406 protein-coding genes, 4 tRNA genes, 13 pseudogenes and 1 riboswitch (1 of these 424 only partly in view) are annotated in these 461,373 nt (G+C 64.1%); of the genes and pseudogenes, 200 read left to right on the top strand and 223 right to left on the bottom strand.

Translation table 11 applies throughout. The annotated features are described in order from the left end of the window. On the bottom strand, positions 1-817 hold the 5' portion of the coding sequence (gene serS / locus E3T29_RS07940; protein ID WP_134344947.1) for a serine--tRNA ligase. It extends 464 nt beyond the left edge of the window; only the first 817 of its 1,281 coding nucleotides appear in the window; it begins with the start codon at positions 815-817; its stop codon lies off the left edge, out of view. Between the two features lie 62 nt (positions 818-879). Here serS and E3T29_RS07935 point away from each other — a divergent pair, with 62 nt between their 5' ends. Next, a complete protein-coding gene (locus tag E3T29_RS07935) occupies positions 880-1,875 on the top strand; it encodes a diacylglycerol kinase family protein (protein WP_092338684.1) in 996 nt (331 codons plus the stop codon). Here E3T29_RS07935 and E3T29_RS07930 read toward each other — a convergent pair. Beyond that, positions 1,864-2,325: a hypothetical protein gene (locus tag E3T29_RS07930; RefSeq protein ID WP_134344946.1), complete on the bottom strand. Its 462-nt coding sequence runs from the start codon at positions 2,323-2,325 to the stop codon at positions 1,864-1,866. The two genes, E3T29_RS07935 and E3T29_RS07930, sit on opposite strands and share 12 nt — an antisense overlap. 24 nt (positions 2,326-2,349) lie before the next feature. After that, complete coding sequence (gene pheA, locus E3T29_RS07925; protein ID WP_092338680.1) at positions 2,350-3,306, bottom strand: prephenate dehydratase; 957 nt, start codon at positions 3,304-3,306, stop codon at positions 2,350-2,352. Between the two features lie 35 nt (positions 3,307-3,341). On the opposite strand from pheA, the gene pgm reads away from it, so the two are divergent. After that, positions 3,342-4,958 (top strand): phosphoglucomutase (alpha-D-glucose-1,6-bisphosphate-dependent), encoded by a 1,617-nt coding sequence (gene pgm, locus E3T29_RS07920; RefSeq protein WP_134344945.1) that lies wholly within the window; start codon positions 3,342-3,344, stop codon positions 4,956-4,958. On the opposite strand, the gene E3T29_RS07915 is transcribed toward pgm, so the two are convergent. Both E3T29_RS07915 and E3T29_RS19610 read right to left on the bottom strand, forming a co-directional pair. Continuing rightward, positions 4,955-5,659 (bottom strand): amidase domain-containing protein, encoded by a 705-nt coding sequence (locus tag E3T29_RS07915; protein ID WP_166792354.1) that lies wholly within the window; start codon positions 5,657-5,659, stop codon positions 4,955-4,957. The genes pgm and E3T29_RS07915 overlap by 4 nt on opposite strands. Positions 5,660-5,686: 27 nt before the next feature. Continuing rightward, a complete protein-coding gene (locus E3T29_RS19610; protein ID WP_158252782.1) occupies positions 5,687-5,824 on the bottom strand; it encodes a hypothetical protein in 138 nt (45 codons plus the stop codon). 172 nt (positions 5,825-5,996) lie between these two features. Here E3T29_RS19610 and E3T29_RS07910 point away from each other — a divergent pair, with 172 nt between their 5' ends. Further along, on the top strand, positions 5,997-7,412 hold the full coding sequence (locus E3T29_RS07910) for a GH1 family beta-glucosidase (RefSeq protein ID WP_134344943.1): 1,416 nt from the start codon (positions 5,997-5,999) through the stop codon (positions 7,410-7,412). A 122-nt stretch (positions 7,413-7,534) separates the two neighbouring features. Here the strand turns inward: E3T29_RS07910 and E3T29_RS07905 are convergent, their stop codons facing one another. Together E3T29_RS07905 and E3T29_RS07900 are read right to left on the bottom strand one after the other, a co-directional pair. Continuing rightward, the gene (locus E3T29_RS07905) at positions 7,535-8,458 is read right to left on the bottom strand and encodes an LLM class F420-dependent oxidoreductase (protein WP_134344942.1); all 924 of its coding nucleotides are present in this window, start codon (positions 8,456-8,458) and stop codon (positions 7,535-7,537) included. Positions 8,459-8,576: 118 nt separating this feature from the next. Beyond that, positions 8,577-9,464, bottom strand: coding sequence for a site-specific DNA-methyltransferase (locus E3T29_RS07900; protein ID WP_134344941.1), 888 nt, complete (start codon positions 9,462-9,464; stop codon positions 8,577-8,579). A 49-nt stretch (positions 9,465-9,513) separates the two neighbouring features. On the opposite strand from E3T29_RS07900, the gene E3T29_RS07895 reads away from it, so the two are divergent. Next, positions 9,514-9,852 carry a GNAT family N-acetyltransferase gene (locus tag E3T29_RS07895; RefSeq protein ID WP_233197248.1) on the top strand — a complete coding sequence of 113 codons (339 nt, stop codon included), beginning with the start codon at positions 9,514-9,516 and terminating at the stop codon, positions 9,850-9,852. A 49-nt stretch (positions 9,853-9,901) separates the two neighbouring features. Here E3T29_RS07895 and E3T29_RS07890 read toward each other — a convergent pair whose 3' ends face one another. Together E3T29_RS07890 and E3T29_RS07885 are read right to left on the bottom strand one after the other, a co-directional pair. Further along, complete coding sequence (locus E3T29_RS07890; protein WP_134344940.1) at positions 9,902-10,954, bottom strand: biotin/lipoate A/B protein ligase family protein; 1,053 nt, start codon at positions 10,952-10,954, stop codon at positions 9,902-9,904. 4 nt (positions 10,955-10,958) lie between these two features. Beyond that, complete coding sequence (locus E3T29_RS07885; protein WP_104089846.1) at positions 10,959-11,807, bottom strand: alpha/beta fold hydrolase; 849 nt, start codon at positions 11,805-11,807, stop codon at positions 10,959-10,961. Positions 11,808-11,885: 78 nt separating this feature from the next. On the opposite strand from E3T29_RS07885, the gene E3T29_RS07880 reads away from it, so the two are divergent. The 4 genes from E3T29_RS07880 to E3T29_RS07865 all read left to right on the top strand — a co-directional run bounded on the left by E3T29_RS07880 (position 11,886) and on the right by E3T29_RS07865 (position 15,918). Then, a complete protein-coding gene (locus E3T29_RS07880; protein ID WP_134344939.1) occupies positions 11,886-12,407 on the top strand; it encodes a MarR family winged helix-turn-helix transcriptional regulator in 522 nt (173 codons plus the stop codon). Next, positions 12,404-13,879 carry an MFS transporter gene (locus E3T29_RS07875; RefSeq protein WP_134344938.1) on the top strand — a complete coding sequence of 492 codons (1,476 nt, stop codon included), beginning with the start codon at positions 12,404-12,406 and terminating at the stop codon, positions 13,877-13,879. The genes E3T29_RS07880 and E3T29_RS07875 overlap by 4 nt, the downstream gene beginning before the upstream one ends. A gap of 157 nt (positions 13,880-14,036) precedes the next feature. Further along, positions 14,037-14,942, top strand: coding sequence for a DMT family transporter (locus tag E3T29_RS07870; RefSeq protein ID WP_134344937.1), 906 nt, complete (start codon positions 14,037-14,039; stop codon positions 14,940-14,942). A 55-nt stretch (positions 14,943-14,997) separates the two neighbouring features. Continuing rightward, a complete protein-coding gene (locus E3T29_RS07865; RefSeq protein ID WP_134344936.1) occupies positions 14,998-15,918 on the top strand; it encodes a 2-hydroxyacid dehydrogenase in 921 nt (306 codons plus the stop codon). A 7-nt stretch (positions 15,919-15,925) separates the two neighbouring features. Here E3T29_RS07865 and E3T29_RS07860 read toward each other — a convergent pair whose 3' ends face one another. Together E3T29_RS07860 and E3T29_RS07855 are read right to left on the bottom strand one after the other, a co-directional pair. Further along, on the bottom strand, positions 15,926-17,359 hold the full coding sequence (locus E3T29_RS07860) for a sugar ABC transporter substrate-binding protein (RefSeq protein WP_241987699.1): 1,434 nt from the start codon (positions 17,357-17,359) through the stop codon (positions 15,926-15,928). Further along, positions 17,302-18,051: a dienelactone hydrolase family protein gene (locus tag E3T29_RS07855; protein WP_134344935.1), complete on the bottom strand. Its 750-nt coding sequence runs from the start codon at positions 18,049-18,051 to the stop codon at positions 17,302-17,304. Before E3T29_RS07855 ends, E3T29_RS07860 begins: the two co-directional genes overlap by 58 nt. 90 nt (positions 18,052-18,141) lie before the next feature. Here E3T29_RS07855 and E3T29_RS07850 point away from each other — a divergent pair, with 90 nt between their 5' ends. After that, the gene (locus E3T29_RS07850; protein WP_134344934.1) at positions 18,142-18,867 is read left to right on the top strand and encodes a FadR/GntR family transcriptional regulator; all 726 of its coding nucleotides are present in this window, start codon (positions 18,142-18,144) and stop codon (positions 18,865-18,867) included. Positions 18,868-18,874: 7 nt separating this feature from the next. After that, the gene (locus tag E3T29_RS07845) at positions 18,875-20,248 is read left to right on the top strand and encodes an alpha-hydroxy acid oxidase (RefSeq protein ID WP_134344933.1); all 1,374 of its coding nucleotides are present in this window, start codon (positions 18,875-18,877) and stop codon (positions 20,246-20,248) included. Between the two features lie 22 nt (positions 20,249-20,270). On the opposite strand, the gene E3T29_RS07840 is transcribed toward E3T29_RS07845, so the two are convergent. The 5 genes from E3T29_RS07840 to ddaH form a co-directional block, all read right to left on the bottom strand. Next, entirely contained in the window at positions 20,271-20,642 is a 372-nt protein-coding gene (locus tag E3T29_RS07840) for a type II toxin-antitoxin system death-on-curing family toxin (protein ID WP_134344932.1), read from the bottom strand. After that, positions 20,639-20,845, bottom strand: a complete 207-nt coding sequence (locus E3T29_RS07835; RefSeq protein WP_233197246.1) for a toxin-antitoxin system HicB family antitoxin — start codon at positions 20,843-20,845, stop codon at positions 20,639-20,641. Before E3T29_RS07835 ends, E3T29_RS07840 begins: the two co-directional genes overlap by 4 nt. A 38-nt stretch (positions 20,846-20,883) precedes the next feature. Beyond that, positions 20,884-21,846, bottom strand: coding sequence for an acetylxylan esterase (locus E3T29_RS07830; protein ID WP_134344931.1), 963 nt, complete (start codon positions 21,844-21,846; stop codon positions 20,884-20,886). Positions 21,847-22,036: 190 nt separating this feature from the next. Continuing rightward, positions 22,037-23,293: an ornithine--oxo-acid transaminase gene (gene rocD / locus E3T29_RS07825; protein WP_134344930.1), complete on the bottom strand. Its 1,257-nt coding sequence runs from the start codon at positions 23,291-23,293 to the stop codon at positions 22,037-22,039. A 26-nt stretch (positions 23,294-23,319) separates the two neighbouring features. Then, positions 23,320-24,174, bottom strand: a complete 855-nt coding sequence (ddaH, locus tag E3T29_RS07820) for a dimethylargininase (RefSeq protein WP_092338647.1) — start codon at positions 24,172-24,174, stop codon at positions 23,320-23,322. A 226-nt stretch (positions 24,175-24,400) separates the two neighbouring features. Between ddaH and E3T29_RS07815 the strand changes: the two genes are divergently transcribed. After that, a complete protein-coding gene (locus tag E3T29_RS07815) occupies positions 24,401-24,838 on the top strand; it encodes an Lrp/AsnC family transcriptional regulator (protein WP_134344929.1) in 438 nt (145 codons plus the stop codon). A 31-nt stretch (positions 24,839-24,869) separates the two neighbouring features. Here the strand turns inward: E3T29_RS07815 and E3T29_RS07810 are convergent, their stop codons facing one another. After that, a complete protein-coding gene (locus E3T29_RS07810) occupies positions 24,870-25,634 on the bottom strand; it encodes an ABC transporter permease (RefSeq protein WP_134344928.1) in 765 nt (254 codons plus the stop codon). A 171-nt stretch (positions 25,635-25,805) separates the two neighbouring features. On the opposite strand from E3T29_RS07810, the gene E3T29_RS07805 reads away from it, so the two are divergent. The 3 genes from E3T29_RS07805 to E3T29_RS07795 all read left to right on the top strand — a co-directional run bounded on the left by E3T29_RS07805 (position 25,806) and on the right by E3T29_RS07795 (position 27,611). Next, entirely contained in the window at positions 25,806-26,183 is a 378-nt protein-coding gene (locus tag E3T29_RS07805; protein ID WP_134344927.1) for a GntR family transcriptional regulator, read from the top strand. Between the two features lie 67 nt (positions 26,184-26,250). Continuing rightward, positions 26,251-27,252: a hypothetical protein gene (locus E3T29_RS07800; protein ID WP_134344926.1), complete on the top strand. Its 1,002-nt coding sequence runs from the start codon at positions 26,251-26,253 to the stop codon at positions 27,250-27,252. After that, the gene (locus E3T29_RS07795; protein ID WP_338061538.1) at positions 27,249-27,611 is read left to right on the top strand and encodes a GntR family transcriptional regulator; all 363 of its coding nucleotides are present in this window, start codon (positions 27,249-27,251) and stop codon (positions 27,609-27,611) included. Before E3T29_RS07800 ends, E3T29_RS07795 begins: the two co-directional genes overlap by 4 nt. Before the next feature lie 106 nt (positions 27,612-27,717). Here E3T29_RS07795 and E3T29_RS07790 read toward each other — a convergent pair whose 3' ends face one another. The 4 genes from E3T29_RS07790 to E3T29_RS07775 all read right to left on the bottom strand — a co-directional run bounded on the left by E3T29_RS07790 (position 27,718) and on the right by E3T29_RS07775 (position 36,631). Next, positions 27,718-28,707: an NAD(P)-dependent oxidoreductase gene (locus E3T29_RS07790; RefSeq protein WP_134344925.1), complete on the bottom strand. Its 990-nt coding sequence runs from the start codon at positions 28,705-28,707 to the stop codon at positions 27,718-27,720. 10 nt (positions 28,708-28,717) lie between these two features. Further along, the gene (locus E3T29_RS07785; protein WP_241987698.1) at positions 28,718-31,738 is read right to left on the bottom strand and encodes an alpha/beta fold hydrolase; all 3,021 of its coding nucleotides are present in this window, start codon (positions 31,736-31,738) and stop codon (positions 28,718-28,720) included. 82 nt (positions 31,739-31,820) lie between these two features. Then, on the bottom strand, positions 31,821-32,843 hold the full coding sequence (locus E3T29_RS07780; protein WP_134344924.1) for a 3-oxoacyl-ACP synthase III: 1,023 nt from the start codon (positions 32,841-32,843) through the stop codon (positions 31,821-31,823). Positions 32,844-33,049: 206 nt separating this feature from the next. After that, positions 33,050-36,631: a bifunctional proline dehydrogenase/L-glutamate gamma-semialdehyde dehydrogenase gene (locus E3T29_RS07775; RefSeq protein ID WP_134345020.1), complete on the bottom strand. Its 3,582-nt coding sequence runs from the start codon at positions 36,629-36,631 to the stop codon at positions 33,050-33,052. Between the two features lie 157 nt (positions 36,632-36,788). Between E3T29_RS07775 and E3T29_RS07770 the strand changes: the two genes are divergently transcribed. After that, positions 36,789-37,763, top strand: coding sequence for a LysR family transcriptional regulator (locus E3T29_RS07770; protein ID WP_134344923.1), 975 nt, complete (start codon positions 36,789-36,791; stop codon positions 37,761-37,763). A gap of 103 nt (positions 37,764-37,866) precedes the next feature. On the opposite strand, the gene E3T29_RS07765 is transcribed toward E3T29_RS07770, so the two are convergent. Then, positions 37,867-41,574, bottom strand: a complete 3,708-nt coding sequence (locus tag E3T29_RS07765) for a choice-of-anchor I family protein (protein WP_134344922.1) — start codon at positions 41,572-41,574, stop codon at positions 37,867-37,869. Positions 41,575-41,690: 116 nt separating this feature from the next. Between E3T29_RS07765 and E3T29_RS07760 the strand changes: the two genes are divergently transcribed. Both E3T29_RS07760 and E3T29_RS07755 read left to right on the top strand, forming a co-directional pair. Continuing rightward, the gene (locus E3T29_RS07760; RefSeq protein ID WP_134344921.1) at positions 41,691-43,259 is read left to right on the top strand and encodes an NAD(P)/FAD-dependent oxidoreductase; all 1,569 of its coding nucleotides are present in this window, start codon (positions 41,691-41,693) and stop codon (positions 43,257-43,259) included. Positions 43,260-43,330: 71 nt separating this feature from the next. Beyond that, positions 43,331-43,837, top strand: a complete 507-nt coding sequence (locus E3T29_RS07755; RefSeq protein ID WP_092338629.1) for an SRPBCC domain-containing protein — start codon at positions 43,331-43,333, stop codon at positions 43,835-43,837. A gap of 5 nt (positions 43,838-43,842) precedes the next feature. Here the strand turns inward: E3T29_RS07755 and E3T29_RS07750 are convergent, their stop codons facing one another. Beyond that, positions 43,843-44,400: a thioesterase family protein gene (locus tag E3T29_RS07750; protein WP_134345019.1), complete on the bottom strand. Its 558-nt coding sequence runs from the start codon at positions 44,398-44,400 to the stop codon at positions 43,843-43,845. A 132-nt stretch (positions 44,401-44,532) separates the two neighbouring features. On the opposite strand from E3T29_RS07750, the gene E3T29_RS07745 reads away from it, so the two are divergent. After that, on the top strand, positions 44,533-45,171 hold the full coding sequence (locus tag E3T29_RS07745) for a LysE family translocator (RefSeq protein ID WP_134344920.1): 639 nt from the start codon (positions 44,533-44,535) through the stop codon (positions 45,169-45,171). Here the strand turns inward: E3T29_RS07745 and E3T29_RS07740 are convergent. Both E3T29_RS07740 and E3T29_RS07735 read right to left on the bottom strand, forming a co-directional pair. Then, the gene (locus E3T29_RS07740; protein WP_241987697.1) at positions 45,168-46,265 is read right to left on the bottom strand and encodes an alpha/beta hydrolase; all 1,098 of its coding nucleotides are present in this window, start codon (positions 46,263-46,265) and stop codon (positions 45,168-45,170) included. The two genes, E3T29_RS07745 and E3T29_RS07740, sit on opposite strands and share 4 nt — an antisense overlap. An 84-nt stretch (positions 46,266-46,349) precedes the next feature. Further along, on the bottom strand, positions 46,350-46,874 hold the full coding sequence (locus E3T29_RS07735) for a YbhB/YbcL family Raf kinase inhibitor-like protein (protein WP_241987696.1): 525 nt from the start codon (positions 46,872-46,874) through the stop codon (positions 46,350-46,352). 96 nt (positions 46,875-46,970) lie between these two features. Between E3T29_RS07735 and E3T29_RS07730 the strand changes: the two genes are divergently transcribed. From E3T29_RS07730 to E3T29_RS07700, 7 genes are all read left to right on the top strand, one after another. Then, the gene (locus E3T29_RS07730) at positions 46,971-47,867 is read left to right on the top strand and encodes a rhodanese-related sulfurtransferase (protein WP_134344919.1); all 897 of its coding nucleotides are present in this window, start codon (positions 46,971-46,973) and stop codon (positions 47,865-47,867) included. Between the two features lie 96 nt (positions 47,868-47,963). After that, positions 47,964-49,166, top strand: coding sequence for a cysteine desulfurase-like protein (locus E3T29_RS07725; RefSeq protein ID WP_134344918.1), 1,203 nt, complete (start codon positions 47,964-47,966; stop codon positions 49,164-49,166). Between the two features lie 73 nt (positions 49,167-49,239). Next, positions 49,240-50,142 (top strand): ATP-binding cassette domain-containing protein, encoded by a 903-nt coding sequence (locus tag E3T29_RS07720; protein WP_134344917.1) that lies wholly within the window; start codon positions 49,240-49,242, stop codon positions 50,140-50,142. Next, complete coding sequence (locus tag E3T29_RS07715; protein ID WP_134344916.1) at positions 50,139-50,975, top strand: ABC transporter permease; 837 nt, start codon at positions 50,139-50,141, stop codon at positions 50,973-50,975. The genes E3T29_RS07720 and E3T29_RS07715 overlap by 4 nt, the downstream gene beginning before the upstream one ends. A gap of 176 nt (positions 50,976-51,151) precedes the next feature. After that, entirely contained in the window at positions 51,152-52,984 is a 1,833-nt protein-coding gene (locus E3T29_RS07710; protein ID WP_166792353.1) for an HNH endonuclease signature motif containing protein, read from the top strand. 30 nt (positions 52,985-53,014) lie between these two features. Then, positions 53,015-53,272 carry a DUF1304 family protein gene (locus E3T29_RS07705; RefSeq protein ID WP_134344914.1) on the top strand — a complete coding sequence of 86 codons (258 nt, stop codon included), beginning with the start codon at positions 53,015-53,017 and terminating at the stop codon, positions 53,270-53,272. Between the two features lie 231 nt (positions 53,273-53,503). After that, positions 53,504-57,448, top strand: a complete 3,945-nt coding sequence (locus E3T29_RS07700) for a LamG-like jellyroll fold domain-containing protein (protein WP_134344913.1) — start codon at positions 53,504-53,506, stop codon at positions 57,446-57,448. Between the two features lie 18 nt (positions 57,449-57,466). Here E3T29_RS07700 and E3T29_RS07695 read toward each other — a convergent pair whose 3' ends face one another. The 12 genes from E3T29_RS07695 to hemE all read right to left on the bottom strand — a co-directional run bounded on the left by E3T29_RS07695 (position 57,467) and on the right by hemE (position 68,048). After that, entirely contained in the window at positions 57,467-57,817 is a 351-nt protein-coding gene (locus E3T29_RS07695) for a hypothetical protein (protein WP_134344912.1), read from the bottom strand. Between the two features lie 136 nt (positions 57,818-57,953). Then, a complete protein-coding gene (gene hemL, locus E3T29_RS07690) occupies positions 57,954-59,327 on the bottom strand; it encodes a glutamate-1-semialdehyde 2,1-aminomutase (RefSeq protein WP_241987695.1) in 1,374 nt (457 codons plus the stop codon). After that, positions 59,324-60,307, bottom strand: a complete 984-nt coding sequence (gene hemB, locus E3T29_RS07685; protein ID WP_134344911.1) for a porphobilinogen synthase — start codon at positions 60,305-60,307, stop codon at positions 59,324-59,326. Before hemB ends, hemL begins: the two co-directional genes overlap by 4 nt. A 58-nt stretch (positions 60,308-60,365) precedes the next feature. Further along, entirely contained in the window at positions 60,366-61,142 is a 777-nt protein-coding gene (locus E3T29_RS07680) for a uroporphyrinogen-III synthase (protein WP_134344910.1), read from the bottom strand. A gap of 17 nt (positions 61,143-61,159) precedes the next feature. Beyond that, positions 61,160-62,113 (bottom strand): hydroxymethylbilane synthase, encoded by a 954-nt coding sequence (hemC, locus tag E3T29_RS07675; RefSeq protein ID WP_134344909.1) that lies wholly within the window; start codon positions 62,111-62,113, stop codon positions 61,160-61,162. Then, a complete protein-coding gene (locus E3T29_RS07670; RefSeq protein WP_134344908.1) occupies positions 62,110-63,234 on the bottom strand; it encodes a ferrochelatase in 1,125 nt (374 codons plus the stop codon). The genes hemC and E3T29_RS07670 overlap by 4 nt, the downstream gene beginning before the upstream one ends. Next, positions 63,234-63,986 (bottom strand): hydrogen peroxide-dependent heme synthase, encoded by a 753-nt coding sequence (gene hemQ, locus E3T29_RS20160; RefSeq protein WP_134344907.1) that lies wholly within the window; start codon positions 63,984-63,986, stop codon positions 63,234-63,236. Before hemQ ends, E3T29_RS07670 begins: the two co-directional genes overlap by 1 nt. An 83-nt stretch (positions 63,987-64,069) precedes the next feature. Then, the gene (locus tag E3T29_RS07660) at positions 64,070-64,351 is read right to left on the bottom strand and encodes a hypothetical protein (RefSeq protein ID WP_241987694.1); all 282 of its coding nucleotides are present in this window, start codon (positions 64,349-64,351) and stop codon (positions 64,070-64,072) included. Beyond that, positions 64,338-64,757 (bottom strand): phage holin family protein, encoded by a 420-nt coding sequence (locus E3T29_RS07655; RefSeq protein ID WP_092338604.1) that lies wholly within the window; start codon positions 64,755-64,757, stop codon positions 64,338-64,340. Before E3T29_RS07655 ends, E3T29_RS07660 begins: the two co-directional genes overlap by 14 nt. A gap of 69 nt (positions 64,758-64,826) precedes the next feature. Continuing rightward, positions 64,827-65,201: a hypothetical protein gene (locus tag E3T29_RS07650; RefSeq protein ID WP_174776405.1), complete on the bottom strand. Its 375-nt coding sequence runs from the start codon at positions 65,199-65,201 to the stop codon at positions 64,827-64,829. A gap of 122 nt (positions 65,202-65,323) precedes the next feature. Next, on the bottom strand, positions 65,324-66,916 hold the full coding sequence (locus E3T29_RS07645; RefSeq protein WP_134344906.1) for an NAD(P)/FAD-dependent oxidoreductase: 1,593 nt from the start codon (positions 66,914-66,916) through the stop codon (positions 65,324-65,326). Positions 66,917-66,926: 10 nt separating this feature from the next. Beyond that, positions 66,927-68,048, bottom strand: a complete 1,122-nt coding sequence (gene hemE, locus E3T29_RS07640) for a uroporphyrinogen decarboxylase (protein ID WP_134345014.1) — start codon at positions 68,046-68,048, stop codon at positions 66,927-66,929. Between the two features lie 72 nt (positions 68,049-68,120). Between hemE and E3T29_RS07635 the strand changes: the two genes are divergently transcribed. Further along, entirely contained in the window at positions 68,121-69,488 is a 1,368-nt protein-coding gene (locus tag E3T29_RS07635; RefSeq protein ID WP_134344905.1) for a glutamyl-tRNA reductase, read from the top strand. 45 nt (positions 69,489-69,533) lie between these two features. Here the strand turns inward: E3T29_RS07635 and E3T29_RS07630 are convergent, their stop codons facing one another. Next, a complete protein-coding gene (locus tag E3T29_RS07630; RefSeq protein WP_134344904.1) occupies positions 69,534-70,580 on the bottom strand; it encodes an alcohol dehydrogenase catalytic domain-containing protein in 1,047 nt (348 codons plus the stop codon). A 45-nt stretch (positions 70,581-70,625) separates the two neighbouring features. Then, on the bottom strand, positions 70,626-72,011 hold the full coding sequence (locus E3T29_RS07625; protein WP_134344903.1) for a glycine--tRNA ligase: 1,386 nt from the start codon (positions 72,009-72,011) through the stop codon (positions 70,626-70,628). 163 nt (positions 72,012-72,174) lie between these two features. Between E3T29_RS07625 and E3T29_RS07620 the strand changes: the two genes are divergently transcribed. From E3T29_RS07620 to E3T29_RS07610, 3 genes are read left to right on the top strand one after another with little or no spacing between them, the layout of a single operon-like run. Beyond that, complete coding sequence (locus E3T29_RS07620) at positions 72,175-74,448, top strand: carbon starvation CstA family protein (protein ID WP_134344902.1); 2,274 nt, start codon at positions 72,175-72,177, stop codon at positions 74,446-74,448. Beyond that, positions 74,445-74,675, top strand: coding sequence for a YbdD/YjiX family protein (locus E3T29_RS07615; protein ID WP_369831287.1), 231 nt, complete (start codon positions 74,445-74,447; stop codon positions 74,673-74,675). Before E3T29_RS07620 ends, E3T29_RS07615 begins: the two co-directional genes overlap by 4 nt. Positions 74,676-74,691: 16 nt before the next feature. After that, positions 74,692-75,891, top strand: coding sequence for a mannosyltransferase family protein (locus tag E3T29_RS07610; RefSeq protein WP_134344901.1), 1,200 nt, complete (start codon positions 74,692-74,694; stop codon positions 75,889-75,891). A 2-nt stretch (positions 75,892-75,893) separates the two neighbouring features. On the opposite strand, the gene xylB is transcribed toward E3T29_RS07610, so the two are convergent. From xylB to E3T29_RS07575, 7 genes are all read right to left on the bottom strand, one after another. Continuing rightward, positions 75,894-77,303: a xylulokinase gene (gene xylB / locus E3T29_RS07605; protein WP_241987693.1), complete on the bottom strand. Its 1,410-nt coding sequence runs from the start codon at positions 77,301-77,303 to the stop codon at positions 75,894-75,896. A 32-nt stretch (positions 77,304-77,335) separates the two neighbouring features. Next, positions 77,336-78,841 carry a mannitol dehydrogenase family protein gene (locus E3T29_RS07600; protein WP_134344900.1) on the bottom strand — a complete coding sequence of 502 codons (1,506 nt, stop codon included), beginning with the start codon at positions 78,839-78,841 and terminating at the stop codon, positions 77,336-77,338. A gap of 11 nt (positions 78,842-78,852) precedes the next feature. Further along, positions 78,853-79,569: an HAD-IA family hydrolase gene (locus E3T29_RS07595; RefSeq protein WP_166792352.1), complete on the bottom strand. Its 717-nt coding sequence runs from the start codon at positions 79,567-79,569 to the stop codon at positions 78,853-78,855. Continuing rightward, on the bottom strand, positions 79,566-80,366 hold the full coding sequence (locus E3T29_RS07590; RefSeq protein WP_134344899.1) for a DeoR/GlpR family DNA-binding transcription regulator: 801 nt from the start codon (positions 80,364-80,366) through the stop codon (positions 79,566-79,568). The genes E3T29_RS07595 and E3T29_RS07590 overlap by 4 nt, the downstream gene beginning before the upstream one ends. Before the next feature lie 41 nt (positions 80,367-80,407). Continuing rightward, a complete protein-coding gene (locus E3T29_RS07585) occupies positions 80,408-81,304 on the bottom strand; it encodes a carbohydrate ABC transporter permease (protein ID WP_134344898.1) in 897 nt (298 codons plus the stop codon). Further along, positions 81,301-82,278: a carbohydrate ABC transporter permease gene (locus E3T29_RS07580; protein WP_134344897.1), complete on the bottom strand. Its 978-nt coding sequence runs from the start codon at positions 82,276-82,278 to the stop codon at positions 81,301-81,303. Before E3T29_RS07580 ends, E3T29_RS07585 begins: the two co-directional genes overlap by 4 nt. A gap of 83 nt (positions 82,279-82,361) precedes the next feature. Beyond that, entirely contained in the window at positions 82,362-83,702 is a 1,341-nt protein-coding gene (locus E3T29_RS07575) for an ABC transporter substrate-binding protein (protein ID WP_198417731.1), read from the bottom strand. A gap of 256 nt (positions 83,703-83,958) precedes the next feature. Between E3T29_RS07575 and E3T29_RS07570 the strand changes: the two genes are divergently transcribed. Next, positions 83,959-84,723 (top strand): DeoR/GlpR family DNA-binding transcription regulator, encoded by a 765-nt coding sequence (locus E3T29_RS07570; protein ID WP_166792351.1) that lies wholly within the window; start codon positions 83,959-83,961, stop codon positions 84,721-84,723. An 8-nt stretch (positions 84,724-84,731) separates the two neighbouring features. Here the strand turns inward: E3T29_RS07570 and E3T29_RS07565 are convergent, their stop codons facing one another. From E3T29_RS07565 to E3T29_RS07525, 9 genes are all read right to left on the bottom strand, one after another. Further along, positions 84,732-85,499, bottom strand: a complete 768-nt coding sequence (locus E3T29_RS07565; protein WP_134344894.1) for a hypothetical protein — start codon at positions 85,497-85,499, stop codon at positions 84,732-84,734. Between the two features lie 28 nt (positions 85,500-85,527). Further along, on the bottom strand, positions 85,528-86,148 hold the full coding sequence (locus E3T29_RS07560) for a hypothetical protein (protein ID WP_134344893.1): 621 nt from the start codon (positions 86,146-86,148) through the stop codon (positions 85,528-85,530). Continuing rightward, entirely contained in the window at positions 86,145-86,489 is a 345-nt protein-coding gene (locus E3T29_RS07555) for a PadR family transcriptional regulator (protein ID WP_134344892.1), read from the bottom strand. The genes E3T29_RS07560 and E3T29_RS07555 overlap by 4 nt, the downstream gene beginning before the upstream one ends. A gap of 179 nt (positions 86,490-86,668) precedes the next feature. Next, a complete protein-coding gene (locus E3T29_RS07550) occupies positions 86,669-87,610 on the bottom strand; it encodes a serine hydrolase (protein ID WP_134344891.1) in 942 nt (313 codons plus the stop codon). A 95-nt stretch (positions 87,611-87,705) separates the two neighbouring features. Then, the gene (locus E3T29_RS07545; protein ID WP_134344890.1) at positions 87,706-89,670 is read right to left on the bottom strand and encodes a M13 family metallopeptidase; all 1,965 of its coding nucleotides are present in this window, start codon (positions 89,668-89,670) and stop codon (positions 87,706-87,708) included. A 522-nt stretch (positions 89,671-90,192) separates the two neighbouring features. Then, the gene (locus tag E3T29_RS07540) at positions 90,193-91,452 is read right to left on the bottom strand and encodes an AAA family ATPase (protein ID WP_134344889.1); all 1,260 of its coding nucleotides are present in this window, start codon (positions 91,450-91,452) and stop codon (positions 90,193-90,195) included. Between the two features lie 239 nt (positions 91,453-91,691). After that, positions 91,692-93,110: an NAD(P)(+) transhydrogenase (Re/Si-specific) subunit beta gene (locus E3T29_RS07535; protein ID WP_104089891.1), complete on the bottom strand. Its 1,419-nt coding sequence runs from the start codon at positions 93,108-93,110 to the stop codon at positions 91,692-91,694. Positions 93,111-93,112: 2 nt separating this feature from the next. After that, positions 93,113-93,433: an NAD(P) transhydrogenase subunit alpha gene (locus tag E3T29_RS07530; protein ID WP_092338562.1), complete on the bottom strand. Its 321-nt coding sequence runs from the start codon at positions 93,431-93,433 to the stop codon at positions 93,113-93,115. Positions 93,434-93,435: 2 nt separating this feature from the next. Further along, positions 93,436-94,551 (bottom strand): NAD(P) transhydrogenase subunit alpha, encoded by a 1,116-nt coding sequence (locus E3T29_RS07525; RefSeq protein WP_134344888.1) that lies wholly within the window; start codon positions 94,549-94,551, stop codon positions 93,436-93,438. A 418-nt stretch (positions 94,552-94,969) separates the two neighbouring features. On the opposite strand from E3T29_RS07525, the gene E3T29_RS07520 reads away from it, so the two are divergent. Beyond that, on the top strand, positions 94,970-96,292 hold the full coding sequence (locus tag E3T29_RS07520; protein WP_134344887.1) for an MATE family efflux transporter: 1,323 nt from the start codon (positions 94,970-94,972) through the stop codon (positions 96,290-96,292). A 79-nt stretch (positions 96,293-96,371) separates the two neighbouring features. Here E3T29_RS07520 and E3T29_RS07515 read toward each other — a convergent pair whose 3' ends face one another. The 15 genes from E3T29_RS07515 to E3T29_RS07445 form a co-directional block, all read right to left on the bottom strand. Beyond that, positions 96,372-97,823: an amino acid permease gene (locus tag E3T29_RS07515; protein ID WP_134344886.1), complete on the bottom strand. Its 1,452-nt coding sequence runs from the start codon at positions 97,821-97,823 to the stop codon at positions 96,372-96,374. Positions 97,824-97,960: 137 nt separating this feature from the next. After that, on the bottom strand, positions 97,961-99,442 hold the full coding sequence (locus tag E3T29_RS07510) for an aldehyde dehydrogenase family protein (protein ID WP_198417730.1): 1,482 nt from the start codon (positions 99,440-99,442) through the stop codon (positions 97,961-97,963). After that, on the bottom strand, positions 99,439-100,122 hold the full coding sequence (locus E3T29_RS07505) for an HD domain-containing protein (protein WP_092338554.1): 684 nt from the start codon (positions 100,120-100,122) through the stop codon (positions 99,439-99,441). Before E3T29_RS07505 ends, E3T29_RS07510 begins: the two co-directional genes overlap by 4 nt. Positions 100,123-100,126: 4 nt before the next feature. Further along, positions 100,127-101,425: an NAD(P)/FAD-dependent oxidoreductase gene (locus E3T29_RS07500; protein WP_134344885.1), complete on the bottom strand. Its 1,299-nt coding sequence runs from the start codon at positions 101,423-101,425 to the stop codon at positions 100,127-100,129. Between the two features lie 2 nt (positions 101,426-101,427). Further along, entirely contained in the window at positions 101,428-101,739 is a 312-nt protein-coding gene (locus E3T29_RS07495; protein WP_134344884.1) for a 2Fe-2S iron-sulfur cluster-binding protein, read from the bottom strand. A gap of 10 nt (positions 101,740-101,749) precedes the next feature. Next, positions 101,750-102,541 carry an SDR family NAD(P)-dependent oxidoreductase gene (locus E3T29_RS07490; RefSeq protein ID WP_134344883.1) on the bottom strand — a complete coding sequence of 264 codons (792 nt, stop codon included), beginning with the start codon at positions 102,539-102,541 and terminating at the stop codon, positions 101,750-101,752. Beyond that, positions 102,534-104,450 carry a PEP-utilizing enzyme gene (locus tag E3T29_RS07485; RefSeq protein ID WP_134344882.1) on the bottom strand — a complete coding sequence of 639 codons (1,917 nt, stop codon included), beginning with the start codon at positions 104,448-104,450 and terminating at the stop codon, positions 102,534-102,536. Before E3T29_RS07485 ends, E3T29_RS07490 begins: the two co-directional genes overlap by 8 nt. A gap of 67 nt (positions 104,451-104,517) precedes the next feature. Further along, complete coding sequence (locus E3T29_RS07480; protein WP_134344881.1) at positions 104,518-105,618, bottom strand: PEP/pyruvate-binding domain-containing protein; 1,101 nt, start codon at positions 105,616-105,618, stop codon at positions 104,518-104,520. Then, on the bottom strand, positions 105,615-106,940 hold the full coding sequence (locus tag E3T29_RS07475; RefSeq protein ID WP_241987692.1) for a cytochrome P450: 1,326 nt from the start codon (positions 106,938-106,940) through the stop codon (positions 105,615-105,617). The genes E3T29_RS07480 and E3T29_RS07475 overlap by 4 nt, the downstream gene beginning before the upstream one ends. 104 nt (positions 106,941-107,044) lie before the next feature. Further along, positions 107,045-107,851, bottom strand: a complete 807-nt coding sequence (locus E3T29_RS07470) for an IclR family transcriptional regulator (RefSeq protein WP_134344880.1) — start codon at positions 107,849-107,851, stop codon at positions 107,045-107,047. A 202-nt stretch (positions 107,852-108,053) separates the two neighbouring features. Then, entirely contained in the window at positions 108,054-108,452 is a 399-nt protein-coding gene (locus E3T29_RS07465) for an HNH endonuclease signature motif containing protein (RefSeq protein ID WP_166792350.1), read from the bottom strand. Between the two features lie 45 nt (positions 108,453-108,497). Then, positions 108,498-109,262, bottom strand: a complete 765-nt coding sequence (locus E3T29_RS07460; RefSeq protein ID WP_134344878.1) for a hypothetical protein — start codon at positions 109,260-109,262, stop codon at positions 108,498-108,500. An 860-nt stretch (positions 109,263-110,122) separates the two neighbouring features. Next, the gene (locus tag E3T29_RS07455) at positions 110,123-111,430 is read right to left on the bottom strand and encodes an ABC transporter ATP-binding protein (protein ID WP_134344877.1); all 1,308 of its coding nucleotides are present in this window, start codon (positions 111,428-111,430) and stop codon (positions 110,123-110,125) included. Next, a complete protein-coding gene (locus E3T29_RS07450) occupies positions 111,430-113,001 on the bottom strand; it encodes an iron ABC transporter permease (RefSeq protein WP_134344876.1) in 1,572 nt (523 codons plus the stop codon). Before E3T29_RS07450 ends, E3T29_RS07455 begins: the two co-directional genes overlap by 1 nt. 135 nt (positions 113,002-113,136) lie before the next feature. After that, entirely contained in the window at positions 113,137-114,174 is a 1,038-nt protein-coding gene (locus tag E3T29_RS07445; protein WP_134344875.1) for an extracellular solute-binding protein, read from the bottom strand. A 287-nt stretch (positions 114,175-114,461) separates the two neighbouring features. Here E3T29_RS07445 and E3T29_RS07440 point away from each other — a divergent pair, with 287 nt between their 5' ends. From E3T29_RS07440 to nucS, 7 genes are all read left to right on the top strand, one after another. Further along, positions 114,462-115,676 (top strand): MFS transporter, encoded by a 1,215-nt coding sequence (locus E3T29_RS07440; protein WP_134344874.1) that lies wholly within the window; start codon positions 114,462-114,464, stop codon positions 115,674-115,676. A gap of 145 nt (positions 115,677-115,821) precedes the next feature. Then, positions 115,822-117,129, top strand: a complete 1,308-nt coding sequence (locus tag E3T29_RS07435) for a GAF domain-containing protein (protein WP_134344873.1) — start codon at positions 115,822-115,824, stop codon at positions 117,127-117,129. 110 nt (positions 117,130-117,239) lie between these two features. Next, entirely contained in the window at positions 117,240-118,100 is an 861-nt protein-coding gene (locus E3T29_RS07430; protein ID WP_134344872.1) for a class II fructose-bisphosphate aldolase, read from the top strand. Between the two features lie 3 nt (positions 118,101-118,103). Further along, on the top strand, positions 118,104-118,895 hold the full coding sequence (locus tag E3T29_RS07425; RefSeq protein ID WP_134344871.1) for an HAD-IA family hydrolase: 792 nt from the start codon (positions 118,104-118,106) through the stop codon (positions 118,893-118,895). Continuing rightward, positions 118,892-119,524, top strand: coding sequence for a dihydroxyacetone kinase subunit DhaL (gene dhaL / locus E3T29_RS07420; protein WP_092448101.1), 633 nt, complete (start codon positions 118,892-118,894; stop codon positions 119,522-119,524). Before E3T29_RS07425 ends, dhaL begins: the two co-directional genes overlap by 4 nt. Before the next feature lie 43 nt (positions 119,525-119,567). Further along, positions 119,568-120,563, top strand: a complete 996-nt coding sequence (gene dhaK, locus E3T29_RS07415; RefSeq protein ID WP_134344870.1) for a dihydroxyacetone kinase subunit DhaK — start codon at positions 119,568-119,570, stop codon at positions 120,561-120,563. A gap of 76 nt (positions 120,564-120,639) precedes the next feature. Next, positions 120,640-121,335: an endonuclease NucS gene (gene nucS / locus E3T29_RS07410; RefSeq protein WP_134344869.1), complete on the top strand. Its 696-nt coding sequence runs from the start codon at positions 120,640-120,642 to the stop codon at positions 121,333-121,335. Here nucS and E3T29_RS07405 read toward each other — a convergent pair. Further along, positions 121,332-121,793: an aldo/keto reductase gene (locus E3T29_RS07405; protein ID WP_134344868.1), complete on the bottom strand. Its 462-nt coding sequence runs from the start codon at positions 121,791-121,793 to the stop codon at positions 121,332-121,334. The genes nucS and E3T29_RS07405 overlap by 4 nt on opposite strands. A 39-nt stretch (positions 121,794-121,832) precedes the next feature. On the opposite strand from E3T29_RS07405, the gene E3T29_RS07400 reads away from it, so the two are divergent. Further along, complete coding sequence (locus E3T29_RS07400; protein WP_134344867.1) at positions 121,833-122,501, top strand: HAD hydrolase-like protein; 669 nt, start codon at positions 121,833-121,835, stop codon at positions 122,499-122,501. Between the two features lie 11 nt (positions 122,502-122,512). Here the strand turns inward: E3T29_RS07400 and E3T29_RS07395 are convergent, their stop codons facing one another. From E3T29_RS07395 to hxlB, 3 genes are all read right to left on the bottom strand, one after another. After that, on the bottom strand, positions 122,513-123,943 hold the full coding sequence (locus tag E3T29_RS07395) for an FAD-binding oxidoreductase (RefSeq protein WP_134344866.1): 1,431 nt from the start codon (positions 123,941-123,943) through the stop codon (positions 122,513-122,515). A gap of 175 nt (positions 123,944-124,118) precedes the next feature. After that, the gene (gene hxlA / locus E3T29_RS07390; protein ID WP_092338521.1) at positions 124,119-124,742 is read right to left on the bottom strand and encodes a 3-hexulose-6-phosphate synthase; all 624 of its coding nucleotides are present in this window, start codon (positions 124,740-124,742) and stop codon (positions 124,119-124,121) included. A gap of 70 nt (positions 124,743-124,812) precedes the next feature. Further along, complete coding sequence (gene hxlB, locus E3T29_RS07385) at positions 124,813-125,400, bottom strand: 6-phospho-3-hexuloisomerase (RefSeq protein WP_134344865.1); 588 nt, start codon at positions 125,398-125,400, stop codon at positions 124,813-124,815. A 113-nt stretch (positions 125,401-125,513) separates the two neighbouring features. Between hxlB and E3T29_RS07380 the strand changes: the two genes are divergently transcribed. From E3T29_RS07380 to E3T29_RS07355, 6 genes are all read left to right on the top strand, one after another. Further along, entirely contained in the window at positions 125,514-126,341 is an 828-nt protein-coding gene (locus E3T29_RS07380) for a LuxR C-terminal-related transcriptional regulator (RefSeq protein WP_134344864.1), read from the top strand. 79 nt (positions 126,342-126,420) lie between these two features. Next, a riboswitch (TPP riboswitch) is annotated at positions 126,421-126,529 on the top strand. Further along, positions 126,523-128,193, top strand: a complete 1,671-nt coding sequence (gene thiC / locus E3T29_RS07375) for a phosphomethylpyrimidine synthase ThiC (RefSeq protein ID WP_134344863.1) — start codon at positions 126,523-126,525, stop codon at positions 128,191-128,193. Its footprint overlaps the riboswitch before it by 7 nt. A gap of 359 nt (positions 128,194-128,552) precedes the next feature. Continuing rightward, on the top strand, positions 128,553-128,741 hold the full coding sequence (locus tag E3T29_RS19605; RefSeq protein ID WP_166790011.1) for a hypothetical protein: 189 nt from the start codon (positions 128,553-128,555) through the stop codon (positions 128,739-128,741). Positions 128,742-128,898: 157 nt separating this feature from the next. Beyond that, positions 128,899-129,891, top strand: a complete 993-nt coding sequence (locus E3T29_RS07365) for a BTAD domain-containing putative transcriptional regulator (RefSeq protein WP_241987691.1) — start codon at positions 128,899-128,901, stop codon at positions 129,889-129,891. A gap of 153 nt (positions 129,892-130,044) precedes the next feature. After that, on the top strand, positions 130,045-130,788 hold the full coding sequence (locus E3T29_RS07360; protein WP_134344861.1) for a response regulator transcription factor: 744 nt from the start codon (positions 130,045-130,047) through the stop codon (positions 130,786-130,788). Continuing rightward, on the top strand, positions 130,781-132,136 hold the full coding sequence (locus E3T29_RS07355) for a sensor histidine kinase (RefSeq protein WP_134344860.1): 1,356 nt from the start codon (positions 130,781-130,783) through the stop codon (positions 132,134-132,136). Before E3T29_RS07360 ends, E3T29_RS07355 begins: the two co-directional genes overlap by 8 nt. Here the strand turns inward: E3T29_RS07355 and E3T29_RS07350 are convergent. From E3T29_RS07350 to E3T29_RS07335, 4 genes are all read right to left on the bottom strand, one after another. Then, the gene (locus tag E3T29_RS07350; RefSeq protein WP_134344859.1) at positions 132,093-132,911 is read right to left on the bottom strand and encodes a hypothetical protein; all 819 of its coding nucleotides are present in this window, start codon (positions 132,909-132,911) and stop codon (positions 132,093-132,095) included. The two genes, E3T29_RS07355 and E3T29_RS07350, sit on opposite strands and share 44 nt — an antisense overlap. Before the next feature lie 146 nt (positions 132,912-133,057). Continuing rightward, on the bottom strand, positions 133,058-134,746 hold the full coding sequence (locus tag E3T29_RS07345) for a multicopper oxidase family protein (protein ID WP_134344858.1): 1,689 nt from the start codon (positions 134,744-134,746) through the stop codon (positions 133,058-133,060). A gap of 106 nt (positions 134,747-134,852) precedes the next feature. After that, positions 134,853-137,537, bottom strand: coding sequence for an Ig-like domain-containing protein (locus E3T29_RS07340; RefSeq protein WP_134344857.1), 2,685 nt, complete (start codon positions 137,535-137,537; stop codon positions 134,853-134,855). Between the two features lie 223 nt (positions 137,538-137,760). Further along, the gene (locus tag E3T29_RS07335) at positions 137,761-143,616 is read right to left on the bottom strand and encodes a peroxidase family protein (protein ID WP_134344856.1); all 5,856 of its coding nucleotides are present in this window, start codon (positions 143,614-143,616) and stop codon (positions 137,761-137,763) included. A 165-nt stretch (positions 143,617-143,781) separates the two neighbouring features. Here E3T29_RS07335 and E3T29_RS07330 point away from each other — a divergent pair, with 165 nt between their 5' ends. The 7 genes from E3T29_RS07330 (at position 143,782) to E3T29_RS07300 (ending at position 154,367) form a co-directional block, all read left to right on the top strand. Further along, positions 143,782-144,519, top strand: coding sequence for a TetR/AcrR family transcriptional regulator (locus E3T29_RS07330; protein ID WP_134344855.1), 738 nt, complete (start codon positions 143,782-143,784; stop codon positions 144,517-144,519). Between the two features lie 71 nt (positions 144,520-144,590). Continuing rightward, entirely contained in the window at positions 144,591-145,775 is a 1,185-nt protein-coding gene (locus E3T29_RS07325) for an acyl-CoA dehydrogenase family protein (protein ID WP_134344854.1), read from the top strand. A 55-nt stretch (positions 145,776-145,830) separates the two neighbouring features. Beyond that, positions 145,831-147,474, top strand: coding sequence for an AMP-binding protein (locus E3T29_RS07320; RefSeq protein ID WP_134344853.1), 1,644 nt, complete (start codon positions 145,831-145,833; stop codon positions 147,472-147,474). Positions 147,475-147,745: 271 nt separating this feature from the next. Further along, a complete protein-coding gene (locus tag E3T29_RS07315; RefSeq protein ID WP_134344852.1) occupies positions 147,746-149,113 on the top strand; it encodes a hemolysin family protein in 1,368 nt (455 codons plus the stop codon). Beyond that, complete coding sequence (locus E3T29_RS07310; protein ID WP_134344851.1) at positions 149,106-150,161, top strand: hemolysin family protein; 1,056 nt, start codon at positions 149,106-149,108, stop codon at positions 150,159-150,161. The genes E3T29_RS07315 and E3T29_RS07310 overlap by 8 nt, the downstream gene beginning before the upstream one ends. Positions 150,162-150,234: 73 nt before the next feature. Beyond that, positions 150,235-152,724 carry an excinuclease ABC subunit UvrA gene (locus E3T29_RS07305; RefSeq protein WP_134344850.1) on the top strand — a complete coding sequence of 830 codons (2,490 nt, stop codon included), beginning with the start codon at positions 150,235-150,237 and terminating at the stop codon, positions 152,722-152,724. Between the two features lie 176 nt (positions 152,725-152,900). Then, on the top strand, positions 152,901-154,367 hold the full coding sequence (locus E3T29_RS07300) for an MDR family MFS transporter (protein ID WP_134344849.1): 1,467 nt from the start codon (positions 152,901-152,903) through the stop codon (positions 154,365-154,367). A 1-nt stretch (position 154,368) separates the two neighbouring features. Here E3T29_RS07300 and E3T29_RS07295 read toward each other — a convergent pair whose 3' ends face one another. Then, positions 154,369-155,004 (bottom strand): hypothetical protein, encoded by a 636-nt coding sequence (locus E3T29_RS07295; protein WP_134344848.1) that lies wholly within the window; start codon positions 155,002-155,004, stop codon positions 154,369-154,371. A gap of 190 nt (positions 155,005-155,194) precedes the next feature. Here E3T29_RS07295 and E3T29_RS07290 point away from each other — a divergent pair, with 190 nt between their 5' ends. Next, positions 155,195-156,583, top strand: coding sequence for an MFS transporter (locus E3T29_RS07290; RefSeq protein ID WP_134344847.1), 1,389 nt, complete (start codon positions 155,195-155,197; stop codon positions 156,581-156,583). A 71-nt stretch (positions 156,584-156,654) separates the two neighbouring features. Here E3T29_RS07290 and E3T29_RS07285 read toward each other — a convergent pair whose 3' ends face one another. After that, positions 156,655-157,566, bottom strand: coding sequence for a LysR family transcriptional regulator (locus tag E3T29_RS07285; protein ID WP_134344846.1), 912 nt, complete (start codon positions 157,564-157,566; stop codon positions 156,655-156,657). Between the two features lie 105 nt (positions 157,567-157,671). Between E3T29_RS07285 and mmsB the strand changes: the two genes are divergently transcribed. From mmsB to E3T29_RS07270, 3 genes are read left to right on the top strand one after another with little or no spacing between them, the layout of a single operon-like run. Next, on the top strand, positions 157,672-158,568 hold the full coding sequence (gene mmsB, locus E3T29_RS07280) for a 3-hydroxyisobutyrate dehydrogenase (RefSeq protein WP_134344845.1): 897 nt from the start codon (positions 157,672-157,674) through the stop codon (positions 158,566-158,568). A 30-nt stretch (positions 158,569-158,598) separates the two neighbouring features. Then, entirely contained in the window at positions 158,599-160,083 is a 1,485-nt protein-coding gene (locus E3T29_RS07275) for a CoA-acylating methylmalonate-semialdehyde dehydrogenase (protein WP_134344844.1), read from the top strand. Between the two features lie 56 nt (positions 160,084-160,139). Then, positions 160,140-160,919 carry an EI24 domain-containing protein gene (locus E3T29_RS07270; protein ID WP_198417729.1) on the top strand — a complete coding sequence of 260 codons (780 nt, stop codon included), beginning with the start codon at positions 160,140-160,142 and terminating at the stop codon, positions 160,917-160,919. On the opposite strand, the gene E3T29_RS07265 is transcribed toward E3T29_RS07270, so the two are convergent. The 4 genes and pseudogenes from E3T29_RS07265 to E3T29_RS20675 form a co-directional block, all read right to left on the bottom strand. Beyond that, positions 160,916-161,860 (bottom strand): cytochrome b/b6 domain-containing protein, encoded by a 945-nt coding sequence (locus tag E3T29_RS07265; RefSeq protein WP_134344843.1) that lies wholly within the window; start codon positions 161,858-161,860, stop codon positions 160,916-160,918. The two genes, E3T29_RS07270 and E3T29_RS07265, sit on opposite strands and share 4 nt — an antisense overlap. A 171-nt stretch (positions 161,861-162,031) precedes the next feature. Then, positions 162,032-162,139 (bottom strand): annotated as a pseudogene (locus E3T29_RS07260) (phosphoribosylanthranilate isomerase); the annotation flags it as partial. A 53-nt stretch (positions 162,140-162,192) separates the two neighbouring features. Beyond that, a complete protein-coding gene (locus E3T29_RS07255; RefSeq protein ID WP_092338474.1) occupies positions 162,193-162,981 on the bottom strand; it encodes an Lrp/AsnC family transcriptional regulator in 789 nt (262 codons plus the stop codon). Between the two features lie 45 nt (positions 162,982-163,026). Then, positions 163,027-163,167: pseudogene (locus tag E3T29_RS20675) on the bottom strand (AsnC family protein); the annotation flags it as partial. 218 nt (positions 163,168-163,385) lie between these two features. On the opposite strand from E3T29_RS20675, the gene E3T29_RS07250 reads away from it, so the two are divergent. Both E3T29_RS07250 and E3T29_RS07245 read left to right on the top strand, forming a co-directional pair. Further along, positions 163,386-164,624 (top strand): NAD(P)/FAD-dependent oxidoreductase, encoded by a 1,239-nt coding sequence (locus tag E3T29_RS07250; RefSeq protein ID WP_134344841.1) that lies wholly within the window; start codon positions 163,386-163,388, stop codon positions 164,622-164,624. Positions 164,625-164,635: 11 nt separating this feature from the next. Continuing rightward, positions 164,636-165,928 (top strand): NAD(P)/FAD-dependent oxidoreductase, encoded by a 1,293-nt coding sequence (locus E3T29_RS07245; RefSeq protein WP_134344840.1) that lies wholly within the window; start codon positions 164,636-164,638, stop codon positions 165,926-165,928. Between the two features lie 73 nt (positions 165,929-166,001). Here the strand turns inward: E3T29_RS07245 and E3T29_RS07240 are convergent, their stop codons facing one another. The 4 genes from E3T29_RS07240 to E3T29_RS07225 all read right to left on the bottom strand — a co-directional run bounded on the left by E3T29_RS07240 (position 166,002) and on the right by E3T29_RS07225 (position 170,054). Then, a complete protein-coding gene (locus E3T29_RS07240) occupies positions 166,002-167,189 on the bottom strand; it encodes an ABC transporter ATP-binding protein (protein WP_134344839.1) in 1,188 nt (395 codons plus the stop codon). Continuing rightward, entirely contained in the window at positions 167,186-167,890 is a 705-nt protein-coding gene (locus tag E3T29_RS07235) for an ABC transporter permease (RefSeq protein ID WP_241987689.1), read from the bottom strand. The genes E3T29_RS07240 and E3T29_RS07235 overlap by 4 nt, the downstream gene beginning before the upstream one ends. Positions 167,891-167,967: 77 nt before the next feature. After that, the gene (locus E3T29_RS07230; RefSeq protein ID WP_241987688.1) at positions 167,968-168,756 is read right to left on the bottom strand and encodes an ABC transporter permease; all 789 of its coding nucleotides are present in this window, start codon (positions 168,754-168,756) and stop codon (positions 167,968-167,970) included. 125 nt (positions 168,757-168,881) lie between these two features. Next, positions 168,882-170,054: an extracellular solute-binding protein gene (locus tag E3T29_RS07225; RefSeq protein WP_241987687.1), complete on the bottom strand. Its 1,173-nt coding sequence runs from the start codon at positions 170,052-170,054 to the stop codon at positions 168,882-168,884. Between the two features lie 303 nt (positions 170,055-170,357). On the opposite strand from E3T29_RS07225, the gene speB (E3T29_RS07220) reads away from it, so the two are divergent. The 4 genes from speB (E3T29_RS07220) (at position 170,358) to E3T29_RS07205 (ending at position 174,391) form a co-directional block, all read left to right on the top strand. After that, on the top strand, positions 170,358-171,308 hold the full coding sequence (gene speB / locus E3T29_RS07220; RefSeq protein WP_134344837.1) for an agmatinase: 951 nt from the start codon (positions 170,358-170,360) through the stop codon (positions 171,306-171,308). Positions 171,309-171,365: 57 nt separating this feature from the next. After that, positions 171,366-172,823, top strand: coding sequence for a cytosine permease (locus tag E3T29_RS07215; protein ID WP_198417728.1), 1,458 nt, complete (start codon positions 171,366-171,368; stop codon positions 172,821-172,823). A gap of 10 nt (positions 172,824-172,833) precedes the next feature. Then, positions 172,834-173,673, top strand: coding sequence for a nitrilase-related carbon-nitrogen hydrolase (locus E3T29_RS07210; RefSeq protein WP_134344835.1), 840 nt, complete (start codon positions 172,834-172,836; stop codon positions 173,671-173,673). A gap of 133 nt (positions 173,674-173,806) precedes the next feature. Beyond that, positions 173,807-174,391 carry a helix-turn-helix domain-containing protein gene (locus tag E3T29_RS07205; protein WP_134344834.1) on the top strand — a complete coding sequence of 195 codons (585 nt, stop codon included), beginning with the start codon at positions 173,807-173,809 and terminating at the stop codon, positions 174,389-174,391. Between the two features lie 126 nt (positions 174,392-174,517). On the opposite strand, the gene E3T29_RS07200 is transcribed toward E3T29_RS07205, so the two are convergent. After that, positions 174,518-176,068 carry an aldehyde dehydrogenase family protein gene (locus E3T29_RS07200; RefSeq protein WP_134344833.1) on the bottom strand — a complete coding sequence of 517 codons (1,551 nt, stop codon included), beginning with the start codon at positions 176,066-176,068 and terminating at the stop codon, positions 174,518-174,520. Continuing rightward, positions 176,065-177,444, bottom strand: a complete 1,380-nt coding sequence (locus tag E3T29_RS07195) for an aminotransferase class III-fold pyridoxal phosphate-dependent enzyme (RefSeq protein WP_134344832.1) — start codon at positions 177,442-177,444, stop codon at positions 176,065-176,067. The genes E3T29_RS07200 and E3T29_RS07195 overlap by 4 nt, the downstream gene beginning before the upstream one ends. Before the next feature lie 118 nt (positions 177,445-177,562). Between E3T29_RS07195 and E3T29_RS07190 the strand changes: the two genes are divergently transcribed. The 3 genes and pseudogenes from E3T29_RS07190 (at position 177,563) to E3T29_RS07180 (ending at position 181,245) form a co-directional block, all read left to right on the top strand. Further along, positions 177,563-179,095: a PucR family transcriptional regulator ligand-binding domain-containing protein gene (locus tag E3T29_RS07190; protein ID WP_166792349.1), complete on the top strand. Its 1,533-nt coding sequence runs from the start codon at positions 177,563-177,565 to the stop codon at positions 179,093-179,095. Then, positions 179,083-179,352: pseudogene (locus E3T29_RS07185) on the top strand (IS30 family transposase); the annotation flags it as partial. The gene E3T29_RS07190 and the pseudogene E3T29_RS07185, both read left to right, overlap by 13 nt. A 246-nt stretch (positions 179,353-179,598) precedes the next feature. Next, on the top strand, positions 179,599-181,245 hold the full coding sequence (locus E3T29_RS07180) for an AMP-binding protein (protein ID WP_134344829.1): 1,647 nt from the start codon (positions 179,599-179,601) through the stop codon (positions 181,243-181,245). A 701-nt stretch (positions 181,246-181,946) separates the two neighbouring features. Here E3T29_RS07180 and E3T29_RS07175 read toward each other — a convergent pair. The 10 genes from E3T29_RS07175 to E3T29_RS07130 all read right to left on the bottom strand — a co-directional run bounded on the left by E3T29_RS07175 (position 181,947) and on the right by E3T29_RS07130 (position 195,352). Continuing rightward, complete coding sequence (locus E3T29_RS07175) at positions 181,947-182,843, bottom strand: SIS domain-containing protein (protein ID WP_241987686.1); 897 nt, start codon at positions 182,841-182,843, stop codon at positions 181,947-181,949. 150 nt (positions 182,844-182,993) lie between these two features. Further along, the gene (locus E3T29_RS07170; RefSeq protein ID WP_134344827.1) at positions 182,994-183,842 is read right to left on the bottom strand and encodes a carbohydrate ABC transporter permease; all 849 of its coding nucleotides are present in this window, start codon (positions 183,840-183,842) and stop codon (positions 182,994-182,996) included. Next, positions 183,839-184,597 (bottom strand): carbohydrate ABC transporter permease, encoded by a 759-nt coding sequence (locus E3T29_RS07165; RefSeq protein ID WP_241987685.1) that lies wholly within the window; start codon positions 184,595-184,597, stop codon positions 183,839-183,841. The genes E3T29_RS07170 and E3T29_RS07165 overlap by 4 nt, the downstream gene beginning before the upstream one ends. A 206-nt stretch (positions 184,598-184,803) precedes the next feature. Continuing rightward, positions 184,804-186,108, bottom strand: a complete 1,305-nt coding sequence (locus E3T29_RS07160; protein WP_134344826.1) for an extracellular solute-binding protein — start codon at positions 186,106-186,108, stop codon at positions 184,804-184,806. Further along, positions 186,105-187,037 (bottom strand): BadF/BadG/BcrA/BcrD ATPase family protein, encoded by a 933-nt coding sequence (locus E3T29_RS07155; RefSeq protein ID WP_134344825.1) that lies wholly within the window; start codon positions 187,035-187,037, stop codon positions 186,105-186,107. The genes E3T29_RS07160 and E3T29_RS07155 overlap by 4 nt, the downstream gene beginning before the upstream one ends. Positions 187,038-187,251: 214 nt before the next feature. Continuing rightward, positions 187,252-188,493 carry an ROK family transcriptional regulator gene (locus tag E3T29_RS07150; protein ID WP_134344824.1) on the bottom strand — a complete coding sequence of 414 codons (1,242 nt, stop codon included), beginning with the start codon at positions 188,491-188,493 and terminating at the stop codon, positions 187,252-187,254. Positions 188,494-188,975: 482 nt separating this feature from the next. Then, positions 188,976-189,941 carry an agmatinase gene (speB, locus tag E3T29_RS07145; RefSeq protein ID WP_134344823.1) on the bottom strand — a complete coding sequence of 322 codons (966 nt, stop codon included), beginning with the start codon at positions 189,939-189,941 and terminating at the stop codon, positions 188,976-188,978. Positions 189,942-190,158: 217 nt separating this feature from the next. Next, positions 190,159-191,484, bottom strand: a complete 1,326-nt coding sequence (locus E3T29_RS07140; protein ID WP_134344822.1) for an MFS transporter — start codon at positions 191,482-191,484, stop codon at positions 190,159-190,161. Positions 191,485-192,351: 867 nt separating this feature from the next. After that, a complete protein-coding gene (locus tag E3T29_RS07135; protein ID WP_134344821.1) occupies positions 192,352-193,680 on the bottom strand; it encodes an MFS transporter in 1,329 nt (442 codons plus the stop codon). Between the two features lie 16 nt (positions 193,681-193,696). After that, positions 193,697-195,352, bottom strand: a complete 1,656-nt coding sequence (locus E3T29_RS07130; protein ID WP_134344820.1) for an amidohydrolase — start codon at positions 195,350-195,352, stop codon at positions 193,697-193,699. 121 nt (positions 195,353-195,473) lie between these two features. Here E3T29_RS07130 and E3T29_RS07125 point away from each other — a divergent pair, with 121 nt between their 5' ends. Both E3T29_RS07125 and E3T29_RS07120 read left to right on the top strand, forming a co-directional pair. After that, positions 195,474-196,640, top strand: coding sequence for a CdaR family transcriptional regulator (locus E3T29_RS07125; protein WP_134344819.1), 1,167 nt, complete (start codon positions 195,474-195,476; stop codon positions 196,638-196,640). A gap of 133 nt (positions 196,641-196,773) precedes the next feature. After that, positions 196,774-198,066, top strand: coding sequence for a M20 family metallo-hydrolase (locus tag E3T29_RS07120; protein WP_134344818.1), 1,293 nt, complete (start codon positions 196,774-196,776; stop codon positions 198,064-198,066). A 385-nt stretch (positions 198,067-198,451) separates the two neighbouring features. Here E3T29_RS07120 and E3T29_RS07115 read toward each other — a convergent pair whose 3' ends face one another. From E3T29_RS07115 to mftR, 3 genes are all read right to left on the bottom strand, one after another. After that, a complete protein-coding gene (locus tag E3T29_RS07115) occupies positions 198,452-198,694 on the bottom strand; it encodes a hypothetical protein (protein WP_134344817.1) in 243 nt (80 codons plus the stop codon). A gap of 556 nt (positions 198,695-199,250) precedes the next feature. Next, positions 199,251-200,921, bottom strand: coding sequence for a GMC family oxidoreductase N-terminal domain-containing protein (locus tag E3T29_RS07110; protein WP_134344816.1), 1,671 nt, complete (start codon positions 200,919-200,921; stop codon positions 199,251-199,253). After that, positions 200,875-201,522, bottom strand: coding sequence for a mycofactocin system transcriptional regulator (gene mftR / locus E3T29_RS07105; protein ID WP_198417727.1), 648 nt, complete (start codon positions 201,520-201,522; stop codon positions 200,875-200,877). Before mftR ends, E3T29_RS07110 begins: the two co-directional genes overlap by 47 nt. Before the next feature lie 126 nt (positions 201,523-201,648). Between mftR and mftA the strand changes: the two genes are divergently transcribed. The 11 genes from mftA (at position 201,649) to mftF (ending at position 211,736) form a co-directional block, all read left to right on the top strand. After that, positions 201,649-201,780, top strand: a complete 132-nt coding sequence (gene mftA, locus E3T29_RS07100; protein WP_134344814.1) for a mycofactocin precursor MftA — start codon at positions 201,649-201,651, stop codon at positions 201,778-201,780. Positions 201,781-201,789: 9 nt separating this feature from the next. Continuing rightward, the gene (gene mftB, locus E3T29_RS20535) at positions 201,790-202,065 is read left to right on the top strand and encodes a mycofactocin biosynthesis chaperone MftB (protein ID WP_092453130.1); all 276 of its coding nucleotides are present in this window, start codon (positions 201,790-201,792) and stop codon (positions 202,063-202,065) included. Beyond that, the gene (gene mftC / locus E3T29_RS07090) at positions 202,062-203,462 is read left to right on the top strand and encodes a mycofactocin radical SAM maturase (protein WP_134344813.1); all 1,401 of its coding nucleotides are present in this window, start codon (positions 202,062-202,064) and stop codon (positions 203,460-203,462) included. Before mftB ends, mftC begins: the two co-directional genes overlap by 4 nt. Before the next feature lie 252 nt (positions 203,463-203,714). Beyond that, positions 203,715-204,548 carry a mycofactocin-coupled SDR family oxidoreductase gene (locus E3T29_RS07085; protein ID WP_134344812.1) on the top strand — a complete coding sequence of 278 codons (834 nt, stop codon included), beginning with the start codon at positions 203,715-203,717 and terminating at the stop codon, positions 204,546-204,548. A 38-nt stretch (positions 204,549-204,586) separates the two neighbouring features. After that, the gene (locus E3T29_RS07080) at positions 204,587-205,420 is read left to right on the top strand and encodes a mycofactocin-coupled SDR family oxidoreductase (RefSeq protein WP_166792348.1); all 834 of its coding nucleotides are present in this window, start codon (positions 204,587-204,589) and stop codon (positions 205,418-205,420) included. Between the two features lie 58 nt (positions 205,421-205,478). Then, positions 205,479-206,318: a mycofactocin-coupled SDR family oxidoreductase gene (locus E3T29_RS07075; protein WP_134344810.1), complete on the top strand. Its 840-nt coding sequence runs from the start codon at positions 205,479-205,481 to the stop codon at positions 206,316-206,318. Between the two features lie 30 nt (positions 206,319-206,348). Next, on the top strand, positions 206,349-207,263 hold the full coding sequence (locus E3T29_RS07070) for a MoxR family ATPase (RefSeq protein ID WP_134344809.1): 915 nt from the start codon (positions 206,349-206,351) through the stop codon (positions 207,261-207,263). 231 nt (positions 207,264-207,494) lie between these two features. After that, the gene (locus E3T29_RS07065) at positions 207,495-208,247 is read left to right on the top strand and encodes a VWA domain-containing protein (protein WP_198417726.1); all 753 of its coding nucleotides are present in this window, start codon (positions 207,495-207,497) and stop codon (positions 208,245-208,247) included. Between the two features lie 27 nt (positions 208,248-208,274). Next, positions 208,275-209,483, top strand: a complete 1,209-nt coding sequence (gene mftD / locus E3T29_RS07060) for a pre-mycofactocin synthase MftD (RefSeq protein WP_134344807.1) — start codon at positions 208,275-208,277, stop codon at positions 209,481-209,483. 88 nt (positions 209,484-209,571) lie between these two features. After that, positions 209,572-210,330, top strand: a complete 759-nt coding sequence (mftE, locus tag E3T29_RS07055; protein ID WP_134344806.1) for a mycofactocin biosynthesis peptidyl-dipeptidase MftE — start codon at positions 209,572-209,574, stop codon at positions 210,328-210,330. After that, positions 210,327-211,736: a mycofactocin biosynthesis glycosyltransferase MftF gene (mftF, locus tag E3T29_RS07050; protein WP_134344805.1), complete on the top strand. Its 1,410-nt coding sequence runs from the start codon at positions 210,327-210,329 to the stop codon at positions 211,734-211,736. The genes mftE and mftF overlap by 4 nt, the downstream gene beginning before the upstream one ends. A 136-nt stretch (positions 211,737-211,872) precedes the next feature. On the opposite strand, the gene E3T29_RS07045 is transcribed toward mftF, so the two are convergent. The 4 genes from E3T29_RS07045 to E3T29_RS20670 all read right to left on the bottom strand — a co-directional run bounded on the left by E3T29_RS07045 (position 211,873) and on the right by E3T29_RS20670 (position 215,570). Continuing rightward, complete coding sequence (locus E3T29_RS07045) at positions 211,873-213,102, bottom strand: MFS transporter (RefSeq protein ID WP_198417725.1); 1,230 nt, start codon at positions 213,100-213,102, stop codon at positions 211,873-211,875. 790 nt (positions 213,103-213,892) lie between these two features. After that, a complete protein-coding gene (locus tag E3T29_RS07040) occupies positions 213,893-214,204 on the bottom strand; it encodes a hypothetical protein (protein ID WP_134344804.1) in 312 nt (103 codons plus the stop codon). Further along, on the bottom strand, positions 214,158-214,544 hold the full coding sequence (locus tag E3T29_RS07035) for a hypothetical protein (RefSeq protein ID WP_134344803.1): 387 nt from the start codon (positions 214,542-214,544) through the stop codon (positions 214,158-214,160). The genes E3T29_RS07040 and E3T29_RS07035 overlap by 47 nt, the downstream gene beginning before the upstream one ends. A gap of 813 nt (positions 214,545-215,357) precedes the next feature. Beyond that, on the bottom strand, positions 215,358-215,570 hold the full coding sequence (locus tag E3T29_RS20670; protein ID WP_370449131.1) for a GMC oxidoreductase: 213 nt from the start codon (positions 215,568-215,570) through the stop codon (positions 215,358-215,360). Positions 215,571-215,922: 352 nt separating this feature from the next. On the opposite strand from E3T29_RS20670, the gene E3T29_RS07025 reads away from it, so the two are divergent. The 5 genes and pseudogenes from E3T29_RS07025 to E3T29_RS07005 form a co-directional block, all read left to right on the top strand. Beyond that, positions 215,923-216,564: an ABC transporter permease gene (locus E3T29_RS07025; protein ID WP_134344802.1), complete on the top strand. Its 642-nt coding sequence runs from the start codon at positions 215,923-215,925 to the stop codon at positions 216,562-216,564. Further along, positions 216,557-217,867 (top strand): ATP-binding cassette domain-containing protein, encoded by a 1,311-nt coding sequence (locus E3T29_RS07020; RefSeq protein WP_134344801.1) that lies wholly within the window; start codon positions 216,557-216,559, stop codon positions 217,865-217,867. Before E3T29_RS07025 ends, E3T29_RS07020 begins: the two co-directional genes overlap by 8 nt. Beyond that, positions 217,864-218,700 (top strand): ABC transporter permease, encoded by an 837-nt coding sequence (locus E3T29_RS07015; RefSeq protein ID WP_134344800.1) that lies wholly within the window; start codon positions 217,864-217,866, stop codon positions 218,698-218,700. The genes E3T29_RS07020 and E3T29_RS07015 overlap by 4 nt, the downstream gene beginning before the upstream one ends. Then, on the top strand, positions 218,701-219,726 hold the full coding sequence (locus E3T29_RS07010) for a glycine betaine ABC transporter substrate-binding protein (protein WP_134344799.1): 1,026 nt from the start codon (positions 218,701-218,703) through the stop codon (positions 219,724-219,726). A gap of 363 nt (positions 219,727-220,089) precedes the next feature. Next, positions 220,090-220,335: pseudogene (locus E3T29_RS07005) on the top strand (helix-turn-helix domain-containing protein); the annotation flags it as partial. A 25-nt stretch (positions 220,336-220,360) separates the two neighbouring features. On the opposite strand, the gene E3T29_RS07000 reads toward E3T29_RS07005, so the two are convergent. Together E3T29_RS07000 and E3T29_RS06995 are read right to left on the bottom strand one after the other, a co-directional pair. Then, positions 220,361-221,227 (bottom strand): DNA/RNA non-specific endonuclease, encoded by an 867-nt coding sequence (locus tag E3T29_RS07000; protein WP_104089965.1) that lies wholly within the window; start codon positions 221,225-221,227, stop codon positions 220,361-220,363. An 834-nt stretch (positions 221,228-222,061) separates the two neighbouring features. Then, positions 222,062-223,264 (bottom strand): IS110 family transposase, encoded by a 1,203-nt coding sequence (locus E3T29_RS06995; protein ID WP_370449125.1) that lies wholly within the window; start codon positions 223,262-223,264, stop codon positions 222,062-222,064. 235 nt (positions 223,265-223,499) lie between these two features. Here E3T29_RS06995 and E3T29_RS06990 point away from each other — a divergent pair. Beyond that, positions 223,500-224,027: pseudogene (locus tag E3T29_RS06990) on the top strand (IS30 family transposase); the annotation flags it as partial. Between the two features lie 53 nt (positions 224,028-224,080). Here E3T29_RS06990 and E3T29_RS20665 read toward each other — a convergent pair. After that, positions 224,081-224,140: pseudogene (locus E3T29_RS20665) on the bottom strand (helix-turn-helix domain-containing protein); the annotation flags it as partial. 191 nt (positions 224,141-224,331) lie between these two features. Between E3T29_RS20665 and E3T29_RS06980 the strand changes: the two are divergent. Next, a pseudogene (locus E3T29_RS06980) lies at positions 224,332-225,135 on the top strand (DDE-type integrase/transposase/recombinase); the annotation flags it as partial. A 279-nt stretch (positions 225,136-225,414) separates the two neighbouring features. Here the strand turns inward: E3T29_RS06980 and E3T29_RS06975 are convergent. After that, positions 225,415-225,639 (bottom strand): hypothetical protein, encoded by a 225-nt coding sequence (locus E3T29_RS06975; RefSeq protein ID WP_134344796.1) that lies wholly within the window; start codon positions 225,637-225,639, stop codon positions 225,415-225,417. Between the two features lie 128 nt (positions 225,640-225,767). On the opposite strand from E3T29_RS06975, the pseudogene E3T29_RS20660 reads away from it, so the two are divergent. Next, positions 225,768-225,869 (top strand): annotated as a pseudogene (locus E3T29_RS20660) (integrase core domain-containing protein); the annotation flags it as partial. Between the two features lie 168 nt (positions 225,870-226,037). Further along, the gene (locus tag E3T29_RS20155; protein ID WP_241987683.1) at positions 226,038-226,412 is read left to right on the top strand and encodes a hypothetical protein; all 375 of its coding nucleotides are present in this window, start codon (positions 226,038-226,040) and stop codon (positions 226,410-226,412) included. Positions 226,413-226,652: 240 nt separating this feature from the next. Here E3T29_RS20155 and E3T29_RS06965 read toward each other — a convergent pair whose 3' ends face one another. From E3T29_RS06965 to E3T29_RS06950, 4 genes are all read right to left on the bottom strand, one after another. After that, the gene (locus tag E3T29_RS06965; RefSeq protein ID WP_134344795.1) at positions 226,653-226,814 is read right to left on the bottom strand and encodes a methionine/alanine import family NSS transporter small subunit; all 162 of its coding nucleotides are present in this window, start codon (positions 226,812-226,814) and stop codon (positions 226,653-226,655) included. Further along, positions 226,811-228,421, bottom strand: a complete 1,611-nt coding sequence (locus E3T29_RS06960) for a sodium-dependent transporter (RefSeq protein WP_134345001.1) — start codon at positions 228,419-228,421, stop codon at positions 226,811-226,813. The genes E3T29_RS06965 and E3T29_RS06960 overlap by 4 nt, the downstream gene beginning before the upstream one ends. Positions 228,422-228,848: 427 nt before the next feature. After that, a complete protein-coding gene (locus E3T29_RS06955; RefSeq protein ID WP_134344794.1) occupies positions 228,849-229,136 on the bottom strand; it encodes an HU family DNA-binding protein in 288 nt (95 codons plus the stop codon). Positions 229,137-229,783: 647 nt separating this feature from the next. Continuing rightward, on the bottom strand, positions 229,784-230,347 hold the full coding sequence (locus E3T29_RS06950) for a TetR/AcrR family transcriptional regulator (protein ID WP_134344793.1): 564 nt from the start codon (positions 230,345-230,347) through the stop codon (positions 229,784-229,786). A gap of 186 nt (positions 230,348-230,533) precedes the next feature. Here E3T29_RS06950 and E3T29_RS06945 point away from each other — a divergent pair, with 186 nt between their 5' ends. The 3 genes from E3T29_RS06945 to E3T29_RS06935 all read left to right on the top strand — a co-directional run bounded on the left by E3T29_RS06945 (position 230,534) and on the right by E3T29_RS06935 (position 232,831). Then, positions 230,534-231,166, top strand: coding sequence for an NAD(P)H-binding protein (locus E3T29_RS06945; RefSeq protein ID WP_198417723.1), 633 nt, complete (start codon positions 230,534-230,536; stop codon positions 231,164-231,166). A 40-nt stretch (positions 231,167-231,206) separates the two neighbouring features. Continuing rightward, positions 231,207-232,064, top strand: a complete 858-nt coding sequence (locus tag E3T29_RS06940) for an isocitrate lyase/phosphoenolpyruvate mutase family protein (RefSeq protein ID WP_134344791.1) — start codon at positions 231,207-231,209, stop codon at positions 232,062-232,064. A gap of 338 nt (positions 232,065-232,402) precedes the next feature. Beyond that, positions 232,403-232,831, top strand: a complete 429-nt coding sequence (locus E3T29_RS06935) for a DUF6234 family protein (RefSeq protein WP_134344790.1) — start codon at positions 232,403-232,405, stop codon at positions 232,829-232,831. A gap of 109 nt (positions 232,832-232,940) precedes the next feature. Here E3T29_RS06935 and E3T29_RS06930 read toward each other — a convergent pair whose 3' ends face one another. After that, positions 232,941-233,264, bottom strand: coding sequence for a hypothetical protein (locus tag E3T29_RS06930; RefSeq protein ID WP_166792346.1), 324 nt, complete (start codon positions 233,262-233,264; stop codon positions 232,941-232,943). A gap of 287 nt (positions 233,265-233,551) precedes the next feature. On the opposite strand from E3T29_RS06930, the gene E3T29_RS06925 reads away from it, so the two are divergent. Continuing rightward, a complete protein-coding gene (locus E3T29_RS06925; protein ID WP_198417722.1) occupies positions 233,552-234,133 on the top strand; it encodes a VOC family protein in 582 nt (193 codons plus the stop codon). Positions 234,134-234,361: 228 nt separating this feature from the next. Here E3T29_RS06925 and E3T29_RS19600 read toward each other — a convergent pair whose 3' ends face one another. Further along, positions 234,362-234,676: a transcriptional regulator gene (locus E3T29_RS19600; RefSeq protein ID WP_166789945.1), complete on the bottom strand. Its 315-nt coding sequence runs from the start codon at positions 234,674-234,676 to the stop codon at positions 234,362-234,364. Further along, positions 234,673-235,134, bottom strand: coding sequence for a hypothetical protein (locus tag E3T29_RS19595; RefSeq protein ID WP_166789944.1), 462 nt, complete (start codon positions 235,132-235,134; stop codon positions 234,673-234,675). The genes E3T29_RS19600 and E3T29_RS19595 overlap by 4 nt, the downstream gene beginning before the upstream one ends. Before the next feature lie 156 nt (positions 235,135-235,290). Between E3T29_RS19595 and E3T29_RS06915 the strand changes: the two genes are divergently transcribed. Further along, a complete protein-coding gene (locus E3T29_RS06915; RefSeq protein ID WP_134344787.1) occupies positions 235,291-235,698 on the top strand; it encodes a RidA family protein in 408 nt (135 codons plus the stop codon). Between the two features lie 103 nt (positions 235,699-235,801). On the opposite strand, the gene E3T29_RS06910 is transcribed toward E3T29_RS06915, so the two are convergent. Next, complete coding sequence (locus E3T29_RS06910) at positions 235,802-236,290, bottom strand: hypothetical protein (protein ID WP_241987682.1); 489 nt, start codon at positions 236,288-236,290, stop codon at positions 235,802-235,804. Between the two features lie 87 nt (positions 236,291-236,377). Here E3T29_RS06910 and E3T29_RS06905 point away from each other — a divergent pair, with 87 nt between their 5' ends. Further along, positions 236,378-236,926 carry an alpha/beta hydrolase gene (locus E3T29_RS06905; RefSeq protein ID WP_166792345.1) on the top strand — a complete coding sequence of 183 codons (549 nt, stop codon included), beginning with the start codon at positions 236,378-236,380 and terminating at the stop codon, positions 236,924-236,926. 48 nt (positions 236,927-236,974) lie between these two features. Here E3T29_RS06905 and E3T29_RS06900 read toward each other — a convergent pair. Next, positions 236,975-237,427, bottom strand: a pseudogene (locus tag E3T29_RS06900) (IS30 family transposase); the annotation flags it as partial. 235 nt (positions 237,428-237,662) lie between these two features. Here E3T29_RS06900 and E3T29_RS06895 point away from each other — a divergent pair. Beyond that, on the top strand, positions 237,663-238,868 hold the full coding sequence (locus E3T29_RS06895; RefSeq protein WP_370449130.1) for an IS110 family transposase: 1,206 nt from the start codon (positions 237,663-237,665) through the stop codon (positions 238,866-238,868). Here E3T29_RS06895 and E3T29_RS06890 read toward each other — a convergent pair. Continuing rightward, the gene (locus E3T29_RS06890) at positions 238,826-239,887 is read right to left on the bottom strand and encodes an IS30 family transposase (protein ID WP_134344784.1); all 1,062 of its coding nucleotides are present in this window, start codon (positions 239,885-239,887) and stop codon (positions 238,826-238,828) included. The genes E3T29_RS06895 and E3T29_RS06890 overlap by 43 nt on opposite strands. 165 nt (positions 239,888-240,052) lie before the next feature. On the opposite strand from E3T29_RS06890, the gene E3T29_RS06885 reads away from it, so the two are divergent. Continuing rightward, complete coding sequence (locus E3T29_RS06885; protein ID WP_134344783.1) at positions 240,053-240,382, top strand: integrase core domain-containing protein; 330 nt, start codon at positions 240,053-240,055, stop codon at positions 240,380-240,382. Positions 240,383-240,709: 327 nt separating this feature from the next. On the opposite strand, the gene E3T29_RS06880 is transcribed toward E3T29_RS06885, so the two are convergent. The 8 genes from E3T29_RS06880 to E3T29_RS06845 all read right to left on the bottom strand — a co-directional run bounded on the left by E3T29_RS06880 (position 240,710) and on the right by E3T29_RS06845 (position 248,547). Continuing rightward, positions 240,710-242,245 carry an amidohydrolase family protein gene (locus E3T29_RS06880; protein ID WP_198417721.1) on the bottom strand — a complete coding sequence of 512 codons (1,536 nt, stop codon included), beginning with the start codon at positions 242,243-242,245 and terminating at the stop codon, positions 240,710-240,712. Between the two features lie 62 nt (positions 242,246-242,307). Continuing rightward, positions 242,308-243,240: a carbon-nitrogen hydrolase family protein gene (locus E3T29_RS06875; protein ID WP_104199173.1), complete on the bottom strand. Its 933-nt coding sequence runs from the start codon at positions 243,238-243,240 to the stop codon at positions 242,308-242,310. 43 nt (positions 243,241-243,283) lie between these two features. Further along, positions 243,284-243,988, bottom strand: coding sequence for an ABC transporter ATP-binding protein (locus E3T29_RS06870; protein ID WP_134344782.1), 705 nt, complete (start codon positions 243,986-243,988; stop codon positions 243,284-243,286). After that, positions 243,975-244,742, bottom strand: a complete 768-nt coding sequence (locus tag E3T29_RS20655; protein WP_370446120.1) for an ABC transporter ATP-binding protein — start codon at positions 244,740-244,742, stop codon at positions 243,975-243,977. The genes E3T29_RS06870 and E3T29_RS20655 overlap by 14 nt, the downstream gene beginning before the upstream one ends. 17 nt (positions 244,743-244,759) lie before the next feature. After that, the gene (locus E3T29_RS06860) at positions 244,760-245,776 is read right to left on the bottom strand and encodes a branched-chain amino acid ABC transporter permease (RefSeq protein ID WP_134344781.1); all 1,017 of its coding nucleotides are present in this window, start codon (positions 245,774-245,776) and stop codon (positions 244,760-244,762) included. Further along, entirely contained in the window at positions 245,773-246,657 is an 885-nt protein-coding gene (locus E3T29_RS06855) for a branched-chain amino acid ABC transporter permease (RefSeq protein ID WP_166789814.1), read from the bottom strand. The genes E3T29_RS06860 and E3T29_RS06855 overlap by 4 nt, the downstream gene beginning before the upstream one ends. A gap of 156 nt (positions 246,658-246,813) precedes the next feature. After that, a complete protein-coding gene (locus E3T29_RS06850; RefSeq protein WP_134344780.1) occupies positions 246,814-248,034 on the bottom strand; it encodes an ABC transporter substrate-binding protein in 1,221 nt (406 codons plus the stop codon). After that, positions 248,035-248,547 (bottom strand): hypothetical protein, encoded by a 513-nt coding sequence (locus E3T29_RS06845; RefSeq protein ID WP_134344779.1) that lies wholly within the window; start codon positions 248,545-248,547, stop codon positions 248,035-248,037. Between the two features lie 114 nt (positions 248,548-248,661). On the opposite strand from E3T29_RS06845, the gene E3T29_RS06840 reads away from it, so the two are divergent. Together E3T29_RS06840 and E3T29_RS20455 are read left to right on the top strand one after the other, a co-directional pair. Then, complete coding sequence (locus E3T29_RS06840) at positions 248,662-249,222, top strand: TetR/AcrR family transcriptional regulator (protein WP_134344778.1); 561 nt, start codon at positions 248,662-248,664, stop codon at positions 249,220-249,222. A gap of 249 nt (positions 249,223-249,471) precedes the next feature. Next, a pseudogene (locus E3T29_RS20455) lies at positions 249,472-249,735 on the top strand (recombinase family protein); the annotation flags it as partial. Positions 249,736-249,775: 40 nt separating this feature from the next. Here E3T29_RS20455 and E3T29_RS20145 read toward each other — a convergent pair. The 10 genes and pseudogenes from E3T29_RS20145 to E3T29_RS06780 form a co-directional block, all read right to left on the bottom strand. After that, positions 249,776-249,988 (bottom strand): annotated as a pseudogene (locus E3T29_RS20145) (IS3 family transposase); the annotation flags it as partial. Positions 249,989-250,585: 597 nt separating this feature from the next. Continuing rightward, on the bottom strand, positions 250,586-252,061 hold the full coding sequence (locus tag E3T29_RS06820; RefSeq protein ID WP_134344776.1) for an NAD-dependent succinate-semialdehyde dehydrogenase: 1,476 nt from the start codon (positions 252,059-252,061) through the stop codon (positions 250,586-250,588). After that, positions 252,058-253,368, bottom strand: coding sequence for an iron-containing alcohol dehydrogenase (locus E3T29_RS06815; protein WP_134344775.1), 1,311 nt, complete (start codon positions 253,366-253,368; stop codon positions 252,058-252,060). Before E3T29_RS06815 ends, E3T29_RS06820 begins: the two co-directional genes overlap by 4 nt. A 143-nt stretch (positions 253,369-253,511) precedes the next feature. Beyond that, a complete protein-coding gene (locus tag E3T29_RS06810) occupies positions 253,512-255,491 on the bottom strand; it encodes a GAF domain-containing protein (RefSeq protein ID WP_166789813.1) in 1,980 nt (659 codons plus the stop codon). Between the two features lie 170 nt (positions 255,492-255,661). Beyond that, positions 255,662-256,978, bottom strand: a complete 1,317-nt coding sequence (locus tag E3T29_RS06805; protein ID WP_134344773.1) for an MFS transporter — start codon at positions 256,976-256,978, stop codon at positions 255,662-255,664. 30 nt (positions 256,979-257,008) lie between these two features. After that, positions 257,009-258,406 (bottom strand): M20/M25/M40 family metallo-hydrolase, encoded by a 1,398-nt coding sequence (locus tag E3T29_RS06800; protein ID WP_370449124.1) that lies wholly within the window; start codon positions 258,404-258,406, stop codon positions 257,009-257,011. Between the two features lie 490 nt (positions 258,407-258,896). Further along, positions 258,897-259,916: an Ldh family oxidoreductase gene (locus E3T29_RS06795; protein ID WP_134344772.1), complete on the bottom strand. Its 1,020-nt coding sequence runs from the start codon at positions 259,914-259,916 to the stop codon at positions 258,897-258,899. A 91-nt stretch (positions 259,917-260,007) separates the two neighbouring features. Further along, positions 260,008-261,225: a nitrate/nitrite transporter gene (locus E3T29_RS06790; protein WP_134344771.1), complete on the bottom strand. Its 1,218-nt coding sequence runs from the start codon at positions 261,223-261,225 to the stop codon at positions 260,008-260,010. Continuing rightward, positions 261,222-262,148, bottom strand: coding sequence for a dihydrodipicolinate synthase family protein (locus E3T29_RS06785; protein WP_134344770.1), 927 nt, complete (start codon positions 262,146-262,148; stop codon positions 261,222-261,224). Before E3T29_RS06785 ends, E3T29_RS06790 begins: the two co-directional genes overlap by 4 nt. A 124-nt stretch (positions 262,149-262,272) precedes the next feature. Continuing rightward, positions 262,273-263,475, bottom strand: coding sequence for an aromatic amino acid transaminase (locus tag E3T29_RS06780; protein WP_134344769.1), 1,203 nt, complete (start codon positions 263,473-263,475; stop codon positions 262,273-262,275). 212 nt (positions 263,476-263,687) lie between these two features. Between E3T29_RS06780 and E3T29_RS06775 the strand changes: the two genes are divergently transcribed. Then, complete coding sequence (locus tag E3T29_RS06775; protein ID WP_134344768.1) at positions 263,688-264,152, top strand: Lrp/AsnC family transcriptional regulator; 465 nt, start codon at positions 263,688-263,690, stop codon at positions 264,150-264,152. A gap of 319 nt (positions 264,153-264,471) precedes the next feature. Here the strand turns inward: E3T29_RS06775 and mobF are convergent, their stop codons facing one another. Next, positions 264,472-268,272 (bottom strand): MobF family relaxase, encoded by a 3,801-nt coding sequence (gene mobF / locus E3T29_RS06770; protein WP_134344767.1) that lies wholly within the window; start codon positions 268,270-268,272, stop codon positions 264,472-264,474. A 163-nt stretch (positions 268,273-268,435) separates the two neighbouring features. On the opposite strand from mobF, the gene E3T29_RS06765 reads away from it, so the two are divergent. After that, on the top strand, positions 268,436-268,771 hold the full coding sequence (locus E3T29_RS06765; protein WP_134344766.1) for a hypothetical protein: 336 nt from the start codon (positions 268,436-268,438) through the stop codon (positions 268,769-268,771). A 33-nt stretch (positions 268,772-268,804) separates the two neighbouring features. Here E3T29_RS06765 and E3T29_RS06760 read toward each other — a convergent pair whose 3' ends face one another. Then, positions 268,805-270,163, bottom strand: a complete 1,359-nt coding sequence (locus E3T29_RS06760; RefSeq protein ID WP_134344765.1) for a hypothetical protein — start codon at positions 270,161-270,163, stop codon at positions 268,805-268,807. Positions 270,164-270,343: 180 nt separating this feature from the next. Further along, positions 270,344-273,919, bottom strand: coding sequence for a helicase (locus E3T29_RS06755; protein WP_134344764.1), 3,576 nt, complete (start codon positions 273,917-273,919; stop codon positions 270,344-270,346). Between the two features lie 140 nt (positions 273,920-274,059). On the opposite strand from E3T29_RS06755, the gene E3T29_RS06750 reads away from it, so the two are divergent. Continuing rightward, complete coding sequence (locus E3T29_RS06750) at positions 274,060-274,455, top strand: hypothetical protein (protein ID WP_134344763.1); 396 nt, start codon at positions 274,060-274,062, stop codon at positions 274,453-274,455. Positions 274,456-276,087: 1,632 nt separating this feature from the next. Here the strand turns inward: E3T29_RS06750 and E3T29_RS06745 are convergent. After that, a tRNA-Leu gene (locus E3T29_RS06745) sits at positions 276,088-276,171 on the bottom strand. Between the two features lie 441 nt (positions 276,172-276,612). Here E3T29_RS06745 and E3T29_RS06740 point away from each other — a divergent pair. From E3T29_RS06740 to pknB, 7 genes are all read left to right on the top strand, one after another. Continuing rightward, positions 276,613-277,371, top strand: a complete 759-nt coding sequence (locus E3T29_RS06740; RefSeq protein ID WP_104089973.1) for a DUF3662 and FHA domain-containing protein — start codon at positions 276,613-276,615, stop codon at positions 277,369-277,371. Continuing rightward, positions 277,368-277,955: an FHA domain-containing protein gene (locus tag E3T29_RS06735; RefSeq protein ID WP_092338402.1), complete on the top strand. Its 588-nt coding sequence runs from the start codon at positions 277,368-277,370 to the stop codon at positions 277,953-277,955. Before E3T29_RS06740 ends, E3T29_RS06735 begins: the two co-directional genes overlap by 4 nt. A 3-nt stretch (positions 277,956-277,958) precedes the next feature. After that, complete coding sequence (locus E3T29_RS06730; RefSeq protein WP_092338400.1) at positions 277,959-279,194, top strand: PP2C family serine/threonine-protein phosphatase; 1,236 nt, start codon at positions 277,959-277,961, stop codon at positions 279,192-279,194. Continuing rightward, complete coding sequence (locus E3T29_RS06725; RefSeq protein ID WP_134344762.1) at positions 279,187-280,575, top strand: FtsW/RodA/SpoVE family cell cycle protein; 1,389 nt, start codon at positions 279,187-279,189, stop codon at positions 280,573-280,575. Before E3T29_RS06730 ends, E3T29_RS06725 begins: the two co-directional genes overlap by 8 nt. Beyond that, complete coding sequence (locus tag E3T29_RS06720; RefSeq protein ID WP_092338396.1) at positions 280,576-282,027, top strand: penicillin-binding protein 2; 1,452 nt, start codon at positions 280,576-280,578, stop codon at positions 282,025-282,027. Then, positions 282,024-283,730 carry a protein kinase gene (locus E3T29_RS06715; RefSeq protein WP_134344761.1) on the top strand — a complete coding sequence of 569 codons (1,707 nt, stop codon included), beginning with the start codon at positions 282,024-282,026 and terminating at the stop codon, positions 283,728-283,730. Before E3T29_RS06720 ends, E3T29_RS06715 begins: the two co-directional genes overlap by 4 nt. Positions 283,731-283,807: 77 nt before the next feature. Continuing rightward, positions 283,808-285,502: a Stk1 family PASTA domain-containing Ser/Thr kinase gene (pknB, locus tag E3T29_RS06710; protein WP_134344760.1), complete on the top strand. Its 1,695-nt coding sequence runs from the start codon at positions 283,808-283,810 to the stop codon at positions 285,500-285,502. A 51-nt stretch (positions 285,503-285,553) separates the two neighbouring features. Here the strand turns inward: pknB and E3T29_RS06705 are convergent, their stop codons facing one another. Next, positions 285,554-286,192 carry an aminodeoxychorismate/anthranilate synthase component II gene (locus E3T29_RS06705; RefSeq protein ID WP_092338390.1) on the bottom strand — a complete coding sequence of 213 codons (639 nt, stop codon included), beginning with the start codon at positions 286,190-286,192 and terminating at the stop codon, positions 285,554-285,556. Between the two features lie 167 nt (positions 286,193-286,359). Then, positions 286,360-287,178 (bottom strand): class E sortase, encoded by an 819-nt coding sequence (locus E3T29_RS06700; RefSeq protein WP_241987680.1) that lies wholly within the window; start codon positions 287,176-287,178, stop codon positions 286,360-286,362. Between the two features lie 80 nt (positions 287,179-287,258). Here E3T29_RS06700 and E3T29_RS06695 point away from each other — a divergent pair, with 80 nt between their 5' ends. After that, a complete protein-coding gene (locus tag E3T29_RS06695) occupies positions 287,259-287,504 on the top strand; it encodes a cell division protein CrgA (RefSeq protein WP_092338388.1) in 246 nt (81 codons plus the stop codon). A 152-nt stretch (positions 287,505-287,656) separates the two neighbouring features. Here E3T29_RS06695 and E3T29_RS06690 read toward each other — a convergent pair whose 3' ends face one another. Beyond that, complete coding sequence (locus tag E3T29_RS06690; protein ID WP_092338386.1) at positions 287,657-288,490, bottom strand: rhomboid family intramembrane serine protease; 834 nt, start codon at positions 288,488-288,490, stop codon at positions 287,657-287,659. A 20-nt stretch (positions 288,491-288,510) separates the two neighbouring features. After that, entirely contained in the window at positions 288,511-289,050 is a 540-nt protein-coding gene (locus tag E3T29_RS06685) for a peptidylprolyl isomerase (protein ID WP_134344759.1), read from the bottom strand. 152 nt (positions 289,051-289,202) lie between these two features. Here E3T29_RS06685 and E3T29_RS06680 point away from each other — a divergent pair, with 152 nt between their 5' ends. After that, the gene (locus E3T29_RS06680) at positions 289,203-289,730 is read left to right on the top strand and encodes a hypothetical protein (protein WP_092338382.1); all 528 of its coding nucleotides are present in this window, start codon (positions 289,203-289,205) and stop codon (positions 289,728-289,730) included. Positions 289,731-289,952: 222 nt separating this feature from the next. Here the strand turns inward: E3T29_RS06680 and E3T29_RS06675 are convergent. From E3T29_RS06675 to dnaA, 9 genes are all read right to left on the bottom strand, one after another. Further along, positions 289,953-290,025: transfer RNA gene (locus tag E3T29_RS06675), tRNA-Ala, on the bottom strand. Positions 290,026-290,093: 68 nt separating this feature from the next. Continuing rightward, a tRNA-Ile gene (locus E3T29_RS06670) sits at positions 290,094-290,167 on the bottom strand. A 135-nt stretch (positions 290,168-290,302) separates the two neighbouring features. Beyond that, positions 290,303-290,707, bottom strand: a complete 405-nt coding sequence (locus E3T29_RS06665) for a DUF3566 domain-containing protein (RefSeq protein WP_092338380.1) — start codon at positions 290,705-290,707, stop codon at positions 290,303-290,305. Further along, positions 290,700-293,264, bottom strand: a complete 2,565-nt coding sequence (gene gyrA / locus E3T29_RS06660) for a DNA gyrase subunit A (RefSeq protein ID WP_241987705.1) — start codon at positions 293,262-293,264, stop codon at positions 290,700-290,702. Before gyrA ends, E3T29_RS06665 begins: the two co-directional genes overlap by 8 nt. Positions 293,265-293,331: 67 nt before the next feature. Beyond that, positions 293,332-295,350 (bottom strand): DNA topoisomerase (ATP-hydrolyzing) subunit B, encoded by a 2,019-nt coding sequence (gene gyrB / locus E3T29_RS06655; RefSeq protein ID WP_134344757.1) that lies wholly within the window; start codon positions 295,348-295,350, stop codon positions 293,332-293,334. Positions 295,351-295,470: 120 nt separating this feature from the next. After that, positions 295,471-296,010 carry a DUF721 domain-containing protein gene (locus E3T29_RS06650; protein WP_134344756.1) on the bottom strand — a complete coding sequence of 180 codons (540 nt, stop codon included), beginning with the start codon at positions 296,008-296,010 and terminating at the stop codon, positions 295,471-295,473. Beyond that, positions 296,003-297,169, bottom strand: coding sequence for a DNA replication/repair protein RecF (gene recF / locus E3T29_RS06645; protein ID WP_104129821.1), 1,167 nt, complete (start codon positions 297,167-297,169; stop codon positions 296,003-296,005). The genes E3T29_RS06650 and recF overlap by 8 nt, the downstream gene beginning before the upstream one ends. A gap of 5 nt (positions 297,170-297,174) precedes the next feature. After that, positions 297,175-298,332 carry a DNA polymerase III subunit beta gene (gene dnaN, locus E3T29_RS06640; protein ID WP_134344755.1) on the bottom strand — a complete coding sequence of 386 codons (1,158 nt, stop codon included), beginning with the start codon at positions 298,330-298,332 and terminating at the stop codon, positions 297,175-297,177. 492 nt (positions 298,333-298,824) lie between these two features. Continuing rightward, the gene (gene dnaA / locus E3T29_RS06635; protein ID WP_092338368.1) at positions 298,825-300,243 is read right to left on the bottom strand and encodes a chromosomal replication initiator protein DnaA; all 1,419 of its coding nucleotides are present in this window, start codon (positions 300,241-300,243) and stop codon (positions 298,825-298,827) included. Positions 300,244-300,716: 473 nt separating this feature from the next. Here dnaA and rpmH point away from each other — a divergent pair, with 473 nt between their 5' ends. The 8 genes from rpmH (at position 300,717) to E3T29_RS06595 (ending at position 305,864) form a co-directional block, all read left to right on the top strand. Beyond that, the gene (gene rpmH / locus E3T29_RS06630) at positions 300,717-300,854 is read left to right on the top strand and encodes a 50S ribosomal protein L34 (RefSeq protein ID WP_010204566.1); all 138 of its coding nucleotides are present in this window, start codon (positions 300,717-300,719) and stop codon (positions 300,852-300,854) included. Between the two features lie 40 nt (positions 300,855-300,894). Further along, positions 300,895-301,272 carry a ribonuclease P protein component gene (gene rnpA / locus E3T29_RS06625; RefSeq protein ID WP_134344754.1) on the top strand — a complete coding sequence of 126 codons (378 nt, stop codon included), beginning with the start codon at positions 300,895-300,897 and terminating at the stop codon, positions 301,270-301,272. Then, positions 301,269-301,580: a membrane protein insertion efficiency factor YidD gene (gene yidD / locus E3T29_RS06620; RefSeq protein ID WP_134344753.1), complete on the top strand. Its 312-nt coding sequence runs from the start codon at positions 301,269-301,271 to the stop codon at positions 301,578-301,580. Before rnpA ends, yidD begins: the two co-directional genes overlap by 4 nt. Before the next feature lie 8 nt (positions 301,581-301,588). Beyond that, a complete protein-coding gene (yidC, locus tag E3T29_RS06615; RefSeq protein ID WP_134344752.1) occupies positions 301,589-302,572 on the top strand; it encodes a membrane protein insertase YidC in 984 nt (327 codons plus the stop codon). A 137-nt stretch (positions 302,573-302,709) separates the two neighbouring features. Beyond that, the gene (locus E3T29_RS06610) at positions 302,710-303,192 is read left to right on the top strand and encodes a R3H domain-containing nucleic acid-binding protein (RefSeq protein WP_134344995.1); all 483 of its coding nucleotides are present in this window, start codon (positions 302,710-302,712) and stop codon (positions 303,190-303,192) included. An 11-nt stretch (positions 303,193-303,203) separates the two neighbouring features. After that, positions 303,204-303,884, top strand: a complete 681-nt coding sequence (rsmG, locus tag E3T29_RS06605; RefSeq protein ID WP_166789812.1) for a 16S rRNA (guanine(527)-N(7))-methyltransferase RsmG — start codon at positions 303,204-303,206, stop codon at positions 303,882-303,884. A 76-nt stretch (positions 303,885-303,960) separates the two neighbouring features. Further along, positions 303,961-304,914 (top strand): ParA family protein, encoded by a 954-nt coding sequence (locus E3T29_RS06600; RefSeq protein WP_134344751.1) that lies wholly within the window; start codon positions 303,961-303,963, stop codon positions 304,912-304,914. After that, positions 304,914-305,864 carry a ParB/RepB/Spo0J family partition protein gene (locus E3T29_RS06595; RefSeq protein ID WP_134344750.1) on the top strand — a complete coding sequence of 317 codons (951 nt, stop codon included), beginning with the start codon at positions 304,914-304,916 and terminating at the stop codon, positions 305,862-305,864. Before E3T29_RS06600 ends, E3T29_RS06595 begins: the two co-directional genes overlap by 1 nt. Positions 305,865-306,607: 743 nt before the next feature. On the opposite strand, the gene E3T29_RS06590 is transcribed toward E3T29_RS06595, so the two are convergent. From E3T29_RS06590 to E3T29_RS06565, 6 genes are all read right to left on the bottom strand, one after another. Beyond that, entirely contained in the window at positions 306,608-307,564 is a 957-nt protein-coding gene (locus tag E3T29_RS06590; protein WP_134344749.1) for a D-alanine--D-alanine ligase, read from the bottom strand. Positions 307,565-307,606: 42 nt separating this feature from the next. After that, on the bottom strand, positions 307,607-308,938 hold the full coding sequence (locus E3T29_RS06585; RefSeq protein ID WP_241987679.1) for a PLP-dependent aminotransferase family protein: 1,332 nt from the start codon (positions 308,936-308,938) through the stop codon (positions 307,607-307,609). 146 nt (positions 308,939-309,084) lie between these two features. Then, positions 309,085-309,408 carry a thioredoxin gene (gene trxA / locus E3T29_RS06580; RefSeq protein WP_092338350.1) on the bottom strand — a complete coding sequence of 108 codons (324 nt, stop codon included), beginning with the start codon at positions 309,406-309,408 and terminating at the stop codon, positions 309,085-309,087. 53 nt (positions 309,409-309,461) lie between these two features. Then, entirely contained in the window at positions 309,462-310,424 is a 963-nt protein-coding gene (gene trxB, locus E3T29_RS06575) for a thioredoxin-disulfide reductase (protein WP_092338349.1), read from the bottom strand. Positions 310,425-310,603: 179 nt separating this feature from the next. After that, positions 310,604-312,232, bottom strand: a complete 1,629-nt coding sequence (gene murJ, locus E3T29_RS06570; RefSeq protein ID WP_104129824.1) for a murein biosynthesis integral membrane protein MurJ — start codon at positions 312,230-312,232, stop codon at positions 310,604-310,606. Next, the gene (locus E3T29_RS06565) at positions 312,225-314,543 is read right to left on the bottom strand and encodes a DUF6049 family protein (RefSeq protein ID WP_134344747.1); all 2,319 of its coding nucleotides are present in this window, start codon (positions 314,541-314,543) and stop codon (positions 312,225-312,227) included. Before E3T29_RS06565 ends, murJ begins: the two co-directional genes overlap by 8 nt. An 81-nt stretch (positions 314,544-314,624) precedes the next feature. Between E3T29_RS06565 and E3T29_RS06560 the strand changes: the two genes are divergently transcribed. From E3T29_RS06560 to E3T29_RS06485, 16 genes and pseudogenes are all read left to right on the top strand, one after another. Further along, entirely contained in the window at positions 314,625-316,055 is a 1,431-nt protein-coding gene (locus E3T29_RS06560) for a CCA tRNA nucleotidyltransferase (RefSeq protein WP_134344993.1), read from the top strand. Positions 316,056-316,119: 64 nt separating this feature from the next. After that, the gene (locus E3T29_RS06555) at positions 316,120-316,926 is read left to right on the top strand and encodes a carbohydrate ABC transporter permease (protein ID WP_370449122.1); all 807 of its coding nucleotides are present in this window, start codon (positions 316,120-316,122) and stop codon (positions 316,924-316,926) included. Further along, positions 316,913-317,743: a carbohydrate ABC transporter permease gene (locus E3T29_RS06550; protein ID WP_134344745.1), complete on the top strand. Its 831-nt coding sequence runs from the start codon at positions 316,913-316,915 to the stop codon at positions 317,741-317,743. Before E3T29_RS06555 ends, E3T29_RS06550 begins: the two co-directional genes overlap by 14 nt. A gap of 43 nt (positions 317,744-317,786) precedes the next feature. After that, on the top strand, positions 317,787-319,127 hold the full coding sequence (locus E3T29_RS06545; protein WP_134344744.1) for a sugar ABC transporter substrate-binding protein: 1,341 nt from the start codon (positions 317,787-317,789) through the stop codon (positions 319,125-319,127). Positions 319,128-319,291: 164 nt separating this feature from the next. Continuing rightward, positions 319,292-319,660, top strand: a pseudogene (rpsF, locus tag E3T29_RS19960) (30S ribosomal protein S6); the annotation flags it as partial. A 246-nt stretch (positions 319,661-319,906) separates the two neighbouring features. Continuing rightward, on the top strand, positions 319,907-320,425 hold the full coding sequence (locus E3T29_RS06535; protein ID WP_092338335.1) for a single-stranded DNA-binding protein: 519 nt from the start codon (positions 319,907-319,909) through the stop codon (positions 320,423-320,425). A 48-nt stretch (positions 320,426-320,473) separates the two neighbouring features. Further along, positions 320,474-320,737, top strand: coding sequence for a 30S ribosomal protein S18 (gene rpsR, locus E3T29_RS06530; RefSeq protein ID WP_035835236.1), 264 nt, complete (start codon positions 320,474-320,476; stop codon positions 320,735-320,737). A gap of 9 nt (positions 320,738-320,746) precedes the next feature. Then, positions 320,747-321,196, top strand: a complete 450-nt coding sequence (gene rplI / locus E3T29_RS06525; RefSeq protein WP_092110565.1) for a 50S ribosomal protein L9 — start codon at positions 320,747-320,749, stop codon at positions 321,194-321,196. A gap of 456 nt (positions 321,197-321,652) precedes the next feature. Beyond that, on the top strand, positions 321,653-323,080 hold the full coding sequence (dnaB, locus tag E3T29_RS06520) for a replicative DNA helicase (RefSeq protein WP_104089998.1): 1,428 nt from the start codon (positions 321,653-321,655) through the stop codon (positions 323,078-323,080). Positions 323,081-323,526: 446 nt separating this feature from the next. After that, positions 323,527-326,076: a class I SAM-dependent DNA methyltransferase gene (locus E3T29_RS06515; protein ID WP_241987678.1), complete on the top strand. Its 2,550-nt coding sequence runs from the start codon at positions 323,527-323,529 to the stop codon at positions 326,074-326,076. Further along, the gene (locus E3T29_RS06510; RefSeq protein WP_134344743.1) at positions 326,076-327,314 is read left to right on the top strand and encodes a restriction endonuclease subunit S; all 1,239 of its coding nucleotides are present in this window, start codon (positions 326,076-326,078) and stop codon (positions 327,312-327,314) included. Before E3T29_RS06515 ends, E3T29_RS06510 begins: the two co-directional genes overlap by 1 nt. Then, on the top strand, positions 327,311-328,054 hold the full coding sequence (locus E3T29_RS06505) for a TIGR02391 family protein (RefSeq protein ID WP_134344742.1): 744 nt from the start codon (positions 327,311-327,313) through the stop codon (positions 328,052-328,054). The genes E3T29_RS06510 and E3T29_RS06505 overlap by 4 nt, the downstream gene beginning before the upstream one ends. After that, positions 328,051-331,152 (top strand): type I restriction endonuclease subunit R, encoded by a 3,102-nt coding sequence (locus E3T29_RS06500; RefSeq protein ID WP_134344741.1) that lies wholly within the window; start codon positions 328,051-328,053, stop codon positions 331,150-331,152. The genes E3T29_RS06505 and E3T29_RS06500 overlap by 4 nt, the downstream gene beginning before the upstream one ends. Beyond that, the gene (locus E3T29_RS06495; RefSeq protein ID WP_134344740.1) at positions 331,139-331,864 is read left to right on the top strand and encodes a M48 family metallopeptidase; all 726 of its coding nucleotides are present in this window, start codon (positions 331,139-331,141) and stop codon (positions 331,862-331,864) included. The genes E3T29_RS06500 and E3T29_RS06495 overlap by 14 nt, the downstream gene beginning before the upstream one ends. A gap of 36 nt (positions 331,865-331,900) precedes the next feature. Beyond that, entirely contained in the window at positions 331,901-332,440 is a 540-nt protein-coding gene (locus E3T29_RS06490; protein ID WP_134344739.1) for a uracil-DNA glycosylase family protein, read from the top strand. 284 nt (positions 332,441-332,724) lie between these two features. Further along, positions 332,725-332,955: a hypothetical protein gene (locus E3T29_RS06485; protein ID WP_134344738.1), complete on the top strand. Its 231-nt coding sequence runs from the start codon at positions 332,725-332,727 to the stop codon at positions 332,953-332,955. Positions 332,956-334,209: 1,254 nt separating this feature from the next. On the opposite strand, the gene E3T29_RS06480 is transcribed toward E3T29_RS06485, so the two are convergent. Both E3T29_RS06480 and E3T29_RS06475 read right to left on the bottom strand, forming a co-directional pair. Next, positions 334,210-334,467, bottom strand: coding sequence for a hypothetical protein (locus E3T29_RS06480; RefSeq protein ID WP_134344737.1), 258 nt, complete (start codon positions 334,465-334,467; stop codon positions 334,210-334,212). Positions 334,468-334,691: 224 nt separating this feature from the next. Next, positions 334,692-335,771 (bottom strand): hypothetical protein, encoded by a 1,080-nt coding sequence (locus E3T29_RS06475; RefSeq protein ID WP_134344736.1) that lies wholly within the window; start codon positions 335,769-335,771, stop codon positions 334,692-334,694. Between the two features lie 440 nt (positions 335,772-336,211). Between E3T29_RS06475 and E3T29_RS06470 the strand changes: the two genes are divergently transcribed. The 5 genes from E3T29_RS06470 (at position 336,212) to E3T29_RS06450 (ending at position 342,825) form a co-directional block, all read left to right on the top strand. After that, positions 336,212-337,171 (top strand): TnsA-like heteromeric transposase endonuclease subunit, encoded by a 960-nt coding sequence (locus E3T29_RS06470; protein ID WP_166792342.1) that lies wholly within the window; start codon positions 336,212-336,214, stop codon positions 337,169-337,171. Between the two features lie 77 nt (positions 337,172-337,248). Continuing rightward, the gene (locus E3T29_RS06465) at positions 337,249-339,330 is read left to right on the top strand and encodes a Mu transposase C-terminal domain-containing protein (RefSeq protein ID WP_166792341.1); all 2,082 of its coding nucleotides are present in this window, start codon (positions 337,249-337,251) and stop codon (positions 339,328-339,330) included. A gap of 2 nt (positions 339,331-339,332) precedes the next feature. Further along, positions 339,333-340,448, top strand: a complete 1,116-nt coding sequence (locus tag E3T29_RS06460) for an ATP-binding protein (RefSeq protein WP_134344733.1) — start codon at positions 339,333-339,335, stop codon at positions 340,446-340,448. Beyond that, entirely contained in the window at positions 340,445-342,445 is a 2,001-nt protein-coding gene (locus E3T29_RS06455; RefSeq protein WP_134344732.1) for a TniQ family protein, read from the top strand. The genes E3T29_RS06460 and E3T29_RS06455 overlap by 4 nt, the downstream gene beginning before the upstream one ends. A gap of 182 nt (positions 342,446-342,627) precedes the next feature. After that, entirely contained in the window at positions 342,628-342,825 is a 198-nt protein-coding gene (locus E3T29_RS06450) for a hypothetical protein (RefSeq protein ID WP_134344731.1), read from the top strand. Positions 342,826-342,847: 22 nt separating this feature from the next. Here E3T29_RS06450 and E3T29_RS06445 read toward each other — a convergent pair whose 3' ends face one another. From E3T29_RS06445 to E3T29_RS06435, 3 genes are all read right to left on the bottom strand, one after another. After that, entirely contained in the window at positions 342,848-343,405 is a 558-nt protein-coding gene (locus tag E3T29_RS06445; RefSeq protein WP_134344730.1) for a hypothetical protein, read from the bottom strand. An 868-nt stretch (positions 343,406-344,273) separates the two neighbouring features. After that, complete coding sequence (locus E3T29_RS06440) at positions 344,274-345,032, bottom strand: hypothetical protein (RefSeq protein WP_134344729.1); 759 nt, start codon at positions 345,030-345,032, stop codon at positions 344,274-344,276. Continuing rightward, positions 345,029-345,466 (bottom strand): hypothetical protein, encoded by a 438-nt coding sequence (locus tag E3T29_RS06435; protein WP_134344728.1) that lies wholly within the window; start codon positions 345,464-345,466, stop codon positions 345,029-345,031. Before E3T29_RS06435 ends, E3T29_RS06440 begins: the two co-directional genes overlap by 4 nt. Positions 345,467-345,781: 315 nt before the next feature. Between E3T29_RS06435 and E3T29_RS19585 the strand changes: the two genes are divergently transcribed. Next, the gene (locus E3T29_RS19585; RefSeq protein ID WP_166792339.1) at positions 345,782-345,940 is read left to right on the top strand and encodes a hypothetical protein; all 159 of its coding nucleotides are present in this window, start codon (positions 345,782-345,784) and stop codon (positions 345,938-345,940) included. 115 nt (positions 345,941-346,055) lie between these two features. On the opposite strand, the gene E3T29_RS06430 is transcribed toward E3T29_RS19585, so the two are convergent. The 3 genes from E3T29_RS06430 to E3T29_RS06420 all read right to left on the bottom strand — a co-directional run bounded on the left by E3T29_RS06430 (position 346,056) and on the right by E3T29_RS06420 (position 349,052). Beyond that, the gene (locus E3T29_RS06430) at positions 346,056-346,667 is read right to left on the bottom strand and encodes a hypothetical protein (protein ID WP_134344727.1); all 612 of its coding nucleotides are present in this window, start codon (positions 346,665-346,667) and stop codon (positions 346,056-346,058) included. Positions 346,668-346,779: 112 nt separating this feature from the next. Next, positions 346,780-347,439 (bottom strand): helix-turn-helix domain-containing protein, encoded by a 660-nt coding sequence (locus tag E3T29_RS06425; protein ID WP_134344726.1) that lies wholly within the window; start codon positions 347,437-347,439, stop codon positions 346,780-346,782. Positions 347,440-347,846: 407 nt separating this feature from the next. Then, positions 347,847-349,052, bottom strand: a complete 1,206-nt coding sequence (locus E3T29_RS06420) for a Fic family protein (RefSeq protein WP_166792338.1) — start codon at positions 349,050-349,052, stop codon at positions 347,847-347,849. Positions 349,053-349,476: 424 nt separating this feature from the next. On the opposite strand from E3T29_RS06420, the gene E3T29_RS06415 reads away from it, so the two are divergent. Continuing rightward, positions 349,477-350,103: a hypothetical protein gene (locus tag E3T29_RS06415; RefSeq protein ID WP_134344725.1), complete on the top strand. Its 627-nt coding sequence runs from the start codon at positions 349,477-349,479 to the stop codon at positions 350,101-350,103. Continuing rightward, positions 350,100-350,369: a hypothetical protein gene (locus E3T29_RS06410; protein ID WP_134344724.1), complete on the top strand. Its 270-nt coding sequence runs from the start codon at positions 350,100-350,102 to the stop codon at positions 350,367-350,369. The genes E3T29_RS06415 and E3T29_RS06410 overlap by 4 nt, the downstream gene beginning before the upstream one ends. A gap of 70 nt (positions 350,370-350,439) precedes the next feature. Here E3T29_RS06410 and purB read toward each other — a convergent pair whose 3' ends face one another. Both purB and E3T29_RS06400 read right to left on the bottom strand, forming a co-directional pair. Beyond that, the gene (purB, locus tag E3T29_RS06405; RefSeq protein WP_134344723.1) at positions 350,440-351,822 is read right to left on the bottom strand and encodes an adenylosuccinate lyase; all 1,383 of its coding nucleotides are present in this window, start codon (positions 351,820-351,822) and stop codon (positions 350,440-350,442) included. Continuing rightward, positions 351,819-352,346 (bottom strand): low molecular weight protein-tyrosine-phosphatase, encoded by a 528-nt coding sequence (locus E3T29_RS06400; RefSeq protein WP_104090191.1) that lies wholly within the window; start codon positions 352,344-352,346, stop codon positions 351,819-351,821. Before E3T29_RS06400 ends, purB begins: the two co-directional genes overlap by 4 nt. 180 nt (positions 352,347-352,526) lie before the next feature. Between E3T29_RS06400 and E3T29_RS06395 the strand changes: the two genes are divergently transcribed. Both E3T29_RS06395 and E3T29_RS06390 read left to right on the top strand, forming a co-directional pair. Next, positions 352,527-352,763, top strand: coding sequence for a hypothetical protein (locus E3T29_RS06395; RefSeq protein WP_134344722.1), 237 nt, complete (start codon positions 352,527-352,529; stop codon positions 352,761-352,763). Then, the gene (locus tag E3T29_RS06390) at positions 352,751-354,217 is read left to right on the top strand and encodes a hypothetical protein (RefSeq protein WP_134344721.1); all 1,467 of its coding nucleotides are present in this window, start codon (positions 352,751-352,753) and stop codon (positions 354,215-354,217) included. Before E3T29_RS06395 ends, E3T29_RS06390 begins: the two co-directional genes overlap by 13 nt. An 18-nt stretch (positions 354,218-354,235) precedes the next feature. Here E3T29_RS06390 and E3T29_RS06385 read toward each other — a convergent pair whose 3' ends face one another. Next, entirely contained in the window at positions 354,236-354,628 is a 393-nt protein-coding gene (locus E3T29_RS06385; protein ID WP_092338319.1) for a phage holin family protein, read from the bottom strand. Positions 354,629-354,731: 103 nt separating this feature from the next. Here E3T29_RS06385 and E3T29_RS06380 point away from each other — a divergent pair, with 103 nt between their 5' ends. The 14 genes from E3T29_RS06380 (at position 354,732) to E3T29_RS06315 (ending at position 367,230) form a co-directional block, all read left to right on the top strand. Next, positions 354,732-355,838 carry a histidinol-phosphate transaminase gene (locus E3T29_RS06380; protein ID WP_134344720.1) on the top strand — a complete coding sequence of 369 codons (1,107 nt, stop codon included), beginning with the start codon at positions 354,732-354,734 and terminating at the stop codon, positions 355,836-355,838. 91 nt (positions 355,839-355,929) lie between these two features. After that, positions 355,930-357,021 carry a thiamine pyrophosphate-dependent enzyme gene (locus E3T29_RS06375; RefSeq protein ID WP_134344990.1) on the top strand — a complete coding sequence of 364 codons (1,092 nt, stop codon included), beginning with the start codon at positions 355,930-355,932 and terminating at the stop codon, positions 357,019-357,021. Beyond that, positions 357,021-358,025, top strand: a complete 1,005-nt coding sequence (locus tag E3T29_RS06370; protein ID WP_134344719.1) for an alpha-ketoacid dehydrogenase subunit beta — start codon at positions 357,021-357,023, stop codon at positions 358,023-358,025. The genes E3T29_RS06375 and E3T29_RS06370 overlap by 1 nt, the downstream gene beginning before the upstream one ends. 22 nt (positions 358,026-358,047) lie before the next feature. Beyond that, positions 358,048-359,403 (top strand): dihydrolipoamide acetyltransferase family protein, encoded by a 1,356-nt coding sequence (locus E3T29_RS06365; RefSeq protein ID WP_134344718.1) that lies wholly within the window; start codon positions 358,048-358,050, stop codon positions 359,401-359,403. A 57-nt stretch (positions 359,404-359,460) separates the two neighbouring features. Then, positions 359,461-360,504, top strand: a complete 1,044-nt coding sequence (locus tag E3T29_RS06360; RefSeq protein WP_134344717.1) for a metal ABC transporter substrate-binding protein — start codon at positions 359,461-359,463, stop codon at positions 360,502-360,504. A 7-nt stretch (positions 360,505-360,511) separates the two neighbouring features. Beyond that, entirely contained in the window at positions 360,512-361,309 is a 798-nt protein-coding gene (locus E3T29_RS06355) for a metal ABC transporter ATP-binding protein (RefSeq protein WP_241987677.1), read from the top strand. Beyond that, positions 361,310-362,194 carry a metal ABC transporter permease gene (locus tag E3T29_RS06350; RefSeq protein ID WP_241987676.1) on the top strand — a complete coding sequence of 295 codons (885 nt, stop codon included), beginning with the start codon at positions 361,310-361,312 and terminating at the stop codon, positions 362,192-362,194. Then, on the top strand, positions 362,194-363,045 hold the full coding sequence (locus E3T29_RS06345) for a metal ABC transporter permease (RefSeq protein WP_134344716.1): 852 nt from the start codon (positions 362,194-362,196) through the stop codon (positions 363,043-363,045). The genes E3T29_RS06350 and E3T29_RS06345 overlap by 1 nt, the downstream gene beginning before the upstream one ends. Beyond that, complete coding sequence (locus tag E3T29_RS06340) at positions 363,042-363,443, top strand: Fur family transcriptional regulator (protein ID WP_134344715.1); 402 nt, start codon at positions 363,042-363,044, stop codon at positions 363,441-363,443. Before E3T29_RS06345 ends, E3T29_RS06340 begins: the two co-directional genes overlap by 4 nt. A 243-nt stretch (positions 363,444-363,686) precedes the next feature. Then, positions 363,687-363,923, top strand: coding sequence for a 50S ribosomal protein L28 (rpmB, locus tag E3T29_RS06335; protein ID WP_035835252.1), 237 nt, complete (start codon positions 363,687-363,689; stop codon positions 363,921-363,923). Beyond that, the gene (gene rpmG / locus E3T29_RS06330; RefSeq protein WP_035880539.1) at positions 363,923-364,090 is read left to right on the top strand and encodes a 50S ribosomal protein L33; all 168 of its coding nucleotides are present in this window, start codon (positions 363,923-363,925) and stop codon (positions 364,088-364,090) included. The genes rpmB and rpmG overlap by 1 nt, the downstream gene beginning before the upstream one ends. Positions 364,091-364,092: 2 nt before the next feature. After that, positions 364,093-364,398, top strand: a complete 306-nt coding sequence (rpsN, locus tag E3T29_RS06325; RefSeq protein WP_092110538.1) for a 30S ribosomal protein S14 — start codon at positions 364,093-364,095, stop codon at positions 364,396-364,398. A gap of 300 nt (positions 364,399-364,698) precedes the next feature. Beyond that, positions 364,699-364,986: an HU family DNA-binding protein gene (locus E3T29_RS06320; RefSeq protein ID WP_035835256.1), complete on the top strand. Its 288-nt coding sequence runs from the start codon at positions 364,699-364,701 to the stop codon at positions 364,984-364,986. A gap of 252 nt (positions 364,987-365,238) precedes the next feature. Beyond that, the gene (locus E3T29_RS06315) at positions 365,239-367,230 is read left to right on the top strand and encodes a cytochrome c oxidase assembly protein (protein WP_134344714.1); all 1,992 of its coding nucleotides are present in this window, start codon (positions 365,239-365,241) and stop codon (positions 367,228-367,230) included. Positions 367,231-367,236: 6 nt separating this feature from the next. On the opposite strand, the gene E3T29_RS06310 is transcribed toward E3T29_RS06315, so the two are convergent. Beyond that, positions 367,237-368,319 carry a hypothetical protein gene (locus E3T29_RS06310; protein ID WP_134344713.1) on the bottom strand — a complete coding sequence of 361 codons (1,083 nt, stop codon included), beginning with the start codon at positions 368,317-368,319 and terminating at the stop codon, positions 367,237-367,239. 133 nt (positions 368,320-368,452) lie between these two features. Between E3T29_RS06310 and E3T29_RS06305 the strand changes: the two genes are divergently transcribed. Continuing rightward, on the top strand, positions 368,453-369,808 hold the full coding sequence (locus E3T29_RS06305) for an ATP-dependent RecD-like DNA helicase (protein ID WP_134344712.1): 1,356 nt from the start codon (positions 368,453-368,455) through the stop codon (positions 369,806-369,808). 43 nt (positions 369,809-369,851) lie between these two features. On the opposite strand, the gene E3T29_RS06300 is transcribed toward E3T29_RS06305, so the two are convergent. From E3T29_RS06300 to E3T29_RS06285, 4 genes are all read right to left on the bottom strand, one after another. Then, complete coding sequence (locus E3T29_RS06300; protein ID WP_134344711.1) at positions 369,852-370,439, bottom strand: hypothetical protein; 588 nt, start codon at positions 370,437-370,439, stop codon at positions 369,852-369,854. 48 nt (positions 370,440-370,487) lie between these two features. After that, positions 370,488-370,898, bottom strand: coding sequence for a DUF4383 domain-containing protein (locus E3T29_RS06295; RefSeq protein WP_092338294.1), 411 nt, complete (start codon positions 370,896-370,898; stop codon positions 370,488-370,490). Positions 370,899-371,102: 204 nt separating this feature from the next. Continuing rightward, positions 371,103-371,366: a GlsB/YeaQ/YmgE family stress response membrane protein gene (locus tag E3T29_RS06290; RefSeq protein ID WP_092338292.1), complete on the bottom strand. Its 264-nt coding sequence runs from the start codon at positions 371,364-371,366 to the stop codon at positions 371,103-371,105. 179 nt (positions 371,367-371,545) lie between these two features. Continuing rightward, positions 371,546-371,833, bottom strand: a complete 288-nt coding sequence (locus E3T29_RS06285; RefSeq protein WP_134344710.1) for a hypothetical protein — start codon at positions 371,831-371,833, stop codon at positions 371,546-371,548. Positions 371,834-372,062: 229 nt separating this feature from the next. On the opposite strand from E3T29_RS06285, the gene E3T29_RS06280 reads away from it, so the two are divergent. After that, the gene (locus tag E3T29_RS06280) at positions 372,063-372,539 is read left to right on the top strand and encodes a MarR family winged helix-turn-helix transcriptional regulator (RefSeq protein ID WP_134344709.1); all 477 of its coding nucleotides are present in this window, start codon (positions 372,063-372,065) and stop codon (positions 372,537-372,539) included. A 20-nt stretch (positions 372,540-372,559) separates the two neighbouring features. Here the strand turns inward: E3T29_RS06280 and E3T29_RS06275 are convergent, their stop codons facing one another. Then, a complete protein-coding gene (locus E3T29_RS06275) occupies positions 372,560-373,423 on the bottom strand; it encodes an NAD-dependent epimerase/dehydratase family protein (protein ID WP_134344708.1) in 864 nt (287 codons plus the stop codon). 87 nt (positions 373,424-373,510) lie between these two features. On the opposite strand from E3T29_RS06275, the pseudogene E3T29_RS20140 reads away from it, so the two are divergent. Next, positions 373,511-373,597, top strand: a pseudogene (locus tag E3T29_RS20140) (DinB family protein); the annotation flags it as partial. A 31-nt stretch (positions 373,598-373,628) separates the two neighbouring features. Next, positions 373,629-373,793 (top strand): hypothetical protein, encoded by a 165-nt coding sequence (locus E3T29_RS06265; protein ID WP_370449121.1) that lies wholly within the window; start codon positions 373,629-373,631, stop codon positions 373,791-373,793. Between the two features lie 163 nt (positions 373,794-373,956). Here the strand turns inward: E3T29_RS06265 and E3T29_RS06260 are convergent. Further along, positions 373,957-374,027, bottom strand: a tRNA-Gly gene (locus E3T29_RS06260). A 71-nt stretch (positions 374,028-374,098) separates the two neighbouring features. On the opposite strand from E3T29_RS06260, the gene dcd reads away from it, so the two are divergent. Beyond that, a complete protein-coding gene (gene dcd / locus E3T29_RS06255) occupies positions 374,099-374,680 on the top strand; it encodes a dCTP deaminase (RefSeq protein ID WP_104090018.1) in 582 nt (193 codons plus the stop codon). 86 nt (positions 374,681-374,766) lie between these two features. Next, entirely contained in the window at positions 374,767-375,288 is a 522-nt protein-coding gene (locus tag E3T29_RS06250) for a hypothetical protein (RefSeq protein ID WP_134344707.1), read from the top strand. Between the two features lie 35 nt (positions 375,289-375,323). On the opposite strand, the gene E3T29_RS06245 is transcribed toward E3T29_RS06250, so the two are convergent. After that, positions 375,324-376,124, bottom strand: coding sequence for an isocitrate lyase/phosphoenolpyruvate mutase family protein (locus E3T29_RS06245; protein ID WP_134344706.1), 801 nt, complete (start codon positions 376,122-376,124; stop codon positions 375,324-375,326). Positions 376,125-376,212: 88 nt separating this feature from the next. Next, complete coding sequence (locus E3T29_RS06240) at positions 376,213-377,523, bottom strand: MFS transporter (RefSeq protein WP_134344705.1); 1,311 nt, start codon at positions 377,521-377,523, stop codon at positions 376,213-376,215. A 218-nt stretch (positions 377,524-377,741) separates the two neighbouring features. Between E3T29_RS06240 and dnaK the strand changes: the two genes are divergently transcribed. The 5 genes from dnaK (at position 377,742) to E3T29_RS06215 (ending at position 382,920) form a co-directional block, all read left to right on the top strand. Beyond that, complete coding sequence (dnaK, locus tag E3T29_RS06235; RefSeq protein WP_092338276.1) at positions 377,742-379,616, top strand: molecular chaperone DnaK; 1,875 nt, start codon at positions 377,742-377,744, stop codon at positions 379,614-379,616. A 9-nt stretch (positions 379,617-379,625) separates the two neighbouring features. After that, a complete protein-coding gene (locus tag E3T29_RS06230; RefSeq protein WP_104090021.1) occupies positions 379,626-380,240 on the top strand; it encodes a nucleotide exchange factor GrpE in 615 nt (204 codons plus the stop codon). Beyond that, entirely contained in the window at positions 380,233-381,234 is a 1,002-nt protein-coding gene (locus E3T29_RS06225; RefSeq protein ID WP_092338272.1) for a DnaJ C-terminal domain-containing protein, read from the top strand. Before E3T29_RS06230 ends, E3T29_RS06225 begins: the two co-directional genes overlap by 8 nt. 2 nt (positions 381,235-381,236) lie before the next feature. Next, entirely contained in the window at positions 381,237-381,650 is a 414-nt protein-coding gene (locus E3T29_RS06220) for a heat shock protein transcriptional repressor HspR (protein WP_092338270.1), read from the top strand. A 145-nt stretch (positions 381,651-381,795) separates the two neighbouring features. Then, positions 381,796-382,920, top strand: coding sequence for a class I SAM-dependent methyltransferase (locus E3T29_RS06215; protein WP_241987675.1), 1,125 nt, complete (start codon positions 381,796-381,798; stop codon positions 382,918-382,920). Between the two features lie 13 nt (positions 382,921-382,933). Here E3T29_RS06215 and E3T29_RS06210 read toward each other — a convergent pair whose 3' ends face one another. The 4 genes from E3T29_RS06210 to E3T29_RS06195 form a co-directional block, all read right to left on the bottom strand. Next, positions 382,934-383,527 (bottom strand): histidine phosphatase family protein, encoded by a 594-nt coding sequence (locus E3T29_RS06210; protein ID WP_134344703.1) that lies wholly within the window; start codon positions 383,525-383,527, stop codon positions 382,934-382,936. Further along, positions 383,524-384,840, bottom strand: a complete 1,317-nt coding sequence (locus tag E3T29_RS06205; protein ID WP_134344702.1) for a glycosyltransferase 87 family protein — start codon at positions 384,838-384,840, stop codon at positions 383,524-383,526. The genes E3T29_RS06210 and E3T29_RS06205 overlap by 4 nt, the downstream gene beginning before the upstream one ends. A gap of 216 nt (positions 384,841-385,056) precedes the next feature. Continuing rightward, complete coding sequence (locus E3T29_RS19955) at positions 385,057-388,587, bottom strand: DEAD/DEAH box helicase (RefSeq protein ID WP_134344701.1); 3,531 nt, start codon at positions 388,585-388,587, stop codon at positions 385,057-385,059. Positions 388,588-388,771: 184 nt separating this feature from the next. Continuing rightward, positions 388,772-389,275, bottom strand: a complete 504-nt coding sequence (locus E3T29_RS06195; RefSeq protein WP_134344700.1) for an Lrp/AsnC family transcriptional regulator — start codon at positions 389,273-389,275, stop codon at positions 388,772-388,774. 176 nt (positions 389,276-389,451) lie between these two features. Here E3T29_RS06195 and E3T29_RS06190 point away from each other — a divergent pair, with 176 nt between their 5' ends. The 4 genes from E3T29_RS06190 to E3T29_RS06175 are packed head-to-tail and all read left to right on the top strand — an operon-like array spanning position 389,452 to position 392,627. Next, positions 389,452-390,522 carry a thiamine pyrophosphate-dependent enzyme gene (locus E3T29_RS06190; protein WP_134344699.1) on the top strand — a complete coding sequence of 357 codons (1,071 nt, stop codon included), beginning with the start codon at positions 389,452-389,454 and terminating at the stop codon, positions 390,520-390,522. Further along, the gene (locus E3T29_RS06185; protein WP_134344698.1) at positions 390,515-391,540 is read left to right on the top strand and encodes an alpha-ketoacid dehydrogenase subunit beta; all 1,026 of its coding nucleotides are present in this window, start codon (positions 390,515-390,517) and stop codon (positions 391,538-391,540) included. Before E3T29_RS06190 ends, E3T29_RS06185 begins: the two co-directional genes overlap by 8 nt. Then, positions 391,533-391,862 carry a biotin/lipoyl-containing protein gene (locus tag E3T29_RS06180; protein WP_092338258.1) on the top strand — a complete coding sequence of 110 codons (330 nt, stop codon included), beginning with the start codon at positions 391,533-391,535 and terminating at the stop codon, positions 391,860-391,862. The genes E3T29_RS06185 and E3T29_RS06180 overlap by 8 nt, the downstream gene beginning before the upstream one ends. Before the next feature lie 3 nt (positions 391,863-391,865). After that, complete coding sequence (locus E3T29_RS06175; protein WP_134344697.1) at positions 391,866-392,627, top strand: alpha/beta fold hydrolase; 762 nt, start codon at positions 391,866-391,868, stop codon at positions 392,625-392,627. A 78-nt stretch (positions 392,628-392,705) separates the two neighbouring features. On the opposite strand, the gene E3T29_RS06170 is transcribed toward E3T29_RS06175, so the two are convergent. The 4 genes from E3T29_RS06170 to hisC all read right to left on the bottom strand — a co-directional run bounded on the left by E3T29_RS06170 (position 392,706) and on the right by hisC (position 396,584). Further along, positions 392,706-393,497: an ABC transporter ATP-binding protein gene (locus tag E3T29_RS06170; RefSeq protein WP_134344696.1), complete on the bottom strand. Its 792-nt coding sequence runs from the start codon at positions 393,495-393,497 to the stop codon at positions 392,706-392,708. A gap of 7 nt (positions 393,498-393,504) precedes the next feature. Continuing rightward, a complete protein-coding gene (locus E3T29_RS06165; protein ID WP_104090026.1) occupies positions 393,505-394,419 on the bottom strand; it encodes an ABC transporter permease in 915 nt (304 codons plus the stop codon). Positions 394,420-394,450: 31 nt separating this feature from the next. Further along, positions 394,451-395,446 carry an ABC transporter substrate-binding protein gene (locus E3T29_RS06160; protein ID WP_134344695.1) on the bottom strand — a complete coding sequence of 332 codons (996 nt, stop codon included), beginning with the start codon at positions 395,444-395,446 and terminating at the stop codon, positions 394,451-394,453. Positions 395,447-395,516: 70 nt separating this feature from the next. Further along, positions 395,517-396,584, bottom strand: coding sequence for a histidinol-phosphate transaminase (gene hisC, locus E3T29_RS06155; protein ID WP_198417720.1), 1,068 nt, complete (start codon positions 396,582-396,584; stop codon positions 395,517-395,519). Between the two features lie 269 nt (positions 396,585-396,853). Here hisC and E3T29_RS06150 point away from each other — a divergent pair, with 269 nt between their 5' ends. The 3 genes from E3T29_RS06150 to E3T29_RS06140 all read left to right on the top strand — a co-directional run bounded on the left by E3T29_RS06150 (position 396,854) and on the right by E3T29_RS06140 (position 400,707). Further along, positions 396,854-399,034, top strand: a complete 2,181-nt coding sequence (locus E3T29_RS06150) for an ATP-dependent Clp protease ATP-binding subunit (RefSeq protein WP_134344693.1) — start codon at positions 396,854-396,856, stop codon at positions 399,032-399,034. Positions 399,035-399,154: 120 nt separating this feature from the next. Beyond that, positions 399,155-400,204 carry a zinc-dependent alcohol dehydrogenase family protein gene (locus tag E3T29_RS06145; RefSeq protein ID WP_134344692.1) on the top strand — a complete coding sequence of 350 codons (1,050 nt, stop codon included), beginning with the start codon at positions 399,155-399,157 and terminating at the stop codon, positions 400,202-400,204. A gap of 32 nt (positions 400,205-400,236) precedes the next feature. Then, the gene (locus tag E3T29_RS06140; RefSeq protein ID WP_134344691.1) at positions 400,237-400,707 is read left to right on the top strand and encodes a hypothetical protein; all 471 of its coding nucleotides are present in this window, start codon (positions 400,237-400,239) and stop codon (positions 400,705-400,707) included. Here the strand turns inward: E3T29_RS06140 and E3T29_RS06135 are convergent. Then, positions 400,704-401,294, bottom strand: a complete 591-nt coding sequence (locus tag E3T29_RS06135) for a nitroreductase family protein (protein WP_134344690.1) — start codon at positions 401,292-401,294, stop codon at positions 400,704-400,706. The two genes, E3T29_RS06140 and E3T29_RS06135, sit on opposite strands and share 4 nt — an antisense overlap. 124 nt (positions 401,295-401,418) lie before the next feature. Between E3T29_RS06135 and E3T29_RS06130 the strand changes: the two genes are divergently transcribed. Continuing rightward, on the top strand, positions 401,419-402,087 hold the full coding sequence (locus E3T29_RS06130) for a hypothetical protein (protein WP_134344689.1): 669 nt from the start codon (positions 401,419-401,421) through the stop codon (positions 402,085-402,087). Positions 402,088-402,096: 9 nt separating this feature from the next. Here the strand turns inward: E3T29_RS06130 and E3T29_RS06125 are convergent, their stop codons facing one another. From E3T29_RS06125 to E3T29_RS06090, 8 genes are all read right to left on the bottom strand, one after another. After that, positions 402,097-403,782 (bottom strand): long-chain-fatty-acid--CoA ligase, encoded by a 1,686-nt coding sequence (locus E3T29_RS06125; protein WP_134344688.1) that lies wholly within the window; start codon positions 403,780-403,782, stop codon positions 402,097-402,099. After that, the gene (locus tag E3T29_RS06120; RefSeq protein WP_174774964.1) at positions 403,779-404,843 is read right to left on the bottom strand and encodes a low specificity L-threonine aldolase; all 1,065 of its coding nucleotides are present in this window, start codon (positions 404,841-404,843) and stop codon (positions 403,779-403,781) included. Before E3T29_RS06120 ends, E3T29_RS06125 begins: the two co-directional genes overlap by 4 nt. Before the next feature lie 35 nt (positions 404,844-404,878). After that, positions 404,879-405,991 (bottom strand): ABC transporter permease, encoded by a 1,113-nt coding sequence (locus tag E3T29_RS06115; RefSeq protein ID WP_241987674.1) that lies wholly within the window; start codon positions 405,989-405,991, stop codon positions 404,879-404,881. Further along, positions 405,988-406,872 (bottom strand): ABC transporter ATP-binding protein, encoded by an 885-nt coding sequence (locus tag E3T29_RS06110; RefSeq protein ID WP_092338769.1) that lies wholly within the window; start codon positions 406,870-406,872, stop codon positions 405,988-405,990. Before E3T29_RS06110 ends, E3T29_RS06115 begins: the two co-directional genes overlap by 4 nt. A gap of 96 nt (positions 406,873-406,968) precedes the next feature. Further along, positions 406,969-407,667: a response regulator transcription factor gene (locus E3T29_RS06105; RefSeq protein WP_134344686.1), complete on the bottom strand. Its 699-nt coding sequence runs from the start codon at positions 407,665-407,667 to the stop codon at positions 406,969-406,971. Beyond that, the gene (locus E3T29_RS06100) at positions 407,664-408,983 is read right to left on the bottom strand and encodes a sensor histidine kinase (RefSeq protein ID WP_134344685.1); all 1,320 of its coding nucleotides are present in this window, start codon (positions 408,981-408,983) and stop codon (positions 407,664-407,666) included. Before E3T29_RS06100 ends, E3T29_RS06105 begins: the two co-directional genes overlap by 4 nt. A 2-nt stretch (positions 408,984-408,985) precedes the next feature. Further along, positions 408,986-409,657: an SDR family NAD(P)-dependent oxidoreductase gene (locus E3T29_RS06095; RefSeq protein ID WP_134344684.1), complete on the bottom strand. Its 672-nt coding sequence runs from the start codon at positions 409,655-409,657 to the stop codon at positions 408,986-408,988. After that, on the bottom strand, positions 409,657-411,057 hold the full coding sequence (locus E3T29_RS06090; RefSeq protein WP_134344683.1) for a DUF6421 family protein: 1,401 nt from the start codon (positions 411,055-411,057) through the stop codon (positions 409,657-409,659). Before E3T29_RS06090 ends, E3T29_RS06095 begins: the two co-directional genes overlap by 1 nt. A 281-nt stretch (positions 411,058-411,338) precedes the next feature. Between E3T29_RS06090 and E3T29_RS06085 the strand changes: the two genes are divergently transcribed. The 5 genes from E3T29_RS06085 (at position 411,339) to E3T29_RS06060 (ending at position 415,867) form a co-directional block, all read left to right on the top strand. Further along, positions 411,339-411,872 carry a DNA alkylation repair protein gene (locus E3T29_RS06085; RefSeq protein ID WP_134344682.1) on the top strand — a complete coding sequence of 178 codons (534 nt, stop codon included), beginning with the start codon at positions 411,339-411,341 and terminating at the stop codon, positions 411,870-411,872. A gap of 119 nt (positions 411,873-411,991) precedes the next feature. Continuing rightward, positions 411,992-412,480 carry a nucleotidyltransferase family protein gene (locus tag E3T29_RS06080; RefSeq protein WP_134344681.1) on the top strand — a complete coding sequence of 163 codons (489 nt, stop codon included), beginning with the start codon at positions 411,992-411,994 and terminating at the stop codon, positions 412,478-412,480. Beyond that, positions 412,477-412,797, top strand: a complete 321-nt coding sequence (locus tag E3T29_RS06075) for a DUF86 domain-containing protein (RefSeq protein ID WP_134344680.1) — start codon at positions 412,477-412,479, stop codon at positions 412,795-412,797. The genes E3T29_RS06080 and E3T29_RS06075 overlap by 4 nt, the downstream gene beginning before the upstream one ends. Positions 412,798-413,127: 330 nt before the next feature. Beyond that, positions 413,128-414,810, top strand: a complete 1,683-nt coding sequence (locus E3T29_RS06065; RefSeq protein ID WP_134344679.1) for a multicopper oxidase family protein — start codon at positions 413,128-413,130, stop codon at positions 414,808-414,810. Position 414,811: 1 nt separating this feature from the next. Continuing rightward, positions 414,812-415,867, top strand: coding sequence for a hypothetical protein (locus E3T29_RS06060; RefSeq protein WP_134344678.1), 1,056 nt, complete (start codon positions 414,812-414,814; stop codon positions 415,865-415,867). Positions 415,868-416,032: 165 nt separating this feature from the next. Here the strand turns inward: E3T29_RS06060 and E3T29_RS06055 are convergent, their stop codons facing one another. From E3T29_RS06055 to E3T29_RS06045, 3 genes are all read right to left on the bottom strand, one after another. Beyond that, positions 416,033-416,473 carry a ubiquinol-cytochrome c reductase iron-sulfur subunit gene (locus E3T29_RS06055; protein ID WP_134344677.1) on the bottom strand — a complete coding sequence of 147 codons (441 nt, stop codon included), beginning with the start codon at positions 416,471-416,473 and terminating at the stop codon, positions 416,033-416,035. A 291-nt stretch (positions 416,474-416,764) separates the two neighbouring features. Then, positions 416,765-417,655, bottom strand: a complete 891-nt coding sequence (locus tag E3T29_RS06050; protein WP_134344676.1) for an amidohydrolase family protein — start codon at positions 417,653-417,655, stop codon at positions 416,765-416,767. After that, positions 417,649-418,650 (bottom strand): LLM class F420-dependent oxidoreductase, encoded by a 1,002-nt coding sequence (locus E3T29_RS06045; protein ID WP_134344675.1) that lies wholly within the window; start codon positions 418,648-418,650, stop codon positions 417,649-417,651. Before E3T29_RS06045 ends, E3T29_RS06050 begins: the two co-directional genes overlap by 7 nt. 113 nt (positions 418,651-418,763) lie before the next feature. Between E3T29_RS06045 and E3T29_RS06040 the strand changes: the two genes are divergently transcribed. From E3T29_RS06040 to E3T29_RS06025, 4 genes are all read left to right on the top strand, one after another. Further along, positions 418,764-419,195, top strand: coding sequence for a DUF3592 domain-containing protein (locus tag E3T29_RS06040; RefSeq protein ID WP_233197275.1), 432 nt, complete (start codon positions 418,764-418,766; stop codon positions 419,193-419,195). Positions 419,196-419,363: 168 nt separating this feature from the next. Then, positions 419,364-420,257 carry a hypothetical protein gene (locus E3T29_RS06035; protein ID WP_134344674.1) on the top strand — a complete coding sequence of 298 codons (894 nt, stop codon included), beginning with the start codon at positions 419,364-419,366 and terminating at the stop codon, positions 420,255-420,257. Further along, on the top strand, positions 420,250-421,923 hold the full coding sequence (locus tag E3T29_RS06030) for a hypothetical protein (protein WP_134344673.1): 1,674 nt from the start codon (positions 420,250-420,252) through the stop codon (positions 421,921-421,923). Before E3T29_RS06035 ends, E3T29_RS06030 begins: the two co-directional genes overlap by 8 nt. A gap of 10 nt (positions 421,924-421,933) precedes the next feature. Continuing rightward, a complete protein-coding gene (locus E3T29_RS06025) occupies positions 421,934-422,449 on the top strand; it encodes a hypothetical protein (RefSeq protein ID WP_134344672.1) in 516 nt (171 codons plus the stop codon). A 55-nt stretch (positions 422,450-422,504) separates the two neighbouring features. On the opposite strand, the gene E3T29_RS06020 is transcribed toward E3T29_RS06025, so the two are convergent. The 4 genes from E3T29_RS06020 to E3T29_RS06005 form a co-directional block, all read right to left on the bottom strand. Then, on the bottom strand, positions 422,505-423,062 hold the full coding sequence (locus E3T29_RS06020) for a hypothetical protein (protein WP_134377838.1): 558 nt from the start codon (positions 423,060-423,062) through the stop codon (positions 422,505-422,507). Positions 423,063-423,119: 57 nt separating this feature from the next. Beyond that, the gene (locus E3T29_RS06015; protein ID WP_134344670.1) at positions 423,120-423,416 is read right to left on the bottom strand and encodes a WXG100 family type VII secretion target; all 297 of its coding nucleotides are present in this window, start codon (positions 423,414-423,416) and stop codon (positions 423,120-423,122) included. Positions 423,417-423,655: 239 nt separating this feature from the next. Beyond that, positions 423,656-428,137 (bottom strand): FtsK/SpoIIIE domain-containing protein, encoded by a 4,482-nt coding sequence (locus tag E3T29_RS06010; protein ID WP_134344669.1) that lies wholly within the window; start codon positions 428,135-428,137, stop codon positions 423,656-423,658. A 76-nt stretch (positions 428,138-428,213) separates the two neighbouring features. Then, the gene (locus E3T29_RS06005; RefSeq protein ID WP_134344668.1) at positions 428,214-429,356 is read right to left on the bottom strand and encodes a cation:proton antiporter; all 1,143 of its coding nucleotides are present in this window, start codon (positions 429,354-429,356) and stop codon (positions 428,214-428,216) included. 83 nt (positions 429,357-429,439) lie between these two features. Between E3T29_RS06005 and E3T29_RS06000 the strand changes: the two genes are divergently transcribed. Continuing rightward, entirely contained in the window at positions 429,440-430,276 is an 837-nt protein-coding gene (locus E3T29_RS06000) for an SDR family NAD(P)-dependent oxidoreductase (RefSeq protein ID WP_134344667.1), read from the top strand. Positions 430,277-430,441: 165 nt separating this feature from the next. Further along, positions 430,442-431,845, top strand: a complete 1,404-nt coding sequence (locus E3T29_RS05995; protein ID WP_255575135.1) for an APC family permease — start codon at positions 430,442-430,444, stop codon at positions 431,843-431,845. A gap of 75 nt (positions 431,846-431,920) precedes the next feature. Here the strand turns inward: E3T29_RS05995 and E3T29_RS05990 are convergent, their stop codons facing one another. Next, positions 431,921-432,736: an alpha/beta fold hydrolase gene (locus E3T29_RS05990; RefSeq protein ID WP_134344665.1), complete on the bottom strand. Its 816-nt coding sequence runs from the start codon at positions 432,734-432,736 to the stop codon at positions 431,921-431,923. Positions 432,737-432,817: 81 nt separating this feature from the next. On the opposite strand from E3T29_RS05990, the gene E3T29_RS05985 reads away from it, so the two are divergent. After that, on the top strand, positions 432,818-433,738 hold the full coding sequence (locus E3T29_RS05985; protein ID WP_134344664.1) for an AEC family transporter: 921 nt from the start codon (positions 432,818-432,820) through the stop codon (positions 433,736-433,738). A 7-nt stretch (positions 433,739-433,745) separates the two neighbouring features. On the opposite strand, the gene E3T29_RS05980 is transcribed toward E3T29_RS05985, so the two are convergent. From E3T29_RS05980 to E3T29_RS05965, 4 genes are all read right to left on the bottom strand, one after another. Then, positions 433,746-434,600: a fumarylacetoacetate hydrolase family protein gene (locus tag E3T29_RS05980; RefSeq protein WP_134344663.1), complete on the bottom strand. Its 855-nt coding sequence runs from the start codon at positions 434,598-434,600 to the stop codon at positions 433,746-433,748. Positions 434,601-434,679: 79 nt separating this feature from the next. Beyond that, on the bottom strand, positions 434,680-436,746 hold the full coding sequence (locus tag E3T29_RS05975; RefSeq protein ID WP_134344662.1) for a TRAP transporter fused permease subunit: 2,067 nt from the start codon (positions 436,744-436,746) through the stop codon (positions 434,680-434,682). Continuing rightward, positions 436,743-437,273, bottom strand: a complete 531-nt coding sequence (locus E3T29_RS05970; RefSeq protein ID WP_134344661.1) for a hypothetical protein — start codon at positions 437,271-437,273, stop codon at positions 436,743-436,745. Before E3T29_RS05970 ends, E3T29_RS05975 begins: the two co-directional genes overlap by 4 nt. A 6-nt stretch (positions 437,274-437,279) precedes the next feature. Continuing rightward, positions 437,280-438,272 (bottom strand): TAXI family TRAP transporter solute-binding subunit, encoded by a 993-nt coding sequence (locus tag E3T29_RS05965; RefSeq protein ID WP_134344660.1) that lies wholly within the window; start codon positions 438,270-438,272, stop codon positions 437,280-437,282. Between the two features lie 209 nt (positions 438,273-438,481). On the opposite strand from E3T29_RS05965, the gene E3T29_RS05960 reads away from it, so the two are divergent. Genes E3T29_RS05960 through E3T29_RS05945 form a run of 4 tightly spaced genes read left to right on the top strand, consistent with a single transcriptional unit; the run spans position 438,482 to position 441,861 of the window. Next, a complete protein-coding gene (locus E3T29_RS05960) occupies positions 438,482-439,357 on the top strand; it encodes an NAD(P)-dependent oxidoreductase (RefSeq protein ID WP_134344659.1) in 876 nt (291 codons plus the stop codon). Positions 439,358-439,385: 28 nt separating this feature from the next. After that, a complete protein-coding gene (locus tag E3T29_RS05955) occupies positions 439,386-440,171 on the top strand; it encodes an SDR family oxidoreductase (protein ID WP_134344658.1) in 786 nt (261 codons plus the stop codon). Between the two features lie 4 nt (positions 440,172-440,175). Next, positions 440,176-441,150 carry a dihydrodipicolinate synthase family protein gene (locus tag E3T29_RS05950; RefSeq protein WP_198417719.1) on the top strand — a complete coding sequence of 325 codons (975 nt, stop codon included), beginning with the start codon at positions 440,176-440,178 and terminating at the stop codon, positions 441,148-441,150. Positions 441,151-441,204: 54 nt separating this feature from the next. Further along, positions 441,205-441,861, top strand: coding sequence for a GntR family transcriptional regulator (locus E3T29_RS05945; RefSeq protein ID WP_134344657.1), 657 nt, complete (start codon positions 441,205-441,207; stop codon positions 441,859-441,861). Between the two features lie 21 nt (positions 441,862-441,882). On the opposite strand, the gene E3T29_RS05940 is transcribed toward E3T29_RS05945, so the two are convergent. Together E3T29_RS05940 and lhgO are read right to left on the bottom strand one after the other, a co-directional pair. After that, entirely contained in the window at positions 441,883-442,302 is a 420-nt protein-coding gene (locus E3T29_RS05940; protein ID WP_092338201.1) for a cupin domain-containing protein, read from the bottom strand. Then, a complete protein-coding gene (lhgO, locus tag E3T29_RS05935) occupies positions 442,299-443,486 on the bottom strand; it encodes an L-2-hydroxyglutarate oxidase (protein WP_134344656.1) in 1,188 nt (395 codons plus the stop codon). The genes E3T29_RS05940 and lhgO overlap by 4 nt, the downstream gene beginning before the upstream one ends. 52 nt (positions 443,487-443,538) lie before the next feature. Between lhgO and E3T29_RS05930 the strand changes: the two genes are divergently transcribed. Continuing rightward, the gene (locus tag E3T29_RS05930; RefSeq protein WP_134344655.1) at positions 443,539-444,273 is read left to right on the top strand and encodes a fumarylacetoacetate hydrolase family protein; all 735 of its coding nucleotides are present in this window, start codon (positions 443,539-443,541) and stop codon (positions 444,271-444,273) included. 15 nt (positions 444,274-444,288) lie between these two features. Here E3T29_RS05930 and E3T29_RS05925 read toward each other — a convergent pair whose 3' ends face one another. From E3T29_RS05925 to E3T29_RS05900, 6 genes are read right to left on the bottom strand one after another with little or no spacing between them, the layout of a single operon-like run. Continuing rightward, positions 444,289-444,975, bottom strand: a complete 687-nt coding sequence (locus E3T29_RS05925) for a GntR family transcriptional regulator (RefSeq protein WP_134344654.1) — start codon at positions 444,973-444,975, stop codon at positions 444,289-444,291. A gap of 41 nt (positions 444,976-445,016) precedes the next feature. After that, the gene (locus E3T29_RS05920) at positions 445,017-445,694 is read right to left on the bottom strand and encodes a GntR family transcriptional regulator (RefSeq protein ID WP_134344653.1); all 678 of its coding nucleotides are present in this window, start codon (positions 445,692-445,694) and stop codon (positions 445,017-445,019) included. A gap of 30 nt (positions 445,695-445,724) precedes the next feature. Then, a complete protein-coding gene (locus E3T29_RS05915; protein ID WP_104090059.1) occupies positions 445,725-446,885 on the bottom strand; it encodes an acyl-CoA dehydrogenase family protein in 1,161 nt (386 codons plus the stop codon). Then, positions 446,878-448,074: a CaiB/BaiF CoA-transferase family protein gene (locus E3T29_RS05910; RefSeq protein ID WP_134344652.1), complete on the bottom strand. Its 1,197-nt coding sequence runs from the start codon at positions 448,072-448,074 to the stop codon at positions 446,878-446,880. The genes E3T29_RS05915 and E3T29_RS05910 overlap by 8 nt, the downstream gene beginning before the upstream one ends. Then, positions 448,071-448,670, bottom strand: a complete 600-nt coding sequence (locus tag E3T29_RS05905) for a carboxymuconolactone decarboxylase family protein (RefSeq protein WP_241987672.1) — start codon at positions 448,668-448,670, stop codon at positions 448,071-448,073. Before E3T29_RS05905 ends, E3T29_RS05910 begins: the two co-directional genes overlap by 4 nt. Positions 448,671-448,677: 7 nt before the next feature. Beyond that, the gene (locus E3T29_RS05900; protein WP_134344650.1) at positions 448,678-449,427 is read right to left on the bottom strand and encodes an SDR family NAD(P)-dependent oxidoreductase; all 750 of its coding nucleotides are present in this window, start codon (positions 449,425-449,427) and stop codon (positions 448,678-448,680) included. A gap of 176 nt (positions 449,428-449,603) precedes the next feature. On the opposite strand from E3T29_RS05900, the gene E3T29_RS05895 reads away from it, so the two are divergent. After that, positions 449,604-452,420 (top strand): FAD-binding and (Fe-S)-binding domain-containing protein, encoded by a 2,817-nt coding sequence (locus tag E3T29_RS05895; protein WP_134344649.1) that lies wholly within the window; start codon positions 449,604-449,606, stop codon positions 452,418-452,420. Between the two features lie 18 nt (positions 452,421-452,438). On the opposite strand, the gene E3T29_RS05890 is transcribed toward E3T29_RS05895, so the two are convergent. Next, on the bottom strand, positions 452,439-454,133 hold the full coding sequence (locus tag E3T29_RS05890) for a dihydroxy-acid dehydratase (protein ID WP_134344648.1): 1,695 nt from the start codon (positions 454,131-454,133) through the stop codon (positions 452,439-452,441). 157 nt (positions 454,134-454,290) lie between these two features. On the opposite strand from E3T29_RS05890, the gene putP reads away from it, so the two are divergent. After that, positions 454,291-455,796, top strand: a complete 1,506-nt coding sequence (gene putP / locus E3T29_RS05885; RefSeq protein ID WP_092338179.1) for a sodium/proline symporter PutP — start codon at positions 454,291-454,293, stop codon at positions 455,794-455,796. A gap of 82 nt (positions 455,797-455,878) precedes the next feature. Here putP and E3T29_RS05880 read toward each other — a convergent pair whose 3' ends face one another. Together E3T29_RS05880 and E3T29_RS05875 are read right to left on the bottom strand one after the other, a co-directional pair. Next, positions 455,879-456,463 (bottom strand): antibiotic biosynthesis monooxygenase, encoded by a 585-nt coding sequence (locus tag E3T29_RS05880; protein WP_134344647.1) that lies wholly within the window; start codon positions 456,461-456,463, stop codon positions 455,879-455,881. Continuing rightward, positions 456,464-457,300: an exodeoxyribonuclease III gene (locus E3T29_RS05875; RefSeq protein WP_134344646.1), complete on the bottom strand. Its 837-nt coding sequence runs from the start codon at positions 457,298-457,300 to the stop codon at positions 456,464-456,466. A 108-nt stretch (positions 457,301-457,408) separates the two neighbouring features. Between E3T29_RS05875 and E3T29_RS05870 the strand changes: the two genes are divergently transcribed. Both E3T29_RS05870 and E3T29_RS05865 read left to right on the top strand, forming a co-directional pair. Next, positions 457,409-458,410, top strand: a complete 1,002-nt coding sequence (locus tag E3T29_RS05870) for a TIGR03557 family F420-dependent LLM class oxidoreductase (protein ID WP_092338173.1) — start codon at positions 457,409-457,411, stop codon at positions 458,408-458,410. Positions 458,411-458,458: 48 nt separating this feature from the next. Then, positions 458,459-459,247, top strand: coding sequence for a coenzyme F420-0:L-glutamate ligase (locus E3T29_RS05865; RefSeq protein ID WP_134344985.1), 789 nt, complete (start codon positions 458,459-458,461; stop codon positions 459,245-459,247). Here the strand turns inward: E3T29_RS05865 and E3T29_RS05860 are convergent. Beyond that, positions 459,244-459,594: a nuclear transport factor 2 family protein gene (locus E3T29_RS05860; RefSeq protein WP_134344645.1), complete on the bottom strand. Its 351-nt coding sequence runs from the start codon at positions 459,592-459,594 to the stop codon at positions 459,244-459,246. The two genes, E3T29_RS05865 and E3T29_RS05860, sit on opposite strands and share 4 nt — an antisense overlap. Before the next feature lie 135 nt (positions 459,595-459,729). Between E3T29_RS05860 and E3T29_RS05855 the strand changes: the two genes are divergently transcribed. Genes E3T29_RS05855 through cofC form a run of 3 tightly spaced genes read left to right on the top strand, consistent with a single transcriptional unit; the run spans position 459,730 to position 460,992 of the window. Beyond that, positions 459,730-459,966 (top strand): AbrB/MazE/SpoVT family DNA-binding domain-containing protein, encoded by a 237-nt coding sequence (locus tag E3T29_RS05855; RefSeq protein WP_092338169.1) that lies wholly within the window; start codon positions 459,730-459,732, stop codon positions 459,964-459,966. A gap of 2 nt (positions 459,967-459,968) precedes the next feature. Continuing rightward, positions 459,969-460,376 (top strand): PIN domain-containing protein, encoded by a 408-nt coding sequence (locus tag E3T29_RS05850; protein WP_233206207.1) that lies wholly within the window; start codon positions 459,969-459,971, stop codon positions 460,374-460,376. After that, entirely contained in the window at positions 460,357-460,992 is a 636-nt protein-coding gene (gene cofC, locus E3T29_RS05845; protein ID WP_241987671.1) for a 2-phospho-L-lactate guanylyltransferase, read from the top strand. The genes E3T29_RS05850 and cofC overlap by 20 nt, the downstream gene beginning before the upstream one ends. The last annotated feature ends 381 nt before the right edge of the window (positions 460,993-461,373 follow it).

The following is a 461,373-nucleotide window of genomic DNA, read 5'->3' as shown; positions in this document are numbered from 1 at the left end:
GAATGATGCCGCGGGTGTCTTTTCCGCCCGAGCCGGCCTCGCGGCGGTAGCAGGTGCTCCAGCCGGCGTAACGCAGGGGTTCCTCGGACAGGTCGAGGATCTCGTCTTTGTGGTACCCGGCGAGCGCGACCTCGCTCGTGCCGGTGAGGTAAAGGTCGTCAGTGGGAAGGTAGTAGACCTCATCGTTGTGCTCACCGAGAAAGCCGGTGCCGTCCATGATTTCGGGGCGTACGAGCGTGGGGGTGATGAGCGGCACGAAGCCGGCCGCAAGCGCCCGGTCGAGCGCCATATTCATGAGCGCGATTTCGAGGCGGGCGCCGATTCCCTTCAGGAAGTAGAACCGGGTGCCGGAGACCTTGGCGCCGCGGGCCATATCGATGGCGCCGAGCAGTTCGCCGAGCTCGAGGTGGTCGCGCGGCTCGAAGTCGAACACCGGGGCATCGCCGTGGGTGCGCAGGGTCTTGAAGTTGGCCTCATCGCCGGCCGGAACTCCGTCGATGATCGGGTTCGCGATGGTCTTGACGATCGCGGTGAAGCGAGCGTCGGCCTCGCCCGCGATGACTCCGGCGGCTTTCACCTCAGCGGCGAGGCTTTGCGCCTCGGTAACGAGCGCCTTCTTCTCGGCCCCGGGCGCTGCGGCGACGCGCTTGCCGAACAGGTTTTGCGCGGCGCGCAGGTCTTCGAACGCGGTGATCGTCGAACGCCGTTCGGCGTCGGCGGCGAGCGCGGCATCCACCGCTTCAACGGAGTCGCCACGAGCCTCCTGCGAACGCTTGAAGAGGTCAGGGTTTTCGCGTAACAGCACCGGATCAATCACCCGCCAAGTCTACAAGCGCTAGTTGGCGGGCAAACGCGGGGCGACCCAGTAGCCTAGGCCTCGTGAGCGCCTCCGAAAACTTCGACCAGCACGCCGCCGTTGTCTACAACCCGGTGAAGGTCGACCTCGCCAGGTTGCGCACGAGCGTGGCCGCCGCCGAGCAATCCGCCGGCTGGGGCGAGACGCACTGGTTTGAAACCAGCGTCGACGATGTCGGCCAGGCAGCCACGAAACGAGCACTTGACGCTCACGCCTCGATGGTGATCTCGGCCGGCGGCGACGGCACCGTGCGGGCCGTTGCCGAGGCGCTTCGTGAGTCCGGGGTGCGCATGGCCATCGTGCCGTCGGGAACCGGCAACCTGCTCGCTCGCAACCTGCTGTTGCCGCTCGGTAGTATCGATGCCGCCACCGAGATCGCGTTCAGTGGTGTCGACCGGCCGATCGATCTCGGCGTCGCCACCCTGACGACCGATACCGGCGAAGTGCAGGAACACGTCTTCCTGGTCATGGCCGGCCTCGGCCTCGATGCTCAGATGATCGCGCACACCCGCGACGATCTCAAGAAACAGGTGGGCTGGCTCGCCTACGTCGACGGGGTGGCGCGGGCACTGCCGAAAGCGCGGCCATTTCGCATCCGCTACAGCGTTGCTGGGCGGGTTGACCGGCCGGCACAGGTGAGCGCGATTCTTGTCGCCAATTGCGGGCTGCTGCCGGGCAACCTGCAGTTTCTGCCCGACGCGCGCCTCGACGACGGCATTCTGGACATCGCGGTGCTGCAGCCCAAGGGCGTGCTCGGCTGGCTGACCATCTGGCGCCGGGTGACCTGGGAAAACGGGGTGCTGCGGCGCTCGGCGGTGGGCCGACGCATGATTCAGGCCACCGAATCGTCGAATGAGCGGGTGATGACGACCCTGCGCGGGCCGGATATTCGCATCGTGCTCGAACACGCGCAGGATTTCGAGCTCGACGGCGATGAGTTCGGCCTCGTGCGCAAGGTGCGGCTGAACGCCGATGCCGGCGCGCTCATCGTGCGCGTGCCCGCTGAATCAGGTGTCTGAACGGCGTGACGGCCGGGACCGCCAGCGCAGTGCATGGTAGAAGAGCAGACCGACGACAGTGGCAAGGCCGGTTGAGGTCATTGCCGGTCCGAGCGACCAGGAAATCTGCTGCATCAGCATATCGAACGGCACCTCGCCGTCGGGAGAGTTAATGTAGCTTGAGCCACCTATCGAATCAAGAAATGTTCGCACCTGCACGCTCAGTCCGCCGATGGTGAGGGCTGGACCAACAACCCACAGGGCAACGACGAACGGATTGCGCGGCTCGAACTGGTCGAGCAGCGCGGCGGCGTCCGGCGCCGGCACCGATGCGGTTTCGGTCGGGGCAGCGGATGCCGCGGGCCCGCCGTTCGAGGTGGGCGCGAGACGGTCCGACGCGGCGGCAGCCGCCTGGGCGTCGGGCTCGTAGCCACGCTGGTAGCGGGCATCATTGTTCGGGTCGACGGTCATTCGGTGGGCTCCCCCGCGATGTGCCTATTCAACGGGTTCCCCCGCAATTAAACCGCGCAACCAGTCGCGGGCTTCGATGAAAATTCCGTCGTCGTAGCGCGAGGTGAACTCGATCGGGCGTTTGTCGGCCCGCGGATAGGATCCGAGAAAGATCACCTTGGGGCTGAACCGTCGAAGGCCCAACAGCGCATCGGCGACGCGCTCGTCGAGAATATGCCCCTCGGCGTCGACGACGAAACGGTAGCGGCCGAGGGAATCACCGATCGGCCGGGACTGAATCAGACTGAGGTTCACGCCGCGCGTGGCGAACTGCTCGAGCATCTCCAGCAGGGCACCGGAACGGTCACTCGGCAGCTCGATGATCAGGCTGGTCTTGTCGGCGCCCGTCGGCGCGGTGAGCTCGTTGCCGCGGCCGACCAGCACGAAGCGGGTGACCGCGTTCGGGTTGTCACCGATATTCGAAGCGAGAACGACGAGGTCGTGATGTTTATCGATGCCGGGTGGCGCGATCGCGGCATCCGCTTGCATGGTGTCGAGCAGGGAAGACGCGGCGGCGACGTTGCTCGAGGCGGGGATGTGGCCGTGACTCGGCAGGGTGCGTTCGAGCCAGTTGCGGCACTGGCCGTAGGCGACCGGATGCGCGTTGACGACGCGCACGTCGGCCAGCGTCGTGCCGGGGCGGGCCACCAGCACGAAATTCACCGGCACCAGGTATTCGCCGATGATGCGCAGGTTCGGCACGCTGGCCAGGGCATCCTGGGTGGCCGTGACACCGCCGTCGACCGAGTTCTCGATGGCGATCATGGCCGCGAGGCTGCGGCCGCTCCCGACGTCAGCGAAGGCCTCGCCCACATTGTTGACCGGGCGCCAGATCTGGCCGCGCGCTTCGGGTACCTGGGCCAGCGCCGCTTCGGTGAAGGTGCCGGCCGGGCCGAGATAGCTGTAGGTACGGGCTTTGGGCGGATTCGGCGCGTCGGGCATGGCTGACAGCCTACCGGGGGTGCCAGACTGTGCTCATGAGCGAACGCGCGGGCACCCGAGCCTTGGAATCTGACCTGATCGACGTTGATGGGCTGGTCAAGGCCTATTACGATTTGAAACCGGATGCCCGGGTGCCAGCCCAGCGGGTCGTCTTCGGCACCTCAGGGCATCGCGGGAGTTCCCTGAACACCGCGTTCAACGAGGACCACATCAGTGCCACAACGCAGGCGATCGTGGAATACCGCGCGGGCCAGGGCATCACCGGCCCCCTCTTCATCGGCACCGACCCGCACGCCCTGAGCGGTCCGGCCTACACGACCGCCCTCGAGGTTCTCGTCGCCAACGGCGTTCATGTACTCGTGGACGAGTTCGACGATTACGTGCCCACCCCCTCCCTGTCGCACGCGATTTTGGCCTACAACCGCGCCGAGCACGGCGACCTGGCCGACGGCATCGTCGTCACCCCGAGCCACAACCCGCCGATGGACGGCGGCTTCAAGTACAACCCGCCGCACGGCGGACCGGCCGACAGCGATGCGACCTCGTGGATCGCGAACCGGGCGAATGAGCTCATCGCCAATGGCCTCGACGGCGTGCTGATGAGCGAGCCGAGCGCAGTGGAGACCTACGACTTTCGTGGCAACTACGTGAACGACCTCGAGAACATCATCGACATGCAGGCCATCCGCACCAGCGGAATCCGCATCGGGGCCGACCCGCTCGGCGGCGCGAGTGTCGGCTATTGGGGCGCCATCCGTGACCGTTACGAGATCGACCTGGTCGTGGTCAACCCCACGGTCGACCCGACCTGGCGATTCATGACCCTGGACTGGGACGAGAAGATCCGGATGGATCCGTCGAGTGCGTCGGTGATGGCATCCGTTGTCGCCCACAAGGACGAGTACGACATTCTCACGGGTAATGACGCCGACGCCGACCGGCACGGTATCGTCACGCCAGACGGCGGCCTGATGAACCCGAACCACTTTCTCGCCGTGGCCATCGACTACCTGTACAGCCACCGTGAAGGCTGGAAGCCCGACGCCGCGGTCGGCAAGACCCTCGTCTCGTCAACCATGATCGACCGCGTCACCGGTTTTCTCGGCCGCGACCTGTGGGAGGTGCCAGTGGGCTTCAAATGGTTCGTGCCCGGGCTCATCGATGGCTCGGTGGCTTTCGGCGGCGAGGAGAGCGCCGGCGCGAGCTTCGTGCGCTTCGACGGCACGGTATGGACCACCGACAAGGACGGCATTCTGCTAGCCCTGCTCGCCTCCGAGATTCTCGCCGTCACCGGCAAGACTCCTTCGCAGCGCTACGCCGAGCTGGCCGAACACTTCGGCGCCCCCTCCTACGCGCGAGTGGATGCCGCGGCCACACCCGCGCAGAAGGCCGCACTGGCCAAGCTCGACGGTTCAATGATCACGGCCACCGAACTGGCCGGCGAGAAAATCACCGGCGCCTTCAGCGTGGCCCCCGGAAACGGAGCGGCCATCGGCGGAGTGAAGGTCACGACCGAGAACGCCTGGTTCGCGGCCCGGCCGAGCGGCACCGAAGACGTCTACAAGATCTACGCCGAGTCGTTTCTCGGCGACGAACACCTCGCCCAGGTTCAGCTGGAGGCCAAGGCGATCGTCGACGCCGCGATCGCCTAGGGAACACTCCAGTAGTAGGCCGTTCCGCCCGGGTGATCCACGGTGATTGCCGTGTCGACCGAGCGGTAGTCGGAATCGAGGGTATGCCCGGCGAACGAGATGGCAACAGTGTCGCCGACCTTCTCGACCCTGGTGACAATGCCGGTGTGGTCGCGATCGCCGGTGTTGTCCCAGTCGAACTGCACGATGTCGCCGACCTTGACCTGGTCGCGCTGCTGATCGGTCAGGGCGGTGGCCTTGCCGGCCTGCGCGATGTAGTTCATGAACGCGGTGGAACTGCGCCAGGCGGCCGCCGCATCGTAGGCGTTGCCGTTTTTCGGGCTCGACCAGACTCCGTCCATGGTCCAGCCGCGGGCGATCATGGCCTGGCTGGCGAAGTTGACGCAGTCGTTCTCGCCGAGAACGCCCCACTCGGCGGAGTTGTAGGTTTCGAGCTTCCAGTGCGCGAGGAGGTAGTCGATCTGCGCGGCGACGGGGGCGCTGAGGGCGGGCTCCACTTCGACCGGGGCCGCAGCGGGTGTGTCGGTGGGGGTGGCGCGAGCTGGTTCCTCCGTCGCAGCTGAGGCGTCGGCATCCGTCGTCTGCGCCGTTTGGGTGGGGGTGGCGGGACCATCAAGCGCCTGCACAACGAGCGCGGTTGCGCCGACCGCGAGAACGGCACCGATGGCCGTCGTCAGGCCAAGCCGCTGCCACCTAGTCAACTGCACTGTGTACTCATTTCTGATTGATTAAACGCTGAGCGCGGCGCTCAGATAGAGGCCAATCGCCGCGAGAGCGACGACCACTCCAACGATGAGGACCCCGATCAGAAACCGGCGCCGGGTGCGCCGCTGGTCGGCCTCGCTGGGTTCGTTGTTCTGGAGCATGATTCGAGCTTAGCCGCGACGAATCTGAGAGCTCCGAATGCCGCGTGCATAACTGCGGAGATCTCCGACACGATGGCCGGTACGCAGCCGATTGCGGGGACGGTTCGACCGGATGTCCGCGGTTACGCCCTCGTCACTGGTCGAATTCCTCGCCGCAGGGTAGCGTGACGTCATGTCGCAGACCCTGCCCACACCGTTCACCTGGCCGCGCGGATTTCTCTGGGGGTCGGCCACCGCCGCCGCGCAGATCGAGGGGGCCGGCCACGCTGGCGGCAAGGAGGACTCGATCTGGGATGCGTTCGCGCGGGTTCCCGGCGCCATTGCGGGCGGCGACGACCTGGAAACGGCGGTCGATCACTACCACCGGATGCCCGCCGACGTGCGTCTGATGGCTTCGCTCGGCCTCGACGCCTACCGGTTCTCGACCAGCTGGGCACGCGTGCGCCCGAATGATCGGGCCGTGAACCCCGAGGGGCTCGACTTCTACTCGCGGCTGGTTGATGAACTGCTCGGCGCCGGCATTCTGCCCTGGCTCACCCTGTATCACTGGGATCTGCCGCAGGCCCTCGAAGAGAAGGGCGGCTGGGCCAACCGCGACACCGCGTACCGGTTCGTCGACTACGCGAGCGATGTCTACTCCGCGCTGGGCGATCGGGTCACCCACTGGACCACCTTCAACGAACCCTTTTGCTCCTCCCTGCTCGGCTACGGATCGGGTGCACACGCGCCGGGCCGGCAAGATGGCCGGGCCGCGGTCGCCGCGGTGCATCACCAGCACCTCGCGCACGGCCTCGTGGTGAACGCGCTGCGCTCTGCGGGTGCTCAGAACCTCGGCATCACCCTTAATCTCACCAACGCCGTGCCGCGCGACGCCGCCGACCCGGTCGACCTCGAGGCTGCCCGGCGGCTCGATTCGCTCGCTAACCGTGTCTTTCTGGACCCGCTGCTGCGTGGTTCCTACCCGGAGGACACCCTGCACGACCTTGAGCCGTTTGGACTCGCCGAGGTCATCCACGCCGACGATCTTGAGATCATCGCGGCCCCCCTCGATTTTCTCGGGGTCAACCACTACCACGACGACCTCGTGAGCGGCCATGCGGATGCCTCGGCAAGCGATGGTCACGCCGGTGGCGCCGACCGGCCCGTCGGTTCGCCGTGGGTCGGATCGGAGTACATCACCTTCCCCAGTCGCGGACTGCCGCGCACCGCGATGGGCTGGGAGGTCAACCCCGACGGCCTGCGCCTGCTGTTGGTGCGCCTCGGCGAGGAGTACGACCGCCTGCCGCCGCTTTACGTGACCGAGAACGGTGCCGCCTACGACGATACCGTGAGCGCCGACGGCGCCGTGCACGACGCGGACCGCGCCGAGTACATCGTGGCGCACATCAACAAGGTGGGTGAGGCGATCGCGGCCGGCGCCGACGTGCGCGGGTACTTCGTCTGGTCGCTGCTCGACAACTTCGAGTGGTCGTACGGCTACGAGAAACGGTTCGGCATCGTGCGGGTCGACTACAAGACCCTCGAACGCACGGTGAAGGACAGCGGACGCATGTACGCGGCGCACCTGCGGGCGGCGCACGCGGGCTGACCGCCCGGCTGTCTCGCGGCACGTGTTTGAGAGGTTGGCACTGGTTTGAACACGTGCGTGCTTCCCCAACGCGTGCCACGAGCGGATGCGCGACCAGCGGCATCCGCTTCGCTGGCGGCGGGCTAGCGCAGCTGGGGAACGACCTCCGCGGCCAGAAACTCCAGGTGGTCGAGGTCGGACAGGTCCATGATCTGCAGGTAGACGCACTCGACGCCGGAGTCGGCGAGGGTGCCCAGCCGGTCGACGATCTCGGAGGCCGTGCCGGCCAGGCCGTGCTCGCGCAGCTCGGCCGGCTCGCGACCGACCGCGGCAGCCCGACGGGCGAATTCGGCCTCGTCTCGGCCACCGACGGCGATCAGCGCGGCCGAATAGGTGAGCTCGGCCGGGTCGCGGTCGATGGCCTCACAGGCAGCCCGCACACCGTCGAACTTGCCGGCGATGTCGGCGAAGTCAGGAAACGGCAGGTTGAACTCGGTCGCGAAACGAGCAGCGAGTTTCGGGGTGCGCTTGGCGCCGCCACCTCCCACGATCACCGGCACTCGCACCTGTGTCGGCTTCGGCAGTGCCGGTGAATCGACGAGGGTGTAGTGCTCCGCGGCGAAGTTATACCGGTCCCCGACCGGGGTGTTCCACAGCCCGGTGATCACTTCGAGCTGTTCCTCGAGCATGCCGAATCGCTTGGCCGGAAACGGGATGCCGTAGGCGAGGTGCTCCTGCTCGAACCAGCCGGTACCGAGTCCGAGCTCGACGCGGCCGCCCGACATCTGGTCGACCTGCGCCACCTGGATCGCCAGAATGCCCGGAGGCCGGTAGGTCACCGACGAGACGAGAGTACCCAGACGGATGCGTTTCGTCTCGCGCGCCAACCCGGCCAGGGTGGTCCAGGCATCCGTCGGGCCGGGCAGGCCGTCACCGTCGCCCATGACCTGGTAGTGGTCACTGCGGAAGAAGGCGTCGAAGCCGAGCCGCTCGGTGGCCTGCGCGACGGCGAGGACGTCGTCATAGGTGGCACCCTGCTGGGGTTCGGTGAAAATGCGAAATCTCATGGGTTCTCCTCGGATCAAGCGGATGCGGGCGGGTCGTGTGACGTGTTTAGGAAGTTGGCACTGGTTTGAACCCGTGCCAGCTTCTCAAACGAGTGCCACGAGGTGGATTGAGTCAGCGTCAAGCGTCACGGGCGAGAAATTCGACGTCGGGCACCGGCTCGAAGCGGGCGCGCATCACGGCCAGGGCCTCGGGGTTCTGGTCGATCAGCACGAAGCGGCGGCCGAGCGCGGCCGCGACCGCGCCGGTGGTGCCGCTGCCCGCGAAAAAGTCGAGCACCCAGTCGCCCTCACGGCTCGACGCCTGAATGATGCGGCGCAGGATTCCGATCGGTTTCTGGGTGGGGTAGCCGGTTTTCTCCTTGCCGGTGGGCGAGACGATGGTGTGCCACCAGACATCCGTCGGCAGTTTGCCCTTGGCGACCTTTTCGGGCGTGACCAGGCCGGGAGCCATATATGGCTCGCGATCGACGGTGGTCGAGTCGAAGTAGTACCGGGCCGGGTTCTTCACATAGACCAGAATCGTGTCGTGTTTGGTGGGCCACTTGTTCTTGGACTTGGCACCGTAGTCGTAGGCCCAGATGAGTTCGTTGAGAAAGCATTCCCGGCCGAACAGGGCGTCGAGCAGCACCTTGGCGTAGTGCGCCTCGCGGTAGTCGAGGTGCAGGTAGAGCGTGCCGTCGTCAGCGAGCAGCCGCCAGGCCTCGATCAGGCGCGGCTCGAGAAAGGCCCAGTAGTCTTCGAACTGGTCGTCGTAGCCGAGCAGATCACCCTTGATGCGTTCGTAACGTTGCCCCTTGAATCCGGTGATCGTTCCGGCCGCGTGTGAGCCGTCCACGGCGACCGACCGCACCGAGGTGGTGCTCTGCCGCTTCTGCGACCGGCCGGTGTTGAATGGCGGGTCGAGGTAGATCAGGGTGAAGGCACCATCGGGTAGGCCGGGCAGCACCTCGAGGTTGTCGGCGTGGATGACACGGCTCGGGCTGGTCGGGGTCCACGCAGAAGGCATTTGTCCATTCTTTCAGCCTGCGCGCCGGCAATCGGCTTAGTCTGTCGGGATGACTGCTGAATCGATGACCATCCACTCGCAGAATCTGGCGGAAGCCGGCACACTCGAGGTGCGCCACGACCCCGAACAGAGCCGCTACACGGTGTTGCTCGATGGCGAACCGGTCGGCGTGGCCGACTACATCACCACGACGGCCGCGGTGCATTTCACCCACACCGAGGTCAATCCGGCCAAGCGTACCCACGGTTTGGCGAGCATTCTGGTCGAGCAGGCGCTCGACGACGTGCGGGTGCGCACCGACCTGGCCGTCGTGCCGGACTGCTCCTATGTGGCACACTGGATTGACACGCACGCCGAGTACCAGGACCTGCTGACCCGCGGGCGTTGATACGTAAGCGGATGCCGGCGGCCCGGCCGGCGGCATCCGCTCGCCGTCGTTAGGGAACCCGGGTCAGCCACTCCTCGGTGCTGAACTTGTTCGCGACGAGCTCGGTGGCCTTGGCGTATTCCTCGGCGGTGACGTCACCCTCGGTGGCGCCGTAGAGGCCGACGAAGGTCTCCTTCATGCGGTCGATGATCGCGGCACGGCTCAGGCCGGTCTGGCGGCGCAGGGGATCGACGCGCTTGGCCGCGCTCGTGATGCCCTTGTCGCTGAGTTTCTCCCGGCCGATGCGCAGCACCTGCACCATTTTTTCGCCGTCCATGTCGTAGCTCATCGTGACGTGGTGCAGCACGGCGCCGCTGCCGAGGCGTTTCTGGGCGGCCCCACCGATCTTGCCGGTCGGGCTCGTGATGTCGTTGAGCGGCTGGTAGTACGCGTCGATGCCGAGCGATTTGAGCGCGGTGATGACCCACTCGTCGAGATACGCGTAGGAGTCGGCGAAACTCATGCCCTGCACGAGATCGGTCGGCGCGTAGATGGAATAGGTGATGACCGAGCCGGCCTCCATGAACATGGCACCGCCGCCGCTGATGCGTCGTACAACGGTGAAGCCAAACTTGGCGGCATTCTCCGGGTCGACCTCGTTCTTGAGCGACTGAAAGCTGCCGATGACGACGGCCGGTTCGTTCCACTCCCAGATGCGCAGCGTGGGCTGTCGGCGCCCCTCACCGACCTCGGTCGCGAGCACCTCGTCGAGGGCCATCTGCAGCACGGGGGCGACGGGCTTCTGCGAGTGGATGATCTGCCAGTCGTAGTCCCGCCACGTGCTCGCCTGGGACAGCGAACGGCGAATCGCCACGGCGACGGCCTCCGGCGAGAATCCGAGCAGAATGGCGCCGCTCGGCAGCGCGCCACGCACGGCGGCGGCGATCGTGGCCGCCGAGCTGCCGGCGGGCAGGCCGGTCACCGCTGCATTGATGTCTTCGAGGGCATCGTCGGGTTCGAGAAAAAAGTCACCGGCCAGACGAAAGTTGGCGATGACATCGTCGACGACATCGAGATCTACGACGACCAGTTTGCCGCCCGGAACCTTATATTCACCATGCATGGTTTCAGCCTACGGTGATAAATCGTTCGTCGAGCCAGGCCACGAGGTCGCCGATCACCTCGGAGCGGTTGGTCTCGTTGAAGACTTCGTGCCGCGCGCCCGGATACACGATCAGGCGCACGTCGCGCAGCCCGGACCGCTTGACGTAGGCGTTGACCAGTCTGAGCGCGCTGCGTTCGCCGCCGACGGTGTCGTCACCGCCGACCAGCACGAGCATCGGCAGGTCAGTCGGCAGGTCGCGAGCCGGCCGACCGAACAGGCGGGCGGCCTCTCGAATGCCGAACAGCTTGGCCAGCGGCGTCGCAGTGGTCAGCGGGTCGGCGACGAACGCCTGGGCTACCGCCGGATCGCGGCTGAGCCACTCGACCCCGGTGGTGCCGAGCGTTTTGTGTTTGCGGTTCAGATCGCCACCGTCAAGGTATCCGGGCCAGCGATAGGCGGTGCCTGAGAGAACGATGGCGTCGTACTCGGCGGCGTGCTCGTTCACGATCATCTGTACCATGAACGATCCCCAGCTGTGCCCGAGCAGCACGAGCGGCAGAGTCGGGTTTTCCGAGCGGATGATTCCGCTCAGCTGATGCACGCCTGCCACCGCCGCGCGCAGCCCGCCCGCGCCGAGTCGCCCGAGCAGTGTGTGGTCGCCGCCGTGCTGGGCGAGTCCGGTCTGGCCGTGACCGAGGTGGTCGTCGGCGTACACCGTATAGCCGGCCCGGTTGAGGTCGGCGGCGAGCGTGGCATAGCGCTGGGCGTGTTCACCGACGCCGTGCGCGAGCTGGATGACGGCGCGCGGGGCGTCGACCGACCAGACGTAATAGGTAATGAGCCGGCCATGGGCATCCGTATATGTGGGCACGAGGCCAGTCTGCCCTGTTGCGGTGGGCTTCCGGTTGCCAATGTACTTAGCAAGGCTAATTTGCTATGCTAAGGATCTATGGAATCGCGAACACACCCCAAAACTGCCGCCCTCGGCGTCATCAAGGCGCAGCCGCCGGTCGGCGCACCGCAAGTGGCGGCAGCACACCCCACAGCCGCACCCAACACGGCCGAACTCAGCCACGAATTTCGACTCGCCAACGGCCGCCTGGCCCGCCGCCTGCGCCAAGAGAAGGCCGAGAACGAGCTCGGAAGTGGCCAGTTCTCCGCGCTCGGCGTGCTTCACGTGCACGGACCGTTGACGCTCACCGAACTCAGCGAGTTCGAACGCGTCACCCCGCCGTCGATGACCCGCACGGTGAAATGCCTCGTTGATGCCGGTCTCGTGGCCCGCACCGATTCCACACTCGATGGCCGCAAGGTCGTGCTGAGCACAACGGACGCCGCGAGCGAAATGATGACCGAAACGCGCAAGCGTCGAGATGCCTGGCTGGTGCAACGCGTCGCCCAGCTCAGTCCCGCACAGCGCAGCACCCTCGCCGACGCGACCTTGATCATGAAGGAGCTCGCCGACAGTTGAGCGCCATGTTTCGCTCGCTGAGCGTCGTCAATTACCGCATCTGGTTCGCCGGGGCTTTGGTGTCGAACATCGGCACCTGGATGCAGCGCACCGCGCAGGACTGGATCGTGCTGACCCAGCTCACCAACTACGACGCCACGGCGGTCGGCATCACCATGGCGCTGCAGCTTGGCCCGCAGCTCGTGCTGATGCCCTGGTCCGGCCTCATCGCCGACCGGTTCAACCGGCGCAAGCTGCTCATTCTCACCCAGACCCTGATGGGCCTATTGGCGCTCGGCCTCGGCATTCTGACCGTGCTCGAGGTCGCCCAGCTCTGGCACGTCTATCTGTTCGCGCTCGGCCTCGGCGTTGTCGCGGCGATCGACGCGCCGGCCCGCCAGACGTTCGTCTCCGAACTCGTCGCCGAAGACCAGCTGTCGAACGCGGTGGCACTCAACTCGGCGTCGTTCCACGGTGCACGCCTGATCGGCCCGGCCGCGGCCGGCCTGCTCACGGTCGCCGTCGGCGCCGGCTGGGTCTTCATGATCAACGCGGTCACCTTTGCTGCGACGGTCTTCGCCATGACCCTGCTGCGCACCCACCAACTGCGCCGCCAACCAAAGGCGTCACGGGAGCGCGGACAGCTGCTGGCCGGCTTCCGTTACGTGCGTGGCCGTTCCGACATCGTCGTCGTCATGATCGCGGTCTTTCTGATCGGAACCTTCGGCCTTAACTTCGCCATCTTCACGTCCACCATGGCCACCATCGAATTCGGTAAGGGGGCCGCAGAGTTCGGCCTGCTCAGCTCGATCATGGCCATCGGCGCCGTCATCGGCGCGCTGCTCGCTGCCCGCCGCAGCCGCGCCCGCCTGCGACTCATCGTGCTCGGCGCCGGCCTGTTCGGCCTGGCCTGCGCGCTGTCAGCAATCATGCCGACATATGCAACTTTCGCCATATCTCTCACCCTGGTCGGCTTGTCGTCGCTCACGCTCATGACCACGGCGAACGCCTACGTGCAGACCACGACCCGGCCCGAGATGCGCGGCCGCGTGATGGCGCTGTACATGGCTATCTTCGTCGGCGGCACTCCCCTCGGCGCGCCGCTCGTTGGCTGGGTAGCGGATGCCTTCGGCCCCCGCTGGGCGCTCGGCCTCGCCGCGGTCTCCGGCCTGCTGGCTGCGGCCGTCGTGCTGTTCTGGATGGTGCGGTATCGTCGGCTGCGGGTGCACGTGCATCCGTTCTCGTCACCCCGGGTGCGCGTGCTTCACGCTGGCGACGGGCGCGATGTGCCGCTCGCGACGCCGAGTCGCCGGGGCGGGACCGCCGTGCTCGAGCGCGAGGAGCCCGAGCCGGATCGCGATGGGGACACCGCGCTGGACCCGGATCGCGATGGGGACACCGCGCTGGACCCGGATCGCGAAACTGCCGCCGAACGCAACCGCGAGACCGCCACCCGCGAGATCGCGATCGTCGAGGCCACCGCCCCGCGCTGAGTTCGGGTGCTCAGTGGACAACTTCGAGGGGTGCGGCGCGATCGACACCCCTCGAAGTTGTCCACTGAGGGCCAGCGTGGGACGAGCTAGGGTCGAAGGGCAGACCCTCTTCGAACACCAGGCAGGCCATGACCACTCTCACCACCCGAACGCGCGCATGAAGGCCACCATTGCCCTCATCGTCGCCACCCTGCTCTGGGCCGGCAACTACATCGTCGGCGGAATCGCCGTGCAGACCCTCTCCCCCGTTGAGCTAACCTGGCTGCGCTGGCTGCTCGCCTGCATTCCGCTGCTGATCCTCGCCCAAGTGGTCGAGCGCCCGAACTGGGCCCGGGTGCTGCGCCACTGGCCCCGGCTGCTGCTGCTCGCAGCCCTCGGCGTTGGCGGCTACAACCTGCTGCTCTACACCGCCCTGCAGTACACGACGCCGCAATCCGCGTCGCTCATCAACGCCGCGAATCCGGCCGTGATGGTGGCGCTCGCGGCGGTTCTGCTGCGCGAACGCATCGGCTGGCGAGGTATTACCGGGCTGGCGCTGGGGCTGGTGGGAGTGGTGCTGATCATCACCAACGGTGCGATCGCATCCGTTTTCACGCGCACACCCAACGCGGGCGACCTGCTCATGGTTGGCGCGATCGTGGTGTGGAGCCTCTATACGATCGTCGGTCGCGGGCTGCCAGTGCCGCCGATCACGGCCACGGCCCTGCAAGGCACCTTCGTCGCGGTGCTGCTCGCGCCGGTCGCCCTGCTCGGTGGGGTGCGCTGGCCAGCGGATGCCGCCATCGGCTGGGCCGTGATCTTCATCGCGATTTTTCCCTCGATCGGCTCCTACGTGCTGTGGAACGCTGCGCTCAAGAGCATTCCGCCGGGTCGGGCCGGCCTGTTTCTCAACCTGATCACGGTGTTCACGGTGGTCATCGCCGTCGTGCTCGGCGCCCAGCTGACCACGCCGCAGCTCGTCGGCGGCGTGATCGTGTTCGCGGGTGTGGCGCTGAGCACGCTGCGGCCGTCCCGTCCGCTGGCGCCCCAGCCCGTGCTCGACACCGCGAGGCGAGGGCTTTAACCGGGACGGGGCCTGGGCCCCGTCCCGAGAGAGCGGGGCAAAGTAGGCTCGGGAGATGAACTCACTGCTGGTCAGCCTGCCCGACTCCGTACTGCGCGAGGCGGTCGGGGAACTGCCCGACGGCGTTGAGGTAGTGGAGTGGGCGCTCGACGGTCCGTCGCCACGACCCCGGTTCGACCTCGTTGTCACGCCGTACATGGGTAAGACCGACCGGCTCGCGCATCTCGCCGGCGTCGATGCCGGTTTGGTGCAGAGCCAGTCCATCGGCTACGACGGCGTCGACCGGGTACTGCCTGCCGGGCACGTGTTCGCGAACGCCGCGAGCGTGCATGAAACCTCCACCGCCGAACTCACCCTCGCCCTCATCCTGGCCTCGCAGCGCGGCATTCCCGATTTCGTGCGCGCCGCGGACGCCGGCGAGTGGGCACCCGCGCAGCACGCCAGCCTCGCCGACCGCACCGTGCTGCTGCTCGGCTACGGCGGTGTCGGCCACGCTATCGAGAGTCGGCTGCTCGCCTTCGAAACCACGGTGATCCGCGTCGCCCGCACGGCTCGCAGTGACGAGCGCGGCAATATCTACGGCTTCGAGTCCCTGCCCGAACTCCTGCCCCAGGCCGATATTGTGGTCGTCGGTGTTCCGCTCACGGCCGAGACGACGAACCTGGTTGACGATGCATTCCTGGCCCAAATGCGTGACGGAAGCCTGCTCGTGAACATCGCTCGTGGTGCGGTCGCCGACACGGAAGCGCTGCTCGCGCATGCGAGCAGCGGCCGCCTCAGGCTCGCCCTCGACGTGACCAGCCCCGAACCGCTGCCGGAGGGGCATCCGCTCTTCGCACTGCCGAACGTGCTCATCACCCCGCACGTCGGCGGCGCGTCGAGCGCCATGCTGCCGCGCATGGCTCGCCTGGTGCGCGCGCAAATCGAGCGAATGCTGCGCGGCGAGAGCCCGCTCAACGTCGTGTTGACGAGTTAGCCGCCACTCAGCCGGCGACGGCCGCGTTAGCCGCTTCCTGCGCGGTGCGCAACGCCTCATCGACGGGAATGCGGCCGAGGAACATCTCGGCGAAGGTCGACTCGAACGCGTCGGAGGCCTCGGCCCACTTCGCGCCCTGCGGCGCCTGCACACTGCCGTTGGCGAGCACGTCGATGAACGCGTTCACGTCGATGCCCTGCTCCTGCCACGACGCGACATAGCTGGCCTGCGCACCGATGACGGCCGGCGACGCCGAGCCGTCGGCGCCGATCGCCGCACTGCCCTCGGTACTGCCGAGCCACTCCAGCAGTTTTTGGGTTTGTTCCGGATGCTTCGAGTCGGCATTGCCGGCGGCCACGACGCCGTTGGTGACGCTGATCGCCCCGGACGGTCCAGACGGAATCGCGGCCACACCCCAGTCGAAGCCGGCCCCCTCGTTCACGTTGCTGAGGTTGTAGACGCCGCTCTGGAACAGGGCCATCTTGCCCTGCAGAAACTGGTCGAGTGCGAAGTCGCCGTTGAGGTTGGTGTCGGCGGCCGACGGAGCCACGTGGTACTTGTTCATCAGGTCGATCACGTACTGAAAGGCCGCGGCGCCTTCGGCGGTGTCGAACACGAACTCGTCGCCGTCTTGCAACGCTGACCCGTTCGAGCCGAGATAGTTGAGGTAGATGGCGTTGAGGTCGTTGGCCGCGTTGTAGCCGTACTGCACGATCTGCGCGGGGTCGAAGGCCGCGCTGTCGGCGGTGTTGCCGTTGGCGTCGACGGTGAGTTTCTGCAACACCGGCAGCAGGGTGTCCTCGCCGGCGGCGGGATCCCAATGCAGTTCACCGACGGTGGCCGGGTCGATGCCGGCCGCCGACAGGAGTTCTTCGTTGTAATACAGCCCGATGCCGGGGTCGGCGAGCTGGGGCACTCCCCAGAGCGCGCCGTTCAGGGTGTACTGACCGATGACGCTGGGCTGCCAGTTGGTCTGCGCGGCCTCGCCCAGGGCATCCGTTACATTCACGAGGTTGCCGTTGACGGCATAGTCGGCGAAGTTGCCGGCGTTCACCCAAAACACGTCGTCGGCGGTCTCGCCGGCCACGTCAACGCGCAGTTTGGTGAAGTAGTCGGCCCACGGCACGACGTTCACCGCCACGTCGATGCCCGGGTTGGCTTCTTCGAACGCCGCGAACGACGTTTCGTAGGACTGCGCGACCTGCTCGTCCCAGACGCGCAGGGTGAGCGTGGTGTCGGAGCCGGTTTGCGGTGTCAGCGCGAGCGCGGTGGCCACGCCGCCGATGGTGACAACGGATGCGACGGTGACGATGGCGATAATGGTCGAGCGTTTGGCGATGGGGTCCCCTTGGGTCTGTTGGAGGCTACCAGCCGCCAGCCAGGTCAGGGCTTCTGTGACGCCCCAAGATGTTCGCCGAAGAACGCCTCGATACGCGTCCACGCGTCGGCGGCGGCCACCGGGTCGGGACCGGCACCGAGAATGCGCTTCAGCATCGGGCGCAGCATCCGCGGCCCGGTCTCGGCATCGTTGAGAAAGGCGTGGCCGGCACCCGGGTATTCCTTGACGTCGTGCTCGATGCCCAGCCCCGCCAGGGATGAATCGAGGGCGGCTGCCGCGCCGACCAGAGAGCGGTCCGCGCCGCCGAAGCTGCCGACGATCGGGCAGGCGCCGAGCAGGTGATCGTCGAGATCCTTCGGGAGCCGACCATAGTTGACCGAGGAGACGTCGAAGCCGCGCGTCGCCGTGGCGAGGGCGAACCCGCCACCCATGCAGAAACCGAGAACACCGATGCGTCCGGTGCAGTCGCCGCGTTCACTCAAAAACACGCGCGCCGACTCGATGTCGACGAAAGCCCGGCCGGCACCGGCCGACAGGGCACGAAAGGTGCCGACGAGGCACTTGCGGGTTCCTCCCTCGGTGAAGAGGTCGGGCATCAGTGCCAGGTAGCCGGCCTCGGCCATTCTGACGGCCTGGCGGCGCATCACGTCGGTAAGGCCGAACGCCTCGTGCACGAGCACGACGCCGGGCCAGGGGCCGTCGCCGGCCGGGATCGCGAGCACGGCCTTCAGGCCGGCGCTGCCACCCGGCCCGTCGGGCAGTTTCAAGTCGATGAGCTGGGGTGCAGCGGTCATGGTCTCTCCCGGGTTGGCTGAAACTGTATCCGCAATCCGCGAGAAAATCGTGTAATCTGTGGTCAGACCACACGAGATCAAAAGGACAGCATGACCGAAATCACCCCGCGCGCCTGGCAGATCGTGCTCGACGCCGTGGAACTCGACCTGCTCGAGGGTCGCCTGAGCCCGGGCGATCACCTCCCGCCAGAGCGCACCCTGGCAGCAGATCTCGGGGTCGGCCGATCCAGCGTGCGCGAAGCGCTGCGGGTGCTCGAGGTTCTCGGGCTCATTCGCACCGCCGTCGGCTCGGGGCCCTCAGCCGGCGCGATCATCGTCGCCCGTCCCGGCGGCGGCATGTCGGCGCTCATGCGCCTGCAGGTCGCAGCCCAGGGCTTTGAGGTGGCCGACGTCGTCAAGACCCGCCTCATCCTGGAGGGATCAATCGTCTCCGAACTGGCCGAGGCCCAGGTCGACCTCACCGAATCAGCGCAAATCCTCACCGCGATGGAAAACGAGACCCTCACCGAAGCCGAATTCCTCGCCCTCGACACCCAGTTCCATCTCTCGCTCGCCGAAGCGAACGGCAACCAGGTCATCACGGCGACCATGGCCGGCCTCCGCAGCGCGATCGAGGGGTACGCGCGGGCGGGCGCGGCGGGCCTCGCGAGCTGGCCGGCAACATCCGCTCGTCTCAGGCTCGAGCATCGCGGCATTCTCAATGCCGTTCTGGCCGGTCAAGCGGATGCCGCCCGCCTCGCGGTGCACGCCCACATCTCGGGGTACTACGCCGAGACCCATCTCACTTCCACCACTGCCAGCCCCACGACACGATAGGACGACCATGGTTCAACGACGTATCCCCAGGATCAAAGACCTGGCACCGCTGATGAAGTTCAAGGCTCCGGAGCTCAACGCGAAGAAGCGCCGCCTCGACGCGGCCCTCACGATCGCCGACCTGCGTGCGATCGCCAAAAGGCGCACGCCGAAGGCCGCCTTCGACTACACCGAGGGTGCCGCGGAGGCCGAGATCTCACTCGGCCGGGCCCGCCAGGGTTTCGAAGACATTGAGTTTCATCCGGCCATTCTGCGCGACGTGTCGACCGTGTCCACCAGCTGGGACGTGCTCGGTGCCCCCGTTTCGCAGCCGTTCGGCATCGCGCCCACCGGCTTCACCCGCATGATGCAGACCGAGGGTGAAATCGCCGGGGCGCGCGCCGCCGGGCGGGCCGGCATTCCGTTCGCTCTGTCAACCATGGGCACGACGTCGATCGAAGACGTCAAGGCCGCCAACCCCACCGGCCGAAACTGGTTTCAGCTGTACATGTGGAAGGACCGCGACCGGTCGATGGCCCTGGTCGAGCGAGCCAAAAAGGCCGGGTTCGACACCCTGCTCGTCACGGTCGATGTGCCGGTGGCCGGCGCCCGACTGCGCGACAAGCGCAACGGCTTCTCGATTCCACCAGCGCTCACCCTCGGCACGGTCATCAACGCCATCCCGCGACCGGAATGGTGGATCAACTTTCTCACCACCGAACCGCTCTCCTTTGCGAGCCTCGACCGGTCCAGCGGCACCATCGGCGAACTGATCGACTCCATGTTCGATGCGACCGTGACCTTCGACGATCTGGCTTGGATCAAGGCCCAGTGGCCCGGAAAAATCGTGGTCAAGGGAGTGCAGAACGTGGACGATGCCAAGCGCCTCGTCGACCTCGGCGTTGACGGCATCACCCTCTCGAACCACGGCGGTCGCCAGCTCGACCGTGCACCGATTCCGTTCCACCTGCTGCCGCAGGTCGCCCGCGAGGTCGGTGCCCACACCGAGGTGCACCTCGACACGGGCATCATGAGCGGTGCCGACATCGTCGCCTCCGTCGCGCTCGGCGCCCGCTACACGATGATCGGCCGCGCCTACCTTTACGGCCTCATGGCCGGCGGTGAAGCGGGCGTCGACCGCACCATTGCGATCCTCTCGGAGCAGATCACGCGCACCATGCGCCTGCTCGGCGTGAACGCACTCGAGGAGTTGAACCCGGGCCACGTGACCCAGCTGTCCCGGCTGCAGCCGGTGGCGTCGCCCCTGGTCGCCGCCGCCGCGGCTGCTCCGGTGCGCAAGGCTCCCGTGCGGAAGCCGGCCGTGCGCAAGGAGTCGGTGAGTGCATCCGCTGTCGTCACGACCACGCCGGTGAAGCCTGCGCCACGGAAGACGGTCTCGTAAGTCGCAGACAGTCGGCGGCGAGCTACGAACGCGTGACGCGATGCGCCGCGATCCGCTTTTCAGATTCGTCGAGGTCGACGACCCCTTCGGCGACGCCAATCACGAAATCGAAACCCTCATCGGTGGGGAAATCGTGGGCATACCCGTTGATCCAGAGAAAGAGCACCATGAGGGTCCAGCCGGTGCGCTTGTTTCCATCGACCAGCGGATGATTGCGCACGAGAGATTCGAGAAGGGCCGCGGCCTTTCGATCAAAGGTCGCGTAGGCATCCGTTCCGAACATGGACGCCGACGGCCGGGCGAGTGCAGACGCGAGCAGGCCAGCGTCCCGCACGTAGAAGCCGTAGCGCTCGGTCACCTGCAGCGCATCGGCGACCTCCAGGTACTGGATCACGCGTCTTCGAGGCGCTGCAGCAACTCGGCGTCGTGGGTGAGCACGAATTGCAGGCCGGATTCGATTTCGTTGCGCCGCGAATAACGGTCGACAATCAGGGTTGCGCCCTGAAGGAGCAGCGCGTGCTTCGACACGTGTTGCGCCGTCGCGAGTGCCTCAAGTTGACGGTCGAGTTCCTCCGGGATGCGCACGTTGATAGCCATACCAAAATGGTACTGCCGCTCCATGCCGGCAACAAGGCCTAGCCGAGGTGTTCGCGGAACGCACGCAGGGCGAGAGCATCGTCTTCCCAGGCGCCGCCCTCGTGGCCGTTGTACGGCCAGACGGTGATCTGCTTTGGGCCGGCATAGTTGTTGTAGGCCGCGAACACCGTCGACGGCGGGCAGATCGGGTCCATCAGGGCCGCCGTCATGGTCACCGGCGCCGTCGCACGCTTGGCGAAGTTGACGCCATCGAAGTAGGCGAGCACGTCGTGCACCCGCGCCACCTTGAGCCGGTTGGTGGCGAGGTACTGGCCGAGCTCCCGATACGGCAGCGCGTCGGTGATGACGGATGCCCGCGGAAAGTCACACAGAAACGGTACGCGCGCGACGACCGCGGCGAGGTCGGGCACGAGCCCAGCCACGGCGAGCGCGATACCGCCGCCCTGGCTGGTGCCGACCAGGCCCACCCGGGTTTCATCGACGAGCGCCAGGCTGCGGGCCGCCGCGACGGCGCGCACGGCGTCGGTGAAAACGCGGCGGTAATAGTAGGTCTCACGCGAGTCGATGCCGCGCGTCATGAAACCGGGTACCTGCGGGCCGCTCCCGGCGTCGTCGACCGTGTCGCCCGTGCTACCGCCCCAGCCCTGCCCGCGCAGGTCCATCTCGAAATGCGCGAACCCGGCGGATGCCCACAGTAGGTTCTCGAAGCTCTGCCCGCGTCCCCGGCCGTAACCGTGAAACTGCACGACGGTCGGCAGCGGGCGACGCGCGCCGGCGGGCACTCGCAGCCAGGCCTTGATCGGCTGCCCACCGAACCCGGGGAAAGTCACGTCGAAGACTTCGAGCGTTTCCAGACCGGCGTCGACCTTCGTGTCGGTGACATCAAGCGGATGCCGATCGGCCTCGGCGAGCGTCTCAGCCCAGAAGGCATCGAAGTCGGCCGGGTCGGCCTGGCCACTGCGATAGGCGCGGAGTTCGGCTTCGGGCAGGTCGGTGTACATGCCCTTCAGCCTAGAGCCGCCACAGCGTGGAGCCGGGCCGTCACGCGGGGGCATCCGCTTTCGGCAGAACGCACGCGCTGCTATTGGCGGCCGGCGCGCGATGGCGCCCCAAACACGGATGCGCGCTACGGTAACCGTAGTAGCGCGCACCCAGATCGGGCGCGGTCATGCGTTCTGCCCGGGAGCGCGCCTACTTCGCAGCCGCGAGGTCGGCCAGCACGAGGCGCAGTTGCTCGACGGCCCAGTCCACGTCCTCGGCGGAGACGACGATCGGCGGTGCCAAGCGGATGGTCGACCCGTGCGTGTCCTTGGCGAGCACGCCACGGGCGAGGAGGGCCTCGCAGACGACGCGGCCCGGAGCGAGCGACGGATCGATGTCGATGCCGGCCCAGAGGCCGACGCCGCGCACTTCGATCACGCCGTGCCCGATGAGCTCGGCGAGGCCCGCGTGCAGGCGCGCGCCGAGTTCGGTCGCGCGCTGCTGGTATTCGCCGGTGGCCAGCATCTTCACGACGGCCAGGCCGACGGCTGCGGCGAGCGGGTTGCCGCCGAAGGTGGAGCCGTGCTCGCCCGGGCGCAACACACCGAGAATGTCGGTGTTGCCGACGACGGCCGAGACGGGAACGATGCCGCCGCCGAGGGCCTTGCCGAGCAGGTAGAGGTCGGGCACGACGCCCACGAGGTTGCAGGCGAAGGTCGAGCCGGTGCGGCCGAGGCCCGACTGAATCTCGTCGGCGATGAACAATACGTTGTGGCGCGTGGTGATCTCGCGTACGGCGGGCAGGTAGGCCGCCGGCGGCACGACGATGCCGGCCTCACCCTGGATCGGTTCGAGCAGCACGGCCACCGTGTTCTCGTCGATCGCGGCCTCGAGCGCGGCGGCATCGCCGTAGGGCACAGTGCGAAAACCGGGCGTGAACGGGCCGAAACCGGCGCGGGCCGACTCGTCGTCGGAGAAGCTGATGATGGTGGTGGTGCGGCCGTGAAAGTTGCCGGCTGCCACGATGATGTTGGCCTGGTCGGGCGCGACGCCCTTGACCCGGTAGCCCCAGGCGCGGGCAACCTTGATGCCGGATTCGACGGCTTCGGCGCCGGTGTTCATGGGCAGAACCATGTCTTTGCCGGCCAGTTCGGCGAGCGCGGTCACGAACGGGCCGAGCTGGTCGTTGTAAAACGCACGACTGGTGAGGGTGATACGACCGAGCTGGGCACGAGCAGCGTCGAGCAGCACCGGGTTGGAGTGGCCGAAGTTCACGGCGGAGTAGGCGGCGAGGCAGTCCAGGTAGCGGTGACCCGCGACATCCGTTACCCAGGCGCCGTCACCGGACGCGACGACGACCTCGAGCGGGTGGTAGTTGTGTGCGGCGTGCGCGCTTTCCTCGGCAATGAGTGCGGTAGCTGCAGGCGAAACGGATGCTGCGGGTGTGTCTGTCAGATTCGTCGTCATGTCGTGCTCCTTCAGGTTGGGCGCGGTCATCGGCGCAGCTCGAGCGTGCAGCACTTGACGCCGCCGCCGCCGAGCAGCAACTCGGAGAGGTCGACGCCGATCGGGTTGTAGCCGCGGGCGCGCAGCTGGCGTTCGAAGTCTTTGGCGCGGGCGGCGATGACGACGTTGTAGCCGTCGGAGTAGGAGTTAAGGCCGAGAATGGAGGCGTCTTCTTCGGTGACGATGATGGCGTCGGGGTAGCGCTCCTGCAGAATGGCGAGGCTCGGCGCGTCGAAGGCGCTCGGCAGGTAGGCGATGTTCGTGTCATCGAGCACGGCCACGGCGGTGTCGAGGTGGTAGAAACTCGGGTTGATCAGGCGCAGGGTGATCACCGGGCGGCCGGCGATATTCGAAAGTTCAGCGTGGCTGTTCGAGTCGCTGCGAAAGCCGGTGCCGGCCAGAATGACGTCGCCGACCAGCAGAAAATCGCCCTCGCCCTCGTTGGTCTCCACGGGTACACGCACGTCGAAGCCGTTGGCGCCGAACCAGTCCATGTAGGCGGGGCCTTCGGGCTGGCGCTGCACGTGGGTGAATTTGGCTCCGTAGGCCTGGTTATCGATGACGAAACCGCCGTTGGCCGCGTAGACCATGTCGGGCAGGCCGTCAATCGGGTCGATCAGGTGCACATCGAAGCCGAGGCCGATGTAGGCGTCATAGAGGGTCTGCCACTGCTTCACGGCGAGCGAGGTGTCGGTGGGCAGCGCCGGGTCCATCCACGGGTTGATGCGGTAGACCACGGTGAAGAACTGCGGCTTGCACATAAGAATGGTGCGCTTGGTGGCGATGCGCACGGGAACGGCGGGCTCTTCGGCCAGAACGGGGGTGGCTGAGTTGATCGACATGAGGCTCCTTCGGGGATCCGCGGGCCTTCGGGCCGACGGGACTCGGGGTGGATGGCGGACCAGGTCGCTCACGAGAGCCCGGCTCGACCACACTTGATCGTTCCGGGACGCCACTCTCAGTCTCACACAGCATGATTCAACGTTTCACGCTGATCTGCGCAAGAAATCTTCGAGAATTGCCACTGTGACGCACAGTTTGCGCAGTGCCGTCACTTAGACTCGCCCCATGGATAACCTCGACCACAGCATTCTCGATCTGCTGCGCCAGAACGCGCGCGCCGGCTATGGTGACATCGGCTCGGTGGTGGGACTGTCGGCATCCGCTGTGAAACGCCGCGTCGACCGCCTGGTGGCCGACAAGGTGATTCGCAGCTTTACGATTCAGGTCGACCCGGCGGTCGACGGTATGAGCACGGAAGCCTATGTTGAGCTGTTCTGCCGGGGCACCGTCGCGCCCGACGAATTACTGCGCATACTCGCCGGCGTGCCGGAGGTCGTCGACGCGGGAACCGTCACCGGCAGCGCCGACGCCATGGTGCACATTCGAGCCCGGGACATTCCGGGGCTCGAGGCGGCGCTGGAAAAGGTGCGCCTGGCACCCAACGTCGATCACACTCGGAGTGCGATCGTGCTGTCGCGCCTCATCCATCGCTCAATCGAGTAGCAACACCTCACCCGCTTTCGCGAGCCAGGTTCTAAGGGACCGGCTTTTGACGCACCGGCGAGATCAGGTGCAGCAGGGTGACCGCGGCAATTGACCCAGCGCAGAGGATGCCGGCCAGCACGACGATCTGAAACCTCCCGGCCTCCAGTGGCGAGGCTCCACCGAAAATCGCGCCGACGAACGCTCCCGGCAACGTGACCAGCCCCGTGGTCTTGGTCTGGTCGGTGGACGGAATGATGGCGAAGTAGACGGCCTGCCTGGCCAGATCGCGCGTGGATTGCCGCGGCGTGGCCCCGAGCGCAAGCCAGCCCTCTACTTCGTCCCAGTGATCGCCGACCGCCTCGGAGAAGCGGCGACCACCGAGCGTCGCGATCGACATGGCATTGCCGATGATGATGCCGCCGATCGCGAGCACGTAGCGTGGTGAGAATTCGATCGCTCCGGTCGTGAACACGATGGCGAGAGTGACGCTCACACCGAGAGCCATCGCCGCAGCCACGCGAAACAGGTGCGCGCGACTGAAGCCGATACGGCGGGTGACAGTACCGACGGCCGCCGCGAACATGAGGAGCAATCCGACGCCGACCCAGAGCGGTTCATTGATGATGCCGCTGAGAATGAGACTGATCGCGGCCAGTTGCAGGGTCCCACGCAACAGGGCGAGCGCCGGCGCGAACGGATGCTGGGTGCGATAGACCCGCAGCACCGTCGCGACCACCGCGAGCAGCAACAGAACGCCGACCAAGGTCGGCACCAGCCCGGCGAGCTCGGCGGGGAGATCGGCCGGAAAGGTCATGCCCCGAGCCTACGCGGCCCCGCGAAAGCGGGGAAACGGTTGCTTCGGTGATGTTGAAGCAACCGTTCACCCGCTCTCGGAAAACATCCCTCGGGAACGTACCGTGGGTATGGTGTTGCGGCATTCGTTGTAGCGAGGCAAAATTGCTCATAACGTTGAACGGAGGGTCCCGTGCCCGCTTCCTTTATTGCCATTGATTCACACTCGAGCACGCCGCCGTTTGAACAGTTGCGCAGCCAGGTCATTGCGGCCGTGCGCTCCGGTGAGCTGGAGCACGATACTCGCCTGCCGACCGTGCGGGCCCTCGCCGCTGAGCTCGGTCTGGCCACGAACACGGTCGCCCGGGCCTATCGCGAACTCGAGCGTGACAGCGTGATTGAAACGCGCGGTCGGTTCGGTTCATTCATCGCACCCAACGGTGATGCGGCCGAGCGGCACGCCCAGGCAGCGGCCGACGCATTCGCTGCCCGCATCGAGCAACTCGGCGTGAGCCCGGCCGAGGCCCTCACCCTCGTCACCGATGCCCTGAATCGCCGTTCCGACTCCTGAGCCGGGCCTTGCGGCCGGAGTTTTGTATTGCTACTCTGGTACAAAACGCACACAACGGGAGGGTTTTGTGGATCCAGTCTTAGCAGTCTTAGCAGTCTTTGCGGCGCTGATGCTGGCGGGACTCGGCATCCGCCTGATCTATATCGCGCGTGCCGAACCACGCAAGCGGATGCTGCACGCCTACTCCCAGCAGGTCGGGCTCGCGTTGGTTCCAGAGATCGTCCCCGAGCTGTCGACCCGGATCTATCGCCGCGAACGCGCGGGGGTCGTCGGGTCGATGGTGGGGCTCGTGCCGGGCGTGGCGCTGCTGGTTCTGACGGACGGCAGTCAGAACCCGTGGAATGGGCTCGTGGTCTTGGTCGCAATGACGGTCGGGTCGACGGTCGCCCTCATCGGCAACGATTCCCGCTCGGCGTTCGCGCCGGTAGCCGAGGTGCCGCGGCTGGCGCGCAGCACTTCCCCCGGGCTGGCCGACTACGTTACTCCGCTGGACCGCGCGTTCTCTCTGGGCCTGCTGGGCCTCGCTACTCTCGGCTATGCTACCGTGCTCGGGGTCATCGCGATCAACCCGGAGCGGGTGTTCGATGACGTCTCGGTGCGCACGATTCTCTGGCCGGCGGGGCTGTTGCTGGCCCTGGCGGCTGCCGCGAGCCTGGTCACCTGGGCGGCGGCAAACGCCCTGCTCGGCCGCGGCCAACCGGCCGGAACCTACATTCAACTGGCCTGGAGCGATGCCTTTCGCAGCACCACACTGCGCAGCCTGGTCGGGATTCCGGGGATCATCGCCGCCGTCAGCTCCTGCGTGTTGTTCCTCTCGTTGAGCGAGGCGATCAACCGGCCGGCGCGCGGCTCGATCGGCGAGATTCTGGTCGGCTCGTTCACGATCATGGGCCCGGTGCTTTTCGTCGCGCTGCTGAGCTGGAGCCTGACGAGCATGCGCAATCGCAACACGACCCATTACCTGCGGCGGCTCTGGCCCGAAACGGCCGTCGAACTGGACCGGCACCGCGCGCGCGGTGCCGTCGACGATCAGCCCGATGCGGACAATCGAACGAAGACCTCGGCATGATGCTGCTGGTCGATCCGCGTTCGGCCACGCCGCCGTACGAACAGTTACGAGTGCAGGTGCTCGCCGCGGTGCAGTCGGGCGATCTCGCACCGGGCGACAAGCTGCCGACCGTGCGCAAGCTCGCCGAAGACCTGGGGCTGGCCGCCAACACTGTGGCCCGCGCCTACCGCGAGCTCGAGCGTGACGAGGTCATCGAAACGCGCGGCCGCAACGGATCCTTCATCGCCGCGAGCGGCAATGCCGCCCAGCAACAGGTGCAGGTGGCCGCCGCCGCGTTCGCCGGCAAAGCGCGCCAACTGGGCGTTGCCCCCGAGGAGGCGCTCGCGTTTGCGCGCGCGGCCCTCGGCATCCGCTCGTAGCGGCCTCGTACACGGACGGGGCCCAGGCCCGAGCCCGGGGCCCAGTGTATAAACTGGGCCCGTGGACGGGGCCTGGGCCCCGTCCGGAGTAGATCCGGGCGGGAGGTTACCGGGCGGCGCGGTAGTGGGCGGCCAGGCGCTCGAAGCCCTCGTCGAGGGAGACCGCGGGGGTCCAATTCAGGTCGGCGCGGGTGCGCCGCTGGTCGAACCAGTGCGCGGTCGAGAGCTGCTCGGCCAGAAACCGGGTCATCGGCGGTTCGTCGATTCCGGGGCGCCGCTGCCAGATCGCCTCGATGATCGAACCGGCAGCGCGGGCAGCGGATGCCGGCACCCGCCACGCCGGCGCAGCCACGCCGGCCGCCCCGCAGATTCCGGCGAGGAGTTCAGCGACCGGGCGCGGTTCACCGTTGGTGATCACGTAGGACTGGCCGTGAACGGCGACAGCGGCCTCGAGCGCTGCATGAATGGCCGAGGCCGCATTGTCGACATACGTCGTGTCGATGAGCGCCGCGCCGTGTCCGAGCAACGGCAGCCGTCCGCGGCGAGCGCGGTCGACGATCCGGTCGATCAGCTGGGTGTCGCCGGGGCCCCAGACCAGGTGCGGCCGCACGGCGACCACACTGAATCCGGGGGCGTCGGCCGCGAGCGCGAGCAGTTCAGCCCGAGCCTTGGTGCGGGCGTAATCGCCGCGGGCCTGCTCCGGCGACGCCGGCAGGGCGTCAGAGCCCATGATCGACGAACCGGCGTGGGCGACCGACGGCGACGAGACGTAGACGAAACGGGAGACGCCGGCATCCGTCGAAGCCTGCAGAACGGTACGGGTGCCGCCAACGTTGACCGCCTCAAACTCGGCCGGGTCATCGGCGAGCGACACCTTCGCGGCGAGGTGCACGACCGCATCCATACCGCTGACCGCGTAGGCGAGCCCGGCATACGGAGTGTCGGCGACCGTCGTGATCGAGCCGTGCACGTCTTCGACGCCGGTCAGGCCCGATGGTCGCCGCTGAAAGGTGCGTACCTCGTGCCCGGCCGCACTGATGTGCTCGGCGACGGCCCGACCGAGAAAGCCGCTGGCTCCCGTCACCAGCACTCTCATGGCGCGCCACTCATGGCTTAGACCAGCGACCGCCAGAGAGGATGCCGGTGGCCCAGCGCGACAGCTGGCTGCGGTCGATCTTGGAGTTGTGCCGAATATCAGTCGGCAGGCCGGGAACAACGAGCACGGCGGCGACCGGCGAGCCCACGGCCGCGCGCACTGCGGCAGCGAGGGGCTCTGCAGCTCGGTGCACCCGGCGGGCCGGCGGTACCGTTTCGATCACGGCGACCTGCTGCTGTGTGCCGAGCGGACCGACACCGACGAAGGCCGCCCGAAAAACGTCGGGCAGGGTTTCGATGCGCTGCTCCGGCCCGACCGGGGTCATGACGCCGTCGGCCGTCACCATGACGTGCGGCATGCGGCCCTCCACCCAGAGGCGGCCTGCACCGTCGAGGTGGCCGACGTCACCGGTGCGATGCCAGCGTTCGCCCGCCACAGCACCGCGCCGCGACGCGCGCTCGGTGAGCCAGAGCCGGTCGTAGTGGTCCTTGACGTGCGGCGCCGACACAACGATCTCGCCGGTCACGTCGGGCTCTTCCGTGAGTTCACCAACGGATGCCCCACTCGCGTCGAGCGCGCTGATCCGGATGCGCGTGGTCGCGGTCGACCCACCGACGCAGACTCCCCCGGCCGGGTTCACAGCCGATCGTTGCTCGCCTGCCGCCGGAACGGCCACACTCGTCGAGCTGGTCGAGCCCGTCTCGAGAAGTCCGGCGGACTCGTCCGCCGCGGCACCCACTCTGGGTGAGTCGGCGACACTCGCCGTGGCAGCGCGAATGCCGTCGAGCGTGATGTCGGCCATGAGCAGGCCCTCGGTCATGCCGTACGGCGTGTGCGCGGTCGCTCCCGGCATGAGCGCGGCGGCCTGGGCCAGCAGACTCTCGGAGATGGGGGCGCCGGCCGAGAGAAAACGCTGCACCCCGGCGAGGGCGGCGTGATCGGCGGGGGTGAGCGCGTCGGCGGTGGCGACGACGTTCACGAGGGCCGCGGGCGAGAGAAAGACGACGGTCGCGTCGATCGCGGCAACGGCGGCGGCAACGGCAGTGGCGGTGAGGGTTTTGGGTGCCGTGACATCCATATCGGGGGTGACCGAGCGGGCCCCGAGGGCCGGGCCGAGCAGGGCGAACGGGGCAAATCCGGCGACGAGGCCGGTACCGACGCCAACGCCGTACTGCAGAAAGAGGGCACGACTCACGGCGGAGAGCTGCCCGTGGGTGTAGACGACGCCCTTGGCCGGTCCGGTCGATCCGGAGGTGAACAGCACGGCGGCCGCATCATTTGGCGCGGGTTCGGTCGGGAGCAAGTCGCCGGCTTCGAGTCGGGCCTGGCCCAGCTGAATCAGCTCGGCCAGGGTGTGCTCGATGCTCAGCAGCCGTGCCATCGGGGCCGGAAAGCGGGCGACCGAGATCTTGCGCCCTGGCCAGCCGAGTGCGCGCGCGGCCATGAGGCCGGGAGCAGCCCCGATCACGAAGTCCGGGCGGGCGCCGCGCACGGCGCGGGTGAGGCCGGGAAGGCCGAGGCCGGCATCCGCTACGACGACGATCGCGCCGATGCGCACGCAGGCGTAGAGCACCGCGGTGAGGTCGGCGCTCGGCGGCACGAGGAGGGAGACACGGTCGCCGGGTGTGACGCCGATGTGCACGAGGCCGGCCGCGATCTGGCGCACGCGCCGCGAGAGCAGCCGCCAACTGACGGTGCGCGGGGCCGGCTGCATGTCGACGAGGGCAGTTTCGTCGGAGTCCTCGAGGACGTCGAGGTAGTGCCAGAGCGGATGCGTCCCCGCGGCTTCCCACGCGGCCGCCGGCCCGCCAACGGCGGTCTCGACGGGCTCGACCAACGGAGATGGTGCGGCCGCCGAAGCAAGCTCAGGCGCGAATCCCGACGTAGCGGCGGGCAGCTCGCCGGGCGCCCCCATGCGCTGATCGAGCTTGTTGAGATCGCCATTCCGGGAACGCGACGTACCGGCGCGAACCGAGTCGAGGAGCCTGTCAGCGACGGCATCCCCGAGCCAGAGCAGCGCGGCCGCGGCATAGTCCGCGTCCTCGGCGAGCAGATGCCCGGCACCCTCGAACCGGTGAACGCGAGCGTGCGGCATCCGTTCGACCAGGTCGTCGAGGTAGCGGTCGCTGAAGATCGGGTCCCGGGGGCCCCAGAGCAGCAGCGCGGGCACCGCGAGTGAGCGCACGGCCTCGGCGATGCGGTCGAGTTCCGGCCGGCTCTCGTGCTCGAGAGCGACCGGAATATCGGCGACGAACCCGCCGATGCCGCCGCGGCGATCGCCGGTTAGGTACGGCGCGCGGTAGCCGCGCTTCACCTCGGGCGACAACGGCGGATGCGCGAGGGCCAACGTCGTGGCCAGGAACGCGGGCGTCGTGACGGTCGCAGGTCCCAGGATTCCGCGCCCGAGCGCGAGCCGCAGGGGCGCCGGAATCTTGTCGCCGGCGGGCTGGTGTACCGCAGTGTTCAGCAGCATCACGCCGGCCAGCAGTTCGGGATGGTCGACGGCCCAGCCGAGCGAGACGACTCCGCCCCAGTCGTGACCGAGCGTGATCACCGGGCCGGCCAGTTCGAGGGCGTCGGTGAGGTCGCCGAGGTCCTGCACCCGACGGGCGAGTGGGCGAAACCCTCCAGTGCCTGCGTGCTGGCGGCCGGTTGCGCCAGCGGGAGCAGCACTGCCAGTGCGCGCGGAGAATCCCATGTCGAGCTGGTCGACGGCGATCACGCGCCAGGCTGGCGCGCCCGACTGTGCTGCATCCGTTGCTGCAGCCAGCAGGCCTCGCCAGAGGTACGACCAGGTCGGGTTGCCGTGCACGCACAAGATAGTTCCGACCGGAATCACGCCGAGCGCGTCGAGCTGCGGCCCATTGTCGAGCAGGTGCCAGCCGTGAGACGCGGCAGACCCGCTCTCGGCGACCTCGACCAGGCGCGACCACTCGGGTTTCAGCCCGGCCAGCCCGGACGGCGGCAGGGTCGCCTCGGCCGGCCGCGTGCGCGGAAGACGGGAAGCTGCGGTTGCGCGAATCTCGGTCACACTCCTTTTGAGCCCGATAAACAGTTCATGGGGCCGAAGTTGGCATCTCGCAGGAGGCGAGGTTGGTGTCGGGCGGCGACTCTCACCAGACGAGTTCCATCATGGCGGTGTTGAGGCCCGAGCCGACGCCCATGAGCAACACCCGGTTGCCCGGTTTGAGCTTCGACGCCTCCTGGGAGAGCGTGATCGGAATCGACGCCGGGCCGACGTTGCCAAGCGTTGGATAGGTCAGCGGCACCTTCGCCTTGTCCATGCCGGTGGCCTTGACGATCGCGTTGGTGTGCACGTCCGAGACCTGATGCACGATGTAGCGGTCCATGTTCGACCAGCTCCAGTCGCGCTTGGCCTCGGTCCAGGCCGAGACGACCAGTTCCATGCCGCCCTTGAGCAGCGCCTTGGCGTCGGTGAACATGCCGTCGACGCTGCCGACGCACAGTCCGTTGAACTGGGTGGCCGCGCGGGTGACCCCGCCGAGGATGCGGTGCCCGGCGGGGTGGGCATCCGCTGGGCCGAGCACGGCAGCGGCAGCGCCGGAACCGAGGGTGAGGCTCGCGAACTCACTCATGAAGTCTTTGCGCTTGATGCCGGGGCGCCCGAGACGATCGATCGTGTTGGTCTGGATCTCGTCGGCGTCCTCGCCGTCGATGATCACGGCGTACTTGATCTGACCACTGTCGATGAGCTGGGCGGCGAGCGTCATACCGTTGACGAAGCCGAGGCAGGCGTTGGCGATGTCGAAGTTGATCGCCGACGACGGCAAGCCGAGTCCGTGGTGGATGCGCACGGCGACGGAGGGTTCGAGGTGCTTGCGCGTGACCGAGGTATTGATGAGCAGGCCCACGTCGCTCGGCTTGATGCCGGCCTCGCGCAGGGCGATCTTGCCGGCCTTGACCGCGGCGTCGTCGAAGGTCTCGTTCGGCCCCCAGTTGCGGCGCTCATACACTCCGGCAACCCGCTGGAGCAGCCCGGTGGGCAGTTTGAGGCGCGTCAACACCGGCTTCAGACGTCGGTCGATCTCCTCCGACGTCGTGATGAGCGGCGCCATAAGACTCGCGACCGACAACAGAGCGACGTTTCGGTGCGTCGTCGTCGCGTTTCCGTTCAAGCGTGAACCCCTGTCGAATTGTGGACAGCGGTAATCATACGGCCCGTTAGAGTCTGCCCCACGAATCTGTATGTAAACCGCACGTAGCCTGTGTGCCCTCTCGGGCCCATGCGTGCAGAACCGCGGAGATTGCGCCGCTGATCCCCCCAATCACACGATTGAAGGCGATCCGGCCGGAATCTCCGCGGTTACGAACCGTAACCGGCCTAGATCACGCCGTCGGAGAGCGTGCTCGGGTTGCCGAAGCGGTGCGCGGTGATCGAGATTGCCTGTTCCCGCAGGAACGGCAGCACCTCGATGCGCCCGGCCTGAGTAACCGCGTTCGAGTACACCGCGATGTCCGGGCTGCCGTTGACCGCTTCGGCCAAAGCGGATGCTTCCACTCGCGCGCCCAGCACCGGGTCACTGCCGATGAGACGCACGCGGCTGGCCGCGATCCCGCCCGAGCGAGCGCGAGCGAGCCACTCCTCGTCGGTTTCGACCAGCACCGGGATCTCACGCTGGGCGAGGATATTGCGTACGCCCGGCGGCACCGGAACGCTGCTCGACACGTCGTAGCGCGACGTGGACAGGGTCGCGGCGGCGATCACGCGCAGCAGCTGGGCGAGCGTTCCGCTCTCGGTCAGGCGCACGGTGACCGGCAGCGCGCGGTAGCGGAACAGGTTGCGCTCCACCTTGAGGTCGGTCGCGTCGCGCACGACGTTGAATTCCTCGCGCCAGGCGAGAGCGTCGCTCACGGCCGAACGGCGCAGCACGTCGAAGTCGGCGTAGTCGAGAAACGGCTGGCTGGCCTCGATGATGTCGGTGACGCGCTGTTCGAGGCCGCGCAGGTGCAACGTCGAGCTGTTCCGGCCCGGCTCGTTGACCCAGCTGCCGAGGCCGAGCAGGTAGTTCGGTCCGCCGGCCTTGGTTCCGGCGCCCACGGCTGAGCGCTTCCAGCCGCCGAACGGCTGGCGCTGCACGATAGCACCGGTGATGCCGCGGTTGACGTAGAGGTTGCCGGCTTCGATCGTGTCGACCCAGAGGGCCAGTTCGTCGGCGTCGAGCGAGTGCAGCCCTGTCGTCAGGCCGAAGTCGACCGCGTTCTGAAAGCGGATGGCTTCTTCCAGGTTGCGCGCGTGCATCACGCCGAGCACCGGGCCGAAGAACTCGGTGAGGTGAAAGTATGATCCGGGCGCGACGCCGGTGCGAATGCCCGGCGACCAGAGCTTGCCGGTGTCATCGAGCTGCTTCGGTTCGACCAGCCACTTCTCTTCGGCGCCGAGCGTGGTCAGGGCGTGCAGTAGTTTGCCGTCGGCCGGCGACATGATCGGGCCCATCTGGGTGACCGGATCGCTTGCCTGCCCGACCTTGATCGAGGTCGCGGCGTCGACCAGCTGGCCGAGAAAGCGTTCGGACTTCGCGACCGATCCGACCAGAATCACCAGGCTCGCGGCCGAGCACTTCTGGCCGGCGTGGCCGAAGGCGCTCTTGACGACGTCGGCGGCGGCCAGGTCGAAGTCGGCCGAGGGCGTGACGATGATGGCGTTCTTGCCGCTGGTTTCGGCGAGCAGGGGCAGGTCGTGGCGGAATCCGCGGAACAGCTCGGCGGTCTCGTAGCCGCCGGTGAGAATGACCCGGTTCACCGCGGGGTGCGCGATGAGCTTGGCACCGAGGTCACGGTCGGGCAGGTTGACCAGAGCGAGGAGTTCGCGCGGGATACCGGCCTCCCAGAGGGCCTCGACCACGACGGCGCCGGTGCGCTGGGCGACCGTGGCGGGCTTGACGACGACGCCGGCACCGGAGGCCAGGGCGGCGAGCATGCCGCCGGCCGGGATGGCGGTGGGGAAGTTCCACGGCGGGGTGACCACGATGAGCTTCGAGGGAACGAAGATGGCGCCCTGCACTCGGTCCAGATCCTTGGCACGTTCGGCGTAGTAGTGGGCGAAGTCCACCGCTTCGCTCACCTCGGCGTCACCCTCGGTGATGGTCTTGCCGCACTCGCTGGCCATGACCTCGATCAGGCGATCTCGGTTGGCAGCGAGCGCCAGGCCCGCGCGGTGCAGTACCGCGGCGCGTTCGGCGCCGGTCTTCTGCCCCCAGGCTGCTCCCGCCTCGAGCACACCGTCGATGATCAGATTGAGCGCTGCCTCGTCGGGAACGGCGGCGGCCTCGATGGTTTCGGTTCCGAGAACGGATGCATCGGCGCGGGCCAAAATCCGTCGGCCCCAGGCGCGGTTGGCGGGCAGCGAGGGGTCGGTGTCGGGCTCGTTGTGGAAGGTCGAGTGCGAAGGCACGGAGCCGCGGGTGATGCCGAGCAGCACGCCGGTCAGTTGCGGGTCGTCGTCGCTGGCGGTCTCGGTTTGCTGGCTGCGGGCATCCGTTGTGGCGGCGGCCAGGCGACCCCGGTCGTAGCTGCTGGAGCGGTCCTGCACGCGGTTAGGGGTGGGAACCCGGTCGTCGAGGGCGTCGAGCGAGGCCTGGAACCGAGCCTTCTCTCGGTCGAATAGCTCGGGATTGCTGGTCAGCTCGAACACGGCCGACATGAAGTTCTCCTGGCTCGCATTTTCTTCGAGCCGGCGAATGAGGTAGCTGATCGCCACGTCGAACTGCGAGGGGTCAACGACGGGTGTGTAGAGCAGCAGCTGTCCGACGTCCTTGCGTACGGCCTGGGCCTGGCCGGTGGCCATGCCGAGCAGCATCTCGAACTCGACCTTGTCGTCGACGCCGCGGGCAACACTGAGCAGGTGCGCCCAGGCCACGTCAAACAGGTTATGGCCGGCGATGCCGAGCTTGACGGCATCCGTGTTCTGCGGGGTGAGCGCCCAGTTGAGCACCCGCTTGTAGTTGGTGTCGCTCTGCTGCTTGGTGGAGAAGGTCGCCAGCGGCCAGTCGTGTACGGCGGAGTCGACATGCTCCATGGCGAGGTTGGCGCCCTTGACCAGGCGCACCTTGATCGGGGCTCCGCCGGCCGCGCGGCGATTCTGCGCCCAGTGGGTGAGGCCCTGGATGGCACTCAGCGCGTCGGGCAGGTAGGCCTGCAGCACGATGCCGGCTTCGAGCTGGGCCAGCTGCGGCTGGTCGAGCAGCCCCTCGAACACGGCGATGGTGAGGTCGAGGTCGCGGTACTCCTCCATGTCCAGGTTGATGAACTTCGGGGTGGCGGATGCCGCGGCGAATTCAAACAGCGGCGTCAGGCGTTCGATCACGCGGGCGACGGTCTCATCGAAGGCCCACATCGAGAGCTGGCTGGCGATCGAGGACACCTTGATCGAGACGTAGTCCACATCGGGGCGTTCGAGGATGCGCTTGGTGCCTTCGAGGCGTTCGAGGGCCTCTTTCTCGCCGAGTACAGACTCACCGAGCAGGTTGATGTTGAGGCGATTTCCGCCCTCTTTCAGGTGCACGAGCGCGGGGCCGAGCTTGTCGGGCGTGGCGTCGACGACGAGGTGGCCGACCATCTGGCGCAGCACGGTGCGGGCGGCGGGAATGACGACCCAGGGCAGCACCGGTCCGAGAATGCCACCGAGGCCGATGGCCGCGCGCATGGGCACCGGCAGAAAACCGGGCGCCTTCTTGGCGACCTTCTGCAGGCTGTAACCGGCGACCATCTTGTCTTCGGGGCGCATGACGCCGTCAACGAAGCCGACCGTGAAGTCCAGGCCGTTCGGGTCCTTGAGCACGCCGGCGAGCCGTTCGGCCGCGGCATCCGCTGGGATGGTGGCGCTTTCGTCGAGCCATTTCTTGACGAGAGCGACGACCTCCGAACTGAAATCCTCGTTGGCGGGGCGGGTGGAGGCGTTGGTCATGGTCACGAGACTAGTCTTTCGTTCGCGGTTGGGTTGCTCTGGTTATTCAAGTCTGAGGCCAGCCTATATTTAGCAAAAGCAAATGTTTATGCATGATATTCGTTACAATTTCTAATGATTTGGTTTTGGGTCGTTCGATGGGTGTAGGGGGCAGCGGATGCTGGATGTGCGGCGACTCCGACTGCTGCGCGAACTGAAGATTCGCGGCACCCTCGCCGGGGTCGCCGCTGCCCTTGCCTACAGCCCATCCGCGGTGTCGCAGCAGCTCGCGCTGCTCGAACAAGAGGCCGGCGTTGTATTATTGAAAAAAGTGGGGCGGCGGGTGCAGCTCACCCCGCAGGCCGAGATTCTGGTGGAGCACACCACCCACCTGCTGGAGCGGCTCGAACTTGCAGAGGCCGACCTGCGCGCCAGCACCACGACGGTGTCGGGCACCGTGCGGGTGGCCGTGTTCCAGTCGGCCGCCCTCGCCGTCATTCCGCGGGCGCTCACCTTTCTCGCCGAGGACTTTCCGGCGCTACGGGTCGAAGTGACCGAGCGCGAGCCAGAGCGCGGCCTGTTCGAGGTGGCCGCGCGCGACTTCGACCTCGTGCTGGCCGAGCAGTATCCCGGCCACACTCGCGCGCATTGGCCCGACCTCGACCGGATCAACCTCGCAACGGATGCGCTGCGGCTCGCCGTGCCGCCCGCGGATAGTTCCCGGGACGGCGCAGGGCGGGTCAGCGCGGCAACCCTCGAGGAAACCGCCGGCCTGCCCTGGGTGATGGAGCCGGTGGGTACAGCGTCGCGGCAGTGGGCCACGCAGCTCTGCCGCTCGGCCGGTTTCGAACCGGACGTGCGGTTTGAGACCGCCGACCTGATCGCGCACATCCGCTTGATTGAATCGGGCAATGCGGTGGGCATTCTGCCCGATCTGGTCTGGGCCGGGCGCATGCCGGCCGTTCAGCTGCACGACCTGCCGGGCACCCCGCACCGCACCCTGTTCTCGGCTGCGCGCCGGTCGAGCGCGCAGCGGCCGGGCGTGGTCGTCGTGCGCGCAGCCCTCGACCGGGCGGTGAGCAAGGTGGCCAAACCCACGGAATCCGACCCGTTGGAGCCGCCGCGCCCGTTCGAGCCCCTCGCGCCGGTGTAACCGCGCCACCCCTCCTCGGATTGCACCCGGCGATCAGCCGCGTCGCATGACCGCCCAGTCAAACGGATGCCCGGCGCGCGCGCCGCGGCATCCGCTCAAGAGGCTAGGCCTGCGGGCCCTGGCGCTTGCGACGGGCCAAGATGAGGCCGGCGCCGAGCAACAGAAGCAGCGCGGCGAGGCCGGCCGGGGCGAGCGACGCGCCGAGTGCCGGGATAGCACCCAGGCCGCTCGTGCTCGCCGCTGCAACAACGGTGACCGCGAGGCTGATCGGCTCCAGGGCGACCGAGCTGATCACGAGCGTGTGCGCGCCGACCGGCGTGCCGGCCGGAATCACTGCGGAGAACATTGCGACTCCGGCAGCATTGGCCGCGAAGGTGCCGAGGTTCACCGGCACGGAGTAGAGCGTGCCGGTGACCTTCTGGCCGGGGTTCAGCCCGGAGACCGTGACGGTGACGCGCTCGCCCGGGGTGAAGACGGCGTCACCCACGTCGATGCTGGCCCAGTCGGTGCCGGCCAGTACCGCGCGGCCGAGCGATGCCGGGTCGACCAGCGGGTGCTTCTCGAAGTAGGCGACCGTCGCGGCGAGGTCGGCCTGGCCGGTGTCCGCGACGCTGGTTCCGGCGGCGAAGGTGGTGAATTTGTCGCCGCCCGAGGCCAGGAACGAGTTCACCGCCACGCGGAACACGTCGGTCGGGGCGATGGCCACACCATTCAGCGACATACCGACGATGTGCTCGCCCAGCGCCGCGTCGGGCTCATAGAGGTAGCTGAACCCCTCGGAGACACCGAGGTGCAGCTTGGCCCGGCTGGACTGCCACTGCTGTTCGAGCACCGTGCGCAGCTGGGTACCGGTGAGGTCCATGGTGACGAGGGTGTTGGCAAAGGGCTGCACCGTGGCGACCTCTTTGTAGGTCACCTTGCCGTTCTCGCCGTAGCTCAGGTCGGTGCGCACCCCGCCGGGGTTCATGAAGGCGATCTCGGCCGGTTCACCACCGAAGGCAGAGTTCGAGGTGGCCCAAAGCTGAATGTCGGCGACGAGGTTGCCGAGGCTCGATTCCGACCCGCGGTCCTCTGCCACGCCGTTGTAAGCACGTTTGATGTCGGCGCTGATGGCACCGACTTCAACCGAGCCGACGATGTCGGCCCGGGCCGCGGAATCCGTCACGATCTGCGCCACGGTGGCGTTGGCCGGGTAGAGGCCGGTCGTGCCGTTGTGCAGGTCCACCAGCGCGCTGGTCATCGAGACGACGCTTTTGGTCACTGGGTCGACCGAGAATTTCAGCTGGTCGAGGTTCATGCCGTACTGGCCGCTCTGCATCACCGGGCGTTTCAGCCCGTCGGTCCAGCCCGTGACCGGGTAGGAGCAGTTGTAGGTGGCGTGGGTGTGACCCGAGAGGATCGCATCGATATTGGCCGATGCGTCGCGGATCAGATCGCCGTAGAGGGTGTCGGCGTCACCGATCGCGGCGCAGTCGGTGCCGACGCCTCCCTCGTGGGTGAGCAGCACGATGACATCGGCCTCGCCGTTGGTCGTGTTGCCATCCTGCAACTGCGCTGCCACGCGATTGGCGGCCTCGAGCTGGTCGCCGAACTCAATGTCGGCGATGCCGGCCGGGGAGACCAGTGAGGCGGTAGCCGCGGTGACGGTGCCGATGAAGCCGACGCGCACGCCATCGACCTCCTTGACCCAGTATTCATCGAGTGCCGGGGTGGTCGTGCCCTTCAGGTAGACGTTGGCGCCGAGCGCATAGCGCGGGTCACCGAACGACGAACGGACCCGATTGCTCAGGTCGTCCCAGCCCGCATCGAACTCGTGGTTTCCCACAACGGATGCGTCCAGCCCGGCCGCGAGGAGCGCCGTGATCGTCGGTTCGTCCTGCTGCGAGAAAGAGGTGAAGGTGGAGGCACCGATGTTGTCGCCCGCCGAGACGAACAGGGTGTTCGGGTTTTTCGCCTTCAGCTGGGCAACGGCTCCGGCAAGGACGGCCGCGCCGGCCTCCTGGTTTCTGGCGTTGGCTTCGAGGCGACCGTGAAAGTCGTTGATGCCGAGCACTTGAATTTCGGTGGGGATGACGTTGATCGAGAAGATGGTGGTGGTTCCGGAGACCTCGTTGCCGACGGCGAGCATCGGCTCACCGGTGGGCGATTCTTTGGCGGAGATGAACGTGACGCCCTCCGGGCCGAGGTCGCCGGCTGCCGACAGGTCGACGGTGGCGTCGACGCCGAAGTTGCGGTTGTTGAGGTAGGTCACGAACTTCGCGTCGGTCGGGTCGGTGATGTCGTACGCCATGATGCCGCCGACTCGTTCGAGGCCGATGAAGGCGTAGGTGCGGCCGTCGATGTTGCCGATGGCGAGGTTCTCGGGTTCGGGGCCCTTGTCGTCACTGCGACCCTCGAAGTTGGACTTGCTGTGGTTCGAGTTGAAATAGGCCGGGTTGGCCGCGGCGGTGATGCGCTCGAAGTCCTCACCGGAGTCGAAGGTTTGGGCGCCGTTGGTGTCCCAGATCGAGAAGGAGCGGGAGCCGAAGGAGTAGAGCTCCTCGTAGCAGGTGCCGGCGGTGTTGTAACCGTTTTCCTTGGTCACGTTCAGGCGACCCATTCCTGCGTCGTTGTTCTTGCCGAAGAGGTCGCTAGTAGCGCAGATCGTGAGGTCCTCCGCACGCGCGCCCTCGACGTAGCTGCCCCACTCGCGGGCGTCGCCCTCGTTGGCGGTGACCAGGTAGGTCGCGTCAGTGCCGGTGGAGGAATCCTTCGCCGTGTAGGCGTTCATGCCGTCGGGCATGTACATGCCGTGCAGACCGGGGTAGGTCTGAATGTTGACGGCCGAATCCTTGTCGGAGGCGTCGATGCCGTTGCCGGGCAGGCCGTGGTCCTGGAAGCCGAGCGAGCGCACTTCGGTGACCTCAGGCGTGACGAGGTCAACCACAGCGACCGCGTTGGCTTCCTGCAGCGCCACATAGGCGGTGAGGCTGTTCGGGTCGATCGCGACATACTCGGGCTCGAGGTTGCGCGAGACCGGAAAGCCCGCTTCGGGAGTCGGTCCGAAGATGCGTACGTCGGGGTCGAGGGTCTTCGTGCCGCCATTGGCTTCGGATTCGTAGGCGTGAAAATCAGTGGTCGCGACGGCCGACGCAGCGGGCAGGGTGAGGGTCGACGGGAGCGTGATGACGCTGACCGACCCCTCGGGATCGACGGTGAACAGGTCGTTCGGCTCGCCCTCATTGGCGGAGACGGCATACTTGCCGTCGGCCGAGATGCTCACCATGTCCGGCAGGGCACCGACCGTAACCGCGCCCAGAATGGTGGCTGTCGTCGCGTTGGCGTCGAAGAAGACGAGCCAGCCGGCATCCGTTTTGGTGGGCGATTCGATCGCCATTGCGCCGAGGCCGTCGGCGCGCACGGCCACCGAGTTGGCGGTGGAACCGGTGGGGATGAGCGAGCTGCCGTCGTCGATTGTGGTTCCCGCTGCGCTGAGCGAGAACTCCTTGACCGGGGTAGTCGGGTCGGCGATGTCGAGCACGTCCACGGCGCCCTGGGCCGCGTTGACCACGAAGAGTCGCTTGCTGGCGGCGTGGTAGGTCACGATCTCGGCGGCCGAGGCGTCAAAGGTGCCGGTCTCGTACGTTCCCAGCGGTGCCAGGTTGAAGTACGGGTCGGTCCCCGACGCGGTCACCGGTGCGACGACGATGGCAGCGGATGCCGTCGGTGCTGCCGACGATACGAGCGGCGCCACCGCGAGAGCGGCGCAGGCCGCTGCAGCCAAGATGGCAACGGGTAGTCGGCGGCGTGCGGGGCGTCGAAAGGCGCTCATGCGGTAGATCCTCCTGTTGCAGACAATGGATGCCATTCTGTGTACTGGTCACAGGTGACTCGCAGGTGAATGCAAGGTGACTGATAGGTTCGGCGCGCACTGGCTAGGCTCTGCTCATGAGCGAAACCAGACACGACGTCGTGATTATCGGTGGCGGCCACAACGGCCTTGTCGCCGCCGCCTACCTGGCCCAGGCCGGCCGCAGCGTGCTCGTGCTCGAGCGGGAGAAGCAGGTGGGCGGCGCCGCCATTTCAGCGGATGCCTTCCCCGGCATTGACGCGCGCCTCTCGCGCTACTCCTATCTGGTGAGCCTGCTGCCGACCAGAATCATCCGCGAGCTGGGGCTCGATATCGAGCTGGCTCGACGTCGGTACTCGTCGTACACGCCGGGGCCGACTGGCGCCGGATTACTCGTTGACCAGGGCGACCCCGAAGCGACCAGGGCGTCGTTCGAACGCATCGGTGCCGCGGCCGATTTCGATGCCTGGAGCTCCTTCTACGACGACACCGCCCGACTGGCGCGCGCCGTGTTTCCCACGGTGTGCGAACCGCTGCTCACCCGCTCGGAGGCTAAGCGACTGGTCGGCGACGATGCCCTCTGGACCGCCCTGGTCGAGCAGCCGCTCGGCGACACGATCACCAACCGGTTTGCGAACGATCTCGTGCGCGGCGTCGTGGCTACCGATGGGCTGATCGGCACCTTCACGGGCCTCGATGACTCCAGTCTCGACGCGAACCGCTGCTTTTTGTATCACGTGATCGGCAATGAAACCGGGGACTGGGACGTGCCGATCGGCGGCATGGGCGCTGTGACCGGGGCACTCGAACGGGCGGCGCGCGAGGCCGGTGCGCGGCTCGAAGTCGGCGCCGAGGTCACGTCGGCCACCCCCGACGGAGCCGTGGAATACCGCCAGAACGGGCGCCTGAAGACGACGAACGGCGCCGCGCTGCTGGCCAACGTGGCGCCATGGGTGCTGCGGGGTTTGCTGGGTGGTGGAGGCGGGGCATCCGCTGACCTGGTCAAGCCGGAAGGCGCCCAGGTGAAGGTCAACCTGCTGCTGACACGCTTGCCGCACTTGGTGGACGCGAGCGTGTCGCCGGAGGCGGCATTCGGCGGTACATTTCACATCAACGAGAGCTACAAGCAGCTGCAGACCGCGTATGACCAGGCCCTGTCCGGTGAGATTCCCGAACTGGTGCCGTGCGAGGTCTACTGCCATTCGCTGATCGACCCGAGCATTCTGTCGCCCGAACTTGCCCAGGCCGGTGCCCACACCCTTACCGTGTTCGCCCTGCACACCCCGAATCGGGCGCTCACCGAAGCCAACAACGACCAGATGCGCGCGCAGCTGCAGGCCGCCGTGCTCTGCTCGCTCAATTCGGTGCTCGCCGAGCCGATCGAAGCCCTGTTGATGACGGATGTTGCGGGTCACCCTTGCCTCGAAACCAAGACCACGCTCGACCTCGAGCATGCCCTGAATCTGCCCGGCGGCAACATCTTTCACGGCGCGCTGTCGTGGCCATTTCTGGAGGATGACGAGCCGCAGGCCACGCCCGCCGAGCGTTGGGGAGTCGCCACCGAGCATCCGCGCATTCTCATTTGCGGTGCCGGAGCCAGGCGCGGCGGCGGGGTCAGCGGGCTCGGCGGACACAACGCCGCGATGGCCCTGCTCGAAGGGGCTTAGCGTGTAGCCGACCCTCTCAATGTGGCCTAACCTGAGGTTACAAGCGCATGTCACTCATAGTGGAGGTCCCCATGTCAGCCAAGCCCACCGGACGCCTCGTACACCGCGAGGACGGCCTGTATCTCATGCTCAATCGGCTGTTCAACGCGCCCATCGAGCAGGTGTGGGCGAGCCTGACCCGTCCTGCCGAACTCGAGAAGTGGATCGGCACCTACTCCGGTTCTCCGGCGACCGGCGCGGTCAAGTTCAAGATGACGGCCGAGCCGGATGCCAAGTGGGAGTACGTGAGTATTCGCGAGTGCCAGGCGCCGCACCGTTTCAACGGCGACTTCGGCGAGGGTGAAGATTCCTGGCGCGCACTGTTCCACCTGGTTGAGGGCGACGGCATGACCAACCTGACCTTCGGGCAGCGTCTGCGCTCGGCGAGCGAGGCCGCCACGGTCGGCCCCGGTTGGGACTACTACCTCGACCGCCTGGTCGCCTCCCGCGCCGGCCTTCCCCTGCCCGAGTGGAATCACTATTACCCCGCGCACGCCCAGTTTTATAAGGACCTCATCGTTCCGGTGCGCACCGCCTAACTAGGCTAGTTCCAGATGCTCGGGGCCGGGGCTCGAGTGGGTGCGGCCGCTGCCGCGCCAGCCCACTCGAGCAGCCACTCCGGAACGCTCACGTTGTCGGGGGCGACGCCGATCGCGCCCAGCAGTTCGTCGATCGTGACGATTCCGCCGGTGCGCTTGAGAAAGCGACCACGAATGTAGCCGTGGGCGTAGATCTCGAGCACGCCGTCGGCATCCGGTCGTACGAAACGTTGCTCGACGTAAACCGCCTTCTCGTCGAAGCCGAGGATGCGCGACTCCACCGTGAACTTCTGGCCGACCGTGAGCGACTTGCGAAAGCTGATGGTCTCGGAGACCACGACCGGGTACCAGCCTCGCTGCTTGAAGATGGCCCAGACGCCCGTGCGGTGCAGCATGTCGAAGCGGGCCACGTCCATGATGGACAGGTAGACGCCGTTGTTCATGTGCCGCAAAATATCCTGGTCGGTCGGCAGGGTCACAAAGTTGGTGCGCGCGACATCGAAGTGACCGAGCTTTGGGCCGAACTTCGACAGCAGGGCGTGGAGGAGGGTTCTGAAGAACATATGCACGAAATGATGCTAACGATGTGGGCGCAACCGCGAGCAATCCGTTGTGGGTGGGCACCAGCATCCGTCGCCGCAACGGGGGTTGGCTGCACGATGTGCCACAGTCGCCGCTGGGTTTAGCATTCAAACATGGTTTCCCTGCCCACCCTGCTCACGTTCGCGCTCGCCTCGATCGCGCTCATCGTCATTCCCGGCCCGACCGTGCTGTTCGTGATCGGGCGATCGCTGGCACTCGGCCGGCTTGGCGGCTTTCTCAGCGTGCTCGGCAATGCCCTGGGCCTGATTCCGGTGATCGTCGCGGTCTCTCTCGGACTCGGTGCCATCGTGACCCAGTCGGTGCTGCTGTTCACGATCGTCAAGTTCGCCGGCGCGGCCTACATCATCTATCTCGGGGTGCAGGCGATTCGCAACCGGGGCAAGGCCGCGCAGATGAGCGAGGCCAGGGTGGCCCGCAAGACCAAGTGGCGGCTGGTTCTCGAAGGATTCGTGGTGGGCCTGAGCAACCCTAAGTCACTCGTCTTCTTCATCGCGGTGCTGCCGCAGTTTGTGAACTACCGGGCCGGCGATGTTCCGCTGCAGCTCGCGGTGCTCGGCCTGGTCTTCGTGCTGCTCGCCCTGCTCGGCGACAGCACCTGGGCTCTCGCGGCCGGCACGGCACGGGTCTGGTTTGCCCGGTCACCGAAGCGCATCGAGAACCTGTCCTCGGCCGGCGGCGTCATGATGATCGGCCTCGGCGGAGTGCTCGCCGCAACCGGCGCGCGGTCCTAAACCGTCATCGCCCGCGGCGCGACGGCACGCACGAAGGCGCCGAGGCGACGGTAGACCTCTTGCGATTCCGGATGCGTGTCGTCCTGTTGCCAGGTGTGCTTGGCGTTGACGCTGCGCCGGCCGTAAATGAGCGTGTCGACCCGAATCTTGCGGGCTCGTAGCGCCTCGATGAAGTTGAGGTTGGCCCGGTAGAAATAGTCGCGCTCCGACGTCGTGACGAAGACCGGCGGAAAACCGCGGTCGAGCCACTCGATCGGCGACATGAAACGCGCGGCCGTACGCAGGTGCAGTCCGCGGCCGCGCTCGGGCAGCAGCATCCGAACAAAGTTGAGGCTCAGCACAAACCCACGGTCGAATAGCACCGAGAAATCGGCGATGCTGCAGTGCTGCACGAGACCGCGCAGGTTGCGGCGGGCGACCGGCGGCGCAATGTCATAGTGTTCCGCGAGCTCGGGTTCAAAGGCCGCAGCGGTGAGCAGCGCCGCGATGTGGCCGCCGGCCGAGTCGCCGCCGAGCACGATTCGGGTCGGGTCTCCCCCGTAGGCGGCGATATTGCGGGCGACCCAGTCGAGCACGGCGTTGCCGTCCTTCATCATGTGGCCCAGCTGAAACCGGGTGGCCATGCGGTAGTTCGCGTTGACGACGACCATTCCTTCGGCAGCCTGGCTCGCGCAGTACTTGGTGAGCGGGTCTTTGTCGCCGGAGGTCCAGCCGCCGCCGTGAAAATACACGTACACGGGTAAGGGGTCTGCGCCCGCTTCGCGTTTGGGAACGAGAACGTCGAGCCGGTGAATCTTCTGGCCATCGCCGATGTAGTCGAGGTCGAGGTCGTATTCGACCGAATCGATCGGGTGCAGGTTGAACTTGTGCACCGGGGTCGCCCGGCGCAGCATCAGCGCGCGCCACGCCCAGACCGGCAACCGACGGATGCCCGTCTCCCGGTGCAGAGACCGGTCGACGGTCACGCCGTCGGCATGCAAACGGATGCCGTGCAGCCAGGCGGGCGTCGGCACGGCCGGGCGCGCTGACGACGTTGGGGGGCTGGTGGGGGGAATGGAACGGGCGGTGTCGAACGTGGTGCTGGTGATACTCACTGATTGAGGTTAAGTCGTTTCCCCCGAATCCCCGCTGGGAGTTACCCCATTTGGGGACAACTCCCGGTTTTACACGGCGCCCCCTCAGACAGCGGCTGCCCCGCCCGCGACCCCGGTCGCCTCCAGTACCGCACGCGCGAGCGTGTGAAAGTGCAGGTTGAAGCCGAGAACGGCCGGCGTGGACTGCGAGTCGAGTTCGAGCGTCGGCACGTCAACGGCGTGCACGATGAACTGGTAGCGGTGAGTGCCGGTTCCCGGCGGCGGGCCAGCGCCGATGAACGAGGTGAGACGCACCTCGTTCGGCAGCACGAGTGCGCCGGCCGGCAGGGTATCGATTCCCGCAGCCAGCTCGGTCACGGATACCGGCAGGTTGGCCACCGCCCAGTGCCAGAATCCGGAGCCGGTCGGGGCGTCGGGGTCGTACACGGTGAGCGCGAAACTCTGGGTCTCGGCGGGAAAACCCGACCAGGAGAGCTGCGGGGACACATCCGCTCCGCCCGCGTCGGTTCCATACTGTGCTGCGACGAGCGGTGCCCCGTCGGTCATGTCGGTGCTGCTGAGTGAAAACTGGGGAACGGCGCCGAACCGGGCGAGCGGGTCCTGGGTCACGATTTGCCTCCTCGATACGGCTGACCAGTGGCAGTACAGACAGTGCGGCCAGCCTACGCGCGCTCTCCGGAAATGCGCACAAAGTAAAATGGGCCCATGGCCATTCCGAAGATTCTGCTCTTTTACATCTTCACGCCGCTGGCCGACCCCGATGCGGTGCGACTGTGGCAGCGCGACCTGTGTGCAGGGCTCGGTCTGCGCGGGCGCATCCTCATCTCGAAAGACGGCCTGAACGGCACGGTCGGTGGCGACCTGCCCGCGATCAAGAAGTACATTCGCAAGACCCGCGACTACCCGGCGTTCAGGCACATCGACTTTAAGTTCAGCGAGGGCACCGGCCTCGACTCGCGCGGCCACAGCCTCGATTTTCCAAGGCTCGTGGTCAAGGTGCGCGAGGAGATCGTGAGCTTCGGCGCCCCCGGCGAGCTGCGCGTCGACAGCGCCGGAGTGGTCGGCGGTGGCACCAAGCTGCAGCCGGCCGAGCTCAATGCGCTCGTCGCCGAACGCGGAGACGAGGTCGTCTTCTTCGACGGGCGCAACCGGTTCGAGGCCGAGATCGGGCACTTTCGAGACGCGGTCGTGCCCGATGTGGCCAACACGCGCGAGTTCGTGGCCGAACTCGACAGCGGCAAATACGACCATCTCAAGGGCAAGCCGGTCGTGACCTACTGCACCGGCGGCATCCGTTGTGAGGTGCTGAGCGGTCTCATGAAGTCGCGTGGTTTCGGCGAGGTATACCAACTCGACGGCGGCATTGTGCGTTACGGCGAGGCTTTCGGCAATGAGGGTCTGTGGTCGGGTTCGCTCTACGTCTTCGACCAGCGGATGTCCATCGACTTCGCTCCCGGCGCTGCCGTGCTCGGGACCTGCCAGGTCTGCGCCGCGCCCACGACGAACATGCTCAACTGCCGGGATGCCTCCTGCCGCGAACAGCTCGTGGCCTGCCCGGACTGCGTCACACGCGAAGCGCCCGCCTGCGCCGCGCACGCGTAGCTCGACCACTCGTCTCGACTACCCGTTCGTCGCGGCTCGACCGGTGGTGGTCTCGGCGGCGCTGGTCGACGAGCAGACGCTGTGCTTGGATGGCGTGTGACCTATGACGCGCTGGCAGTCCGCTCCCACTTTCCCTCCCTCTCCTCCGGGTTCGCCCACTTCGACGGTCCGGGCGGCACGCAGACGCCTCGCCAGGTCGCCGCCGCGATCGCCCTCACCCTGACCCGACCGCTGTCCAACCGCGGAAGCGGCAGCCTGCCGGAGCAGAACGCCGACAACGCCGTCACCGTCTTCCGCACGGCGATGGCCGACCTGCTCGGCGCCGACCCGCACGGCGTGGTCTACGGCCGCAGCGCCACCCAAATCACCTACGACTTCTCCCGCCACCTCGGCCGCAGCTGGAATGTCGGCGACGAGATCGTGGTCTCCAAGCTCGACCACGACGCTAACATCCGTCCCTGGATCCAGGCCGCCGAGCACGCCGGCGCCACCGTCAAGTGGGTCGACTTCGACCCGGCAACCGGCGAGCTCAGCGCCGAGGCGGTCACCGCGCAACTGACCGAACACACCCGTCTGGTCGCCGTCACGGCTGCTTCCAACCTCATCGGAACCCGACCGCCGATCGCCGCGATCGCCGCCGCCGTGCACTCGGTCGGCGCCCTGCTCTGGGTAGACGGGGTGCACTACACGCCGCACGCCTCGGTGGACGTGGCCGCGCTCGGCGCCGACTTCTTCGTCTGCTCCCCGTACAAGTTCCTCGGACCGCACTGCGGCGTGCTGGCCGCCGACCCGGCCCTGCTCGAGCGCATCCACCCGGACAAGCTGGCCACCTCCACCGAAATGGTTCCGGAACGCTTCGAATTCGGCACCCTGCCATACGAGTTGATGGCGGGCGTTACTGCGGCCGTCGATTTTCTGGCCGCGCTGGCACCGATCGGCGGAAGCCGGCGGGAGCGCCTGGTGCAGGCATCCATCGCCCTGGAACATCATGAGGCGGGCCTGCTCGCCGAACTCGAGGCCGGGCTGGCCGCTCTGCCCGGCGTGACCGTGCATTCGCGTGCCCGCGAGCGCACGCCAACCGTGCTGGTCACCTTCGCCGGGCACCCGGCCGCCGATGCCGCGGCGTTCCTGGCTGCCCGGCGGGTGCTCGCCCCGGCCGGATCGTTTTACGCACTCGAGGCCTCGAAGCACCTCGGGCTCGGTGCTGAGGGCGGCCTGCGCATCGGACTGGCGCCGTACAACACGGCGGGTGAGGTACAACGACTGCTCACCGGCCTGGAGGACTTCCTGCTGGCCTGAACTGAAAAGCCCGGTAGACGGCACTATACGGCCCCTGGGTAATAGGGTGGGAAGCACTACAGAGGGGAGTCGGATGCCTACCGGCGCTGTTATCGAATTCAGCAACATCAGCAAACGCTTTGGCGGGGTCACCGCGGTCAACGACCTGTCCTTCACGGTAGAGCCTGGGCGGGTTACCGGCTTTCTCGGGCCGAACGGTGCCGGCAAGACCACGTCCCTGCGCATTCTGCTCGGACTGGTCGCGGCGAGCAGCGGAACGGCCACGTTTGGCGGCGTTCGCTACCGCGACCTGCCCAATCCCCTTGCCACGGTGGGCGCAGCCCTCGAAGCCGCCAGCTTCCACCCTGGCCGCTCTGCTCGCGACCACCTCGGCGTGTACGCGATCGCCGCCGGGCTGCCGCGCACCCGGGTCATGGAGGTGCTCACCCAGGTGGGCCTCGCCGCCCATGCCGACCAGCGCGTCGGCGGCTACTCCCTCGGTATGCGCCAGCGCCTCGGCCTGGCCTACGCCCTGCTCGGCAACCCGGGCGCGCTCGTGCTCGACGAGCCGATCAACGGACTCGACCCGGAGGGCATCCGCTGGATTCGCGGTTTTCTGCGCGACATGGCCGCGGAAGGACGCACCATTCTGGTCAGCTCACACCTGCTCTCCGAAGTGCAGCAGAGCGTCGACGACGTCGTCATCATCGCCCGCGGCGAGCTCGTGCACCTCGGCCCGCTCTCCAGCCTCGATACGGATGCCGCGCCCCAGACGATCGTGGATTCTCCCGACCGCGAGAACCTCACAGCCGCGCTCACTGCGGCGGGCATCACCTTCTCGATCGGCCGCACCGGCCTGCTCGCCGCCACATCCGACCCCGCACTGCTCGGCCACCTCGCTTTCACCGCCGGGGTCGAACTCAGCGTGCTGCACCGGCAGAAAACCGGCCTGGAAGACTCCTTTCTCGCCCTCGTCGGCGGGAGCCACTCGCTATGACCACGTTCCTGCGGTCAGTCTCGGCCGAATTCGCCAAGATTTTTACGACTCGCCTGTGGTGGCTTCTCGCCATCGTTCTGTTCTGTTACATCGGCCTCATCGCCGGTGGGCTCGGCGCGCTGCTCGCCGGCGTCGAGACCGGTGTGATCAGTCCCGACACGGTGAATACCGGCGGTGCCGGCGCCTTCGGTTTCGGCAGCCTCCCACCGATCATCTACAGCTTCGCTTCCTCGGTCGGCTACGTCTTCCCCGTGCTGCTGGGCGTGCTCGCGACGACGGGTGAATTTCGCCACCAGACCCTGACACCCACGTTTCTCGCGACGCCGCGTCGCGGTGTGGTGCTCGCAGCGAAGACGGTCACGCTGGTTCTGGTCGGCGCTGGATTCGGAGTTGTCGGGCTGGCAGCATCCGTTGGTCTCGGCGGCGGGGCGCTGAGCGCGTTCGGTGTGGATGCGCTGCTGCTGGACTCGGAAACGTGGCTGCAGGTCGGTCGCACAATTCTTGCGATGGGCCTGTGGGCTGCAATCGGCGTGGGCTTCGGCGTTCTGGTGCCGAGCCAGGTTGCGTCGATCGTGGTCGTGCTCGCCTTCACCCAGTTCGTCGAGCCACTGTTGCGGCTGGCCGCCTCTTTTCTCGAGGTCACCGCGCAGATCGGCAACTATCTGCCCGGCTCGGCCTCCGATGCCCTCGTCGGTGCGAGCGTCTTCACCCTCGCGAACCCGGCAGGCGCCCCGCCGCTGGACTGGTGGCAGGGTGGTCTCGTGCTGCTCGGTTACGCCGTGGTCGCGACAATGATCGGCTATGCCGTGAGCTGGAAGAAAGACGTCAGCTAGAGCGCTGCGCCGGAAGACCGCTGCATTTTTCGTCGATCGAGCTGGTCGAGACCCCCATCGACCAACGCGAGCCGCCTCGAAAACGCGAGTGTCCGTGCGAATTCAAGTTCGCACGAAAATCCCAATAGATGTGAGAATGGCTCGACTTGCAGGGTTGGGCTTGGTACACTTGTTCTATGAGCCAGTGCGGCGATACCTCCCAGCCGGGCCTCGTCGATCCGTTCGTCGCGGCCCACGGTTACCTGCCTTCCACAGCCGAGGAGCGCGCTGAGTTTGATGTGTTCTGGGCGCAGTGTCAGGCCGATTGGCGGGTTGAGATCGCCGAGGGCCTCGGGCAGTTCGCTCCCTACGACGCCCTCAACGACGTCGATACCGCGCCCGCCAGCCGCGACCCCTTCCTAGTTGATGCTGTCGGCCCGGAGCTTGTCGGCCCGGAGCTTGTCGGCCCGGAGTCTGTCGGCCCGGAGTCTGTCGGCCGCGCGTCCTACCGCCGGGAGATGCCTGACGGTCCGCCGCTGCCGGCCGGCCTGGACTTGACCGAGGTGTTTGCGGCGGTGCCGCCCACGCACCGGTTCGATGGGGACCTGCGCGAGGAGATCCTCTACGCTGACTACCTCGCGGCCAATTTCCTCCCGGACGACTTCATCCCGGCCGACCAGCCCGACCCGGCCGACGGCGGTTCGGCGGAGTCGCTGAGTCCGTTTCAGCGGCATCAGGCGCAGTTCGTTGACCGGGTGCTCTTCTTCGAGAAGATCATCGCCTGGGCCCAGGCGAGCAAGGCTGAGGTTCTCACCGAGGCGTGGGACTACACGACCAACACCGCCGAGACCGGCCGCCCCCTGTCCGGGCCGGGCCATGAGCACGATTGGGATGCCGCCTTCGCCGCGCAGCAGGGGCTGGTGGCGGAGATGGCGTGCGCGCTGCGCATCCCGAACGGCACCGCGTCCGGCCTGCTCCAGGAGAGCCGGCAACTGGTGGTCGAGCGGCCCGATACGCTCACCGCGCTCCGCACCGGCGATATCTCCCTCCGCCACGCCCGCCGCCTGCTCGACCAGCTCGGTTCCGTGCCGCGGCCCGCCCGCGACGCGCTGGAGGCGGTATTGCTGCCGCACGCCAAACGCCTCACTCCCACGCAGTTCGAGGGCAAGGCCCGCAAAGTGCGGGAACGGTTCCACCCCGACAGCATCACCGTGCGCCGCGCCAAGTGCTTGTCCGATCGTAAGGTGCTGTTCTTCCCCGATAAAGACGGCATGGCCACCCTCTGGCTCCGCGCGGCCGGTGACGACCTGCAGGCGGTCTATACCCGCGTCACTGACGCTGCCCTCAGCCTGCAGGGCCCGGGCGAAGAGCGCACCCTCAGCCAGCTCCGCGCCGATGTCGCCGTTGACCTGCTCCAGCAGGGCGTCACCGGCAGCGGCCTCGGCGCCGGACTCACCGCCAACGTCAACATCACCGTGCCGGTGCTCACCCTGATGGGCAAAAGCGAAGAACCGGCCGACCTTGAAGGGTACGGGCCGATCGACCCGGAGACCGCCCGCCGCCTGGCCGGCACGGCGACAAGTTTCCTGCGCATCCTCACCCACCCGCACACCGGAATCGTGATCGACGTCAGCCAAGACCCCTTCCGCGTGCCGGCCAGCTTGAAGAAGTACCTGCGACTGCGCGATGGAACCTGCCGGTTCCCCGGCTGCAACCGCTCCGCCGGGCACAGCGACCTCGACCACACCATCGACAAACAATTCGGCGGCCCCACCACCGCCACCAACCTGCACTTTCTCTCCCCGGCGCACCACAACCTGAAGCACTTCAGCGACTGGAAAGCCATCGCCGACCCCGACGGCACCCTGCACTGGACCAGCCCCGCCGGCAAACACTACGCCACCGACCCCGCCACACGCATCAGCCCCCACCTACAACACACCGCGCCAGCACCACCCCCGCCAACCATTCCAGCACCACCCCCGCCCAACCCATGGAACACTTGCGCCCCTGACGCGCAACCGTTCTAGCCGCCGTCCCGTGCCCCTCCCGATTCGAAAATGACCGGTTCGACCGGTTCGACCGCTACGACGCTGTCCTGCCACTGCCCCCGCCCCGCCCCGCCCCGCCCCGCCATCAAACCGATGGCGTACAACCAGGGCTTCTACAACCTGTTCCTGGGCATCGGCGCTGTCGTGGGCCTCGGCTTGCACTTCGGCGGCCTCCCCGAAGCGGGCCTCGCGCTCGCGTTGTTCACGACCGCATCGATGGTGCTCGCTATGCTCGCGCGGCATAGATTCAGGGCACGCTTCCGCTGATCGGCTTCGTGCTGTTCTTGTTCGCCTAGCTGGTCGGTTACGCCGTGGTCCCGACCGTGATCGGCCGTTCCGTGAGCTGGAAGAAAGACGTCACCTAGCGAGACCCCCTAATTCAGGGACCATTCCACCCCCTGTTTGGGGGAGTTACTGCCCTGAGAATCCCTCACTAAGCTCCGATCTGTGCGGTGGCTGTCCGATGGCTGCGAATACGGTCAAAGTGAGGCACCTCTGGTGAGTGAGCTATTTTCTGCCCAAAATCGGTTCCTGGCCGTGGTTGCAACTGCCGCACTCGTTTCCGGGGTCCTCGCGGGGCCACTGACAGCGAGCGCCGACAGCCTTCCTGCGGATGCGACATCCCCCGTGACGGTATCGGCGGACTCGCTCCCCACTGCGCAAATCAACGGGGTCGTCTGGACCCAACTCATTGTGGGCGACACCGTCTATGTCGGGGGCGAGTTCAGCCGCTCACGACCAGCCGGTTCCGCCGCCGGCGTGAACGAGGTCATACGCAACAACCTGCTGGCCTACAACCTCACCACCGGCGTTCTGGTCGCATCCTTCAACCCCAACGTCAACGGCGCCGTCCGCGCCCTGACCGTATCTACCGACGGGTCGCGGCTGTTCGCCGCAGGCGCTTTCACGAGCGTGAGTGGCTCCAGCCGGTCTCGCATAGCCGCGTTCGACACGACGAGCGGCACGCTCATTCCCGACTGGGCACCGGTTATCAACGCGGGCGTCAAAGCGCTCACCTTTGCGGGCAACAGCGTCTACGCGGGCGGCTCGTTCACGTCGGCAGGCGGCCAGCCCCGCGCGAGGATGGCGGCGTTCAATGGCGCCACCGGCGCCCTGCAATCCTGGTCGGGCACGCCGGCCGGTGGCAACATCAATGCCCTCGTCGCCTCTCCCGACGGAAGCAAGGTCGTCATCGGCGGCTCATTCACGACCTATAACGGCAGCTCCAACCCCGGATACGGGATGGCCGCAACCGATTCCATAACCGGCGCTTCCCTGCCGTGGAAGATCAACAATCTGATTCGTAACGGTGGCAGCCAGGCCGCCATCCTGAGTCTGACCGGATCGGCCGACGGCGTGTTCGGCACCGGCTACGTCTTCGGCAGCGGCGGCAATCTCGAGGGAACATTCCGTGCCAGCTGGGACGATGGCAGTCTGATCTGGGTCGAAGACTGCCACGGCGACACCTACTCTGCTGTGCCGGCCGGCGACAAGGTGTACACGACCGAGCACGCGCATTACTGCGGCAACATTGGCGGCTTCGAGCAATCCGAGCCGTGGACCTACCACCGCACCCTGGCCTTCAGCATGGATGTCGGCGGCGCCATCACGGCCGACAAGCACGGCTACTACAACTTCGAGGGCACCCCTCGGCCTAACCTGCTGGCGTTTTATCCCGACATCAACACCGGCACCTTCACCGGACAAGGCCAGGGCCCGTGGCAGGTGACAGCCAATGCCCAGTACCTGCTCTACGGCGGCGAATTCACGACCGTGAACAACAAACGCCAACAGGGCCTGGCCCGATTCGCCGTGCCCACCATCGCCCCGAACAAGGAAGGACCGCGTGTCGCCAACGCCTCCTTCGCCCCCTCGGCATTCGTGCCATCGGTCGCCTCGTTCGTGAGCGGAACAGCACGTCTGAGCTGGAAGTCAGCCTACGATCGCGACAACGAGAAACTCACCTATGAAGTACTGCGGGATGGTGTCGCCGTCACCAGCGTTCAGGGACTCTCCTCCGACTGGAATCGACCAACACTCTCGTACTCCGACACCGGGCTCACGCCGGGGCAGAGTTACTCCTATCGAATTCGGGTCACTGACCCGTTCGGTAATACGCAAACCGGCGGCACGGCCAGCGTCACCATCGCCTCCGGCAGCCTCAGCGACTATTCTGCGGGCATCCTTGCGGACTCGCCCCAATCGTATTGGCCGCTGAATGAGGCATCCGGTGCCACGGCCTTCGACTGGACCGGCGGCGCCGACCTGACCCGAAACGCCGGAGTCAGCCCCGGTGTTCCCGGCGCAATCGTGGACTCGGCCACCACGGCGAGCCGCTTCGACGGCACAGAGTCGGGATTCGCCGCGACCGACAATGCGCAGAGCCCCTCGAATTCGTTCAGCGTCGAAACCTGGGTGAAAACCGACAGTACTCAAGGCGGCAAGATCATCGGGTTCGGCAACAGCGCCACCGGCCAGAGCACCGGTTATGACCGGCACGTGTACATGGATACCGGCGGTCGCGTCTGGTTCGGGGTCTACCCCGGAGGAGCGCAAACGATCACGTCACCCGCGTCCTACAACGATGGCCAGTGGCACCACATCGTGGCCAGTCTCGGTGGCTCCGGCATGTCGCTGTCCATTGACGGCAAGAAGGTCGCGCAGCGCGCCAACGTCACCTCCGGGCAGGACTACCAGGGCTTCTGGCGCATCGGAGGGGACAGTCTCAATGGCTGGCCCAGCCAGCCCACCAGCGCGTTCCTCGCCGCCGACATTGCCCAGGTCGCCGTGTACTCCGCTCCGCTCACGCAAAAGCAAATCGTGGCGCACTTCGTGGCCTCCGGCCGAACCAGCCCCGTCGCATCCGCTCCCGCCGACGTCTACGGCGCGGCCGTCTACAGCGCTGAACCTGATTTGTATTGGCGCCTGGGCGAGTCGAGCGGAACGAAAGCGATCGACTCATCGGCTTGGGACCAGCCCGGAACCTACTCGAACTCGGTCAGCCTCGGCGCTGACGGACTGGTCAACGGCACGAGCAACACGGCCGCATCGTTCAACGGCGGGATCGTGAGCAGTGACACCCGGATTGACGCTCCAGCCAGCTATGCGCTGGAATCCTGGTTCAGCACGACGACACAGCAGGGTGGAAAAATCATCGGCTTCGGCAGTGCTTCCACCGGATTATCGAACAACTATGACCGGCACGTCTACCTGCAAGACGACGGTCGCCTGGTCTTTGGCACCTGGACCGGGCAAACCAACACCATCGTGACCGATGCCAGCTACAACGATGGAGCGCCGCACTACGTGCTCGCCCAACAGTCCTCTGCCGGGATGGCGCTCTACGTTGATGGCGCTCTCGTCGGCACTAATCCGCAAACGGGTGCCCAGGGGTACCCCGGATATTGGCGCATCGGCGGCGACAACACGTGGAACTCGTCGAGCCCGTGGTTCGTCGGCACCATCGACGATGTCGCCGTCTATCCGGGTCCGCTCAGCGCCGCCGTGATCGCGCAGCACTATTCGCTCGGCACCGCCACGCCCGTTGCGCAGAACACTGCACCGACCGCCGCATTCACCGTCGCCGCCGAGCAGCTTACTGTCTCAACGGATGCCACCTCTTCGGCAGATTCTGACGGGACCGTCAGGGATTTCGCCTGGTCCTGGGGTGACGACGCCACCAGCGCCGGCGAGACCGCGCAGCATACCTATGCCGCCGCCGGAACCTACTCGATCGCACTGACCGTCACCGACAATGACGGCGCCACCGACACGACCACGCGTTCGGTCACGGTCTCAGCGCCGCCACCGGTGCCGACCGGCATCGCAGCGGATGCCTTCACCCGCGACGTCAGTCGAGGACTCGGCTTGGCCGATATCGGCGGCGCGTGGACCACGACCGGCACAGCCAGCAACTACTCGGTGACCGCTGGTGCCGCAATCCTGCGGGCGACCGCCGGAGGAAGGTCGAACGGCTACCTCGACGGCGTCTCATCGGTGAGTACCGATGTTACGGTCACCACGTCACTGCAGCAGCCAACCACGGGAGCCGGCACCTACGTTTCCCTGATCGGGAGGCGCGTCGCCTCTGACGACTATCGGACGAGGGTGAAAGTACTCGCGAATGGCACTGTGCAGCTGCAGCTCATGCGCGGCTCCACCACCTTGCAGGCGAGCACTGTCGCCGGGCTGAGCTACGCCACCAACGATCAGTTGCAGGTGCGGCTGCAGGTTTTCGGTACGGCGCCGACAACGATTCGCGCCAAAGTGTGGCGGGTGGGAACCGAGGAGCCCGCAGCCTGGAAGCTCAGCCGGACCGATGCCACAGCCGCCCTGCAGCAGGCCGGATCAATCGGGCTGGCCGTGTACAGCAGCGGATCGGCCACCACACCGATGACGGTCTCCTTCGATTCTCTCTCCGCGATCGCGGTGACGGAGCCGTAGCGCGTGTGGGCTGCCGACCTAGGTCGGCAGCTTGAGCGAGTCGACGAAATCGGCCGCGTGCTGGCTGGTGAGGATGACGCGAGCGAATTCTTCGTTGACCAGGTCGATCACCACGGCCGGGCGGTGACGCTTGATCGAGACAAAGTCCTTGCCGCCGTGAAACTTCCAGGTTCCGGCGGCCACGACGAGCGGAACGATCGAGCCAAGAGCGCGAATCCCGCGCAGCCAGATCCACGGATCCTCGGTGATGATCACCGAGCGGATGTTCTCTCGCTGCACCACGATCGACTCACGTCGCAGCGCAAGGGTTCTTTCCGCGCGCGTCAGGTGGATCTCGAGCCGGTCGGAATGCACGCTCAGGGAAGCCATTGTTCCAGTCTGCCCGGTTTCGATCGAAAATCTGTTGTCTGACGCGAACAAAAGCCGTGACGTGCCAACGCAGGATCCCTCCAACGCGAGCGGATGAGCGTGGCCAGCCACGCTCATCCGTCTGGTTAATTGCAGATCAACCCTGGGGCGTAGCGGCGGCCGCCGCCTTGGCCGCAGCGGGAAGTGCCTCGAAAATGCGACCGATGGCGCTCTGGTCGTGGGCGTCCGAGACGAACCAGGCCTCGAACACGCTCGGCGGCAACGAAACACCGCCGTCGAGCATGGCGTGGAAGAACGGTGCGTACCGAAACGCCTCCTGGCGCTGCACGTCGGCGTAGGTGCGCGGGGCTGAGCCCTGCGCCTCCTCGCCGAACACGAAGCTGAACAGATTGCCGGCCCGCTGCACCCGGTGCGCGACGCCCTCGGCCGCGAGGGACGCTGACACAGCCTCCGAGAGGATGATGGCGGTCGCGTTGAGCCGGTCGTACACGCTCACGTCGAGCAGGTTCAACGTCGCGATGCCGGCCGCGACGGCGACCGGGTTGCCGGAGAGCGTTCCGGCCTGGTAGACCGGGCCGGTGGGTGCCAGAAAGTCCATCACGTCGGCCCGGCCGCCGAGGGCTGCAACGGGAAGGCCGCCACCGATGATCTTGCCGAAGGCGAGCAGGTCGGGCGTGTAGAACTCTTCCCCGGCCGACTCGAGGCTGCTGGTCTCCAGGCCCCAGAAGCCGGAACGACTCACCCGAAAGCCGGTGAGCACCTCGTCAAGAATGAGCAGGGCGCCATTGGAGTGCGCGATCCCGGACAGCGCGGCGTTGAACCCGGCATCCGGGGCGACGACACCCATGTTGGCGGCGGCGGCTTCGGTGATGATGGCGGCGATTCGACCGGGATGTGCCTCGAACGCAGCCCGCACGGCGTCGAGGTCGTTGTACGGCAGCACGAGAGTCTGTGCCGCCGTGGCGGCGGTGACGCCGGCCGAGCCGGGCAGAGCCAGCGTGGCGAGGCCGGAGCCGGCCTGGGCGAGCAGGCCGTCGGAGTGGCCGTGATAGTGACCGGCGAACTTGATCAGCAGGTCACGACCGGTAAACCCACGGGCCAGGCGAATGGCGGTCATGGTGGCTTCAGTGCCGGTGGAGACCAGACGCAGCTTTTCGACCGCGCCGACCCGCTCAGCGACGAGCTCGGCCAGTTCGGTCTCGGCCGGCGTTGAAGCGCCGAACGAAAGCCCGAGGGCGGCGGCATCCTGAACGGCCTTGATGACCTCGGGGTGCGCGTGGCCGAGAATCGCCGGTCCCCACGAATTGACCAGGTCGACGTACTCGCGGCCGTCGGAGTCGGTGACGTAGGCGCCGGCCGCCTTCACGAGAAAGAGCGGGGTGCCGCCGACCGAGCCGAAGGCGCGTACCGGCGAGTTGACCCCGCCGGGAATCACTCGGCGGGCGCGGTCGAACAGTTCGTCATTGCGGGAAGCCGCGTGTTCCACGGGTGTCGACATCGTGTTGGTCATGCTCGCTCCTCCTTGAGCCAGGTGGCCAGTTCAACGGCCCAATAGGTAAGTACGGCGTCGGCTCCGGCCCGGCGGATGCTGAGGACCGACTCTTCGACGGCGCGGCGGCGGTCGATCCAGCCCTGAGCGGCAGCGGCCTCTATCATGGCGTACTCGCCGGAAACTTGATATGCCCAAACCGGAATATTGCTCATGGCGGCAACTTTGGCGAGCACGTCGAGGTAGCTGCCGGCCGGCTTGACCATGACGATGTCGGCGCCTTCGTCGATGTCGAGCTGGGCCTCACGCACACCCTCGCGCCGGTTGGCCGGGTCAAGCTGGTAGGTGCGGCGGTCGCCGACCAGGGTGGAGGCGACTGCTTCGCGGAACGGGCCGTAGAACGCGGAGGCGTACTTGGCCGAATAGGCGAGCACGGCGGTGTCTTCGAATCCATTGGCGTCCAGGGTCTCACGCACGGCGGCCACCTGGCCGTCCATCATGCCGGAAAGACCGAGCAGCGCAGACCCGACGGTGGCCTGGGCCAGCGCCATGTCGCGGTAGCGCTCGAGGGTGGCATCGTTGTCGACGTGGCCGTCGGTCGCGAGTACCCCGCAGTGACCGTGATCGGTGAATTCGTCGAGACACAGGTCGGTCTGCACGACGAGCGCGTCACCGATCTCGTCGACCAGTGCGCGGGTGGCGAGGTTGAGGATTCCCTTAGGGTCGGTCGCGCCGGTACCAATCGCATCCCGCACTTCGGGCACGCCGAACAGCATGACACCGCCCACGCCGGCCTCGGCTGCCTGCACCACAGCGCGTCGGGCGCTATCGATGCTGTGCTGCACGACGCCGGGCATCGAGCTGATCGGGCGCTGCTCATCGCCTTCGCGCACGAACATTGGGAGAACGAGCTCCGCCGGGTGGACACGAATTTCACTGGCCAGGCGACGAAGCGCGGGGCTGGTGCGCAGGCGTCGGGGGCGAATAACGGGGTTGGTCACCCCTGTACCTTACGCCGCCAGGCTGTACGTTTCGTTATCCGGTCGTTACCTGGCTCGATCAGAGCGCCGGTGCGGTTCCCGCCAGCGCGGTGTCGACGAGGGCCTCAATGAGGGACTCGGCGCTGCGCTCGGCAGCGACGACGTCCACGCGCAGTCCGAGCGCCCGGGAGTCCTTCGCCGTCTGCGGACCGATGCAGGCTACGAGTGTGCGTTCAGGAATGTCGCCAAACTGCTCGCGCACCTGGCGTGCGACGCTGCCGCTCGTCACGAGAACGGCGTGCACGAGGCCCGCTTTCACATCGGCGACGACCTGGTCGCTGACCGGAACACCGATGGTGCGGTAGGCGACGACTGATTGCACGTCGTGGCCGACCCGGCGCAGCCCCTCGGAGAGCAGCGGCTTGGCGATCTCGCTGCGTAGGGTCAGCACGCGTAACGGGATGACCCCGGCCGTAGCGGTCTCCCATTCCTCGAGCAGACCGCGGGCCGAGTTGTCCTCGGAGGGGACGATGTCCACGTGGTATCCGGCCGCGATGAGCGCCGCCGCTGTAGTCTCTCCGACCGCGGCGACGCGTGTTCCCGGTGCGATGATCGCACGGTGCGACGACAGAACGTCGACGGTCGTGGCGCTCGTGATGGTCATCCAGTCAAAGTCGCCGGCGGCGAGGCGGGTGAGCGCCGCGTCGAGGGCTGGGGCGTCGTCGGTCGCGGCAAAGTTGATCATGGGAGCCACGATCGGATGCGCACCCTTGGCCCGCAGATTTGCTGCCACCTGGTCTCCCCAGGGTCCGCCGCGCGGAACGAGAACTCGCCAGCCCGCGAGAGGCTTGGTCATTCGATTGGTCACGTGGGTCACTCAGTCACTTTCAGGGGAGAGAACTCGGCCGCGCCACCGGCCAGAAGATCTATGGATACTCGTTCGGCCACGTCGAGCGCGGCTTCGGTGAGATGGAGGGCGGAGTGCGAATCGGGGGTCGCCGCGTGCGAGCTGGTGACCTTGCGGGAACCGTCAGGGCTGTACACGGTGGCGGTGAGGAAGAGGAGCCCATCGTCGACGACCGCGGTCGCGCCGATCGGTGCTGCGCAGCCGGCTTCGAGGCGAGCCAGCACCGTGCGCTCGGCGGCGGTCGTCGCCTGAGTGGAGGCGTGGTTCATGGCGGCGAGCGCAACGCCGAGCAGGCGTTCCGGTCTGCCGGCGCGCACCTCGATGGCGAGCGCACCCTGGCCCGGAGCCGTCGGCCAGGCCGACAGGTCGAGAAATTCGGGCGCGAGCGAATCGAGCCGACCGAGACGTCCGAGGCCGGCGGCGGCGAGCACGACGGCGTCGAGGTCGCCCTCGGCGACGCGGCCGAGGCGCGTGTCGATGTTGCCGCGAATGTCCACGATCGTGAGGTCGGGGCGACGCTCCAGCAGTTGGGCTACCCGGCGCGGCGAGCCCGTTCCCACACGGGCGCCCTCGGGAAGGGTGTCCAGGGTGAAGCCGGCGCGCGCGCAGAGCACGTCGCGGGCATCCGCTCTCTTGGGGGTTGCGCCGATAACGAGGCCCGGGTGGGGCTCGGTCGGCAGGTCCTTGAACGAGTGCACGATGACATCGCACTCGTCGTTCAACAGGGCTTCGCGCAGGGCGCTCGCGAACACGCCGGTGCCGCCGAGGCTCGAGAGCGGTTCGGTCGAGGTGTCGCCGTGCGTGGTGACGCGCACGATTTCGACCTCGACACCGGCCGAAGCCGCGATGCGGTTGACGATGGTCTGGGTCTGCGCGAGCGCCAGGGCGCTCGCGCGGGTGCCCACGCGGATCACGGTCATGGCGCCATTCCGGCGACGGCCGGCTTGAAGCCGAGGCGCACGTTCTCACAGCAACCGGGGCGACAAACGTCGTACCAGGGTCCGAGAGTGGTCTCGGCCGGGCGGTCTTCCACCGGGGTGTCGTTCAGGCGTTCCTCGATCAGGTCGACGAGGCCGCTGACGAAGTCGGGCGACACACCGGGGGTCGGCACACGCACGGCCTTGATGCCGAACTTCTCGCTCGTCTCCATCGCCTCGTTATCGAGGTCCCACATAACCTCCATGTGGTCGCTCACGAAACCGAGCGGCACGATGATGACGGCACGGATGCCGCGGGCCGGCAGCAGGGCGATCGCGTCGTTGATGTCGGGTTCGAGCCACGGCATGCTGGGCGGGCCGCTGCGGGACTGGTAGACAAGCTGCCACTGCGTCTTGAGCGGCACCGAGGAATCGTCCGGTTCCACGAGGGAGTCCATGACGACCTGTGCAACGGCGCGGTGCTGGGCCTCGTAGGCACCGCCCTCGCTGAAGCCGCGCTCGGGCGGGCCACTCTTGTTCGCATCGGTCATCGGGATGGAGTGGGTCGAGAACAGGATCTCGACCTCAGTGTCGACGTTTATGCCGGGGACAGCTGCCACGACGTCAGCCAGTCCCTGGGTCACGCCGGTGATGAACGGGGTCACGAAACCAGGGTGGTCGAAGAACTGGCGGATCTTGTCGATGTGCACGACGTTCGTCAGACCGGTGTCGCTGAGGGCCTTGGCGAAGTCTTCGCGGTACTGGCGGCATCCACTGTAGGAGCTGTAGGCACTCGTGGCGATCGCGAGGAGGCGATCCCGACCCTTGTCGTGGGCTTCGCTGATCGTGTCCTTCAGGTAGGGCGCCCAGTTGCGATTGCCCCAGATGACCGGCAGGTCGATGCCGCGCCGGTCGAGCTCCACCTGCAGTGCCGCCTTGAGCACGCGGTTCTGGTCGTTGATCGGGCTGATGCCGCCGAAGTGGCGATAGTGCGTGGCGACCTCTTCGAGGCGTTCCTCGGGGATGCCGCGGCCTCCGGTCACGTTGCGGAGGAATGGGATCACGTCGTCTTGGCCTTCGGGTCCGCCGAAACCGGCCAGCAGCACTGCGTCGTAAGCGGTCATTACTGAAGCACCTCGACCAGCTCGGCGGTGGAAATGCGGCGTCCGGTATAGAACGGGATCTCCTCGCGCACGTGGCGACGCGCCTCGGTGTCGCGCAGGCCGCGCATCAGGTCGACGAGCTCGGTGAGCTCGTCGCTCTCGATCGGCAGCAGCCACTCGTAGTCGCCGAGGGCGAAGGCGGAGACGGTGTTGGCGATGGCTCCGCGGTAGGCGGCACCCTTGCGGCCGTGGTCGGCAAGCATGCGACTGCGGTCTTCCTCGGGAAGCAGGTACCACTCGAAGCTGCGCACGAAGGGGTAGATGGTGAGCCAGGCCTTCGGCTCGATGCCGCGCAGAAAGCCGGGCACGTGGCTCTTGTTGAATTCGGCGTCGCGGTGCACGCCCATGGCATTCCAGGTGGGCAGCAGGCTCTTGAGCAGGCGGCTGCGGCGCAGTTCGCGGTTGGCCCATTGCAGGGTTTCAGCCTCGGGCGCGTGGGTCCAGATCATGACGTCAGCGTCGGCCTTGAGGCCGGAGACATCGTAGAAGCCGCGCACGGTGACGCCCTCGGCTTCGATCAAGGCCACCACGTCGTCGAGCTCGTTCACGGCGTGCGGAACATCGCGGCCGTCGAGATCATCGGGGTTGTGCGGGTCTCTTCGCAGAACGGTAAAGAGGGTGAATCCTTGCGGCGAAGCCGCGGGTACCTCGGAATCGGTGGGGGTGGTGGGCTGAACGCTGGGTACTGCCTCTCCGGCAGCCGGGTGAGTCATGGTTCTAGTTTGCTCTGTATTGCGCCCGGCACCAAAATGAGCCCACCGGTTCCTGTGAACCGACCGAGCGGGCCTGGTGGGAACTAGCGGTTCTTGGCCACCGCTGAGGCTCCGAACCAGACGATAACGCCCACGACTGTCGCCGCTCCGAGGGCAATGCCCACGAGAGCGGCCGGACTGTCTTCGCCGAGCTGGCGCAGGGCGTGGGAGAGCTGACGCCGTTTGATGCGCAGCTGTTTGGGCAAGTTGAACTTGTACTCGATCGCGTCGAGCGTCGAGGCGAGTTCGGCCCGCGCGTGCCGCGCTTCGGCACGAAGATCGCCGATGCCGTGCTTCTCGGTTTGCGTGCCGCTATTTGGTGTCATATTCGCCAACTCCCTTGAATGCATCTGCGTCCAGGCGGATGCTCGCGTGCACGCCCTCGGGGTCTGGTTTCGTGGCTGCCTTCACCCGATTGACACCGATGAGCACGAGGATGACGGCGAGCAGCACGAGCGCCACCGCCACGATGAGGGTGGCCAGCCAGAGCGGCAACACCAGAGCCAGCGCGATCACCGCGAGGGCGACGAACACTCCGAGTGCAAAAAAGAGGATGGCTCCGGCCACGATGAAGAGGGCAGCACCAACCCCGAAGTTCTTGGCCTTCGTGGCGAACTCGGCCTTGAAGGCATCCAGTTCGGCTTTGACGAGGGCACTGATCTGGCCGGGCAGCTCCCCGATCAGGGCGAGCAACGGGCGTTTGCTCTTCGGGTTGAATCCACTGCTAGTCACGGATTGCCTTCCCTAGGTTCGGGTGTCGGTGTTTCGGGTGTCTGAGAATTCTACGAGTTGCCGTCGGGCTTACTGCGCGTCGGAATCGTCTTCGACGGGCTTGGCTTTAGGGGTCGCTTTCGGCTTCGGCTTTGCGGCGGCCGTTCGATTCGTGGTCGTGCTCGCCTTGGCGGCTGGGGTGGTCACTGCGGGGGTGGAAGCCTGCTTTTTCTTGGCGACCGCCTGGTTGACCGCTTTCTTGCCGGCCTTATACAGGGTGGAGGGAACGTCTCCAACCAGCTCGAGGGCGGCATCGCGCACCTCGGTCACCCGGCGCTGCACAGGTTTGGCGTTCCAGAGATCATTGGCAGCGGCGGCGATCTGGTCGTAGCGTTTGCGGCCGGCGCGTGCACCGAGCACGTAGCCGACGAGTCCGCCCGTGATGAACAGAAGCTTTCCGCGCATTGAGTCTCCACTTTCGTAAGGTCTCCCCAGAGTAACCCGGTTCGCCGTTTCGGTCTCGGGTGCGCCCGGGTATGTCACACCGCGCTCGTATCAATACAGGAAGTGCACAGTTTCGGCGTCCGCTAGAGGTCGGGGGCGGTGATGGTCAGGCCGAGGGCGGCGTGCCGAATGCGGTCGCCGGCCTCGAGGGCGTGCGGGATGACCGAGGCGAGGCCGGTTCCGGCCAGCCAAGCACCGGTGATCTCCAGTGCGGGCGTCGCGGCCACGGCCTCGTGCACCAGCTGGGCGCGTTCGGGCGCACCGAGAGTGGCCGGTGACAGCGCGTCACGCCACTCGGTGCGGGCGAAGGCGCGCACGCAGCCGGCCGGAAGCGGCACACCGAGCAGGGTGGCAGCATCGTGCAGGGCGAGCGCCTGCAGTTCAACGTCGCTGAGGTCATCGGTCGGGTTGGGGTGACCCGCCCGGCCATAGGACAGCCGCACGACATGCCGGCCGGGGCCGGCCGCGTCGGCGACCCAGGCCCACTTTGCGGTGACGTGCGTGAGCGCCTTCGCGGTGACATCGGGGGCGTCGATCGAGACGAGCACGCCGGTGCCGCGCGGGTGAGCGTCGAGGGCGGGCGCATCGAGCACGAGCGAGGTGAGGGTCACCGCGGTCGGGGCCGGCCAGTCGAGTTCGGCGAGCGCATCGAACCGGGCGCCGAGCGGATTGACCAGTCGCAGCGCCTGGGCTCCCTGAGTCGCGATGATGACGTAGCGGGCGGTGATGGTCTGGGTCGTGGTGCCGACGTCGGCGGGGTCAGCTGAGTCGATCGGGTCAGCCGGGTCGGCGGGCGCGGCATCCGCGGGGCGCGTGACGGTGACGGACCAGGTCGGCGCATCGTCGGTACCGGAGCGAGCCAGGGTCTCGGCCGTCGTGCCGGTGAGGATGCTCACGTTGTGGCGCTCGAGGGCGGTCACGATGGCTGCGGGCAGGCTGGCCATGCCGCCGAGCAGCCCGCCGACGTTGGAGCCGGCGGGGGCGCCGGACCGCAGGGCTGAGACGGCGCCGGAGAGCGAGCCGGCGGTGGTGAGGGCGCGGTTGAGTCCGGGGGCGACGACGTCGATTTCGAGGTCGACGGCGCTCGTCGTGTAGACGCCGGAGGCAACCGGTTCGACCAGGCGGTCGAGTACTCGCGCGCCCATGCGCTTTTTCACGAGGTCGCCGAGGCTGTGCTCCCGGCCGATGGTGAGCACGGGCATGAGCCGGTCGAGGTAGGCGCGGAGCGACCCCTTCCAGCCGATCACGCGGCGCACGTCGTCGGCGAGTGGGGAACCGGGAATTCCGAGAACGCCGGCCTTGGGGAGCGGAACGCTCACCGAGGCATCCGCTGACGGGCGTTGCAGGGCGGTTCCGGCGGCGACCTTCTTCGCGCGGGCGCGGGACGACGAGCCGGAGTTGAGCGCGGGCAGGTGCAGCCAGGCGCCGGCCACGTTGGGGGCGACGATTTGGTCGGTGAGGCCGAGGTCCTCGACGAAAGCGGCGACGGTTCCGCCGCGCACGGCGAAGCTCTCGGCTCCGCTGTCAAGACTGAGCCCGTCGAGAACGTGGCCGGCGACCGGGCCGCCGACGGCATCCGTTGCCTCGATGATGGTGACGGCCAGACCGACCTGGGCGCATTCACGGGCGGCCACCAGACCGGCCACTCCCCCGCCGATCACGAGAACGTCGATCATTCTGTTGCTCCTACTCGGCCGCGCTCACGTCGTGCACGAGGCTGACCAGGCGGGTCAGCACGTCGGGGTCGGTGTCGGGCGGAACGCCGTGGCCGAGGTTGAGTACGTGGGAGGGTGCGCTGCGGCCGCGTTCGAGTACGTCGCGCACGTGCGCTTCGAGCACCGGCCAGGGAGCTGCGAGCAGGGCCGGGTCGACGTTGCCCTGCACCGGAACCGCGCCGCCGAGCCGGCGGTTGGCCTCGTCGAGCGGTACGCGGTGGTCAACGCCAACGACGTCGGCTCCGATGTTGTGCATCTCTTTCAGTAGTTCGCCGGTGCCGACGCCGAAGTGCACGATCGGCACGTTGCGATCAACCGAGACGTCGTCGGCGCCGGGCACCGTGTAGGTGAGATCGCGCACGTGGGCGATCGCCGCAGCCGAGGCTGGAGCGACGGATGCCGCATAGTCGGCCAGCGAGAGCGCTCCGGCCCACGAGTCGAACAGTTGGGCCGCGCTCGCGCCGGCGACCACCTGGGCGCGCAGGAACCGGCCGGTGACATCGGCGGTCCAGGCCATGAGCTTCGCCCAGGCCTCGGGCTCGGAGTGCATCAGGGTTCGGGCGTGGATGTGGTCTTTGGAGGGACCGCCCTCGACCAGGTAGGCGGCGAGGGTGAACGGGGCACCGGCGAAGCCGATCAGCGGGGTCGACCCGAGCTGCGAGACCGCCAGGGCCACGGCGCCCCGAATCGGCGCGAGGGCCTCCTCCAGAATGGCGGGGTCGAGGGAGGTGAGTTCGTCGACATCCGCTCTGGTGCGCACGGCCTTGCCGAGAACGGGACCCTTGCCGGCCACGATCGACACGTCGACCCCGACGAGCTTCAGGGGAACGACGATGTCACTGAAGAAGATTCCCGCGTCGACGTTGTGGCGGCGCACCGGCTGCAGCGAGATCTCACTCGCCAGTTCGGGGTCGAGGCACACGTCGAGCATGCGCGTTCCGACCCGCAATTCGCGGTATTCGGGCAGCGATCGCCCGGCCTGGCGCATGAACCACACCGGGGTCACGGCGGGCCGGGTGCCCTGGTAGGCCTGGATCAGGCGGGAGTCGGCGGTGAGGCCGGAGGAGAGTGGATGCTGCGCGTCGAGGATCATCACGCCCATTCTCTCAAATATCCCTGACGGCGCGCGACGGAAGCGTACAGCAAGAAGTCGTAGAATCGGCTAGTGCTCATTCTTCTTTCCGCCAGCCACAAAAACTCCACCTTCGATGTGCTGGAGAAATTGTCTGTGGGCGGGGGCTCTTCGGCCACCCGCATGGTTCGGCAGCATGGGCCACTCAGCGGTGCCGTCGTCGTCGCGACCTGCAACCGCTTCGAGGCCTACCTCGACCTGGATGAGCCCTACGGCGTGTCGCCGCTGCCCGCCGTCTACGCCGCGATTGAGGCCGTGAGCGCCTCGAGCGGCCTCGATATCGACGTTCTGCGCGACAATCTCACCCTCGTGCACGGCAATGGCGTGGCCGAGCACCTGTTCGCGGTGACCAGCGGGCTCGAATCCGTCGTCGTCGGCGAGGTCGAAATCGCCGGCCAAGTGCGCCGCGCGCTCGAGCAGGCTCGCGCCGACGGCACCACGAGCCCCGAGCTCGAGCGTCTGTTTCAGCGGGCCTCGCAGACCTCGCGCGGCGTGAAGAACCGCACCGGGATCGGATCGGCCGGCCGCTCGATCGTGCGCCTCGCCCTCGAGCTGGCCGAAAGCCGGGTCAGCGACTGGTCCAGCGCTCGCGTGCTTTTGGTCGGCACCGGACGCTATGCCGGCGCCTCGCTGGCCGCCCTGCGTGACCGCGGAGCCGAGAACGTGCGGGTGTACTCGCCCTCGGGCCGGGCCGTCGGATTCGCAACCTCGCACGACATTGACGCCGTACCCGCCGAGGATTTCGCCGCCGAGGTGGCCCGTGCCGACGTCGTCGTCACCTGCACTCTGCGCGACGACCACGTGATCGATGCCGCCCTGATCACCCGTGGTCGTGCCGAGATCGGCACGGACCCGTTCGCCATTGCTGGCGCCACCGCCGACGCTCCCGCCCGGCTGTGCCCGGCCGACTCAGGACCCGAAGCACCGCCGCAGCTCATCATCGATCTCGGCCTGCCCCGCAACGTCGCCCCCGATGTCGCCCTGGTTCCCGGCGTCGAGCTTCTCGACCTCGAGACCATCAGCATCCACGCCCCGCTCGAAGAGCTCAACGCCACGACCGAGGCCCGCGAAATCGTCGGCAAGGCGGCCCGCAAGTTCTCCGATGTTGCCGAAGAGCAGAGCCTCACCCCGGCCGTCGTCGCCCTGCGCAGCTACGTGTTCGAGCTGCGCGACGCCGAGATCGCCCGGGCTCGCAGCCGCGGCGACTCGAGTGAGGCCACCGAGTCGGCCCTGCGTCACCTGGCCGGCGTGCTGCTGCACACCCCCATGGTGCGCGCCCGGGACCTGGCCCGCGCCGGCGAGCAAGACGCCTACCTGACCGGCCTCGACGCCCTGTTCGGCATCGACGTCACACTGCCCGTCGCCGGTACAGCGGATGCCGCCGGCTCCATAGCTTCCTAGCTGACCTCCCCGGTTCAAGGGGCCGAAGGTGGCAGCGCGCGACGGTCAGGGGCGGGCAACCTCGACTAGCGTGACGCCGGCCGGCGCGCCTGGCGTGGACATGGCAGCGAGGGCCGCCGGTGCTTCGGCCAGGGAAATGCGGCGGCTGATCAGGTCCGCGGGGCGCAGTCGGCCGCTCAGTACGAGGTCGAGCAGCGCCGGGTAGTCGTGGGCCGGCATTCCGTGGCTGCCGAGCACGGTCAGTTCCCGCGCGATCACCGTGCCCAGCGGCATCCGCGGGTCGTCGGCCAGCAGGCCGATCTGCACGTGCCGCCCGCGAGTAGCCAGCGAGCGGATGCTGATAGCCACGGTATTCTCCCGGCCAAGCGCCTCGAGACTCACCTGCGCACCGTCCACGGTAAGCGCCCGAATGCGTGCGACCACCTCGGCATCGAAGAGCCCGGTCGAGTTGACCACGTGCGCCGCGCCGGCCCGAGTCGCCGCGTCGAGCGCATCGGCACTGATGTCGACGGCGATCACCGTGGCTCCCAGCGCCTGCCCAATCATGATCGCGCTCAGGCCCACTCCGCCACAGCCGACGACCACGAGAGTTTCGCCCGCCTGGAGGCGGGCCTGGTGCACGAGCCCGCGATACGAGGTGGCGAACCGGCAGCCGAGCAGCGCTGCGGCGCCGGCGTCGAGGTCGTCCGGAATCGCGATGAGGTTCACGTCGGCGTGGTGCAGCGCGACCCGCTCGGCGTAGGAGCCCCAGTGAGTGAAACCGGGCTGGGTCTGGTTGCGGCAGACCTGGCCGTTTCCGGCGTCGCACTCCGGGCACTCGCCGCAAGCGCAGACGAAGGGCACGGTCACCCGCTGGCCCGCTCGGAACCGGCGCACGAGCGGCCCGACCTCATCGATCACGCCGACCAGTTCGTGCCCGGGAACGTGCGGCAGGGCGATGTCGGCGTCATGGCCGAGCCAGCCGTGCCAGTCGCTGCGGCAAAGGCCCGTGGCCTCCACCCGCACGATCACGCCGGCCGCGCTCAAACGCGGCTCCGGCACTTCGCGCAACATCGGAAGAACACCGAACTCTTCGAAATAGACCGCTTTCATGGTCTCAGTCTGCACGACGGATGCCGGTGCATCCGCTGTGTGAGACTACGCGCCGCGGAGTCGCACGGCCAGGTAGGCCTCGAGCTCGGCGAGCGGCACGCGCTCCTGCGCCATGGTGTCGCGGTCGCGCACAGTCACCGCCTGGTCGTCAAGCGAATCGAAGTCGACCGTGATGCAGTACGGCGTGCCGATCTCGTCCTGACGACGGTAGCGACGACCGATGGCTCCGGCGTCGTCGAAATCCACGTTCCAGAGCTGGCGCAGGTTCGAGGCAAGCTCGCGGGCCATCGGCGACAGCTTCTCGTTGCGCGACAGCGGCAGAATGGCGGCCTTCACCGGCGACAGGCGTGGGTCGAGCTTGAGTACGGTGCGCTTGTCGACGCCGCCCTTATTGTTCGGAACCTCTTCTTCGACGTAGGCGTCAACCAGGAAGGCCATCAGCGAACGGGTCAGGCCGGCGGCGGGCTCGATCACCCAGGGCATCCAGCGCTCGTTCTTGGTCTGGTCGAAGTACGAGAGGTCTTTACCGGATGCCTTGGCGTGCGTTGACAGGTCGAAGTCACCACGGTTCGCCACGCCCTCGAGCTCACCGAATTCGGTGCCGGTGAAGCCGAAACGGTACTCGATATCGACGGTGCGCTTGGAGTAGTGCGAGAGCTTCTCTGCCGGGTGCTCGAACAGGCGCAGGTTCTCGGGATTGATGCCGAGGTCGGTGTACCACTTCATGCGGGTGTCGATCCAGTACTGGTGCCAGGTCTCATCCGTGCCGGGCTCGACGAAGAATTCCATCTCCATCTGCTCGAACTCGCGGGTGCGAAAGATGAAGTTTCCGGGGGTGATCTCGTTGCGAAAGCTCTTGCCGATCTGGCCGATGCCGAACGGAGGCTTCGAGCGCGACGCCTGCAACACGTTGGCGAAGTTCACGAAGATGCCCTGCGCCGTTTCGGGGCGCAGGTAGTGCATGCCGGCCTCGTCATCGACCGGGCCGAGGTAGGTCTTGAGCAGTCCGGAGAATGCGCGCGGCTCGGTCCAGATGTGACGGTTGCCGCAGTTGGGGCAGGCGATGTCATCGAGTCCGTTTTCGGGCGGGCGGCCCTTCTTCTCCTCATACTGCTCTTCGAGGTGGTCGGCGCGAAAACGCTTGTGGCAGCTGGTGCACTCGATCAGCGGGTCGCTGAAAACCTCGACGTGACCGGATGCTTCCCAGACCTGGCGAGGCAAAATCACGCTCGAGTCGAGACCGACGACGTCGTCGCGGCTGGTGACCATCGAACGCCACCACTGCTTCTTGATGTTCTCCTTGAGCTCGACGCCGAGGGGCCCGTAGTCCCAGGCCGAGCGGGAACCGCCGTAAATCTCACCGGCCTGAAAAACAAAACCGCGGTGGCGGGCGAGGGCGATGACGGAATCAAGATGAGTGGGCGTCGCCACGGTGGCTCCAATGGTCGAAGGCGCAGAATGCGGGCGAGTGCCCGGTTACCCATTTTACGCGCTCGATCCGACCCGAGTTCCCGCTCTGGTTCGGAGCCTTTCTCGCGCGGATGTAACGTTAGTAGGCAGATTCACAGAATTTGCCTTGGCTCAAGGAGGAGAAATGGGCGCTTCGTCCAGCACGACCGAAGAATCGACCGCTCTGAAACGAATTCCGCACGACCTCGCGGTCGCCCTGGATCCCGAGGAGCTTGACGCCCACGATCGTCAGTGGACGCCTCTCAAAATCATCATCTGGTCGGCTATTTCACTGCTCGGTGGCCTCAGCTGGGTCATGCTCGCCGTCGTGCGCGGTGAGACTGTCAACGCCATCTGGTTCGTGTTCGCCGCGATCTGCACCTATCTCATTGGCTACCGCTTCTACTCGAAGTTCATCGAGAAGCACATCATTCGCCCCGATGACCGCCGGGCCACCCCGGCCGAGTACAAGGCCGATGGCAAGGACTTCGCCGCCACCGATCGCCGCGTCCTGTTCGGTCACCACTTCGCTGCCATCGCCGGCGCCGGCCCCCTCGTCGGCCCCGTACTGGCCGCACAAATGGGCTACTTGCCCGGAACCATCTGGATCATCGTCGGCGTCGTACTCGCCGGCGCGGTGCAGGACTACCTGATTCTGCACTTCTCTATGCGCCGCGGCGGTCGCTCTCTCGGCCAGATGGCCCGCGACGAACTCGGCGTGATCGGCGGCACCGCTGCCCTCATCGCGACCCTCGTGATCATGGTCATCATCGTCGCCATCCTCGCTCTCGTCGTCACCAATGCTCTCGCCGAAAGCCCGTGGGGCGTGTTCTCGGTGGGCATGACCATCCCGATCGCCCTGTTCATGGGCTGCTATCTGCGCTTCTTCCGCCCGGGCAAGATAACCGAGATCTCCATCATCGGCTTCGTACTGCTGATCGCCGCCATCGTCGGCGGCGGCATGGTGGCCGGCACCGATTTCGGCCAGACCTACCTGCTCCTCGATAAGGTCACCATCGCCTGGGGCATCATCATCTACGGCTTCATCGCCGCTATTCTGCCGGTCTGGCTGCTGCTGGCCCCGCGCGACTACCTCTCGACGTTCATGAAGATCGGCACGATCGGCATGCTCGCCGTCGCGATCGTCATTATCCGCCCCGAGATCAGCGTGCCGGCCGTGAGTGACTTCGCCACGAGCGGCACCGGCCCCGTGGTTGCCGGAACCCTCTTTCCGTTCCTGTTTGTGACGATCGCCTGCGGCGCCCTCTCTGGGTTCCACGCGCTGATCGCCTCTGGCACGACGCCCAAACTCATTCAGAAGGAACGCCAGACCCGGTTCATCGGCTACGGCGGCATGCTCATGGAATCGCTCGTGGCAATCATGGCCCTGGTCGCCGCGCTGTCGATCGACCGCGGAATCTACTTCGCCATGAACGCCTCGCCCGCTCTCACCGGCGGCACCGTGCAGGGCGCGGTCGCTTTCGTGAACAGCCTCGGTCTGACCGGCGTCAACCTCACACCGAGCATGCTGACCGACATGGCCACCAACGTCGGCGAAGAGTCGATCGTCTCCCGTACCGGCGGCGCCCCGACGCTCGCCGTCGGCCTATCCCACATCATGCAGCAGCTCGTCGGCGGCGCGTCGATGATGAGCTTCTGGTACCACTTCGCCATCATGTTCGAAGCCCTGTTCATTCTCACCGCAGTGGATGCCGGCACCCGCGTCGCCCGTTTCATGCTGCAGGACAGCCTCGGCAACTTCTTCCCGAAGTTCAAGAACACGTCCTGGCGCCCCGGAGCCTGGACCGCCACGGCCATCATGGTCGCCGCCTGGGGAGCCGTGCTTCTCATGGGAGTGACGGATCCGCTCGGCGGCATCAACACGCTGTTCCCGCTGTTCGGCATCGCCAACCAGCTGCTCGCGGCGATCGCCCTGGCCGTGTGCATGGCCATCGTCGCCAAGCGGGGCCTGTTCAAGTACCTCTGGGTCGTTGCACTGCCGCTCGGTTTCGCCGCTGTCGTCACGATTTCAGCGTCGTTTCTGAAGATCTTCTCGACTACCCCAGCCATCGGCTACTTCGCGCAGAACCGCGCGTTCTCCGATGCCCTCGCCGCTGGCGAGACGAGCTTCGGCACCGCCCCGAACGTTCTCGCCATGGAGGCTGTCGTGCGCAACACGATGGTGCAGGGCGTTCTCTCGATCGTCTTCGTCGTGCTCGCGATCATCGTGATCCTCACTGCGATTCAGGCCACCTGGAACGCCTACCGCAAGAACTCCAGTGCCACGAGTGAAGACGATGCCGTGCAGTCGCAAATCTTCGCGCCGGCCGGGTTCATCATGACCCCGCCCGAAAAGGTACTACAGGCCGAGTGGGATGCCCTTCCGGTGGAGAAAAAAATCAAGGTCAAGGGTCACTGATGACCGTTCTGGCGGGCGTCCGCAAGGGCGCCCGCGGCGTGGTCTGGTTCCTTAAGGGGATTCTCGGCGAGGACGCCTACGAGAAGTATGTGGCGCACCACGCGAGTGAATGCGAAACGGATGCCGCGGGCGCAGGCCGCGCGCCGCATCCGCTCATGACCGAGCGCGAATTCTGGCGCGACCAGACGGACCGGCAGGACAAGAACCCGCAGGGACGCTGCTGCTGACAGCTAGTCTGGACCGATGACGATCGGGGGTAGGGCAGAGCGGCTGCGCGCGCTCCGCACCCGACTCGGTCAGCTGCCGCCGTGGGGACTCGTGCTGCTGATCTGGGGTCTGTCGCGGCTCGTCACGACCGCACTGCTCGGTACCGTTTTTGCCGTCGCCTCGCGGGCTGGCTGGACCTTCGCGAGCTACCGGCGCGACCCTAACTTCTTCACCTTCTCGGGGTCGTGGGACAGCTCGTTCTACCGACAAATTGCGCTGCACGGGTATCCGACCGAGCTGCCGACGGATGCCGCCGGACATGTCGAGCCAAACGTCTGGGCGTTTCTGCCGGTGTTTCCCTGGCTGTCTCGCGGTCTGGCGCAGCTGACCGGCCTCGACTTCTACGTGGCCGGCGTGCTCGTGGCGACCCTGTTCGGCGCCCTGGCCGCGCTCGCGCTTCACCGCCTGCTGGAACCGCGAGTCGGGAGCCATTCGGCGCTGTGGGCGGTGGCCCTGTTCTGTTTCGGGCCGCTGTCGTTCATTCTGCAGGTGGCCTACGCCGAGAGCTTGTTTCTGTTCCTGGTGTTCGCGAGCCTCTGGGCGATGATGGAGCGGCGCTACCTGCTGATGATTCCGCTCGCCGCGGTGGCCGCGTTCACCCGACCGGGCGTGCTCGCGCTGTCGCTGGCCCTCGCTCTCATGCTGCTGCTGCGCTGGCGGGAACGCGAGCGCTTCCCCTGGCGCGAGCGCTGGGCGATCGTGGCCGCCGGGCTGAGCATTGCCGCGGCCGGGCTGGCCTGGCCGCTCGTGGCCGGCGCCGTCACGGGCGTGCACGATGCCTATCTCGCCACGGAGTTGTCGTGGTGGACCGGCTTTGTGGGCCGGACGTCGTTCGTGCCGCTCACGCCGTGGATCCTGATGGCCGGCCGTTACCTCGGCGTAGCAGGCATCGTGCTGGTTCTGCTGCTCGTGGCCGGGTTCGGGTGGTGGTTGTCGCGGCGGGCGCTGCATCCGCTTCGGCCGGACGTCATCGCGTATTCGGCGAGCTACGCGCTCTACCTCGTGGCCGTGTTCCTGCCGCAGCAGAGCCTGTTTCGTCTGCTGCTGCCGCTGGCACCGCTGCTCGGCGACCCAATGATCGCCCGGTCGAAGCCGCTGCGTCGCGGCCTGCTCGTGGGCTCGATCGCCCTGCAGCCCGTCGCGATCTGGCTGCTCTGGTTCATCGGGTACCCCTAGTGTCAAACCCCGTAGATCAAGCCGCGCTGCTCGGCGTAGCGGGCGCGCACGTCGACGGCCCAGTCCCGGGCGGCTGAGGGCGTAAGTTCGGTCGCGATCTCGCGCTTCCACTCGGGAAACTCGCCGTCAAGGGCCCAGGCGGCCTGCCGGGCGGCGCCGAGAGCCACGTATTCGCCGGGGGCTGGCAGCAGGACCGGCACACCGAAGACATCCGCTGCGATCTTCTGCACAGCAGGCGATTGTGAGCCGCCGCCGATCAGAATGACCTGGCGCACGGGCACGCCCTGGCTGCGCAGCGAGTCGAGTGCGTCGGCGAGGCTGCAGACCAGTCCCAAAACGGATGCCTGGGCCAGGTTTTCGGGGCGCATATTGCCCCGTTGCATGCCGGTCAGCGAGCCGGTGGCATCCGGCAGGTTCGGGGTGCGTTCGCCGTCGAGGTAGGGCAGCATGAGCAGACCGTCGGCGTCGATCGGGGCGCTCAGAGCGAGCGCGCCGAAGCGTTCGATGTTCACGTCGAGCATGCCGGCCGTGGCCACGAGCGTGCGGGCACCATTGATGGTGGCGAGCAGGGGAAGCTGACCGCCGGCGGCGTCGGCGAACCCGGCGACCGAGCCGGAGGCATCCGCTATCTGGGCAGCGGTGCTGGCGAACACGGTGCCGCTCGTGCCGATAGACACGATCACGTCGCCTTCTTCGGCCCCGAGGCCGAGTGCGGCTGAGGCGTTGTCGCCGGCGCCGGCCGAGACGATGACGCCGCCGCTGGTGACCCCGGCCCGCTCCGACGGGCCGAGCACCCGCGGCACCCTGGCCGTGCGGCCGAGGGCGGACTCGAGCAGATCCAGGCGGTACTCGTTGCTGTGCACCGAGAAGTATCCGGTGCCGGAGGCGTCGCTGCGATCGGTCGTGGCCTCGACGGGCCGGCCGAGAATGTTCCAGGTGAGCCAGTCGTGCGGCAGCAGCACCTGTTCGACGCGGGCGGCGAGCTCGGGCCGGTTCGCGTGCATCCAGGCCAGCTTCGTGATGGTGAACGACGCGACCGGCACGACGCCGACCTCGTCGGCCCACATCGAGGCACCGTACTGCTCGGTGAGCGCTCTGGCCTGCGGGGCACTGCGAACATCGTTCCAGAGCAGGGCGTCGTGCACGGGCGTGCCGGTGTCATCGAGGGCGACCATGCCGTGCTGCTGCGCGCTCACACCAAGAGCGAGCACGTTGCCGGCGCCAGCGGCCGCGTCGGCGCCTCCGGCTTGCTCGAAGGCCTCCCACCAACGCGCAGGGTTGATGCTCGTGCCGTCGGGGTGGGGTGCGCTCTGCAGCTGCAAAAGCTCACCGGAGTCGGCGTCGACGCTCACGACCTTGCAACTCTGGGTCGAGGAATCGACTCCGACCACCACGCGACGTTTCAGTGCCAACGCATCTCCTTTGAAACCTAGTTGTGATCAGCCTAATCGAGGGACTTCAGGAGATGTTCGAGGGTGCCCCGGGCTCCGACCGTGTGCAGCAGGCCAAGCGCATGGTCGTAAGCCGCCACGAAGGCGTCGTCGTCGATCAGGTCGCCGAACAGGTCCCGGTCGCGCAGGAAGGAGTGCGGGTCGCTCGCGTAGCCGGTGGCGTTCTGCATGACGGTGTCTTTGACGCGGTCGACGACGTCGATCGGTTCACCGTGCTCGTCAATGCCCTCGGCGTAGCGGGCCCAGCTCGCCACGATCGCGGCGGAGAGGGCGAGCTCGCCGCCCCGGGCGGACTGCTCGCGGATCACCGGCAGCAGCCACTTGGGAATGCGGTCGCTCGACTCGGCGGCCAGGCGGGCAACGGTGTCGCGCACCCCCGGGTTGCTGAACCGTTCGATGAGCTGCGTCTTGTAGTCCTCGAGGTCGATGCCGGGTACCGGCTTGAGCGTCAATGATCCCTCGCGGTCCATGTAGGCGCGCAGGAACCCGGCGATGAGCGGGTCGGCCGCGGCGTCGTGCACGAGGTGGTAGCCCATCAAATGCGCAAAGTAGGCGAGCCCCTGGTGGCTCGCATTGAGCAGGCGCAGCTTCATGAGCTCGTACGGTTCGACGTCGCTCACGAGCTGGGCGGCCGACTTCTCGTACGGCGGGCGGCCGTCGGTGAACGCGTCTTCGAGCACCCACTGCAGGAACGGCTCGCAGACTACGGGCCAGTGGTCGGCGAGACCGAAGGCCTTCGCGATCTGGGCGCGGTCGTCGTCGGTTGTGACCGGGGTGATGCGGTCGACCATAGAGTTCGGAAAGCTCACGGAGGCGTCAATCCAGGCGCCGAGGTCTGCGTCCTTGGCCGTGGCGAAGGCCACGAAGGAGCGGCGGGCGACGCGGCCGTTGTCCTGTAGGTTGTCGCAGGACATGACGGTGAACGGCGGGGTCGAGCGTTCGCGTCGACGACGCAGGGCCTCGACGACGAGGCCGAAGACCGTCGTGGGGGCGGCATCCGCTTGCAGGTCGGCGGCGACCTGCGGGTTGCTGAGGTCGAACCGGCCGCTGACCGGGTGGATGTTATAGCCGCCCTCGGTGACGGTGAGGGAGACGATTTTCACCTCGGGGCTCGCGAGGCGTTCGATCACGGCCTCCACGTCGTCGGGGGCGAACAAGTAGTCGATGATCGACCCGATCACGCGGGCGTCGAGCGTGCCGTCCGGGTGTTTCACGACGAGCGTGTACAGGCCGTCCTGCTCGAGCAGGGCGTCGCGCATGCGGGCGTCGGAGGGCATGACGCCGACACCGCAGATGGCATAGTCGCGGGCGAGGCCCTGCTCGAGCAGGTCGTCGATCATGAGGGCCTGGTGCGCGCGGTGAAAACCGCCAACGCCGAAGTGCACGATGCCGGCCGTGAGACCGGTGCGGTCGTAGCTGGGAACCTGCACGGTCGCGGGCAGCGACGACAGTGTCGCGTTGCGGAGCTCGACCAGGGCGGGAGTCGTGGTGTCGGTCATGGGTTCCTCATTCATTCGGTGTGCGATTCAATCGGAGCAGCGCGGGCGGGGTCGGCGCGCAACTGCACCGCGCCTCCCAGATACAGCAGGGTGCCGTCAAAGCGGATGCCGCCCAGGTCTGCTAAAACGAGGGTCGCCCCGGTGTCCAGTCCGCGCACGCCGATGCCGACGGTGAGCCCGATCTGGGCGGCCTGCGCCGACTCCACGCCGGCGTCGGCGTCTTCAAACACGACGGCGCGGCGCGGGTCGATGCCGAGCCGCTGCGCCCCCAGGCGATACGGGTCGGGGGCGGGTTTGCCGCGCGACACATCGTCGAAGGTGACGAGGCCCACCGGGCAGGGCAGCCCAGCAGCCCGCAGCCGGGCGCGGGCCACGACGGCCACGGCGCTCGTCACGATGGTGAACCGGGCGCTAGGCAGCGCCAGCAGCAGGTCGCGGGCGCCGGGCAGGGCGCGCACGAGCGGGGCCGTTTCGACCTCTTTCAGCATGAGCGCGTGGTCCGCGCGGTGCACGTCGACGGCCGGCACGAGTTCGGCGATTGTCTCCCTGGCCGGTCGGCCGTGGATGATGTCGCGGTTAAAGTCGAAGCCGGGAGCATACTCGACGGCCCATTCGTTCCAGGCTACGGCGGCGGCTTCGTCGGAGTTGACGAGCACCCCATCGCAGTCGAACAGCAGGCCGTCGATCGGGTAGCTGCCGATCTCCGACGCCAGGCTGGCCGCCGTCACTGTGTGATCTCCGATTCGAGCGCGCTCGCACGCAACACGAGCACGCCGGCCTCGGCGGCCAGGGCGAGGATCGCGTCATTCACTTCCCCGTCGACGACGAGGTGGTCGACCTCGTCGAGCTGAGCGAACTTCACCAGGCCGTGCGCTTGGAACTGGTCATGGTCGGCGACGAGCACGACGGTGGTGGCGGCATCCATCGCGGCGCGCTTGATGCGAGCGGCTTTCGGGTTGGCAGCGAGCAGCTGGCCGCTCGGGGTGAGGCCGCTCACGCTGATGAACGCGAGGTCGATGCGAATGTGCTCGAGCGATTCTCGGGCCCACTGGCCGGATTGCGAGTCATCGACCGGATCGACGGCACCGCCGAGGTTGTAGACCGAGAGTTCGGAGTTGCGGCTTGCCACGAGGGCCACCGGAATCGAGGTCGTCACCACCTGCAGCGCGGCGGAGTTCGGCAGGCACACCGACAGCGCCTCGGCAATCGGCCCGGCATCGAGAAAGAGGATGCCGCGCTCCGGCAGCAGGGTCGCCGCCAGGGTGGCGACCGGGTGGGCGACCGGTTCCGGCACCGTCAGCCGGTCGAGGTCATTGACCGGGTCGGCGACGCTGATCGCACCGCCGTGGGCTCGACGCAGCCGTCCGTCGTCTTCGAGGGTGCGCAGGTCGCGGCGAATAGTCTCCTCCGCAACGGCGAGCGACTCGGCGAGCTCGTTCACCTCGACCCGGCCGGCACCGGCGAGCGCGAGCAGAATGCTCGCGCGACGGTCATCGGCGCTGCGACTGGTTGGATCCGGTTTCATGTGGGCTCCCCTGGTGTTCTCGACGACAGGTGTTCTTACAACTACTTGATCGCGCCCATGGCGAGGCCCGTGACGAGGCGCTTCTGCGCCAGCCAGCCGGCCAGGACCACGGGAAGAACCGCGAGAGTCGATGCTGCCGAGAGTACCGCGAGAAACTGCCCGCGCCCGTCGACGAAGCTGCCGAGGAACGGGGGAGTGGTGCGTGCCATGGTGGAGGTGAGCAGGCTGGCCAGGAAGTACTCGTTCCAGGCGAAGATGAAGCAGATCAGCGCGGCCGCAGCGATGCCGGGGGCGACGATGGGCATGACCACGCGCACGAGCTCGGTGAAGAAGTTGGCACCGTCGATCTGGGCCGCTTCGACGATCTCGAGCGGCACCTCGCTGAAGAACGAGCGCATCATCCACACCGCGAGCGGCAGGTTCATGCCCACGTAGAGAACGCTCAGGGCCGTGATGTTGTCGAGCATTCCGAGTCCCTGCAGCAGCAGATAGATGGGAATGATCGCGGCCGCGATCGGCATGAACCGGGTGGAAATGAAGAAGAACAGCGCATCGGTCGACTTGATGATCGGGCGAATGGAGAGGCCGTACGCCGCCGGAATTGCCAGCAGCAGCACGATGACGGTGCTCATGACGCTCGCGGTGAGCGAGTTGAGCAGGTAGACGCCGAACCCGCGGTCGAGCACCTCGGTGAAGCGGTCGAGGGAGAGTGCGGTGAAGATGGTCGGAGTTCGGGTCGCCGCCGCGGACTCGGTCTTGAAGGCGGTGAAGACCATCCAGGCCACCGGAAAGAAGAATCCGAGCGTGACGATCCACGTGAAAATGGTGAGCGCCGTGCTGGTAGCGCGGTGGCGCATCCGCTTGGCACGGCGGTGCGACTGGGCCGGGGCGCTTGCGCGGGGTACGGTGCCGGGCTTGGTGGCGGTGGCGGTACTCATGATTTGGCTCCTTCACTGGAGAAGATCTTGAAGAGCAGGCGAAGGGCGACGCTCGCCACGATGATGGTGAGCAGAACGGTGATCACGCCATAGGCGGCCGCTTCGCCGATTTCGAGGCCCACGAAGGCGCGTTCGTAAAGCAGGTAGGAGAGGGTCTTGGTGCCGCCCGTGCCGCGAGTCATGATGGCGATCGGGTCGAAGACCTGCAGCAGCATGATGCCGCCGAGCAGCACGGCCAGCTCGATGTACTGGCGCAGGTGCGGGAGGGTCATGTGCAGAAAGCTGCGAACTGGGCCGGCTCCATCAACGGATGCCGCCTCCAGCGTCTCCTTGCTCTGGCTCTGCAGCCCGGCGAGCAGGATGAGCATCATGAACGGCGTGTACTGCCAGGTGAGCACCATGATCACGGTGAGGGCGGGAAAGTCGGTGTTCCACTGCACGGGGTCGACGCCGAGCACCGAGAGGCCCCAGTTGACCATGCCGACGTTGGCGTCGAGCATGGACCATTTGAAGATGAGGGCTGCGGCGGCAGGCATCATGAGGAACGGCGTGATGACGAGGGTGCGGGCCAGGCCCTGGCCGAAGAACTTGCGGTTGAGCAGCAGGGCGATGCCGAGGCCGAAGAGAACGGAGAGCACGATCGACGAACCGGTGATGACCACGGTCGCCGACAGTGACTGCATGAACGCGCCGCCGGTGAAAACGGTCACGTAGTTGTCGAAGCCGGCGAAGCCGCGCGAGCCGGGACGCATCAGGTTCCAGTTTTGGAACGAGTAGTAGATGGTGACGAGGAAGGGAATCTGCGTCACGAGAATGGCGACGACGATGGCCGGCCAGACCAGGGTGCGGGCCAGGCGGAGGGCCTTCTTCTGGCCGGCGCTCAGCTCCGGTTTCGGGGGGCGGCGAAGCGTGCGTGACGCGGCGGGGGCCGGGTCGTGCGCGGGTTCAGCCACGATCAAATCTGGCGCGGTCATCTCTGAGTTCCTTCTCGTTCTCGGCGTTGAACTGACGAGGTTTGGGCGGCGCCTGGTCGACGCCGCCCGCGTTTGTGTGCTGGTTACTTCTGGGCGTCTCCGGCTTGCTGGGCCAGCTCCTGGCCCTTGTTGAGAACGTTCTCAACGGTGTCGCGGCCGGCGAAGACGTCGGCGATGTCCTGCGAGACCTGGTTGCCGAGGTCCTGGAACTCCGGCACGGTGACGTACTGGATGCCGACCCACGGCTGCGGGTTCACTCCGGGCTGCGTCGGGTTGACCCCGAGCATGATGTCCTTGGTGATCGGTGCGAACGCCGAGGCTGCGGCGAGGTAGTCGGCGTTCTCGTAGGTCGAGGTGCGGGATCCGGGGGGAACGCGCTCCCAGCCGAGAGTGCTGCCGACGAGGTTGATGTACTCGGTGCTGGTCGCCCAGCTCACGAACTCCCACGCGGCGTCCTGGTTGTTGCTGGTCTTCGGAATGGCGAGGTTCCAGGCCCAGAGCCAGCCGGATTCCTCGGTTTCCTTGACCGGGGCGTGCACGTAGCCGATCTTGCCGGCGACGGCGGAACCATCGGCCTCGATGGGGCCGGCAGCGCTCGTGGCGTCGTACCACATGGCCGCGTTGCCCTGCGAGAACAGGTTGAGGCACTCGGTGAAGCCGGTCGAGACGGGGTCGGCTTCGCCGGCATCCTTCACGAGGTCGGTGTAGAACTGTACGGCTTCGGTGAACTCGGGCGAGTTGACCTCGGCGTTCCAGTCCTCATCGAACCAGCTGCCGCCGAAGGTCTGCACGACAGTGGTCAGCGGGGCGAACAGCTCGCCCCAGCCGGGCTTGCCGCGCAGGCAGATTCCGGCCACGCCGTCGGACTTGAGGGTGCGGGCGAAGCCGGCAACCTCGTCCCAGGTGGGGTTGGTCGGCATTTCAAGGCCGGCCGCGGCGAACATGTCCTTGTTGTACATCAGGAAGGACGACTCGCCGTAGAACGGAACGGCAAAGAGGCTGTCGTCGACGGTGAGGGCTTCGCGCACGGGCGGCAGCAGGTCGTTGACGTTGTAGGCGGTGTCGGCTTCGGCGAGCGGGCCGAGGTCGACGAGCCAGTCGTTCTGGCCCCAGATCGGCACTTCGTAGCTGCCGACGGTGACGATGTCGTACTGGCCGCCCTGGGTGGCGACGTCCTTGGTGACGGCGTCACGCAGGTCGTTTTCTTCCATGGCGACGAAGTTCACCGTGATGTCGGGGTGGGAATCTTCGAAGGCGCCCTTGAGCTCCTCCATGTCCTTCATCTGCGGGTTGTTCACCGTAGCCAGGGTCAGTGTCACCGGGCCGTCGGCCTGCTGTGCGCCACCTCCGGCTCCGCTGCATCCGGCCAAAAGCACACCCACCGAAGAGAAGGCGATTGCGCTGAGGGCAAGCCTTTTCTTCATGGAATAAGACTTCGTCATCTCAAACCTCTTCATCGTCGACACGTCCTTGTGGACTGGTATGTAGTTACTGTGACCCGATTGAGTGGAAAAAGCAACTCAAATTGTGGTTTTGTGATGTTTTTGTGACGACAAAATGCCCGAGTCTGCATTATTTTTGCTGCGAAACCACAAAAACGGATGCCATCGGCCGGCTTCCGCCCGCCGGATTGCTAGTCTGAGGCGACGGCTGCGCGCCGTCGACTGCGAGGAGGCAGGCATGTACCCAGCGGAACGACAGGCCGCGATCGTCGCGCTCGCGCAGGGTGGCACCGGCGAGATCTCCGTGGCCGCTGCGAGCGTCGCGCTCGAGGTCACCGCCGAGACCATTCGCCGCGACCTCGTGGTGCTCGAACGCCAGGGCGTCATCCGGCGCCAGCACGGCGGTGCCCGCCTGGTGCAGAGCACGCCGTTCGAGATTGCCCTCGCGCAGCGGCGGTTGGAGAACGCGCCACAGAAACATCGCATCGCCCAGCGTGTGCTGCAGGAATTGCCGGAGGATGGCGTTGTGCTGCTGGATTCCGGCGCACTCACGCTGGTGATCGCATCCGTTTTTCCGGAGGACCGGCGATTGATCGTCGTGACCAACAATCTGCCCGCTGTGCGGCTGCTTTCGCGTAAACCGCTGCTCACGGTGCTCGCGCTGCCCGGTCGGGTGCGCAGTGTGTCGCAGGGAGCGGTCGACGAGTGGACTCGGGCACGCATCAGCCAGCTCAACGTGGACGTCGCGTTCGTCGGCGGCAACGGCCTGACCGCCGAGGCCGGGCTCACGACGACCATTCCCGACGAGGCCGAGGTGAAGCGTGCCATGATGCTGTCGGGTCGGCGGCGAGTGCTCGCCATGACCTCGAGCAAGATCGGTCAGAACTCGTTCTGCCACGTCGCCGACGCCAATGAGTTCGACCTCATCATCACCGACGACGGAATCGACCCACGCCAGGCCCGCAAGCTGAGCGCCGCCGGGCCGGAGCTCGCGATCGTCTGAGCTGCGACCTAGCGCGCAACCGGCTCGCCGAACAGCGCGAACAGCCAGATCACGATCGATGCCATCACCATCGACCAGGTGACCAGGCCCAGAAATAGGCGGGTTGCGAGCGAGGGGCCTGATGCCGGCGTGACGCCCGGGTCGATGATGGGATCCTCCCGCAGGGAATGGCGTGCCTGGCTCCAGATCGCCGGAACGAGCACGAGCAGCGCCGAAATGATCACGACGGCCAGCGCGGGAACCGTGAAGAGAGTAACAGCGGAGTCGATCGCGAGGTTCAGCCCGATGGGGAGGGCCAAGCCCAGCAGGACGGCGACCACGAACATCCAGGCCCGCGGGCGCACCCGCGCGAGCGACCGCAGGAACGTGGGCATCAGTACGGCGCCGACGATCACGAGGACGAACATGGTGATGGTGGGCAGATCGACGCGCACCGCCTCCCCCTGCACGAGCGGCAGCGCCGACACCGTGAACCCGATGAGCCCCAGCACACCGAGACCGGCCCGCAGGCCCACCCCGTTCACCGCGCGTTGCGGCATGGTCGCCAGGCCGAGCTCGGCCGCGTAGTTCCTGGGGCTGCCGAAGCACTCTTCGGCGCTCGTTCCGGAGTCGGCCAGAAACTCCCACGCACTGGCCAGCGCATCGCCGATGTCGATGCCCGGCACCGCGAGCAGTCGCAATTCGATCGTGAACTCGTCGAACCAGGTTGCGTCGTCCAGCTTCGCCGAGCGGATGCCCGCGCTGCCGTTTTCGAGATCACGCGGGTTGGTCGTCATGATTCGGCCCCTCTTGTTGGATCGGACATCAATTACTCGGGTAGAGGGCGAAGGTGAGCACGAAGCTGATGGCACCGTAGACGACCATGATCCAGTTGGCACCCACGTACAGAACGCGAGATACCCGGGTCGGGCGCGGCTCGGGGTCACCGCCAGGCTCAATGATGGGGTCGTCCTGGAAGGTGTGTCGCACCTGGTTGAAGATTGGGGGTGCCAGCAGAAGCACTGCAGCTCCGATGGCGATCGGCACCGGCGGGAGCGTGAACAAGATCAACTGTCCCTGATACACGATGAGCGCGAACGGACCCCAGCACACGAATGGCAGCCCACACGCGACCAGCCATAACCGAAAGCGACGAGCGCGCACTATCCAGGGGATGACTCGGGGTATCAATGCAATTGTCACCACCATCCCGGCCAGGCTTATGAGCATCCACAACCGCACGACCAGAGTCTCGTCACCGGCCGCAAGGGGAAAGGACGCTTGCGCCAGCACGACCAGCCCGATGGCACCTATGCCGCTGGTCACGAGGGTCACTCTGGCCGCAGCCCCGGCCGGAGGCAGTGTCGGGAGGTCGAGCGCGGCGGCATAGTGCTGGGCGCTGCCGGAATCGCTGCTGTCGTGATCGATCGGGTTGCTGGTCATCATGATTCGGCCGGCCCTTTCTGCAGGTGATCGTGCACGGTGGTGGAGAAGAGCTGCCAGTGGGCAGACTGGTCCGCAAGTTCCTGCTGCCCGTCATCGGTGAGCGAGAAGTACTTGCGCCCGGGTCCCCCGGTGCCCGGTCGCCATTCGGCGGCGATCCAGCCGGCCGCCTCAAAGCGGGTGAGCAGCGGATAGAGCGTGCCACCCTTGATGGCGCCGAACCCCGCCGCTTCGAGCGCGGTCGCGATCGCATACCCGTAGGTCGGGCCGGGCGCGAGCGTGCGAAGCACGCACAGGCTGAGGGCCGCGCGCATCCAATCGGCCGGCCAGGGTTTCGGTTGCATGACTACATAGTCTCACTAGTTAGTCAGACTGTCTACTTGAGCAGTGACCAGCGCGGGACTTCGCAGAGCTGCGAACCGGGCACGTCGAGCCGACCCGTAGCTTTTAATGACCGAGGTGTGAGTTTCAGGCGCTTGAAACGTTTAAATCGGATCGAAACTCACACCTCAGCACGCGCAACTCAGTGCACGTACTCCAGGAGGTCCGCCCCGACGGCGCGCATACCAGCGAGCACCGCGAGCCGGGTCATCAGCTGGGCGTCGTCGAACACCATCGACACCGCGTAGGTCACGCCGGCACGCGGACCCCGCAGGACTCCCACCTCGCAGCGCACCCCAGCAGCCGTCCCGGTCTTGTTGACCATGAGCAGGCCGTGATCGCTCTCCCGGTGGGCCAGCGGATCAAGTCCGAATGCACTGGCCACGAGCGACAGGTCGGTGTTGAGCGATAGCCAGCCGATCACCCGCGCGCTCGTCTCGGCGTCGACGATCTCGCCGCGGGCGAGCGCGGTGAGCAGCCAGGTGAGTTCCTTGGCGCTGCCCACGGACAGCTGTGGGGCGTCGTCCGGGCCGCGCTTGTCGCGCACCAGGTCGAGCAGCGCCGTGCGACTGAGTCCGAGTTGCTCCGTGCGAGCGCGCACCGAGTGCAGCCCCACGGCGCGAATGAGCACGTTGGTGGCGAGGTTGTCGCTCGTCGCACCGACCAGGGCAGCGAGGTCGGCAACGCCGAGGCGTGAAATCTGCAGGTGCTGCCAGACGCCGGAATCGCCCACGGCATCCGCACTCAACCGTTCGAGCATTGTGGCAAGACCGAATTCGGCGTCGTTCAGGCGCGCGGCCACCTCGATCAGCAGCAGCACCTTCCCCACGCTCGCCGTCGGCATCGACACGTGGTCGTCGACCGAGAACAGCACGCGTCCGGTCGCGAGATCGGTCGCCCGCGCCGAAACCTGCACGCCGTTGAGGGCGAGTTCCCCGAGAAACGCGAAGCCGCGGGTGAAATCCTCAGGCTTGTCCGCCGTGCGGTGCTTGCCGCCGGGGAGTGCGGCGTGGCGAGAACGGGCCGGGACAGCATCCGCTCGGCTGAAGGTAGCGCTGTCGCCATCGCGCCTGGAATAGACCACTGGGTCGATCCTCTCTTCGGCAAACGCCCCGCGCTGGCCTCATCCCCGGCTCAGAAGAACCTGCTCCAGACTAACCCCCGACGGGGGCCACCGGGCTACCAGATGGTGACGCGCTTCTCGGGAGCGAGGTAAAGGTCATCCGCTTCGCCCACCTGGAACGCCTCGTAGAACGCGGGAATGTTGCTGACGATCTGGTTGCAGCGAAACTCGTTCGGCGAGTGCGGGTCGATCGCCAGCAAGCGGATGGCCTCAGCGTCGCGTAATTTCATCTGCCACGCCTGGGCCCAGGAGAGGAAGAAGCGTTCAGCGCCGGTGAGGCCATCGATAACCGGCGATTCTTCACCGTTCAGCGAGAGAAGGTAGGCCTTCCAGGCGATAGAGAGCCCGCCGAGGTCGCCGATGTTCTCGCCGATCGTGAGCGCACCGTTGACGGTGTTCCCGGGGATAGCTTTCGGTTCGAGGCCGTCGAACTGGGCAATGAGCGCGGTCGTGCGCCGCTCGAAGGCTGCCTTGTCGTCGGCGGTCCACCAGTCGGTGAGGCGGCCGTCGCCGTCGTACTTGGAGCCCTGGTCGTCGAAGCCGTGGCCGATCTCGTGGCCGATGACCGCGCCGATCGCACCGTAGTTGGCGGCTGGGTCGCGCGCGTCGTCGAAGAAGGGAAACTGCAAAATGGCGGCCGGAAAAACGATCTCGTTGAATCCGGGGTTGTAATAGGCGTTGATGGTCTGCGGGGTCATGAACCATTCGTCGCGGTCGAGCGGCTTGCCGATCTTGCCGAGCTCACGCTGAAACTCGAACTCGCCAGCGGCCTTGACGTTGCTGATCAGGTCGTCTGCGGTGATCTGGAGGCTGGAATAGTCGCGCCATTTCACGGGATAACCGATCTTCGGCGTGAACTTGCTGAGCTTCTCGAGCGCCCTGGTGCGGGTCTCTTCGGTCATCCACTCGAGGGTGCTGATGCTGTTCTCGTAGGCCGCGACGAGGTTGGCCACGAGCACGTCCATGCTCTCCTTGGCGCTGGGCTTGAAGTGACGTTCCACGTAGATGCGGCCGACGGCCTCGCCGAGGGCGCCCTCCACGAGCGAGACGCCGCGCTTCCAGCGGTCGCGCAGCTGCGGGGTGCCGCTCAGGGTGCGGCCGTAGAAGTCGAAATTCGCCTCCACGAATTCACCAGACAGATACGCAGCACTCGAGCGGATGACCTGCCAGCGCAGCCAGTCCTGCCACGACTGAAGGCGGTCTTCGGTGAGGGTGGTGGCGAGGCCTGCGATGTAGCTGGGCTCCCGCACGACAACCTCTTCGAGAGCGCCGGCCGGGGCGTCGAGGCCCTCCAGCCAGAGGTCAACGTCCGCGCCGGCAGCGAGCGCGGAGACCTGGCCCCAGGTGCGCAGGTTGTAGGTCTTCTCGCTGTCGCGGGTTTCGACCTTGTCCCAGTGATGCGAGGCGAGTTCGGTTTCCAGGGCGAAAACGCGCGCTGCGCGGTCGGCGGCGTCTGCGAAGCCGGCAAGGGTGAACATCCGCTCGAGGAACTCGAGGTACTTGGCCCGAATGTCGGCGAACTTCTCTTCGCGGTAGTACGACTCGTCGGGCAGGCCGATGCCGCCCTGAGCGATGAAGACGAGGTAACGTTCGGGGTTGCCCGGGTCGTTGTCGACGTAGAGGTGGAAGGCGCCGGCGACGCCGCCCCGCTCGAGGCGGCCGAGGGTCGCGAGCAGTTCGGAAATGGTGGTGACGGCGTCGACCGCCTTCAGGTCACTCTCCAGCGGGGTGGCGCCGAGCGCTTCGATGCGTTCTTCGTCGAGGAAGCTCGTGTAGAGGTCGCCGAACTTGCGCTCGAGGGTGCCGGCGGGGGCAGTCTGTGCCTCGACGATGATCTCGCGCACGGCCTTCTCGGCGTCTTCGGCAAGCATCATGAACGAGCCCCAGCGGGCCTTGTCGGAGGGGATCTCGCTGCGCGCGATCCATTTGCCGTTGACGTGCCGAAAGAGGTCGTCTTGCGGGCGCACCTCCGGGTCAAGTTCGTGTCTGTTGATTCCGGATTCAGTCGCCAGTGAGGTCATGGGTTCAGCCTATCTGGGGCGGGTGACAGGTGGCCCAACGGGCGAGATGCGAGCGGCCGCTGTCCTGGTTTGGAGCAAGACCTCAGCAATAGGTGGATGACGTCGTTCGAGAATCTGACCGTCTTCAGTCCTTGACGCACAACGACGACTCTCCCGGCTCCCGGGGCGCTGCATCTACTGCGATTCCAACGCTGTGCTGAGAGCACAGTCGGCCCAATTGTTCGCTGTCAGCGGGTACCTTAGGCTGCGCGACGTTGATCCAGTAGTGACAAAACAACGGGTAATTCAAACAGAGACAAGGATCGACGTCTCCTTCTGACGACGGTTGCACGAGACGTAGAAACCACGCTCGACAAATTAGCTGAAACCAAGTCAAATTAGACTCGGCCAAATGCTGCCCGACTTGAGTTGTCATCCAGGATCTATACGTCGTCGGTCACGACCGGGATCATGACGGCGAGCGGATGCTGTACACAGTCAAACCGCGGTTCTGCGGCATCAGCATTGGAAAGTTCCGCTTCTTCAATCCGGCCTACCGCGCAGGGCCGCTGCTTTTTTACGGGGTCGGCGTGGTTTTTTCCGTCGTTGTGGGGCGGGAACGTCCAACGTCGGAACAGCCCGCAACATGAATTGGTCAAAGTCGGGGACAGTGAACGCGGCGTAGCCATGTTCCGGTGTATACAGGAGGCCCATTTCTATCAACTCCGCCCGAGTCGGACCGACCTGTGTCGATTCTCGTCCCATGATTCGCGCAACATCTGACGCCTTTTGTGCGCCCGGCCCCAGTTCAGCCATCGCCCTCATGTATGCAGTCTGAAGGGGCGTTGACCGATCGAGTCGGACTCGGAAGAAGGATCCGTCAAGCTTGGAATCGTAGGCTTCCTCTGCAATCGCAACATCGTCACGGGTGATCCGATGCGCGTTCGCCACCGTCCAGACCTGATACCCGAGCTCCTGGATGAAGTAGGGATACCCCCGAGTAATTTCCATTGCAAGGTCGACGGCATCCTCGTTAAAAATTGCGCCCTCATTGGCTGCGGGCTCGGTGAGCGCCTTTCGCGCGTCGTCGCCTTCGAGCGATCCAATCTTCGGAAATTTGAAGAGCCGTTCAGCATACGACTTGGCATCGCCCGCTAGTTCTGTGATTTGAGGAAGACCGGCCCCGACGAAAGTGACGGGCAGCTTCTTCTGCACCGTCTTGTGTACGGCCTGAATCAGGGCTTCGAGTTGAGTGCTTCCCAGGAATTGCACTTCGTCAATTAGGATTACCAATCCCTTTTCTTGCTCCTTCGCGGCTTCACCAATCGCAACAAGTACGTCGGTCAGATCCATGCCAAGATCGCCATGGTCGGCAAAGCCTTCTGCTGGTGGAACATCCCACGAGAGTGACCATGCGCCTTGGCCATCCACTGACACCGCGAATGCGCTAAGCACCTCGGCAGCGCGCTTGCCTCGAGCAGTCCATCGAGCTCTCGATGCCAGCCGGAGTAGTGCTGACTTTAGCTGCGAGAACATTGCCTGACGAAAATGAGTGTTGTTGTGTTTGCTCGCCTCGAGCTCGATCACTTCCCATTTTGAAGCGATGGCTATTTCGACGAATCGATTGAGCAATACCGTCTTGCCAACCCCCCGGAGCCCCGTGATAATCATCGATTGCTCGGACCTGCCGCGGGAAAGTCGCTTGAGCAGCGTCTCGAAGGCCTCCGTGTGAGCGTCTCGCCCGATGAGGATCTCAGGTGCGGCGCCGGCATTCGGTGTGTACGGGTTGTCAATGTTTTCCACGTGGACAGTTGAGGCACTTTAGTTTGGTTTATCTATTTTTTCTAAAGTTACCTAATCTCCCAAATCGAACATGTCTGAGCCGGCCACGCACCCTCTGGTCCCTAGACCGATCACGCGACAGGGACCGGCCACCCGGCGAGGCTTACCGCAACCGGGTAGCGCGCACCCGATACGGGTGGGCGCTACGGTAACGGGCGTAGCGACCACCGGTATCGGGCGCGGTCGTGCAACAAGAACGCTTACAGCGCCTTGAGCTCCTCGGTCACCTGGGCAACGGACTTCTTGGCGTCGCCGAAGAGCATGGTGGTGTTGGTCGCGAAGAACAGAGGGTTTTCGATGCCGGCGAAGCCCGAGCTCATCGAGCGTTTGAGCACGATCACCGACCGGGACTCGGTCACGTTCAGCACGGGCATGCCGAAGATGGGCGAGTTGGGGTCGTTGCGGGCCGCGGGGTTGGTGACATCGTTGGCGCCGATGACGATGGTGACGTCCGTGCGTGAGAACTCGCCGTTGATGTCGTCCATTTCCTTCATGGCGTCGTAGGAGACGTCGGCCTCGGCGAGGAGCACGTTCATGTGCCCCGGCATACGTCCGGCCACCGGGTGGATGGCGTACTTGACCTCGATGCCGCGGGCTTCGAGCACCTTGGCCATGTCCTTCACGGCGTGCTGGGCCTGGGCCACAGCCAGGCCGTAGCCGGGCACGACGATGACCTGGTTGGCGTAGGCGAGCTTGATCGCGGCATCCGCTGCTGAAGTGGACTTCGCGTGCTGGTCACCGGTGCTGGTGGCCGCAACGCCCGTGGAACCGCCGCCGAAGCCGCCGGCCACGATGGAAAGGATCGACCGGTTCATGGCCTTGGCCATGAGGTTGGTGAGGATCGTGCCCGACGCCCCGACGATCATACCGGCGACGATCATCGCGATGTTGTTCAGCGCGAGCCCGGCCGCTGCCGCCGAGAGACCGGTGAGCGCGTTGAGCAGGGAGATGACGACCGGCATGTCGGCGCCGCCGATCGGGAGCACGGTCATGACCCCGAGGATGCCGGCCAGGATCAGGATTACGCCGAACCAGATCGGATCTGCGCCGGTACTGGCCGAGCCGATCCCGACGATGACGGCCGCGAGCACGGAGCCGAGGAACAGGATCGCGTTGAGCGGCTGCTGCAGGCGGCCGACCGAGAGCGGATGCCCGGGCAAAATCTGCTGCAGTTTCATGAACGCCACGATCGAGCCCCAGAACGACAAGGAACCGATGATGGCCGCGAACAGGGAGGCGATGACGAGCGGAAGCACCGGGCCGGACGCGACGCGCAGGCCGGTGAAGCCGTCGCTTTCGATGAACTCGCCCCAAGCGATGAGGGCGACCGTTCCGCCGCCGACGCCGTTGAACAGGGCGACGAGCTGCGGCACCGCCGTCATCTTCACCTTGCGGGCGGGCGGGATGCCGACGATCACTCCCACCACGAGGGCGGCGATGATCACCAGCCAGCTGCTGGTTTCGCGGATGTGGATCAGGGTCGCGATGAATGCGACGCCCATGCCGGCCGCGGCGATCTTGTTGCCGCGCACGGCAGACCGGGGCGCGGTCAGCCCCGACAGCCCGAGAATGAACATGGCGAAGGCGACGATATAGAGGGCGTAGACGAGGATATCCATGGTCAGTTCTTCCCGTCGGTCGCGCCGCTGGTGGGGCGGGTTTTGAACATGGCGAGCATTCGGTCGGTCACGACGAAGCCGCCGATGACGTTGACGGTTCCGAACACGATCGCCACGAAGGAGATGATCTGCAGCGGAATGCTGGGGTTGTGCGCGGTGCCGAGAACGACCAGGGCGCCGAGCACGACGATGCCGTGGATGGCATTGGTGCCCGACATGAGCGGGGTGTGCAGGGTGTTGGGCACCTTGGAGATCACGGCGAAGCCGATGAAGCCCGAGAGTACGAGAATGGCGATATTCGCCAAAAAGCCGGTGTAGTCCATGGTCAGATCCTGTTCGAGACTGAAACGCGCGTGACGCAGGAGAGCGCCACCACGTCGTCGGAATAGTCGGGGTCGAGTCGGCCGTCACGCACGAGCAACTCGAGCAGCGCGGTGAGGTTCTTCGAGTACAGCTCGCTCGCATGCTCGGGCATTGTCGAGGGCAGGTTGAGCGGGGACGCAATCGTGACACCATTGATGACCACGGTCTCGCCGGGAACTGTGAGCTCGCAGTTGCCGCCGGTCTCGCCGGCCATGTCGATGACGACACTGCCCGGTTTCATACCGTGCACGGCCGCGGCGGTCACGAGCCGCGGCGCCGGACGCCCCGGAACAAGCGCGGTGGTGATCACGACATCGAAGGTGGAAATCGCAGTCTCGAGGGCGGTCTGCTGCTGGGCGCGCTCCTCGGCGGTAAGTTCGCGGGCATAGCCGCCGTCACCGGCCGCATCAATGCCAACGTCGAGCCACTGGGCTCCGACCGAACGCACCTGGTCGGCGACCTCCGGACGCACGTCATAGCCGGTGGCACGGCCGCCGAGTCTTTTGGCGGTCGCGAGCGCCTGCAGCCCCGCAACGCCGACACCGAGCACGAGCACGCTGGCCGGCTTGACCGTGCCCGCCGCGGTGGTGAGCATCGGGAAGAACCTGGTCGAGAGGGATGCCGCCAGGATGACGGACTTGTAGCCGGCGACGTTCGCCTGCGACGACAAGGCGTCCATGACCTGAGCCCGGGAGATGCGCGGGATCGCCTCGACCGCGTAACCGACGATGCCCGCGTTCTGCAGGGCGGCGATCTTGTTCTCGGTGTTTCGCGGTGCGAGGAACCCGATCAGCGTCGAGCCCGCCTTCAGCCGAGCGATCTCGGTGTCGGTGGGCGGAGCGACCTTGAGCACGATGTCCGCGCTCCAGGCGTCACCGATGGTGGCGCCGGCTGCGAGGTAGAGGTTGTCACCCATGAGGGCCTCCGCCCCCGCGCCGGACTCGACGACAACGTCAAGTCCCTTCGCAATGAGGGAGGCCACGGCGCGCGGCACGAGGGCGACGCGCCGCTCATCCGCCCCGCTCTCGCGGACGACGCCGATGCTCGGTGCCTCCTGGTGTGTTTGGTTATCAGGCACGGTGGAGCCTTTCGAAGCGGATGTTCGCACACTCGTCTGTGAGGCGGCAATCACCCTTGCGGATGGAAAGGGCACCTTGGGCCGGGATTGGTGTTCCCGGCGCAGCAAAGCGTGCCCGAAGCGTCCACGGTCGGCAGAAGCTTCTGCCAAGAACCTATCCGGATGGGGCCAGCGATAGGCCGAATTCGCGTTCATCATTAGTGAAAGATTCGGCATTCTTAACAATTCCGCACGATGCTTGGCCTGACTGGAGCCGCCTTCGCACGGTGAGCCGTCGGCATCCGTTGTGCATTATTGGCATTCTTGGAAGCGGCCAGCGGATGACCGCGCCCGATACGGTAACGGGGATAGCGAGCACCGATATCGGGCGCGGCCGCGGGGGCGCGCGGGGCCGCCGTAGAGTCGAACCATCAACATTCTGCGGGCCCAGCCCATTGACCGGGACATTCTGCGCCTCGCCGTGCCCGCGCTCGGCGCCCTCGTGGCCGAACCGCTGTTTCTGCTGGCCGATTCGGCCATGGTCGGGCACCTCGGCACCACCCCGCTGGCCGGACTCGGCCTGGCCAGCGCGGTGCTGCAGACCATCATCGGCCTCATGGTCTTTCTGGCCTACAGCACCACCCCGGCGGTGGCCCGATGGCTCGGTGCCGGCGACACGCGCCGGGCCGTCTCGGTCGGCATCGACGGGCTCTGGCTCGCCCTCGGCCTCGGCGTCGTGCTCGCGGCCTTCGGCCTGCTCGCCACCCCGGCGCTGGTCGGCGCGTTCGGCGCCGAAACGACCGTGACAGCGGATGCCGCCACCTACCTCGGCATCTCCATGTTCGGCTTGCCCGCCATGCTGCTGGTGTTCGCGGCCACCGGACTGCTGCGCGGCCTGCAAGACACCCGCACCCCGCTCTACGTGGCCGGGATCGGTTTCGGCGCGAATATCGCGCTCAATTACGTGTTCATCTACCTGTTCGGCTGGGGCATCGCCGGCTCTGCCGTGGGCACCGTCGTGGCGCAATGGGGCATGGTCGCCGTATACCTCGTCGTGGTCGCCAGGCATGCCCGGCGCCACAGCGCGCCGCTACGTCCGCACCGAAAAGGCATGTTGATCGGCGTCCGAAGCGGCGGCTGGCTGTTCCTGCGCACCCTGAGCCTGCGCGCCGCCATGCTGCTCGCCGTGTTCGTTGCCGCCCAGCTCGGCTCCCCCGAACTCGCCGCCTTTCAGATCGCAATGACCCTGTTCGCGACGCTCGCCTTCGCCCTCGACGCCCTCGCGATCGCCGCCCAGGCCCTCGTCGGGCGCGGCCTCGGCGCCGGGGATGTGGCTCAGGTTCGCGCGGTGCTCCGCCGCTGCCTGGAGTGGGGCGTACTCGCCGGCCTCGTGCTCGCTGTCGTCGTCATCGGCACGAGCGGCGTGCTCGGGCATGCATTCACCAATGCCTCAGCCGTGACCTCCCTGCTGCCACTGACCCTGATCGTGCTGGGGGCGTCTGCTCCCCTCGGCGCGGTCGTATTCGTGCTCGACGGCGTGCTGATCGGAGCCGGTGATGCCCGCTATCTGGCACTGACCGGGCTGGTCAACCTCGCCGTGTTCGTGCCACTCGCCGGCGCGGTACTCGCCTGGGCGCCGGCGGGCGAGGCCGGGCTCGCGCTGCTCATGGCGGCGTTCGCGCTCGGCTACCTCGGTGCCCGCGCCGTGACACTGTCACTGCGAGCCCGCAGTATGGCCTGGATGGTCGTCGGCGCGCGCTGATCAGCTGAGCAGATGCGGTGCCGCATCCGTATCCGTTGCCGGTGCCGGTGCCGGTGCCGGTGCCGGTGCCGGTGCGTGGCTAGTGCGGATCGACCGGATGCTCAATGTAGCGCGGGCTCTTCGGGTTCATGACCGAGTTGCGGCGACCATAAGAGAAGTAGATGACCAGACCGATGACAAGCCAGATGCCGAAGCGCAGCCAGGTCTCCCAGTGCAGCTGCGTGATGAGGAAGGCAGAGGAGAGCACCCCGAACACGGGTACCCAGGGCATGAAAGGCAGCCTGAAGGTGCGCGGAACATCGGGTCGGGTGCGTCGCAGCACGATCACGGCGACGCAGACCACAACGAAGGCGGCAAGAATCCCGATGTTGGTGAGGTCGGCAATCAAACGGATCGGGAAGACCCCGGCCAGTACGGCCGCGGCCAGGCCGGCGATCCAAGTCACGCGGGCGGGGGTTCCCCTTTTATCGGTGCCGGAGAACCATTTCGGCAGCAAGCCATCGCGGCTCATCGAGAACCAGACCCGACTGACGCCGAGCAGGAAGGTCAGCATGACGGTGAGGATCGAGATGACAGCGAAGGCCGAGAGCACGGTCGCGACGACTGGAAGCCCAACGGACTGGAACGCGACGGCAAAGGCGGCGGTCGGGTCAATATCCTGCCAATTCTGCATGCCAGTGAGCACGAGAGTGGCGAGCACGTAGAGCACCATGGCGATGGCGAGCGAGAGCAAAATTGCCTTCGGCATGTGCTTCTTGCCATCTTTGGCCTCTTCGGCGGCGGTACTCATGGCGTCATAGCCGAAGACGGCGAAGAAGACAGTGGCTGCGCCGGTGAAGACCGCGCCGAACCCGTTCGGCAAGAATGGAACGTAATTCTGGGTGTTGATGTAGAAGAACCCCAGCGCGATGATGGCGAGGATCAACAGCACCTTGAGCCCTACGGCGACGAGCTCAAAGCGGCCGAAGGTCTGCGTTCCACGGCTGAGGATAAAGGTCACGAGCACGCACACCACGATGGCGGGCAGGTTGATCAGGCCGCCGTCCAGGGTATCGGGGGTGCCCTGCATCCAGGTCGGAACGTCGATGCCGATGCCACTCATGAACTCGGTGAAGTACCCCGAGATGCCGATCGCGACGACGGCGACGATCGCGATGTACTCGAGCAGCAGATCCCAGCCGATGAACCAGCCGACGATCTCACCGAGGGCGACATAGCCGTAGGTGTACGCAGAGCCGGCGCGAGGAATCATTCCGGCGAACTCCGCGTAGCTGAGGGCGGCGGCGGCGCTCGCGAGTCCGGCGATCAAGAACGAGATAAGCACGGCCGGACCTGCGCCTTCGCCGTCCGGGCCGCCGTTCGCAACGAGTCCAGCGAGGGTGAAAATGCCGATTCCAATGATGCCGCCGACGCCGATCGCGGTGAGCTGCCAGAGTCCGAGGCTCTTGAAGAGACCGTTCTTGGCGGCCTCATTGCCGATGTCGGTAATGGGTTTGCGCCTCATGACCGAATAGGGATTGCGCTCGTTCATCAGGCCTCCATTGGCTTGGCTACAACTGCATTTGGCGCGCGACCGAAACTTTATTTATTTCTAAGGGTGGCACATGCGCGAGCCGGCGCCGTGCGACTCGCTGAATGTGGGACTGTTCAGGTTTCCCGGTGTAGAGGTCAGCGGATGCGGCGGTGCACCGATTGCGGCACGAGATAGGCCTTCAGACCCTCCGGCCCGAACTCGGCGCCGAGGCCAGAATCGTGGCGCCCGGCGAACGGCGCCGCATGATTTGAGGCGAAGAAGCCGAGCCCCACCGAACCGGTGTCGAGGCGCGAGGCGAGCGCGAACGCCCGGTCGGGGTCCGCGGAGAAAATCGTGCCGCCCAGCCCGAACGACGTGTTGTTGGCGAGCGCCACCCCCTCGTCGATCGAGGAGTAGCGCAGGATCGACAGCACCGGGCCGAAGATCTCCTCCCTGGCGATGCGCATGTCGGGCTTCACGTCGGCGAACACCGTGGGCTTCACGAAGAATCCCTGATCAAAGCCGGATGGTACGTCGCCGCCGGTCGTGGCGCGGGCGCCTTCGGCCACGCCGCTGCGCAGGTATTCGCGCACGGTCTGCTCCTGGGCGCGCGTAGCGGCCGGTCCGAAAACAGTGTCGGGCTGCATCGGATCGCCCTGTTTGGCGGCCGCGATGGTGGCGGTGACCATGTCGACGAGCTCGTCATAGCGCTCGGCCGGCGCGAGAATGCGGGTCGAGATGTAGCAGGTCTGCCCGGTGTTGCGCATGCAGGTGCGGATCAAAACTTTCGACAGCGCGTCGAGGTCGACGTCGGGCAGCACGAGCGCGGACGACTTTCCGCCCAGTTCGAGCGTGACCGGTCGCAGCAGTGTGCCGCAGGCCCCGGCAATCGTGCGCCCGACCGGGGTCGACCCGGTGAAGGCCACCTTGTCGATGCCGGGGTGCTTCACCAGCGCGTCGCCGAACGAGCCGGGCCCGGTGACGAGGTTGATCACCCCGGGCGGAATGCCCGCGGCCACAGCTGCATCGACAATGAGCCGCACCGAGAGCGGGGTCGGCGAGGCCGGCTTGATCACGACGGTGCAGCCGGCCATCAGGGCCGGGGCGAGCTTGGCGACAACGAGGTTGATCGGAAAGTTCCACGGCGCGATCAGCGCACAGACGCCGATCGGGTCCTGCCGCACCACGGTCTCGCCCGACCCGTCGGGAAACGGCCGAACGTCCGGCGTTTCGAGCAGGCCGGCGAGCGAGGCGAAGTAGCGAAAGATCGAGGCGGCGTTGCCGGCGGCCCGGCTGGATTCCGCGACCGGCGACCCGTTCTCCCAGGTGTTGGTGTGCGAGATCGCCTCGGCGCGCTTCTCGACCTCGTCGGCCAGCCGCAGCAGAAAGCCGGCGCGGTCTGTGGGAGTCAGGGCACGCCATCCGCTGAAGGCATGACGCGCAGCCGCGACCGCCCGGTCAAGATCGGCGACGGATGCCTGCGGCACCGACCCCCAGACCTCTTCCGTTGCCGGGTTGGTCACCAGGGTTCGACCGGTGCCGGTGGCCGGCGTCCAGTCGCCGTCAATGAACAGGTCGTCGGTGTGCCGGTAGGGCAGGGTGGCGGTCACTGGCTGAGCGTCAACCAGGCTGGTCACGCGCCGCTCCCGTCGAGGGCGGGCGCGTCGACGCCGCTGGCAAGGACATCCGTTTGCAGCAGGGCTTCGGCACGTTCGAGTTCGGCGAGCGCCATCTCATGAGCGGCCGCGGTGATCAGCTCGGGGATGATATCGGTGCGCAGGCGCCGGCAGTAAGCGGATGGCTCCTGGCCGAACCAACCCGAGGCGAGCGCGATTCCGGTGGTGGTGAAGCGCCAAAGTCGATCGGCGTCGCGCACCAGGGAATCCTCGATCGAATAGCTCTCCGGGCGGGTGTCGTGCCCGTCGATGATGTCGGTGACGCGGGCCACGAAGTCCAGGTCGTAGCCGAGGGCCGGCAGCACCTCGCGGGCGATCTCGCAGCCCTTGATCTCGTGCTCGTAGCGGATGTCCGCCTGCCGCCAGTTGGCACCAAACCCCTCCGAGATGATCTTGGTCTCGTCCACCCGGGCCCAGCCGGTGTCATGCAGCAGGATGGCCACGCGCACTACGAGGGCATCCGCTTCGGGGTAGGCCAGGCAGAGACGTTCGGCGAACGCGAACGAGATGGGGATGTGGATGTCGTTCGAGCGTGAGCGCATTTCCGGCCGCACCGCCCTCCAGAGGGCGTTGAGGTCGATGGAGGTCACGCCGGCCGCGATGGGCGAGGTGTCGACGAGTTCTTCGGTCTGCAGTGTCATGGGGTCACTTTCCGATCAAAACGGGCACGGCAGGAAGGAACAGTTTCTTGAGCGGCAGCGACAGGTCGGCCGCGCGGTCTATGGGCAGGTGCTGCCCGGAGTGCAGCATGGCGCGCACGGCGATGAAGTCGAGCGGCTGGTTCACGCAGTCGGCGGCGATGAGCTGCCCGGCGCGGTAGTACAGCACCGAGAACTTCTCGGTCTCGGGGTCGCCGCGCAGCACGATCTGGTCGTGGCCGCCGCTGAGCCCGGCGATCTGCAATTTGAGGTCGGCCTGGTCGCTCCAAAACCACGGCACGGTGGAGTATTCGGCGGGCAGGCCGAGCAGGGTCGCAGCGGCGACCTTGGCCTGTTCGACCGCGTTCTGCACGCTCTCGAGGCGCAGCCGCGGGATGCCGCCGGGGGTCAGCGAGGGGTTCGGAAGGTTCGCGCAGTCCCCCGCGGCGACGGTGAGGCCGTCGGAGCAGAGCGCGCTCGCGTCGACGACGACGCCGTTGTCGATGACGAGCCCGAGCTGCTCGGCCAGTTCGGTGCGCGGGATGACCCCGACGCCGATGAGCACGACGTCGGCTTTGATCACGTCTCCGCTGGCCAGTTCGACCCCGGTGGCCCGGTCGTGCGACCCGACAAAGCGACTGACCTGGGCGTTCAACACCACCCGGGTGCCGCGGCGCCGGTGCGCCGCAAGGTAGAACGCGCTCGTGGCCTCGGAGACGGCCCGACCGACGAGTCGGGGCGCAGCCTCCAGCACGGTCACGGTCTTGCCTGCGGCGCGGGCTCCGGCCGCTACCTCGAGGCCGATGAACCCGCCGCCGACCACGACCACGTCGGAGGCGCTGGCCAGTCTCTGTTCGAGGAGGGCGGCATCCGTTGCGGTGCGCAGGTAGCTGACGCCTTCGAGTTCGCTGCCCTCGAACGGAATCTGGCGCGGAACGGCGCCCGTGGTGAGCGCGAGCCGGGCGAATTCGAAACGGCGACCGGATTCGGCCGTGGCTACCCCGCCCGTCGCATCACGCTCGATCGACACGATGCGTTCCCGCGTGACAAGTTCAATGTTGTGCTCGGAGTAGAACTCGTGGGTGCGAAAGGTGAGCGAATCGGCCGTGGCCTCGCCCTTGAGGAACGCTTTCGACAGCGGCGGCCGCTGGTACGGCGCGTGCGGTTCTTCGCCGACGAGCACGATGGGCTCGGTGTCGCCGAGCTCGCGCAGGCTCGAGGCGAGCTGCACGCCGGCCTGGCAGGCGCCAATAATAAGAGTGCCTCGCGCTTGTGATGCGTGAGCGGATGTTCCGGTGCCGGTCATCGCTACACCTGCGTTTCGGGGGTGGTCACGCGAATATCGACGTCGCTCAGCTTGAGCTGGCAGGAGAGCCGGGAGTTAGCCTCGCGGTCGACGGCGGTGCCGTCGAGCATGTCGTCTTCGAGCTCTTCCATTGGAGGGAAGACGCTGTCGGCGCAGACGAAGACGTGGCAGGTGGCGCAGGAGAGGCTGCCGCCGCACTCGGCGACGATGCCGGGAACACCGTTGCGCACGGCGGTCTCCATGACGGAGTCGCCGGCGAATCCCGCGACGGCCGTTTCACTGCCGGCGGCGGATATGTAGGTTACGGAAGGCATTCTTATCTCCTTACAGAAACTGTCGGCCACCGTCGACCACGAGGGTCTGGCCGGTGATGTAGCGGGAGCCGGGGCCGGCCAAAAACAGGGCGGCCCCAACGATGTCGGCGAGCTCACTGGCCCGTTTGATCGAACCGCGGTCGACGCCGTACTCGGCGGCTCCCTCGATCAGGCCGTAGCTGGCCTCGGTGAGGGTGAAGCCGGGAGCGATCGCGTTCACGGTGATATTGCGGTCGCCGAGCTCCTTGGCGAGCACCCGGGTGAGGGCAATCACGCCGCCCTTCGACGCCACGTAGTGCGCCCACTGGGCGGATCCGCTGAGCACGGTCGCGCTCGACAGGTTGATCACCGCGGCTCCGTCGGCCAGGTAGGGGGAACAGGCGCGGGTGACCAGCCACGGGCCCTTGAGGTTCACGGCCATCACGCGATCCCACTCGTCCACGTCGATCTCCTCGAAGGGCGACCGGGTGATGGTGGCGTAGATCGCCGCGTTGTTGATGATGACGTCGATCTTGCCGTCGCTCGCGAAGGCTGAGGCATCCGCTGCGAGCTGGGTGACGGAGCCCAGCTGCGTCACGTTGGCCTGAAGGGCGAGGGCGGTGCCGCCGGCCGCTTCAAGGAGCGCCACGGTCTGCTGCGCGCCCTCCAAGTTGGTGTCAGCGACGACCACCCGGTCGCCCTGGGCTACGAAGCCCAGGGCAAAGGCACGGCCCAGCCCGCCGGCGGCGCCGGTGATCAGCACCGTTCTCGCGCCCGCACTAGGAACGCGAGTGGCGGGCTGGTCCGTGCGCGGATCAGGCATGGCTGCCTTCGAGTACGGGTCCATCGAGCGCCTGTTCCAGTTGGACAACGGCGTCGGCAGCGAGGCTGAGGTCATGACTGTGCCCCTCAACGGCGTGATCCTCAACGATCGTGACGGTGCCGTTGTTGCCGTCGACACGCAGCCACTGCCCGGTCACGATCTGCGACGAGGCTGTGCCGGTTCCGGTGACGGCCGGCATGCCGTATTCCCGGCAGACGATGGCCGCGTGGCTCATCATGCCGCCGATGTCGGTGACCGTGGCACGAATCTTGCCGAAGATCGGACCCCACGACGGTGCTGTCACGGGGGCGACGAGAATGTCGCCCTCCTGCACCTCGGAGAGCTGGTCCGAGCTGCGGATGACGCGGGCCGGCCCTTCGGCCACACCACTCGAGGCCGCCATACCGCGGAACTCTCCCTCTGGCGCGTCGGAATCGCCGAGCCAGTTCTTGATCTGGTCGCTCGTGATGCCCCAGAGCATGAGGGTGAACGGTTCCGTAATGACGGCCGGCGGGGTGTTGAGGGCTGGCTGCGGGCGCTGCTGCTGCAGGGCATCCACTATGACGCGGCGACGCTCGACCTCCTCGGGCCAGTACGACGGGCCGATCGCGGGTGCGCCGACCGCCCAGCCGGTGACGTAGTCGAACAGGGCCTCGCGCACCTCGTCGCGGCGGAGGAAGAACATCCCGTCGGCCGTTGGCCAGAAGCCCTGCTCCTGCAGCATCGCTGAGAGCTGGCGGGCCTTGCGCCAGAACACGCCCATGGTCCAGTGCTCGATGTAGAAGTTGTGGTTCTCGACGTAGGGGTAGACCTGGCGGGCCAGGCCGAGCTTGCCCTCGAACGCGGCGAGCTGTTCGGCGGTGAGCAGCTCCGAGTACTCCTCGGTGATGCGGTCGCGTTCGGCGACCAGCTCGGCGACCGGGCGGTCGATGGTCTGGCCAGCCTCCAACCGCCCGATGTAGTCGCTGATGTAGCCGAGCGGAAGTTCGAGGTGGTCCATCCAGTACTTGTCGTGGGCGTAGAAACCGTTGCCGACGGTGAAGTTGAACCACGGGTCCTTGGCCTCGTCGAAGGCGGCGATCCAGGCGGCACCGCCGGTGGCGGCCTCGATGCCAGCGAGGGTCTGTTCCGGGTTCGCGGTGTTGCCGAACAGGCCGGTCAGGCCCAGTTCGATGGCCAGCTTGGCGAGCTTCTTGAGCTCGTCATCGGGTCGGAACAGTTCCATATCGACGCCCTGCACCATCTTGGCGACGGCCTGGTCGGGAATGCCTGGGAAGACCTCCTTGCAGAAACTGAAGAAGTCGAGGTAGGCCACGTAGCCGAGATTGAGAAACTCGAAGTGGTACTGCCAGGCGCGGTAGGTGAGCGCGATCAGCGCGTCGTACTCGGCGAGCAGGTCGTTGTTCGGGCCGGTGCCCTTGCCGCTCGTGACGTCATCGATGTCGACCTTGTCGGGAAGGGCGTCGAAGTTCAGTGCGCCGAGCTCGTCGATGGTGCCGCGAATCTTGCCCTGCCACTGCTCGAGCAGGGTCTCCCAGTTCTGAAAGTAGTGGCCGGCCCGCGCCATGAACTCGGGCACGCGGGGGGCGATCTCCGCCTCGGGCACGCCCACCGGCGACATGAAGACGTAGCCGTTGTGAATGCGAAACTCAATGCCGTTCGCCGGCGGAATGAGCAGGTGCCGGGTGTTGTACTGGCCGAGGCACGACACGGCGAACTCGAAACCGATGGTCTCGAACGGCTTGGTCACGGTGGGCCAGTGCTGGCTGTCGCAGAACCAGAACTTGGCCTCTTCGACCTCGCGGCGGTTCTCTTGGAACACCAGGTTGTAGGCGTACAGGTCTTTCCAGCCCTCGGCGCCCTGGGCCGGGGCCTGGTCATAGGGGCTGGGAAATGACTTCTCTGTCATAAGAAAACCGTTCTCGAAGGTGGTGCGCGGGTGAAATGACTTTCCAAGCGGATGGCGCAGGTCGGGTTTATATCGTTGGTTTGCCGGCCTGCACCAGAAGTGATCGGGTGATGCTCTCGATGCCGTAGCCGGCCGCGGGGGCGACGGCACCGGCATCCGTTCGAGTATCTGAACTGCGCGAAGAATGCACGGTCTCGGGGCGGGACTGCAGCAGCAATAGGTTTTGGCCATCGGGCAGGTCGCGGTCGAGGGCCCACTCGATGTCCTGCGGGCATTTGAAGTGCTTCTCGGCCTTCTTGGCGATGGTCGCGATGGCGGTGATCTCGGTCTCGCTGATCGAGAGCACCCCGCGGCGAGCGGCCGAGACCTCGAGTTCGACCAGTGCCCCGTTGGCCGCATCGGGCACGAGCTCGGCGTGCTTATCGCCGATCACGCGCTTGACGACCATGAGCATGATCTTGTCGACGGTGACGTTGTCGGGGGTGACGAGGCCGGAGACGACCAATTCGCCGAGGCCGTAGGAGGCCTCCATGACGATCTTGGAGCGGTCGCCGGTGGTCGGATCCATGGTGATGGCGACGCCAGCAGCGCGCGCGTTGACCATCTTCTGCACGGCGACGGCCATGGAGAGGCCCTCGCCCGGGATGTTGTTCTTGAGCCGGTAGGTGATCGCCCGTGAGGTGAACAGTGAGGCCCAGCAGCGGCGGATGTGCTCGGTGACATCGTCGATACCGTTCAGCCAGAGGTAGGTGTCCTGCTGGCCGGCGAAGCTCGCGTCGGGCAGGTCTTCGGCGGTGGCCGAGGAGCGCACGGCCACCGGAACGGGCTCAGTGAACCGGGCCTGGAGGGCGTGATACGCGGCCACGAAGTCGGCGCGCACGTCGGCGGGCACCGGGCGGCTTTCGATTTCGAAGCGCAGCTGCGCCGACACCCGGTCCACCTCGGCCACGTCGTCGGCGTCGAGGGTGGCGAGCAGCGAGTGGATGTCGTCCTGGATGCCGGCGGCGGCGATGAACGCGTCGTAGGAGGCCGTGGTGATGGCGAAGCCGGGCGGCACCGGCATGCCGGCCTGGGTGAGGGCGACCAGCGAGGCGCACTTGCCGCCGAGCAGGTCGTGGCGGGGAGCATCCGTGCCGTCGAAAAACTGAATGTACGGTGTGGTGGTCATTTAGTTTCTCCCCAGGTGACGGGCACCGAGGTGGGCGCCCTGAACGACAGGTTGTCTCCGAACACGATCTTTTCGGCGTCGATCAGGCGCAGCCCCGGGGCCGCTTTGAGGGTCTCTTCGACGACGATTTTGTCTTGCATCTTGGCGAGCATGTTGCCGAGGCAGTAGTGGATGCCAAAGCCGAACGACAGGTGGTTGCGGGCATTGACCCGGTTGATGTCGAAGGTTTCTGGCTGCTCGAAGGTGCCGGGGTCGCGGTTGGCCGAGCCCATCAGCAAGAGGATGTTCGACCCGGCCGGAATCTTTACGCCGCCGATCTTGGTGTCTTCGAGTGCCTTGCGCCGCCAGCCGACGATGCTCGGGGAGAAGCGCAGCGTCTCGTCGATCGCGGCCGGGATGCGGCTCGGGTCGTCGATCAGCTTCTGCCACTCGGCGGGGTGGGCGAGCAGTTCGCGGATGGTATTCGAGATCAGTGTTGTCGTTGTCTCGTGGCCGGCAAAGAGCAGGCTGTAACAGACCGAGGCGATCTCGTGGTCGGAGATCTCGGAGCCGGTGGACTGCGCCTGCACGAGGTCGAAAACGAGGTTGTCGCCGTTTTCGTTGTTCTCGAGTTGGTCGTGGGCGTTCTTCACGAGGCGCAGGCACTCGGTCCAGTAGTCCACGAGGTTGTGCGCGTGCGGAATTTGCTCGTCGTCCGTCAGGTCGCCCCAGGTCATGGCGGCGCGGGAGTCGGACCACTTCTTGTAGGTCGCGACCATCTCGGGGCCGACGCCGAGCAGTCCGAGGATGGTGATGGTGGGGATGTCCACCGCGACGTCTTTGAGGAAGTCGCCGCGGGCATCCGGGTGAGACAGCATTTGTGTGAGCAGGCGTGCCGTGTTCTCACGAATGGTGGGTTCGAGCTTCTTGTAGCGGCGCGGCGTGAATTCCTTCTGCACGATGGCGCGCATGCGGGTGTGCTCCGGGGGGATGCGGGCACTCAGGCCGGAGTAGGCGGTGAAGCCGCCATCGTTCATGATCGTGGTGGCCGCTGCGCCGCGGGGCCGCACCGGGGCCTGGGCATTCTCGCTGCTGAAGACCTGCCAGTTGTCGAAGGTGGCCTTGACGTCGTCGTAGCGGGACACGATGAAGTAGCCGAGCTCCTCATCGAACATGACCGGTTCGTTCTCGCGCAGGGCGGCGTAGGAGGGGAACGGGTCAGTCATCGCGAAGGGGGCGTAGCCGTGGTTCTTCGTTGGGACACCGTGTTCTGAGGCACCGTGCGCGACCGGGCATTGGCCGGGCGCGGCGGCCGGATGGGCGAGGGCGAATTGCGCGGTCACGATGGCTCCTTGGTTTGCTTTTCTCAACTTTGAGGTCGACGAGGTCTATCTAAGACGCGGCGGTAGCTTCGATCACCGGAGTGTCCCACTGGATGGAAGTGGCTTCACGACTGAGTGGGTTTCGCCACGCTGGCCGGCAGGCGCAGGGTGGCCGGTGGCAGGTGCGCGATTCCGGCTTGGATGCGCTGCGCCGTGCCCTGTAGAACCGGCAGGTAGCGCTCCAGCTGGTGCGCCCGCGAGGTGGGCAGCACAATGCCGAGCGCCCCGAAAATCTTGCCCGGCGCCTGAAACACCGGCACCGCGAGCGAGCACGAGCCCTGTCGTACTTCTTCGGAGGCGAGGGCGAAACCGAGTTCGCGAATCTTGCCGAGCTCCCGGCGCAGCTCGGCCGGATCGGTCTTGGTGAGCGGCGTGCGGCGCACGAGTTCGCCGTCGAGCACGGCGTTCTGCACCCATTCCTCTTCGAAGGCCAGAATGGCCCGGCCCACCGCGGTGGCGTGCAGCGGCAGACGACCGCCGACCCGGCTGGCCTGCGGCACGCGCCGGCTGCCATAGACCCGGTCGATGTAGAGCACCTCGGTGCCGTCGCGAATGGCGAGGTGCACGGTCTCCTGGGTCAAGCCGAACAGGTCCTGCAGGTAAGGCCGGGCCACATCCCGCAGTTTGCGGCCGGCGTGCTGGCCGAGTTCCCAGAGACGCAGGCCGATTTGGTAGCGGCCCTGGGCATCCCGCTGCACGGCGCCCCAGGTCTCAAGCTCGCCGAGCAGGCGGTGTGCGGTGCTCTGCGGCAGCCCGCTCTCGCGGCTGATCTCCGATAACGACCGAGCGGATGCGCTGTGTTCGAACGCCGCCAGAATGCTCAGCACCCGGCTGGTCACCGACTGCCCGGGGGCGTTCGTGTGGCCGGCCATGGTGCCTCGTTTCAAGTTTTTTGCGCGCTTTCATCGCGCTGGCAGGCTCACTCTAGTCAGCGGCGCTGTGTGGGCGCGAGGGTCGAAGGTCCCCCGTTCGGGGCTTCGGCCAGGCTGCTGGGTCACTGTGGCGGATTGCGGCACGCGCGCCCGTGCCCGTGCCCTCAGCGCTGCGTCGGGTGCGCTGCCCGTGCGACGGGCGCTACTTTTCCCAGGTGGGTTTCTCCGCGGGGGTGGCGGCGCGATTCTGGCCGGCGGGGCGCCAGATTTGGGTGGGGTCGAAGGCGAGGGGTCCGCGGATCCACGGGCGGCCGCCGCGCATCTGAATGTCCCAGCCGGATGTTTCGATACTGCTGTGGGCGGCGTTGCAGAGCAGCACGGCGTTGTCGATATCGGTGAGGCCGCCCTGGCTCCACGGTGTGACGTGGTGGGCTTGGGTGAAGTGGGGCGGCACGGTGCAGCCAGGGATGACACAACCACCGTCCCGAGCCGCCAGGGCTCGGCGTTGTGTGGCGGTGAAGAATCGATTGCTGCGGCCGAGGTGCAGGATGGTGCCGGTGTGGCCGAACAGCACGGGCTGGTAGCCGCCGGCGCAGATCAACTCATCGACCTGGCCGGGGCTGAGGGGGCCGTCGATGCCGTCGATTCAGCCGGCACCGCGGCCGTCGAGGAGGTCGGTGATGTTGATGTGCACGAGCACGGTCGGGGCGGCTCCGCCCATCGTCGGGGTGCCCGGGTGTCGGGCGGCGGCTTCAAACACGGCGCGGAGGATGCCGGCCTGCTTCTCACTACGGGAGCGGATGTCGTCGGGCTGCTGCGGACATGGACTGAGCGCAGCGGGACTGAGCGGGTCGGGCGGGTCGGAGCCCCGTTCGACTCCTGCCTTGCCCGGCACGCAGACTTCCCCTGCTCGGCCCGACGTGTTCACCGCGGTGCTGGTTCCCTTCGGTGGTGTGCCGCAGTTGTCGTGCCCATCGTGTTCGGTTTCACGGAACTCGACCCGGGCACACGGTGTCACATCGGGCACCAGGGTGGCGTCGACGACTCGGGCGGTGTCGGGGGAGGGAGTGTCGGCGGCACCGGGGACCGGGTTCGCCGCTGCGGCGGAGAGGTACGCGTCACTCAGTTGACCGGCACAGACGTTGCCGATGATGGCCCGGTCCAGGGTGGTGAACCAGCCGTTGAGGCTGCAGCCGCCGTTGGCCAGGGTGCCGAAGGTGAGCCAGCTGCGCCGCTCGGTCGGGGTCTCGCCGGGTGCCGAACCGTCGGGGGCGAGGCGTGCTTTCCACTGGATGCCCTGCTGCCGCAACAACTCCGGCGAGAACGCGATCCCCGCCCCCGGCAGCCCCTCAGTCTCCGGGGTGACACAAAAGCGAGTAAAACTCAGAAGCGCATCGTGGACAGATTTCACGATCACATCCCCGTCTTCCCTTGCAGCGGCGCAGTAGCTAGTGAGTGCGCCGCTGATTACTCGTCAAGAATCCTCGTAGTCTCGTAGCCTCGTAGCCTCGTGATGCCCTTACGTAATTTCGAAGAAATAATTGATTTCCAGTCCTAAAAGCGCGAGATCAGCAAACGACGGCGCGATACGTGCTCGGGTTACGCCAGCGGATAGGCGAGCGCGTTCTGGCGCACACCGGGGTTCCGTCGGCGGGAACGGATGCTACGCCCACGTCGCTCAAATTTGGCGTGCGCATCCAGCCCGCCGGCCATGGAGCCTCGTTTCGAGTTTTTCGCGCCCCTTCGGGTGCGAGCAGGCTCACTCTAGTGAGCGGAGGCAGGGCGGCGGGAGGGTCGAAATGCATCGACCACGCCTAATGTGTCGATACCCATTTGCCTCGTCTGTAGTTTAAGGAGTCTGAGTCAAAGGACGAAGTTTCTCGGTACGGGTGCCGCTGCATTCCTTGCACGGTCATTGCCAGGTTGCACGCCCACAGGAGCCGTGGACCAAACCGCTGCCAGTGAGCTGGTCGGCGAAGCCGGTGCGGCGGGAGTCTGCCAGATTGACGGTGGCTCTACTTGGCGCGGTCAATTCATCGCACCCTTCTCTACTACCGGACCCATGACCTCCTTTTCCTCGACCGCACTGCTGACGATGCCGAGTGGGGCGGAGACATGACGGTGTCTTGCGCCGGAAATACTGCGACCCAGGTACTTCAGGTCGCCATATCGGCGCTCCGATTTGATTCAATCGTGTCGACCCTTTATTTCCCGGCCGCCTGACCCTGGGTCTACCAGCCGCCTCCGCAGGCCGGTTCTTTGCTCAGTGAGCTACGCGAGCGGGTAGGCAAGGGCGTTCTGGCGCACGCCGAGGGTGACCCGTTCGCCGACGCGCGGCAGGTCGGGGGCCGCCACGCGGGCTCGCACGTCGAGGCCGCCCGGGAGGGTGAAACTCACCAGGGCGTCGTGGCCGGCGTACGCGATGGCGGTGGTGACGGCATCCGTTTGTTGCACAGTGGTCGGGCTGGCGAGGGTCAACCATTCGGGGCGAAGCAGCACGCGTACGCTCGGTCCGTCGGCGGGAGCGGATGCTGCGCCCACGTCGCTCGGTGCGCCCATCCAGTCCGCCGGGAGCGAGCCGAGCGCGCAGTCGACGCGGCCACCCCGCCAGATTCCGTCGAGCTCGACGGTGTCGCCGACGAACCCGGCGACCCAGGGGTCGACCGGGCGTTCGTAGACATCCGCTGGGGTGCCGAACTGCAAAATCTCGCCGCCGCGCATGACGGCCACGAAGTCGGCGAGCGAGAGCGCCTCTTCCTGATCGTGGGTCACCAGCAGGCTCGTGTTGTGCTGGGCATGCAGCAGGGCCGCGACCTCGGTGCGCAGGGCCGAACGCAACAGCGGGTCGAGGGCGGCGAACGGTTCGTCGAGCAGCATGAGGTCGGGGCGGGGGGCCAGCGCTCGGGCCAGCGACACGCGTTGGGCCTGACCGCCGGAGAGCTGCGAGGGGGCACGGTCTACCAGGTCGGCCAGACCGACCAGGCTGGCGAGCTCAACGATGCGAGCGGCGCGGCTGTATTGGCGGCTGCGGTCGGGAGTGATCGGCGCCGGCGCGAGGTGGGTGTGCCCCGGTGTACCGGAGGCGGGGCCGCGCCCCGGCGCAGCAGGGACGGAACCCGGCCCGCCGATGAGCGGGCGGACGGGCGACGACGCCGGCCTTGCCCGGTTCGCACGCCCGCGCCGGGTGAAACCGGCGAACAGCCCGGCGACTCCCCCGGGAGCCTCGCCGGGTTCGCAATACAAGTCGTCGCTCTGCTTGGTGCGGGGCAGTCCGAAGCCGATGTTCTCGCCCACCGTGAGGTGCGGAAACAGCGAGGCGTCCTGCGGAACCCAACCCATTCCGCGTTTCTCCGGCGCGCGCTGCACGCCGGGGCCGGTGACGAGGCGTCCGCCAACCGTGATGGTGCCGGCGGTGACCGGCAACAAACCGGCGACCGCGCGCAGGAGGGTGGTCTTGCCGCATCCGCTCGGGCCGAGAACGGCGACGAGACTGCCACGCGGTATGCGCAAACTGACGTCGTCGAGCACCCGCGTGTCACCGTAGGCGACGCGCAGCCCGTCGATCGCAACCCAGCCCATCAGTTCTCCCTTGCCGTACCGCGAATGCCGGAAAGCAGCACCGCGGGCACCATCGCCACGAGCACGAGCGCCGCCGCGTAGGGCGCTGCAGCGCCGAACTCGAACAGGGCCGTGCGACTCCACAACTCGGTGGCGAGCGTAGACACACCCGTCGGCCGCAGCAGCAGCGTCGCTGGCAATTCTTTCATGGCCGAGATAGCCACGAGCAGTGCACCGATCGCGATGCCGGGCAGCGCGAGGCGCGCAGTCACCCGCCACCAGGTCTGAAAGGGCGAGAGGCCGAGCATGCGCGACACGTCGCCGAGGCTCGCGGGCACCGCCGCGATCCCACTGCGCATGCTGCCGATGGCGCGCGGCATGAACAGAACGACGTAGGCGAAGACCAGCACGACGGAGGTTTGGTAGAACATTGGAACCGCGGCGAGCGCGAAGAATACGAGGGACAGGCCAACGACAATGCCGGGCAGGGCGTGGCCGAGAAAGCCGACGGCCTCGATCATGGCCACCAGGCGCCCCTGGTAACGGGCAGCGAGCGCGGCGATCGGCAGCGCGACGAACACGGCCACCACGGCGGCGGCGAGGGCGAGCCCCAGGGTCGCTCCGATGGCTTCGACCAGTCGTGGAACGTCGATGGCGCGCAGGGTTTCGGCTTCGAGCAGGCGGCTGAGCAAGCCGACCACCGGAACCACCACCCCGGCGATCGGTGCGGCGAGCAGCACCGCAGCGAAGAGCGGGCCCGTCTTGCCGGGGGCTCTGGCCGGCATGGTGCTGCGCCCGGGAATGCTGCCGACCTGACGGCGGCTGCGGCGTTCGCCGGCCACGACCACGAGCGCGAGCACGACAAGCACGAGGGCGAGCAGCGCGGCCTGGTTGCGGTCGAAACTCGCGCCGTAGGCGGCGTTGATTCCCCAGGTGAGCGTCTGAAACCGCAGCATCGAGACGAGTCCGAAGTCGCTCAGCGAGTAGAGGCAAACGAGCAGCGCCCCGGCGATCGCGGCCGGGCGAATCTGCGGCCAGGTCGCGGCCGCGAAGGCGCGCAGCGGGCCGCGACCGAGCGTGCGGGCCACTGATTCCAGATCAGCGGATGCCCCGCGCAGCGCCGCCGCGACCGGCAGCGTCACGTAGGGGGTACAGACCATGGTCATGACGAACCAGCTGGCCCAGAATCCGTTGAGGTGCGGAAACCAGACCAGCCAGCCGTAGGCAGCCAGGTAGCTCGGCACCGCGAGCGGCAGCGCCGAGGCCAGCAGCAGCGTGCGCTGAAACGGCAAGCGGATGCGCGTGAGAATCCAGGCGCAGATCGTGCCGAGCACGAGGCACGACAGGGTGACGGCCGCGGCGAGCAGCACCGTGTTGACCGTGAGCTGTAGCACCCTGGGGCGCACCAGGGTTTCGAGGAGGTCAGTGAGCCCCGCCTCGGTCGTGCGCACGACCAGGTAGACCAGCGGGATGGCAGCAGTCGCGGCGCACAGTGCGGCGAGCGCCAGCAGCCAGGGCGGCGCGCCGAAGCGGTACCGGGCGGGCGGGCGGGGCACGGCGGTTTCGGGCGGTGGGATAAGCAGCTCGGTCATGCGAGCGGCCCTGCGGGACGCGCGCTGAGCGGGCTGGGGGCATCCGCTGCTGTGATGAGCAGTTGAGAGAAGGCGCTGGAGGGTAGGGCGCGGCTGCCGACCTGAGCCCGCACCCGCGCCTTCACTACTTCAATGCTAGATCAGGCCGTGCTTGCCGAGCAGTGCCTGGGTGTCTTCGAGGGTGTCGAGGTCGGCCAGATCGAGGTTGGGGTTGACCAGCGAGTCGAGCGCCGGCAGTCCGGCCGGGGCGTCGATGCCGGTGATCAGGGGGTACTCGTAGGTCTCGTCGACGAAGTACTGCTGCGCTTTTGCGCCAACGAGGTAGTCGATGAACTCGAGGGCGTCGGCATCGTCTGCTGCGCCGGCAAGCAGGCCGGCGCCGGTGACGTTGACGATGGATCCGGCGTCGCCGGCTTCGGGGTACGACAGCTGGGCGCGCATGTTGGCCTCGCCGGTTTCGGCGGCCTGGGCGAACCAGTAGTAGTGGTTAATGAGTCCGGCCTCGATGACCCCGTCGTTGACGGCAGCGAGGATAGCGCGGTTGTTGTCGAAGATGACCGGGTTGTTGGCGGCAACGGCCTTGACCCACTCATCGGCGGCCTCTTCACCGTTCAGCACCCGGTAGGCGGTGACGAAGGCCTGGAAGCTCGCGTTGGTCGGCGCGATACCGAACTTTCCCGACCAGGCCGGGTCGGTGAACGCGTCAACGGATGTTGGCACGTCGGTTGCGGCGAGCGCTTCACTGTCGTAGGTGATCACGCGGGCACGGCCGGTGACGCCGACCCAGGTGTCGTCGGTCGAGGTGAAGCCGGTCGGAACGGCATCGGTCGTTGTTGCGGGCAGCGTCGCGAAGAGGTCGGCATTGGCGAGGGCGCCGAGCGCTCCGGCGTCCTGGGCGAGAAAGACCTGGGCGGGGGTGGCGTCGCCCTCTTCGAGCAGGAGTGCGCCGAGCTCGGCGGTGTTGCCGTAACGCACCTCGACGCTGATGCCGCTCTGCTCCTCGAACTGGTCGATGAGCGGCTGGATGAGCGCTTCGTCCCGACCGGAGTAGAGCGTGAAGGCGCCGTCGCTCGTGGCCCCTTCTGCCGTTGGCTCGGCGGCTTGGGTGCACCCGGCGAGGGCAAGAACGGTGGCGCCGGCAACGAGGGCGGCGAGGGAGAGCGGGATGCGCATGTGACTCCAAGGACGGGGTTTTTATTGGCTAAGGTAAGGCTACGCTAACCTGCTGAGCGACGCCAATCGGCGGTGTCTTCGGGCGTCAGGCGCCGGTGTCAGGCAGGTCCCGAGCGAGAACCACCGCAATTGCAGTCGATCTGCCGCATCACGCGGGCCCACCCCACGCCGCGAGGCCACCCTGAGCATTCAGTGCCATCTCCGCCCTCTGTGGGAACTTCTCGTTGTAGCGTTAAGGTTCCACCCACCCGCTGTCGAGGCCTCCCGCCCGCCACTTGAGGAGCCCGATGACCAACTCCCCCGTGATTACCACCGCCACACGCTCGGGCCTGATCGGCTGGCGCAACGCCGTGTTCGCAGCGTTCTTCATCTCCGGACTGGGCCTGGCCAGCTGGATGTCGCGGGTACCCGCCGTGCGCGACGGACTCGGGCTCGATACCGCCCAGGTCGGCCTGCTCATCTTCGGACTCTCCGCCGGCTCGGTCATCGGCCTGCTGATAGCCGCGGGCCAGCTCGCCCGCCTCGGTGCACGCCGCGCCATGCTGGTCAGCGTCTCGATGTCGGCCACCGGGCTCTTGCTCATGGGCGCGGGCGTCAGCCTCGTGCCCTCGGCCCCGTTCGTGTTCGCAGCCCTCGCCGTCTTCGGCGTGGGCATGGGATCCCTCGACGTCATGATGAACGTCGAGGGCGCGGCCGCCGAGCGGGCCATCGGCCGCACACTCATGCCCCTCATGCACGCCTGCTTCAGTCTCGGCACGGTGGTCGGCGCGCTCGGCGGCGCCGCAGCATCCGCTCTACACATCTCAGTGTTCTGGCACCTGTTGGTCATGGCCGTGCTGATTTTGGGCACGATCGTCGTGGCCGTGCGTTTTCTTCCGTCGGTCGTCGATAACACCGAAGAGGATGCCCCCACGCAAACCTGGCGCGAACGCCTGCATGACAGTTTCGCCGTCTGGCGCGACCGCAAGCTGCTTCTGATCGGCCTCATCGTGCTCGGCATGACCTTTGCCGAGGGCTCGGCCAACGACTGGCTCGCTCTCGCCTCGGTCGACGGTCACGGCCTCAGCAACACCGACGGCGCGATCGTCTTCGGCGTCTTCGTAGCCGCCATGACCGTGGGCCGCGTCATCGGCGGACCGCTGCTCGACCGGTTCGGCCGGGTTCAGGTGCTGCGCGCCTGCGCCGTCGTGGGCATTGCGGGGCTCGTGTTGTTCATCCTCGCACCGACCACCCCGCTCGTTATTGTCGGAACGCTGCTCTGGGGTATCGGCGCCTCGCTCGGCTTTCCGGTAGGCATGTCGGCGGCTGCCGACGACAGCAAGAACGCGGCCGCTCGAGTGAGCGCCGTGGCCATCATCGGCTATTTCGCCTTTTTGGTCGGGCCGCCCGTACTGGGGCTGCTTGGTGAGACCTGGGGCATTCTCAACGCCCTCTACCTGGTTTTGGTGCTCATGGTGTTGGCCGGGCTGGCGGCCCCGGCGGCACGGCCCCACGCCGCATGAGTCACGGCACAGAAGGCTACGTCGGCTGGTGTGGTTCCTCGCCACATCGAAGCACCCGCCGCTAGCGCCAAGGGGGGACAGACCCGTAGGGTGAAGTGCTGTCTACGGAACCAGGCAGGCTTGCACACTCAGAGACGAGAATACGATGGGCCCGACCCCGACTCACCTGCCGACCCCTCGTAATGCCCCTCGATCGCAGACCGATGAGCCCGGCGATGAAGTAGCCCTGTTCCTGGCTACGGGGCCGGCCGGTGATACGGGGCTCGGACCTCTGCTGGAACGGATCCTGCTGCGCGCCGCCCAGTTGCTGGGATGCGCCATGGGATCGATCTGCACTATCGATGAGACCGCTCAGGTCTACCGCAAAGAGGTCGACCTCGGCGACGAATGCCGGGCTGGCCAAGTCTTCTCACTGGATGAAGGCGTCACCGGAGCAGTCGTGCGAGCCGGTGGATCCGTTGTGTTCAGTGAGTACTCCAAAGTGCCGGGCGGTCATCTCGGCCGGGACGACGCCCGCTACCAGCGCCCGGTCATCGGCGTGCCGATCAGGCTTCCTTCCGGGGTCATCGGCGCCTGCGTGGTCTTTGCCAATAGCTCCGAGCGCCTCTTCACCAGCCAGGACGCCCGGATACTCGAACGTTTCGCCGCTCAGGCGGCCGCCGCCATCGCCGACTTCCGTCTGCACACCGTGGCCATCGAGGTCAACATCAATCTGGCCGAGTTTCACACGTCCGAGCGCGCAGCGCTGGCCCACGGATTCGGGCTGCCGGGCGGCGACGATCCGTGCAGACCGACGCACGTATCGATCGGGCGCCTGACCGAGACACACCCCCATCGGGTGCTCGTCATGCACGAACGACCGGTGATCCGCGCCGGCTTGGTGCACCTGCTCACGCAGGAGGGGACGGGCATCCAGGTGATCGCCGAGTGCGGCGACGCCGCCGGCGCCCTCGCTGCGGCACGGTATCTGCAGCCCGACGTCGTGGTCACTGACATCGATCTGGTCGACCTGCCAGGCGTCGACCTGCCAGGCGCCGACCTGATCGAGGCGCTGGCTCGCACCAGTCCGGGCACGGCCGTCGTACTCCTGGTCGGAGACCCACACGACGAACGAATCCGGCGCGCGGCCCACTCTGGCGCCCGCGGGTTCCTGAACCGATCCGCCGAGGGGCATTCGCTCGTGCGAGCGGTCGACTCGGCCGTTGCCGGCGATGCTGTTCTGTCGCGCTCCCTACTGGAAATGTGGCGCGAACCGGCCGATCCCGCCCTCCTCACGTCCCGCGAGCGGGAGGTGCGCCGGCTGGTGGAGGGCGGACTCCGGGACAAGCAGATCGGTACGGAGCTTGGCATCTCGGTAAAAACCGTCGAAAAACACGTCGGCACGATCCTCAGGAAGACGGGAGCAGCCAACCGCACAATGCTGGCCGGGCTGGCCCATCCGCATCATTCCTGAACGGATGCCGACGACGACCAGGGATTTCCCCCAAAGCGAATGGGGGGACTCCCCGATAGCGCGCGATGCGCGTGCCGGTTTAACGTGAGACGAAGCCAAAGGAGGCCGTCGTGCCAGTTGTTTCCCTGAAGGAAATCGTCGACCGGGCGTTCGATGCCCGCTACGGCGTGCCTGCTGTCAACGTGTTCAACGACCTCACCATGCAGGGGGTGCTGGCTGCCGCAGTCGAAGTTCGCTCGCCGATCATCGTGCAGACGTCGGTCAAGACCGTGCGCTCGATCGGCGCGAAGGTGCTGTTCGCTATGTGGCAATCCATGACCGCCGACATCGACGTGCCCGTCGCCCTGCACCTCGACCACTGCCCCGACCGTGACGTGATCAGCGAGTGCCTGGCCATCGGCTGGAACTCGGTGCTCTTCGACGCGTCCCAGCTGCCCGTGGCCGAGAACCAGCGCCAAACCATTGAGGTGGTCAAGGAGGCCCGAGGCTACGGAGCCCATGTCGAGGGTGAGATTGAATCCATCACCGGCGTCGAAGACGGTGTCGGCTCCGATCAGACCGCGGCGCGGCAGACCCTTGACATATCCCTCGCGTTCATTGAAGCGACCGGCGTCGATGTCTTCGCTCCGTCCATCGGCAACGCCCACGGCGTCTACAAATCGAAACCCGTTTTGGACTTCGACCGGGTCAGCGATCTGGTGGCGGCGCATCCAATACCCATCGCCCTACACGGCGGCACCGGAATGACGGACGCCCAATTCCACGACCTGATCCAGCGTGGCTGTTCCAAGGTGAACATCTCTACCGCCCTCAAGGTGACCTATCTGCAATCCACCCTGGCCAACCTGCGGTTCGCCGAAGAGGCCGACAAATGGGACCCGCCGACGCTTTTTCGCGCTGTGAGTGGCGATGTCGTCGACCTCACAACGGGCCTGGCCCGCACGTTCGGCTCGGCCGGCCAGGCCTGGTAAGCGATGCCGGCACTGATCTTCGACTGCGACGGCGTACTCGCCGACACCGAACGCCACGGACACCTGCCCGCCTTCAACGCCAGCTTCGCGGAGTTCGGACTGCCCGTGCACTGGAGCGAGGAGGATTACGCCGAGAAGTTGCTGATCGGCGGTGGCAAGGAACGCCTTACGAGCCTGCTCACGCCGGACTTCGTTCAGGCGGCCAATCTTCCCGCCGATCCGGCCCGGCAACAAGAAACCGTCGCCACCTGGCATCGGCGCAAGACCCAGATTTACACCGACCTGATCGCTGTCGGAGCGCTGCCCGCCCGCCCAGGGATCGCCCGGATCGTCGCCGAGGCGGCTGCTGCCGGCTGGATGCTCGCGGTCGCCTCAACCTCGGCCGAACCCTCCGTGCGGGCAGTGCTGACCCACGCGGTGGGCGAGTCCCTGGCCGCGCAGTTCCAGGTATTCGCAGGAGACATCGTGGTCGCCAAGAAACCTGCGCCGGACATCTACGCCTATGCCTTGGAGCACCTCGGTGTGAGCACCGACGAGGCGATCGTCATCGAGGACAGTAACAACGGCCTGCGCGCCGCCCGCGCTGCCGGGTTGCGCACCCTCGTCACAGTGAGCAGTTACACCGTCGATGAGAACTTTGACGGTGCTGCCCTCGTCGTCACCTCGCTCGGCGACCCGGATGGCGAACTCGCAACCGTGCTGGGCTCTCCTGCCGGCGTGGTGCCGAACGGTTTCGTGACGCTGGGCGACCTTTCGATGCTGCTGCGCGCCCCCAACCAGGAGGAAGAATCATGACCAGTTCCCTGAACGCGACTGAATTCGTGGTGCGCTCCATCGCCGAGGAGGCCCTCGTCAACGAGAAATACTTCGGCGAACTTGACTCAGTTGTCGGTGACGGGGACTTCGGCTACTCCCTGGCCCGCGGTTTCGAGGTTGTGCTCTCCGGCTGGGACGGCGTTGACCGCACGGACCCCGGGGTGTTCCTGAGCAAGATCGCGATCGTCATCACCAGCACCATCGGGGGAACGTCGGGGCCGCTCTGGGGAACGGCATTCCTGCGCGCCGGCACCGCGCTCAAGGGCCGAAACGAGATCAGCCCGGCGGACACCATCACCGCGCTGCGCGCGGCCATCGAAGGGATCAAGTACCGCGGTAAGTCCGATGTCGGTGACAAAACCCTGCTCGATGCTTTCGTGCCCGCCGTCGACACGCTCGAGGCCGCATTTGCGGCCGGCGACGACGCCAAGACTGCTCTGGGCAAGATGGCGGTCTCCGCTCGGGAGGCCGCACAAGCCACGAGCCTGCTCCAGGCCCGGCGCGGGCGCGCGAGCTACACCGGCGAGCGCAGCGTGGGATCGCCCGACGCCGGCGCGATCGCCATTGCGGTGCTGGTCGAGCGCCTCGCCCGAACCTGGGCCAACTAGCCCACCGATAACCATCCGATCCCGACAACGACGTGGAGACATCATGAAGAAGTTCATCAACGACCCCCAGCAGTTCGTTCCCGAGATGCTCGAGGGCATCGCGCTCGCGAACCCCGACACCCTGCGCTACGTTCCCGAATATCACCTCATCCATCGAGCGGATGCCCCCAACCACGACAAGGTCACCATCATTCAGGGCTCCGGCTCCGGCCATGAGCCAGCCCACGTGATGACGGTCGGTAAGGGGATGCTGGACGGCGCGTGCCCTGGAGACGTCTTTGCCGCCCCGCCGATCGACTTCATTATCGAGTCCACCAAGCTCCTCGCCTCCGACAAGGGGGTGCTGCTCCTGGTCAACAACTACACCGGAGACCGGATGGCGTTCGAGATGGCCGAGGAGGTATCCAGCGCCGACGGCATCCAGGTGCGCACGCTGTTCATCGACGATGACGTGTCGGTGCAGGACTCCACCTACACCGTCGGCCGCCGCGGAGTGGCCGGCAACTTCTTCGTGATGAAGGCCGTTGGAGCCGCGGCGGAGTCCGGTGCCGACCTCGACGAGCTGGTGCGCATCGGCGAAAAGGTCAACTCCGTCACCCGCACCATGGGTGTCGCGCTGACGGCCTGCACTCCTCCCGCCCGGGGGGAACCCCTGTTTGCCCTCGGCGACGACGAGATCGAGATCGGCGTCGGCATCCACGGCGAACCGGGGCGACGCCGGGCCAAATGGATGCCCGCCGACGAGATCGTGGACGAACTGCTCAGCGCGATCGTTCCCGACCTGCCATTCGTCAGCGGGGACCGGGTCGCCGTGATGGTGAACGGCCTCGGCGGCACGCCGATCAGTGAGCTGTACATTCTCTACGGGATCATCCACAAGCGGCTCACCGCGCTGGGCATGACCGTGGGACGTAACTATGTCGGCGAGTACTGCACCTCGCTCGACATGGCCGGTGCCTCGATCACGCTGGTGCGACTCGACGACGAGATAGCGGCACTACTCGCCGCCCCGGCCGAGATCGCAATGCGAGTTTTCTGAGCCGCCCGACCCGTGAGCGCGGTCGCCGAGGCCCGTGCCGATGAGAGGCCGAAGGCGACCAGGATAAACTCGTTCAGTGCGCCTTGTAATTGCGAAATGCTCCGTTGACTATGCCGGGCGTCTCAGCGCGCACCTGCCGCTGGCCACCCGCCTGCTGATGATCAAGTCCGATGGCAGCGTGCTCGTGCACTCCGACGGTGGCTCCTACAAACCGCTGAACTGGATGAGCCCACCCTGCTCGATCGCCATCTCCGAGCCCGACGGCGATCAAGCGGATGCCGGCATCACCGCCCTCTGGACGGTCACCCACGCCAAGACCGCCGACCAACTCGTGGTCAGCGTCTACGACGTGCAGCACGACTCGGCCCACGAACTCGGCATCGACCCCGGCCTGATCAAGGACGGCGCGGAGTCGCACCTGCAGAAGCTGTTGGCCGAGCACATTCATCTGCTCGGCGAGGGTTTCACCTTCGTGCGCCGCGAGTACATGACCGCCATCGGGCCGGTCGATATCCTCGCGCAGGATGCCGCCGGCCGATCTGTCGCGGTAGAACTCAAGCGAAATGGTGATATCGACGGGGTGGAACAGCTCACGCGCTACCTCGAACTCATGAATCGCGACCCGCATTTGGCGCCGGTCAGTGGGGTTTTTGCCGCGCAGACGATCAAACCGCAGGCCCGCAAGTTGGCGGAGGATCGCGGCATCCGCTGTCTGCTGCTCGACTATGACGCCATGCGCGGCCTCGACGATACGGCCTCGAAACTCTTTTAGGGCAGCGGGCGCCCGCGGGCCGCAAGGTACAGCGCGAACCACTCGTCGCGGGTCATTGCCGCTGCCTGCGCGGTTGCATCCCCGCAGGCCCGAATGCGCGCCGGATCGCTCGATCCGAGGACGGGGTCGATGTGCGCGGGGTGCCGCATCAGCCAGCCGAGAACGATGGCCTCGCGGGTCGTGTTCTTCACCTCGGCCAGCGTCTGCACCAAAGCGGATGCCGCCTCCTCGGCCGCCGTGCCCGTCGCCCCGGAATACCGGCCCTGGGCGAGTGCGCCCCAGGCCTGCAGCCGCACGCCATTGCTCGCGCAGTACTCGAGCGTGCCGTGCGGGAAGGTGTTGTCGGCGCCGTCCGGGTGGTTGACCAGCACCGTGCTGTCGACCCAGTCACGCTTGAGCAGATCGACAGCGCAGCCTCGACCGCGCTTAACCGTGGAAAGGCTGAGCAGAATGGGCAAATGGGGTACATTGCCTCCAGAACACCTAGGCTATGCCGAATGAACGCAACATTGACGCGCACCTGGAGCGCCATCCTCTTCGACCTCGACGGAACCATCACTGACTCCGCCCCGGCGATCACCAGCTCGCTGGCTCGCACTTTCACGCTGCTCGGGCGTCCGGTTCCGTCCGCTGCCGAACTGCTCGCCTACGTCGGCCCGCCCATGTTCGACGCCTTCCAGGAATATGCGGGAATGACCGCAGACGAAGCCGTGGAGGCCATCGCGGTCTATCGGGCTGAGTATCACGGCGCTGCTGCCCTCGACACGGCTGTCTTTCCCGGCATCGCCGGTCTACTCGAGCGCATTCACGCGACGGGTATCCCGCTCGCCCTCGCCACCAGCAAGCCCGAGCTGAGTGCCATCGCCATTCTCACGCACTTCGACCTGGCGAAGTATTTCACGGCCACGGTCGGTGCCTCCGCCGATGACACCCGCAGCAGGAAAGCCGACATCGTCGCCGAGGCTCTCGCCCGGCTGGCCGCGACCGGCGTCGACACCAGCGGCGCCGTCATGGTCGGCGACCGCAGCTACGACGCCATCGGTGCCCAGGCCAACGGCATTCCGGCCATTCTGGTGGAGTGGGGCTACGGCTCTCCGGCTGAGGCCGAGGCTGCTACGGCGGTCGTGCACTCGACCGACCAGCTCGGCCGGTTGCTGCTCGGCTGACGCCCTAGCGGCTAGGAGTCAAAGCCGAGGCCCAGCGCGTCGAGGGTTTTCAGCAAGGCATTGCGCTTGCCGCGGTTGTGGTCGGCCCGGTTGAGCGCCCAGCGCGTGGCCTGAATCCCAGCGGATGCGATCGGCTCCGGCGGAAACGGCAGCGGACGACCGCGCACCATGGCCAGTTCAGTGCGCTCGGTGGCGCGGCCAGCCAGCTGGTCGAGCATGACCTGAGCGGCGAAGTGCGTGGCGCCGACCCCGAGGCCGGTGAATCCGGCCGCGTAGCTGATGCGCCCGCCGCGCGCCTGGCCGAAGAACGCGCAGAACTGCGTGGAGGTGTCGATGGCACCGGCCCACTTATGGCTGAAACGCACCCCGGCCAGCTGCGGAAACGTCGTGAAGAAGTGGCTCGCGAGCTTGGCGAAGGTCTCGGGGCGGTTCTCATACCCGCTGCGTACTTTACGCCCATAGTGATAGACGGCGTCGTAGCCCCCGAACAGAATGCGGTTGTCGGCGCTCAGCCGGTAGTAGTGAAACTGGTTAGCCAGGTCACTGAACCCCTGCCGGTGCTGCCAGCCGATCGCGGCGAGTTGGTCGGCATTGAGTGGTTCGGTCATGAGCACGTAGTCGTAGACCGGCACGGTTGCGAGTTTGTTGCGCTTGAGTAGCGACGGAAAGACGTTTGTGGCCAGAGCCGTCTTCTGGGCAGTCACGGAGCCGCCCGCAGTCACAACCCGGGTGCCCTGCGCCGCGGTCAGTCCGGTCGTGTCGAGGTTTTGCACGAGCGAGTTCTCGAAGATTTCGACCCCGCTGGAGGTGGCCACGCGAGCCAGCTCGGCGGCGAGCTTGCCCGGATGCACGAGGGCATTGCTGCGCTTGTGCCAGACCCCGGCCAGGTAGGTCGGAGACGCGACCTCGGCCTGCACGGCCGCCTGGTCGAGAAACACGGTGTTCTCGTCGGCCGTCTCCTCGCGCAGCCACTCCACCTGGTGCTCCTCGATGGCGAGGTCGATGGCGCCGGTGCGCTCGAAATCACAGTCCAGGCCGAGTGCGGCCACGGCTTGCTCGATTTCGTCGAGGTTCTCATTACCGAGCTCGGTCAGCCGGTCGATCTCCTGCGGCCAGCGCGTGCGCCCGTTCTCTTCGCCGTGGGTGAGGCTCGCCTCGCAGAAACCGCCGTTGCGACCGGATGCCGCCCAGCCGACCGTGCGCGCCTCCAGCAGCACCACGCGCGCCGCCGGATTCTGTTGTTTGGCCAGCACCGCGCTCCACAAGCCGAGGTAGCCGCCGCCGACGATCGCCAGGTCGCAGTTGAGGTTGCCGGAGAGCCGAGGGTAGTTCGCACGCGGCGCGAGGTCGTCGAGCCAGAAGGAGCCCTGCCGGGTGCCGACGAGTGAGGCTGCGACAACGGATGCCGCGGGCCGGGCTCGGTCGAAAATTGTGCTGGTCATGCGGGGTGCGCGTCCTCTCGCGGCGACGATGCCGCCACCTGGTCTGGGCGCCACCAGCCTAGCGGCGCCCACCGAGATTCCGGCGCGTGGCGCGGGCATCCGCTTGATGCGACCGGGACGTTAACGCGAAAGTGCCGCCCCGCGCGAAGCGGGACGGCACCGAGAAGACGCGACTCTAGATGATCGCGGCGCGCAGGGCGGCAGCGGCGGCGGCCGGGTCATCGGCGCCGTAGATGGCGCCGCCTGCGACGGCAACGGATGCGCCGGCGCGCTGCACCGAGGCGATGGTCGCCAGGCTCACGCCACCGGCCAGCGAGAACGGAACCTTGGCGGTTTCGCCCTGGTTGAGCAGCTTCGCGAGCGAGAATCCGGGCTCGGCCTGCTCGTCGAGTCCGGCGTGCATTTCGACGAACTGGGCACCGAGCGCGGTGACCTCGCGGGCGCGGGTGACCTTGTCGGCAACGCCGATCAGGTCGACGACGATGCCCTTACCGTGCTTGGTCGCGGCGGCGACGGCTCCGATGATGGTGCTGTCTCCGGCCGTGCCGAGCACCGTCACGAGGTCGGCGCCGGCGGCGAAGGCGATGTCGGCTTCGAGCTCGCCGGCATCCATCGTCTTGAGGTCGGCGAAGACGATCTTGTCGGGGTGCGCGGCTTTGATCGCGGTGACGGCGCGCAGGCCCTCGGCCTTGATCAGCGGGGTGCCGAGCTCGATGATGTCGACGTGCGGGGCGACCTGCGCGGCGAGCGCGAGCGCGGCGTCGGTGGTCAGTACGTCCATTGCTACCTGAAGCTTCATGGGGTTCTACTTTCTGTTGGGGTAAGCGGTCTGTGGTTTTCAGGACGGGGCCTGGGCCCTATCCGGTTTGTTACTCGAGGTTGGCGTGACGCGGCCAGAGCTCGGCGGCCGTCGCACCGCTTCGCTGCCAGAGCGTGTGGAATAGGGCGTCGCCCACCAGCAGCACGGACTGTTCGAACAGCCCGCCCGAGTACTGCGCCGACACCTGCCCGGCGTGGTCCTGCTTGGCGGCCGCGGGGATGACCACGGTCACCGCGGCGAGGTGCCCGAGGGGCGACTCCGGCGCCGTGGTCAGCGCGAGAACGTTCGCACCCACACCGTGAGCCGTCTCGGCGGCGCGCACGATGGCGCCCGTCGTTCCGGATCCGCTGGCCACCAGCAGCAGGTCGCCCTGCGCAATCGCCGGGCTGGTGACCTCGCCGACCACGTGCACGTCAAGGCCCAGGTGCATGAGCCGCATCGCGGTCATCTTCAATGCCAGCCCGGAACGGCCGGCTCCCAGCACGAACACCCGCGGTGCCACAGCGAGCAGACTCGCCGCGTCATCCAGCACCACAGAAGCGGATGCCGCCCGCAGCGCGTCCACGACGCGGCCATTCTCGGCGAAAATGAGACCGAGGGCATCCGCTGTGGTGGGGGTGGTTGTAGTTTCGGTCATGGGTCAATACTTCACTCTTTCGAGTGGGCGTGCGGCCCGCCAAACGAATGGTTTTACTACCCAAACGAATGGCTCCGGGCAGGCTCCACGGACGGTTCGGATAGGCTATCCGTATGACCTTCCTCGCCGATTCACCCGTGCAGACCGCGCGCAGCATGGCCGCCGAACGCTCCAAGCTCATCGCCGACCTCACGGACGCGCACGCGACCACGCTGGAATCCCTGCTCGCCGTGCTGCGCTCGAGCAGCACGAGTGACACCGCTGCCCGCCAGAAGGCCACCGAACTCGCCGCCGCGGCGATGGTCGCCCTGCGCGCGGTGAGCGACCTCGACCGGAGCCTCACCGAAGAACCTGTTGCCCGCGCCTTCGAACGTCTCAAAAATGACCTGCGTCCGCTGGTGCGCTTCGGCGACCTCGACGTGCAGTTCATCGAGCCGCCGGTCAACGGCCGCGCGCTGCCCGGCGAAGTCGCCCACGAGGCCAGGGCCATCGTGCGCGGCGCCGTGCTCGCCCTGGTCGAGCAGACCGGGGTCGCGCGGGTGCGCGTTCAGTGGGACTGCGACGGCAGCAACCTGCTGATTCGCATTCGCGACGACGGACCGGGCGACCTCGACGCCGAGGTTCCGAGCGTTCGCCAGCTGGCCGCCCGCGTCGTGGCGCTCAGCGGAACGCTGGGTGTCGAGGCGACCGCCGGCTGGGGGTCGGAGATGGCGGTGTCGCTGCCGCTCGACGCGCCCACGGCATCCGTTTCGGCGGCGGCAGCCTGGGGCCTCAGCCCGCGCGAGCGCGGCGTGCTCGAGCTTGTGGCGTCGGGCGCGCGCAACAAGGCGATTGCCGAGGCGCTGACCATCAGCGAGAACACCGTGAAGTTTCACGTGGCCAACCTGCTGCGCAAGGTCGGCGCCTCGACCCGCGCCGAACTCGCCTCCCTCGCCCGCTGAACGGATGCCCGGCGCGCCGCCAGCACGCCGGCCGCCGCGAGCATGGACAGGACTCACGCTAGGGTGAAGGAGTCAGAAGACACACAACCCACGGGAGCGCGCACCAGCGAGCTGAGAGGACGGCCAGGGCCGTCGACCGTTGAACCTGTCCGGGTAATGCCGGCGTAGGAAGTTCGAGAACATGCGCACACTTGACGAAATCTCCATGTCTGAAACCGTCACCACCGGCCCGATCCAGGGCAGCAGCAAACGCTACGAACCGGTGCCGGCCTGGCCAGGGCTCGAAATTCCGGTTCGCCGGGTGAACCTCAGCAACGGCGAACACTTCGACCTGTACGACACGTCCGGCCCATACACCGATGACACGGCCACGATCGACCTCGAGAAGGGGCTGCCGAAGACCCGGGCCGGGTGGGAGCATCCGCTGCCCATCGACGGCGCTGCGACCCAGCTGGTCTGGGCCCGGGCCGGCATCGTCACCCCGGAGATGGCCTACATCGCCGCCCGCGAGGGCGTCTCTGTCGAGCTCGTGCGCGACGAGGTAGCCCGCGGCCGCGCGGTCATTCCGGCCAACCGCATGCACCCCGAGAGCGAGCCGATGATCATCGGCAAGGCCTTCACCGTGAAGATCAACGCGAACATCGGCAACTCCGCCGTGACCTCGTCGATCGCCGAAGAGGTCGAAAAAATGGTCTGGGCCGCCCGCTGGGGCGCCGACACCCTGATGGACCTCTCCACCGGCAAGGACATCCACCTCACCCGCGAGTGGATCATGCGCAACTCGCCCATTCCGGTGGGCACCGTTCCGCTCTACCAGGCCGTCGAAAAAGTCAACGGCGACCCGGCCCTGCTCACCTGGGAGATCTACCGCGACACCGTGATCGAGCAGTGCGAGCAGGGCGTGGACTACATGACCGTGCACGCCGGAGTGCTGCTGCGCTACGTGCCGCTCACCGCCAATCGGGTGACCGGAATCGTCTCCCGCGGCGGCTCGATCATGGCCGCCTGGTGCCTCGCCCACCATCAGGAGAGCTTTCTCTACACCCATTTCGTGGAGCTGTGCGAGATTCTGCGCCGCTACGACGTGACCTTCTCGCTCGGCGACGGGCTGCGTCCCGGCTCCATCGCCGACGCCAACGACGAGGCCCAGTTCGCCGAGCTGCGCACCCTCGGCGAGCTCACCAAGGTCGCCAAATCCTACGGCGTGCAGGTGATGATCGAAGGCCCCGGCCACGTGCCGATGCATAAGATCGTCGAAAATGTGCGCCTCGAGGAGGAACTTTGCGAGGAAGCCCCGTTCTACACGCTCGGCCCGCTCGCCACCGACATCGCCCCGGCCTACGACCACATCACGAGCGCGATCGGCGCGGCCATCATCGCCCAGGCCGGCACCGCCATGCTCTGTTACGTCACCCCCAAGGAACACCTCGGCCTGCCGGGCCGCGACGACGTGAAGACCGGAGTGATCACCTACAAGATCGCCGCCCACTCCGCCGACCTGGCCAAGCAGCATCCGCGCGCGCAGGAACGCGACGACGCCCTCAGCCGGGCCCGCTTCGAGTTTCGTTGGACCGACCAGTTCGCGCTCTCGCTCGACCCCGACACCGCGCAAAGCTTTCACGACGAGACGCTGCCCGCCGGCCCGGCCAAGGCCGCCCATTTCTGCAGCATGTGCGGTCCCAAATTCTGTTCCATGCGCATTTCAGCAGATGTTCGGGTGTACGCCGCAGAGAACGGCCTCACCAGCCTCGAGGCGATCGAGGCCGGGATGGCGGAGAAATCGGCTGAGTTCACCAGGATGGGTAGCTCGGTCTACCTGCCGTTGCGCGTACTCGGAGCCGACGAGCACTGATCGCGGAAGCTGATGGCGCGGCCAGCGGCACGCGCCGGCGCTGGCCGAATTGTGCGTGCGGGCCAGCGCGATCGGCCGGCACGCACAGTTTGACGGTGGACACCAATCCGTGAGTCCCGGGCCCGGCCTAGAATATGGGCCCAGTTTCCGGGACCGGGCCCGGTCAGGTCTGGCGCGCACCCGGGTACACTCCGTCTCATGGTTCTCGCCATTCTCGCCCCCGCCCCGCCGCCGCACCACTAACCCCCACTGCAACGTCCAACCCGTTCCCGGCCCGGGCCCGGAAACCATCAGTAGCTAAGCGGTGACCCAATCACCCCAGCAGGGTTTTCCCATGGTGCCGGCACCAAGATTCCGCCATGACTCCCACAAACGCGACGCTGCGTTTGGTTCGCCTCGACGACGGCGCGAAGCCCAGCACCGCGTTTGGCGACACGACCGCCGTCCCCGGCGGGCTCGCCCGCATCAGCGGGAGGCGGCGGCCGGAACATCCGTTCTGGCAACCCTGGTCTTTGAGATCCCGAATCAGGCCATCGCCCTGGTTCTGAACGGCCCGCAGGGCGCGCGGTTATCGCTCGGAACGGGGCACCACACCGCACCCTGAGAATATCCCCCGAGATTGGGGGTAAATGTCTACTCCACACGCGGCTACCCCGCCCATCGGCATGCGGGCACCATGGTTACATTCCAACAGTGGAGGTCAGCATGACAACTGGATTCGTCACCCGAGAACAGCCCACCGCGACACCAATGGCCCACTTGAGCGTGCACGTCTTTGGAAACCTCAGCGTTCGACGGGGGTCTGTCGTGCTGCACGCCCATGAGCTGGGCGGGCCCAAGCCCCGCCAGATCCTTGAAATTCTGCTCGTGCACCTCGGCTTGCCGGTCTCCAAAGACCGCCTCATCGAACTGCTCTGGGGCGCCAGCGCTCCGCTCGAAGCCCTGCCCACCCTCGAAAGCTATGTGAGCCTTCTCCGTCGCCACCTGCAGCCCGGCGCGGGAAAATTCGGCCCGCTGCAAACAACGACCGGCGGCTACGTGTTGGACCGTGAGCTCGTCGACGTCGACCTCGACCAGTTCGACATACTCCTGCAGCGTGCGCAGAAGACCATTCCCGGCCTCGCGTATCCCCTGTTGCTGCGCGCTCTGGACCTCGCCGCCGCACCGCTGCTCGGCGACGAACTTCTGCCGGCCTGGGCAATGGAAGCCCGCGATCTGCACGCCGCCCGCCTCACCAGCGCCCGCATTCTCGCTTCGGAAACAGCTGCAGCCCTGCACCGCATCGATGACGCCCTCGATTTCGCGAACCTCGCACTGGCCGACGAGCCGTTGAACGAACGAGCCTGGACGGCCCTCATTCTCGGATTGGAGACGAGCGGGCGTCACGCCGAAGGCCTGCAGGCCTACAACCGCTGTCGTCGCGCGATGCAGGACGAGTTGGGCTGCGCTCCCGGCCCGATTCTGCGCGCGGCCCAGCTCCGGTTGCTGCACGCGACCGCAGACGGGGACGGCGACCTGGCCGACGTGCTGTCCGCCCTGCTCATGCTGCACGACCAGCTTCGCCTGTCGCCGACGAACGAGCCTGGGCACACTGCCACCACTACTTCTTCTTCGCGACCAGAGCCGGTCGCGGATTCCCTCCGGGAGGCTACTGATGTTGTCACGTCATTTCTGCGACGCGCCGTCGCTCGCGCTTGAGCTGACTCTGTCGGCCTTTATACCATATGGGGGGCCAAAGAGACAGGACTCGACAAAAACTCATGTTGTCCTGATACTTATTGCGCCAACCGGAATAGCACGGTGTGCTCCGTCAGCATCGAGGCTCAGGAACGGGCAGAGAGGTTCCCGCAGATGAGCGCGCAGACGTCCCCGATGGAACCCGGCATGCAGGGGACCACGGCGACCGCGTCACTTCCCGGTTCGGCCACGGTCGGCACAACCCCGATGGGGCAAATTCGTATTCTCATCGTCGACGACCACACCACCTTCGCCGAGCTTCTCACTGGTTCGCTCAATCGCGAACCCGATTTGTGCAGCGTCGGCTCGGCCAACAGCGTGGCCACCGGCATCGCCGCCTGCCTGGAATTGGTCCCCGACGTCGTCGTCATGGACTATCACCTTCCCGACGGCAGCGGTCTCGTCGCGGCCACAGCCATCCTCGCCCGCGCTCCTCATACCCGAATTGTCATCCTCACCGGCGACCCGGCCCTCGAGGCTCTCGAGCAGGCCGCCGCGATCGGGGTCTGCGCGTTCCTACCCAAAGACGGCTCCCTCGCGACGGTGCTCGACACCCTGCGGCACGCGCGCATCGGCGGTTTCCTCGTGCATCCGTCCCTCGTTAGCCTGCTGAGTGCCCGGCGGCGGCAGCGCAGCGAAGAGATCCCCTTTCCCGAGCTGACCAAGCGTGAGCTCGCCGTGCTTCGACTGATGGGCGAGGGCTCCGACGTGCGGGCCAACGCGAGGGTTCTCGGAATTTCCGAGAACACCTGCCGCGGCTACGTCAAGGCGATCCTGGGCAAGCTTGGGGCACACTCGCAACTCGAAGCAGTGGTTATCGCGACCCGACTTGGTCTGGTGCCGGCGCAGCATGTCTAAGTGGACGCCTGCGCAGCCTCGTGCCAGTAGCATCGACCGCACCCGGTCGGCTGAGCGCTCTGAGGTGCGCAGCGCGGTCGGCCGTTTTCTGGCCGTGGGCATAGTGGCCATGGTCTTCGTGGCTATACCGGCTGCCCTCTGGGTACGTGAACTCTCTGTACGCAATGCCATGGACAATGCTATTCAGCACGCCCAACGCCTCGCCGACTACTCCGTCGGGCCGCTCCTCTCCGATGCGATTATTGCGGGTGACCCCGGCGCGACCCGGCGGCTGGATGACCGATTGGCCCCCCGCATCTCCGACGGATCGATCGTGCGCGTCAAGGTATGGGATCCCTCAGGCCGCATCGTGTATTCTGACGTCCCGAAGTTGATCGGCCAGGAATTCACTCTTCCATCGTGGGCGCCCGAGCTGCTCGCCAGCGGAAAGGGGCGGGCCACCCTGGGGATACAGACCGATCCCGGCGACGAGAACGAGAAAGAGGCCGGTGAGCTGGTCGAGGTCTATGTGCGCGCTTCATCGGCGAGGGGTGACCCTCTCATCTTCGAGGCCTACTTCAACGACGACGCGGTCCGCGACGAACAGAGCGCTCTCGTCGTCGGCCTCATCCCCGCCTTCCTGCTGTCCCTCGGTGCCCTGCAACTGGCCCAGTTGTTTCCGGCGGTGCAACTGGCCCGACGCATCCAAAACCATCAATCAACCAAGCGCCAGCTCCTGCAGCACGCCATCGAGGCATCCGACCTCGAGCGCCAGCGCATCGCGCGCGACCTGCACGACGATGTCATTCAGGACCTTGCAGGGCTGTCCTACGCCCTCGAGGCCGAGGAACGACATTCCGCCCTCGAGAACCGGGCGTTGTTCGGCCAGGCCAAAGCCATCCTGCAGAAAAACGTGCAAACCCTGCGCGCCATGACCACCGAGCTGTACCCGCCCGACCTCGAAGAACTCGGCCTGCCCGCCGCCTTGACCCGGCTGACCGCACCGCTGATCGAGCGGGGCATCGTCGTCAAACTCCATATTCCGGACGACTGCGACCTCGACCGCGACCGTGCCGCCATGTTCTACCGGGTGGCCCGCGAGGTGCTCGCCAACACCATGAAGCATGCCAGGGCCGGCGTCCTCGAACTCACCCTGATGCAGGATGACGACCGCACCATCCTGCTGATTCACGACAACGGCTGCGGGTTTAACCTGTCCGCGGACGCCCCCGACAATCATCTCGGGCTGCGCATCATGCGCGACACCATCCAGGTCGCCGGGGGCTCGCTCGAGGTGCGCTCCTGGATGGGCGGCGGCACCTCGGTCATGGCGACCCTTGATCGGATTGCTCCTGCTCGAATACGGTAACCAGGGTTCGACGCCGCCGCTGAAACCCGCTCCATAATACGATTGCCATGGTCGCAGACAGCAGCACTGAAAGGCCGATCCAGTACCCGATCCACGGGCTGGGTGTGACGGGCACCGGGGCCATCACGTCGGTAACGTGGTCCACCATAGTTTGGGCGATGGCAGCGGGAGCTGGAAACGGCTCGGTTGCCATGTCCACACCAACCCCGGTCAGCGACTCGGGCCGCACGGCTACCTGGGACGCGGCAGTACCGGCCCCGCGGGCGATTTCAATCCGCACAGACTCAATCAAGCGATCACTGAGCAGCGGTCCGACATAGTCGACCGCGAGCAGGCCGTCGCCGAGAGCCGTGCCGTAGCTGCCGATCGCGTCCGCAACTATGCCTTCCGTCGCGATCAAATCGGCCGCTTGGGCCGGTTCATCCGCCTCGACCTCAAACCGAAGATCGTGTACCAGCACGTCGACCACGAAATAGGTTGGATCCTCAGTAGCCGATTCTGTCGAAACGGATTCTTCCGGTCTGATCACGGCTGGCCCGACCAAGGCACGCGCTTGGGCAGCCTCCGTACCAGCGGGCAGCAGCATTGTCGGCGCGGGCACGGCCTGATCGAGGAGCCCCACCGGGAGCACCTCAGAAGCGATATCTGACAACGTCAGGCTGGCATCCGTCGCCCGCTGCTCGAGCTCGGCGCGCAGAACGGGGATGTCGGTATTTTCGTCAGCCCGCACCGCGAGCGCCACTCTTCGACGCACCATGAGGCCGTCAAAGGTCACGACCGGCCTGTCGTTGCCTAGGTCGGCACCGGGTTCAGGTGCAACGGTGGACTTAGGTAACGAATCCGGGGCCGCTACCCCGGCGGTGCAGCCGCTCAGAATGAGCACAAGCAACACCGCCGGAGCCAGTCGGTTCCCGGAGAACATCAGCTGCCCGCCGGCAGTTCCGGCCGGTAGACCGGCGGGAGTGAGCCCATCGGCGTGCTGTCAACCACGGGAACGTCCGAGGTGATCGGATCGTTCACCCGGTAATCGCCCACGGCAAACTGAATCATCATGTCATGGTCCTCGTGCGAGAGATTGTGACAGTGAATCATGTAACGGCCGCCGGCCTCCTTCCCGGTATCGAATTGCATCAGCACCGTGACGGATTCATTCTCACCGACATAGAAGACGTCCTTCGGCCCCTTCTCCCAGGCAAACGGTTTGCCTCCGTTGATATTGCGACCGATGATCTTGCCGTCCACCAGGTGGACGTGCACCGGGTGGAACCAGCCGCCCGAGGAGTTGGTGATGGTCCACTGCTCCACGTCGTAGGGCTGAGGATTACCGAACAGCTTGGTGAAGTTTGATGCCTCCACATCGGCCCAGGTCGTATCGTTGATTTTCCACAGGCCGTTACCGCGCGCCACCACCATTTTCCGCTTCACCTTGGCCATGTCGGGGGTGAGGCTCATAGTGGCCAGGCCGCCCAAAGCGGAATGGATCGCGCCGCCGTCGTCGAGGGAGGTGGGGATGGCAGAGATGGAACCGACGTTCGAACCGGAGTCGGCTACGACCTCGAATTTCATGATCTTGCCGGTGTTGACGAAGTCCACGTTGTTCTTGTTGCTGAGGTTGCGCAGCTCGACTGCTTGCCCCGGCTTGTACCGGCGAAAGTCGATCAGAATCTCGTAGCGTTCGGCCGTGCCCTGACGCCACGATCTCACCGCTTGAACGGTAGGCGTCATACCGCCGTCGGTGCCGACGATGTACATCGGCTCACCGGTCGAGAGGGTCGGCCGGTAAGAGCGTCCGACTGAGGCGATCAGCACTCGAAACCGGTAAATGCGGGGCTTGACCTTCATCGTGGGCCACGGCACACCGTTGACCATGATGATGTCACCCCACACTCCCTTGTGACCGTTGTCGTTGTAGCCGAGGGAGCCGTCGGCTTTGAACATGGCATCCGAGATCATGATCGGCACATCGAATTCACCCTGGGGCAGCTGCGCCCGTTCGAACGGGTCGTGCAGGGCATAGATGCCAGCCAACCCGGAGTACACGTTCTGCGCGGTCATGTGCATGTTGTGGTCGTGATACCACAGCGTGCGCGCCGACTGCCAGTTGGGGTAGTGATAGTTCTTGACTTTGCCGACGGCGGTGAAGTCGTTAGCGTAGCCGTCGTACTGCGGCAGCGACGCCGAGCCGTGCAGGTGGGTGACGGTGTTGAACGCACTCGGGTGTAGCAGACCGTTGGTTGACAGGGCGTTGCGAATGCGCACCTCGCTCCGGGTGCCCTGGGACAGCCGGATGGTCGGGCCGGGGAAGATCCCGTTATAGCCAGCGACCGTCGTGGCTAACCCGGGAACAAACTGGGCCTGACCGAGCTTCTGGGTGAGTGCGTAACGGGCAAAGGGACGCGACGGGTCTCCGTCATCGAATCCTGTCTCATACGGCAATAATACCGGGGGACGACGGAACACGCCGGCGTAGGGCACCGGCATGTTCGCAGGTGCCAGCAGGCTTTTCGTTATGAGCGGGGTAGTGGAAACCGGGTCGTCTCCTCCACTCATTCCGATGGCGCCGAGAGCACTGAATGCGCCCAGCTGTAATACTTCCCTACGTGATGTCATGACGTCTCCTGCTGATTTTCTGGACCACACTGCCTGGTTGGGGTGTCTTGGTGACCGGCTGACGACCCATACGAAGGTCGCCAGCCGGGTCATTCGGTTGATTGTTTTAGTTCACCGCTCCCGTCGTGTACGACCACGAGCGGGTGGCCACCGGGTTGCCGGCGAGGTCTCGCACGGCACCCGTACCACCGGTGATGGTCACCGTGTACGTCGTGTTCGCCAGGAGTGTGGCGTTCGGGTTGATCGTCAGTACGCGGGTAGTCGCGTTGAACGACAGGGTCGAAGCGATCGTCGTGCCGGGACGGGTGACAGTCACCGACGTTGCCGTGAATCCAGTGATGGCTTCACTGAAGGTCGCGGTCGGGCTCACCAGCCGTCCAACTGCCGTCGCTCCCGCCGCAGGAGTCAGCGCGGTGATCGTCGGAGCCGGGCCGGTAATGAACGACCAGGTGCTCGTCGCCATCGTGTTGCCGGCCGCGTCACGGATGCCCGAGAGGGTGGCCGTGTAGGTGCGGTCAGCGAGCAGCGTCACGCTCGGGTTCAGCGTCGCGACTCGTGTCGTGGCGTTGTACGAGACCACGGCAGCAATCACCGTGGCACCACGCCGCAACACAAACGTCGTACCGCTCACCCCGGTGACCGGTTCACTGAACGTTGCTGTCAGATTGCCGGTCTGGCTGACCGATCGAGCATCGGCTGCCGGTGTGCGTGCGGTCACCGTGGGGAGCACGAACTCCGTGCGCGGCGTGACCACCACCGAACGAGCAGATGCCGTCCCGGTACCGACCGAATTGATCGCCGCGACATCGAAGGTATACCCAGTGCCATTGATCAGCGACCCGATCACCGCGCTGGTGACATCGGCCACCGTCGTCGTTCCAGTTGCCGTTGCATCCGCTCCGATGAAGGTGCGCACCAGGTAGCCCGTGATCGCGGCGGCATTGGCCACCGGCACTGGGGCCGTCCAATTCACGGTCGCCGAAGCATTTCCCGCAACCGAGGTTCCGATCACTGGCGCTCCAGCCACAACCTGCACCACGGGTGCGGTCGGGGCTGTCGTGAACGACCAGCCGTCGGGAGCTATCAGGTTACCCGCAACATCCGCAATTCCCGACAGCGCCACCGTATAGGACGTGTCGGCCGACAACGTCGCGCTCGGGTTCAGGGTCGCAACCCGAGTGCTGGCGTCGTATGACACTACGGCGGGAACGGTCGTGGCACCGTTGGCGAGCACGAATGTGGTGTCGCCGACTCCCGTGACCGCTTCGCTGAACGTTGCCGTCAGGTCGTCGGTCGCACTGACCGCGCTGGCGCCCGCCAGCGGTGTCCTCGCCGTCACCGTGGGGGCAACGACATCAGGTTCCGGATTGACCACAGTGATCGTGAATACCGCGTGCCCTGTGGCCGAAACGTTTCCGGCGGGATCGAAGGCATTGAACGTGAGCGTTGTGGAGGTGGCGACGGGTATCGCTCCGCTGTAGAGCGTGGCGGAGTCGGAGATGACACCGCCGGCGAGAACCACGTCGGAACCGTCGACGGTGTAGTAGATATCCGCTCCGGTCTCGTTGGCGTTCAGCGTGACCGATTGTGCGGTATTGAACGTGCCGCCGGCCGGCGTTGCCGCGACGGTAGGCGCCGTGTTGTCGGTTGCCGGGATGGCATGAACGGCCGGGAAAGTTTCTCCAACGCTGCTGACCGCGACCACATACACGTCGTAGGTTTCCCCAGCGACCAGAGAAGTGAGAGTGGCGCCGGTTGCACTCTGACCGGTGATGCGCTTTCCGATTTCAATTTGCTCGTTGTTCGTGACGGTTTGCCCCACGGCAACGACCCGGTACCCGGTAATAGCTGCTGTTCCGGGGATCGCCTGCGCGGGGGTCCACGTGACCGCGATCCCGTTGCCTACCTTGGTGGCTGCGACGTTCGTCGGTCCGGGAGGGCCCGACAGGAGCGGGCCGTTGGGGCAGCCGCCCATGCCGGGGCCGCCCAGTTCACCAAACTCGGCGATGGTCAGGCCCTGGCGGTTGGCGTCGAGGTCTTCGGCCTGCCATCCCATGGCTCGCTCGCCGCCCGCATCGGCTGCGAGCTGCGCCGCATCAAGTTGGTCGAAAACATACGTGGCAGTGAAGGTGTTCGGTCCATCCAGGTCAAATTCCAGGCTGGAGTCGTAGCCGCCCTTGGGTGCGCGGGCCATCGGACCCGGCACTGCGCGCACATCACGGCGCTGCACGGTCGTTGGCACCAACGCCGGCTCGATGATGCGCTGTTCAACTTGTGCCCGATTTACCGTCGCGCCGATATGGCCGGTAACCGTGACGGTGGTGCCGCTCTGCACAGCACGGCCGGTCACGAACAGGTCTTGGACCAGGGTGTCCCCGGAAGCGGTGGCACCAAATTTGACGGATACGGTGTCCGCCGGGAGGATATCGGGGGTTACCTGGAGGCCGGTCCCGGCACCCCAGCACACGCCGCCGGGATGGTTGATCTCAAAGGCTACGTCGCCGGCCTGGACAACAGCTTCGGCTGAGCCAATCACACCGACACCGGCGCGGCTGACCTCTACGGTCGCCGTCTCACCCAGATGGTCTTGGTAGCCCTCGAGAACGACGAAGTCCCGGTTGGGAAAGACCACGATGTTGTCGGGAAAGGTCGGAACGGCCGCCTGGGCCGCTGGGATGGCGAGCACGAGGCTGGAGCACAGCACGGCGACAGCGAGCCCCGCCAGCGCCGTCTGGCGCCGACCCGGCAACCACAATCCGACTCGTTCCGACCGGTCAGATGATTTTTTCATGGTGCCCCTTCCATTCCATAAGGTGAAGAACTCTTCACGCCTGTAGGAACGATGTCAGCCGGAGCTTGTAAAAATACTGGGGTTGGCGCCAGGGTGGCGCGCAGGAGATTGTCTGCGATTCTCAAGGCTCCAGTGACGGAAGATCGCCGGCGTACACGAACCGGCCGACAACTCGGGAAGAGTTGCCGGCCGGTCGGTCGAGGGATGGTTCAGGTTCCCTGGCCTAGAGCACGGTGCCGGTCGTGAAGGTCCACGTACTCGTCACTAGGGGGTTGCCCGCGAGATCTCGAACACTCGTGTTTCCACCGGTGATGGTCACCCGGTATTGCACGTTCGAGGTCAGGGTCACCGAGGGGTTGATCGTCAGCACGTTGGTGGTGGCGTTGAACGCCGCCGCCGATGCGACAACCGCTCCGGTGGAAACCCGGGTGATCACAACCGTGCTCGCGCTGACTCCGGTGATGTCTTCACTGAAGGTCGCGGTCACGTTGGCGTTCCGGCGCACCCCGGTGGCTCCCGCGGCGGGAGTCCTCGCGGTGATCGTCGGAGCCGGACCGGTGGTGAACGACCAGGTGCTCGTCGCCATCGTGTTGCCGGCCGCATCACGGATGCCCGAAAGGGTGGCCGTGTAGATGCGGTCGGTGAGCAGCGTCACGCTCGGGTTCAGCGTCGCGACTCGCGTCGTGGCGTTATACGAGACCACGGCGGCAATCACCGTGGTGCCGCGCCGCAGCACGAACGTCGTGCCATTGACCCCGTTGACCGGCTCACTGAACGTTGCCGTCAGGTTTCCGGTCTGGCTGACCGAGCGGGCGCCGGAGGCCGGTGTGCGTGCGGTCACCGTGGGGAGCACGAACTCCGTGCGCGGGGTGACCGCGACCGAACGGGCCGAGGCCGCTCCGGTGCCGACAGAGTTGATCGCGGCGACATCGAAGGTGTACCCGGTGCGGTTCGTCAGCGACCCGATCACGGCGCTGGTGACGTTAGCCACCGTCGTCGTGCCGGTTGCCGTCGCACCCGCACCGATAAAGGTGCGAATCCGGTAGCCCGTAATCGGTGCCTGATTGGCCACCGCGGCCGGGGCTGCCCAGTTGACGGTCACCGACGCGTTCCCAGCGACCGGGGTTCCGATTACCGGAGCACCAGCCACCACCTGCACAACGGGGGCGGTCGGTGTAACGACCTCCGAACGAGCCGAGGCTGCTCCGGTGCCGACCAAGTTGATCGCGGCGACATCGAAGGAGTACCCGGTTCCGTTGGTCAGAGCGGTAATCGTGACGGTAGAGACGTCAGCGACCAGCGAGGTTCGGAACACCGTGGCGCTCGTTCCTTCGTAGGTGCGAACCCGGTAGCCCGTGATCGTCGCCTGGTTGGCCACCGGTGCCGGGGCCGTCCAGTTGACGGTCACCTGAGCGTTACCGGCGACCGGGGTACCGATCGTCGGAGCCCCAGCAACCACCTGCACCACCGGTGCCGACGGAGTCACCGCGTTGGACGATGCCGAGAATGCGCTCGTTCCTTCCGCGTTGGTCGCCGATACCTGGAAGGTGTAGCTGGAGCCGTTGTTCAGCCCGGTGACAACCAGGTTGAACGCGGTTCCGGGTGCGGTGCGCAGTGCGCCCACCTGGGCTCCGGCCGAGTCGAGCACCTTCACCGAGAAGCTGGTGGGGATACCGGTCAGCGAGGCTACCCAGTCAACGGTTGCCTGACCGTTACCGGCAACGGCAGCGACGACGGTCGGGGTTCCCGGAGCCACGGTGTCGCTGAACTGCAGGCGTTCGATGTTGCGCAGGGTGTCGGTGCCGTCGGTGCCGCGGTTGTCGATCACCGTAGTGGTCGATCCCGCCGAACCGAGCGTGCCGTCGCCGCCGGTCGTCGTCACCTCGTAGTCGCTGGTCAGACCAGAGAACTGCGCGGTGTCGACACCACCCGTTCCGTAGAGGATCTCGCGAACCGCCACGATGTTACCCGGGTTGACGGTGCCGGCGAAGACAGCTTCCTGCAGAGTCGGTCCGGTGAGTCCACCGGCGCCGTCAGAGAGGTACTGGCTGGTCATCGCGCTCTGGTTCGTGCCGTTGATGCTGGCACTGCCAATCTCCGTCGCCGCATCGTTCGGGTTGGTCCGAACGCTCAGGCGAAGGCTGAGGTAGGCGTCACCGTCGATGATGTCGTCAGCTCCTCGTCCCTCGATCAGGTCGCCGCCGCCGCCACCCAGGAGAACGTTGCCGCTGCCCCAGACGTTCGGGCCGGTCAGGATCGGGCAATCGCCCTGGGCCGACAGCGCCACAACGGATGCCAGCGTGGTCGTGAATTCCGGAATCAGCGCGTCGAAGCCCGCAATGCGGTCCACTCCGGCCTGGTCTAGAACGTCACAGCCGATGAAGCCGCCGCCACCCACAGCACTGGGAACAAGGTCGTCACCACGCAGGATGTCATTCAGCTTCCAGCCGGAAAGTGCCTCGACTTCATTGAACTTGTCGCGCACACCGACCTGCAGAATGTCGAGGGGCGCGATCGGCAGGGCCAGATCGGCGTCCTGCGCCTGCGGGTCACCCTGGCCGGTCGACCAGTCGTAGCCGGAACCGCCAGCGTTCTTTTCGATTCCCGGACCTGCAACGCCAATGTCGTCGCCACCCTCCATGTCGTAGTCGTCATCGCCGCCCTGGCCAATCATGAAGTCGTTCCCGGGCTTTTGTGAGTCGTCCAGGAAGAACAGGTTGCTGCTGTCTCCAATCATGAGGTCGGGCTGGTTGCCACCCTCTTCCCAGTCGTCGCCACCGTCACCGAAGGCTGCGTCGAGACTTTCACCGAGCATGATGAAGTCGTCGCCGGCACCACCGAAGGTTTCGTTGGCGTTGGCTCCACCGTTCGTGAAGTCCTTGCCCTCGCCACCCATGATGATGTCAAGTCCGGGACCGGCATCGATCGCGTCGTTGCCGGGGCCGCCCTTGGGAACATCGTCTCCGGCGAAGTCGGTGATGATGTCGTCGCCTTCACCACCGAGAGCCACGTCGGCACCGCCACCGCCGTCAATGACGTCGTCACCGAGGCCACCCCAGAAGGTGTCGTTGTCGTTGCCGCCGTAGGCCCGGTCGCTTCCGCTCGTTCCGTTGTAGACCGCCTGGCCGTTGATACCAGCGGGGTCGACCGCGTTGCGGGCACGGTACTTGATCGTGCCGTCGGGCATGCGAATCAGCAGCGCCGTCTCATCACACTCGGACTGCGGGTCATTGGCGACGGTGTTGCCCGAAGCCGAGAACCCTGCGACGGTTCCAGCCAGGTTCTTCAACTCGAACTTGCAGTCGGCCGTTGCGAAGGGGTCGGCCTTCAGGGTGTGCGCGTTCGTGTTGCGCATCATCAGCTCAGCAAAGGAGTTACCCTCCAGCTGGGTGCGGAGGTTCATGCCGGGCGTGCGGGCCAGGTAGTACAGCCGGTCACCGTTTTGCAGATCGGTCATCTGTTTCTCGAACACGTAGTTGAACGTCGTGCCGAGCAGACCCCCGAAGGGTGTCGTCATCTCCGCGAGTCCGCCGACCCAGAGGTCGACCTCGTCGAGACCCGTGATCGAGTGCGTGCCCGAGTTGGCCCACGCTCCCGTGCTGTTCATGAAGTCCATGGCTCCGTCCGGAGAAAATTCTCCCGCGAGGGCGTCAGGGCTCACGATCAGTCGCGCGGCGTCGCGCTTGCCGTCGAGCGTGGTCGCGCTCGTGATGGTGTCGAACTGACCATAGGCGGCCACGAAGTTGATCAGCGATTCCGGGTGCTTGAGGTTCTCCCCGAAGTCGATCCAGTTCGTGTACGGCCTGAGCGCCCCGTCGTTGGTCTTGTTGAACAGGTCACGACGGAACACGTTCAACCGCGGCACGCCTTCTGATCGTGCACGGGTCATGTTGATCGAGGCCAGGTCGAGCGGCAGGCCCAGCAGGTTATTGCGCAGGGTGTCAGTGACGAACTCGTCGAGTTCGTTGCCGACCTGGTCGCTCATACCCATGATGACGCTGCCCGCGGCTTCCTCCGAGGTCAGCTGCCCATCGGGGCCACCGTCGGTGTACGCGGGCGGGTTGAGGAACCCATCGAGCAGGGAGATATCGTTCTGACTTCCCGCCACATCGTCACTCGTGCCGAACACGCCGTCAGCACCCGGCTTGCCCGCATTGGTTCGCGAGATCGTCTCGGTCAGCATGGAGTGACCGAAGCGATACACCGCGTGGGCGAATTCCGCTGTGACGGCCGGGTTGATCTCGGTCTGAGTGAACGCAAACGGTTCGAACGGGTTGATACCGGGCTGCACCTTGCGCGCGAACTCTTCGAACACGAGGTGCTGGTACTCCATCTCTGTGACGAACCGGGCAGCCTGGAACAGGCGGTCGCCGTTCCAGCCGCCAGCCCCACTGGCCAGCTTCCACTCGGCCAGAGCGGCAACACCCCTGGCTGAGGTGTCGTTGGTGAGGGTGTTCTCGATGTTGTTGATAAGGCGGTCGTGCTCCGAGTGGAACACCTGGTGAACGGCGGTCAGGCCGATGTTCTCGTTGACGCGACCGTCTCCCGCGATGAAGTGTGCATTGAGCATCTCATCGTCGTAGGTTCCGGCTGGCTGGCCGGCGAAATCAGCGGATGCCGTGGTGTTGGCATCCGGGGTCAGTCCGGCCTTCGGCTCCGCGTTGTGCGCGATGTCGGTCAAGAACGGGGTTTTGAAGTAGAGCACGTCGCCCGGTACTGATACGGGGTTGGCGGTATCACCCTCGACCAGGCCGGTCGCAGTGACGTACTGCGGCATTCCGCGCAGCGGTCCGGGGATGAACTTGCCGTAGGCATCCGCTGCGAGCATCGGAACGTTGAGCACATCCTTGTCGGCCAGCAGCAGCCCAAGCACGTTCGCGGCCTGGTCCTTGGTGGTGGCCCAGGTCGCCATGCCGCCGGCGGTCGGTCCGGCCGGTCCGCCGAGCAGCTTGCCGGTGGCAACTGGGCGCCCGCCCTCGGTCACGTACTCGCGCAGGAAGACCTGGTGCGAGGCGTGCGAGCTGTAGGTCTGGCTCTGGTCGACCCAGGGCGAGTCCGTGTTGAGGGCATCCTGCACGTCGTCGGGCGTGCCGAGCACGCCATCGACACCGGGCTGGTTCTGCCCGCGGGTCAGCACCATGAAGCGCAGGCTCGGGTCGAGGTCGTCGCCGTTGCCGAAGACGTGGTCCGGGCCGGCGACCAGCGGGTCATCGGCCTGCAGCGGTACGAATACCGTGCCGCCGCCCTTGACCGTCTGGTCAATGCCGTGGTCGAAGAATTGTCCGAAGAGGGTGAACATCGAGTTGTACGGCGGGGAGAGGCCGACGTCAGTCGTCACATTCGGCATGAACAGCGTCTCGTGGGAGGGGATACAGCCGGCCGGGATGCCGAACGGCACGGTGGGGCTCGGGTCGGTCGTGCAGGCTACAACGCCCTCGTTGCCCTGGGTGCGCACCGGGTTACCGGCGGCGGCGATAGCGGCCGGGTTGGTCGAGGTCTGATCGACGATCAGGTTGCTCACCGTGCGCGGCTCCGAGTCGAAGACCAGGCCCTGCTTCTGGGCGTAGGAGGTTGGGTTTGGCGGTCCGAAGCCGGCGGGAGTGACATCCGCTGGGGAGAAGACCGGCGTCGCGAGGCGCGGGAAGACCTGGTCGGCGGCGCCGAACTGGTCCTGGCCGGGCTGCAGGTTGTTGCAGGAGCCGTCGACCGTGCGCAGTCCGAGCGAAAGGAGCGGGCTGGCTATCTGGTTGGTGCCGGTGCCGACGAGCGCGCCGCAGGGGCCGGTAGCGGAGGTGGTGTTGGCCACGTGGGCTTCAGCGATCTTGATCTGCTTGAGGATGTAGGCGAGGTCGGAGGGAGTGACGGCGAACCCCTGGCCGACCGTCGCTGCCTGGGCCGGGAGCGCGGCCGTTAGGCCGAGTCCGGCGTAGAGCACGGCGGCCATGCCGGCGGCGAGCATGCGCATGGGCTTACCGAAGACCCTTCGTGGTTTTCCATGGTCCTTGGGCGGTGGGCTACCTCGCATTCCGCTGGCATTGCTGTCGCTGCGAATGATTCCTTGACCTTCGAACCTGCTCATGACGCACCTATCTCTTCAGGGTGAGCGAATGCTGTAAGAGTGCGATGTAGGCCTTATGGAAACCTTGTGCATTCGCCCGTCCCCCCGCCCGCCTTCCACTGGGACACTTTGGGCCGGCACTCCCCGGCGTCCGCTCACCTCATTCCGTGCTACTTTCGCCAGACCATGTCTGATCCGTCTGCACCCACCGCGTCCACAGATCTCGCGCGCGATTCCGCCCCCCGCCAAACGGATGCCCGCAGCCGCGTGGCCGTCGCCGACATCGCTGTCAGCCTGTTTCAGGCACAGGGCTACGAAGCCACCAGTACCGCGCAGATCGCCGCAGCCGCTGGCGTCTCCCGCAGCACATTCTTTCGTCAGTTCCGCTCGAAAGACGATGTGATCTTCGCCGACCACGACGAGTTGCTCGAGCAGATCGACAAGTTTTTCGACGCCTCGCACCCCGACCCCTGGCTGGCTGTGTGCGATGCCGCCGCGCTCGTATTCGAGCGGTTTCGCGAGCGCCTCGAGATCGTGCGGGTGCGCGACCTGGTCGTGCGCCAGACATCCGTTCTGCGCGACCGCGAAACGGTGATGGTGTCCCGCTACGAGAAAACGTTCTCGGCCTATCTGCGCCGCTGTCTGCCGGGCGTCGACCCGGTGGTGGCGATTCAATTTGCGGCGGCCGTCACGGCCACGCACAACTTCGAGTTGCGGCGCATGATTCGCGCCAGCGACGCCAGCGCGGTGCTCGATTCGGCCGGTCTGGCGGCGCAGCTGCACGCCGTGCGCAATCGCTTTGCACCCGTCGGCGAATCGGCCAGGGGCGCGAGCGAGCTGCTCGTCGCGGTCTTTTCCGCCTCTGCCCTGCCGGCAGACGTCGCCCGCGTGATCGAGAACCGACTTCGATCCACAGCAATTTGACACCAAGTGTCACTTGACGTGAGACTCAGTGTCAGATAGAACTGAAGTCACACCTGCTACTGCGAAAGGCAATGATGCCCGATTACGATGTCTCCGCCCCGCTCGACACCGACTACTACGGTGTTTTCGCCGATGTGCCCGAAGCTGATCGAGCGTTCTGGAGCCGGGCTCGCACCTTCGCGGTGGAGACCCTCGACGAGCTGAGCGAGGCCTGGGACAAGGCGGAGTACCCGTTGCACCTGGCTCGCCGCCTGGGCGAACTCGATCTGCTCACCGACGGAGTCGAGGGGCCGGGCCTCACCCCCATGTCCCCGCTCGCGGCCGGCCTGGTGAACATGGAGGTCTCCCGCGGCGACGGCTCGATGGGCACGGTCGTGGCCGTGCAGGGCGGGCTCGCCCTGCGCAGTATCGCCATGTTCGGCAGCGACGAGCAAAAGGCCACCTGGCTGGTGCCGCTGGCCCGCGCCGAGAAGCTGGGTGCCTTTGCGCTGACCGAACCCGACCACGGCTCGGACTCGGTGGGCCTCGAGACCACCGCACACCGCGACGGCGACGAATGGGTCATCAACGGCGAGAAGAAATGGATCGGCAACGGCTCGGTCGGCGACGTCACCGTGGTCTGGGCCCGCGACGACGACGGCAATGTACGCGGCTTCCTGGTCGACCAGGCTTTGCCCGGCTACCACGGCGAGACGATGCTCGGCAAAGGCTCGCTGCGCGCGGTACACCAGGCGCGCATCACCCTGACCGATGTGCGGATTCCCCTCGACGCTGTTCTGCCCGGCACCCACACCTTCAAAGACACGGCAGTCGTTCTGTTCGCGACCCGGCTCGGGGTCGCCTGGTCGGCGCTCGGTCACGCCACAGCCGTGTTTGAGGCTGCCCTCAACTATGCGCAGCAGCGCGTGCAGTTCGGTAAGCCGATTGCCGGTTTTCAGATCGTTCAGGAGCGGCTCACCCTCATGCTCTCCGAGCTCACCTCGATGCAGCTGCACTGTATTCGGCTGGCCGAACTGGACGCCGCCGGCACCCTGCGGCCCATCCAGGCCAGCCTCGCCAAGTTCCACAACACCCGCGCGGCGCGTTCGCTCGCCTCCCTCGCCCGCGACATGCTCGGCGGCAACGGCATCCTGCTGGAGAACCACGTCATTCGGCACCTTGCCGACATCGAGTCCATCCACACCTACGAGGGCACCGAGAGCATCCAGTCGTTGCTCATCGGTCGCGACCTGACCGGGGTCAGCGCCTTCCACTAGGTTCGACCTGCACGAGCTTTCGCTTGCATCATCTTTTCGGACAAAGGAGTCCCGCATGATCGACCTGACCCTGAGCACCACAAACTCACCCAACGACTCACCGCTCACACCCATGCGGTTCCTGCAGCGCAGCGCTGAAGTATTCCCAAACAAGGATGCGATTATCTACGGATCTCGTCGCTACAGTTACCAGGAATTTTCGCAGGCTGCGGAGGAGCTGGCCCACGCCATCCGCTCGCGCATCACGCCTGGCGACCGGGTCATATTCCTCGCGCCGAATATACCCGAGATGCTCATCGCGCACTACGCCGTGCCCTTGGCCGGCGGCGTGCTCGTCGCGCTGAACTCACGGCTGGCCGGGCCGGAGGTGCACTACGTCCTCGAGCATTCAGAGGCCACCCTGCTGTTCATTGACGCCGAGCTGGTCGCCGGTGTCGGTGACGCTTTCGCGGCATCCGCTGCCCTGAAGGGCGTGATCGAAATCGCCGACGGCGAGTTCGGCATCACCGAGAGCGGACTCGATGTGGGCCAGCAGACGCTGGAGTCCTTTCTGGCCGATGCCGACAACGACTCCGCCGAGCCGCTGGCCTGGGAGGTTTCCGACGAGCGATCGGTGATCTCGATCAACTACACCTCGGGCACGACGGGCAAGCCGAAGGGCGTCATGTACTCGCACCGCGGTGCCTACCTCAACTCCTTCGGCGAGGTGTTCCACAACAAGTTCACGAGCGACTCCGTCTACCTATGGACGCTGCCCATGTTCCACTGCAACGGCTGGTGCACACCCTGGGCGGTCACCGCGGCCGGTGCCACCCACGTCTGCCTGCGCACGGTGCGGGCCCAATCGGTCTGGTCGGCCATCGACACCCTCGGCGTGACCAACCTGTGCGGCGCCCCCACGGTGTGCGGCGTGATCGCCAACGCTCCCATGAAGCACGTACTCGAGACGCCGCTCTCGATCACCACAGCCGGTGCCCCGCCGTCGCCGAGCGTGATCGAACAGCTCGACGCCCTCGGCATCACGGTCGTGCACGTCTACGGTCTCACCGAGGTCTACGGTCCGTACACGATCTGCGAATACCAGCGCGAGTGGGATGACCTGCCCGCTGACGAGCGTGCCCGCAAGATCTCCCGCCAGGGAGTGGGCATGGTGCAGGCCGAATCGGCTCGCATCGTCGACTCGGCCATGACCGACGTTCCGGCCGACGCCGCGACCATCGGCGAAGTCGTGCTGCGCGGCAACAACATCATGCTCGGCTACTTCAAAGACCCGCAGGCCACAGCGGATGCCTTTCGCGGTGGCTGGTTCCACACCGGCGACCTCGGCGTCATGCACCCGGACGGCTACATCGAGATCAAGGACCGCGCCAAGGACATCATCATCTCCGGCGGCGAGAACATCTCGACGATCGAGGTCGAAAACGCCATGCTCACCCATCCGACCGTGCTCGACGTCGCCGTGGTCGGCATGCCGCATCCGAAGTGGGGCGAGCGGCCCAGGGCCTACGTCGTGCTCCGCCCGGACGCCCTCGTGACCGAGGTCGACCTGCTCACGCATACTCGCTACCTGATCGCGGCATTCAAGGTGCCCGACTACGTCACCTTCGTCGACGCTCTGCCGCGCACGGCCACCGGCAAGATCATGAAGGTCGTGCTGCGCGAACTGCCAGAAGAGGTCGTCGAACCCGTCGTGTCATAGGGCCAGTGTGCACAACCGCGGAGATTCGCCCCGATACAGGCCACCCCAGTCGGAATGCGCCGCTAACTCGAATTTCTCCGCGTTTACGCACGCACACCCGGACAGCCAGGGGCCGCAGCCCGGACGCGGTGCCCGTGCGCGACCGAAACGCGGCGAGCAGGCAGTTTGCCAGCATCCGTCTATAGCCTTATAAGCACAATGGAAGACCCTCCCTCGCATAAACCCTCGCCCGCCACCACCGACATGCCTCTTTCACTGAGAGGACCTCAACATGTATGAGTGGATCATGGTGGGCGCAGGACTCCTCCTCACCGTCGGAACGGGAATTTTCGTAGCCTCCGAGTTTGCCCTCGTCACGCTCGACCGCAATGAGCTCGAAGTTCGGCGTGATCGTGGCGAGAAACGCCTCGGTCCGACCATCAAAGCGCTCAAGATCACCTCGACGCACCTATCGAGCGCCCAGCTGGGCATCACCCTCACCACGCTACTGACCGGGTTCACCTTCGAGCCGGCCATCCGCTCACTGCTCAGCGGGCCGCTGACGAGCGTCGGCGTGCCTACCGGCATCGTGCCGCTGGTGGGAACCATCGTGGCGATCTCGCTCGCGACGCTGTTCTCCATGGTGATCGGCGAACTCGTTCCCAAGAACTTCGCCCTCGCCGTACCGCTCGCGACGGCAAAGATCGTGGTGCCGGCCCAGGCCGCATTCACAGCCGTGTTCAAACCCGTCATTCTGCTCTTCAACAACACGGCCAACGCGATCATTCGTCGGTTCGGCATTGAGCCAAAAGAAGAACTCTCCGGTGCCCGCAGCGCTGAAGAGCTGAGCTTTCTGGTGCGCCGCTCCGCCCTTGAAGGCGTGCTGGACGACGACCACGCCGCCATGCTGCACCGTACCCTGCGCTTCTCCGAGCACTCCGCCGCCGATGTCATGACCCCGCGGGTGCGCATGGCTTCGGTCCGCGTCACCGACTCCGCCGAGAGCATTGTGCGCCTCGCGACGACCAGCGGCTACTCGAGGTTTCCGGTGATCGACAAGAACTCCGACGACATCGTCGGGGTGTTGCACGTGAAACAGGCCTTCGCTGTCGCGTTGAGTGAGCGTGCCACAGTCACCGCCTCCGACCTGAAGGTGGACGCCCTGCGCGTTCCCGAAACCATGGGCGTCGACTCCCTGCTTGCCGCTCTGCGCCAGCAGGGATTCCAGATCGCCGTCGTCGCCGACGAGTACGGCGGAACCGCCGGCATCGTCACCCTCGAGGACCTGGTCGAAGAACTAGTCGGTGAACTCGAAGACGAACACGACCGGGCCAAGGCCGGCGTCGTCCGCTCCGGCCGCTCGGTCGTCTTCGACGCCGCCTGGCGCCCCGACGAACTGTTCGATCGCACCGGCGTCACCGTCCCCGATGACGGGGGCTACGACACGGTCGGCGGATTCCTCGCCGACCAGCTCGACCGCATTCCCGAACTCGGCGACGAGGTCGCCATCGACGGCGGCGTGCTGCGCATCGACCGCGTCGACGGGGTGCGCGTGCACCGCGTCCGCTATACGCCCGCTAATCCCGAGACCGATCCCAGCCTGGCCACCACACACGACCGAATCGTGACTGAAATCAAGAAAGACCTGATCCATGAGTAGCGCCGATTTAACCGCGTACCTCCCCGGCCTGATCTGGCTTGTCGTGCTGCTGGTCGTGAACGCGTTCTTCGTCGGTGCCGAGTTCGCTGTGATCTCGGCTCGGCGCTCCCAGATCGAGCCGCTGGCCGAACGGGGCATCAAAGCGGCCAAGACCACCCTGTGGGCGATGGAACACGCGACCCTGATGCTCGCCACCAGCCAGCTCGGCATCACGGTGTGTTCGCTGCTTATCTTGAACGTCTCCGAGCCAGCCATCCACGGACTGCTCGAATTCCCGCTCGCGGGTACCGGCCTCTCTGAAGGCATGATCAGCACGATCGCGTTCACCTTCGCGCTCGTCCTGGTGACCTTTTTGCACGTGGTCTTCGGCGAAATGATTCCGAAGAACATCTCGTTCTCCGTTCCCGAAAGGGCCGCCCTGATTTTGGCGCCGCCGCTCGTGTTCGTCGCCCGCGTCTTCAACCCAATCATCTTCAGCCTCAACTGGCTGGCCAACGGGGTGTTGCGCCTGTGCAAGGTCGAGCCCAAGAACGAGGCGACGAGCGCGTTCACCCTCGACGAGGTCGCGAGCATCGTGGAGCAGTCCACCCGCGAGGGCATGCTGCAGGATGCCTCGGGCACACTCAGTGCAGCGTTTGAGTTCACGTCGAAGAAGGTGACCGACGTGCAGGTGACCATCGAATCCATGGTCTGCCTGCCATCGACCGCCTCCCCGGCCGACATCCAGCAGGCGGTCGGCCGCCACGGCTTCTCCCGCTACATTCTGACCGACGACGACGGGCAGCCAAGCGGTTACCTGCACCTGAAAGACGTCCTGGACCTCACCGGCGGCGACAGCTTCACCGAGCCGGTGCCGGGAAAACGGTTGCGCCGCCTCGCATCCGTTTCGTGTGACAGCGAACTCGAAGACGCGCTCGCCTCGATGCGCCGCCTGGGCGCCCACGTCGCTACCGCGTTCGATGCGAACGGCACCGTGACCGGAGTGCTCTTTCTCGAGGACATCATCGAGGAGCTCGTCGGTCAGGTCGAGGACGCCACCTCGATCTGACCCGCCGGAAACCGGGCACCGCACACGCAAGCAACGTACTGTTGTTTGGGTGCTTAGCGACGATTCTAATCAGATGACCTCAGACCAGCCAGACAACCCCGCCGCACCCGGTGATGGGTTCGTGCGGGTGCGCGGTGCCCGCGAAAACAACCTGCGCAATGTCGACGTCGACGTGCCCCGGGACGCCATCGTCGCCTTCACCGGGGTGTCTGGTTCTGGCAAGTCCTCGCTGGCTTTCGGCACCATCTTCGCTGAGGCCCAACGACGATTCTTCGAATCGGTCGCGCCCTACGCCCGCCGCCTCATTCAGCAGGGACACACCCCGCACGTCGACGAGATCACCGGGCTGCCGCCGGCCGTTGCCCTGCAGCAGCGCCGCGGAACACCGAGTTCCCGCTCGAGTGTGGGTACGGTCACCACCCTCTCGAACTCGCTGCGCATGATGTATTCCCGTGCCGGCATATACCCAGCGGATGCCGCCGGTCGCCTCGAATCGGACTCCTTCAGCCCGAACACCGCGATGGGCGCCTGCCCGCGCTGCCACGGCCTCGGCATGGCGCACACCGTGAGCGAGGCGTCGATGGTGCAGGACGCCACCCTCAGCATTCGGGACGGCGCTATCGCCGCCTGGCCCGGCGCTTGGCAGGGCAAGAACCTGCGCGACATCGTCGCCGTGCTCGGCTACGACATTGACCGTCCCTGGCAGGAACTGTCCCGCGCCGACCGCGACTGGATTCTGTTCACCGAAGAACAACCGGTGGTGGAGGTCGTGCCGCAGCGTGACCGCATCGCCAAGCCGTATCAGGGCCGATTCTGGAGCGCGAAGAGTTTCGTGCTGCACACCCTGGCCGACAGCAAAAGCGCGAACGTAAGGCAGCGGGTGCTGCGGTATGTCGATACCGGCCCCTGCCCGGACTGCGCCGGCAGCGGCCTCAAGCCCGAAGCCCTCGCCGTGACCGTGGCCGGGCAGTCGATTGCCGCGCTCAACGCGCTGCCGATGACGGCTCTCGCCGAGGTGCTGCGGCCGATCGTTGCTGACGCCGCGTCGACAGAGGTAGCCGTCACCCTGGCCGGCGACCTGCTGCGCCGCATCGACGTGCTGCTTGAACTCGGCCTCGGCTATCTGGCCCTCGGCCGCTCCACCCCCACACTGTCTCCGGGCGAAATGCAGCGGCTGCGCATCGCCACCCAGCTGCGCTCTGGCTTGTTCGGGGTCATCTACGTGCTGGACGAGCCCTCGGCCGGCCTGCACCCGGCAGATGCCGAGCCGCTGTTGCTCGTGCTCGAGCAGCTCAAACTTTCGGGCAACTCGGTCTTCGTGGTCGAACACAATATGGATGTCGTACGGAGCGCCGACTGGGTCGTCGACGTCGGCCCCCGAGCCGGCGAGGGCGGTGGTGAGGTGCTCTACAGCGGGCCGACAGGCGGACTGGCCGAAGTCGAGATGTCAGTCACCCGCGAATACCTGTTTGCTGCGGAACGCGAGCCGGTGGCGCGCGGCGCGCTGCGGCATCCGCTTGGCTGGTTGGGACTGACCGACGTGACCCGGCACAACCTCAAGGGTATCGACGCGCAGATTCCGCTCGGGGTGTTGACGGCGGTCACCGGCGTCAGCGGGTCTGGCAAGTCGACCCTGGTCAGCCAGGTGCTCGCCGAAGCCGTCGGTCGTCACCTGCACCCAGACCCCGACGATGTGCCGGTGCTGGACCTCGACGACCCCGACGCTGAGATCGAGCTGGCCGAGCGCTCCGACCTGCCCACGGTCACCGGGCTCGACGCCGTGGACCGGCTGGTGCAGGTGGACCAGAAGCCGATCGGGCGCACGCCGCGCTCCAACCTCGCCACCTACACCGGCCTGTTCGACGCTGTGCGGGCTACCTTCGCCGCCACCGACGAGGCCCGTTCTCGCGGCTTCACCACCTCCCGGTTCTCGTTTAACGTGGCTGGCGGCCGCTGTGAAACCTGCCTCGGCGAGGGTTTCGTGGCGGTCGGATTGCTCTTTCTGCCGGGCAGTTACGCGCCCTGCCCCGACTGCGGCGGGTCGCGCTATAACCCCGAGACCCTCGAGGTCAGCTACCGCGGCAAGAACGTGGCCGAAGTTCTCGGCCTCACAGTGGATGCCGCACTCCTCTTTCTCGAAGACGTCACCGTCGCCGCACGCAGCCTCGACACCCTGCGTGAGGTGGGCCTTGGCTATCTGCGCCTCGGGCAGCCGGCCACCGAGCTCTCCGGCGGGGAGGCGCAGCGCATCAAGCTCGCCACGGAGTTGCAGCGGGCCCGCCGCGGCCACACCCTGTACCTGCTCGATGAGCCGACGACCGGCCTGCACCCGGCCGACGTCGAGCTGCTCATGCAGCAGCTCGGGCGCCTCGTCGATGCCGGAAACACGGTCGTTGTGGTCGAACACGAGATGGACGTGGTCGCCGCCGCCGACTGGGTGATCGACCTCGGCCCTTCCGGCGGAGACCAGGGCGGCCAGATCATCGCCGCCGGCACCCCGGCGACAGTGGCCGCCCACCCCACGAGCCGCACCGCCCCCTATCTGAGGCTCCGCCTCCCCTGACTCCCGTGACGCGAAAGCGAACTTCGGCAACACCGGAATAATTCACACCCTGCAAAACGCTGCACCTAGAGGCGCACACAGCGAGCTGGCCCGGGGGACCTACGGGGCGGGCGGCCGCTCATTTTCGCGTGCCGTTTGTGGCACATCCCCTTTTCGCACGACCGTCAGGACCAGTAATGACCGCACCAGCCGCCACCGACACGATCACCGAGGCCGCACAACACCCCGACGCCAGGCGCAACCAGCTCGTGATTCGGCTGCTGCTGGCCTCGGCATTCGTCGTCATTTTGAACGAGACCATCATGGGCGTGGCACTGCCGCACCTCATGAAGGACCTCAGTATCACGGCCACCGCCGCCCAGTGGCTGACGACGGCGTTCATGCTCACCATGGCCGTGGTCATTCCGATCACCGGTTTTCTCATCCAGCGCTTCCACACCCGGCCGGTCTTCATCGCCGCGATGACACTGTTCAGCACCGGCACCCTGATCGCCGCGCTCGCGCCCGGCTTCGAGGTGCTGCTGGTCGGCCGCATCGTGCAGGCCAGTGGAACGGCCATCATGATGCCGCTGCTCATGACCACCGTGATGACGCTCGTCGCACCGGCCTCTCGTGGCAAGACCATGGGTAACATCTCCATCGTCATCTCGGTCGCCCCGGCCATCGGCCCGACCATCTCCGGCGTCATCCTTAGCGTGCTCGACTGGCGATGGATGTTCATTCTCGTGCTGCCGATCGCCATCGGCGCCCTCATTCTCGGTGCCTCGCGCATCCAGAACGTGACGACGCCGCGCAAGGTGCCGCTCGACGTGCTCTCCGTCATCCTCTCGGCCTTCGGCTTCGGCGGGTTCGTCTACGGTCTCAGCAATCTGGGTGGGGCATCCGCTGCCGGCTGGATTCCGCTCGGCATCGGCCTGGTCGCCCTGGCCGTGTTCGTGCTGCGCCAGCTTCAGCTGCAGCGCACCGATCGGGCCCTGCTCGACCTGCGCGTGTTCAGCTCGCGTACCTTCACCCTCTCGATCTCCATGCTCAGCATCAGCATGCTCGCCCTGTTCGGCACCATCATTCTGCTGCCGCTGTACATGCAGAACGTGCTCGGCCTGACGGCCCTCGAAACCGGCCTGCTTCTGCTCCCGGGAGGCCTGACCATGGGGCTCCTCGCGCCGTTCGTCGGCCGCATCTACGACCGGCGGGGCCCGACCATTCTGCTGGTTCCCGGCTCGATTATCGTCAGCGCCGCGTTCTGGGCGATGACCATGATGGGGCAGACCACCCCGCCGTGGATGCTGCTGATCGCCCACGTCGGCATGAGCGCCGGCCTCTCGCTGCTCTTCACGCCGCTGTTCACGTCGGGCCTCGGCTCTCTCAAGCCGAGCCTGTACTCGCACGGCAGCGCGGTCGTCGGTACCATCCAGCAACTCGCCGGCGCCGTCGGAACGGCACTGTTCATCGCCGTGATGACCGCGCAGTCGGCCGCCCTCATGGCTCAGGGCGTCTCCGAGATCTCGGCGACGGCCTCCGGAATTCGCGGTGCGTTCCTGTGCGGCGCGATCATCTCGCTGTTCGCCATTCCAGCCGCATTCCTTGTGCGGCGCCCGCCGCTCGGCGACGCGGTCGAGAGCGCTCCGGTCAGCGCTCACTGATTCAGCGGATGCGCTGGGCCAGCACCGCGGGATGATCCGCCGGCAGTCCGTGCCGCCGGCCGCCCTGCAGCAGCGCCACGTTCTTCTTCTCCCAGTCGAGCAGCGCCTGCCGGAGCGGGTCGATCGCGGCGCTCTCGTCGCAGCTGCCCGCCATGCGGCCGCAGGAACACTTCTGCGCCGCCGCGTCGTGGTGCAGCGCTTCGATGCGCCAGATGCCGGCCATGGCCCAGTCGATCTGCCGCCGGGCCAGTTCGGTGTTGCGTTCAGCACGCTTGACCAGGTCATTCTGCAACAGGCTCCGCACCCCCTCGATCCCGGCCGTGAACTGGCCGGCAACGATGGCGCTGAGCTCGGCGACCTGGTCGCGAAGGGCGGTCAGGTCCTTGTCCCGGCCGAAGAGTAAAGCATCCGTTTCGGCGATGTAGTCGGCGTGGGCGGTCTCAGCCAAAGCCCAGCGAGAAGCCCACAGCTTCACGTGCTCAAGGTCCCGGCGCTCGGATTTCTCGGCCCCGATGTGGTGCACGCAGAGCGAGCAGACCACCTGGTCGCTCAGCGACGTGAAGTGAAACGGCTGCGGCGCGAGGCAGCACAGGCACGCTACTTCAACATCGACGTGCAGCGGATGCGCGTGCGTCACTGTTGCCCCACCTCACTGTTGTTCCTTCGAGAATAACCGTGCCGCGTTCGTTCGCCGCGCCACCGTGTGCATTTCTGCACGTCGCCCCTGTGCGAATCGTCTTTGACAGCCACCAACGCGAAGCGCAAGCTAAGACCAGCCAGACGACGTGCACGCACGTTGTGTCAATGACGACACCAGGGGAAATCCTATGAGCACGACCAGATCCGATACCCGAAACGACGTGCAGACGTCCGGACTGAAAAAGGTCGTCGCGGCCTCCATGGCCGGCACGGTCGTCGAATGGTACGAATTCTTTCTCTACGCCTCCGCCGCCACCCTGGTCTTCGGCACCCTGTTCTTTCCGAACGCCGGCACCGAACTCGAGGGCATCATCGCGGCCTTCGCCACCTACGCCGTCGGCTTCCTGGCCCGCCCCATCGGCGGCATCGTCTTCGGACACTTTGGCGACAAGTTCGGCCGCAAACGCCTGCTCCAGTTCAGCCTCGTTCTCGTCGGCGTCGCCACCTTCCTGATGGGCTGCCTGCCGACCTTCCAGCAGATCGGCTACCTCGCACCGGTTCTCCTCATCCTCCTGCGCTTCATTCAGGGCTTCGCCGTCGGCGGCGAATGGGGTGGAGCGGTTCTTCTCGTCGCCGAGCACAGCCCCGCGAAGTCGCGCGGATTCTGGGCCAGCTGGCCCCAGGCCGCCGTGCCCGGTGGAAACCTGCTCGCCACCGCCGTGCTCTTCGTACTCTCGACCACCCTCTCCGATGAGGCCTTCCTCAGCTGGGGCTGGCGCGTCGCCTTCTGGCTCTCCGCCGTCATCGTGCTCGTCGGCTACTACATCCGCACCAAGGTCAGCGACGCACCGATCTTCCTCAAGGCGCAGCAAGAAGTCATTGCCGGTGACAAACGCTACGGCATTGTCGAGGTCTTCCGCCGCTACCCGCGCGGCGTCTTCACGGCGATGGGCCTTCGCTTTGCCGAGAATATCCTGTACTACCTCGTCGTCGTCTTCTCGATCACCTACCTGAAGATCATCGTGCAGATGGACACCGCGCGGGTGCTGCTGCTTCTACTCCTCGCCCACGCCCTGCACTTTATTGTCATTCCCTTGGTCGGACACCTCTCCGACCGGGTCGGCCGGCGCCCGGTGTACTTCCTGGGCGCCCTGCTCGCGGGCACCTGGGGATTCTTCGCCTTCCCCATGATGGACACCGCGAACGACTTCATCATCATTGTCGCGATCATGATGGGCCTGCTCTTCCACGCCCTCATGTACGCCGGCCAGCCCGCGATCATGGCCGAAATGTTCCCCACCCGGATGCGCTACTCCGGCGTCTCCCTCGGCTACCAGGTCACCTCGGTCATCGCGGGCTCGATCGCCCCGATCATCGCCGTGAGCCTGCTCTCCACCTTCGAGTCCTCGGTGCCGGTAGCCATCTACCTCGCAGCCGCGTGCCTGATCACGGCCCTCGTGGTGCTCACCCTCAAGGAAACGCGCGGGCTCTCCCTGCACGACATTGACGCAGCGGATGCCGCCGACTCAGCCGATCGCGCCGCCCAGGCCGACCTCGCCGAGGTCGGTCGGCGGTAGCGCGTCGCGGGCGGTCCGATCCCACGGATCGGGCCGCCCTTTTTCGCGCCGGCGGGGCATCCGCTTGTAAGTCACTCGCTGAAGGCGGTCGGTCGATTCGCGATCTCCAGCGTGATTGCCTCGATGGCGGCGCGCACCACGGGCGAACGCAGCGATTCGGCCCGCACGACGGCCCAGATGGGCAGTTGACGCTGAAAGTCTGCGCGCAACACGGGCACGAATTCCGGCCGGTCGTGCACGAGAAAGTTCGGCAGGAGTCCGATTCCGGCGCCGGCCTGCACCGCCTCCAACTGGGCGAACAGGCTGGTGGCCTGAAAGGTCGTGGCCGGTTCCGGCAGCTCTGAGGAGCGATAGCCCAGGTCGGTCACGAGCAGGGCGCTCTCGACGTACGACACGAAACTGTGCAACGCAACGTCGTCGAGCGTGCGGGGCGCGCCGCGGCCAAGCAGATACTCGCGGCTGGCGTACAGCCGTAGAAAGTAGTTGGTGAGAAACATCGCCTGCGCGTTGTTGACATCGTTGCGGCCGGCCACGATCTCCAGGTCGACGCCCGACCGGTTCTGGCTCACCTTGCGGGTGGCGCTGAACATCTCGATATTGATGCGCGGGTGGCTCTGCTGCAGTTTCACGAGGGCTGGCGTGACGATCTCCGCCCCGAATCCGTCGATGGTGCTGATGCGCAGCAGCCCGGAGAGCGGGTCGGTCTGGCTGATAGCCGTGGCGAGCGCGCCCAGCCGGTCTTCGATCGCCTCGGCAGCACTGACCGCGTGCCGGCCCAGCTCGGTGAGCTCCCAGCCATGCGGGCTGCGCTCGAGCGTGCGGCCGCCCAGCTCCGCATCGAGTGCGAGGATGCGCCGCGAGATGGTCGTGTGGGTGGTGCCGAGCGCCTCGGCGACCGCGTTGAAGCGCCCCAGCCTGGCCACGGTGAGCAGCACGAGCAGATCGTTCGGGCTCGGAAGCTGGTGTGAACTCACGGATCGCATCCTTTCGAGCGTGTGCATCTGCGCACATACCCCCTGTGAAATATTGCCTTGATTGCACTCTATCCGGCTGCGAGGGTGGAGGGACACAAAGCAAAGGAGCTTCGAATGTCAGTAGTCGCATGGATCGGGTTGGGCAACATGGGCGGGCCCATGTCCGCCAATATGGTGGCCGCCGGCCATGAGGTGCGCGGGTTCGATTTGAATCCGGATGCCGTCGCCACGGCCGTCACAGCGGGCGTCACAGCCGCCGCGAGCATCAGCGAAGCCGTCGCGGGCGCCGACGTCGTCTTCACTATGCTGCCCAAGGGTGAACACGCCCGTGCTGTGTACTTCGGCGACGACGGCGTGCTGGCCACGGCCGATCCGGCCACCCTGCTGGTGGACTCGTCGACGATCGACATCGAGACCGCCCAGGCCCTGCACGATGCCGCAGCGGCGGCCGGCTTTCGCTTCGTCGACGCCCCGGTCTCTGGCGGCATGAGCGGCGCCACCGCCGGAACCCTCACCTTCATGATCGGAGGCGTTGCGGATGCCGTCGCTGACGCCAGCAGGTTCATCGAGCCGATGGCGGCGAACATCATTCCGACTGGCGGCGCCACGACCGGCCAGGCCGCGAAAATCTGCAACAATCTCATGCTGTTCATCAACCTCGCCGCAACGGCGGAGGGCGCTGTTCTGGCCGAGCGGCTGGGACTGGACAAGCAGGTGTTCTGGGATATCGCATCCGTTTCGTCGGGTGACAGCTGGGCGCTGCGCACCTGGTATCCGATCAAGGATGTCGTCGCGACGGCCGCGTCCAACCGGGATTTCGCCCCGACCTTCACCGCAACGCTCGCGAGCAAGGACATCGGGCTGGCGATCGCCGCCGCCCGCGCCACCGACACGCCGCTCGAGATCGGCGAACACGTCGCCGAACTCTTTCAGCGCCTGATCGATGAGGGCGAGGGCGGCAAGGACTGCTCCATGATCGTCAAACTCGTCGACGGCTCCCTGCACGCCTGAACCATGTCATCCACCAGAGAGAGCTCTTCCATGCAAACAATTCCCCACTACATCAACGGGCAGCGCGTCGAGTCGTCCGAACGATTTGGCCCCGTATTCAATCCGGCGACCGGCGTGCAGGAGAAACAGGTCGTGCTGGCTTCTCGCGCGGTCGTGATCGACGCCATCGAATCGGCCCAGGCGGCCCTGCCCGAGTGGCGCACGAGCACGCTAGCCAAGCGCACGGCCATCTTCTTCAAGGTGCGCGAGCTGCTCGCCGAGCGCACGAGCGAGCTCGCCGCAATTCTGACCAGTGAGCACGGCAAGGTACTCTCCGACGCGGCCGGCGAGATCACCCGCGGGCTCGAGAACATCGAATTCGCCACCGGCCTCGCGCACATGCTCAAGGGCGACTTCTCCCAGCAGGTCTCCCACGGAATCGACGTGCACTCGGTGCGCCAGGCCGTCGGCGTCGTCGCCTGCGTCACCCCGTTCAACTTTCCGGCCATGGTGCCGCTGTGGATGATCGGCAGCGCCCTCGCCTGCGGCAACACGGTGGTCCTCAAGCCCAGTGAAAAAGACCCGTCATCGGCTATTTTCATCGCCGAGATCTTCACGGAGGCCGGCTTGCCGGCCGGCGTGCTCAACGTCGTGCAGGGCGACAAGGAGGCCGTTGACGAACTGCTCGACAACCCGGCGGTCAAGGCCATCAGCTTCGTCGGCTCCACCCCGATCGCCAAGTCCATCTACAACCGGGCTGCCGGCAACGGCAAGCGGGTACAGGCACTCGGCGGCGCCAAGAACCATATGGTCGTGCTGCCGGACGCCGACCTGGAGATGGCAGCGGATGCCGCAATCAACGCCGCGTACGGATCCGCCGGGGAGCGTTGCATGGCCGTGAGCGTGCTCGTGGCCGTCGGCGGCATCGCCGACGGCCTCGTCGCTGCGATCAAGTCGCGCATGACGACACTCCGGGTCGGCCCGGGAACCGATCCGACCTCGCAGATGGGCCCGCTGATCACCGGAGAACACCGCGATCGCGTCGCGTCCTACCTGGCCGGTGCCGAGGCGGCCGGCGCCACCATGGTCGTCGACGGCCGGGCGCAGAAGTTCGACAGTGACGGGTTCTTTCTCGGTGTCAGCCTGATCGACCACGTCACGCCCGGGATGAAGGTCTACGACGATGAGATCTTCGGCCCGGTGCTGTCGATCGTGCGCGTTGACACCTTCGACGAGGCCGTGAAACTCGTCAACGAGCACGAGTTCGGCAACGGTGTGGCCCTGTTCACGCGGGACGGCGGGGCTGCTCGGCAGTTCGAGTTCGAGATCGAAGCCGGCATGGTCGGCATCAACGTGCCCATTCCGGTACCGGTCGGATCGTTTTCGTTCGGCGGCTGGAAGAACTCGCTGTTCGGTGACGCGCATATGTATGGACCGGACAGCATCCGTTTCTATACCCGCGGCAAGGTCGTCACGACCCGCTGGCCCGACCCGGCCACCTCGGAGATCGACCTCGGTTTTCCGCAGATGGCCTAAGTGAGGCGGGTCCCCGGTTTCGCGGGGACCCGACACCGGCGGGTTAGGGTGTGGGGGTGCCGCCTTCAACCCGTCCCACCGCCACCCGCGAGTTCTTCGTCGGGGCCGGTTTTCTCGGCCGCGGCCTCAGAATGTGGGGAACCTCACCGCGCCTCATGCTGCTCGGCGCCCTGCCGGCCTTCATCGTCGGCATCGTCTACCTCGCCGGCATCGTGCTGCTCCTCGTCAATCTCCAGGCCATCGCCGTGGCGATCAGTCCGTTCGCGAGCGGCTGGGGGGAGCCCTGGCGCACCGGCATGCGGGTCGTGGCCGGTGCTGCCGTCGCGGCTGCCGGTATTCTCCTCTTGGCATATACCTTCGTGGCGGTAACGCTCACTGTCGGCGACCCCTTCTATGAGCGAATCTGGCGCGAGGTCGAGACCAGCCTCGGCGACGCGCCCGTCGAACCCGCACGCGGCCTGCTGCGCAGCATTCTGCGCGCGGTGGCCGACGCCCTGCGCCTGGTTGGCCTGGCCGTCGGGGTCGCTCTGCTGCTTCTGGTCTGCGGCCTGATACCCGGCCTCGGCCAGCTGCTCGCCCTCGTCCTCGGCGCGCTGTTCGGCGGCTGGATTCTCACTCTCGAACTCACCGGCTTCGCTTTCGACGCCCGCGGCTTCACGCTCACCCAACGCAAGCGGATGCTGCGCGCGCGCCGCCCGCGCAGCCTAGGTTTCGGCGTGCTCACCTACCTGTTGTTCCTGATTCCGGGCGCGGCCGTCATCGTCATGCCGGCGGCTGTGGCTGGCGCAGCCATGCTCAGCCGAGACGTACTCGCGTCGAGAGTGGAACCGGTTTAGCGCTTGCGGTGAATGATGCGTCCGCTGCGGGCCGCGATCGCACGCACGACGGCGGGACGCGCGCCGACCCAGATTGCGGCCGTGACCAGCAGTGCGCCGACGAAGATCCAGACGCCGAGCCAGCCCGTGTCGTTGCGCGCCGCATACATGTGGTTGAGGTTGGCGCGAGCGCCGGTGGTGAGCACGAGGGTCACGTGCACGACGATGAATGCCACGAAGAAGATCAACACCGCGAAGTGCAGCTTGCGAGCTACGGGCAGGGAAAAGACGTGGTCGAGCCTGCGAAACTGCGCAGACAGGCCCGGTGACATGCGCAGGCCGGTCACCAGTGCGATCGGTGCCGCGATGAAGACCACGACGAAGTAGCTGAGCAGTTGCAGGGCGTTGTAGTGCACCCAGCCGGAGTCGGTCGGCCAGTCGAGCGAGGCATACTGCAGCCCGGCCGAGATCGCGTTGGGAAAAATGTCCCAGTTCGTGGGCACGACGCGCAGCCATTGACCGGTCACGAACAACAAAACGTAGAAGAGGATGCCGTTGATCACCCACAGGGTGTCGAAAACGATGTGCTGCCAGAGGTCGAGGGTGATCCGAATCGGGGGATTTTTGGTGCGGAGCAGCCCGGTGTTCGTGCGCGTCCAGAAAATGGACGGGCGTTTGGTCGTGCGCACCTGCCATCCGGTGCGAATGACGAACAGAATGAAGAAGGCGTTGAGCCCGTGTTGCCAAGCCAGCCAGGCCGGAACTCCTACCGGCGTGGCTGCCGCGTGGGTGGAGACGCCGGGGTAGCTGCGCAGGAAGGACTCGACCGCCGGCAGGGCGCGCACCCCGTTCGCCGCCAGCACGATCAGGGCCACGACGATGAGACCAGCGGGCACGATCCAGGCCAGTCGGAGCCGCCGTTTCGGCCGAGTTTCTCCCGGCCGGGAGCCACCCGTCGTCATCGTTATCCGTTCCCGCGATGGCACAGTGCCGCAGCGTCTTCGTAAGAATACTGGCCCGGCCCCAACCCGGGTGGCGGCAGCTGACGCGGCAGGTCACATAGCCGGCCCTGTCTTATCGCGGGTCAGGATGCTTTGCGCATTCACTCTGTCTTCATCTGTCTCGGTAGGCGATCAAGCGGCTCGAACCGCATCGACGAAGGCTCGCATGAGGACAGGATCTTTGACCCCACGGCTCGACTCGACGCCGCTGGACACATCCAACCTCGACCAGCTCCCCGCCCCCTCGTGACCTCATGCCGGAGTGACGTCCGAGACCCCTTTGCTACCAGCCCCTAGGCCGTGCCCGTGACAGCGTCGTCAGAACTGCGCTCGAGAGTGTCGATACGTTGTCGAGCGTGGCGGTAGGCAGCCACGCTGTAGTCCTCTTTAAGAATCTGCAGATGGAGCCATGTTGAGAGGGAAGTCACCCAGGGCTCACGACGAAGCACCTCCACGAAATCGTTCGCCTCTCGCACCGTGCTGAACACCGCCGTGGCGATGATTCCGAAATCGCCGGTCGTTGAGGCCATGAACTCCACGCCGAGTCGGCGCAGGGCGTCCAGACCCGTGCGGGAACCGCCGGAGTGCCGGATTCCCAGTCCGAGAGCCAGCGTGTGCGCGCGCCCGAACTCGCGCCGCGGAACAGCGACGACACGGATGATCTCCCCCTCGATGAGCCGTGTCATCCGGTGGCGCACGGAGCTTTCGGGAAGACCGAGGGCCTCAGCGAGCACCCTCACCGGAGCGCGGCCGTCGCGTTCAAGCGTCTCGACCAACTGAATGTCCGTCTCATCAAGAGCGTATTCGTCTTCCGTCTGCAGGGTGGGCGCATAAACGTTGTGGGTGATGGCTTGATAATGGTGCACCTGGATGGACAGCACCTCCGGGTGTTCGCGGATTCCGGCCAGCAGCTCGACGAGTTCCGTGTCGACGCGACAGCGCACCTGAATGCACAGCCCGGCGTCTCCGGTCGTCGTGGAGACGTACGTTGTCAAGGATGAGGCGATCATCTCTTCATAGAGCGATGACGCGTCTCCGCGGAGCGCAACGTGCAGATGACCCTCGAGCCGAAAACCGAACATGCGTGGATTGGCGCTGGCTGTGAATCGCAGTTGACCGCGATCAACCACCGATTTCGCGATTTCAGAAACACGATTTCTGGTGAGACCGAGTTCTTCCGCAATGGATGAGTACGATGCACGACCGTCTCGTCGTAGGCAGTCGACGACACGATCCTCTTCAACGGAAGGTCCGTCACTGTTCGACACTGTCACCTCATCTCCCTGTCGGGTCTCTCGAATACTGCCACACCGACGCACAATTTCGCGATCAGATCGGGGATTCTTGGGAATATGCACACACTTCAACCGGTTTCAGATACTCTTTTTCATTATTGACGCCGTAAAGGTGCAAACAGTATCAACGATGAAGTTGAACGTCACTCAGCGCAGAAGCTGGGCCTCGTGCCACAAACTGATGGGGAATCGTGAAGGTTATAGTAATCGGCGCTGGGCTCGCGGGCCTCACCGCCGCATGGAAACTGCGCCGGCAAGGTCATGATCCAGTGGTTCTTGAGGCACGCAACAGGGTCGGTGGGCGCACCTGGTCCCAGACGCTCAGCAACGGTCAGCTCACCGAGCGCGGCGGCGAGTACGTCTTTCCGACTGAGTTCGCCATTCGACGTCTAGCGGCGGAGGTCGAGGTGCCCATCCTCACGCACAACGTGCGCTACGCCCGACGAACGGTCGACGGCGCACACTTGACCGTCGCTGAGCTCAATGCCGTGGGGGAACGACTGAACGCCACGCTCACGGCGATGCTCGCATCCGGTATGGACCGAATCTCAGTCGACACCGTGTTCCAGGCGACCTTGGGAGTGGATTTTCAGCGCCACCCGGCATATCGGCGAATTGCAACGTCGCTGGCCGGAGACCCCCAGTGCATCAGTGCAGAAGCTGCGCTGATGCACGAGTCTTCCGCCTCCGGAGGCTACGTCGAGGACGGGGGACGATTCCTGAGGGGCAACCAGTCACTCGCCGTTGAAGTGGCCCGATTACTGGGCGCGGCCATCAGGCTGGAGTCCCCCATCGCCGCCATCGATCAGTCTGCCTCCGGCGTGCAGGTGACCCTTCGCGATGGCACCACGGTCGATGCCCACGCGGCTGTACTCGCCGTACCGCTCCCGATTCTGCGCGAGATCACTCTCGGGTTCACACTTCCTGTTGCACAGCAATCTGCTCTTGACCATCGTTCGATGGGCACGGCGGCGAAGCTGGGCGTCCCCCTGTCGGCTGTCGATGGCGACGTGGCACTTCAGAACGCTGACCAGACCTGGTGGTCGTGGCGTTCAATGTCGGTCGACGGGGAGAATCGCGTTCCGGCCCTCTCCTGCTTCGCGGGAGGATCCGTCGCTCTGGCTGCACTCGATACGGCAAACGGGCCCGAACGTTGGATTACCCAGCTCAAGAGGATGCGTCCGGAACTGGTCATCGACGGAGACGTCATGCTCACTGACTGGACCAACGACGAGTGGACCAGGGGGTCCTACTCCGCACCGGCCCTCGATTGGAGGCCGGAGGACGCGTCTGCCTTCGACTCCGCTGCGGGGTTGGTCGCAATTGCCGGTGAGCATACCGGGCTCCAGCAGTCCCTGAACGGTGCTGTCGTGTCGGGCTACCGGGCAGCCCACGCCATCGTGGACCTGGCCCGACAACGGGACCTGTGAGGGGCGGCAGCGTGGAAACAACAGACGTTATCGTCATCGGCGCCGGATTCGCCGGGCTGGTGGCCGCTCGAGAGCTTGGCCGCTCGGGTCACGCAGTGATCGTGCTCGAAGCGCGAGACCGGGTGGGGGGTCGCACCTGGACCGACCATGTCCTCGGACACGACCTCGAACTCGGTGGAACATGGGTGCACTGGATACAACCCCACGTGTGGGCAGAAATAGCCCGATACGGCCGGCGCATCGTTCGCAGCCCGGTCGCTGAGGAAGCGTACTGGCTCGGTGCCGGGGACGCGCCCAGAAAGGGCACGCTCAACGATTTTCTGTCACTCATCGACGACGGTCAACGACGAATAGTTGAGGATGCCCTCACCGCGATTCCGCGCGCGATCGATCCAACGGTCGGCTCGATCACTGAGCTCGACGGCCAGTCACTGCAGCAGCGAATAGACGACTTGAACCTAGACGATGAGGCCCGCTCGGCAAACGAATCCGTGTGGGTCGGGCACGTGAACGCACCGCTGAAGTCGGTTGGGCTCTCCAGTGCCCTGCGCTGGGCGAGTGCGACCGGCGGCCACTGGCCGCTGATGCACGAAGCCTCGGCGACCTATCGCGTGGCGGGAGGCATGTCCGCGTTCAGCGCGGCCATTGCGGCCGACGTGAGCGGCGACATCCGCCTGAATTCGACGGTCACCGCCATCGACCACCAGAAGAATGGTGCCACCGTCACTCTTTCCGATGGCGGTGAAATTCGGGCACGGCGCGTGGTCATGACCCTGCCCGTCAACGCAGTCGACACCATTGCGGTGACACCGGCACTCCCCGGTGTTTGGCGGCAAGCCAACCGTGAGCGGGTGGCCTCGCAGGGAATCAAGGTCTGGATCAAGGTGCGTGGTCGCTTGCCGCGGTTTTTCGCCTACGCGTCTCAACATCACCCCATCTCGGTTCTCAAGAGCGAATTCATCGAGGAGGATCATTCGATTCTGGTCGGCTTCGGCCCGGATCACGCGGCCATCGATGTGACCAGTATCGAACAGGTTCAGGCCGCCCTGAGCGTGTGGCGCGACGACCTTGAAGTACTCGGTGTTGCTGCCCATGATTGGATGAAGGATCCCCTGTCGCAGAATACGTGGATGACCCACCGCCCGGGACAGCTCACTCGCGACCTCCCGCAATTGCAGCTGGCGGATGGTGTGCTTCACTTCGCGGGTTGCGACACTGCCGATCTCTGGGGCGGGTTCATCGACGGCGCCATCGAGAGCGGCTTGCGCGAGGCCCGACTGGTATCGGCCGCTTTGGCAGGCTGAAGCGGCCGGGCGCCCAATCGGGGCCCGGCCGCTTCCACCTCGTTCACCCGCGCGTCGCGCGCTCGGTGAAGGGCTAGGTGAGCGACACTCCCTCGTCGCCGGTGTCCTCGAGGAGCACACCCGCATCGATATTCCACCGCATCAGGGCACGAGTGCCCGGCTCACGCACCGCGGCGGAGTGTGCTTCGCGAACGGTTCCGACGCTGCCGTCGGGCAATTCCACCTCACAGCGCCAGGCCGAACCGAGATAATTGGCGTCCAGAACGGTGACCGGCAGCGTATTCATGTCTGACGAGCCCGGCTCGGTTCCCTCTTCGTAGAGGGTGATGTTCTCCGGGCGAATGAGAATTGCCAGAGAACTCGACTTCTTCTGGCCGGGAACGCGGATTGCATGTCCGGAAATATCCAGTGTCGATATTCCATCGACCGTGCCGACCATCGAGCCGGACAACACCGTGGATTCACCGAGAAACCGGCCCACAAACAGTGTTTCCGGTTTTTGGTAGAGTTCGGCCGGGCTGCCGACCTGCTCGATCCGACCGTTGTTGAACACCGCGATCCGGTCAGAAAGCGACAACGCCTCCTCCTGGTCGTGTGTCACATACACGAAGGTTGATCCAACCTCTCGGTGGATTCGTTTTATCTCCTTCTGAAGCCATTCGCGCAATTTCTTATCGAGTGCGCCGAGCGGCTCGTCCATGAGCAAAACACGGGGCTTGTAGACGAGCGCGCGAGCGAGCGCCACGCGCTGCTGCTGACCGCCCGACAGGTCGGCGGGGTAACGATCACCGAACTCTCCCATGCGCACCATATCGAGCGCGCCCGCGATCATCGTTTTTTGTTCGGCCTTTCCGATCTTGCGTCGCTCCAACGGATAGGCGATGTTCTCGGCAACGGTCTTGTGCGGGAACAATGCGTAGTTTTGAAACACCATTCCGATGTCTCGTTTATGTGCCGGCAGCTTGGCGACGGGTTTGCCATAGATATGGAGCAGCCCCTCCGTGGCGGTAACAAACCCGGCGATCATGTTGAGTGTCGTCGTCTTGCCCGATCCGGACGGGCCGAGAAAGGTCATGAATTCGCCCGGTTCGATCACGAGGTTGATCGCATCGACGACGGCCTTCTTGCCATAGCGCTTCGTTACATCGCGCAGGCTGATCCCCGCATCGTTGATCACACTGATGACTTCGGTGTTGAGGTGCAATTGCCGGAGTTCTCGTTCGTTGTGATCCAGTGTGGACGCAGTTGTTTCCGGTTTCATGCCGAAACTCGCTTTCTCTTGCGGGTAGCAAATTGTGCGGTGAGCATGACCAGCACAGATGTGAACATCGCTATCACGGCGACAGCTGCGACCGTGGGATCACTCGCCTGTGTGACGCTGTTGTAGATCTTCACCGGCAGTGTCTGCAACTGCGGACTCTGAATAAAGAGCGACAGAATGATTTCGTCAAAAGACGTGACGAAAGCGAACAGTGCTCCCGCGGTCACTCCGGGCATTATCAGCGGGAGCGTGATGCTAAAGAAGGTGCGCAGCCGTCCGGCGCCCAGAGTCGCCGAGGCCTGCTCCAATCGCGGGTCCACGCCTTGCAACGAGGCGGTCACGTTGATGATCACGAGCGGCAGTGCCACGACCGTGTGCGCCAGCACGAATCCGGGCAATGTACCGAGCAGATTGAATCGCAGGAAGAGCGAGTAGAGCCCGATAGCGATAACAATGCCCGGGACGATCAAGGGTGTCAGGAAGTAGCTCTCCAGCAGGGCCTTTCCGCGGAATCTGACTTTGGACAGTCCGATCGCCGCCATGATCCCCACTGAGGTCGCGACCACCATCGTGACCAGCGCCACCTGCAGCGATGAGCCCAAGGCGCGCAACCAGGCCGGGTCGGTGAAGAAGTTCTCGTACCACTGCAGGGAAAATCCCTGCGGCGGAAAGTTGAACGACGCCGCGGAGTTGAACGACATGGGAATGATGACCAGAGTTGGCAGCAGCAACCACAGAATGATGAGAGCGGCCAGTGCGCCCAGTGCACGTTTCAGCGTCATTTCACCCTCCCCGCAAACAGGCTCGTACCCTTGGCCAAACGGCCGACGACTACAAGCACCACGATTGTCGCGGTCAGCATGAAGATCCCGAGCGCCGTGCCCTGGCCCCACATGAGGAACCCGCTGATCTGCTGGTACATCAGGGCAGACATCATGATTTCCTTTGACGAGCCCAGCAGCGCGGGAATGATGTAGAAGCCGAGTCCCAGGATGAAGACCGTCACGGAACCTGCAAATATCCCTGGTCGAGACAGCGGCAGATAAACCGTGAAGAATGCCGTCACCGGTCGCGCCCCTAGATTGGCCGCAGCGGGCAGTAACCGCTTGTCAATCTTGGCCAGCGCCGAGTAGATCGGCAAGACCATGAACGGGAGCAGCACCTGGGACATCCCGAGCGCCACGCCAAAGGTGCTGCGGATCAAGGGCAGCGGGCCGATGCCGAACAACGACTGGAGAAGACCGTTGATCGGGCCGGTGTCCTGCAGCAGCACCAACCAGGCGAGGGTGCGCACCAGAATACTCGTCCATAGCGGCAGCATGATGAACAACTGCAACATGTTGCGAGTGCGATCACTCACGATCGTCATCAAATATGCGTACGGGTACGCGATAAGCAAGCAGACGATCGTCACGAGGAAGGATGTTCCGAATGTACGCAGGGCAACCACCATGTTGGTGGGCGTGGTGAACAGCCAGACGTAGTTCTGGATTCCCAACACCGGATCGCTGATGCTTCGGATAAAGACATCAACGAGCGGCGCGAGAAAGAAGAACGAGACGATCACGAAGGCGGGGATCAGAAGGAGAAACGGGCGCCAGTTCTTTGGCTCTCGAGCCAGTCTCGCCGGGTCACCGCCATCACCAGAGCGCTTGCCCCGATTGTGAGTGGACGTTGCATGAACCATGCGGGTTAGCTACCGGTGACCCAGCCGGCCCATGCCGCCGACAGAGCATCGTAGTTCTCCACCCAGAAATCGATGTTCGGAGCGTGACCGGACTTGAGGTGTTCCGTGGTGAGCCACGTGTTCAACAACGCGTCAACCTTGGGCATCGCGTCGACGTTGACCGGCCCGTACGAGGTCAGCTCCGTCATGCGTGACTGCTGGTCTGCGCCGAGGTAGAAATTGACCGCGGCGAACGCCGCCTGCGGGTCCTTCACGCCCTTGGGAATCGCAGTCGAATCGACCATGATCATCCACTCGTCCCACATGGGTGCGATCGGGGCACCAGCCGCAGCCGCACCGTATCCGCGACCTGACCAAACCAGCCCCATGACGGCTTCGCCGGATTCGAGCTGCTGCTGTGCTTGAGCACCGGAGGTCCAGCCGATCACGTCGTCGCCCAAGGCACGGTACTTGTCGAAGGCGGTCTCGATGTCGGAAACTTTCACATCATTGATGTCTTTTCCGTCAGCGGCCAGGGCGAACTCCACCGTCTGAGGATCGACGTATGGAGACTGGCTGACCGTGCGCTTGCCCGGAAACTTCTCGGTGTCGAAGAAGTCAGCGGCGCTCGTTGGTGGATTGTCACCGAACGCATCAGTGTTGTACGCCACAACGAGACCGTAAAGAATATTGGGCACCATGCACTTGTCCGTGATCGTTCCCTCGGGAACCTTGGAAATATCCACCTGCGAGTAGTCGTACTCCTCGTACAGCGTTCCGCAGCCGCGCGCCGTGTCGAATTGCGTCGCGTTGGTGACATCCCAGGTCACGTTGCCGCTGTCGACCATTGCCTTGAGCTTGCCGGCGTCGAATGCGTCCTGCAGGAAGGTCGCGCCCGAGATCTTCGCAAACGGATCCCACGCAGCGTCTCGTTGACCATCCTGAAAAATTCCACCGGAAGCCGCATAGGTCAACGTCACACCGTCAAAGACTCCTTCGGGAACAACGCCCGCCACCGGCGTGCCGAGGTCTCGCTCGACCACTGGTGCAGCCGCACCGCCCCCCGCGCAGCCGGCGATGAGCAGAGTCACTACTCCACCCAACGCGAGAGCGCCCAGCTGGCGCTTAAATTTCGGATTTCGCATGGTCATCCTTCTTTCTTCACTCCGTTGTGAACCCCCAGAGACCAACACAGCCACTGGCTGCACCGCACGCTCCTGGAATCGATAGCCCCCAAGGTAGCAATTCAAATCCGCAAGCGCGACTAATTCTCCATAATTGAGCAATTTATTTGCGAATATTTGAATGGTTCCCGGTATTGAACACTCAAATTGGCAATTCGTTACGCATTTGTGACGAAATATGCGCGAGTTCGATGCACTGCACGCCCGAATTGCGGTGCAGGCCGAGTGGGCCACCGCTCGCCCTATAGTTGGACAAAAGGCAAGTTTTGTTGCATATTAGTAAAACTAAATACCGATTCACACGAAAGCAGGATGCTGATGTCCAACGATGAGCAGCCAATCGGCCCCCTGGACGCCAGCCTGACTCCGCGCTACGCCGGAATCGCCACCTTCGCCCGCCTGCCGCGGCTCGAGGATGTTCGTCAGGCCGATATCGCCGTTGTGGGCGTGCCCTTCGACAGCGGGGTGAGCTACCGCCCCGGCGCCCGCTTCGGCCCGGCTCACGTGCGCGAGGCCTCCCGACTGCTCCGTCCGTACAACCCCGTGCAGGACGTGGAACCGTTCTCCACTCAGCAGGTTGTTGACGCCGGAGACATCGCCGCGAACCCGTTCAACCTGACCGAGGCTGTGGCCCAAATTCAGCAAGCAGCCTCCGAGCTGTCGGCCGACGGCAAACGTCTGGTCGTCATCGGCGGTGACCACACCATCGCGCTTCCCCTGCTTCGGGTTGTTGCCGAGCGCCACGGCCCCGTCGCCGTGCTGCACTTCGATGCCCATCTCGACACCTGGGACACATATTTCGGGGCGCCGGTCACGCACGGTACGCCGTTTCGGCGTGCCTCGGAGGAAGGCCTGATCGATATGCAGGCCAGCATGCACGTGGGCATCCGCGGCCCGCTCTATTCCCGCGACGATCTCCGCGACGATGAACGTCTCGGCTTCGCGATCATCGCCAGTCATGAGTTCGAAACCGAGGGACTGGCCCGCGCAATCGAGCGGATGCTCGCCAGGCTCGGTGACCGCCCCGTGTATCTCTCCGTCGACATCGACGTGCTCGATCCCGCCCACGCTCCCGGCACCGGCACCCCCGAAGCCGGCGGAATGACCAGCCGGGAACTGCTGGCCATGATTCGTGCCCTGCGAGCCGTGAACCTGGTCGGGGCCGATGTGGTTGAAGTTGCCCCGGCCTACGACCACGCGCAGATCACGGCCGTGGCTGCCTCGCACGTGGCCTACGAGATCATCTCAGCCATGACTCCTTCCGCGTAGCACTCGCCCTACCTCCCGCAGCCTCAGCACACCAAAAGGACAATGATGTCGACCAACATGACGAACCCCGCATCGCCTCCCAGCACTGACTCCGAGCGGCGGGGTACTGTCATCGAGCAGCGCTCGATCGACTACGTGCCGAGGTCCGAGCGGCACGGAAAAGTATGGCATCAGGGGCCGTTCTGGTTCACCGGCAACTTCGTGCTGCCGACCATGGTGATCGGCTTCATCGGACCGGTCATCGGGCTCAGCGTCTGGTGGACCGTTCTTGCTGTCATCACCGGCGCCTGCTTCGGAACCTTCTTCATGGCCTTTCATGCCAATCAGGGGCCACGCACCGGCCTGCCGCAGATGATCCAGTCCCGCGCCCAGTTCGGCAGCCGCGGTGCCATCGTGCCGTTCGCGGCGAGCGTCTTCGTCTACATCGGCTTCATGGTTTTCGACACGATCCTGGCCACCCAGGGCCTCCTGCTGGCCTTTCCGGGCGACAAGCTGTTCTGGTATCCGTTCCTGATTGCGCTCTCGATCCTGATCGCCGTCGTGGGCCACGATCTGCTCCACTTCATCCAGCGCTGGCTCACCGGCCTGCTCGTCGTCGTCTTCGTCATCATCACGGTGCTGGCCATCGTTCACTTCGACTCCACGACGGTCACCGAAACCGCGAGCACCGCGGGCTGGGATGGAGCGTCCTTTCTGGTGATGTTCTCGCTGGCCGCCGGTTACAACATCAGCTACGCGATTTATGTCTCCGACTACAGCCGCTACCTCCCGCAGAACGCTTCGGCCCCCAAACTCATCGGTTGGACCTACCTCGGCGCGGCGCTGTCGGCATCCTGGCTCATGTCGCTCGGTGCCCTCCTCGGCAGCCATATTCCCGACGCCGACGCGATCGGCGCCATCAAGACCGTCGGCGACATGCTCTTCCCCGGGTTCGGCACCTTTGCCGTGCTGGTCTCAACGGTGGCCTTGATTTCGATCATGGGCGTCAATGCCTATGGGGCGATGCTGACCGGAACAACCGCCGTCGACGGGTTTCGTAAAGTCTCAGCGACCGTGCGTCTTCGCGTGATCGGGCTCACCGTTGTCGGTCTGGTCACCCTCGCGATCGCCCTGCTCATCCCCGACGACTACCTGAGCAGCTTCAACGACTTCGTGCTTCTCATGCTGTACTTCCTCGTGCCGTGGACCGCCGTCAACCTGGTCGACTTCTACCTCGTGCGACGCGGCAAGTACGCAATCGCCGAGATCTTCAACCCGAGAGGCATCTACGGTCGCTGGGCCTGGCGGGGAATGGTCGCCTACCTTATCGGTTTCGTTGCCATGATCCCGTTCTTCTACACGTCGTTCTACGTCGGACCGGTCTCAGCGGTGCTGGGCGGGGCTGACATCTCCTTCGTCGTTGGCCTGGTCGTCTCCGGCGGGCTCTATCTGTTATTCTCAGGAAACCTCGACCACGCGGCCGAGGCCGAAGCTCGCGTCCGCAGCGAACTCGAGCTGGAAGGAGCCGCCGATTAGCGACACCACAGTGGCTGGTTCCCCGGTGCGCGTGGGCTGCTGCCAAATCTCCGTGACCGTGGGCGAGACTCTCGGCAACCGCGCCAGGGTGCGGGCTGCCATCGAGGCGGCGGCGAATGCTGGAGCGCGCATCATCGTGCTGCCGGAGCTGGCGAACTCGGGCTACATGTTCGCCAATCTGGCGGAGCTGCGAGCCGTGGCGGAATCCGCGACCGGGCCATCCGTTCGGGAATGGGAGCTGCTGGCCCAGGAGCGCGATCTGGTGATCGTGGCCGGTTTCGCCGAGGCCGGCGACGACGGTCTGATCTACAACTCCGCGGTGCTGGTCGACCAGACCGGGCTTCGTGCCGTGTACCGCAAGGTTCACCTGTGGGACCATGAAAAAGGCAACCTGTTCACCGCCGGATCTGCCGCACCGCCGGTCGTTGATACCGCGTGGGGTCGCATCGGTGTGGCCATCTGCTACGACCTCGAATTTCCGGAGTGGGTGCGCTCAGCAGCCCTCGATGGTGCCGAGCTGCTCTGCTGCCCCGTCAACTGGCCGCTGTATCCGCGCCCGGCTGGTGAGCGTCCGAGCGAAATCGTCAAGGTGCAGGCCAATGCTGCAGTCAACCGCATGTTCATCGCCGTCGCCGACCGCACCGGGCTAGAACGCGGGCAGCACTGGCTCGGTGGCAGCGTCATCGTCGACGCCGATGGGTTTCCCCTCACGCGCATCACACTCGGCGATGAAACGATGCTGCTGGCAGATATCAACCTCGCCAAAGCTCGCGCCAAGGGAATCAGCGCGCGCAACGACGTGCATGCCGATCGGCGCCCGTCGCTCTACACCCGGGTTACCGATAGCTGAGCCCCGCCCATCGCCTCGCTGACGCGCTGGCGAATGGCTGCCCGGCGGGCATGTCTCGCTGCTGCACACAAGACGGTGTTGCCAACCCTGACAGAATGGTGACCTGTTCCGCCCACGTTCCACTGGAGTGATCATGCGCCCGATGCCTGTCGATCCCACGAACCAGCGGGCGGCGATCGGCAGCAGATTGCGCGCCGCTCGGCGTTCTCAGCAGCTCACCATTGATCAGTTGGCCACGGTCACCGACCTCACCAAAGGCTTCATCAGTCGCATCGAACGCGACATGACCTCGCCGAGCGTCTCGACGCTGGTTGCCCTCTGTGAGGTGCTCCATGTCGATATCGGCGACCTGTTCGCATCGTCTGATGTTGAACTTGTGACCGCCGCGGGCGCGCCGCGCATCAACCTCGGAGGTGAGGGTGCCAACGAGAGGCTGCTCACCCCCCGGCGCGAGAGTCGTCTGCAGGTCGTTCGTTCCACCGTGAGCCGGGGGGGGTCCGGTGGGGGAAAGCTCTACACGATCAACTCGCCCGTCGACGTCGTGCACGTGTTGGCCGGTTCCATAACGGTGCAATTCAGCGACCGCACGTTGACCCTCGCTGCGGGTGATTCGCTCACTTTCGACGGCCGCGAGCCCCATAATTGGCAGGCCGACCTCGAGGTCGAGACCGAGCTCCTGTGGATCCTGGCGCCGGCCGCCTGGGAGGGCACGGTCTAGCATCTGTGGCCTCCATCGGCTCGGGGCGGGGTTGCATCGCATTAAGCGAATGCGATGCCAAGCGCTTCTTCACGATCTCATCAGCGGTGAGCAGGTAGTCGAAGTCGATGAGGTCGGATTTGTAGGTCATGAGCGGTCCTTGGGGGCGAGGGAGGAAGAAACCGGAAGGAGAAGAACACCATCAATGCGGCAGGGAATCTTCCACGGGTTTTCTGTGGCAAGGAACACTGGGAGGGTTTGCAGGTCCGGGTTTTGTAGCGCGACGGGGCGCACGAACCGGGCTAGGGCTCCCGCGCCCACGCTGGTGGCCTCGGGCCGACTCGTGGCAGGCCAGGGGCCGCCGTGTTGCTGGGACCACGTGTTGGCCACCCCGGTGGGCCAGGCGTTGAGCGCGACCCGTCCGACGTTCGGGAGCATTCGTGCTACCACAGTGGCTGTTTCCGAGTCATCGGGGCCGCCAGTGAAGACGGATGCCGCAAGGGAGCCCTGCAGGCCGGCCAGAACATCCATTACCTCGCCGGCATAGTCATATTCACAAACAAGAGCTACAGGGCCGAAGCATTCCTCGAGCAGCCGCGACCCTGGCATGAGATCGGCCAGAGCCACGCGGAAGACGTGTGCAGCAGCGGCATAACCGTCGCCGTCGTCGGACGGCGCCGCGACCATCACCCCGGCGACAGCCGAAAGCTCAGCAATCCCGCTTGTGAATCCGGCTTCGATGCCCGCCGTCAGCAGCGGCGCGGGCGCAACCTCCCCCACCAGGCGGGCTACGGCGTCGAACATGCCGGAGCCGGCCGGAACGAAAATAAGGCCTGGTTTCGTGCAGAACTGGCCTGCCCCAAGTGTGAATGAGGCAACGAACCCAGCAGCGATGTTTTCGGCCGCGGCCGGTGATGCGGCGGCCGCGGACGTAACGAACGCAGGGTTTATGGTGCCCATCTCGGCAAACACAGGCACCCCCCGCGCCGCCGCACGGTCCCGCAGGGCCATTCCGCCGCGCTGGCTTCCGGTGAACGAAATTGTCTTTACAGCGAGGGAATCGACGAGTTGCAGTCCAGCGTTGAAGCCAGTAACGCAGTCATACGTTCCTTCAGGGGCGCCCGCTGCGCGGAGTGCGTCCCGGGCAATCGAGGCAACCTTGACACTCAAGCGTGGGTGCGCGGGATGGGCCTTCACAATGACGGGACAGCCAGCCGCGAGCGCGGATGCAACGTCGTGACCGAACACCCCGAAACCAAAGGGAAAGTTGCTCGCACCGAACACGGCGACCGGTCCGACCGGAACATTCCAGCGCGCCAGGGTGACCGTGTCGCTAACCACGTCCATACTCGCGGCGAGGTAGCGACCCTCGACCGCGACACTGGCATAGAAGAGCAGGCTCCGCCCCGCTCCCGCGATCTCGCCCCGAAGGCGCGACAGACCGAGCCCGGTCTCCTCGTCACCGAGAACGGCGAGTTCTTCCTGGTGTGCACTCAGCGCATCGGCCACGGCAGCCAGCCAGCGGGCACGGACTGCCGGGGCGGTCGCTGCGAGCAAGGGGGCCGCATTCACGGCGCGCAGCAGCACGCGGTCGACCATGCTCGGCGACGTGTGTTTAACGCTCCCGCGCTGCAGTCCGGTGTGCGGGTCGAAGCTGGCGTCAACGCCGGCAACAGCATGCGGCGCAGTCGTGCTCACGCGGCGACATCTTCCCGGGTTGCGGTCTCGCGCGCGGCGGCATCCACCTGTACGACAACGTCCCGAAGAACCGTGAGGCCGTCACGTAGCAACGCTTCCTCAATCACGAGCGGGGGCAGCAGGCGAATCACGTTCGAATAGGTTCCGCAGACCAGCACCAGCAGCCCTTGCGCGTGACACCGGGCAGCGATCTCTTTGGCAAGCTCGGCACGGGGCGCCAAGGTGTCCCGGTCGGCGAATTCCACGGCCAGCATCGCTCCCCGGCCGCGAACATCAACAACAATGCCCGCAGCGGAGAGCAGCGGGTCCAGCATTTCGCGGGCGACGGCCTCGATGCGGCAGGCATTGGCAACGAGTGCACCGTCTTCAAACGCCTCGAAGACCCCAAGCGCCGCCGCGCAGGCGAGCGGGTTTCCCGCGTAGGTGCCGCCGAGACCGCCGGCGTGCACCGCGTTCATTAGTTCGACACGGCCGGTGACCGCGCTCAACGGCAGGCCGCCAGCTAGGGCCTTAGCGGTCACGGTGAGGTCTCCCGCGACCTGTTCGTGGTTGCTCGCGAAGAGCAGGCCCGTGCGTCCCATGCCAGCCTGAATTTCATCGAGCACGAACACGATGCCGTGCCGGGTCGCAATTTCGCGTAGCCCGGGAAGGAAGCCAGGCGACGCAACGATGAAGCCGCCCTCACCTTGGATCGGCTCGATCACCATGGCGGCAAACGTCTGCGGCCCTTCGGCGTCCAGAATGCGCTCCACGGCGGCGAGCGCTTCCGCAGTGGCGTTCTCTGCCCCGGTCGGCCAGCGCAGCGGCGCTGCGAACGGGGCTCGAATCACCTCGGTCGGGAATGGCCCGAAGTTGAGCTTGTAGGGATTCTCCTTGGCTGTCATCGCCATCGTCAGCAGCGACCGACCGTGATAGGCGTCGTCGAAAACGAGAACCTTCTGTCGACCGGTGGCCGACCGGGCAATTTTGATGGCATTCTCAATGGCCTCCGCTCCCGTGGAGAACAGCGCCGTGCGCTTCTCGAACTCACCGGGAGTGTGCTCGTTCAACCACCGGCAGACAGCGGTGAACGAGTCGTATTCGGTCACCATGAAGCAGGTGTGGGTGAATCTGGTCAGCTGATCCCCGACATGCGCCTGCACGTTCGGGTTGCTGGCGCCCACGCTCGTCACCGCGATCCCCGAGGCGAAGTCGATGATGCGGTTGCCGTCCACGTCCTGGAGGATTGCACCGTCAGCGCGGTCGATGAATACCGGCAGGGTAATACCGAATCCGCTCGTGACGTGCTTCAGCCGCTCGGCATGCAGTTCAACAGAGCGCGGGCCAGGAATTGCCGTGGCGAGAAGACGGGACTGGGGAACGGGTACTGATGTCATGGGCTCAAATTAGCAACGCGCAGACTCTGAAACATCAGATGGATTGCCCAATTATTGTCATTTCTTGGTTAGAATATCCAACAATTGTCGCCTACTCCGTAAGAACGGATCTTGCCTCGTGATCAGCCTGACTCAGCTCTGTGAGAAGTTGGGCAATGCCCTCCGCACGGTCGACGGAGATCCGGTCGCCAGGATCAACCTCACCGGCGTGCATATCTCCGAGCTCACAGACCCGACACCGTATTTGGAAGGCGGGGAACTCCTGCTGACCACAGGCATTCCTCTGGCCGGTGAGCCCGACAGCCTTCGCGACTACGTGACTCGGCTCGCGTCTCGTGGCGTACTTGCCCTGGGGCTAGGCCTCGGTGCTGGTACTGACGATGTGCCCGCCCAACTTGAAAGTGCGTGTGCGGGAGCCGGAGTAACACTCCTCATCGTGCCTGCGAGCATCCCGTTTATGCACATTTCCCGCACCTACTGGGACCTGGTGGGCAAAACAGAACAGGCCGACCTCGCGGCCAGCCTCACTCTTCAGACTTCACTGACGCAGGCTGCGACACGGCCCGAGGCCGTCGCCGCGGTGGTGAAGGTTCTGAGCAATGCCCTGGGCGGCTGGGCCGTGTATCTTCCCGCCGATGGTTCAGCGGAAACGTACTGGCCACCGGAGGAGAACCGCGTCCTGCCTCAGCTCCGGGAAGAAACGGCCCGCCTCGGCCTCGCCGGAACGCACTCGGCGGCCACCTTCCCGCTGGACGGGATGGACGTCGTTGAGTACTCCATTATTGCTGACCGGCGCACGGCGGGTTTCCTGGCTGTCTGTGCGGGTCGGCCCCTGCGAAAGGCGGATCGGCAGTTGATGCTCACGGGATGCATGCTCCTCGCCGTGGCTGCCCAGCGAGAGTGGCAGCTCACTCGGGCGAACTCGGTTCTCGGCACCACGGCAACGACGCTGGCGTTGAACGGTTTTGTCGATGCTGCGCGTCTTGTAGCTGGAGATCTGATCGGTTCCCCGCTGGCTGAACGGGTCCGGCTCCTGGCCATCCGGGGAGACAACCTTGAGGCGCTCACCACCTCAGAACTCGCCGATCAGGTCTCAGCCATGCTGTCTGGTGAGCCGGCGATGCGATTAGGCGACAGCATCCGCCGATGCCGCCTTCGCTCAATGGAAGACGGCGTCTGTTTCCTCATTCTGGAGACCCGGACAGACCCTGACCCTGCCGAAGAATCCGGGAACCCGGTTGAGGCAGCAGTGTCGCGCCGACGCGCCCAACCTGTTCCGTTCGCGGCGGCGCTCAGCCGGCCCATGCCGCTCAGCCAGTTACCGGGCAGCACCGACGACCTGCGTCGGTCTTGCCTGCTCGCAAGGGTGGGACAGATCTCCACGGGCCCGGGCCTACGTGATCCTCGTGCCGTCGAGTGGGTGGCCCGGCTCACGGCATACTCCCGGGCCGATCTCGTGGCAACCGTGAAAAGTTACATTCGGAATCAGGGCCAGTGGGAGGTCGCTGCCCGGGAGTTGAAGCTCCATCGCAATTCCCTGCGGCACCGAATCGGCATTGCAGCGAAACTACTGGACGCCGATCTCGACGACCCTGACGTGTCGGCGAATCTCTGGCTAGAGCTCCGCAGAGTCGGGGCCGGAAATCGCTGACGTGGGACCAAGGATCGGAGATGGTCGAGTACCTTCAGTTCAAGGAGGAAACGACGATCTCGGTCTACTTCTGCGATCCACATTCGCCGTGGCAACGAGGCTCGAATGAGAACACAAACGGGCTCATTCGCCAGTACTTCCCCAAGGGCACCAACCTGAATCTCCACAGCCCCGAACGACTGGCTGAAGTCGCGACCAAGATCAACGCTCGACAAGGAAACAGCCCACATTTGATCGAGTGTTGCGAGGTTGGCTAGAAAACACCCAGCTTGTCATGGCCACCGACACTCGCCCACGCCTCGGGCGGTAGTGAAGCCGACGAGGATGCGTTCGCGAATCAAGTCACGTTCAGTAAACGCGGAGCCCTGACCAGTCAGGGAATTGGCGATGATGACGCCGCATAAGTGACATGGAGAGTCGGGCGGACGGTCGACTGGTGAAAATTGGCTCGTCGAGCACTGTGGGTGATACCGTGCACGAGTAGCGATCAAAGGAGATCAGCCATGTCGTCGTACACACAAGTGTCCTCAGACCTGCCCCTGCTGGAATGCACCATCGGTGATCATTTTGAGGGAATCGTTGAACGATTCGCCCACCGTGACGCCCTGATCGAGGTAGCAACCGGACGACACTGGTCCTATTCAGAACTCAATTCAGCAATCGACGACTTTGCGCTCGGCCTTATGGGCTTGGGCGTCGAACGCGGAGACCGAGTCGGTATCTGGTCGCCCAACTGCGCCGAATGGACGATCGTTCAATACGCCACGGCCAAGATCGGTGCGATTTTAGTGAACGTGAATCCCGCGTTTCGCATCTCTGAGTTGGAATACGTTATCAGGCAGTGCGGAATGCGGATGCTCATCTCCGCCCCATCCGACAAAAACAGTGACTATACAGCCATGGCCCGAGACGCCTTCATCAGCTGTTCAGATCTGCACGAACTCGTCTTTATCGGCACCGATACCGACCCGACCCGATCGGGCGAATTCGACTACACCGCCCTCATCACAGCCGGCCATACCGTGTCACTCCTGGACCTGCGCCACCGTATGAACGAACTGACAGCGAACGACCCGATAAACCTGCAGTACACCTCGGGTACGACCGGATTTCCTAAGGGTGCCACCCTCACCCACCGCAACATTCTCAACAACGGCTTCTTCATCGGCGAACTCCTCAACTACACCGAACACGACCGGGTCGTCCTCCCCGTGCCCTTCTACCATTGCTTTGGCATGGTCATCGGCAACCTCAACATCTACTCACACGGTGCCGCCGCTATTCTTCCCGGGCGCAGCTTCACCGCAACAGCTGCCTTACAAGCCGTGCACGATCACGGCGGCACCTCACTCTACGGAGTACCCACGATGTTTATGGCCGAACTAGCCCTCCCGGAATTCACCACCTTCAACCTCTCCACACTGCGCACCGGAGTGATGGCTGGGTCAACCTGTCCGGAAGCAGTGATGAACCGAGTGATCGACGAAATGAACATGATCGACGTGGCTATTTGCTACGGCATGACCGAAACCGCACCCGTGTCGACAATGACCAGAAGCGAAGACACCATCACCCAACGCACCTCAACGGTCGGTCGTACGATGCCACACCTGGAAAACAAGATCATCAACATCACCACCGGCGAAACGGTCGAGCGCGGCAAGATCGGCGAATTATGCACCCGCGGCTACAGCGTCATCTCCGGCTACTGGAACGAACCAGACAAAACTCGAGATGCAATCGACCAGGAGGATTGGATACACACCGGTGACCTCGCCAGCATGGACACGCACGGCTACATCACCGTAGAAGGACGCATCAAGGACATGGTCATCCGCGGAGGCGAAAACATCTACCCACGCGAAATCGAAGAATTCCTCCTGCACCATCCATCAATTCACGACGTGCAAGTCATCGGAGTACCCGACGAAAAATACGGAGAAGAACTCATGGCCTGCATCATCCTCAAACCGGGCGTCGACCCGATAACCGCCCAAGACCTAGCCGCCTTCTGCCACGGACGCCTAGCCCACTTCAAAATCCCCCGGTACACCGACGTTCGAGACAATTTTCCCCTCACAGTATCCGGCAAGATACGCAAAATCGACATGCGCAACGAAGCAATAGCCCGACTGTCAACCACTTCATGACCTGACCCCAAGCTGCACCCGATAGTTAGGCGGCGTCCCCGAGGTACTGCCAGCGATTCTCCGGGCTCAACACCCCCAGATCCACCAGCTCCCGCGCGGAACGGTGATCACCACGCTGATCACTCGAACGCGGGTACCGCGGCCACACCCACTCACCCGGAGCATTCGCATCACGAATCAACGGCCGGCTCGACACGCCCACTCGGTTCGGTCGAAGCCGCGGGGCAGCTACCCCGACAACGCGAGCGGCCAGGTCACACAGGTCCCGTTACGCCCGCACCCATCCCGCCACATGTTTCACAATCAATCGGTGATGACGCAGACCGCTAAAGATCGTGACGGTATGACGCGGACTAACCCCAAGCAGCCGTGTTGCCGTGTCGATAGTCAGGACAGGGTGCTGGGCCGGCAGGCATTTTTGCATTAGCGCGCAGCCGCCAACCCGAAAACGCCAATCAGGCACACTCGCATCGTTAAAAACCGAAGGCCGGCCGAGTATTTCTACTCAACCGGCCTGTTCGCTTGGATTTCATGAAAACGAAACTTCAATTTCCTGAAACACCTACAGTGGGTGTTTCAGCCTATTCGGGAGACCTTGCTCCGACTGGGAACTTTCTGGCTTGCCCTCGAGCCATTCCAAGTTAAGGGTGAAATCGTTCCAGGGCACCTTTAACCCTTGAGTTTCGCTGTTCCCGCACGCGTCAGCTGAGCATCGCGATCGGAATCTTGGTGTCGGGCTGTTCATAAATGAATTGCTCGATGGGGAACGGTTTGTGCAGGATTGCTTCCGCCAGCACGAGTTGGGCGAACACGATTTCAACAATGGGCCGCACGAACCCGGCTAGGCAGCTGTCCAAACGAACTACCGTGAGGTTCGGGTGCCCTTCGTTCGGTACGTCATGAGCTGTCGTCATCACCACGACGTGAACGCCCGCATCAAGAAGTGATCCCGGGATGGTGAGTTCGCGTTCGTCTCCGAAGATGATCACTACGGTTCCCGCTGCAACAGACTCCATGGGTCCGTGAAGGTACTCGTAGGTTTCAAAAGCACCCGTCGGGATTCGCAGGCCTTCGCGAATCATCAGCGCTGTCTCCAGAGCCGAGGCAAACGATGTACCCCGGCCGACGACATCGATGTCGGTTGCTGCAGCTACGAGGCTGGAAACAGCTCGGGCCACCGGCGCGAAATCTGCCAGGGCATTCTCGACGATCTCAGGGATGCGGGGCACATTGGAATCGGCCGGGAGCACGCCGACCTTTTCTAGGAGTAGCGCATAGGCCATAAGCGTCGCTGTGTAGCCAGCGGTATACACAGGGGAGTCCTCGAAGCCGCCGAGGCCGAGCGGCACGTCAATGACCTCGGCAATTTGTGCTTGCGGAAAGTTGCTGATTCCGACCCGTGTCCCCTGTGTCAGACGGCGTGCCGCCTCGATCGTTTCGGGGCTCCGCCCGGATTCCGAAACGATGATGTAGTGATCCGCCGGCTGAAAGCCGACCGCTGACAGAAGTACGTCGGATGCTGTCAAGCTCACTGCCCGGTAACCGGCCTGGGCGAGAAGCGACACCAATGCCCGTCCTGAATGACCGGATGCGCCCATTGCGACGACCGCTATGGTCTCGTCGACAGGCCAATCGTGAAGCGCGCCGTGCGCCAGATCGAGGGTGAGCGTGTCATACGCAAGCTGGAGGGTGAGGGGTTGCTTCATCATCGCGTCAACGAATGGTGCTTTGCCTGACATGGGTTTTTCCTATCCTTTTACTGCGCCGGATGCCATGCCGCTGACGACATAGCGCTGGAAGATCACTGCCACGATCAGTGGCGGAAGTGCCGCGAGAATGCCACCGGCCGCGACGAGCCCGAAATCCGTGGTGTATCGACCGGCGAATTCGCTGAGGGCCACGGGAAGTGTCTTGGCCACGTCCGACGACGTGAAAATGAGCGCGTACATGAATTCGTCCCACGCCAGCAGGAATGCGAACATGATCGCCGCGAACAGTCCCGGCTTGGCGGCGGGCAGAATAACCCAGAACAAAGCACCCAGTCGAGTCGTACCGTCGATGCGCGCTGCCTCTTCAAGCTCCTCGGGAATGGTCATGAAGTAATTGCTCAGCACCCACAGCACAAAGGGGATGACGATGGCACAATCCACCAGGATCAGGCCCGTCTTCGTGTTCAAGAGTCCCACGGAATTAAGAATGAGATACAGCGGAATGAGCAGGGCGATTTGCGGGAGCATGTATGACGCCAGAAACGTCGTAAGGATGGCGCGCCTGAAACGGAACTTCAAACGGGCAAATGCATAGGCGCCCAGAATTCCCACGATCATTGAGATCGTGACGGTTCCCACGGCCACGATTATGGAGTTCATCATGGCAGCACGAAACGTTGCCCCGACTCCCTCAGAGCCGCCGGTGAAGATCTGCGTGTAACGGCTGAGGTCCAATTCGTCCGGAATCCACTGCAACGGAGTCGTGATGAGGATCCGCTGTGGCGTGATGCTCGCCATGACCATCCAGAGGAACGGGGCAAGAATAACCACTGAGGTAACAACGGCCGCCACGTGCACCAGAAAAGAATTGCGCCGGGCCCGCTTCACAGGAGACTCATTTCTGACCGGCGGAGCAGTCGCAGATAGATGGCGCTCAGGGCGAGGATGACGATAACGATCACGTAGGACAAGGCTGACCCGACGCCGAAGTTTTGATCGGAGAATGCCGTTGTATAGGCGTAGTAGGCGATGGTTTGGGTTCCGTTGACCGGACCACCCCTGGTCATGACATAGATGATGTCAAAGACTTTGAATGCTTCAACCGTGCGCAGCACAAGCACAATCGAAATCGAGGGGATCAGCATGGGCAGCACGATCGACCGAAAGATGCGCGGCCAGCTTGCACGATCGAGCTTGGCGGCCTCATACAGTTCGTTCGGGATTGCCGTGAGTCCGGCGAGCAGGAAGAAGGCAACGAGCGGAGTCGATTTCCAGACATCCGCCAGAATGACCATATTGAGCGCGGTTGTCGGATCGCCTAACCAGGCCTGGTACTGGTCGATAATTCCGAGTTGGCTGAGCAACGCGTTGAGCGGGCCGTACTGGGCGTTAAAAACACCCTTCCACATGGCCGCACTGACGATCGTGGGGATGGCCCAGGGGATGACCACGATGGCCCGGAACAGCCAGCGGGCACGAAGTTTCGCGTTGAGCAGCCCAGCCAGAATGAGACCGAGGCACAATTCCAATGATGTCGATATCAAGGTGAAATAGAGAGTGCGCCCCATAGACGCCCAAAACGTGCTGTTGGAGAGCACCGCCAGATAATTGTTGAACCCCACGAAGGGGGTGTCAGTCGCCAACGCCGAAGTGACCTCGAAAAAGGAAATCAACAGGGTTCGAAGGATCGGGTACACGATCACCCCGAACACTGCAACGCCCGCCGGAATAAGTAACCAGAAAGCCAGTCGAGCCTGGTTCTCTCGCTTCGACCGTGCCGGACGAACCCGTCGCAGAGACGCGGCCGGAGGGCTTTGGGGTGTTTTGGCGTTGGCGACTGACATTTTCACTAGCCGATGGTCGCGTTAGCGGCCTCGACTGCGTCGTCCATGGCTTGCTGCGGTGTCTTCTGGCCGAGCAGAGCATTCTGGATCTCGACCTGCAGAATCTGGGACACCGAGTTGTAGTTGGCAACCGTCGGGCGCAGGATCATGCTGTCGTATGCGACGCCGGCCGCTGCGAATACCTCGGGGTTTGACGCGGCGAGGTCTGTCTTGGTGTAGCTCGACTTCCAGTTGGTCATCGAACTCGTCACGTACTTCTCCTGCACGCTTTGGCTGGTCATGTACTCGATGAATTTCCACGCTGCGGCCTGATTGGTGGACTGGGCTCCGATCGAGAGCGCCATCGAACCATTGACGCCAGGGTGCTCTCCCGACGGACCGGCGGGGGTCGGAAGAACGCCGACCTTGCCGACCACCGTTGAGATCGACGCGTCGTTCGAGTCACGGAAAGTCGACTCCCAGTTCAGTGCCATCGCGGTCTTGCCCGCGGCGATGGACTTGCTGACGTCATCTTCCAGGAAAGTGATGGAGGCGGGATCGGTCAGCCCGTCATCGATGGTCTTCTTCATCCAGGTGAGCGCTTCCACACCGGCTGCGTCGTTCACAATGAGATTGCCATCAGCATCGGTGAAGGCTCCCCCGAAGGCGCCGAGAAGCTGCGCATAGTCGCAGATGAGGGCTTCAGCCTGTGACCAGCTCCAGGAGAGGGGGTACTCGACGAGTCCGGCAGCTTTGATCTTGGCGGCCACAGCGAGGGCACCGTCCCAGGTCGTGAGGTCGGCCTCGGCCGCCCCAACCGCGGCAACCATCTCCGAGTTGAAGTAGAAGAGCTTGGTCGAGGGGCCCCACGGGGCGCCGTAGTACTTCCCCTGATATTCAGCGGATGTCAGTGCCCCGCCGAGCATCTCGTCGGCCCACGCAGCTGGGAACCTGTCAGTGACGTCCGTGATGAGCCCCTTGGAGGCGAAATCGGCCGGCCAGATCACGTCAAGGTGAACGACGTCATAGGTTCCGGCGGGAGCCGAGGTGACGATTTTGTCGTGCAGCGCCTCGTAGGCGACGAACGTCGGTTCCACCGTGATCTCAGAGTTTTTCGACTCAAAGTCAGTGATCATGGCGTTGACGTTGTCCTCGGAGTAACCCGCCTGCTTCATGAAGAGGGCGTTGATGGTGCCGGTTCCATCCCCTTCCTTCGATTCGCTCGACGTGCTCGCTCCGGTGAGGCTGCAGCCGCTGAGGAGGAGCGCGCCCATGGAGATGAGACCGATCCCAACGGTGAGACGGTGAGTTCGTGCGTTCTTGATGGTCATGTGTTCCTCCGTGATTCGTCGAGCTGATGGGTGGTTGTGAGCTGTGAGGGGTGCATCCGTTGTGCGATCGCAATGGCGCCGACGACCGGAGCGACCCGAAGCAGGCGCAGGCTCAAGGTGCGATCAAGTTCCGCGATATGACGTTCCAAGGCGTCAAACAGGCGTGGCTGGTTCGAGATCACCCCGCCGGCACAGACGACGTCGGTGCCCAGCGCGCCTCGTGCTCGCACCAGGCCGACCGCCGTGGCGAGTTCCCGCGCCGCTTCATCGATCACCGTCGCTGCAAGCCGGCTGCCCGCATCGGCGGCAGCGAACAGCAATGGTGCGAGCGCTCCCCATGTCGTGAGCCGCGAATCGGCGGAAAACTCATATGACATTGCAACTTCATCGTCAACGCCGAAGTGTTCCATCAATGTCTGACTCAGCAGACCTGGGGCGCAGCCTTCATCGCGTGCCCAGAGCACGGCGCGCACGGCATCGCGAGCCAAGGCGGGCGCGCTTCCAGGGTCGCCCAACAGATGGCCATAGCCCCCCGCCGAGACCACCGCTCCGGCGGCATCGTGGGCGACGATCCGAGACCCGGTGCCGGCGATGACTGCGATGGCCGTGTCATATCCAGCTGCCGGACCGACCAGTTCAACGTCATTGACGGCGCGGACCAGCCCCGGCCGTTCGGCAGCCAATCGTGCTTCAAACTCGGCGCACTGCCATGCGCTGTCCAGCCCATGAGCACCCAGGGCCAAGGGCGCGGTCTCCGACCGAGGCACACTGGCAAACAGTCCGAGAAGGCGAGTGGCGTTGCCCGCGTCATCGAGCAGGCCTCCCCAGCGCCATGAGCTCGTGAGCACCGTGGCATCCAACACGATTCGCCCATTGGCCTCGACGCGGGTGTGCGTTTTGGTTCCACCGATGTCGATGCCAACGTACATTCTTACCCCACCCCCGCGTGAAGTGAGCCGATGTGCTGGCCCGTCGACAACTTTCATATCATAGTGATAAGAAGTTGTTTAGAACCTACCCACAACCGCCCTCGCCTGTCAAGCGAATCCTCCCGATAGCCCCGGATTGAAACCAGCGGAATTATGAGCCCATGCGCAATCGCGCCCCGTCTGGCTCCGGAATGGCAGCAGTGATCGCGAACGGCTAACCCGCCAGGTAGGCAAACCCGTTGACTTCAGCAGCTGCCAGCTCGGCCGCACCGAGAATGACGGAATCTTCCCGTCTGGTCGCCGCCTCCAGCCGCGGAACGCGGATGATTCGCCCGGTGAGTCGTTCCTGGATGCCGGGGATCACACGGTTCGTCACGCCGACCAGTCCGCCGCCGACGACCACCAGTTCCGGGTCAAGAATGATGACGATCGCGGCAATCGCTATTGCCACCATGTCGAGGATCTCCTCGGCGATCTCCCGAGCGGCAACGTTGCCGTCATCGGCAATCCCGAAGATGTCGTCGGCCGTCATCAGGCCCGTGGGAGGTATCGGTATGCCCTTGTCACGTGCTCTTCGGGTGAGCGCGCGTGGGCCGATTCGATCCTCGAGATCGCCCAACTCGGGGTGGGCCTTCGAATGCGTCAGGGACGCTCGATCCATCAGCAGGTATCCGATTTCACCGGCTTCGCCGAGGGCACCCCGGTGCAGCTCACCGTTTGTGATGATTCCGGCGCCAAGGCCATTTTCAAGAAAGAGAGCGACAAGACTTTGCAATCCTCGGCCGGCTCCCCGGTGGAGTTCACCGAATGCCAACGCGTTGGCATCATTCTCGACGACCACCGGTACTGCTGATCGTTCACGCAACAAGCGCCCCAGCGGCACGTCAGACCAGCCGAGCTCCGTTGTGTGCCCGACCGTACCGTGAGGTCCGGAGACAACTCCCGGTACGGCCACACCAACGGCAAGGCATGGGGAACCCATGCTTTTGGAGGTGGCGATCAGATGATCGAAGAGGTCGAGGGTCGACTTGAGATGCGCTTCGCGATCAGCCGGGATCGCCGTTGCGTCATCGGTTGCGTCGCCACCGAGCAGGAACTGCCGTGGCCTGAAGAGCGCTTCGCGACGATAGACGACTTTCCCGTCAAAATCCATGAGGAGCCCCGCGGCGCGGTCCGGATGCAGCTGTATGGCTGCGACCAGCTTCGATCCCCCGGCGTAACTCAACAGAATGGATGGCCGACCACCCGTGGAAGGCTCGTGTCCTGCCGCGCGAACGCTGCCCTCCTCGATCAGCACTGCCGTGAGCCTATTGATCGTCGCGGAACTCAGACCTGTCCGGACTGAGAGTTGCTGCCGGGAAAGTGCGCCTGATTTCCGTAACTCCTCAATGATTGCGGTTTGATTCACTCGTGCAACCGCGCTCGTCACAGCTGTGTTTTTCTTGCGATTGGACACGGAACTCCACTGCTCACTGGTGGGCACTCAGATGTGCTAGATCTTTTCTATCACACTGGACCCTGAACGCCCGTCGGAGACGAATTCCCGTCGTTTTTTTCCAAGGGGAACGGGCTCGTGCTACACCGACGATTCCGTTCCGCGCCGTGGAAACCGCCGACGTGCACGTCCGCGCCGGCGACGGTCCGAACCCACTGGGCGGCCATATCCTCGTCGCCGGCAGCTAGTGAGCCACCTGGACGCCCCAGAAGTTCATCGCCGCCGCCAATGAATACAGCTACCCGCCCATCCCGAAAAGTGTTGACCGCTCACCACGCACGCTGCTTCGCTGCTGCATGAACACCGAGCCGGTTCAACGGTTCATTCTTTTGATCGGCCCGAGCCGGCCGACTGGCCAGATTCGTGCCAGTTCTTCTCGCCTGCCATTACTCGTGAGCGATCTGATTCCCGGGCGGTCAGACGGTTCTGTTTCCTCGTCGCGGCTATTTCGATCGGGATGGACGCGTCTTCTGTTGCTCGGCCATGATGCTGATGAACTCGTAGGCGAGATTTGCCGCTGCCACCGAGGTGATCGCTGCGTGATCATAGGCTGGTGCCACTTCAACGATGTCTGCCGCGACGATCTTATTGTGCCGAAGACCACGCACGACGGCCAAGAGTTCACGGCTGGTCATCCCACCTGCTTCCGGTGTTCCTGTCCCCGGCGCGTGTGCCGGGTCGAGGACGTCGATATCCACGGAGACGTAAAGTGGGGTGTCGCCTACCCGTTCGAGGACACGTTCGAGGATGCCATCCACTCCGATACGGTCGAAATCACGGCAACTGACGATCGTGAAACCCAATTCCTTGTCATCGATGAGGTCTTTTTCATCGTAGAGCGAGCCACGCACGCCAACATGAACCGAGCGGTCCTTGCGAATGAGGCCCTCTTCGGACGCACGACGAAACGGAGAGCCATGTGTGTACGGCATTTCGAAGTAGGTGTCCCACGTGTCAAGGTGCGCGTCGAAATGGACCAAGGCGAGCGGACCGTGCTCGCGGTGGGCAGCGCGGAGAGCGGGCAAGGCGATCGTGTGGTCACCGCCGAGTGAAACCACGGGGGCTCCGTTTGACATGAGTTCAGCCAGCCCCGCCTCGATTTGTGACAGTGCCTTGGGTATGTCGAACGGGTTGCAGTCAATGTCTCCGGCGTCCACCACCTGTGAATCAGAGAAGGGTCTGTTTTCCAGGGCAGGATTGTAGGGACGCAGCAGTCGCGATGCTTCCCGGATCGCGGACGGTCCGAATCTCGCTCCGGGCCGAAATGTGACCCCGGCATCGAAGGGGATCCCCACGACTGCGATGTCGAAGTTCTCGACATCCTCGCGTCGCGGGAGGCGGGCGAAGGTGGTCAGCCCGGCGTAGCGCGGGGATTCCTGGCCATTTACCTGACCGATGATTTTGTTCATACTAGAAGACTCGATTCGTGTGCGGGGCACTGTTCACCCCGGTTGTCGTGACGATGACAGTGTTCAGATCACCGACTGAAGCGTTCATTGGATCGTGAGGGTGCGAACTCGGGGTCCGAGGCGTGCTCCGATTTTCGTGCCGCCCTGTCTTACCGTGGTCGCGGCCAGTGGCGACTCGGTCTCGGGCGGTGAGCGGCTCCTGGCCGTGCGGTGCGTGCTATCGCAGCTCTGCCACAGGGGTGCCTGTAACAATGCTGTCCGCTACGGGGAGGGCGACAGTCAGTTTTCTCGTCGCCAACACACAGCCTGCAGCGACACCAGAGAACACCGCGAGGTAGCAGAAGATCAGCCAGGGTGAACCACCAGCGATGCCCAGGAGAGTGGGAAGAACAATCGGTGTCAGCGCTCCAGCGGTTAGCGCCGCACCCTGGTAGGCGAATGATGTGCCGGTGTAGCGCACGTTGACCGGGAAGATAGACGACAGAATGCTCGCCATCGGGCCATAGTTGCATGCCGTGAACAGGGCGGTCATTGACAGCATGACCGTGATGACGAGCATTGAGCCGGTGTGCGACAGCAGGTACAGCGGAACGGCGATCAATGTGATTCCGACCAATCCGACGATGACGACGTATTGGGGTTTCCACTTGTCGCCCAGAAGGCCGGCCAGTGGCATGAACGCCATTTCGAACAGGCCCGCAACGATCAGAGCATTCAGGACAAGCGCCACTGGAACGCCAGCCTGCTCCGTGGCGTAGGCGAGGAAGAACGATGACGTCACGTAGTACCCGCCCGTGGCCACAAGCATGGCACCGATGCCAATGAGGAGTCTCTTGGGCATTTTAGTGAGCACCACGCGAGCCGGCGCCTTTGTGATCTCGCCTTTCGCGACTGCGCGCACGAACTCAGGGGACTCGCCGACCTGAAGACGAATGACCAGTCCGATGATGAGCAGGACCGCAGAAGCAACGAAAGGAATTCTCCATGAACCCGCGACCAGGCCATCTCCGATCATCTCTGAAAGGGCGAACATGGCGGCTGAGAGCGTCGCTCCGACGGCTGATCCAAGCTGTACGAACGAACCGAAGAACGTCCGACGGCTTGCGGGGGCATGCTCGACAGCCAAAAGGGCAGCGCCGCCCCATTCTCCGCCCATGGCAACTCCCTGCAGCAGTCGCAAAGTGATCAGGAGGAGCGGAGCGAGTGGGCCAACTGTCTCGTAGCTCGGCAATAGGCCTATTCCGACGGTGCCGAGCCCCATGAGCATGAGTGTGGCGACCAGCACTGGCTTACGGCCGCTCCGGTCACCGAGGTGGCCAAAGATGAATGCACCGATTGGGCGCCCGAGATAACCAAACGATGTCGTTCCGAAAGCAACGATCGTGCCGATAACCGGATCCATATCCGGTGGGAAGAAGAATTGTCTGAAAACCAACGCTGCTGCGGTGGCATAGATGAAGAAGTCGTACCACTCGATGCTCGTGCCGGCGAGTGCGGCGAAAGCAGCTTTGCGAGGCCGTGCATGTGAGGCTTTCGTATTCATGGACCTTGTCCTTACTCGGTTCTTATATCGAAGGCTTGCTTCGTGGAGTTATCCTCTAACGAATCAACATTGATTCATTCGAAGATAATGCGAAACAACAGCGTTCCGCCTGCCCAAATTCGACACCAATCCATTTATTCTCAACAGAGCAAAATAATCGACATGCGCTCAGAAAGACTGCATTTAGCTGCAAATCTGAAATATGTTACTTGAGGAATTGTCGCCGACTGGGGCTTCCAATCTCATTTCCCTGCGTCTTTGCTAGTTCAATTCCAATAGAGTTGCAACATTTTCTTTCATGATAAGCGCACGAATTCCGGGCTTTATCGGAAACTCCTGAAAGTCCGTAATCCATTAATCCGCGCACAGCAGCGATACATTCAACCCCCGCGCACCGAAAGCTTCATCGTGCCCAGCTGCAGGCCCGTTCGCGTGTGAAAGCCTGATACAGGCTGATCGAGGGGCCCGCGTTCTCACTGTCGGCGATGTCGAGCCCAAGGAACCTCCCATCGGTCATCCGGGATCACGCGGATTGTGATGATGGCCGCCTGCGCCGCCGACGAAAATTCCCAATCCGTCGGTCGAGCGGAGCTGAGACCGCAAGAGGACTGCCTTCACCCACCTCCAAGACATAGTGGTGCTCGCCCTGACAACCAGATGCAGCGCCCAGTGCCGGTCCGGCAACAAGACACAGCCTTGACGTACCCGAGGCCGTGGGTGCCGACCAGCCAGCGAAGAGATGGAACGGCCTGGCGGCTGCAGACCCAGCTTCAGCGATCAAATCCGATGAGACCATGACGGCCGCCACACACGCGGTGACGGCCGCCATCAACAAACGGAAGCCAGAGGGGTGCCGCCCAGTAGCAGCTACTCGATTATGTCCATGTCCTTTATCTTCAAGCGCCCACCGAAGTAGCCGCCCACCGAGGTGATCAGGGCGACGACGGCGAGGATGGCCGCCGCGGGCCACGAGGCTTCGTCCGAGAAGCTGAGCATGGCGAGTGCCAGGAACGGCAGAAACCCGCTGAGAGCGCCGGCAATGTTGTAGCCGAGGGCCACGCCGCTGTATCGCAGCCGGGGTGGAAAGAGCTCGGTTAGCAGGGTGCCCGACACCGCATACGCGGTGGAGAGTAGCGCGATACCGAGCGTGATCGCGAAGATCACGGCTAGGGGGTGGCCGGTGTCGATGAGCCAGAAGATCGGTAAGGCTGCGACGGCTGTGGCGATGCCGCCCCACATCGTGACTCGTCCGGCGCCGAAGCGCTCTGCCACGCGCCCCATCATCAAAATGACGCCGATCTGTACGACTGCCGCGATCAGGGTGGCGTTCACGAGCAGAGCCCGATCCAGTTCCAGAACGCTCACGCCATAAGTGATGGCGAACGTGGTCATCACATAGAACCCACCGACGCCCAGAAAAGCGGCGGCAATGGCCACAAGCAGTCGGCCCCAGGCAAACTTGAAGACGTCGACGGCAGGAATCTTGGCGCGCTCTTCCATTTTGACTAGTTCCTGGAAGATCGGCGATTCTTCCACCTTCAGCCGAATGATGACGGCAATCAGGAGCAATGGAAAGGCGGCGAGGAACGGCAGGCGCCAGCCCCAGCTGTCGAAGGATTCCGCTGGGAGCAGCAGTACCAGAGCAAAAGCACCGGCCGACATGAGGGTACCCACCGGGGAGCCGACCTGCACGAGCGCCGCGAACCGACCGCGCTTCTTCAGTGGTGCGTGCTCCACGGCCAGCGTCATCGCACCGCCCCATTCGCCGCCCACGGCCAGCCCCTGAACCAGGCGCAGCACCGCGAGCATCACGGGAGCAGCCAGGCCGATCGTGCCGAAGTCGGGCAGCACGCCGATCAGTCCGGTGGCGAACCCGATCATGATGATGGTGATCAACAGTGCGGGCTTGCGGCCCACCCGGTCACCGATATAGCCGAACAATATGGCGCCGATCGGGCGGGCTGCGAAGCCGACACCGAAGGTAGCCAGGGCGGCGAGGGTCGCTGCCGTCGGGTCGAGGGTGGTGAAGTAGAGCCGGTTGAACACCAACGCGGCGGCGGTTCCGAATAGATAATAGTCATACCATTCAAGCGCGGTACCGACGAAGGCAGCGCGTGCGATGCGGCCGGCGTCCTTGCCGCTGAGCTTGGGTCGCGCCCCAACCTCGGCGGCCGACGTATCTGCTGTGGTAGTCATTTCAGGCTGTTCCTTACTATTCGTGATCAAAATTGCAGGTGAGAGTGGATACGAGGGCATCGCCGTGGATGCAAGCGCCATCCACGAAGGTGGCCAAAACTTCGATGCGCCCAATTGCTTCGGGAGCCACCTCGGCCGGATGCTCGGAGAGCATGACAAAGTCGGCGAGCTTTCCAGTAGCCAGCGTCCCGCGGCGTTCTTCGTCGCCGGCGATCCAGGCAGCGTCGACCGTGTATGCACGCAGGGCCTGATCTGCGGTCACCGTCTCTGCCGATCCCACGGTAGCGCCGCTTGAGGTGCGCCGTTGCACCATGGATTGCATGCCGAGCAGCGGTGCGCCGAGGGCGATGGGGCGATCGGAGCTTCCGGGCACGCGCACCCCGTGCTGCAAGAAGGTGCGGTGTCGGTAGACCCAGTCTGCGCGGTGGGCACCGACAGCAGCAGCCATTGTGTCACCCACCTCGTAGAGAAAGCGGGGTTGCGGTATCGGGGTTATACCGAGGTCAGCGAACCGTGAAACCTGGTCGGGTCGTACGATGCCGGCGTGTTCGATGCGGTGCCGCACCGTGGGGCGCGGGTGCTGGCGCTGGGCTTCGGCAAAAGCATCGAGCGCTACGTCGATGGCCTGATCCCCGATCGCGTGTGCCGCTACGGTCCAGCCGGCGCGATGCGCGTCGATGATGCGCGTCGTCAGCTCCGCGGTAGAGAGCTGAAAGCTGCCCCGTCCGTGACCGTGGTCGCAGAACGGTTCTGTCACCGCAGCGGTGCGCCCGATCAGAGAGCCGTCGATGAAAATTTTCATCGCACCGAGCCGAATCCAGTCGTCGCCAAACCCCGTCGTGAGACCCAGGTCGAGGCCCACGGTGGCGCGGTCGTCAGCGTGTACCGCGAGCGAATGCACCGCGTCACTGGACACCATTAGTTGTACACGGGTGCCCAGCGTGCCGCTCTGCCGGGCTGCTGTATAGGCGGCGAGTTCAATTGGGCTGCGCCCAATCCAGCCAGCACCGATGCCCGCCTCGGTCACGTGGGTCAGGCCCTCGGCGGCATAGGCAGCGCTGGCCCGGCCGATCGCCGCTGAAAGGTCATCGGTAGAATAGGGCAGCAGTAGCGCACTCGCCAGGGTCTGCGCTTGCTCCTGCAGCAGCCCGGTGGGCCCCTCGGCGTCGCTGACGACCATACCGCCGTCGGGCACGACCGCAGTCCCGTCGAGAATGCCCGCAAGCTCAAGCACCGCCGTGTTCACCACGCACATGTGGCCCGAGCGGTGTTTCAGCCAGACTGGCCGGCGGCCGGCGGCCTCGTCGAGGCCATTACGGTGCGGGTGAACGCCGAGTACCGTGTCATCGTAGCCAGACGCGATGACCCAATCGTCGGCCGACAACGACGCCGCCCGGACCGCTACGGCCTGATATACCTCGTCGACGGTGGTGCAGCCGCTGAGGTCCAGCTCCGAAAAGGTCTGCCCGAACCAAGCCATGTGATTGTGAGAATCGCCAAATCCGGGCACAATGACCCTGCCGCCGCAGTCGATCGTGGTCGTCGCGGTCAGCCGCGCGACCTCATCGTCGAAACCTACTATTCGACCGGATAGTATTCCGAGAATCTGTGCGCTCGGCCGCTCGTTCTCCAGCGTAAAAATGCGCGCGTTCGTCAGTTTGACGTCAAGCATGGTGTTCCCCCCTGGTGGTGCTGAGCCCGGTCGCGGGCAAAATGGCATTTCCTAATGGTGCGCGCACGCCAGAAAACGCACAATGGACGACCGCACCCATCTGGGAACATAGTCTGGGCAAATGCACAATTCACCCAACACTCTCGCCACTCGCGAACCGGTGCACCCGGTCATGAGCGAAGTCGTCCGTACGTGTCTCGATGACATCGACGAAATTGCCACGACTTACCTCACGCAGGTGCGTACGGTAGCCGGCTACAGCCAATCCATGCTCGCTGCCGACGACCTGCGTAACACCGCCGTTGCGTCGATGGAGCTGCTGCTGCGCCTCATCGGACAGTTGCCGCTGACCGAACGCCTGCTCGTGCTGTCTGAAGAATTGGGGCACCGTCGCGCTCGACAGGGACTGCCCTTGGAGGCGCTCCTGCAAGCGGTGCGGCTGGACTTTCGCATTCTCTGGTCGGCGATGCTGATTCGGGTGTCGCTCGATGATCTGCCGGAGTTCACCCGCGGTGCCATCGCCGTTTGGGAGGCCGTGGAATTCCACACCATTCGGGTGCATGCCGGCTACCTCAATGAGCTGGCCAGCCTGGCGCAGGAGCGCGAGCAGCAGAAAACATTGCTGCTGAGCCGGCTGCTGCTCTCCGATGGCAAAGACACGCCGCTGCTCAACCAGGCCGCGCGGGCGCTCGGCGTCGATGTCGGCGGCATCTTTCTCGTCGCCGTAGCTGGCGCCGAGGGGCACCACGCACTGCGAACGGCGGCTGCGCGGAATCAGTCGCAGAAGTATCTGCACGAACACGAGGGAGCTCTACTCCTTCTAATCGAGTACGCTTCGCGCGCGGCGGCCACGATTCCGTCCTGGCTGCACACGGTCCCGTGCGGGGTGGCACCGGCCGTCGAGGGGTTGGCTGAGGTGCCGCGAATGGCGCGCATAGCCGACGATCTGGTCATGGCCAGTGCGGGGAAACTCGGGATGACCACGGTGCAGAGCGGCTGGGGCCGGGTCTCGGCCAACAAGCTCGGCGAGTTCGGCGCCGTGCTGGCCGACTCGGTCTTGGGTCAGCTGGCCAACATCTCCGCGCATGAGCGCGAACGCCTGCTCGCCACGATCACGGTGCTGTTCGAGTCGGGTTCGGTGTCTGCCACAGTGGCAGAGCTGTACTGTCATCGCAACACCGTCCTTAACCGCCTGAGCCGGTTCAAGTCGCTCACCGGGCTCGACCCGGGTCGGCCGGGTGATGCGGCCATCATCCAGGCGGCTTTGCACTGCAACGCCGTGCGATAATTCCGTTCCGGATGTGCGCGTGCACAGTTGACACTGCGGTCCGGCAGTGAATCTCCATTGTTTTGTGGTGCACGCACTGTGAGCCTTGAAGTACGCAGCGCAGTGCTGCACCCGCAACCTTCGGAGGTACCTCATGATCGACCCGAGTATCAACACAGATCTGGCTGGCGAAGACTTTCTCGCCGACTTTGCCGCAATGTCGGCTTTCGGCGCGACCGATCGCGGGGGAGTGCACCGCCTGGCGGCGTCTCCAGCGGATGCAGACGTGCGCACCTGGCTTCGTAGCTGGCTGCAGCAGCGTGATTTTACGGTCAGGGTCGACCAGGTGGGAAACATGTTCGGCCTGGTTGAGTTCACCCCGGGCGCTCCCTATGTACTCGTCGGGTCGCACCTCGACAGCCAGCCCACGGCTGGTCGTTTCGACGGCGCCTACGGTGTGCTGGCGGCAGGCCATGCCGCCGTGCGGGTCCGCAACAACGTCACAAGCACCGGGCAGACCCCGCCTTTCAACCTGGCCGTGGTGAACTGGTTCAACGAAGAGGGCGCTCGCTTTCAGCCCAGCATGATGGGCAGTGCTGTCTTCACGAACAAGCTCGGCGCCGACGCCGTGTTGCAGATTCGCGATCCCGACGGTGTCAGCGTCGCCGACGCGCTATCCGCGATCGGGTTTCGCGGAACGGATGCTGCGCCGCACGCCGTCTCTTATGCCGAGATCCACATCGAACAGGGCCGGCACCTGGAGCGGAATGGGGTGACCATCGGGTTGGTCGATGCCACGTGGGCGGCCCACAAGTACTCCGCCGTGGTCACTGGAGAGCAATCCCATACCGGTTCCACGGTGATGTCCGACCGCAAAGACGCCCTGGTCGGCGCATCCCGCCTCGTCATCGCGCTGCGCGACCTAGCCGATTCCTTCCCCGATCCTGCACTGCACACCTCGGTCGGCCAACTCTTCGCCGAGCCCAACTCGCCCGTCGTCGTAGCGTCGGAGGTGCGGATGGTGCTCGACCTGCGGTCTGCCAGCGCCGAGGTGCTCGAGCAGGCGGATGCCATGTTGCACGAGCAGGTCATTGAGATCGAACGCCGCGACAGCGTCACAATCACGCTCACTAAGTCACACTTCTGGAACGTGCAGCCTTACCAGGCTGAGGGCGTGACTCTGGCCCGTGCGGTCGCCGACGATCTCGGCTTGTCGTCACAGACCATGATGACCCTCGCCGGTCATGATTCCACCAATATGAAAGATGTCGTGCCGACCGTGATGCTGTTCGTGCCGAGCGTTGACGGCATCTCGCACAACGAGGGAGAACTAACCCTCGATGCGGACGTCCGTGCCGGCGTCGACATGCTCACGGAGGTGGTCGCCCGTCTCTGCGCTGGTCGCCTCTCCCCCGCCCCACAGCCCGCAGCGACCGCTGACGTCTAGTCGACTATGCCCCCGCCGATCGGAGGCACTTACCTGCCACGGGTATTTCGGACGGCGGAATGGGACTGTCTGAACCGTGCCGGATTCTCTGCCGCTTTCTTCCTGCGGATTGCTGCCCTCCATGTCCCGCTTATGGTCGCCCCGTGGCCGATTATGTCAACAAGTAGAGAGGCTATGGCAGAATCTGCCGAATGGAGCTCCCGTCATGTCCTGTCTCATCTAAGTCAAGTCAGTCTCATTTTTTGACATCTATGCTGCTTGACGCCAGGGACAGCCTGGACCGAGCCGCTCCTGCTGCATCTGGACCTCGCAGCGTAAACACGTCAGGGTTTCGGACCCGGAACTGAGTGAATCGGCAAGTTGACGTCAACGCCGTAAACAAAATCTAAGTCGGGGAAACTGACGCAAACGAGGCGACCGCCGACTCGAAATGATCAAACATGACGTGCCGTCGCGGCGCCTCTATATTCATGACTTCAAAAGCAGAACCACGTTTTTCGATGTAACCGAGCACCTTCTTGGGTGACCTTTCGTGGCAGCGGCGGTCGCCGACACGCCATTCATGATCGGACAGACTGCGGACCTCGAGATCTCCCGTTGCGCACGGTTCATGATCCTGATTCGACATTGAATCTCCTTCGTGATGAGCAGCCCGGACCGGCGGTACCTCAACCAACTCCGATGCCGCTTGCATCTCCCACCCAACATAGTCCCCTCCTATGGCGGCATGCCGTTGCCAGCACATGCAGCGCCAACCAATCGCCGTCATCGGGGACAGCGCTGCGCAAAGTCCGAACCGACTTCACGCAGACGGTGTGTCGGCGGCCATGACAGGCTGGGCGTTTTCCAGCCAACGTCGCAACACCTGAGTTTTAGGAGTAGCGATGACAGACGGTTCCCGAAGCCGCAAGAAGGTGACCGGCGCTGCCGATGGCCGAGACGCGCGTTGAATATGCTCGGCTAATGAGGCAAGGAATCAGTAACGCCTAGGCGTGCCGAATGTTGAAGATCAACCGGCGTACGGGGATGCGTTGGCGTCACGGCCGGACTGTGAAGAACGCCCAGGGGCGTTGATTGTGGGCGCTAGATCCTGTGCAGGGCTTGTGAACGATCTTCCCTTCTATCGGCGTTGGAATCGTCCTCCGGGCGATAATCATCGGGGTACAGGCAGTAAGAAGTACGCCTTACATTCCGCGGCGAATAAAGTCGGCCACGCGCTCCCCGACGAGAACGGCGGTCGCGGCCGGTCCGCGCACGGGCGTGGTCGGCAGGATCGAGGTGTCGGCGACGCGCAACCCCTCGACACCGTGCACGCGCCCGTATTGATCGACGACGGCCCCAGGATCATCTGCTGGCCCAAACCGTGCACTGCCGCAGAGGTGAATGGCGGTGCCCAAGTGGGAGCGGAGCCAATCATCGAGCAGTTCATCGCTCTTGAGCACGGTGTCGGTCAGTTCGGTCAATCGCTTAAACAGGTGCCTGTAGGCATCTGTTCGCAGCAAACGTACCGCCACCCGCACAACTTCGCGCATGCGTTTGAGGTCGTGTTCGGTCGAGAGGTAGTTGTAGTCGATGCGCGGTTGCACGTCTGGGTCGTCCGACTCGAGGCTGATACGTCCGCGCGAAGTCTCTGACTGCACGGCGACGAGCAGCGCGAGGTCCCCCCGATAGGCGATCTGGTTCGCGAAGCGCCGCATCGACACCCCGCGCATCGCCCGAAGTGATCGAAGCGGACGCCTCGCTGCGGCGCGTACCCCGACCATGATGCCGCGCGCGCTGCCGGTCAACAGATACCCCATCGGTTTAAGCATCGGGAGAATCTCCAGATCCCCGGGCGCAGTAGAACCGGTCGCCGTGAAGTTCAGGCACGCCGCCATCGACTGCGACGTGCGGTAGTCAACGATCTGTCGGCGCAGCTGCCACAGCACGGCGATATCCGGGTGATCACTGAAATTCGTCCCGACCCCGGGCAAGTCGCGCACGACTGGAATGTTGAATTGTTCCAGTTGCTCCCGGGGGCCCACCCCTGAGACCAGCAGCAGGTGAGGTGATTTGATCGCGCCTGCCGAGAGCACAATCTCTCGGCCTCGCAGCTGAACGATCCCGCCGCCCCGCGTGACCTCGACACCGATAGCTCTTGTTCCCTCGAACAGTACACGGCGCACGTAGCTGTCACCCGACACCGTGAGGTTTCTGCGGTGCCGCACCGGATTCAGGTAGGCGATCCCGGTGTTCTGACGCACGCCGTCGAGCGTGTTCATCGGGAGCGGTCCATGTCCCGGAATACCCTGATCGTTCTTGTCAGGTTCGTCGGCGAAGCCCAGCTCCACGGCCGCCGCGCGAAAAGCGACGGTCACTGGATGGTCCTGCGGAGGCCGACCGACGACCATCGGCCCCGCACCACCGTGAACGGCGGACTCGCCATACTGCAGGTCGGTTTCGATCCGGCGATAGAACGGCAATACCTTTTCCCAGGCCCATTCGGGTGACCCGATAGACCAGGAATCAAAGTCGGCTTTTCTGGCGCGAATGAAGTACGAGCCGTTGATCGTCGATGATCCACCGAGGATCCGGCCGCGCGCGATTGAGTAGGGCAGTTTCGGTGTGAGATTACCTGTGAACGACCAATTCTGCGGATGTCCCGGCATTGCTCCCTGCACGGTTCCAGCATCGAGTAACTCGGGCGGGAATTCGGCGGCGGACCGCGGCACCGGTCCTGCCTCAAGGAGCAGCACCCGTCTCTCGGGATCTTCACTCAGTCGGGCTGCGAGTGGGGCTCCGGCTGCGCCGGCACCGACCACGATCACGTCATAGTTCACGTTCGTCAAGTCCGACACCGGTACTCGTGGGTTCATGCTGTCCTCCGGGTCCAACTGTTGGTAATTCACCCGACGTGAAACCCTCCTTAAGCAGGAGCAAGGCCGACTCGAGCAGCTCAATGAGGTTGGAGCCGTCAGTTCTGAGCCACTGCTCGTACGCGGCGAGCGATGCACCGAGGAATACCCAGCCGATCACTGTCGGTTCGATCGCGTCGACGGCAACTCCCAAGCGGCCAGCCGCGAAATCCGACACCACCAGGCGCCACTCGGCATATCGCAGCGTGGAGTGCGCCACGAGCGCAGGAACGTTCAGCAGCAGGTTCATCCGCTCGCGATGAAAGGGGACTTCTTCTGACGGAAATCGATTGAATTCGACGACCGCCCGGGCGAGCGCATCGACGAGAGACACGGTCGTGTCCGTAGCAGCGAGGAACGCGCGCATACGCGCGAGTTCAGCGTCAAAGTCACCCCAGGGCAGATCGTTCTTGGAGGGAAAGTAGCGAAACAGGGTTCGACGCCCAATTCCGGCGGCGGTGGCAATGTCGTCGACGGTCGTCTGGTCGAAACCGTGCTCGAGAAAAAGCCGAAGTGCTACGTGGCTCAGGGCGGCGCGGGTCGTCAGCGGCTGTCGGCCCATCCGCGGTGCCACAGAGCATTCATTCATTTGTTTTCATCCCTGTACTTTCGGCACTGAGTGCCACTAGTCTGGTGCATGCACGAGATTTTCGCCACTGATGTCGATTTCTATCGCAAGGAGAACCGCATGGTTTCCGCAAAAAAGACCAGCCCCACCGAATCCGCAACCGCCGGCGCTGAACATTCTGCGGGGTCGGATCTCGAATCCGATACCCTGGTCGAGGAGATCTCGATCGACGGCATGTGCGGCGTCTACTAAATCGCTGACATGCCAGGCCTGGATCTTGACCGGGGATGGGATCTCCATCCCCAGGTATCTGTTCGCCCGGAGCCGTTCGGTGCGCTGCTCTACCATTTCGGTACCCGCCAGCTCTCATTCCTAAAAGATACGACGCTTCTCGCCGTCGTGAGGACTCTCGCCGACGTACCTTCTGCCCGTGCAGCGTGCACGGCCGCGGGCATCGCTGAGAGTGATCTGCCTCGCTATCAGCGTGCTCTCGGCACCCTTGCGAAATCCTCCATGGTCGTTGAAAGGACCTCATGACGCTCCTCGATGCACCCCGAACGTCCCCGTTCGTTCTCGCCCCGAAAGATACTCCCCGAAAGACCGAGCGTCTCGTCGATCTCTTCGAATACGGCCTTGACGCCCCCATCTGTCTCACCTGGGAACTGACCTACGCCTGCAACTTGTCCTGTGTTCACTGCCTCTCGAGTTCCGGGCGCCGCGATCCTCGCGAGCTGACGACGGCAGAAGCGAAGGCCGTCATCGACGAGTTCGAGCGGATGCAGGTCTTCTACGTCAACATCGGCGGCGGCGAGCCGACCGTGCGTCCCGATTTCTGGGAACTCGTCGACTACGCATCCGAGCACCACGTCGGAGTCAAATTCTCCACCAACGGCGTGAAAATCTCCCCGGACATTGCCCAGCGCCTCGTCAGAAGCGACTACGTCGACGTGCAGATCTCGCTCGACGGCGCAACAGCGGAAGTCAACGATCATGTGCGCGGCCCCGGCTCCTACGCCACGGCTATGAAAGCCATGCGGAACATGTATGAAGCCGGCTTCAAGGGATTCAAGATCTCGGTCGTCTGTACGAGCCAGAACATCAGCCAGCTCGACGACTTCAAGGCCATCGCCGACAAGTTTGACGCCCAATTGCGGCTCACCCGCCTGCGCCCCTCCGGTCGCGGAGCGGACGTCTGGGACGAACTGCACCCGACCCAAACGCAGCAGCGCGAACTCTACGACTGGCTCGTCGCACACGGAGATGGTGTGCTCACCGGAGACTCGTTCTTCCATCTCTCTGCTTTTGGAGACGCACTGCCCGGCCTTAACCTGTGCGGCGCAGGTCGTGTTGTCTGCCTCATAGACCCCGTCGGGGACGTCTACGCGTGCCCCTTCGCCATTCACGAAGAGTTCCTCGCCGGCAATGTGCGCTCAGAGGGCGGCTTCCAGGAGGTCTGGCAGCACTCGGAACTCTTTCTCAAACTGCGCGAACCGCAGTCGGGTGGAGCGTGCACCTCATGCGCGTTTTTCGACACTTGTAAGGGCGGCTGCATGGCCGCCAAATTCTTCACTGGATTACCGCTGGATGGTCCCGACCCGGAATGCGTCCAGGGCTACGGCGAAGAGTTGCTAAAGAACCGCAAGGGCAAAGCGGTAGAGCTTCCAAAATCGTCAATCGTCGACCACTCCCACCGCACTACCCGAGCCGGACGCGAAGGAATGGGCCCGGTACAGCTCACACTGAACCGTCGCGCCGGGATGGTTCCAGTGAACGCCAGCGACTGCGAAGTCAGTCCTCTCGTCGGGTTCACGCCCGAACAACCACCGGCAGGAGCTTGTGACGACAGCCCACTGGCCGGGATGAACCTGCTCGCAACTTCGCAATCCAGCTGCGCCGGGGAGAGCTGCGGAGAAGGAACGTGCGGCTGTAGTTAGAGTTCGCAACCCAGAGAGACGTGACAAGCGCCCGGTGCGCTTGCGGCAGAGAGTCGGTGGTCTTCAGCCAAAAAATGCGTTATCAAGGATCGGAACGCGCGACTGCTTCGGCGAACGGGGACTCTGAGCCGTGAGGTGCAGCACGACGCAGTCGCGGAGTACGCCTTCCGATCGGATGCCGCGCCGCCGCAACTACCGCGCCGGTTTCAGTCGACTGTATAGAACCTGAACATCAAAAATGAGGAGGAAACCATGGGAAGAGTAGAAGGCAAAGTCGCATTCATCACGGGTGCAGCCAGAGGCCAGGGGCGTAGTCACGCTATCCGACTGGCACAAGAAGGCGCAGATATCATCGCGATCGATGTCTGTGAGGACATTCCCGGAGCGCCGTACGCCGGGGCCACGGAAGAAGATCTGGCCGAGACCGTTCGTCAGGTCGAGGCACTCGATCGTCGCATCATCGCTACTAAGGCGGACGTGCGCGATTTTGACGCCCTGAAATCCGCAGTGGATGAGGGTGTAGCGCAGCTCGGACGCCTCGACATCGTGTCGGCCAACGCCGGCATCGTAACCGACATGGTACCCACCGAGGAGCTATCGGAGGAGATCTGGACAGACATGATCAACGTGAACCTGTCCGGTGTCTGGCGCACCACAAAAGCAGCGATCCCGCACATCAAGGCCGGCGGGCGCGGTGGATCCATCATCCTGACCAGTTCCAACGCCGCTCTGATGGTCTACCAGAACCTCGCCCACTACACCGCAGCTAAGCACGGTGTCGTGGGACTCATGCGAACGCTGGCCCTCGAACTTGCACCACACATGATCCGTGTCAATAGCATCCATCCGACGCAGGTTAACACCGACATGATCCAGAACGAGGCAATCTACAAGCTATTCCGCCCCGATCTGAAGAACCCCACCCGCGAAGACTTCAAGACTGCATCGGTTGCTATGCAGGCGCTGCCGATTCCGTGGCTGGAAGCAATTGATATTTCCAATGCGTTACTGTTCCTGGCCTCCGACGAGGCTAGATACATCACCGGCGTTACCCTGCCTGTCGACGCGGGCGGCAGCATCAAGTAAGAATATTCGTTTCACAACTCGACGAGGAGAAGAAGATCATGGGAAGAGTAGAAGGCAAGGTAGCGTTCATCACCGGTGCCGCTAGAAGTCAGGGGCGCAGTCATGCGCTGCGACTGGCCCAGGAGGGCGCGGACATCATTGCGGTCGACATCGTCGGTCCTGTTGAGTCGGTGCATGCATACCCAATGGCCACCGCAGAGGATCTGGCCGAGACCGTGCGTCAGGTGGAAGCATTGGATCGCCGCATCATCGCTACACAGGCCGATGTACGTGACTCAGCAGCGCTAAAAGCGGTGATGGACGATGGAGTCGCTCAGCTCGGACGGCTCGATATCGTGTCGGCCAACGCGGGAATCTTTCAGATGTCCCCGGCGCTCGAGCTTGACGACGCCGCATGGCAGGAAACCATCGACATTAATCTGACCGGCGTCTGGAACACCTGCAAGGCGGCCCTACCGCACCTCATCGAAGGCGGACGAGGCGGGTCGATCATTCTTACCAGTTCGACTGCGGGGCTTAAAGGACTCGCTAACACCGTCCACTACACAGCAGCCAAGCACGGGGTCGTCGGCATCATGCGGACGCTTGCCAACGAGTTCGCCCAATACTCAATTCGAGTGAACTCGGTGCATCCAACAACGGTCAACACAATCATGATCCAGAACGAAGACGTTTGGGGGTTGTTCGATCCGGCCAATGCGAACCCCACTCAGGATTCGGCAGTTGAGGCTTTCAAGAGTATCAACGCCCTGCCCGTGCCTTGGGTGGAGCCGGTCGATATCAGCAACGCGGTATTGTTCCTGGCCTCCGACGAGGCGAGATTCATCACCGGCGTTACCCTCCCCGTGGACGCGGGCAACCTCGTCAAGTAACCAATTAACGCGGGTCGACGCGAAGCGCACCGCCACATACGGAAGAAAAGAGACAGACATGGGAAACCTCGACGGCAAAGTCGCCTTCATCACCGGCGCAGCGAGAGGGCAGGGCAGAAGCCACGCCATTCGCCTGGCGCAGGAGGGCGCCGACATCATCGCGATCGACCTCTGCGAGGGCGTCGACAGCGTCACCACATTCTATGAGCCAGCAACCGCCGAGGACCTGGCGGAGACCGCACGGCAGGTCGAAGCTCTCGACCGGCGTATCGTGGCGAAACAGGCGGATGTGCGCGATATCGACGCGCTGACCAAGGCCGTGGATGAGGGCGTCGCAGAACTGGGACGGCTCGACATCGTCGTCGCCAACGCCGGAATCTTCACCTTCGGATCGGACACCCAGAAGATCGAAGAGCAGTCCTGGAAAGACCTTATGGACATTAACCTGACCGGGGTCTGGCACACCTACAAAGCCGCTGCCGACCATCTGATCGCATCCGGTGCCGGCGGCTCGGTCATTATTATCTCCTCACTGGCCGGATTCAAGGGACTCGCCAACGTCGCCGCCTATACGACTACCAAGCACGGCATCGTCGGCCTGATGAAGGTACTCGCCAATGAACTCGGTCCTCACGGAATTCGGGTTAACACGATCCACCCGAACTCGATCGACACGACGATGGTGAAGAACAGCAACACCTACAAGCTGTTCCGCCCAGACCTTGACGATCCTCAGGCCGAGGATGCCGAACCCGCCTTCGCCGGGCTGAACCCTATGGGCAAGGCTTGGATCGAGCCAATCCACGTGTCGAACGCGGTCGCCTGGCTCGCCTCCGACCAGTCCTACTACGTCAGCGGAGGCCAGATCCCGGTCGACGGTGGAGCATCCATCAAGTAAACCAGCCCTGTTCCAGATGAAGGAGAACACGTGGCACCCACCAGTACCATCGTCGACACCCAGAAACGGGTAGCCGCGCACCTCGTCGGCCGGGAGCGTGAGCTCGAACTGACGCTCGCGGCCGTCGCAGCCAGCCGCGACATCGTACTTGAGGGGCCGCCGGGGACTAGCAAAACCACCATACTGAAAGCCATCACCGAAGAATGGGGTATCCCCTTGCTCTTCGTCGAGGGAAATGCCGACCTCACCCCAGCCAAACTCGTTGGTCACCACAATCCCGCGCGGGTGCTGCGGGAGGACTATAGCTCCGACAACTTCGTGGCTGGGCCCCTCATCGAAGCGATGCAACGCGGCGGGTTCCTCTATATAGAGGAGTTCAACCGGGCACCGGAAGACACCCTCAACACACTGCTCGCCGCGATGGCTGATCGTGCCATCGCGGTGCCCCGGGTCGGCACCATCATCGCGGCGCCGACCTTCCGAGTAGTTGCGTCGATGAACCCCTATGACAACGTCGGCACGACGCGGTTGTCGACGAGCGTGCACGACCGGTTGAACCGACTCGCGATCGGCTATCAGGATGAGCCAGCCGAACGCGGAATCGTCACGCTTCGCACCCAGGCCGACGGTGATCTCGCCAATCGCCTCGTTATCGACGCGGTATCCGTCACCCGGGCAACGAGGCGTCACCCGGATGTACGCCAGGGAAGCAGCGTGCGCGGCGCAATTGACTGTGTCCTCGTCGCGCTGCAACTCGCACTGCTTCGACACCTCAGGTCACCGCACGACGACGGCTACAAAGAACTCGTCTACGATGCCATGACCGTCTCCCTGTCCGGCCGCATCCACCTCGACGAGGCCGCGGAAAGCACGCCCGAGCGCGTGTTGCGACAGATCTGGGAAGACCATTTCATTCTGGAACCGGCCATTGCCGAGCCGGGTTGAAGGGAGATCGAAGCGGATACACCCCTTTCGAGGCCGGACCGCCAGAAACGGGCCAGAACCGCGTTGGGTCGCAAGCCGAAACAGCTCACGGAGGATCCGGTGGTCTTTGAGCCCGGCGGCGCGGGGAGCGCAGGCATGGTGTTGCGCGCGCAGACAATTGGGCGCGGTCCCGCGCCCAAATCGTCTCCGGGCACCACTGAAGCGGGAAACACCGACGAAATAGGTGAAATAGTGCTCGGTGGCACCGATGTGGTCGGCATCGATCCCAGCGTGCGCGCCCGAGCCCGGCAGATAGCTGCGAGGCTGGCTATCCCCCGACCAAGAACAGACTCGCTGGCGCACCGCGGGTCGGGCAAGCTCACGAGTTTGCCCTACCGGGCCGGGTCGGACGAAATCGATCTCGATCGCACAATCGAGATGCTCGCCGAACACCCAATTCCGGAAGACGAAGACATCATCGTGCGGGAGCGCATTCGCACCCGCCGGTCGGTGGTGCTGCTCGTTGATGTGTCCGGATCAATGAAAGGCGAGCGAGTGCAGACCGCCGCCGCGACGGTCGGTGCCCTCGCGGGTGAACTCCAGCACGACTCCCTGGCCGTCATCGCGTTCTGGTCGGACGCAGCCATCCTGCTCGGTCTCGGCCGGGAGGTGAAGCCGATGGATCTGCTCGATTCCATCTTGCAGATGCCCGCCCGCGGACTCACGAACATCGCCTTCCCACTCGAACTCGCGGCGCGTCAGCTGGCGCAGGTACCAACACGGGAGGCGCGCGTGATCCTATTGTCGGACTGTGTGCATAATGCGGGTCCGGATCCACGGGAAAGCGCGGCCCGGCTGGGGCGACTCGACGTGCTCATCGACGTGAGCGGTGAGAAAGACATCGAACTCGGCCGGCAGCTCGCGACTGCCGGGCATGGAACCGCCCATCTCGTGCGCACCCACCGCGATGTCGCTCCGGCTATCAGTCGACTCTTTAGAACCTAAAACGACAACTAGAAAGCAGGAACTCCCATGGCAAAAAACGCATGGTTCGAAACCGTTGCCGAGGCACAGCGACGAGCCAAGAGAGCACTTCCCTCCTCCGTCTACGGTGCCCTCGTTGCGGGGTCTGAGCGCGGGCTGACCATCGACGACAACATGGCAGCGTTTGGCGAGCTCGGCTTCTCACCGCATGTCGCCGGGCACCATGCGGTGCGCGACCTCACGACAACCGTGATGGGCATCCCCATTTCTTTGCCAGTCATCATTTCCCCCACAGGTGTGCAGGCCGTGCACCCCGACGGTGAAGTGGCCGTTGCCCGGGCATCCGCTAACCGCGGCACCATCATGGGCCTGAGTTCGTTCGCCAGCAAACCCGTTGAAGACGTAATTGCTGCCAACCCAAACACGTTCTTCCAAATGTACTGGTCGGGATCGCGGGAATCGATGGTGCAGCGAATGAACCGGGCCCGGGCCGCCGGCGCCAAGGGACTCATCGCCACCCTTGATTGGTCCTTCTCCAACGGTCGCGACTGGGGCAGCCCGCAGATTCCGGAAAAGATGAGCCTGAAGGCAATGATCAACTTCGCGCCCAACGTGCTCCCCCACCCACAATGGCTCCTGCGCTTCGCGAAGTCCGGGCATATCCCCGACCTCACCGCTCCCAATCTCACTCCTCCCGGAGGCACTGCACCAACATTCTTCGGCGCCTACTACGAGTGGATGCAGACGCCACCACCCTCCTGGGAAGACGTCGCCTGGATGCGCGAAACCTGGGGAGGACCCTTCATGCTCAAGGGCGTCACCCGCATCGACGACGCCCACCGAGCCGTCGACACGGGTGTAACCGCCATCTCCGTGTCCAACCACGGCGGCAACAACCTCGACGGAACACCGGCGACAATTCGTATGCTCGCGTCGGTCGTCGAAGCCGTTGGCGGCGACGTGGAAATTCTGCTGGACGGCGGAATCCGTCGGGGCAGCGACGTCGCCAAGGCCCTCGCGCTCGGCGCACGCGCGGTCATGATCGGCCGCGCCTACCTGTGGGGCCTCGCCGCGAACGGCCAGGCCGGAGTCGAAAACGTACTCGACATTCTGCGTGGCGGACTCGACTCGGCCGTTCTCGGCCTTGGCCATGATTCAATCCACGAGCTCTCACCCGCAGACTTTTACATCCCGCCAACGTTCTCGCGCACCCTTGGAGCGACACTGAGCAACGTCGACGCTACGACCCGGCAATAATCACGTCACTAGCAACCACGTCACCGCCATGGCGGCGGCGCCCGGTACTTTTTGGGGCCAGACTTGAAGTCGAACGAGGGGGGCACAAGTGGATGGTGAATTGGCGTATAGCACCTGGCCATCGCTGCCGCCGGCCCCAGTCGTGCTCGTACCCCTTGGCTCGACGGAGCAGCACGGACCACACCTGCCGTTCTCCACCGACACCATAATCGCCTCGGCGGTGGCAGAGCGAGTCGCCACGGACCTGACCATCAGGGGGCATTCCGTCGTCGTCGCCCCCGCCCTGCAGTACGGGGCGAGCGGTGAGCACCAGAATTTTCCGGGAACCGTGTCGATCGGCACCGAAGCGCTCACGACGGTCATTATCGAACTGGTGCGCTCCCTGTCGACCTGGGCTGGCCGCATTGTGCTCGTCAACGGCCATGGCGGAAACCTTGCTGCGCTCACCGCATCCGTTTCTCTGCTCCGGGGCGAAGGTCACACTGTCGCTTGGGCTCCCTGCGCGGTTGCCCGGGGAGATGCCCACGCCGGAATCACCGAGACATCGATTCTGCTGCATCTCGACGCCAAGTTGGTCGACCTAGCATCGGTTGTGCCGGGCACGACGACGCCGATGTCTGCCCTTTTTAGCCGGCTCGCGTCGGAGGGCGTGCGAGCGGTGTCGCCGACCGGGATTTTGGGGGACCCGACCGGAGCCACCGCCGCGACCGGCGCTGCCCTCATGGCTGAGATGTGCGACGGTGTGCAGCGCCGGATCCTCGGCGAGTCCATCGACCCCCGCGGATGCCTCCGCGACCCCGCCCGGTGCACAGTACCGGCACCCGTCGCCACGGAAGATCGAACATGAAGCCGCCCGTCGCCTTGCTCCCACCCGGTTTCACGGTCGAACTCAACCGCACGGTCACAGTGCGTGACCAAGGCCGATCCTTGGTCGGAGGCTCCCCGACCCGCGCAATCTATCTCTCCCGGGCCGCCGCCAGCATGTTCGCCGGGCACCGCCTGGCCGTCGACCGTGCCGGCTCGGGCGCCCTCGTGGACAAGCTGCTCGAAATTGGCATGGCCGATCCGGTACTCGACACGCTCCCGGCAGCGGATGAGAGCGACGTCACCTACGTGATTCCAACCTACGGTCGGCCGCAATCCCTCGACCGCCTCCTAGCGAGCATTGGGCCACACAAATCGGTCATCGTCGTCGACGATGCTTCGCCCGATCCAAGCGAGGTGAAAAAGATCGCCGCCGTCGCCGGAGCCCGTTTCATCGCTCTGCCCGAGAATTTGGGTCCTGCCGGCGCACGTAATGCGGGGCTGCGATTGGTGCAGACGACCTATGTGGTGTTCGTCGACAACGACATGGTCGTCACCGACGGCGCTGTAGCAACATTGCTCCGGCACTTCGCTGATCCGAGGGTTGCCCTCGTCGCCCCGCGAGTGATCGGACTCCAGCTATCGACCCGGGTCAATTGGATCTCTCGTTACGAGGACGCACGGTCATCGCTCGACCTCGGACCGACTCCCGCCACGGTGCGGCCGCGCGCGCGGGTGTCATGGGTGTCGACGGCTTTCGTCGTAGCCCGCGTCGAAGCCCTCAGCGCCGGGTTCAGCGACGGTATGCGAGTCGGCGAAGACGTCGACCTCGTTTGGAGACTCGCCGAACAGGGCTGGAGGGTGCGCTACGAACCGGCCGCGACGAGCGCCCACGAACACCGAGTCACGTTTCCCGACTGGGCCAAGCGCAAAGCGTTCTATGGCACGGGCGGCCACGCACTGGCACTCCGACATCCAGGCAACATCGCCCCGGCGATCCTCGCGCCCTGGAGCGTCGGCGTCATCGTGGCGTTGCTCGCCCAGCGGGCATGGTCGATTCCTCTCGCCCTCGGAATTTCGGCCGTTGCCGCAGTGCGCATCTCGCGCAAGCTATCCCGCCACGAGCATCCGCTGCGTATCGGTATCGAGCTGACAGCCACCGGCGTCGCCGCATCGGTTTCGCAGACGATGGCCCTGCTCACGCGGCACTGGTGGCCAATCGCGGTGCTCGGCAGCATCATCTCCCGACGGGTACGCCGGGCAACGATCGCCGCCGCCATACTCGACGTCGTCCTCGACTACCGACGCACAAAACCGCAACTCGACATCGTGCGCTTCGGGATCGCACGCCGAGCCGACGACCTCGCCTACGGGACAGGTCTCTGGCTCGGCGCGCTCCGCGGGCACTCAACGGCGGCGCTCCGCCCCGACATCCGCGGACGTCGCTAGTTATTCGATCAAGCCGGAGCGCCGGAACTCGTCGACGAACGCCGTGGTCCTTTTTGACCCCGATCCTGCCTATACCGACCGCCTCGCACTGCTGCTTGAATAACTCGCTCGCAGAGCAGAGCTGCTGCCCTCCGCATCATTTGCGCCCATTCGCCAGCAGATGCGACGCTGGGTCGCGTCTCAGTAACCACATGGCAAGGCACCCAAATAGTGGACCCACGGCGAGCATAGAGAATCCGATCCCCCAACCCAAATGACTGACCACAAAGCCCATGGATTGGATCGTGACAAGGGTTACTGCGAAGCCCATACTGATTTGGATGGTTAGCATTGTGCCCACTGACTCTGCGGGTGACAGTTCTACGCCGCATGCTGAGAACTGAGCAGAATCCGCAATGATCGATATGCCCCAAACCACGGCCACGACGAGTATGAGCAAAGGTGGCCCCCCGAAGAGCCATCCAACCGAAAGCGCGCATGAACCACTGATCGCCATTGAACAAATCGTGACAGCCGTGCGACCATATCGGTCAGCTAAACGCCCACCGACCAGTGCCCCCAGGGCGCCCGCGGCAATGACAAGGAAGGTGGCTGCGGGTGCAAGCCCCGGTTGATCAACTCCCCGCGCGTCCAAGGACGCCCGAAAGAACATCCCGATCCATGCCCACATTGCATATAACTCCCACATATGGCCCAGATATCCTAGATTTGCCAAGCGAACTGGCCGTTTGAGCCAGGCAGCTTTCGCAACGTGGGGGTCGAACCGTTGGGCCCGCGTAAACGCAGGACCCAACTTCACAAATCTGACCAAGCACGCTGCCGCCAGAGCAGCAATCGATGCGACTGCATAAACAAGTTTCCAGTCCCAAGTTTCACCTATGGTGAAGAGATGGGGCAGAGCAGATCCAATTGTCAATGCTCCAACTAGTAAGCCGACAAGTTTCCCCAAGTCATTGGTAGCCCGACTGGCCACCATACGCATACCCACGGGGTAAATTCCTGCCAAAGATATTCCAGTAACGAACCTGAGAACCAGCGCTTCGTTTCCTGCTGGAGACACCACAAGCAGGGCTGCCGTTGTGGCCGCCGCCGCCACCGCCGACGCTGCAAAGAAATTCTTGGGGTCAAATCTGTCTGCCAAATTCAGAAAAGCACTGAACAGAGTGCCAATAACGAAACCAACTTGTAGCACACTGGTCATCGCAGCCATTCGAGCACTAGAAATGGGTTCGAGGATCGCAATGCTCGGCAACGCCGCAGTCGAGGCGAACCAGACGGACAAGGTCAGGACCTGACAAAGCAGAATCAGGCGAATTGACATGGTCCGCTCTCGCATATCCGGCAGTGTTCCTTGTTTGAGTGCCATTCGAATCCTTTACTCATTCGGCGGGAGACGTGTCTTTTTATCCCGAATTCGGGATAACCGCGACAAGACGTCTGTTCGCAAATTCCGTTTCCAGCTGTGCCTAGCCAAGCGGGCCGCCATCGTCGGCATGATGAGGTCTAGCCCGGTTCGGTCGTGAAAGTGCAAGAGCTGGGACCAATCTGCGGCACCTGATCTGGCGTTACAGCCGGTCGACCGCAGATGCCCATACCCAAGTGCGATGCACTCCCCGGCTCTGCCATTCAATGTAGACAGCACGGCGAGTCCATGCAAGAGCGTGGCCGTCGACGTGCGTGCTGATCTTCGGGTATCGCCCCCAGGCAAGCACAGAAATTGGCTCGGTAGCCACCGTGATGGGTTCCCAGCGCCGCCGCGCTCTTCCCACGTCAGGCCGATCGGCGCTGGTGAATCCGTATCGAGGTACGCAGACTCGACGGGCTGATATTTGTCTGCGGAAATCTGGTCGAACTGCTGCGGGAGGCCAGGACCTTGACTGGTTGTGCCCATACATACATTAGAACATAGATTCGAGAACATCGGTAGGGCGGCCACCTTCGCTCCCAGGATCTTCCACACGGCGCGGCCACGCCTGAAGACCGGAGCGCACCAGGAAGCGCCAGGACCGGGTACGGCCCGCCGCCTACTTGGCCGGCTTTGCGGCGACGGAGTCCGTTTGCGGGGCGGGGCGTGCTTCCGCCCGGTCGGCGCGGCTGCGCTGTTCGCGCGTTTCCTGGCGCAGCTCGGCAAGCTCGTCTCGGAGCGGGGTGAGTTGTTACTCGTGCGTGGTACGGAGGTCGCTCAGTCGTTGTTCGCCGCGGGTTCGCTCCCGTTCAGCATCCGTCCGGGCGGCGTCGCGTTCGACGGCTGCGGTGGCCAGGTGCTCGCGCAGCGTACTGGCCTCCTGCCGGATGGTGTCGTGGGCGGTGCGGGATTGGTCGAGCTGGTCCCGAATTTTGGCGAGGTCGGCCCCGGCACGCTGCGCTCGAGCTGCTTCGTCGTCGCCGCGGGCGACCGCGCCTCGAGCACGTTCCTCAGCTTCAGCTCGGGCGGCAGAGGCAGTCTCGGCGCGCGGTGGCGTCGTCACGCTCGTGCTCGGCCTCCCCCACTCGCGTGTGTAGGACCACAAGCTGCTCGCGCAACTGGGACAGCTCCGCCTGCACCTGTGTACTTTGGACCTCGGCTGCGGAGCAGGCAGCGGTCAGCTCGGCCATCGCCCGGTCGAGAGCCTGCTCCCGCTCCCCCCGCTCGGCCTCGGCCTGGCGTTGAGCTTCCCCGGCGCGGCTCGCTCGCGCCGAGGCGGCGGCGACGCGTTCAGCGGCCTCCGTCGTGACGGATTCGATCTGGGCCTCGGCAGCATCCGGGCCAGCGACAGTGCGCAACTCCTCGACGAGCGCGGTCAACTGCTGGCCGAGGTGCTCAACCATGCCGGCGACCTGCCCGTGGAGTTCCCCCACACGCTGACGCGCGGCGTCAACGGGACGCGTCTCGTCCGGGACGCTCCGGGTGGGCTCAGCGGTGAGTCGGCGCCGCGCGCGCCAGGCAGCCGCGCGATTGTGCCCCTCATCGTCGCAGTACTCGGGCGGCCGACCGGTGCTGTCATTTTCCGTTCACGATTGCACGGATGTCCGTTCACGCCTGCACAATTGGTTCGGAGACCGATTGACGAGGTCTTTTCTGCTCAGTTGTCCTCTGGAGCGGCCATGGCATTCAACTTGACCGGACCGCGCGACCACAGCACGCTGCATCGACGGCAGCCCTGCCGACGACCACTCGTGCCGACAACGGCGCAATAACCGCCGACACCCTCTTCGCGCGATCGCACAGAGCCTCCGGCATCGTCAACGTGCCGGGCTCAGAAAAACGTATCGATTTCGCGTCCACTCCGCCCCCCTTTTTATTGTGCAGAGGAGTAGTGAGCAAAAAGTCTTTTAGTGCAGGGGAGTACGGAAAAACCAGTGCTCAACATTCGCCTGCACAACCCCGAAAACACGCGGGTCGCTGTGCAAACGTGAACGGAAAATGATATCGGGATGCAGAAACGCTCCCGGCCGGAAAAGAGGACGACCAGGAGCGTTGATTGTGGGCGCGGTCCTGAGCAGGGCACGTGACGGGTCCACCGTTCTACCGTGGCGGAGTCGTTTTCCGAGCGATAATCATTTGGGTAAAGGCAGTAGGAGACACGCCCCCGAACCCACGATGGATGAAGTCGGCGACGATTTCCTCGGTGAGAACGGCGGTCACGATCGGTCCGCGCACGAGCGTGGTTGGCAGTTCGAGGTGTCGGGGACGCGCAACCCATCGATACCGTGCACGTGCCCGTATTGGTTGATGACGGCGCCCGGACCGTCCGCCGGCCCGAACCGCGCGTTGTCGCACAGATGAATCGCGGTGCTGCGGGAGTTCAGGAGTGCGGTTTTCTTTCTGCCAGGCCAGCCTGTCCGAGCAGGTATCGGGATTAGCGGGGTGATAGAGCCTGCGTGTCCTTTTCCGTGGCAGACCGCGCGGGCTGGCCGGGACAGCTGCAGGTCGGCTCAGGTCAAGGCCGTGGCTTCGGAGACGCGCAGCCCGGTGCTGATCAGCGTCATGCAAGTGTCCTCGTCCTCATTCGCGGGGGCGCAGGCGCACGTGATTAGACCGTAGCGTCTCGCTGCGTCCACAAGGCAGTAGCCGTGCAAGACTGGAGAATCATCTCTGCCTACGGCTTTCAGCCTGCGTCCCCATCCAGCTCCGCATCGGCGCCTCCAGTTGCCCCCGTGCCGGTGGCGGTGAATCCATGTGTGATCGAAGCGAAGGGGTTTTGATGTGTGGGATTTTGTAAGGAATCAGTATGAGCAGATCCTGTTCAGCAGTTGGCAGCACTTTAGCCTCGTCGTGCAATGCCTGATCCTGGCGACTGTCATCGCCGTCGTGCTGGCCGCCGTCGTCTACCGCAGTTCCGCGCTCACCGGGATCGCCAACTCCGTGTCGGCCATAGGCCTGACCATCCCATCGTTCGCGCTCATCGGGCTGCTCATCGCGCCACTCGGCTTCGGCGTCGTTCCTGCCGTCATCGTCGTAGCGTTCTTCGCTACCCTCCCCATTCTGCGCAACGCGGTCGTGGGCCTATCGGGTATCGCACCGTCGATCGTGGAATCCGCCCGCGGCATTGGCATGAGCCGGTTCCGCACGCTCCTGCAGGTAGAACTGCCCATGGCGTGGCCAATCATCCTCACAGGCATTCGGGTATCCGCTCAAATGGTCATGGGAATCGCCGCGATCGCCGCATATTCCCTCGGCCCAGGCCTGGGCGGATTCATCTTCTCCGGCCTGTCTCGCCTCGGCGGCGCCAACTCCCTCGAGTCGGTGATGACGGGCGTCATCGGCGTTGTCGTGCTCGCCCTTATTCTTGACCTCCTTCTCGTCGGCCTCGGCCGCCTGACCACACCCCGAGGTATCCGTGTCTGAACTCATTGCATCCAACAGCGCAGAATCCACCAGCACCGAAGATTCCCCGACAGGCATCACCGGTGCGAACATCCTGCTGGACCACGTCACTAAGCGTTTCCCCGGCCAGGCGCGCCCCGCGGTCGATGGTCTGACCATGGAGATCCCGGCCGGCAAGATCGTCATGCTCGTCGGCCCCTCGGGCTGCGGCAAGACCACCACCCTGAAAATGATCAACCGACTCATCGAACCGACCGAGGGCCGCATCGTCGTCGACGGTGACGACGTCACCAACATGAACGGCGATACCCTGCGCCGAGGCATCGGCTATGTCATTCAGGCCGGGGGGCTCTTTCCCCATATGACGGTGGCCACCAACATCGGCCTGGTGCCGAAAATGCTCGGCTGGGACAAGGCCCGCATCGCGGCGCGGGTCGACGAACTCCTCGAGCTCGTCTCCCTCGACCCGGTGCTCTACCGAAACCGGTACCCCAAGGAACTCTCCGGCGGCCAGCAGCAACGCGTCGGCGTGGCGCGCGCCCTCGCGGCCGACCCGCCCGTGCTACTCATGGACGAGCCTTTCGGCGCCGTCGACCCGATCACCCGCCTGCGCCTGCAGGACGAACTGCTCAACATCCAGGAAGAACTGCAGAAGACCATCGTCTGCGTCACCCACGACTTCGACGAAGCCGTCAAGCTCGGCGACTGGATCGCCATCTTCAACGAGGGCGCCCAGCTCGAACAGTACGACACCCCGGAACGCATCCTCGGCGACCCGGCCAACGAATTCGTCGAAAACTTTATCGGGTCAGGCGCCGGCCTCAAACAGCTCACCCTCACCCGGGTGGCAGAGGTCGGGTTCGGCGAGGCCGTCGTGGGAAGCCCCGGCGAACGGGCAGCGGATGTCCTAGCCCGCCTCATCGACGCCGGCCACGGCCACGCGGTCATCGTCGATGAGCGTCACCGTCCCATCCAGTGGCTCTCCCGCCGCAAGCTCGGCCGCCTCGAGCTCATTAGCAACGTTCCCGATCCGAAACTTCCGGTCGTCGGCTACCGTGCCACGCTCAATGACGCACTCGACACAATGCTCGTCTCCAGCGCCGGAGCCGCGCTCGTCACCGGCCGCCGCGACATGTTCAAGGGCGTCATCGACGTGCAGACCGTCATGGACGCCATTACCCGGTCACAGACCGCTGCCGTGCTCGAGTCGGACCAAGCGCCCGTCGGACTAAACACCGGCGTGTTCCAAGCGCAGGCGCCTGCCACCGACGCCGACCTGAACGAGACCGATAGCAACGGCGCCGACGCGCGGGCCGGTCAATGAGCACCCGCCGCCGAACTACAGAAGCCGGCATTTCCGGCGGCGACTCCGCCGTCGAAACACCCGGCGACCCGGCCGCGCCGGCAGTACCGGTCAGTCGTGCCCGCGCGGTATGGCGGTCGTGGCGGGGACTGGTCTACCAGCTGGCCGGTATTCTGCTCGCGTTCCTCGCGCTCGTCATCTGGCTACTGACGGCCAACCTGTCGCCGATCGAACTGACCACACTCGCCCCGGACGCGCTCTGGGTTTACACCGTGCAGCATATCCAGCTCACCCTCCTCGCCGCGGTGGTCGTGTTGGTCATCGCGATTCCCTTGGGAATCGCCCTGACCCGGCGGCCCCTGCGGTTTCTGACCGCTCCGGTGCTGGCGATCGCCAATGTTGGGCAAGCCGCCCCTGCGATCGGCGTCGTCGTGCTCCTCGCGTTCTGGGTTGGTTTCGGCTTCTGGGCGGCGACGCTGAGCCTCGTGCTTTACGCGATGCTCCCGGTGCTGCGCAACACCATGGTTGGCCTGCAGCAGGTCGACGCCCGCCTCATCGAAGCCGGACGTGGCATGGGCATGAGCTCCACGGCCGTGCTCTTTCGCGTGGAGCTCCCTCTTGCCGTGCCGGTGATGCTGTCGGGTGTGCGTACCGCCCTCGTTCTGCTGGTCGGCACCGCCGCCCTGGCCACGTTCGTCAACGGCGGCGGACTCGGCATCCTCATCACCACCGGCGTCAATCTCAGTCTCACCCCCGTGCTCGTCACTGGAGCCCTATTGGTGGCTCTGCTGGCCCTCCTCATCGACTGGATCGGCCGCGTAGCAGAACACGTCGCCCGCCCGAAGGGACTCTAGATGCACCGCCCCTCTTTTCACACCCGCCGCGGACACGTCGGCCACTGGGCTCAAGCAACGAGCGTCCTCGCTCTGTCCGCTGTCGCCCTGACCGGCTGCGGACTGCAACCGGCGACCTCATATGTACCCGCGGTTGGACCCGGGTCGATCACCCCGCTCGACGGTGCCGACGGCGTCAACCTCACCGTCACGTCCAAGAACTTCACTGAGCAGCTACTGCTCGGCAAGATCGCGGTGCTCGCCGGGACCGCCGCTGGATTCGACGTCACTGACCTCAGTAACGTGCCCGGCAGCCAGCCGGCCCGCGAGCTGCTTCTCTCTGGCCAGGCCGACGTGCTCTGGGATTACACCGGAACCGCATGGTTGACCTACCTCGGTCAGGCCGAGGCAATCACTGACCAGAACGAAATGTGGCAGGCCGTGTACGACCTCGACCTCACCAACGGTGTCACCTGGGGCGCGCCGGCACCGATGAACAACACCTACGCCCTCGCTGTGCGCAGTGAGGCAGTCGCCGACCTCGGCGGCATCACGGCCATGTCCGAACTTGCCGCGTTGCCGGTCGAGGATCGCACCTTCTGCGTCGAGTCCGAATTCAACTCCCGGCCAGACGGGTTAAACCCCATGCTCGCCCACTACGGACTGGAACGTGGCACCGCCAACGGCGTGCCCGACAGCAACATCGGCATCTACGACACCGGTGCCATCTACAGCGCAACCGACAACGGCGCCTGCAACTTTGGCGAAGTCTTCACAACTGACGGTCGCCTCGACGCGCTCGACCTCACAGTCCTGACCGATGACCTCGCATTTTTCCCGGCATACAACGTGGCACCGATCTTCTTCACCGACACAATCAAGGCCCACCCCGGCCTGGAAAAGATCTTCGCCGAGATATCACCGAAACTCACCGACGAGGTTCTGCGCGGCATGAACCGTCAAGTTGACGTCGACGGTGCCGAACCCGCCGATGTGGCCTATGAGTGGATGATCGAGGAGGGTTTCATCACCGACCCAGCCAGCTAACCAGACACGGGCGACGGATGCCGCGAACAGCACGATCGTCCGGGCCAGCATCGCAGAGGCAGGCCAGGCGTGCAGGTGCTCGAACAGCTCCTCATCGAGCCCAGTACGGCCAGCTTCGACGCCCCGGAGTGCCGACCCGACACGGTGGTAAGTAGGCCGACAGCGATGATGATACGACGAACAGGCTCGTGGCGTGGGTCACGCCGTCCAACCAAACAGAAACGACCCGCATGCGTGCTCCGATGGGGCAGCACACGCGATACACGAATACCGCGACGACATACTCACCCCGCTGCGGGCCGACCTGGACCAGTCACGCACAAGTGAACGCGAGCAGCGCACCCGTTCCGACCGCGCCGAAGCACCCTTGTGAACGTCATGGGAGCTTTCGCTGAGTTCGAGCGGTCGCTGATTCGTGAGCGTCAGCGCGAGGGTATTGCTTTGGCTAAGAAGTGTGGCCTATACCGCGGTCGCACCCCGTCACTGGACACGGCCCGTGCAGCCGAGCTGCGCGAGAAGGCTGCCGCTGGCGTGCCGAAATCTGTTCTTGCTCGACAGTTTGGGATCAGCCGCGAAACCGTCTATGTCTACCTCGGCGCCGGGGACTGAGCTGGCTATAGACGATTCGGTGTGGTTAGAGGTGGATTCCTGCGGTGTCGACCAGTTCGACCCAGCGCGTTCGACGGTCGATGTCTTCTCGGATAGCTGGGGCCGGGGCGTAGACGTCTGCGTCAGATAGGGCGGCCAGGTTGAGGCCGGTGAGGTCGGTGATGTCCACGATGGGTACTTGGTAGGTGCGGTACGGTCCCAGCGGCGGGGGATTACCGTACATGAGGGCTGGAGCGCGGTCCGTGTCGAGGTCGATGTCTTCTAACTGTGGACTTTGGTCGAGGACGAATCCGGCAGCGTGAAGAGCGGTGGAGCCTCTTGTGGTCGTGGTCCATGCCGCGATCTTCCAGAACGCTTGTGGAATCTTCACGCCGCGGTATATCGGGTCCTGGGTTGAGAGCACGGGGGCGGTGAAGACGCTGATGCGATTACCGTTTGTGCGTGCGTAGGTGAGGACGTGGTCCTCGAGGCCAAGCCGGAGTTCTTTCGATTGGTTAAAGGCTCCGGCTTGCGGGGCGGCGTTGGTGTAGGCGAAGGTATCGTAATTCGCACGCCTGGCTGTCGTTGTGTCGCCCCAGACCGGGTCCTGTCGCCGGACGAGGTGTCCGCGGTCGAGATCGTTTCTGGCGTAGACGCCCTCCCCGGCCTGTTCGTAGACCGGGACACGCGAGTCGAGGTGCCAGTCGTCGCCCCGGTCAACAGTAATGAGCTGATCCCCGTCGATGTTGACGCCGATCGCGATCGCGAGGCGCCGCGCGGGGTCGAGGAGCACGGTGAAATGTGTGTAAAGCAGTTCACGAATCAGGGTGCCCGCAGGAGGGACGGGGAGCGGCAGAGGAATTTCAAGGAAATCGGCGTTGTATCCAGCAGGATAAAGTAAGGGGGCGTTCATGGTGATAGTCAAGCAGCCAGAGCCGACAGCTGGGGCCTTCGGATCTATCTGGCGGCGTTGAGGGGAAGATCCCGTTCGCTGGTGTCTTTTGTTGGCCACAGATTCGAGTGGCCGAACTGGGGATATTACTGTTCCTTGGGGGCTGCATAGCCTTGATAGAGGGCCGGGGCGGCTCAAGGCGCTGTATGAATAAAGTGATCGTGACACTACGACGCCAATTTGCGCGATGGCCGGGTTTCGTTCTCGTCGGCGTGAATCAGCGCGGTCAGCTACACGCCGTCTTCGTGGATCCAGTGGATTGCGCAGGGCGGATCATTCACGGTGTGTGGCTGGGCGACAGCGTCGACGACGGGTGTGATGGAACAACGCAGCAGAGTGAAATGGGTGAGGTGGAGGCGCTGACGAGGAGCGGATCGGCGGTAAGACTCGCAGCCGCGGGCGCCAACGTCAGCTCTACGACGTGCGAAGCTGGTGTACCTGAAGCTGTTGAGTTCAAAGATGAATTTTACGGGCGCATAGTCTGGGCCGCCGCCTGTCTGATGCTGAAGGAACAGTGGAGCCCGCGACAGATCAGCTACCAATTGAGCGTCGACTTCCCCGGCCAACCAGCCATGAACGTCGTCCACGAGAGCATCTACCAAGCCCTGTATTCGCCGCAGAATCACGGTCTCACGCGGGAGATGACCCGTCACCTGCCTACGGGCCGACGCGGACGGTTACCCCGGCGCAGCACCGCCGCGAGGCGTTCACGCTTCTCGGGTCCGCTCCTGAGCGAACGCCCCGCCGAGGTCGACGACCGCATCATCCCTGGTCATTGGGAATCTCTTGTCTTTGTCAAGCGGCGAGGGGCCGGTGGATGGCTGGTTCTTGGTAGGGGGTGTGGTCGCGCAGCATGGCCCAGATGACGTTGATGCGGCGTCGGGACAGAGCGAGGAGGGCTTGTTTGTGTGACTTTCCTTCCGCCCGTTTCCGGTCGTAATAGATTCTCGAGGCGGGGCTGTTTTTCAGGCTCGACAAGGCGGCGAGGTAGCAGGTGCGCAGGAGTCGCCGGTTGAATCGGCGGGGCCGGTGGTGGTTGCCGCTGATGCGACCGGAGTCTCTGGGGGCTGGTGCGACGCCTGCGACGCTGGCAAGTCGATCGGCGTTCTCAAAATTACGGAGGTCTCCACCGATGTTGGCGAGGAAGGTTGCGGCGAGTATGGGGCCGAAGCCGGGCATGCTCTGCAGGATCTCGGCGTTCTCGTGCTCGTTGAATCGGGCGGTGATGGTTTTGTCGAGGTCGACGAGGTCTGCGTCGATTGCGGTGATTACGGCGGCCAGGCGCGACACGAGGGTGGCGGCGACAATCTCGGTGCGCAACGTCGTTTCTTGCTCACGCGCGGCGTCGATTGCTTTCTGGGCGACGGTGGCGCTGTTGCGGCAGCCGCGGGCTTTCAACCATGCCGCCAGACGCGTTACTCCCATCCGGCGAAGCGCTCCGGGCGTCTGGTAGGTCGATAAGAGGGTGAGAGCGGCTTTGCTTGTGGAGTAGTCGAACGCGCGCTCCAGCGCGGGGAAGTACTCCAGCATTGTCGCGCGGAGCCGATTGATTGCGCGCACCCTGTCGTGGATGATGTTCAGGCGTCGAGCGGTCAGGAGTTTCAGGTCAACGCTGATCTGATCACCATCGCGAACGGGTTGGAGGTCGGTGCGCATCCGTGCCTGATCGGCGATGATTCGGGCATCTTTCGCGTCTGTCTTGCCCTCACCGCGGTAGGTCGCAGCCGCGTGGTGAATGATTCTGCCCGGGATATAGAGCAGCTGCTGGCCGTGATCGACCAGCAAGGAAATCAGGAGAGCTGCGCCGCCTGAGTTCAGATCCGTCGCCCATACGACCTCGTGCCCATCGGCGATCTCGGTGACCGTGGCGATGATTTCGAGCAGCACGGTCTCGTCGTTATCTATCCGTTGGGAGAGAAGCATCTCCCCGGCCTGGTCGATCACGACGCAGTGATGCGCCCGCTTTCCTGAATCGATTCCCGCCCATACTGCTGGCATCTGAATGTTCCTTCCGTCTCGTTGATAGCAGTTTCCCTGTCGATAACCACGCCGGCACGTCCTTACCCAGCGATCAATGTCGCAATTCTCAATCAGCGGTCCAGTCATCTGCGGGCAGCGGGCGGCCATTCCCAGTGAGCCGTTTATGCGGCAAGGCGATCTCAGCCATACCCGCCATCCGAGGGTGATCGACACACTACGACAGTCCCGAAATCACCCACCACAACAACGTAAGGAAGGTGACCTCATTATCGGAACGGATGGGTCGGCGATCGGCACTCTCGTGGAACGCACGACCAAAGTCACAATACTCATCCACCTGCCGGCGATGGAAGGTTACGGGGTGCAGCCGCGGGTCAAGAATGGCCCGGCGATGGCTGGGCATGGGGCCGAGGCCACGAGGAAGGCTCTGGTGATCCAGATGGGTGCTCTGCCGTCGGCGATGCGTAAATCATTGACCTGGGATCGAGGCAAGGAGCTGGCCCAGCACGTGGAATTCACGCATGCGACCGGGATTGCCGTCTATTTCGCTGACGCCCACAGCCCGTGGCAACGACCATTGAATGAAAACACGAACGGACTGCTGCGCCAGTATTTCCCCAAAGGCACCGACCTCGCACGATGGGGCGCTAATGAACTCGACGCCGTTGCTCTGACGCTCAACAACCGACCACGCAAAATCCTTGGCTGGAGAACCCCCGCCGAGATGTGGGCAGAGCACCTACTATTGACCGAACAGGCCGGTGTTGCGACGACCAGTTGAACCCGCCGGGCATACTTCGTCCGTGCCTGCGGGCCAGTCTTAGACCCGCCTCGAGCCAACTCTCGACTGATCGTGGCAGCAGACCGGCCCACCAGAGCAGCGATCGCCCGCACGCAGGAGGCCTACTGGGAATAGCACCAGGTCAGCCCGGGCGCCAAGCCCGGGCCGCTACCACCTCGTCAGAACAGCGCTACCAGGTGCCTGGACTGTCCTGTCTCAGCGCATCGTGGACACACGATCTCATGACATCGTGGACACGATGTCTCACAGCATCGGAGACACTTGCGGCGGTCATAGTCAGGGAATGACGAATTCTCTTTCACCCCAGACTCGTGCCGCGATCATGAATTACGACCCGACCCAGCCTCACGCGCTGTCGATTATCGCGTTCTGCCGCTCTCTGAAGATCTCTCGGAGCGTGTTCTACAAGATCCGCGGACGAGCTGTCCACGAGGCTACTGCTGCGCTGCACCCACGCTCCCGCGCCCCGAACGTCCCAGCCCGGCGTTATGGGCAGGTCGTCGTGAATGAGGTGGTGAAGATCCGCAAACAGCTCAAGACTGATGGCTGGGATTATGGTCCCCGCTCGATCTACTACGAAGCGGCCATGGACAGCGGGTTCCCCGGAGGAAAGGTCCCCTCGGTGGCGACGATCGCACGTCTTCTGGCCAGCGTCGGGCAGGTGGACGCGTCACCGAGGAAGCGACCGAAGTCGTCCTACATCCCGTTCGTGCGCGCGACGGCGATGTCGCTGTGGCAACTGGACGCGTTCGAGTACCGGCTGGCGAACGGGCAAACCGTCACGGTATATCAACTGCTCGACGACGCAAGCCGATACGACGTGGGCTCCGCCGCGTATTCGCGTCACGAGAACAGTGCTGATGCCAAGGACGTCCTCGAACGGGCAATCGCCGCATGCGGGGCACCCCAGGAAGTGCTGTCGGATAACTCGCTGGCGTTCAACCAGCTGCGCGCAGGCAGAATCGGCTCCGTGGAGATCTATCTGGCATCGAAAGGCACCATGCCGATCAGCGGGCTGCCGGGTAAGCCCACCACACAGGGCAAGAACGAGCGCTCCCATCAGACGTTGATCCGTTTCCTAGACGCTGAGTATTTGCAGGTTTGGGGGCCGCTGAATATTGCCTTCGGGAGCCACCCGTATTGCCCTGCGGTGCCAGGCTGTCGCTCGGTCGGGGGCCAGCGACGCCCGACCGCGCGACAGGATTATGCCTTGACATGGCCGGCGTGCTCTCGCATGTCGTGGCCGCCGGTCTCGACCCAGATAGTGTTGTGCACGGTGCGGTCCACGATCCCCTCGGCGTGAACCCCGGAACCGAGGCGCAGGTGCCTGGCTCTCCTTCCGCGTCACCCCACCTTGGCGAGCCCCTTATGAACTCTTCCCATTCAGGCTGCACGAACACACGCTCGTGCCCGTCACGATCTGGAAAAGCAACGCATTCACCTGAGCATCGCTGCGGCCAGCATGACCGTCACGGCCGATGCCGGCTTGATAAACGCCGCCAAACACCGCAAGCACACTCTCGCGCGACATACCCTGCGCGAGTGCGATCGGGCGCCCCGAAATGCACTCGGCGCGGAGTTCGAGCACCACTTTCGTTTTGATCCTTCGTAAAACTGCAGATGGCACCCAACGGAAGTATTCAGTGGCCCCTTGACGCGCTGCTGGCCGCATTGTGCAGTGGCCCCGAATGACAATAAGGCCGGCCCCCAACAGCGCAAATACTCAACGCCGACCGGCCGGCCACTCTCGAGCATCTCCGTGTCCGGATCCAGCGTTTCCGGGAGCACTACAACAACCGCCGACCGCATCAAGCCCTTGAACAAGCTACGCCGCGGGCGGCGTGGGACTTGCTCGAGCACACGTCAGCGACCGAGCCGATCCCGCTGTCGGTGCTGGAAGCGAAAGCCTCGGAGTACCGGCGGGCTCGCTCGCGACGACAGTCGGACCTTCACCGGGCGCCGTTGACGATCTCCAAGACAGGGCAGGTTATGCCCGATGACAACGCACGGCCGCAAACAGCGGATCAGTCACTCGTGGAGGTCACCAAAGCCAACCGGCAGGTCTACTTTCAGGGTTACCAGGTCTCCCTGCCGACGACGTACGCTGACCGCTCGTTCTACCGGACGATCACCGACGACGCGTTCTTGCTGACCGATCCCGTCACCGCTGAGATCGTGTTCTCATTCCCGCTGCCAATGTTCGCGCTAAACGTCCGAGGCCGATACGTTGCCTCCTACTCCATACAGGGCGTTGGCGTGACCCACCCGACGAAGCCCTGGGAACGCAAGAACGCGGAGCATCAAACACAGTTCGCCCAGCGCCAGACTGATCTCCCCGCCGTGCTCGGTGAGCCAGAGCGGTAGCTGTGCACGAAGCCGTGAGACCCAGCGTCCACGAAGTTCTGAGATCCACTGTCCACGATGTCACGCGATTACACACCAGGTGCCTGGACAAGCACTACTCGCCAGTTGGATAGAAAACACCAACGTGCAAAGGTGGCCAGCTCCGGGCAGCAGGGCGTGCTAAAGACCTATCCGCGAACAGCTGATCTGGCGAACCGACTCAGCCGCGGGCGAATCAACGTCACTTTGCGGATCACGGGTTTATCGTAGTGGCGACACGGATGCGCCGTCGTGCAAAACGGCGTCGGCTTCCTCGTCGTCGATGGCTTCCGGATGCCGCTTGAGATTGAGCAGGGCTATCCCCAGCCCTCCCCATACGGCTAACAGGGCGATGATCATCATGACGACCGCGGAGGTGCTCACGGGTTCTTCCTTTCCCCGGCTAGAGATCCTGATGCGGCGGTTTCGGGTAGGCCAATTTCGCCACCCTTGGCCTTGTCCGTGGCCGATTCATTCGCATCGAGTTCAGCGTCGAGGATCGGTTCATGGACATTTTTCTCATAAGCGGCGGATCGATGGCTCCACGGAATCTTCGAGAGCAGGTAGGCGATCAGTACCAAGGTAATCACCATGCCCCAGCCGAAGACGCCGACAAACCAGTCCGGCAAACCGCCGTAGCCCTCGCTGATCCTGGTGGTGAGGGTGTCGATCAGGATGTAACCCAGGACCACCGGAGTGACACCGCCGATGAAAATCTGCCAACTGCGGCCCAGCTTGACCGAGGACGTTGCATTGACGTGTTCGCGCAGCCGGGGAAGTGCGCTGAACCCAGCAGACATCGCCACCACGGCTACCAGTGCGACGGCAACAATTCCGAAGCTATTGACAAAGGCATCGGTCACATCGAGCAGGTTCAGGCCCGTCGTCGTTGGAAACAGCAGGATCGATATCAGGGCAATAGGGATGCCGACGACCAGCGCTGCCTTCACCCGCCGCAAGCCTAACTTGTCCTGAACGGCGGCAATGATGACTTCGACGATACTGATCAGCGACGTTAGACCGGCGAACACAAGCGAACCGAAAAACAGCACTCCCAACAGAACGCCCGCCGGCGCCTGCGCAATAATGGTCGGGAACGCAATGAATGCCAGACCGATACCGCTGACAGCGACTTCGTCCACACCAACCCCGCTCGATGCCGCCATGAATCCCAAGGCCGCAAAGACCCCGATGCCGGCCAGCAGCTCGAAACCGGAATTGGCGAAGCCGACGACGAACCCGGAACCGGTCAGATCAGTTTTCCGCCGCAGATAAGAGGAATACGTGATCATGATCCCAAAGGCCACCGACAGCGAGAAGAAGATCTGCCCATAGGCAGCCACCCAGATAGAACTGTCACCGAGCCGGGTCCAGTCCGGCGTGAAGAACGCATCCAATCCGGCCCAGGCACCCTCAAGAAACAGCGCTTGGACGACCAGAATGAGGAACATGATCAACAGCAACGGCATAAACACGATGGACGAGCGGGCAATCCCTTTTTGCACGCCCAAAGCCAGAATGGCGATAACCACGCCCCACACAAGAATCAACGGAATGAGCACGGAGGGCACGAAGTCGAAACCCAGGTTCACCTGATCGCTCACCTGAAGGAACTCGCCGGTAAAGAAACCCGCGGCGTCCTCGCCCCAAGCGGTGGTGAAGGAAAATATGAAATACATGCCAGCCCAGGCAATGATCACCGCGTAGTACACGGCAATGACGAAACAAATTCCTACTTGCCACCAGCCAATGGCTTCGGCTTTGGGATGCAGTCTCCGCATTGCCAGCGGAGGTGACCCACGGAATCGGTGCCCGATGGCATAATCGAGAAAAAGTAGCGGTATTCCGGCAGTGAGCAGGGCGACCAGATACGGGATAAGGAACGCCCCGCCGCCGTTTTCGTAGGCAACGTAAGGGAAGCGCCAGATATTGCCCAGTCCCACGGCGGACCCGATGGCAGCGAGAATGAACACTCTCCGCCCGGACCACATTTCACGTTGTGGACGCACGCTCACGTTCGAAGGCGCTTGGTGTGTCTTTCCCGATGCACTCACAATTATGATCCTCGCTGCAGACTCTCCTGGTGGGTAACCTTCTTCACGGTATCCCCGCCCCAGAAATCATGTCAAGACGCCCGACTAAATTGATTCGTAGAATCATTCGGAAGAGAGCCTCATAGAGATTGACATCTTTCGCTGACTTCAGGCATTACGAGGAAACTTTCGTTAGCGCCGCTTTTCAAAACGATACTTATGGTGAGTCGACGTATCCGTTCTGCCTAGGAGTCCAATGGGCGCGTCCGCTCACACATACTCCGCGCGTTGGGGGCGCGTCACGGTCAAACCCAACACCGCTCAGTGACACACTGTAGAGCGTCGATCGCATCGACGCTCTACGTGCAGTGCGGTGGGCGGAAGCTTATTTGGCGGCTGCTTTGAGCTTGCTTCCGGCAGTGAGCTTGACGCGGTGACCCGCGGCAATGGCGATCTCCTCACCCGTCTGCGGATTACGACCGGTGCGCGCCGCAGTTGCAGTGCGCTCAACCCCGAACCATCCCGGGATGGTGACCTTGCTATCGTTCTTCACGGCCTCAGCGAGGGTTGCAAAGAATGTGTTCAGAATGCCATCTACTGCGACTTGGCTCTGTCCTGAATCGGCTGAAACCTTCGCGACGAGCTCAGTCTTGTTCAGCGAATTATCAGTCATTGAGTGTCCTCCTCGGACCTTTGCCTGTAAAACCAGGTATTCACATAAAGCGGGCGACGCTTCCAGAAAAAGCGTCCGGTCACCGGTGGTGACCGAATCGAATCTAACAGAGTGTGGGTTTCACGTTGTTATGGCAAAGTTTCTTCCGAACAAAATAGCGGCGTTTGTTGAGAGGTCTCACTAATACCGGCGCATTCCACGAAAAGAATGGCCAATCCGCTTTCTATCGCTGATACAACGCCGCCGTGAATCCGAAAGCCACGGCCGTAGGTAGACATACGGCGCCTCCGCCCATGTCCGCACAACCGATGCTAAAACCGAGGCCTGCGAGTCGCTGGGTTGCGTCCCCTCGTGTGGTGTAATTCCCGGGGTTGAAGTCGTTGGATTAACAACGTGGTGAACCACCGTGCGACGGTCAGTGAGTACCGATCAAAGAACTCACAGAAAGACACATCACACGACCCTTCTATGGTTGAAGTCAAGCAGAAAAATCGTGTCAGCAGAAAGGAAGCGGCAGGAAATCAGGGACGGTTCATTGAACTCTTGGGTGAAACGCCTACGTGCTGCGGTCATGCTGTTCTCTACTTTCAGTGAACCCTCATTTTAAGAGGGCCCACTGTCCGAGATATCCGCGGCAGCTCAAGACGCTATGTGACGTTGCATCGTGGGAGCCCGTCTAGGTAGGCCTGAATTACGCTTCTCGCGTTGATGGGCGCTGCCCCGGCCAGGCGGTACATCATCAGGGCATCGAGGAGTCCCACGAGATCTGCCGCGTAGTGTGACGGGTTCTCGACCCCGAGGACTTGCAGGACGGACTCTGCCCCCTGTGCCAAGAGTGTGCGGACCGGTGAGTCCAGGGTGAGGAGGGCGTGCAACTCCTCGTCGCCGCGGACTTCGAACAGCAGCGCGAAGCGGGACGACTGCTCGTCGGCCCGTCTAGCTAGATGGTCGAGCAACGTGGTCAACAATGCTGCTGCTTCGGATGCGGTCAGCGATGCGGGTAGGGAGAAGCTGTCGAGGTCCGTCCGTGTCTGTGTTCCGAGGTGCTTCACGACCAGCATGACGAGGTCGCGATGAGTACGGGCGTAGTAAGACGTCGAGCCTGGCGGCAGCGAGGCCTCTCGGTCGACCGCGCGATGGGTCAACGCCCGTACTCCGCCGCGGGTGATCAGTCTGACGCCTGCTTCAGCAATCAGTTGACGTCGTTGCATGTTGTCCTCACCTCGAGCTGCCTCTACGATCGTAGTAGGTTTTACTTTTGTAGAGGAAGGTGAGAAACGGGTGTGATTATGGGCGTTGCGGTCATAGGTGCGGGGAAGCTCGGCAGAGCGGTCCAGTTCGCGCTCTCCCTCCGAGGAGTGCCAGCGCAGCTCCACTCGCGCTCGACAGGCTTCGACGTGCTGCTCCCGGATGCCGGCGCGCATCTCGGGAATATTGATGTGGTGGTTGAAGCCACGGACATTTTCACGCAGGATCCGGAGACCGCCCGCGACTTCTTCGTCCGTTCGACGCGGGCCGTCAATGCAGCAGCTCGGGCAGCAGGGGCATCGAAGCACATCCTGGTGTCGATCGTGAACTGTGCGAAGCCCGAGTTGCACGGTAACGGCTACTACGCGGGCAAAGCAGAGCAGGAGCGTGTTGCCCGCGCCGAGAACGTAAACCTCACGATCGTGCGTTCGACGCTCTGGTACGAGTTCGCACGCCAGAACATCGAACGTTTGAGGTTCGGACCGTTTGCCGTCGTCCCGGCGATGACCACCCAGCCCATCGCACTATCCGCGGTTGCCGATGTGGTCGCCGACTGCGTTGTCGGTGAACGCTGCGGGCCCGGCTACGACGTGGCGGGACCTGAAGTCACGACTCTGTGGCGGATGACCAAGGCACTCCCTAACAAGAAGGTCTTGGCATTGCCGGTTCGTGCGCCGGGCGCTGCCGGTCGTGCTTTCCGTGATGGAGCCTTGTTGCCGATGCCAGACGTCGAAGTGATCGGCCCTCGATTCGTGGACTGGCTCTCGCAGGAGGGCTCGTGACACGAAACCATTTCGCCGTCCGGAAGGAACAGCTGCTGACATGAACATGCTTCGCACGGCCTTGTCCGATGGCACGACGTTGCTGATGCCCAACGTCTGGGACGTTCGTTCTGCCCAGGTTGCGTTAGAGAGCGGATTCTCGGTGGTTGGAACCTCCAGCGCTGCGATAGCGGCAGTACTGGGCGGGGGTGATGCTGAACAGACATCCGTTGATGACATGGTGGGTTGGAATCGGAGGATCGTCCGCGCGGTTTCACCTTCCAGCGTCAACGTGGATCTGGAGTCAGGTTACGGTCTATCTGCCGCCGAGATTGCTGACGTTGTCCGCGATATTGGCTGTGCTGGAATCAATATCGAGGACTCGAATCACGACGGCGATGGCAGTCAGCTCGATCGTGAATCCCAGGCGATTAAGCTTGCGGAAATCGGTGCTCATTTTGAGAAGATTCCCGGGCGCCCCGTGCTCACCGCCCGAGTGGACTCCATGCTCGACCTCATCCATGAGGGCACGTACGGCGATAGCCCGCTGGCTGACGGGCGCGTCGACGACTGCGCCGAACGCGCACTCGCATACCTCCACGCAGGAGCCGACGTTGTCTTCCCCATCGGCCTGAACAGCAGGCGTCAGTTCCAGAGATTCTTCGCGCGCGTACCTGCCCGAAGCACATCACTACTCATCCCTTTTCTCGACAACCGTATCGACTTCGTGCGAGGTCTCGGCGTCACGAGAATCTCATTCGGAGGAACCTCCCGCGACGCGAGCGATGACTCCTTCCGCCACAGGCTACGACGCCTCGGCGGGAACGCTGGTCCACTGCGCCTGGCTATCCGCGCAGGAAGCGGATGGCTTGGCAGACGACTCATTCCGCTAAACCACCGCCTCGAGAACGAAGGGTGATTTAAGATCGAGCTGGTCGCCGGAGACCACCAAGCGTTCTCTTGCGGGCGCGACGCCCGGTACTCGTAGACATCGGTCGGTCAACTTGAAGGTCGCCCGTTAAGCGTTCCTCTTGCAGGTACTGAGCGCCAGTTGAGCACCGGCACCCGAGATCTGACGCGCTCGGTTATAGAGATCAGTAGAGTGCACCGGCCGCATTTGCCACGATAGAAGTGTTGGCGGGCGATCACCTGCGGAATTATTCGTCGCCAGAAGTGACGAGTTAGGAAATCGCAGACGAGTCCAGAGTGGTCGAGCTGCCTGATCAGCTGCCGGGCGACCGTGACTAGGCTGGCGTCATGAGCAAATGGCGGGGAATCGGCGACGTTGCTACCGTCAATGACCACGCAACCGCCCCTGCCAAGAGGGGCGGCTTCGACTTGCTTACTCTCGGGTCCGCGTTTGTGACTTTCGTGCTGACCTTCGAGCTCGTACGCCGCGCGTTTTCAGCAAGCTTGAGCCCGCAGCCGCCGACCTCGGACATCGTGGGCTACTGGGTGACCGCCGGAATCATGGTCGCCCTTCAAGTCGGGCTTCTCGTGAGGGCAATCGTGCGGCGTCGGGTCGGCCTCGTGTTCATCGCGAGCGTCGCGTTGATCATGGCTCTTGGAGTGGCGCTGTTGATGTCAGTGCCAAGGATCGACTGGCGCCCTGAACCCCCGGCTTCAACGATTAACCCGAATTATCACCCCTGCTACAGCGGAAGCGGTGACTGCATCGGGGGCTGAGTTCAAGGGCCCTTTACTGCGTGCAGGTCGTGAGTCCGGGGGTTCGTCGTACGGGGCGGCTCTTGCCTTTTGACACAGCGAGTTCGACATCCGCTCACTGAAATCCGTATTATCCGCCGGTGAACATCGCAATGCCCGTCTCGGCACCCGCGTCGGCGCAAGCGAGGGACAGCTTGTCGAGGCCGTCGTTCCACTCCGCGGACCCAATTCCACTCGATGTCATGGCGCCGAGGCTGATTACGGGTGCAGCGTCCCTGAGAGCGACGGTTGCCTCGCTAACGTCGCCACTTCCGCTGGTCGGCACCCGATCCAGTACGCGCGTGGCCAGCCGGTACCAGCCCTGTTGTTCCTGAGTGGCCATCCGACCATCCCGAAGACCAGCATCGGCGTTCGCGGTAATTGTCAGAACATCGCCGAAAGCGGTGCATGTCACCGCGTCCGTTGTGGATGTGGTGGCTGGCAGAGTCGGGCTTACAGCAGGTGCGGAATCTGCGGTGCACCCGGACAGCGCCAGCGCACCGGCCAGAGCGAACGAAGCAACTAAGACGTTCCAGTATCTCATTGGGGCCTCCCCAGGGCTCACAGTTGAACTTCACCCTATCGGACCACAAGCGTGAGCCGCTCGGGGACACCGGCGCCTTCGCTCACGCCCGCCCGAACGTCCCGTAAAGGTTCCCAAGTGACACGACGGCGGCTCGCGGCCGACGGGTGGATCGGCGGATGAAAGTCCAATTTGGCTCAGGACATAGTCTGGAAGGTGTGATCTCTCTGGAACCCACCTTCGTCCCGTCGACATCCGCCTTGACCGATGAGTTCCAGGAAACGTCCCCTCACGACAATGCCATCGCCGACGTCGTCAGCACACCAGGCCTGGGACTCGTTCCGGAACTTCTCATCACCTCTGTCGACGAGAGCTTGGATTTTTGGTGCCGTCTGTGCGGATTCGAGGTGTTGTACGACCGCCCAGAGGACGGCTTCGCCTATATCGCGAGCGGTACCGCACACATCATGCTTGAGACAATGGGCATAGGACGCAATTGGATACCGGCAGCGTTAGAGCTGCCCTTGGGCCGCGGGATCAACTTTCAAATCACCGTCCCATCGATTGAGCCTATTGTGGCCGCTCTCCGTGTCGCCAGCTGGGACCTATTTATGGAACCGGAGACGAAATGGTATCGGACCGGCGCCATCGAGGCTGGTGTCGGTCAGTTTCTCGTTCAGGATCCTGATGGATATTTGATTAGATTCCAGGCGTCCCTGGGTAGAAGGCCTGTTGAACCAACATCGGTGTTGTCGCAGTAGTAGCGATATTGCGATAGTTAGTGGCCCCGGGCGAGAATGCCATGCGCGATGGATCCGGCGTTTGGTCGTCCCGTAGAGGGTTCCTCGAAAGGGATCCTCGTGGTCGCGATTGATGCGGCGGAGATGGCCAGAGCGAAGCCACGGAGCATCAAAGCCGCGATAGGCAGGAAGAACATCCACAACGGTTGCGTGTTCGAGACCTCGAGGAACGCGGAGAGAATTCCGGGTCTACGTCGGCGAGGCCATCTGGTTCAGCGCAGCCATGTGCTGAACGAAGGCATTTCTGCCGATATCGGTCAGTGAGATCCACGCTGGGGGCCGACCCGGGCCCTGGGGTTCACCTGTCTGTACTTTCACGTAGCCGGCCTCGGTGAGCCGCTTCAGGTGTTTGCTCAAGGCGGATTCACTGAGGTCGGCGACGTCCCGCAGGACCCGGGACTCCAACGCCGTCGTCGCAGCGAGCGCGGAACATATTCGCAGACGTGCAAGTTCGTGAATGAGCGGATTCAGCGTCTGAACCGACAGCTCAGGATGGGAGCTCACGAGTTCGGGTCTCGCAACTGGGCCCGCAAGGAGTTGTCGTAGGCCCTGCCAGCGACGACGGTGACCACTAGGGCTACAGCAGCCAGTATCCAGGGCGCCTGCCCGATGCCGAACTCGTGTCCGAACAGATAGGACAACACGCAGGAGGCGATAAGGGTGGCCAGGACGATGGCCAGCAATGCCCGCCCACGCTTGCCTCCATCGGGGGCATGCGGTCCACGCAAATCGACCCCCGACAAGTTGCGGTACAGCAATCCCAGCCCCAAAGTGCCCACAAGCACGAGCGGCAGCACGACCAGGCCCTTGCCGATCGATCCGCCGACAGCCAGAACAAGCAGTCCCATCAAGAGTCCCAGCGCCGGGTGATACCACCACGGCGTCGAGATGCGCTCCGCCAGCTTCAGCCGCGCCTCAGCCGCAGCAGCCAGTCCTGCAGATACACCATTGTTTCTTTCCATACAAGCAATTTACTAGATATGTGCCCATGAGGCAACTAACCCGTAGCAACGATGCAGGCAGACCATCCAAGGGCTCTTACTTTCCCGTAGGGGGTTCCGCTTGCGGGCGTCCGTGAGTAAGCCGGCCGCGAGTTGGCTTTCCCATACAGTGAAGGCATGCCCCAAAACGTTGTCCTGATCCGTTCAGCTGAGCTTTCCGATGTGGCACAGTATGCCTACGCGGCAACAGCTCCCGCTGAGGCTCGCCTCATCTTTCTGGCCGGCGCCTGCCCGCTCAATCTCGATGGCAGCACCGCAGGAGTCGGAGACTACTCGGCGCAGGCCACCAAGGCGATGGAAAACCTCGTTATCGCCCTGCACGCAGCAGGCGCCCGACTCGATGATGTCCTGAGCACACGAGTTCTCGTCGCATCCTCCAATCAGAGCGACCTCGTCAAGGCTTGGGCAGTCATTCGCGAGGCCTTTGGCACGCATGACGTACCGAGCACGCTCTTAGGAGTCACCGTCCTCGGCTATACCGATCAGCTCGTAGAGATTGAAGCCGTCGCTGCAGTGCTCGACTGACGAGGCCGCCCCGTAAGGGGTTCCCCTGTGACACAGAACCGCACCGGCCGACTGGCTTCGAATCTCGCGACCAGATCAGTGTCAACAGCCGTCCGGCTTGCGGTCACGGTGCGACGACGACCTGGACGTCGTCTTCGTACAAGATCAGGCCGGGATCTTTGCATCGACGTTCGACCCACCCAACGCCGTAGCGATCCAAGAGGTTCAAGTATCCAGTCGCTCGCGTCAGAAGATGATCAGCACCCGCTTTGAACCAGCAGACGGTGCGGGGATGGACGGAACGGTCGAAGAGCGTGCTGTCGATCGCCCCTGGGTTGGCGTAGGCCACGTTGAACCAGTCATTGTTTTCGCGCCACCAGACGAAGTCCTCGTCGCTGAGCATGTTGGAGTGAGCAAGCCCGTTTGCAAGCGCAAAGATCTCTGGCGTCATACCGCGTGAGTTCGTGATCGTTGCCTCGAAGCGCACATACATAGCTGAGAGCATGCCAGCATGCGTTGCTGAAAACGCGCGCGGCGCGACCCGCCCGCTGAGGGTTGGCGGATTCAGCTGGACAGGAATTTTAAGTTGGACAAGATGTGCACGCTCCTGCATTTCGTCGCGGTGTCGGCAGACCCCCAATCGGGCCCGGCGAGCGTTCCTTGGGAGATGGCGACGCCCGTGACACCCATACGCTGGGGGATGAGTCATCGACCGGACGTCATTCTCGTCCACGGGTTATGGCATCAGCCTGCGCATTTCGATCGTCTGACAGCCGTTCTTCGTGCGCACGGGATCGGCGTGCACGTTCCGCGCCTGCATCGGGGCTCGCTCACGAACGACACAGCGGCGGTGCAGAGTGTCGTGGACGCGCTTCCGGTCCCGCCGGTTGTCTTGGGGCATTCGTATGGGGGTTCCGTTATCACCGGCCTCGATCGGGTGCGTCACCTCGTCTACGTCGCGGCATTCGTGCCGGCCGTAGGTGAAAACGGTGCGCTCCTCGGCGGCACGGGCGCTCTCGTCAACGACGCGGTGCGGCGCAACACGGACGGAACGACCAGCATCCCGGCTGAGCACGCTCGCGGGCTTCTGTACGCCGACTGCACGGAATCTCTCAGTGCATGGGCGTCGGGACTGCTCGTGCCACAGCAGCCGGGTCACGGCCGCGGCGTGCCACAACGCGTCGCTTGGACAAACGTCGAAAGCACCTATGTCAAATGTGTGTCGGCGGACATGAGAAGCTGCCCATAAGCGGCCACGGAACCTTGGATTCCATCTGTCGTTGCAACACCGCGCTGATTAAGTACTGATTAGTAGATCACGGAATCGCTCTGCCGGGGTGTCCCAGCCGAGCGTTTTGCGGGGTCGGCCGTTCAGTTCCTGCGCGACCCGTTCCAGATCCTCGGGGCTATAGACCGATAGGTCGCTTCCCTTCGGGAAATACTGGCGCAGGAGCCCGTTGGTGTTCTCGTTCGAGCCCCGCTGCCAGGGGCTGGCCGGGTCGCAGAAGTACACCGGCATGTCTGTCGCTGTGGTGAATGACTTGTGGGTCGACATCTCTGATCCCTGGTCCCAGGTCAGCGACCCGCGGAGGTGTGCCGGCAGGGTGCCGATCGTGGCCACCAGACCGTCACGGACAGCGTCCGCTGTGTGGGCTCCGGGCAGGTGGACGAGCATGACGTAACGGGTGGTGCGCTCGACCAGGGTCGCGATCGCGGTCTTGTTGAGTCTGCCGGTGATGAGGTCACCTTCCTTACGTTGTTGTGGTGGGTGATTTCGGGACTGTCGTAGTGTGTCGATCACCCTCGGGTGGCGGGTATGGCTGAGATCGCCTTGCCGCATAAACGGCTCACTGGGAATGGCCGCCCGCTGCCCGCAGATGACTCGACCGCTGATTGAGAATTGCGACATTGATCGCTGGGTAAGGACGTGCCGGCGCGGTTATCGACAGGGAAACTGCTATCAACGAGACGGAAGGAACATTCAGATGCCAGCAGTATGGGCGGGAATCGATCCAGGAAAGCGGGCGCATCACTGCGTCGTGATCGACCAGTCCGGGGAGATGCTTCTCGCCCAACGGATAGATAACGACGAGACCGTGCTGCTCGAAATCATCGCCACGGTCACCGAGATCGCCGATGGGCACGAGGTCGTATGGGCGACGGATCTGAACTCAGGCGGCGCAGCTCTCCTGATTTCCTTGCTGGTCGATCACGGCCAGCAGCTGCTCTATATCCCGGGCAGAATCATTCACCACGCGGCTGCGACCTACCGCGGTGAGGGCAAGACAGACGCGAAAGATGCCCGAATCATCGCCGATCAGGCACGGATGCGCACCGACCTCCAACCCGTTCGCGATGGTGATCAGATCAGCGTCGACCTGAAACTCCTGACCACTCGACGCCTGAACATCATCCACGACAGGGTGCGCGCAATCAATCGGCTCCGCGCGACAATGCTGGAGTACTTCCCCGCGCTGGAGCGCGCGTTCGACTACTCCACAAGCAAAGCCGCTCTCACCCTCTTATCGACCTACCAGACGCCCGGAGCGCTTCGCCGGATGGGAGTAACGCGTCTGGCGGCATGGTTGAAAGCCCGCGGCTGCCGCAACAGCGCCACCGTCGCCCAGAAAGCAATCGACGCCGCGCGTGAGCAAGAAACGACGTTGCGCACCGAGATTGTCGCCGCCACCCTCGGGTCGCGCCTGGCCGCCGTAATCACCGCAATCGACGCGGAGCTGGTGGAACTCGACAAAACCATCACCGCCCGATTCAACGAGCACGAGAACGCCGAGATCCTGCAGAGCATGCCCGGCTTCGGCCCCATACTCGCCGCAACCTTCCTCGCAAACATCGGTGGAGACCTCCGTAATTTTGAGAACGCCGATCGACTTGCCAGCGTCGCAGGCGTCGCACCAGCCCCCAGAGACTCTGGTCGCATCAGCGGCAACCACCACCGGCCCCGCCGATTCAACCGGCGGCTGTTACGAACTTGCTATCTCGCAGCACTATCAAGCTTGAAGAACAGCCCCGCCTCCAGGGCTTACTACGACCGAAAGCGCCGTGAAGGGAAAAACCACAAACAGGCGCTGCTCGCTCTCGCCCGGCGACGCATCAACGTCCTCTGGGCAATGCTCCGCGACCACACCCTCTACCAGGAACCAGCAGAGATCCCGATGCTCAAAACCGCTTGACAAAGACATTGAGATTCCCAATGCCCGGGGACGGCACGGTCCTCGATTTCGGGTGGCCGGTCGGCGATCATTACCATCGGGTCGCGGAATCGAGGCCGCCGTGCAGATTCGGTCTTCTGCGGTTTGCGGCGTGTTCGTCCGGACCGCAGCGCCTCCTGCACTGCACGGCGCAGGCCGCCCCTAGCTTGCATGTAGAGCGCCTGATAGATCGTCTCTGGTACCACGCGCATGTCCTTGTCGGTCGGGTAGTGCTTGACCAGAGCCTGACAGATTTGTTCCGGAGACCAGCGGATCTGCAGCTTCTCCTGGACGAACTGCCGCAGGCCCTCCTCTGTCACGAGCTTCGCTTCCCGAGGCCGTGGTCGGCGTGCGGCGGCAGCACGCTGGGCCGCATACGGAAGGTAGGTGAGATTGTTCTGCCTGTTGCGGATGATTTCTCGGCTGATCGTCGACGGCGCCCGGCGGAGTGTCGCCGCGATCGACCGGATCGACATGCCCGTCGCGGACAGGTCACGGATCGCTTCCCGATCAACCAACGACAGGTATCTCGAGTTGATGGGTTTCAGCTTCGCGGGAGTCAGCCTGATATGGGAATCACTCAGTACGGTCACGGTCTTGTTGTAGTCGATGATGCGCCCATCGGGCAGGACCCGGCGGTTGTCGGCGTGCCGGATGCCCTGGTCCCAGTCGACCGCTGTGCGAATGTTCAACCCGACCTGCCGGGCTGCCTCTTTTCGTGGGACGGCGTCGGCGCGCAGACGGAAGTACTCGGTCCGTCGTGCACGTTGGGCGACCTTCACGTCGATGCCCGCGAGGGTTACCCAATGCCGACACGTCATGGGCTTGAAGCCGAGTTCCTCGGCGGCGAGGCGGATGCTTCCGAGCCGTTCGAACGCGGCGAAGAAGGATGCTTTCTCGTCGTCGGTGAACGTTCGGGCTGGTGCTCGTGTTGTCTGTTCGGAAACCATGGTTGCAACTCCTGAATAGTGCTGAGTGTTGCAAGGACCGATAGAACCCAAGCAGTTTTCCTGGCCGTCAGTGGGCAGTTCCGTGGCCGCCTATGGGCAGCTTCTCATGTCCGCCGACAGTTGCTCTAACGCTCAACAACCGACCACGCAAAATCCTTGGCTGGAGTACCCCCACCGAGATGTGGGCAGAGCACCTACTATTGACCGAACAGGCCGGTGTTGCTTCGACCAGTTGAATCCGCCCAGTACACGTCCATCAAGTTCACCGAGACCGTAGCGCTCGAGGGACTGGTCGCATCGATCGGCACGGTTGGTGACGCGTATGACAATGCGGCCGCCGAGACCGTAATGGGCCTCTACAAGAACGAGGCCGTCGCGAAGAACTCACCTTTCATCACCGGTCCGCTGAAGACCCTCGCCGACGTCGAGAAGCTGACCTTCGACTGGCTCGACTGGTACAACAACGGCGGCTACACAGCGCCTTGGGGAACATGCCGCCGGCTGAATATGAGCTCAACTATTACGCTGGAACAAACGGTCCGATAAAAATCGAAGCCGCCAATAAAACGGCGGCATGAAACCCCGGGACGGTTCACCTATGCCCACCAACGATCACAGAGCGGGCGGGATACGCGCGTGGAATCGAAGGCTGGCTTGGACCGCATCACCTCAGTCATTTGAGATCACACCAGAACCTGGAGGGAAGCGTGGCCAGCGAGCTAAATGACGACGCGAGGCCGACGCCATCACTAACCCGCCGAAGGGATTCATGTCCCTGAAAGCTCCTGATTGTCGAGACATGTGGGCGATCAGAAGGTTCCCTGCCACCAGGCTTCGCCATGAGTCCGGAGTACAGCGCGCCGCCACCGATGTTCAGTGGTCGTGAACGGTTTCGAATATCGCACCATTGGCGCTCTGCTCGGCGACGATGTCACGCACATCGGAAAGCATGTCCCGAGCATTGAAGACAGCACCCGCCTTGATCGTCAAAGTGACACCGCCGACGGCACTCCTACCGCCATCGGCTTCTTCTGCGCTGTGACCGTGCCCGTACAGCACCTTCAAGTTCTTCAGAGGGTTTTCTTGGACGATGAGGAGGTCCGCTCGCTTACCCACTTCTATACTTCCCGTGACGGTGTCGATGCCTGCAATTTTGGCACCACCAAGCGTTGCAATCCCGATGACCTCAAGTGCGGAGACACCTGCTTCACGTAGAAGCTCCAACTCTTCGATGAGGCCAAATCCATACACCTTGTAGATGAAGCCAGAGTCACTGCCTGCGCCAAGGAGTCCGCCCCTGTCATAGAAGTCTCGAATGAAACTCATCCACAATGAGTAGGAGCGACGCCATGAGACTTCCTCCTCGGTTCCCCAATTCTCAAAGAATGAACCATGCTCTCCTGAGTTAGGGGAGAAGAATGCTTTCAGCTCACGGGCCGTATAACGCGGGTGCCACTCCGAGGTCCTAACTCGGGCGGCGTCTCTGGCACCAATGTAGACATTGAATGTAGGGACCAATGCGGTACCGAGGGAAACGAATTCGTCGATCGTATCGTTCCACCGTGCACTACCGGGCGGCGCCGCCGCCTCCCACAAACGCCCAGCTGCGGCGAACCGGTCGGCCTCGTTCACGTAGTTGTAATCGCTCGGGTAGTCCTGCACTCGTCGATCGGTAAACATAGCCTCGGGAATTCCGTACCAATGTTCTACACTCTTGAGTCCCCATCGCGCGGTATCGAGTGCATTCGCGCCGGACACATACTGCTGGGCGTGGTGGCATGCTGTCTGAAGGTTATGGGCCTGGGCTTCCTCAAGCGTTGCTTTCATTACGTTGGGGGCCAGGCCGAAGAGCTTGATACCTTTCGCGCCATGAGCAGCAACGGTTCTGACCCAGGCGCGCGCTTCGTCTGGATCAGAGATCCAATGATCTGCGCCCCACCCAAAATACACATATGGAACGATGTCTGGCGCAGCAATCTCGTATCGGTTGCTGAGCCGGGCCTGTTCCAGTGTGAAGTCAAGGCCGTTGTAGATCGAGCCAAGTTCCCGCACTGTGGTGACCCCATGACCCAGCCATAGCTTGTGCACATATTCGGCACTTGGCACCTGCGCGGGGCCGCCAATATGCGCGTGCGCATCTACGAGGCCAGGCAGGATATAGCAGCCGTCAAGATCCAAGACGGCATCTTCCGGACCGGGCACCAGTCTGACGGGTGACTGGTTCTGCCAGGGTGACGTGCCATATTGCACGATCCGTGTGATCGTGTCCATCTCTATGACAATGTCGGCCGGCCCAAAGGGTGGTCCTCCAGTGCCGTCGATGACTATCACTCCACGGAGGATTAGTCTTTTGTGCGGTTTTCCGGTGGCTACATAGGCCAGCTGGATTTCATCAAGAAACGCGTTCACAGCGGAAGATTCCCTCTTTGGATGTCGCGGTGGGCTGGATGGTGGGGCTCGAAAACAACGGGCTAAGCGGGATGAGGACCGTTGATCCGCATCGAGTCCGACTGTCCGTAGAGGTCCGTTCGCACCAATTCTTCATAGAGATCCGGCCGACGGTCCTGCACCAAGTTGAGCCCGAAGAAGCCGTTCGTCCTGCTCCGAACGACCTCGGCCTCAAGGTCTGCCGTGTGAACAACAACCCCCTCCTCATCGTCGAGCGCAGCAACAACGTTGCCGAACGGGTCCACGATCTGCGAACGACCCCAGTAGTCCAGTCCCGTACTGTAAGCCCCCTTCTCGCAGTGGTTGGACGTAACCAACCACATCTGGTTGAAAAATGCATTCGCTCGGGCAGCAAGGTCATGGGAATACCCGTGATAGTCCGTTTCTCGGTCGTGTCCTTTCATCGGCCATGCCGTGGACTTCAGTGCGAGATTGGCACCCTTCAGGGCAAAAGTTCGCATCACCTCCGGGAACGCTAGGTCATAGCAAATCAAGCTTCCGGTCCGGGCGAACGGAAGATCAAAGACCGGTAGCTCCTGTCCAGGATTGAAGTACGGGAACTCGAACTGGTTGTGGGTTTTGCGGTACACATTCACGACACCTTCAGGTCCGATGACGGCTGCCGCATTTAGAATCACGTCACCCCGAACAGCCCTCTCAGCCAAGCCGAGCTGGATGTACATGCCATGCTCTGCCGCCTTAGCAGCGATGACATCCGTCGCTGGTCCTGGAACGGTTTCGGCGTTTCGGTAGTAGTACTGCTTTTGGGCTACGCTGCTGGTGCTCCCTAAAGCAAATGCCAAGTCGGCGTAGCCTTGGAGCCCCACCTCAGGCAACACGAGAATGTCCGCCCCCTTGGCCGCAGCCTCATCGATCATTTCAACAAACTTCCCCAGGTTGCGACCTTTGTCTTGCTCTATGCGGACGTTTGCGGTCGCGAGAGTAGTAGTAGGCATTTCACTCCTTTTTGTGCGTTATTGGCTGCGCAGAACAACTGCATTAGACCTGCTTCTTGTGAAGGCCAAAAGTTTCTTCCATGAAGAAATCAATGTCCGTCGAGTTCGACGGGTCTATAACTCGGGCGATTTCACCAACTCGCAGCAGTGCCATCCGGTCGGCCACTTGGGCGGCGCGGGTAACGCTCTGCTCCACCAGCACAACACCCATTCCTTGCGTGCACAGGCGCGAGACGTGGCCGTAGATCTCATCGATTACCGATGGGGCCAAGCCAAGCGCAGGCTCATCGAGTAACAGGTAATCCGGTTGACGCAACAGCGCCCTAGCAAGGGCAACCATCTGTTGCTGGCCACCACTCAGAAGTGATGCCGCTTCACCCGTGCGGCCCTTCAGCGCCGGAAACAAATCCAGAATGTCGTCGAGCTGCTTGCGTTGGGCCCGCGTTGTCCCCAGAACGATATTTTCTTTTACCGTCAGATCCGCGAGCAATCCTCGTCCCTCGTGAACGACAGCGATTCCGTTTGCACGCACGCGTCGATGAGTGGGCAGCCTACTAATATCACGCCCATCGATGCTGATCAACCCCGTAGTGGTCACCAGGCCAGCAATGGCGCGGAGCGTCGTTGTCTTACCTGCCCCATTGGTCCCGAGTAATGCGAGTGTTTCCCCGCGCGCAACGCTGAGGTTTACGCCAAAGAGAACCTGAGTTGTGCCGTACCACGCCTTTACAGATTCAAGCGTGAGCATTAGCTGCCCTTCCGAAATAGGCGATCTGAACCCGCGCGTCCGAAAAGACCTCTTGCGGCGTCCCGGTCATGACGTGACTACCCGAATCCATGGCGATCACGCTCCCGCAAAGTCGCGTGACAAAATCAATATCGTGCTCAACTACCGCCATTGTCAGCCCGGTTTGTTCGTGCACTCGGACCAATGCTCCCGCCAGCTCAATCCGCCCACGTTGGTCGAGACCGGCAGCCGGTTCGTCCAAGAGCACAACTGGTGGTGCACTGATAAGCACTCGCGCAACTTCAACCAGCCGTCTGCTAGCGAACGGAAGAGAGTCCACGGACCGGTGAGAGTCCGAGCTCAGCCCGAGGAGCTCAAGCACGTCGGCGGCCTTACTTCGAGCTACCGTTCGCCATTTCCAATGTGCAGGGAGGCCAAGTATCTGCGAGCAATCTGACGGTTGATGCAACCGTTCAGCGCCGAGGAGGACGTTATCTAGAACGCTTTCCCGCTCCAGTAGACGCACTGTCTGGAAGCCCCGGATTACCCCCGCCCGCGCTCGTCGGTGCGCAGCGAGTGTAGTCACGTCCTTCTCCTCGAGGTACACAACGCCGCTGTGCACGTCCGTAAAGCCGCTGAGCGCGTTGAGCAGAGTAGTCTTCCCAGCCCCATTTGGACCAATCAATCCAGTAATGGCGCCGGCCCGAAGCCCAACACTCACCTCACTAAGTGCCGTGAAGGAGCCGTAACGCACAGTGAGCTGATCCGTCCGCATCGCATAACCAGTCGCGTTCATGCTCGGTCCTCCTGTGCTCGCATGCGGGTAATCAGGGACTTGATATGGGCGAAGACTCCAGAAAAACCATCGGGAAGCAGCAATGCCGTTGTGGCCAACAGCAATCCGCCCGCAAGGGCATACAAGTTCGGCTGTCCGATCAGATTGAAGCCTTCTGGCAGCAGCACGATGAAGGCAGTGCCCATCCAGGCACCCGCCACGCTCCGTGATCCACCGATGACCACTGCCGCAAGAAGGAATACGGAAGCGAAGAGATCGAAATCTGGCGGGGCGATAAAGCCCGTCGTGGCGGAGTAGAGCCAGCCGCCGATGCCGCCGAACACGGCGCTCAGCACGAAGGCGATGATTTTTGTCTTAGGTATGAACACCCCGACAGAAACGGCTGCCATCTCGCTGTCGCGAATTGCCATCATCCGTCGTCCAAGGTGGGTTTGCCCAAGGTTGAGTGCAAAAAGCGTCAGTGGCACCGCAAAGGCGAGTGCCACCAAGTAAGCATCCAGGGGATAGCTCGTGTCGAAACCAAAGATGATCAAGGGCTCTACAGGCGCCCCTTGACTGCCGCCAGTCCATTCCGTGGAATTTATGAGCAGCCAGTTGAAGAGCTCGCCAAATGCAAGAGTGACAATCGCGAGCCGAAGCGGGGACAATCTAAGCGTCGGCAGACCGACAATGAGAGCCACAAGAGAAGCAGCCGCGATCACCGCCAGCAATTGTATTCCCGGTCCTAGGCCGCTTTGGGCTACTAGATAGCCGGCGTAGGCGCCTACACCCATGAACGCGCCTTGTGCCAAAGACATCAGTCCGGCCCGCCCGTAGAGAATCTGGAGCCCCATAGCCGCAATACCAAAGGCGAGGATTTTAGCGGCGACGAACATCCAGTAGTCCCCGAAAAAAACGAGAGGAACAGCCGCAATGAGACCGACAATTACTACTGTCGACAGGTGAGGCCACCGGGCAGGTGGCGGGCTCATCATGGATGGGGTCGCGGGCAGTTGTCGAATTTGAGTGGTCATGCTCGAACCTCGTGGCGGGCCGCAGTGAATCGCTTGGGCATTACTGCCAACGCAATAATGATGAGAAGGAAGACCGCCGGCGTTCCGGCGCTCGATCCCCAGATGAAGATCGCGAGCGCCTCGTAGACCCCGATCCCGATGGCGATCACGAGTGGGGCAAAGAACCGATCCATCCCGCCGATCATCCCGGCAACAAATGCCTTGATGAGTACCGGAGTCATGTAGAACGCATCGACGGAAAGCCGGCTGGCAACAAGGACGGCTACCAACGCCGCGAGCAAACCAGCAAACGTCCAAGTACCGAGCCGCAGGAGACGTACGTTTACCCCTGCTGAGGCGGCGATGTCCGCGTTCTCCGCGCTCGCACGTAGTTCCATACCAAGGGTTGTGCGGCTGAAAAGTACGTAGACGCCCCCTATGACAAAAACCCCCAAAACCATGATCGCCACGTCGTTGGCATTGACAACAACGCCGCCGAGTACCGTCCGTTTATCTCCCCCTAAAGAAGGGAAGGCGTGAGCATTTGCGTCAATGAGTAGCTGCATTACGGCCGTGAGAAAGAGAAAGATACCCAGGGTGACCACTAGGTCAAGACCTGGTCGTCCAGCAGGAATCTTGGTGATAACGATTATTCCGATCGCACTGTTGACAACCACGGCCAGAATTGCCCCTATCCCAATCGCGACAGGAAGCGGCAGTCCGAGTGATGACCAGAAGAACCACGCTGAGAATGCGGCAACCATTCCCACTTGGCCAAAGGCGAAGTTCACGGTCTTACTGACCTGAAATACGACCATAAAGCCAAGAAGCAGGAGGGCGTACAGCAAGCCCGAGGTTAGACCTCCCAATATGAGCTGCCCGAACGGATTGCTTGATTCCACCGTGATCCACCGTTCCTTTCGATTGGTACTCTTCATTCGCGGCCGAGCAGGATTGGTCAGGAACCATCCTTACCCGGCCACGAGCGATTCAAGGGTGAGTCGCGCTGAAGTTGACGGCTGGCCGAGAGGAAGCCCCGAGGGCCACCGTGCCGGCGACTACTTGACGTCCTGAAGAACCCTGAGCGTGGTTCCTTCAATGACGGCCACGCCGACAGACTTGACGCCGTCGCGGCGGTCAGCCCCCCAGGTGATAGGGGGATAAATGCCAGTCTCGAAACCATTGAAGCTCTCCAAGGATTCGATGACGCAGGGACGGGAAAGTCCCTTCGCCTTCTTCAAAGCCTCGGTCGTGATCATTGCTTGCACCCAACCCTGCTGGTTGAACTTGGTCGGGGCCTTGCCCGTCAGGTCTGTATACGTTGCAATGAAGTCAGCCGCTGTCGGGTCTTCGGTCGACAAGTTCGCGGTCTCCAGTGCAACGAGCATCCCTTGCGACACATCGCCATACTCTTCGATGTATGACTCGTCGCTCATTCCGCCCCACGCTACCGTCGTTGGGGTGTATCCGACTCTGTCCATCGCCTTTAGTAGGCCACCTGTGTCGGCGTTGGTCAGGACCAGATAGACGTACTCCGCACCGGCCTGGGTCAGCTGCGTCACAATCGGCGTGAAATCGGTCGTCCCGGGTGTCTCAGGGATGTAGAGCAAGTCGATTTCCTTGTCGCCAATCGCCTTCTTGATACCCGCCTCAGAGTTCTCACCGACGTTGCCAGCGACTGCAACAAGGGCGACCCTACTCGGGGAATCGTTCTGCAAAATGTAGTTTGTTACCGATTCAAATTCGGTGATGTAGTCGACGGCAGCCATAAAGATATGAGGGTTCTTCATATTTCCCAGTTCGTCACTGGGGGCATACGGTGCGATCGCCGGAACCTTGTTGCGCTCGAGATAGGGGACTGCCCCAAGGAAGTTAGGTGTTCCTTCGCCCCCGGATACAACAAAGATCTCCTCCTGTTCAACCAGTTGACGCATGCGGCTCTGTGCTGTCGAGGGGTCGTATTCGTCATCGAGAACCGTCAGTTCGATCTGTCGTCCCTGCACTCCACCGTCAGCGTTAACCATGTCGTAGTACGCCTGCTGGCCGTCCCGAGTGGCCATACCTGTCGCCGCACCGGATCCACTTAGCGGCATGGTCGTTCCGACCTTGATCACCGAGTCAGTCACGCCAGGCCCGACCTCCGTAGGTACGCAAACTCCACTGACGGCCAGATTCGAGCCAGAACCGGAAGCGGTTGCAGCGCATCCGGTCAACAACAACCCGACTGCGGCAATACCCGCAAGCGCGCGTGCGCCCGTGAAGAGAGGTGAATGTGCCATTTATTTGCCCTTCTGATGTGATTGCTGGGTTTGGTATAGATCTAGGAAAGCAGCGGCAATGTCGAGCGCGATATCCGCCGCATTCACTGTTGGGACCGAAACGGGCTTGCCCTCGGATAAGGCGCAAAGTTGGAATTCGCCAGCGGCCGGGGAAAAGTCAGGGACAGCAGGACCCAGGATCGCGGCGGCCATTGGCCGCACGATCTTGTCAGCGCTCCGGCTCCAATGAAGTCCCACTCGGAAATGATCAGCCTTTTCAAGATCGGCGAGCATTCCTACGTGGCAGTCCCAGAAATCAATTGCGTCAATAGAAAGCGCAACCCAGTCCCAAGACGCGCCGGCGTCAATCAGTCGTTTCGCATTTGGCGAATCTGAGGTTAAAAGGTTCTGCCCTTCGTGCACAAGGATGCGCGTATCGAGACCAGTGCACCTGGGCCCGCATCTCAGACGCTGCGCCAGCTTTTCCACAGAAGATTGCACCTTGCCAGCCCCCCAGTTCTGGTAACGGACCATGCGGTCCGTTCGAATACTTCAGACTGTAGCCCAGGGTTTGCCGGGAGCGCTAGCTTTGTGACGGAACTTAATTAAGATAATTTGGAGGGGATCCGGCTGGCGAAAAAGAAACGAATGTTCGACGACACTCGAGCAGGGATACTCAAGCTCAGTGCATCGTGGATTGCGAAGGAGAGCTACCACGGAACTAGCCTTTCTGAACTCCTTCGAATGACCGGCATCGGAAAGGGAGGTTTCTACTATCATTTCGCCAGCAAAGAGCAGCTGCTCCTTGAAGTGATGCTGGCCCCGATCGAGCGGGTTCTCGATACGGGGCAGAAGATTGTGGCCCATGACGGGCCTGCAGCCGATCGACTCATAGCTCTGGGAAACGACCTAGGATCGTCAGTCGACGACGACCTTGACTCATGGATGGCCTTTCTGCGCGAGTACAGCGCACTCAGCGACGAATCAAAGTTCCGCGTGCTGGAGCGCCGGCGAGAGTATCTGGAGCTTTGGTACGCAATCATTCGTGATGGTCAGGCCAATGGCGAGTTTCGTGAAATGGACCTAGCTTTCGTCGAGTCACTTCTCGGCGTGTACGTGTACACCTTTGTTTGGGCAGCGGGAGGCAAGTCATCGCAGGAATTGATTGGTTCGGTCATGGAAATGCTGCTCCATGGTGTCAGGAGGTAATCCGTCATCATCGTGGTCCACTTGGATGACATTAGGGAAGAGCTTGAAACCTTGTGACCCCCGGGTGAGTTCCGCACGGCGTGATCATGGCCTTGTGTCTGATACTAGGATTCTTCAGAAAACTACTGATTTTCAAGACAAACGGGCGCCCGACCTTCATTGGCATCATTGCCAATCAGAGCGGCAACTTCGAATGTCTCGACAAGTCATCCCATCCTTCAGACGTCTCGGATTCGCCCCGTGGGCCAAATGAGACAGGCGGTCTCACGGACGTTCTCGGACGGCCGAATCTCGGTGTGCAAAATGCATCGGCGCACTGTGGTCATGGCACTCCTCGGCTACACGCGCATGAGCACTGCCCACCAGGACGCGCAACTTCAGACTGACGCCCTCCTGGCTGCCGGCGTCCACCCCGAACACCTCTTTCCAGACGTCGTCTCGGGTAGCAAAGAAGCTCGGATTCGGTCAGGCATGCAACAGCTACTGGCCTTCGCCCGTTCCGGCGACACTGACCTGCTGCGTGTATTTTGGACAGCGGAATTGGTGGATTTTTCTACGCTGCCAGTGCTGGCTGTTGATAACCATAGTGGACTTCGTTGGGCCGGCGACATCCGAGTGCGGAGTGCCGGCGGCGGCTGTTGTAGAACCCTTCGATATATCGGATGACGTCGTTGCGAGCTTGTGATTTTGTAGCGTATGCGGTGCGATGAACACGCTCGTTCTTGAGCATCGAGAAGAAACTTTCGGCCATGCTGTTGTAGCCACATTAACCGGCTAATCGAGGTCAATTCTCTGGCGAACGATCTTTTGATGGTTAGGAGTTGGTCCCGGTCCTGCGTTCTCGTTCGAGGTGGCGGAGGCGTTCCTCGTGGTGGCGGACACGGTCAGAGATGGCCTCGATGCCGAGGCGGAGGTGCATCACGAACCGTCCCGGATTCTCTGCCGCTTTCTTCCTGCGGATTGCTGCCCTCCATGTCCCGCCTATGGTCGGCCGGTGGCCGATAACGTTCGATTATGTCAAGTAGTAGTGTGCCTATTGCAGAATTTGCAGAATAGGACTCCACTGATAACTGTTCCGCCTGGAGCCGATGACAGCGTGCAAGACTGCGACGCCGGTCCAGTATCGTCCTGGTGGATCAACCACTGGGACCATCACGCGGCTGTGATCTTCGACAAAAACACCGGCCGTTTCCGCGACTGCGACCCCGATGAAGGGCACCTTCATCGCCGCAAAGCAAAACCTCAACGATCGTTTCGGCGACGAGGCCACCCGACAAGGCTGAGCCTTAGGGAAATGCGGTGCCGGGCATTTTTTCACGACGTCCTGCGGTCTCAGGGCCTGCACCGACGCAGGAACTGTACCTCACCAATCGACGGCAATGTACTTGGTTTCGGTGAAGTCCAACAGTCCTTGATGGGACCCTTCACGACCCAGGCCGCTGTGCTTGACGCCGCCGAATGGAGCCGCCGGATCAGAGACCAGACCCCGATTCAGGGCCACCATGCCGCTTTCCAGAAGCTCCGCGACGCGCAGACCTCGGCGGAGATTCTCGGTGAAAACGTAAGCTGCCAGCCCGTACTCGCTGTCGTTCGCGGCCGCAATGACTTCATCCTCTTCATCGAACAGGATGATGGACGCCACCGGACCGAATATCTCTTCATTGACCATGCGGGCATGAGACGGTACGTGAGTCAGCACCGTGGGCGGGTAATAAAATCCCGCGCCGGTGGGCAGCTTGCCGCCGGTCAACAGGAACGCCCCCTTATTCACAGCATCCTGGACGAGTGCGTGGACCTTGTTAACACTTGCTTCGTCCACCAGCGGGCCCACCTCTGTGCTCGGGTCCGTTCCGGAACCCACGACGAGGGCACCCATTCTTTGGGCGAGGCGAGCGGCCAACTCGGCCTGGACGCCGCGTTGGACGTAGATTCTGTTGGCCGCTGTGCAGGCTTGACCGCCGTTTCGCATTTTGGCGATCATGATGCCGTCGATGGCCTTATCCATGTCTGCATCGTCAAACACAAGGAATGGCGCGTTGCCACCCAACTCCATGGAGCATTTGAGCACGTTGTCCGCCGCAAGTCGCAACAGGTGCCGACCGACAATGGTTGAGCCGGTGAAGGAAAGCTTACGCACCCGGGGATCTGCAAGCATCGGCGCTATGACGCCATCGGTCCTCGTCGTGGTAATCACGTTGATCACCCCTGCCGGAACACCGGCGTCCATCATCAGCTGGGCTATCGCCAGGGAAGTCAGGGGCGTTAGGCCTGCTGGCTTCAGCACGGCCGTGCATCCTGCGGCCAGCGCCGGAGCAAGCTTGCGGGTCGCCATGGCCGCCGGGAAGTTCCAGGGCGTGATGAGGATGCAGACACCGATCGGCTGGTGTTCGACAAGGATGCGGTTGGTACCGGAGGGCGCAGTAGACACCTCGCCAATGATCCGTACGGCCTCCTCGGCGTACCAGCGGAAGAATTCCGCTGCGTATGCCACTTCGCCGCGGGCATCAGAGAGTGCCTTGCCGTTTTCCAGAGAGATGAGGCGAGCAATCTGTTCACTGCGCTCGATCATGAGTTCAAAACAGCGGTTCAGGATGTCGGCCCGCTTTCGCGGAGCTGTGGCGGCCCACGCGGGCAGCGCTGCGGCAGCGGCGTCAACGGCGACCAGGCCGTCTTCGACCTCGGCGTCGGCAATACCCATAATCACGGAGGCATCGGAAGGGTTGGTGACATTGAAGGTTCTGTCGCCGGCGGCATCCTGCCAGGCTCCGTCGATGAGGAGCTGACGGGGCACTATCAACCCATCAATGTCGAACGGTTTTTGGGTAGCGGCGAAAGTCATTGGAGGATCCTTTTCTTGGTGCGGGGAACGGTCGCGGCGGCGGGGCGAGGCTGCGGGCAGTGAATGGTGCGGTCACCGACGAAGGCTGCCTGCACAATAGACGTGATGGCGTTCAGATCCATCGGCAGCGGGTTGTTTTCGATTAGGCGCTTGGAGTTCAGGGACAATCTGGCTACCTGGCCCAGCTGGGATTCCATGAGTCCCAGGTCTTCAAGAGTGGCCGGAATGTCAATGGCAGCGAGGACTTCGTCAATCGCGTCAATGCCTGCCACGGCTGCTTCCCTCGTGCTCAGGCCTTCGATGCTGCAGCCCAGCGCTTGGGAAATCTCTGCCAGCTGGGGCATGATGGCGGAAAAGTTGTGCCGAACCACATACGGCAGAAGCAGTCCGACGCCGACTCCGTGAGGGGTGTGGGTCAAGTTGCCCACCGGGTACTGAATGGCGTGAGCGGCGGCGGTGCCCGCATTGCTGAGTGTGATGCCGCCATAAAGAGCCGCCAACATCATGTCCGCCCGGGCATCGATGTTCTCGGGGTCATTGTATGCCGTCACTAGGCTCCGCCCCACCAACCGGATGCCGTTCAAGGCAAGCGAATCGGCCAACACATTCTTCCCGACAAAGACACGCTCCGTGGCCAAGGTGCTGGTGGGCTTCCGGGTGACGGCTGTGAAGGATTCAACCAGATGCACAAAGGCATCGGCCCCCGTGGCCGCGGTAAGCGATGGCGGGCACGTGTACGTCAATTCTGGGTCACAGACGGAGGCATACGGGATGATGTAGGGGCTGGAGATTCCCATTTTCATGCCCAACGCGGGGTCTGACACCACGGCAACTGCCGTGGCTTCCGAACCGGTTCCGGCCGTAGTGGGCAGGGCGATGACGGGCGTGACCGGCCCGGGAACCGCGAACTCACCGTAGTAGTCCTTGGGCTCACCCCCGTGGGTCAGGAGCACGGAAACCACTTTGGCCATGTCCATGCAGCTTCCTCCACCAAAGCCAATAATTACATCGATCGTCTGCCCCTGCAATTCCTTGATACAGGCCATGATGCCCGGAACGGGAAGCTCGGCCTGCGTATCCCCATAGACCCGTACGGTCAGTTTCCTGGCTTCCAGGCTGTCGACCAGTTCTTGGAGATTCTCCGAGGCAGCCAGACGCGGGTCGGTGCAGATGAGGACGTTCTGGCCCAGGTCCGCTGCGATGGCGGCCACCGCATAGCGTTGTTGGGCGCCGACCACAATGGTCCGCGGCAGTCGCAAGACTCCAAAAGTTGTGGGTTGAATACCCGTTTCGTGTTCGCATGACATGGTGGACGGCTCCTCAAGTTCGATTCAACGGCAAGTTCACGACCGTCGCATGCACCATGTTTTCAGCGAGGGAAGCGTTTCACCATGGAGCGATATCACATATTGGGGAAGATTGTATGTAAGTACCACACATGTGCTGAGTCTTAGTTGAGGCTGTTGATGCTCATGTCAGGGTTTCGGACGCCAAGTCCTGCGGACTTTAGCCGCCAAAGCCGCAGAGCAACATGGATGTCTAGTGATCGACTACCCCGCCGCCAGCCGGCGCCGATGACGGCATCGATCCGTTCCAAGCGTTGGCGTAGTGTATTGACGTGGACATGGAGGGTGTCGGCTGCGGTGGACGTGGAGGAGTCATTCTCCAGAAATGTCCACGCGGTCAGGGCCAGCTGAGTTCCCCTGCCTTCGTCGTAGGCCAGCAGGGGGCCCAATTGTGCTTCCAGCAGCTGGGTAGCAAATGGGCTGTCCATGGCGCCAAGTAGCATCCCGGTTGTGCCGAGGGCAGCCCCGTCGGCGGCTTCGCCGTCACGCATCAATGCCTGGAGCGCGCGCACTACTGCCGAAGCTTCTGCATGGGCGGCAGAGAGTTTCGAAAAACCCGCAACGGGACCCGAGGATCCGACGCTGGCCACGATCCGCCTCCGCTTCAATGCATCAACGATCGCCTGCCCAGTGGTGTCCCCTGTGGAAGCTTTGTTGCGATCTGCCGCCGGTTCAATGACGCACAGGTGGGATTCATGTAGTGCGGCAATGCCCGCCCTACCCTGCATGTGACTCTTGAGGGAAGTCAAGGCCCGCTGCCGTTGGTCATCCTTCACGGCCACCAACCGAACCACAAGCTGGCCGTCGTCGGCCAAGCCAAACCGCCCAGCACGCCGTTTCAACGCTTCGATGTCCACGGCGCGCGTGTTCATCAGGTCATCAATCAATTCCAATTGCAGCCGGTACTGCGCATCTTGGAACGTGCGCTCGAAGAGCAGCGCCGCACTGAGCACCAGTGAACTGCGCTCCAGTACGACAAGTCCGGACGGACCCATCTCACCGGCCACAATCATGGACGCCAGGTGCTGGTCCCCAGCAATTGTGGCCATAACGTTGTACAGGTTTCCCTGCAGCGTGAAGGAGACGGGTTGCTTGGACATCGCAGACGACTCGGCAGCACTCAAGGCAGCTGAGCTGCCAAAGTCGCCCTTCGGTGCCAGTCCTGCCAGTGGTTCTCCGGTGGACGTGAGCACGAATACTTCGCGCCCCAGTGCTTCGGTCAGCACCCGCAAAAGGTTGGGCAAGCTGTCGGTCGAGGCAAGCGTTTCTACCATGCTCTTGTCCAGGGCCGAGGACTCTTCCAGCATCTGAACATGGGCCAGATTCTCCCTCTGAGCCCTGTCAAGCCGGTCCAGGGCGTCGGCCATTTCGCTAAAGTGCCGGGCATTTTCAAGCGCGACGGCGGCATGGGTGCCGATGGATCCCATAAACGCAATGTCATCCGGGCTGAAGACGTGGGCGTGGCGGTCCGCGACCATGAGCGCACCAATAACCCGGCCATCGGCCCGCAGCGGCACCCCCATGATCGCCCTGACCCCCTCGGCCTCGACAGCGGCATCGCTTAATTCCAGATGTGACTTGGAAGTATCAGCCAGGTAGTCCGCACTTTGGGCCGGAGAGTTTCCGGTTGCGACAGCTCCCAGCACCCCTTCACCCAGGGGAATGCGAATGTTACGGAACAGAGCCGTGGCGGCACCGTCGGTGACCCGTATGAACGACTCCTTTGTCTCGTAATCGTTCAGGCTCAGGTAGGCGATGTCACTTCCAATCAGAGCCCGGGTTCGGCGGACAATGGCGGTCAACATGACCTCGACTTCCCTGATGCCGGTCAGGTCTGTGGCGGTATCGTAGAGGACTCGAAGGAGGCCTTCCCTGCGACTAACCTCCACTAGACGCGCGTTGAGCTGGCGCACGGCCGCCACGGTCGTTTCTTTGATGTGCCCGTCGGCCATGATGGCCGCAAGGCACTTCTCGAACGCCGCGGCGGTCATGCCGTCAGCCAAGGATGCCAGCAGCTCACTCAGCGGGTCGCTGTCTGGAGCAGTGTCGGAAGGATCTTGATGGTGGGCAATCATGCGTTCCATGCTTGGCATACCTGACTCTTGCATGGTTTAGGTCAAGATAGCTCTGAAACGCCACGGACCCAATCCCTAGGCGTGTAGCCAAGTCCGCCGGTATCTCTAGCTTGATACCGGCCCCTTCTCGAGGCTTTCACCGTGGAGGGTAGTTGGAGCCAGGGCGCTCAAACGAGCCATTAATCATTAAGGTCTCTAGCTCTGGTTTCAGGCAGGCTTCGGATGACAAATGCAGTGATCAGCAGGAGCACCACGGCGTAGAGATTGAACAACCAGGCCTGCTGGACTACGTCCGTAAACAGGCTCTGCAGGTAGCCTGCTGTGCCGCCGAACAGGGCAACCGCGCAGGCGTATGGCACACCAACACCTGTAGTTCGGATGTCGGCTGGGAATAGTTCTGCATAGACCGCGGGGACAATGGATGCCATCGCGGCGACAAAGACGAGCATGACCGACATCGAAATGGCTAGCTGCCAGGCCGAATCTTGCAGCAGCCATATCATGGGGAAATGCAAGACGGCTGCGGAGAGTGCGCCGATGAGAAGGACTGGTTTGCGCCCAATTCGATCACTGAGCATGCCCCAGAGAGGCAGGGCCAGAATGAATGCCACATTCGAAATACTCCCGGCTAGGAGCGCCTGCCCGCTGTTAATCTTGAGACTGTTTGAAGCGAATGCGGGCGCAAATACAGCCCAAAGCTGGTAAATAACCGTGAGGCCAACAGTCAGGCCGATCACCTGAAGAGCCTGCTTGCGGTGTTCGATGATTCCCTTAATGATTGAAGGCTTCTTCAGCGAACCTGTCTTTTCACGGTTCCCTTCGAAGGCTTCAGTTTCGGGCATACGGGCACGCATGAACAGTGCGAAAAGTCCCAGCGCGGCTCCAATGAGGAAGGGGATTCTCCAGCCAAAAGACCCCATCTGCTCTGCGCTCAGAACAGAGCTGAGTACCACGCCAAGTAGTGAACCCCCAATTACGCCGAGCGTGCCTGACACATACATGAACGAAGACCAAAGGCCACGCTTTTCACGCGGAGCAACCTCGGAAAGGTAGGTTTGGGCCGAAGGCAACTCACCACCATGGGCCAGTCCCTGGAGGAGACGGGCGGTGAGCAAGACGAGCGAGGCAAGAGCCCCAACGGTTGCGAAGTGCGGCGCCAAAGCGATCATGAGGCTGCCGGCAGATGAGATACCGACAACGAGAGTCATCGATACTTTCCGGCCAAGTCGGTCGCCAATCCAGCCGAAGAGAAACCCACCGAACGGCCGTGCAATGAATCCAACGGCGAATACCGCAAGAGTCGCCAGCACGGCGGAGGTACGGTCGGATGGATCAAAAAACTGGGTGGCGAAGAACGGTGAGAACGTGGCGTAAATCGTCCAGTCGTACCATTCAATGGCGTTTCCAATGCCGGTGCTCGCCAATGGACGTCCTTTGCTTGGACGTGGCTTCCTCGCCACAACCTCGCGTGTTATTGATGGTGAACTAGCAGTCATGATTGTCTCCTAAGCAGTATGCAGGTGGCTTTAATAGTTTCGTAGAAGATCAGTGAGGACTCGTTGGCCAAAGACCAGCGAGTCGACTGGAATCCGCTCGTCGACTCCGTGAAACAGGGATGGAAAATCAAGGTCGGCAGGTAGCCGCAGAGGAGCAAACCCGAATCCGCGTATTCCGAGCTGCGACAGAAGCTTATTGTCGGTTCCGCCGGGGAATAGATAGGGCAGAAGCTCGGCCTCTGGGTCGTGGTGGCGAAGGGTGTCGGCGATGGCGCGGACCAGATCGCCATCGAAATCGTTCTCGAGGGCATCAAGATCGGATTCAATGTCTACGCGGATTTCACTCCCGACAAGTTCTTCAATACGCTCAAGAACTGAGTCGCGCTGTCCGGGCAAGTATCGAATGTCGATCATGGCCGTTGCGCGACCCGGAACCACATTTTCCTTATAGCCCCCGTTGAATATGGTCACGTTTGCGACATTCTGCAGGGAAGGCGCGATAAACCGCGACCCGAAGCCGGTTGCTGCGGCGATTATGCGGGCGTCGGTGTCCTGGCCAAGATCAGCGAGAAGTTTTACTCGCCTCATCAGCTCCTGTGTGGTGTTCCCAAGCTGAACAGGCCACTGTGCATCACCGATCCTTCCCACGGCCTTGGCCAACTTCACCACGGCGTTGTTGGAGTGGATTTGAGAACCGTGGCCAGGTGTTCCTTCCGCGGTGAGCCGCACCCAGAGCACACCTTTTTCACCGGTCTGGAGTAGATACGCGCGCTTTCCGGCTATATCCACTGAGAACCCGCCGACTTCACTGATGGCGTTCCCAACACCAGAAAACAGAGCGGGATGCTCTTTGACCATCCAGCCCGAACCAAGCGAGCAGCCCGATTCCTCGTCTGCAAAAAAGGCCAGGACAACATCGCGCGCGGGTTGATGCCCACTCCGGATCATGTCCTTCACCGACGCCAGGATCATGGCGTCGGTCCCCTTCATGTCTACGGCTCCCCGGCCCCATATCAGTCCGTCACGAAGTTCCGCGCCGAAGGGATCGACACTCCATTCGTCTGGGTCCGCCGGGACCACATCGAGGTGACCATGGAGTAGCAGGGCCGGCAAGCTGGGATCCTTCCCTGGAAACCGGGCCACAAGATTCGATCGTCCCGGTACTGCTTCGAATACGTCGCACTTGAGACCAACCTCTTCAAGGTTGGACCGAACAAAGTCAGCGGCAGTAGCCTCACCTTCGGCTTTCCCTGGCCCATAGTTCGAGCTGTCTATCCGGATAAGGCTTCTCGCCAGATGAACGACGTCGGTTTCCTCAATCGCGTTCTCGAGCGTCATCGTTGCCGCTGCATGCATCGGTTCACTCTTTTTTCTTGTGTCTTGTACCTTGGCAGTTGCGCCAGGAACGGTGCACATAGCGGCTTTCATCGGTGTCCAATCCTTTGCTCAGCTGGTTCTGCCTGTCGGTGAACACTCGGCATTAGCGCTGCAGAGCGTGGTAACCTCACTGTTACGTAAGTCATGGTTTCAAAGGTTAGTCCGTGGCACCATGGTTCTTTTCGCCACCTTTGCTCCCTGAATATGTAGTCGCGCACATAGTGCAAACGCGTACGGCTGAGAGGTATGCAGATTCGGCTACCCCTGTTCTTTACGTGGGACAGGAGAGATCCTGGAGAGTGCGCCAATCGCATAAAACCCTCCCGTCCGCGGAGTCTCGTGTTTGTGTCCAAGCAGTGGGAGCTGCGCTGTTTGTCGGGTCACGTCCCGCCGGGTGGATGCCCGTATTATTGTCAAGGGACTTTTTGGGGTGGGATTCGATTGTCGACACGATCCGGGCCACCGCCGCGAACTAGAACAAGAAGGTGTGAGTGGCGCAGCACTGCCGACAACGCTTTGAACAAAACATCGAACACCCGGCTCAGCCCCTCCGGCGTTCACTCTTTATGGGTGAGAGGAGTTCAATGATGCGCCCCCAGACCTCGGGAGCGACCTCTATGCCGAGCTCCCGGCCACACCTCCTGACGCGGAGCGCCCGGTCGCCGGGGACAAGCACGGGGTGGGCAGGATTTGTTGGGTCGGTGCCTCGAATCTCAGCCAAATAGTTTGAGATAGCGGTAGTTGAGTTCGTAGGCTCAACGACGATGAAAACGTCGCCCTTGTTGCAGACCTCTGTTGAGTCCAATGTCCCGACGACGTCACGCCCGGTGGCAGTGGCAGTCAGACTGGCGACCAGAACCTCGAAGGCCAGACCGAGGGCGTAGCCCTTGGCCCCGCCGAACGGTGCGATTGCGCCGGACTTCGCGGCGACGGCATCGTGGGTGGGGTTGCCGGCAGCGTCGAGAGCCCACCCTTCCGGAATTACTTCTCCGCGATGTGCATAGTCGTGGATCTTGCCCATTGAGACGAGTCCTGTGGCCATGTCCATTACGAACGGATCCGGGCTCGCAGGAACCCCGATGGTCACCGGATTGGTACCCACCATCGCCGTTCGGCCACCCCACGGGTGAACGAGAGCTTCGCTGGTCGTAAAACCAATAAGTACCTGTCCGGCTCGGGCAATGTCTTCGGCATAGAGGGCCAGCATGCCGATGTGATTGTTGTTGGCGATCGAAGCGACGGCGATACCTGTGGTCTTCGCTCGTTGCGAGATGGCGGCCAGGGCATGATGGGCCACCACGGGTCCAATCCCACGCTCCCCATCGACGCTCAGCTGCGCCGACGCGGTCCAAACGTGTTGCCCTGTGGCATGACCGTCGGCGACACCGTTCCGGATGCGTTCAATAACGCGTGGCAAACGGAGCAAACCGTGTGAGGGAAATCCCCGAAGTTCCGCCTCGACCAGTGATCGGATGAGGATCTCAGTGTTCTCCGGTGATACTCCGGCCGATAGGAGCGCGTCGGTTGCTGTCGCACGAACGTCGTCTACGGGGATAAGCATATGAAGTCCTGTTTCTGCAGGTCACCTGTCCGGCGTCCTGCGGGATTTAAGGGGCAGTCGATTACCGGGTTCAGTACCCGGTAATTCGGGATCATCTCGCAGGGTCGGGCACGCTCATCCGCTTGAGCGCCAGCAGCGGCCGCATGGCAATAAGCCCGAGCACCGGTCCGGGGGCAAGGAGCCAGACGGCGTAGTCCCCCCACACGGCAATCCCCGCCTGAAGTAACACGATGCTCACTACGGTCACCAGAAATCCTGCACAGTTCTGCGCAGTCAAGGCGGTGCCAACCAAGCGAGGAGGAACATAGCCAGCTGTCATAGCGGAGAATTGCGGCGAGTCGGCGACCACGAAGAACCCCCACATGCCCAAGACTGCGGCCTTGATGAAGAGTGCTTCGGTCGGGATGAGCGGGTAGACGATGCAGATCGCCCCGGAGCTCGCCAAAGCAATGGCCGCGACGGGCGCACTGCCAATGCGCCGGCTGAGCAATCCACCGACGACGCAGCCAATGCTGCCAGCGGCAATGACGGCGGCACTCAGCCCGGCGACTGAACTGTCATTATTCTGACTGGAAACAAGGTGAAGGGACAGCACTGGAACGACACTCCAGAATGCATACAGCTCCCACATATGTCCCAGATAGCCCGCACAGGAAGACCGGAAGCTCGGTAGAGCCAGCAAAGTGGTCAGCGGTTTCGACCCAGGAATACGCGGCCCTGGGGCAGCCGGCCGACTGGTGTTCGGCTTCTGGATCAGAAGGATCAAGACTGCCCCGACCACTGCCAGAACGGATGCGCCCAAAATGACAGAGTGCCAGGGAAGGGATGCTCCGGCAAACCGGAGAATCTGAGGCATGGCAGTGCCGAGGGTGAGCATGGCAACAAGCCAGCCGAGTGCCGAACCTGGTTTTCCTCCCGTGCGTTGCACGATCATCTTCATGCCCATGGGATAGATCCCAGCCAGGGCAACACCAACACCGAAGCGGGCCATCCAGGCCGTACCGAAGGACGGGTCTGTCCATATCCAAAAACAATTGAGGATAGCCCCGACAATACTGCTGACGGCAAAAATACGTTCCGGAGCAAAACGGTCTGCCGCCCCGATGAGAGCGGACACGAGCGTTCCCACGATGAATCCAAGTTGTGTGGCGGCCAGCAACCACCCAAACCCTCCCGCGTCAAGACTGAGCCATTGTGACAAGTCCGTCACCGCCCCGCTGGGGCTGAACCACAGCGATGTCCCCAGCCATTGAGCCAGGACGATTATTGCAACTGCTTCGGGATGTCGCCGGCCACCACCTGGGTTCATGATGCGGTGAGCACGCCTATGCGTTCGAGCACCGCACGAAGCTCTCTGCTTCGAACATCATCGATGGGCTCCATGACCACCTTGGTGGCGTCGTGCTCAATGACGCCCATCCATTTGAGTGCCCGCTTATAGCACTGGGGATACTGAAGGACGTTCGCGAAGGCAATCGAGTTCAGCGGGCCGACGGTGTCGTGGAACGACTTACGAGCCTCTTCGAGATTTCCATCCCTGATGGCCTCAAAGATGAATGACTGTTCGGCGGGAACCACGCAACTGGCAGCCGACGTCATCCCCTTGGCCCCGTACTGAAGCATCAGGTAGTTCAGCTGGTCGTGGCCAGCCCAAGCCTGGACTCGACCGTTTGTGGCTTCACCGTATTGGGCGATCTTGGCCGGGTAGGGCAGGAACAACTTGGAGGCGAACAATGTCGGGATATTGTCCGCCATCCGGCGCAGCAGCGGCAAGCTGAACTCGATGCCGGCACCGCCGTCGTAAACCATCAGCGGCAGTTCAGTCGAGTCCCCGACGAATTTCACATGGCGGAAAACACCTTCGGCGCTGTGGGGATGGTAGTACGGGCCCGTCGTGAAAATGTAATCACCGCCCGCATTCTCTGCGTGCTTGGCCAGCGTCGCGCTGGCTTCGGCGGACGAGTGCGCAACACCGACGCCGACGGGAACTCGTCCAGCCGCGTGATCGATGACCACTTCGGCGAGGCGTTTCCGCTCATCGTCGGTCATCGCGAAGACTTCACCCGTACTGCCGAGTGTCAGGATTCCGTGCACGCCCTTATCGATGAGAAAGTCGACCAGGGAGCGGGTGGAGTCCTCATCGAGGCTGCCGTCAGGCTGCATCGGCGTGACCATCAGCGCATGGTTGCCAAACAATTTGTCCTGCTTCTTCTGATAATCTTCGTCATTCATAATGATCCTTACTTTTTTGTTGATGACACAATTCTAGAGAACCAGACACGGCAAATAATTGCTTATTATTGCGAGAAGAGTATTTTATATGGCAGATTATGCCAATAATGAATCTCTCCGTGTTCTATCTCGAGGTGGCCATGTCGACGCGCGCACCGACGGACGCAATTGCGGTAGCCAACTCGGGGATTCGCGATGCCGGCACACCCGCGAGGCTCAAACGCCCGGACGGAATGCCATACGTTCCATATTGCTCACGAAGGGCGTCCATTTGTGCCGAATCAAACGGCAGTCTGAGGAACATACCCCGTTGCTCGCGCAGACCAGCGAAGGCATCCCCGTTTGGGAGCGCAATGAGTTCGTCGGCTAGTTCGTTGCGCAGGTGCGTCAGACGCGAGCGCATCTGCTCGAGTTCAGCACGCCACTGGGCCCGAAGGGCGCGGTCATTGAGTATCTCCGCAACGACCAGAGCGCCGTGAGCGGGCGGCTGCGAATAGTCCGCGCGCGCCACAAATTCCATCACACCACGGGCATAGTCACCTTGTGCGCCGTCACGAGTGATGACGATGGCACAACCGGTCCGCTCACTGTAAAGTCCCCATGCCTTCGAAGCGCTGACAGCGATGATCGCTTCCGGAACAACGCGAAGCATCCGACGCATACCCTCAAGATCTTCTTCAAGCCCGTCACCCAGGCCAAAGTATGCCTGGTCGATAAAGGGAATCACGCCCTTTCTTGCCATGACATCAGCCAATTCATCCCAGAGCCAACCGGGCATGCTTAGGCCCGTTGGGTTGTGACAGCACCCCTGCAGAAGGATCAGATCTCCCGCACGGGCAGAATTCGCGACCCTTAAGACTGCTTCTGCGTCTATCGTGCCGTTGCGTGAAACGGGATATTCGACAACATTCAGTCTCGCCGCCCGCAGGATCGCTGGATGGTTCACGTACGCCGGTGTGCCCAGGTAGACGGTGCGGTGCGGTCCGGTCGCCGACATCAATTCCGCAAGCAGGCGAAGAGCCCCCGTGCCGGCGACCGTCTGCACGGTGGTGGCGCGGGATACCAATTCTTCGTCTCCGAGGATGAGTTGGGTCATCGCGGAATTGAATTCCAAATTGCCGGAGAGGCCGATGTACTCCTTGGATGGGGCCCTCTCCACGAGCCTCCCCTCGGCAACGCGCACCGAAGGCATGGTCGGACAGTCACCATTCTCATCTCGATATACTCCGATTATGAGGTTGAGACGCGCACTGCGAGGGTCTGCCGCATAATCGGCACTGAGCTGCCATAACGGATCGAGTTGCAGTGACGGAGTAGTCAGGAACATTGTTCTCCTTGATCTGGCTTTGAGCGAGGAGGGCACAACAAAAAGCCACCAAACTGGGTGGAAGCTTGCGTGACCTACTGGCCTTTTCTGATGGGTGAAACTCCTCATTTTCGCTGCCGAGGAACTCCCAATGAAAAGCGTATGAGAAGGACCGAGGCAGGCGATTGCGTTTTTCTGCCAAAACACGCCAAAATTGTGGCAGAATCTGCTACATGTTCACCCTAGATAAAATTGACTTGCTGATCATTCGCCAACTCCAAGTCAACGCGCGCATCACCAACCAGGAACTCGCTGATGCGGTCGGGCTTTCACCGTCACCGTGCCTGCGGCGCGTTCGTCGTCTGGAGGAGTCTGGCGTGATCTCCCGGTACATTGCCATTGTCAATCCAGCGAGCGTTGGATTGCCGATAACGGCCTTCGTGAGGATCACGCTTGAACGCCACGGCCAGGAAGTCGTGGAGGCTGTCGAGGACCACATCCGTTCCATTCCAGACATAGTCGAAGCTCATCTCCTAGCGGGCGACCATGACTACCTATTGAAGGTCGTAACGTCGTCGTTCACTGCTTATGAAACGCTAGTAAGGACGCAATTGCGCCGGATCCCAGCGTTGACCTCAGTTGAGACAACGTTTGCTTTCGGTACGACCAAACCGTTGGCCCCGCTCCCAACCGACTAGTTTCGCCTTGCGCCCGGAGTGGGTCCGGCTTAGATTGCCCTGGTGGGTTCGACTTGGGTTGACATAGCCAGTCATGTTCGCCGGACTGGTGAAGGCGCATCGAGAATCGAAGGTCGGGTACACAACGACGGGCGGGATGTACCCTGAACTGCCCCAGCTTGACTCCGAGACCGGGGAAGTCTTGAGGGAGGGCGGTCAAGTCTTGACAGCCGAGCAGCGCGAGGGGCCGAAGACCCCGCTCAAGTAACGGTTCGGTACGAAGCATCAACTCCCAATCGAGCCACAGGCGAGGTGCACCTACATCGCATGGGAGATTGAACTAAATCTTCGGCCGATTTGTAGACCGCTGCTGCGGCTGGTCAGTCTCGTCCCGTCTCTGCTCTACGGCGCATTCCCGAATACGAAGCACTCGTTCGGCGGCCCCTACGGCGGCGGCTTCGCCAGTGTTGCCGGCCAGTCGTTGTCGGAGGGCGGCCATTCGGCCTCGCGCCTCTGTCGGCGCTTTGTCCTCGATGATGCGGAGTCGTTCTAGGGACGCGGCTGCCGCCGTGTAGGCGTCGTCGTCAGAGCGGACTGCGCCCAGAGGTGACTCTGTGTCGGCCACCTGGTTGAGATCACGGAAGGCAACCACGTTGCCCAGGTCGTGCCGCCATGCCCTTTGCAGGGAGGCGTCATCCGGTGCGGGGCGAAGTGTCTTGTTCCACGGTTCCGGGTTTGCGGCCGTAGCGTCGACGAGCGCTTTGGTTCGGTCCTTGATGAGGTCAGCCTGGATTTGCAGCCAGTCGCGGACCTCTCGGTTGTCGCCGTCGGTGCCTCTGGGCGGAGGGCTGACCCAGCTCGGGAGTCCTGACCCCGGCGGTGAGCCTGCTGGTGCCCCGATGCGGCGGTGATAGATCTTCGCAAACGACTCAACGGTCGAGCTTGGCCCGACATCCTCAGCCCGCACGACTGCAGCGAGTTGGGTGCGCACGTCCGCGCCGCGGGCTTCGTGTGCCGCGAGCCGGCTCGCGAGATGCGTCCACGCTTCGTCGCGGACGACGCGGTCGGCGATCTCCGTGTCGAGCACGTCCCGGACTGCGGCTTCCATCCGGTCCATCTGGTTCGGGTCGTAGACGCGGGTGCGGGCGTCTTCGTACGCCGGCAGCAACGTGGACAGGCTTGCCGCGGCGTCCTGGGCGCGTTGTATTTCTTCGGTCGCAGACCGTTCCGCGCTCTCCCGTGCAAGAACCGCGGTGAGGGCGTCGATGATGTTGGTGCGGAGGTGGTCGGGGGCGTGCGCGTCGACCTCGAGGGTTTCTTCGACGACGGCATACATCCGGTTGGACTCCCGGCCACGGGTCGCGGCGACGTAGAGCTGCTCGCGGGACGTGGACTGCGGGTCGACGAGGATGTGTGAGGTATCCACGGTCATCCCCTGGACCCGGTTGATGGTCGCGGCGTAGCCGAGCTCAACGTGGGTGGCCACGTACTCGGCGGGGAGTGTAAGTACTCCCCCGTGCCGGAGGCTCTTGACCTTGAGATCGCCGCCCTCGGTGTCGATGATGGTCCAGAGGTCGCCGTTGGCGACGAAGTCCTTGCCTTGGTTGGAGCGCAGCTTCCGGTCGTTCTGCCGGGTCACGATCACATCGTTCAGTCCGGCCTTGTTCCCGTCGTGCAGCACCGACCCGCTCTTGCCCACGACGCCCTGGCCGACCAGGTCCAGACGGGCGCGCGCGTTGAGCGCGGCGACTTCGTCGTTGGTTCCCGCGACCATGATAGAATTCCAGTTCGCCGCACGGTCGGCGGCCCAAGCCACGTAGATCTCTTCCAGCATGCTCTGCCGGATGCCGCCCCGGGTGCGGTCGGCGGTGACGTAGAAGTCGAGCGCCGCACTCGCTCCGTCGCGGAGGAGGAGGGACGCTGCGGCTTCGTCGCTGTCGATGAAACGGTGGACCTGGTCGAGGTAGCTGGCGCCCACGCGCTGCTCGATCAGGCGCAGCGCTCCCCCGGATTCGACCGCAGCCAGCTGGGCCGGGTCGCCCAAGAGCCGGATCGTTGCCCCGTGCTGCTTCGCGAGGGCGAGGACGTCGGCGAGCAGCGGGGTGGAGGCCATGCCTGCCTCGTCGATGAGGAGGACGGTGTTGCTGTCGATGCGGTACTGGTCGGACTCTTGCTGCTCGGGTGAGCCGTGGCGGTGGACATCGACGAGCTTGTGCGCGGTCTCCGCCTCCACCTTGATCTCTTCAGCGAGGACCGTCGACGCCGCCGCGGTCGGCGCCAACGCCAGGACCCGGCCGCCGCCGGCTTCGACGGCGCGGGCGAACGCCCGCATGGCCGTGGTCTTACCCGTTCCGGCCGGGCCGATGCCAACCTCGAGGAGCCGGCCACCGGACGCGAAGCGGCGGGCCAACTCCACCTGGGACGCATCCAACGGGTACTCGCTGGCCGCGTTCAACGCCTCGATCGTGGTGGTGAAAGTGGCGGGGTCGACGGTGAAGCCGGCAACGGTGCGGGCTGCGTCGATCAGGCTGTCTTCGATCCCGAGGATCCGCGTCGACGTGAACCGCTCGGTCCCGTGGACCCGATAGATGGACTCACCGCCCTGGCGTTGCAGCTGCTCCGGGACCGGGTTCAGTGCCGGGGCGGTAACGCCGATCACGCGGGCCATCACGGCCTGGGCGACCTGGTCGGCGACCTGCTGGGCGTCGACGCCAGGGTGCACGTTCGCGAACGCCCGGGCGATGCGCTGGGCCTCCGCGGCGACGTGCGATCGGCGCCAGGTGGCGCGGCTGTCTTCGACCGTGTTCAACACCCGCTCGGCCAACTCGTCGACGCTCAGGGCGGCGAGGATCTCGTCCTGGACGGAGCGCTGTTGCCGCTGCCGCACCGTGGTCCCGATCGTGTCGACGGCGACCTGACCGATGATCTTGATCGCGGCCAGCCGCCACTCAGCGCGCTGCCGGGACAGGCTCTTCGGGGCGCTCTTACCCTCGCGGGTTTCCAACGTCGCCCGCTGCGCCAGGCTCAGCTGCACCGTCTTCGGCGGGGTGTCCCCGTGCTTGGCCACGTACTCCTGGACCAGGGTTTCGTAGGCGTCTTCAATCGCCGCACGCCGGGACGAGAACGAGTCCCGCAGCTCCCGGCTGACGCCAGCGATCTCCCGGACGCTGCGCTTGCTCCGCCCCCGCGTCTCATCCACGAAGCTCACGCCGAGGCGGTTGCGGACCTCGTGTTCGACGAGGGTGTTGTACCGTTCGGACGCGGCCACACCGAGCGCGTGCAGCACCCGTCCATCCAGCGAACGCCACTTCCCATCCAAGCCCTGCACCTTCGTGGACACGGCCACATGGGTGTGCAGATTCGGGTCGCCGGTGCGGGAATCGCGGTGCTCAAACGCGGTGGCAACGAACCCGTGCGTGTCGACCTGGGCGACACCGCCGGCACCGACCCGGGTGACGCCGGCTTCTGTTTCCAGCCACGCGACCGTGGCCTGCCAGGCCGCGTTGTGTGCCTCACGGACCTGCTGGGAGGTGGCCTCGTCACCGAGCGCCCAGAGGACGGACACGCTCTTCACTGGAGTGAACACCAGGTCGTAACCGGCGACAGGCTGCCTTGCCGCTTTGCCCATTTGGGATAGGTGCGTGGCCACTTCCGCGTCCGTGCCGGGGCGCTTCAGGGTTACGGAGACACGGTCAGCCGCGATGTTCCAGCGGATCAGATCGCGTTCCACCCCGGCCTCGGGGCTGCGCCCGTTCTCCACTTCGAGTGCCTGGTAGGCGTCGGCGACGGCGTCGTCCCAACCGTCCAGTTTGGGCTGGATCCGCGGGAACCGGCGCCCCAACCGGGACGCCTGCACCGCATCCTCCGGGGACGCTCCCCCGGCGACGGCAGCCCGGATCGCGGCCTCCGCGTCCGGGTGCAGTCCGTCGCCGAACAGGGCCTGCATCTGGGCTTCGGACACGTTCCCCGAGACGCCCAGGTTCACCAGTCCGGAGCCGAGCCACTCCCCCACCGGGTTGCCCTCGGCGGTGTAGTAGTCGGTGAGGTCTTCGCCGCGGCGCACCGAATGGTCTCCGGCTGCGACTTGGCGGGTCAGGTAGGTGTAGCCATCACCGGCGTGAAGAACATGCACGGTCATCATGGCGAAACCACCCCCTCTCAACACAGGTTAACGGGTCAATCCCGTCCAGACACTATTAGTGCAAGAGGTGTGTCTACTTGCTTTGGTTGTGGCGTGTCGTTTTGGAGCTGGTGAGATCTGTGAAAAAGTTTGATCTACGTGACGTTCGATGGGAGTGCTTGATATGGCAACTAGACAGACTGGTAAGAAGATTGACGCTCGGGAGCGGGCACGCCTCGCTCGCACCCGGGTTGATCAGGTGCGCGCGGAGCGGGACAACAAGATCGAAGCCACGCTCGCGGAGTTCTTCACTGCCGGCGATGAGCGTGACGCTCTGATTGCGAAGATCGACGCGCTGGAAACGACCATGGGCGAACGTGTGACGAGCCTCTTCGAGTTCGGCGAAAGCGCCAGTCGGGTCGCCGATCTCACTGCCCTCTTGCCCAAAGAAGTGAAGCGGATGCGCACCTTTGCCGCGTCGAGACAAACACCCCTGGTCACTGCGCCGCCAAGAATTTGACGGCGTCAGCCCAGCTACTGGCGCCCTATCAAGCTAATCGTCTTGACGCTGCCGGGCAAAAGCCTCCCTGGCATACTGCATCCTTGATTCTTGTTGAAGATATTCGTCCGCCAGCAGCGCTTCTCCGTCCGGGAAGACAGCGAATGTGTCACGCATCTTGTCCAGACGGCCCCAGTCGACTACGCCATCAACGTACGCCGCATCATCGACTATGAGGGACTTTGGATGAATCACGGCTTTGTGAAATCCAACGTGCGGGCCGAAAAATATTGCCCCTGTAAAATCAACGACATCTCCAGCGAAATCAATGCCCTCGAAGATGGTCTTCTCGGCAGCAAACCGTGTCCCGTTGAAATAGATCTCTCGTCCGGTGAATGTAGTTCCGGCAAAGAGCGCAAGCCGCCCATTGAACCTCGCACTTATGAAACTTACATCACCGCTTAAGACGTTGCAGTGATCGAAAAAGAAGCCGCCGTCACCTTCGACTAAGGCTCCGGCAAAATCTATATTCTGGGTATTAAAAACCGAACCGGAGAAGCTCAGGTTTGCGTCTCTGATCACCAGTCCCTGGAAGGAAATCTGGTTTCCCGCGAAAGTGGATCTGTCCATTCGCACGGATCCCCCTGAAATGGTGGCGCCCTCGAAGTCCAGGAGGTCAACGCCTATGGTCGCGCTTATCTCCACGATGGCACCGCGAAATCGCGACCTCGTAAATGCCAAAGTAGTGCCCTCGTACGTGCCCGAGAATCGTACGAAGCCTCGGCTAAATGTTGCATCCGTGAAGTTGAGGATTGTCCCTGCACGCATCTCGATTTCAGTGAAGTCCGCCCCCGCAATCTCCGCGTTCGTGAAGTCAAAATTAAGCCCTTGCCAATCCGGTGAAGCAGACGGACGCAAATGGTCGCGGATCGATCTGAAGAGGGAAGCACGAATTTCGTCCTCAGTAACGTCCACATCGGGTGCAGATATGCGTAGATAAGAAGTGATCACGTTGACTACCATTTGACGCTGGGTGACCCAATCATCGGCAAGTCGGGCAAGTGATACTGCGCCAGCCATACGAATGATTGGGTTGCTACTACCGAGCTGCTCAGTTGCTGCCAAGAATCGACCGCCAAAATGGGATTCGAGATCTAAGACCGCATTTGCTTCCGCAAGTTTTTGCTTTCGATACGACACAACGAGGGCCGCGACAGCACCGATCCCTCCCGCTAGGACAAGGGAGTACTGGACGCGATCTGCCTGATCGATCCAGACAAAAAGTGTCGTCCACCCAAACAGCACCCAAACGCCAGACGCAATCACCGCGAGGATTAGAACCCAGAGACCGATGCTCCCACTCAACGTGAGTTCTGGCTGCCGGATGCCGGGATATTGACGTCGTGATCTCATGCGCCAACTGTATCGAAAACTCAATTCTCCGATTGGCACCACCATCACGTACAAGTCGACAGACTTCACTTCCGCACAAACCGGGACCTAATATCCAGCGAGTAGCGAGGGTCCTCTCGGTAATTTTTGAGGTCATAGTTTTTCGGTGCAGGCGATCGGAGCCGGCCGAGGAGCAGCGCATCACGCCCGCGGTTGCGTCCGAATTTGTCGGAGTTCAGGACTCTGATTCCTGTCAGCGTATGCGTTACTGTCTAGCCGGGTGTGAGCGCGGGTGGCGAGCTCCTTGACCCGATCGCGTGCCACAGCGGCTCCGTCGCCACCCACCGCATCCGTCGTCTCAGCAGCCGGATTCTGCTCACTGGCCATGGCCGCCAGCCCCGCCACCACTCGGGCCTGCCGTTCTTGCGCCTCGCGGAGATCGGTGCTGTGCTTGAACGGATCGTCGATGCGCGCATCCACCTCCGCGATCGTCGTCTCGGCGTCGACCCGCTTTTGCTGCGTCTCGATGATCAGCTTGGGCAACGATGCGGCTCGGTTTTCGAGCTGCCGCACGAGACCCACCCCCGCCTCGGCGAACTGGTTCCTCGGCACTGTCACGCTCGCCCCCGGCACCCCGCGCAGCTCCGCCAAAATGTGCACCTGACCCAGCGACGTGCGTGACGCCACGTCGATCGGGAACCCGCCAACCTGGCCCAACTCCCCCAGCTTCCGATCGGCGTTGGTGGGCAGATACCGGACGCCGTTGCGCGACGCCCACTCCCCGATCGCGATTCCAGCATCCGCGCGTTTGCCGTACTGCCGGCCTGCCACCGTCATGCGGAACAGGTCATCGCTCGTGTCCACGACCCGCGGAAGCGCGGCCGTCAGCAGGCCGATGTCACGGTCCAGCACCCCGACCTGGCTGCTCGCGTTCACGCGCATGCTCGCTAGGTTGGTCTGGTTGCGCTGCCAGGCCCGCTCGAGTCGTTGCAGCCTCGACACGTCATTGTTCGCAACGGACTGTTCCATCAGAAGCGGGTTTCCCGACGACAGCGCCTTCGTCTCCGCGGCGCCGAGGGCGACATCGCCGATGTCCTCAATCTCGCGCATGTCCAGCCGACCGCGCATGATCTGGGAGATGAACTTCGCCTTCCGCTCCACGGTCTGCCACATATAGCTGTCAAAACTGCGCTCGACGACGTACCTGTACAGCCCGACCTCGGCATTCTGATTACCCTGCCGCACGATGCGCCCGTCGCGCTGTTCGATATCGGCCGGCCGCCACGGGCAATCCATATGATGCAGCGCAATCGCGCGCGCCTGCACGTTCGTACCGACGCCCATCTTCGCCGTCGACCCGACCAGCACGGCCACATGGCCGGCCCGCGCCGCCGCAAACAGCCGCGCCTTGTCGGGGTCCGTTTTCGCTTCGTGAATATAACGGATGGTCTCGGCCGGCATCCCACCATCGACCAGCTTCAGTCGCAGCTCGTCATACGCATTCCAGCGATCAAGTTTCGGCGTGCCCAGGTCACTGAACAGCAGCTGCAGCGCACCCGGCGTCGGCGAGTGCTCCTTCGTCACGTCGTCGAGGTAGGCAACGTCTTTCGTCTCATTCCAGATGCGCAGCACCTGGTGCGCGACGGCGTCGATCTTCGTCGGCCCGTTCGGGCGGTCTCCGCCGACCATCCGCACGTCCAGAGCGGCCTTCCGGCCATCCGTGGAGATCTTGAGCATGTTGTCTTCTTCGGGACGCACCGACTCGTTGGCCACCCGTTCGGCACGCTCTCCGATGTCGGCGATATACGCCTCCAGCTCCGGACCGGGCTGCAGCACAATGTTCTCGGGTACCCGCTGCCCGTCGGAGCGTTCCCGCAACAACGGGGTCGGGAGTTTGAGGTCTTCGGCGGTCTTCACGTCGGCGAACACCTGCCACATCCGCAGCATCTCCGGCACGTTCTGGAACTTCGCAAACCGCGTCTTCAACCGGAAGTTCCCGCCGCCCGTGGGTGCCATCTCCATCTCGGTGACCGTCTGCCCGAACGTCGCCGCCCAGGCGTCGAAGTGGCCGATGCCGGCGTTCTCGAGCAGGTCGGGGCGCAGGTAGCGCTGCATCACGTACGCCTCGGTGATGCTGTTGGCCAGGGGTGTGGCCGTGGCCACGGTCACGACGCGGTCGCCGTGCCGGGAGCGCAGGTATTCGAGCTTCATGTGCAGATCCGTGGCCCGGCCAGCACCGGCGATGCGGGCATCCTGAATGCTCGACTCGGTGGCGAGGTTCTTATAGTCGTGCATCTCGTCAACGACGACATAGTCGATCCCGGTCGACTCGAAGGTAATGCCGGCATCGCGGGGCTTATCCGTGAGGTCCTTGTAGGTCTGCTCCAGTGACAGCAGCTTCTTTTCGATGCGCTTGACGCTCATCGCGTCCTCACCGGTGGCCTCCTCGAACACCACTCGCAGGGTGTCGAGCTCCCGGCTGATGTAACCGGCTTCGGCGACCGGCGACAGCGGGATGCGTTGAAACGCGGTGCGCGTCATGATGATGGCGTCCCAGTCGTTCGCGGCCGCGCGGGCGACGAACAGGCGGCGCTTGTCACCGGCGAGATCGTCACTCGATGAGGCCAGGATGCGTGCCTGCGGGTAGATCTGCAGCCACTCGCGGGCGAACTGCTCGAGCATGTGGTTGGGCACGACCACGACGGGTTTGGTCACGAGTCCCATCCGGCCCAGCTCCATGGTGCCCATCACCATTTCCGCGGTCTTGCCCGCGCCGACCTGGTGGAACAGCCCCACGGCGGGCTCGGAGAGCATCCGAGCCACGGCGGCGCGCTGGTGCGGTCGCGGCACGAAGTTCAGCGCCACCCCGGGCAACGTCAGGTAGTCGCCTTCATGGCTGTAGTCGCGCAGGGCGATGGAGTTGAAACGGCGGTTGTACTCATCGGTGAGGCGTTCCGCCCGCTCCGGGTTTTCCCATACCCACTCGCCGAAGCGTTCCTGCAGCTGGTCGGCTTTCTCCTGCGCCGCCGTGGTCTCCAGCGCATTCACGACCCGTTTCTTCGTGCCCAGCTCTTCATACTCGTCATAGACGGTGATGGGCTTCTGCTCCATCAGCGCCTGGCTGAGCATGGTCGCCGGGCGGCGCACGGTGCCCCACTCGCTGGTGGCGCGCAACGTCTGCCGATTGCCGCGCACCTCCCACATGCCCGGCATCGGATTCTCGACACGGATGCTGCGATCACGCAAAAGCTCCCGGAGGAACTGCTGGTGCGTCTCGGCGTCGACCCAGACAGCGCCGAGCCGCGCCTGGATCTGCTCCATGGTGAGCTTCTCCGGCAGGGCCGCCACGTTCACGGCAAACCGCTCGGGCTCGGTCTCAGCGGCGGTCTGCGCGGCGTCGAGCTTTATCCGCACGTCCCCGGAAAGGTACTCGGGGGCGTGGATCAGGTTTCCGGTGGAGGGGTCGTCGTAGACCATCTCGCCGAGGCCGGCCCTGGCATCCGCTTCGGTCTGGCCAAGCAGGTGCGCGATCGTGTCGAGGTCGATGCGGCCGGTGCGGTCCAGGCTCAGGGTGATCGCCTCGGCGGGGGTTTCGGCGCCCTGGGTGATGGGGCGCTGGGCGACGACACGCTGCTTCAGCATCGCGGCCGGTGACGCGGTCTGCCGTTCCTCGTCGAAGCGTTCCAAGGCCATGACCAAAGGTCCGAACGGGTCGGCGCGCAGCAGACGCGCCGGGGCTGGGGTGATGCGGGCCGTGCCCGCTTCGCCCGTGTCCACCGGTTGACGGGGCTAACATCGTCCAGGCCAGTCGAGTCGGTATCCGCATCTACCTGTCGGTCGGGCCAGGGAACGGGCCACCTACCGACTTCAACATCACCTCGCTCACCGCCGGACGGGACGTGCACGGTAACCCCACGGTGACTACGCTCGTCACCAACACCGGCGGTCGAGCCGTCGACATCACCGGCGAGTTGACCCTTACGCAGGGGCCGGCTGGCCTGTCTGCCGGCCCGTTTCCCCTGCAACAATCAACGACTATACCGCCGGGAGAGCATCAGAATGTTGTCTTCACCTTGGACGCTGAACTCCCCAATGGGCCGTGGGACGCTCAGCTAAAGTTGAAGAGCGGACTGGTCGAGCGTGAAGCGGTAGCATCCATCATCTTCCCGGACGCCGGCCAAGGCGAGACAGTCCTACCCCGCACAGAACCCCTCCTACTCTGGATCGCTCTCGGTGCCGCAATCATACTGATCACCATCGCCATGCTGTGGTGGGTTCGCCGGCGAAACACGCTCACACACAGGCTCTCCTAACTCGCCCACGGCCCCTATCCGGCCCAGAAAAGCGGGTTTGAGGCCTCCGACACTGCATCTGATGTTAGGTGGCGGCGGCGAGGTACTGCCACCGGTTCTCCGAGTTCACGCCCAGGTCCACCAGCTCCCGGTCAGAGTGGTAACCACCAGGCTGATCACTCGAACACGGATATCGCGCCGCACCGACGTCGTCGACTTGTTCCCCAACCCCGCGGCACTGCTCCGCCTCCCAATCCCGAGCTCATTGCTGCATAATCAAACCAGCTGACCCGCACGGTGACAATGAATTGCACCACCCGGCGGTACGTGACCATGCAGATTGGTAGGGGACAGATTTGTTGGGATCGACACGACTCGTGGCGGGAGCGTTTTTAGCCATGTGCATTCTGGGAGCATCTGCGTGCTCAACAAACATCTCCGGTGACTCGCCCGGGGGCGAAGAGGGCGGTTCCACTGCAGCGCCAGATCCCTCTACCAGTGGCAGTCCGGCACCTGAAGATGAGGTTCCACGCGATGATCTCGTCGAGGAAAGAGTTCTACCATGGACACATTCGGCGAACGTCTCGGACACTCAGGTTCGTGTGTTCTTCGTTGGAGGAAATCCTGCGTGCTACGGAACGCGCGCAATCACTGAGCAAACCGGTTCGGAAGTCGCTGTGGCGCTCATCCAAGGCACCTTGCCGGAAGCACCGGAAGCGTGCACTGCCCTGGCGTTTCAGGGCTCGTTACTCATCGATCTCGACGCACCTCTCGGGGAAAGGCCTGTAGTCAAACTTTCGATCGACGGTGCCGTTCCACCATCGAAATAATGCAAAGTGCCCAGATCTGTCAGGTAAGTCACCACTCCGAGCGGTGCTGAAAGTATACGCCGGGGCAAGATTGTTCACGCCGCCTCGCACGCCTACTCGGTATAATCGCCCGCCCGGAATAATCGCTATTATCCCGAATTCGGGATAACAGCGAGGCGTGGTTCAAGACCTTGAAATTCTCGCTGACGTTCCCTGAACGCTTCGGCTCTCTCACCGACGCGAGGACCTTTGGATGTGGCAGTCTGAAATGGCCCCAGTTTTGAAGTTTGTTGCATTCTGATCTGGCCCCACCCCCGACCTGATCCGTACCGTTTTCTTGTCAGCCATGACGAGAAGGGACGGGTGTCGGCGGCCATGACAAGCTACCCATAGGCGGCCACGGAACTGCCCACTGATGGAATCCAAGCTTCACCTTTAACTACCTCGCCGCAACACTCGCCGCCGTCTCCTCGAACCTCCGCAAAACCCATGACTTCTTCGTGAAGGCCGCCGAACTCGACCTCGGCGAGAAGCTCTACCGCGAACGCCGCCGCAAAGAAGCCACCGGAACACCGCTAAGCGCCCACAGCGCCCTACCGGCCCTGGCACCACCGCAGTAACAACGGCCGCCACCCACTCCAGTACCAACCACCCGCGCACCGAAAGCTTCAGCCTGCCCGCCCGCAGGCCTTTTCCTATTTAAACGGGCAACTCCGCCTCAACCGACCAGATCGGCCCAGCCAACACCGTTAAAAACCGAGGGCCGGTCGAGTATTTCTACTCAACCGGCCTGTTCGCTTGGATTTCATGAAAACGAGACTTCAATTTCCTGAAACACCCACAGTGCGCGAGAGGGGACTTGAACCCCTACGTCCTTTCGAACACTGGCACCTGAAGCCAGCGCGTCTGCCAATTCCGCCACTCGCGCGAACTTAGGAATGCTAACACTGCGAGGGGGGTCAGCGCCATTCGACGGCGCGCCGCGCGGGTCCGGGGGCTGAATCGGCCCAATCTCGGCCCCCGCAGCCATGACTGCGCCCGAAATTGGTAGCCGCGCCGGTAATTACTGCAGCGCCCACCGGTATCGGGCGCGACCATCAGGAGAGCCCGCCTATCGGGCGCGGGCACAACGGATGCCCGCCTCGGCCAGCCTCGGAGAGAACGGATGCCACCGCCCGAAACGGCCGCGCAGCATCCGCTCCCCGCCACCTACCGAAAAATACCCACGGAATGCCCATAATGGGCCCCGAATTCGGTCCGGGACCCTCCGCGGGTAGTATGGCTGTTCGTGCCGTTTGCGCCCTGAAGGTGGGTTGTCGCCCGAGACAAGTAACATGCTCATAGCCAAACGGACCGGATCGGGAGACCTGTGGGCATACTGGATAACTTTGAAAAAGGCTTGGAGCGCGCCGTCAACGGAGCGTTCGCCAAGACCTTTCGATCGGGCTTGCAGCCGGTGGAAATAACCTCCGCGCTGCGTCGTGAGCTCGACACCAAGGCCGCTGTCGTCGCGCGGGATCGCATCCTCGCGCCCAATCGCTTTACCGTGCGCATGTCCCACACCGACTACACCCGCATGAGCGCGCTCGGCGTCACCCTCATTGACGAGCTCACCGCCCTCGTGCAAAAGCACGGCACCGAGCAGCGCTACCAGTTCACCGGCGGCATCGATATCACTCTGCAAGACGACCGCAGCCTCAGCGAGGGCATGGTGCAGATCGACTCCAGCTCGGTCAAGAGCAACGTCGCCTGGAGCCCGGTGCTCGACATCAACGGCACCCGGCACCCCCTGGTCAAGGCCCGCACCGTGATCGGCCGTGGTTCCGACGCCGACATCACCGTCGACGACACCGGCACCTCGCGTCGCCACGTCGAAATCCTCTGGGACGGCTCGCGCGCCCAGGTGCGTGACCTCGGCTCCACCAACGGCTCCCAGCTCAATGGCGCCCCGGTCAGCCAGGCCATCCTCGAGCCCGACTCGGTCGTCACCATCGGTCGCACCCGCATCGTGTTCCGCGTGCTCGCCCAGGCCTCACCAGACTCCCGCGAGTACCCGCGCGCCGCGCCGCCGGCCGACCCGCCCACCGAACGCCACGATATGGGCGGATTCTGGGGGCCGAACACATGAACGTCAGCGAACTGACCCTGCTGGTGCTGCGCATCGGTTTTCTGCTCTTGCTTTGGATGTTCATCTTCGGCATCGTCTACGCCCTGCGCAGTGACCTGTTCGGCCAGCGCGTGCGCAAGATGAAAACGGATGCCGCCGCCCCCGCCGCCGCATTCCCGGCATCCGCTGTTCCCGCCGCCGTCCCCGGCCCCGTCGCTGCCCCCGCTGCCGCTGACGCCTTCACGCCGCCCGTCGCGCGCGCCAGCCCGGCGGGCGGGAATTCAGGGGCAGACGGGGGAAGGGCGACTGCCCAGAACACCACCCGCCTGGTCATCACGAGCGGCCCGAAGGCCGGCACGGAGTTTCCGCTCGGCGCCGAAACCATCACCATCGGTCGTTCGAGCGACTCCAGCCTGGTCATCCGCGACGATTACACCTCCACGCACCACGCGCGTCTCATGCTCTGGAACGACGAGTGGATGCTGCAAGACCTGGATTCCACCAACGGCACCTTCCTGGCCGGCTCCCGCGTCACCGTGCCGACCAAAATTCCCCTGAACGCCACCGTGAAGATCGGCGCCACCAGCTTCGAGCTTCGGCGGTAGGTCATGGCGACGGTCAGTCATAGCGCAGCCGCGTCTCACGTCGGCAAGATTCGCTCCAACAACCAGGACTCCGGGTACGCCGGTCGCAGCCTGTTTGTGGTCGCCGACGGCATGGGTGGCCACGCCGGCGGCGACGTCGCGTCGTCGATCGCCACCAAACGCATCATCGAGGCCGACAAGCACTATGCGAGCGCGCAGGACGCCGAATTCGCTCTGCAGGCCGCCCTGATCGGTGCCAACGCCCAGCTGGCCGAGACGGTCTTCGAACACGCCGAACTCACCGGCATGGGCACGACGGTCAGTGCCATCGTGGTGCTTGAGAACGAGGTGGCGATCGCCCACATCGGCGACTCGCGCATCTACCTGCTGCGCGAGCGTGAACTCTCCCAGATCACCATCGACCACACCTTCGTGCAGCGCCTCGTTGACAGCGGGCGCATCACCGAGGCCGAGGCCATGGTGCATCCGCGCCGCTCTGTGCTCATGCGCGTACTCGGCGATGTCGAGGCGAGTCCCGAAATCGACACTTCGATTCTGGCCACGATCGACGGCGACCGCTGGCTGCTTTGCTCCGACGGCCTCACCGGCGTCGTCTCGCACACCGCCATAGCCTCCGCTCTGGCGAGCGGTGCCAGCGCGCAGGATGTCGCCGACCTGCTGGTCAAGGAGAGCCTCGACGGCGGCGCCCCCGACAACGTCACCGTGGTCATCGTCGACATCGGCGCGGGCGACGGCTCCGCGCGCACAGACAGCCCGGTCATCGTCGGTTCCGCCGCGAATCCGCTCGCCTTCGGTGAGGAACCGGGCCGCAACCGTGCCCTGCGCATCCCGGCCCTGCGCCTGCACCCGGTGCGGGAAACCCACTTCGAGCCCGATTCGCAGGATTACCTGTCCGAACTGATCGAAGAGGATGCCCGCCGCGCGCGCCGCCGCAAGGTCACCTGGCTGGTCGGTGTCATTCTGCTGGTGCTCAGCATCGTCACGACCACGATCATCGGCTACCAGTGGACCCAGACCCGCTACTACGTGGGCGTCGACGGTTCGAACGTCGCCATCTATCAGGGCGTGCAGCAGGACATTGGTCCGATCAAACTGTCCAGCGTCTACGAAGACACCGAGCTGAGCCTGTCCGACCTGCGCGTCTATGACCGCCAGCAGGTGGAACAGACCATCAATGCCGGTTCACTGGACGACGCCCTGGCCATCATCGAGCGACTGAAGGGGGCCATCGTTGAGTAAGGCATCCGCTCAAACGGCGCGTCCGGCGGCGACCGAGCCGGTGCGTCGCCTGCGCCTCCCGCAGAAACTGCGCAACCTCGAACTGTTCCTGCTGCTGATCGCGTGCTTCATCAACGCCAGCGCGGTCGTGCTCGTACAACTCGGTGCCCTCGGCGAGCTGGACCCGACCCTCGTGCTGCTCGGCGCCGGCCTGTCGGCCCTGGTGATCACCCTGCACATCGTGCTGCGCTTTGTCGCCCGCGATGCCGACCCGTTCATCCTGCCGATCGCCACGGTGCTCAATGGCATCGGTATCGCCATGATCTACCGCATCGATATCGCCGACAACCAGGGCGGTTGGGAGAGCGCGGCCGTGCGCCAGACGGTCTGGAGTGCCCTGGCTATTTTCAGTGCCATCGTCGTGCTGCTGGTCATCCGCAACCACCGCGTGCTGTTTCGGTACACCTACATTGCCGGTCTCGTCGGTGTGCTCCTGCTCTTTCTGCCGCTCGTTCCGGGCCTCGGCAAGGAGATCAGCGGCGCCAGGGTGTGGATCAGCTTCGGCAATTTCGGCACCTTCCAGCCCGGTGAGATCGCCAAGATCGCCCTCGCCGTGTTCTTCGCCGGCTATCTCGTGCGCAACCGAGACAGTCTCTCCATGGTCGGCAAAAAGTTTCTCGGCGCCCGGTTTCCCCGCTTTCGCGACCTCGGACCGATTCTCATCGTCTGGGCCCTGTCGATGTCAGTCATCATCTTTCAGCGCGACCTCGGCACCGCCCTGCTCTACTTCGGCCTGTTCCTGGTCATGCTCTACCTCGCCACCGGTCGACTGAGCTGGGTCATCCTGGGCATAGGTCTCTTTCTCAGCGGCGCGCTACTGGCCAGCCAGACCCTGGACTACGTCAACGGCCGGTTCACCAACTGGCTGGATGCTCTGAATCCAGACGTCTACGAGGCGAAGGGGGGCAGCTTTCAGCTGGTGCAGGGCCTGTTCGGCCTCGCCAAAGGTGGGCTGCTCGGCACCGGCTGGGGCCAGGGCCGCCCGGAAATCACTCCGGTACCGCAGAGTGACTACATCATCGCGAGCCTCGGCGAGGAACTCGGGCTCGCCGGGCTGTTCGGCATCCTCGCCCTCTACCTACTGTTCGTGGCTCGGGGCTTCCGCATCGGCTTCGCCGGACAGGATGACTTCGGCAAGCTCCTCGCTGTCGGCCTCGCCTTTGTCGTTGCACTGCAGTGCTTCATCGTCATCGGCGGTGTCACCCGGGTCATTCCGCTGACCGGTCTGACCACGCCGTTCCTGGCCGCCGGCGGCTCATCGCTCGTGGCCAACTGGATCATCGCGGCCCTGCTGCTGCGGCTCTCCGACACCGTGCGCAACCAACCCAGGCTGGTGGTCTAAGTGAACCGCGAACTCAAGCGCGTCAGCATCGTCGTGATGCTGATGTTCGTCGCCCTGCTCAGCTCGACCTCGGTCGTGCAGGCCTTCCAGGCCGACAATCTGTCGGCCGACCCACGCAATACCCGCACGCTCTACGACAGCTACCAAGTTGAGCGCGGCGCCATCCTCGTGGCCGGGGAACCGATCGCGCAGTCGATGCCGGCCGACGACGACTACAAATTCTTGCGCACCTATACCAATCCAGAGCTGTACGCACCGATCACCGGGTATATCCCGATCAACGGCGAACCGACCGGCCTCGAGTTCGCCCTCAACGCCGAACTCACCGGGACCTCTAACTCGCAGTTCTTTGACAAGATCAGCGCCCTGGTCACCGGCCAGGACCCGAAGGGCGCAGCCGTCGAGGTCACGATCGATCCGATAGCCCAGCAGGCCGCCTGGGATGCCCTCGGCGATTACACCGGATCGGTCGTCGTCACCGAGCCGGCCACCGGCCGTATCCTGGCCATGGTGTCCAAGCCGAGTTTCAACCCGAACCTGCTCACCGTGCACAACAATGCCGAGGTCACGGCCAGCTACGAAGCGTTGCTGGCCGATCCGAGCGACCCACTGATCGACCGGGCGATCAATTCGCTCAACCCTCCCGGGTCGGTGTTCAAGCTCGTCGTCACCACAGCGGCCTTGGAATCGGGCGACTACACCCCGGAAAGCACCTTTCCCAACGTGGCCGTCTACACGGCGCCCGGCACCACGAGCAAGATCGAAAACTCCAGCGGGGGCACCTGCGGCGCAGGTGACACGGTCACCCTGGCCACAGCGCTCCGGTTGTCCTGCAATATTCCGTTCGCCGAACTCGGCGTCGAACTCGGTGACACCGCTATTCGTGAGACAGCCGAGAAATTCGGCTTCAACAGCAGCTACAGCATTCCCATGAACGTCGCCGGGAGCGTGTATCCGCGTGGGCTCGACGATCCGCAGACCGCGCAGTCGGCGTTCGGCCAGTTCGACGTGCAGGTAACGCCGCTGCAGATGGCCATGGTCAGCGGCGCCATCGCCAACGGCGGCGTCGTAATGGCCCCTAACCTGGTGCAGGAAATTCTCGCGCCCAACCTCAGCGCCATCGAAACCTTCAAACCGGTCGAACTCGGACGGGTGATGAGCGAAGAAACTGCCGCGACGATCACCGCGATGATGATCAACGGCGTTCAGGATGGCGCTGCAAGCAATGCAAGAATAGACGGGGTCGACGTGGCGGGAAAAACAGGCACGGCTCAGAACGGATCAACCGATCCATTCACGTTGTGGTTCACCGGTTTCGCACCGGCGAACGACCCGCAGTATGCCATCACCGTTCTCGTCGAGAACGGCGGGGGAGAAGGACAAACCGGGTTCGGCAACAAACTTGCCGCACCTGTCGCACAGAAAGTACTAGAGGCGGTGCTTAACAAATGAGACCCACAGCAGGCCTCACCTTCGGGGGACGATACGAGCTGCAATCGCGCATTGCGATTGGCGGCATGGGCGAGGTGTGGAAGTCCACCGACCTCGTCATCGGACGCAGCGTCGCCATCAAGATTTTGAAGGACGAGTACCTCGGCGACCCGGGCTTTCTCGAGCGCTTCCGCGCCGAAGCCCGCCACGCCGCTCTCGTCAACCACGAAGGCATCGCGAATGTCTTCGACTACGGCGAAGAAGACGGCAGTGCTTTCCTGGTCATGGAACTCGTGCCCGGCGAAGCCCTGTCCACCATCCTCGAGCGCGAGCACGTGCTGCCGACCGACAAGGTGCTCGACATCGTCGCGCAGACTTCGGCCGCGCTGCACGCTGCCCACGCCGCCGGTCTCGTACACCGCGACATCAAGCCCGGTAACCTGCTGATCACGCCGGAGGGCCGGGTCAAGATCACCGACTTCGGTATCGCCCGCATCGCCGACCAGGTTCCGCTCACCGCGACCGGCCAGGTCATGGGCACCGTGCAGTACCTCTCACCCGAGCAGGCCAGCGGCCACCCGGCGTCACCGACCACCGACATCTACTCCATCGGCATCGTCGCGTACGAGTCCCTCGCCGGCCGACGTCCTTTCACGGGCGAGTCGCAGGTCGCCATCGCCATGGCACAGATCAATGAGATCGCTCCTGACCTCCCGGTGACCGTCTCCGAGCCGGTGCGCAACCTGGTGTTCGCCTGCCTGGCCAAGAACCCGGCCGACCGGCCGGCGTCGGCTGCCCACCTGGCGCGCGCTGCATCCGCTCTGCGTCGTGGTGACGTGGCCGCGGCTGCCGTGGCCGTGCCATCCGTTCTGGGCGGGCTCAGTGCCACCAGCGCCACCATGCTCATGCCCGGCGCCGGAAACGACCAAGCCACGACCATCCTTCCGGCCACCGGTTCCCCCATCACCCGGGCGTCCGCTGCAGCAGCCGCCGAAGCGGAGAAGAAGAAACGCAGCAAGTGGACCTGGCCACTCATCGCGCTCGTCGCCCTGCTCGTAATCGTGCTCACCGGCACGCTCATCGCGCTGTTCACCCAGAACAACGAGACGCCGGTGCCGGCAGCGACGTCGGCGACACCCTCGACCACGCCCACGCCGTCTCCCACACCGACTCCGAGCCCGACACCCACTCCGACCCCCACCAACACCTCGGTCAACCCCGACGACTTCGTCGGCAAGCCAAGCGCCGAAGCCGCAGCTTTGCTCGTCGACATGGGCTTCGTGGCTGACATCGCCAATGGTAATGCCGCCGAGACCAGTGACAACGTCGACAAGGTCTACCGGGTGAACCCCACCGGTCCGGTTCCGGCTGGCACCACCGTGGTCCTCACCGTCTATGGCCCGGTGGCAACGCCGAGCACGCCGACGTCGGCCCCGACGGCGACGCCCTCGCCTGCGGCCCCCGCCGGTACGGTCACGGTCAGCTGGAACGCGCAGACCTGCCCGGCCGGCCAAACCCTGGCCGGTTACGAAATCGCCACCGAGGGCGGTGCCGCCGTCATCACGTCGGCGAACCCGACCAACGCGGAAACGACGACGGGCACCATCACCGCCGGAACCGAGAATTTCAAGGTCAAGTTCCGCTACTTCTGTGGTCAGGTCAGCTCCGAGTTCTCGCCCACGGTCGATGTGAAAGTCACGGGCGACCCAGCTGTCACGGAGTAACTCCCTCATGCCGTGCGGTAAAGTAGCGCTCACTGTGTCCGTCCCGAATACAGTGTCTGATTGTGGGGAGTGCTGTAGTGCCTGACTCTGGTCGTTTGATCGCGGGTCGCTATCGCGTCGGCGCCCTGCTCGGCCGTGGCGGTATGTCCGACGTGCACATCGGCACCGATTCCCGGCTCGGCCGCACGGTGGCGATCAAGCTGCTGAAGTCGACCCTTGCGGCAGACCCGGCCTTTCGCACCCGCTTCCGTCAGGAGGCCCAGGCCGCAGCCCGCATGGCTCACCCGACGATCGTGCGCGTGTTCGACGCCGGCGAAGAGACCGTCACCGATGAGTCCGGCCACGACTCGCAGATTCCGTTCATCGTCATGGAACACGTCGACGGTCGGCTGCTCAAGGACATCATTGGGGAAGGTCCGATCGATTCCATCGAGGCCGTGCGCATCATCGACGGGGTACTGACCGCCCTAGAGTACTCTCACCGGGCTGGAGTCGTACACCGCGACATCAAGCCGGGCAACATCATGATCACCAAGTCCGGCCAGGTGAAGGTGATGGACTTCGGTATCGCCCGAGCCATCTCCGACTCCGCCACGACCGTGGCCCAAACCACCGCGATCCTCGGAACCGCCGCCTATTTCTCCCCCGAGCAGGCCAAGGGCGAGTCCGTCGATGCACGCACCGACCTGTACTCGACCGGTGTGGTGCTGTTCGAAATGCTCACCGGCCGCCCGCCGTTCCGCGGTGATACGCCCGTGGCCGTCGCCTACCAGCACGTCAGTGAGACGCCGGTCAAGCCGTCCGCGATCAACCCCCGTGTGTCTCCGGCCCTCGATTCGGTCGTGCTGCACGCCCTGGCCAAGGACCGTTTTGCTCGCTACCAGAGCGCCGTCGAGTTCCGCAACGATGTCGAGACCGCCGGGTCCGGCCAGATCCCCATCCATCATGCCGGCGAAGACGTCGGCGCTGGATTGTTCGGCGCAGCACCCACCGCCATCACCGGCTCGGCCCTGGCCCTCAAACAGCTCTCCGAAGACCAGACCATGGTGCGCACGCAGCGTCGCCCTCCCGTGATCTGGGTCTGGGCCGGAATCGTCTGCGTCGTCGTTATTGTCGTGGCTGTCATGATCTGGGTGGCGAATCTGCAACCCTCGGTGGAACTGCCCGACAGCTCACGCCAGGTGCCCTCGCTCACCGGCGAGACCTACGATGATGCCCAGAACACCCTCCTCGACCTGGATCTTGCTGCCACCCGTGCCGAAGAGTCGAGCACCACGGTACCCGCCAATCAGGTCATTCGCACAGACCCGCCAGCCGGCACCATCGTCAACCCGTCCGACGTGATCAAGGTCTTCGTTTCGACCGGTCCGGTGCCCGTCGTCGTCCCCGATGTCACCAACCAGACGATAACGGATGCCCAGGCCGCTATCGAAGCGCTCGGTTTCGTCTCCGGGTCGGTCACCGCTGAGAACTCGCCGACCGTGGCCACCGACGTCGTCCTGCGCACCGACCCGGCAGCGGCATCCGCGCAATTCGCCGGGGACACGATCAACTACATCGTGTCGAGCGGACTGGTCACGTTGACGGATCTCACCGGTCAGTCACTCGTCGCCGCGATCGATCTGGTCAGCAGCAATGGCCTCGCGCCCGTCTCCAAGCCCGATCCCACCTGCGCCCAAGAGTCCGGTTCCCCGATCAAGGCGCAGTCCCTGGCGCCGGGCGATGTCCCCCAGCGCTCGGACATCACGCTCACCTACTGCGCCGGCTCCTAGCCCCCTCCCGCTCCTTCTGGACGGGGCTTGGGCCCCGTGCAGAAGGAGACGTCAGGTGAGGCGCAGCAGGGGATGCAGGGACTTTGCGGTCTCCTGGGCGCCCGCGAGGCCGGTCAGGGCCAGCCAGTTGCCGAGCATGCGGTACCCGCCCTCGGTCAGCACCGATTCCGGGTGAAATTGCACACCGAGAATGGGAGCGGATGCGTGGCGTAGCCCCATGATGACACCGCCCTGCGTGCGTGACGTCACCACGAGGTCGCTCGGAACGGTCGACGCGACGACGGCGAGCGAGTGGTACCGGGTGGCCGTGAACGGCTGGGGCACACCCTCATAGAAGTCGCTGCCGTCGTGCGTGATGAGCGACGTCTTGCCGTGCATGAGCTCTTCAGCGTTGGTCACCGTAGCTCCGAAGGCCTCAGCGATGGCCTGGTGCCCGAGGCACACTCCAAAAAGCGGAAGTTCGGCCTCGAGTGCCGCCTCGACCACGGCAATGGACACACCAGCATCTGACGGCTTACCCGGACCAGGTGAGATCAGAACGCCGTCGTAGTCGGAAATGCGGGAGGCGGCATCCGCTTTGTCGAAAGAGTCGTTGCGCACGACATCGGTCTCAGCGCCGAGCTCCATGAGGTACCCATTGAGGGTGTACACAAAGCTGTCGTAGTTGTCGATCACGAGAATACGGGTCATGGGCCGCCCACCGTCGCTTCCTGGTTGTTGAGAATGCCGTCGATCCAGGGATACACCCAGGTGGCCAGCACGGCGAGTACCGCCAGTAACAGGATCAGAACCAAAATGATGCGCACCCAGATTGGCCCGGGAAGAATGCGCCACAGTGCTGCGTAGATGGGAGCCTCCTAGCCCTGGGCTGCGATGATCGGTGCGAGTTCGGCCGGTGCGCCGGCCGAAAGCGGCTGCCACGACTCGAACACGCCGTAGGCGATGATGCGTTCCGCGGTGGAATACAACGGATTACAGCTGGTCAGGGTGATGATCCGGTCGACAGCAGTGGCGTCGGGATTATTCGGAACGGATGCCAGCACCTGCACCTGAGAGGGCGCCACGTACTCGGTATCGCGATACCGGTAGGTGTAATAGCCGTCGGCGGTCTGCACATAGATGGCGTCACCGAGCTGAAGTTCGTTGATCAGGTGCATGCCGCCGCCGAAGGCGCTGCGGTGGGCGGCGATGGCGAAATTGCCCACCCCACCGGGCATCTGAGTGCCGTCGTAGTGCCCGATTCCCAGGCGGTTGCTGTTCAGAACGTCGTGGCCAGTGCCCTCAGCAATGGTGCGGTGATAGTCAGCGCCGAACCGTGGCACATACAACACGGCGAATGCCTGGGCATTGGCCGGAGCGGTAGCCACCATTGGTGCTCCGTAGCCAACCGGTGCAGGTTCTGCACTCGGTTCTGCCGGGTCAGTCGTTGGCACCGGTTCGGGCGTCGACGTGTCCTGTTGGATCCAGTCCTGGCTGATCTGACTGGCAGCATCGGACTGCGAGTTGGCCATGATCATGTCATTCCACCAAAGCTGCCAGCCCAAAAACAGCAACACGAGTGCGCCCGCAGTGATGAGCAGTTCGCCGAGCACGCCGAGCACGCTAATTTTGCCTGATTTCGCCCGGCGCGGGCGCTTGGTGACGATCTCGGTGGGATCGTCGGCCTGGGGACACATAGTGCGAGTCTACCGACCTGAACGGGTACCAGACCTCGCGTCAAATCCACTCAAACAGGCGAAGACGCTAAGATCGCAGAATGGCACGTAAGAATCCCCGCACCCGGCCCGCCCGCACCGACGTTGCCCGCTCGAACGAGGACGCGCCCAATGCCGTCTGGTTCAAGCCGGTCATGTTCGGTTTCATGCTCCTCGGCCTCGCCTGGATCATCGTGTTCTACGTCAGCGGCAGCCAGCTTCCCATTGCGGGGCTTGGCGCCATGAACATTCTGGTCGGCTTCGGGATCGCCTTCATCGGCTTCCTGATGACCACGCGCTGGCGTTAGCCCGGCGACCCTGCACCAACTGTTCGGCCAATGAACGTTGATCCGTTACCGCTGCGTCACCACGGCGTAATAACAAGGGTAATGACACGGGTGTAATTATCCCCATGTGGATAGACCTGTGGATAACTCGCCCTCGCGCAGCGCTCGGTCGGTTAACTCACGAAGAAGCGCGCGAAGCTCAGCAGCACCAACAGTGCGGCGAACGCGCCGATCAGCCCCACCTGCAGGGGCTTCTGACGGATGCGCCGGGTCTGCACGAAGATGAGGCCGAGCACCGCACCGCCGATGATTCCGCCGACGTGCGCCTGCCAGGCAATATTCAGGCCTGGAATGAACCCGATCACGAGGTTGATACCGACCAGCACGAGCAACTGGGTGGCATTGCCGCCGAGTCGGCGTTGAATCACCAGGAACGCGCCCATCAGGCCGAAGATCGCACCGGATGCCCCCACCACGGGAGTGAAGGGATCCGCCAAAAACAGCACCCCGAGTGAACCGGCCAGCGCACTCAGCAGATACAGCGCCAAGTAGCGGCCTCGGCCGAGCAGAGGTTCCAGGAGCTGCCCGAAGATCCACAGCGTGTACATATTCAGCAGCACGTGGAAGATAGAGCCGTGTGCGAGGGCGGTGGTGAGCATGCGCCAGGGTTCAAAACTGCCTGGCTGGGAGAAGAAGCCTGCGTAGATCAGCAAGTTGGTGATCTGATTGCCGAAAACGAACTGCAGAAGGTACACGACGAGCGTTATTCCAATTATGGAATACGTCACGGCAGGCTTCCCGGCGGTCAGTCGGGTGAGCACCGCCGGTTTGGTGCGGGGTGCGTTCTTGCGCTGTTCCTTCATGCACTCGGGGCAGATGACCCCGACAGCGGCCTGGGTCTGGCATTCGGCGCAGATGGTGCGGCCGCAACGCTGGCACAGAATGAAGCTCTGCCGCCCCGGATGACGGTAACAAAAATTCGCCGCCGAGGCCGGCAGATCACTCATTTTCTGTGCAGAGGTACTGGTTAGACGTTCTCGACGGAGACGGTCAGAATCTTGACGTCTTCGAGGGGGCGGTCCCGACCGTCGGTAGCGACCGTGGCAAGCTTGGCGACGATCGCGCGGCTGTCTTCGTCTTCAACGGCACCAAAGATGGTGTGCTTGCCCTGCAGCCAGGTGGTCGGAACGACGGTGATGAAGAACTGTGACCCGTTCGTGCCGTGGCCGCCCTGGATTCCCGCGTTGGCCATGGCGAGCACGTACGGCTTGGTGAAGTCGAGGTCGGGGTTGATTTCGTCATCGAACTGGTAGCCGGGGCCACCGGTGCCCTGGCCGAGCGGGTCGCCGGCCTGAATCATGAAGTCTTTGATGATGCGGTGAAAGATCGTGCCGTCGTAGAGCGGCGTGGTGGAGGCGACGCCGGTGGCGGGGTGCTTCCACTCGAGTTCGCCGGTCGCGAGGCCGACGAAGTTCTTGACCGTCTTCGGCGCGTGATTGCCGAAGAGGTTGACCTTGATCGGTCCGAGGGTAGTGTTCAGGGTGGCGACAGCAGTGTGCTTAGACATACACCGATTCTTGCACAGCTACCTCGACCGAATCTGATTGCCGCCGTGCGCTCCCAGTGCATTCGCTGGCAACTCCGCGATTGAGTGGCAAGATGGGCACTCAGTGGCAAGATAGAGACACATTCGCCACACGACATCGATGGAGGGTCCAGATGAGCCTGTCACGCAAGCGCCGCAAGGAACTCACTCGGCTGCGCAAAAGCGCAGACGAACTATGGAGCCACCAGCAAGAAGTACTGGAGCGAGCAAACGTTCTCGCTCGTCAGGCCGGTCACCAGGCCGGTATTCTTGCTCGCGAAGAAGTAGCTCCGCGCGTACGCGAGAGCTACGACCACTACGTTCGCCCGAGCGTGAACGCCACCCAGGAAGCCGCTGACGGCGTGCGCCGCCGCGTCGTCAACGACGTTCTCCCCGGAATCGGTACCGCCATAGGCACGGTCATGTCCGTCGGTGACGTCGCCCGCGACGCCCGAGTGCGCGCTGCATTAGGTCGCCTCCGTCTGCAGAAGCCGGTTGTGGTCGAACCCAAGGGCCCCGGAGCCGGAACCTACTTCGCCCTCGGCCTGGCCGTGGTCGCCGCCGTAGGCGTCGCCTACGCCGTCTGGCAGACCTTCCGTGCCGACGACGAGCTCTGGGTCGCCGACGACGAGGTTGAACCAGCCGCCAGGCAGGAAGACTAGAGCAGACGCTCGTCCGCTCGTGCAGGGCCCGCATCCACCGGATGCGGGCCCTGCCGCGTTAACGGCGGATGCGGCCGACACGGCCCTGCTGGGAGCCGTACACACGACATCCCAGCGGATGCCCGGCGCCGGCCGGTCACGCAGGCAACAGATTCGTGAGCTGAGGCATCACGCTCGGGCAAAAAGAAGGGCCCGTCCGAAGACGGGCCCTTCACCTGCGTGTGGAGCCACGGGGAATCGAACCCCGGACCTCCTGCTTGCAAAGCAGGCGCTCTACCAATTGAGCTATGGCCCCAATTACCCGACCGGCACGAATGGATAAGCCGGCAGAAGCGGGTGAGAAGTGGTGAATCTGGTGCTGCGTGGGGATACCGGGATTTGAACCTGGGACCTCTTCATTATCAGTGAAGCGCTCTAACCAACTGAGCTATATCCCCCTCTTGGGCAGATTAGAGACTACCGGAATCTGGCCGGAACCTGAAATCGAGCCACCCGTCCAGGCGGAAGAATTACTCGAATCGGGCTGCGAGGGCTGTTTTTGGGGAGAAACAGCCCTCGATCGTTCGGAAAAACTAGTTATTCGTGAAGCCGACGAGCAAGCCGCCGGTTATTTTAACGCTCAGGTTGTAGAGCACCGCGTAGATGGCACCGAGGGCGGTGATCACAACCATGTTCAGAACCGCCACGACGACTGCGAAGCCCATGACGTTGCCGATGGAGAGGATGGCGGCCAGGTCGGCCGATTCTCCCGCGACGGTCGCGTACAGCTCGTCGACCTTGGTCAGCACCTCGGTCTGCACCAGCACGGTGTAGGTGAAGAAGGTGGCCACGATCGTGACGATAGCCAGGCAGACCGCCACCAGGAATGACAGCTTCACGCTCGACCAGAAGTCGACGTAGACCAGTTTGAGGCGAACCTGCTTGCTCGCGGTCTTGCGAGTGGATTTCTTGGCGAGCTTTTCGGCGACGCTACTCATTCGGTGTCTCTACTTTCCCTGAATCCGCGTTCGGAGCAGTGCCCTCTGCAGCACTGGTGTCGACGGTACCAGCCGTGGCATCGGCAACCGCTGCGCCCTCTTCGTCCGTGGCGACCAGATTACGTTCGATGTTTTTCGCGATGGAAATGATTCGATCTTCATCCGCGAATTTCGCGAACACAACGCCCATCGTGTCCCGGCCCTTGGCTGGAACCTCGGCGACGAATGAGCGTACCACCTTGCCGCTGGCAAGAACCACAAGGACCTCGTCCTCGGGGTTCACAATCAACGAGCCAACCAGATCACCGCGGTCGTCGTTGAGCTTGGCCACCTTGATGCCGAGGCCCCCACGATTCTGCAGGCGGTACTGGTCAGCGGCGGTGCGCTTGGCGTAACCACCCTCGGTCACCACGAAGACGTAGCCGTCATCATTGATAACGGATGCGTCCAGCAGGGTGTCCTCGCCGCGAAAGTGCATTCCGATCACGCCCGACGTGCTGCGGCCCATCGGGCGCAGCGCCTCATCGGTGGCGGTGAAGCGAATCGACATGCCCTTGCGAGAGACCAGCAGCAGGTCGGAATCATCTTCGACCAGCAGCGCGGAGACGAGCTCGTCGCCCTCACGTAGCTTGATCGCAATAATGCCGCCAGTGCGGTTGGTGTCGTACTCACTGAGCGCGGTCTTCTTGATCAGGCCGTCGCGGGTGGCGAGGGTCAGATACTGGGCCACCTCGTAGTCGCGAATGTCGAGGATCTGCGCGATTTCTTCACCCGGCTGCAGGGCGAGCAGGTTGGCGACGTGCTGGCCCTTGGCGTCCCGTCCCGATTCCTGCGCCTCATAGGCCTTGGCCCGATAGACCCGGCCGGTGTTGGTGAAGAACAGCAGCCAGTGATGCGTCGTGGTGACGAAGAAGTGTTCGACCACGTCGTCGGCGCGCAGCTGGGCACCCTTGACACCCTTGCCGCCACGGTGCTGGTTGCGGTAGTTGTCGCTGCGGGTGCGCTTGATGTAGCCGCCGCGGGTGACGGTGACTACCATCTCCTCTTCGGGAATGAGGTCTTCGATCGACATGTCGCCGTCGAAACCGAACATGATCTCGGTGCGGCGGTCGTCGCCGAACTTGGCGGTGATCTCGGCGAGTTCTTCGCTGATGATCGTGCGCTGGCGCTCGGGGCTGGCCAGGATCGACTTGAACTCAGCGATCTGCAGTTCGAGTTCGGCGGCCTGGTCGATGATCTTCTGACGTTCCAGAGCGGCGAGACGGCGCAGCTGCATGGTGAGAATCGCGTCGGCCTGCAGCTTGTCCACGTCGAGCAGGGCTATCAGGCCTTCGCGGGCGTCGTCGACAGTGTTGGACCGACGGATGAGCGCGATCACCTCGTCGAGTGCGTCCAGCGCCTTGAGGTAGCCGCGCAGGATGTGGGCATCCGCTTCAGCCTTATTCAGGCGGAACTGGGTGCGCCGAACGATGACCTCGATCTGGTGCGCAACCCAGGCCGAGATGAAGCCATCGAGGGAGAGGGTGCGCGGCACGCCGTCGACGATGGCGAGCATGTTGGCGCCGAAGTTCTCCTGCAGCTGGGTGTGCTTGTACAGGTTGTTCAGAACTACCTTGGCAACGGCATCGCGCTTGAGCACGATCACGAGGCGCTGGCCGGTGCGACCACTAGTCTCATCGCGAATGTCCGCGATGCCGGTGATCTTGGCGTCCTTGACCAGGTCGGCGATCTTGATCGCCAGGTTGTCCGGGTTCACCTGGTAGGGCAGCTCGGTGATCACCAGGCAGGTGCGCCCCTGAATCTCTTCGATGCTCACCACGGCCCGCATCGTGATCGAGCCGCGACCGGTGCGGTAGGCATCCTGAATTCCCTTGACGCCGAGGATCTGCGCGCCGGTGGGAAAGTCGGGGCCCTTGATGCGCGCAATTAGCGCTTCGAGCAGTTCTTCGCGGCCGGCGTCGGGGTTGTCGAGGTACCACTGGGCACCAGCAGCAACCTCGCGCAGGTTGTGCGGGGGAATGTTGGTGGCCATACCGACGGCGATACCCACCGAACCGTTGACCAGCAGGTTCGGAAAACGGGCCGGCAACACGGTCGGCTCGAGCGTGCGGCCGTCGTAGTTGTCTTGAAAATCGACGGTGTCTTCGTCGATGTCGCGCACCATCTCGAGGGCGAGCGGAGCCATCTTCGTTTCGGTGTATCGCGGGGCAGCGGCACCATCGTTGCCGGGGGAACCAAAGTTTCCCTGGCCCAGGGCGAGCGGATACCGCAGGCTCCACGGCTGAACGAGGCGCACCAGGGCGTCATAAATGGAAGAGTCACCGTGCGGGTGGAACTGGCCCATCACGTCGCCGACGACGCGGGCGCACTTGGAGAACGCCTTGTCGGGCCGGTAGCCGCCGTCGAACATGGCGTAGATCACGCGGCGGTGAACCGGCTTCATGCCGTCACGCACGTCGGGAAGTGCGCGCCCGACGATGACGCTCATCGCGTAGTCGAGGTAGGAGCGCTGCATTTCCAGCTGCAGGTCGACCTGGTCGATCTTGCCGTGCTGCACGAGGTGGGCGGCCTTAGCGGCCGCGGTTGCCGCCGTCTCTTCGGCGTTGGGCTGGCCCGTGGTGTCGTCAGATGTCAAGGAAACGCACGTCCTTCGCGTTTTTCTGGATGAAGTTGCGTCGTGATTCGACGTCTTCGCCCATCAGGGTGGAGAAGATTTCGTCGGCGGATGCCGCGTCGTCCAGGGTGACCTGCAGCAGGGTGCGGGATTCGGGGGCCATGGTGGTTTCCCACAGCTCCTTGTAGTCCATCTCGCCGAGGCCCTTGTACCGCTGGATTCCGTTGTCCTTCGGGATGCGCTTGCCGGCGGCGGCACCGTCGGCGAGGAGTGCGTCGCGCTCGATGTCGGAGTACACGTACTGGTGCGGCGAGTTGCTCCACTTGAGCCGGTACAGCGGCGGCTGGGCCAGGTACACGTAGCCGAGGTCGATCAACGGGCGCATGTAACGGAACAGCAGGGTCAGCAGCAGGGTGGTGATGTGCTGCCCATCGACGTCGGCGTCGGCCATCAAAACAATCTTGTGGTAACGAACCTTGTCTGGGTTGAACTCTTCACCGATGCCAGCGCCGAACGCGGTGATCATGGCCTGCACCTCGTTGTTGCCGAGGGCACGGTCGAGTCGGGCCTTCTCCACGTTGAGGATCTTGCCGCGCAGCGGCAGAATCGCCTGCGTTTCGGGGTTACGGCCCTGCACTGCTGAACCGCCAGCCGAGTCGCCCTCCACGATGAAAATCTCAGAAATCGACGGGTCTTTGCTCTGGCAGTCCTTGAGCTTGCCCGGCATACCGCCACCCTCGAGCAGTCCCTTGCGGCGCGCGGTTTCACGGGCCTTGCGGGCTGCCATGCGGGCGTTGGAGGCCTGCAGGGATTTGCGGATGATCTCGCGTGCCGGGTTCGGGTTGCGGTTGAACCAGTCGGTGAGCTGGTCGTTGGCGACCTTCTGCACAAACGACTTCGCCTCGGTGTTGCCGAGTTTGGTCTTGGTCTGGCCCTCGAACTGCGGTTCGGCGAGCTTGATCGATACGACCGCGGTCAGTCCCTCACGCACGTCATCGCCGGTGAGGTTGTCATCCTTCTCTTTCAGGATGCCTTTCTCCCGGGCGTACTTGTTCACGAGCGTGGTCAGCGCGGCGCGGAACCCCTCTTCGTGCGTGCCACCCTCGTGGGTGTTGATGGTGTTCGCGTAGGTATGCACACTCTCGGTGTAAGCCGTGGTCCACTGCATGGCCACTTCGAGGGCCATCTTGCGCTCGTGATCTTCCCACTCGAACGAGATGATCTCGTCGTTGACCAGGTCGGCCTTCTTGGCACGGTTCAAGTACTCGACGTAGTCGACGAGACCCTGATCATATTTGAAGGTGTTGCTGACGACTTTGCCGTCGTCGGTGCGGTGGGCTTCACGCTCGTCAGTGAGGGTGAGGCGCAGTCCCTTATTGAGAAAGCCCATCTGCTGAAACCGTGCGCGCAGGGTTTCATAGTCGAACTCGATCGTCTCGAAGGTTTCCGCACTCGGCCAGAAGGTGATGGTCGTGCCGGTTTCGTCGTTGGCCTCGCCCTGCTCGAGGGGAGCATTCGGAACACCGTTGGCGAAACTCTGGCGCCAGATGAACCCCTGGCGACGAACCTCGACTTCAAGGCGGCTCGACAGGGCGTTGACGACGGAGCTTCCGACGCCGTGCAGGCCACCGGAGACGGAGTAGCCGCCTCCGCCGAACTTGCCGCCGGCGTGCAGCACGGTCAGCACGACCTCAACGGTCGACCGACCCTCTGCCTTGTGAATATCGACCGGAATTCCACGGCCGTTGTCTTCGACGCGGATCGCGCCGTCGGCGAGAATGCGAATGTCAATGGTGTCGCAGTGTCCGGCGAGAGCCTCATCGACGGAGTTGTCGACGATCTCATAGACCAGGTGGTGCAGTCCGCGCGGTCCGGTGGATCCGATGTACATTCCGGGTCGCTTGCGAACGGCTTCCAGGCCTTCGAGTACCTGGATATCATCGGCACCGTACTCGTGCTCCGGCTCCCGCTCCGCCACGGCTGGGGATATATCTGGGGAGGTGCGTTCGGGCGTCGGTTCAACTGTCATCTGAAATTAGGCTCCTGACCATCGCACGGGCGACCATTCAGTCTACCAAACGGGGGGAGACGAACCGGCCATAATCGCCGTTTGACGCGTTTTGTTCAAGGGGTGACCTTAATTGTCGGGTTACCCGTAGGTATCGCGCGGACCACGCCCTGGAATTGATCTGGGACCCTTTTTCCAGGACGGAGCGTTGGGCCCTTGGAAACGAATTGATTGAATGCCCGCGTCTGGGTACCGATGCGCAATGTGTTCCATGATCACATTGCGCATCAGGCGCAATTGGGTGGCCCAGGCCGTGGATTCACAGTGCACCGTGAGCACACCGTCATCGATACCGGCCGGGGTCGAATGGTTGGCGGTTTCTTCACCGGCCAGCTCGGTCCAGGACGCCAGAAGTTCGGACTGGGCCAGCGGTGAATTCCAGCCCAACTGCATGGTCAGCGAATTGATCGTGTCACCCAGACCTCGCGGGTCGCGGCCGATCCCGAAGGGAACACTCGAGCCGACTACTGGCGCAATTCGCTTACGGCCGCGTGAGCGTCTGGCGTTGGGATCACCGAAAACACTCTTGAAGCGCAGATAGACCTGCGCTGCTTCACTGGTACCCGATTCCACCGAACCGACGGTCCCAGTTGTTTCACGTGGAACATTTTCTTCAGCCATCGATGACCGCTCCGGCATGAATGTGAATAGTGTGCGCAACGAGGGCGGGCGGAACATCCTCGAGTACCGCGGCGGTAATCAAAACCTGTTCGAACGACCCGATCGCAGCGGCCAACCGGGCCCGACGCTGCAGGTCGAGCTCGGCAAAGACGTCATCGAGAATCAGGACCGGGTCACCGCTGGCTGACTCCTGCCGCAACAGCTGAGCGGATGCGAGTTTCAAGGACAGTGCGAACGACCACGACTCCCCGTGGCTGGCGTAACCCTTGGCCGGCAAGGCATTGAGCATGAAGACCAGATCGTCGCGGTGGGGTCCGGCAAGGGTGATACCCCGCTCCAATTCGCGTTTTCGCAGTCCGACCAGCGCCGTTCGAAAGATCTCATTGGTAGACGACTCCACCGAAGCCGCAGATTGCGGGACGCTGGCCGGGAGAACGCCGAGATCGGCGTCTTCGTCGGCGCCCAGGATGCTGAGGCTCGCCACCAACGCCGGACCATGATCTTCATTCACGACAGCACGATAGGCCGCCCGCAACGGTTCACCAAGCTGTTGCACGAGTTTGGCGCGCTCGTCGATGATTTCCGAGCCGAACTCCACCAGCCGTTCGTCCCAGATATCGAGTGTGGAGAGTTGGTTGCCGCGCACTCCCGAGGCCCGGGCCGACTTGAGCAGGGTATTGCGTTGTTTGAGCACCCGGTCGTAATCACTGAGCACTGCGGCCAGCCGCGGGCTGCGCAGCACCAACAGCTGATCGAGAAACTTACGACGCCCCGAAGGGTCGCCACGCACCAGGGCAAGGTCTTCCGGAGCAAACACCACACTCGAAAAATAGCGGGGCAGATCGCGGGTCTTGATGACTGACCGGTTGACCTGCGCTCGGTTTTGCCCGGAGCGGTTCAGCTGCACTTCGGCGAGGATATCCCGGCCGTTGTATTCGAGTCGGGCCCGAATAATGCCGGCATCCTGCCCGGAGCGAATCATGGCCTTGTCGGTGGAGACTCGGTGCGATCCGAGCGTGCTGAGAAAGCCGAGCGCTTCGACCAGGTTGGTTTTGCCCTGGCCGTTCCGGCCGACGATGAGGTTCGGGCCCGGAACGAAACCAACCTCGGCGTTCGCATAGTTGCGAAAGTCGGTCAGCGAGAGGTGAGTAACTCGCACCGTTGTTAGCGCAGGAGCAGGTTGGGCTGCAGCAGGTATTTGTAGCTGTCCACTCCGGCCTGCTCGCGCGAGGTCTGGCTGGTGATCAATACCGGCCCGGGCTTATTCGGGTTTTCCGTTTTCGTGAACGAGATGCGCACGAATTCGGAGTGCACAGCGCTGAGCCCGTCCAGGAGAAACTGCGGCTTGAGTGAGACGACGGTCTCGGTGCCGGAGAGAATGGCATCGATGGTTTCCGAAGCCTGGGCCTGCTCGGATCCTACGGCTTCGAGGGTGACTCCGGAGGCGTCGAAAGTGAAGCGCAGCGCGGCCTCACGTTCCAACACGAGCTGCACACGGCGGGTGGCTTCGATCAGGTCCGCCGTGTTCATCACCGCGTAGTTGTCAACGGTGGCCGGGAACAGGCGACGAACGGGAGGAAAATTACCCTTGATCAGCAGCGACGTGACGGTCTTCTTGTTCGCGGTGAACGCGATCAGTTCGCGGTCGTCGCTATTGGTGATAGAAACCGAAATGGTTCCGCTGTGACCGAAAGTCTTACCGACCTCCTGCAGGGTACGGGCCGGCACGAGTGCGGTGATCGTTCCTGCTTCATGGGGGGCGGTGTTGCTGCCCGGATCCCAGTCGATTTCCCGAACCGCGACACGGTACCGGTCGGTGGCTACGAGGCTGAGGCTATTTTCGGTGACCTCGAGCTGCACCCCGGTGATGACTGGGGTGACGTCGTCCCGCGAGGCAGCGACGGCAACCTGAGCGACAGCCGCAGCAAATTCCTCAGCCGGTACGAGGCCGGACTGGGTGGTGACCACGGGAATGCTCGGGTATTCCTCAACCGGCATGGACAGCAGGGTGAAGGTGGCCGAGCCACAGCTGACCTTGATGCGCGAATTTTCCGTGGAAAACCGAACAGGAGCGTTGGGGAGACGGCTGGCGATTTCGGCGAGGAGCCGGCCGGAGACGAGAACTTTTCCGGTCTCTTCAACTTCGGCGACGATCTCGGTCTGGGCAGAGACCTCGTAGTCGAACGACGACAGAATCAAGCCCGTTGCTGTCGCCTCGATGAGTACACCACTCAGAATCGGCAGCGTCGTGCGTTGGGGCAGAAGTTTGACCGCGAAGGAAACTGCTTCGCTGAAGACATCCCGATTGGCCTGAAATCTCACGAAACATTCCTTGCGTTCGACGGGCGGATGGGTGGGCCTCAATGCTAGCTGTTGTCACAGGTCTATTCGTTACCGTGCTGCTCTGAGGGCCCCGGCTCTCAAGGTTGTCGGCTGGATCAAGGTTAAAGAATTCTTGTTAATCTTCTTAACCGTTGTGGAAACTGTGGATAACTCTGTGAAAACCGCTCAGGCATTGGGAACTACACGTTTGTAAGTTGTGGGCGAGCTGTGGAAGTTTGTCATTCGTTTGAGCAAGCGCAACTCGTGATAATTACAAGTTTCTACAGGCAGGCCTCGAGTTTCTACAGGCGACGACCGGTTGTGTGAGTTAATTCCACAGGGTTATCCACAGGTGTGAAAACTAAAAAAATTTCAGCCCCTCCGGGTCAGAACTCGTTCGAGCTTCCGGTGGGGCCGAAATTTTACTTTGGACAGGCCTACTTGTCTCGGTGATCTAGCTGCCGCGAGGGGTCGGTATTTTGCTGTTAGGACCTACTTGTATCGGTGATCCTGCTTGATGCGATTGGTGAGCTCGGTTACCTGGTTATAGATCGACCGACGCTCCTTCATGAGTTCGCTGATCTTCTTATTCGCGTACATCACCGTGGTGTGGTCCCGGTTACCGAAGAGCTGACCGATCTTGGGGAGGGAGAGGTTGGTGAGCTCACGACACAGGTACATGGCTATCTGGCGTGCAGTGGCAATCGCTTGCGAGCGGCTCGACCCGTATAGGTCGTCGACTGATAGTTTGAAGTAGTTGGCCGTGTTCGTAATGATGTCGACCGGGGCGATGACGTTGTCCTCATCCAGGGTGATGAGGTCTTTCAACACCGTCTGCACCAGGTCCATGTCCACCGGCGTGCGATTGAGGCTCGCAAAGGCGGTGACCCGAATCAATGTTCCTTCCAACTCGCGAATATTGGAGGAAACCTTTGACGCCATGAACTCGAGAATGTCGTGGGGAACCTGCAGCTTCTCGCTCTGGGCCTTCTTGCGCAGAATAGCGATGCGGGTTTCGAGGTCGGGTGCCTGGACATCCGTGATCAGGCCCCACTCAAATCGACTGCGCATGCGGTCTTCGAAGCCGGTCAGATGCTTCGGCGGCAGGTCGCTCGTGATCACCACCTGCTTGTTATGGTCGTGCAGCGTGTTGAAGGTGTGAAAAAAGGCTTCCTGGGTTTCAGCTTTGTTCTGCAGAAACTGAATGTCATCGATCATGAGGATGTCGATGTTGCGATATCGGGCCTGAAATGCCGAGCCTCGGTTGTTCGCGATCGAATTAATGAAGTCGTTGGTGAACTCTTCGGAGCTGACATAACGTACGCGGATGCCCGGGTACAGACTCATGGCGTAGTGACCGATTGCGTGCAACAGGTGAGTTTTGCCGAGCCCCGATGATCCATAGATGAAGAGAGGGTTGTAGGCCTTCGCCGGAGCTTCGGCCACGGCCACGGCAGCCGCGTGCGCGAATCGGTTGGACTGGCCGATCACAAAGTTGTCGAAACTGTATTTGGGGTTGAGTCGGGTCTCGTGCGGCTGCGCCGGAACGGCACCTTCGAATACCGATTGCGGCGGGGCTGGGGTGATGACATCGGGTGGGGTCAGTGTCTGTTGCACCGGGCGCAGGGATTCCTGCTCGAGCTCCGGGTTGACGACCACATAGAAGGTCGACACCGCAGTGGCTTCGTCGAGCTGACCCATCGCGGTCAGTAGGGGAACCCGCATTCGCTGATTGAGCATGCTGGCCGTGAACTCGTTCGGCACTTCGAGATAGAAGGTACCGGCGGCGATGCCCTTCGGCTCGACCAGACTGAGGAACCCGTAGAGCATGGGGGTGATCGTGGCGTCGGATTCCAACGTGGTCAGAACGGACCGCCAGGTTTCAGCTATCGGCGCTTCTACGTCTGCCATTGTTCCTACAATCTGTGTATTTCGGTGTTTCGCTACTGGACCGCGGCGGACGGGTGCGGGGCCGCTGTTGAACACCGGCAAGCCGCCGTCAGTTGGCCCGCACTGCGGGCGTTTTGGGGCCTGGTTCGAAATCTGGGTTCGAGTTCATCGTTAAAGTTATCCACCGCTTGTGTATAAAACCGACCTAATTCTCAGGTTGATGTCACCAACCTGTGGATAACTTGTCTTCACGGTAGTCAATCCCGCTCAGCGAGGCGAATTCAGCGGTGAATCGGCTTCTCCGGTTGGTATCTGTGTTGGAGTCATTATTGTGGAGAATCGGCCGATTCGGGGCCTGAGTTTGACCAGACGTGGCCGAGGCCGTAGTTTTAATCAGTTGACCCCATCCCGCGGGCTTCTAACTTCTGTGCGCGCTGCTGTTTAGGCCGAGGGGAATTTGGCCAGCGGTGATTCAAATACGTGGAGATTGAACTATGAGCAAGAGAACCTTCCAGCCGAACAACCGTCGTCGCGCCAAGGTGCACGGCTTCCGTCTGCGCATGCGCACCCGTGCGGGCCGCGCCATCCTTGGTGCTCGCCGTCGCAAGGGTCGCACCGAACTCTCCGCGTAGGCCAGAGTCTGCCTAGGTTCGTTGTGGTCGCCGGATTCTCGTGCTCGCTCACGTAAATCGCATCACGAGCGGCAGCGACTATCAAGGCGTCGTTCGGCGCGGTATGCGGATCGTTGGTGCGCACACCGTTCTCTATGTACGAAAGAGCGCTGAGGTTCCTTCGGGTGCCGCTGGCGTTCCGGTACGGTTCGGCTTCATTGTCGCAAGGAATGTGGGTGACGCCGTGAGGCGCAATCTCGTTCGCCGCCGCCTCAAGGCGGTTACGTACGAACTGCTCTCCCTGGTTCCGCCAGGAACGGATGTCGTCATCCGCGCTTTGCCGACGGCGCAAGGTGCGGCGTGGCAGACGCTGTACGAAGAAGTCCAACGCTCGCTTGCTCGCCCGCTCCCGGCGCGGAAGGGCAGTCCGGGGCGATGAACTCGATACTCGCGACGATCATCCTGATACCCCGCAATGTGGGTGTCGTAATTCTTCGCGTATATCGCGCTGTAATCTCTCCGCTGTATGGAGATGTGTGCCGGTTTTACCCGTCTTGTTCGGCCTACGCACTGGGAGCCGTTCAGGAACACGGACTAGCGTGGGGTTCGGCTCTCACTGCGCGCAGACTGAGCCATTGTCATCCGTGGTCAGAAGGCGGCATTGATGATGTACCGCTCAAGAGCAAACGTCGCTACCGCGTGACGAAGTTCGGTTTTGTTGTCGCACCTAGCCACGGAAAGGGCTAACCCACAGTATGGACCTCATAGGTACGATCCTCTGGCCTCTGAAATGGGTGGTCGAGCTGCTGCTCGTGGCCTTCCACTGGCTCTTTTCGCAGATGGGAATCGCGGGACTGGGCTACGACGACGGTCTCACTTGGGTGTTGTCCATCGTCGGCCTCGTTCTGGTCGTGCGGGCCGCCCTCATTCCCATCTTCGTGCGGCAGATCAAGAGCCAACGCAAGATGCTCGAGGTTGCCCCACAGCTCAAGAAGATCCAGGACAAGTACAAGGGCAAGAAGGACCAGTTCTCGCGTGAGGCAATGTCCCGCGAGACCATGGCCATGTACAAGAAGACGGGTACCAACCCGCTGAGTTCCTGCCTGCCGCTGCTGTTGCAGATGCCGATTTTCTTCGCCCTGTTCTCGGTGCTGAACGACGCCCAGCGCTCCAACGCCGGTGTCGGGCCGCTCAATCAGAGCCTCGCCGAAAGTTTCGGAAACGCGACCCTGTTCGGCAACGCTCCTCTGCACGACACGTTCGCCTCACAGTGGTCGCTGTGGACCTCGGGCCAGCCGTTCAACGTCACCGTTATGATCATCGCTGCCACCATGGTTGTGCTCATGACCGCGTCGCAGTTCATCACTCAGCTGCAGATCGTCTCCAAGAACATGTCGCCGGAGACCAAGGCGAGCCCCATGTTCAAGCAGCAGCGCATCATGCTTTACCTGCTCCCTCTGGTCTTCGCCTTCTCCGGTGTCGCCTTCCCGCTCGGTGTCATGTTCTACTGGCTGACCTCGAACTTCTGGACCATGATCCAGCAGTTCCTGGTCATCCGAAACATGCCGACGCCAGGCAGTGAAGCCGCCAAGGCCCGCGAAGAGCGTTTGGCACGGAAGGGCAAGCTCATCGCGACGGATGGTGACATCATTGTCGTGGAAGAACCCGCCAAACCCGTGCAGCGCCAGCAACCGGTCGGTAAGGCCCGCGCCAAGAAGCAAACCGGCCCGAAAAAGTAGTGGAGAACACCGTGACGGACAAGACCGGCCTCACTGAGGTAGACACTGTCGCCAGCGCTGCTGTCGCCAGCAGCGCCGTTCCTACTGCCCCCGCCACACCAGCGGATGCCTCCCCCACGTCGCCCGAGACGGGTAGCCTGGCCGAGGCCCCCCTCACGACCGATCAGCTCGAGCGCGAGGGTGACATCGCCGCGGACTACATCGAGGAATTCCTCGATATCTGCGACCTCGATGGTGACATCGACATTGATGCCCGCAACGGTCGGGCTTACCTGTCAGTCAAGGCCTCGGATGCGGACAACCTGCGCGTGCTCTCCAAGCCGGAAACGGTCAACGCCCTGCAGGAACTGACGCGTCTTGCCGTACAGAGCAAGACGGGTTCATTCTCGCGTTTGATCCTGGATATCGGTGGATCCCGCGAGGTGCGCGAAGTTGAACTCGCCACCCTCGTGGCGCGTGCTATTGCGCGCATAGAAGGCGGCGCGACCGAAGCCGACCTGCCTGCTATGTCATCCTACGAGCGCAAACTCGTGCACGACATCGTTGCCGCCAGTGGTGGCTACCGGTCCGAGTCCTCGGGCGAGGGTCGCGACCGCCACACCGTCATCACCGCAGCGTAGTCTCGTTGGTCATGTCGCAATCTGTCACGCCGGAGCCGATCGATGCCGTACCTGGCACCACCGAGATCGTCGAGCTCGAAGCTGAGCCAGCCGCTGCGGCCGATCTTTTTGGTCTCCAGATCGATGTGATTCGTGCGTTCACTAGTAATTTGGCTGATCAGGGCGAAATACTGGGTCTGATTGGGCCGTTGGAACTCCCCCGCCTCTGGTCGCGCCATATTCTTAATTGCGCAATTGTGGCGCCACTATTGCGTCCAGGTCTCGTGGGCGACGTCGGGTCAGGCGCGGGCCTACCCGGTCTGGTTCTGGCCATCGCGCGACCCGATGTGAACTTCGTGCTGATCGAGCCGATGGAACGTCGGGTGGCTTGGTTGAATGACCAGGTAGCAGCCCTGCACTTGACGAACGTGACCGTTGTGCGGGCGCGTGCCGAAGAGGCGCGGCTCGCGGATCCGCTCGATCAGGTTACCGCACGCGCCGTCAGTGCCTTCAGTAAGCTCATTCCCCTGACAGCGCCCTTGCTGCGCACCGGCGGTGAGCTCATCCTCATGAAGGGTGAGGGAGCAGAGCGTGAGGTTGCCGCCGCTGCAAAGACCATTCGCAAGTATCGTCTGCGCAATGTTGAGGTCATTACCCTCGGCGCGGGCGTGCTGCCGGAGGTAACCCGGGTCATCCGGGCTACAGTGGACTAGTCCCGAGTGTCGCCAAATTTGGTGTTCGGGAGTCCCTTTCGGGTGGCTCATCAACCGTCGAGCGTAAAGGTTTCACGTGAAACATCCTGCTGAAGATCAGCGCACCGGTAAGGCGGCGGGGTTCGACGGTACAACGCCGCTCGCCCGCGAAATCGCTGAGCTGACGCGACGGCGCCAGGTCATCGCGGCCGGCGAACTGCCCAAACCCGAGAAGACCCGGGTGTTGACGATCTCCAACCAGAAGGGCGGGGTCGGTAAGACCACGACCGCCGTCAATCTGGCTGCTGCACTCGCGCGGCAGGGTGCTCGCGTTTTGGTCATCGACCTGGACCCGCAGGGGAATGCGTCAACCGCCCTCGGCGTGGAGCACCGTGCCGAGACGCCGAGTGTGTACGACGTCATCATCAACGACATGCCCATGGACGAGGTCGTGCAGAAGAGCCCCGAGTTCGGCGCCCTGTTCTGTGTACCAGCCACGATTCACCTGGCCGGGGCTGAGATCGAACTGGTTTCACTCGTCGCCCGCGAGCAGCGCCTACGCCGCGCGCTTGATCTCTACCTCGCCGAGATGACTGAACCCTACGACTACGTCTTCATTGATTGCCCGCCCTCGCTCGGGCTGCTGACCATCAATGCCTTTGTGGCCGCCCGCGAGGTTCTCATTCCCATCCAGTGCGAGTACTACGCGCTCGAAGGACTCAGCCAGCTGCTCAAAAACATCGCTCTGATTGAGAAGCATCTCAACCCCGACCTGGTCGTTTCGACCATTCTGCTGACCATGTATGACAGCCGCACCAATCTGGCGACCCAGGTTGCCCAGGAAGTGCGCGATCACTTTCCAAAAGAGGTCTTGAATACCGCGATTCCGCGCTCTGTACGCGTTTCTGAGGCCCCGAGCTACGGTCAGAGCGTCGTCAGCTACGACCTCAACTCCGCAGGATCGCTCTCCTACCTCGAAGCAGCAGCAGAAATGGCCCATCGAGGTGCTCCCCGAACCGAAGATAAGCCCCAAATGAAAGATAAGCACTAATGGCGAAAAGAACCGGCCTCGGCCGCGGTATCGGCGCACTCATCCCGGTGCAGGACGACGCGTCGGCTCCCCGGCCGGTTGACGTCTTTTTCCCGCGTAGTGTTTCACGTGAAACGGATGACTCCCCCGAGCTCGTTCCCGTTCCCGGAGCGCGTCTGGCCCACCTGAACCCGCAGGACATCGTACCCAACCGCGCCCAGCCGCGCACTATTTTCGACGAGGATGACCTCGCTGAACTCGTGCACAGCATTCGCGAAGTCGGAGTGCTGCAACCGATCGTTGTGCGGCCATTATCGGATGAGCCGGGCAAGTACGAACTCGTCATGGGCGAGCGTCGTCTTCGCGCGACCAAGGAGGTTGGGCTCGACAGCATTCCAGCTGTCGTTCGAGAGACCGCCGATGTCGATATGCTGCGCGACGCGCTGCTGGAAAACCTACACCGCGCCCAGCTGAATCCGCTCGAAGAGGCATCCGCTTACCAGCAGCTGCTCGCTGACTTCGATATCACACAGGAAGAATTGGCGACCAGAATTGGTCGATCGCGGCCGCAGATCACCAACACCCTGCGTCTGCTGAAGCTACCGGAACCGGTGCAGCTGCGAGTTGCGGCCGGCGTGCTCTCGGCTGGCCATGCGCGGGCGATTTTGTCAGTGGGTGACCTGGCTGGCATGCTTCGCTTGGCCGACAAGATCGTCGAAGAGGAGCTCTCGGTGCGGGCGGCCGAGGCCGCGGCGACATCCGTGCCAAGACTGATTAAGGCTAAACCACTTCCTGGTCGACGCCAGGGGCACCTCGATGAAATCGCTGAGCACCTCGGAGAACGACTCGACACGCGCGTCAAAATCAATCTTGGGGCTAGAAAAGGCCAGATCACAGTTGATTTCGCCACAATTGGCGATCTTAACCGCATTCTTACCGTTCTCGGCGAACCGGCCTTTAGCGCGAGCTAGTTCATCCTCCGGTGGTCAGTTTCACGTGAAACATGGCGCACTCCGGGGCATTTTTCGCTGTGAACCGCCCCACGGTTCAGGGCGAACCATTTACTGCGGTCCGTGGCTTGGTTGATGTCCTCGATGGCGCTTGCACCGGCGCGGCGGGCGTCGACGGGTCATTCGCTCCCTACTCAGGCATCGAGGCCTTTCAGGGGCCTCTCGCGAAAAGCGTGCGCGAGTCCCCTGAAAGACCTCGAAACTCGCAACTTGCGCGAAAAACCCGTCGCCCCTATGTGGCTGAAATCACTCTGCCCACACTGTGGGCAGAGCTTGTCGAGACGTCCATCGCCCTACCGATGGGCTGGTTTGCGGGGGTCTTGTCGCGATGTTTCACGTGAAACAGTATCCCGTGGCCGTATGAATTGCCCACCCAGTGGCCGCCGAGCTCGTCGAGACCGCAATCGCCCTCCCGCTGGCTGGTTTGCGGGGGTCTTGTCGCTATGTTTCACGTGAAACGGCCACGGACGGTCGGTCGGGCTCGTCCAGACCGTAATTGCCGTCCAGCGAGCAATTTGCGGGAGATGCAACGGAGTGTTTCACGTGAAACAGTATTCCGTGGCCGTATGCATTGCCCACAGGCCGCCAGTCGAGCTCGTCGAGACCGCAGTCGCCCTCCCGCTGGCTGGCCTGCGGGAGTATTGTCGTGGTGTTTCACGTGAAACAACGCTGAGGCCGCGCAGGTTTCACGTGAAACGTAAGGCCTACTGGCCCGTCAGGGCGTTTGCGGCCAGGGCGGAATAGGTGGAACCCAGGGTCTGGTTGGTGGCCTCGATCGCCTGCGGCACCAGTGACGTTTCCGTCAGACCAGGAAGCACGTTGGCCTCCAGGAACCAGGCGGTACCGGTGGCATCGACAATGAGGTCGATACGGCTCAGGTGGCGGAGGCCCAGCAGTGTGTGAATGGCGACTGCGGTTGCGGAGACCGCCGCCGAGGCGTCGTCGGAAAGGCGAGCCGGTGTGTAGAAGTCTGTCTCGCCGGCGTTGTACCGTGCCTCGAAACTGTAGACGCCGTCAACGGGCACGATTTCAACGATCGGCAGAGCTGTGGGGCCGGTCCCGGTGTCAATTACCGCCACAGTAACCTCAACGCCGTCAATATAGGCCTCAACGAGGGCGGTGTTGGCGTAGGTGTACGCGTCGACCATGGCGCGGGGCAGGTTCGCTGCGGTGCGCACGATTGTGACGCCCTGAGAGGAACCGCCCTGAGCTGGTTTAACGACCAGGGGCAGGCCGATTGCGCCGATCAGGTGCTCAAGTACGCTCGTGGCCCCGAGGTCCCGAAATGTTTCGGTGGAGAGGGCGATAGCCGGGGGAGTGGCAAAACCAGCTCGGCGCACGAGCTCCTTGGCCGTGCCCTTGTTCCAGGCCAGGGCGGCGGCGGGCCCAGTTGAGCCGAGAAACGGGATGCCGGTGGTCTCCAGCAGGGAGAGCAGGGCGCCATCTTCTCCGGTAGCTCCGTGCAGGGTGGGCCAGATCAAGTCGGGGGCTTGTTCGGTGAGAGTGGTCAGGAGGTTGGCTCCGGGATCGATCACGGTGACCGTGTGGCCCCCGCCCGTGAGGGCATCCGCTACCCGTCGCCCCGAGCGCAGTGAAACATCACGTTCGTGGGAGATTCCGCCGGCCAGAATAACGATATTAAGGGAGTTGAATTCGCTCATGATCAGGTTTTTCCCTAGCTTGGTGTGGGTGAACGTGGATATCTAGGAGACGTTGGCCGGTGGACCGGCATAGCGCTGATTTCTGGCGCCGGGCCGGTCGGGCGCGGCGCCCAGTGCACCGGTGCCGGCGAAGGTGTCGAGCAGATCAAGCTCGCCGCGAATGACCGTGGCCAGGCGACGGATGCCGACTCTGATGCTCTCCGGCGTTGGATAGCAGAAGGCCAAACGCATGTTTTGGCGCCCGTCACCGTCGGCATAGAACGCGGTCCCGGGCGTGTACGCTACCAGTTCCTTGACCGCGCGGGGCAGCATGGCCTTGGAATCGAGCTGTTCGGGCAGGGTGACCCAGACATAGAATCCGCCGGTGGGGTTGGTCCAGGTCAAATCGGGGAGGTACTCCTCGAGGGCGGCGAGCATAGCGTTCTTGCGCTCGTGATAGACACCGCGGAAGGTGTTGATCTGCCCCTTCCAGTCGGCGGTGGAGAGGTATTCCGAGATCACCATCTGGGTGAAGGAGCTGGGGGAGAGCACGGCAGCTTCGTTGGCGAGCACGAGTTTCTCGCGGATCGCGTGCGGGGCGAGAGCCCAGCCAACCCGAAAGCCGGGAGCCAGGGTCTTGGAGAAGGTTCCCAGGTAGACGACACCGTCGCGCTCGAGTGAGCGAATGGCATCCGGTGCTTGCTTGTCAAAGTAGAGCAGTCCGTAGGGGTTGTCCTCGAGCACGAGAATATTGTTCGAACGGCAGATCTCGAGAATCTCCATGCGGCGTGTCCAGCTGAGGGTGATGCCGGCCGGATTGTGAAAACTGGGGATCGTGTAGAGGAATTTGATGGTGCGCCCGGCTGCCTTGAGGGCGGCGATGTGCTCGATCAGCGCGGCCGGGATCAGGCCGTTCTCGTCCATCGGTACATGGTCGACCTCGGCCTGGTACGACTTGAAGATCACCATGGCGGTGACATAGCTGGGGCCTTCGGAGATGACGACATCTCCGGGGTTGAGGAACAACTTACTGACCAGTTCCAGGGCGTGCTGCGAACCGGTGGTAACAACCACGTCATCGGCATTGGCTTTGATGCCCTCGAGTGCCATGACATCGAGAATTTGCTCGCGCAGCAAGGGAACTCCCTGACCAGAGCCATATTGCAGTGCGGTAGCGCCCTTCTCGCGCATGACGCGCTCCATGGCATTGATCACGAGGTCCTGGGGCAGGGCCGCAACGTAGGGCATACCGCCGGCGAGGGAGACGACTTCGGGGCGGGAGGCCACGGCGAAGAGCGCGCGTACCTCGGAGGCCTTAAGGCCGGCGGCGCGATCGGCGTAGTGGTGGTACCACGGGTCGAGGTTGTTGCCGCCCTGCACAGTACTTGTCTGCACAGGCCCGGACTGCTTGTTATCGGCAGTGGAGCCTTGAATTGTCACGTCACCTATCCGTTCTGCTGTCGTCTTCATCGTATGGGGTGACCGCGGGCACCAAAAAACCCGCCCGGTTGAAGCCGGGCGGGTTTTCTAGGTTGAGTCGGTTAGACGAGGTAGTCGGCCAGGTCCTTCTCGAGCTGCGGCTTCGGCTTGGCGCCGATGACGGTCTTGACGACCTCGCCCTTCTGGAAGACCTTCATCGCCGGGATGGAGGTGATCTGGTACTTGGCGGCCAGAGCGGGGTGCTCATCGACGTTGAGCTTGACGATGTCGAGCTTGTCGGCGTTTTCGGCCGCGATCTGGTCGAGAATGGGGCTGACGGCGCGGCAGGGGCCACACCACTCGGCCCAGAAGTCCACCAGAACGGTCTTCTCGTTGTTGATGACTTCCTGTTCGAAGTTGGCCTCTGTTACGGCGCGTGCAGTCATGTGTGTCTCCTTCTTGGGTAACTTAGTACTGGTAAACTTAGGTCTTAGTAAAATCAGACGAGTTCGGGTTCACTGGCCGAGGCCAGCAGGTCCTGGGGAAGAGTGCTGAGGTAGTGCTCTGCATCGAGGGCGGCCGCGCAGCCGGAGCCGGCAGCCGTGATGGCCTGGCGGTAGCTGGAGTCGATCACGTCACCGGCCGCGAAGACACCGGCCTGGCTGGTCAGGGATGACCGGCCCGCGACGGCAATGGTGCCCTCGGGGGTGAGGTCGAGCTGCTTGTGCACGAGGTGCGTGCGCGGGTCGTTGCCGATCGCCACGAACACGCCGCCGACCGGAAGGCTGCTCTCGGTGCCGGAGACGGTGTCGCGCAGGGTCAGACCATCGACGGCCTCGGTGCCGGTGATACCGACGACTTCGGAGTTCCAAGTGAACTCGATCTTGTCGTTGGCGAAAGCACGTTCCTGCATGATCTTGGAGGCGCGCAGTTCACCCTTGCGGTGAATAACGTGCACCTTCGAGGCGAATCGGGTGAGGAAGGTGGCTTCCTCCATGGCGGAGTCACCGCCACCGATGACGGCGATTTCCTTGCCCTTGAAGAAGAAACCGTCGCAGGTGGCACACCAAGAGACACCGCGGCCGGAGAGACGTTCTTCGTCGTTGAGGCCGAGCTTGCGGTAGGCGGAACCGGTGGCAAAAATAACCGTGAGTGCCTGCTCCACGTCACCATTACCGAGGGCGACCGTCTTGATCGGGCCGGACAGGTCGACCGATTCGACGTCGTCGTAGACGACCTCGGTGCCAAAGCGCTCTGCCTGCTCCTGCATCTTGGTCATCAGATCGGGTCCCTGGACGCCCTCCGGAAAGCCGGGAAAGTTCTCAACGTCGGTCGTGTTCATCAACTCACCGCCAGCCTCCACCGAACTGGCAATCAGAAGCGGTTTGAGGTTGGCCCGCGCGGCGTAGATTGCCGCGGTATAGCCGGCCGGTCCGGAACCGATGATGATGATCTGACGCACGCGCACACTCCTTGCAGTGGTGGGAAAGCCGGGCAATATCCCGCCTCACGTTTCGATACAACACATCCTAATCCGATGCTATTCCGCGGCCTCCCAGCAAGAGCCGCCGGTACCCAGCCACCGCCAGCGAAGCGCACCACTCACAGGGGCGCTGAGCCGCGTGTCAGGCCGGGAACGCGTTAGCGGCCGAAGCGGCGTTGCAGGGGCGCCAGAAAGGCCGTGAGCTCGCCGCTGCGCATGACCAGGAGCAGTCCGAAGTAGGCCGCGGACATGACGACCCCGATCAACACCATGGAGACCATGGCCGTGAGCCTGGAGGACACGGCGAATCCGCCGTCGACATTGCCACCCAGGAGGGTCGTGAGGGTCAGGCCGGCAGCCACTGGAATGATCACAGCGACCAGATATTTCACGAGACTGCGCAGAATGCGTCGTCCGTCGATACCGTGCATTCGGCGGCGCAGGAGAATGGCGGCCAAGATTGCCTGCAGCGTACCGGTCACCGTGATCGACGCGGCGATGCCAACGGCGATCCATTCCGTGGGCAGCCACGCGCAGGCCAGCACGGCGCAAATCAGCAGAACGACCTGGAACAGGGTGAAAAAGAACGGTGTACGCGTGTCACCGAGGGCGTAGAAGGTGCGCTGCAGAACGAACAACACGCAGAATGGCACCAGTCCCAGAATGAACGCGATGATGACGTTGCCGATCGACTGCACCTGGTCGAACGGTGTCACGAAGATCGCCGCAAACGGGTAAGCGCAGACCGCGATGACGGCCGCGGCGAGCACAATCACGAGCGACGTTCCCCGAATCGCGCTCGAGGCATCCGTTCGCACCAGTGACCAGCTTCCGAGTGCGGCATGTTCGCTCATGCGGGTGAAGTACGCCGTCGCGACCGACACCGTGATCACGGAGTGCGGCAGCATGAAAATTAGCCAGGCGGTGGCGAGAACAGCAACGGATGCCTCACCGTGTGCGAGCGTCACGACCTGCGTTTCGACAATGCCCGCGAAAGTCGTGAGCAGAAGCATCCCGAAGGTCCAGCTCGCCATTTTGCCGGCGGCACCGAGACCCACGCCGCGAAAATGGAAATCCGGGCGGTAGTGCAATCCGATGCGGCGCCAGAAGTAGAACAGCACGACGGCCTGGGTGATCACGCCGAGGGTGGCACTGCCGCCCAGTACGGCGACCATGGCCGACGTGATCTCGGCGGCCGATCGAGCACCGAACGGGTCAGGGCTGAACAGCGTCGCGAAAACGATCAGGCCGATAATGGCCACCAGGTTGTTGAGCACTGGCACCCAGGTGAACGGTCCGAAAGATTTGCGGGCGTTGAGCACTTCGCCCAGCAGGGTGTACAGCCCGTAGAAGAACATTTGCGGAAGGCACCAGTAAGCAAATGCCACGGCCAGTGCCTTCTCGTTCTGGGGGAGGTTCAAGCCGATGAACCCGGTGATGGTCGGGGCCAACAGGGTAGCGATGAGGGTCGTCGCAAACAGCACGACCAGGGCGAGGGTGAGCAGCTTGTTGATGTACGCCGTGCCACCGTCGGCGTGGAGGCTGGCTCGAACGATTTGCGGAACCAGAACGGCGGTCAGGATTCCGCCGGCCACGATCACATAGATGGTGTTCGGCAGCTGATTGGCGATCGCGAACGTGTCGGCCGCGGCACCGAACTGGCCGATGATGGCGGCCAAAACGATGACCTTCACGAAGCCGAGAATGCGCGACACGATCGTGCCGGAGGCCAAGAACGCACTGGCCCGGCCGATACCTCCACTGCCGCTGGGAGCCGGGTCAGGCATCGGGCACCGCCGTGGGTAACACCGTCTCTTCACTGACAGCGGATGCCTCGGCCGATTTCTCGCGGCGTCGGCGCACGATGTTGCGCCAGATACCAAAACCGAAGAAGCCGACGACGAGAATGGCGAAGATACTCGCGCCAACACCTTCCCAGTCGGCGCGCACGCTGACATCGATCGGAGCCGGCTGGCCGAGCGGGGTGCCATTCAGGGTGAACAGGGTGACCCGCAGGACGACATCGCCGTTACCGACAGCGGCGCTGAGGGGTACGGAGACGGCCTGCGCGGAGTTCGGCTGAATGGTCGTCTCGAGGGTTTCACCGACCACGAGTCGCCCGTTGGACGGCACGATCTCGGTGCGCACGGTGACGGCCTGGTCCAGGGCGTTGTTGAGCGTTATACGCAGGTCGACCTTGCTGCCCACCACAATGATCGGCCCGCGGGTGGTCACGGTCACGGCGTGGATCAGGTCGAAGGAGGCAGCGAGGTTCGCCCGCACCTGGTCAGCCCAGGCCTCAGTCTGCGAGGCCCAGGTTGTGTCCAGAAGGGTCAGCAAATCCAATCGCGCCGGCGCGGTGAACGCCAGCGGATCGGCCAGAATGGTCGCGAATTCGGCGATTGCCGCCTCGCGCTGCAACAGCGATCGGGCGAGCGTGACCCGGTTAGTGTCAATGGCCTGGTCCCGAAAAGTCACCGTAGTGCCCGGGGCGGAATCCAGGGCAGCCTGCAGCGGGGCCGCGTTCGACCAGGTCGTCGAATCGAGGGCCGCAAGCGTCTGAGCGACCCGGGTCGCGTTTTCCGGACTGCTGCGGTTGAAGGTGACCAACAATGTGCGTGCCGAGTTGGGGTTCTCCGCAGACACGACCGCGAGCAGCGAAGCCGCCTCGGAGACGCTGACCCGCCACTCGTCCTCGGTCGTGGCTTCGGCCGCGGTACGGATGGCGGCCGACAGCGCGGAATCGCTGACCAGACCAAGCCCGCCGGGAAGAGGGAACGCGGTATTCGGCGTGAAGACGTCTGACTGTTCGACGTTCCCGCTGGAGAGGATGGTCGTGGTCAGGCCGCTCGCGGCAAAGACGTCAAGATCGGCGCGCGCAACCTGCCCGGCGACCGGCCAGCCGATAGCGGTGCTCGTGTAGTTCCAGGCCAGCAGGTCGCTGGTCGAGGGGATGACCGTTGCGCCGGGTTCCGGCGTGGGTGTCGGGGTGGGAGTCGGAGACGCGGTGGCTTGGGCCCTGGCTCGTGACGTGACGCTGGGCACATCGGTCGGGTCGGTGGTGTCTTCCGGGAGCGGTGTGGCCGAGGGCACGACGAACAGGCTCGCGTCGATCGCCGACACGAAAGAGGTGGGCGCGAGCAGCGTCGTGGCGCCGGCCTGCGCTTGCAACGCGATGTCGGCATCCGCGTAGCCGAGCGGGAAGATGTCATTGCTCGCACCGGCCAGACGGTCGAGCCAGGCCACGGCCGACGCCGGAGCGGCCGTGCCGAGCACTCGAATCGAGGCGATGATCTGCGGATCTATGGCGATCGTCGCGGTGGGCGCATCAATGGCGACATCCAGTTGGCGCGAGAGCAGACCGACCGAGCTCGTGTACGACTCGAGTGCCTTCGAGGTGATCAGGCCGGTCGCGCTTTCCGGGGTCGTGATCGGCAGAATAGCGGTGAGAGCGACCGGGGTGATCGCGCTGCCCTGGGACCAGACAAACGTGCCGCGGCCCTCAGCTTGAATCACGTCACCCGCAACGAGAATCGCGGCGATCCCACGCGCTCCCCACGCGTTGTCATCGGTCAATCCCACGGCCGCAGCCGGAACCGTGACGCTCAGGTTCGTGCTGGCACCAGCCGGAATACCTTCCGTGGTGGGCACGCTCACCAGCTGGTCGCCGGAATTTGCGTCGTCATCGGGCCGGAGCCAGCTATCGAGTGCCGCCCGGGTGGTCAGCGCGAGCTGCGCGAGGTACACATCGACTCGGCCGATCGGAATGTCGGCGCTGGTGTTGTTGTGCACGGTCACCGTCAGAACCAGGTCCTGGCCAGGTACCAGCTGCGGCGACGTGGTCGGCGCGACCGTGACGCCGACGGTGTCAGCGGGGGTAGTGGCGCTCGCGACGGAGCCGGTCGCCGGGGCCGCCTGAGCCGACGCTAGAACGAAGATCGGTGCAAAAATCAGCGACGCCAGGGTCAGAGCTCCCACCAGAAATGCCGTAATCGGCCCGGGCCGGCGACGACTCATCTCGCGCCGGGCCGGGCGCACGGCGCTGCGCGCGGCAGCCGGGAGCGCGGGCCGATGCGCGGAATCTGACTCGGCCACCATAGGGGGATTCTACGGCGTGTCAGCCTAGAGCCGCCTGCACCGAGTCTGCGTGCCCCCCTGATGGCAACTAATATGGGGCATATGCAGAGCGTCGCGGCAGCCCTCGCACGACTGGGCGACCTGGCTGCCACCCCCACCGTTTCTCGTCTCGCGAACGCATTTGCTGCGGTCGGCCATGAGCTGGCCCTGGTCGGCGGCCCGGTTCGCGATGCGTTCCTGGACCGCCCGCTGCACGACCTTGATTTCACCACGGATGCGACCCCGGATCAGATTCTCGCGCTCGTCAAACCCCTCTCCGAAGCGCAGTGGGACATCGGTCGGGCGTATGGCACGATCGGTGCGAGCCTCGCCGGTGAAACCGTGGAGATCACCACTTATCGGGCGGACAGCTACGACGGCACCACCCGCAAACCCGACGTGGTGTTCGGTACCAGCCTGGAACCCGACCTGCTCCGCCGGGACTTCACCGTCAACGCCATGGCCCTGCGCCTGCCCCAGCTCACGCTCGTCGACCCGGCCGGCGGCATCGATGACCTGCTCGCCGGGCGCCTCCGCACCCCGAGCACTCCGGAGGTGTCCTTCGGTGACGACCCGCTGCGGATGCTGCGCGCGGCTCGGTTCACCGGCCAGCTGGGTTTCACGCTGGATCTGGATACCGCAGTGGCCATGGAGAAGATGCGGGAAAGCATCCGTATCGTGTCGGCCGAACGCATCGGCGACGAACTCTCGAAGCTGTTGGTCTCCAGGGACCCGCGCGCCGGCATCGAGGTACTGATGGAATCGGGCCTGGCCGAGATCGTGCTGCCGGAGATTCCCGGCCTGCGGCTCGAGATCGACGAGCACCACCACCACAAGGACGTCTACCAGCACACGCTCACGGTGCTGGAGCAGGCGATGGGCTACGAGACCTCGCGCGGCAACCTGGAGGCCCCAGACCTGATCGTGCGTCTCGCCGCCCTGCTGCACGACATCGGCAAGCCAGCCACCCGCAAGCTGGAACCCGGCGGCGTCGTGAGTTTCTACCACCACGACGTGGTGGGTGCCAAGCTCGCCAAGAAGCGCCTGCGCGCCCTGCGCTTTGACAACGACACCATCAACGCCGTCGCCCGTCTGATCGAGCTGCACCTGCGATTCTTCGGCTACACGGAGGGCGCCTGGACCGACTCGGCCGTGCGCCGGTACGTGCGCGACGCCGGCGACCAGCTGGAACGGCTGCATATTCTGACCCGCGCCGACGTCACGACCCGCAACCGGCGCAAGGCCGACCGTCTCGGCTTCGCCTACGACGACCTGGAACAGCGCATTGCCGCGCTGAACGAGCAGGAAGAGCTCGGAGCCCTGCGTCCCGACCTTGACGGCGAGCAGATCATAGTGGTGCTCGGCCTGAAGCCAGGCCGCGAGGTGGGAGAGGCCTACCGGTATCTGCTCGAGCAGCGTCTCGATGATGGCCCGCTGGGTGAGGAAGAAGCCACCCGCCGGTTGGTTCAGTGGTGGGCGGAGCGTGCGGAGTAGAGGGAGGCTCCGTCGACGCAGTGCGATCACCGGCTATGCCCTTCTCGCCCCCAGCCTGTTCGGTGTGGTCTGCTTTCTCCTACTCCCGGTGCTGGTCGTGCTCTGGCTCAGCTTTCAGAGCTGGGACCTGATCGGCCCGATCACCTTCGTCGGTCTCGACAACTACCAGTCCGTTCTCAGCGACGGTGTCTTCGGCAATTCCCTGCTGGTCACGCTGATCTTCGTTGCCCTCGTGGTGCCGATTCAAACCCTGATCGGGCTCGGCGCGGCGACCCTGCTCACCCGAGGGCTGCCGGGGTCCGCCTGGTTTCGTACCATCTACGTGCTGCCGTGGATCTGTGCCCCGCTTGCTCTCGGAGTCGTCTGGAAGTGGATTCTCGCGCCGACCGACGGAGCCCTGAACACCCTGCTCGGACAGCGCGTCGAGTGGCTCAGTGACCCGGCGCTCGCTCTGCCGGCCGTGGCCGCCGTGGTGATCTGGACCAACGTCGGCTACGTCACCCTGTTCTTCATGGCCGGGCTCCTCAACATCCCGGGGCAGATTCTCGAGGCCGCCCGCATCGACGGTGCCGGCGCGGTAAAGATGTTCTGGCACATCAAGCTTCCGCTGCTGCGTCCCACCATGTTCTTCGTGCTGGTTACCACCGTCATCTCGGCTTTTCAGGTCTTCGACCAGGTCTACGCGCTCACCCAGGGCGGACCGGCACGATCAACGGATGTCGTAGCGGCGCGCATCTACTACGAAGCTTTCGACGCCTTCGACCTCGGTCGTGCGGCCGTCATGGCGGTCGTTCTGCTGGTCATCCTGGTGGTCATCACCCTCGCCCAGCAGCTCTATTTTCGTCGGAGGGTCACCTATGAAATGGACTAGATTCTCCTCAACCGCCGCCGTCTACCTGGTGCTCGTGCTCGGCGCACTGTTCACCCTCGGGCCGTTCCTGCTGAGTATCCTCACCGCATTCAAGACCCGGGAGCAGTTCGCGCAGCAGTCAGCCCTGAGCTGGCCTGACCCATTCACCCTCGACAATTTTGCGCTGCTGCTGACCGGACCGGCACAATTCGGTCGTGCCATCGTGGTCACGGTCCTGGCGGCGGTTCTGATTCTGGTCGGGCAGCTGATCTGCTCGATTCTCGCCGCGTATGCCTTCGCTCGGGTCGATTTTCCGGGCCGTCAGGTGCTGTTTTGGGTGTACCTGTCGACCCTGATGATCCCACCCGTCGTGCTCGTCGTTCCGCTGTACCTGATGATGACCGAGGCCGGGCTGCGGAACTCGTTCTGGAGTCTCGTGCTGCCGTTCGCGTTTGCTTCCCCCTACGCGATCTTTCTGCTGCGCGAGTACTTTCGCGGAATCCCCCAGGAACTCATTGATGCGGCCCGGCTGGACGGTGCGAACACCCTCGACGTGCTGGTTGAGATCGTCGTGCCCCTGTCGCGTCCGATTATTGCCACGCTGACCCTGATCACGATCGTGAGCCACTGGAACAGTTTCATGTGGCCGCTCGTGGTCACGACCGGAAGTGAATGGCGGGTCGTGACCGTCGCCACAGCGAGCCTGCAGAGCCAGTTCAATGGCAACTGGACCCTCGTCATGGCGGCCACGACGCTCGCCCTAGTGCCGCTGCTCCTGTTGTTTCTCCTGTTTCAGCGCAGCTTTGTGCGGTCGATCACCATCTCGGGATCTGCGTAGGCTGGTTCACTGGGGAAGGTTCGATCCGTCAATAAAGGACATCATGGCCAAGCGTTCCACCATTATTGCTGCCGGCATTGCCGGAGTGTTGCTCGTCATTGCCGGGGCCGTCACGGCCCTGAACTTCTCTAGCTCCGAATCATCCAGCGATGCCACCACCGTGACCGTGCGTCTCTGGGACGAACAGGTCGCGGCCGCCTACGACAAGTCGTTCTCCGCCTTCGAACGGGACAACCCCGACATCCAGGTCGACGTCGAAATCGTGCCGTGGGACGACTATTTCGAGAAGCTTCGCACCGACGTCGCCGGTGCTGGGGCGCCCGACGTCTTCTGGGTCGACGGTGGCAGCTACCCCGCCTACGCCGACGCGGGGGCGCTGCTCGACATTACGACGGCCCTGCCAGCGGATGCCCAGGCCGGCTGGTCCGCACCCGTCGTCGCCCAGTACACCAGGGACGCCACGCTGTGGGGAGTGCCGCAGCTGGCCGACCCCGGCATTGCGGTGTATTACAACGCTGACCTGCTCGGTGATGCCGGCCTGACCGCCGACGACGTGTCCGCACTCACCTGGGATCCCACCGGTGACAACGACACCCTCATTGGCGTGCTGCAGAAACTCACCAAGGACTACAACGGGAACACGGCCGACAGTGCCGAGTTCGACGGTTCCAACCTCAGCCAATATGGCTACAACGCCGGCTACGACCTGCAGGCGATGGTGCTGAATTACCTGGCCTCCAATGGTGCCCAGTTTCAGGACGAGTCCAACCAGTATGCCTTCGCGTCCGACGCCGGCATCGCTTCGTTCCAGTACCTGGTCGATCTCATGAACAAGTGGCAGGTCGCTCCGTCGGCCGCCGATACGAACACCAACGGCGACTTCAGCCGCGAGCAGTTTCTGCAGGGCAAGATGGCCCTGTTTCAGAGTGGTGTCTACAACCTCGCCAACGTGAGCGCCGGGGCGAACTTTGATTGGGGCGTTGTTCGCCTGCCCAGCGGCCCGGCCGGTGCGATCAGCGGTGTCGATGGCATCGCGGCCGCCGGTAATGCGGCATCCCAGCATCCGGCCGAAACGCAGCGGGTCTTGGAATGGCTCGGGAGTGCCGCCGGATCAGAATTCATCGGGGCATCCGGTGCGGCGTCTCCGGCCGTGCTGGCCGCGCAGCCGGCCTACGCGGCCTATTGGGCTTCGGAGAATGTCGACATCAGCCCGTTCTACGACGTGCTGGCCGCTGGAACGGCCCCGGCACCGCGGGGAGCCGGTTGGCCGGCCGCCGAAAACGCCATGCGGCCGCTGCTAGACGAGGTATTTATCGGCCGCACGCCAGTGGACTCCGGTGTCCGTGCCGCCCAGAATGCCGCTAATGCCACTCAGACCGGGTAGGTCGACCCAACGACGGGCAGGTCGACTGGCGTATGCGCGCGGCATCCGGTAGTCTGGGCAGGCTGCCTGCGTGCCGGATTCCCGGCCTCCGCCTCCAGCACATGCACAACCCTCCTGTTGCAGAAATTCTGCAGCCGTTTTAGTCCGAAGGAGGTGGGTTAGTCATGCATCAGTACGAACTTATGGTTATCCTCGATCCCGAGATCGATGAGCGCACCGTAGCTCCCAGCCTTGACAAGTTCCTCAACGTTGTTCGCAACGATGGTGGCAGCATTGACAAGGTTGATGTCTGGGGTCGTCGTCGTCTCGCTTACGAGATCAACAAGAAGACCGAAGGCATTTATGCCGTTGTTGACTTCACCGCGAACGCCTCAGCCACGGTCGAGCTCGACCGTCAGCTGAAGCTGTCCGAGGCCGTCATGCGCACCAAGGTGCTCCGCGCCGAAGAGGGCATCGCCCAGGTCGTCGTCGCCACCAAGCTGGCCGCAGAGAAGGCTGCTCGCAAGGCTGCCAACCCGAAGGTCATCGCTGCCAAGGCTGACGCTGCTGCTGCAGCCGCTGCCGCTCCGGCCGCCAAGGTCGCCGCTGCTGCCAAGCCTGTCGTAGCAGAAGCCGTCGTTGCAGAGGCTCCGGCCGCTGCTGCGAAGGCCGATGCTGCTGCTCCGGTTGCTGCTGCCTCCACCGCGGTTCCCGCCGCGAAGGTTGCCGCTGCCAAGCCTGCTGCTGCCAAGGCGACTCCTGCTCCGGCCGCTGCCGACAAGGCAAGCGACAAGTAGCCCATGGCTGGCGAGACCGTAATCACCGTGGTGGGCAACCTCACCAGCGATCCGGAACTGCGTTACACGCAGAACGGGCTGGCGGTTGCCAACTTCACCATCGCTTCCACTCCGCGTACGTTCGATCGTGCGGCCAACGAGTGGAAAGATGGCGACGCGCTGTTCCTGCGTGCGAGCGTTTGGCGTGAATTCGCCGAGCACGTTGCAGGTTCACTGACCAAGGGGTCGCGTGTCATCGCTTCCGGGCGTCTCAAGCAGCGTTCGTATGAGACAAAGGAAGGTGAAAAGCGCACGAGCATGGAGCTCGAGATCGACGAAATTGGTCCATCGCTGCGCTACGCCACCGCTTCCCTCACTCGTGCGCAGTCCTCCGGCCCTCGCAGTGGTGCACCCGCTGCCGGTGGCCAGGGCAACGATGAGCCATGGGCACCCAGCGCCCCCGCCAAGACTGCTGCGCCAGCAGCATCTGGTGGGGACGTCTGGAACAGCCCAGGCAACTTCAGCGACGAGACCCCCTTCTAAGCTCGCCTAGCGCGTAGCTAACACCTCTTTTTAGAAAGTAAGGAAATCATGGCTGGAAAGTCGAGCGGCGACCGCCGCAAGCCGCTTCGCGGAGCTAAGGGTGGCAAGAACGCTGCTCCCGCGAAGTCGATTCGGGTTGGTGTCATTGATTACAAAGACGTCCCCACCCTGCGCAAGTTCATCTCCGAGCGTGGAAAGATCCGCGCCCGCCGCATCACAGGCGTTTCCGTTCAGGAACAGCGCCTCATCGCCCGTGCCGTCAAGAACGCCCGCGAAATGGCCTTGCTGCCCTACGCAGGCTCAGGCCGGTAAGGAAACCAAATGTCGAAATTGATTCTGACGCATGAGGTCTCCGGCCTCGGTGCACCCGGCGACGTCGTAGACGTCAAGAACGGGTTTGCTCGTAACTACCTCGTTCCCAAGGGCTTCGCTGTGGCGTGGACCCGCGGTGGCGAGAAGCAGATCGAGCAGATCAAGGCAGCCCGCGCTGCGCGCGAGCACGCCACCTTCGAAGAGGCTGAGGCGCTCAAGGTCAAACTTGAGAACACCAAGGTCACCCTGGTCGTCAAGGCCGGCGCCGGCGGACGCCTGTTTGGTTCGGTCAAGACCACGGATGTGGCTAACGCCGTTGCAGCCGCAGGTCTCGGCACGGTCGACAAGCGCAAGATCGAACTCACCGCCATCAAGCTGACCGGTGAGCACACGGCAACGGTTCGTCTTCGTGACGAGCTCAGCGCCACGATCACTCTCGTGGTCGTCGCTGCCAAGTAGCATCGCACCTCGGCAGGCCGGGCTTTTTGGCCGTTAGCCTGTACCACTCCCATAGCGGGGGGTTCCGTAAGGAATCCTCCGCTATGGGGCGTTAAGAGCCACTTTTGGGGCATTGACCCACCGCTTTTGTGCACAGGTGAGCATTCCTATCGGCAAGGTTCAAGGGTTGATTGAGGCTACTTTATTCACACCCATGTGCAGAACTTAAACTCCTGATCAACCAGCAGTTATTTGCAAATATTTAAAATCTGTCCACAAGTGAGTGCACAGGTTCTGCACAATCTCCACGGCGTTTCGCGCAGATTTTCCACAGAGTTATCCACAGGGGTGTTTGTGGGTCGTGCTACCGGCTCCTTAGGGTGATCCAGTAGCGGAATCTGGCTCGGGCTGGGTGAGTGCGTCCCGTGTCGGTGGGTCCTGATACACCTAGAGTCACGACAGAGAAAGAGGTACCGAGTGTCGATCGCCCATTTGGGCCTGGCCAACCAGCCAGCGTCAAACGAGTACGGTTCGTCGACCGGTGGTGGGCAGGGCCGTCTGGAGCGGCCCGCTGAAGCGTGGAAGTCGGAGCGGGCGCTGCCCCACGACCTTCTCGCCGAGCAGAGCGCCCTCGGGGGCATGATGCTCAGCAAGGACGCCGTCGCTGACGTCGTCGAAACCGTGCGGGGCGGAGACTTCTACATCCCCAAGCACGAGATCATCTTCGACGCGATTCTCTCCCTCTACGCCCAGGGCGAGCCGACCGACGTCATCACGGTCACCGATGAGCTCACCAAGGTCGGTGAACTTTCCCGTGCCGGTGGCGCGGACTACCTGCACACCCTGACGAGCCTGGTGCCCACCGCTGCCAACGCGGGGTTCTACTCCACCATCGTCGCCGAACGCGCGCTGCTGCGCCGTCTGGTGGAAGCTGGTACGCGCATCGCGCAGATGGGCTACGCCGCGGAGGGTGAGGTGCTCGACCTCGTCAACACGGCTCAGGCCGAAATCTATGCCGTCACCGGGGGTACCCAGACCGAGGACTACGTTCCGCTCACCGACGCTGTGACGGCGGCCATCGAAGAAATCGAGGCCGCCAAGCTCAAAGACGGCCAGATGAGCGGCGTACCCACCGGCTTCGCCGACCTCGACGAACTCACCAACGGGTTCCATGGTGGCCAGCTCATCATCGTGGCCGCGCGTCCGGCACTGGGTAAGTCCACCCTCGCCCTCGACTTCGCGCGGTCGGCCTCGATCCACCACAACATGCCGAGCATTTTCTTCTCCCTCGAAATGGGGCGCAGTGAAATTGCCATGCGCCTGCTCGCGGCGGAGGCATCCGTTCCCTTGCAGAGCATGCGCAAGGGCACCGTCGAGGCCCGCGACTGGACCACTATTGCGGCCACGCGCGGTCGCATCAACGACGCACCGCTCTACATCGACGACAGCCCGAACATGACCCTGGTCGAGATCCGGGCCAAGTGTCGCCGGCTCAAGCAGCGCGTCGGGCTCAAGATGGTCATCATCGACTACCTGCAGCTGATGACCAGCGGCAAAAAAGTCGAGTCGCGACAGCAAGAGGTCAGTGAGTTCTCCCGAGCGCTCAAGCTGCTTGCCAAAGAACTGCAGGTTCCGGTTATTGCGCTGTCCCAGCTCAACCGAGGTCCGGAGCAGCGCGCCGACAAGATGCCGGCCATCTCCGACCTTCGTGAGTCGGGTTCGCTCGAGCAGGACGCCGACATGGTGATTTTGCTGCACCGGGAGAGTGCCTACGAGAAGGACAACCCGCGCGCCGGTGAGGCCGACCTCATCGTGGCCAAGCACCGTAACGGCCCCACCCGCACCGTCACCGTTGCCTTCCACGGCCACTACTCCCGGTTCGCTGACATGGTGGCCGGCGGGTAGCTGTGAACGTGCCAGACAAAGTGTCGCCTGTCCAAATAAAGTGTCGCCGCTTGCTCGGGGCGACACTTTATTTGGCAGAACGGATCTGCGACCGATGACGGCCAGCAACCTTTGACGCCTTACGAGGTGGTGCACGATGCACAGAGAGCCCACATGAGGCATGTCGCCGTGCTCGACTCGGGGAAGTGGTTGAACGGGGTCACCGTCTGTGTGAGTCACCCAGCTGGATCGCTCGATCGAGCTTGGACGTTGGTGAGCGGGCGAATGGTCCACTAGCGACGGGACGGGCCTCCTCGATCCTCAGCGCCCGCGAGGAACCTTGTTGTGAGGTGCCAGCGTCCAATCAGATTCGTTTAGCCCGCAGATGCACAGCGGCCCACGCTCCCGCGCGGCCCTGGTGTTAGGGGTCGTCATTCTCAGCCGATAGCGTGAGACACGCACCCACCATGAATAAGTCGCGCCTGAGCGCGGAGGAGAACACCACAGATGAGCAAGCGGCAGGCACGAGCTACCACCAACTTCAGCGCGAAAACGGTGGTGTGACGATGGCGCTGAAAAAGTCGGACCTCTATAGCTCCCTTTGGGCCGGAGCAGACGAGCTCCGCGGCGGCATGGACGCCAGCCAGTACAAGGACTACGTCCTCACGCTACTCTTCGTGAAGTTCGTATCAGACAAGGCCAAAGCCGATCAGTACGCCGATGTTGAGGTGCCAGAGGGCGGCTCGTTTGATGACCTTGTCGCGCTGAGGGGCACGCCGGACATCGGTGAGCAGGTCAATGTGGCCATTCGTAAGCTTGCCGATGCCAATGACCTGCAGGGCGTCATCAATAACGCAGACTTCGACGACCCGGACAAGCTCGGCAAGGGTAAGGAACTCGTCGACCGACTCACCAAGTTGATTGGGATCTTCCAGGATCTCGACTTCACCGGTTCTCGCGCCGAGGGCGATGACCTGATGGGCGATGCTTACGAATACCTGATGCGGCACTTCGCCAGCGAGTCGGGCAAGAGCAAGGGCCAGTTCTATACACCCGCGGAAGTCTCACGAGTGATGGCCGCGCTCATTGGCATCAAATCGAACACGCCGAAGTCGGCGACGGTCTACGACCCGACCTGCGGGTCTGGTTCGCTGCTGCTCAAGGTGGCAGATGCCGCACCGAACGGCCTGACCATTTACGGCCAGGAGAAAGACAACGCGACTCGAGCTCTCGCGGTGATGAACATGGTGCTGCACGGCAACGCCACGGCCGAGATTCGCCAAGGTGACACAATCTCCAGTCCGCAGTTCCTCAGGGGCAATGAACTCCAGACCTTCGACTACCTCGTGGCTAACCCGCCGTTCAGCGTTAAGTCCTGGAACAACGGCCTCGAGAACGAATACGGACGCTTCGACGGCTACGGCCGCCCGCCGGAGAAGAACGGCGACTACGCCTTCCTGCTCCATATGATCAAGAGCCTCAGAAGCACAGGCAAGGGCGCGGTCATCCTGCCGCACGGTGTGCTCTTCCGCGGCAACTCCGAGGCCATTATCCGTAGGCAGCTGGTCAAGCGCGGTTACATCAAGGGGATCATCGGCCTGCCGGCCAACCTCTTTTATGGCACTGGTATCCCTGCCTGCATCATCGTGCTGGACAAGGAGAACGCGCAGGCGCGCACCGGAATCTTCATGATCGACGCCAGCAAGGGCTTTACCAAGGACGGGAACAAGAACCGTCTGCGCCCGCGCGACATGCACCAGATCATCGACGTCTTCAACAGGCAAATCGAGGTTGAGCGCTACTCGCACATGGTGCCACTCAGCGATATCGCTAGTCCGAAGAACGAGTACAACCTCAACATCTCGCGCTACATCGATAGCTCGCAGCCCGAGGACATCCAGGATCTGCACGCCCACCTCAAGGGCGGTGTCCCGGACCGCGACCTCGATGACCTCCAGCCCTACTGGGAAGCGTTCCCGAGCCTGCGCTCGGCACTCTTCAAACCGCTCCGGGATAGCTACAGCGAGCTGGTCGTCGACAAGAGGGCCATCCAGAGCACGATCACGGGCACGGCGGAATACGAAGCATTCCTTGGCGGCAACAATGAGGCTGTGAAGGACTGGTGGATGACCCATAGGGCGCTGCTCCTTAGGATCACGAGCACCACTCGCCCTTCCGATCTGATCGCAGAGCTCGGTGACACCCTGCTTGAAGCCTTCCGTTCGCGCCCGCTCATCGACGAATACGGCGTCTACGAGCAGCTCATGGGCTACTGGAACGACGTCATGCACGACGACGTTGCGCTGATCATGGGCGAGGGGTGGGACCGCGCGGCCAAGCCCCGGTCGGCGCGGGTCCTCGGATACGACAAGAACAAGAAGCCGAAGTTTGAGCCAGGGCATATTGCGTTCGGCGCTGGCGTCAAGGCTCAGCGCTGGGTTATGGACCTAATACCCCCGGAGATCATCGTTGCAAGGCACTATTTCAGAGAGCAGGCTGACCTCGACGTCCTCAACGCAGCAGTCGAGACGGCAATCCAGGACACCGAGGAGTACGTCGAGGAGAATGCGGTCGAAGAAGGTTTGTTGTTCGATGCGACCGACGAAGACGGCAAGGTGACGAATAAGACAGCCACAGATCGCCAGCGAGCAGCCAGGGTCGAAGGCGCTGACCGCGAGGAGGTCAACGCGCTTGCTCACGTCATCGGCCTTTTCAAAGCGGAATTGGCCGCGAAGAACGCAGCCAAGCGTGCCAAGGTCGATCTTGATGAGTTGACGCTGAAGCATTATGCCGGTCTCAGCACCGCAGACATTCAGAGTCTCGTCATCGATGGCAAGTGGGGCGGCCGTGTTGCGGCTGGCGTCCAAGCTGAGCTTGACGTCCTAATTCGCCAACTTGTGCACCGTTTGACAGAGCTGAGCAATCGTTACGAAGAAACCGTAGACGAGCTGGACGCCAGGATTGCTCAGTTGACCGCGAACGTCTCTGAGCACCTTGCCGCCATGGGAGTCAAGTAATGTTCGCGCAGGAGACTAACCTCGGCGAGATCATCAAGGCCACCGGGGGTTCGGTTCGGACGGGCCCATTTGGGACTGCGCTTGCCGCATCCGAGTACACCCCCGATGGTGCGCCTGTAATTTCAGTTGGCGAGGTCAGGGTCGGATCGTTCCGAATCACGGAAGAAACCCGACGAGTTCCTACGAGTGTCACGCGGCGTATGCCCGAGTACCTTCTCAAGGCGGGCGACATAGTCTTTGGCCGGAAAGGAGCCGTCGACCGGTCAGCGCTTGTGCGCGAATCAGAGGAAGGTTACTTCCTCGGTTCTGATGGGATCAGGCTTCGACTCGGCACTGGAATCGATGCCGCGTATGTCGCATATTGGCTGCAGACGGCTCGAGCACGTGGCTGGCTGATTCGGCAGTCAGTGGGAACCACCATGCTCACCCTGACTCAGCCCGTTCTCGAGTCGCTCCCAGTCCGACTTCCCGACATCAAAATGCAGGGCGCCGTCGCGCGGCTTCTGCAGGAAGCTGACCAACTCATCGAGGCGTACGAAAGGGCGATTTCGAAGAAGCTCGCGATCAAGCAAGGCACGATGCAGGAACTGTTGGTTGGTCGGTCGCGGCTTCCTGGCTTTGCGGGTGAGTGGGCGACACGGAGGGTAGCGACGTTCGGAACATTCCTGCGGGGGCGTGGAATCAAGCGCGACGATGTTCGCACGTCTGGGATTCCCTGTATCCGCTACGGCGAGCTCTACACGACCTATGCGGACTACACCGCAACAACGGTGTCGTTCGTGGAGCCATCGGTTGCAGCAACGGCACTTCCGATTCGCTCGGGTGACATTCTGTTCGCGGGCTCAGGTGAGACAAAGACGGAAATCGGCACGAGCATGGCCTTCATGGGCGATGTCCCGACGGTCGCGGGCGGCGACATTATCGTGTTGCGGGGAAGCGATTACGATCCGGTCTACATGGCGTCGCTCCTGAACACGCCAGAGTTTGCGAATCAGAAGGCGGGGGGTGGCCAGGGCGATGCTGTAGTGCACATCAACTGGCGCGTGCTCGCTGGACTCGAAGTCACTGTGCCGCCGCTTTCCGAACAATATGCAATTGCCAAAGTCCTCCGAGACGCCGACTCTGAGATCGCAGCTCTGACCAATCGTCTTGAAGCAACACGCGCTATCAAACAAGGCATGATGCAGGAGCTCCTGACAGGTCGTGGGCGGCTCGTGCCAAAGGAGCTCGTGGCATGAGTGGCATTAACATCGGGTGGGCCATTGCCCAACTTGACGGCTTCATCGTTGCGACGAGGGTGACATACGTTCCATCGCCGCCCAATTCCATTGGTTTTCACCGATACACGACTGCTCAGTCCGAGGTCGAGATCGTCAAGCAAGCGCAAATCGTGGAGCAGATTCTCGACCGGGTCGTACCCGGCTGGCGGAAACTCGACGTCGACGCGAACCGCAAGAAGTGGGCAGTGCATCACGAGGCTTCGATCCGTGCCAAGGAGGCCTTGGAGCGCGCCGACGAGGTCCGCACGAATCTCGGCGACAACGCGCCAGAGATCTCGGCTTCCAATCTGCATCCGTGGATCTGGAGCGGTGCGGCCTCACTGTGGCAGTCGGGGCATTACCACTCGGCCGTGGGGGATGCAGCAAAGAAGGTCAACGCCGAAACGCAGAACAAGGTTGGTCGTCGTGACCTGAGCGAGACCAAGCTCTTCCAGGAAGCGTTCAGCGACAAAACTGCCGAACCGGGGAAGCCACGCCTGCGTCGGATTCCTCCAGACGGTAGTAACACCTACAGGTCCGTCCAGCGCGGTGCCATGGCGCTGGCCGAAGGCATCTTTGCCGGCATCCGCAATCCGCTTAGCCACGAGGCGGACCGGGAGCTCGACGAGCAGGTGGCACTTGAGTACCTGGCAGCGCTCAGCGTGCTCGCGCGCTGGGTGGAGGAATCAACAGTGGAGCGCACAGGAGACACAGTATGAGCAATGTCGGACAGCTCGAACGTAAGACGCAGAACCGCGTCGTCAAGTTTTTTCAGGAGACCCTCGGCTACGCCTATGGCGGCGACTGGGCGGACCGCGCAGGCAACACGAACATCGAGGCCACCTACCTCCGCAGCAACCTGCTGGCTCGCGGTTACGACGCGGAGATCGCCGGCAAGGCGATCAGTGAGGTCGTCAAGGTCGCATCGGTGGGTGGAGCCCGCACGCTGTACGAGGCCAATCGCGAGGTTTACGGCCTGCTTAGGTATGGCGTAAAGGTCAAGCGTGGCGTGGGCGACCATTTTGAGACCGTCTGGCTCGTCGACTGGAGCAACCCGGAGGCCAATCACTTCGTCGTGGCTCAGGAGGTCGCGATAGCCGGGGAACACAACAAGCGCCCTGACGTCGTGATCTACGTCAACGGTCTGGCGCTCGGCGTCATCGAGTTCAAGCGCTCGAAGATCAGCGTGTCGGAGGGTATCCGCCAGAACATTGGCAACCAAAGCGCCCACTTTATCCGGCCGTTCTTCTCGACGGTACAGTTCGTGTTCGCGGGCAACGATGTTGAGGGCCTGCGGTATGGGGTTATTGAGACCCCGGAGAGGTACTGGCTGCAGTGGAAGGAACCTGAGGACAATAACATCGGCGCTGATGTAACCGAACCGCTAGACAGGGCGGTCCTGCAAATGTGCTCGAAGGACCGCTTCCTCGAGCTGATCCACGACTTCATGGTGTTCGACGCGGGCTGGAAAAAGACCGCCCGGCACAACCAGTTCTTCGGCGTGAAGGCAGCTCAGACCCGCATCGCCAGCCGCGAGGGCGGCATCATTTGGCACACCCAGGGCTCGGGGAAAAGCTTGGTGATGGTGTGGCTGGCCAAATGGATCCGCGAGCACGAGCCTGAGTCACGCGTCCTCATCGTCACCGACCGCACAGAGCTGGACGAGCAGATCGAGAAGGTCTTCGGTGGGGTCAACGAGAGCATTTACCGCACAACCTCTGGTGTCGATCTGCTGACTCAAATGAACAAGCACGATCCCTGGCTGATCTGCTCCCTCGTCCATAAGTTCCGCGGGAGCGACGACGACAAGGATGTCGATGGGGATAGTGAGGCCTTCATCGCTGAACTGCGCTCGGGAGTCCCCACCGGGTTCGCTCCGAAGGGCAACCTATTCGTCTTCGTCGACGAGGCGCACCGCACCCAGGCGGGCAAGATGCACCGGGCCATGAAGGAGTTGCTTCCCGCGGCGATGTTCATCGGTTTCACGGGCACGCCGCTACTTAAGGCGGATAAAGCGACCAGTATCGAGGCGTTTGGCTCGTTCATTCATACCTACAAGTTCGACGAGGCCGTTGACGACGGCGTGGTGCTCGATCTGCGCTATGAGGCGCGCTATATCGAGCAAGATCTGACCAGCCCGGCGAAGGTGGACAAGTGGTTTGAAGCCAAGACCAAGGGTCTCACCGACCTCAGCAAAGCTCGCCTGAGGAAAAAGTGGGGCACTATGCAGAAGGTTGTGTCCGCGGAGCCCCGAGCCAAGCAGCTAGTCCAGGACATCCTGCTGGACATGGAGACCGAGCCGCGTCTCGTGAGCGGCCGGGGAAACGCAATGCTCGTCGGCGATAGCATCTATCAGGCGTGCAAGTTCTACGAGATGTTCGTCAATGCCGGCTTCAAGGACAAGGTCGCCATTGTCACGAGCTACGTCCCCAGCCCGAGCGACATCTCCAAGGAAGACTCCGGCGCGGGAGCCACTGAGAAGCTACGCCAGTACGGGATTTACCGGAGAATGTTGGCCGACTTCTTCGGAGTACCTGCCGACGAGGCTGTGGGCCGGATTGAGGAGTTCGAGAAGGAAGTCAAGCGCCGCTTCATCGAGGAGCCGGGCCAGATGCGACTACTCATCGTGGTCGACAAACTCCTGACTGGATTTGATGCGCCGAGTGCGACGTACCTGTACATCGACAAGAAGATGAGTGACCACGGTCTGTTTCAGGCTATCTGCCGGGTCAACCGTCTTGACGGTGACGACAAGACTTACGGCTACATCATCGACTACCGGGACCTCTTCAACTCGCTGGAATCCGCCATCACCGACTACACCTCAGGCGCCCTCGAGGGGTACGAAGAGAAGGACGTCGAGGGTCTGCTCAAGGATCGCGTCAAGCAGGGTCGACAGGATCTTGAGGAGGCGCTCGAGAAGATCCGCGCGCTGGTCGAGGCAGTCGCGCCACCCAAGGGGACGTTGGAGTACCAGTACTACTTCGTGGCATCAGTGCCGGGCGACGCTGCGCAGATTAAGGCTAACGAGATCAAGCGCATTGAGCTCTACAAGGCCGTCTCTGGCTTGGTGCGCGCCTACACGGCGCTGGCCAATGACATGGACACCGCGAAATACTCGCCTGCAGAGGCAGCAGCGATCAAGAACGAGGTGGCGCACTTCGTAGCTGTGCGCGACGAGGTGGAGCTCGGCGCTGGCGAGAACATCGATATGAAGCAGTTTGAGGCGGGCATGCGCGCTTTGCTCGACACCTATATCCAGGCGGATCCGTCTGAGGTAGTTGCCACCTTCGAGAAGGGGCTGGTCGATCTCATAGTCGAGCGGGGCGAGGATGCGCTTGCTTCTCTGCCGGCGGGGCTCCGCAAGAACCCTCGAGCTGCGGCGGAGACAATCGTCAACAACGTCCGCAAGACGATCGTGGACGAGCGCGCAATGAACCCGCGTTATTACGACGAAATGTCCGAGCTGCTCGACGCACTGATCGAACAGCGCCGGCAGGACGCTCTCGACTACAAGTCCTACTTGCAGAAGCTGCTCGACTTCGCGGCCAAGGTCGGCAAGAAGGAGTCCGACACGGTCTATCCGGAGTGGGCAAAGTCCGGTGCCCAGCGAGCGTTGGTGGACTTCGGCTGGTCTGATCCAAATCTTGCGGTCGTCATCGACTACACCGTGATGAATCAGAAGGAGCATGGCTGGGTCGGAAATCGTATGAAGGAGCGAGCGCTCGCCCGCGAGCTTCGCCGCACGCTTCCTGACGGCTTCGACCGCTTCGAGGACCTGTTCGAACTGGTGAAGGCCCGTGATGAGTACCGCTAGCGCCTACCTCACTGTCGCCGGAATCGGGATCGATGTCGTCTACAAAGACATCAAGAACATGCACATTTCTGTGTATCCGCCGCTCGGACGCGTACGGGTTGCTGCACCGCATCGTCTCAGTGAGGATGCGATCCGCCTCGCCATCGTGCAACGCCTACGGTGGATCAAGAGGCAACGCGAGCAGCTTCGAGGTGCCGACCGTCAGACCGACCGTCAGATGGCCTCCGGTGAGACCCACTACGTCTGGGGCCAGCGTCTCCGCCTCGACTCATCCCGCCACGGAAGATCAAAGGTTAGCGTTGCCGGCACGACGCTGTGGGTGACCACCCCTGCTGACTACAGAGAGGACCAGCGCAGGGCGTTGCTCAACCGCTGGTACCGAGAGCAGCTCAAGGCTGCCGTTCCGCCACTGCTAGAAAAATGGCAACCTATTGTCGGCGAGGAAGTACAGAACTTCGTTGTGCGCCGTATGAAGACTAAGTGGGGAACCTGCCAAGCCAGTTCCCGTGCCATCTGGCTCAACCCCGAGCTCGCGAAGAAGAACCCGCGCTGCCTCGAGTACATCGTGGTTCACGAACTGACGCACCTCATCGAGCGCACCCACAATGAACACTTCGTCGAACTCATGGACCGGCACATGCCCGACTGGCAGGTCCGTCGCGATGAACTGAACGAAGCGCCGTTGGCCAGCGAGGTGTGGGATGCGAAGTAGCCAACTGTCAAAGTGTGCGGGCGGCAGGCCAGCCCCGTGACCGACCTCATCGGGTATCAGGAGTGTGTCGAGTGGATGGGCGCTGAGGTGCTCACACTGGCCGAAGTCTGGCCCGCCACTCCGCGGGCCGTCATAGTCGGAATCAATCCCTCACTGACGAGCGTTATGGCGGGGCAGTATTTTCAAGGGCAGGGTGCGCGCGGTCGAATCATGATGCTGGTCAAAGAAGGCCTGATGAAGCTAAACGATGGCGAGCGTCATTTCGAGCGAGCCGCTCTTGCGGCCGATATCGGGTTTGCAGATCTCGTACGACGGCCGACCCCAAGCGCAGCGGACCTGTCCCACAGCGAGATTGCGTACGGCAGAGCGCAGTTCGAAACGAAGATGGCTGCGCATGAGGTTCCGCTCGTCATCGCGATTTATGCTCCGCCCGTCCAAGCGCTATTGGGAACAAAGGCACAGCCGGGCTACCAAAGCGAACTAACGTCATGGGGTGCTCGCGTATTTAACCTTCCTCGCCCTTACTTGAAATCCGAGTTGGCCGCAGAGGTCATGGCAACGCTTCGTCTTGAGTAGCAGCCTGGATCCCTGCACAGAAGGCGCCCAGATGACCCGCGCGGAGCATCAGCCCGTTCTAGTCGCCACCGCAGGGCGCGTGCCGCCGACACCTAACGATCGCGTTCGCATGTTTGGGTCCTCGGTGGCCGGCTACGAGGCTATGAGCGCTACGTTTCCTCTCTCCGAGTCGTTCGTCATCGGTGTGACGAGAGATTCGGCGGACTGCTGGCTCCACGTCATGCACTTGGCGCTTCTGCACAAGTATTTCTACGGTGCAGACCAGCTCAACCTCGCCAGAAAGTATGGTCGAGCTCATCGTTGACGAACAACCCAATCAGCGCGACCACGTTGCTGGGCTTCGCGAAGATATCGGCTATCTAGCGAAACGCACCCACTCGATTTATAACCTCGGTGGGAAGCGCCTCGAGGCGAAGCCGGCGTTGCGATCGATGATCTATGCGGTCGGCACTTGCACGGGGACTGCGACCGCTGGCTTCGAACCCAAGCAACGCCGTCAGTCTTCACTGAGATGACGTTGACGTCCTGGCGCAGGGGTGCGCAACACGCGCTTTGTTTGGTGTCAGAGTCGCTCGAGTTTGGACTGGAACAGGGCTCGATGGTTCTTGAGTAGCGGGTGGGCCAGCGCGAGTGCCGGCAGCCGTCCGCTGGATCTACGACAGAACCCCCGGGGATATGCCTCCTGACCGTGAGCACCGAACCTCCCCGCGTTCGGGGAAAGCCACGTCTCGGGCAGAATGCGCCGGGTGTGCGATGTTAATAGAATTCATACAAGTTAATAGAGATTCACAAGCACGCTTGGAGCCCGCTCTTGACCAACATCTCGCACAAACCCGAGTGCTTGATAAAGTTATCGGCTGGCCCGTGCGCTGATAAAGTTACCAAGCCCCGAGCGATGCTCTCAACAGCTCGTTCGGCCCCCGCATCCGACACCATCGCAGAGGTTTTGGCGGGCCACAGTGACAGGCTAAGCCACTGGCCCAACGTCACCTGAGCGCTTGATCACGTTCGGTGACTCGCTGTGCGAATGTATTCGCGAACAGCTGATTTCCGACTGGCCTAGGATCTTACGCCGCTCCTGCCTCACCTGAGCGACCCGACATCCCACCAAGCCGGCGATGACCTCGAGCGATGGAACCGTTTCTTTGCGCCAACGTGGCTCGAGTGGGTCGCGGCTTACCGACTCACAGTGCCCGCGACCGAGTTGATGACGACCGAAGCTATCACCGACGTGATTGCCAGGCTGGCCGTCCTTGCGCCGAAGTTCATGCGCTTGGTCGGTTTCGACCGGCAATGGGAACAGACGTAGAGAGTGTCTGGTGGCTGCACGACTTTGCGTGGTGACGTGCGGTCCAACTAGACAATTGACAATGAGCGTGCCTGACGGACTACTCATCGCTTGAGCACCGTAGGGATAAGAGCGAACAGCAACGGGTGGTTACCCGCACAGCGCTCACACCGCTGGAAGGCCGCGCGGGTTCGCGCTAACCGGCTCCGGTGCAATCCGTGAGCGCGGAATCGTGGATTAGCCGACCCGCGAAATTGATCCGTGGTCCGAACACGATGCAATGGGCCAAAGAGTCGTTGACCGATAGCCGGCGGCCAAGTCATGGAGCGAATGAGAATCGTGCTAACAGTTCCATTGGCTAACGGGTCGCCTACAGGACCGTTCTGGCGGTGGCGTTCATGGGATTTGGTGCATCGAAGCGCAAGGCCGCGCGGCCTTCCGGCCATCGTCCAGCGGATGGCCAAACGCTGAGAAGGCATGCTCAGGTTGGCCCGCCGTCGGCAGAATCGTGTTCGTCGGCAGCCACCCAGCCACGGACTGTGGACTTCGGCTGTCCCACTCTGTCCGCGATCTCGTCGATGGATACCCCGTTCAGATACGCCACGCGCGCCAGGTGGCTCCGCTGCTGAGCCCACCGCCGTGTCCGCGCCTCAGCGTCCAGCACCACCTCGTTGGCGCCCAGCACTCCGTCCAGCAGCAAATCATGCACTTCCGACATCGCTCGTCCCTTCTTCATCATTGCCAGCTGGGGAAAGGCATGACAAAATTCCAGCAGGGACGAGCCTGGGTCACGTTTTAGCCGAACACGACCTGTCACACTGCGAGGCGTCTTGTAGGGACACCTCGTCGACACCGGACCGGAGCGGCGCCAACCGCGTTAGTCCCGGCGCGCCGTGCAGCGACACTGGTGTGTGCAGGTTACATCCGTGCCAGTGACCCGAGCAATACTTTGGAAGTTCTTGGTCAGGAGTGGTGCGTGTACGCCCGAGCCCACTCGCGAAGGCCTGCCGCCTGACTCTGATTAGCTTGCGCCCCGTGCGTTAGTTCCCACGCGGTGACGAGTGGATCGGTGCGCCCTTCATTGCCCCACGCGGCCGCTGTGCTGTAGACAGTTGGATCCGCTGGCTGAACGAGCTGCACAGTGGCGTCAATCTGTGGGCAACGGGTGTACCGCATCTCCGTCAGCGACGAAGTAATGTACCGGCTGAATATGGTTACCGGACCTCGGAAGTCCACGAGGGGTTGTTCCCCGAGCCCGACCACGGGAGTGTGATCAGTGCCTCGAAGTGGCGCGGGCACTGCCTCGAAACCGGACAGGAGGATCCGCGCCGCCTTTCTGCCGTGGTTCAAGGCGACGGCCGCGTCGCCCGCCACTTTCCTTAGATCATTCAACTGACTGGTGCGTTTACGGTCGCTACGCCATGCGATTCGGATACCGCCCGGACCCGTATAAACGGATTTGTGCCAATCCCAGAGCCGGTCAAAGTTGCTGACCTCCCAACCGCCGGCGACTTGCTCTACCGAGCCGATCGGGAGTTGCCGCAATAACACGCTGACATGGGGCTGGCTAACACCGATCGTGCGAGCAAGCGAGGATCCTAAGGACGCGCCCCTGAGCTGCGCGCGCGAGCGGGGCGCGCCTTGAAACAGGGGAGTCGATGTCGATAATAGGACGCGAGCTAATGCGCATAGTCTGAAGTTCGGCCGAGATGGTTCTTCCACTTGCTCGGGCCACGTACGGCCAGCGACTGAACACAGGCGGTCCCGAACAGCGACGAAGGCGACGTCCCCAGTCTCAGCCGCCTGCCACAAAGCATCGCTCGCTCGCTCCACGAGATAGAGCAGGAGGTCGCCCCTCTGGGCGGCGACTTCAAGGTCCGACAGCACGCGCTCAGAGTCCTCGACCCGCTTCGTCACAACGATTTTGTACCGGAGCGCCCTCGATCCCAGCCTGCCAATCAGCACGCGCTCACCGTCGCCCCCGACGACCTCGACGCCGCTGTCGAGCAAGATATCGAACGCCGTGCCCAAATCGAGGCTCATGCAAGAACGGTATAGGCCACAACGTAATACCCGCAATAGACCTTTACTGAGAATCTATCTCAACGGGCCATGCAAATCGAAAACTGGGAACGGGACACCGGTCCGTTTTTTGCTCAGCAACGAGTAGGAACCGGATGGGAGTTATCTATGCCGTGGTTTGCTTCTGGACGGCACCTGCGGCGGTCAAATTCGCCGGGTTCTGGAGAGAGATATGGGTGCCTCCCTCCCACCGCTACATTGCTGGATAGAAGCCGTGTCGATTTCCCTCAACTTCGGCGGCGACATATGTCGATCAACACAACGCCCCGCCAGCGAGAATGTTCACCTCGCCGCGGGGATGCATCGTCAAGCGTTCACATCGGAAGAAGGTCGTCATGCATGGTCACGAACGCACGGAGATGTCACCCGTGAAGTCCGATCGTCTTCGCCGCTCCAACCCAATGCATGTAGAACTTGCCGACTCGCGCGATGTCGGAGCGGCCATGCAGTCACCGGCTGCCGCCATCTCCTGGGAAAACGCCATTACCGCCGGTAAATCCGCCGGCCGCACCCCGCACGAACTCAAAGACGCCTTGGAGGCGCTGCGCGCCGAGATTCAACTCGCCGAGGGCACGCGTGCGCGCCTGTTTCGACCAATCCGGGGTCCAAGAAGAATTCGGCTGCCGGAACGCACGCTAGGCGACAAGGCGGCACGTATCCTGCTATCGCGCGACGGACGGACCGGGTATGCGCGCAGGCTGAATCAGGTCGATCTCAAAGACTTGATCTTCTGCCATCCCATGCGGGATTTCTCCCGGCGTCACGGGCAGGGGAACAAACCGGTTGCCTACTTCAGCCGCACAGTCGGGGACCTCGTCGCCTGCGAATCACAACATGAACGCCGATTCGCCATCCTCGCCGACTGGCACGAGGCCGTGGCGCACATCGCGGCACAACCGTTCACGATCGACTTCCCTCCCGATCACGAACTGGACTCGCACACCCCGGACTTCGCGGTCATCAGCACTAGCGGGGCCGTGGTTGTTGTCAACGTGAAATGGCCGTCCGACGCGGTGGACCCCGATGTCGTGCGGCGTCACGAAATCGTCGAGCGCTTGCTCGCAAGGTCTGGGATGCAGCACGTCGTCTGGTCTGGAGCTCCGCCGGTCATCACCGAAAACCTCGCAAACTTCGCTGCAGCTCGCGTACCTGACACCATGATGCGCGATGCCGCACCGAAGCTGCTCGCAGCGTATCGACCGGGCATCCGAGTCAGGACGCTCCTCGAAGCTGTCGCAGACATGCATCACATCCCCGCCTCGACAGGACTCGTCGTGCTGCGACGGCTGCTTTGGGACCATCAACTCGCGGTCGATATGTCGGCCCTTTTCACCGTCGAAGCCGAGCTGCGGCGTCCATGAGCGACGTTCAATGGATTCGACCTGGCATAGAGCTCGATTGGCAGGGCGAGCGAGCTGTTATCCGGACAGTCGGCGCGATGGTTCTCATCTCGAACCCCGATGGATCGCATGCCACGGAGGTCCCTGCGGCTGAAATCGCGGTTGCCCTCCGCGGTGATGCCCCGCCACCAGATCTAGCGCATTTGCACGACATCGAAGAACGTCTCACTGTGCAGACGCAGTCGCGGTTGAAGGAAGACTCCGACCTGCTTCACATCATGCTCACTGGGCGGCGCGCGGATCAGCCGGACACGGATCGTCCTGGAGCGGATCTGGATCCTGCATTGGTGCCCGAGGGTCTGCGCCGCCGCACATTGGCGAGACTCCTCGCGGAGAAGGCGCGGGACAAAGGCAAACGGAAGGGATTCAACGTCCTTCATCGCAGTGAGATGAGACGTCTGCAGCGCATCATGAAGCGCTGGCGTGATGAGCAGAATCTGCTCGATGGCCGGTACACCCGGCCACGGACATGGCGCACCGACGACGAAGTCGTTGACTCACTGCTGACGTTCATGAACGATCACGCGCTGAAGTCGACAAAGTCGGACTTCGCGCTCGTGCGAGCGTTCCGCATCTTCTGCGCGAAGGAGAAGCCGTCGCTGGTCCTACCGTCGACCAGCACGCTGCGGCGGAGAGTGCAAGAAATGCGCGGCGGCTGGTCGCACCTTGGTGCCAGTGCGAAGAACCGCATCTCCGAGGTCAACGTCCCCAAGTCGTCCGGGACGACCCGACTCGCGACTCGCCCCGGAGAACTGGTTCTGTTCGACACGACAAAGGCGAACGTCTGGGTCAAGGACCCGAGAACTGACCGGGTGTTCCGCCTCGATGTGACCCTCGCAATTGACCTCGCAACCCGGTGCGTCGTGGGACTCGCGATCACGCACACCACCACGAAGTTCGCCATCGGGTTGTGCTTGGCAGATGTACTGCGTCCCAAGACCGCGGCGCTGGCAGCGGAATGGACGAACGAAGATAGCTTGGCGTTCAGTCAACCATTCGTCGGCAGACCCGACGCCTTCGTGTCGTTTTACTCAGCAGCCTTCCACCCTGAAGGCGTCGTGGTCGACAACGGCAAGCAGTATGTGTCGACCTACGTCACCGCGCAGATGGGACGGCTCGGGATCCATTACGAGCCGCAGCGCTCGTACACTCCGACGGACAAGGCACAGGTTGAGCGGGTGTTCCGAACCATCAAGGACATGTTCGAGGCGCTGATGCCGGGTTTCACGGGCGGCTCCGTGCACGAGAAAGGAGAGAACCCGCAGGCTGAGCAGCTGATGTCTCCGGCGGAGTTCGAACGTCGGCTTCGGCAGTGCATCGACTTATACAACCACCGCACGCATCAAGGGCTGGTCCTCCCTGAGGATCCGTTCGCGCGACTCAGCCCGTTCACGATGTACGGCATTCTGGCTGAGAAGGTGGGAGCAATTCCAGACATCCAGTACGAGCACGACTGGGTGCGTTTCCTCCCTTCCGTGACCGCGAAGATTTCCCCAAGCAGAGTGCGAGTGAAGCGGCTCAACTACCAGAGCCCGGTTTTGCGGAGGCTACAGGGGGACCCTGTGGTGATGAAGACGGGAAAGCTGCGGATCTTCTACGACCCGTTCGATCTCCGCATCACGTGGTGCTTCGACGCGGAGGGCTCCTTGCACCCACTCCGCTGGCATTACTTGACCGAGCACACTCCGCGATTCGGTGAGTTCCACACGAACCACGTAGTCGAGAAGTTCGCCGACAAGAAGGTCAGCTCACATAGTGCCGAGCGCATCCTCGTGGAGATCTTCGCCGGGAAGTACGACGATGGAGCGCTTGAGGCCATCCGGCACGAAGAACTCGCAGACAACCTCATGCAGGCCCGGGCGGCAAGCTTGACTGACAGCGCCCGCAACTCTCCCCCACAGCAGGAGGCCCTCATCGCGGCGGCCCAGCGCGCGGTGCCTCGGAAGGCACTGCCAAGCCCAGTTCCCCCGATACGCCCAGAGGAACCTCGAAATCTGGTCATGGAGTCGCCCCCGAGCGCTGACTCGCGCGCGGCCGATGCTGTGGCGGAGCAATTGGCCGCAGCGCGTGCCCCTCGAGCTCGACGTGCACTTCAGCCCTACAACCAGAACAGGTTCTGACGATGCCTCCCGCACCCCTCCTCCAGGCAACCGAATCTGACCACCTGCAGCTCCTGAGCGACGACGATCGGGCATGGATCCGCGATGTGTTTGCCGACAATGTCCCAGACCCTGGCTGTGTCACCGTGGCACAGCTGACAGCGATGAGCCTCCGAGAGCGCGAGCGATTCCGCGTGCGCAGAACCCGCTACTTACGCATGATGCCGTTGATGGAAACCAGCGTCGTTGTAGACGTGATGGGCCGGCTTCGACTCATCGCAAACTCCGCGATACGTTCGGACCTGCATCAGCAGGACATCCCGATTCTCAATGGTGAGCCTGGCGTGGGAAAGACCATGATGCTGAAGACCCACGCCGCCGAAGAAATGCGGCGGCTCGCGTTGCATCGCAGCATCGCCATCGAGGACGGCGTCGCCAAACCCCTCGCATCGTTCCGCCCAGTCGTCTACGTTCACTTGCACGGACCCATGACTCGATACGACGTCATCCGGCTGCTTTGCGACGAGCTGGGTTGGCCGACCGACAGGAACCCCCAACGTGCATTCGAACGAGCTGTTGCACAGTGCGGCGTGCAACTCGTAATCATCGATGAGATCCAACACGTCAACTTCGACGGCAAGACGGGCCGCGACGTTCACAACATCATCCGATGGATGTCCAACTTCGGACTGCGCGTGATCCTTGCTGGGACAGATATCGATTGGGTGCTCAACGCGGGCGGTACTCCTGCAGTCGAAGTCGCCGCACGGAACTCCCGAGGGCGATGGATACGCGTCGACGTTCCCAAGCTCGAACTCGAAACGACCGCACAACTCGAATGTTGGCTTGATCTGGTCTACTCATTCGAGACTCGACTTCGGCTCGCAGCCGCGCCATCAAACGACGGTTGGCTTGCTGACGCTTTCGGCGCCTACATGTGGGCCCGAACTCAGGGATATCTGAACTCGTTGGTCCTGTTGATCAACCTTGCTGCCGCCAGCGCCATCGAGACCGGCAGCGAGACCATCGACCGGGCGACGCTCGACAACATCGAACTAGAATACGAAGTCGAACGCCAACGGATGCAACGCATGGCTATGTTCGATGCCGGCACCTACCCAGTCATTTGCCAGCCATGAGGGCACGAATTGGCACGCCGATCCGTCTGGGGGTGCCTGTAGATCTCTACCCAGGCGAATGGTTGCACAGCGCAATCAGCCGATGGGCATGGCAGACATTCGCGGTCTCGAGAGCCGCGCTCTTCAACGCATTCGGGCTTGCTGAGGTTCCGCATTCCGCAATCACCGCGCTCGGCACCAGACTCCTTCCCGAGATCGCAGCGAACATTTCCTACTCCACAGGCATCACCGAGCGCCGGCTCCGCGGTGCCACCATGGAGAGTCTCGACGAGAAGCTTCTCACGCTCAACGGACGCGGCGAAGGGCAGCTCTCCGGAACAGTCTCGAGATGTGGAACCTGGTCCTGGCAAGCCGGAACCAGGTATTGTCCGGACTGCTTACACGATCACCCGGGCGTGTTCCAGCTTCGCTGGCGGAGCCCCTGGGCTTTCGCGTGCACGACGCACCGTCGTATCCTGCTCGACGCCTGTCCTTGGTGTCAGGGCGAAGTCGTCGAGATGCGCGGTCGTAACACAGACCTGTTCGACCCATCCACATGCCGAGCCAACACCGCACCGGAAGGCGCAACGAGAAGGATAGCGTGCCGCGCGAAGCTAGAAGAGACTTGGGACCACTTCCGTCTCAAGGAGGGATCCGCTCCCATGTTGGCCCAACGGACCATCTTTCGCCGCGAACGAGCAGGCATATCTATGCAGTTTCTCCGGCTACTGCAGGCCGCCGCCACCGGGCTTCGGGGAGCGAAGGCATTCGATGAAATAGGCCTGCTCAGCGGGCTCGACAGCGGAGAGTTGCGTGGGCTATTCGACGACGAGAAACACGTAGGCATCAGCGCACCGAAGAGCGCCTACGCGATGGCCGGACTGGCAGGGGCGGCGTTCATCCTGACTCACGCGCCCGAGGCTGACGCGAAGGCGATGATCCGGAGAGCCTCGTTTTCCCGCCCGCCCTCCCACGTGCCCCGTGGCGCCGGATACGGACCCGGCAGCCCACTCGAACTCCTCACCAGGTGGCCCGACGCTCCCGAGCCCTTTCGCGCCCAGATCCTTCGAGCCCACGACCAAGACCTCACGATCAGCCAACGCATCCTCTGGGACACTGCCGTCGACCCCATCACACTCGCCGTCCACCGTCCCCAGCGCTGGATTCCCGCCAAGCGGTGGGCTTGCATTCCTGAACAGCTATGGCCGGCATGGTGCAGTCGGTTCGATGTCGGCGGAAAGGTTGACGGGGCAACGCTGGCACGTGCGCTCGCTCATGCGGTGCGCGTGGCCGGGACGTCCGGAAGCACTGGGCGCGACGAGGAGAAGAACCTCGCCGCAATCCTCCGTCCGAACATGCTGGGCACATCCGAGGAAACCCACGGACTCCTTGCAGGAATCAGTGAACTCGCACACACCATTGATGACGGCGACTTCGTCATCGATTACCCGAAGCGAACCGATCTGCCGGCGACCGAACTTCTTCCGCGCACGCATTGGGAACTCCTTGCGGACAGCGTCTTCAGCGACCCCGGAACGCATCGGCGACTCCGCAACGCCCGTCGATACCTTTGGCAACGAATCACGGCAGCTGGCGTCGACAAGTTCCCTGACGCACTCCGCATCGGACTCACCCGCGACGACTCCGCGGAGTACACCAACTTCTGCACACGGATGACTGCCGAACTTCAGAACGCGTTCGACCGATACGGTCAAGCTTTCCTTCGCTCGCACGGAAGCTGGGAACCGGTTACATGGACGCCAGACGTGGTCGTCGGTGTCGGCTGGCCTGGAACCGAGATCACAGATCTCGACGTCGATCTGCTCCACACGATGTTGCTCGACGGTCTCATCACCCGGCGACGGCTCGCCGAGACACTACGCGTCTCATCGCGGCAGGTTCTTCGGGCCATCGACGCTGCACCTCCCGCAACCGGACGTAGCGTAAGACACGTGGACTGGCAACAACTCCTACCACCGCGCCTTCCTGAAAGTACAGAGTTGCTCACGGCTCGGTGAGCCCACGCGGCTTGTGATTGATCCGCAATACTCAACTTCCACCCGTCAGGAGAGACCATGTCGGACCCCACAACTCGAGCCGAGCTGCGGAAAAGCGTTGCGTTCTGCGGCGCGGTTGCCCCGCCGCCGTCAACAGCGCCGGAGTGGCAAGTGCTCGGTTCGTAAGGGCGCTGGCATGACGAATGCATCTAAGCCCCGCGGCTGCTTCCGAGGAACAGATTGCCTTCCTGATCGAGTCGGAAACATTCACCCTCGAAGAGGTCGCAGAAACTCAGGCCAGAATCGCACGTGGCGAGCTAGCTGAAGCTGAGCGAAAAACCCGGCTGGAGGGGATCAACGCATCGTTCATCGCTGAAGAAGTCGCACGAAGTTTGGCTTAGACATCGACGAGCTGCAGCAGCGTCAGGCCGAGGGAAATCCATTCGCGTTCACAGCTGCTTCTGCTGTGTCGGGAGTCGGCGCTGTGCCGCTCGGCGGCGTTGGAGCGGTCACCATAGCTTGAGGTGTGTCTCGCTCCTGAGTCTTCTTGGCGTGAGCTCTCCGGCAGAGCAAGACGATCAAGTTGACTACGACCGTGCCCAGGCCAAGGAAATACCCAGCGATCCACCAGGTGCTCCACGGACCGGGCGATACCACTGAAGTTGACGCAGCCGCAATGAAGCTCGCAACCAGCGAAGCTAGCATCAGCACTCCACCGGCAGTCAACACGGCTACTTGAATCCGGTCCGCGCTTAGTGGCCATGCAGAAGATGCTTTGACGTAGTTCTTGATCAATTTCGTCCGCACTTCCTTGAGAGCGGCCTTGTCTTGACCAGAGAGCTTGCCAATCGCAGACGAAAGTCTCTCAATTCGACCGAGACCGACGTTCGGCATGAAGGCCCCACTAAGTGATACGCCTGCCGCGACCACGACTGTGATTGAAGCCAAAACGATCGGAAGTACATCAGGTGCTGGTGACATGTGTAAAGGGTATTCCCGCGTGATCTTCCCCGATGACCACATGACGAGGTTCACACATCCAGTTGGCCGTGTCAGATAGACGGGGATTGGCGCGGTGAAAGGTGCACAGGACTCCTTGTGATTTCGGCAGTGGCCAAGGAGAACTGAGTCAGGAACCTACAGCGGCGGGGCAGAGCGTTTTGGAGAACTCGGTAGCGCGGCGAAGAAGCCGTGTCGTGGCTACAGAAGACCTATAGATGCGTTTCGCATTGGGGCTGTTCAGATTGACGAGGGTGCTCGGCTTGAGCCGAGCTTGTTGTTGCCCTTCGCTAACCTGTAGGTAGTTCGACGGGGACGGTTGCGACGTACCACTGCTCCTACCGCGGACAGTGGCGCCATAACGTCGACAGAAATGTTGACTGCGGCAGGATCAATCGCGAGCCGGCTGCCCGGTTCAGGCTCCTCCTGCGGCATTCGTTCGCCACGTGCCTTCCAGCCGTCCAAGTCCGCATACGTCTCGCGTATCGCCCGTAGCGATGTTTCTGTGGTCACCTAGCAATGAGCGCATTGCAACGATTGCTGGGTGGCCCAAACATTAGATCCGCGGAAATCGTGGAGTTTGCTTGGCGCGACACTTTATTTGGCAACCCGCTCCACGACTGGTTGTCTCGCGACTGATTGCGTGGCCGTTCACAACCTCAGAGATTGTCCGGCCTGGCTTGGCCGGCCCGGCCACTTGCATCACTGCCCGGTCGCGCTCGGCCAGGCCAGGCCGGACATCCGACTCTCGGCCGGCCCGGCCGGCCGCCTGTCTGTCTGTCTGGGCACAGCGCGATGATCACTCGGCCGGCGGCTCGCTCCGGCGGACGCCGGCTACTTGGCTACTTGGCTACTTGCCCAGCAGTTCGGCTAGCTCGTCGAGCGTTTCCCGTGCGAGCGACTGGACGACGGCATCATGGTTGGCCCAGGGCGCCGTCTGCTCGGTCAGTACGTTGACAAGAGCGCGGAGCCGTCCCCGGCTCTGTTGACTCAGCCCGAGCAGCGCCTCGCTGGCATCGTCCATGCAGGCAAGGAGCACCACTGCGTCTTCAGCGTGACGGCCTCGATCTCGAGAGTCCGCCAGATAGGCAGCGCCTTTGAGTACCAGCGCGCCGCGAACGCTGGGGATGACGAGCCTCACGGTGTCGACTTCGGTCAAGACGTCGACATTTATCGTCTGCTGGAGTGCGCGGGTGCCTCCGGGGATTCCGAACAGTGGGCGGCCGCCGTATCGAGGGCCTCTGAAGATGAACTGTCGATCCGCGCACATGAGGTCCACCCGCTCAAGTCCGCGATCGAAACGGTATGCGTAGTTGGTCGATCTATCCAGGACGTAGCCAGCTCCCTGCAAGAGTGCGGCTGCCTGGGGAAAACTGATCGCCTTGGTTTCGAGGTGGAGTGCCGAGTCGACATCGACTGTCGTGCGCGGGGCTGGCAGCTCAGCAAGCTCAGCATGAAGCTTCACCATGAGGCCACCAACGAGTGTCCATGAGCTCTGCGGGAGCAGCCGGGCGAGCTCGAAGGCTGACGGCCAAGGCGATTCTTCCCATTTGCTGGATCGAGCGTCAATGTTGATCAGCGGACGGCTGATCAGCGGGCCGGGACTCATATGTGTTGCTGCGCAGATGCGATCCAGTGGGTCGCGGCTGAGCATTCGCGCGCATCGCCGTACATGTATAGAGCCAACGCTTCGAGAACTTTCTGGTGAACCTCGTCGCCTTCAACAACAGCAATGTCGCCGGAGTCATCGAGGCCTAGACGTGCCCTTCTGGCCGCGCGGCTGGCGTCGTGTGCGACCAGTATGCCCAGTCCGCCACCAGCGGAGAGGCCAAGCTCACTGGTCAGCGCGGCTACGAAACGATTCTTGGCCTCGTCGCTTGCAGCTCGCCGTAGAGACACGCGGCCGCGTAGGATCTGGCCAGCCAGCGCGCCGACGTCCATGCTTCGGATGCGCTGCTTCAGTCGGCTTCGCTCGGTGCTGCTCAGCGCTGCGTTGGTTAGGTCAGAGGTTTTCTTAGTAGCGAGCAGGTCAAGAGCAGCCATCTGCACAGCGTCTGTCCAGTTGCGGCCTCGGTGTGCTGTGCGTTCGCGAGCCTGAATCTGTCGCTGAGAGAATGCGTGTGAGCTGCCGTACTTGGTGGCAACAAAGCGTCCGCTGGCAGCAGATCGCCTCACCTGCCGGGGGGTGACTCCCAGCTCTGCTGCGGCCTGAGACGTGGAGAGATGCATACACATATAGTCCCATTACGGACTATATGTGTCAATATTGCACGTACTCCTCTCGGGAAACTACAGAGTTCTATTGGCTTCTAGAAACGCCCCCGCGCGCATAATTAGTACAGGAACAGGAGGCACACCATGACGATCAACGAGATTCAGCAGCGTCAAAGCGACAGCCGACCTAGCCCGAAAGCTCAGGCCGTAGCCGCGCGCGTTCGAGTGAACGCAGACCGCCGCGCCGGCGTGGCGACGCCAAAGTGGATCGTCAAGCTGTCTCAGACACCTGGCGCGAAGTAGTTTTTTCTCGCCAAGACAGCGAGCTCGTAACCGGCTAGCGACTCTGTAGCGTGGGCGAGTGAACAGGCGCCGGGCTCAGTAATGGAGCGCTAGGGAACGGCCGTGACGACGCGCGTCAGCGCTGGTAGTCGGGGTCGATGTCGCGAGCAGCTGTTTCGCCCAGGCCACGGGGATCGAGCTTCACTCCGCGCAGTCCAGGGCGCCGACGCATCCGCGCTGGCAAGTCGGCTTCGGGCGCTGGTGGTTCGTTGCTTAAGCCGAGCACGGGTGCTGGTGGCACGTCCGGAACGGTCGGGAGCCCTTCGGCAAATATGGGCGTCAGGAGTTTGAGCGCCTTGTTGGGTAGCCCATCACCCGGGAAGAACTCCTCAAGGAGGTCTTCTGCGGCGTCGACGTTGGGGATCTCGCAAATGGCGAGGAGGTTGGCGATGTCTGAGTCGTCGCGGCCGGGACGTGAGGCGTTGAGCTTCATGGCCAGCAGAGCGCGCGGTGAAGCAACCTCGACGGTGATGCCTTCGCTGGCGTAGATGACTTCCCAGCCTGCGTCGGCGCGGTAGGTCGGGATGAATTGAGCGGCGTTGCTATTGAGCCAATCTGGCGGCCACTGGTTTTCACGGGCTACTTCTGCGGCAGCCGCGAGAATTGGCGCTTCAGGCTGTAGCCGTGCGTCTATGCCGGTGGTTGTGCGTCGATCGAAGTAGCGCAGTGCCAGCGCAGCACCTCCCACGATGCGAATTCCTGCGGGTCGACCGGTTGCACGAAGCTTAGTGATGACTGCGTTGATGAGACTGCGTTGATACCCCGGATTAGGTCATCTCGATCAAGCTCGTCGCGGGCCATTAGATGCTCACTAGAGTGGCTGCTTCGATCAGAATGCCACGACGCAGGAACTCGGGTGGCACTTCTGCCTGGTCGGCCAAGATGTTGTAGCGGGTGGTCTTTGGCTGCCAAGGCTCGTCCGGGTTTCCGACCTGTGCGGTGATCCATTCGGGTACCGGAAGAGCATCCGCGTTCAAGCGGTACTCGCAGAGAGCCGCAATCGCCGCATCCCAGTGTGCTGATCCAGTCGGCGCCGGCTCGGTAAGTGTGAGGCCAACCCGGGTCGCGCCAGCTTCGGCTGCCAGGTTGTCGGCCAGCTGGATGAAGCGCCGGAACGCATGCGCGGTATTAGCGACCTCGACGCTTCCGAACGCGGTGTTAGCCAGCGAGGTGTTAGCCAGCGCTGTGTTGACCGGCGCTGCATCGCTGGTAGATGCGTCCGCAAGCGCCGCGCTGATCTGGTCTGCAATGCGGGCGGCGTCCGCGCGCAGGGTGGGAATCGTGACCAGGATGTGTTGCGTGTTGTTTAGAAGTGCTTCCAAAGTCGAAACGGTTGGATCGCGCTTGCCGTTCTCAATGAGGGAGAGAGATGACCCGGCGATCCCTGAACGACGCGAGAGCTCGCTCTGGCTGAGACCGCTGGCTGCTCGAGCGGCACGTGCGAGGATAGTGGCTGTCATAACGATCACGGTCCTTTACTAATTCGTAAACTCTATCAGGGATGCTTAGTCGGCGGGTGTCAGGATTGACAGCGGCTGTCAACGGTTGCCTGGCGGCGGCTGTGCCGGCGCGCGATGCCCATCGCTATCGACGCGTCCGACGTCTCGATCCGCGCAGAGGGAGCGTAGCGAGGTCAATTCCCAAATGGTCCCTCACTACGAATTCGTTCTACGCCGGATAGAGAAACGCTGCGGATAGCCCCTGGCAGTCATGGGCTGCCGGGAACAGCGCCCCTGCCGACCCTCGCAGGCGTCCTGGAACAGGTGTCGGCGCGCAGCCGGGTCTCTGTATCAGTCGAGGACCGGGCGCCCGGCGAGGAACCGCTTGTCAAAAACAACGGTGCGCGTTGCGATCTCGAGGCTCACTGTCACGCCATCGCGGCCTGGATGCGTCGGTCAAGATCATCCAGCTCGGCCAGCGCCTCGGACGCGGCCCACACACGGTTCTTCTTGCGCCCGGTGATTTCCTGGATGTACCCAGCTCGGCTGAGCTGGTCGATGGCCCGGTAGGCCTGGGAAGCCACGGACCCGGACCGTGTCTCGATCTCGGCCGCACTCATCACTGGGTGGTCATAGAACGCCTGGATCAGTGCGGCGGCCGCAGATCCGGCGCGAGGGCGCAGCTCTGCTACCCAAGCATCGGGCATTGCCTTCAGGCGAGCGATGGTGCCGCGCGAGCACTCGGCGGCAGCACGCGCTGAGTGCGCGAACAAGCTAATGAGCGGCCCGGGATCGCCGCGGCGGTAGGCGCCGAGCGCTGCAAAATAGTCCTCGCGGCGGGCGAGGAGACCACTGGCCAGCGGTACAACAGCGTTACGGGTGACACCACGGCGACGCAGCACAGCGGATACCAGCGCACGTCCGATGCGACCATTGCCATCAGTGAAGGCGTGGATCGACTCGAACTGGGCGTGGCCGATCGCGGCCTGCACCATCACTGGCACGTCGTCGCGGTTGAGGTACGCCACCAGGTCCGTCATCAGCTCAGCGACTCGCGCAGGCGCCGGCGGCACGTGGAGGGCATCCCTGGGTGAGTAGTCGCTTCCGCCGATCCAGTTCTGCATGTCCCGCAGACGACCGGCGTAGCTCGCCTCGTCTGGATCATCCTTCATCAGCGCGCGGTGCGCGTCGATGATGTGCTCCAGCTCGAAACGGCCGTGCTGCTCGACGGTGGTGATGAGTTCGTGCAGCGCAGCCGAGGCGGCGACCATGCTCATCGCCGAGGCATTGCCGCGGTTGCCTGCAACAGCTTGGGCGTAGTCCAGCGCCGAGGCAGAGATGTGCTCGATCTTCGAGGAAGCCACCGATTCCGAACGCACCATGAAACGGCTCAGCGCCGCTGAATGGCCTTCCGCGTCGGTGTCAGCCTGCGCGACGGCGAGAAGGGCTTTCTCGGTTTCCAGTAACACTGCCAGGGGCGGCATGTAGTCGAGCGTCTGGATCAGTGGCGGGATCGTCGCGTCGACCGAACTCAGCACCCGGTCCTCACGCGTGCCGCTGCGTATCTGCTGACGCCAGGGCAGGGTCTCAAGCGCGTGTGGAGGCCAGGCGGTGTTGGTGATTTCAGCGTGCATAACCACAACTTTACCGTGTCTAGATGGTGCTTGTCATTGCTAAACACGAATAAGAGCAAGAACATAGGTGATTAGCTCCTGCCGGCGCCTACACGTCGTCGAGCAGGGCCTGCGCCGGTTGATAGGTCGGAGAGCGCGTTGGGTTGCCAAATAAAGTGTCGCCTGCCAAAGCGGCTTGCTCGGGGCGACAAGTTATTTGGACAACGACGGCGACACTTTATTTGGCAGCCCGCTCGAGCGCTGGGGTACCGGCGACACTTTGCGCGGCCGTTCACAGTAGCTCGGCACTGCTTGATGCAGGAGCTTGATCGTGCCGGGCCCGGTTCGTTGCGCCCAAGCGCACCGCGTGCAGCCCGCTCGCAGATCCGCACGGTCCCGCCGCGTAGACTGGACCTGACAAATTTTGCAACGAAAGAGGTCGTGCGTGGCAAACGCCCAGGCACCATCACACGTCGGTTCCGGCTACTGGTCCGTGGCCGTTGGGCGCGCCCTGATCGCCGTGGTTCCCGCCGCGATCATCACTTTCAGCCGCGACCACTCGGCTCAGCTTGGTCTGCTCGGATTCGGCGCCTTCGCACTGGCGAGTGGCCTGCTCCTCGTTCTCACCGGCCCGCGTACCCTTACCGTCGCTGCCGACCGCAGCCTGTTTCTGATCCAGGGCATCGTGAGCATGGTCGCCGGCGCGGCAGCGCTCGGTTTTCACGCCGGAGGCCACGGGTTCTTTCTCTTCATCGTGAGTGTCTGGGGAGCCGTCACCGGCTTTCTCGAGATCTATGCCGGCATCCGGGTGCGCAAACGCCCGCTGCCAGCCAAAGACTGGCTGTATACCGGAATCGGCACCGCGATCCTCGCCCTGCTCTTTCTGCTTCTGCCGCCCAATCCGGTCGTCTCGGTCGGCCTCTTCGGTGCCTACCTGGTCTTTCTCGCTGTTTTTCTGCCCATCGCCGGCCTCTCCATCAAATGGGATTCGCCCAGGCAGCGCCGAGACGCCGCCGTACCAACGAACACCGCACCAACGAACACCGCGCCTAAAGATTTGGACTCACTGTGACCAAGAAGACCCCTGGCACGCCCAACTCGGCGCAGCAGCCCAGCCGCTCTGACCGACTGAAGCCGGTCGAATTGCTCGCCATTTCGGCCGGAATGGCCCTGTTCGTCGGGCTGACCATTCTGGGCACCACGCGCGAGGTCATGCTCTCCGTTATCGGACTCGGCGTGACGTTCATCGTGGCGCTCGTGGTGATCGCCATGCTCGTGCTCGGCATGAAGCCCAATGCCTCGGAGCAGACCGACCTCGACGAGCAGAACGGGCACTAGCCGGCACCGCAGCGCCAAAAAAGCACCTTCGTCCCTGTGGACGAAGGTGCTTTCCTGTAACGGGCGACGACTACGGCAGGTAGTCAACCAAGGCGGCGGCGAGGCCGACGTAACTACCAGGGGTCAGGGCCAGAAGGCGGGTCTTGGCCGCTTCGCCAATATCGAGGGCCGAAACGAATGCCGCCAGGTCCGCGCTCGTGATGCGTTTGCCGCGGGTCAGCTCCTTGAGAAGGGCATATGGGTCTTCGATGGACGAGCGGCCGGCCGAGACTTCAGCGCGAATCACGGTCTGAATCGCCTCGCCCAGAATCTCCCAGTTGGAGTCGAGGTCGCTCGCCAGCAGCGCACGGTCTATGTCGATCTCGTCGAGGCCCCGCAGGATATTGTCGAGCGCGAGCAGCGAATGCCCGAAGCCGACTCCGATGTTGCGTTGGGTGGTGGAGTCGGTGAGGTCACGTTGCAGGCGGCTGGTCACGAGGGTAGCCGCGAGTGAGTCCAGGATGGCGCAGGACAGTTCGAGGTTGGCTTCCGCGTTCTCGAAGCGAATCGGGTTGATCTTGTGCGGCATCGTCGAGGAGCCGGTGGCACCGACCTGGGGAATCTGGCGGAAGTAGCCGATTGAAATGTAGGACCAGATGTCGGTGGCCAGGTTGTGCAGAATGCGGTTTGCGTGGGATGCGCGGGAGTACAGCTCGGCCTGCCAGTCGTGCGACTCGATCTGCGTCGTGAGCGGGTTCCAGCCGAGGCCGAGACCCTCGACGAACTCGCGCGAGACGGCCGGCCAGTCAACGGACGGATCGGCGGCCACGTGGGCGGCGAAGGTTCCGGTGGCGCCACTGAATTTGCCCAGGTATTCGCCGGCCTCGATCTGCCGCACGATGCGTTCGAGGCGGTAGGCGAACACGGCGAGTTCCTTACCCATGGTGGTCGGCGTCGCGGGCTGCCCGTGGGTACGGGCCAGCATCGCATCCGCTCGAAATTCCAGCGCGTTGCTGCGAAGTGCTTGGATCACGAGGCGCAGCTTGGGCAGCCAGACGGTCTGCACGGCATCCCGCACGGTGAGGGCATAGGAGAGGTTGTTGATGTCCTCGCTGGTCGCCGCGAAGTGGGTGAGCTCGCTGATGTGATCGAGGCCCAGTGTGCCGAGGCGTCGGCGAACGAGGTATTCGACGGCCTTCACGTCGTGGCGGGTGGTGGCCTCGAGCTCGGCCAGTTCGTCGATCTCGGGCTGACCAAAGTCGGTCACGAGCGTGCGTAGGGCGAGTTTCTGCTCGTCATTCAGGGGCGCGGAACCGAACAGGCTGCGGTCGGTGAGGGTGATCAGCCACTCCACCTCGACGCGCACGCGGGCCCGGTTGAGACCGGCCTCGGACAGGAACTCGCCCAGATCGGAAACGGCGGCTCGGTAGCGGCCATCAAGCGGGCTCAGAACCTGTACGGGTAGGTGACTCATCGGACTCCCTGTCGAATTGCGGGTGCAAGTTGTTTCACAAGTGCGTGACTTGCCCTCTCAATCATGCCTAATACGGCGTCAAACAACGCATCGTCGGAATAGTAAGGGTCAGGCACGTCGAACAGGGCGGCCTGCTGGGCGTCAAAGCTCAGCAGCAGGCGCACCTTGGCGCGATCGCGATCCTCCAGGGCCCAGTTGCGCAGAATGCGCTCCTGGCTGCGGTCGAGCACGACGACGAGGTCGTGCTCGGCGAACCACAGCGGGTCAAACTGGCGAGCCCGATGGTGGCTGCCGTCGTAGCCGCGCTTGGCCAGGGCCGTGATCGTGCGACCGTCGGCTTGCTCACCCACATGCCAGTCTCCGGTGCCGGCCGAGCTGCTCGCGATGAGACGTCCGAGTCCGAGTTTCGTAACGAGGTCGCGCAGCACGACCTCGGCCATGGGCGACCGACAGATATTTCCGGTGCAGACGAAAATGATTCGAAACGGCGTCGACTCGTCGGGGGTGAGTGACGCGAAGGGCATGTCTTCCATTCTGGAGCAGTTTCGCCTTCTCCACACGCCCAGTATTCGGTCTCTGTGCACAGATTGCGCGACGGGCAGCCGGATGCGTCGCGGATTCTGCGACGATCGTCGCGACCTGGAGGTGTCATGGACGCAGTGGGGCGGATGCCGGGTGGGCCATATAGTCCTGAGCACCTGGCGATGATGCATTCCCAGCGCGATCTCCTGCTCGGCCTGCATGCCGAAATCGAGGGCAAACGTCGCCAGTTGCTCGCCCTGGACCCCAGCGAATTCTGGAGTTCCAAATCTCAGCGGGCTTACTCGGGCTGCGTCGCAGACATCGTGCAACACCTCGATGTTGTGCTGCACTACCTGCACGAGGCGCTGGCCAGCGTGCGAAGCCAGATCTACCTCGAGGAGGAGCTGTGTCCGGCGTGAGGGAAGGCCTCGCTGACGGCGACCTGACCGTCTCGGTCGGAGGTACGACCATCGTTGCCACCGATGAAGTGTTGGCCCAGGCACAGTTCCTGAACGTTCTGCGAGATGATTTGGCCGACTGGGTGAGTCGCGCGTATCGGATCCGCAATTTGGACCCGTACTGGCCGGCGAACTGGCTGGGCCAGGACCCTTGGCCTGATCTGCTCCAGGTGGCCGGCCGGCTGAATTCGCTTCACGAGTACTGCGGTGTTATCGCGGACAATCTCGTTGCAGCGGCTAGAAGTTACGGATACGTGGAGCGTGTCGCCCGGGAGGCTGCATTGATGGGTGCCGCAGATCTCGCGTATGGCCTGGGCCGGTTGCTTCGAGGTGGCGTTTTTGCCCTTGCAGGCACGCCGTTCGGTGTCTCCATGGCCGGTGTTGCCAGCGTCGGGCACATAGGGCTTCATGGAAGTCTGCGTTCGCCCTCCCGGTCGCCGGCCGCCCGCAACGGTACGGACGAGCTCGACCCCCGCCTTCTCACGAACCCGAACGTGGTAGCTCTGGTACGAGCTGCGGCCTCGTCGCTCGACGACGTAGCTTGGGGCCTGGCCGGTACACCGCGATCCGTTGGTCGGGCTTTCGGTGACGAAGGGCTGGGTGTCATCGGCATCTCACGCACAGCGCTCGGCGTTTTGGCCGTGGCGCGCAACGAAGGCGTGTTCCGGGAAAGTCCGGTGAGCGTGGCTGCCGTGGGAACTCAAACCCAACCGACGCCACCCACTGGTGTCGGCGACCTTGCTGCGCGAATCCCGAAGGCCGTCGCAGGGAAGCCGCAGGTGCGCATTGAGAATTATGGCGACGCCGAGCATCCGTCGTGGGCGGTCTACATCAGTGGAACCGTTGAATGGGATGCCATCGCCAAAACGGACCCCTTAGACCTCACCTCCAACATCACCGCGATGGCCGGGCAGACCGCGGGTTCATTCGAGACCGTGATCAGCGCCATGAAGGCGGCCGGAATCGCACCGTCCGACCCTGTTGTGCTTGCCGGCCATTCCCAGGGCGGCCTGATCGCCACCCAGGTGGCTGCGTACAGTTGGTTCAACGTGCAGGCGGTGGCCACCTTTGGGGCACCCGAATCCAAGGTGCCCGTGCCGGACGGCGTAGCCACCCTGACGGTCGAGCACACCGACGACATCGTGCCTGCGATGGGCGGAGACAGCCTGACCGACTCCGATGACCGGGTGACCGTGCGCCGTGAGGCATTCGCCTCCGAACCGCTGCCAGCCGGGGCCGCCCTGCCGGCTCACAACCTCGACACGTACCGCGAGACAGCGCTGCTCATTGATGCATCTCCGGAGGCGAACCTGCAGGGCTTTCGGGACACCGTGACCGACGTTCTGGGGAGCGAAGCGGGCGAGGCGGTCTTGTGGCGCGGCAGCCGCGTGCCGGAAGGGCCTTGGCCGCAGTAGGTTTCTTCCTGCCGCAGCTCAGTCGCGTGCGGTGACCGGGCGCAGAATCAGCCCGAGCAGCCAGGAGATGATGCCGAGTACGAGGGCACCCAGTACGCCCCACCAGAAGCTGTCAACGACGAGGCCGAAGCCCAGGAAACCGGAAAGCCAACCCACGAGCAGCAGGAGCAGGCCGTTGACGATCAACGCGAACAGTCCGAGCGTCAGAATGTAGAGCGGAAACGCAATGACGCGCAGCACCCCGCCGACAACGGTGTTCACGAAGCCGAAGATGAGCGCAATCAGAAGATAGGTGAGCACGCTGGCACCGGCATCCGGCGCGTAGGGCGTGACGTGCACCCCCGTCACGAGCAGGGCGGTGAACCACAGGGCTACCGCGTTGACGATCAGTTGGATCAGGAATCTGGCCATGCCCCTACTATCTCACTGGCTCGGGCCATGCAGGTCGTGGCGGCCGAAAGTCAAGCGAACATTCATTCTCAACAGCGAATATATCCGGGCGTAGACTCACCGAGTGAGCCTCTCAGACCGCCCCTCAGTCCGACTGCGCCCGGAGATCATCGCCCTCCCGGCCTACAAGCAGGGCAAACCGGCCGCCGCCATTGCCTTCAAACTCTCCAGCAATGAGAACCCGTTCGACCCCCTGCCCGGTGTAATCGCGGCAGTCACGGCCGAAACGGCCTACAACCGCTACCCGGACGCCTCGGCGCTGGTTCTGCGCGAACGCCTCGCCGCCAAGTACAGCCTTGACCTTGACCAGGTGCATGTCGGCTCCGGCTCGGTGGCCCTGCTGGCCCAGCTCATTCTCGCTGCCGCCGGCCCCGGCGATGAAGTGCTCTACTCCTGGCGGTCGTTTGAGGCCTACCCCTCCCTCGTGGCCGTCGCCGGTGCTACCAGCGTGCGCGTGCCCAATCGCAGCGATCACGGCCATGATCTGCCCGAGATGGCCGCCGCGATCAGCGACAACACCCGGGTCATCATTGTCTGTTCGCCGAACAATCCCACCGGCACGATCGTCACGAAGGACGAATTCGAGGCCTTCATGGCCGTCGTGCCGACCGACCTCCTGGTCATTCTCGATGAGGCATATATCGAGTTCGTCACCCAAGCGGATGCCGTGAATGGCCCGCCACTGCTCTCCCGCTACCCCAATCTGGTCGTTCTTCGCACCTTCTCCAAGGCCTACGGCCTTGCCGGGCTGCGGGTTGGCTATGCGCTCGGCCCGGTGGATATTCTGAACGCCGCCCGATCGACCGCGATTCCACTCTCGGTCACCGCGCAGGCCGCAGCCGGCGCGATCGCGTCCCTGAAAGCGGAGAAGGAGTTGCTCGAGCGGGTTCGCGTCATCGCCGCGCGTCGCGATGCGACCTGGCAGGCGCTGACCCGACAGGGTTGGAACATCCCTGCGCCCCAGGGGAACTTTCTGTGGCTGCCGACCGGCGCTGAAACGACCACTGTGGCCGAGGCGCTGGGTGAGGCCGGCCTCGTCGTTCGTCCGTTCGCGCCCGAAGGTATTCGTGTTTCTATCGGTGAGGAGCAGGCTGTGGCGACACTCCTATTAATGAGCGCGGATCTTGTCGGCGCTCTTCCCGCCGATCACCCAGCTCGGAAGATAGGTTAGTACGGTGTCAGCCACCCGAAACGACGCGACTGCGCCACGCCTTGCAGCATCCGCTCCCTTTGGCCTCGATGGGGCCGAGACCTGCGTGCGGATGATCTCTCCGAACGGCGCGTTCGAACCCAACGCCGCCGCCGAGGAGTTTCTTCCCTATCTCAACCGACTCACCGAGGCCGACCACCGCAGGTTTTACCACGACATGGTCGTGGTGCGTAAGTTCGATACCGAGGCGGCCAACCTGCAGCGCCAAGGCCAGCTGGCCCTCTGGGTGCCAAGCCACGGCCAGGAAGCCGCCCAGGTCGGGTCGGCCTACGCGACCAGGCCGCAGGACCACGTGTTCCCCTCCTACCGGGAGCACGTCGTCGGCATGATCCGCGGCCTCGACGTTGTGGACATCCTGCGCATGCTGCGCGGAGTCACCCTCGGCGGCTGGGTACCCGAAGAGCACGGAAACTTTCACCTTTATACCCTCGTGCTCGCCTCGCAGACCCTGCACTCCACCGGCTATGCCATGGGCATGCAGCTCGACGGGTCGACCGCGACCGGCAACCCAGAGACCGACCAGGCCGTCATCGTCTACTACGGCGACGGTGCATCCTCGCAGGGCGACGCCAACGAGGCTCTCGTCTTCGCGGCGAGCTACCAGACCCCGCAGGTGTTCTTTCTGCAGAACAACCACTGGGCCATTTCGGTGCCGGTCGCACGGCAATCCCGCACTCCGCTCTATCTGCGCGCCGGCGGCTTCGGCATGCCGGGCACCCAGATCGACGGTAACGATGTGCTCGCGAGCTTCGCCGTCACGGCAAAGTCGATGGATGACGCTCGCTCCGGCCAGGGCCCGTCCCTGATCGAGGCGCTCACCTACCGGGTCGGTGCGCACACCACCGCCGACGACCCCACCAAGTACCGCGACCCGGAGGAACTCGCCTATTGGGTGGCCCGCGACCCGATCGTGCGCTTTCGCAGCTACCTGCAGGGCCGGGGCATCGAGCAGGAATTCCTTGACACCGTCGATGAAGAAGCGGCCGACTTCGCGGCCGATGCCCGTCGTCGCGCTCTGGAAATCACCGGCCCGGAGCAATCGGTGATCTTCGACAACGTCTACGCCGAACCGCATCCGCTCCTGGCTGAGCAAAAGGCCTGGCTGGAACGCTACGAAGCGTCTTTTGACGAGGGTAAGAACTGATGAACGCTGCGACCGACACGAGCGTGGCATCCGCTTCGCTGCCCATGACGAAGGCTCTGAATGCCGGACTGCGTCAAGCGATGCAGGATGACCCCAAGGTGCTGCTGATGGGCGAGGACATCGGCCCGCTCGGCGGCGTTTTTCGGGTGACAGAGGGGCTCATCGCCGAATTCGGCGACAAGCGGGTTCTTGATACCCCGCTCGCCGAATCCGGCATCATTGGCACCGCCATCGGCCTGGCCATGCGCGGCTTTCGCCCGGTTTGCGAGATCCAGTTCGACGGATTCGTTTTTCCCGGTTTCGACCAGATCACCAGCCAGCTGGCCCGCATGCGCAATCGCCATGAGGGCGGCCTGATCATGCCGGTGGTCATCCGCATTCCGTACGGCGGACACATCGGCTCGATCGAGCACCACCAGGAGAGCCCGGAGGCCTATTTCGCGCACACCCCCGGTCTGCGCGTGGTCAGCCCGTCCAACCCGCACGACGCCTACTGGATGATGCAGGAAGCAATCAAGAGTGACGACCCGGTGATCTTCTTCGAGCCGAAGAGCCGCTATTGGCCCAAGGGCGAGGTGCGCTTCGGTGAGAGCGGAACGCCGCTGCACGCCAGCCGCGTCGCGTCCGCCGGCACCGACGTCACCGTCGTCGGTCACGGCGCCATGGTGAGCGTGCTGCTGCAGGCCGCCGAACTCGCCGCCACCGAGGGCATCAGCCTCGAGGTCATCGACCTGCGCTCGATCTCCCCGATCGATTACGGTCCAATCCTCGGTTCGGTGGCGAAAACCGGTCGCCTCGTCGTCACCCAGGAAGCGCCCGGCTTCGTGAGCGTCGGCAGCGAGATCGCCGCCACGGTCGCCGAGCGCGCGTTCTACACGCTCGAAGCGCCCGTGCTGCGGGTCTCCGGCTTCGACACACCGTTTCCACCGGCTGCCGTCGAGACGCACTTTCTGCCCAGCCCCGACCGGGTGCTCGAAGCCGTCGACCGCGCTCTCGCCTACTAATGAACGTCAGGAAAGGCCTCTTATGAGCGTTTCTAAATTCACCCTCCCCGACGTCGGGGAAGGCCTGACCGAGGCCGAGATCGTGGAATGGAAGGTCGCCCCCGGCGACACCGTGACGATCAACCAGGTGCTGGTCGAAATTGAGACGGCCAAATCACTGGTCGAGCTGCCGTCACCGTTCGTCGGCGTGGTCGGGGAAATCCTGGTCGCCGCCGGAACCACCGTCGACGTGGGCACCCTCATCATCACGATCAACTCCGACGTCTCGGTTTCTCAAACGGATGCCGTTGCCCCCGTCGCCGAGACCACCGACGTCACCGACTTGGCCACCGACACCGGCAGCAGCATCAGCGATGAGGCGCCCGAACCCGTGCTCGTGGGCCGCGGCGCCGCCGCGACCATGCCGACCCGGCGTCGGCGCCACACCTCGAGCGTCGCCCACGAAACCCTGGCGCCCCAGGCGCCGGTGCGTGCGCGGGCCGAGCCACTGGAACCGACGCGACGCGCGGCATCCGCTGGGCCGGTCATGGCCAAGCCGCCCATTCGTAAACTCGCCAAGGACCTCGGCGTCGACCTGTCTCTGGTCGAGGCGACCGGTCCGGTCGGCGACGTGACGCGGGAAGACGTGTTGCGCGGGGCGACCCAGGCCAGTGTGTTCCGCAACATTCAGACACCGGAATGGCCGACGGATCGCGACGAACACATCCCGGTGAAGGGCGTGCGCAAGGCCATTGCCCAGGCGATGGTGAAGAGCGCGTTCACCGCGCCGCACGTGAGCTTGTTCGTTGACGTGGATGCCACGCGCACCATGGAGTTCGTCAAACGCCTCAAGGCCTCGACCGACTTCGCGGGCATTCGGGTGTCGCCGCTGCTGATCATGGCGAAGGCCATGATCTGGGCGGTGCGCCGCAACCCCACGGTGAACTCCACGTTCACCGAAGAGGAGATCATCGTGCGGCACTACGTGAACCTCGGTATCGCCGCGGCCACACCGCGCGGGCTGATCGTGCCGAACATCAAGGAGGCGCAGGACATGAGCCTGCTCGAACTCGCTGCGGCGCTCGAGAAGCTCACCATAACCGCTCGTGACGGCAAGACCAGCCCGGCCGAAATGAGCAATGGCACGATCACGATCACCAATATCGGCGTGTTCGGCATGGACACCGGTACGCCCATTCTCAACTCTCCCGAGGCCGGAATCGTGGCTCTCGGCACGATCAAGCAGAAGCCGTGGGTGGTTGACGGTGAGGTGCGTGCCCGGTTCGTGACCACGATCGGCGCGAGCTTCGACCACCGCGTCGTCGATGGTGATGTCGCGAGCCGTTTTCTCGCCGACGTCGCGAGCATCATCGAGGAGCCGGCCCTGCTGCTCGAGTAATCGCAACGACCCGCTAATGGTTTTGACAATCATTATCATCAAGGCTATTCTCGGGGGATGCACAAGAGATCCTTTATCGTTCCCGCACTCCTCGCGTCAACCGCCCTCGCCCTCTCGGGGTGCTCGGCTGGCACGACCGCGAGCGCCGACGGCGCGGACGCCGACCTCCAAATCGTCGCGACGACCACCCAGGTCGCCGACTTCACTCGTAATGTCATCGGTAACGCCAGCGGCGTGGATCTCACCCAGCTCATTCAGCCCAACCAGAGCGCCCACAGCTACGACCCGTCCGCGGCCGACCTGACCGCGCTCGGTGCCGCGGACGTGCTCGTCATCAACGGCGTCGGACTCGAAGAGTGGCTCGACGACGCCATCGCCGCCTCGGGCTTTGACGGCGTCACCATCGACGCCGATACCGGCATCACCATCTCAGAGGTCGGCGCCGCCGAGGATCACGCCGCCGACGAAGCGGATGCCCACACCGATGAAGCCGATGCGCCCGCCACAGACGACGCGCACGCCCACGACGGCGGCGACCCGCACATCTGGACTGACGTGCACAACGCCGAGACCATCGTGCAGACGATCACCGACGGCCTCGTGACCGCCGACCAGGGCAATGCAAGCGCCTTCGAAGCCAATGCCTCCGCGTACACGGCACAGCTCACCAACCTTGATGAGTGGATCCGCACCAACGTCGACACCGTACCGGAGAGCGAGCGCCTGCTCGTGAGCAACCATGACGCCCTCGGGTACTTCACCGCGGCGTACCACATCGACTATGTCGGCTCCGTGATTCCGAGCTTCGATGACAACGCCGAGCCGAGCGCCGCCGAGATCGACGCCCTGGTCGCGGCCATCAAGGCCACCGGCGTCACGGCCGTCTTCTCCGAGGCGTCGCTCAGCCCCAAGACCGCCGAGACGATCGCGACCGAAGCCGGTGTCACCGTCTACTCCGGCGACGAAGCTCTCTATGTCGACTCGCTCGGCCCGACCGGAAGCGCCGGAGACACCTACATCAAGGCGCAACTGCACAATGCAACGCTCATGCTCGAATCCTGGGGCGTCACACCCTCGCCGCTACCCGCCGACCTGCAATAGTTAACACGTGATCGAGAACACTTCTCAAGTAACACCCCCAGCGAACGCTGCCGCCGCTCTTCGAGTGGTGGCAGCGTCGTTCGCGTACGGTCCCGAGGCCGCGTTGACCGGAATCGACTTCACCGTGTCGCCCGGCCAGGCCGTTGCCCTGATCGGCCCCAACGGCTCGGGCAAGTCCACCCTGCTCAAAGGCATTCTCGGGCTCATCACCCGCACGGCTGGCACTGTCGAGGTGCTCGGACAGTGGCCGGCACCGGCCGGCTACATCGGTTACGTACCGCAGACCGACCAACTCGACCCGCATTTTCCGGTCTCACTCGAGCAGGTCGTCATGATGGGCCGCTACCGGTCCCTCGGCTGGTGGCGCGTGCCCGCTCGGGCCGACCGCCGGGCCGTGACCGAGGCGCTCGAGACCGTCGGCCTGGGCAACCGCGCCAAGACACGCTTTGGTGAGCTGTCGGGCGGGCAGCAGCAGCGCGGTCTGCTGGCGAGAGCCGTGGCATCCGCCCCGCGCTTATTGTTGCTGGATGAGCCGTTCAACGGCCTTGACCAGGTCAACCGGGACGCCCTCATCGAAACGGTGAAACGCCTCAAGCAGCAGGGTGTCGCGGTGCTCGTGTCCACCCACGACCTTGACCTCGCTCGGGCCGTGTGTGAGAGCGTTCTGCTGCTCAACGGCGCCCAGGTGGCCTTCGGTCCGCGCGATGAGGTGCTGACCCTGGCCAACGTGCAACGGGCGTTCGGCTCGGTCGGTGTGGAAATGGACGAGCACACCATCGTGGTTCCCGGCCACGGAGGTCACTGAGTGGATGCCCTCATTACAGCCTTCGACCTGCCGTTCATGGCCAGGGCGCTGCTCGTGCTCGTCGTGCTCAGCCTCGTGGCCGGGCTTGTCGGTGTGCTCGTCAACCTGCGCGGGCTCGAGTTCATCAGTGACGGACTCACCCACGCGGTCTTTCCCGGCGTGGCCATCGGATTCGTCTGGGGCGGGCGCGACGGCCTGTTCGTGGGAGCACTGATCGCGGCCCTTCTTGCCGCTGTCGTGCTCACGGTGATCGTCAGACGGGCCGTCACCTCAGACGCCGCGATCGCGATCGTCTTCACGGCCATGTTCAGCGTGGGAATCATCGTTGTTTCACGGGAAACAAACTACGTCGGCCAGCTCGACGCACTGCTCTTCGGGCGGCTGCTCACCGTCAGCCCGGCCGAGGTCAACCAGACGGTCATGGTCTGCGTGATCGCGCTGATCATCGTGGGGTTCACGCTCAAGGAGCAGGTGTTTCGCGCCTTCGACCTGGAGGGCACCGCGGCGGCCGGCTACCGGCCGCTCGTACTCGACATTCTGCTCAACGTTGCCATCGCCCTGGTCGTGGTCGCGGCCAGCAGCGCCGTGGGAAACCTGCTCGTGCTCGCCGTGCTGATCGTGCCGGGCGCCGTGGCGCGGCTGGTGACCAATCGCCTGTGGCTGCTCTTTCCGGTCGCCGCCGGCTTCGCGATCCTGGCCGCCTGGGTGGGGCTCGCGCTCGGCTACGAAGCGTCGGTGAACGGCGGAGTCGACCTGCCGAGCGGAGCCACCGTCGTACTCGTTCTTGTCGCCGGCTACGTGCTGGCCCTGGTAATACGGCTCGTCCTCGACCGAATCGGCGGCCCGCGTCGAACGCGGGTTGTTGCGGGATCGGCGGCGCACTGATGGGTTACTTCGAACAGGCTCTCCTGGCCGCGTTGCTGATCGGGGCCCTCAGCGGCCTGGTCGGCACCCTTGTCGTGCTGCGCCAGCGCACGTTCTTCGCCCAAGCCCTCACCCACGCGACGTTTCCCGGAGCGGTCGGCGCGGCCATCCTGGGCGTGAGTATCCCACTGGGGGCCGCGGTGGCGAGCGTGTTCATCGTGGGCATCATGACCATGATCGGAAGGGTCAAACGTCAAGGCAACCAGGTCGCCTCCGGCATTCTGCTCACCGCCGGCTTCGCTCTCGGGGTTCTGCTCCAGGGGCTCAACCCGTCCCTGCCGGTCAAGGTCGATTCCTACCTGGTCGGTTCCATCCTCACCGTGACCGACCAGGACGTGACCCTCGTGGCCGTCGTGCTGGGTCTCGCCGTGCTCTGCATCGTGCTGTTCGGCCGGCAGATCATGTTCTCGACCTTCGATGTTGGCGGTTTTCGCGCGGCCGGATATCACGAATGGCCCATAGAACTGCTCACGCTCGTGCTCATCACGGCCACGGTCGTCACGGCGATGCCGGCCGTCGGCGCCATCCTGGCCATCGCCCTGATCGCAGCCCCCGCTGCGGCAGCCCGCCTCGTGTCACGCACGACCACCCAGATGTTCGTCATCGCGCCCGTAATCGGCGCGGTGGCCGGTGTCGTTGGCGTGCTGCTGTCCCGCTCCCTCGATGTGGCGGCCGGCCCGGCGATCGCCCTGACGGCTGCCGCCCTCTTTCTGCTCGCCCTGGTTCTTCGACGGCTGGTCGCTGCAGCAGGCGCGCCCGGCCAAACGGATGCACGCCGACCCACGCGAACATCGTTACGGTTGAAAGCATGAAGCGAAACACCTGGCAGCGTGAGGCCGTGCGGGGCGCCCTCGATGCAAACGACGGCTTCGTCAGTGCCCAGGCCCTGCACTCCGCCCTGCACGCCACCGGATCTCCGATCGGCCTGGCCACGGTCTACCGCGCTCTCGCCGACCTCGCCGTCAAGGGTGATGCCGACTCCCTGCAGTCGCCGGAGGGCGAGAGCCTGTACCGCGCCTGTAGCACCAACCTGCACCACCACCACCTGATCTGCCGCAACTGCGGCCTCACGGTGGAGATCGAAGCGGATGCCGTCGAGCGGTGGGCCAAAGACGTCGCCGCGAAGAACGGGTTCACCCAGGCCGCCCACGTCGTGGACGTCTTCGGGCTGTGCGCCGCCTGCACGGCCAAGGCCGCAGCATCCGCTTGAACCGTTTCGCGAAAGCGGGTGCAGTGTTGCTTCGACCTCGCTGAAGCAACACTTCACCCGCCTCGCGGCCGGTCCAGTTTGCGAGAGGTGCGGGAATCTAGTAGCGTTGAGAGCTGCTACGCCTGTGTGCGTACATTGCGGGCGATTCTCCCCCGGTTCTGAGTTTGCTCGGAGCTGATGTGGTTCTGCCCGTCGACAAGGGATCTTGGGAAGAGCATTCGCTCTTCGGTAATGGAGGTAACCATGGCATCTGTATGCCAGGTGACCGGAGCTGTTCCCGGCTTCGGACACAACATTTCGCACTCGCACCGACGCACCAAGCGTCGTTTCGACCCGAACGTTCAGAAGAAGACGTACTACGTGCCGTCGCTTCGTCGCAAGGTCACACTGACCTTGTCCGCAAAGGGCATCAAGGTTATTGATGCTCGTGGTATCGAGAGCGTCGTCAAGGACGTTCTCGCTCGTGGGGTGAAGATCTAATGGCTAAGGCTCATGACGTACGTCCGATCATCAAGCTTCGTTCCACGGCTGGAACCGGTTACACCTATGTGACCAAGAAGAACCGCCGTAACGACCCCGACCGTCTGGTACTCAAGAAGTACGACCCGGTCATCCGTAAGCACGTTGACTTCCGTGAGGAGCGCTAAACATGGCGAAGAAGAGCATGATTGCCAAGAACAACCAGCGCAAGGTCATCGTTGAGCGGTACGCCGTCAAGCGCCTTGAGCTCAAGAAGGCCCTGGTCGACCCGGCCGGCACCGACGAGTCGCGTGAAGCCGCTCGCAAGGGCCTGCAGAAGCTGCCGCGCAACGCGAGCCCGGTGCGCCTGCGCAACCGTGACGCGGTTGACGGTCGTCCCCGTGGCCACCTCTCCAAGTTCGGCATCTCGCGCGTTCGTTTTCGCGACATGGCGCACCGCGGCGAGCTGCCCGGTATCACCAAGTCCAGCTGGTAACTTCTGCTGGCAGCCGCTGAAGCTTGTCTTCGACGGCCTCTGAATCATCCAAACGGGATGTCGACTTATTGTCGGCATCCCGTTTTGTGTTCGCGGATGTTTCGCGGAGAGCGAAAATCGAGTGCTCGAGAGGGGGAAACTGCCCTGAAATGGTCGAAAATCACCGTAAATCCGGGGATTTTGGCGGATCAATGCTAGATTTCAACTCGGTCGAACCGACCAGCGGGGCTTCTCTCTCGAGGAGCATCCGTATTACGAATATCGCTGTTTATACAGACGAAGGTCCGAGGAGGACACTCAATGGCTGACAAGTCGCTGAACAAGACCGAGCTCGTTGCCAAGGTTGCCGCTGACTCCGGACAGAGCCAGGCCGCCGTTGACGGCGTTCTAAACGCATTCTTTGCAACCCTGGCCGAGACCGTTGCCGCTGATGGCAAGGTCACCATCCCGGGATGGTTGGGCGTCGAGCGCACCGCAACCGCTGCTCGCACCGGCCGCAACCCGCAGACCGGCGAAGAGATCGCCATCGCTGCCGGCCACCGCGTCAAGCTGACCGCCGGAAGCAAGCTCAAGGCTGCCGCCAAGTAGCTTTTGCTGTAGAGAAGGGGCGTCGACTACGGTCGGCGCCCCTTTTTCGCGCCCGCGGGCATCCGTCTGGCGTCTTCGGGTGGCTGCCTGGGTCCCCGGGCACTCTTCTGACGCCGAGCCGTGAGTTATCGACGCCGAGCCGTGAGTTTTGACCCAAGATGAGCGGCAAACTCACCGCTCGGCGTCCTCGTTGCTGCCCATGAGCGCTCCAGGCGCGACGGATGCCCAGGGTCGGGCGAATAAGCTGGGCAGGTGCCCCGTCTCGTCCGCGTTCTCGGACCGGCAGCCCTGCTGCTGGTCGCTGTGTTGTCCACCCTTGTTGCCCTGGCCTATGGCGGCGGAGCTTCGGCCCAGCTACTGGCCGACCCGGGACCGGTGGTGCGCTGGGGGCTCCCCATCGCCAAGCTCGTGGTCAACCTCGCGGCGGCCGGCACTATCGGTGCCCTCGTGCTCACTCTCTTCGCGCTCAGCCCCAAGGAACGCGAGTTCGGCACCGCCCTGGACTTCGCCGCGGCGTCGGCGGCCGTGTTCGCCGTCGCATCCGCTGTCACGGGCTTTCTGACCTTTCTGCAGGTCACCAACGTGCCCTTCGGAATCAGCGATCAGTTCAGCGCCACGGTCGGCCAATTCTTCAGCCAGATCGAACTGGGGCAGGCTTGGCTCGCCACCACACTGATCGCCGCCGGCGTCACGGTGCTGTGCTTCGCCGTGCGCAACCAGACTGCGTTGGTCTTCGTGACCGTGCTGGCTCTGACCTCGCTGCTACCCATGGCCCAGCAGGGGCACTCCGCGGGCGCTGCCGGGCACAACGCTGCTATCACCGCCCTCGGCCTGCACCTCGTCTTCGCGGCGATCTGGTTGGGCGGCCTGCTCACCATCATCGTGCTGCGCACCCAACTGGACGGCGAACGCATCCGCTCGGTGATTGGGCGGTATTCTTCGCTCGCGCTGATCTCCTTCATCGTCGTGGCTGCGTCGGGCTACGTCAGCGCCGAGCTGCGCATCGGCAGCTGGGACAACCTGTCGAGCCCCTACGGTATTCTCGTGCTGGTCAAGGTCACCGCCCTCATCGCCCTCGGTGGCTTCGGCATTCTGCACCGCCAATTCTTCATCAAGCGGATGCAGCGCTCGGGACCGGCGCGCAGCCCGTGGTTCTGGTGGCTGGTCGTGACCGAGCTCGGTTTCATGGGCCTCGCCTCCGGTGTCGCCGCAGCCCTCGCCCGCACGGCCACTCCGGTCGCCCAGGTGGTCACAACGGAGATTCCCCAGTCGACGCCGGCGCAGATTCTGACCGGTGAACTGCTGCCGCCCGAGCTGACCTTCTCGCGCTACTTCACCGAGTGGAACTTCGACCTCGCCTGGATTCTGTTCTGTGCCTTCGGCATCTTCTTCTACCTCGCCGGAGTCTGGCGACTGCATCATCGCGGTGACGCCTGGCCGATCTACCGCAGCGTGCTCTGGATTCTCGGCATGCTCACCCTGTTCTACATCACCAACGGTGGCGTGAACGTCTATGAGAAGTACCTGTTCTCCACCCACATGCTCATGCACATGATGCTGACCATGCTCGTACCCCTGATGCTCGTGCCGGGCGCCCCGGTGACGCTCGCCGCGCGGGCCATCGCCAAACGGCAGGATGGAAGTCGTGGCGCCCGCGAGTGGATCCTCACCGCGGTGCACTCCCGCTTCGCCGGCATCGTCGCCAATCCGATCGTCGCCGCCATACTGTTCGGGGTCTCGCTCTGGGTGTTCTACTACACCTCGATCTTCAGCTGGGCGACCACCGACCACATCGGCCACCAGTGGATGATCGTGCACTTTCTCATCACCGGCTACCTGTTCGTGCAGTCACTGATCGGCATCGACCCGGTGCCGTACCAGCTGCCCTACGCCTTCCGTCTGCTGCTGCTGCTCGTGACCATGGCCTTCCACGCCTTCTTCGGCCTCGCCCTGATGAGCGGCACCGGGCTGCTCCTGGCCGACTGGTACGGCGCCATGGGTCGCACCTGGGGGCTTTCGGCCATCGCCGACCAGCAGATGGGCGGCGGCGTCGCCTGGGGAATCGGCGAACTGCCCACCTTCGTGCTCGCCGTCATCGTGGCCGTCATGTGGAGCCGCGATGATACCAAGGTCACCAAGCGGCTGGACCGCAAGGCCGACCGCAACGAGGACGCCGAGCTGATCGCCTACAACGCGAACCTGGCCCGTATCGCCCAGCGCGACGCTCAGACCCCGAGCAACTAGCCGGGCCTAGTGCAGCTGGATGGCGAGGGCGCCGCTCGGCTGCACGACCACGCTGAGCCCCATCGTGAACGGTACGTCTTCGTCGCGGGTGCTGACGTCGCCGTCGAACAGTGACTGCACGTCGACCACGATATGGGCCTGCCCGGGGGTGGCAACCATTTCAAAGGACAGCTCACCGGGCGTGAGCGCGACGGTGGGGTACGCGGTGATCGACCAGGCCGGAGTGCTCTCGATGCGGTCGTCGATGGTGATGCCCCACGGGCAGCTGGTCGGTTGCAGCACCGTCTGGGTGGCGCAGTCGTCGAGGAACTTGTTCAACTCCGACTGCACCTGGCCCACCATAGCCTCGTTCGGCAGGGCGTTGACCTCGACGGCGGTGGGACCGGCCACCGTCGCGCGCACGGTGGCCTTCTCGGCGGTCAGCATGGCCGACTCGTGTTCGAAGGTGTAGCGGTTCGGAGCGAAGGCGAGATACGCGGCGGACGTGGAGAACGTGGCGGGGGCATCCGCTGCGCTGTGGGCGCGCGTATCGAGGGTGAGGCCGTTGACCGTGAACGATCGTTCGTGCAGTACAGAGACCTGCAGTACGGCGAGGGGGCTGGTGCTGAAAGCCCAGGCGTTGAAAACACCGCCGAAGGTGCCCGCCCGCTCGACGGTGAACATCATGCTCGACGCGGTGCCGTTCAGGTCAAAGTCGAACACCACGGTCTGGGCGGTTCCGTCGTCGGTGGCGAGTGTGTCGGTCGCGCTGGCGAGTTCGATATTGTCGAGACCGCCCAAAACGGATGCCCGCAGCAGCGTCTTCGGCAGATCCTTCGCGACCTCGTCGGTCAGCCCCCAGGCCGCCAGATCGGCCGTGCCGGGCATGACGCCGCCGAGGGCGAGGGCTCCGACGGTGTCGCCGCGGGCGAGGGCGTCGAGGTACTGCTCTACAAAGCCGCCGGCGCTGTACACCGTGCGATTGAGGGCACTGATGGTGCCGGCGACACCGGCCGCGAGCAGCCCGGCGACCACCACGATGGCGAGAACGGCCCGGAGCATACTGCCGCGGCGCCCGCTCGCCCGATGCTGTTCGGCGGGAATGGTCACTTGAATATTGTATGGGGAGGTGGGTCGGCCGGTCGGCCACGCCCCATCTCGCGCCAGTACGGGCTGGGCGGTTACAGTGGGATGTCCCCTGCACTGGTCTTGTGCAGCATTTGACTGTCAGAGAGAGTGTGCCGTGTCAGAGATTCCGCTCAGCCGTGAACAGGCGCTGGTTTTCGCGGCAATCGAGGGCACCAAGCAGAACGTGTTCGTCACCGGCCGGGCCGGAACGGGTAAGTCCACGCTGCTGAACCACCTGTCGTGGAACACCAGCAAGCAGATCGTGATCGCCGCGCCCACCGGCGTCGCCGCGCTGAACGTGGGCGGCCAGACCATTCACTCGCTCTTTCGCCTGCCGATCGGCGTGATCGCTGACAGTCCGATCGACCAGAACGACCAGGTGCGCAAGCTCCTGAACACCATCGACACCCTCGTGATCGACGAGGTTTCGATGGTCAACGCCGACCTCATGGACGCGATCGACCGCAGCCTGCGCCAGGCCAGGCAGCGGCCATTCGACGTGTTCGGCGGGGTGCAGATCGTGCTGTTCGGCGACCCGTACCAGCTCGCCCCGGTGCCGGGCGGCCCCGACGAGCGCGCCTATTTCGCCGACCACTATCGGTCGATGTGGTTCTTCGATGCGAAGGTCTGGCGTGACGCGGAGTTGCGTATCTTCGAGCTCACCGAGATTCATCGCCAGCACGACAATGACTTCAAGCTGATGCTCAACGCTGTACGGCACGGCCAGGTCACTCCCGAGATCGGTGGTGCCCTGAATGGTGCGGGAGCACGAACGCCGCCGAGCGAGGGCCTGATTACCCTGGCGACCCGCAACGACGCTGTGAACCGCATCAACGCATCCGCTTTGAAGAAGCTGTCGGGCAAATCACTCACCGCGAAGGCTGACATCACCGGGGATTTCGGCGGCAAGCAGTTTCCGGCCGACGAGGTGCTCGAGCTCAAGGTGGGAGCGCAGGTGATGTTTCTGCGCAACGATTCACCGCTCGATGGAGGCCCGCGCTGGGTGAACGGCAGCATCGGCACGGTGACCAAGGTTACCTCGACCGTGTTCGTCGATATCGACGGTGACGTGCACGAGGTCGAGCCGACCGTATGGGAGAAGTACAAGTACACCTACAACGCCGCGACCAAAAAGCTGAGTCGGGATGTCGTGGCTGAATTCACGCAGTTTCCGCTGCGGTTGGCTTGGGCGGTCACGATTCACAAATCGCAGGGTGCGACGTACGAGCGAGCCATTGTGGATCTCGGTGCCCGGGTGTTCAGCCCTGGCCAGACCTATGTGGCATTGAGCCGGCTGACCAGTCTGGACGGGCTGTACCTGACCCGCCCGTTGCGGCCGAGCGACATCATCGTCGACGAGAACGTGAAGCGATTCATGAACATTGAGGTGGTACCGCCGGTGGCCGACTTGGCCGGACTGGGTGTGTCGGGATCGGCATCGACCGACCCGGAAACCGGGCTGCCCGCCTGACACTGCTGCCCGGCGGGGCCCGTTTCACTTGTCTGCGAGGAACCTAGTGTGCCCCGTGGCCGCCCGAGTCCGGCACGATCAACTCGGTAACCCCGTGGGAACCATGGGGCACCGCGTGCGAGCCGACCTCGGTTGCGGCGAGGGCCGGGGTGGTGAGCGCCGAGAGCAGAAATCCTCCGACGACTAGTCCGGTGAGAAAACGCCAGCCGCCTGGTGTTGGTGAGCCGGGTGTTAACGTGCCGGGCGAGGCGGCACCGACGGCCGTAGGGATTCCGTTCGGTGCGCGCCGCAGGGCGATGGCCACCGTTGCGGCCAGGAAAATGTTGAATAGTGACGCCACCACCATCGGGTACAGCGGCAGACCGGTCTGGGCGCTTGTGACGCCGAGTCCGCTGCCGAGCGCGGCCGTCACGCCCCAGATGAAGACCGGGATGAGGGCCGCACCGACGACGATGCGCGGCGTGATGACACGGCCGGTGGCGAGGGTGGCGATTCCCCAGCCGAGTTCAGCGATGCCGAACCCGACCAGAAGAACCGACAGGGGAAACGGAGCCGTTACGCCCACGGCCAGATGGATCAGAGCGGCGCCGAGAGCGGCGAAGCCGAGCCAGGTGCGAATGACCGCGGACATGATGCTCCTTGGATGATCTGCTGCGAAGGGATGGAGTGTTGCCGGTTGTCAGGCCGTGGCGTGGGTGCGAACCGTCTTATCGGCGGTGAGGCCGACACCCAGAAGCACGATCGCGCTGGCGAGGTGCAGGAAGTGGTCGGCGGTGTTAAGCGCCAGGATGTTCAACGAGGTGCTCGCGATGAAAAACCCGACAATACCAAGGAGCAGGTAGACGGCACCGATAGTGGTGTTGGTGGCCTTGGCTGCCATGGCGTTGGAGAGGCCGGCAATGAGTAGGGCGGCACCGATCAAAAGGTGCGCAACGTTGTGCAACGGGTTGACCTCGAAGATGCCGAGGAGTAGTCCGCCCTGGGTGGCGATGAAGCCGACACTGCCAGTGACGGCAAAGCCAAGAAGTCCGACGAGAACGTAGACCGCGCCGAAGATGGTGGCGATCAGACGATTGGGTGATGTGCGCATTTCAGGTGCCTCCTATGTGATTCACGGGTTAACCCGTGGTTGCTATGTGTTCGGAGCTCCATCCGCTTCGGATTGGTACTAATTGTGGCCCCGATATCCCCAAATGGGTGTGGACTCATGTAACAAGGTCGGCACAAAACAGTGCGGCACCCAAAAACTGGGCGCCGCACTGGGTTGAGCGCCGCCTTTCGGCGGCGGACTGGGTCAGGCTTTGCGCCGGCTCGTGATCGCGCCGTAGATGAGAAGAACAATGAGCGATCCTACGATGGCGAGAATCCACGTGGTCAGGGAGAAGAAATCGCCCAGGTTCACGTTGAACAGGAGTCCGCCGAGCCAGCCGCCCAGGAATGCGCCGACCACGCCGAGTAACAGGGTGATGAACCAGCCTCCGCCCTGGCGACCGGGCAGGATTGCCTTCGCGATGGCGCCGGCGATGAGGCCGAGCAGGAGGAATCCAAGGAAACTCATGAGACTACCTTTCAGTCAGTCGTGCTGTCAGTGAGTGTGCGGGCGCAATGCAGGTGCGCCGTTCGCGTGAATGTACTCAGGTGCCTGCTTCTCGTCAATGGCGCAAAATCGCCGATTTGACGTTAATCCCGAACAGTGGCTGCAGGTCAGCGAATTCTGTGTGTGCCGTCGTGAAACGCTCAGTCGAGCCAATAGTCTTCATCGATATAAGTCGGTCCGACGATCGATGACCCTAAGTCGGCGTCGGGCAGGTCTTCTGCGGCAATGGTCTCAAGTTTCACCACCGAACAAGCAGTGATCAGCAGGGACACCTGCGCTTGCACGGAGCTGACGATGTCCACGAAGCCACCGCCGCTATGCACGGCGGAGGCCAGGGTTGCCTTCAAATCTGCGATGTTGTACTCGTTCGACAGGTAAAACCAGTCATCATTGATCGTCAACCGGTAGCTCTGCATTTCCTGGTCCATTTCATTGTGGTGAGCTCATGGGCGCACAGGTCTGCGACGCCAGGCGGGGTTAATGGACTCACCGAATTGTCAAATATACGGCAAGTAACTCAAACATTTAACTATTTAAATGGTGAGAAGCTTTAGGAATTGATCGCTCCGATACACTGGCGGAACGGAAAGCCCTGATACGGGCAACGACACGGACCTGCAGTGCGGGGAATTAGTAACGACCAGAGGTCAGGAACGCATGGATGAAGCAATCAACTTGGCACGCACCCAGGAGGGCCTGTCGGTACCGGCTCTCGCTTTCCTTCGCGCTATGGACCACAACCGCAGTCAGGTCGCGGCCGAGATCGGCGTGTCCAGCAGTGAATTGCGTGCCCTGTCCCGGGTAGCCGAGGCTGGAAGAATCACCCCCAAGATGCTCGCTGAGTCCCTGGAGATGACAACGGGCGCCGTAACTGCGATCTCCAGTCATCTCGTGGCCCTAGATATGCTCACCCGCGTGCCGCACCCCCACGACCGACGCAGCCTTCTACTGGAGCTGACCCCGGCGGCGCAAGCAACTGCGGCGAAATTTCAAAACGAATTTCAAGTGCTGTTCGCTCACGCCGCCCGCAACGTGACGCCGGAAGACCAGACTCGGCTCGGGTTGCTGTTGACTTCGATGGCAGTCATCATCGCATCGGGCTCCGAGGACGGCCCGGCCGGACCAACAACGTAGGTATTTCGGCAGGAGCGGGCCTAGCGGTGCCGCGTGCCTCGCCCGGAGAGAAGCGCTCGGTAGCCCTCTCGGTACGATGGATAGCTGAATGTAAACCCGGTTTGACGTAAGAGTTGGTTGCTGAGTCGCTTGTCGCCGCCGCGCTGGCTTTCGCGGTTCGAGGTCGGCTCGTTTGACTCATCGACGGTTGGCGCGGGCAGGCCGAGCTCGGCCGCTAGAAAGGTCAGCACCTCGTTGGCCGGCACCGGCGCGTTGTCGACGCCGAGGTAGAGCGGAGCCGGGAGCTCAGTGCGAAGAAGCAGATGAACGATCGCGGCGGCCGCATCGTCCCGGTGTATGCGGTTGGTGTGGCGCGACTGGGCGGAAAGCCCGGCACCGTTTTGTACCTGCTTGATCAGCCGTTCCCGGCCGGGGCCGTAGATACCGGCCAGGCGCAGTACCGTGGCGGCGGGCAGGCGCTGGTGGAGCATCCGCTCGGCGTCAAGCACGATGGAATCGGTGCCGGGTTTCGGGTTGGCGGGGGTCTGCTCGTCGACCCGGCTGCCGTCGTTGACGTCAAAGACGGCGGTCGATGACACCAGCAGCACGCGTCGCGGCGTGACCTGCGCGTCATCGATCGCATCCAGCAGGTTACGCAGGCCGTCGAGGTAGGCGGCACGGTAAGCCGTGACGGTGGGGCTGCCAGCGGAGATGGCGATGACGACGAACTCGGTGTCTGCCGGCATAACGGGTTTTGTGATGCTGAGGTCAACAGATTGCCCGTCAATTTCGGCGGGCAGTACGCTTGCGTTGCGCCGCAGTCCCACCACCCGGTGCCCCAGTTGGGCGAACCGCAGGCCCACCTCGGTGCCGAGGTCGCCGCATCCAGCAATGAGTACCGTCATCTGTCTCCCTATCCTGTCTCCACGGTATCGGGCGCACCATGACAGTTCGCCCGGAGCCCCACGCCGCTTGGTCGCTAGCATGACGCCATGCCTATTGTTCCTGACACGTCTGACTGGACCTGGGTGCTCGAACGCCCCTGCCCCGCTTGTGGATTTCGGGCGAGCACGGTGACCCGGCTCGCTCTGGCTCCTTGACAGCGCGATCGTGGACGGCCAGCATGTCGGCACGTTCCGTTGCAAGGAGACCGTCATGGCCGGCCGCATCCACATTGACCTGTTCACCACGCTCGACGGAGTCGCGAGGCTCCCGGTGGCCCCGACGAAGACACCGCCGGTGGCTTCGCTTTCGGCGGCTGGCAGGCGCCCCTGATCGACGCGACCGACGGCGCCCAAATCGGCGCGGGGATTGAGGCCATGGGCGCTTTGCCGGTGCCGGAGACGGGAGAAATGAGCTGACTAGACAACTTTGTGGGGTCGGAGACCGGCAACACCGCGCGAAGTTGTCCAGTGAGAACGCGACCGGGCTTGCAGGGAGCGGATGACGGGAATCGAACCCGCGCTATCAGCTTGGGAAGCTGAAGTTCTACCATTGAACTACATCCGCGCGCCCGACCGTGGATGAACAACAATCGGAACCGTGCCAGCATATCAACCCCGCGCCGCTAGGCTGGCACCGTGCTGCTCTCCGATCGCGATATCAAGGCCGAACTCAATGCTGGACGAATCGGTTTGGAGCCGCTCGACCCGGCGATGATCCAACCCTCAAGCATCGATGTGCGCCTCGACCGCCTGTTTCGGCTGTTCGACAACCACAAGTACGCCTACATCGATCCGGCCGAAGACCAGCCAGAGCTGACCCACCTCATCGAAACCAAGCCCGACGAGCCGTTCATTCTGCACCCGGGCGAGTTCGTGCTCGGCGCCACTTACGAGCAGGTCACTTTGCCCGACAACGTTGCTGCTCGGCTCGAGGGTAAGAGCTCACTCGGCCGCCTCGGCCTCCTGACGCACTCCACGGCCGGGTTCATCGACCCCGGCTTCTCTGGCCACGTCACGCTCGAGCTCAGCAATGTCGCGACCCTGCCGATCAAGCTCTGGCCCGGAATGAAGATCGGCCAGCTGTGCTTCTTTCAGCTCAGCTCCCCAGCCGAGAAGCCGTACGGCTCGAGCGAATACGGCTCCCGCTACCAGGGCCAGCGTGGCCCGACGGCGTCGAGATCGTTCCAAAACTTTCACCGCACCGCCATCTCCCGCTGACGCGCCCATTTGGGGGTAAGCGGATGCCCGCGAGCTCCGCAAACGTAATACGTCGAACGTAACCTCGGTTCGGGTAAAATCTGGGTATGACCTCCATGCCCACCCGATTCGACGAGGCGCTCATCGCTGCCGGCCCAACCCCGGAATACCCCGGGCGCATGCATCGCTTCGGCCAGATGGTCGGCTCCTGGGCAGCCAAGGGCACCCGCCTCGACGAGGCCACCGGCGAGTGGATTGAACGCGACTTTGTCTGGATGGTCGAGTTCATTCTCGACGGCCGCGCCGTGCAGGACATCGAGGTGGTCGCGAGCACGACGCATCCGTCTGGGTTTGAAACCGTCGCCACCACCGTGCGCGTCTACGATTCCCTGGCCGGCGCCTGGCGCGTGAGCTATTTCGCGCCGGCTCTCGGCGAGTACTGCCAGCTCATAGCCACCCCGTACCGCCACGGCGTGCGGCAGGAGGGCACCCGAACCGACGGCCGCCCGATCCGCTGGAATTTCACCGCCATCACCCCGAACAGCTACAAGTGGGAGGGCTGGGTCTCCGCCGACGAGGGCGCGACCTGGCAACTGATCGAGCACAACGAGGCCACCCGCGTCCGCTGAGAAGCGGATGCTGATGGCCTCGATGCGCGGGCGGCTTACAGGGCGAACTTGAACCCGAGGTCGGCGGGGTACTCGCCCAGTGCGGTGAGGTTCGCGGCCGCGGCCTGCAGGGCCGCGAGGGTTAGTCCTAGAGTGCCGGGGCCGAAGCTGACTCGGCTGATGCCGAGCTCGGCGAGGCGCTTCAGCGGCACGAGTCCGGGGGCGCCGATCACCGAGATCTTGCCGTTGACCTGCTCGATCGCGCGGGCCACCTTATCCTCGTCGGTCAGGCCGAGGAAGAAGATGACGTCAGCGCCGGCGCCGAGGTAGGCGTTGGCGCGGGCGACGGCTTCGTCCCAGTCGCCGCCGCCGGCCAGAGTGTCGACGCGGGCGTTGATGACGAGCGGAATGCCGCTCTGGTCGGCGCCGGCGCGAGTTGCGGCCACGCGGGCGGCGGCGGTCTCGATGTCGAACTGGGGCGCTTTCGGGGCGCCGACCGAGTCCTCGATATTGATGCCGACGATGCCGGATTCCTCGATGAGGCGACGCACGTTGCGGGTCACGCCCGCGGCATCCGGTGCATACCCCTTTTCGAAGTCGGCCGAGACCGGCAGATCCACCGCGCTGGCGATGATCGTGGCGGCAATGATGGCTTCATCGAGCGAGAGGCCTTCGCCGTCTGGCAGGCCGCGCACATTCGAGATGGAGTGGCTCGCGGTGGCGAGGGCCTTGACGCCGGGGGCGTCGGCCACGATCTTGGCGGTGATGGCATCCCACACGTTGGTCACGATGAGTGGCTCGCCGGGCACGTGCAGCGAGAGCAAGAGTTCGGCCTTCTGGAGCTGGGTAAGTGTCATGCGCTTCAGTCTGACCGGCTTCTGGCCTCCAAGCGAGGGAACAGCCTCATTTCAGCGGATGCTCAGGCAAACGCCTGTTGGCGCCCAGCTACCGAATCTGCTGCTGTTTGGCCGAGACGGGAATGAGCAGCAGCAGTCCGAGCAGCAGCACGAGCATGATGCCGAGAATGCCCCAGTAGGTCTCGCCGAAGATGGTCACCGCCAGCGCGAAGGCAGCCGGGGCGAGAAAGCTCACGGCCCGACCAGTCGTGGCATAGAGCCCGAAGACCTCGCCCTCGCGGCCCACCGGGATGAGTCGGGCGAGAAAGGTGCGGCTGGCCGACTGGGCCGGACCGACGAACAAGCACAGTGCCAGCCCTGCGGTCCAGAACACGATCTGCCCACCGTCGTGCAGAAAGAACACCAGGAGCCCGCTCACCAGCAGCCCGACCAGAGCCGTCACGATCACGGGCTTCGCACCGAGGCGGTCGTCGAGCGCGCCGACGCTCATGGTGGCAATACCGGCCACCACGTTCGCCGCGATGGCGAAGATGATGACCTCGCCGGGGGAGAATCCGAAAACGGATGCCGCGAGTACTCCTCCAAAGGTGAAGACGCCGGCCAGGCCGTCGCGGAACACCGCGCTCGCAATGAGGAAGTACACCGTCTGGCGGCTGGTCTTCCACAACCGGGCAATGTCGTGGCCGAGCACAATATAACTTCGAAAGAAGCTGACTCTTTCGCGGCGTGCAGCCTGAGGCGCCCGGTACTCCGGCACCCGCAACAGCACGGGGAGCGCGGACAGACCGAACCAGGCGGCCGCGAGCAACATGGACACACGCACAGCCAAGCCGTTGTCGCCCGTCACTCCGAACAGGCCAGCCTCGGGCTGAATAAAGCCGAAGTAAACGATGAGCAGCAGCACGATGCCGCCGAGGTAGCCCATGCCCCAGCCGAACCCGCTCACCTTGCCGATCGTGCGCGGCGTTGATACCTGGGCCAGCATGGCGTTGTAGTTGACCGCGGCGAATTCGAAGAAGACGTTGCCGGCGGCGACCAGGAACAGGCCCAATAGGAGGTAGCTCGGGCTCGCCTGCACGAAGAACATGGCTGCGGTCATTGCGACGACGATGAAGGTGTTGACGCCGAGCCAGAACTTGCGGCGGCCGGAGGTATCGGAGCGTTGACCGGTGATTGGGGCCAGCGCGGCGATCACGAGGCCGGCAATCGCCAGCGCCCAACCGAGCTGGGCCGAGATGACGTCTTTGTCGCCGAAGGATGAGCCTGTTATGTAGACCGTAAAGACGAAGGTCGTGACGACGGCGTTGAACGCTGCCGAGCCCCAGTCCCAGAACGCCCAGGCCACCACCCGCCCGGGCGTTGGAGCGGCACCAGCGTCTACGGCGACAGTCTCGGTCATGTGCACAATCTACTGCCCCGGGGTAAACAGGTAGGTTTGGCAGTCTCGCTGCTGAGGCGGCAGCATCCGCTCTTCTAAAGTTGAGTCACTCACACTCAACTTTCAGTCGCCAGAATTGACAGTGGCCAAGCCGGTCTGGGAGACTTGAGTCATTGAGGCTCAAGTCTTGAGATTACTTTGTAGTTCGTTTCGCACATGATTGAAGGAGAACAACCCACATGGCTCGTGCAGTAGGTATTGACCTCGGAACCACCAACTCTGTGGTGGCCGTGCTCGAAGGTGGAGAACCCACCGTCATCGCCAACGCTGAAGGCTTGCGCACCACCCCCTCGGTGGTCGCGTTCACCAAGGACGGCGAGGTTCTCGTCGGAGAAACCGCCAAGCGCCAGAACGTCACCAACGTCGACCGCACCATCTCCAGCGTCAAGCGCCACATGGGAACCGGCTGGACCGTCGGCATCGACGACAAGAAGTACACCCCGCAGGAGATTTCGGCGCGTATTCTCGCCAAGCTCAAGCGTGACGCCGAGCAGTACCTGGGCGAGAAGGTCACCGACGCCGTCGTGACCGTGCCCGCGTACTTCAACGACGCCGAGCGTCAGGCCACCAAGGAGGCCGGCGAGATCGCCGGACTCAACGTGCTGCGCATCATCAACGAGCCCACCGCCGCCGCGCTGGCTTACGGCCTCGACAAGGGCAAGGAAGACGAGCTCATCCTGGTCTTCGACCTCGGAGGCGGAACGTTCGACGTGTCGCTGCTCGAGGTGGGCAAGGACGACGACTTCTCGACGATTCAGGTGCGCTCGACCGCTGGTGACAACCGCCTGGGCGGTGACGACTGGGACCAGCGCATCGTTGATCACCTGATCAAGCGTTTCAAGGAGACCACCGGCGTTGACGTGTCGAAGGACAAGATCGCCAAGCAGCGCCTCAAGGAAGCTGCCGAGCAGGCCAAGAAGGAACTCTCTTCGAGCATGTCGACGAGCATCCAGCTGCCCTACCTGTCGCTGACCGAAAATGGTCCGGCCAACCTCGACGAGACGCTCACCCGCGCCCAGTTCGAGAAGATGACCGAAGACCTGCTCGACCGCACCAAGAAGCCCTTCCAAGACGTCATCCGTGAGGCCGGCGTCAAGGTCGGCGACATCGCCCACGTCGTTCTCGTCGGTGGTTCTACCCGCATGCCCGCCGTGTATGAGCTCGTCAAGAGCGAGACCGGCGGCAAGGACCCGAACAAGGGCGTCAACCCGGACGAGGTCGTCGCTGTCGGCGCCGCGCTCCAGGCCGGCGTGCTGAAGGGCGAGCGTAAGGACGTTCTGCTCATCGACGTCACCCCGCTGAGCCTCGGCATCGAGACCAAGGGCGGCATCATGACGCGCCTGATCGAGCGCAACACGGCCATCCCGACCAAGCGCAGCGAAACCTTCACCACGGCCGACGACAACCAGCCGTCCGTTGCGATTCAGGTGTTCCAGGGCGAGCGCGAGTTCACCCGCGACAACAAGAACCTCGGAACCTTCGAGCTCACCGGCATCGCTCCGGCGCCGCGCGGTATTCCGCAGGTCGAGGTCACCTTCGACATTGACGCCAACGGCATCGTGCACGTGTCCGCCAAGGACAAGGGCACCGGTACCGAGCAGTCGATGACCATCACGGGCGGTTCCTCGCTCGCGAAGGAAGACATCGAGCGCATGGTGCGCGAGGGTGAAGAGCACGCCGCAGAAGACAAGCGCCTGCGCGAAGTCGCCGAGACCCGCAACACGGCCGAGCAGCTCGCCTACTCGATCGAGAAGCTGATCAAGGACAACGTCGACAAGCTGCCCGAAGACGTGAAGAATGAGGTGCAGGCTGACGTCGACGCCCTCAAGTCTGCTCTCGCCGGCGACGACGAGGACGCGGTGAAGACCGCGTTCGACAAGCTCAACGAAAGCCAGGGCAAGCTCGGCGAGGCCATCTACAAGTCCAGCCAAGCGGATGCCGCAGCCGGCTCTGACGAAGCCGGCACCGACGAGACCGGCGCCGACGAGAACAAAGACGAAGACGTTGTCGACGCCGAGGTTGTGGACGACGACGAAGACGAGAAGAAGAAGTAGGCCGCAACTATGGCTGACAAGAAACATCCAGACAACGACGCTGCGGGGGTGCCCGATGACGGCACCGCCGCGGCGGGTGCGGGACTGCCGGAAGAATCGGCATCCGCTGCTGACGGCGATGCGGCGGCTTCGGCCGATGGCATCGAAGAAGACGAACTGACCGTTCAGGACATTCTGGACGCGGCGGAGCGCGAAGTTGCTGAGCCGACGAGCGAACACCTCGCCGACCTCAAGCGCGTCACGGCCGAGTACGCCAACTACCGTCGGCGCACCGAAGCCAACCGTGCCATCGAGAAAGAGCGCGTGACCGGGGATATCGTCAAGGTGCTGATTCCAGTACTCGACGACATCTACCGTGCTGAAAAGCACGGCGATCTCGTGCCCGACTCCGCCTTCGCCACGATCGCGGCCAAGCTGCGGGCGAGCGTTGAGCGTCTCGGACTGACCTCGTTTGGTACGGTCGGCGAACCGTTCGACCCGACCATGCACGAGGCGATCTTCCAGCAGCCCAGCGCCGCCGTCGACACCGAAACCGTGGGCGACGTCGCGGAGACGGGGTACTACCTCGGCTCCACGCTGCTGCGCGCGGCCAAGGTCGTCGTTCAGGTACCGAGCGATGGCTAGCCAGGACTGGTTCGACAAAGACTTCTACAAGGTTCTCGGGGTATCGAAAGATGTCACGCCGGCCGAGTTGAAGAAGGCGTACCGCAAGCTGGCTCGCAAGTACCACCCGGATTCCAACCCGGGGAACCCCACCGCTGAGGCGAAGTTCAAGGAGCTCAGCGAGGCGCACTCGGTATTGAATGACCCAGCCCAGCGCAAGGAATATGACGCCGTTCGGGCCATGGGCAGCGGGGCGCGGTTCGCCGCGCCCGGCGGCCGGGCCCAGAGCGGCGGGTTCGAGGACGCCTTCGGCGGCATGTTCGGCGGCGGAAGCCGTCAGCAGAGCTACACCTTCGAGCAGGGCGGCTTCGACGATATCCTCGGGGGTATGTTCGGGCGCGGTGGTGGCGGTGGGGGCGGCTTCGGCAACCCCACCGGCGGCTACCGCGGGTCGGGCGCGCCCACCCGCGGCCGAGACGTGATCGCTTCGACGACCATCGACTTCATCACGGCGACGCAGGGCGACCAGATCAGCCTGCAAACGCAGGATGGTCGACCGATCAAGGTCAAGGTTCCGGCCGGTGTCGCCGACGGGCAGAAGATTCGCCTGCGCGGCAAGGGCCAGCCCAGCCCCGATGGCGGCGAGACCGGCGATATCGTGCTCACGATCACCGTGCGCAAGCATCCGGTGTTCGAACGTGATGGCCTCAACTTGCGCGTGACCGTGCCGGTGACTTTCGTCGAGGCCAGCCTCGGCGCGACGATCGAGGTGCCAACGCTCGGTGGCAGCCCGGTCAAGCTGCGCGTTGCCCCTGGCACTCCCGGTGGCCGCGTGCTGCGGGTCAAGGGCCGCGGCGTCACCACGGCCAAGGGCACGGGCGACTTGCTTGCTGTTGTGCAGGTCGCGGTTCCCTCGCACCTCTCGAAGGATGCGGAAGAGAAACTTGCCGCGTTCGCCGAAGCGCTGCCCAAGGAAAACCCGCGCGATGAATTGATCGCGCGGGCGAAGGGCTGATCATGGACGAGACCACCCGGGTTTTCGTGATTTCCACGGCCGCTGAGCTTGCGGGAATGCACCCGCAAACCCTGCGCCAATACGATCGCCTGGGCCTCGTCAGCCCGGAACGCACCCCCGGCAAGAGTCGCCGGTACTCGATGCTCGACGTGGCAAAGCTCCGTGAAATTGCGGAACTGGGCTCGGAGGGTGTGAGTTTGGAAGGCATCCGTCGTATCCTCGAACTCGAGGATCACGTGCGCGGTCTCGAAAACCGTGTGCGCGAGTTGGAATCGACGCTCGCCGATGAACTACTGAACCGTCCGGGCCGCCGCGTTTTTGCGGCTGGCTCGGCTGGCGACGTCATTTCAATGAAGGCGGGCACTCGCACCAGGCGCAGCAACCAGATTGTCATCTGGCGGCAGCCCAGACCATAGTCAGCTCCACGTTTTTGTTTCACAGCACGAACTGGTTGCACCAGCACCACTTTCAGGGGGAACCATGTCCGAATCGGGCACGCACGACCAGTCCGCGCCGCGGAACGCCAACACGTTTACGCCGTTGAAAGGCACAGTAGACAACGTGAACGAATTCGATTTCGACCGACTGCGCCGCAGGCCCGACATCGAAGCCGAGAACCTCTTCGCCGTCGATGCCAGCGACCGACTCATTCTCGATGAAGCTGCCGGCGCGCTCGCCGCCTACCGTTCCGGCGGAGTCGTCGTGCTCGAGGACCGCTACGGCGCCCTCACCCTCGGTGCCGCAGCGCTGCACAACGCGCGCGGCATTCGCGTCTACCAGGACGCGCTCTCGGGCGAATACGCGCTCGACAGCAACGCCTCCGGCGTCAACCTGACGGATGCCTACCGCTCCCTTCCCCTCGGCGAAGAACTGCTGAAGGACGCCCACGTCGTGCTGCTGCAGCTGCCAAAAAGCCTCGATGCGCTGGACGAGATCGCCGGCGCCATCGCGAAGTACGCCGCGCCCGATGTGATCGTCTTCGCCGGCGGCCGCATCAAGCACATGACCGTGAGCATGAACGAGGTGCTGCGCCGCCACTTCGGCGCCCTCAACGTGCGCCCGGCCCGCCAGAAGTCCCGCGTGCTGATTGCCTCGTCGCCCCTGACCACGTCAACGACCGACTGGCCGCACAGTGAGAAGCACGACGACTTCGACCTGACCGTACGAGGCCACGGCGGCGTTTTTGCGGGAACCAGCATCGACATCGGCACCCGGGCGCTGCTCGAGGTGCTCGACCGCATGAAGCCCGACGCCGAACGTGCCATCGACCTCGGCTGCGGTACCGGTGTGCTCGCCGCGGCACTGGCCGCGCAGCGACCGCTGTTGCGAGTGCTGGCGACGGATCAGTCGGCCGTGGCCGTCGCATCCGCTCGCGCAACCGTCGATGCCAACGCGCTCGCCGATCGGGTCACCGTGGTGCGCGCCGACGGCCTGTCCGGCCAAGCGGATGACTCCGCCGACCTGATTCTGCTCAACCCGCCGTTCCACATCGGAGCGTCGGTGCACGCCGGCCTCGCCGAGAAGCTCTTCAACGACGCGGCCCGGGTGCTCGCGCCCGGCGGCGAGCTGTGGACAGTGTGGAACACGCACCTCGGTTACCGCCCGATGCTCACCCGCATCGTCGGTTCGACCCGCCAGGTTGGCCGCAACACCAAGTTCACCGTAACGGTGTCGACCGGCCGCTAGGGGATTGACCAGGTCAGGCGTGCACGAGCGGCTCACCGTTCAACACGTCGAGCTGCCAGACGATAGTGTCGTCGCCGTGCGCGTGGTGATGGTGCACGAGGTTGAGCGAGGCGTTGCTGATGCTCTCGATGCGCGCATCGAGAGCCTGCGCGAGGCTCAAACGAATGAGCGTGCCGTGCGCGACGACGATGATGCGGGCTCCAGGGTGCTCGCGGGCCAGCTCGCGCAGGGCGTCGATACCCCGAGCAGCGACAGCTTCCTCGGTCTCGGCGCCGCGGAATCCGCCGGGGAAACGCAGTGCGTCGAGTTCAGAGCCGGCGCTGAGCCCCTCGGCTGGCCCGTAGTCGCGCTCGATCAGACCCGGAATGCGCCGGGCCTCGTCGAGTCCGAGTTGTTCGCCGATGAGGTCGGCGGTTTCGGCCGCACGTGACAACGGCGACGAGACGATGAAGTCCCAGTCATAGCGTTTCAGGGGGGCGACGGCATCCGCTGCCTGGCCGCGCCCCACGTCGTTGAGCGGAATGTCGGTGGCGCCCTGAATTCGCGCGGCGGCGTTCCAATCGGTCTGGCCGTGGCGGATGAGGGCGAAGGTCGTCGTCGTGGTCACCCGTCTATTCTGCCTTGGCCGACTGGGAGTGTGCGACGGGCCAAGATCTCTCGACCCGGCGCAGCCCAGGCCAGTCGCGCCAGATGCTTGACCGACCAGCCGAACAGTACGACCAGTAGAGCGTTGCGAGCGGTGAGCAGCAGCAGTGAGAACAGGTCGCCGTCGATGAGCGGCAGGTAAAAGATCGGGAAGATCAGTGTTGTCAGTCCCGAGATAGCCAGCATCAGCACGGCGGGCACGCGCCACTCCGCCCAGCTTGTGCCCACACCGACCGCAACCACCGGCACCAGCCACAGCATGTACTGCGGTGACCCCACTTTGTTGAAGACGATGAAGGCGCTGACCAGGGCGAGGGCGCCGACCAGCAACAGCTGGGCGGCATCCGCTCGGCGGTGCTGAGCAATGATCATCAGTACGAATATCGCCGCGATGGTACCGAACATGACCGGCGTCATCAGTGAGGCGACGAGGGTGGTGCCTGGACCACTCACCTCGCGGGTGGCGATGGCGAAATTCTCGTAGATGACCGTGCCGTGGTGGCCAAGTGTGGCCAGCCACACCCACGGAGTCGTGATGGGCGCTTCCAGTTGCAGGGCACGGTCGGACTGTTCGGTGACGAATCCGGTGAGAAATTGCCAGCCACCCAGAAGCCAAACGGATGTCGCCACCCCCGCCGACACGGCCGCGCCGGTGAGGACCACCGTGCGACGGCGGGGCGAGACGGTGACCACCGCGAGCACGACGGCGGCCGGCCAGACCTTGATCCAGGTGGCGAGGGTCAGCACGGCTGCGGCGACAACCGGCCGTTTCGCGAGCAGCAGGAGAGAGACGATGACCAGTGGCGCCGTGATTCCTTCCAGCCGCAGCAATCCCACCGGACTCAGCAGAAACGACGCGAACAGCCAGTACCAGGCCGATTTGAAGCCGCTACGGCGGCGCCCCCAGTCGGTGAGCGCCCCGACCGCGATGGCGTTCAACGCGGCCGTCATCAGAAACCAGAGCAGTTGGTAGAGCAGGGGGCCGGCGATGCCCGCCAAGGCGATCGGCAGCATGGCGCCGATCGGGTACACCCACTCGGCGTCGATACCCTGCCACACGCCGTGCTCCAGGCCGAGTTCAGCCCAGGTACGGTACAGCGGCAGGTCTCCCAGAACCCTGCCGGTGAGGATGGTCGGCAGCAGCGCGAACAGGAAGACCGTGTGGAGACCGAGAAAACCGAGCACGAGGGTGCGCGGCCGCTGCAGCATCAGGCGGCGGCTCGGGGTGAGCGTCGTCGCGAGTCGGGCGTCGATCCGATCGAAGATGTTGGACATAGGACCGTTTCTGCAGGGTGCGAGGTGGGGCCGTCGCGTGCAGTCTAGGGGTGCTGGGTGAACGCTGGGTGTCAGCTCTGGCTGCTCAGCCTGTATACGCCAGCGGGGCGTTCGGCGGTTGCCGGCCCACCTTGCGGCCCTGGGCCCAGTTTATAAACTGGGCCCAGGGCCCGGGCCCCGTCCATATAGGTGCGCCGGGAAGGCGGGCAGGGCGAGTCAGGCCAGGAGCTCGCGGATGTCGGCGGCGGTCAGGGCGGTGCCGGCCGGGGCGCCGTCGGTCATGACACTCTCGAACAGGCGTGCCTTGGTGGCCTTGAGGGCCATGACCTTCTCCTCGATGGTGTCTTTGGAGACGAGGCGGTAGACCATGACGTTCTTGGTCTGGCCGATGCGGTGCACTCGGTCGACGGCCTGGGCCTCGGTCGCCGGGTTCCACCACGGGTCGAGCAGAATGACGTAGTCGGCCTCGGTGAGGTTGAGGCCGAATCCGCCGGCCTTGAGGCTGATCAGGAAGACCGAGCTGGTGCCCTCTTTGAAGTCGCTGATGGCCTTGGCCCGGTTGCGGGTCTTGCCGTCGAGATAGGAGTAGCTGATGCCAGCGGCGTCGAGTCGGTCGCGCGCCTTGCCGAGGTACTGGGTGAACTGGCTGAAGATGAGCGTGCGGTGGCCCTCAGCGACAGTGTCCTCCAGCAGTTCGAGAAGGGCATCGAGTTTGGTCGACGGGATCGCGTCATACTTCGCGTCGTACAGGCTTGCGTCGAGGCTGAGCTGGCGCAGCATGGTGAGCGAGCGAAAGATCTCGAACCGGTTCGCGTTCATGTCCTCGATCAGGCCGAGTACCTTTTGGCGCTCGCGGGCGAGGTGCATGTCGTAGACCTTGCGGTGCCGCGGGTGCAGGTCGAGTTCGAGCACCTGTTCCTGCTTCTCGGGCAGATCGCTGGCTACCTCGGCCTTGGTGCGCCGCAGCATGAATGGGCGGATGCGGCGGCGCAGCTGCGCAAGCCGGTCGGCGTCGGCATCCGTTTCAATGGGTTTGCGGTAGTAGTCGGCGAAGCGGCTGGGGCTCGGGAACAGGCCGGGCGCAGTGATGGACAGCAGCGACCACAGTTCCATCAGGTTGTTTTCCATCGGGGTGCCGGTGATGGCCAGCTTGAACGGGGTGCGCAGGCGGCGCGCACAGACGTGCGCCTTGCTCTGGTGGTTCTTCACGAACTGGGCTTCGTCGAGCAGCAGGCCGGCCCAGTCCTGGGCGTTGTACTCCTCGAAATCGAGGCGGAAGAGCGTGTAGGAGGTAATCACGACATCCGCTTGGCCCATTTCGTCTTGCAGGCTGGAGCCGCGCTTACCAGCGGTCTGCGTGATGGCGACCGTGGCGAGGTCGGGTGCGAATCTGGCGCACTCGGTGGCCCAGTTCGACACGACGCTTGTCGGGGCGACGACGAGGAACGGCTTGCGGGCGGTGCCTTCCGAGGCGCGCTGCGTGTCGCGAGCGTGGGCGATGAGGGCGATGGCCTGCAAGGTCTTTCCGAGCCCCATGTCGTCGGCGAGCACGCCGCCGAGCTGGTGGTCGTAGAGAAAACTGAGCCAGTCGAACCCGGTCTGCTGGTAGGCGCGCAGGGTGGCGTGCACGGCCGGCGGAAGCGCACGTTCGGCGATCGGTGCGGCCTCAGACAATCCCTCGACAGCGCTGCGCCAGGTGGCGGCCTGTTCGGCGACGACACCGAGCAGCTGCAGTTCGTCCCAGAGGTCGGCCTGAAAACGGCTGAGGCCGAGCGTACCGGCGTTGCTCTCTTGCAGACCGCGCGCCTCTTCGATCAGGCGTCGGAGCTGCTGCAGCTCGGGCCGGTCGAGGCTGAAATAGGTGCCGCTGTCGAGGATCATCAGGTCCTGGTCGGTGGCCAGCGCGCGAAAGAGGTCGTCGAAGGGAATGTCTTCGCCCTCGATCGTCACGGTGACGGCGAGGTCGAACCAGTCACGGGTATCGGTACTTTCGGAGGTAGCGAGGCTGATCACGGGCGCTTCGTCGGCTTCGCGGTAGCTCGGGGCGTCGGCCGAGACCTGCACGACGATGCCGGCCGCTTCGAGCTTCGGCACGGTCTCACCGAGAAAGCTGATCATGACGGCACCGCGCAGCTCGGAGTGCTCGAGCAATCGCGCCCGGCTGATCGGGGTGGCGGGCTGCCAGAGGGCGACGAACGACGCAATCGTGCGTTCGACCTCATGCAGGATGTCGCTCTCGCGGGTCGCATCGCGAAAGCGGGTGTCGCCCGGCGTGGGGCGCAGGGGGTGGCGGTACAGCACGGCTTCAATGGCAACCGCGGCAGTCGTGGTGTCGGCGTGGTCGGCAGCGGCAACAAAAGAGGATGCCTCCGCCGGGCCGGTCGCAGTAGCTCCGCCCAAGCCGCCGGTCGCAGCAGTGGTTGCCGCGGCGGACTTGGCTGTGTCGGTGGGCGCGACGTACTGCCACTCCCAGGCGAGGGTGATGCGGGCATCCGTTTGGTGGGTGATGGTGAGTGCGAGCTGCGGGCGGGCTGTCTTGGGCAGCTCAAATGAGGCGTCGTGGCTGGTCAGGCTCAGTTTTTGCTGGAGAAATGGGTAGTAGTCGGTGAGGAACGCGGCCTCATCGTCGGCCGGGATGTCGAAGCCGCCGGTGACCGCGAGGGCCCGAATCTCGGAGCTGACCTGCGCATTCAACGGGGCGAGAGTGAGCTGCTTGCCGGTCGCGAGCGGGTCGGCCGGGCTCATGAAGGTGTACGCACCGTGCGCAGGGTCCCCGATAAATCCGAAATCGGCACCGCGATGCAGTTGCTCGTTCAGTACGAGCAGTGGGGTCAACAGCAGCCCCTCGGCGTCGCGGCGAATGTCGATCTCGAGCGCCGCCGGCGTCGGGGAGAGCAGAACGGGATTCTGGGCATCCGTCGCGCAGACCATGGGCAGACCGCTCAACCGGGCTTCGTGCAGAAGGTCCCAGAGGGCCTTGTTCTCGAAGTTGTCGAGGTAGAGCCAGTGGTCGGTGTAGCTGTAATAGCGCTGACCGGTGGCCGAGAGGGCGTAGAGGGCGTTAAGAATCTTGCGGTGACCGCGGTTGTAGGTACCCGGGGTCCAAGACAGGTTGTCCCAGGTGAGGTTGCCCCGAATCCACTTGCCCTTCTTGCCCATGACCATGGGGCGGGCGCCGAGGCGACGGGGTCCAGGGCGCCGGTTGGGACTGTAAGCGGGGTCGAGCAGGTCGAATTGCAGCGCGAGGGCCGTGCTGATGGAGGCCTCGCCGGTCGGCTTGGCCAAAGGAGCCAGGGCGGCGCGCCAGGCGGGGACCGGCGGGCGAATGGGAACAACGGGGGCCGGGGCGGGCGGCTGGTAGGCGGCCGGCACGAAGGTCGATTCGAAGACGGGGGTGCGGCGGTCGCCGATGGCCCGCACGTTGGAGGCGGAGCGCTCGGCGTTCAGTTCGGCGGGCGTGCTGCGGCTGGCCAGAAGCAGAGCGGCGACGTGCTTGCAGTTGCTCCCCATCGGGCAGGTGCAGGTACCGCTGGCTCGAACGGCCTGGCCGGCGGCATTCAGCGTGAACGACACGAGCACGGTGTATGGCTGCGGGCTGGTGCCGCTGACGCGACCGGTGAGGTGTGTTCCCGACGCGGCCCAGGACTGTTCGGTGACGTGTCCGTTGCGGGCGTATCGTTCACCGCGCGAGAACGACTGGCTGCCGACGATGCGGGCGATCTCGTGCGTGCTGAGGGAATGGGCCATAGGTGTGGGAGCTCCGTAAGAAAAAGGGACCAACCCTTATTATCTCACGGGAGGCTGCCCGCCCGCGCTCAACCTGGTGTCTCACGGGGCTGCGCGGTGGCTAATTCAGGAGATCCTCCTGGGCGGAATGGTTTCGCCGCACTCGTCTGGGCGCCGCGAGCCGGAGGTCGCCAAATTTCCTGAATTAGCCACGAAAATCGGCCGGTCCGGAGGCGCTGGTGGGAGCGGCGGTGGCTTGCAACAGGGCGAGAGCCTGCGCCTCGATGTGGGTCTGCAGCACGATCACGCTCGAGGAGCGCACGACCGTCTGCGTCGCGACGATCAGGTCGAGCACCCGCTGCACGTCGGCGTTTGACCGGGCGACGACCCGAGCGAGCATGTCGCTGTCGCCGGAGACCGTGTGCAGTTCGAGAATCTCCGGAATCTTGGCGAGGGCCGCGACGACGACGGCGTGGCCGGCATCCTGCCGCACGGTGAGCGAGCAGTAGGCGGTGACCGGAAACCCGAACTCGCTCGGGTTGAGCGCCGGAGCCCACGACTTGATCACCCCGCGGCTCATCAGCCGGTCGAGCCGGGCTTGCACCGTTGCCCTGGCCACCTTGAGCCGGCGCGAGGCCTCGAGCACCGAGAGCTTGGGGCGCTCGCAGAACAGGGTGACGAGGCGGGAATCCAAGGAATCGATGTCCATGAGGTGACCTTTCGCGTGCCGGTAATGCTGTGGTGATGAATGTACTAACTGTACGGTGATTTAACTCAAATACGCACAATTATTCGCAGATTGTGCACTCCAATTAGTCACTGTGGCGAACGCTGGGCAAAGTCACTAACTTTACTCTGACCCGCCCATCGATGGAAGGAGCCAGCATGGCGCCTCGCGCACTCGCTGCCACGCTCGACACCCTGCCCCCTTCTCAAGCGGATGCCGCAGCTCCAGGCCCGGCCCGCCTCCGCGACCTGTACCGAATGCTCGCGAACGTGCGCCAGCTCGATACCTCGGCCGTGGCCTGGCAGCGGCAGGGTCTCATTCCGGGTTACGCGCCGATGCTCGGCCAGGAAGCAGCCCAGGTCGGCGCTGGCTTCGCCGTCGACACGACCCGAGACTTCGTCTTCCCGACCTACCGCGAGATGGGCGTGGCGTACACGCTCGGCCTGAACATGGTCGAGTACATGTCGACCCACAAGGCCATCTGGCACGGCGGGCTCTACGACCCGGTCGCCAGCCACTTCGCGCCATTTCAGGCGGTTGTCGGCGGATCCGTGCTGCACGCGGTCGGCTGGGCGCACGGTCAGACTTTGAACGGGGCCTCGCCGGACGGTCTCGGCGTTGGTCTGGCGTTTCTCGGCGACGGCGCGAGCTCGCAGGGTGACGTGCACGAGGCCATGAACTTCGCCGCCATTCTGAAGGCGCCGGTGGTGTTCTTCGTGCAGAATAACGGCTGGGCCATTTCGGTGCCCACCGAGCAGCAGGTGGCCGGCGGCTCGGTCGCCGCTCGCGCTGCTGGCTACGGCATGCCGGCCCTGCGGATCGACGGCAACGACGTGCTCGCCGTGCTGGACGCCACTCAGCGCGCGGTCGTCCACGCCCGCGCCGGACTCGGCCCGGTCGTGGTCGAGGCCATGACCTATCGGCGCGGCCCGCACTCCACGAGCGACGACCCGGGCCGCTACCGCACCCTCGATGACGAGAAAATCGACGGCGGCGAAGATCCGCTCAGGCGGTTTCGTTCGGTGCTGGTCGAGCAGGGCGTGGCCGATGCGGCCTTCTTCGACAAAACCGACGCGGATGCCCAAACGCGGGCCGACGCGATTCGCGACGGCGTGGTGGCCCTCGAAAGCCGCCCCGGAAGCGAAATGTTCAACTTCGTTTTTCAAGAATCAACCCCGACGCTCGGCGCCCAGGCGCGCCAGTGGAGAGAGGAATCCGAGCATGTCTGACACGTTAGAACTCGTGCGGGAGACGCCGCTCCTGCAGTTCTCCATGCAGCAGGCCATCAACCGCGCGCTCGCCGAGATTCTCGACACCGACGACCGCGCCCTCATCTTCGGCGAAGACGTCGGCGTGCTCGGCGGTGTCTTTCGGGTGACAGACGGCCTGCAGCAGCGCTTCGGCGCGAACCGGGTCTTTGACACCCCGCTGGCAGAGTCCGGCATTCTCGGTACCGCTATCGGGCTGGCCATGGCGGGTTTTCACCCGATTCCCGAGGTGCAGTTCGACGGCTTCGCCTACCCGGCCGTGAATCAGATCATCACCCAGCTGGCTCGCATGAACTATCGCAGCCGTGGCACCCTGCCGATGCAGGTGACGCTGCGGGTGCCCAGCTTCGGCGGAATTCGCGCCCCCGAACATCACGGCGAAAGCCTCGAATCGCTGTTCGCGCACGTACCGGGACTCAAGGTCGTGTCGCCCGCCAACCCGCAGCAGGCCTATCACCTGCTCAAGCACGCCGCCTCGATGCCCGACCCGGTCATCTTCATGGAACCGAAGGCGCGCTACTGGAACAAGGCCAGGGTCGACCTGGCTGCTGACGAAGACACTTCCGCCCTCGAGGGCTCGGTGATTGCCCGCCCGGGCAAGCATGCGACCCTCATCGCCTGGGGCGCCATGGTCTCCCGCTGCCTCCAGGTGGCGGAGCTGGCCGCGGAAGACGGCATCGAACTCGAGGTACTCGACCTGCGCTGGCTGAAGCCGATCGACGAAGCCGGGCTGGCGGCATCCGTTTCGCGTACCCGTCGCGCCATCGTCGTGCACGAGGGGCCGCACACCGCTGGCCTCGGCGCCGAGGTGGCCGCGCTCGTCTCGCAGAGCTGCTTCGACACGCTGCGGGCACCGGTCGAGCGGGTGACCGGCTTCGACGTGCCGTACCCGTCCGGCGACCTGGAGGACGAATACATTCCCAACATTGACCGAATTCTGTTCGGAGTTCAACGCGTATTGGAGTACCGCCGTGGCTGAAATCTCTTTTCCCCTGCCGGACCTCGGTGAGGGACTGCTCGAAGCGACCGTGCTCGAATGGCTCGTCAAGGTCGGCGACCAGGTCGAACGCAACCAGCCGTTCGTCGAGGTGGAAACGACGAAGTCGTCGGTCGAATTGCCGTCACCGATCGCCGGCATCGTGCTCACGCTGCACGGCGAGCCCGGCGACGTGGTGCTCGTTGACACTCCGCTGATCACGTTCACGGTCGCCGACGATTCTGCCGGCATCGTGGGAACCGTGCCGGCCGAGGCCGCGCCGAAACGCCGCGTACGCCTCTCGGCCGTGCTCGACGAGGACTAGAAAATGCTCACCAGTTGGCAGCAGCACGAACCCGCCGTCGACGCTGGCCTTGCCCCGGTGCTGCTCGTGCACGGTTTCGCCTCGTCGACCGCCCTCAACTGGGAGGCGACCGGCTGGCTGCGCGACCTCACTGCCGCCGGCCGGCGTGTATTTACTGTCGACCTGCTCGGCCACGGCGAGAGCGCCGCACCGCTCGAAACGGATGCCTACGCCCCCAGCCGCCTGCGCGCCGCCGTTCTCGAGGTGCTCGCCCTCGCCGGTGCCAGGCCACGCGAGGCGGGCGATCCAGCCTCCGGCGTCGACCTGGTCGGCTATTCCCTCGGGTCGCGCCTGGTTTGGGAACTCGCCGCCGAGCGGCCCGACCTGGTCAATCGCGCGGTCCTCGGCGGCATGAGCGCCGAGGATCCGCTCGCCGACTTCGATCTCGATGCGGCTCTAATATTTCTATCCGACTCCGAGGAGATCGCCCACGAGTCGACCGCCTCGCTGATGACCCTGATGCAGCTTGCGCCGGGTGCTAGTACCCCCGCGCTGTTGCGGCTGGTCGCTGCGATTAAGCAGGAACGTTTCGAGCCCGGCGCATCCGTTCCTGTGCGGCCTCTGCTGTTCGTCACGGGCGACCGCGACGTGCTCGCGACCGGAACCGCCGAGCTCGCGGCGCTGGCCGCCGACTCAGAGGTGCTCTGGTTGCCCGCCCGCACCCACATGAACGCGGTGAGCTCCCGCGCCTTCAAGCAGGCCGCGATCGAGTTTCTCGGCCGCTAAGCCGCAAGAACCGCAAAAGCCGCCGACTCGGCCCGCGCACCTACGCAGCGCCGAGTCGGCGTTCCTCGTCGTCTCCAACTACCCGAGCAACGCCCGGTCGTCGAGGGACGCGCCCTTGATCTTGGCGAACTCGGCGAGCAGGTCGGGCACGGTCATGGTGGCCTTGCGCTCGGCGTCGACGTCGAGAATGATCTGCCCCTCGTGCATCATGATGAGCCGGTTGCCGAGGCGAAGCGCCTGTTCCATGTTGTGGGTGACCATGAGGGTGGTCAGGTGGTGCTTGGCGACGATGCTCTCGGTGAGCGTCGTGACCAGTTCGGCCCGCTGGGGGTCAAGCGCTGCGGTGTGCTCGTCGAGCAGCAGGATGCGCGGCTGGGTGAAGCTCGCCATGAGCAGTGACAGCGCCTGGCGCTGGCCGCCGGAGAGCAGCCCGACCCGGGCCTTGAGCCGGTTTTCGAGGCCGAGCTCGAGCGAGAGAAGCTCTTCGCGAAAGAACTCGCGGCGCTTGTGGGTGACGCCCCAGGCCAGCCCGCGACGCTTGCCACGGCGAAGCGCGAGCGCCAGGTTCTGCTCGATGCTCAGGTCGGGCGCTGTGCCGGCCATCGGGTCCTGGAAGACGCGGCCGACGTACGCGGTACGTGCGTAGTCGGGCATCCGCTTGACTGAACTGCCATCGATTGACAGGTCGCCGGAATCGATCGGAAGCTTGCCGCTGATCATATTGAGCAGCGTGGATTTGCCGGCACCGTTACTGCCGATGACCGTGACGAAATCACCGGTGTTCAACTGCAGCGACACGTCGTTCAGCGCGACGCGTTCGTTGACCGTGCCGGGAAAGAAAGTCTTGGTGATGTTCTCGATGAGCAGCATGAGACTCCTAGTTGGCTTTCACGTAGTTAGGTTTCACGGCGGCGGCGGAACGCATCTGACGCAGCGAGGGGATGCGTTTCAGGAAACCCCAGCGCGGCAGCAGCAGCGCGGCGACGACCAGCAGCGCCGAGATGAGCTTCATGTCGTTCGGGTTGAGGCCGGCGCCGAGGGCGAAGAAGATCACCAGGCGGTAGATGACGGCGCCGCCGATGACAGCCAGCGAGGCGAGGAAGATGTTGCGACGCCCAAAGACGGCCTGGCCGACGATGACCGAGGCGAGCCCGACCAGAATGAGGCCGATGCCCATGCTGACGTCGGCGAAGCCCTGGTACTGCGCGATGAGCGCGCCGCACAGGGCGACGAGTCCGTTCGAGATCGCGAGGGTGAGGATGGTCGTGCGGTGGGTGTTGACGCCGAGGCTGCGGATCATCTGCTCGTTGTTGCCGGTCGCCTGAATCGACAGGCCGAGGTCGGTGCTGAGAAACCAGTCGATCGCGAACTTGATGACGAGGGCGGCGACGGCGAAAATCAGGATGCTCCAGGCCCCGCCGAGCAGACCGGCGTCACGTAGCGGGGTCATCAGGGTATCCTCCCGCAACAGGGGCAAATTAGATTTGCCCATGATGCGCAGGTTGATCGACCACAGGGCGATCATGGTCAGGATGCCCGCGAGCAGGCCGTCGATGCGGCCTTTGGTGTACAGCACACCGGTGACCAGGCCGGCCACCGCCCCCGACGCCGCCCCGGCAAGGGTGGCGAGGGGAGCGGGCACGCCGTTGATGATGAGCGACGCGGCTACGGCGGCCCCGGTCGTGAAACTTCCATCGACGGTGAGGTCGGGAAAGTTGAGGATTCGAAAGGTCAGGTAGACACCCAACGCCATGATTCCGTAGAGCAGGCCGAGTTCGAGAGCCGCGTTCATCTGGTTATTCCTTTTAGTCGAGGAGCGGCTGTTATTCGATGATTCGGTCGGCCTTGGCAATGAGCTCCTCGGAGAGGGTCACGCCCATGCGCTCGGCAGCGGCCGGGTTGAGAATGAATTCGATTGTGTCGAGGGTCTCCACCGGCATGTCCGCCGGGTTCTCGCCGTCTTCGAGGATGCGGAGGGCCATCTGGCCGGTCTGGTAGCCGAGGTCGGTGTAGCTGATGCCGTAGGTCGCGATGGCGCCACGCTCGACCTGCCCGTTTTCGGCGCCGAACAGCGGAATCTGGTTCGCCTCGGAGTACTGGATGACGGCTTCAAGGCCCTCGGTGACGCGGTTGTCGGTGGGGATGTAGATGGCGTCGACGTCGCCGAGCGACTCGGTGGCCTGGGCGACCTCGCTCGAGTTGGTGACAGTGGCCTCCTTGATGGTCAGGCCGAGGTCCTTCGCTGCTTCCTTGGCGAGCTCAACCTGCACGTCGGAGTTGACCTCGCCCGAGCTGTAGATCACGCCGACCGACTTGGCGTCAGGCAGAATCTCCTGAATCAGTTCGAGCTGCTCCTTGACCGGGTTGAGGTCACTGGTTCCGGTGATGTTGCTGCCCGGCTTCTCCCAGCTTTCGACCAGTCCGGCTTCTTCGGGCTCGGTCACCGCGGTGAACAGTACGGGGATGTCGATGATGGTCTGAGCGGCGGCCTGCGCGGTGGGCGTGGCGATGGCGAGCACGAGGTCGACCTTGTCAGCGGCGAACTTGGCTGCGATGGTGCTCGCGGTGGCCTGCTCGCCCTGCGCGTTCTGCTCGTCGAACTCAATGTCGGTGCCCTCGACGTAGCCGGCGTCGGCAAAGGCCTTCTTGAAGCCCTCGCGGGCGTCGTCGAGTGCCTGGTGCTGCACGATCTGGCTGATGCCGATCGTGATCATGTCCTCTGCAGTGGATGCTGCCGGCTCGCTGGCCGCGCAGCCACTCAGTGCGAGGGCACCCGCGGCGACCAGGGCGAGGGCTGATAGCGATGTGGTGTGCTTCATGCTGGAAAATTCTCCTTTGAATTCATGCTGACACGGCGCGCGGGAACCTGCGGCCGAACGTTGAGGGTGGTTAGACGGCGGCGGGAGGGAGAGCGGCGCTCGCGGCGACCAGGAAACGGTCGTTCTGCTCTGCCGTGCCGATCGTCACGCGCAGGCCTTCGCCGGGAAAAGCCCGAGCCAGGATACCTTCGGCAATGAACACCGCGTTTACCCGGTCGGTGTCGTTGAAGGTGCGCAGCCAAACGAAGTTCCCCTGCGAGGAGGCGCCGCGCCATCCGCTCGCCCGAAGTGCGGCGAGCACTCTGGTGCGTTCGGCGACGATCTCGTCGATGCGCAGGGCCAGCTCGGCTTCGGCGTCGAGGGAGGCGAGGGCGGCGCGCTGGGCGAGGGCGGTCACGCCGAACGGCAGGGCAACGCGGCGCAGGTTGGCCGCGACCGCGGTGGGCGCGATCGCGTAGCCGATGCGCAGACCGGCCAGGCCGTAGGCCTTGGAGAAAGTGTGCAGCACGGCCACGTTCGGGTAGCGGCGAAAAAAGTCGATGCCAACGGCCGAGGCGGTGTCCCGGTTGAAGTGCACGTAGGCCTCGTCGACGACGACCAGCACATTCTCGGGCACCCGCGCCATGAAGGCGTGCAGTTCGTCGGCCGTGACGAAAGCACCGGTGGGGTTGTTGGGGTTGCAGACCAAAATCAGCCGGGTCTGGCTCGTGATGGCGTCGGCCATGGCTGGCAGGTCGTGGCGCTCATCCGCGGTGAGGGCGACCGCTACGGGCGTCGCACCGGCGACCTGCACCAGAATCGGGTACGCTTCGAACGACCGCCAGGCGAAGATGACCTCGTCGCCGACTCCCGCGCTCGCGTGGATGATCTGCGACAAGACCTCGACCGAACCGGCCCCGAAGGCCACGTTGTCGCCCGACACGTCGAACCGCGCCGCGATGCGGTCGGTGACCTCCGTCACGGCCATGCTCGGGTACAGGTGAATCTCCCCGAGAGCGGATGCGATGGCCTGCGTTACCGAGGCGAGCGGTGGGTACGGATTCTCGTTACTGGAGAGCTTATACGCCCCCGAATCGCCGGCCGCGGCGCCCTGCTTGTAGGCCGGCAACCTGCTGATGGCCTCGCGTTGCTGCACCATAATCTCTCAACCTCACTCGTGACGGGCGTGCCAGACATGCGCGTCGAGTGAGACGTCGGCAATGACGGGTTGATTCAGAGCGTAGTGAACGAGCAGAAGATTGACAATTCGACCAATATGAACGACACAAACTGCATTATTTGACTGGTTTTAGGGGCGATTTGCCGAACAAACTGCTCAATTATTTAGTTCGGGGCTGCTTATTTCGGTGGCCAGCCGTCTGGTACTAAACTTGAGTCAGCAAGGCTCAACTTTAGAGGAGACAGCGAATGCAAGCCGGTCAGCAACCACCGCAGCAAGACGCCAAGACGGCCCTCGAACTGTACGGGGTGAACCTCACCGACATCGCCCGTAGCGGCAAGCTCGACCCGGTGATTGGGCGCGACGCCGAGATTCGCCGGATCAGCCAGGTGCTCACCCGACGCACGAAGAACAACCCGGTCCTCATCGGTGAGCCCGGCGTCGGCAAGACGGCCGTGGTCGAGGGCCTGGCCCAGCGCATCGTGGCCGGCGATGTGGCCGATTCCCTCAAGGACAAGCAGCTGGTCTCCCTCGACCTGGCCGCCCTCGTGGCCGGCGCCAAGTATCGCGGTGAGTTCGAAGAGCGGCTCAAGGCCGTGCTCAAGGAGATCAACGACGCCGACGGGCAGATCATCACCTTCGTCGACGAACTACACACCCTCATGGGCGCGGGCGGCGGCGAAGGTTCCGTCGCGGCCAGTAACATGCTCAAGCCCATGCTGGCCCGCGGCGAGCTGCGCCTGATCGGTGCCACGACCCTCAACGAGTACCGCGAATTCATCGAAAAGGATGCCGCGCTCGAGCGCCGCTTCCAGCCCGTGCTCGTCGACGAACCGTCGGTGGAAGACACCGTCGCCATTCTCCGCGGACTCAAGGAACGTTATGAAGCCCACCACAAGGTGACGATCGCCGATTCTGCCCTCGTGGCCGCGGCATCCCTCTCGAATCGGTACATCACCGCGCGCCAGCTGCCCGACAAGGCCATCGACTTGATCGACGAGGCCGCGAGCCGGCTGCGCATGGAGATCGACTCCTCGCCGGTAGAGATCGACGAGCTGCGGCGCAGCGTCGACCGCCTGAAGCTCGAAGAGCTCGCCTTGAAGAAGGAGAAGGACGACGCCTCGAAGGCGAGGCTGGTCAAGCTGCGCGATGACCTGACCGAACGCCAGGCCAGCCTCAAAGAATTGCAGGCGCGCTGGGACAACGAGCGGGCCTCGCTCAACCGGGTCGGCGAACTGCGCGAGCGGCTCGACACCGCGCGCATCGAGTCCGACCGGGCCCAGCGTGAGGGCAACCTCGAAAAGGCCTCCCGGCTGCTTTACGGCGATATCCCGGTGATGGAACGTGCGCTCGCCGACGCCGAGAAGGAAGAATCCGTCGGCCCGCGCATGGTCAACGACCAGGTCACGAGCGAGGACATTGCCGCCGTGGTCGCCGCCTGGACCGGAATTCCGGTCGGCCGACTGCTGCAGGGTGAAACCGACAAGCTGTTGAACCTCGAAAATGAGCTCGCCCACCGCCTGATCGGCCAGAAGCGCGCCGTGCGGGCGGTGGCCGATGCCGTGCGACGTTCGCGCGCCGGCATCTCCGACCCCGACCGGCCGACCGGATCGTTCCTGTTCCTAGGCCCGACCGGCGTCGGCAAGACCGAGCTGGCCAAGGCGCTCGCCGAGTTTTTGTTTGACGATGAAAAAGCCATGGTGCGCATTGACATGAGCGAGTACGGCGAGAAGTTCTCGGTGAGCCGCCTGGTCGGAGCGCCTCCGGGGTATGTCGGTTACGAGCAGGGAGGGCAGCTCACCGAGGCCGTGCGACGTCGCCCGTACTCGGTGATTCTGTTCGACGAGGTAGAGAAGGCGCACCCCGAGGTGTTCGACGTACTGCTGCAGGTGCTCGACGACGGTCGCCTCACCGACGGCCAGGGTCGCACGGTGGACTTTCGCAACACCATCCTCGTGCTCACCTCAAACCTCGGTTCGCAGTTTCTGGTCGATCCGACCCTGTCGTTGGAGCAGAAGGAGGAGGCCGTGCTGGGCCTGGTGCGGCAGGCCTTCAAGCCCGAGTTCGTCAACCGGCTCGACGACATCGTGGTGTTCTCGTCGCTCACGACCGACGAGCTCGGTGAGATCGTCGAACTCGACGTCGACCGGTTGCAGAAGCGGCTCGCCGAGCGCCGCCTCGAGCTGGCCGTGACACCGGATGCCCGCCGCTGGCTGGCCGAGCGTGGTTACGACCCGATCTACGGTGCTCGTCCACTGCGGCGCCTGATGCAGCGCGAGATCGACGACCGCCTGGCGCGGGCCTTGCTCGCCGGCGATATTCGGGACGGCGACACGGTGCTGGTGGCGCTCGCGGAAGACGGTGATGCGCTCACCGTGGTATCCGCTCCCGCGCTGCTCGATGTTCCCCTCGAAGAAGACCTGCTCTAACCCGTAACGCGAGAGCGGGAAATTCATCGCTTCAGCAGCACTGAAGCAGCACATTTCCCGCTCTCGCGCGAACAACAAACACGGAGGCGAGGCACAGGTTCGCCCGGATAGGCTCGAACAATGCTCGCAACTGTGATTTATGGCGAACGGGATGTTCGCCTCGAAGAAGTTCCCGAACCCGTCCTCTCGACCGGTGGCGATGCCATCGTTCGGGTGGTCGCCGCCTGCGTCTGCGGGTCCGACCTGTGGCCGTACCGGGGGATCGCCCCCACCAAAGAGCCGCACCGTATCGGCCATGAATTCGTCGGCATCGTCGAAGCCATTGGTGCCGATGTCTCGACGATCAAGGTGGGAGACTTCGTCATTGCCCCCTTCTACGACTGTGACGGCACCTGCGTCAACTGCCAGAACGGCGTGAGCACCTCCTGCCTCAACGGCGGCTGGTGGGGCGCCGAAGACCAGCTCGGCGGATTCGCCGACGGAGCCCAGGGCGAGCGCGTGCGTGTTCCCCACGCCGATGGTTCGCTCGTTGCCACGCCCACGGTTCCGAGCGATGACCTCGTTCCAAGCCTGCTCACCCTCGCCGACGTCATGGGCACCGGGCACCACGCGGCCGTCTCGGCTGGCGTGGAGCCGGGCTCAACCGTGGTCGTCGTTGGTGACGGAGCCGTCGGACTCTGCGCCATCCTTGCCAGCAAGCGCCTCGGTGCGAGCCGCATCGTGGCCATGTCCCGCCACGCCGACCGCCAGGCTGTGGCCCGCGAATTCGGCGCGACCGACATTGTCGAAGCGCGCGGCGATGAGGGTGCTGCCGCCGTCAAGGCTCTGTTCGACGGTATCGGCGCCGACTATGTGCTCGAGTGCGTCGGAACCCAGGAATCCATGGACCAGGCCATTCGTTCGGCTCGCCCCGGCGGAATGGTCGGCTACGTCGGCGTTCCCAACGGCGGCGCCGAACTGCCGATCCGCACCCTCTTCGGAAACAACGTGGGGGTGAACGGAGGCGTCGCATCCGTTCGGAGCTATGTCGAGGAGTTGCTGCCGGAGGTTCTCTCCGGCCAGATCAACCCTGGCCGGGTCTTCGACCTGCAGCTGCCGCTGGCTGAGGTGGCCGAGGCCTACGCCGCCATGGACGAGCGCCGCGCTATTAAGGTGCTGCTCCGCCCCTGACCCACCGTCTGGCCCGCTCTGGAGGGACAATTGTGAACCAACCGTTTCTCTGGGGAGGGCTACTGGCCTTCGCCATCGCCTCCGCGATTTTGCGGTTCGTGGTGGGGCACCCTCTGCTGCGAGAACGTTCGGTGCGCGTGGGATGGCTGTGGAGTGTGTTGGCGTTCGTCAGCGGGCTTGCACTGGTTTTTCACTGTGCCGCGATGTTCTTCGCACCCTGGGTCGACGCCGTTTCGTTTCTGCTGGCACCGGCCGACATGGTTCGGGGCATGGGCGCGGGCAGCCAAGTCGCCTACTGGCTACCCGCCGCGGCACTGGTGGTGGCGTGGCGGAGAGTTTGGTGGCCGGCCCTGGGGGCGCTCGTTCTCACCCTTGTCGGCGTGGGGGTGACCATGTATTGGCCGTTCCCGCTCGACGTGCACCTCGCGTGGCTCACTGCCGTGATCATTGTCGGGTCGTTGATTCCGACGCTGTTACTCCGTGGGCCGCGCGCTGCGCGCTAGTCGTTGACGAGCAGCAGCTCGGTGAGAGGCTTGCGGCTGCGCGGGGCAACTTCGCGCTCGCGCAGCTCGGCGGTGAGATCGTCGGCATTGCCAAGCACTCCCAGCGCGGTGACGGTGACGACGTCCTGCTCGGGCGTGAGGTTGAAGGCTGCGGCGATGGCGGCACCGTCGAATCCGCCCATCTGGTGCGTGTGAAGTCCCTCATGCTGGGCCTGAATCGACAAATGAGCCACGGACTGGCCGAGGTCGTAGCTCGCCCACGGGTTCTGGCGTTCGCCCTCCGCCGGCAGTTGCGCCACATTGACGATCAAAACGGATGCCGAATCGGCCCACGCTTTGTTGAAGCCCATCAGCGCATCGGTGATCTTGACGAAACTGGCCGAACCGCGGCGGGCAACAATGAAGCGGGCCGGCTGCCCGTTGTTGCCTGAGGGCGCCCAGCGGGCCGCTTCGAGCACGGTCGTGAGGGTGGCCTCGTCGATGACGGCGGTCTTGTCGTAGGCGCGCGGGCTCCAGCGTTCGGCCAGAATCTCAATGAGCGGCGACTGGGTGTCGGCGCGGCGCGAGGTGTCGGTGATGAGGGTCATGGGCGAATCCTTTGATCGAGGAATGTAGGCGGGACTTCGCTGACCCACGATCTATAACGCTGCACGGTGCGCACTATTCCGTCTAGGGTGTCATAACGCGATGTGACGATAAAAGGGGGAGACCGTGAAGATACAGGCCAGCGCTCGTTCCATCGGAGGACTGGCCGCGGCGGCCACGGTCGTCTTAGCGCTGGTCGGCTGCAGCGCCTTTTTTCCTGCGGACGTGACGCCGACGGCATCCGTTTCAAGTCCGGAGCCGGTCGCCTGCAGCCAGAAGAATGCACAGCTGACCTGGCACCCACTGCAGGATGCCGAGCCGGCCGCTCTCGGCCATCGTGAACTGACCGTCGCCGCCGACGGCACGGAGTCTACTGTCGACACCGCGCTCACCTATACCTCGAGCCTTGTAAGCGACGATCTGCTCTCACGCGACTATTTCGAGCCCGACTGGATCGATTTTCTGTTGGCGGAATTTGAACGCACCGGCCAGACGGATATCACCGACCTTGGGCATCCGCGGGTTGACTTCGAGGGGGCTAAACCGTCCGTCCCTCTGGAGGGAACCACCATCATCGGCTTCGCGACCGATCAAATTCAGGTCGGCTTTGATCTCAGTTGTGCCGGGGTCGACGTGGGCTCCGGACTGCTGACAACCAGTGGAAACGGCCTGAACGCAACCATGCTGGTGTGTGGGCAGCCGGCACCGGCACCGACCATGGGTGAGGTGCAGGACTTTCTTCCGCAGACCCTGTACCAGAAGCAGCTACGGTCCTACTGCCCCAACCACGGTTAGCTGCGCCGGCTACTTGCCCTGCAGACGGTTGCGCACCTCGCGGCGCAGCACCTTGCCGAGCAGGCTGCGCGGCAGGTCGTCGACCTCCACGATGCGGCGCGGCACCTTATAGGCCGACAGCCGGGTGCGGCAGTACTCGCGCACCGCGGCCACGTCGAGTTCCGTTTCAGGGCGCAGTACCACCACAGCCACGACGTCTTCGCCGCCGTTCGCGCTCGGAAGGCCGACTGCGGCCGCATCGGTGATGTCGGGGTGCGACAGCAGCGCTTCTTCCACCTCAGAGGGCGACACGTTGAAACCGCCGGTAATGATGAGCTCTTTCATACGATCGACGACGGTGATGAAGCCGTCGGCGGAGACCCGCACGATATCGCCGGTGCGCAGCCAGCCGCCGGGCAGCAGCGCCTGGGCGCTTTCGGTGGGCCGGTCCCAATAGCCCGAGAAGACCTGGGGGCCGTGAACGAGCAGCTCGCCCTCTTCTTCGAAGCCGAGCTCAACCGTGGGGTCATCGGGGTCGACGACGCGAATGTCGGTGCTGGGGAACGGCACGCCCACCGTTCCGGGGCGGCGGCTCGGGCCGATCGGGTTGCCGGCCACGATCGGCGACGCCTCGGTCATGCCGTAGCCCTCGACCAGCAGTCCGCCGGTGGCTTTCTCCCAGCGTTCCACGATCGACACCGGCAGGTTCATGGCGCCCGAAATCGCAAAGCGGATGCCGGCGAGGCTCACCTTTTTCTTTAGTGCGGCCGTGACCAGGCGGTCGTAGATCGGCGGTACCGCTGGCAGGAACGTGGGCGGCGCATGCTTGGCGGCGTCGAGCACGAGCTTCTCATCGAACTTCGGAAACAGCACGAGGCGGGCGCCGATGCTCATCGCGAAGGTGAGGCACAGGGTGAGGCCGTAGGCGTGAAACATCGGCAATACGCCGTAGACCGTTTCATCGCCGGGGCGGAGGCCCGCCACCCAGGCGGAACCCTGCGCGGCGTTGGCGCGCAGGTTGTAGTGGCTCAAAATGGCGCCCTTCGGGGTGCCCGTCGTGCCGCTGGTGTACTGCAGCACGGCGGTGTCCGTTAGCAGCGGGCGCTGGTGCGAGGGGTGCAGCTTGCGGGCGCCCACGATCGACTCCCAGCTGATCGCGCCCTTTCCGGGTGCGGTGGTGAGCGAGGCGCGGGCGTCCTGCGCCTTCTTGATCGGCAGTTTGAGGGCCAGCCGTTTCGAGAACGGCATGGCGCGGGTGAGGTCGACGGTGACGACATCCGCTACCCCCATATCACCCGGAAAAGAGCGCACCGACTCGTAGACCTTGTCCCAGACGATGGCGACCTTCGCGCCGTGGTCTTCAAACTGGTGGCGCAGCTCCCGGTCGGTGTAAAGCGGATTGTGCTCGACCACGATGGCGCCGAGGCGCAGCACCGCGTAGAACGCAACGACGTGCTGCGGGCAGTTCGGCAGCACGATGGCAACGCGGTCGCCGGGGCTCACGCCGAGTTTGCGCAGGCCGTTGGCGGCGCGGGAGATCTCTTCGCCGAGCTCGGCGTAGGTGGTGGTCTCGCCGAAGAAGTCCAAAGCGATGCACGGTGCGAACCGTTCGGCCGAGGTCTCCATCATGTCGGTGAGAGTTTCGGTGGTCTCCTCGATCGTGCCGGGAACGCCTGGCGCGTACGAGGCGAGCCAGGGCTGGTCCCTGAAGGTCATGACAACTCCCGGGTGATTGCGGCGACGAACTGGTCGATGTCGTCCTCGGTGGTGTCGAAGCCGCACATCCAGCGCACCTCATTCTTCGACGCATCCCAGTCATAGAACCTGAACGACTCGCGCAACCGGTCGGCGACGCCGGCCGGCAGGGTGGCGAAGATGGCGTTGGCCTGGGTGGCCTGGCTGAAGGCCAGGCCGGTGATGGTGCCATCGGCGATGGCGCTTTCGAGAGCGCCGCGCAGCCGGGCGGCCATCTTGTTCGAGTGGGAGGCGTTTCGCAGCCACAGGTCGCGCTCGAGCAGCGCGATGAGCTGCGCCGAGACGAAGCGCATCTTGCTGGAGAGCTGCATGTTCGACTTGCGCAGAAACTTCAATCCAGTGGATGCCGCCGGGTTCAGTACCACGATGCACTCACCCAGCATCATGCCGTTCTTCGTGCCGCCAAAGCTGAGCACGTCGACGCCGGCGTCACGGGTGAAGGCCCGCAGCGGCACCCCGAGGCTCGCGGCGGCGTTGGAGATGCGGGCACCGTCCATGTGCAGCGTCATTCCCTTGGAATGGGCGTGATCGGCGATGGCGCGCACTTCGTCAACGGTGTACGCGGTGCCGAGCTCCGTGGTCTGCGTGATGGCCACCACGAGCGGCTGGGCGCGGTGTTCATCGCCCCAGCCCCAGGCTTCCTGGTCGATGAGTTCCGGGGTGAGCTTGCCGTCGGGGGTGACTACCGGCAGCAGTTTGAACCCGCCGACGTGTTCGGGGGCTCCGCCCTCGTCGTTGTGGATGTGCGCCGTGGCCGAGCAGATCACGGCGCCCCAGCGCGGCAGCATCGACTGCAGCCCGGTGACGTTGGCACCGGTCCCGTTGAACACCGGAAAAGCTTCGACGCCGGCGCCGAACTGGTCGGCGAAGACCTCCTGCAGCCGCGCCGTATAGACGTCTTCGCCGTAGGCGATCTGGTGGGCGCCGTTGGCCTGGCTCATCGCCTCCAGAATTTCCGGATGAATGCCGGAGTAGTTGTCGGAGGCGAAACCGCGGGAGGACAGATCATGGAGTTGGGTCACCTCTCCATCCTCCCGCATTCGGCTGGCTGTCCGCCCTACTTGTGCAGGGCTTCGCGCAGCGACACCCGGGCGCCCATGCGCAGCAGCGCGTTGGAGTAGATGCGCGACCCGATCAGAATCACCACGATCGTCGACAGGGCCAGCACGACAAGGGAGAGCACGGGCTCCCACCACTCGGCGTCACCGAGGAAGATTCGCACCGGCATGCCGACCGGCGCGGAGAACGGAACGTACGACATGATCGCCAGCACGAGCGGGTTGTCGTTGAAGAAGACCACCAGAAAGTACGGGATCATGACGAGGAACAGCACCGGCGAGGTCGCCGAGCCGACGTCTTCCTGCCGTGACACCATCGAGGCGGTGGCCGCGTAGAGCGAGGCGAGCAGCACGAATCCGAAGGCGAAGAACACGGCGAACCAGATGATGGCCGGGCCCACATCGGCCAGCAGCACCCGTTGCCCAGTCACTGCCAAGCCCACTGAGACCAGTAATCCGATGGCCACGATCTGCCCGAACGCCATCAGGCTGTTGCCGAGCACCTTGCCGGCGAGCAGGGCCCGCACCGAGATGGTCGACATGAGAATTTCGACGATGCGGGTCTGCTTTTCTTCGACGACGCTCTGGGCGATCGTGGCACCGAACGTGGTCGCCGACATGAGAAAGATGATGCCGAAGCCAATGGCAACGAGGTAGGCGAGAAAACCGTTCTGCGAGGCCGGCTCGAGAATCTTCAGATCGGGGCTCACGCTGAGCGTGCCGAGAACATCGATCGGCGCTGAATCCAGGGCGATCACCGTAATTCCGAGCAGCGAATCGGTACTGCCAGAGGGCACAACGGCCGCGTCGACCGTGCCGTCGCGCACGAGCGCTTCGGCTTCTTTGACCGTGTCGGATTCGACGATGTCGAAGGCTTCGGTCTGTTCGACGACGCTGATGGCCGTGCCGACGACGGCGACCTTGGTCAGAGTCGTGTTCTGGCTGAGAAGACTGCCGACGACGACCGACGCCACGGAGATGAGCAGCAGAATTCCGGTCGCGATCAGAAAGGACTTGCTGCGCAGGCGTGCCGTGATCTCCCGGTTGGAGACCAGCCAAACGCTCTGGGCGAAGGTGGGCGCGGTGTGCACCGGGCCTGTGGCGTGGTTCACGCGATGACCTCCTTGAAGATGGTGGCGAGGGTGGGCCTCTGCTGACTGAAACTGTGAACCGCGCCGAGCGTGATCGCGTGCTGCAGAACGGCCTGGCTGGCAGCATCCGTTTCGGCTTCAAAAACGGCGAAGTCGCCGTCGAAGTCGATCACGGTAATGCCCGGCTGCGAGCGGACCCAACCTGTGTCGCCTTGCGTACGAATTTCGAAGCGGGGGCTGCTGTGCTGCTCGCGCAGCGCCTCGCGGGAGCCGTTCGCGCGAATCTCGCCGTCGGCGATGATGACGAGGTCGTCGCAGAGCCGTTCGACAATGTCCAACTGGTGCGAGGAGAACAGCACGGGCGCGCCCTGGGCGGCGTAGCCGGCGAGCACGCTCATCACCACCTCCACCGCGAGCGGGTCGAGGCCAGAGAATGGCTCATCGAGCACGAGAAACTCGGGATCGTGCACGAGCGCGGCCGCGATCTGCGCGCGTTGCTGGTTGCCGAGCGAGAGTGACTCGACGGTGTCGCCGGCGCGTTCGGTGAGCCCGAGACGCTCGAGCAGGTCGGCAGTATTGCGGCGAGCGGATGCCGGCGTCAGCCCGTGCAGGCGCGCCAGGTACACCAGCTGTTCGGCGACCTTCATCTTCGGGTAGAGGCCGCGCTCTTCGGGCATGTAGCCGAACCGGCGGCGGTCGCTCGCGGTGACCGGCACGCCGTCGATGAAAACGGTGCCCGTATCCGGCGAGAGTACGCCGAGAATGATTCGCATTGTCGTGGTTTTACCGGCGCCGTTGGCGCCGACGAAGCCGGTCATGCGGCCGTCCCCGACAGTGAAGCTCACGTCGGTGAGTACCTCTCTGATGCCGTAGCTCTTGGTGACTCCCCTGATGTCGAGCATGCTCGCCCTTTCGTTGCGTGTGCCTTCACGGTAGCGCGGGGCCTTCAGGCGGCGCATCCGCCTGGCGGGTGAACCGGTCTCCACCGGGCGGCGGAGCTACGCCTCGAGCGCGCCTCCGGGCACGATCACGCGGTGCTCGTAGGCGTAGACAACGGCCTGGATGCGGTCGCGCAGCCCGAGCTTCATCAGCACCTTGGAGACGTGTGATTTCACGGTGGCCTCGCCGAGAAAGAGCTGCGCGGCAATCTCGGCGTTGGCCAGGCCCTGGGCAAGCAGCGCGAAGACCTCGGACTCGCGCTCGGTCAGCTCCTGCAGCTCGCTCGGCACCGCTGCAACCGGTGAAACGGATGCCCCACCCGGGTTCACACACCGCTCAATCACGCGCCGGGTCACGTCCGGGGCCAGCAGGGCATCGCCGCGGGCGAGCACCTGAACGGCCTCGATCAGCGCCTCGGGCGTGGAATTCTTCAGGATGAAACCGCTCGCGCCGTGTTGCAGTGCGGAAAAAAGGTAGTCCTCGCGGTCGAAGGTCGTGAGCATGAGCACCGCGGCGTGGATCGACGGGTCGTCGACGATGGATTGGGTGGCGGTGAGGCCGTCGACGCCGGGCATCTGCACATCCATGCAGATGACGTCGGGCTGAAGCGTTCGGGCCAAAACGAGAGCGGCGGCGCCGTCGGCGGCCTCGCCCACGACGAGAATGCCCGGCTCGGACTGCAGAATGATACGAAACCCAGCGCGTACGAGAGCCTGGTCGTCGACGAGCAGCACGCGGATGCCGGCCGGCTCGCTCATGCGTTCTCTCGTTTTATGAGTGGAAACCGGGCACGCACGAGGTAGCCGCCGCGCGGTCGTCCGCCGAGGTGCAGTTCGCCGCCGACGGCAGCGACCCGTTCGCGCATGCCCCGCTGTCCGAGCCCGGTGGTCTTGGCGCTCGCGCCGCCGGGCAGCGCCGTGGCGAATTGTCGCGGCGGGCCGACGCCGTCGTCGGTGATCTCGAGCTCGACGGCATCCGTTTCGTAGCGCAGGCGGAGGTCGGTGCTGACGCCGGGGCCGGCGTGTTTGCGGGTGTTGGTCAGCGCTTCCTGGGCGATGCGATAGATGCTCAGGACGATCGTCGCGGGAATCGCGCGTTCATCGCCCACGATCGACAAGTGCACGGGAACGCCGGCGGTGCGGCTTTCGTCGGCGAGTTCGCCGAGCTGGGCGATGCCGCGCGTGCTGCTGCTCTGGCTGGTGGGTTCACTACCCGGCGCATCGTCGCCACGCAGGGCTCCGAGCATGGTGTGCAGCTCGTCGACCGCGCTGCGCGCGCTCTGTTCGATGATGGTGAGCGCGTCGGCCGCCTGCCCGGGGTCACTCAAGAGGATGCGTCGGGCCGCGCCGGCCTGCACGCCCATGACCGAGACGTGGTGGGCGACGACGTCGTGCAGCTCGCGGGCGATGCGCACCCGTTCCAGGGTGATGGCCTGGGCGGCCGTGCGCTCGCGTTCGGCTACGAGCTCGGCGGTGCTGCTTTTCAGGGCGGCGCCGTTGCGCGCGGAGGTCCACGCGGATTCGCCGAAATACCAGGCCGCACCGAAATAGACCAGATTGATCAAGACCTGCAGAACGCCGAACGCCGCGTAGGGGGAGAAGAACCCGTCGCGCGAGAGGTCGGGCATCATGGTGAGCTGGTTGGCCTGCACGATCAGCTGCGCGAACAGCCAGATGAACATGCCGGCCACGATCGCGACCCGCACCCACTTGGCGGCGATGCGGTGGCGGCTCCAGGCACCGACCGAATAGAGAGCAATATAGAGGCAGATATTGGAGAACAGCATGTCGCTGGCTTCGAGCATGGCGCCGGCGGCGAAAACCACCGAGGCCGTCAGAGCCACGACTTCGGGCCAGCGACGCCGCAGCGCGAGCGGCAGGGCGATGAGCGCGACCCAGAGCACCACGTGCCAGACCGGCGATTCGTCGAAGATGCCGGAGGTACGGGTGAGCGACACGCTCAGGGCGGTCGCGGCGGCCAGAACCAGCGCGACCCACAGGTCCTTACGCAGGCTCGGCCCGCTCGGGGTGGGCCTCCGCCACTCGTCGTAGGGGTGGGAGTCGGCGGTGCTCATGACTACACGCTAGCGGGATCCTCCGACGCGAGCAGCACACGGCTGCCATTAGCGGATGCCGCCGCCTCGTCCCACAAGCCGGTCACCCGCGCCGCAAGCTCGGTCTCGAGCCCGTCCAGCGAACGCACGACGAAAATCACGGCCGCCGCCCGGTCGCCGGCTTTCGCAAATCCTTGACCGACCGCACGTACCCAGGTTTCGGCCGCGGACTTCGCGGCCGCATAGTTTGCGCCGCCAGCTAGAGGCCGGTCGACCGACACGCTCGAGACAATGGCGAGCCGCCCGGCCGACGAGGCCAGCAGGTCGGCATTGAAAGCCCGCGTGGTATTGCGCAGCGTGGTGACCACGTGCGAGTGCAGAAAATCCCAGTCCTCATCAGTCTGGCCGGCGAGGCCCCCGCCGCCGCGCCAGCCGCCGACGAGGTGGATGAGACCGTCGATGGGGGAGAGCTGGGCCGCCAGAGCGGTCACTGCGGCAAAATCAGTCAGGTCGCACTCATACAACGCGGCGTCCGGCGCGACGTCGAGCACCGACTGGAGGCGTGCTCGAGCGGAGCCGACGGCAATCACGTGCGCGCCGGCATCCGCGAGTGAGCGCGCGACGGCCAGCCCGGCCGTGCTGGTCGCGCCGGCGATCAGCACGGTGCGACCAGCGACGGCCGGACTGGCGCTCATCAGTCGACCGCGCTGCCGGTGATGCCGGCCGTGGATTCGATGACCGTGCGCATCTTCTTCTCGAGCGCTTCGAAGAACATCGACAGCGGAAATTCGTCGTCGAGAACCTGGTCGGTGTAGCCCTTGGGTGCGCCGGCGAGCACGTCGAGCGGCAGCCCGCGCGCCCAGGTCGACGCGGGGTTGGGCGTGAGGGTCTTCGAGATCATCTCGTAGGCCGCGAGCCAGTGTGCCTTCTTCGGCCGGTCGATCGACGACCAATAGAGCTCGTCGATTTGCGCTCCGAGTGCAATGACCACCTCGGGAACGGCGTCCCAATCGAAGGTGAGCCGGGTGTCGGTCCAGTGCAGCACACCGTGCTGGTGCATCCAAGCGAACAATAACTGACCGCCGAGGCCGTCATAGTTGCGCACCCGGTTGCCGGTGATCGCGAACCGAAAGATGCGGTCGAAGATGACCGCGTACTGCACCAGTTTCGCGTGCCGACGCGCCTCGGGGCTTGCCAGCTCACTGCCTTCGATCGTGACCGATTCACGAAACGCGGTCAGGTCGCAGCGCAACTCCTCGAGCGAATACAAAAAGAACGGCATGCGCTGCTTGATCATGAACGGGTCGAACGGCAGATCCCCGCGCATGTGCGTGCGGTCGTGGATGAGGTCCCACATCACGAAGGTTTCTTCAGTAAGGTGCTGGTCGCCCAGTAGCGCGGCGGCGTCGGCGGGTAGCTCGAGCCGGGTGATGTCGGCTGCCGCGCGCACGACGCGGCGAAAACGGGCGGCTTCACGGTCGGCGAAGATCGCCCCCCAGGTGAACGTGGGAATTTCGCGCATGGCGACCGTCTCGGGAAACAGCACGGCTGAGTTGGTGTCGTAGCCAGGGGTGAAGTCGAGAAAACGAATCGGCACGAACAGTTTGTTCGTGTACCCGGCCTCGAGTTCGCCGACGAATTCCGGCCAGATGACCTCGATCAGCACGGCTTCAACCAGGCGGTTGGCGCTGCCGTTTTGCGTGTACATCGGGAACACCACGAGGTGGCGCAGCCCGTTCACGCGGTGCTGCTGCGGTTGAAAGGCCATCAGGGAGTCGTAGAAGTCGGGCACGCCGAATTCCTCCGACACCCAGCGATCGAAGTCCGTGACCAGGGCTGCCAGGTACGCGGCGTCGTGCGCAAAGTGCGGCGCGAGGTCGGTGATGGCTGCGGTGATGCGCGAAACGGATGCTGCGGCATCCGTGTGCCGTTCGGCGTCGGTGATCGACCCGTTCTGCGACTGCACACCCTGCAGTGCCGTCGCGGCTGCCTTGAGGCTGAGCCAGGAGGGGTGCTTGGCGAAGTTGTCTTCGAGAACCTCGGGCTCTCCGACCAGAGCGTTAGCTACGTGTGTTTTTTCAACAGATATCGACATGGGAACCTCCGATTCGAGTGTGTGCCGCGGTTGCGGCGGGCGTGCGCGCCGAAAATAGACGTTACTTCAGAATATCGGGCGCCGCGCGGCGTTTTCTTGCGATTTTTCGCAACGAATAACGTGCCTGGCCGGGTTTTCGCGCTGAGAATCGCCGCATTGGCCCCGTTCGCGCACTTCTTACCGGAGTGGCGGTACACAACTGCGGATATTGCTCGCCGTCGTCGTGCACCGCACCCTTCGATACGCGCTCTGTGCAGCAGGTGCGCCCGCACCGATCGAGAATGTCCGCAGTTCTGCACGAGCACCGCATGACTGGACTGCTGATTCTGGTTGCCCAATTCAAGCGGGCGAGCAAGCCCGCCTCCCGCGGCGATGCGGCCTGCACGCGTTTGGCCGAGGCCTACCTCAGGGCCCTTGGCCGCGGCCGGGTCAACAACTGGGATCTGGTCGACTGCTCAGCTCCGACCTTGCTCGGTGAGTACCGGTTTGATCTCTCGCGCGACGTGTTCACCGAGCTGGCACAGAGCGACATTCTGTGGGAGCGCCGCGTGGCGATGGTCGGCACGCTCGGCCTGATCATGCGTGGCGACGCGAGCACCACGCTCGAGCTCGCCGCGCTCCTGCTGAACGACAAGCAGCCGCTGATGCACAAAGCCGTCGGCTGGATGCTGCGCGAGGTCGGCAAGCGCATCGACCGAAACCTGCTGCTCGCATTTCTCGACCAGCACGCCGCGCAGATGCCGCGCACGGCCCTCAGCTACGCCACCGAGCACCTCAGTCCCAAGCAGCGCGCCGGTTACCGCGCCGCACGGTAGCGGGGGACGGGTTTTACGTCGTGGGTTGTCATCCGGTCTGAGCGGTTTTCTACTCCCCGCCACTGACTGGAATGCAGACAACTGCCACCCGCAGCTGCGTCGTTGATAGCATGTGCTATATGTCAGACGATCAAGACACCGTCACTCGGCTACGCGCACAAGCCCACGCAGCCGACGAGCTACACGAACGCTCGCGACGCCTGCTAGTGGATGCGGTTCGGTCGGGTCTTGCTGCGGGACTCACACAACGCGAGGTCGCAGCAGCCATCGGCCGTAGCCAGCCCGAGGTCTCTCGACTTCAGCGGTTTCAGGGCAGGTCTGGCCGCGGGCGGGTGGTGGTACGAAATCGCAGCAAGATAGTGGCTTTGGCCGCCGCTCGCGGAGCTACGAACCTCCGCGTCTTCGGGAGTGTTGCCCTCGGCACCGATACCTCGGAGTCCGATATCGATCTGATGGCCGACATTGCGCCAGGAACAGGACTGTTCGCGTTGGCTCGATTGGAACGCGAGCTTGGCGATCTGCTCGGATCCAAAGTCGATGTCGTGCCGGCCAGAGGTCTTCGCGAACACCTCGCCGAACGCGTGCTGACGGAGGCCGTACCGCTATGAGCAGGTCCGATGACGAGCTCGTGCGGGACGCACTCGATCATATTGACGTACTCAAACGACACCTCGCCAGGGGCGACCTCGCCGATGAGACCATCGCCGATGCCGTCAGCCTTCGATTGGCCTCCGCCATCGAAGCGGTCTCTGAAACCGGTAGTGAGTTCCGCGAGCGACACTTCGGAGACGACTGGAAGATCATTTGGGCGACCCGGAATCGCATCGCGCACGGGTATGCCTACATCGATCTGGCCATGATTCGCGACACCGTCGAGAACGACCTCCCCGAGTTCGAACGGGTGCTGAGGGTCGCCCTCACATAGGGGCACCCGCCGATCGCGATCGCTTCAGAGCAGGGCGGGCATGACCTCGCGCTCGAACAGATCGATGCCCGACCGATCGTAGGGTGCCTCGGGAAATAGTGAGTCGCGTAGTTGAGGCCACGCTTCTTCATCGCGGTCAGTCGTTCCACCATCTGTTCCGGCGTGCCGACGCCGCGCGAGATGGTCAGAGTGGACGGCACCGAGGTCTGGCCCCCAAATAAATCAGCGCAACGGGCCACTTGCCTAAGCTCCACCCCAGCGCAAGGTTTCCACAAGGCCGCCACGGCATTCTTCATCGTGAACATCTCGACGCACCACTCTGGAGTGTTTATGACGACACGTAGGGAAGTACTGCAGTTTGGCGCAGTGGGCGCCGTCGGTGCGATGAGTGCCCTCGGCATGGCCAGGATGTCGGACCCGGTCCCCACCCCCAGCCTGCTCGCGCCCGCGAACATGCCGGTCCCGTATCGGGGCGTGTTCCGCCGCCCGCCCGAGCTCGTGCCTTACGCCACGGGCTTCGATGATGGCGACCCGGCTCGGCCATTCGCTAAATTCGCCCTCACCGAGAAGCTCGCGCAGGCGCAGATCCTTCCGGGGCTCTCCACCACGCTGGCGGGGTACAACGGTGTTTTTCCGGGCCCGACTATTCGGGTGCGACAGGGCACGCGAACCGAGATACGCATCCGTAACGCTTTGCCGGCAACGGGGCTCCTGCACCCGGCGGCGTTCAACACCGTCACCCACATGCACGGCTCGGCGTCGTTGCCCCAGTACGACGGGTACGCCAACGACTTCACTGCCCCGGGCAAAGTCAAGAACTATATGTACCCCAACTGGCAGTCGGCGCGCACGCTCTGGTACCACGACCACAACCACCTGGTCACGAGCCAGAACGTGTATTCAGGGCTCGCGGGTTTCTACCCGCTGTCGGACCAGTACGAGCAGGCGCAGCTGCCTCAGGGCGAGTTCGATGTGCCGTTGATGATCTCGGACGCAATGTTCAACGCCGACGGCTCTCTGGGATTCAACGACAACGGCCACGCGGGTCTGTGGGGTGACGTGATCATGGTCAATGGGATACCGTGGCCGACGATGAAGGTCAAGCCGCGCATCTACCGCTTTCGAGTGCTCGTGGCCTCGATCACACGTTCCTATCGACCGACACTGTCCACCGGTGACCCGTTCTACGTCGTGGGCACCGACGGCGGCATGACGCCCAAGGTGGAGGCGGTGCAGTCCTGGCGGCAGGGCACGGCGGAGCGCTACGAGATCCTGATCGACTTCCGCAAGTACAGGGTTGGCCAGATGATCGAGATGCGCAACCTGAGTAACAAGAACAACGTCAGCTACGCCAACACGAACAAGATCATGCGGTTCCAGGTGGTGGCCGACTCGGGTTCCACGGCCGGGTCGATCTCCGCCACCCCCACAACGCTCGACGACGGCGGCTCGGCAAACCCGCAGCGCGGCGGCCTCGACGTGATGAAGCTGAGCCCGGAGATGGCGGTGGCGAAGCGGGTACTTCGAGTGCAGCGCCAGGGCGGAGAATGGACCATCAACGGGGAGACCTGGGAGGACGTGGCGGCATCCGGGTTCTCCCGGTGCTTCGCCAGCCCCCAGCCGTACTCCGTTGAGCAGTGGACCATCACGAACGAGTCAGGAGGCTGGTTCCACCCGGTGCACATTCACCTGATCGACGCCAAGATCATCGCCCGAAACACCAACGGCGGCAAGCCGTTCCCCTGGGAGGGCGGGCCAAAAGACGTCTTCTATGCGGGAGAGAACGAGTCCATCACCTTGCTGATGCAGTTCAACACCGGTGCCCACACCGGCGGGCGGTACATGGTGCACTGCCACAACCTGGTGCACGAAGATCACGACATGATGGTGCAGTTCTCGGTGGGGGATTGGCGAAACAACGACCCCGTCAGCTCGGACTATCCGGTCGTGGACACCACCCCCATGAATTCGTATCCGCCGGTGTATCGGCCGGGGTTTGCGGCGGGAACCTGAGATGAACAACGTCACCAAGATGGTTACGGCGGTGCTGATCGCGTTCGCACTGAGCGGATGCACCGCCGTGGCGACGCCTCCTACAACCACTCCCGTTTCGGCCGGACTGATCGGCTCCGCTGAGACGGGTACCGATGCGGGCAACGACCGACCTACCGTGACCTACGACGGGCTGATGGTTCGACGCCGGGTGGTGATCGCAATCCACTCGACTCCCGACGCCGATCTCGCCGCCCTCCGCATAGTGCTCGATAATGCGGCGAACGAGAGCCAGATAAACCTGTCCGACATCTCTCCCGACGTGCTCGACCCCGCCTCGCTCGAGCACCTGGTGCCGGAGCTGATCGTGGCCCTGCCGATGGGGGGTACCGTTGCCGAAGCCGGGGAACTGGTCAACCGTGCGTACTTCCAGGACCCGGTGGTTTCCGGGGTGGACCATTACCACGTCGCCGAGGTCTTGGTACACGATCTCCGGTTCGCGGTTCGGGCGACCAGCCCTGCCGCACTGGAGGAGTCCATCGCCCGGGAAGGCATTCTGTCGGACGCGCTCGGCAACTACACCACCACCCTCCGCGCCGGTGAGCTCGACGTGACCTACACCGGCCCGCTCCTCAGCGATGAACTTATTAAGTCGGTTCAAAACGGCATCGCGCGCGCGGCGCATACCAAGCTGGAAGCAGTCACCGTTTCCCCCCGCTCGACTGCAGGGGTCGGTGTGGACATGGCCAACGAGCCGGCGCCCGCGCCAGCAGCCACCGAAGCTGCTTCGGACCATAACCACGACGCCGCGCCCGACGACAGCGACGGACGCATCGGATCGGGCAACGGCAGTGACGACGTCACCGACGCTCCCGATGACAGCGACGGACGACCGGAAGGCAGCAACTCCGGCGTCGACGATACTGTCGACGACAGCGGAAGCTCGGGCCACGGGACAAATTCCGGCCCCGAGGCAGACGAGAACAGCGGCCAGGACGACTCCGATAGTGGCGACTCCGACTCCGACTCCGACTCCGGCAACGGCAACGGCAACGGCAACGGAAGCAACGACGGCTAGCGACGGGATACTCTCAGCCAGGGTATCGACTCAGACGAGTCGGTAGCCCGCTCCGCGTACCTCTTGGGGCGCCTGTCCCGCGCTGGATCCGCAGATCTCCCACATAAACAATCACCTTCTTGACCGGGCAGACCATTGTGGATGTTCATGCTCACCCTCGGATGGTCACGAACCGGCGAGCACGACGCCGCCGGCGACGCGCACCGCAATCTTTTCCAGCGGCGAGGGCGCGGGGCCATCAATCACCTCTCCGGTTGCCCCGTTGAAGCGTGACTGATGGCACGGGCAATCGAATTCGCCGCCCCCGGGTTTGACGACACAACCCTGGTGCGTGCAGATGGCGCTAAAGGCAATGACGCTACCGTCGGTCGGCTGAGAAACCAGAATCGGCTTCCCGTCCAGGGTGGCCGAAATGGAGCCGCCGACCGGGATGTCGGCAAGTTTGGCAAGCTCCTGGGGCGCGCTCCCGCCCGTGGGCGCCGTCGACGGGCCACCAGCCTCCAGCCCGGTGGACGATACGGTCGAGCAGCCGGCAAGCGCAGCAGCGGTGCCCGCGCTCCCGATCAAGATAACGGCGCGGCGGGAGAGATCGGCGGTCGGTGTCATGGTCGTCCTCGAATTCGGCGTAGTGAGTAGATGGGCAGTGCTCGTCATAACCACAAGACGGATCCTATGGCTGGTAACGGCAATATTGCACAGGGACGCCAAAATACGGCTTGGTCCTGCTCCTGAGTGAGGAGCTGGACCAAACCCTATCCCTCTAAAGCGGTCTGGTGGATCTTGTCACGCTATGAGGGAGGACTTGCAGAAACCTTGGGGTCTCGGGCCCATCGTTCGGGCCGGTCAGACCTTTCAGAACGTGTCCTGATTGAGGCACTGCCCGAGGTGCGCGGCGCCCTATTCGCCGATCAGCCGCAAGCCGTTGTACCAGCAGACGGCGCGCAGCCAGTCGTCGTCGAGCCGCGGTTCCCGGTCGCGCAGGCGTTCGAGGGACTCGAGCTGGTGGGCATACGGGTACGGAATGTTGGGAAAGTCGCTGCCGAGCACCACCCGGTCGGGCAGGTCGGCCAGCCGTGGAAGCAGGGCCGGGTCGAACGGTGCGAACTGCTCGAAGAAATCGGTGAAGACCATGGTGGTGTCCAGGTGCACCCACGGGTAGCGTTCGGCGAGATCGAGAAACTCGCCGTATTCCGGGGCGCCGAGATGGGCGACGACGGCTGTCAACAGCGGATGCCGCGCCAAAACTCCCGCAAGTTTGTCCGGCCCGGTGATCCCCGGCCGGGACACCGGCCCGCTGCCGACGTGGATCACGACCGGAATCCCGGCATCGGCGAGCAGCCCCCAGACCGGGTCGAGCACGGGCTCGCGCAGGTCGAATGCTCCGATCTGGGCGTGAATCTTGAACACCCGAGCGCCCCGATCGAGGGCGGACTGCACCTGCTCGAGCACGCCGTCCTCCGGATAGAACGTGGCGCTCGGCACGCAATCGGCATGCTCCGCTGCCAGTTCGAGGGAGAAATCGCTCAGGGAAGCCGCCATTCCCGGGCGATGCGCGTAGGACAGCGCGGTGAAGCGCCGCACGCCCAGGCGCCGCATCGTCGCCAGGCGCGAATCCTGATCGTCGCGGTAGTGGATCGGCCACTCGTGGCCGATCAGCGGTTCGATCTCGTCGAAGTGCGCCCAGACGCGCCGCAGCATTCGCTCTGGCAGAAAATGGGTGTGCAGGTCGACCAGTCCGGGCAGGCCGAGGCCTCGCCACCAAGCTGGTACCTCGTTGTCGGTCAGCATGATTGCTTCAGGGCGGGCATGACCTCGCGCTCGAACAGTTCGATGCCGGAACGGTCGTAGGCTGCCTCGGGAAAGTAGTGGATCGCATAGCCGAGGCCGCGCTTCTTCATGGCGGTCAAACGCTCAACGACCTGTTCCGGCGTGCCAACGCCCTGCGCCTTGCCGCTTCGATACTCGGCCATGAACTTCTCGGCTCCCTCGGTGCCGAGATAGGGGGCCACCCGGGCCTCGATCGCGTTCAGCCGTTCGGCAACTTCGGCCTCGGTCGCGCCGATCACGGTGTTGTAGTTCGCCGAGCGCACGATGCGCCCAAAGTCGGTTCCCTGAGCCACGCAGTGCTCGGCCAGGAGCGCGCTCTTCTGCGAAAAGCCGTCCGGTGAGCCGTCGAAGTTGGTGTAATCGGCGTACTGCGCGGCGATGCGGAGGGTCACTTTTTCGCCGCCGCCGGCGATCCAGATGGGAAGACCTCCGGCTTGCAACGGAAGCGGCCGAAAGATCGCGCCATCCATTTGATAGTGCACACCGTCGAGGGTCGCCGTGCCCGTGGTCCAGGCCTGCTTCATGATCTGCACACCCTCGTCGAGCCGAGCGAGGCGCTCGCCGGGGCCGGGAAACCCGTAGCCGTAGGCGCGCCACTCATGCTCATACCAGCCGGCCCCAATGCCCATCTCGATGCGGCCGCCGGAGATGATGTCAGCGGTCGAGGCGACCTTGGCCAGGTAGCCGGGGTTGCGATAGCTCATGCAGGTGCACATCTGCCCGAGGCGCACCCGTTTCGTGGTCGCAGCGAAAGCGGAGATGAGCGACCAGGCCTCGTGGGTGGCCTGCTCGCTCGGCACCGGAACGGTGTGAAAGTGGTCGTACACCCAGATCGACTCCCAGGCGCCCGCATCAGCGTGCGCGGCCAGGCCGCTCATGGTGGCCCACTGCGCCGCCGGTTCGATTCCGACCAGATCGTGTCGCCAGCCCTGGGGTACAAAGAGTCCAAATCGCATGGATTCAGCCTAGACGGGCCTGCTGGCCTGACCTGAAACGATACGATTTAGCCAGTGGTGCTTGCGCCGCCAGGGAACCTCGATATATACGACTCACGTGACAACGGATGGCGGTGGCAGTGCACGCGCTCGACTTCGCCGGCATCATGAGCGAGATTCTCACACTCGTCGGCCTCATCATCGGTGCAGTCCTCTATATCGTCGGGCTGTCTGTGCGCGGCATCAGTGGCCGCTGGACGCGCACGACCGCCGTGATCGCAGCGTGGGGAACAACAGCGTCGGGAACAGCGCAGGCGGGCCCGGCCACGGTCATCCGCTGGTTTGATAACGACGGCGATGTGCACGAGCGTTCAGCCGACACCCAGGAGACGCACCACCTGGCGCCCGGAGATGACGTACGCGTTTGGTTTCGCAATCGCCAGCCCGAGAAGTGCCGCACGCACGACCCCGACCTCGACGGCAAGGGTCTGCGCCTGATCGGCCTGGTGCTGCTCGGCATCGGTGTTCTCGCCGGTGTGGCCGGCATCGTGCTGATGTTCGTCTGAGGCCCACAAACGCGAATGGGCATTTCCCAGGCCTGCTATCTACGCCCAGGACGATCGTGTGCAGCAAAGCGGATACTGGCCCGAGATGCGCGCGCATTCTCGGTAGGCTGTGAAGGACTATACGGGGGACGCGTGATGGTGAGTGAATCATTGGGGGCGGGGGCGGCAATGCCTCGGTTCCTGTTGACCGCTGACGAGTTGCACCTCGTGCAGGACCACGTGCCCACCCTGCGGTTACCCCCGCGATTCCGTCAGGAATGGGCCAGCGATCGTGACCCGGCCGAGTCCGCGGAGCGGGCGCAGGCGGCGATTGCCGGTCTGGTCGCCAAAGGCCTGGTCACAGCGGAGGTCCCGCGCGACCCGATTCCCGCGAATCTGGGCGACTGGCTTCTTCCGTCGTTCATGGTTTTCCTGTCGCTGCACATGGCGCCGGCCTGGGTGTTCGAGGTGTCGGCGTGGACACGAGAGTCGACCCTCCTGCTCGTCGCCTCGGCGCGCGGCGGTTACGGCTCGCTGCTCGCGCGGGCACAGAACGTGGAGATCGCCGACGGTCGCGGAACGACCGGCGACCTGGCCGGCCTCGAGTTCGCAGTCGTGCCGTTTCCGGACCTTGCCGACAAGCTGGCCCTGGCCGTCCCTTCCGGTGGGGAGGCCGGCGACAATGGACCGTTCGTGACGATGTCCCTCACGGAGAGCCGTGGCGGCATCGAGGTTCTCCGCGCCCATGACCCGCTCCTGCTGGAGGAGCTGTCCCGCCGAGTCGGTGGTCCGGGTGCCGTGCAGGCACTCGCGGGTCTCGCTGGCGATCTCGACGCCGGTTTCGAGCTTCGGCTCTCGCGAGCGGATGGCATCCCCGTGCGAGTGCTCAACTATGTGCGCGGTGCCGCCGGCTGGCGAAGTGTGGAAGTGCGGCTTCCGGCAGGCGACGACGGCCTGCCGACGGCGGAACAGGTGGTCGACTCCGGAACCATCACGATTGCCGCCGTGACGTACGCCGCTATTCGGGCTGAAGTCGCCTCCCTCTGTGCAGAAATCACTGTTACGGAGATGGCCCATGAGTGACTTCACGGTCAGCGGCGGTACCAATACCTCGCCCCTCGTCGCGACCTTCGAGGACATGCGTACATTCTCGACGGAGCTCGGGCAGGTGCAGGACTATCTCGCAACCGAGAGTCTGCAGATCGCGGCCGTGGCCGCCGGCGGTGACCTGCTCGAATCGGCGATACTCTCGCCCGCCACCTTCGCGGATGCTGAGACCAAGATCCTGCAGGCCGCAGCCGTGTACCTCCTGCAGACGGCCAGGGTCGCGGTGCTGCACCTCTTCATCGACGGCGCCATCGTCACCTATGAGACGGTGGAATCCGCGCTGGCCACGGCCGCAGACGGCCTCTACTTTGTGGGCGGTTTCGCGGTTGGCGTCGTGGTCGTCACCGGGGCGACGGTCGTGGCGGGTGGGGTAGCGCTCTACGCGGCCGGCGTCGAAATGGGCTATCAGCTCACCGAGGTGGCGGACTCGACCGGGGCCGCCGTGGATGCGATCGGCGACCAGGTGCAGAAGAACCCGTGGCTGCTCGCTACCGTGATGGTGCCGGGCGGTGCGGGTGCGCTCATCACCTCTGGAGCGAATGCTTTTGCGTCTGCCTACTCACCAACGGATGCCGCGACCGCCGCCAACCAGCGGCTCGCGGACGAGTTCGCGGCCTTGCTCGCGAGCGCCCCTGATCTGGAAGCGATCCAGGCCTGGGCTGGCGAGCACACCGACCTCGTGCAGACGATCATCAATTTTGCTCCCGGGTTCCTTGCCGGAGCTACCTATACCCTCGGCCCGCTGGCCATCGTCGGAACGACTTCCCTGACCGGCGCACCGTGGCCGCCCCTCAACTACGACCAGCTCGTTGAGGGCATCATCGCCGGCGGCGGCCGCTTCGGCGCCTTCGACGACGCGACCGGCGAGCCGACAGTGGCTCCCATTTCATTCACCGACTCCGACGGGTTTCCGATAATCCAGATCGTGCCGTCAGACCTGAAGTCGCTGTTCGAGGGAGCCGACGAGATCGACACGAACGGGGACGCTCCAGCTGGCTCGCCCGAAGGTACTCCGGATGACTTCTCTGACATTCGGCTTGTGGAGCGTGTTGGACCCGACGGCGTGCACCACTGGATTGTCCAGATCCCCAGCACGCAGAACTGGGGGCTGGCCCCCGGCACCGCCACGAACGATTTGCCGAGCGACCTGGCGTCCATGGCGCAGCATCAAACCGTGCTCATGGCGGCCGTCAAGGAAGCCATGGAGCAGGCGGGTGTGAAAGCCCACGATCCGGTCATGCTCGCCGGTTTCAGCCTCGGCGGAATCACCGCGGGCCTGATGAGCTCCGACCCCTGGATGAACCAGCACTACAACATCACGAATGTCGTCACCGCCGGAGCGTCGATCGGCAACTTCGACATTCCCTCCGGAGTCAACGTGCTCTCCTTCGAACACACGGGGGACCTGGTCCCGGCAGGAGACGGGTCAGACAACTCCGCAACGACCAATCAGGTCACCGTGCACGCTGACCCCCCGGGGATGGGCGACCATACGGAACCGCACGATGCTGCCAAGTACGCGGTGACTGCGGGAGAGTTCCAAGGTTCGGGCAATCCGAATGCCGACACGTTCACGGGGTCTGCGAAGGATTTTTTTATCGGCGACGACGTGACCGTGCATGACTACGCAGCAACTCGATGAGGACCCCAGTATGAGTATCCGAAACCGTTTGATTGGCGCCACGATCGCCGTCGTGGCTACGGCAGTTGTGCTCAGCGGTTGCTCGAGCCCAACGTTCGCCCCCTTCAGCTCCACATCCACCGCTACGCCGGTTCCGTCGGGCACAGCCGCCGGGATCAGCCGTGATGAAGCCGTCGCATTCCTGAATGCCGTTCCCGGTCTGCGCGACGCCACGGTTCGAAGCTCAACCTCGGGCTTGTCCACGTCGATGATCATCGAGGTCTACGTCGATGATGACGCCGCGGCGACGGCACCCGGGGTTCTCGACTACGTTCTGCGGCTCGGTTGGGCGACGGCCTTGGACCGTCAGCCCTCGAGCCTGAGATTGATCGTGTACAACCACGGTCGAACCGTCGACCTGCAAGCCGAGGCGAACGTGCTCGCTGGGGTCGAGTACCCCATGTTTCAAAAATACAGCGTTTATTTCGATGGTCCGGAGTATTTGGGTGCCTGGCCGGGCGCCGTTCCCACCCTGTCGGTCGGCTGAGTTCGAGCAGGGCGTTGGCACCCGGCAGGGCGGAGACCGAAGCCCGACGACTGGCCTAGCGCCGAGCACCGCCCAGGGTGCACTGCACGTCGAGCCACTCCCTGGCACCGTCAACCGGCCGGTTCGGAACGGCCCGAACGATGTCCTCGGCGCGGGCTACGGTCTGCGGCGCGACGTCAACGCCGAACACTTGCAAAACGGAAACCTTGACGTTTTTCACCTGGTCGGGAATGGACGCGAGCACCGTCATGAAGCCGGTGACGGCATTCTCGGCGACATCCTGCACCACCTTCACGACGTTGCCGACGATCGAGCGTGCCTCGTCGAGCCGCTCACCCGCCCACACCTGGGCTTGGTGGATGAGCGCCTTGACCTCATCGACGGACCTCGCGTGGTTCGACAGGGCATCCGCTGCTGTGTCAAGTGCGGCAGCCGACCGACCGAGAGCATCGGCCGTGGCGCCGATTTCGGCGCGGAACGCTGTTGCGGCAACGGAGTTCCAGTTCATCGACTCGGCACGGGCCTTGATCGCCAGCGCGCGGGCACGCACATCGTCGCCCCGGGCTCGCAGGCGCGCCGAGTCAGACCTGACGACGGACATGTCTCCGTACATTCGTTCCTCCAAACAATGGCAGCCGCCGCGAATCGCCGGCTGCCAGACATCGAGAGGTTAGCGGGAGAGGCGTGCGGCGAGCTGCGCGTCGACCTCGGACAGCGTGGTGGCCGTGGTGCGCAGGTAGTTGGAGAGGCCGTCGAGCCCGTTGATCGTGGCGCGGGCACCGTTCGTGAACTGCTCATAGGACGCGTTGAATGCGCCGGAAGATTTATCGGTGACGAAACCGGAGCTCACGAGAGAGCCGATCAAGCTCTGCAACTCGGCGAGCTTGGTGTTGATAGCGTCGCGGCCCGACACAAGGCGGTCAGCAGATGAGTTAAGTTCCTGGTACGAGACGTTCATGTTAGCCATTTGACACTCCCCCATAAGAGCTGCATTGTGCAGTGGGGCCAACGCTACCAGCCGGGGCGCCTCGTCGCTGGACGGCGCTCGTGTGCGCGGTCGCCTTGGGTGCGGTGGCCCTGAGCCGGTGCGCCGGACTCTGCGGGGGCAGTCGGCGGAAGTACAGAGATTGGCCACAGCCTCGGCTCGTGGCCGGGGGACGTGCCCGAGCTCGCCGATGGCGTGATCGTCGCCGACTGACCCCGCCACTACTCGGGCAAGGCCACCTGCAGTTTCGTCGCCCGGCCCGCCTCGACGAGGTAGCCGCGCCCTTCCGGAAAATCTGCCCGATTACCGCGCGGAAAGGCAACCCGGAACAGGGCGATGCCGTCGCCCTCATCGGGCTGCAGCACAATCCCCACGCGGGCGGTTTTGAGCTCGGAGTGAATCTGCCAGGCGGATGGCCCGGTCGCCAGGTCGGTCTCGACCACGATCAACACGTTGGCTTTTCGCGCCGCTTTGATGAGCGATGCGACGACGGGCTCGGCGGTCGATCCCTCGAAATCACCCGCGGTTTCGACGACGATCAAGCCGGGCGCGCCGCCGGTCGGCCAGGTTCCGGTGCCATCCCGCAGCACGGTACCGAGGTCGCGCGCGAGCGTCTCGGCTTCGGTGATCCCGAGGGCGCGGGCTCCCCACGGGCGGAATTCGGCCAGCTCGCTCGCCGGTCGCGGGCTGATCAGCACGGTATTGACGCCCGGCAGCGCGCCGACAAAACTGCGCACAAGAGTCTTGATCGTGGTGGTCTTGCCGCTCCGAAACGGGCCGGTGACCACGACCAGTCCTTCCGGCGCGATGCCGACCGGCAGCAGGTCGGCATCCGCTACCCCAATCGCCGCCCGGCTGCCGTGCACGCCGAGTTGCGACAGCAGAATGCGCTCGGCCAGGCGCTCGATCGAGGGTGCCGCGGCGACACCGCTTTGACGCAGCCGATCCCCGAGCTGCTGGGCCGCCACCGACTGCTCGCCGAGGCTTGACGAACCGCCGAGCACCGCAATCTGCACCTCATCGCCGTCGATGACGGCGCGTCCGGCCGGTGCGTCTTCGAGAATGTCCGCGGGCACTCCGAGAATGCCATAATCGCTCGACGAAGCCAGGCGCAGCACGATGTTCTGCTGAATATTGGCGTTGAGCGCCGTGGGGATCACCCCGGAGCGATCCGCGCTCAGAATAAAGTGGATGCCCACCTGCCGTCCCACACTCATCAGCTGGGCGAGCGCGGCAAACGTCGTGTCGCCGCTTCGAAACTCGTAGCTGCTGCGAAAGTTCGCCATGCCGTCGATGACGACGAAGATGCGTGGTTCCGCGACGTCGCCGCTCACCTGTCGGTAGTCGGACAGGGTAGACGCCGGCAGTGCGGAGTAGCGGACCGCGCGTTCGGTTGCGGTGGCGACGAGTTGCCGCATCAGGCGTTCGACCCGTTCGCTGTCCTCGCCCGAAATTATGCCGCCAACGGTGGGCAGCGCGGCGAGCATGCTCAGGGCGCCCCCGGCGCAGTCGATCGCGTAGATGTGCACGGGGTACCGCTCGGATTCGCGCGAGGCCGACAGCAGCAGCGTTCGCAGCGCGGTGCTCTTGCCTGAGCCGCTGGTGCCGAGAACGGCCAGGTTTCCCTGATTGTCCGGGTCGAACCGAAACGAACTCTGCCGCTGCTGGCTGGGTTCGTCCTGCATGCCGAGTGCGATCGACGGCCCATCAGCGGATGCGATCTGCGCCAAATCCAGCACCGCCTCCAGTGGCGAGAGCCAGGGTTTGCGCGGCGTTGCCAACCCGAGCGTTGCTCCGGCCGTGCGAATGGAATTCAACATGTTTTCAATGTCGCGAGGTGCTTCCCGGCGAGTGGGCGGTGCTGCCAGGTCGATGGACCAGGTCTGACCGACCTCGAACGGAAAGTCGGCAATGTCGATATCGGGGAGTTTTGCCGTGCCCTTGCTGCGGCCGCCGAGATAAGCGGTCTGAAAATGAATGAGCTTGCCAGGGCCGAGCTTTGCCGCACCGCGGCCCGGTGCCGCCGGGTCGAACCCGGCGGCGTCCTTGCCGCCGATCACGTCCTGGCTGTCCGACTCGTCGGCGACGCGGAGGGCGATCCTCAGGTTGGTGTTGGCGCGCAGGTTGTCCTTGATCACGCCGGCCGGCCGCTGGGTGGCCATGATCAGGTGCAGCCCGAGGGAGCGCCCGCGTTGGGCCACGTCCACGATTCCGTCGACGAATTCCGGAACTTCACCGACCAGCGCGGCGAACTCGTCGATGACGATGATCAGCGACGGCGGGGCGTCCGCGTCGCCACGCTTCTCCAGGCTCACGAGATCCTTGGCGCCCTTCTCGTTGAGCAGGGTCTCCCGGTAATGCAACTCCGCTCGCAGCGAGGTGAGTGCTCTGCGTACCAGGTGGGTGTTCAGATCGGTAACGAGGCCCACGGTGTGCGGCAGCTGGGTGCATTCTGCGAACGCAGCGCCACCCTTGTAGTCGATCAGCAGAAAAGTCACGCGATCCGGGCTGTGTTCGCTCGCCATGCTCATGATCCAGGTTTGCAGAAACTCGCTTTTGCCCGACCCTGTCGTGCCGCCCACGAGGGCGTGCGGACCGTGCTCGCGCAGGTCCAGCCGCAGCACGCCGGTGGCGCCCTGGCCGACGATGCCGCTGAGTGTGCCGGCTTCGGTCGGTGGGTGGTCGCGCCAGCGCGCGGTAATGCTGTCGCTGCGTTCCCACAACGCGGCGACGGCCTCCGGCGACGAGATCACATTCTCGGTGCGCAGTTCCTGGTAGGGCACCGACGTGGGCAGGTCGCTCTCATCGAGAACTCGTGCGCCACTGTCGGTGACCGACGAGATCAGTCGGGCGGCCACGGCGGCATCCTGGCCCGAAATAGCCTCGAGCGGGCTGACGTCGGCCCGGGTGCCGGTGCGCACGAATCCGACCACCCCGATTCCGTCGGGCTGAACCTCAATATAGGTGCGGCAGGCGGCGGGAAGGTCGGAGACCGTGGCAGCGTGCCAGAGCAGGTGCACGCCCACATCGGGGCCGTCCTCGGCCAGTGCGACGAGCCGTCCACGATCCACCTGGCTGTCGCTCGTGACGATAACGATGACGACCGGGGTGACCGGCAGGGCCTGCACCGCCTGTCCGTGCAGTTCATCGATGTCGGCGTCTTCGCGCAGATGAGAACGGATGCCCGCCCTGCCCGGTCGCGCGGCCCGGCGTTCAGCCACGAGCTCTTCGAGCTGGGCGAGCAGGTGGCCGCTCGAGGCCGGATCGGCCGCGAGATGACTCGTCGTGAGTGGGCTGTAGACCGAGCCGATGTGCGGCATCCACTTGAGCCATTGCCATTCGTACTGGTTGTCCGGGTTGGCGAAGCAGGTCAGCACCAGGTCGGCCGGCGAGTGCAGGCCACACAGCTGCACAATGATGGAACGCAGCACGCCTTCAGACCAGAGCTCACTGCCGGAGACCCCGATGCTGCCGGCCCGGGCGAAGGTCTCGAGCACCGGCACCCGCGGCACGGTCAGGTTGGCGTCGTTGATCTCGTCGAGCTCGGTCCAAAAGCGCTCGTCCGAGTCATTGCGGCTGGGCACATCCACGGTGATACGACTCGATTGGGTACCGAGACCGAGCCGCACTTCCAGAAATGTCTGGTGTTCTGGGCGACGCGTCCACAGCACGGCATTGCGTGCCACCATGGCCTCGTAAATCTCGGCGGTGCTCGGTGATTCCGCGTTGCGAATCAACACTTCGCGCTCGCGCTGGGTGACGAGTTTGGCTTTCAGCGCCACAATCGCTGCGTCAAACTGCGCCGTCTGGTCTTTCTTCCTGCGATGGTTGGTGATCTTGGTGTCGACCCAGGTGCCGATCATGATCAGGGGGGACAGCGCGATGAAGACGAGGCTGAGCGGTGATCGGGTGACCGCGAACAGAACACCGCCCATGACGAGCGGGGCGATCACGGCGAGAATCGGAAATTTCTGCGGTTCCAGGCGCTGAGGTGGTACCGGCGCGGCAAGCTTCTGGGCGACAAAACGCACGTCAACGCGCGGTGAGCGTGCAAATTCGACCACGGCTTCCGGTCGGGCCGATGGCGCCAGGCCTCGAAAGCTCGGCTCCAGGGCGACGGCGAGAACCGTGTCGCCCATCGAGATGACGTTCGCTGCGGTCACCGTGCCCGACCCGGCCCGACGCTCGTCGATATAGACGCCGTTGCCCGAATCAAGATCGGTGACGGTGATGGTCGTGCCGATGTCGATCGTGGCGTGCGTGCGAGAGACCGTCTCGTCGATCAACTGGATTCGACAGCCGCGGCCACGTCCCACGACGTTGCGTCCGGCTACGAGGGCGAACTGCGAGCCGGCTTGCGGGCCGCGCAGGATCGACGCGGTGGCAGCACGCTGGTACAGGAAGGTGTCGCTCGGATCGGCCTCGCTGGGCTGGATCGGTTCCACCCAGCAGCCCGAGCTGAGACCGGCATCGCTCACCGTCGCCAAGGGATCGAGCACGTGCAGCACCGGGTTGTTGGGGTACCGCACGCGCAGGGTGAGTGGGGCGCTGTTGCGCCGGGCTGCGTCGTCGTTCGGGGAGATTCCGGGCTGGCCGAGTACCAGATTTCGGGCGACTTCGCCGATCGTCGCCATCACATCGGCAGTGACGAGCACGTCGGTGTCGCCGTCCGGCAGTCTGCCAACGGTCAGCTTCAGTTTCACTGTGTCCCCCACGTTGAGCCGTCAGTAGGCTCACAGCGAGGTTATCGGAGATTGCCTCGCGCTGGTCGGCTGCCGGTCAGGCCGGCGAAACGGATGCCGCGCGCGGCTTGGCCCATCCGCTCGCCACCGCGGTCACCGCGATGGTCACGAGCGCGCCCAGCAGCAGGGCCGCTGCCTCCCCGGGGGCGAGCACGCGCAACTGGGTGCCGATCGTTGCCGCTGCGATCGGAATGCCGAGCTGGGCCGCCGAGAGCAGACCGAACGACAGGGGGAGTCCGAGCACGCGGGTGGTCGCGTGGGTGAGCAGGGTGGCGACACCGAGCACGAGGCCGAGCACGATCATCTCTGGGTGGTCCGCGAGGTCGCGCAGCGCGAGCGAGGCGCCGAGCCAGACGAAGAACAGCGGCCCGAAGAATCCGTCGGCGAGGGCGAACAGCTGGCGGGCCAGGCGGCGCGGTTCGCCGACCGCAGCGACGGCGAGGCCGAAAGCGAAGCCGGCGAGCATGACCGAGACGTGGCTGAACACGGCCACGGCCGACAGGGCGAACAGAATGGCCAGTTGGATGCGCAGCTCGAGGGCGAACTTGCGATTGGCCGACAGCTTGTGCAGCTTTACGCGAGAGCCGTTGCGTTCCAGCCTGGCCAACACAGAGTAGATGACCACGGCCAGAAGCGCGACAGCGGCAGCGCCGAGGGCGGCGCGGCCGGCATTGGGCGGGTCGATGGCCAGCGGCAGGGCCACGATCGCTGCGATGTCGGCGATCGCGACCTGCGCGGTCAGCTCGAGCATCGATCGGCCGCGCAGCCCCAGCGAGTGAATGAGCGGCAGCACGAGCGCGGCGGACGAGGAGGCGAGCAACACTATATAAAGGGGTGCATGCTGGGTTCCGAAGACTATCGCGATCGCCACGCCGAGGGCGGTCGCCGAGACGGTCACGAGAATTGCCCTTACCAGGCCGGTCGCGAGGGCGGCGCGAATCGCCCCGGCGCGAACCGGCACGTGCGTGCCGGCCACGAACATGATCAACGCGAATCCGACATCCGCTAGAAGAGTCAGCGTGGGGTCGGTCGCGTCGATGAGGCCGAAACCCGTGCGGCCGACGATCACGCCGGCGGCGAGCTGGCCGATCACGACGGGAATGTTCCAGCGGCGCGGTGTAGCCAAAAGCGGCCCGAGCAGGGCGATCACGGAGATGATCGCGAGGGTTCGAAAGTCCATACGCACCTTCCCCCGGTCTGCCGCAATCGCGCGCTGCATCGAGCGTAGTCCCGCCAGGCCGCCGCAGGCGGCATGATGGGAGTATGAGTCGAACCGTCGCCGGAGCCCGCGTGCTGATTACCGGAGCAGCCATGGGAATGGGCCGCCTGTATGCCGAGCGCGCTGTCGCCGAGGGGGCGAAAACGGTCATTCTCTGGGATCGCGACGGTGCCGCGCTCGCGGCGACCACCGCCATCCTGAACGATCGGTCTAACGGGCGCACGACGATCGCGCCCTACGTTGTCGATATCGCCGATCTGGGGGCCATCGCGCAGACGGCGCAGCGGGTGCGCACCGAGGTCGGCGACCCCGACGTGGTCATCAACAACGCCGGAATCGTGCGCGGCAAGTATTTCTGGGAGCACGACAACGGCGCGGACACCCGCCCGACGATGCAGATCAATGCGCTCGCGCCCATGTACATCGCCCGCGAGTTTCTGCCGGCGATGATTGCGAGCGGATACCGCGAATCACGCATCGTAAACATCGCGTCGGCCGCTGGCACCCTCAGCACCCCCCGTATGAGTGTCTATGCCGCCTCGAAAGCGGCCCTGATCGGCTGGAGCGATTCGCTGCGCCTCGAACTGGTGCAGCAGGGCCACGGGCAGGTCAAGGTGACCACGGTGTGCCCGAGCTACATCGACACCGGCATGTTCACGGGGGCTCGCGGGCCGTTGCTCACCCCACTGATGACGCCGGAATACGTGGTGGATCGGGTCTGGCGGGCGATGCTCGCCGGCAAGCCGCAGCTGTTACTGCCGTGGACGGTGAACCTGTCGAAGGTGCTCCGCGGCGTGTTGCCGCTGACCGCGTGGGACGCCGTCGCCGGCCGTGTTTTCGGCGTTTACCGGTCAATGGATCGCTGGGTCGGCCGCGGATAACGTTCTGCGGCACCGCCGGGGTGACAGAATCAAGGCAGACAAGCGCTCGTGGCGGGCCGACCGGTTCGCGGCCAGCACACCATCTGCGTCGCATCAGCGTTGACGTGAGCCGAAACAATCGGGGACACCATCACTACCACGCACCATCACCACACGCCGGATTCTCTGCTCAAAGTCCTTGGAAATCGAGATGCGCTCGCTCTCGGCTTCGGAGCCATGATCGGCTTCGGCTGGGTCGTGCTGACCGGCGGCTGGATCAACGACGCCGGCACGCTGGGTGCCGTCACGGCCATGATCGCCGGCGGCATCATCATGGGCATCGTCGGCCTCACCTACGCCGAGCTGACCGCGGCCATGCCCAAGGCCGGCGGCGAACACAATTTTTTGCTGCGAGCCATGGGGCCGCGCTGGTCGTTCGTCGGATCCTGGGCAATCACCGGCGGCTACGTCACCATCGTGGCGTTCGAAGCCGTGGCACTGCCACGCACGGCCGGGTACCTCTTTCCCGACCTGAGTCAGATTCCGCTCTGGCAGATCGCGGGCGAGCAGGTGTATTTGACCTGGGCGCTGGTGGGAGCGGTGGCCGCCGTCGTGATCACGGGCATCAATATCCGTGGTGTGAAACTGGCCGGTGTCGTGCAGACCTTCGTCGTATTGTTCCTGCTGATCGTCGGCGCGATGCTCGTGCTCGGGTCGTTCACCGGTGGTTCGACCGTGCACATGGAACCGTTCTTCACCAATGGCATGGGCGGATTCTTCGCCGTGCTCGTCGTGGTGCCGTTTCTCTTCGTGGGTTTCGATGTCATTCCGCAGTCGGCCGAAGAGGTCAATGTGGCGCCGCGACAGATCGGCAAGCTTGTCGTCGTCGCCGTGATTCTTGCGACCATCTGGTACGTCATGATCGTGCTCACCACCTCGTCGTCGATGCCGGCTGCCGCCATCGGCCAGGCCGATATCGCCACAGCGGATGCCATGGGCGCCTTGTTCGGCAGCGATGTCATGGCGAAGGTGCTCATCGCCGGCGGAATCGCCGGAATTCTCACCTCGTGGAACTCCCTGCTGCTCGGCGCTTCACGCCTGATGTTCTCCATGGCGCGTTCGGGCATGCTGCCGGCCTGGTTTGGCAGGCTGCACCCCAAGTTTCGTACCCCCACCAACGCGCTCTACTTCATCGGTGCCCTGTCGTTTGTGGCGCCGTTCTTCGGCACGCAGATGCTCGGCTGGCTCGTGGATTCCGGTGCCCCGAGCATCGTCATGGCCTACATTCTGGTGGCCGTCGCCTTCGTGGTGCTGCGCCGCCGCGAACCGAAAATGAACCGCCCGCTGCGCGTGGGCGGCAAGGGTAATGGCGGAGTCGTGATCGGCGTCGCCGCTGCCGCCCTGTGCCTGGGCCTGCTCAGCCTGTATATGCCCGGGATGCCGGCGGCGCTGTCGTTCGAGCCTTGGGTGTTATTCGGGCTGTGGTGGGTCGGCGGCGTCTTCTTCTACCTGCGCATTCCGGCCGGAATCGCGCCCGGTCACGATGCCGAGGAGCGCCTGCTGGAGCGCCTGGGCGCGCGCCGCTCCTGACTCGGGTCGCCCGGTTCGGGTGTGGGAGAACCGGGCAGCGGTTTGTTTCTGCCCGGAGCAGGAGAGGAAGAGGGATCAGAGACTGTTGGTCGCGAGCCAGCTGATCAGTACGCGCTGAAACTCCAGCGGATGCTCGACGCTCGGCAGGTGCGCGGTGTCGCGGAACGTGCATCCGCTGGCCTGCGGCAACATCTCCAACAAGAACTCGTACTGCGCCAGCGATGACGTGACGTCGAGCTCACCCACAGTGATCAGCGCGGGAACGTCGATGTCACTCACCCGGTCGAGCGCCGGCGGCTCCAACGGAATCAGGATCGGCGCTTCCGTGGCGTGGATGACGTTGCGCAGATTCAGCTCCTGCGCGAGGGCCAGAAAAGCGGGATCTACGTCGGCCGCCTTGCGCGTGGGTCCAACCGCCCACAGCGCAACCTCGAGCCGCGCCAGCCGCGGCCACTGGCGGGCTTCGAAGGCCGCATCCAGCTTGTCGAACAGGGCGTCTTCCTTCTCGGTGAGTTCCACATCGGGAAACCCGCTGGGCCCTGACCCGATCGTCACGAGGCCGGCGACTCGCTCGGGCCTCGCCACGGCGAGGTCGATCGCGATCGTGCCTCCGCGTGAGCAGCCGATCAGGGTGGCGCGAGCGACGCCGAGATGATCGAGCAGCGCCGTGGCATCCGCTCGGTTGGAGAATTCCACATTCTGGGTCGTGGTCTGACCGAAACCACGGGTGTCGAAGCGGATGACGTAGTGGTGCGCTGCGAGGGCGGCTACCTGCGGATCCCACATTCGCAGGGTCGCGATGCCCGCGTGAATCAGCAGCAGGGCTGGCGAGGCGGGGTCTCCCTCAGTCTCGTAGTAGAGGGAAGCGCCAGGAACGTCGAGTCGGGGCATGCTTGGATCGTAGCAACGTCGATCGCACGACCGAAAGGGCCGCGCGGGAGATCAGCTGAGTGAACCCGTAGGCTCAACTAAATGGGCGGTGTTTTGGTCGGGTTTTCGATTATCGGATTTGTGATCCTGATCGGGTACTTCGTCGAACGATTCAGTCTGGTCGGGGCGGGCGCCGGCCGGGTGCTCAACCGCATGGCGTACTTCGTCGCGACCCCCGCACTGCTGTTCACCGTGCTCTCGCACGCTGACGTCTCGGTGCTGTTCTCCGAGTTTCTGGCCGCCATCGTCTGCACGGTCCTCGTGGGCGCTTTGCTCTACGTGGTGGCGTCCCGCTTGTTCTTTCGCACTCCGTTGGCCGAGACGGTGCTGGGTGCGTCGAGCGCGACCTATATCAATGTCAACAACATCGGATTGCCGGTGGCAATCTATGTGCTCGGCAGTGCCCAGTATGTGGCGCCAGTGGTGCTGCTGCAGCTGGTGATTCTGGCCCCTACCATTCTGGCGATTCTCGACCTGGCCACCCACGGCCGGGCATCCCTGCGATCGATCCTCACCCAACCGTTTCGCAATCCGATGATTCTCGCCTCACTCGCCGGTGTGGTCGTTGCGGTGTCCGGCATCACCCTGCCGGACCCGGTACTGGCACCGTTCGAGCTCATCGGCGGAGCAGCCATTCCCATGGTTTTGCTCTCGTTCGGCATGTCCCTACACGGCCAGCGCCTGCTGCAGGCAGGCACCGGCCGCAAACAGGTCGTCGTGGCCACGGTGATCAAGGTCGTACTGGCACCGATCATCGCGTACCTGTTCGGTCATTTCGTGTTCGACCTCGACGGCGCCCAGCTGTTCGCGGTCGTCGCCGTGTCGGCCCTGCCGACCGCGCAGAACATTTTCAACTTCGCCTCGCGTTACGACCGGGCGATCGTCGTCACCCGCGACACCGTGTTACTCACGACGATCCTCTCAATGCCGGCCTTGATCGTCGTCGCGGCCCTGCTGGCGTGACTGCGCTTTAGCGCGACTGGTCCACAACGGGATTCTGCAGAACACCGATCCCCGGGATGCGACACTCCGCGACATCCCCCGGCCGAACCTGCACCGCACCGGGCGTTCCGGTCGAAATGATATCGCCGGGATAGAGCGGCATGACCTTGCTGTGAAAGCTGATGAGGAAAGCCGGGTCGTAGCGCATGTTTGAAACGGTGTTACTGCGATGAACCTCTCCGTTGATGACCGTTGACACCGTGACGTCGGCCAAAGAGTCGTAGGACTCAAACACTTCTGACAACGGAACGATGCTCGGCCCGAAGGAGAAGAACCCGGGAAAGTTCTTCGACCGCGTCAGAAACCGGGGATTTCTCTGCAGGATATCTTCGGCCGTCTGGTCGAGGAGCGGAACCACGCCGGCCACATAGCCCAACGCATCGTCCGGTTCAACGTCGCGGCAGTATCGTCCGATCACGATGCCCAGTTCGGCCTCAGCGGTGGTGCGGATGCTTTGCCAGGGGATCGGGATGTTCTCGCCCGGACCGATGATGGTGTGGTCGCCCTTGATGAACGAGGCTGGCTCGTCGGGCACGCCCTCGGCGAGATCCGACGCATGTTCCACATAGTTCAATCCGATGCCCCACAACATGCGGGGGTGCCGATACGGCGCACCGAACGTCACGGAATCCGTCGGGCGAAAGACCGAAGCGTCAGCGGCGAGAGCTGCCGCCTCGATCGCATCCGCTGTGCCCGCAGTCAGGACCTCAAGCACGTCGCCCGTGAAGCCCGGCAGGAGATCGCGAATCAGCGCTACTCCGCGGTCAGGAAGGAGGACGGCGGCGATTTCAAACGAACCGTCACGAACAGTACAGAGACGCATGGGCAGCCTTTCACGTAGCGCGAAATGTGGTCTACAGGGTGAAGCGGAGGGCGACCAACACGCTTGGTCACCCCGCGGATCAGGCCGTGGTGCTGTGTGAGACTGCCGGTTCGGCTGTCTCGGCGGCCCGACGCCGACGCCCGATCAGGTGCACGACGATTCCCAGCACGATCATGCCGACCCCGATGGCCATGGGGAGGAGGGACAGGGTGACGAGCGGCAAGGCACCGCCACCGATCAGGAGCCGCTCCGGCAACTTCGCCGGGCCCCAGAGCCAGCCGCCGGTTGCGACAGCGAGAGCGGCGACAGCCAGCACGGAAGTCACAGTCGCCAGCACGATTGACCAGACCCCACCCTGCAGGAGCAGGCCGCTCCCGGCCTCGGACAGCACGAATACGAATGGCACCAGGAAGGCCGTGAGGGTGTACTTCCAGGTCAGCCACATCGTCGTGATGGGTTTGCCACCGGTAATAGCGGATGCTGCGAACGGCGACAGCGCCGTCGGCGGGGACACCTCGCTGAGCACCGAGTAGTAGAAGATGAACATTGCCGCGGCGAATGCCGGCACACCGACGTCCTGCAGGGCTGGACCGATGATGACCCAGGAGATGATGAAGCTCGCCGTGACCGGAACGGCCAGGCCGAGCAGGGTGACCGCGACAGCGGAGAGGATGGCCGTCAGCAGCAGGTTGCCGCCGGCGGCGGACACGATGATGCCCGCCAGCTTCAGCCCGAGGCCGGTGAGAGTGAGCACGCCGACGATGAGGCCGGCCGCGGCCATCACGGGGATGATCGACATGGCGCCGGCGGCTCCCGTGGCCAAGGCGTCCCAGATTCGACGTGGCGTCATCCACGACGAGCGATCAAAGAAGCTCAGCACGAGGGCAAGCACCGTGGCGTAGACAACGGCGCGGAACGGCGTCATTCCGAACGACATGAACACCACGATCGCAGCGAGCGAACTGAAGTGATAGCCGAATCGCAGCAGGAGCTTGCCGATCGGCTTCACCTCCATCTTCACGTCGGTCGTCTTGAAGCGGCGCGAGTCCATTTCAATGGAGAGGATGAGTCCGAAGTAGTACAGGATCGTCGGAATGATGGCCCAGATCAGCACCTGCAGGTAGGAGACGCCGAGCAGAGCAGCGATGATGAAGGCCGCAGCACCCATCATCGGCGGAGCCATGATCGCGCCGATACCGGCAGCCGCGAGTAGGGCGCCGCCGTGCTCGCGCGGGTAGCCGGCACGGCGCAGCAGTGGCCAGGAGATTCCACCGAGGGTCACCGTGGTGGCAACGCCGGAACCGGAAACTGTGCCAAGCAGGAAGCCGGCCAGGGTGACAGTGCGACCAGGGCCTGCGGCAGATCGTCCGAAAGCCGCGAACGAAAGATCGATGAAAAATTTGCTCGCCCCGGAACCGGTCAGGACGGCGCCGTACAGGGTGAACAGAATGACGAAGGTGGCCGCCACATTGGTGGGAACGCCGAACAATCCCTGGGTGCCCATAATGTTGTGACCGACGAGGCGGGACCAGTCGAACGATGAGGTGCCGAACACGCCCGGAATATAGGAACCCCAGTGGGCGTAGGCGAAGAAGACGATGACGGCAATGGGGATCATCAGACCCACGGTGCGGCGCGCGGCTTCGAGAGTCACCAGAATGGCGAGCGTGCCCATGATGACGTCGAGGTCGGTGGGAATGATCGCCCGACGAAAGAATGCGTCCCAGTCGGAGATGATGTACGCAAAGGGCACAACCGCGACCACGGCGAGTAACCAGTCCGCGATGCGGGGGTTGTCTTTCGCGCCCGGGGCCTTGGCCTTGTTCTTGCTGCCCCAACCCCGGTAGGCGAGAAAGGTGGCCGACAGGGCGAGCATCAGGAATGCGGGGAGGTAGAACTGCGAGGCCATCGGGTTGAAAACCCAGTACAGACCGAACAGGGAAAGAGCGACCCCCATGATCTTGACCACGAGCTGGGGAATACCGCTGAGCTTGCGCGCGGGTATTTCAGCATCGAACTCCGCGAGTAGCGCTTCCTCATCGATTTTGGGATCGGCCTCGTCGAGCAGGTCCGATGCGGTGCCGCCCCGTGCGCTCGGCGGTGATTTGGTGTTGACGGCTGCGCTGCGGCCCGTTTCCTGGGTCATGGTGTCTCCTCGATCTCAAGTACTAGGTAGGGGGCGGCATCGTCGACAAGCTGCCAGAGTGCGTAGGGCGACGACCCGGGAATGTGAATGGTTCGTTCGCCGAGGTCGGTTGCCGCGATCGAGAGTGCCTCGAACACGGCCGGATGCCTGGGGTCCGGCTCGACGACATAGGCGCGTCGGTCGCCGGGCGATGCGCGGCGCGGAGCGTCGGGCACGGCGTAATACTCTTCGATCACGGCCAGCTGATCGGCCGCTATTTCGACCAATTCGTATTTTCCGTCGGCGGCAACGACGTAGCGTTCCTCAGCCATGGTCTGGTAGATCGAATTGCGATAGCTGACGGAGAACGAGTCTCCGTTCAGCGGAAGGCTGGCCAGCACGTCGCCGTCCTGGTCACGGACCACGATCATCCGTTCGCCGCTCCCGTCGGCGCTGGCGTCGACCGGCCCGAAGGCGGTGACGAGGCCGAGAGCGCCGACGGTGAGCGTGACGAGCGCCGCCGCGATGGCAACGGCTGGCTTGCGCATCGCGGTTTAGCTGGCCTGGTCGAAGTACGTCTGGGCGCCCGCGCAGGTGGTGATGTAGGGAACGTTACCGGCCGTCGCGGCGTCCAGTTCCTCGGCTGCCGGGTGCACCTGGATCAGGGCTTCCTTATTGTCGAAGATGGCTGCCGTGATCTGCTCCTGCAGGGTCTCGTCCATGTCATTGCTGGCGACCAGCAGGTTCGGCGAGACGATCACCGACACTGCTTCGGTCTGGCCCTCGTAGGTGTTGGCCGGGATGTCCTGTTCGACGTAGTAGGCACCGAATTCGGTGGCGAGAGCATCGGCGTATTCGCCGAAGTTCACCAGCACCATGTCGCCGGTGCTGGCATAGTCGACCAGCGCACCGGTGGGGAGGCCGCCAGACCAGAAGCCGGCGTCAATCGTGCCGTCGCGCAGTGCGTCGGCGGTCTCGGCGGCGCCGAGCTGGCGGCGGTCGATGTCGGTCTCTACGTTGATGCCGGCGGCTTCGAGAATGCGGACGGCGCCGACTTCGGTGGCCGAGGACGGGGATCCGACGGAGACGCGCAAGCCCTTCATGTCTTCAACGCTTTCAATGCCGGTGCCGGACGAGGTGACCAGCTGCATGTAGTTGTTGTAGAGGTTACCGAGCGAGCAGATGTCGGCAGGATTGTCCGCGAAGGAACCGACACCATCCACGGCATCGGAGACCACATCGCCCACCACGAGGGCCAAGTCGGCCGCGCCTGTTTGGATCAGAAGCAGATTGTCGACGGATGCGTTCGTTTCCTGGACGGTGGCGCTGTACCCCTCGATGTCGTTGCCGATCATTGTGGCGATACCGCCACCCAGCGGGTAATACACACCGCCGGTGCCCCCGGTCGCAATGGACAGGGCGGTGGAGCCGCCGGCCGCGCCGCCGCCGTCACTGCAGGCGGTGAGAAAGAGGGCCGGTACCGCGAGAGCGGCAATGGCAATGCGTACTGTGCGTCGTTGCGGGATTGAACGAGAGCGGATGGTCATGAGCTGTGTGCTCCAAACTTCATTGGTTCGAGCGGGCTTGGGAATGTGATCATCCCTCTGTACATTTATACATTCGTCGTACCATCTACGTCAACAAACCCGAATTATCGGCATGTAATTCCTCAACATTGACAGGATTGTCTAAATTTCGTACAGTCGGGATCAATGCAGTTAGTGCGAACCCAGTCAATTCGATGGACAGGAACCCAATGAAGCTGGCCATCATCGGTTGTGGCGAGGTCGGACGGCTCTATGCTGCCGCCGCGGCAGCGGCATTCGACGTGGTGCTGTGCGATTCGTTCCCCTCATCGCAAGCCCGGGAATGCGCCCGGCAACTCGACGTCGAGTTGAAGGAAACCATTGGCGAGTGGCTCGGCGAGGTAGATCGGGTCTGGGCCTGCGTGCCCGGCGATGTCGCAGACAGCGCGGCCGAAGCCGCCCTGCCTTTTCTTCGTGCCGACACGGTCTACGTCGATCTGAGTACCGCGACCACCGCGGGCAAGAAAGAAATGGGCCAGCGGATGTCCGCCAGGAACGTCGCGTATGTCGACGCCGCGATCATGGGCGCCATCGCACTCACTGGGTTGCAGACCCCGATCCTGCTCGCCGGGCCTCGAGCGGAAACCGCGCTGGCCGATTTCGCGACGATTCAGGCCCCGGCCCGTGCACTCGCCGATGGTGAACCGGGCGATGCTATGACGTTGAAGCTTTTGCGCACGGTGCTCACCAAGGGGCTGGAAGCCCTCGGAGTGGAATGCCTGATCGCGGCCGAGAGCCAGGGCGTTCGGGACGAGCTGTACCTGGTTCTCGACGACATCAACCAGGCCGGATTCACGCAATTTCTCAACGCCATCGTGCGCACGCACGTGGTGCACGCCGAGCGGCGATCCCACGAGGTTCATCGGGCCATCGCCCAGCTGAATGACATCGGCCTGCCGGGAACGGTACTCGCCGGCACGTCAGGGCGTTACGAGCAGACGATTCGTTCCCTGCGCGAGAACCCGGCAGCTCCGGGGACGGCAGATCACATTGACTCAGCGGTAGCTTGGCTGCTCGAATCCACGCTCGCGCGCAACGAGAACTGACCGCCGGCACGTCAACGAAAGGATCACCATGGACCTAGGAATCGGAACGAAAACGGCACTCGTGCTGGGTGCCGGCGGTGGCCTGGGAGGAGCCATCGCCCGCGCCCTGGCCGCCGAGGGCGTTTCTGTCGCTGTCGCCAGCAGAACCCTGGCGGGGGCCGCTGCCACCGTCAGCGCCATCACCGACGCCGGAGGCCGAGCCGAAGCCTTCGCCTGGGACCTCGCCGATCTCGTCGAGATGGACCGACAGGTCAGCCTGATTGAACAGCGCCTGGGCGGAATCGACATCCTCATCAATATGACCGGCGGACCCAAACCAACGCCGGTCAGCGGAGTACCCGCCGCAGAGTGGACCAGCTACTTCCAATCGATGGTCCTTCCGGTGATCGCACTGACCGATCGAGTGCTTCCCGGAATGCGCGAACGACAGTGGGGTCGCATCATCACGAACACGAGTTCGGGAGTGATCGCCCCCATCCCGAATCTGGGATTGTCGAATGCCCTGCGGTCGACCCTGGTCGGGTGGTCAAAGACCCTGGCACGCGAAGTCGGTGGCGATGGCATCACCGCGAACACCGTGCTGCCCGGCCGCATCCTTACTGGCCGCATCGCCTTTCTCGACGAAGCGAAGGCGACACGCGAGAATCGTGCGGTGGCCGACGTGACCGCCGAGAGCGAAGCCACTATTCCGCTCGGCCGCTACGGCACCCCCGATGAGTACGGCAAAACGGTCGCGTTCCTGGCCAGCGAGGCGGCTTCCTACATCACTGGGTCGACCATTCGTATTGATGGAGGATTGATCGCCAGTGTCTGAGCGGATGACTGCGCACACGGCTAGCACGATGGTGACGGCGGGAGCATTTTCGCGTTCTACCGCCGGGGTCTACGCCATCGCCCCCACCCCCTTCCTCGAGGACGGGGCGGTGGACTACGTCTCGCTCGACCGCCTGATCGAGTTCTACAACGAGTCCGGTGTCGATGGGCTGACCGTTCTGGGACAGCTCGGCGAAGCACCGAAGCTCTCGGCCGAGGAAGCCGTGCGGATCGCCACGCGGTTCGTGGAACGCACGACCTTTCCCATCATCGTCGGAGTGTCCGCACCGGGCTTTGCGGCGATGCAGGACCTAACGGCGGCCGTGATGGATGCCGGAGCGGCGGGCGTCATGATTGCCCCACCCGTTTCGCTGCGCACCGACGATCAAATCGTGGGTTACTACGCGGGTGCCAGTGCGGCCATCGGCGCCGAAACACCGTTCGTTATCCAGGATTACCCGCTGACCTTCTCGGTGGTGATGACGCCCCAGGTGATTCGACGGATTGCCCTCGATAACGACAACGCCCTCATGCTCAAGCACGAGGATTGGCCGGGGCTCGAGAAGATCACCACCCTGCGCGGCTATGAAGCTGACGGCAGCATGCCTCGGCTGTCGATCCTCTGCGGCAATGGCGGCCTCTTTCTGGACTTCGAAACGGAACGTGGTGCCGACGGCGCCATGACCGGCTATTGCTTTCCGGAAATGCTCGTCGACACGGTGGCGTTGGCCGCTGCGGGGAACCGCGAGGCGGCCCACGACCTGTTCGACGCCCACCTGCCGTTAATTCGTTACGAGCAGCAGCCGGGAATCGGTCTGGCGGTTCGCAAGTACGTCTTCGCGCGCCGTGGTGTTATCGCTTCCGCAGCCCAACGGTCACCGTCCGGCCGAATGACAGAAACAACCAGGGCCGAGGTCGATTACCTGCTGGAACGTTTGTCGCACCACGACCCCCGGGCGAAAATGTCGCGAGAACACTGACGCTAAGCTACAGCTGCTGTACAGCAGCCGAGTCAACTGAGAACGGGAAGAACAATGGCAGGTGCAGACGACAGCGTTTACGCGGTGGTGCGGGGCCGCATCGTGTCGGGTGCCTATCCACCAGGCCAGCACCTGCTCGAGTCCGTTCTCACCGCTGAGCTCGGCGTCAGCCGTTCTCCCGTGCGTGCGGCCTTGCGCCGGTTGACCGAGGAAAGTCTGGTCATCACGGAACCCCATCGGGGTGCTTTCGTGGCGCAGCTGACCCGCTCGGACATCGACGAAGTCTTTGACCTGCGACAAAATTTGGAGTCCAAAGCGGCGGGGCTGGCCGCGCTCATCCGCTCGGACGATGAAGCCGATGCGTTGTTTGAATCGGTGCGGGCGATGGAGGCGATCATTGAAGCGCGGTCGCCGAGCTATCGCGCGGAACTCCTGGCGAACAACCAGGAGTTCCACGATCTCATTCTGGCGGCGGCCAGAGCCCCCCGACTGGTTCAGATCGTGCGCACGCTCACGGCGTCGTCACTGTCTCTGGGTGCCTTCTATTACTACTCCGACGAGGATATCGCCCGCAGCGTGGCGTTTCACCGTGATCTCGCCGTCGCCATCCTGAAACAGCACCCCGAGGTGGCGGCCGCGCTCATGGCCGCCCACCTCGGCATCGCCCATCACGCTTTCGTCGACCGCAGATTCGGCGACGCGCGCGCCTAGCGCCGTTCAACGGGAAGGGGTCTAACCGTGGTCTTCGCCGTCGATTCGGCCCGTGACACCGGTGTCCACCATCGTGCGGGTCGCATCGGCTGACCCGTAGGTCCAGAGGATGCGCATGGGGTTGACCAGCGACGCATTGCGAAAGTGATGCGGAATATCGGCGGGAACAAAGGTGGTGTCGAAGGTCGACAACCGTGTTTCAACGCCGTCGATGTTCACGACTGCTTCACCCTGAACGACGACCACGCTCTCGATGCAGTTGTGGCTGTGGTGGCCGATCGCTGCCCCAGGTTCGAAGGTCGTCAGGCCATTGAGAAAAGTGTCTGCGCCAATCGCTTTGGTGACGAGAGCAACAGTGGATGCGCCGTTGCCGCGATCCCGCGCCGGCAGCGCGGCCGGAACCAGAATGCGCGGCAGCACCACGCGCGTCGGCTCGGTCATCGTAGGGCTGCCAATTCATCGGCAACAGCCCGGCCGATTTCCAGCCCGGCCGTCGCGGCGGGGGATGGCGCATTCAGCACGTGAATTTGCCGGGGGGCGCGTTCAAAATAGAAATCGTCGACCAGGCTGCCGTCTCGTCGCATGGCCTGAGCGCGTACTCCGGCGTGGGTGGGCACCAGACTGTCGTCGGCCAGTGCGGGAACGAGCTCGCGCAGGCTCGCCAGAAAGCGCTTCTGCGACAGGGAACGGGCGACCTCATCGAGTCCGTTTCGCCAGAACTTCTTGCCCAACTTCCACAAACCTGGCCATCTGGCACTTTCCCAGGTATCCCGGGGGTTGATCTGAAGCCAGGTATAGCCTTCGCGGGCGAGGGCGAAGACGGCATTGGGTCCGGCGTGAACGCCCCCCTTGACCATTTTGGTCAGGTGCACTCCGAGGAACGGAAACGCCGGGTTCGGCACCGGATAGATGAGGCCGTTCACCAGGTGCGTCGACTCGGGCGTGAGCTCAAAGTATTCGCCCCGAAACGGAATGATCCGCACGTCGGGTTTCAGGCCGGCCAGACTGGCGACCCGGTCGCTGTGCAGTCCGGCGCAGTTCACGAACTCGTCGGCGCGATATTCCGCCACTTTCGTGGTGACCGTCACCGCGTCCGGATGGGTCGTCACGCCGACGATCTTCTGGTCGAAGAGAACTTCACCTCCGCCCTGCTCGATCAGCCGACACAGTGCGGCGCACACGCCGCGATAGTCCACGATGCCGGTGGATGGCACCTTCAACGCGGCCACGGCGTTGACGTGAGGCTCAACCTCGCGCGCCTCGGACGCGCTGACGATGCTGCAGCCCACTCCGTTGGCCTGGCCGCGTTCGTAGAGTCGTTCCAGCGCGGGTATCTGAGACGCACTCGTGGCGACAACGAGTTTTCCGCAGATATCAATGGCGACTCCGTTGTCTTTCGCGAAGCGCTCCATTGAAAAGGCCCCGGCCTGGCCCAGCGTCGCCTTCAGGCTTCCGGGGGTGTAGTACAGGCCGGAGTGGATGACGCCGGAATTGTTGCCGGTCTGGTGCGCCGCAACGCCGCGTTCCTTCTCCAGCACGGTCACGCGGTGGCCTCGGCGCGTGAGCTCGTACGCGGTGGAAAGTCCGACGATGCCCGCTCCGGCGACGATGACGTGAGTCTTCATTGATTCGATCCCGCCTATAGTTTGCTTACTGAGAGCATACTATAGTGAAATAATGCACCCGATCAATCCACTGTCTGCCGTCTCCTCGCCGCCGACCGCGCCCAGCCTTCCGATCATCGACTCGGATGATCGCTACTACCTGCGCCGGGTGTTCTGCGTGGGGCGCAACTATGCCGATCACGCGCGCGAACTGGGTAACGACCCCGATCGGGAGCCCCCCTTCTTCTTCGCCAAGCCGGCCGATGCCGTGTTCGCCGTCGACGAGGGTGTTCCGGAGTTCGGGATCGCCCCGCACGAGGTGCCCTACCCGCCGCAGACCGCCAATCTGCACTACGAGATGGAACTCGTCGTGGCGATCGGCGCCGGCGGCAGCGATATCACGGTAGCGGATGCCCTCAGCCACGTTTGGGGCTACGGCGCCGGGATCGACCTGACGCGCCGCGATCTCCAGGACGAGGCCAAGGCGCTGAAGCGGCCGTGGGATCTCTCCAAGGGGTTCGACTTCTCAGGCCCCTGCACCCCGCTTGTGGCAGCAGCCCGGATCGGTCATCCGGCTGCCGGAACCGTGTGGCTGAGCGTGGATGGCGACAGTCGCCAGCACGGCGATCTCGCCGACCAGATCTGGTCCGTTCCGGAGGTGGTCGCGTCGCTGTCGAGCTTCGTCACCCTCCGGCCGGGCGATCTGATCTTCACCGGCACGCCGGCCGGAGTGGGCGCCATCGTGACCGGCAACGAGGTTCGTGGTGGTGTCGACGGAATCGGCAAGCTGAGCTTTCGCGTCGTCTGACCCGGCGAATCGCCGCTATTCGTTCGCGAGGATGGTTTTGCGATCACTGAGAGCGCGCAACCGGGCGCTCTCGATGTGGTGGCGCATCAGGTCGGCAGCGGCTTCGGGCGAACGCGCCACGAAAGCATCGTAGATCTGCCGGTGTTCTGCGGCGGCGAATCGGGCATCCGCTGAACCGAGTTTCACGAACAGGCGAAAGCGCTGCACCTGACCGCCGAGGGACCGATAGGCCCCCTCGAGAAAGGGGTTCGCCGACTGTTCGGCGATGAGAGAGTGAAAATCCTCGTCGGCCGACCAGTACTCCCGAAAGGAACGCACCACCTGGGACTCCGACAGGCGCAGCAGGTCATCGATCGGCACCAGGAGTTTCGCGAGGAACTCCGGCGTCACCCGCCGGCCAGCCTCCAGCGCCAGGGCCGGCTCGAGCACGAGCCGGGCTTCCATCAGCTTGTCCAGCTCGACTTCGCTGAACAGCGGCGCCACGAAGTAGCCCCGAAGAGCTTCGCGATGCACGAGCCCGGTGTGTTCGAGACGGGCGAGCGCCTCGCGGATCGGCGTCTGGCTCACCTCGAACTCGCGCGACAGCGTGGGAATGTTCAGCGCAGCACCCGGATCGAACGTGCCGTTCATCAACTGGCCGAACAAGAGGGCGTAGACCTTGTCAGCGTGCGTTGTGCGTTCCGGTGCGTCGTCTCGTGCCATAGTAAAATCCTACCGGCTATAGTTTGGACGAGTTTGGTGCTCTAAGTCAGCAGGGCGCGGAGCGCGTTCGTGGCGTGTCGCCGGTGATCGTCCAGGAGCTGGATCAGCCGGTCGGTGTCGCCGGCGGCGAATGCCTCCACCATTTGCGAGTGTTCACTCTCCACGCGCTCCCGGTTGCTGGGGGTTTCGTAGTACAGCAGCCGGTAGGCCTCGGTCGAGTCCCACAGGGCTCCGACAATACGTTCCAGCCGCGGCAGCCCGGCTGCCGCCACCAGCACGAAGTGAAACCGTCGATTGGCTTCGGTCATCGTCAGGAGGTCGCCACCGTCGCTGGCGATTTCGACCGCGCGGGCAGCGTCGCGAAAATCGCTCAGCACGCCGGCCGGCGGATTGGCCATGGTCGTGCGCACAGCTTCGGTCTCGAGCAGCTGCCGAAGTCGGTAGACCTCCAGCAGGTCGCCCAACGACAACCGCGCCACCCGGTAGCCACGGTGCGGCTCGTGCACCACCCGGCCCTCGGCGGCCAGCGTGTTCAAGGCTTCGCGAACCGGCACCCGGCTCACCCCGAGGCGTTCGGCGAGCGTGTCCTGGCGAAGCGGCTGGTCGGGAACCAGCTCGCCGACGACGATCAGCCGCCGCAGCTCCTTGAGGACGAATTCCGGGGCCGTCGATGGCCGGGGGCCGGTCACCGAGGGGGGAGTTAGTCGTGTCACGGTCATGACTCTAACCCACCCCTCACTCACTCCTACTCAGCGGAAGGCCGCGATGCCGGTGATGTGCTGCCCGAGAATGAGGGTGTGCACCTCATCGGTACCTTCATAGGTGCGCACGCTTTCCAGGTTGTTCGCGTGGCGCATCGGGGAATAGTCCAGGGTGATGCCGTTCCCGCCGAGCATGGCCCGCGCTTCCCGGCAGACTTCGATGGCCTCCCGGCAGTTGTTCAACTTGCCCACCGAGATTTGGTGGGTCGACAGCGTTCCGAGGTCCTTGAGCCGCCCGATCTGCAGGGCCAGCAGGGTTCCCTTGTTGATTTCGAGTGCCATGTTGACGAGTTTCTGCTGGGTCAGCTGGTAGCCGGCGAGCGGCTTGCCGAACTGCATCCGCTCGCGAGAGAAGTCGAGAACGGTCAGGTAGCTGTCTCGGGCAGCGCCCATCGCGCCCCAGATGATGCCGTAGCGCGCCTCGTTGAGGCACTCGAATGGTCCGCGCAGACCGCGAGCCTTCGGCAGCATCGCTGACTCCGGCAGTCGCAGGTCGGTGAGCTGGATTTCGCACTGAATGGACGCCCGCATCGACAGCTTCGGCTCGATCGGGGTCGCGACGAAGCCGGGAGTGTCGGTGGGCACGATGAACCCGCGGATACCGTCTCCGGTCATCGCCCAAATGATGGCCACCTGGGCCACCGAGGCGAGTCCGATCCACCGTTTCGTGCCGTTCAGCACCCAGTCGGAGCCATCACGATGGGCGAAGGTGGTCATGCTTCCCGGGTCAGACCCGGCCGTCGGCTCGGTCAGGCCGAAGCAGCCGATGATCTCACCGGCGGCCATGCGGGGCAGCCACTCGTTCTTCTGCTCCTCGGAGCCGTGCTTGTGAATCGCGCTCATGGCGAGGGAGCCCTGCACGCTCACGAAGGTGCGCAGCCCGGAATCGCCTGCCTCCAGTTCCATCGCCGCGAGGCCATACTCCACCGACGTGCGCCCGGGGCAGCCGTAGCCCTTGAGGTGCATGCCGAGAAGACCGAGCTTGGCCATTTCCGGCACAATTTCGAGCGGAAAAATCGCCTTCTCGTACCAATTCGCAATGTTTGGTTTGATCGACGAGTCGACGAAGGAACGAACTTCTCCGCGCAGGGCGATCTCCGTATCGGTGAGCAGGGATTCAATGCCGATGAGATCTGAGGTGTCAAGCATGGGCTGTCCTTCTGGTCGTGGTGGTTGCTGTGGTATTCAGTGCTGTGGTGTTGAACGTGGCTCCGGCGTGTTCGCCGAGCAACGGTGGCGGTCGCAGATAGCGCGCGGGGGTATGGGAGAGGCGAATCGGGTTAGCGATCTGCCGACTGGTACGGGAGCCGTCTGTCACGTCCACGACGGGAGCAAGGCCGAGCGTCGTGGCAAGCTCGAGCGCTTCGAGAATCGAGTTCACCTTGCCGGCCGGTACTCCGGCCAAGAGCAGAGCGGCCGACCACTCTGCGGCAGGCCGATGCTGCAAGCGCTCCTCGAGCAGTTCCTTGAGCGCAGCCCGGTGGGCCAGACGCTCGGTATTGCTGCCGAAACGGTCGTCGTCGGCCAGCTCGGGCAGACCGAGTACGCGCACCAGGTTGACGAATTGTTTGTCGGTGCCGACCGCTACGGCGATCGGGCCATCCTGGGTGCCGAAGGTTTCGTAGGGCGCAATGCTCGGGTGTGCGTTTCCCATTCGGCGCGGAGCCGTTCCGGTGGCGAGCGTGCTCGACGACTGGTTGACCATGCCGGCCAGCAGCGAGGAGAGCAGGTTCACCTCCACGCGTTGCCCCTGCCCGGTGCGATCGCGCACCCGCAGGGAGGCGAGGATTCCCACGACGGCGTTTTGGCCGGTGATCACATCGACGAGCGCGACGCCCACCTTGCTGGGCTCGGAATCGGGGGATCCGGTCACACTCATGAGACCACCGACGGCCTGCACCAGCAGGTCATACCCGGGAAGGTGAGCCCCGGCATCCGTACCGAAACCGGTGATCGAACAGTAGACCAGATCCGGTCGTTCCAGTCGGAGCGAAGCATCGTCGAGTCCGTACTTTTCCATCACGCCCGGACGAAAATTCTCGATCACCACGTCGGCGGCGAGGGCGATGCTGCGGGCTTCGGCCAACCCGGCTTCGGTGCGCAGGTCGCAGACGACGGATCTCTTGTTGCGGTTCACGCTGGCAAAGTAGGAGCCCATGCCGTTCGCGTCGACCGGCGGAACCCAGGCCCGGGTGTCGTCCCCGGCCGGGTGCTCGATCTTGATGACGTCGGCTCCAAAGTCGGCGAGCATCATGGAGGCGAACGGACCGGCCAATACCCGGGAGAAATCGGCGACCTTGATGCCGCCGAGCGGCGACCCGGTATCGGTGTCGATCATGAGGAGACCTCCGTGACGCCAGACGGAGCGGGAACGTCGAACGCGATCAATAGACCGGCCAGCAGCTGGTAATACCCGGCCAAGATGGTGATCTCGACCAGGCCGGCGTGGCCGTGATGCTGCTCCGCCCGGGCGTGGGTGGCCGCATCGACGGCGCGGCCCCGCACGAGCGCCAGCGCGAAGGCGAGAGCGGATGCCTCCGCCTCGGTGGCCGTCTCGGGCGTCACCCCCTGGTCGAGCGCCCGCAATTCAAGCGGCGTGATGCCGACCGTGGCCGCCACTCGGCTGTGGGCGTACCACTCGTACTCACAGCCATATACGGCGGCGATCAGGCACACCACCAGTTCGCGGGTGCGGTTCTCGAGCGTGCCGGCAAAACGCAGCGAGGCACCGAGGGCCGAAACGGCCTGACCCAGGGCGGGGGAGTACAGCAGCGCGTTGAACGGGCCGGCCAGCAGCCCGTCATCGTCGACCACGAGGAACGGCCCGTCGCCGCGCGGGGGAGCGATGATCTCGTCGTAGAGGCGTCGCCCGGCGGGGTCGAGGTCGGACGGGGATAGCAGCGGAAGACGCCCGCCCTGTGCGTGTTCGATCACGGCTCGATCAGACAAGGGTCCGCCCGCCGTCGATGAACAGCACCTGACCGGTGACGAAGGCCGCCTGGCGTGAGGCCAGAAAGAGCACGGAACCGGTGAGGTCATCCACGGTGCCGAGCCGGCCGGCCGGCACCAGCTCGGTGTAGTGGTCCCGCATTCCGGGACGGTCCAGGTGTGCGCGGGTCAGCTCGGTCTCGGTGTAACCCGGCGCGATGGCGTTGACCGTGACGCCGGAGGCGGCCCATTCGCGCGCCATCACCCGCACGAGTTGGTTGAGGCCGCCCTTGCTCGCCGCGTACGGCGCGTGGTCGGCGTGGGCGAGGGTGCTCGAAACCGAGGAGCAGAATACCTGACGCCCGTAGCCGGCATCGATCATGATTCGGCCGGCAGCCTTGCCGAGACGGAATGCGCTGGAGAGGTTGACGTCGAGGATGCGTTGCCAGTCGTCGTCGTTCAGGTCGAGCACGGGAACCCGATGGTTGATCCCCACGGCGTGCACGAGCACATCGAGGCCGCCGAGGCGTTCCACCACCGTGGCGACCACACTCTCGCACCCGGCCGTGGTCGTCAGGTCTGCCTGTACGCCGATGATGCGGGGATCCAGCTCGGCGAGACGCTCTGGGCTGAGATCGGCCACGACAACCTGGGCACCAACCTCCAGAAAGGCGAGAGCGCAGGCGGTGCCGATTCCCCCGGCACCCGCCACGAGAACGCGCTGGGTGGCGAGGCCGAGCCAGTCATTCGTCCTGCCGGTCATCGCGTGCTCCGGCCACAGGGTGCAGGAACGTGCGCCGGAGCGAGTGTCGGTTGGATTGCATCGTTGCAAAGACTCATTTGGATACTGTATCCAATTTGAGGCGGGAGTCAAAGACTCGGGCGCAAGAACTTTCGGAGCGCATTGTGCACAATACGACGCCGGTAGCATTGCTACCCATGCACACCGTCGTCGCACAGCCGCAATCTCTGGCCACCGCTCTGCGCTCCCGGGGGGTGCGGCATGTGCGCGACGACGAAACGACGAGGGCGGCGTATTCCTCGGACGCTTCGCTCTACCGCGTCGTTCCGTCGGCCGTCGTGCTGCCGCGCGACGTCGATGACGTGGCCACGACGTTGGCGCTCTGCCGAGACCGGGGCATTCCCCTCACCTCGCGCGGCGCCGGCACGTCGGTGGCCGGAAACGCCATCGGTGCCGGCGTCATCCTGGATTTCAGCCGGTACCTGAACCAGGTCGTGTCGATTGACGCGGAGGCCCGCACGGCGGTGGTGCAGCCGGGAACGGTGCACGCCACCCTGCAGCAGGCGGCGCTCAAGCTCGGTCTGCGCTTCGGCCCCGACCCGTCGACGCACACCCGCTGCACCATTGGCGGCATGATCGGCAACAATGCCTGCGGTTCGCGCACCCTGGCCTACGGCCGAACCGCCGACAACGTGACCCACCTTGACGTGCTGACCGGAACCGGCGAACGGCTATTTCTCGGGGGCGACGGCACCCCCGCCTCACCCCAAACCGAAGCCCTCCGCGAACTCGTGCGCGGTGAGCTCGGCACCATCCGCACCGAACTGGGCCGTTTCGGCCGCCAGGTCTCCGGCTATGCCCTCGAACATCTGCTGCCCGAGCGCGATTTCGACCTGCGGCGCGCGCTGGTCGGCAGCGAGGGCAGCCTGGCGATCGTCTTGGAAGCCGGCGTCAGCCTGGTCGCCGACGCCGCTCACAAGCGGATGGTCGTGCTCGGCTTCTCCGACATCGGTGCGGCCGGCGACGCGGTCATGGCCGTGCTGCCCTTTCAGCCGACCGCCTGCGAGGGGCTCGACTCGCGCATCGTCGATGTCGTGCGTACCCGAAAAGGCCCGGAGGCCGTTCCCGACCTTCCGGCCGGCACCGCCTGGTTGTTCATCGAGGTGTCCGGAGGAGACCTGCAGGAGGTGACCGACCGCGCCGGGCGCGTGAGCCAGATCGGTGCGGCCGTGGACGCGAGGGTGATCACCGACCCGCGCCAGGCCGCCCAACTGTGGAAGATTCGGGAGGACGGCGCCGGACTGGCCGGCCGGTCGCCGGTCGGGGCACCAGCCCATTCCGGCTGGGAAGACGCCGCCGTGCCGCCGGAGCGCCTCGGCGCCTACCTGCGCGACTTCGACGAGCTCCTGCGCGAGCACGACCTGGTCGGGTTTCCCTACGGGCACTTCGGCGATGGCTGCGTGCACGTGCGCCTCGACTTTCCGTTCGGCCGCGCCGACGGCCGGGCCCGATTCCGGGCGTTCATGACGGATGCGGCCCGGCTCGTAGCCAGCTATGGCGGGTCGCTCTCCGGCGAGCACGGCGACGGCCGGGCCCGGAGCGAGCTGCTGCCCATCATGTACTCCGAGGCCGCGCTCGCCCTGTTCGGCTCGGTGAAGGCCATCATGGACCCGGACAACGTGCTGAACCCGGGGATCGTCGTGGATCCGCGCCCGCTGGATGCGGACATCCGCTCGGCGCACGCGCCGTCGGTGCGCACCGGGCTGGCCCTGTCCTATGCCTCTGACGGGGGCGACTTCAGCCAGGCCGTGCACCGCTGCACCGGAGTGGGCCTGTGCCGAGCCGAAAACACCGGCGACAGCGTGATGTGCCCCTCCTACCTGGCGACCCGGGAAGAGAAGGATTCCACGCGGGGCCGGGCCCGGGTGCTGCAGGAGATGATCAACCAGGGTGGCGCGAACTGGCGCTCGCCGGAAGTGCACGATGCCCTCGATCTGTGCCTGTCCTGCAAGGGCTGCGCCTCGGACTGTCCGACCGGGGTGGACATGGCGGCCTACAAGGCGGAGGTGCTGCACCAGAGTTTCAAGGGTCGGCTGCGGCCGATCACCCACTACTCGCTCGGCTGGCTGCCGCGGTGGGCGCGCCTGGCCTCCGTCGCCCCGAAGCTGCTCAACCGGCTGGTGCGGCTGCCCCTGCTGAGCCGACTGGCTCTTTGGCTGGCCGGCATCGACCACCGTCGCTCGATCCCAACCTTCGCCGAACAGACCTTCACTGACTGGTTTCAGGCTCGCGAGCCGCGCCCTAGCGCCGAGAATGCGCGCCCGGTACTGCTCTGGGCGGATTCCTTCACGAACTATTTCACGCCGGAGGTCGGCCGCGCCGCCGTGCGGGTGCTCGAAGCCGCCGGATGCACCGTGCAGATCCCCGAGCAGCCGCTCTGTTGCGGCCTCACCTGGATCTCCACCGGGCAGCTCGATGCGGCGCGCACCATTCTCGGCAGAACCGTCGGCCAGCTCGCCGCGGTCGCGCACGCCGGTATCCCGATCGTGGGACTCGAGCCCTCCTGCACCGGTGTGCTCCGCTCCGACGCCCTCGAACTACTCGGCCATGAGGCGGCGCAGCCGGTGGCCGCGGCCACACATACGCTCGCCGAATTTCTGGCGACGCTGCCCGACTATGTACCGCCGAACCTTCAAGGCACCACCGTCGTGGCCCAACCGCACTGCCACCACCACGCCGTGATGGGCTGGCGCCCCGACGCTGCGCTGCTGCAGCAGGCCGGCGCCGAACTGACCCAACTGGGCGGGTGCTGTGGGCTGGCCGGCAACTTCGGCGTGGAGCGCGGCCACTACGACGTGTCGATCGCCGTGGCCGAACAGCAACTCCTCCCGGCGGTGCGCGGCGCCGCGGCTGCGACCGTGATGCTCGCCGATGGCTTCTCCTGCCGAACCCAGCTGCAGGATCTCAGCGACCGCCGCGGCATCCACTTGGCGCAGTTGCTCGACCCGTCCTGACAACTAGCGCAACAGTACCTATTGCAGGAAGGCCAGATCGGCACCCTCTGGGGCCTGCAGAACCGTCGACGCGTGCAGTCGACTCCAGCCGCGCGCAGGCAGGGCCGGCAGCTGCAGGTCGGCACGCCGACGGGCGAGCTCCTCGTCGTCCACGAGCAGGTCGACTGTGCGACCGGGCACGTCGAGCCGAATCCGATCGCCGTCACGAACCAAAGCGAGCGGCCCGCCGATCGCGGCCTCCGGTGCACAGTGCAGCACGATCGTGCCATAGGCGGTGCCGCTCATGCGCCCGTCCGAGATGCGCACCATGTCGCGAACGCCCTGCCGGGCCAGATAGCGGGGGATGGGAATCGATCCGGCTTCCGGCATGCCGGCTCCGACCGGGCCGATGTTGCGCATGACCAGCACGTGATCCGGGGTCAGCGCGAGACTCTCATCGTTCAGCCGCGCCTCCACATCATCGAGGGAATCGAACACCGCAGCGATCCCCTCGTGCACCAGCAGGTGAGCGGATGCCGCCGCCACTTTGATCACGGCGCCGTCCGGCGCGAGGGAGCCGGTCAACGCCACGAGCGCACCGGTCGGTCCGAGCGGATCGTCGAGCGCGTGCACCGTGCTCTGCCAGGCCTGGGGAGCAACGGCTCCGTCGAGGGCCTCGCCCAGGGTCTGCCCGGTGATGGTCAGCACATCGAGGTCGAGCAGCGGGGACAGGGTTTTGAGCAAGGCGGGCACCCCGCCGTCGCGGTGCATGTCCGGCAGGTAGTTCTGGCCGGCCGGTTTGCAATCGACCAGCAGCGGAGTGCGCGCCGCGATCTCGTGAAAATCGTCAAGGTCGAGCTCAATGCCGAGCCGCCGGGCAATCGCCGTCAGGTGGATGATCGCGTTCGTCGAACCGGAGATGGCAGCGAGTACGGTCACCGCGTTGCGAAATGCCCCCGCGGTCATGATCTGCGACGGTCGGCGGTCGGCGGCGGCGATCTCTACGGCCCGACGACCGGTCTGCACACCGAGCCGCAGCCGGTGGGCGGAGACGGCCGGGGCGGTGCCGGCGAAGGGGAGCGACATTCCCATCGCTTCAACGACGCAGGCCATGGTAGAGGCTGTCCCCATCACCATGCAGGTACCGGCGGTCGGCGCGAGTTCCTGGTTGATCTCGCCGATGGTGGTCTCGTCGATCGTACCGGCGCGGAACTCCGACCACAGGCGTCGACAGTCGGTGCAGGCGCCGAGCCGTTCGCCCTTGTAGCTGCCGACGGACATCGGGCCGACGACGAGCGAGATTGCCGGGATGTCGGCCGACGCCGCCGCCATGAGTTCGGCCGGCACGGTCTTGTCGCAGCCTCCCAGCAGAACCACCGAATCCATCGGTTGGCTGCCAAGCTGCTCTTCGAGTTCCATGGCCATGAGATTGCGAAAGAGCATGCTCGTGGGGGTGGTCAGAATTTCACCGATGGACATGACCGGAAAGACGAAGGGCAGGCCGCCGGCCTCGAGCACACCGCGCTTCACGCTCTCGATGAGCTGAGGCATATCCCGGTGACAGGTCGTGAAATCCGAGGAGGTATTGACGATGCCAACGACCGGTCGGTCGAGGTCTTCGGGGTCCAATCCGGCCGAGGCAAGAAAGGCCCGCCGAATGAATTTGCTGAAATCCCGGTCGGCATAATTGGTCAGTTTGCGGTCAACGCCGACAGCTCTGTCATTTGTGTGCATGACCACTCAGGATCGCACACCCTCGCGAGCTGGATGAGTAAATGGGGGACAAACAATGGTAAAAAGCCCGTGTTTCTGCGAGACTGAAGCTTTGAGCTTGCCCGGCACCTCGGGTAATCACGTCCAGTACGTCGGGCATCCCAACAAAGGAATCCCATTGACGGATCAAACATTTCAGTTAATCGCAATCGTTTTATACCTCGTTGGCATGGTCGCCATCGGGTACTTCGCCTTTCGGCAAACGAAAGATCTTGACGACTATATGCTCGCCGGCCGAGGCCTCAAACCGGGCACAGCAGCCCTGAGCGCCGGAGCCTCCGACATGTCCGGCTGGCTTCTGCTTGGCCTTCCCGGAGCAATCTACGTTGGTGGCCTGGTGGAAGCCTGGATGGCCATCGGCCTGACCATCGGCGCCTGGCTGAACTGGAAGTTCGTGGCTCCGCGGCTCCGTTCCTACACCTTCGTGTCAAACAACTCGATCACCATCCCGAGCTTCTTCGAGAACCGGCTCAAAGACTCATCACGCCTGCTGCGCATCGTCTCCGGCGTGATCATCCTGGTGTTCTTCACCTTCTACGTGGCCTCCGGCATGGTCGCCGGCGGCGTGTTCTTCGAGACGTCCTTCGGCTCGACGTTCCTCACCGGCATGCTGATCGTCGGCGGAGTGACCCTGCTCTACACACTGTTCGGCGGTTTTCTCGGCGCCACCCTCACCGACGTCGCCCAGGGCATCCTCATGCTGGTCGCGCTGATTGCGATTCCCGTCGTGGCCCTCAACGCCACCGGCGGAATCACGGCCACCCTGGACTCCATTCGTGAGTTCAACCCCGACCTGCTCTCGCTCACGGCCGGTGGAACCGCACTCGGCATCATCTCCGCCGCAGCCTGGGGCCTCGGCTACGTCGGCCAGCCGCACATCATCGTGCGCTTCATGGCCATGCGCACCCCGCAGGATGCCACGGCGGGTCGCCGCATCGGCATCGGCTGGATGATTCTCACCGCCCTCGGCGCCGTCGCCACCGCCCTCATCGGCATCGCCTACTTCCAGCAGAACCCGGACCTGACTCTGGCCGACCCCGAAACGGTCTTCCTGATGCTGGCTCAGACCCTGTTCCACCCGTTCATCGCGGGTCTGGTCCTGGCAGCCGTTCTCGCCGCTATCATGAGCACCATTTCCTCGCAGCTGATCGTCTCGTCCTCGGCGCTGGTCGAAGACCTCTACAAGATCGTCGGCAAGAAGAACGCCTCGTCAAAGCACCTGGTGATGCTCGGCCGTATCGGAGTTTTGCTCGTGGCAGTCGTCGCCGGCATCATCGCCTTGAACCGCGACACGACCATCCTCGCGCTGGTCGGCTTTGCCTGGGCCGGCTTCGGTGCCGCGTTCGGACCGGTCGTACTCCTCTCCCTGTTCTGGAAGAAGCTCTCGACCTGGGGCACGCTCGCCTCGATGGTCACCGGCGCTGTCGTCGTGTTCATCTGGGGAAATTCCCCCCTGGCCGGCGTGATGTACGAGATCGTGCCGGGCTTCGCCGCCAGCCTGATCGTGGCCGTCGTCGTTTCGCTGCTCACCTACAAGCCGAACGCTGAGATCGACGCCGAGTTCGATCTGGCCGCCGAACAGGCGCACTCGAAGTACGTGGCGCCCGAAAAGGTGTCCGTCTAACGCACCTCGCGCTTCACACCTGGGCGGCATCCGTCGTCGGCTTCTCGCCGACGGATGCCGTTGGTGTTGGTGTTGGCCTTGGTCAGCGGGGCTGTTTCTGCAGCCAGGGGCGCAGCATCCGGGTCACCCAGGGCAGCACGAAGTAGGCCATCAGCGGCGTGAGCACGAGGGTGGTCAGCAGCACCTTGAGCGCCGTCGCGAGGTCGCCCCAGCCGGGAACGAGCCAGGTCACCAGCAGGGTGAAGACGAGGTTGACCGGAAAGAAGCCGAGCCAGATGCTGATCGCTTGTTTCCAGCGCGGCGGCGGCACCAGGGCGGGTTCTCCCGGCTCCGGTTGCATGCCGTCAAACCAGCCCTCGATGCCGGTGCGTTTCTCCACGTGGGCGTCGAGTACCAGGTCGGTGCCGGCTTCGAGCCACTCGGCGCGCTCGTCGGAGTTCTCCCAGGCCGCAAGGCTCTCGTGGTCGGAGAAGCGGTATAGCATGTTCCAGGTCGCGGAATCCTCGCTGCCACGCACCCAGCCCGAGCCGAGAAACCCGGGGTATTTGTGGGCGAGGTTGATGCCGTACTGCACCCATTCGCTCGCCTCGGTGAAGCGCGCCGGATCGACCGTGCGGGTGATGGAAACGGTGACGGATGCTGACGCGGGTGGGGGTGTGAGAGACATCTAGAAAATCATCGGGCGGTCGTCGTCATCGCCGCCGAGATCGAGGTCGACGAGCACCGGCACATGGTCGCTCGGGGCGTCGCCCTTGCGTTCGTTGCGGTGGATGCTGGCATCCGTCACCAGATCGGCGAAGGCTGGGGAGCCGAGAATAAAGTCGATGCGCATGCCCTCGTTGCGCGGAAAACGCAGCTGCTTGTAGTCCCAGAAAGTGAATCCTTCGGGCACGATCGGCCGCACGACGTCGGTCAGTCCTGCCCGTTCGAAGGCGTCGAACGCCGCCCTCTCCTCGGGGGAAATATGGGTGGACTGGCCGGGTACGAAGCTCGGGTCGCCCATATCTTCGTCGCGCGGAGCGACGTTCCAGTCGCCCATCATGGCCAGGGCGAGAGTCGGGTGGGCGGTGAGTTCTTCGGCCGCGTGGTTCTGGAGCGCCTTCAGCCAGGCCAGTTTGTAGGCGTAGTGCGGGTCGCCGAGCGCGCGACCGTTCGGCACGTAGAGGCTCCACAGCCGCAGGTCGTTCACGGTCACGCCGAGCGCGCGCGCCTCGAGCGGCTGGTCAGGGCCAACTGACCCCTTCTGGAAGCCGAGCATATTCGGAAAGGTGGTGACAACATCCGTCATCGGTTCCCGGCTCGCGAACGCCACACCGTTCCACTGGCTCAGGCCGTGAATGGCCAGGTCGTAGCCGGCATCCTCGAACGCCTGCGACGGAAATTGCTCCGGCTTGCACTTGATCTCCTGCATGGCGAGAACGTCGATGTCCTCGCGTTCCATCCAGTCGACGATTCGCCCGGAGCGGGCACGAACGGAGTTGACGTTCCAGGTGGCAATGCGCATTCGTCAAGCCTATAAGCCTGAAGCGGATGCCAGGCGGCGGTATCGAAAGCGGCCCCGGCCGTGTTGCGATTGAATGGGTACAACATTCTTGAGCGCGGAAAGGTCACAGTGACCCAGTTGCAAATTGGCTATGCGGCCATGTTGGAGCAGTTCCCACCGGCCGAAGCGGTCGCACTCTCGGCGTACGCCGAGCAGCACGGTTTCACCGGTGTGATGGCGGCCGACCACTTTCAGCCCTGGGTTCCGGCGCAGGGGCAGTCGAGCTTTGTCTGGGGCGTGCTCGCCTCGATCGCCGAGCGCACCACCGGCAACTTCGGGCCCGGCGTGACCGCTCCGACGTTTCGCTGGCACCCCGCCATGGTCGCCCAGGCCTCGGCGACGCTCGCCTCGATGTACCCCGGCCGACACTGGCTGGGACTGGGCAGTGGAGAAGCTCTGAACGAACACATCGTGGGCGGCTACTGGCCCGAGGCCCCCGAGCGCATCAACCGCATGTTCGAGGCCATCGAGATCATCTCCAAACTGTTCGCCGGCTCCCTGGCCGGCCGGGACGTCAAGCACGCCGGCCAGTTCTTCAAGCTCGAGTCGACCCGGCTGTGGACCATGCCGCCGGTTGCCCCCGAGATTCTGGTCGCCACCGCCGGCCCGGTCACCGCCAAGCGCGCCGGTCGGCTGGCCGACGGCCTGATCACGGTCGGCGCCCCGCTGGAGAAGATCTCGATGCTGTTCGGCAAGTTCGACGACGGTGCGCGCGAGGCCGGAAAAGACCCCTCGACGATGCCCAGGGTGCTGCAGCTGCACCTGAGCTGGGCCGAGACCGACGAAGAGGCGATGGCCAATGCGCTGCACGAGTGGCCGAACGGCGGCATGCGATTTCCGAAGAGCGACATCCGTTCGCCATTCGAGTTCGAGCAGCTGGCCAAACTCGTGCGCCCGGAGGACTTCGAGGGTCGCATGATCATCTCGGCCGACCCCGACGAGCACCGCAAATACATTCAGAGGTTCGTCGACCTCGGTTTCGACCGTATCTACCTGCACAACGTTGGCCGTAACCAGAAACAGTGGATCGACGTCTTCGGCGCATCCGTTCTGCCGAAACTGGTGCGCTAGATGCCGCACGATTCGCTGCCCGACGCTGCCGCCGCCGAAGTGGGCGCCATGGAGCTGTTCGGTCTCAAAGTATTCACCCTCGGGGGGTTCGGCGAGATCACTGCGGGTGACGACCTCGCGGCCCTGATCGCTGAAGCCGCGCAGTCCCGCCTGGCCGATGGGGACATTGTGGCGGTGACCAGCAAGATCGTCTCCAAGGCCGAGGGGCGAGTCGTTCAGGCCGCCGACCGCGAGCAGGCGATCACCGACGAGACCGTGCGCGTCGTAGCATCGCGGGCGCACCCGGGCGGGGTCACCCGCATCGTCGAGAACCGGCAGGGCCTCGTCATGGCGGCGGCCGGCGTCGACACGAGCAATGCGCCCGAGGGTGTGGTGCTGCTGTTGCCGGTCGATCCGGACGGGTCGGCGCGCGCGATCTGCTCGGCCCTCCGCGAACGCACCGGGCTGCGCCTCGGCGTGCTGATCACGGACACCGCCGGGCGCCCCTGGCGGGAAGGCCAGACCGACATCGCCATTGGCGCGGCAGGGCTCGCCGTGCTCGACGACCTGCGCGGCACAGCGGATGTCTCGGGTCGTCGCCTCGACGTCACCGTCGCGGCGGTCGCCGACGAGATCGCCGGCGCCGCCGATCTGGTCAAGGGCAAGACCAGCGGCAACCCGGTCGCCGTCGTGCGCGGACTCGGACGACTGGTCGGCGAGCTGGACGCCGCTGGCGCTCGGGCGCTGCAGCGACCGAGCGACACCGACATGTTCCGACTCGGCACAGCCGAAGCGCGCGCTGAAGGGTATGCCGAGGGGTTCGCGGCCGGCTTGGCTGCAGCGGCCGGTAAAAGCTAGATCGAGATGGTGAGGGCCTGGATCAGGCCGCTCTCGGCGTCGAGCTCGAAGCGGTAGTTCAGATCGACGCTACGGCCCGGAAAGTTGCCCTCGACGCGGTTGACGACGGTCGTCGACGACTCGTCCTTCTCGGTGCGCAGCTGGGTGGTCGTGTACTCGAATTCGGCGGCGCTGCCGGCGAGCCAGGCGGTGATGGCCGTCTCGCCCGTGTAGGTCTTGCCGTCATCGATGACGACCGCATTTTCGGTGAAGGTTGCTCCAGCGGAGGCGGGCTGCGCGCTGGCGCTGCGTTCGAGGTAGGTCATGATGGCCATCGGCAACGTGCGGGACTGAGTGGTGAGTGACATGGAACCTCCTGGGCCGTTCAAAGCGAACGTAATCGAGTCGACGGATGTTTGCAGTCGACCCTTGAGGCTACCGCGCGCCGGGCGCGCCAGGGATCGCCCTAGCCGGAGCGGGAAGTCGCTGGTAACGTATTCCCTATGGAAGTTTCCCTCGACGCGGTCGGGCGTCTCATGGTTCCCAAGGCCCTGCGCGATGCGCTGGGGCTCCATCCCGGTTCAACCGTGGATATTTCTCAGTACGGCAGCGGGCTGCAGGTCGTACCGGCAGGGCGAACGGCTCGGCTCGTCGACGAAGACGGGGTCCTCGTCGCTACGTCCTCGACGGCCATAGACGATGACACCATGTTCGGCCTGATCGATGCCGGACGTCGTTGAAGGTGCTCGCACTCGATACCAGTGTGGCGGTGCCACTGCTCGTCACGACCCACCCAGCGCACCACGCTGTCGTTGACTGGTGGCAGGGGCGTGAAGTCGCATTGGCGGGTCACGCTCTGGCGGAAACTTATTCGGTGCTCACGAGATTGCCGAGCGAGGCCCGGCTTGCGCCTGAAACGGCAGCACGGCTCCTGGCGTCGCGGTTTGCTCTGCCCCTTGTGATGACCGCCGAAACGGCCTTTCGTTTGCCAGCCTTACTCGCGAACTTGGGCATTGCAGGTGGTGCCGTCTACGACGCCGTGGTGGCCCTCGCGGCGCAGGAAAACGATTGTGTTCTCGCCACCCGGGATTCTCGCGCCAAGCCAACATATGACGCCGTTGGCGTTCGGGTTGAAATCGTTGGCCGATAACTGGGTCGTCGTCGTCCCGGTGAAGGGAAGCTCCGAGGCGAAGAGCCGGCTCGGTGTCGGGCCGGGGCGGGCGGCGCTCGCCGACGCTTTCGCGCTTGACACGGTGACGGCGCTGGTGGCAGCATCCGCTGTGGAGCGCGTGTTCGTGGTGACCGCGAGTGCGCGTTTGGGCGCGCTGCTCGGCGGGCTCGGTGCTGTCATCGTGCCGGAGGCGCCGGTCGTTGAAACGGGGCATGCCCGCTTGAACGCCGGGATCGTGCAGGGCATCGCTGCCGCTCGGCTCGCCTATCCCCAAGTAAATCTGGCGGTGATGACCGGGGATCTGCCCGCCCTGCGGCCAGGTGACATCGACGCTGCATTCGCGCTCGCCGCAGCGCAGCCGCGCTCGATGGTGCCCGACGCCGAAGGTGTGGGCACGACGACCCTGCTCGCCCGCGTAGGAGTCACGGTCACGCCGCGGTTCGGTCTCGGCTCCCGCGCTGCGCACCAGGGCGACGGACACGTCGTGCTCGACCTGCCGCCGACTTCGTCTCTGCGGCGCGACGTCGACACCGCGGCCGACCTCGAAGCCGCGCGACTGATCGGACTTGGGCCGCACACGAGCGCTCTGCTCTAGTTCGTGATGCTGAATCGTCTACTACTTCGAAACCGCACAAGTGGCACCACGACGCTGAGGCCGTGAATTGCGAGCAACGCTTTACGTATTGACGGGCGGAAGAGGCGCTAAGAGCGGCAATCATGGATTAATCGATCAACTTTGCCGGCAAGACTATTTCTGAGTTTCTCTCGCGTTTGTGTTCGATTGGCGGTAGAATGGGTGTCAAGGAGGCAATGGCGCCCATGTTCATGGAAAACCCGAGCGAGGCCGGTTCGAACCCCGTCGTTGCGGCGGTGGAGCAGGCTCGGGATGCGTTGTTGGCGGCGTTGGGCGGGGTGTCATTCGGGTTGCTGGGCGATGAAGAATCACTGACCCTGCTGCTGGCGGTGGAGAGCGTGG

The sequence above is a fragment of the Cryobacterium sp. TMT1-66-1 genome, assembly GCF_004403435.1.
Lineage (GTDB): Bacteria > Actinomycetota > Actinomycetes > Actinomycetales > Microbacteriaceae > Cryobacterium > Cryobacterium flavum.
This window is presented reverse-complemented; position numbering and strand designations above follow the sequence as displayed.

Coding starts and splice junctions, on each gene's coding strand:
- E3T29_RS07930 (WP_134344946.1), bottom strand. CDS start 2,325: ATGACCGTCGACCCGAACAATGATGCCCGCTACCAGCGTGGCTACGAG.
- pheA (WP_092338680.1), bottom strand. CDS start 3,306: ATGCCCGACGCGCCGAATCCGCCCAAAGCCCGTACCTACAGCTATCTC.
- pgm (WP_134344945.1), top strand. CDS start 3,342: ATGAGCGAACGCGCGGGCACCCGAGCCTTGGAATCTGACCTGATCGAC.
- E3T29_RS19610 (WP_158252782.1), bottom strand. CDS start 5,824: ATGCTCCAGAACAACGAACCCAGCGAGGCCGACCAGCGGCGCACCCGG.
- E3T29_RS07910 (WP_134344943.1), top strand. CDS start 5,997: ATGTCGCAGACCCTGCCCACACCGTTCACCTGGCCGCGCGGATTTCTC.
- E3T29_RS07905 (WP_134344942.1), bottom strand. CDS start 8,458: ATGAGATTTCGCATTTTCACCGAACCCCAGCAGGGTGCCACCTATGAC.
- E3T29_RS07900 (WP_134344941.1), bottom strand. CDS start 9,464: ATGCCTTCTGCGTGGACCCCGACCAGCCCGAGCCGTGTCATCCACGCC.
- E3T29_RS07895 (WP_233197248.1), top strand. CDS start 9,514: ATGACTGCTGAATCGATGACCATCCACTCGCAGAATCTGGCGGAAGCC.
- E3T29_RS07890 (WP_134344940.1), bottom strand. CDS start 10,954: ATGCATGGTGAATATAAGGTTCCGGGCGGCAAACTGGTCGTCGTAGAT.
- E3T29_RS07880 (WP_134344939.1), top strand. CDS start 11,886: ATGGAATCGCGAACACACCCCAAAACTGCCGCCCTCGGCGTCATCAAG.
- E3T29_RS07870 (WP_134344937.1), top strand. CDS start 14,037: ATGAAGGCCACCATTGCCCTCATCGTCGCCACCCTGCTCTGGGCCGGC.
- E3T29_RS07865 (WP_134344936.1), top strand. CDS start 14,998: ATGAACTCACTGCTGGTCAGCCTGCCCGACTCCGTACTGCGCGAGGCG.
- E3T29_RS07855 (WP_134344935.1), bottom strand. CDS start 18,051: ATGACCGCTGCACCCCAGCTCATCGACTTGAAACTGCCCGACGGGCCG.
- E3T29_RS07850 (WP_134344934.1), top strand. CDS start 18,142: ATGACCGAAATCACCCCGCGCGCCTGGCAGATCGTGCTCGACGCCGTG.
- E3T29_RS07845 (WP_134344933.1), top strand. CDS start 18,875: ATGGTTCAACGACGTATCCCCAGGATCAAAGACCTGGCACCGCTGATG.
- E3T29_RS07835 (WP_233197246.1), bottom strand. CDS start 20,845: ATGGCTATCAACGTGCGCATCCCGGAGGAACTCGACCGTCAACTTGAG.
- E3T29_RS07830 (WP_134344931.1), bottom strand. CDS start 21,846: ATGTACACCGACCTGCCCGAAGCCGAACTCCGCGCCTATCGCAGTGGC.
- rocD (WP_134344930.1), bottom strand. CDS start 23,293: ATGACGACGAATCTGACAGACACACCCGCAGCATCCGTTTCGCCTGCA.
- ddaH (WP_092338647.1), bottom strand. CDS start 24,174: ATGTCGATCAACTCAGCCACCCCCGTTCTGGCCGAAGAGCCCGCCGTT.
- E3T29_RS07815 (WP_134344929.1), top strand. CDS start 24,401: ATGGATAACCTCGACCACAGCATTCTCGATCTGCTGCGCCAGAACGCG.
- E3T29_RS07810 (WP_134344928.1), bottom strand. CDS start 25,634: ATGACCTTTCCGGCCGATCTCCCCGCCGAGCTCGCCGGGCTGGTGCCG.
- E3T29_RS07795 (WP_338061538.1), top strand. CDS start 27,249: ATGATGCTGCTGGTCGATCCGCGTTCGGCCACGCCGCCGTACGAACAG.
- E3T29_RS07790 (WP_134344925.1), bottom strand. CDS start 28,707: ATGAGAGTGCTGGTGACGGGAGCCAGCGGCTTTCTCGGTCGGGCCGTC.
- E3T29_RS07775 (WP_134345020.1), bottom strand. CDS start 36,631: ATGACCAACGCCTCCACCCGCCCCGCCAACGAGGATTTCAGTTCGGAG.
- E3T29_RS07770 (WP_134344923.1), top strand. CDS start 36,789: ATGCTGGATGTGCGGCGACTCCGACTGCTGCGCGAACTGAAGATTCGC.
- E3T29_RS07765 (WP_134344922.1), bottom strand. CDS start 41,574: ATGAGCGCCTTTCGACGCCCCGCACGCCGCCGACTACCCGTTGCCATC.
- E3T29_RS07760 (WP_134344921.1), top strand. CDS start 41,691: ATGAGCGAAACCAGACACGACGTCGTGATTATCGGTGGCGGCCACAAC.
- E3T29_RS07755 (WP_092338629.1), top strand. CDS start 43,331: ATGTCAGCCAAGCCCACCGGACGCCTCGTACACCGCGAGGACGGCCTG.
- E3T29_RS07750 (WP_134345019.1), bottom strand. CDS start 44,400: ATGTTCTTCAGAACCCTCCTCCACGCCCTGCTGTCGAAGTTCGGCCCA.
- E3T29_RS07745 (WP_134344920.1), top strand. CDS start 44,533: ATGGTTTCCCTGCCCACCCTGCTCACGTTCGCGCTCGCCTCGATCGCG.
- E3T29_RS07730 (WP_134344919.1), top strand. CDS start 46,971: ATGGCCATTCCGAAGATTCTGCTCTTTTACATCTTCACGCCGCTGGCC.
- E3T29_RS07720 (WP_134344917.1), top strand. CDS start 49,240: ATGCCTACCGGCGCTGTTATCGAATTCAGCAACATCAGCAAACGCTTT.
- E3T29_RS07715 (WP_134344916.1), top strand. CDS start 50,139: ATGACCACGTTCCTGCGGTCAGTCTCGGCCGAATTCGCCAAGATTTTT.
- E3T29_RS07710 (WP_166792353.1), top strand. CDS start 51,152: ATGAGCCAGTGCGGCGATACCTCCCAGCCGGGCCTCGTCGATCCGTTC.
- E3T29_RS07705 (WP_134344914.1), top strand. CDS start 53,015: ATGACCGGTTCGACCGGTTCGACCGCTACGACGCTGTCCTGCCACTGC.
- E3T29_RS07695 (WP_134344912.1), bottom strand. CDS start 57,817: ATGGCTTCCCTGAGCGTGCATTCCGACCGGCTCGAGATCCACCTGACG.
- hemL (WP_241987695.1), bottom strand. CDS start 59,327: ATGACCAACACGATGTCGACACCCGTGGAACACGCGGCTTCCCGCAAT.
- E3T29_RS07680 (WP_134344910.1), bottom strand. CDS start 61,142: ATGACCAAGCCTCTCGCGGGCTGGCGAGTTCTCGTTCCGCGCGGCGGA.
- hemC (WP_134344909.1), bottom strand. CDS start 62,113: ATGACCGTGATCCGCGTGGGCACCCGCGCGAGCGCCCTGGCGCTCGCG.
- E3T29_RS07670 (WP_134344908.1), bottom strand. CDS start 63,234: ATGACCGCTTACGACGCAGTGCTGCTGGCCGGTTTCGGCGGACCCGAA.
- hemQ (WP_134344907.1), bottom strand. CDS start 63,986: ATGACTCACCCGGCTGCCGGAGAGGCAGTACCCAGCGTTCAGCCCACC.
- E3T29_RS07660 (WP_241987694.1), bottom strand. CDS start 64,351: ATGACACCAAATAGCGGCACGCAAACCGAGAAGCACGGCATCGGCGAT.
- E3T29_RS07650 (WP_174776405.1), bottom strand. CDS start 65,201: ATGCGCGGAAAGCTTCTGTTCATCACGGGCGGACTCGTCGGCTACGTG.
- E3T29_RS07645 (WP_134344906.1), bottom strand. CDS start 66,916: ATGATCGACGTTCTCGTGATCGGCGGGGGAGTGGCCGGTCTGGTGGCC.
- hemE (WP_134345014.1), bottom strand. CDS start 68,048: ATGATCCTCGACGCGCAGCATCCACTCTCCTCCGGCCTCACCGCCGAC.
- E3T29_RS07630 (WP_134344904.1), bottom strand. CDS start 70,580: ATGAAAGCGGTCTATTTCGAAGAGTTCGGTGTTCTTCCGATGTTGCGC.
- E3T29_RS07620 (WP_134344902.1), top strand. CDS start 72,175: ATGGGCGCTTCGTCCAGCACGACCGAAGAATCGACCGCTCTGAAACGA.
- E3T29_RS07610 (WP_134344901.1), top strand. CDS start 74,692: ATGACGATCGGGGGTAGGGCAGAGCGGCTGCGCGCGCTCCGCACCCGA.
- E3T29_RS07600 (WP_134344900.1), bottom strand. CDS start 78,841: ATGACCGACACCACGACTCCCGCCCTGGTCGAGCTCCGCAACGCGACA.
- E3T29_RS07590 (WP_134344899.1), bottom strand. CDS start 80,366: ATGAAACCGGATCCAACCAGTCGCAGCGCCGATGACCGTCGCGCGAGC.
- E3T29_RS07585 (WP_134344898.1), bottom strand. CDS start 81,304: ATGAGTACCGCCACCGCCACCAAGCCCGGCACCGTACCCCGCGCAAGC.
- E3T29_RS07580 (WP_134344897.1), bottom strand. CDS start 82,278: ATGACCGCGCCAGATTTGATCGTGGCTGAACCCGCGCACGACCCGGCC.
- E3T29_RS07575 (WP_198417731.1), bottom strand. CDS start 83,702: ATGAAGAAAAGGCTTGCCCTCAGCGCAATCGCCTTCTCTTCGGTGGGT.
- E3T29_RS07570 (WP_166792351.1), top strand. CDS start 83,959: ATGTACCCAGCGGAACGACAGGCCGCGATCGTCGCGCTCGCGCAGGGT.
- E3T29_RS07565 (WP_134344894.1), bottom strand. CDS start 85,499: ATGACGACCAACCCGCGTGATCTCGAAAACGGCAGCGCGGGCATCCGC.
- E3T29_RS07560 (WP_134344893.1), bottom strand. CDS start 86,148: ATGATGACCAGCAACCCGATCGATCACGACAGCAGCGATTCCGGCAGC.
- E3T29_RS07555 (WP_134344892.1), bottom strand. CDS start 86,489: ATGCAACCGAAACCCTGGCCGGCCGATTGGATGCGCGCGGCCCTCAGC.
- E3T29_RS07545 (WP_134344890.1), bottom strand. CDS start 89,670: ATGACCTCACTGGCGACTGAATCCGGAATCAACAGACACGAACTTGAC.
- E3T29_RS07535 (WP_104089891.1), bottom strand. CDS start 93,110: ATGGATATCCTCGTCTACGCCCTCTATATCGTCGCCTTCGCCATGTTC.
- E3T29_RS07530 (WP_092338562.1), bottom strand. CDS start 93,433: ATGGACTACACCGGCTTTTTGGCGAATATCGCCATTCTCGTACTCTCG.
- E3T29_RS07515 (WP_134344886.1), bottom strand. CDS start 97,823: ATGAACGAGCGCAATCCCTATTCGGTCATGAGGCGCAAACCCATTACC.
- E3T29_RS07505 (WP_092338554.1), bottom strand. CDS start 100,122: ATGACACTGCAGACCGAAGAACTCGTCGACACCTCGCCCATCGCGGCC.
- E3T29_RS07500 (WP_134344885.1), bottom strand. CDS start 101,425: ATGACCGGCACCGGAACATCCGCTCACGCATCACAAGCGCGAGGCACT.
- E3T29_RS07495 (WP_134344884.1), bottom strand. CDS start 101,739: ATGCCTTCCGTAACCTACATATCCGCCGCCGGCAGTGAAACGGCCGTC.
- E3T29_RS07490 (WP_134344883.1), bottom strand. CDS start 102,541: ATGCCTGATCCGCGCACGGACCAGCCCGCCACTCGCGTTCCTAGTGCG.
- E3T29_RS07485 (WP_134344882.1), bottom strand. CDS start 104,450: ATGACAGAGAAGTCATTTCCCAGCCCCTATGACCAGGCCCCGGCCCAG.
- E3T29_RS07480 (WP_134344881.1), bottom strand. CDS start 105,618: ATGACCACCACACCGTACATTCAGTTTTTCGACGGCACGGATGCTCCC.
- E3T29_RS07470 (WP_134344880.1), bottom strand. CDS start 107,851: ATGGCCGGCCACACGAACGCCCCCGGGCAGTCGGTGACCAGCCGGGTG.
- E3T29_RS07455 (WP_134344877.1), bottom strand. CDS start 111,430: ATGGGCTGGGTTGCGATCGACGGGCTGCGCGTCGCCTACGGTGACACG.
- E3T29_RS07450 (WP_134344876.1), bottom strand. CDS start 113,001: ATGACCGAGCTGCTTATCCCACCGCCCGAAACCGCCGTGCCCCGCCCG.
- E3T29_RS07445 (WP_134344875.1), bottom strand. CDS start 114,174: ATGCGCATCCCGCTCTCCCTCGCCGCCCTCGTTGCCGGCGCCACCGTT.
- E3T29_RS07440 (WP_134344874.1), top strand. CDS start 114,462: ATGACCAACTCCCCCGTGATTACCACCGCCACACGCTCGGGCCTGATC.
- E3T29_RS07435 (WP_134344873.1), top strand. CDS start 115,822: ATGGGCCCGACCCCGACTCACCTGCCGACCCCTCGTAATGCCCCTCGA.
- E3T29_RS07425 (WP_134344871.1), top strand. CDS start 118,104: ATGCCGGCACTGATCTTCGACTGCGACGGCGTACTCGCCGACACCGAA.
- dhaL (WP_092448101.1), top strand. CDS start 118,892: ATGACCAGTTCCCTGAACGCGACTGAATTCGTGGTGCGCTCCATCGCC.
- dhaK (WP_134344870.1), top strand. CDS start 119,568: ATGAAGAAGTTCATCAACGACCCCCAGCAGTTCGTTCCCGAGATGCTC.
- E3T29_RS07400 (WP_134344867.1), top strand. CDS start 121,833: ATGAACGCAACATTGACGCGCACCTGGAGCGCCATCCTCTTCGACCTC.
- E3T29_RS07395 (WP_134344866.1), bottom strand. CDS start 123,943: ATGACCAGCACAATTTTCGACCGAGCCCGGCCCGCGGCATCCGTTGTC.
- hxlA (WP_092338521.1), bottom strand. CDS start 124,742: ATGAAGCTTCAGGTAGCAATGGACGTACTGACCACCGACGCCGCGCTC.
- hxlB (WP_134344865.1), bottom strand. CDS start 125,400: ATGACCGAAACTACAACCACCCCCACCACAGCGGATGCCCTCGGTCTC.
- E3T29_RS07380 (WP_134344864.1), top strand. CDS start 125,514: ATGACCTTCCTCGCCGATTCACCCGTGCAGACCGCGCGCAGCATGGCC.
- thiC (WP_134344863.1), top strand. CDS start 126,523: ATGCGCACACTTGACGAAATCTCCATGTCTGAAACCGTCACCACCGGC.
- E3T29_RS19605 (WP_166790011.1), top strand. CDS start 128,553: ATGACTCCCACAAACGCGACGCTGCGTTTGGTTCGCCTCGACGACGGC.
- E3T29_RS07365 (WP_241987691.1), top strand. CDS start 128,899: ATGACAACTGGATTCGTCACCCGAGAACAGCCCACCGCGACACCAATG.
- E3T29_RS07360 (WP_134344861.1), top strand. CDS start 130,045: ATGAGCGCGCAGACGTCCCCGATGGAACCCGGCATGCAGGGGACCACG.
- E3T29_RS07355 (WP_134344860.1), top strand. CDS start 130,781: ATGTCTAAGTGGACGCCTGCGCAGCCTCGTGCCAGTAGCATCGACCGC.
- E3T29_RS07345 (WP_134344858.1), bottom strand. CDS start 134,746: ATGACATCACGTAGGGAAGTATTACAGCTGGGCGCATTCAGTGCTCTC.
- E3T29_RS07340 (WP_134344857.1), bottom strand. CDS start 137,537: ATGAAAAAATCATCTGACCGGTCGGAACGAGTCGGATTGTGGTTGCCG.
- E3T29_RS07335 (WP_134344856.1), bottom strand. CDS start 143,616: ATGAGCAGGTTCGAAGGTCAAGGAATCATTCGCAGCGACAGCAATGCC.
- E3T29_RS07330 (WP_134344855.1), top strand. CDS start 143,782: ATGTCTGATCCGTCTGCACCCACCGCGTCCACAGATCTCGCGCGCGAT.
- E3T29_RS07325 (WP_134344854.1), top strand. CDS start 144,591: ATGATGCCCGATTACGATGTCTCCGCCCCGCTCGACACCGACTACTAC.
- E3T29_RS07320 (WP_134344853.1), top strand. CDS start 145,831: ATGATCGACCTGACCCTGAGCACCACAAACTCACCCAACGACTCACCG.
- E3T29_RS07315 (WP_134344852.1), top strand. CDS start 147,746: ATGTATGAGTGGATCATGGTGGGCGCAGGACTCCTCCTCACCGTCGGA.
- E3T29_RS07310 (WP_134344851.1), top strand. CDS start 149,106: ATGAGTAGCGCCGATTTAACCGCGTACCTCCCCGGCCTGATCTGGCTT.
- E3T29_RS07305 (WP_134344850.1), top strand. CDS start 150,235: ATGACCTCAGACCAGCCAGACAACCCCGCCGCACCCGGTGATGGGTTC.
- E3T29_RS07300 (WP_134344849.1), top strand. CDS start 152,901: ATGACCGCACCAGCCGCCACCGACACGATCACCGAGGCCGCACAACAC.
- E3T29_RS07290 (WP_134344847.1), top strand. CDS start 155,195: ATGAGCACGACCAGATCCGATACCCGAAACGACGTGCAGACGTCCGGA.
- E3T29_RS07285 (WP_134344846.1), bottom strand. CDS start 157,566: ATGCGATCCGTGAGTTCACACCAGCTTCCGAGCCCGAACGATCTGCTC.
- mmsB (WP_134344845.1), top strand. CDS start 157,672: ATGTCAGTAGTCGCATGGATCGGGTTGGGCAACATGGGCGGGCCCATG.
- E3T29_RS07275 (WP_134344844.1), top strand. CDS start 158,599: ATGCAAACAATTCCCCACTACATCAACGGGCAGCGCGTCGAGTCGTCC.
- E3T29_RS07265 (WP_134344843.1), bottom strand. CDS start 161,860: ATGACGACGGGTGGCTCCCGGCCGGGAGAAACTCGGCCGAAACGGCGG.
- E3T29_RS07255 (WP_092338474.1), bottom strand. CDS start 162,981: ATGTTCGGTTTTCGGCTCGAGGGTCATCTGCACGTTGCGCTCCGCGGA.
- E3T29_RS07240 (WP_134344839.1), bottom strand. CDS start 167,189: ATGAAACCGGAAACAACTGCGTCCACACTGGATCACAACGAACGAGAA.
- E3T29_RS07235 (WP_241987689.1), bottom strand. CDS start 167,890: ATGTCGTTCAACTCCGCGGCGTCGTTCAACTTTCCGCCGCAGGGATTT.
- speB (WP_134344837.1), top strand. CDS start 170,358: ATGTCCAACGATGAGCAGCCAATCGGCCCCCTGGACGCCAGCCTGACT.
- E3T29_RS07215 (WP_198417728.1), top strand. CDS start 171,366: ATGACGAACCCCGCATCGCCTCCCAGCACTGACTCCGAGCGGCGGGGT.
- E3T29_RS07205 (WP_134344834.1), top strand. CDS start 173,807: ATGCGCCCGATGCCTGTCGATCCCACGAACCAGCGGGCGGCGATCGGC.
- E3T29_RS07195 (WP_134344832.1), bottom strand. CDS start 177,444: ATGACATCAGTACCCGTTCCCCAGTCCCGTCTTCTCGCCACGGCAATT.
- E3T29_RS07180 (WP_134344829.1), top strand. CDS start 179,599: ATGTCGTCGTACACACAAGTGTCCTCAGACCTGCCCCTGCTGGAATGC.
- E3T29_RS07175 (WP_241987686.1), bottom strand. CDS start 182,843: ATGGGCGCATCCGGTCATTCAGGACGGGCATTGGTGTCGCTTCTCGCC.
- E3T29_RS07160 (WP_134344826.1), bottom strand. CDS start 186,108: ATGACCATCAAGAACGCACGAACTCACCGTCTCACCGTTGGGATCGGT.
- E3T29_RS07155 (WP_134344825.1), bottom strand. CDS start 187,037: ATGTACGTTGGCATCGACATCGGTGGAACCAAAACGCACACCCGCGTC.
- speB (WP_134344823.1), bottom strand. CDS start 189,941: ATGAACAAAATCATCGGTCAGGTAAATGGCCAGGAATCCCCGCGCTAC.
- E3T29_RS07140 (WP_134344822.1), bottom strand. CDS start 191,484: ATGAATACGAAAGCCTCACATGCACGGCCTCGCAAAGCTGCTTTCGCC.
- E3T29_RS07135 (WP_134344821.1), bottom strand. CDS start 193,680: ATGACTACCACAGCAGATACGTCGGCCGCCGAGGTTGGGGCGCGACCC.
- E3T29_RS07130 (WP_134344820.1), bottom strand. CDS start 195,352: ATGCTTGACGTCAAACTGACGAACGCGCGCATTTTTACGCTGGAGAAC.
- E3T29_RS07125 (WP_134344819.1), top strand. CDS start 195,474: ATGCACAATTCACCCAACACTCTCGCCACTCGCGAACCGGTGCACCCG.
- E3T29_RS07120 (WP_134344818.1), top strand. CDS start 196,774: ATGATCGACCCGAGTATCAACACAGATCTGGCTGGCGAAGACTTTCTC.
- E3T29_RS07115 (WP_134344817.1), bottom strand. CDS start 198,694: ATGTCGAATCAGGATCATGAACCGTGCGCAACGGGAGATCTCGAGGTC.
- E3T29_RS07110 (WP_134344816.1), bottom strand. CDS start 200,921: ATGAACCCACGAGTACCGGTGTCGGACTTGACGAACGTGAACTATGAC.
- mftR (WP_198417727.1), bottom strand. CDS start 201,522: ATGGGCCGACAGCCGCTGACGACCCGCGCCGCCCTGAGCCACGTAGCA.
- mftA (WP_134344814.1), top strand. CDS start 201,649: ATGGTTTCCGCAAAAAAGACCAGCCCCACCGAATCCGCAACCGCCGGC.
- mftB (WP_092453130.1), top strand. CDS start 201,790: ATGCCAGGCCTGGATCTTGACCGGGGATGGGATCTCCATCCCCAGGTA.
- mftC (WP_134344813.1), top strand. CDS start 202,062: ATGACGCTCCTCGATGCACCCCGAACGTCCCCGTTCGTTCTCGCCCCG.
- E3T29_RS07085 (WP_134344812.1), top strand. CDS start 203,715: ATGGGAAGAGTAGAAGGCAAAGTCGCATTCATCACGGGTGCAGCCAGA.
- E3T29_RS07080 (WP_166792348.1), top strand. CDS start 204,587: ATGGGAAGAGTAGAAGGCAAGGTAGCGTTCATCACCGGTGCCGCTAGA.
- E3T29_RS07075 (WP_134344810.1), top strand. CDS start 205,479: ATGGGAAACCTCGACGGCAAAGTCGCCTTCATCACCGGCGCAGCGAGA.
- mftD (WP_134344807.1), top strand. CDS start 208,275: ATGGCAAAAAACGCATGGTTCGAAACCGTTGCCGAGGCACAGCGACGA.
- mftF (WP_134344805.1), top strand. CDS start 210,327: ATGAAGCCGCCCGTCGCCTTGCTCCCACCCGGTTTCACGGTCGAACTC.
- E3T29_RS07045 (WP_198417725.1), bottom strand. CDS start 213,102: ATGGCACTCAAACAAGGAACACTGCCGGATATGCGAGAGCGGACCATG.
- E3T29_RS07035 (WP_134344803.1), bottom strand. CDS start 214,544: ATGGTTGAGCACCTCGGCCAGCAGTTGACCGCGCTCGTCGAGGAGTTG.
- E3T29_RS07015 (WP_134344800.1), top strand. CDS start 217,864: ATGAGCACCCGCCGCCGAACTACAGAAGCCGGCATTTCCGGCGGCGAC.
- E3T29_RS07010 (WP_134344799.1), top strand. CDS start 218,701: ATGCACCGCCCCTCTTTTCACACCCGCCGCGGACACGTCGGCCACTGG.
- E3T29_RS07000 (WP_104089965.1), bottom strand. CDS start 221,227: ATGAACGCCCCCTTACTTTATCCTGCTGGATACAACGCCGATTTCCTT.
- E3T29_RS06995 (WP_370449125.1), bottom strand. CDS start 223,264: ATGCCAGCAGTATGGGCGGGAATCGATTCAGGAAAGCGGGCGCATCAC.
- E3T29_RS20155 (WP_241987683.1), top strand. CDS start 226,038: ATGCCCGATGACAACGCACGGCCGCAAACAGCGGATCAGTCACTCGTG.
- E3T29_RS06960 (WP_134345001.1), bottom strand. CDS start 228,421: ATGTGGTCCGGGCGGAGAGTGTTCATTCTCGCTGCCATCGGGTCCGCC.
- E3T29_RS06955 (WP_134344794.1), bottom strand. CDS start 229,136: ATGACTGATAATTCGCTGAACAAGACTGAGCTCGTCGCGAAGGTTTCA.
- E3T29_RS06950 (WP_134344793.1), bottom strand. CDS start 230,347: ATGCAACGACGTCAACTGATTGCTGAAGCAGGCGTCAGACTGATCACC.
- E3T29_RS06940 (WP_134344791.1), top strand. CDS start 231,207: ATGAACATGCTTCGCACGGCCTTGTCCGATGGCACGACGTTGCTGATG.
- E3T29_RS06935 (WP_134344790.1), top strand. CDS start 232,403: ATGAGCAAATGGCGGGGAATCGGCGACGTTGCTACCGTCAATGACCAC.
- E3T29_RS06925 (WP_198417722.1), top strand. CDS start 233,552: ATGAAAGTCCAATTTGGCTCAGGACATAGTCTGGAAGGTGTGATCTCT.
- E3T29_RS19595 (WP_166789944.1), bottom strand. CDS start 235,134: ATGGAAAGAAACAATGGTGTATCTGCAGGACTGGCTGCTGCGGCTGAG.
- E3T29_RS06915 (WP_134344787.1), top strand. CDS start 235,291: ATGCCCCAAAACGTTGTCCTGATCCGTTCAGCTGAGCTTTCCGATGTG.
- E3T29_RS06910 (WP_241987682.1), bottom strand. CDS start 236,290: ATGCAGGAGCGTGCACATCTTGTCCAACTTAAAATTCCTGTCCAGCTG.
- E3T29_RS06905 (WP_166792345.1), top strand. CDS start 236,378: ATGAGTCATCGACCGGACGTCATTCTCGTCCACGGGTTATGGCATCAG.
- E3T29_RS06895 (WP_370449130.1), top strand. CDS start 237,663: ATGCCAGCAGTATGGGCGGGAATCGATCCAGGAAAGCGGGCGCATCAC.
- E3T29_RS06875 (WP_104199173.1), bottom strand. CDS start 243,240: ATGCCTACTACTACTCTCGCGACCGCAAACGTCCGCATAGAGCAAGAC.
- E3T29_RS06870 (WP_134344782.1), bottom strand. CDS start 243,988: ATGCTCACGCTTGAATCTGTAAAGGCGTGGTACGGCACAACTCAGGTT.
- E3T29_RS20655 (WP_370446120.1), bottom strand. CDS start 244,742: ATGCGGACGGATCAGCTCACTGTGCGTTACGGCTCCTTCACGGCACTT.
- E3T29_RS06860 (WP_134344781.1), bottom strand. CDS start 245,776: ATGACCACTCAAATTCGACAACTGCCCGCGACCCCATCCATGATGAGC.
- E3T29_RS06850 (WP_134344780.1), bottom strand. CDS start 248,034: ATGGCACATTCACCTCTCTTCACGGGCGCACGCGCGCTTGCGGGTATT.
- E3T29_RS06845 (WP_134344779.1), bottom strand. CDS start 248,547: ATGGTCCGTTACCAGAACTGGGGGGCTGGCAAGGTGCAATCTTCTGTG.
- E3T29_RS06840 (WP_134344778.1), top strand. CDS start 248,662: ATGTTCGACGACACTCGAGCAGGGATACTCAAGCTCAGTGCATCGTGG.
- E3T29_RS06820 (WP_134344776.1), bottom strand. CDS start 252,061: ATGACTTTCGCCGCTACCCAAAAACCGTTCGACATTGATGGGTTGATA.
- E3T29_RS06815 (WP_134344775.1), bottom strand. CDS start 253,368: ATGTCATGCGAACACGAAACGGGTATTCAACCCACAACTTTTGGAGTC.
- E3T29_RS06810 (WP_166789813.1), bottom strand. CDS start 255,491: ATGGAACGCATGATTGCCCACCATCAAGATCCTTCCGACACTGCTCCA.
- E3T29_RS06805 (WP_134344773.1), bottom strand. CDS start 256,978: ATGACTGCTAGTTCACCATCAATAACACGCGAGGTTGTGGCGAGGAAG.
- E3T29_RS06800 (WP_370449124.1), bottom strand. CDS start 258,406: ATGAAAGCCGCTATGTGCACCGTTCCTGGCGCAACTGCCAAGGTACAA.
- E3T29_RS06795 (WP_134344772.1), bottom strand. CDS start 259,916: ATGCTTATCCCCGTAGACGACGTTCGTGCGACAGCAACCGACGCGCTC.
- E3T29_RS06790 (WP_134344771.1), bottom strand. CDS start 261,225: ATGAACCCAGGTGGTGGCCGGCGACATCCCGAAGCAGTTGCAATAATC.
- E3T29_RS06785 (WP_134344770.1), bottom strand. CDS start 262,148: ATGAATGACGAAGATTATCAGAAGAAGCAGGACAAATTGTTTGGCAAC.
- E3T29_RS06780 (WP_134344769.1), bottom strand. CDS start 263,475: ATGTTCCTGACTACTCCGTCACTGCAACTCGATCCGTTATGGCAGCTC.
- E3T29_RS06775 (WP_134344768.1), top strand. CDS start 263,688: ATGTTCACCCTAGATAAAATTGACTTGCTGATCATTCGCCAACTCCAA.
- mobF (WP_134344767.1), bottom strand. CDS start 268,272: ATGATGACCGTGCATGTTCTTCACGCCGGTGATGGCTACACCTACCTG.
- E3T29_RS06765 (WP_134344766.1), top strand. CDS start 268,436: ATGGCAACTAGACAGACTGGTAAGAAGATTGACGCTCGGGAGCGGGCA.
- E3T29_RS06760 (WP_134344765.1), bottom strand. CDS start 270,163: ATGAGATCACGACGTCAATATCCCGGCATCCGGCAGCCAGAACTCACG.
- E3T29_RS06735 (WP_092338402.1), top strand. CDS start 277,368: ATGAACGTCAGCGAACTGACCCTGCTGGTGCTGCGCATCGGTTTTCTG.
- E3T29_RS06730 (WP_092338400.1), top strand. CDS start 277,959: ATGGCGACGGTCAGTCATAGCGCAGCCGCGTCTCACGTCGGCAAGATT.
- E3T29_RS06715 (WP_134344761.1), top strand. CDS start 282,024: ATGAGACCCACAGCAGGCCTCACCTTCGGGGGACGATACGAGCTGCAA.
- E3T29_RS06705 (WP_092338390.1), bottom strand. CDS start 286,192: ATGACCCGTATTCTCGTGATCGACAACTACGACAGCTTTGTGTACACC.
- E3T29_RS06700 (WP_241987680.1), bottom strand. CDS start 287,178: ATGTGTCCCCAGGCCGACGATCCCACCGAGATCGTCACCAAGCGCCCG.
- E3T29_RS06695 (WP_092338388.1), top strand. CDS start 287,259: ATGGCACGTAAGAATCCCCGCACCCGGCCCGCCCGCACCGACGTTGCC.
- E3T29_RS06690 (WP_092338386.1), bottom strand. CDS start 288,490: ATGAGTGATCTGCCGGCCTCGGCGGCGAATTTTTGTTACCGTCATCCG.
- E3T29_RS06685 (WP_134344759.1), bottom strand. CDS start 289,050: ATGTCTAAGCACACTGCTGTCGCCACCCTGAACACTACCCTCGGACCG.
- E3T29_RS06680 (WP_092338382.1), top strand. CDS start 289,203: ATGAGCCTGTCACGCAAGCGCCGCAAGGAACTCACTCGGCTGCGCAAA.
- E3T29_RS06665 (WP_092338380.1), bottom strand. CDS start 290,707: ATGAGTAGCGTCGCCGAAAAGCTCGCCAAGAAATCCACTCGCAAGACC.
- gyrB (WP_134344757.1), bottom strand. CDS start 295,350: ATGACAGTTGAACCGACGCCCGAACGCACCTCCCCAGATATATCCCCA.
- E3T29_RS06650 (WP_134344756.1), bottom strand. CDS start 296,010: ATGGCTGAAGAAAATGTTCCACGTGAAACAACTGGGACCGTCGGTTCG.
- dnaA (WP_092338368.1), bottom strand. CDS start 300,243: ATGGCAGACGTAGAAGCGCCGATAGCTGAAACCTGGCGGTCCGTTCTG.
- rpmH (WP_010204566.1), top strand. CDS start 300,717: ATGAGCAAGAGAACCTTCCAGCCGAACAACCGTCGTCGCGCCAAGGTG.
- yidD (WP_134344753.1), top strand. CDS start 301,269: ATGAACTCGATACTCGCGACGATCATCCTGATACCCCGCAATGTGGGT.
- yidC (WP_134344752.1), top strand. CDS start 301,589: ATGGACCTCATAGGTACGATCCTCTGGCCTCTGAAATGGGTGGTCGAG.
- rsmG (WP_166789812.1), top strand. CDS start 303,204: ATGTCGCAATCTGTCACGCCGGAGCCGATCGATGCCGTACCTGGCACC.
- E3T29_RS06595 (WP_134344750.1), top strand. CDS start 304,914: ATGGCGAAAAGAACCGGCCTCGGCCGCGGTATCGGCGCACTCATCCCG.
- E3T29_RS06590 (WP_134344749.1), bottom strand. CDS start 307,564: ATGAGCGAATTCAACTCCCTTAATATCGTTATTCTGGCCGGCGGAATC.
- trxA (WP_092338350.1), bottom strand. CDS start 309,408: ATGACTGCACGCGCCGTAACAGAGGCCAACTTCGAACAGGAAGTCATC.
- murJ (WP_104129824.1), bottom strand. CDS start 312,232: ATGCCTGACCCGGCTCCCAGCGGCAGTGGAGGTATCGGCCGGGCCAGT.
- E3T29_RS06565 (WP_134344747.1), bottom strand. CDS start 314,543: ATGGTGGCCGAGTCAGATTCCGCGCATCGGCCCGCGCTCCCGGCTGCC.
- E3T29_RS06560 (WP_134344993.1), top strand. CDS start 314,625: ATGCAGAGCGTCGCGGCAGCCCTCGCACGACTGGGCGACCTGGCTGCC.
- E3T29_RS06550 (WP_134344745.1), top strand. CDS start 316,913: ATGAAATGGACTAGATTCTCCTCAACCGCCGCCGTCTACCTGGTGCTC.
- E3T29_RS06545 (WP_134344744.1), top strand. CDS start 317,787: ATGGCCAAGCGTTCCACCATTATTGCTGCCGGCATTGCCGGAGTGTTG.
- E3T29_RS06535 (WP_092338335.1), top strand. CDS start 319,907: ATGGCTGGCGAGACCGTAATCACCGTGGTGGGCAACCTCACCAGCGAT.
- rpsR (WP_035835236.1), top strand. CDS start 320,474: ATGGCTGGAAAGTCGAGCGGCGACCGCCGCAAGCCGCTTCGCGGAGCT.
- rplI (WP_092110565.1), top strand. CDS start 320,747: ATGTCGAAATTGATTCTGACGCATGAGGTCTCCGGCCTCGGTGCACCC.
- E3T29_RS06515 (WP_241987678.1), top strand. CDS start 323,527: ATGAATAAGTCGCGCCTGAGCGCGGAGGAGAACACCACAGATGAGCAA.
- E3T29_RS06510 (WP_134344743.1), top strand. CDS start 326,076: ATGTTCGCGCAGGAGACTAACCTCGGCGAGATCATCAAGGCCACCGGG.
- E3T29_RS06505 (WP_134344742.1), top strand. CDS start 327,311: ATGAGTGGCATTAACATCGGGTGGGCCATTGCCCAACTTGACGGCTTC.
- E3T29_RS06500 (WP_134344741.1), top strand. CDS start 328,051: ATGAGCAATGTCGGACAGCTCGAACGTAAGACGCAGAACCGCGTCGTC.
- E3T29_RS06495 (WP_134344740.1), top strand. CDS start 331,139: ATGAGTACCGCTAGCGCCTACCTCACTGTCGCCGGAATCGGGATCGAT.
- E3T29_RS06485 (WP_134344738.1), top strand. CDS start 332,725: ATGGTCGAGCTCATCGTTGACGAACAACCCAATCAGCGCGACCACGTT.
- E3T29_RS06480 (WP_134344737.1), bottom strand. CDS start 334,467: ATGATGAAGAAGGGACGAGCGATGTCGGAAGTGCATGATTTGCTGCTG.
- E3T29_RS06475 (WP_134344736.1), bottom strand. CDS start 335,771: ATGAGCCTCGATTTGGGCACGGCGTTCGATATCTTGCTCGACAGCGGC.
- E3T29_RS06470 (WP_166792342.1), top strand. CDS start 336,212: ATGCATGTAGAACTTGCCGACTCGCGCGATGTCGGAGCGGCCATGCAG.
- E3T29_RS06465 (WP_166792341.1), top strand. CDS start 337,249: ATGGTTCTCATCTCGAACCCCGATGGATCGCATGCCACGGAGGTCCCT.
- E3T29_RS06460 (WP_134344733.1), top strand. CDS start 339,333: ATGCCTCCCGCACCCCTCCTCCAGGCAACCGAATCTGACCACCTGCAG.
- E3T29_RS06455 (WP_134344732.1), top strand. CDS start 340,445: ATGAGGGCACGAATTGGCACGCCGATCCGTCTGGGGGTGCCTGTAGAT.
- E3T29_RS06450 (WP_134344731.1), top strand. CDS start 342,628: ATGCATCTAAGCCCCGCGGCTGCTTCCGAGGAACAGATTGCCTTCCTG.
- E3T29_RS06445 (WP_134344730.1), bottom strand. CDS start 343,405: ATGTCACCAGCACCTGATGTACTTCCGATCGTTTTGGCTTCAATCACA.
- E3T29_RS06440 (WP_134344729.1), bottom strand. CDS start 345,032: ATGAGTCCCGGCCCGCTGATCAGCCGTCCGCTGATCAACATTGACGCT.
- E3T29_RS06435 (WP_134344728.1), bottom strand. CDS start 345,466: ATGGCTGCTCTTGACCTGCTCGCTACTAAGAAAACCTCTGACCTAACC.
- E3T29_RS19585 (WP_166792339.1), top strand. CDS start 345,782: ATGACGATCAACGAGATTCAGCAGCGTCAAAGCGACAGCCGACCTAGC.
- E3T29_RS06425 (WP_134344726.1), bottom strand. CDS start 347,439: ATGACAGCCACTATCCTCGCACGTGCCGCTCGAGCAGCCAGCGGTCTC.
- E3T29_RS06420 (WP_166792338.1), bottom strand. CDS start 349,052: ATGCACGCTGAAATCACCAACACCGCCTGGCCTCCACACGCGCTTGAG.
- purB (WP_134344723.1), bottom strand. CDS start 351,822: ATGAGTCACCTACCCGTACAGGTTCTGAGCCCGCTTGATGGCCGCTAC.
- E3T29_RS06400 (WP_104090191.1), bottom strand. CDS start 352,346: ATGCCCTTCGCGTCACTCACCCCCGACGAGTCGACGCCGTTTCGAATC.
- E3T29_RS06395 (WP_134344722.1), top strand. CDS start 352,527: ATGATGCATTCCCAGCGCGATCTCCTGCTCGGCCTGCATGCCGAAATC.
- E3T29_RS06385 (WP_092338319.1), bottom strand. CDS start 354,628: ATGGCCAGATTCCTGATCCAACTGATCGTCAACGCGGTAGCCCTGTGG.
- E3T29_RS06375 (WP_134344990.1), top strand. CDS start 355,930: ATGATCTCTCCGAACGGCGCGTTCGAACCCAACGCCGCCGCCGAGGAG.
- E3T29_RS06370 (WP_134344719.1), top strand. CDS start 357,021: ATGAACGCTGCGACCGACACGAGCGTGGCATCCGCTTCGCTGCCCATG.
- E3T29_RS06365 (WP_134344718.1), top strand. CDS start 358,048: ATGAGCGTTTCTAAATTCACCCTCCCCGACGTCGGGGAAGGCCTGACC.
- E3T29_RS06360 (WP_134344717.1), top strand. CDS start 359,461: ATGCACAAGAGATCCTTTATCGTTCCCGCACTCCTCGCGTCAACCGCC.
- E3T29_RS06345 (WP_134344716.1), top strand. CDS start 362,194: ATGGGTTACTTCGAACAGGCTCTCCTGGCCGCGTTGCTGATCGGGGCC.
- E3T29_RS06340 (WP_134344715.1), top strand. CDS start 363,042: ATGAAGCGAAACACCTGGCAGCGTGAGGCCGTGCGGGGCGCCCTCGAT.
- rpmB (WP_035835252.1), top strand. CDS start 363,687: ATGGCATCTGTATGCCAGGTGACCGGAGCTGTTCCCGGCTTCGGACAC.
- rpmG (WP_035880539.1), top strand. CDS start 363,923: ATGGCTAAGGCTCATGACGTACGTCCGATCATCAAGCTTCGTTCCACG.
- rpsN (WP_092110538.1), top strand. CDS start 364,093: ATGGCGAAGAAGAGCATGATTGCCAAGAACAACCAGCGCAAGGTCATC.
- E3T29_RS06320 (WP_035835256.1), top strand. CDS start 364,699: ATGGCTGACAAGTCGCTGAACAAGACCGAGCTCGTTGCCAAGGTTGCC.
- E3T29_RS06300 (WP_134344711.1), bottom strand. CDS start 370,439: ATGTCCGCGGTCATTCGCACCTGGCTCGGCTTCGCCGCTCTCGGCGCC.
- E3T29_RS06295 (WP_092338294.1), bottom strand. CDS start 370,898: ATGCGCACATCACCCAATCGTCTGATCGCCACCATCTTCGGCGCGGTC.
- E3T29_RS06290 (WP_092338292.1), bottom strand. CDS start 371,366: ATGAGTTTCCTTGGATTCCTCCTGCTCGGCCTCATCGCCGGCGCCATC.
- E3T29_RS06285 (WP_134344710.1), bottom strand. CDS start 371,833: ATGGACCAGGAAATGCAGAGCTACCGGTTGACGATCAATGATGACTGG.
- E3T29_RS06280 (WP_134344709.1), top strand. CDS start 372,063: ATGGATGAAGCAATCAACTTGGCACGCACCCAGGAGGGCCTGTCGGTA.
- E3T29_RS06275 (WP_134344708.1), bottom strand. CDS start 373,423: ATGACGGTACTCATTGCTGGATGCGGCGACCTCGGCACCGAGGTGGGC.
- E3T29_RS06250 (WP_134344707.1), top strand. CDS start 374,767: ATGACCTCCATGCCCACCCGATTCGACGAGGCGCTCATCGCTGCCGGC.
- E3T29_RS06245 (WP_134344706.1), bottom strand. CDS start 376,124: ATGACACTTACCCAGCTCCAGAAGGCCGAACTCTTGCTCTCGCTGCAC.
- E3T29_RS06240 (WP_134344705.1), bottom strand. CDS start 377,523: ATGACCGAGACTGTCGCCGTAGACGCTGGTGCCGCTCCAACGCCCGGG.
- dnaK (WP_092338276.1), top strand. CDS start 377,742: ATGGCTCGTGCAGTAGGTATTGACCTCGGAACCACCAACTCTGTGGTG.
- E3T29_RS06230 (WP_104090021.1), top strand. CDS start 379,626: ATGGCTGACAAGAAACATCCAGACAACGACGCTGCGGGGGTGCCCGAT.
- E3T29_RS06225 (WP_092338272.1), top strand. CDS start 380,233: ATGGCTAGCCAGGACTGGTTCGACAAAGACTTCTACAAGGTTCTCGGG.
- E3T29_RS06220 (WP_092338270.1), top strand. CDS start 381,237: ATGGACGAGACCACCCGGGTTTTCGTGATTTCCACGGCCGCTGAGCTT.
- E3T29_RS06205 (WP_134344702.1), bottom strand. CDS start 384,840: ATGTCCAACATCTTCGATCGGATCGACGCCCGACTCGCGACGACGCTC.
- E3T29_RS19955 (WP_134344701.1), bottom strand. CDS start 388,587: ATGGCCCATTCCCTCAGCACGCACGAGATCGCCCGCATCGTCGGCAGC.
- E3T29_RS06195 (WP_134344700.1), bottom strand. CDS start 389,275: ATGGACATCGATTCCTTGGATTCCCGCCTCGTCACCCTGTTCTGCGAG.
- E3T29_RS06190 (WP_134344699.1), top strand. CDS start 389,452: ATGGCGCCTCGCGCACTCGCTGCCACGCTCGACACCCTGCCCCCTTCT.
- E3T29_RS06185 (WP_134344698.1), top strand. CDS start 390,515: ATGTCTGACACGTTAGAACTCGTGCGGGAGACGCCGCTCCTGCAGTTC.
- E3T29_RS06175 (WP_134344697.1), top strand. CDS start 391,866: ATGCTCACCAGTTGGCAGCAGCACGAACCCGCCGTCGACGCTGGCCTT.
- E3T29_RS06170 (WP_134344696.1), bottom strand. CDS start 393,497: ATGCTGCTCATCGAGAACATCACCAAGACTTTCTTTCCCGGCACGGTC.
- E3T29_RS06165 (WP_104090026.1), bottom strand. CDS start 394,419: ATGAACGCGGCTCTCGAACTCGGCCTGCTCTACGGAATCATGGCGTTG.
- E3T29_RS06160 (WP_134344695.1), bottom strand. CDS start 395,446: ATGAAGCACACCACATCGCTATCAGCCCTCGCCCTGGTCGCCGCGGGT.
- hisC (WP_198417720.1), bottom strand. CDS start 396,584: ATGGTGCAGCAACGCGAGGCCATCAGCAGGTTGCCGGCCTACAAGCAG.
- E3T29_RS06150 (WP_134344693.1), top strand. CDS start 396,854: ATGCAAGCCGGTCAGCAACCACCGCAGCAAGACGCCAAGACGGCCCTC.
- E3T29_RS06145 (WP_134344692.1), top strand. CDS start 399,155: ATGCTCGCAACTGTGATTTATGGCGAACGGGATGTTCGCCTCGAAGAA.
- E3T29_RS06135 (WP_134344690.1), bottom strand. CDS start 401,294: ATGACCCTCATCACCGACACCTCGCGCCGCGCCGACACCCAGTCGCCG.
- E3T29_RS06125 (WP_134344688.1), bottom strand. CDS start 403,782: ATGACCTTCAGGGACCAGCCCTGGCTCGCCTCGTACGCGCCAGGCGTT.
- E3T29_RS06110 (WP_092338769.1), bottom strand. CDS start 406,872: ATGCTCGACATCAGGGGAGTCACCAAGAGCTACGGCATCAGAGAGGTA.
- E3T29_RS06105 (WP_134344686.1), bottom strand. CDS start 407,667: ATGAGCGAGCCGGCCGGCATCCGCGTGCTGCTCGTCGACGACCAGGCT.
- E3T29_RS06100 (WP_134344685.1), bottom strand. CDS start 408,983: ATGAGCACCGCCGACTCCCACCCCTACGACGAGTGGCGGAGGCCCACC.
- E3T29_RS06095 (WP_134344684.1), bottom strand. CDS start 409,657: ATGAGCGCCAGTCCGGCCGTCGCTGGTCGCACCGTGCTGATCGCCGGC.
- E3T29_RS06090 (WP_134344683.1), bottom strand. CDS start 411,057: ATGTCGATATCTGTTGAAAAAACACACGTAGCTAACGCTCTGGTCGGA.
- E3T29_RS06085 (WP_134344682.1), top strand. CDS start 411,339: ATGTCCGCAGTTCTGCACGAGCACCGCATGACTGGACTGCTGATTCTG.
- E3T29_RS06080 (WP_134344681.1), top strand. CDS start 411,992: ATGTCAGACGATCAAGACACCGTCACTCGGCTACGCGCACAAGCCCAC.
- E3T29_RS06075 (WP_134344680.1), top strand. CDS start 412,477: ATGAGCAGGTCCGATGACGAGCTCGTGCGGGACGCACTCGATCATATT.
- E3T29_RS06065 (WP_134344679.1), top strand. CDS start 413,128: ATGACGACACGTAGGGAAGTACTGCAGTTTGGCGCAGTGGGCGCCGTC.
- E3T29_RS06060 (WP_134344678.1), top strand. CDS start 414,812: ATGAACAACGTCACCAAGATGGTTACGGCGGTGCTGATCGCGTTCGCA.
- E3T29_RS06055 (WP_134344677.1), bottom strand. CDS start 416,473: ATGACACCGACCGCCGATCTCTCCCGCCGCGCCGTTATCTTGATCGGG.
- E3T29_RS06050 (WP_134344676.1), bottom strand. CDS start 417,655: ATGCTGACCGACAACGAGGTACCAGCTTGGTGGCGAGGCCTCGGCCTG.
- E3T29_RS06045 (WP_134344675.1), bottom strand. CDS start 418,650: ATGCGATTTGGACTCTTTGTACCCCAGGGCTGGCGACACGATCTGGTC.
- E3T29_RS06035 (WP_134344674.1), top strand. CDS start 419,364: ATGCCTCGGTTCCTGTTGACCGCTGACGAGTTGCACCTCGTGCAGGAC.
- E3T29_RS06030 (WP_134344673.1), top strand. CDS start 420,250: ATGAGTGACTTCACGGTCAGCGGCGGTACCAATACCTCGCCCCTCGTC.
- E3T29_RS06025 (WP_134344672.1), top strand. CDS start 421,934: ATGAGTATCCGAAACCGTTTGATTGGCGCCACGATCGCCGTCGTGGCT.
- E3T29_RS06020 (WP_134377838.1), bottom strand. CDS start 423,062: ATGTACGGAGACATGTCCGTCGTCAGGTCTGACTCGGCGCGCCTGCGA.
- E3T29_RS06015 (WP_134344670.1), bottom strand. CDS start 423,416: ATGGCTAACATGAACGTCTCGTACCAGGAACTTAACTCATCTGCTGAC.
- E3T29_RS06005 (WP_134344668.1), bottom strand. CDS start 429,356: ATGGACTTTCGAACCCTCGCGATCATCTCCGTGATCGCCCTGCTCGGG.
- E3T29_RS06000 (WP_134344667.1), top strand. CDS start 429,440: ATGAGTCGAACCGTCGCCGGAGCCCGCGTGCTGATTACCGGAGCAGCC.
- E3T29_RS05990 (WP_134344665.1), bottom strand. CDS start 432,736: ATGCCCCGACTCGACGTTCCTGGCGCTTCCCTCTACTACGAGACTGAG.
- E3T29_RS05985 (WP_134344664.1), top strand. CDS start 432,818: ATGGGCGGTGTTTTGGTCGGGTTTTCGATTATCGGATTTGTGATCCTG.
- E3T29_RS05980 (WP_134344663.1), bottom strand. CDS start 434,600: ATGCGTCTCTGTACTGTTCGTGACGGTTCGTTTGAAATCGCCGCCGTC.
- E3T29_RS05975 (WP_134344662.1), bottom strand. CDS start 436,746: ATGACCCAGGAAACGGGCCGCAGCGCAGCCGTCAACACCAAATCACCG.
- E3T29_RS05970 (WP_134344661.1), bottom strand. CDS start 437,273: ATGCGCAAGCCAGCCGTTGCCATCGCGGCGGCGCTCGTCACGCTCACC.
- E3T29_RS05965 (WP_134344660.1), bottom strand. CDS start 438,272: ATGACCATCCGCTCTCGTTCAATCCCGCAACGACGCACAGTACGCATT.
- E3T29_RS05960 (WP_134344659.1), top strand. CDS start 438,482: ATGAAGCTGGCCATCATCGGTTGTGGCGAGGTCGGACGGCTCTATGCT.
- E3T29_RS05955 (WP_134344658.1), top strand. CDS start 439,386: ATGGACCTAGGAATCGGAACGAAAACGGCACTCGTGCTGGGTGCCGGC.
- E3T29_RS05950 (WP_198417719.1), top strand. CDS start 440,176: ATGACTGCGCACACGGCTAGCACGATGGTGACGGCGGGAGCATTTTCG.
- E3T29_RS05945 (WP_134344657.1), top strand. CDS start 441,205: ATGGCAGGTGCAGACGACAGCGTTTACGCGGTGGTGCGGGGCCGCATC.
- E3T29_RS05940 (WP_092338201.1), bottom strand. CDS start 442,302: ATGACCGAGCCGACGCGCGTGGTGCTGCCGCGCATTCTGGTTCCGGCC.
- lhgO (WP_134344656.1), bottom strand. CDS start 443,486: ATGAAGACTCACGTCATCGTCGCCGGAGCGGGCATCGTCGGACTTTCC.
- E3T29_RS05930 (WP_134344655.1), top strand. CDS start 443,539: ATGCACCCGATCAATCCACTGTCTGCCGTCTCCTCGCCGCCGACCGCG.
- E3T29_RS05925 (WP_134344654.1), bottom strand. CDS start 444,975: ATGGCACGAGACGACGCACCGGAACGCACAACGCACGCTGACAAGGTC.
- E3T29_RS05920 (WP_134344653.1), bottom strand. CDS start 445,694: ATGACCGTGACACGACTAACTCCCCCCTCGGTGACCGGCCCCCGGCCA.
- E3T29_RS05915 (WP_104090059.1), bottom strand. CDS start 446,885: ATGCTTGACACCTCAGATCTCATCGGCATTGAATCCCTGCTCACCGAT.
- E3T29_RS05910 (WP_134344652.1), bottom strand. CDS start 448,074: ATGATCGACACCGATACCGGGTCGCCGCTCGGCGGCATCAAGGTCGCC.
- E3T29_RS05900 (WP_134344650.1), bottom strand. CDS start 449,427: ATGACCGGCAGGACGAATGACTGGCTCGGCCTCGCCACCCAGCGCGTT.
- E3T29_RS05895 (WP_134344649.1), top strand. CDS start 449,604: ATGCACACCGTCGTCGCACAGCCGCAATCTCTGGCCACCGCTCTGCGC.
- E3T29_RS05890 (WP_134344648.1), bottom strand. CDS start 454,133: ATGCACACAAATGACAGAGCTGTCGGCGTTGACCGCAAACTGACCAAT.
- E3T29_RS05880 (WP_134344647.1), bottom strand. CDS start 456,463: ATGTCTCTCACACCCCCACCCGCGTCAGCATCCGTCACCGTTTCCATC.
- E3T29_RS05875 (WP_134344646.1), bottom strand. CDS start 457,300: ATGCGCATTGCCACCTGGAACGTCAACTCCGTTCGTGCCCGCTCCGGG.
- E3T29_RS05865 (WP_134344985.1), top strand. CDS start 458,459: ATGGAGCTGTTCGGTCTCAAAGTATTCACCCTCGGGGGGTTCGGCGAG.
- E3T29_RS05860 (WP_134344645.1), bottom strand. CDS start 459,594: ATGTCACTCACCACTCAGTCCCGCACGTTGCCGATGGCCATCATGACC.
- E3T29_RS05855 (WP_092338169.1), top strand. CDS start 459,730: ATGGAAGTTTCCCTCGACGCGGTCGGGCGTCTCATGGTTCCCAAGGCC.